375 protein-coding genes, 1 tRNA gene, 3 rRNA genes and 2 riboswitches (2 of these 381 cut by a window edge) are annotated in these 461,373 nt (G+C 40.0%); of the genes, 318 read left to right on the top strand and 61 right to left on the bottom strand.

Annotated features, from left to right (window positions below):
• The 28 genes from WAA20_RS13685 to WAA20_RS13550 all read left to right on the top strand — a co-directional run.
• A protein-coding gene (locus tag WAA20_RS13685) for a helix-turn-helix transcriptional regulator (RefSeq protein WP_073385450.1) crosses the window boundary here: on the top strand, positions 1-210 show its 3' portion. Its footprint begins 177 nt before the window's first position; 210 of the gene's 387 nt are visible here — the last part of the coding sequence; its start codon lies off the left edge, out of view; its stop codon occupies positions 208-210.
• 273 nt (positions 211-483) lie between these two features.
• Positions 484-921 carry a division/cell wall cluster transcriptional repressor MraZ gene (mraZ, locus tag WAA20_RS13680; protein WP_073385607.1) on the top strand — a complete coding sequence of 146 codons (438 nt, stop codon included), beginning with the start codon at positions 484-486 and terminating at the stop codon, positions 919-921.
• 14 nt (positions 922-935) lie between these two features.
• Complete coding sequence (gene rsmH, locus WAA20_RS13675) at positions 936-1,889, top strand: 16S rRNA (cytosine(1402)-N(4))-methyltransferase RsmH (RefSeq protein WP_073385449.1); 954 nt, start codon at positions 936-938, stop codon at positions 1,887-1,889.
• A 41-nt stretch (positions 1,890-1,930) separates the two neighbouring features.
• Entirely contained in the window at positions 1,931-2,383 is a 453-nt protein-coding gene (locus WAA20_RS13670) for a cell division protein FtsL (protein WP_073385448.1), read from the top strand.
• Positions 2,384-2,496: 113 nt separating this feature from the next.
• Positions 2,497-4,830 (top strand): penicillin-binding transpeptidase domain-containing protein, encoded by a 2,334-nt coding sequence (locus WAA20_RS13665; protein WP_073385447.1) that lies wholly within the window; start codon positions 2,497-2,499, stop codon positions 4,828-4,830.
• A gap of 89 nt (positions 4,831-4,919) precedes the next feature.
• Entirely contained in the window at positions 4,920-5,894 is a 975-nt protein-coding gene (mraY, locus tag WAA20_RS13660) for a phospho-N-acetylmuramoyl-pentapeptide-transferase (protein ID WP_073385446.1), read from the top strand.
• Positions 5,895-5,979: 85 nt separating this feature from the next.
• Entirely contained in the window at positions 5,980-7,338 is a 1,359-nt protein-coding gene (murD, locus tag WAA20_RS13655) for a UDP-N-acetylmuramoyl-L-alanine--D-glutamate ligase (protein ID WP_073385445.1), read from the top strand.
• 78 nt (positions 7,339-7,416) lie between these two features.
• Positions 7,417-8,580: an FtsW/RodA/SpoVE family cell cycle protein gene (locus WAA20_RS13650; RefSeq protein WP_073385444.1), complete on the top strand. Its 1,164-nt coding sequence runs from the start codon at positions 7,417-7,419 to the stop codon at positions 8,578-8,580.
• On the top strand, positions 8,573-9,598 hold the full coding sequence (locus tag WAA20_RS13645) for a cell division protein FtsQ (RefSeq protein ID WP_167562652.1): 1,026 nt from the start codon (positions 8,573-8,575) through the stop codon (positions 9,596-9,598). Before WAA20_RS13650 ends, WAA20_RS13645 begins: the two co-directional genes overlap by 8 nt.
• Positions 9,599-9,711: 113 nt before the next feature.
• Positions 9,712-11,025: a cell division protein FtsZ gene (gene ftsZ / locus WAA20_RS13640; RefSeq protein ID WP_073385443.1), complete on the top strand. Its 1,314-nt coding sequence runs from the start codon at positions 9,712-9,714 to the stop codon at positions 11,023-11,025.
• 127 nt (positions 11,026-11,152) lie between these two features.
• Positions 11,153-11,632: a transcriptional regulator NrdR gene (gene nrdR / locus WAA20_RS13635; RefSeq protein WP_073385442.1), complete on the top strand. Its 480-nt coding sequence runs from the start codon at positions 11,153-11,155 to the stop codon at positions 11,630-11,632.
• A gap of 91 nt (positions 11,633-11,723) precedes the next feature.
• Positions 11,724-13,235, top strand: a complete 1,512-nt coding sequence (locus WAA20_RS13630; RefSeq protein WP_073385440.1) for an ABC transporter substrate-binding protein — start codon at positions 11,724-11,726, stop codon at positions 13,233-13,235.
• A gap of 78 nt (positions 13,236-13,313) precedes the next feature.
• Positions 13,314-14,258, top strand: coding sequence for an ABC transporter permease (locus WAA20_RS13625; protein WP_073385439.1), 945 nt, complete (start codon positions 13,314-13,316; stop codon positions 14,256-14,258).
• Positions 14,251-15,063, top strand: coding sequence for an ABC transporter permease (locus tag WAA20_RS13620; RefSeq protein ID WP_073385437.1), 813 nt, complete (start codon positions 14,251-14,253; stop codon positions 15,061-15,063). The genes WAA20_RS13625 and WAA20_RS13620 overlap by 8 nt, the downstream gene beginning before the upstream one ends.
• Positions 15,064-15,117: 54 nt before the next feature.
• A complete protein-coding gene (locus WAA20_RS13615) occupies positions 15,118-15,957 on the top strand; it encodes an ABC transporter ATP-binding protein (protein WP_073385436.1) in 840 nt (279 codons plus the stop codon).
• A 152-nt stretch (positions 15,958-16,109) separates the two neighbouring features.
• Positions 16,110-16,868, top strand: a complete 759-nt coding sequence (locus WAA20_RS13610) for an ABC transporter ATP-binding protein (protein WP_073385434.1) — start codon at positions 16,110-16,112, stop codon at positions 16,866-16,868.
• A gap of 24 nt (positions 16,869-16,892) precedes the next feature.
• Complete coding sequence (locus WAA20_RS13605; RefSeq protein WP_073385433.1) at positions 16,893-17,441, top strand: YqeG family HAD IIIA-type phosphatase; 549 nt, start codon at positions 16,893-16,895, stop codon at positions 17,439-17,441.
• Positions 17,428-18,816, top strand: coding sequence for a shikimate dehydrogenase (gene aroE, locus WAA20_RS13600; RefSeq protein WP_081373660.1), 1,389 nt, complete (start codon positions 17,428-17,430; stop codon positions 18,814-18,816). Before WAA20_RS13605 ends, aroE begins: the two co-directional genes overlap by 14 nt.
• A gap of 115 nt (positions 18,817-18,931) precedes the next feature.
• Positions 18,932-19,372, top strand: a complete 441-nt coding sequence (locus tag WAA20_RS13595) for a type II 3-dehydroquinate dehydratase (RefSeq protein WP_073385429.1) — start codon at positions 18,932-18,934, stop codon at positions 19,370-19,372.
• Between the two features lie 270 nt (positions 19,373-19,642).
• On the top strand, positions 19,643-20,200 hold the full coding sequence (gene efp / locus WAA20_RS13590; RefSeq protein ID WP_073385427.1) for an elongation factor P: 558 nt from the start codon (positions 19,643-19,645) through the stop codon (positions 20,198-20,200).
• Between the two features lie 225 nt (positions 20,201-20,425).
• Positions 20,426-21,397, top strand: a complete 972-nt coding sequence (locus tag WAA20_RS13585) for a DUF5688 family protein (RefSeq protein ID WP_073385425.1) — start codon at positions 20,426-20,428, stop codon at positions 21,395-21,397.
• 83 nt (positions 21,398-21,480) lie between these two features.
• A tRNA-Arg gene (locus WAA20_RS13580) sits at positions 21,481-21,552 on the top strand.
• A 97-nt stretch (positions 21,553-21,649) separates the two neighbouring features.
• The gene (locus WAA20_RS13575) at positions 21,650-23,035 is read left to right on the top strand and encodes an SH3 domain-containing protein (RefSeq protein ID WP_073385423.1); all 1,386 of its coding nucleotides are present in this window, start codon (positions 21,650-21,652) and stop codon (positions 23,033-23,035) included.
• A gap of 436 nt (positions 23,036-23,471) precedes the next feature.
• Positions 23,472-24,818, top strand: coding sequence for an NADP-specific glutamate dehydrogenase (gene gdhA, locus WAA20_RS13570; RefSeq protein WP_073385421.1), 1,347 nt, complete (start codon positions 23,472-23,474; stop codon positions 24,816-24,818).
• Positions 24,819-25,227: 409 nt separating this feature from the next.
• Positions 25,228-25,989 (top strand): hypothetical protein, encoded by a 762-nt coding sequence (locus WAA20_RS13565; RefSeq protein WP_073385419.1) that lies wholly within the window; start codon positions 25,228-25,230, stop codon positions 25,987-25,989.
• Positions 25,990-26,312: 323 nt separating this feature from the next.
• Complete coding sequence (locus tag WAA20_RS13560) at positions 26,313-27,353, top strand: DUF3089 domain-containing protein (RefSeq protein ID WP_073385417.1); 1,041 nt, start codon at positions 26,313-26,315, stop codon at positions 27,351-27,353.
• Between the two features lie 292 nt (positions 27,354-27,645).
• A complete protein-coding gene (locus WAA20_RS13555; RefSeq protein ID WP_073385414.1) occupies positions 27,646-29,982 on the top strand; it encodes a glycoside hydrolase family 2 in 2,337 nt (778 codons plus the stop codon).
• A 20-nt stretch (positions 29,983-30,002) separates the two neighbouring features.
• Positions 30,003-30,743 (top strand): AraC family transcriptional regulator, encoded by a 741-nt coding sequence (locus WAA20_RS13550; RefSeq protein WP_073385412.1) that lies wholly within the window; start codon positions 30,003-30,005, stop codon positions 30,741-30,743.
• An 85-nt stretch (positions 30,744-30,828) separates the two neighbouring features.
• On the opposite strand, the gene WAA20_RS13545 is transcribed toward WAA20_RS13550, so the two are convergent.
• Entirely contained in the window at positions 30,829-32,055 is a 1,227-nt protein-coding gene (locus tag WAA20_RS13545) for an AraC family transcriptional regulator (RefSeq protein WP_073385411.1), read from the bottom strand.
• A 240-nt stretch (positions 32,056-32,295) separates the two neighbouring features.
• Here WAA20_RS13545 and WAA20_RS13540 point away from each other — a divergent pair, with 240 nt between their 5' ends.
• The 9 genes from WAA20_RS13540 (at position 32,296) to WAA20_RS13500 (ending at position 43,811) form a co-directional block, all read left to right on the top strand.
• A complete protein-coding gene (locus WAA20_RS13540; protein ID WP_073385409.1) occupies positions 32,296-33,777 on the top strand; it encodes an MFS transporter in 1,482 nt (493 codons plus the stop codon).
• A 3-nt stretch (positions 33,778-33,780) separates the two neighbouring features.
• Positions 33,781-35,505, top strand: a complete 1,725-nt coding sequence (locus WAA20_RS13535) for a glycoside hydrolase family 3 N-terminal domain-containing protein (RefSeq protein ID WP_073385407.1) — start codon at positions 33,781-33,783, stop codon at positions 35,503-35,505.
• 88 nt (positions 35,506-35,593) lie between these two features.
• Entirely contained in the window at positions 35,594-36,427 is an 834-nt protein-coding gene (locus WAA20_RS13530; RefSeq protein ID WP_242951137.1) for an HAD hydrolase-like protein, read from the top strand.
• Positions 36,428-36,524: 97 nt separating this feature from the next.
• The gene (locus tag WAA20_RS13525) at positions 36,525-38,009 is read left to right on the top strand and encodes an ABC transporter substrate-binding protein (protein ID WP_073385404.1); all 1,485 of its coding nucleotides are present in this window, start codon (positions 36,525-36,527) and stop codon (positions 38,007-38,009) included.
• A gap of 84 nt (positions 38,010-38,093) precedes the next feature.
• Positions 38,094-39,002, top strand: coding sequence for a sugar ABC transporter permease (locus tag WAA20_RS13520; protein WP_073385403.1), 909 nt, complete (start codon positions 38,094-38,096; stop codon positions 39,000-39,002).
• A 12-nt stretch (positions 39,003-39,014) separates the two neighbouring features.
• Positions 39,015-39,899: a carbohydrate ABC transporter permease gene (locus WAA20_RS13515; protein ID WP_073385401.1), complete on the top strand. Its 885-nt coding sequence runs from the start codon at positions 39,015-39,017 to the stop codon at positions 39,897-39,899.
• 12 nt (positions 39,900-39,911) lie between these two features.
• Positions 39,912-41,261, top strand: a complete 1,350-nt coding sequence (locus tag WAA20_RS13510; protein WP_073385400.1) for a carboxylesterase family protein — start codon at positions 39,912-39,914, stop codon at positions 41,259-41,261.
• A 64-nt stretch (positions 41,262-41,325) separates the two neighbouring features.
• Complete coding sequence (locus tag WAA20_RS13505) at positions 41,326-43,050, top strand: histidine kinase (RefSeq protein ID WP_073385398.1); 1,725 nt, start codon at positions 41,326-41,328, stop codon at positions 43,048-43,050.
• Positions 43,050-43,811 carry a helix-turn-helix domain-containing protein gene (locus WAA20_RS13500; protein WP_073385397.1) on the top strand — a complete coding sequence of 254 codons (762 nt, stop codon included), beginning with the start codon at positions 43,050-43,052 and terminating at the stop codon, positions 43,809-43,811. Before WAA20_RS13505 ends, WAA20_RS13500 begins: the two co-directional genes overlap by 1 nt.
• 176 nt (positions 43,812-43,987) lie before the next feature.
• On the opposite strand, the gene ptsP is transcribed toward WAA20_RS13500, so the two are convergent.
• The 5 genes from ptsP to WAA20_RS13475 all read right to left on the bottom strand — a co-directional run bounded on the left by ptsP (position 43,988) and on the right by WAA20_RS13475 (position 50,282).
• Positions 43,988-45,694, bottom strand: a complete 1,707-nt coding sequence (gene ptsP / locus WAA20_RS13495) for a phosphoenolpyruvate--protein phosphotransferase (protein WP_073385395.1) — start codon at positions 45,692-45,694, stop codon at positions 43,988-43,990.
• Between the two features lie 104 nt (positions 45,695-45,798).
• On the bottom strand, positions 45,799-46,062 hold the full coding sequence (locus tag WAA20_RS13490) for an HPr family phosphocarrier protein (protein ID WP_073385393.1): 264 nt from the start codon (positions 46,060-46,062) through the stop codon (positions 45,799-45,801).
• A 332-nt stretch (positions 46,063-46,394) separates the two neighbouring features.
• A complete protein-coding gene (locus WAA20_RS13485; protein WP_073385391.1) occupies positions 46,395-48,464 on the bottom strand; it encodes a fructose-specific PTS transporter subunit EIIC in 2,070 nt (689 codons plus the stop codon).
• A 136-nt stretch (positions 48,465-48,600) separates the two neighbouring features.
• Positions 48,601-49,512 carry a 1-phosphofructokinase gene (pfkB, locus tag WAA20_RS13480; protein ID WP_073385389.1) on the bottom strand — a complete coding sequence of 304 codons (912 nt, stop codon included), beginning with the start codon at positions 49,510-49,512 and terminating at the stop codon, positions 48,601-48,603.
• A 2-nt stretch (positions 49,513-49,514) separates the two neighbouring features.
• Positions 49,515-50,282, bottom strand: coding sequence for a DeoR/GlpR family DNA-binding transcription regulator (locus WAA20_RS13475; RefSeq protein WP_073385387.1), 768 nt, complete (start codon positions 50,280-50,282; stop codon positions 49,515-49,517).
• A 169-nt stretch (positions 50,283-50,451) separates the two neighbouring features.
• On the opposite strand from WAA20_RS13475, the gene fliY reads away from it, so the two are divergent.
• The 5 genes from fliY (at position 50,452) to WAA20_RS13450 (ending at position 56,622) form a co-directional block, all read left to right on the top strand.
• Positions 50,452-51,072, top strand: coding sequence for a flagellar motor switch phosphatase FliY (gene fliY, locus WAA20_RS13470; RefSeq protein ID WP_073385385.1), 621 nt, complete (start codon positions 50,452-50,454; stop codon positions 51,070-51,072).
• 169 nt (positions 51,073-51,241) lie between these two features.
• Positions 51,242-51,769 carry a MarR family transcriptional regulator gene (locus WAA20_RS13465; protein WP_073385383.1) on the top strand — a complete coding sequence of 176 codons (528 nt, stop codon included), beginning with the start codon at positions 51,242-51,244 and terminating at the stop codon, positions 51,767-51,769.
• 43 nt (positions 51,770-51,812) lie between these two features.
• The gene (locus tag WAA20_RS13460; protein WP_073385381.1) at positions 51,813-53,573 is read left to right on the top strand and encodes an ABC transporter ATP-binding protein; all 1,761 of its coding nucleotides are present in this window, start codon (positions 51,813-51,815) and stop codon (positions 53,571-53,573) included.
• A gap of 220 nt (positions 53,574-53,793) precedes the next feature.
• Positions 53,794-55,791, top strand: coding sequence for an ABC transporter ATP-binding protein (locus WAA20_RS13455; protein ID WP_073385379.1), 1,998 nt, complete (start codon positions 53,794-53,796; stop codon positions 55,789-55,791).
• A gap of 63 nt (positions 55,792-55,854) precedes the next feature.
• Positions 55,855-56,622: a hypothetical protein gene (locus tag WAA20_RS13450; protein WP_073385378.1), complete on the top strand. Its 768-nt coding sequence runs from the start codon at positions 55,855-55,857 to the stop codon at positions 56,620-56,622.
• Here WAA20_RS13450 and WAA20_RS13445 read toward each other — a convergent pair.
• The 8 genes from WAA20_RS13445 to WAA20_RS13410 form a co-directional block, all read right to left on the bottom strand.
• Positions 56,619-57,113 (bottom strand): hypothetical protein, encoded by a 495-nt coding sequence (locus WAA20_RS13445; protein ID WP_073385377.1) that lies wholly within the window; start codon positions 57,111-57,113, stop codon positions 56,619-56,621. The two genes, WAA20_RS13450 and WAA20_RS13445, sit on opposite strands and share 4 nt — an antisense overlap.
• A gap of 14 nt (positions 57,114-57,127) precedes the next feature.
• Positions 57,128-57,730 (bottom strand): hypothetical protein, encoded by a 603-nt coding sequence (locus WAA20_RS13440; protein WP_073385376.1) that lies wholly within the window; start codon positions 57,728-57,730, stop codon positions 57,128-57,130.
• A gap of 8 nt (positions 57,731-57,738) precedes the next feature.
• On the bottom strand, positions 57,739-58,227 hold the full coding sequence (locus WAA20_RS13435; protein ID WP_073385375.1) for a DUF4860 domain-containing protein: 489 nt from the start codon (positions 58,225-58,227) through the stop codon (positions 57,739-57,741).
• A 19-nt stretch (positions 58,228-58,246) separates the two neighbouring features.
• On the bottom strand, positions 58,247-58,600 hold the full coding sequence (locus WAA20_RS13430; protein ID WP_073385374.1) for a hypothetical protein: 354 nt from the start codon (positions 58,598-58,600) through the stop codon (positions 58,247-58,249).
• A 12-nt stretch (positions 58,601-58,612) separates the two neighbouring features.
• A complete protein-coding gene (locus WAA20_RS13425; protein WP_073385373.1) occupies positions 58,613-59,677 on the bottom strand; it encodes a type II secretion system F family protein in 1,065 nt (354 codons plus the stop codon).
• Positions 59,678-59,741: 64 nt separating this feature from the next.
• Entirely contained in the window at positions 59,742-60,758 is a 1,017-nt protein-coding gene (locus WAA20_RS13420; RefSeq protein WP_073385371.1) for a transglutaminase family protein, read from the bottom strand.
• A 64-nt stretch (positions 60,759-60,822) separates the two neighbouring features.
• Complete coding sequence (locus WAA20_RS13415; RefSeq protein WP_073385370.1) at positions 60,823-61,638, bottom strand: histidinol-phosphatase HisJ family protein; 816 nt, start codon at positions 61,636-61,638, stop codon at positions 60,823-60,825.
• 237 nt (positions 61,639-61,875) lie between these two features.
• Positions 61,876-63,399 (bottom strand): transposase, encoded by a 1,524-nt coding sequence (locus tag WAA20_RS13410; protein ID WP_073385368.1) that lies wholly within the window; start codon positions 63,397-63,399, stop codon positions 61,876-61,878.
• A 422-nt stretch (positions 63,400-63,821) separates the two neighbouring features.
• Here WAA20_RS13410 and gap point away from each other — a divergent pair, with 422 nt between their 5' ends.
• From gap to WAA20_RS13350, 12 genes are all read left to right on the top strand, one after another.
• The gene (gene gap / locus WAA20_RS13405) at positions 63,822-64,853 is read left to right on the top strand and encodes a type I glyceraldehyde-3-phosphate dehydrogenase (RefSeq protein ID WP_073389976.1); all 1,032 of its coding nucleotides are present in this window, start codon (positions 63,822-63,824) and stop codon (positions 64,851-64,853) included.
• A gap of 134 nt (positions 64,854-64,987) precedes the next feature.
• A complete protein-coding gene (locus tag WAA20_RS13400; RefSeq protein ID WP_073389978.1) occupies positions 64,988-66,226 on the top strand; it encodes a phosphoglycerate kinase in 1,239 nt (412 codons plus the stop codon).
• A gap of 153 nt (positions 66,227-66,379) precedes the next feature.
• Entirely contained in the window at positions 66,380-67,126 is a 747-nt protein-coding gene (gene tpiA, locus WAA20_RS13395) for a triose-phosphate isomerase (protein WP_073389979.1), read from the top strand.
• Positions 67,127-67,301: 175 nt separating this feature from the next.
• Entirely contained in the window at positions 67,302-68,291 is a 990-nt protein-coding gene (locus tag WAA20_RS13390; RefSeq protein ID WP_073389981.1) for a hypothetical protein, read from the top strand.
• Between the two features lie 146 nt (positions 68,292-68,437).
• Entirely contained in the window at positions 68,438-68,941 is a 504-nt protein-coding gene (locus tag WAA20_RS13385) for a metallophosphoesterase (protein WP_073389982.1), read from the top strand.
• Positions 68,942-69,023: 82 nt separating this feature from the next.
• Positions 69,024-69,551 (top strand): shikimate kinase, encoded by a 528-nt coding sequence (locus WAA20_RS13380; protein ID WP_073389984.1) that lies wholly within the window; start codon positions 69,024-69,026, stop codon positions 69,549-69,551.
• 103 nt (positions 69,552-69,654) lie between these two features.
• Positions 69,655-70,203 carry a TetR/AcrR family transcriptional regulator gene (locus tag WAA20_RS13375; protein ID WP_073389985.1) on the top strand — a complete coding sequence of 183 codons (549 nt, stop codon included), beginning with the start codon at positions 69,655-69,657 and terminating at the stop codon, positions 70,201-70,203.
• Between the two features lie 30 nt (positions 70,204-70,233).
• Positions 70,234-71,577, top strand: coding sequence for an NAD(P)/FAD-dependent oxidoreductase (locus WAA20_RS13370; protein WP_073389987.1), 1,344 nt, complete (start codon positions 70,234-70,236; stop codon positions 71,575-71,577).
• Positions 71,578-71,597: 20 nt separating this feature from the next.
• A complete protein-coding gene (gene cmk, locus WAA20_RS13365) occupies positions 71,598-72,260 on the top strand; it encodes a (d)CMP kinase (RefSeq protein ID WP_073389988.1) in 663 nt (220 codons plus the stop codon).
• 117 nt (positions 72,261-72,377) lie between these two features.
• Positions 72,378-73,238 carry a 4-hydroxy-3-methylbut-2-enyl diphosphate reductase gene (gene ispH / locus WAA20_RS13360; RefSeq protein WP_073389990.1) on the top strand — a complete coding sequence of 287 codons (861 nt, stop codon included), beginning with the start codon at positions 72,378-72,380 and terminating at the stop codon, positions 73,236-73,238.
• Positions 73,213-74,349, top strand: coding sequence for a 30S ribosomal protein S1 (rpsA, locus tag WAA20_RS13355; protein ID WP_073389991.1), 1,137 nt, complete (start codon positions 73,213-73,215; stop codon positions 74,347-74,349). Before ispH ends, rpsA begins: the two co-directional genes overlap by 26 nt.
• Before the next feature lie 177 nt (positions 74,350-74,526).
• Positions 74,527-75,312 carry a protein-glutamate O-methyltransferase CheR gene (locus WAA20_RS13350; protein ID WP_073389993.1) on the top strand — a complete coding sequence of 262 codons (786 nt, stop codon included), beginning with the start codon at positions 74,527-74,529 and terminating at the stop codon, positions 75,310-75,312.
• Between the two features lie 82 nt (positions 75,313-75,394).
• Here the strand turns inward: WAA20_RS13350 and WAA20_RS13345 are convergent, their stop codons facing one another.
• On the bottom strand, positions 75,395-76,573 hold the full coding sequence (locus WAA20_RS13345) for a ribonuclease H-like domain-containing protein (RefSeq protein WP_073389994.1): 1,179 nt from the start codon (positions 76,571-76,573) through the stop codon (positions 75,395-75,397).
• A 411-nt stretch (positions 76,574-76,984) separates the two neighbouring features.
• Between WAA20_RS13345 and rsxC the strand changes: the two genes are divergently transcribed.
• From rsxC to WAA20_RS13315, 6 genes are read left to right on the top strand one after another with little or no spacing between them, the layout of a single operon-like run.
• The gene (gene rsxC / locus WAA20_RS13340) at positions 76,985-78,304 is read left to right on the top strand and encodes an electron transport complex subunit RsxC (RefSeq protein WP_073389996.1); all 1,320 of its coding nucleotides are present in this window, start codon (positions 76,985-76,987) and stop codon (positions 78,302-78,304) included.
• 12 nt (positions 78,305-78,316) lie between these two features.
• Positions 78,317-79,264, top strand: coding sequence for an RnfABCDGE type electron transport complex subunit D (locus WAA20_RS13335; RefSeq protein ID WP_073389998.1), 948 nt, complete (start codon positions 78,317-78,319; stop codon positions 79,262-79,264).
• The gene (locus WAA20_RS13330) at positions 79,261-79,929 is read left to right on the top strand and encodes an FMN-binding protein (RefSeq protein WP_073389999.1); all 669 of its coding nucleotides are present in this window, start codon (positions 79,261-79,263) and stop codon (positions 79,927-79,929) included. Before WAA20_RS13335 ends, WAA20_RS13330 begins: the two co-directional genes overlap by 4 nt.
• 1 nt (position 79,930) lies before the next feature.
• Positions 79,931-80,764: an electron transport complex subunit RsxE gene (locus WAA20_RS13325; RefSeq protein ID WP_073390001.1), complete on the top strand. Its 834-nt coding sequence runs from the start codon at positions 79,931-79,933 to the stop codon at positions 80,762-80,764.
• Positions 80,761-81,345 carry an RnfABCDGE type electron transport complex subunit A gene (locus WAA20_RS13320; protein ID WP_338801222.1) on the top strand — a complete coding sequence of 195 codons (585 nt, stop codon included), beginning with the start codon at positions 80,761-80,763 and terminating at the stop codon, positions 81,343-81,345. The genes WAA20_RS13325 and WAA20_RS13320 overlap by 4 nt, the downstream gene beginning before the upstream one ends.
• Positions 81,346-81,365: 20 nt before the next feature.
• Positions 81,366-82,163 carry an RnfABCDGE type electron transport complex subunit B gene (locus tag WAA20_RS13315; RefSeq protein ID WP_073390004.1) on the top strand — a complete coding sequence of 266 codons (798 nt, stop codon included), beginning with the start codon at positions 81,366-81,368 and terminating at the stop codon, positions 82,161-82,163.
• Between the two features lie 487 nt (positions 82,164-82,650).
• On the opposite strand, the gene WAA20_RS13310 is transcribed toward WAA20_RS13315, so the two are convergent.
• The 3 genes from WAA20_RS13310 to WAA20_RS13300 all read right to left on the bottom strand — a co-directional run bounded on the left by WAA20_RS13310 (position 82,651) and on the right by WAA20_RS13300 (position 86,114).
• Positions 82,651-83,751: an HD domain-containing protein gene (locus WAA20_RS13310; protein WP_073390006.1), complete on the bottom strand. Its 1,101-nt coding sequence runs from the start codon at positions 83,749-83,751 to the stop codon at positions 82,651-82,653.
• Positions 83,752-84,162: 411 nt separating this feature from the next.
• Positions 84,163-85,224: an FAD:protein FMN transferase gene (locus WAA20_RS13305; RefSeq protein ID WP_242951230.1), complete on the bottom strand. Its 1,062-nt coding sequence runs from the start codon at positions 85,222-85,224 to the stop codon at positions 84,163-84,165.
• 86 nt (positions 85,225-85,310) lie between these two features.
• A complete protein-coding gene (locus WAA20_RS13300; RefSeq protein ID WP_073390007.1) occupies positions 85,311-86,114 on the bottom strand; it encodes a hypothetical protein in 804 nt (267 codons plus the stop codon).
• Positions 86,115-86,453: 339 nt separating this feature from the next.
• Here WAA20_RS13300 and thrC point away from each other — a divergent pair, with 339 nt between their 5' ends.
• Positions 86,454-87,941, top strand: coding sequence for a threonine synthase (gene thrC / locus WAA20_RS13295; protein WP_073390009.1), 1,488 nt, complete (start codon positions 86,454-86,456; stop codon positions 87,939-87,941).
• Between the two features lie 40 nt (positions 87,942-87,981).
• On the opposite strand, the gene WAA20_RS13290 is transcribed toward thrC, so the two are convergent.
• On the bottom strand, positions 87,982-89,355 hold the full coding sequence (locus tag WAA20_RS13290; RefSeq protein ID WP_073390010.1) for a citrate/2-methylcitrate synthase: 1,374 nt from the start codon (positions 89,353-89,355) through the stop codon (positions 87,982-87,984).
• Positions 89,356-89,839: 484 nt separating this feature from the next.
• Here WAA20_RS13290 and deoC point away from each other — a divergent pair, with 484 nt between their 5' ends.
• The 7 genes from deoC (at position 89,840) to WAA20_RS13255 (ending at position 99,242) form a co-directional block, all read left to right on the top strand.
• Positions 89,840-90,499, top strand: coding sequence for a deoxyribose-phosphate aldolase (gene deoC / locus WAA20_RS13285; protein WP_073390012.1), 660 nt, complete (start codon positions 89,840-89,842; stop codon positions 90,497-90,499).
• A 79-nt stretch (positions 90,500-90,578) separates the two neighbouring features.
• Complete coding sequence (locus WAA20_RS13280) at positions 90,579-92,435, top strand: aminopeptidase P family protein (protein WP_338801219.1); 1,857 nt, start codon at positions 90,579-90,581, stop codon at positions 92,433-92,435.
• 164 nt (positions 92,436-92,599) lie between these two features.
• Complete coding sequence (locus tag WAA20_RS13275) at positions 92,600-94,318, top strand: zinc ribbon domain-containing protein (protein ID WP_073390015.1); 1,719 nt, start codon at positions 92,600-92,602, stop codon at positions 94,316-94,318.
• A gap of 748 nt (positions 94,319-95,066) precedes the next feature.
• Positions 95,067-96,743 (top strand): DUF5722 domain-containing protein, encoded by a 1,677-nt coding sequence (locus WAA20_RS13270; protein WP_073390016.1) that lies wholly within the window; start codon positions 95,067-95,069, stop codon positions 96,741-96,743.
• A 228-nt stretch (positions 96,744-96,971) separates the two neighbouring features.
• The gene (locus WAA20_RS13265) at positions 96,972-98,159 is read left to right on the top strand and encodes a TlpA disulfide reductase family protein (protein WP_073390018.1); all 1,188 of its coding nucleotides are present in this window, start codon (positions 96,972-96,974) and stop codon (positions 98,157-98,159) included.
• 73 nt (positions 98,160-98,232) lie between these two features.
• A complete protein-coding gene (locus WAA20_RS13260; RefSeq protein WP_139263859.1) occupies positions 98,233-98,385 on the top strand; it encodes a CD1871A family CXXC motif-containing protein in 153 nt (50 codons plus the stop codon).
• On the top strand, positions 98,385-99,242 hold the full coding sequence (locus tag WAA20_RS13255; RefSeq protein WP_073390020.1) for a 4Fe-4S binding protein: 858 nt from the start codon (positions 98,385-98,387) through the stop codon (positions 99,240-99,242). Before WAA20_RS13260 ends, WAA20_RS13255 begins: the two co-directional genes overlap by 1 nt.
• 433 nt (positions 99,243-99,675) lie before the next feature.
• Here the strand turns inward: WAA20_RS13255 and WAA20_RS13250 are convergent, their stop codons facing one another.
• The 4 genes from WAA20_RS13250 to WAA20_RS13235 all read right to left on the bottom strand — a co-directional run bounded on the left by WAA20_RS13250 (position 99,676) and on the right by WAA20_RS13235 (position 102,548).
• Positions 99,676-100,368: an IS30 family transposase gene (locus WAA20_RS13250; protein WP_338801218.1), complete on the bottom strand. Its 693-nt coding sequence runs from the start codon at positions 100,366-100,368 to the stop codon at positions 99,676-99,678.
• Positions 100,356-100,967, bottom strand: a complete 612-nt coding sequence (locus WAA20_RS13245; RefSeq protein ID WP_338801217.1) for a helix-turn-helix domain-containing protein — start codon at positions 100,965-100,967, stop codon at positions 100,356-100,358. Before WAA20_RS13245 ends, WAA20_RS13250 begins: the two co-directional genes overlap by 13 nt.
• Positions 100,968-101,113: 146 nt before the next feature.
• The gene (locus WAA20_RS13240; RefSeq protein ID WP_073390385.1) at positions 101,114-101,698 is read right to left on the bottom strand and encodes a hypothetical protein; all 585 of its coding nucleotides are present in this window, start codon (positions 101,696-101,698) and stop codon (positions 101,114-101,116) included.
• Positions 101,699-101,723: 25 nt separating this feature from the next.
• Positions 101,724-102,548, bottom strand: a complete 825-nt coding sequence (locus WAA20_RS13235) for a zinc-ribbon domain-containing protein (protein WP_073390383.1) — start codon at positions 102,546-102,548, stop codon at positions 101,724-101,726.
• Positions 102,549-102,724: 176 nt separating this feature from the next.
• On the opposite strand from WAA20_RS13235, the gene WAA20_RS13230 reads away from it, so the two are divergent.
• From WAA20_RS13230 to WAA20_RS13205, 6 genes are all read left to right on the top strand, one after another.
• Complete coding sequence (locus WAA20_RS13230; RefSeq protein WP_073390382.1) at positions 102,725-103,957, top strand: DUF4026 domain-containing protein; 1,233 nt, start codon at positions 102,725-102,727, stop codon at positions 103,955-103,957.
• Positions 103,958-104,240: 283 nt separating this feature from the next.
• Positions 104,241-105,056, top strand: coding sequence for a helix-turn-helix transcriptional regulator (locus tag WAA20_RS13225; RefSeq protein WP_073390380.1), 816 nt, complete (start codon positions 104,241-104,243; stop codon positions 105,054-105,056).
• 285 nt (positions 105,057-105,341) lie between these two features.
• Entirely contained in the window at positions 105,342-105,614 is a 273-nt protein-coding gene (locus tag WAA20_RS13220) for a helix-turn-helix transcriptional regulator (RefSeq protein WP_051199482.1), read from the top strand.
• A 114-nt stretch (positions 105,615-105,728) separates the two neighbouring features.
• Positions 105,729-106,016, top strand: a complete 288-nt coding sequence (locus tag WAA20_RS13215) for a helix-turn-helix transcriptional regulator (protein ID WP_027204421.1) — start codon at positions 105,729-105,731, stop codon at positions 106,014-106,016.
• Positions 106,017-106,377: 361 nt separating this feature from the next.
• Positions 106,378-107,391 (top strand): hypothetical protein, encoded by a 1,014-nt coding sequence (locus WAA20_RS13210; protein WP_073390379.1) that lies wholly within the window; start codon positions 106,378-106,380, stop codon positions 107,389-107,391.
• Positions 107,392-107,541: 150 nt separating this feature from the next.
• Entirely contained in the window at positions 107,542-108,798 is a 1,257-nt protein-coding gene (locus WAA20_RS13205; protein WP_073390376.1) for a hypothetical protein, read from the top strand.
• Between the two features lie 79 nt (positions 108,799-108,877).
• Here the strand turns inward: WAA20_RS13205 and WAA20_RS13200 are convergent, their stop codons facing one another.
• Entirely contained in the window at positions 108,878-109,273 is a 396-nt protein-coding gene (locus WAA20_RS13200) for a hypothetical protein (RefSeq protein WP_073390373.1), read from the bottom strand.
• 400 nt (positions 109,274-109,673) lie between these two features.
• Here WAA20_RS13200 and WAA20_RS13195 point away from each other — a divergent pair, with 400 nt between their 5' ends.
• From WAA20_RS13195 to WAA20_RS13160, 8 genes are all read left to right on the top strand, one after another.
• Positions 109,674-111,722: a hypothetical protein gene (locus WAA20_RS13195; RefSeq protein WP_073390371.1), complete on the top strand. Its 2,049-nt coding sequence runs from the start codon at positions 109,674-109,676 to the stop codon at positions 111,720-111,722.
• A 282-nt stretch (positions 111,723-112,004) separates the two neighbouring features.
• The gene (locus tag WAA20_RS13190; protein WP_073390360.1) at positions 112,005-113,540 is read left to right on the top strand and encodes a methyl-accepting chemotaxis protein; all 1,536 of its coding nucleotides are present in this window, start codon (positions 112,005-112,007) and stop codon (positions 113,538-113,540) included.
• Positions 113,541-113,887: 347 nt separating this feature from the next.
• Positions 113,888-115,756: an AAA family ATPase gene (locus tag WAA20_RS13185; RefSeq protein WP_073390358.1), complete on the top strand. Its 1,869-nt coding sequence runs from the start codon at positions 113,888-113,890 to the stop codon at positions 115,754-115,756.
• 220 nt (positions 115,757-115,976) lie between these two features.
• The gene (locus tag WAA20_RS13180) at positions 115,977-116,258 is read left to right on the top strand and encodes a hypothetical protein (protein WP_004604505.1); all 282 of its coding nucleotides are present in this window, start codon (positions 115,977-115,979) and stop codon (positions 116,256-116,258) included.
• Positions 116,227-117,315, top strand: a complete 1,089-nt coding sequence (locus WAA20_RS13175; RefSeq protein WP_073390557.1) for a HigA family addiction module antitoxin — start codon at positions 116,227-116,229, stop codon at positions 117,313-117,315. Before WAA20_RS13180 ends, WAA20_RS13175 begins: the two co-directional genes overlap by 32 nt.
• A gap of 197 nt (positions 117,316-117,512) precedes the next feature.
• Positions 117,513-118,109, top strand: a complete 597-nt coding sequence (locus WAA20_RS13170) for a DUF4143 domain-containing protein (protein WP_081373999.1) — start codon at positions 117,513-117,515, stop codon at positions 118,107-118,109.
• Positions 118,110-118,244: 135 nt separating this feature from the next.
• Complete coding sequence (locus WAA20_RS13165) at positions 118,245-118,487, top strand: hypothetical protein (protein WP_073390555.1); 243 nt, start codon at positions 118,245-118,247, stop codon at positions 118,485-118,487.
• Positions 118,488-118,683: 196 nt separating this feature from the next.
• A complete protein-coding gene (locus WAA20_RS13160) occupies positions 118,684-119,589 on the top strand; it encodes a hypothetical protein (protein WP_022755918.1) in 906 nt (301 codons plus the stop codon).
• On the opposite strand, the gene WAA20_RS13155 is transcribed toward WAA20_RS13160, so the two are convergent.
• Positions 119,577-120,470: a LysR family transcriptional regulator gene (locus WAA20_RS13155; protein WP_022755917.1), complete on the bottom strand. Its 894-nt coding sequence runs from the start codon at positions 120,468-120,470 to the stop codon at positions 119,577-119,579. The two genes, WAA20_RS13160 and WAA20_RS13155, sit on opposite strands and share 13 nt — an antisense overlap.
• Before the next feature lie 127 nt (positions 120,471-120,597).
• On the opposite strand from WAA20_RS13155, the gene WAA20_RS13150 reads away from it, so the two are divergent.
• The 40 genes from WAA20_RS13150 (at position 120,598) to WAA20_RS12955 (ending at position 180,451) form a co-directional block, all read left to right on the top strand.
• Positions 120,598-121,635, top strand: coding sequence for a YeiH family protein (locus tag WAA20_RS13150; RefSeq protein ID WP_022757437.1), 1,038 nt, complete (start codon positions 120,598-120,600; stop codon positions 121,633-121,635).
• 159 nt (positions 121,636-121,794) lie between these two features.
• Positions 121,795-122,157 carry a PD-(D/E)XK nuclease domain-containing protein gene (locus WAA20_RS13145; protein WP_081373727.1) on the top strand — a complete coding sequence of 121 codons (363 nt, stop codon included), beginning with the start codon at positions 121,795-121,797 and terminating at the stop codon, positions 122,155-122,157.
• A 317-nt stretch (positions 122,158-122,474) separates the two neighbouring features.
• Positions 122,475-122,690: a DUF3791 domain-containing protein gene (locus WAA20_RS13140; RefSeq protein ID WP_196229459.1), complete on the top strand. Its 216-nt coding sequence runs from the start codon at positions 122,475-122,477 to the stop codon at positions 122,688-122,690.
• Positions 122,691-122,717: 27 nt separating this feature from the next.
• Positions 122,718-122,945, top strand: a complete 228-nt coding sequence (locus tag WAA20_RS13135; RefSeq protein ID WP_027215252.1) for a hypothetical protein — start codon at positions 122,718-122,720, stop codon at positions 122,943-122,945.
• Between the two features lie 148 nt (positions 122,946-123,093).
• Entirely contained in the window at positions 123,094-123,918 is an 825-nt protein-coding gene (locus WAA20_RS13130) for a DUF3137 domain-containing protein (RefSeq protein WP_073386244.1), read from the top strand.
• A 146-nt stretch (positions 123,919-124,064) separates the two neighbouring features.
• A complete protein-coding gene (locus WAA20_RS13125; protein WP_073386246.1) occupies positions 124,065-125,549 on the top strand; it encodes a diguanylate cyclase in 1,485 nt (494 codons plus the stop codon).
• A 110-nt stretch (positions 125,550-125,659) separates the two neighbouring features.
• Positions 125,660-125,980: a DUF4143 domain-containing protein gene (locus WAA20_RS13120; RefSeq protein ID WP_081373714.1), complete on the top strand. Its 321-nt coding sequence runs from the start codon at positions 125,660-125,662 to the stop codon at positions 125,978-125,980.
• A gap of 100 nt (positions 125,981-126,080) precedes the next feature.
• The gene (locus tag WAA20_RS13115) at positions 126,081-126,938 is read left to right on the top strand and encodes a hypothetical protein (protein WP_073386249.1); all 858 of its coding nucleotides are present in this window, start codon (positions 126,081-126,083) and stop codon (positions 126,936-126,938) included.
• 560 nt (positions 126,939-127,498) lie between these two features.
• A complete protein-coding gene (locus tag WAA20_RS13110; protein ID WP_073386251.1) occupies positions 127,499-128,410 on the top strand; it encodes an Rpn family recombination-promoting nuclease/putative transposase in 912 nt (303 codons plus the stop codon).
• Positions 128,411-128,470: 60 nt separating this feature from the next.
• A complete protein-coding gene (locus tag WAA20_RS13105) occupies positions 128,471-128,917 on the top strand; it encodes a hypothetical protein (RefSeq protein WP_338801191.1) in 447 nt (148 codons plus the stop codon).
• Positions 128,918-128,966: 49 nt separating this feature from the next.
• On the top strand, positions 128,967-129,308 hold the full coding sequence (locus WAA20_RS13100; protein ID WP_073386255.1) for a hypothetical protein: 342 nt from the start codon (positions 128,967-128,969) through the stop codon (positions 129,306-129,308).
• Positions 129,277-129,588: a hypothetical protein gene (locus tag WAA20_RS13095; protein ID WP_073386257.1), complete on the top strand. Its 312-nt coding sequence runs from the start codon at positions 129,277-129,279 to the stop codon at positions 129,586-129,588. Before WAA20_RS13100 ends, WAA20_RS13095 begins: the two co-directional genes overlap by 32 nt.
• A gap of 17 nt (positions 129,589-129,605) precedes the next feature.
• Positions 129,606-129,791 (top strand): hypothetical protein, encoded by a 186-nt coding sequence (locus WAA20_RS13090; protein ID WP_073386258.1) that lies wholly within the window; start codon positions 129,606-129,608, stop codon positions 129,789-129,791.
• Positions 129,784-130,236, top strand: a complete 453-nt coding sequence (locus tag WAA20_RS13085; RefSeq protein WP_073386260.1) for a hypothetical protein — start codon at positions 129,784-129,786, stop codon at positions 130,234-130,236. Before WAA20_RS13090 ends, WAA20_RS13085 begins: the two co-directional genes overlap by 8 nt.
• Before the next feature lie 194 nt (positions 130,237-130,430).
• Positions 130,431-130,664 carry a hypothetical protein gene (locus WAA20_RS13080; protein ID WP_081373715.1) on the top strand — a complete coding sequence of 78 codons (234 nt, stop codon included), beginning with the start codon at positions 130,431-130,433 and terminating at the stop codon, positions 130,662-130,664.
• Between the two features lie 11 nt (positions 130,665-130,675).
• A complete protein-coding gene (locus WAA20_RS13075; protein ID WP_081373716.1) occupies positions 130,676-133,255 on the top strand; it encodes a DUF3427 domain-containing protein in 2,580 nt (859 codons plus the stop codon).
• 895 nt (positions 133,256-134,150) lie between these two features.
• Positions 134,151-134,453, top strand: a complete 303-nt coding sequence (locus tag WAA20_RS13070; protein WP_338801187.1) for a hypothetical protein — start codon at positions 134,151-134,153, stop codon at positions 134,451-134,453.
• Between the two features lie 74 nt (positions 134,454-134,527).
• Positions 134,528-136,030: an AAA family ATPase gene (locus WAA20_RS13065; RefSeq protein ID WP_338801185.1), complete on the top strand. Its 1,503-nt coding sequence runs from the start codon at positions 134,528-134,530 to the stop codon at positions 136,028-136,030.
• Positions 136,017-137,213: an HNH endonuclease gene (locus tag WAA20_RS13060; protein ID WP_073386265.1), complete on the top strand. Its 1,197-nt coding sequence runs from the start codon at positions 136,017-136,019 to the stop codon at positions 137,211-137,213. The genes WAA20_RS13065 and WAA20_RS13060 overlap by 14 nt, the downstream gene beginning before the upstream one ends.
• A gap of 224 nt (positions 137,214-137,437) precedes the next feature.
• The gene (locus WAA20_RS13055; protein WP_073386266.1) at positions 137,438-138,436 is read left to right on the top strand and encodes a hypothetical protein; all 999 of its coding nucleotides are present in this window, start codon (positions 137,438-137,440) and stop codon (positions 138,434-138,436) included.
• Positions 138,437-138,764: 328 nt separating this feature from the next.
• Positions 138,765-141,068 (top strand): DEAD/DEAH box helicase, encoded by a 2,304-nt coding sequence (locus WAA20_RS13050; RefSeq protein WP_073386268.1) that lies wholly within the window; start codon positions 138,765-138,767, stop codon positions 141,066-141,068.
• A 21-nt stretch (positions 141,069-141,089) separates the two neighbouring features.
• On the top strand, positions 141,090-148,067 hold the full coding sequence (locus WAA20_RS13045; protein ID WP_073386269.1) for a hypothetical protein: 6,978 nt from the start codon (positions 141,090-141,092) through the stop codon (positions 148,065-148,067).
• 179 nt (positions 148,068-148,246) lie between these two features.
• Positions 148,247-151,483 (top strand): AAA domain-containing protein, encoded by a 3,237-nt coding sequence (locus WAA20_RS13040; RefSeq protein ID WP_073386271.1) that lies wholly within the window; start codon positions 148,247-148,249, stop codon positions 151,481-151,483.
• A gap of 357 nt (positions 151,484-151,840) precedes the next feature.
• Positions 151,841-152,071 carry a helix-turn-helix transcriptional regulator gene (locus WAA20_RS13035; RefSeq protein ID WP_073386272.1) on the top strand — a complete coding sequence of 77 codons (231 nt, stop codon included), beginning with the start codon at positions 151,841-151,843 and terminating at the stop codon, positions 152,069-152,071.
• Positions 152,058-152,666 (top strand): DUF1819 family protein, encoded by a 609-nt coding sequence (locus WAA20_RS13030; protein ID WP_073386273.1) that lies wholly within the window; start codon positions 152,058-152,060, stop codon positions 152,664-152,666. Before WAA20_RS13035 ends, WAA20_RS13030 begins: the two co-directional genes overlap by 14 nt.
• Positions 152,666-153,244 (top strand): DUF1788 domain-containing protein, encoded by a 579-nt coding sequence (locus tag WAA20_RS13025; RefSeq protein ID WP_073386275.1) that lies wholly within the window; start codon positions 152,666-152,668, stop codon positions 153,242-153,244. Before WAA20_RS13030 ends, WAA20_RS13025 begins: the two co-directional genes overlap by 1 nt.
• Before the next feature lie 17 nt (positions 153,245-153,261).
• Positions 153,262-156,882 (top strand): BREX system P-loop protein BrxC, encoded by a 3,621-nt coding sequence (gene brxC, locus WAA20_RS13020; RefSeq protein ID WP_073386276.1) that lies wholly within the window; start codon positions 153,262-153,264, stop codon positions 156,880-156,882.
• An 18-nt stretch (positions 156,883-156,900) separates the two neighbouring features.
• Positions 156,901-160,497: a BREX-1 system adenine-specific DNA-methyltransferase PglX gene (gene pglX, locus WAA20_RS13015; protein ID WP_073386278.1), complete on the top strand. Its 3,597-nt coding sequence runs from the start codon at positions 156,901-156,903 to the stop codon at positions 160,495-160,497.
• Positions 160,498-160,530: 33 nt separating this feature from the next.
• A complete protein-coding gene (locus WAA20_RS13010; protein WP_073386280.1) occupies positions 160,531-160,902 on the top strand; it encodes a hypothetical protein in 372 nt (123 codons plus the stop codon).
• A gap of 14 nt (positions 160,903-160,916) precedes the next feature.
• Positions 160,917-163,577 (top strand): BREX-1 system adenine-specific DNA-methyltransferase PglX, encoded by a 2,661-nt coding sequence (gene pglX, locus WAA20_RS13005; RefSeq protein WP_073386282.1) that lies wholly within the window; start codon positions 160,917-160,919, stop codon positions 163,575-163,577.
• Positions 163,578-163,598: 21 nt separating this feature from the next.
• Positions 163,599-166,115 (top strand): BREX-1 system phosphatase PglZ type A, encoded by a 2,517-nt coding sequence (gene pglZ / locus WAA20_RS13000; RefSeq protein ID WP_073386284.1) that lies wholly within the window; start codon positions 163,599-163,601, stop codon positions 166,113-166,115.
• A gap of 9 nt (positions 166,116-166,124) precedes the next feature.
• Positions 166,125-166,919: a hypothetical protein gene (locus tag WAA20_RS12995; protein ID WP_073386286.1), complete on the top strand. Its 795-nt coding sequence runs from the start codon at positions 166,125-166,127 to the stop codon at positions 166,917-166,919.
• 34 nt (positions 166,920-166,953) lie between these two features.
• Complete coding sequence (brxL, locus tag WAA20_RS12990) at positions 166,954-169,068, top strand: protease Lon-related BREX system protein BrxL (RefSeq protein ID WP_073386428.1); 2,115 nt, start codon at positions 166,954-166,956, stop codon at positions 169,066-169,068.
• A gap of 1 nt (position 169,069) precedes the next feature.
• On the top strand, positions 169,070-170,344 hold the full coding sequence (locus tag WAA20_RS12985) for a hypothetical protein (protein ID WP_338801181.1): 1,275 nt from the start codon (positions 169,070-169,072) through the stop codon (positions 170,342-170,344).
• Between the two features lie 196 nt (positions 170,345-170,540).
• Positions 170,541-171,365 carry a PC4/YdbC family ssDNA-binding protein gene (locus WAA20_RS12980; protein WP_073386289.1) on the top strand — a complete coding sequence of 275 codons (825 nt, stop codon included), beginning with the start codon at positions 170,541-170,543 and terminating at the stop codon, positions 171,363-171,365.
• Positions 171,366-171,432: 67 nt separating this feature from the next.
• A complete protein-coding gene (locus tag WAA20_RS12975; protein ID WP_338801178.1) occupies positions 171,433-171,948 on the top strand; it encodes a DNA-directed RNA polymerase subunit alpha C-terminal domain-containing protein in 516 nt (171 codons plus the stop codon).
• Positions 171,949-171,983: 35 nt separating this feature from the next.
• Entirely contained in the window at positions 171,984-174,206 is a 2,223-nt protein-coding gene (locus WAA20_RS12970; RefSeq protein WP_338801177.1) for a hypothetical protein, read from the top strand.
• Between the two features lie 16 nt (positions 174,207-174,222).
• Entirely contained in the window at positions 174,223-176,334 is a 2,112-nt protein-coding gene (locus tag WAA20_RS12965) for a Swt1 family HEPN domain-containing protein (protein WP_073386292.1), read from the top strand.
• A gap of 138 nt (positions 176,335-176,472) precedes the next feature.
• Positions 176,473-177,468 carry a sigma-70 family RNA polymerase sigma factor gene (locus WAA20_RS12960; RefSeq protein WP_073386294.1) on the top strand — a complete coding sequence of 332 codons (996 nt, stop codon included), beginning with the start codon at positions 176,473-176,475 and terminating at the stop codon, positions 177,466-177,468.
• Entirely contained in the window at positions 177,461-180,451 is a 2,991-nt protein-coding gene (locus WAA20_RS12955) for a DEAD/DEAH box helicase (protein ID WP_073386296.1), read from the top strand. Before WAA20_RS12960 ends, WAA20_RS12955 begins: the two co-directional genes overlap by 8 nt.
• 3 nt (positions 180,452-180,454) lie before the next feature.
• Here WAA20_RS12955 and WAA20_RS12950 read toward each other — a convergent pair whose 3' ends face one another.
• Both WAA20_RS12950 and WAA20_RS12945 read right to left on the bottom strand, forming a co-directional pair.
• Positions 180,455-181,489 (bottom strand): WYL domain-containing protein, encoded by a 1,035-nt coding sequence (locus WAA20_RS12950; RefSeq protein WP_167562678.1) that lies wholly within the window; start codon positions 181,487-181,489, stop codon positions 180,455-180,457.
• Positions 181,479-182,831, bottom strand: coding sequence for a WYL domain-containing protein (locus WAA20_RS12945; protein WP_073386299.1), 1,353 nt, complete (start codon positions 182,829-182,831; stop codon positions 181,479-181,481). The genes WAA20_RS12950 and WAA20_RS12945 overlap by 11 nt, the downstream gene beginning before the upstream one ends.
• Before the next feature lie 229 nt (positions 182,832-183,060).
• Between WAA20_RS12945 and WAA20_RS12940 the strand changes: the two genes are divergently transcribed.
• From WAA20_RS12940 to WAA20_RS12860, 17 genes are all read left to right on the top strand, one after another.
• Positions 183,061-183,726, top strand: a complete 666-nt coding sequence (locus tag WAA20_RS12940; RefSeq protein ID WP_073386301.1) for a 3'-5' exonuclease — start codon at positions 183,061-183,063, stop codon at positions 183,724-183,726.
• 69 nt (positions 183,727-183,795) lie between these two features.
• Positions 183,796-184,182 carry a hypothetical protein gene (locus WAA20_RS12935; RefSeq protein ID WP_073386303.1) on the top strand — a complete coding sequence of 129 codons (387 nt, stop codon included), beginning with the start codon at positions 183,796-183,798 and terminating at the stop codon, positions 184,180-184,182.
• A 24-nt stretch (positions 184,183-184,206) separates the two neighbouring features.
• Positions 184,207-184,404 (top strand): hypothetical protein, encoded by a 198-nt coding sequence (locus tag WAA20_RS12930; protein ID WP_073386305.1) that lies wholly within the window; start codon positions 184,207-184,209, stop codon positions 184,402-184,404.
• A gap of 26 nt (positions 184,405-184,430) precedes the next feature.
• Positions 184,431-184,883, top strand: coding sequence for a hypothetical protein (locus WAA20_RS12925; protein ID WP_073386307.1), 453 nt, complete (start codon positions 184,431-184,433; stop codon positions 184,881-184,883).
• A gap of 192 nt (positions 184,884-185,075) precedes the next feature.
• Positions 185,076-185,939 carry a hypothetical protein gene (locus WAA20_RS12920; RefSeq protein ID WP_073386309.1) on the top strand — a complete coding sequence of 288 codons (864 nt, stop codon included), beginning with the start codon at positions 185,076-185,078 and terminating at the stop codon, positions 185,937-185,939.
• A gap of 272 nt (positions 185,940-186,211) precedes the next feature.
• A complete protein-coding gene (locus tag WAA20_RS12915; protein WP_139263662.1) occupies positions 186,212-186,784 on the top strand; it encodes a hypothetical protein in 573 nt (190 codons plus the stop codon).
• Between the two features lie 93 nt (positions 186,785-186,877).
• Positions 186,878-187,939: a hypothetical protein gene (locus WAA20_RS12910; protein ID WP_073386313.1), complete on the top strand. Its 1,062-nt coding sequence runs from the start codon at positions 186,878-186,880 to the stop codon at positions 187,937-187,939.
• A 245-nt stretch (positions 187,940-188,184) separates the two neighbouring features.
• Positions 188,185-189,363 (top strand): HNH endonuclease domain-containing protein, encoded by a 1,179-nt coding sequence (locus tag WAA20_RS12905; RefSeq protein ID WP_207649276.1) that lies wholly within the window; start codon positions 188,185-188,187, stop codon positions 189,361-189,363.
• 26 nt (positions 189,364-189,389) lie between these two features.
• A complete protein-coding gene (locus tag WAA20_RS12900; protein ID WP_073386315.1) occupies positions 189,390-189,977 on the top strand; it encodes a class I SAM-dependent methyltransferase in 588 nt (195 codons plus the stop codon).
• Between the two features lie 12 nt (positions 189,978-189,989).
• Positions 189,990-190,301 (top strand): glutaredoxin-related protein, encoded by a 312-nt coding sequence (locus WAA20_RS12895; RefSeq protein ID WP_073386316.1) that lies wholly within the window; start codon positions 189,990-189,992, stop codon positions 190,299-190,301.
• 236 nt (positions 190,302-190,537) lie between these two features.
• Positions 190,538-190,693: a hypothetical protein gene (locus WAA20_RS12890; protein WP_167562679.1), complete on the top strand. Its 156-nt coding sequence runs from the start codon at positions 190,538-190,540 to the stop codon at positions 190,691-190,693.
• A 36-nt stretch (positions 190,694-190,729) separates the two neighbouring features.
• Positions 190,730-192,085 carry an AAA family ATPase gene (locus WAA20_RS12885; RefSeq protein WP_073386318.1) on the top strand — a complete coding sequence of 452 codons (1,356 nt, stop codon included), beginning with the start codon at positions 190,730-190,732 and terminating at the stop codon, positions 192,083-192,085.
• A 68-nt stretch (positions 192,086-192,153) separates the two neighbouring features.
• Positions 192,154-192,960, top strand: a complete 807-nt coding sequence (locus WAA20_RS12880; protein ID WP_073386319.1) for an endo alpha-1,4 polygalactosaminidase — start codon at positions 192,154-192,156, stop codon at positions 192,958-192,960.
• A 94-nt stretch (positions 192,961-193,054) separates the two neighbouring features.
• Positions 193,055-193,621 carry a chromate transporter gene (locus tag WAA20_RS12875; protein ID WP_073386321.1) on the top strand — a complete coding sequence of 189 codons (567 nt, stop codon included), beginning with the start codon at positions 193,055-193,057 and terminating at the stop codon, positions 193,619-193,621.
• Positions 193,618-194,178, top strand: coding sequence for a chromate transporter (locus WAA20_RS12870; RefSeq protein WP_242951150.1), 561 nt, complete (start codon positions 193,618-193,620; stop codon positions 194,176-194,178). The genes WAA20_RS12875 and WAA20_RS12870 overlap by 4 nt, the downstream gene beginning before the upstream one ends.
• Positions 194,179-194,513: 335 nt before the next feature.
• Complete coding sequence (locus WAA20_RS12865) at positions 194,514-195,017, top strand: GNAT family N-acetyltransferase (RefSeq protein WP_073386322.1); 504 nt, start codon at positions 194,514-194,516, stop codon at positions 195,015-195,017.
• Between the two features lie 23 nt (positions 195,018-195,040).
• Complete coding sequence (locus tag WAA20_RS12860; protein WP_167562680.1) at positions 195,041-195,418, top strand: hypothetical protein; 378 nt, start codon at positions 195,041-195,043, stop codon at positions 195,416-195,418.
• A 47-nt stretch (positions 195,419-195,465) separates the two neighbouring features.
• Here the strand turns inward: WAA20_RS12860 and WAA20_RS12855 are convergent, their stop codons facing one another.
• Positions 195,466-195,936 carry a DUF3791 domain-containing protein gene (locus WAA20_RS12855; RefSeq protein ID WP_073386326.1) on the bottom strand — a complete coding sequence of 157 codons (471 nt, stop codon included), beginning with the start codon at positions 195,934-195,936 and terminating at the stop codon, positions 195,466-195,468.
• 274 nt (positions 195,937-196,210) lie between these two features.
• Between WAA20_RS12855 and WAA20_RS12850 the strand changes: the two genes are divergently transcribed.
• The 9 genes from WAA20_RS12850 to WAA20_RS12810 all read left to right on the top strand — a co-directional run bounded on the left by WAA20_RS12850 (position 196,211) and on the right by WAA20_RS12810 (position 204,128).
• Positions 196,211-197,035 carry an Rpn family recombination-promoting nuclease/putative transposase gene (locus WAA20_RS12850; RefSeq protein ID WP_073386328.1) on the top strand — a complete coding sequence of 275 codons (825 nt, stop codon included), beginning with the start codon at positions 196,211-196,213 and terminating at the stop codon, positions 197,033-197,035.
• A 66-nt stretch (positions 197,036-197,101) separates the two neighbouring features.
• Positions 197,102-197,392 (top strand): DUF4298 domain-containing protein, encoded by a 291-nt coding sequence (locus tag WAA20_RS12845; protein WP_073386330.1) that lies wholly within the window; start codon positions 197,102-197,104, stop codon positions 197,390-197,392.
• Positions 197,393-197,537: 145 nt separating this feature from the next.
• Positions 197,538-198,494 carry a hypothetical protein gene (locus WAA20_RS12840; RefSeq protein WP_073386332.1) on the top strand — a complete coding sequence of 319 codons (957 nt, stop codon included), beginning with the start codon at positions 197,538-197,540 and terminating at the stop codon, positions 198,492-198,494.
• Positions 198,469-198,633, top strand: a complete 165-nt coding sequence (locus tag WAA20_RS12835; RefSeq protein ID WP_081373720.1) for an SCP2 sterol-binding domain-containing protein — start codon at positions 198,469-198,471, stop codon at positions 198,631-198,633. Before WAA20_RS12840 ends, WAA20_RS12835 begins: the two co-directional genes overlap by 26 nt.
• Before the next feature lie 220 nt (positions 198,634-198,853).
• Positions 198,854-199,642 (top strand): hypothetical protein, encoded by a 789-nt coding sequence (locus tag WAA20_RS12830; RefSeq protein ID WP_073386335.1) that lies wholly within the window; start codon positions 198,854-198,856, stop codon positions 199,640-199,642.
• 14 nt (positions 199,643-199,656) lie between these two features.
• Positions 199,657-201,330 (top strand): AAA family ATPase, encoded by a 1,674-nt coding sequence (locus tag WAA20_RS12825; protein WP_081373721.1) that lies wholly within the window; start codon positions 199,657-199,659, stop codon positions 201,328-201,330.
• 140 nt (positions 201,331-201,470) lie between these two features.
• Entirely contained in the window at positions 201,471-202,559 is a 1,089-nt protein-coding gene (locus tag WAA20_RS12820; RefSeq protein WP_073386338.1) for a WG repeat-containing protein, read from the top strand.
• Positions 202,559-203,212 (top strand): hypothetical protein, encoded by a 654-nt coding sequence (locus tag WAA20_RS12815; RefSeq protein ID WP_073386339.1) that lies wholly within the window; start codon positions 202,559-202,561, stop codon positions 203,210-203,212. Before WAA20_RS12820 ends, WAA20_RS12815 begins: the two co-directional genes overlap by 1 nt.
• A complete protein-coding gene (locus WAA20_RS12810; protein ID WP_073386341.1) occupies positions 203,193-204,128 on the top strand; it encodes a hypothetical protein in 936 nt (311 codons plus the stop codon). Before WAA20_RS12815 ends, WAA20_RS12810 begins: the two co-directional genes overlap by 20 nt.
• 139 nt (positions 204,129-204,267) lie before the next feature.
• Here the strand turns inward: WAA20_RS12810 and WAA20_RS12805 are convergent, their stop codons facing one another.
• Positions 204,268-206,082: a carboxylesterase family protein gene (locus WAA20_RS12805; RefSeq protein ID WP_073386343.1), complete on the bottom strand. Its 1,815-nt coding sequence runs from the start codon at positions 206,080-206,082 to the stop codon at positions 204,268-204,270.
• A gap of 678 nt (positions 206,083-206,760) precedes the next feature.
• Here WAA20_RS12805 and WAA20_RS12800 point away from each other — a divergent pair.
• Entirely contained in the window at positions 206,761-208,164 is a 1,404-nt protein-coding gene (locus tag WAA20_RS12800) for an AAA family ATPase (protein ID WP_073386345.1), read from the top strand.
• 93 nt (positions 208,165-208,257) lie between these two features.
• Here WAA20_RS12800 and WAA20_RS12795 read toward each other — a convergent pair whose 3' ends face one another.
• Positions 208,258-208,542, bottom strand: a complete 285-nt coding sequence (locus WAA20_RS12795; protein WP_073386346.1) for an HU family DNA-binding protein — start codon at positions 208,540-208,542, stop codon at positions 208,258-208,260.
• A gap of 363 nt (positions 208,543-208,905) precedes the next feature.
• On the opposite strand from WAA20_RS12795, the gene WAA20_RS12790 reads away from it, so the two are divergent.
• The 3 genes from WAA20_RS12790 to WAA20_RS12780 all read left to right on the top strand — a co-directional run bounded on the left by WAA20_RS12790 (position 208,906) and on the right by WAA20_RS12780 (position 211,982).
• On the top strand, positions 208,906-209,916 hold the full coding sequence (locus tag WAA20_RS12790) for a hypothetical protein (protein WP_073386348.1): 1,011 nt from the start codon (positions 208,906-208,908) through the stop codon (positions 209,914-209,916).
• A 194-nt stretch (positions 209,917-210,110) separates the two neighbouring features.
• Positions 210,111-211,238, top strand: a complete 1,128-nt coding sequence (locus WAA20_RS12785) for a spore photoproduct lyase family protein (RefSeq protein WP_073386349.1) — start codon at positions 210,111-210,113, stop codon at positions 211,236-211,238.
• A gap of 30 nt (positions 211,239-211,268) precedes the next feature.
• Positions 211,269-211,982 (top strand): SDR family oxidoreductase, encoded by a 714-nt coding sequence (locus WAA20_RS12780; RefSeq protein ID WP_073386351.1) that lies wholly within the window; start codon positions 211,269-211,271, stop codon positions 211,980-211,982.
• A 458-nt stretch (positions 211,983-212,440) separates the two neighbouring features.
• Here WAA20_RS12780 and WAA20_RS12775 read toward each other — a convergent pair whose 3' ends face one another.
• Positions 212,441-213,604, bottom strand: coding sequence for a DUF3048 domain-containing protein (locus tag WAA20_RS12775; protein ID WP_073386352.1), 1,164 nt, complete (start codon positions 213,602-213,604; stop codon positions 212,441-212,443).
• A gap of 262 nt (positions 213,605-213,866) precedes the next feature.
• Between WAA20_RS12775 and WAA20_RS12770 the strand changes: the two genes are divergently transcribed.
• The 24 genes from WAA20_RS12770 to carB all read left to right on the top strand — a co-directional run bounded on the left by WAA20_RS12770 (position 213,867) and on the right by carB (position 245,612).
• On the top strand, positions 213,867-214,565 hold the full coding sequence (locus tag WAA20_RS12770) for a YggS family pyridoxal phosphate-dependent enzyme (protein WP_073386354.1): 699 nt from the start codon (positions 213,867-213,869) through the stop codon (positions 214,563-214,565).
• 298 nt (positions 214,566-214,863) lie between these two features.
• Positions 214,864-217,761 (top strand): right-handed parallel beta-helix repeat-containing protein, encoded by a 2,898-nt coding sequence (locus tag WAA20_RS12765; RefSeq protein ID WP_073386355.1) that lies wholly within the window; start codon positions 214,864-214,866, stop codon positions 217,759-217,761.
• A gap of 54 nt (positions 217,762-217,815) precedes the next feature.
• A complete protein-coding gene (locus tag WAA20_RS12760; RefSeq protein ID WP_073386357.1) occupies positions 217,816-218,457 on the top strand; it encodes a histidine phosphatase family protein in 642 nt (213 codons plus the stop codon).
• A 501-nt stretch (positions 218,458-218,958) separates the two neighbouring features.
• Entirely contained in the window at positions 218,959-220,353 is a 1,395-nt protein-coding gene (locus WAA20_RS12755) for a hypothetical protein (RefSeq protein WP_073386359.1), read from the top strand.
• On the top strand, positions 220,326-220,997 hold the full coding sequence (locus tag WAA20_RS12750; RefSeq protein ID WP_139263664.1) for a DUF6320 domain-containing protein: 672 nt from the start codon (positions 220,326-220,328) through the stop codon (positions 220,995-220,997). The genes WAA20_RS12755 and WAA20_RS12750 overlap by 28 nt, the downstream gene beginning before the upstream one ends.
• A 9-nt stretch (positions 220,998-221,006) precedes the next feature.
• Positions 221,007-222,209 carry a pectin acetylesterase-family hydrolase gene (locus WAA20_RS12745; protein WP_073386363.1) on the top strand — a complete coding sequence of 401 codons (1,203 nt, stop codon included), beginning with the start codon at positions 221,007-221,009 and terminating at the stop codon, positions 222,207-222,209.
• A 139-nt stretch (positions 222,210-222,348) separates the two neighbouring features.
• On the top strand, positions 222,349-223,164 hold the full coding sequence (gene truA / locus WAA20_RS12740) for a tRNA pseudouridine(38-40) synthase TruA (protein WP_073386364.1): 816 nt from the start codon (positions 222,349-222,351) through the stop codon (positions 223,162-223,164).
• 219 nt (positions 223,165-223,383) lie between these two features.
• Positions 223,384-224,943 carry a transcription termination factor Rho gene (gene rho, locus WAA20_RS12735; protein ID WP_073386366.1) on the top strand — a complete coding sequence of 520 codons (1,560 nt, stop codon included), beginning with the start codon at positions 223,384-223,386 and terminating at the stop codon, positions 224,941-224,943.
• 312 nt (positions 224,944-225,255) lie between these two features.
• Positions 225,256-225,813, top strand: coding sequence for a DUF3793 family protein (locus WAA20_RS12730; protein WP_073386368.1), 558 nt, complete (start codon positions 225,256-225,258; stop codon positions 225,811-225,813).
• 95 nt (positions 225,814-225,908) lie between these two features.
• Complete coding sequence (locus WAA20_RS12725; RefSeq protein WP_073386369.1) at positions 225,909-226,331, top strand: flavodoxin; 423 nt, start codon at positions 225,909-225,911, stop codon at positions 226,329-226,331.
• Positions 226,332-227,135: 804 nt separating this feature from the next.
• Positions 227,136-228,581, top strand: coding sequence for a glycogen synthase GlgA (gene glgA, locus WAA20_RS12720; protein ID WP_073386372.1), 1,446 nt, complete (start codon positions 227,136-227,138; stop codon positions 228,579-228,581).
• A gap of 209 nt (positions 228,582-228,790) precedes the next feature.
• The gene (locus WAA20_RS12715) at positions 228,791-230,449 is read left to right on the top strand and encodes a polysaccharide biosynthesis protein (RefSeq protein WP_073386374.1); all 1,659 of its coding nucleotides are present in this window, start codon (positions 228,791-228,793) and stop codon (positions 230,447-230,449) included.
• Between the two features lie 26 nt (positions 230,450-230,475).
• Entirely contained in the window at positions 230,476-231,405 is a 930-nt protein-coding gene (locus WAA20_RS12710) for a hypothetical protein (RefSeq protein ID WP_073386376.1), read from the top strand.
• Positions 231,406-231,636: 231 nt separating this feature from the next.
• The gene (gene trpS, locus WAA20_RS12705) at positions 231,637-232,665 is read left to right on the top strand and encodes a tryptophan--tRNA ligase (RefSeq protein WP_073386377.1); all 1,029 of its coding nucleotides are present in this window, start codon (positions 231,637-231,639) and stop codon (positions 232,663-232,665) included.
• A 127-nt stretch (positions 232,666-232,792) separates the two neighbouring features.
• The gene (locus WAA20_RS12700; protein ID WP_073386379.1) at positions 232,793-234,559 is read left to right on the top strand and encodes an NFACT RNA binding domain-containing protein; all 1,767 of its coding nucleotides are present in this window, start codon (positions 232,793-232,795) and stop codon (positions 234,557-234,559) included.
• A 218-nt stretch (positions 234,560-234,777) separates the two neighbouring features.
• Complete coding sequence (locus WAA20_RS12695; RefSeq protein ID WP_073386380.1) at positions 234,778-235,665, top strand: YicC/YloC family endoribonuclease; 888 nt, start codon at positions 234,778-234,780, stop codon at positions 235,663-235,665.
• A 133-nt stretch (positions 235,666-235,798) separates the two neighbouring features.
• Positions 235,799-236,059, top strand: a complete 261-nt coding sequence (locus WAA20_RS12690; protein ID WP_073386382.1) for a DUF370 domain-containing protein — start codon at positions 235,799-235,801, stop codon at positions 236,057-236,059.
• Positions 236,049-236,672, top strand: a complete 624-nt coding sequence (gene gmk, locus WAA20_RS12685) for a guanylate kinase (RefSeq protein WP_073386383.1) — start codon at positions 236,049-236,051, stop codon at positions 236,670-236,672. The genes WAA20_RS12690 and gmk overlap by 11 nt, the downstream gene beginning before the upstream one ends.
• A gap of 149 nt (positions 236,673-236,821) precedes the next feature.
• Entirely contained in the window at positions 236,822-237,172 is a 351-nt protein-coding gene (gene rpoZ / locus WAA20_RS12680) for a DNA-directed RNA polymerase subunit omega (RefSeq protein ID WP_073386385.1), read from the top strand.
• A 168-nt stretch (positions 237,173-237,340) separates the two neighbouring features.
• Entirely contained in the window at positions 237,341-238,705 is a 1,365-nt protein-coding gene (rimO, locus tag WAA20_RS12675; RefSeq protein WP_073386387.1) for a 30S ribosomal protein S12 methylthiotransferase RimO, read from the top strand.
• Positions 238,706-238,750: 45 nt separating this feature from the next.
• Positions 238,751-239,305 (top strand): CDP-diacylglycerol--glycerol-3-phosphate 3-phosphatidyltransferase, encoded by a 555-nt coding sequence (gene pgsA / locus WAA20_RS12670; protein ID WP_073386389.1) that lies wholly within the window; start codon positions 238,751-238,753, stop codon positions 239,303-239,305.
• 195 nt (positions 239,306-239,500) lie between these two features.
• Complete coding sequence (locus WAA20_RS12665) at positions 239,501-239,968, top strand: CinA family protein (protein WP_242951151.1); 468 nt, start codon at positions 239,501-239,503, stop codon at positions 239,966-239,968.
• Positions 239,969-240,138: 170 nt separating this feature from the next.
• Positions 240,139-242,184, top strand: a complete 2,046-nt coding sequence (locus tag WAA20_RS12660; protein ID WP_081373722.1) for a DEAD/DEAH box helicase — start codon at positions 240,139-240,141, stop codon at positions 242,182-242,184.
• Between the two features lie 206 nt (positions 242,185-242,390).
• Positions 242,391-245,612: a carbamoyl-phosphate synthase large subunit gene (gene carB / locus WAA20_RS12655; protein WP_073386391.1), complete on the top strand. Its 3,222-nt coding sequence runs from the start codon at positions 242,391-242,393 to the stop codon at positions 245,610-245,612.
• A 215-nt stretch (positions 245,613-245,827) separates the two neighbouring features.
• Here carB and WAA20_RS12650 read toward each other — a convergent pair whose 3' ends face one another.
• Positions 245,828-246,730, bottom strand: a complete 903-nt coding sequence (locus WAA20_RS12650; protein ID WP_073386392.1) for a DUF2971 domain-containing protein — start codon at positions 246,728-246,730, stop codon at positions 245,828-245,830.
• A gap of 177 nt (positions 246,731-246,907) precedes the next feature.
• Here WAA20_RS12650 and WAA20_RS12645 point away from each other — a divergent pair, with 177 nt between their 5' ends.
• Positions 246,908-247,327, top strand: coding sequence for a cytidine deaminase (locus tag WAA20_RS12645; RefSeq protein WP_073386435.1), 420 nt, complete (start codon positions 246,908-246,910; stop codon positions 247,325-247,327).
• Between the two features lie 37 nt (positions 247,328-247,364).
• On the opposite strand, the gene WAA20_RS12640 is transcribed toward WAA20_RS12645, so the two are convergent.
• A complete protein-coding gene (locus WAA20_RS12640; protein ID WP_073386394.1) occupies positions 247,365-248,204 on the bottom strand; it encodes a pyridoxamine kinase in 840 nt (279 codons plus the stop codon).
• A 229-nt stretch (positions 248,205-248,433) separates the two neighbouring features.
• Here WAA20_RS12640 and WAA20_RS12635 point away from each other — a divergent pair, with 229 nt between their 5' ends.
• Positions 248,434-249,948 (top strand): PLP-dependent aminotransferase family protein, encoded by a 1,515-nt coding sequence (locus WAA20_RS12635; RefSeq protein ID WP_073386396.1) that lies wholly within the window; start codon positions 248,434-248,436, stop codon positions 249,946-249,948.
• Between the two features lie 179 nt (positions 249,949-250,127).
• A complete protein-coding gene (locus tag WAA20_RS12630) occupies positions 250,128-250,550 on the top strand; it encodes a hypothetical protein (RefSeq protein WP_073386397.1) in 423 nt (140 codons plus the stop codon).
• Between the two features lie 82 nt (positions 250,551-250,632).
• Here WAA20_RS12630 and WAA20_RS12625 read toward each other — a convergent pair whose 3' ends face one another.
• Entirely contained in the window at positions 250,633-251,751 is a 1,119-nt protein-coding gene (locus WAA20_RS12625; protein ID WP_081373723.1) for a tRNA-dihydrouridine synthase, read from the bottom strand.
• 184 nt (positions 251,752-251,935) lie between these two features.
• A complete protein-coding gene (locus tag WAA20_RS12620; RefSeq protein ID WP_073386400.1) occupies positions 251,936-252,874 on the bottom strand; it encodes a D-2-hydroxyacid dehydrogenase in 939 nt (312 codons plus the stop codon).
• Between the two features lie 566 nt (positions 252,875-253,440).
• On the opposite strand from WAA20_RS12620, the gene WAA20_RS12615 reads away from it, so the two are divergent.
• The 5 genes from WAA20_RS12615 to WAA20_RS12595 all read left to right on the top strand — a co-directional run bounded on the left by WAA20_RS12615 (position 253,441) and on the right by WAA20_RS12595 (position 258,538).
• Entirely contained in the window at positions 253,441-254,100 is a 660-nt protein-coding gene (locus WAA20_RS12615) for a DNA-binding response regulator (protein ID WP_081373724.1), read from the top strand.
• Positions 254,101-254,274: 174 nt separating this feature from the next.
• Positions 254,275-254,392, top strand: a riboswitch (FMN riboswitch).
• A gap of 133 nt (positions 254,393-254,525) precedes the next feature.
• On the top strand, positions 254,526-255,281 hold the full coding sequence (locus WAA20_RS12610; protein WP_073386402.1) for an ECF transporter S component: 756 nt from the start codon (positions 254,526-254,528) through the stop codon (positions 255,279-255,281).
• A 147-nt stretch (positions 255,282-255,428) separates the two neighbouring features.
• Positions 255,429-257,207, top strand: a complete 1,779-nt coding sequence (locus WAA20_RS12605) for an AAA family ATPase (RefSeq protein ID WP_073386403.1) — start codon at positions 255,429-255,431, stop codon at positions 257,205-257,207.
• A gap of 210 nt (positions 257,208-257,417) precedes the next feature.
• Entirely contained in the window at positions 257,418-258,227 is an 810-nt protein-coding gene (locus WAA20_RS12600; protein ID WP_073386439.1) for a DUF6033 family protein, read from the top strand.
• 128 nt (positions 258,228-258,355) lie between these two features.
• Positions 258,356-258,538, top strand: coding sequence for a hypothetical protein (locus WAA20_RS12595; protein WP_073386405.1), 183 nt, complete (start codon positions 258,356-258,358; stop codon positions 258,536-258,538).
• Positions 258,539-258,604: 66 nt separating this feature from the next.
• Here the strand turns inward: WAA20_RS12595 and WAA20_RS12590 are convergent, their stop codons facing one another.
• Both WAA20_RS12590 and WAA20_RS12585 read right to left on the bottom strand, forming a co-directional pair.
• Positions 258,605-259,525 carry a hypothetical protein gene (locus WAA20_RS12590; protein ID WP_242951152.1) on the bottom strand — a complete coding sequence of 307 codons (921 nt, stop codon included), beginning with the start codon at positions 259,523-259,525 and terminating at the stop codon, positions 258,605-258,607.
• Positions 259,526-259,768: 243 nt separating this feature from the next.
• Complete coding sequence (locus WAA20_RS12585; RefSeq protein ID WP_242951153.1) at positions 259,769-260,974, bottom strand: ion transporter; 1,206 nt, start codon at positions 260,972-260,974, stop codon at positions 259,769-259,771.
• Positions 260,975-261,635: 661 nt separating this feature from the next.
• Between WAA20_RS12585 and WAA20_RS12580 the strand changes: the two genes are divergently transcribed.
• The 9 genes from WAA20_RS12580 to WAA20_RS12540 all read left to right on the top strand — a co-directional run bounded on the left by WAA20_RS12580 (position 261,636) and on the right by WAA20_RS12540 (position 272,418).
• On the top strand, positions 261,636-261,929 hold the full coding sequence (locus WAA20_RS12580) for a hypothetical protein (RefSeq protein ID WP_073386408.1): 294 nt from the start codon (positions 261,636-261,638) through the stop codon (positions 261,927-261,929).
• A gap of 76 nt (positions 261,930-262,005) precedes the next feature.
• A complete protein-coding gene (locus WAA20_RS12575) occupies positions 262,006-263,136 on the top strand; it encodes a GGDEF domain-containing protein (protein WP_338801150.1) in 1,131 nt (376 codons plus the stop codon).
• A 345-nt stretch (positions 263,137-263,481) separates the two neighbouring features.
• Positions 263,482-265,173, top strand: a complete 1,692-nt coding sequence (locus tag WAA20_RS12570) for an ATPase, T2SS/T4P/T4SS family (protein WP_073386411.1) — start codon at positions 263,482-263,484, stop codon at positions 265,171-265,173.
• A 158-nt stretch (positions 265,174-265,331) separates the two neighbouring features.
• Positions 265,332-266,543 carry a type II secretion system F family protein gene (locus tag WAA20_RS12565; protein WP_073386412.1) on the top strand — a complete coding sequence of 404 codons (1,212 nt, stop codon included), beginning with the start codon at positions 265,332-265,334 and terminating at the stop codon, positions 266,541-266,543.
• A gap of 274 nt (positions 266,544-266,817) precedes the next feature.
• Entirely contained in the window at positions 266,818-267,306 is a 489-nt protein-coding gene (locus WAA20_RS12560) for a type II secretion system protein (protein WP_073386414.1), read from the top strand.
• A gap of 189 nt (positions 267,307-267,495) precedes the next feature.
• On the top strand, positions 267,496-267,723 hold the full coding sequence (locus tag WAA20_RS12555) for a hypothetical protein (protein ID WP_073386415.1): 228 nt from the start codon (positions 267,496-267,498) through the stop codon (positions 267,721-267,723).
• Positions 267,724-268,174: 451 nt separating this feature from the next.
• Positions 268,175-268,486: a PilZ domain-containing protein gene (locus tag WAA20_RS12550; protein ID WP_073386417.1), complete on the top strand. Its 312-nt coding sequence runs from the start codon at positions 268,175-268,177 to the stop codon at positions 268,484-268,486.
• 85 nt (positions 268,487-268,571) lie between these two features.
• Positions 268,572-271,133 (top strand): hypothetical protein, encoded by a 2,562-nt coding sequence (locus WAA20_RS12545; protein ID WP_073386418.1) that lies wholly within the window; start codon positions 268,572-268,574, stop codon positions 271,131-271,133.
• Between the two features lie 94 nt (positions 271,134-271,227).
• Positions 271,228-272,418: a sugar-binding protein gene (locus WAA20_RS12540; protein ID WP_242951154.1), complete on the top strand. Its 1,191-nt coding sequence runs from the start codon at positions 271,228-271,230 to the stop codon at positions 272,416-272,418.
• Here WAA20_RS12540 and WAA20_RS12535 read toward each other — a convergent pair.
• Positions 272,401-274,080 carry an ABC transporter substrate binding protein gene (locus tag WAA20_RS12535; protein WP_167562681.1) on the bottom strand — a complete coding sequence of 560 codons (1,680 nt, stop codon included), beginning with the start codon at positions 274,078-274,080 and terminating at the stop codon, positions 272,401-272,403. The two genes, WAA20_RS12540 and WAA20_RS12535, sit on opposite strands and share 18 nt — an antisense overlap.
• A gap of 283 nt (positions 274,081-274,363) precedes the next feature.
• On the opposite strand from WAA20_RS12535, the gene WAA20_RS12530 reads away from it, so the two are divergent.
• The 3 genes from WAA20_RS12530 (at position 274,364) to WAA20_RS12520 (ending at position 279,074) form a co-directional block, all read left to right on the top strand.
• On the top strand, positions 274,364-277,126 hold the full coding sequence (locus WAA20_RS12530) for a hypothetical protein (protein WP_073386422.1): 2,763 nt from the start codon (positions 274,364-274,366) through the stop codon (positions 277,124-277,126).
• 24 nt (positions 277,127-277,150) lie between these two features.
• A complete protein-coding gene (locus tag WAA20_RS12525) occupies positions 277,151-277,987 on the top strand; it encodes a hypothetical protein (RefSeq protein ID WP_073386424.1) in 837 nt (278 codons plus the stop codon).
• Positions 277,988-278,270: 283 nt separating this feature from the next.
• Positions 278,271-279,074, top strand: coding sequence for a hypothetical protein (locus WAA20_RS12520; protein ID WP_073386426.1), 804 nt, complete (start codon positions 278,271-278,273; stop codon positions 279,072-279,074).
• A gap of 397 nt (positions 279,075-279,471) precedes the next feature.
• Here the strand turns inward: WAA20_RS12520 and WAA20_RS12515 are convergent, their stop codons facing one another.
• Both WAA20_RS12515 and WAA20_RS12510 read right to left on the bottom strand, forming a co-directional pair.
• On the bottom strand, positions 279,472-281,178 hold the full coding sequence (locus tag WAA20_RS12515) for a transposase (protein ID WP_338801144.1): 1,707 nt from the start codon (positions 281,176-281,178) through the stop codon (positions 279,472-279,474).
• Positions 281,179-281,186: 8 nt separating this feature from the next.
• Positions 281,187-281,345 (bottom strand): hypothetical protein, encoded by a 159-nt coding sequence (locus tag WAA20_RS12510; protein ID WP_338801142.1) that lies wholly within the window; start codon positions 281,343-281,345, stop codon positions 281,187-281,189.
• A gap of 440 nt (positions 281,346-281,785) precedes the next feature.
• Here WAA20_RS12510 and WAA20_RS12505 point away from each other — a divergent pair, with 440 nt between their 5' ends.
• The 3 genes from WAA20_RS12505 to WAA20_RS12495 all read left to right on the top strand — a co-directional run bounded on the left by WAA20_RS12505 (position 281,786) and on the right by WAA20_RS12495 (position 289,356).
• Positions 281,786-283,843, top strand: coding sequence for a M13 family metallopeptidase (locus WAA20_RS12505; RefSeq protein WP_073390023.1), 2,058 nt, complete (start codon positions 281,786-281,788; stop codon positions 283,841-283,843).
• Positions 283,844-283,939: 96 nt separating this feature from the next.
• The gene (locus WAA20_RS12500; RefSeq protein WP_081373972.1) at positions 283,940-286,951 is read left to right on the top strand and encodes a response regulator; all 3,012 of its coding nucleotides are present in this window, start codon (positions 283,940-283,942) and stop codon (positions 286,949-286,951) included.
• Between the two features lie 56 nt (positions 286,952-287,007).
• The gene (locus tag WAA20_RS12495; RefSeq protein ID WP_338801138.1) at positions 287,008-289,356 is read left to right on the top strand and encodes an ATP-binding protein; all 2,349 of its coding nucleotides are present in this window, start codon (positions 287,008-287,010) and stop codon (positions 289,354-289,356) included.
• Between the two features lie 87 nt (positions 289,357-289,443).
• On the opposite strand, the gene WAA20_RS12490 is transcribed toward WAA20_RS12495, so the two are convergent.
• On the bottom strand, positions 289,444-290,865 hold the full coding sequence (locus tag WAA20_RS12490; protein ID WP_242951231.1) for an MATE family efflux transporter: 1,422 nt from the start codon (positions 290,863-290,865) through the stop codon (positions 289,444-289,446).
• A gap of 290 nt (positions 290,866-291,155) precedes the next feature.
• Here WAA20_RS12490 and WAA20_RS12485 point away from each other — a divergent pair, with 290 nt between their 5' ends.
• The 19 genes from WAA20_RS12485 to WAA20_RS21070 all read left to right on the top strand — a co-directional run bounded on the left by WAA20_RS12485 (position 291,156) and on the right by WAA20_RS21070 (position 320,843).
• Entirely contained in the window at positions 291,156-291,770 is a 615-nt protein-coding gene (locus tag WAA20_RS12485; protein ID WP_073390027.1) for a S24 family peptidase, read from the top strand.
• Positions 291,771-291,836: 66 nt separating this feature from the next.
• On the top strand, positions 291,837-292,052 hold the full coding sequence (locus tag WAA20_RS12480; RefSeq protein ID WP_073390028.1) for a hypothetical protein: 216 nt from the start codon (positions 291,837-291,839) through the stop codon (positions 292,050-292,052).
• Positions 292,053-292,245: 193 nt separating this feature from the next.
• The gene (locus WAA20_RS12475) at positions 292,246-294,195 is read left to right on the top strand and encodes an EAL domain-containing protein (RefSeq protein ID WP_073390030.1); all 1,950 of its coding nucleotides are present in this window, start codon (positions 292,246-292,248) and stop codon (positions 294,193-294,195) included.
• Positions 294,196-294,324: 129 nt separating this feature from the next.
• Positions 294,325-295,083 (top strand): A24 family peptidase, encoded by a 759-nt coding sequence (locus WAA20_RS12470; RefSeq protein WP_073390031.1) that lies wholly within the window; start codon positions 294,325-294,327, stop codon positions 295,081-295,083.
• 47 nt (positions 295,084-295,130) lie between these two features.
• Positions 295,131-297,395, top strand: a complete 2,265-nt coding sequence (gene pilM / locus WAA20_RS12465) for a pilus assembly protein PilM (RefSeq protein WP_073390033.1) — start codon at positions 295,131-295,133, stop codon at positions 297,393-297,395.
• A gap of 69 nt (positions 297,396-297,464) precedes the next feature.
• A complete protein-coding gene (locus tag WAA20_RS12460; protein WP_073390034.1) occupies positions 297,465-298,214 on the top strand; it encodes a hypothetical protein in 750 nt (249 codons plus the stop codon).
• 112 nt (positions 298,215-298,326) lie between these two features.
• Entirely contained in the window at positions 298,327-299,703 is a 1,377-nt protein-coding gene (locus tag WAA20_RS12455) for a prepilin-type N-terminal cleavage/methylation domain-containing protein (RefSeq protein ID WP_073390036.1), read from the top strand.
• 10 nt (positions 299,704-299,713) lie between these two features.
• Positions 299,714-302,095, top strand: a complete 2,382-nt coding sequence (locus WAA20_RS12450) for a hypothetical protein (RefSeq protein ID WP_073390037.1) — start codon at positions 299,714-299,716, stop codon at positions 302,093-302,095.
• 49 nt (positions 302,096-302,144) lie between these two features.
• The gene (locus tag WAA20_RS12445; RefSeq protein ID WP_073390039.1) at positions 302,145-302,678 is read left to right on the top strand and encodes a Tfp pilus assembly protein FimT/FimU; all 534 of its coding nucleotides are present in this window, start codon (positions 302,145-302,147) and stop codon (positions 302,676-302,678) included.
• Positions 302,679-302,682: 4 nt separating this feature from the next.
• Entirely contained in the window at positions 302,683-303,408 is a 726-nt protein-coding gene (locus WAA20_RS12440; protein WP_073390040.1) for a type II secretion system protein, read from the top strand.
• Positions 303,409-303,567: 159 nt separating this feature from the next.
• On the top strand, positions 303,568-313,341 hold the full coding sequence (locus tag WAA20_RS12435; RefSeq protein WP_073390042.1) for a DUF5057 domain-containing protein: 9,774 nt from the start codon (positions 303,568-303,570) through the stop codon (positions 313,339-313,341).
• A gap of 281 nt (positions 313,342-313,622) precedes the next feature.
• Complete coding sequence (locus WAA20_RS12430; RefSeq protein ID WP_073390043.1) at positions 313,623-313,919, top strand: hypothetical protein; 297 nt, start codon at positions 313,623-313,625, stop codon at positions 313,917-313,919.
• Positions 313,920-314,126: 207 nt separating this feature from the next.
• Positions 314,127-314,717 carry a TetR/AcrR family transcriptional regulator gene (locus WAA20_RS12425; protein WP_073390045.1) on the top strand — a complete coding sequence of 197 codons (591 nt, stop codon included), beginning with the start codon at positions 314,127-314,129 and terminating at the stop codon, positions 314,715-314,717.
• A gap of 111 nt (positions 314,718-314,828) precedes the next feature.
• Positions 314,829-315,701, top strand: a complete 873-nt coding sequence (locus tag WAA20_RS12420; protein WP_073390046.1) for an ABC transporter ATP-binding protein — start codon at positions 314,829-314,831, stop codon at positions 315,699-315,701.
• Entirely contained in the window at positions 315,698-316,438 is a 741-nt protein-coding gene (locus WAA20_RS12415) for an ABC transporter permease (RefSeq protein WP_242951232.1), read from the top strand. Before WAA20_RS12420 ends, WAA20_RS12415 begins: the two co-directional genes overlap by 4 nt.
• Positions 316,435-317,157 carry an ABC transporter permease gene (locus tag WAA20_RS12410; RefSeq protein WP_242951233.1) on the top strand — a complete coding sequence of 241 codons (723 nt, stop codon included), beginning with the start codon at positions 316,435-316,437 and terminating at the stop codon, positions 317,155-317,157. The genes WAA20_RS12415 and WAA20_RS12410 overlap by 4 nt, the downstream gene beginning before the upstream one ends.
• 161 nt (positions 317,158-317,318) lie before the next feature.
• Positions 317,319-317,540, top strand: a complete 222-nt coding sequence (locus tag WAA20_RS12405) for a hypothetical protein (RefSeq protein ID WP_073390048.1) — start codon at positions 317,319-317,321, stop codon at positions 317,538-317,540.
• Between the two features lie 1,607 nt (positions 317,541-319,147).
• Positions 319,148-320,443 (top strand): methyl-accepting chemotaxis protein, encoded by a 1,296-nt coding sequence (locus WAA20_RS12400; RefSeq protein ID WP_073390561.1) that lies wholly within the window; start codon positions 319,148-319,150, stop codon positions 320,441-320,443.
• 187 nt (positions 320,444-320,630) lie between these two features.
• The gene (locus tag WAA20_RS21070; RefSeq protein WP_073390567.1) at positions 320,631-320,843 is read left to right on the top strand and encodes a zinc-ribbon domain-containing protein; all 213 of its coding nucleotides are present in this window, start codon (positions 320,631-320,633) and stop codon (positions 320,841-320,843) included.
• A 155-nt stretch (positions 320,844-320,998) separates the two neighbouring features.
• Here WAA20_RS21070 and WAA20_RS12395 read toward each other — a convergent pair whose 3' ends face one another.
• From WAA20_RS12395 to WAA20_RS12380, 4 genes are all read right to left on the bottom strand, one after another.
• Positions 320,999-321,988 (bottom strand): tyrosine-type recombinase/integrase, encoded by a 990-nt coding sequence (locus tag WAA20_RS12395; protein ID WP_073390562.1) that lies wholly within the window; start codon positions 321,986-321,988, stop codon positions 320,999-321,001.
• Positions 321,978-322,931, bottom strand: a complete 954-nt coding sequence (locus WAA20_RS12390; RefSeq protein ID WP_073390564.1) for a tyrosine-type recombinase/integrase — start codon at positions 322,929-322,931, stop codon at positions 321,978-321,980. The genes WAA20_RS12395 and WAA20_RS12390 overlap by 11 nt, the downstream gene beginning before the upstream one ends.
• Positions 322,932-322,933: 2 nt before the next feature.
• Complete coding sequence (locus WAA20_RS12385; RefSeq protein ID WP_073390565.1) at positions 322,934-324,205, bottom strand: site-specific integrase; 1,272 nt, start codon at positions 324,203-324,205, stop codon at positions 322,934-322,936.
• Between the two features lie 133 nt (positions 324,206-324,338).
• Entirely contained in the window at positions 324,339-325,334 is a 996-nt protein-coding gene (locus WAA20_RS12380) for a transposase (protein ID WP_338801125.1), read from the bottom strand.
• Positions 325,335-325,618: 284 nt separating this feature from the next.
• On the opposite strand from WAA20_RS12380, the gene WAA20_RS12375 reads away from it, so the two are divergent.
• The 11 genes from WAA20_RS12375 to WAA20_RS12325 all read left to right on the top strand — a co-directional run bounded on the left by WAA20_RS12375 (position 325,619) and on the right by WAA20_RS12325 (position 340,067).
• Positions 325,619-326,638, top strand: a complete 1,020-nt coding sequence (locus tag WAA20_RS12375; protein WP_073390322.1) for a hypothetical protein — start codon at positions 325,619-325,621, stop codon at positions 326,636-326,638.
• A 300-nt stretch (positions 326,639-326,938) separates the two neighbouring features.
• Positions 326,939-327,679, top strand: coding sequence for a queuosine precursor transporter (locus WAA20_RS12370; protein WP_073390323.1), 741 nt, complete (start codon positions 326,939-326,941; stop codon positions 327,677-327,679).
• Entirely contained in the window at positions 327,676-328,422 is a 747-nt protein-coding gene (locus tag WAA20_RS12365) for a hypothetical protein (protein WP_073390325.1), read from the top strand. Before WAA20_RS12370 ends, WAA20_RS12365 begins: the two co-directional genes overlap by 4 nt.
• A 368-nt stretch (positions 328,423-328,790) precedes the next feature.
• The gene (locus WAA20_RS12360; protein WP_073390327.1) at positions 328,791-330,908 is read left to right on the top strand and encodes a hypothetical protein; all 2,118 of its coding nucleotides are present in this window, start codon (positions 328,791-328,793) and stop codon (positions 330,906-330,908) included.
• Between the two features lie 107 nt (positions 330,909-331,015).
• Entirely contained in the window at positions 331,016-331,912 is an 897-nt protein-coding gene (locus WAA20_RS12355; RefSeq protein WP_139263872.1) for a hypothetical protein, read from the top strand.
• Positions 331,909-333,711, top strand: coding sequence for a DUF2194 domain-containing protein (locus tag WAA20_RS12350; RefSeq protein WP_073390331.1), 1,803 nt, complete (start codon positions 331,909-331,911; stop codon positions 333,709-333,711). Before WAA20_RS12355 ends, WAA20_RS12350 begins: the two co-directional genes overlap by 4 nt.
• Positions 333,712-333,796: 85 nt before the next feature.
• Positions 333,797-335,200, top strand: a complete 1,404-nt coding sequence (gene pelF / locus WAA20_RS12345; protein ID WP_073390333.1) for a GT4 family glycosyltransferase PelF — start codon at positions 333,797-333,799, stop codon at positions 335,198-335,200.
• Between the two features lie 111 nt (positions 335,201-335,311).
• Entirely contained in the window at positions 335,312-336,823 is a 1,512-nt protein-coding gene (gene pelG / locus WAA20_RS12340) for an exopolysaccharide Pel transporter PelG (protein WP_073390334.1), read from the top strand.
• Positions 336,820-338,607, top strand: a complete 1,788-nt coding sequence (locus tag WAA20_RS12335; RefSeq protein WP_073390336.1) for a CotH kinase family protein — start codon at positions 336,820-336,822, stop codon at positions 338,605-338,607. The genes pelG and WAA20_RS12335 overlap by 4 nt, the downstream gene beginning before the upstream one ends.
• 36 nt (positions 338,608-338,643) lie before the next feature.
• The gene (locus WAA20_RS12330; protein ID WP_073390337.1) at positions 338,644-339,396 is read left to right on the top strand and encodes a polyphosphate polymerase domain-containing protein; all 753 of its coding nucleotides are present in this window, start codon (positions 338,644-338,646) and stop codon (positions 339,394-339,396) included.
• Complete coding sequence (locus tag WAA20_RS12325) at positions 339,393-340,067, top strand: DUF4956 domain-containing protein (protein ID WP_073390339.1); 675 nt, start codon at positions 339,393-339,395, stop codon at positions 340,065-340,067. Before WAA20_RS12330 ends, WAA20_RS12325 begins: the two co-directional genes overlap by 4 nt.
• Positions 340,068-340,152: 85 nt before the next feature.
• Here WAA20_RS12325 and WAA20_RS12320 read toward each other — a convergent pair whose 3' ends face one another.
• On the bottom strand, positions 340,153-341,421 hold the full coding sequence (locus WAA20_RS12320; RefSeq protein ID WP_338801120.1) for a transposase: 1,269 nt from the start codon (positions 341,419-341,421) through the stop codon (positions 340,153-340,155).
• Between the two features lie 216 nt (positions 341,422-341,637).
• On the opposite strand from WAA20_RS12320, the gene WAA20_RS12315 reads away from it, so the two are divergent.
• From WAA20_RS12315 to WAA20_RS12300, 4 genes are all read left to right on the top strand, one after another.
• The gene (locus tag WAA20_RS12315) at positions 341,638-341,874 is read left to right on the top strand and encodes a hypothetical protein (RefSeq protein WP_073388020.1); all 237 of its coding nucleotides are present in this window, start codon (positions 341,638-341,640) and stop codon (positions 341,872-341,874) included.
• Between the two features lie 127 nt (positions 341,875-342,001).
• Positions 342,002-342,784 carry a hypothetical protein gene (locus tag WAA20_RS12310; protein ID WP_073388018.1) on the top strand — a complete coding sequence of 261 codons (783 nt, stop codon included), beginning with the start codon at positions 342,002-342,004 and terminating at the stop codon, positions 342,782-342,784.
• 36 nt (positions 342,785-342,820) lie between these two features.
• Positions 342,821-343,195, top strand: coding sequence for a hypothetical protein (locus WAA20_RS12305; RefSeq protein WP_073388016.1), 375 nt, complete (start codon positions 342,821-342,823; stop codon positions 343,193-343,195).
• 258 nt (positions 343,196-343,453) lie between these two features.
• Positions 343,454-345,079 (top strand): hypothetical protein, encoded by a 1,626-nt coding sequence (locus WAA20_RS12300; protein ID WP_139263760.1) that lies wholly within the window; start codon positions 343,454-343,456, stop codon positions 345,077-345,079.
• A 344-nt stretch (positions 345,080-345,423) separates the two neighbouring features.
• Here the strand turns inward: WAA20_RS12300 and WAA20_RS12295 are convergent, their stop codons facing one another.
• Positions 345,424-347,151 carry a cellulose binding domain-containing protein gene (locus tag WAA20_RS12295; protein ID WP_073388012.1) on the bottom strand — a complete coding sequence of 576 codons (1,728 nt, stop codon included), beginning with the start codon at positions 347,149-347,151 and terminating at the stop codon, positions 345,424-345,426.
• A gap of 421 nt (positions 347,152-347,572) precedes the next feature.
• A riboswitch (cyclic di-GMP riboswitch) is annotated at positions 347,573-347,647 on the top strand.
• Positions 347,648-347,723: 76 nt separating this feature from the next.
• On the opposite strand from WAA20_RS12295, the gene WAA20_RS12290 reads away from it, so the two are divergent.
• On the top strand, positions 347,724-348,647 hold the full coding sequence (locus WAA20_RS12290; RefSeq protein ID WP_073388034.1) for a DNA/RNA non-specific endonuclease: 924 nt from the start codon (positions 347,724-347,726) through the stop codon (positions 348,645-348,647).
• A gap of 3 nt (positions 348,648-348,650) precedes the next feature.
• Here WAA20_RS12290 and WAA20_RS12285 read toward each other — a convergent pair whose 3' ends face one another.
• Positions 348,651-349,397 carry an ion transporter gene (locus WAA20_RS12285; protein ID WP_207649292.1) on the bottom strand — a complete coding sequence of 249 codons (747 nt, stop codon included), beginning with the start codon at positions 349,395-349,397 and terminating at the stop codon, positions 348,651-348,653.
• Between the two features lie 108 nt (positions 349,398-349,505).
• Here WAA20_RS12285 and WAA20_RS12280 point away from each other — a divergent pair, with 108 nt between their 5' ends.
• From WAA20_RS12280 to WAA20_RS12255, 6 genes are all read left to right on the top strand, one after another.
• Entirely contained in the window at positions 349,506-350,636 is a 1,131-nt protein-coding gene (locus tag WAA20_RS12280; RefSeq protein WP_073388008.1) for an Ig-like domain-containing protein, read from the top strand.
• Between the two features lie 25 nt (positions 350,637-350,661).
• A complete protein-coding gene (locus tag WAA20_RS12275) occupies positions 350,662-351,615 on the top strand; it encodes a ComEC/Rec2 family competence protein (protein WP_081373841.1) in 954 nt (317 codons plus the stop codon).
• Between the two features lie 11 nt (positions 351,616-351,626).
• Positions 351,627-352,517: a hypothetical protein gene (locus WAA20_RS12270; RefSeq protein WP_139263758.1), complete on the top strand. Its 891-nt coding sequence runs from the start codon at positions 351,627-351,629 to the stop codon at positions 352,515-352,517.
• Positions 352,460-353,905, top strand: coding sequence for a hypothetical protein (locus tag WAA20_RS12265; protein WP_338801119.1), 1,446 nt, complete (start codon positions 352,460-352,462; stop codon positions 353,903-353,905). The genes WAA20_RS12270 and WAA20_RS12265 overlap by 58 nt, the downstream gene beginning before the upstream one ends.
• 292 nt (positions 353,906-354,197) lie before the next feature.
• A complete protein-coding gene (locus WAA20_RS12260) occupies positions 354,198-355,847 on the top strand; it encodes a DUF2075 domain-containing protein (protein ID WP_073388000.1) in 1,650 nt (549 codons plus the stop codon).
• Between the two features lie 5 nt (positions 355,848-355,852).
• Positions 355,853-356,176, top strand: a complete 324-nt coding sequence (locus tag WAA20_RS12255; protein ID WP_073388032.1) for a nucleotide pyrophosphohydrolase — start codon at positions 355,853-355,855, stop codon at positions 356,174-356,176.
• A 402-nt stretch (positions 356,177-356,578) separates the two neighbouring features.
• On the opposite strand, the gene WAA20_RS12250 is transcribed toward WAA20_RS12255, so the two are convergent.
• Positions 356,579-357,589, bottom strand: a complete 1,011-nt coding sequence (locus WAA20_RS12250) for a hypothetical protein (RefSeq protein ID WP_139263754.1) — start codon at positions 357,587-357,589, stop codon at positions 356,579-356,581.
• A 279-nt stretch (positions 357,590-357,868) separates the two neighbouring features.
• Here WAA20_RS12250 and WAA20_RS12245 point away from each other — a divergent pair, with 279 nt between their 5' ends.
• The 8 genes from WAA20_RS12245 to WAA20_RS12210 all read left to right on the top strand — a co-directional run bounded on the left by WAA20_RS12245 (position 357,869) and on the right by WAA20_RS12210 (position 362,803).
• On the top strand, positions 357,869-358,450 hold the full coding sequence (locus WAA20_RS12245) for a sugar O-acetyltransferase (protein ID WP_242951180.1): 582 nt from the start codon (positions 357,869-357,871) through the stop codon (positions 358,448-358,450).
• 64 nt (positions 358,451-358,514) lie between these two features.
• Entirely contained in the window at positions 358,515-359,138 is a 624-nt protein-coding gene (locus WAA20_RS12240) for a DUF1349 domain-containing protein (protein WP_073387996.1), read from the top strand.
• 145 nt (positions 359,139-359,283) lie between these two features.
• Positions 359,284-359,493 carry a helix-turn-helix domain-containing protein gene (locus tag WAA20_RS12235; protein ID WP_073387994.1) on the top strand — a complete coding sequence of 70 codons (210 nt, stop codon included), beginning with the start codon at positions 359,284-359,286 and terminating at the stop codon, positions 359,491-359,493.
• A 97-nt stretch (positions 359,494-359,590) separates the two neighbouring features.
• Entirely contained in the window at positions 359,591-360,193 is a 603-nt protein-coding gene (locus WAA20_RS12230; protein WP_073387992.1) for a DUF6088 family protein, read from the top strand.
• Positions 360,194-360,448, top strand: a complete 255-nt coding sequence (locus WAA20_RS12225) for a hypothetical protein (protein ID WP_073387990.1) — start codon at positions 360,194-360,196, stop codon at positions 360,446-360,448. It abuts the gene before it with no gap.
• Positions 360,449-360,648: 200 nt separating this feature from the next.
• The gene (locus WAA20_RS12220; RefSeq protein WP_073387988.1) at positions 360,649-361,983 is read left to right on the top strand and encodes a serine hydrolase; all 1,335 of its coding nucleotides are present in this window, start codon (positions 360,649-360,651) and stop codon (positions 361,981-361,983) included.
• A gap of 32 nt (positions 361,984-362,015) precedes the next feature.
• Positions 362,016-362,423 (top strand): LytTR family DNA-binding domain-containing protein, encoded by a 408-nt coding sequence (locus tag WAA20_RS12215; RefSeq protein WP_338801116.1) that lies wholly within the window; start codon positions 362,016-362,018, stop codon positions 362,421-362,423.
• Entirely contained in the window at positions 362,420-362,803 is a 384-nt protein-coding gene (locus WAA20_RS12210) for a hypothetical protein (RefSeq protein ID WP_073387984.1), read from the top strand. The genes WAA20_RS12215 and WAA20_RS12210 overlap by 4 nt, the downstream gene beginning before the upstream one ends.
• 78 nt (positions 362,804-362,881) lie before the next feature.
• On the opposite strand, the gene WAA20_RS12205 is transcribed toward WAA20_RS12210, so the two are convergent.
• Positions 362,882-363,109, bottom strand: a complete 228-nt coding sequence (locus tag WAA20_RS12205; RefSeq protein WP_073387982.1) for a hypothetical protein — start codon at positions 363,107-363,109, stop codon at positions 362,882-362,884.
• A gap of 265 nt (positions 363,110-363,374) precedes the next feature.
• Here WAA20_RS12205 and WAA20_RS12200 point away from each other — a divergent pair, with 265 nt between their 5' ends.
• The 4 genes from WAA20_RS12200 to WAA20_RS12185 all read left to right on the top strand — a co-directional run bounded on the left by WAA20_RS12200 (position 363,375) and on the right by WAA20_RS12185 (position 370,335).
• A complete protein-coding gene (locus WAA20_RS12200; RefSeq protein WP_073387980.1) occupies positions 363,375-364,217 on the top strand; it encodes a hypothetical protein in 843 nt (280 codons plus the stop codon).
• A gap of 857 nt (positions 364,218-365,074) precedes the next feature.
• Positions 365,075-366,124 (top strand): phenylalanine--tRNA ligase subunit alpha, encoded by a 1,050-nt coding sequence (pheS, locus tag WAA20_RS12195; RefSeq protein WP_073387978.1) that lies wholly within the window; start codon positions 365,075-365,077, stop codon positions 366,122-366,124.
• Positions 366,125-366,212: 88 nt separating this feature from the next.
• Positions 366,213-368,633 carry a phenylalanine--tRNA ligase subunit beta gene (pheT, locus tag WAA20_RS12190; protein ID WP_073387976.1) on the top strand — a complete coding sequence of 807 codons (2,421 nt, stop codon included), beginning with the start codon at positions 366,213-366,215 and terminating at the stop codon, positions 368,631-368,633.
• A gap of 208 nt (positions 368,634-368,841) precedes the next feature.
• The gene (locus WAA20_RS12185) at positions 368,842-370,335 is read left to right on the top strand and encodes an aminopeptidase (protein WP_073387974.1); all 1,494 of its coding nucleotides are present in this window, start codon (positions 368,842-368,844) and stop codon (positions 370,333-370,335) included.
• A 69-nt stretch (positions 370,336-370,404) separates the two neighbouring features.
• On the opposite strand, the gene WAA20_RS12180 is transcribed toward WAA20_RS12185, so the two are convergent.
• The 5 genes from WAA20_RS12180 to iorA form a co-directional block, all read right to left on the bottom strand.
• Positions 370,405-370,824 (bottom strand): ACT domain-containing protein, encoded by a 420-nt coding sequence (locus WAA20_RS12180; protein WP_073387972.1) that lies wholly within the window; start codon positions 370,822-370,824, stop codon positions 370,405-370,407.
• 151 nt (positions 370,825-370,975) lie between these two features.
• Complete coding sequence (locus tag WAA20_RS12175; protein ID WP_027218177.1) at positions 370,976-372,277, bottom strand: phenylacetate--CoA ligase family protein; 1,302 nt, start codon at positions 372,275-372,277, stop codon at positions 370,976-370,978.
• Positions 372,278-372,345: 68 nt separating this feature from the next.
• Complete coding sequence (locus WAA20_RS12170; RefSeq protein WP_022753002.1) at positions 372,346-372,756, bottom strand: PaaI family thioesterase; 411 nt, start codon at positions 372,754-372,756, stop codon at positions 372,346-372,348.
• 98 nt (positions 372,757-372,854) lie between these two features.
• Complete coding sequence (locus tag WAA20_RS12165; RefSeq protein ID WP_027216670.1) at positions 372,855-373,433, bottom strand: indolepyruvate oxidoreductase subunit beta; 579 nt, start codon at positions 373,431-373,433, stop codon at positions 372,855-372,857.
• Positions 373,430-375,178: an indolepyruvate ferredoxin oxidoreductase subunit alpha gene (gene iorA / locus WAA20_RS12160; protein ID WP_073387970.1), complete on the bottom strand. Its 1,749-nt coding sequence runs from the start codon at positions 375,176-375,178 to the stop codon at positions 373,430-373,432. The genes WAA20_RS12165 and iorA overlap by 4 nt, the downstream gene beginning before the upstream one ends.
• Positions 375,179-375,456: 278 nt before the next feature.
• Here iorA and queA point away from each other — a divergent pair, with 278 nt between their 5' ends.
• A complete protein-coding gene (gene queA / locus WAA20_RS12155) occupies positions 375,457-376,548 on the top strand; it encodes a tRNA preQ1(34) S-adenosylmethionine ribosyltransferase-isomerase QueA (RefSeq protein WP_278308445.1) in 1,092 nt (363 codons plus the stop codon).
• Between the two features lie 186 nt (positions 376,549-376,734).
• Here queA and WAA20_RS12150 read toward each other — a convergent pair whose 3' ends face one another.
• Positions 376,735-378,771 carry a methyl-accepting chemotaxis protein gene (locus tag WAA20_RS12150; RefSeq protein ID WP_073387968.1) on the bottom strand — a complete coding sequence of 679 codons (2,037 nt, stop codon included), beginning with the start codon at positions 378,769-378,771 and terminating at the stop codon, positions 376,735-376,737.
• Positions 378,772-379,081: 310 nt separating this feature from the next.
• On the opposite strand from WAA20_RS12150, the gene WAA20_RS12145 reads away from it, so the two are divergent.
• Positions 379,082-379,450, top strand: a complete 369-nt coding sequence (locus WAA20_RS12145) for a PilZ domain-containing protein (protein ID WP_073387966.1) — start codon at positions 379,082-379,084, stop codon at positions 379,448-379,450.
• A 232-nt stretch (positions 379,451-379,682) separates the two neighbouring features.
• Here WAA20_RS12145 and aroA read toward each other — a convergent pair whose 3' ends face one another.
• Both aroA and WAA20_RS12135 read right to left on the bottom strand, forming a co-directional pair.
• Positions 379,683-381,017 (bottom strand): 3-phosphoshikimate 1-carboxyvinyltransferase, encoded by a 1,335-nt coding sequence (gene aroA, locus WAA20_RS12140; RefSeq protein WP_073387965.1) that lies wholly within the window; start codon positions 381,015-381,017, stop codon positions 379,683-379,685.
• Between the two features lie 202 nt (positions 381,018-381,219).
• Positions 381,220-382,311, bottom strand: coding sequence for a prephenate dehydrogenase (locus tag WAA20_RS12135; protein WP_073387963.1), 1,092 nt, complete (start codon positions 382,309-382,311; stop codon positions 381,220-381,222).
• Positions 382,312-382,561: 250 nt separating this feature from the next.
• Between WAA20_RS12135 and fusA the strand changes: the two genes are divergently transcribed.
• Positions 382,562-384,655 carry an elongation factor G gene (gene fusA, locus WAA20_RS12130; protein ID WP_073387961.1) on the top strand — a complete coding sequence of 698 codons (2,094 nt, stop codon included), beginning with the start codon at positions 382,562-382,564 and terminating at the stop codon, positions 384,653-384,655.
• A 368-nt stretch (positions 384,656-385,023) separates the two neighbouring features.
• On the opposite strand, the gene WAA20_RS12125 is transcribed toward fusA, so the two are convergent.
• On the bottom strand, positions 385,024-385,881 hold the full coding sequence (locus WAA20_RS12125; RefSeq protein ID WP_073387959.1) for a YitT family protein: 858 nt from the start codon (positions 385,879-385,881) through the stop codon (positions 385,024-385,026).
• Positions 385,882-386,263: 382 nt separating this feature from the next.
• On the opposite strand from WAA20_RS12125, the gene WAA20_RS12120 reads away from it, so the two are divergent.
• From WAA20_RS12120 to WAA20_RS12040, 17 genes are all read left to right on the top strand, one after another.
• Positions 386,264-387,685: a 2-isopropylmalate synthase gene (locus WAA20_RS12120; RefSeq protein WP_073387956.1), complete on the top strand. Its 1,422-nt coding sequence runs from the start codon at positions 386,264-386,266 to the stop codon at positions 387,683-387,685.
• 104 nt (positions 387,686-387,789) lie between these two features.
• A complete protein-coding gene (locus tag WAA20_RS12115) occupies positions 387,790-388,497 on the top strand; it encodes a GntR family transcriptional regulator (protein ID WP_073387954.1) in 708 nt (235 codons plus the stop codon).
• A 110-nt stretch (positions 388,498-388,607) separates the two neighbouring features.
• Entirely contained in the window at positions 388,608-389,813 is a 1,206-nt protein-coding gene (locus WAA20_RS12110) for an NADP-dependent isocitrate dehydrogenase (protein ID WP_073387952.1), read from the top strand.
• 197 nt (positions 389,814-390,010) lie between these two features.
• Complete coding sequence (locus tag WAA20_RS12105; protein WP_073387950.1) at positions 390,011-391,183, top strand: malic enzyme-like NAD(P)-binding protein; 1,173 nt, start codon at positions 390,011-390,013, stop codon at positions 391,181-391,183.
• Positions 391,184-391,449: 266 nt separating this feature from the next.
• Positions 391,450-392,487, top strand: a complete 1,038-nt coding sequence (locus tag WAA20_RS12100) for a hypothetical protein (protein ID WP_073387948.1) — start codon at positions 391,450-391,452, stop codon at positions 392,485-392,487.
• Positions 392,488-392,611: 124 nt separating this feature from the next.
• Positions 392,612-393,151, top strand: a complete 540-nt coding sequence (locus tag WAA20_RS12095) for a DUF5104 domain-containing protein (RefSeq protein ID WP_073387946.1) — start codon at positions 392,612-392,614, stop codon at positions 393,149-393,151.
• Between the two features lie 31 nt (positions 393,152-393,182).
• Complete coding sequence (locus WAA20_RS12090; RefSeq protein WP_073387944.1) at positions 393,183-394,298, top strand: hypothetical protein; 1,116 nt, start codon at positions 393,183-393,185, stop codon at positions 394,296-394,298.
• Between the two features lie 46 nt (positions 394,299-394,344).
• Positions 394,345-394,518, top strand: coding sequence for a hypothetical protein (locus WAA20_RS12085; RefSeq protein ID WP_338801096.1), 174 nt, complete (start codon positions 394,345-394,347; stop codon positions 394,516-394,518).
• Positions 394,515-394,937 (top strand): DUF5071 domain-containing protein, encoded by a 423-nt coding sequence (locus WAA20_RS12080; protein WP_167562718.1) that lies wholly within the window; start codon positions 394,515-394,517, stop codon positions 394,935-394,937. The genes WAA20_RS12085 and WAA20_RS12080 overlap by 4 nt, the downstream gene beginning before the upstream one ends.
• Positions 394,938-395,118: 181 nt before the next feature.
• A complete protein-coding gene (locus WAA20_RS12075) occupies positions 395,119-395,796 on the top strand; it encodes a hypothetical protein (protein WP_073387938.1) in 678 nt (225 codons plus the stop codon).
• Between the two features lie 202 nt (positions 395,797-395,998).
• Positions 395,999-396,478, top strand: coding sequence for a hypothetical protein (locus WAA20_RS12070; protein WP_073387936.1), 480 nt, complete (start codon positions 395,999-396,001; stop codon positions 396,476-396,478).
• A 68-nt stretch (positions 396,479-396,546) separates the two neighbouring features.
• Complete coding sequence (locus WAA20_RS12065) at positions 396,547-396,831, top strand: RHS repeat domain-containing protein (RefSeq protein ID WP_073387935.1); 285 nt, start codon at positions 396,547-396,549, stop codon at positions 396,829-396,831.
• Positions 396,800-397,048 (top strand): hypothetical protein, encoded by a 249-nt coding sequence (locus WAA20_RS12060; protein WP_139263748.1) that lies wholly within the window; start codon positions 396,800-396,802, stop codon positions 397,046-397,048. The genes WAA20_RS12065 and WAA20_RS12060 overlap by 32 nt, the downstream gene beginning before the upstream one ends.
• Complete coding sequence (locus WAA20_RS12055) at positions 397,026-397,487, top strand: hypothetical protein (protein WP_073387931.1); 462 nt, start codon at positions 397,026-397,028, stop codon at positions 397,485-397,487. Before WAA20_RS12060 ends, WAA20_RS12055 begins: the two co-directional genes overlap by 23 nt.
• A gap of 474 nt (positions 397,488-397,961) precedes the next feature.
• Positions 397,962-398,474: a hypothetical protein gene (locus WAA20_RS12050; RefSeq protein ID WP_073387929.1), complete on the top strand. Its 513-nt coding sequence runs from the start codon at positions 397,962-397,964 to the stop codon at positions 398,472-398,474.
• 21 nt (positions 398,475-398,495) lie between these two features.
• The gene (locus WAA20_RS12045; protein ID WP_073387927.1) at positions 398,496-398,939 is read left to right on the top strand and encodes a hypothetical protein; all 444 of its coding nucleotides are present in this window, start codon (positions 398,496-398,498) and stop codon (positions 398,937-398,939) included.
• Positions 398,940-399,059: 120 nt separating this feature from the next.
• On the top strand, positions 399,060-399,485 hold the full coding sequence (locus tag WAA20_RS12040; protein ID WP_073387925.1) for a hypothetical protein: 426 nt from the start codon (positions 399,060-399,062) through the stop codon (positions 399,483-399,485).
• 80 nt (positions 399,486-399,565) lie between these two features.
• On the opposite strand, the gene abc-f is transcribed toward WAA20_RS12040, so the two are convergent.
• Positions 399,566-401,593, bottom strand: a complete 2,028-nt coding sequence (gene abc-f, locus WAA20_RS12035; protein ID WP_073387923.1) for a ribosomal protection-like ABC-F family protein — start codon at positions 401,591-401,593, stop codon at positions 399,566-399,568.
• Positions 401,594-401,907: 314 nt separating this feature from the next.
• Between abc-f and WAA20_RS12030 the strand changes: the two genes are divergently transcribed.
• From WAA20_RS12030 to WAA20_RS11835, 40 genes are all read left to right on the top strand, one after another.
• The gene (locus tag WAA20_RS12030; protein WP_073387921.1) at positions 401,908-402,552 is read left to right on the top strand and encodes a redox-sensing transcriptional repressor Rex; all 645 of its coding nucleotides are present in this window, start codon (positions 401,908-401,910) and stop codon (positions 402,550-402,552) included.
• A 246-nt stretch (positions 402,553-402,798) separates the two neighbouring features.
• On the top strand, positions 402,799-403,452 hold the full coding sequence (locus WAA20_RS12025; protein ID WP_073387919.1) for a hypothetical protein: 654 nt from the start codon (positions 402,799-402,801) through the stop codon (positions 403,450-403,452).
• Between the two features lie 133 nt (positions 403,453-403,585).
• Positions 403,586-405,196, top strand: coding sequence for a bifunctional ADP-dependent NAD(P)H-hydrate dehydratase/NAD(P)H-hydrate epimerase (locus WAA20_RS12020; RefSeq protein WP_073387918.1), 1,611 nt, complete (start codon positions 403,586-403,588; stop codon positions 405,194-405,196).
• Between the two features lie 100 nt (positions 405,197-405,296).
• Entirely contained in the window at positions 405,297-406,496 is a 1,200-nt protein-coding gene (gene alr / locus WAA20_RS12015; RefSeq protein ID WP_242951179.1) for an alanine racemase, read from the top strand.
• Between the two features lie 134 nt (positions 406,497-406,630).
• Positions 406,631-408,067 (top strand): cytochrome b/b6 domain-containing protein, encoded by a 1,437-nt coding sequence (locus tag WAA20_RS12010; RefSeq protein WP_073387916.1) that lies wholly within the window; start codon positions 406,631-406,633, stop codon positions 408,065-408,067.
• A gap of 502 nt (positions 408,068-408,569) precedes the next feature.
• On the top strand, positions 408,570-409,928 hold the full coding sequence (locus WAA20_RS12005) for a hemolysin family protein (protein ID WP_073387914.1): 1,359 nt from the start codon (positions 408,570-408,572) through the stop codon (positions 409,926-409,928).
• Between the two features lie 59 nt (positions 409,929-409,987).
• On the top strand, positions 409,988-410,728 hold the full coding sequence (locus WAA20_RS12000) for a YebC/PmpR family DNA-binding transcriptional regulator (protein ID WP_073387913.1): 741 nt from the start codon (positions 409,988-409,990) through the stop codon (positions 410,726-410,728).
• A 102-nt stretch (positions 410,729-410,830) separates the two neighbouring features.
• Positions 410,831-412,882, top strand: a complete 2,052-nt coding sequence (locus WAA20_RS11995; protein ID WP_073387911.1) for a hypothetical protein — start codon at positions 410,831-410,833, stop codon at positions 412,880-412,882.
• Between the two features lie 108 nt (positions 412,883-412,990).
• Entirely contained in the window at positions 412,991-415,909 is a 2,919-nt protein-coding gene (locus WAA20_RS11990) for an insulinase family protein (RefSeq protein WP_073387910.1), read from the top strand.
• 33 nt (positions 415,910-415,942) lie between these two features.
• On the top strand, positions 415,943-416,869 hold the full coding sequence (gene era, locus WAA20_RS11985) for a GTPase Era (RefSeq protein ID WP_073387908.1): 927 nt from the start codon (positions 415,943-415,945) through the stop codon (positions 416,867-416,869).
• Complete coding sequence (recO, locus tag WAA20_RS11980; RefSeq protein ID WP_242951178.1) at positions 416,850-417,533, top strand: DNA repair protein RecO; 684 nt, start codon at positions 416,850-416,852, stop codon at positions 417,531-417,533. Before era ends, recO begins: the two co-directional genes overlap by 20 nt.
• A 179-nt stretch (positions 417,534-417,712) precedes the next feature.
• On the top strand, positions 417,713-418,333 hold the full coding sequence (locus tag WAA20_RS11975; protein WP_073387907.1) for a hypothetical protein: 621 nt from the start codon (positions 417,713-417,715) through the stop codon (positions 418,331-418,333).
• A 27-nt stretch (positions 418,334-418,360) separates the two neighbouring features.
• Positions 418,361-419,779, top strand: coding sequence for a glycine--tRNA ligase (locus WAA20_RS11970; protein ID WP_034490907.1), 1,419 nt, complete (start codon positions 418,361-418,363; stop codon positions 419,777-419,779).
• 24 nt (positions 419,780-419,803) lie between these two features.
• A complete protein-coding gene (alaS, locus tag WAA20_RS11965; RefSeq protein WP_073387905.1) occupies positions 419,804-422,458 on the top strand; it encodes an alanine--tRNA ligase in 2,655 nt (884 codons plus the stop codon).
• Between the two features lie 136 nt (positions 422,459-422,594).
• Positions 422,595-422,771, top strand: coding sequence for a 30S ribosomal protein S21 (gene rpsU / locus WAA20_RS11960; protein WP_022755619.1), 177 nt, complete (start codon positions 422,595-422,597; stop codon positions 422,769-422,771).
• A gap of 99 nt (positions 422,772-422,870) precedes the next feature.
• On the top strand, positions 422,871-423,767 hold the full coding sequence (locus tag WAA20_RS11955) for a metallophosphoesterase (protein WP_167562717.1): 897 nt from the start codon (positions 422,871-422,873) through the stop codon (positions 423,765-423,767).
• Positions 423,767-424,576, top strand: coding sequence for a segregation/condensation protein A (locus WAA20_RS11950; RefSeq protein WP_073387904.1), 810 nt, complete (start codon positions 423,767-423,769; stop codon positions 424,574-424,576). Before WAA20_RS11955 ends, WAA20_RS11950 begins: the two co-directional genes overlap by 1 nt.
• 1 nt (position 424,577) lies before the next feature.
• Positions 424,578-425,147 carry an SMC-Scp complex subunit ScpB gene (gene scpB / locus WAA20_RS11945; protein WP_073387902.1) on the top strand — a complete coding sequence of 190 codons (570 nt, stop codon included), beginning with the start codon at positions 424,578-424,580 and terminating at the stop codon, positions 425,145-425,147.
• A 376-nt stretch (positions 425,148-425,523) separates the two neighbouring features.
• Complete coding sequence (locus tag WAA20_RS11940) at positions 425,524-426,945, top strand: carboxyl transferase domain-containing protein (RefSeq protein WP_073387900.1); 1,422 nt, start codon at positions 425,524-425,526, stop codon at positions 426,943-426,945.
• 11 nt (positions 426,946-426,956) lie between these two features.
• Positions 426,957-427,337: an OadG family transporter subunit gene (locus tag WAA20_RS11935; protein ID WP_073387898.1), complete on the top strand. Its 381-nt coding sequence runs from the start codon at positions 426,957-426,959 to the stop codon at positions 427,335-427,337.
• An 88-nt stretch (positions 427,338-427,425) separates the two neighbouring features.
• Positions 427,426-427,782 (top strand): biotin/lipoyl-containing protein, encoded by a 357-nt coding sequence (locus WAA20_RS11930; RefSeq protein WP_073387897.1) that lies wholly within the window; start codon positions 427,426-427,428, stop codon positions 427,780-427,782.
• A gap of 29 nt (positions 427,783-427,811) precedes the next feature.
• Positions 427,812-428,957, top strand: a complete 1,146-nt coding sequence (locus WAA20_RS11925; RefSeq protein WP_073387895.1) for a sodium ion-translocating decarboxylase subunit beta — start codon at positions 427,812-427,814, stop codon at positions 428,955-428,957.
• A 19-nt stretch (positions 428,958-428,976) separates the two neighbouring features.
• Positions 428,977-430,389 (top strand): oxaloacetate decarboxylase subunit alpha, encoded by a 1,413-nt coding sequence (locus WAA20_RS11920; protein ID WP_073387884.1) that lies wholly within the window; start codon positions 428,977-428,979, stop codon positions 430,387-430,389.
• A 272-nt stretch (positions 430,390-430,661) separates the two neighbouring features.
• Positions 430,662-432,758 carry an alpha-amylase family glycosyl hydrolase gene (locus tag WAA20_RS11915; RefSeq protein ID WP_073388022.1) on the top strand — a complete coding sequence of 699 codons (2,097 nt, stop codon included), beginning with the start codon at positions 430,662-430,664 and terminating at the stop codon, positions 432,756-432,758.
• A gap of 167 nt (positions 432,759-432,925) precedes the next feature.
• Entirely contained in the window at positions 432,926-433,591 is a 666-nt protein-coding gene (locus tag WAA20_RS11910) for a hypothetical protein (protein ID WP_073387883.1), read from the top strand.
• A gap of 229 nt (positions 433,592-433,820) precedes the next feature.
• Positions 433,821-434,495 (top strand): response regulator transcription factor, encoded by a 675-nt coding sequence (locus tag WAA20_RS11905; protein ID WP_073387882.1) that lies wholly within the window; start codon positions 433,821-433,823, stop codon positions 434,493-434,495.
• Positions 434,496-434,500: 5 nt separating this feature from the next.
• Positions 434,501-436,039 carry a HAMP domain-containing sensor histidine kinase gene (locus WAA20_RS11900; protein WP_242951177.1) on the top strand — a complete coding sequence of 513 codons (1,539 nt, stop codon included), beginning with the start codon at positions 434,501-434,503 and terminating at the stop codon, positions 436,037-436,039.
• A gap of 38 nt (positions 436,040-436,077) precedes the next feature.
• Positions 436,078-437,082, top strand: coding sequence for a hypothetical protein (locus WAA20_RS11895; protein WP_073387880.1), 1,005 nt, complete (start codon positions 436,078-436,080; stop codon positions 437,080-437,082).
• A 687-nt stretch (positions 437,083-437,769) separates the two neighbouring features.
• Positions 437,770-439,314, top strand: a 16S ribosomal RNA gene (locus WAA20_RS11890).
• Positions 439,315-439,470: 156 nt separating this feature from the next.
• Positions 439,471-439,588 (top strand): 5S ribosomal RNA (gene rrf / locus WAA20_RS11885).
• 331 nt (positions 439,589-439,919) lie between these two features.
• Positions 439,920-442,834, top strand: a 23S ribosomal RNA gene (locus WAA20_RS11880).
• Together the 16S, 23S and 5S rRNA genes form the textbook arrangement of a ribosomal RNA operon.
• 363 nt (positions 442,835-443,197) lie before the next feature.
• A complete protein-coding gene (locus WAA20_RS11875; protein WP_073385847.1) occupies positions 443,198-444,103 on the top strand; it encodes a chemotaxis protein in 906 nt (301 codons plus the stop codon).
• A gap of 295 nt (positions 444,104-444,398) precedes the next feature.
• Complete coding sequence (locus WAA20_RS11870) at positions 444,399-445,190, top strand: hypothetical protein (protein WP_073385849.1); 792 nt, start codon at positions 444,399-444,401, stop codon at positions 445,188-445,190.
• A 7-nt stretch (positions 445,191-445,197) separates the two neighbouring features.
• A complete protein-coding gene (locus tag WAA20_RS11865) occupies positions 445,198-447,852 on the top strand; it encodes a hypothetical protein (protein WP_073385850.1) in 2,655 nt (884 codons plus the stop codon).
• Between the two features lie 32 nt (positions 447,853-447,884).
• The gene (gene hisH, locus WAA20_RS11860; RefSeq protein WP_073385852.1) at positions 447,885-448,490 is read left to right on the top strand and encodes an imidazole glycerol phosphate synthase subunit HisH; all 606 of its coding nucleotides are present in this window, start codon (positions 447,885-447,887) and stop codon (positions 448,488-448,490) included.
• A gap of 2 nt (positions 448,491-448,492) precedes the next feature.
• Positions 448,493-449,254: an imidazole glycerol phosphate synthase subunit HisF gene (hisF, locus tag WAA20_RS11855; protein ID WP_073385853.1), complete on the top strand. Its 762-nt coding sequence runs from the start codon at positions 448,493-448,495 to the stop codon at positions 449,252-449,254.
• A 29-nt stretch (positions 449,255-449,283) separates the two neighbouring features.
• A complete protein-coding gene (ung, locus tag WAA20_RS11850; RefSeq protein ID WP_073385855.1) occupies positions 449,284-449,979 on the top strand; it encodes a uracil-DNA glycosylase in 696 nt (231 codons plus the stop codon).
• Between the two features lie 247 nt (positions 449,980-450,226).
• The gene (locus WAA20_RS11845; RefSeq protein WP_338801076.1) at positions 450,227-451,531 is read left to right on the top strand and encodes a diaminopimelate decarboxylase; all 1,305 of its coding nucleotides are present in this window, start codon (positions 450,227-450,229) and stop codon (positions 451,529-451,531) included.
• A 149-nt stretch (positions 451,532-451,680) separates the two neighbouring features.
• Positions 451,681-452,970, top strand: coding sequence for an aminotransferase class I/II-fold pyridoxal phosphate-dependent enzyme (locus tag WAA20_RS11840; RefSeq protein WP_073386034.1), 1,290 nt, complete (start codon positions 451,681-451,683; stop codon positions 452,968-452,970).
• A 488-nt stretch (positions 452,971-453,458) separates the two neighbouring features.
• Entirely contained in the window at positions 453,459-454,346 is an 888-nt protein-coding gene (locus tag WAA20_RS11835; RefSeq protein WP_073385858.1) for a tyrosine recombinase, read from the top strand.
• A 501-nt stretch (positions 454,347-454,847) separates the two neighbouring features.
• On the opposite strand, the gene WAA20_RS11830 is transcribed toward WAA20_RS11835, so the two are convergent.
• Positions 454,848-455,876: a 3-deoxy-7-phosphoheptulonate synthase gene (locus WAA20_RS11830; protein WP_073385859.1), complete on the bottom strand. Its 1,029-nt coding sequence runs from the start codon at positions 455,874-455,876 to the stop codon at positions 454,848-454,850.
• Between the two features lie 294 nt (positions 455,877-456,170).
• Between WAA20_RS11830 and WAA20_RS11825 the strand changes: the two genes are divergently transcribed.
• The 6 genes in view from WAA20_RS11825 to WAA20_RS11800 are tightly spaced (at most 25 nt apart) and all read left to right on the top strand, a layout consistent with a single transcriptional unit that may run on beyond the window.
• The gene (locus tag WAA20_RS11825; protein WP_242951146.1) at positions 456,171-457,169 is read left to right on the top strand and encodes a MoxR family ATPase; all 999 of its coding nucleotides are present in this window, start codon (positions 456,171-456,173) and stop codon (positions 457,167-457,169) included.
• Between the two features lie 15 nt (positions 457,170-457,184).
• On the top strand, positions 457,185-458,117 hold the full coding sequence (locus WAA20_RS11820; protein ID WP_073385862.1) for a DUF58 domain-containing protein: 933 nt from the start codon (positions 457,185-457,187) through the stop codon (positions 458,115-458,117).
• Positions 458,117-458,596 carry a hypothetical protein gene (locus WAA20_RS11815; RefSeq protein WP_073385864.1) on the top strand — a complete coding sequence of 160 codons (480 nt, stop codon included), beginning with the start codon at positions 458,117-458,119 and terminating at the stop codon, positions 458,594-458,596. Before WAA20_RS11820 ends, WAA20_RS11815 begins: the two co-directional genes overlap by 1 nt.
• Complete coding sequence (locus WAA20_RS11810) at positions 458,587-459,714, top strand: vWA domain-containing protein (protein ID WP_073385865.1); 1,128 nt, start codon at positions 458,587-458,589, stop codon at positions 459,712-459,714. Before WAA20_RS11815 ends, WAA20_RS11810 begins: the two co-directional genes overlap by 10 nt.
• Positions 459,711-460,745, top strand: coding sequence for a VWA domain-containing protein (locus WAA20_RS11805; RefSeq protein WP_073385866.1), 1,035 nt, complete (start codon positions 459,711-459,713; stop codon positions 460,743-460,745). Before WAA20_RS11810 ends, WAA20_RS11805 begins: the two co-directional genes overlap by 4 nt.
• Positions 460,746-460,770: 25 nt before the next feature.
• Positions 460,771-461,373, top strand: partial view of a tetratricopeptide repeat protein gene (locus tag WAA20_RS11800; protein ID WP_073385868.1) — the 5' portion only. It continues 333 nt past the right edge of the window; 603 of the gene's 936 nt are visible here — the first part of the coding sequence; the start codon lies at positions 460,771-460,773; its stop codon lies beyond the right edge, outside the window.

Here is a 461,373-nt window from a genome sequence, read left to right as displayed (position 1 = left end):
GAGTGTGCAAACTCGCATCCGTCGTTATCACTGCTGATAAGGATAGCTTCTATATTGCGATGTAGTGTGGACCAGTTTATAGGTTCGGAGTATAGATACGAAGTATCCAAAGATCAGTCAATAGAAGATCAGCTGAATCAGAAAATTCAAAGACTCAGTGGTGAAGAAAAAGAGATTCTAAGTAAAATGTTAGATGGACTTATAAAGTAAAGATTCCTGTAAAAGGGAGTCTTTATTTTTTTGTTGAAAAATTTTAATCAGCCAAGCCCTAGTTTTTATCTACTTTTAAACCGTTTTGGAATATCCCTCCACTTTCCTCCACGCCATATTTATATTGAAAATGATAAATTTTTGTAATAAAATGGTGGCAGGTGGAGAAAAGTGGTGGAAAAGTATTAAAAAGTGGTGAATCTTTTCCGATATATGTAATGAACCACAGTTGTAGTTTTTTTAGCAGCTTAAAAGGCGCTTAGGTAAATGCGAATGTTAACTGGTGAATACAGCCATTCAATTGATGCTAAAGGGCGTCTCATCATTCCTTCTAAGATACGTGATGAACTCGGTGAGCAGTTCGCAGTAACGAAGGGGCTTGATGGGTGTCTTTTGCTGTATCCGGAAGACAGTTGGGAAGCTTTTACCATGAAACTGCAGTCACTACCTTCATCTAACAGCAAGAGCCGTAAACTTCAACGTTTCTTTCTGGGCGGTGCACTTGTAACTGAGTTTGATAAGCAGGGACGAATCCTTCTTCCCGCTAATCTTCTTGAATTTGCAGGAATGCAGAAAGAGGCAGATGCAGTGGTTGTCGGCGTAGGCAATCATGCAGAGATTTGGAGCAGCAGTAAGTGGGAGGAGAATAACTCCTTCGATGACATAGAAGATGTTGCTGAAGAAATGGGTAATATGGGTCTTGATTTCTAAATTGGAGGCATGGCTTGGAATTTAAGCATACATCCGTACTTCTTGACGAAGTGATCGATAATCTGAATATTAAACCGGATGGTATCTATCTGGACGGGACACTTGGAGGAGCAGGACATTCTTCGCATATCGCGGAGAAACTGACTGCCGGCGGACATCTTTATGGAATAGACCAGGATGAGGATGCTATAGCAGCTGCGACTAAGCGTCTTGAACCTTTCAAAGACAGAGTCACAATAATCAGGGATAATTATGAGAATGCTGTAGCAAGGCTTAAAGAACTGGGCGTTACCGGCGTTGATGGAATCCTTATAGACCTTGGAGTTTCATCTTATCAGCTTGATGCTGCAGACAGGGGATTTAGTTACAAATATGATGCTCCTCTTGATATGAGGATGGACAGAAGACAGTCACTCACAGCCAAAGAGATAATCAATGAATGGCCCGAGACTGAGATCTATCACATAATTAGAGACTACGGCGAAGATAAATTCGCCAGAAATATAGCAAAGCATATTTGTATAGAACGTGAGAAAAAAGCGATTGAGACAACAGGCGAACTTGACAGAATAGTCCACGAATCTATACCTGCCAAGATGCGTACCAAAGGAGGTAACCCCAGCAAACGTACCTTCCAGGCAATAAGAATTGCCTGCAACAGAGAACTTGATGTTCTCCAGGATTCGCTGGATGGTATGATTGATTTTCTCAATCCCGGTGGAAGATTTTGCGTAATAACCTTCCACTCTCTTGAAGACCGCATCACCAAGGTCAACTTCAAGAATAATGAAAATCCGTGCACATGTCCTCCGGAATTTCCGGTATGTGTATGTGGCAAGAAATCTAAAGGCAAAGTAATAACAAGGAAACCTATTCTTCCTAGTCAGGAAGAACTCGATAATAATACAAGATCTGCAAGTGCAAAGCTTAGAGTCTTTGAAAAAGCAGTCACAGTAGACGAGAAATAACATGGTCATCCTGAGGGCACACCTTAAAAGGAGGCGCTGATATGAACGAGAGATACAGATACGATTACAATACAGAATATGCTGACGGCAACACTGTCCGCAGACAAAGAGGCAGACAGGATCAGGAGATATTCCGTGAAGTAAAGGGCGGCAAAAAAAGACGCAGAAGACACATGTCTTTTGGCTACATGCTCTTCCTTTGCGTAGCTATGGCAGCAGTAGCTATTGTTGCTACAGGATATGTTTCACTTAGAATGCAGATCACAAACAGCGTCAATACTATTTCTACCCTTGAGAGCCAGCTTAATGAACTTAAGCAGGAGAATGACGAGAAATATAACAAGGCAAGCAGCGATGTTGACCTTGATGAGATCAAAAGAATTGCTATGGAAGAATATGGCATGACATATGCTGATGAGAATCAGATCGTAACATACTCCGACGAGGGCGGTGATGATTACGTAAGACAGAACGAAGAGATTCCTCAGAAATAGGATTTGTGATATCATAGTTCTTTGGGAACGCCGGGCAGATGAAAAGTTTGGCCGGCGTTTTTCATAGGGAGAAAAGTTTTTTTCCAAAAAGAAAAAATGTAATTGGGGTCAGAATGAAAGAAAAGAAAGAGCAGCGCTTTACCTGGCGCATGAAGAAAAAACTTCGCGTCATGTTCGTATGCATGATGCTTATATTTGCAATTCTTTCTGCAAGACTTGTTTCTATTACAAGAGATAACGGGGCAGATTATGAAAAACAGGTCCTTTCGCAGCAGGAATATGATTCGGTGACACTTCCTTACAGGCGTGGCGAGATACTTGATAAGAACGGAACTGTTCTTGCTATGAGCCAGAAGGTTTACAATGTAATCCTTGATACAAGGGTTCTTCTGGAGCACAAGGATGCGGTTGAACCTACTATCAAAGCCATTGCCGCACAGTTTGGCGACTATACGGATGAAGCAACAATCAGAACTTACATAAGTAATAATCCTTCATCTGCTTACTATATCATTGCAAAAGAGCTCCAGTATGACCAGATAGCTCCCTTTCAGGCATATATGACTCCGGGAAGCGGAGATTACAATGCCAATATTCAGGGAGTTTGGTTTGAGGATTCTTATGTAAGATATTATCCTAACGGCAATTTTGCGTGTGATGTAGTAGGATTTACGACCAAAGATAATCAGGGCCAGTACGGACTTGAAGAATATTATAACGATGAACTTAATGGTACTTACGGAAGAGAGTACGGATATCTTGATACAGACTCTAACCTTGAGCGTACAACTATATCTGCTGTAGACGGTAATAGCATTGTCACAACTATTGATGGCAATATTCAGAGTATTGTTGAGAAGTACCTTCTCGATTTTAATGAGACTTACAAGGATGCCTACCATGAAGGTAACGCAGCAGAAAATGTCGGCTGTATCGTAATGGACGTTAATACGGGTGAGATCCTTGCCATGGCAAGCTACCCTAATTATGACCTTAATAACACAAGAGATACATCAGCTCTTCTTGGAATGAGAATGGTTGATGAAAGCGGTAATAAAGTCGATCTTGCAGCTGAAACAGGCGGATATATCAATGAGACCAATCTGGCTGCAATGTCAAACACACAGCTTCTTGCCAACTTTAATGCGCTTTGGAAAAATTACTGCATTTCCAGTACTTACGAGCCTGGTTCAGTATATAAGCCATTTACAGTTGCTACAGGACTGGACAGCGGATGTCTTACAGGTAATGAAGTATATACCTGTGAAGGATCACTCTATATAGGTGACTATAAGATCAAATGCCATAACAAATTTGGTGATGGTCAGGTATCTGTATCAAGAGCTGTAGAGATTTCCTGTAACGTAGCTCTCATGCAGATGGGACAATCAATAGGATCTGACACATTTGCAAGCTACCAGCATGCTTTTGGCTTTGGACTTAAGACTAATGTAGACCTTGCAGGTGAATCAAGAACTGCAGGACTTGTCTATACTGCAGATACTATGGGACCTACAGAGCTTGCGACCGGCACTTTCGGCCAGGGCTTTAATGTTACCATGATCGAGACTATAGCCGGTTTTGCCTCACTTATAAATGGCGGATATTACTATCAGCCACATTTTGTAAGCAAGATCGTATCTCCAAGCGGAGCTACAGTTAAGACTATCGAACCAAGGATCATCAGACAGACTATTTCAGAATCTGTATCAGATAAAATAGTCAGCTACTGTAATCAGGTTGTTGCAGGTTCTGAAGGTACAGGTAAGACTGCAAGACCAGCAGGATACATGATAGGTGGTAAGACAGGAACAGCGGAGACTATTCCGAGAGATAAGACCAACTACGTTGTTTCCTTCATGGGATATGCTCCTGCAAATGATCCTAAGATAGCGATCTATGTAGTTGTAGACAGGCCTAATACTCAGTATCAGGATGATGCCAAGTTTGCTACAAGAATAGTAAGAAAGATCCTTACAGAAGTTCTTCCATATCTTCATTATCCAATGACTGAGCCTCTTTCAGAGGAAGAGCAGGCTGAGCTTGATGAGCTTAACATGAGCGGATATGCTACACAGTCGCAGGAAGATCAGACAGCAACCTACGATTCCATAGAAGATGGAAACGCACCGGAGAATGCTGATGATTCAAATGTCGATGAACTTGATGAATCTCAGATAGGTTCTGAAGGAGTGCCTATGGAAGACGGCACGACTGAAGATGGAACTTCAGGTGATGGAAACTCTGAAGAAGGAAGCGATGATGCGGCTTCAGAAGGAAGCACAAGGATCTGGGAGACATTTGACGTTGACCCTGAGACGGGGTATTATATTGACCCGAATACAGGCGAATTGATCGACCCTGAAACCGGTAATACAGTTGGAGGCGGAGAGTCATCTCTTCCTGATACAACTGCTAATGAGCCGGCAGAAGGCGACGGACCGTAAAAGTAGCATGCTTTGAGATCTGTAAGATCAAAGCTGCGCTTATATACGGCGTTCGATAAGTTCGTTAATAGTTTTGGGAGATGCTAATTATGACTAATGAAATTTTGTTCAAATACCTTGTAGGACCTGTGCTTTGCGCCTGGATCCTGGCCCTGATCGCAGGTAAGATCATCATTCCGATCCTTAAGAGCCTTGGAATCAAGGACTCAGAAAGAGAAGAAGGCCTTGAGTCTCATAAGAAAAAAGCTGGAACACCCCTTATGGGAGGAATCATTTTCCTTCTTCCCATGCTCATCGTAACTATTCCATATGCGATCAAGACTCCTAAGCTGTGGGCAGTTTTGATCCTGACCTTTGGCTTTTATATCGTGGGTTTTATAGATGATTACATCAAAGTCGTTATGCACAGAAACCTCGGCCTTCGCGTATGGCAGAAGCTTCTTTTGCAGTTTATCGTAATGGTCGTGTTCGTATTTTTTGTAAATGCCTTTATTCCGGACTTTTACAATATGTACATCCCGATTGTGGGTAAAGAGATAAACCTTGGACTTTTCAACATCCCGTTCCTTTTCCTTGTAGCCCTTGCTACAACTAACGGAACCAATTTTACAGACGGTGTTGACGGCCTTTGCGGATCAGTTACAGCAGCAGTTGCAACATTTTTTATCATCGTAGCAATGCTGACAAACTGCGAGTTATCACCTGTTAGCGCAGCACTTCTCGGCGGCCTTCTTGGATACCTTTATTACAATGTATATCCCGGCAAGGTTTACATGGGAGATGGCGGCTCACTTGCAATCGGCGGCTACGTAGTAGCAATAAGCTACCTTACAGGCCTTACACTCTGGATTCCGATCGTTGGAATCATCTACGCAGTAGAAGTAATCTCAGTTGTGCTTCAGGTAGGTTATTTCAAAATTACTCATGGCAAAAGAATCTTCAGAATGGCCCCTATCCATCACCACTACGAAAAAGGCGGCTGGTCTGAGACTAAGGTAGTTAACGTGTTTACAACAGTAACAATTATCGCATCGCTTATTGGCCTTATGGCTATTAAATGGTGATCCAAAGCTCTTGGCTTTTCTAAAAGAAAGATCTTAAGAAAATTGATCTTATTTGGATATTTAAGTTTTTATGGAGGATCTATAAATGGATTTAAAGGATAAAAAAGTACTCGTTATAGGAACGGGCTTATCCGGTATCGGCTCAGCACACCTTCTGTGTAATGCAGGAGCATGGCCGATTCTTCTTGATGAAAATGAAAAAACAAATGAAGCTGATGTTAAAGCTAAGCTTGAGCATGACGCAGATAACGTTAAAGTAGTTATTGGAAAGCTTCCTGAAGATCTGGCAAAAGAGATAGTGCTTGTAGTACCAAGTCCTGCAGTACCGCTTGATACAGATACTATCAAGTCTTTTACAGACAGAAATATTCCTGTATGGAGTGAGATCGAGCTTGCTTACAACTTTGCAAAAGGTAAACTCATCGCCATCACAGGTACAAATGGCAAGACTACAACTACAACACTTGTAGGCGAGATAATGAAGGCATATTTCAAAGATGTCTATGTTGTAGGTAACATCGGACATTCATATGCCCTTGAAGCTCAGAAGATGACTGATGATAGCGTAACAGTAGCTGAGATCAGTTCTTTCCAGCTTGAAGCTGTTGAGAATTTCCATGCTAATGTATCAGCTATACTTAATATCACACCTGATCACCTTAACAGACACCATACAATGGAGAACTATGCAAGGTGTAAGGAGAACGTTACAGTTAACGGTACATCAGAAGATACCTGTGTACTTAACTATGACAATGAGTATACAAGAGAGTTTGCAAAGAACTGTCCTTCTAAAGTGGTTTTTTTCTCATCCCATGAAAAGCTTGAAAAGGGCTTCTACCTTGATGGTGAAGAGATATATCTTGCAGGAGATTCAGAGCCTGTACGTATCATGAACATTCATGATATGAACCTCGTGGGACTTTGTAATGTAGAAAATGTTATGGCAGCGATCGCCATGGCTATGGCAATGAAAGTGCCTATGGCTACGATCCTTAGAGTAATTCATGATTTTAAGGCTGTAGAACACAGAATAGAATTCTCCGGAACCAAGAACGGAGTTGATTATTATAACGATTCAAAGGGAACCAACCCTGATGCGGCTATTCAGGGAATCAAGGCTATGAGTAAGCCTACATTCCTTATTGGCGGCGGATATGATAAGGGTAGTGAATATGATGAGTGGATAGAGGCTTTTGACGGTAAGGTCAAGGAACTGGTACTTATCGGTGCAACTGCTGATAAGATCGATGCTTGTGCAAGAAAGCATGGTTTTACAGCTATCCATCACGAAGACTCTTTTGAAGGAGCTTTGAAATATTGCACAGAAAATGCTGAGCCGGGAGATGCAGTACTTCTTTCACCTGCATGTGCAAGCTGGGATATGTTCCCGAGTTATGAAGTTAGGGGCAAGATGTTCAAGAATTACGTCAATTCGCTTTGATAATACTTATTGTAGTGAAATGTGATTTTTAGAATTAATAGGAAGTTGCTGTTTATTACCTATGGAGGGGGACTACTTATGACAGATGCGCAAGAAAGAGTAAGAGCAAGATTTAAAAAGACCTATTATGTCAATTATGGTCTCATTTTTATAGTGCTGTTCCTACTTGTATTCGGACTTATTATGCTTCTGTCTACGAGTTCCTATGAAGCAAATCTTAAGTACGGAAATGCATGGTACTTTTTTAACAGACAGGCCGGATCTACGGCATTTGGACTTGCCGTAATGTTGTTTATATCTTTCTGGCCTAACTATAAGATATATAAACGTTTTACGATCGTTGCGTATGCGGGTGCATGTGCTGCACCCTTTCTTGTAAAGACTTCGCTTGCTTACTCTGCAAACGGTGCGACCAGATGGGTCAGGATCTTCGGCGTATCTGTTCAGCCGGCAGAGGTCAGCAAGCTTCTGATGATAATATTCCTTGCGGGATTCGTCTCGCAGCTTGGTAAGCAGGTTTCCACAAGGAGAGGATTCTGGATAACTCTTGGAATGTCAGTTGTTCCTGCTTTTCTGGTTTATTCACTAACAAGAAACCTTAGTTCTGCACTTATTATTGTATGTATAGCAGTAGCGATGCTGTTTGTATCCTGTCCCGACTATAGAAGATTTATAGTCCTTGGAGCTGGAACAGCTGGTATTGCGGCGCTTGCTATATCCTATGCAGTATCATCATCAACAGACAGCATGAACTTCAGATTCATGCGTATTCTGGCCTGGCTTCATCCAGAGCAGTATGCAAGTGGAAAAGGTCACCAGACCATTCAGGCTCTGTACGCCATTGGATCAGGCGGACTTTTTGGTAAAGGACTTGGAGAGAGTATGCAAAAGCTTGGCTTCTTGCCTGAAGCTCAGAACGATATGATCTTTTCTATCATATGCGAAGAACTTGGACTGTTTGGAGCCATCGCTATCATGATCATGTTCATGCTCCTTATATGGAGACTTAAACTTGTTGCTGATTCTACAACGGATATGTTTGGAGCACTTCTTGTGATCGGCGTTCTGGCGCATGTATCCATTCAGGTTATCCTTAACATTGCCGTTGTTACCAATACTATTCCTAATACCGGTATCACACTGCCATTTATCAGTTTTGGCGGCTCCGCGGTGGTTATGCAGCTGGTAGAGATTGGAATAGCATTAAATGTATCAAGGATATCTTCTGCCGAGTATGAGTAATATGACAAAGAAAAAGAGAAGACACCCTCAGGGAGCATATGCTGCAGGTCGGAGCCAGGCAGTAAGAGCTTCATCAGGGAGAACTTCGTCAGGAAGATCTTCATCGGTAAAAAGTTCATCAGTAAGGCCTTCATCAGTAAGGCCTTCATCAGTAAGAAGTTCATCAGGAAGATCTTCATCGGGAAGACCACAAAAAGAAAGTGCTGTTTCTCCTGTGAAGAGAAACAGGAAAATAATTGAGCCTGCATTCAGAAAGCCTAAAAAACCAAGGCTCTCACCTCTTGAGATGCTAAGACTTCACAAGAGCATACTGATCCTTGTGTTTACTATAGGATTGATAGTTTTGTTGGGAATAGGGGGAATTCAGTACGTAAGGTCTCATTACAGAGTTAAGACTGCAAATGTAGTCGGCAATACATACTATACTGATGAAGAGATTCAGGATATGGTAATGAACGGTATGTTTGCACATAACTCCCTGTATCTGAGCTTCAAATACCATAACAAGTCTATCGTTAATATACCTTTTATAGAAAAGATAACAGTGGATATAAAGTCTGCTGACACTATCGATATCCGTGTATATGAGAAAGCGTTGGCAGGATGTATTAGTTATCTTGAGAACTACATGTATTTTGACAGAGAAGGAATAATTGTTGAAGGATCGTCCGAACTTTTGGAAGGAGTCCCTGTTGTTAAGGGTCTTAAGTTTGACAGCGTCGTTTTGTATGAGGCACTTCCTGTTGAAGACAAGAGTGTATTCTCTGAGATACTCGATCTGACGCAGCTATTGTCCAAATATAGTCTGTCGGCAGACCAAATGTATTTTGATAAAGGGTATAATGTGTATCTTTATTTTGACAATATTGAAGTTGCAATAGGTTCTAAGAAAAATATTGACGAAAAAGTGATACAATTACCGTATATACTTCCATCTCTGGAAGGTAAAAAGGGAACGCTTCATCTTGAAGACTATGATGAAAATACTGAATCAGTCAGATTTGAAGAAGCGTCATAAATTCAAGCCAAATTAGCTGATATTATTAAAAATGACAGTTGCTAAAAACCCAAAAAAATCGTATGATATATAAATGGTAGGGTTTTAAAACTGGACGTGAAGGAGGAGTTGTTTTGCTGGAAATCAAGTCGAATGAGGCTGAAGCTGCGTGCAAAATCATCGTAGTTGGAGTTGGTGGTGCAGGCAACAATGCTGTTAATAGAATGGTTGACGAGAACGTGACCGGTGTCGAGTTTATCGGCATGAATACAGATAAGCAGGCTCTTCAATTATGTAAGGCACCAAAACTTCTGCAGATCGGAGAGAAGCTCACTAAGGGATTAGGAGCTGGTGCTAAACCTGAAGTTGGAGAGAAAGCTGCAGAAGAAAGCGTAGAAGACATCAATAGCGCACTTAAGGGTGCTGATATGGTCTTCGTTACATGCGGTATGGGAGGCGGAACTGGAACAGGTGCTGCTCCGATAGTTGCCAAGGCCGCTAAGGATATGGGAATTCTCACTGTTGGTATTGTTACAAAGCCTTTTAGCTTTGAAGCACGTACCAGAATGCAGAATGCCCTCATGGGAATCGAAAATCTCAAGAATAACGTAGATACTCTTATCGTTATCCCTAATGATAAATTATTGCAGATCGTAGACCGTCGTACATCTATGCCCGATGCTCTTAAGAAGGCTGACGAAGTCCTTCAGCAGGCAGTTCAGGGTATTACCGATCTTATTAATGTACCTGGTCTTATTAACCTTGACTTTGCTGACGTACAGACAGCAATGAAGGGTAAGGGAATCGCACATATCGGTATCGGAACAGGAACAGGAGACCACAAGGCTGCAGATGCAGTTAAGCTTGCTGTTGAAAGTCCTCTTCTTGATACAACTATTTCCGGTGCTTCTGATGTTATCATCAATGTATCCGGTGATATCGGTCTTGCTGATGCATCTGATGCTGCAAGCTATGTACAGGAACTTGCCGGCGAGAGAGCCAATATCATCTTTGGTGCTGTATATGATCAGTCACAGTCTGATACATGTAACATTACAGTTATCGCTACTGGAATTGAAGATCGTGCAAATGCTATGAATATAGCTAAGAATACAGCTGCTGCTCCTGCAAGACAGCCTGTGAATCAGGGTGCGTCACAGATGGCAGGCGTAAGTGCAGGTCCTAGACCACAGCCTTCACAGCCATTTGTTAGACCTGTTGTTCCGACAACATCTATACCGCAGCCAAGACCATTTGTAAATCCTCAGACAATGACACAGCCGGTTCAGACTGCAACAGCGCAGACAACACCGGTTGCAACAGCAGAGCCTGCTGTTGAAGCTGAGCCACAGACTACTACAAGATCATTCTTCCGCAGCGATAGCAGCGTAAGATCTACTGTAGAGCCTAAGTCTCTTAAGATTCCTGAGTTTTTACAGAAAAAGTAAATACATTCTACTGTACAGATGTTGCAGGAAGCGCAAAGACGCTGACTGCGTAAGAAATTTAAACGCTTCAGGTGCCTGCATCTGAAGCGTTTTTTAAAAACTAATGCATCAAAGGGAGGACACCACTATGAAATGCCCGTTTTGTGGTAAAGACGAAACAAGAGTAATTGATTCTCGTCCGGCAGATGATAATACATCAATAAGACGAAGACGTATTTGTGACTCCTGCGGTAAGCGTTTTACGACCTATGAAAAAGTTGAGACTATTCCAATCATAATCATAAAGAAAGATAATAATCGTGAGCCATATGACAGATCCAAGATTGAAGCAGGTATTTTAAGAGCCTGTCACAAAAGACCTGTCAGTGCAGAGCAGATCACTAAGCTTGTTGACAGTGTTGAAGCAGAGATCTTCAATATGGAGAAGCGAGAGATCGCAAGCCGTGAGATAGGTGAGCTTGTAATGAACAAGATGAAAGATCTCGAGCCTGTAGCATATGTAAGATTTGCATCTGTATATCGCGAATTCAAGGATATCAATACATTCATGGATGAACTCAAAGATGTAATGAACAAAGAGGTTGAAGGATCCGGTAAGGATTCCTGATCGTTTGTGTTCAGATTTACCTGGTAAGATAGTTTTGAATAAAATTCAAAATTATTATAAGAAATATTGTTATTTCTAAAAGGAGAATATTATGAAAAAGAATGTTTGGTCAGGAAAGGTTGCAAGAAGAGGACTTGCAGCTATATGTGCCCTGACAATGGCAGCTGCTACAATGCTGACAGGTTGTGGCAAGAAATCAGGAGAAGTATTTACAGTTGGTATTCCGCAGGATCTCGACAGTCTTGATCCTCACATCGCACAGGCCGCAGGAACGAGAGAGGTTCTCTTCAATATTTTTGAAGGACTTGTAAAGCCTGATGAAAAAGGTAATATGAATCCTGCAATTGCATCTTCATATGAAATATCTGATGATGCTACTGAATATACGTTCACAATCCGTGAGAATGTACATTTCCATAACAATGAGGTAGTTACAGCTGATGACGTAGTTGCATCTCTTCAGCGCTTTAAAGATACTGGAGCTGCAATCTTTGATGATGTTAGTGCTATAGAGAAGGTTGATGACAGCCATGTAAAGATATCTCTTAGTAAGCCTAATACAGAATTCCTTAGCTATTGTACAGTAGCTATCATGCCTAAGGACATTAAGGATCCTGAGACTAATCCTATCGGAACAGGTCCTTACAAGTTCGTATCACGCACAGCTCTTGAAAACCTTGTAGTTGAGAAGTTTGATGATTACTGGGACAAAGAGAATGCTGCCCACATCCAGAATGTAGTATTCAAGGTTGAGGCTAATCCGGACAGCATCGTAACTGATCTTGAAGGCGGATCAATTGATATGTACGCTCGTATCACAAGCGATCAGGCTGAGCAGCTTTCTGAGTCTTTCCAGATCTATGAAGGTGGAATGAACCTTGTTCAGGCACTTTATGTTAATAACGCAGTTGAGCCTTTTGACAATGAGCTTGTACGTCAGGCACTTTGCTATGCGATCGATCCTCAGGAGATAATGAATTTCGTATCAGGCGGTGCAGGAGTTGAGATTGGTTCAGCTATGTTCCCTTCATTTGATAAATATTTTGACGAGTCACTTAACGACACTTATAATCAGGATGTAGAAAAAGCTAAAGAGCTTCTTGCTCAGGCTGGTTATGCTGACGGATTTACTTTTACTATCAAAGTTCCTTCAAACTATACACAGCACATCGATACAGCAGAAGTTATTGCTGAGCAGCTCGAAGTTATCGGCGTAACAGCAGTAATTCAGAAGATCGATTGGAATACATGGCTTGATGAGGTATATAATAACAAGGTATATGAGGCTACGATCCTTGGATTTGATGCTTCAACACTTAACGCTTCTGCTTTGTTATACCGTTATACTTCAGATGCTAAGAACAATATGTTCAATTATTCCAATGCTGACTATGACAAAGCTTTTGCTGCAGCACAGGCTACAGTAGATGAAGCTGAGCAGATCAAGTATTATAAAGAGTGCGAGAAGATTCTTTCTCAGACAGCAGCTGCTGTATATATTCAGGATCTTCCATGTTTCGTTGCACTGAACAGTAAGTATACAGGTTATACTTTCTATCCGCTTTACGTACAGGATATTGCCAAGATAAGACTTGCGGAATGATCTGAAAAAGCTGACATGTAAAAGGGTCTGACTTTTTGGAAGTCGGGCCCTTATTTCTAGTCCGGGGAGGACACAACGTTGAAGTATATTTTAAAGAAAGCCGGAATGATGATACTTACGCTTATCGTTGTATCTATTCTGGTGTTTCTTGCATTTAACTTAATACCTGGAGATCCTGCTACAAGGATCCTTGGAACGGAGGCTTCAGAGGCACAGCTTCAGAAACTGCGACAAGAGATGGGATTAAATGACCCGATATATGTACGCTATCTGAGATGGATCTGGGGATTTATGCATGGAGATCTGGGAGAGTCTTATTCATATGGCAGCGTTTCAGCGCTTATTCTTGATAAGATCCCGATAACAATATGGCTGGCTGTTATGGCTTTTTTACTAATGTTTGTTATATCTATTCCTCTTGGAATATTTACAGCAAGACATGAAGGCGGAGCTATAGACAAGGTAGTTGTAGTCCTTGATCAGGTAATAATGGCAATACCTCCTTTCTTTTCAGGTATCATCATCACACTTGTGTTTGGACTTTCGCTTCATCTGTTCATCCCGGGCGGATTTGTATCCTACAGATCTGATTTCTGGGGCTTTATCGGATACCTTGTATTCCCGGCTATTGCTATAGCACTTCCAAAGATAACTATGTGCGTTAAGCTCCTTAGAGGAAGCGTAATAGAAGAGATATCCAAGGATTATACAAGAACAGCTTACAGTAGAGGTAATACCACAAGAGGCGTTCTGTACAGGCACGTACTTAAGAATGCCATGATCCCTGTTATCACATTCATGGGAATGGCTCTGGCCGACATGGTCAGCGGATCGATCGTTATCGAGCAGGTATTTAATATACCCGGAATAGGGCGTATGCTCCTTAGTTCCATCAATAACAGAGACTATCCTGTTGTTGAAGCAATCATCATGGGAATCGCAATCCTTGTTATGGTGGTTAACCTTTTAGTAGATATTATTTACAGACTGGTGGATCCTAGAATTGAAGCTATCAATGATTAAGAGATTAAAAGACAAAAAAATAAATTCATTTCTTTTATGGGGCCTTATTCTTACTGGCATAATGCTCCTTGTAGTTGTGGTTGGCATTTTTTGGACGCCATATGATCCAACTAAGATGAATGCCGCTGAAAAGCTTCAGGGTATTTCTTTTCGCCACATACTTGGTACAGATAATAAGGGCAGAGATATTTTCAGCCGTGTCATGTATGGTAGCAGGGTTACTCTTGTTATTGCAACTGGAACCATGATCATAGGAGCAGGACTTGGTACGATACTTGGCGCTATAACAGGATATTTTGGAGGCTTCCTTGATGAAGTGTTCATGCGTATCGTAGACGCAATGCTTGCTTTCCCTTCAATACTTCTTGCGCTTGTTATCGTCAGCTTGTTTGATTCAGGCAATGTGGTAGTCATGGTCGCTCTGGGTATAGCCTTTATCCCAAGTTTTGCCAGGATCGTGAGATCAGAAGTACTTAGATGCAGGAACATGGACTATGTAGAGAATGCAAGGATCCAGGGAGCATCTGAATTCAGGATCATCTTCAAGCACATCATGCCCAATATCACAGGCGTATTATGGTCATCAGTTTTGATTGGCTTTAATAATGCGGTTCTTGCAGAGGCAGGACTTTCCTATCTTGGTATCGGATCCCAGCCTCCATACGACAGCCTTGGCAATATGCTTTCAAGCGCCCAGCAGTTTATGCTTAAGAACCCTGTCTGCGTACTGGGCCCCGGATTTGCTATCGTCTGGATGGTGCTCGGCTTTTCGTTTTTGGGAGAAGGTCTTAGGAAAAAAGCCTGAGAATGTATAAAAAGAAATAAGGCAGGATAAACAAGCGCCTGTCTGGAGAATACTATGAGTAGTGATAAATTCGAAGTTATTTTATCGGTAAACGATCTTCATATAGAATTTCATGATCATAAGCAGCCTCAGACTGCTGTTGAGGATTTCGACCTTGAGCTGTCCAAAGGCGAGATTGTCGGAATCGTTGGAGAGTCTGGATCTGGTAAGAGTTTAAGTGCGCTTGCCATAGCAGGACTTCTTAGCAGACATGATATGTACAAAAGCGGACGTATCATGTTCGAAGGAGAAGACCTTCTTACCTGTAACCGCCGTAAGTTAAGGACTTTCCAGGGCGATGAGATATCAATGATATTCCAGGAGCCTATGACTTCACTTAATCCTGTTAAAAAGATCGGCTGGCAGACAGAAGAAAGTCTTAGGATACACCATCCTGAGATAGACAAGAAGGAAAGAAGATTAAGAGCCATAAGTATGCTTGGCAAAGTCGGTCTTCATGAGCCTGAGAGAGTATATGAGATGTATCCTCATGAACTTTCTGGTGGTATGAGACAGCGTGTCATGATTGCTGCAGCCATGATCGGTCATCCCAAGATCCTGATTGCCGATGAACCCACAACAGCTCTTGACGTAACAGTTCAGGCCCAGATAGTAGACCTTCTTAAGAGCATCAATAAGGAAGAAGGCACATCAATTATTTTCATATCCCATGATCTGAGTCTTGTAAGGCAGATCTGTTCAAGAGTTCTTGTAATGCAAAAGGGCGTAGTCGTAGAAAGCGGAAGCGTAAACGATATCTTCACAAAGCCCAAGAATATCTATACAAGAAAGCTTATAGCTTCGATTCCAAGAGTTGATCTTACGACGGAGCGCAAAGATAAAAAAGATAGATAAAGATAAAAAAGATAGATAAAGATAAAAAAGATAGATAAAGATAAGTATAGTATTTATATAAAAGATATATTCTTGAAACATTGGATCAAAGGTTAGTGCCTGTCGCGAATCATATGTTAAAAAGAATGAAAATACATTAAAGAGCGGTCTATATGAAAGAATGGAACGAAAAGGCAATAGAGATAAACGATCTCTGTGTCTATTACGATAAGCGAAGAAAAAGCATATTTGAGAAAAAAGGCAAGGTTCAGGCCCTTAAAAATGTGTCACTCCCTGTATATAAGGGTGAGGTCCTTGGACTTGTAGGCGAGAGCGGAAGCGGTAAATCTACCCTTGCCAGAGCCATTATGGGTATAAATAAGGATATTACCGGCACTATAGTTAAAACGGACGAATATCCTCAGATGATATTTCAGGATCCTTATGGAAGTCTTAACCCCGCAAGGACTGTACACTGGATCTTAAAGGAATCTCTTAAAGTCGACAGAAAACGTAAGTGGACAGATGAAGAGATGGAAGAGCGCATCAAGACTGTGTGTGAGCAGGTTGAGCTTCCTCTGGATTTTGTAAACAGATATCCATCCCAGCTTTCAGGTGGTCAGAGACAGAGAGTAAGTATAGCCCTTAGCCTTATGCAAAGTCCCAAGATCCTTATCGCAGATGAGCCAGTATCAGCTCTTGACGTTACTATTCAGGCCCAGATACTTGAGCTGCTTGATCACCTTCACAAAAAATTGGATCTTTCTATACTATTTATTTCACACGATCTTAGGGTAGTGTATAATCTTTGTGATCATGTTGCGATCATGAAAGATGGCAAGATCGTTGAATATGGCATAACTGACGAGATATACAGAAATCCTTCCGCAGAATACACTAAGACGCTTTTAAAATCTGCGGGAATTGTCTGAATAAATTCAACTACGGGAGGTTTTGTGAAACACTTATTTTATCCGGATGCTACTGCTAAGTCATCCTACGACATTCCATATGAAGAATTATATAAGCTTGGATACAGGGGCGTAGTATATGATATCGACAATACCCTTGTTCCTCACGGAGCACCTGCTGATAAGAGAGCCATAGAGCATTTTAAAAGGCTAAAGAGCATTGGATTTGATACAGTCCTTATTTCAAACAATAAAGAGTCCAGAGTTAAGTCTTTTGCCGATGCAGTAGGTAGCAGATATGTTTACAGAGCCAATAAGCCTGCCAAAAGAGGCTATCTTAAGGCTATGGAACTTATGAATACCGATAATACCAATACCTTTTTTGTTGGAGACCAGCTCTTTACAGATGTATGGGGAGCTAAGCGCGTTGGCATTAAGTCATACCTTGTTGACCAGATTGACAAGAAGGAAGAGATCCAGATAGTCATCAAAAGACGTTTTGAATGGATCGTATTATTTTTTTACAAAAGATATATAAAGAGAAACGGAAACAACTGGCCTGATCTGGGAGGACCTACACTTGAACGAAACTGATGGTAAGACATTAACCTGCGGATTATTAGCGCATCCTGCGGGACATACGCTTTCTCCGCTTATCCATAACACTCTTGCAAGCATGACAGGCAAGAATCTTGTATATGTTCCTTTTGACGTGGACCCGTCTGATATCGGAGATGCTGTTAAAGGAGCATTTTCTTTAAATATCCTTGGAATGAATGCGACTGTTCCTCACAAGGAAGCGGTCATTCCTTATCTTAAGGAAATCGATCCTCTGGCAAAAAATATTGGCGCTGTTAATACACTTGTCAGAACAGAGGATGGAACAGGCTATAAGGGCTATAACACTGACATGACAGGCCTAAAAAGGTCTCTTGCAAATCAGAATATAACTATAAAAGGTCAGAAAGTAATAATCCTTGGAGCTGGCGGCGTTGCAAGGGCTGTAGCTTTTCTTATGGCTTCAGAAGGTGCTGAGATCATTTATGTTCTTAACAGAACTGTTGAAAGGGCGCAGGAAGTCGTAAAAGAAGTTGGAGAAAAGGTTCAGGGAAGCAGGTTTGTAGCTCTTTCTATGGATGAGTACGACAAGATCCCGTCTGATAGTAAGTATCTTTGCGTTCAGTCAACATCTGTTGGTATGCATCCTAATAATGACAAAGCTATTATCGAAGATCCTAAGTTCTACGAGCTTGTACATACAGGCTTTGATATCGTATATCGCCCCATGAATACAAAATTCATGCAGCTTGCGGAGCGCGCCGGAGCTAAAGTCTGTAACGGCCTTGAAATGCTCCTGTATCAGGGCGTTGATGCTTATGAACTCTGGACAGGATGCTCTATTACAAAGGAGCAGTGCGATATAGTCTATAAGGCAATGTGCGACAGGCTTGAAAATGAGAAGAATGTTGTACTTGTTGGCTATATGGGAAGCGGTAAATCCACAGTTTCTAAAGTGCTTGCAAGAAAACTTTCTTATGAAAAGCTTGATACAGACAGTCTTATAGAAGAAACATATGAAACTTCCATATCAGATATCTTTGCATCGAAGTCAGAAGCAGCTTTCAGAGATATGGAGACAAGGCAGCTTGAAGTTTTGTGCGGCGAAAAGCATGACGGCCTCGTCCTTGCTACAGGCGGCGGCCTTCCTCTTCGCGAGATCAACAGAAGACTTCTTTCAAAGCTTGGCAAAGTAGTATATCTTAAGGCATCTGCCGAAGCAGTATATGACCGTATCAAGGGAGATACTACAAGGCCCCTTCTTCAGGTAGACGATCCTAAAGCAAAGATAGGTCAGATGCTTGAAGAAAGAGGAAAGTACTACGAAATGGCAGCTGACATAGTGATAGATACTGATGGTAAATCGCCGGAAGCTGTCGCAGATGAGATCATTAAGGCCATGGGGCTTTGATTAGAGGAAAACAGACTTAAAGTAATGATGTAACAATCCGGTTGTCATAAGGTGTCAAAAGGAACTTTTGACACCTACCTCATTAAATAGATTATTAAAAAGAAAGTGGCATATCATGAAAATATTAGTTGTTAACGGACCAAACTTAAACTTCCTTGGAATTAGAGAGAAAGCTGTATACGGTGATCAGAACTATGATTACCTTATAAAATCAATAGAAGATAAAGCAAAAGAGGTTGGCGCAGACGTTGAATGTTACCAGTCCAATCACGAAGGTGCCATCATCGATAAGCTTCAGGAAGCATATTTTAACGGAACAGATGCAATCGTTATAAATCCAGGTGCATATACACACTACAGCTATGCTATCCATGATGCACTTAAGAGCCTTGAAAAAATATATAAGATCGAGATCCACATTTCTGATATCAATGCAAGAGAATCATTCAGAGCAAATTCTGTAACTGCTCCTGCATGTGATGAGCAGATAGTAGGCCACGGCCTTGCGGGATATCTTGAAGCTATAGACCACGCAGTAGATCATCTGAAAAGTTAAGTGCAGTCATATTTTTTTAGATTTGTGAATGTTAGGTTCCTGACATAGAGCTGTATCCTGGATTTTTATGAATTCCTCAGTTCTAAAGATGTCGAACTAAGCCCGGCAATTTATTACATTAGATCTAATAATGTAAAGTATATTGACAAAAGAGCGTTCTTTAGTATAAACTATGATGTGTTGTTTAAGTAAGAATTGTTAAATTGGATTACTGAGCCCACCGCGGCGAATGTCCAGTTTGCTTTTATATGTTATTATCAGGAGGATTTTATGGTTACAGCCAGTGATTTCAGAAATGGTGTTACAATCGAGGTAGACGGCAAGGTTTGCCAGGTTATCGAGTTCCAGCACGTTAAGCCAGGTAAGGGAGCAGCTTTCGTTCGTACAAAGCTTAAGGATATCATCAACGGTGGTGTTATCGAGACAACTTACAGACCTACTGAGAAATTCCCTCAGGCTCACATCGAGAGAAGAGATATGCAGTATCTTTACAATGATGGTGATCTTTTCAACTTCATGGATACTGAGTCATATGAGCAGATCGCTGTAAATCAGGAGATCGTTGGAGATTCAATGAAGTTCGTTAAAGAGAACGAGATGTGCAAAGTTAATTCCTACAACGGAAGCGTATTTGCTATCGAGCCACCTCTTTTTGTAGAGCTTGAGATCACAGAGACAGAGCCTGGTTTCAAGGGTGATACAGCTACAGGTGCTACAAAGCCTGCTACAGTTGAGACAGGTGCACAGGTATCAGTACCTCTTTTCGTTAACCAGGGAGATGTTATCAAGATCGATACAAGAACAGGCGAGTACCTTTCAAGAGTTTAATACTCAGTATCGTATCGGACATCATATGCTTTTGAAGGCCTCATAACAGGCCGCATATAACTCTCTATATAATATGTCTGTAAGGCAATAGAAGTATCTTAAATAAAGATAGTTCTATTGCCTTTTTTGTTGTGCAAGACCGGCAAGCGAATGAATGCTTGCACACATATTATTTTGTATAAAAATTCGGGGAATACCCGGTATGAATAATAATTTGGAGAGTATATGAATTTTAAGTCATTTTGTGATCAGATAGTATCAGTAGTGTCAGAGCTTTATCCTGAATGTAAGGTTAAGCTTTGCGATGTAAATAAAAATAATGGAGTTACCTATAACTGCCTTGATGTTGCAAGACCGGGAGATAAGATCTCGGAAGTTATATATCTAGAGCCATTGTATGAAGCTTTTCTTGATGGAACCAGCTTCATGGAGATAATTGAAAAGATTAAAAAAGCAAGGCTTGAGAGCAGGAATGTATTCTTTGATCTTGATTATTTCATGGATTACGATAAGGTCCGTGAAAAGATCATGTACAAACTTATAAATTATGAGAAAAATAAAAAGCTTCTTTCAGAGGTGCCTCATAGAAAATTTAAGGATCTTGCGATCGTTTATTATTGCCTTGTAGCATCCAAAGCATCAGAAGGAGTAGTTTTGATCAAGAATGTACACACTTTAGCATGGAACATTACAGAAGAGGATCTGTATGATGCAGCCTGTGCTAATGCCATAATAAAGAATGATCATGATCTGTTTCCTTTGATGGATGTCATAAATGACAGACTAGGCCTTGGCAAAGGAAAAAGCTTATCTGGGGGAGAGATGTCTGAAGATGATCCCCTTTCCTGCCTGAAGATCTTAACTAACAAAGATAGAACATACGGAGCTGCAGTAATGCTTAATCCGGGACTTCTTTGCGCATTGTCTCGAAAATATAACAAAAATTTTTATATTATACCTTCATCTGTACATGAAGTGATACTTGTGCTTGATGATGGGAGCTTTGATCAGATAAAAGCTGACAGACTTTATGAGATGGTCAGCTTCGTAAACATGACAGAAGTTGAAACAGAAGATGTTTTATCAGACAATATCTATTATTATGACAGGGCAGAAGATGAGCTTTTAGACTATAACGAAATAGCGTCAAAAACTGGACTTAGTCAAAAAAACATGGACATAAAAGGTGTAATATGATATCATACATTGGTGCGTAATAAATTTGTAACAATTAAGGTCCCGAACCAAAATCGGGACCTTACAAAATAAAATGACGTCCGGCACCCGTAGTCTAATGGATAGAACGAAGGCCTCCGACGCCTTTAATGCAGGTTCGATTCCTGTCGGGTGCATTGCTAGAAGAATTTTACTCAAAAGAATTAAAAGTTAGTTTGGGATAGTTGGGGTCTATCCGTAATAAATTTTTAGTAATAAAGAGGTTACATTGAAATGATACGTAAAAATGCAAAGAACAAGATCGAAGCTTTTCGTAAGAGTGAGTTTAATCTCGCTACTTTCATTATAGATAATAAAAAGATCGTCATGCCGGCATTTCTTGCGGTATGTCTTCTTATCACAATACTTTTGGCAGTTCGCGCAGGCAGGAATGATAATCAGAATAGTGCCGTAAGCGCTTCTGCATCTACTTCTCAGGAGAAGATCGCAACTGCATCCTCTGCAGAAAGCAGCACCTGTGATGCAGTTGAGGTAGTTATGGAAGAGGATGCATATCCTGAGATCACATCACTTATCAAGAAGTTTTATGATGCTCAGGCATCAGGAGATATGGATACTATCAATGCTATAACTGTAGGTCTTACAGAGCCTGCTCTTATCAGATATGAAGTATCAGCCCAGTACTATGAAAAGTTTGATGCCATTAAGGTATATACAAAGAAGGGACCTGAGACCGGAGCATATGTAACATATGTTTATTTTGAGCTCTATTTCAACGGATTCGATAAGCAGGTTCCTGGACTTCAGACATATTATATAAGAACTAATGAAAACGGAGAATACTATCTCTATTTTGGCGAACTTGATGAGGAGATCATTAAGTATATCGAAGCATTAAGTGTTCAGGATGATTTCATTGATCTTAGTAATGAAGTAGCAGTTAGCTATAATACAATGCTTGAAGAGAATGCAGAACTTAGCGCATTCCTTACAAATTTCTCAGAGGAAGTTAATAAGACTGTAGGTAAGGAAGTTGCATCTGCATCAGCAGCTTCTACTGAAAGCTCTGCAGAGACTACTGCAGCTGATTCTTCTTCACAGGAAAGCACAAGTGCAGAAAGCAGCACAGTAGCTACAGAGACTGAAACTCAGAGCGGTCCTGTAATAATCGAAGCTACAACTGTTGTTAAGATAAGAAGTTCTGATTCTACAAACGCAGATGTACTTGGTAAGACAGAAGTAGGACAGCAGTTCACTCAGATCGAAGCTCTTGCAAATGGTTGGAGTAAGATCGAATATGAAGGTAAAGAGGCATATGTACGTACTGAGTACTTTACAGTAGTTTCTCAGGGCGATGACAGCGCTTCAGATACAAAAGAAGCTGACACTAAAGAAACAGAGACTAAAGAGTCAGATACTAAAGAATCAGATACAAAAGAAACAACTACTGATTCAAATGATGGTGTTACCAGCACAGGTACTTATCATGTAAAAGAGACTGTACGTATTAGAAAATCTGCTAGTACAGAGTCTGAAATACTTGGAAATGCATACAAGGGCGACGAGATCAAGGTTACTAACTATCGCGCAGATGGATGGTGCGAAGTTGAATACAACGGCATTAAGGGATATGTAAAGACTGAGTATCTTACAAAATAATAGTTGATCATTGTTAGATCGAGTCACTAGAATATAAACTTTATTCATAGTGACTCGATCTTTGTGCAAAATGATGGATATCACCTTTTAAGGCGTTGACGTTTTAGTGCAATAAAGCGTATTGAATTTTTTAAAAGCTCGTAATATAATTATCCACAGGCATGGAGATGAAATTGTATCAGTGGATACAATGATTCATGTATGGAATTGGATCAATGGCTGATCCAAATGTAATATTGAACTTTGGACAAAGGTGTCTGCACAATGGAGCGTAGAGATCGTTAGATCTTTTATGCTCTTTTTTTATAAACAGTTAAATTCAAGTTAAAATTAGATTTCTAGACTTTGGAATTGCAGATGAAGAAGTTGCTTCAAGAATTTGATTTTGCTTGTTAGATTATGTTTATCGCGATATACGCGGGAAGGAGAAGAAAAAATGTCATACGTAGACGAGATTTACGACAGAGTCGTAGCACAGAATCCGGCACAGCCTGAATTTCACCAGGCAGTTAAAGAGGTACTTGAATCTCTTAGAGTAGTTATCGAAGCTAATGAGGAAGAGTATCGTAAGGAAGCTCTCCTTGAGAGACTTACAACTCCTGAGAGACAGATTCTTTTCAGAGTACCGTGGGTAGATGATAAGGGTCAGGTACAGGTTAACAACGGTTTCCGTGTACAGTTCAACTCAGCAATCGGACCTTACAAGGGAGGACTTCGTTTCCATCCTTCAGTAAATCTTGGTATCATTAAGTTCCTTGGTTTCGAGCAGGTATTCAAGAACTCACTTACAAGCCTTCCTATCGGCGGTGGTAAGGGTGGTTCAGACTTCGATCCTAAGGGTAAGTCTGATAGAGAAGTTATGGCATTCTGCCAGAGCTTCATGACAGAGCTTTACAGACACATCGGAGCTGACACAGACGTTCCTGCCGGTGATATCGGTGTAGGCGGACGTGAGATCGGTTATCTCTATGGTCAGTACAAGAGAATCAGAGACGTATACGAAGGCGTTCTTACAGGTAAGGGTCTTACATACGGCGGATCACTTGCTCGTACAGAGGCTACAGGTTATGGTCTTGTTTACATTACAGATGAGCTTCTTAAAGATCATGGCACAAGCTTCGAAGGCAAGACAGTTGCAGTATCAGGTGCTGGTAACGTTGCTATCTATGCTATCCAGAAGGCTCAGAGCCTTGGTGCTAAGGTTGTTACATGTTCAGATTCTACAGGTTGGATCTATGATCCTGAAGGAATCGATGTTGAGCTCCTTAAAGAGGTTAAGGAAGTAAAGAGAGCACGTCTTACAGAGTATGCTGCACAGCGTTCTTCTGCTGAGTATCATGAGAAGAAGAATGGCGAGCACGGCGTATGGACAGTTAAGTGTGATGTAGCTCTTCCTTGCGCTACTCAGAACGAGCTTGATCTTGAGGATGCTAAGGCACTTGTTGCTAACGGTGTATATGCTGTATGTGAAGGTGCTAACATGCCTACAACTCTTGATGCTACTAAGTATCTTCAGGATAACGGTGTACTCTTCATCTGTGGTAAGGCTTCAAATGCAGGTGGTGTTGCAACATCAGCTCTCGAGATGAGCCAGAACTCAGAGAGACTTTCATGGTCCTTCGAAGAAGTTGACAACAAGCTTCACGATATCATGAAGAATATCTACAAGAGCATTTCTGAGGCAGCTAAGCAGTATGGTAAGGAAGGCGACTATGTAACAGGCGCTAACATCGCAGGTTTCCTTAAGGTTGCTGAAGCTATGAAGGCTCAGGGTATTGTTTAATACATAATATAATTTATAGCTTAATGGCGGCACAGAGTTCACTCTGTGCCGTTTTTTCTTTTTCATGTTTTCTTTGAATTACTTTTGGAAATTTCTACTGGATGCAGCCATAACTTTGATTTGACGCCACGTTTATTCTATAATGATATTAATTGATCAGCTGAACATAAATAATCATAAAACCAATCATATTTTTGAAGTTTTTTGCTTTTGTATTAATTGCCTAATCATGCTTACCGAAATATATTTCGAGGAAAGAAGAGTGTTAGTAGTTGCAGTGTTCAGGCTAGATTGAAGTAATTGTAGAAAAATACTAACTATGCTAAGGGGAATCTTTCGAAAACCTTTTCGAAAGACTGGCAGCATGAAAATATCATGTATGCAGCATAGGCACAAGGAGGGAAACGTAATGGCAATAACAGGTGTATCAGGAATCGATTCAGTAGAAGATCTTTATTTGAAGACCTACAACAGACTTAAGGCTGTATCAGAAGAAGCAGCTGCTTCTTTTGCTGAGCAGGTCAAATTAAGCGGAGCTGCTACCGCGATCAACATGGGTAGTGATTCTGCAAGTATATCATCTATTGATAATATACAGGATACGTATATTAAGACGATCAACACGATAAAAGCATCCCAGAATTCAACATCCGGTATTTACAATTCAGAAGGTATATTTACAAGTTCTGTTCTTGGTTCAAATGCTCTTTCTGCATCTTCACTTGTAAGTGGCAATATAGATGTTGATTCATTTGTAGATTCAGCAGTTAAGCAGGCACTAAGCAGTGATCAAAAGCAGCTTCTTGAGCAGATCGAGGATACCTTCAGAGCTAACACGACTACAATTGTAGATACCATGCAGGCTCTTGGCCTTACATTCAATGATCTTGTAGTAAGAGAGAATATGGTAACACTTGGTAATGCTCTCAATAACAGGAATATAGAGTATGGTCTTCCTGCAGTAGAGAATGTAGATGCTTCTGTTGACATGCTCTATGACGGATTTGGAGAATCAGGAGGAAGCGGCGGTGGAGCAGGCTCTCGTAACGCCGTTGAAGAGTTAAAAGAAGAATACTCCAATATCGTCGTAGAAGGTGACAAGACCTATCTGGAAACTGTTACTATCGAAAACGGTGTTAAGACCGTCGTTAGAACAGAGATGAACAGATAATCTCAAAATTTAATATATGTTTTCGCAACTTTGAATCAGAAATCCGCATTTACTGCGGATTTCGTAAGAAAGTGAATCGGTAGGTAAATAGGCTAGGCACCGAAGGTGTTCTCAATTGGCCTATTTACATGACTTTTGGAACGAAGTGAAAAAAAGTCATGATTATAAATCGGCTGCCATCAGTTCTCTGGTGGCAGTTTTTATTTAGGTGATAACAAACGAAATAACGTGTATAATATATGGATAAAGACGACTAATTATATAATAAACATAATTATAGTTTAAACATAATGAAAGCCTGAATGTATAAGGAGACAACGAATATGAAGAAAAGAATATCCGTAGTACTTATGATCATGATACTTGGAATGTGCTTATCATCAGCTTTTGGTATTAAATCCCTTGCAGTTAACGTGCTGCCATTTACAAGCTCTTTAGACTATTCCCTTTCAGATAACTGGCTCTATGACGGAGCATATCCTGAGAATGCAGTTGACGTATTCATCGTGGCTCCATCTGTAGATACCCTCAGTCAGTACAATTCCGAGATGACAGCCGGATATAAAAAAGTATTCAGAAATGCCATGAATCAGCAGCAGTCAATATATGCAAACACCTGCAGAATCTATGCTCCTTATTACAGGCAGGCATCCTTAAATGCATATTCCATGGAAGATGGCCAGGCTAAAGACCAGATCTTTGCTAATGCCTATATGGATGTATCTGCAGCATTTAAGTATTACCTTGAGCACAAGAATAACGGACGCCCCCTTATACTTGCAGGCTTCTCTCAAGGCGCTGATATGTGCTACAGAATACTAAAAGAATACTACGGCGGCGACGGCGCGCAGGCAGTAGCACTTAGAGAAAACCTAATAGCAGTTTACGCTATCGGCTGGTGCATGACAGAAGACATGATCACCCAGTACCCTCAGATAGTCCCTGCTAAAGGCGAAACAGATACAGGCGTAGTAGTAAGCTATGAGTGCGAAGCAGGCGGCGTAACCGATTCTATGATCATCCCCGCCGGCACAAAAGTATATTCCATCAACCCCCTCAACTGGAGAACTGACAGTGAAGTGGCTGATAAGTCTTTAAACCTTGGAACAGTAACCCAGGACAGCAAAACCGGCGCCATAACATCTATAGAAGTAGGAAAGTACGGTGCCTACATCGACCCCGACAGAGGTTCACTCATAGTCACAGACATAGATACAGCTAATTACCCGCCTGTACTTGACATCTTCCCCGAAGGAAGCCTCCACCTGTACGACAATTTCCTTTTCTACGTAAACCTACAACAGAACGTTCAGAAACGAACAGAGAGCTTCTTAAACAGCAGAGCATTAGATGATGCAGCGTAATAATAATTTGATAAATAAGGCACATGCAGAGCTACATTCAGTAATTTCTGCATGTGTCCTTTTTTATATCCTGACTAAGACAAAACACATCCACGATATGGGATCCACGATCTATATAAAATGCTATAATGAAATAAAAAATTCTATTTATTACAAAAAAGCTATGATAAGATACCCTAAAATAACACAGATTTCGTATATATAGCTTTCGTACATATAAAATATGCCGCATCCCAGGCGACTGTAAATGCGAAATCTGCAATACATTTTAGCTGTATCGGAGGTCATTACTATGAGAAAGGTTATAGATTGGAATAGAGACTGGTTATTTGTAAAGGGTTCATGGCAGAATACCGATGTATCGAGCCCTATCGATGAACAGGTAAAGGCAGATGGAACAGGCTTTACCTGTGAAAAAGTGAATCTTCCACACACCTGGTACACAGATGAAGATTATTATCAGGGAGAGGCAGTATACCAGAAGAAGTTTGAATATATGAAAAGTAAAGATACAAGAACCTATATTAAATTTTATGGTGTTGATAAGGTTTGCAGGATCTATCTTAATGGCACTGAAATCGGTGGTCATGAGGGCGGTTACAATATTTTTGCACTTGAACTTACGGATGCCCTGATCACAGGAACCAATCTCCTTACAGTTCTCGTAAGTACAGATAAGAAACTCCATGTTTCTCCAATATCCGGAGATTTCGCTGTATTTGGTGGAATCCATAGAAAAGTTGAACTTGTAGAAACAGGTGTGGACTGCTTTGACACAGCATACTATGGCTGCGATGGAGTTATTGTACAAACAAGAGTTTCTGAGGATGGAAAAGGCGAAGTCTGGGGCAGGACAGAAATCTCTTTGACTGATGAAAATAAAAAATATAAAGTCAGATATTCATTAACTAATAATGGGAAAGAATCGCTATCTAATGATCATAATAGTGACACACAACTGTTCTCCAAGACATATAGTATTGAAGAGTTAAACAGATCTTTTTCTAACGCCAATGAGATCAGTAATCTTGCAGAACATAAATTTACCCTTAAAAAAGTCCTTGAGCTGGATTCCCCCATTTTCTGGAACGGCCTTGATGATGCCCACTTATATACCATGACAGTATCTCTTTTGGCAGATGGAGAAGAGGTTGACTCTGTAACAAAAGAAGTCGGATTCAGGCGTATAGCTATGGATGCAGACAAAGGTTTTTTCCTAAATGGAGAGCATGTTAAACTTCATGGTGTAGCCAAGCATCAGGACAGTTGCGGAGTATTCTCGGCTGCCACAATGGATAACTGGAAAGAGGATATGGGGCTTATTCATGAAATCGGAGCTAATGCAGTCCGCTTTTCTCACTATCCTCATCCGCAGGAGGTGTACAGCCTTTGTGATAGCATGGGATTTGTAGTCTGGGCTGAGATTCCGATGTTAAAGCTTCCGGAGGACGATGAACTGTTTGAAAATGCCAAGGTTCAACTAAAAGAAATGATCCTTCAGAACATGCACCATCCATCCATATGTTTTTGGGGAATCCAGAATGAGATCGCAATCTACGGCGAGTTCCCATATATGGCAGAGAAGATGCACGTGCTTAATGACCTTGTCCACGAGCTTGATGGCACCAGATTTTCCACCTGCGCCAATCTGAACGTGGTTCACTCAGACAGCACGCTTAATCAGGTTACAGATACAACCGCTTACAACATCTATTACGGCTGGTATTACGGCGAATTTGCTGATCATGGCAAGTTCCTTGACGAGTTTCACAAGGTTAACCCTGCGATGCCGCTTGGAATCTCAGAATACGGCGCAGATACCAATACTGTATACCATAGCGACGATCCTAAGGTTAACGACTATTCCGAGGAGTTTCAGGCCCTCTACCACGAGACCGTGTATCCGATGATGGCTCAGCGCGACTTTGTCTGGGGAAGCTTTGTATGGAACATGTTCGATTTTACAAGCCCTGTAAGAGGCGCTGCAAACATTAAGAAAAGAAATATCAAAGGCCTTGTTACCTTTGACCGTAAGACAAGAAAAGACAGCTTTTACTATTACAAAGCCATGTGGTCCAAGGACCCCTTCGTGAGCATTGCAGGTAAAAGATATGTTAACCGCGCTTATGAAGCCATGACAGTCAAGGTTTATTCTAACCAGGAGAGTGTTACACTGGAAGCTGCCGGAAAAGAATATATAGAACGCACTGTAAACGGAAGTGCCGTATTTAAAGATATTCCACTTACAATGGGTAAAAATAAGATCGTTGCAAGAGCAGGAGAAGTCAGCGACCATACCATTTTTAACAGAGTAGAAGAGCCTGATAAGTCTTACGTATATGTTGATCAGAATCCGGGACTTAATGTTCGCAACTGGTTCCTTGACGAAGAAAGTGAAGCCCAGCTTTTCCCTGAAGGATATCTTTCTATCAGAAGCACAATAAACGACCTTCTTGCTTCGAAGGAAGCGACAGCCGTTATAGACAAGAGAATGCCTGATGTGGGAAAAGAATTAAGAGACATGGTCGGGACATTTACTCTGGAGAAGTTTTTCTTCTACGCAAAGCCTGATTACACTGAAGAAGAGATGAAAGCTCTTAACGCAGAACTGACTAAGATAAAGGCTTAAAGTACGATCGAGGATATTTTATGGATGAACAGGAAAAAAGATTTTACGACTATTTTGATATTGATGAATCCCTCAAGGATGTAAGCAATGCTCAGATAGAGCAAAACTACCTTCTTGAACGAGAGTACATGGATGCTATTAAAGCAGGTGATCTAGACGAAGTACTTAAGGTCAAAAAGAACCTTGAAAGCCGCGTGGCAAAGCTTCGTCCAAGAAATCTGTCTTTGGATGAGCTTAGATGCGCATTCGCCGTTAACAGGGCACTTAGCAGAATAGCAGCATACGAAGCCGGTATCCCTGCTCCTATCATCCACAGGATCACGACAAGAGAATCTATAGCCATAGGCCAGGCCAAATCCTCCAAACAGATGGAAAAAGCCTGCGCCCAGATGCTCGAAGAGTTTTGTGACATCATAAAAGACATCAATGAAAATAAATATAGCGCCCTTGTACAAAGCATTACATATACGATAAAGCAGCATTTTTATGAAGATATCAGTATTGCCGGAATTGCAAAAATGATGGATGTCTCTGAAAGCTATATGATAGCGGCTTTTAAAAAAGAAACAGGTACCACACCGGCTATGTTCCTTCGTGATACCAGATTGAAAGAAGCGGAAAAGATCCTTGCTTCATCAGATGAGCAGATACAGACAATATCAGGGAAGGTTGGAATTCCCGATGCCAACTATTTTGTAAAGATTTTCAAGTCTAAAAACGGTATGACACCCAAAGAATATCGTAAAAAATATAAAGTCTGAAAAATATAAATATATAAAGCCTTATATAAAGAATTATATAAAGACCACAGACCCCTTGGCCAAAGAGGCCCCCATATGATAATGGTCACTTCTTTTCAGAGATTATCTTGCGGTACTGGCTTGGTGTCATCCCTTTTTCCTGTTTGAATATTCTTGTAAAGTAGGCAACATCAGGAATGCCACAGGAGCTTGCAACTTCCTGAATCTGAAGATCCGTAGCATTAAGAAGGAAAATGGCGTGGTCAAGGCGCTTTGAGTTTACATAACTGGTGAAAGTTTTACCGGTTTCTTTCTTGAAAAGAGTAGCAAGATAACTTTTATTAAGCCCAAGACTTTCTGCAGTGTTTTGAAGTGTGAGCTCTATCGTTGTTAAATTTTGCAATACGTGATTTATTACCTTCTGCATGGTTGGGGAAAAGCCTATTGTAGTATTATGTTGTACCATTGTGCAGTACTTTTTTAAGATCTCACGATGCATGTCCTTGTCCTGAGTGGGTGAGGTCATATTTTCGATCTTGATAGCCATACGCCTGGACATTTCGTCCAAATGAATAGGATGAACGCCTCCTCTTTCTGCACCCTTACGACAGACAGTGTTGAAAGCGAGGAGGTTATTTTTTTTACTCCGAAGAGTACTTGGAGATCTGTTGTCGATGTTGCTAAGAGCCTGATCTGTGCTGTATTTCATGGCTGTATTAAAATCTCCTCTTGAGATAGAATCGATTACCTTCTCCTCAAGACTGTAGCGATATTCAAGCCTCTGCATGATATCTTCGTAATTATTATTGTCCATTAACGTCAGATATTCAGTATCACCCTTTGTTTCTTCTTTCAGATATTCAATCTTAAATTCCCCCACGCCGTAGATGTTTTCTCCGATTGTTTCAAGGAAAGCTTCCATGACCGAACTGTCACTTATACATGGAATCGTAGTGTAATATTGATTCATGAACATACGCAAGGAAGAGGGAATACCAAGCTTGTCGCAAAGCTCCGCAGTCTTGTAAATTCCGGAAGCTTCAGTAAGATATGGTCCGACATACAAGGCTGTATCAAGTTCCTGGTTGGGAATAGGTATAAGAATATTGTGGCAGTTATACATATCAGTAAGGAAATATATAATATGCTGATCTGTAAAGGATGGATTTATTCCATCAAAATCAAGTACAGAAAGTGCCTTTTTTTGCAAAATGGCCTTTCGAAGTCCTAAGTCTATTTCATCTGAAAGCGGCTCATGTATATTGATCACATGGGTTACCAGATTTAATTTGTTAAAAAAAGATACGGCCATATCTAAGTACTGATTTTGCATAGGTAACTTTGCTCCATAGAATAGTTGGCTGAATATGAAATATAAATTTCAATTTATTCATAAATTTATCACTGACAATAATACTATATTTGGAAAAAATATCAATATATTTTGCATCGTAATCAGAATATAAATATAGTACAATTATACCCAAATATAATTCTTGTTAGCTTGCCCCATTGATACTATTATAACTTCACAATAATTCAAACCTGATTGGGGAGGTTAAGGAGGAACATTATGGAACAGAAAAATGTTAATGTCAACAGAGCAAAATGGTGGCAGATTGCAGGCCTTGCAGTTAATGATATCGCAACTAACCTGTACATGTGGGAAATGATCTTTATTTCTTACTATCTCAATGGAATCATCGGAGCAGGCGTTGTTATTGCTTCATCACTTGCTACAGTAATGAGACTGTGGGATGGAATAACAGATCCTATCATAGGAATAATCCTTGATAAAACTAAAGGTAAATTCGGAAAGAACAGACCATTCCTTGTTATCGGTCAGCTGATCATGCTTGTTATGTCAGCCTTTATGTTTTTTGTAACACCACATTTTCCAAAGGCTGTACAGTTTTTGGTATTCGTTGTTTTCTACGCAGTATATATCGTAGGGTACACATGCCAGTGCGTAGTTACCAAGTCAGCACAGACATGCCTTACCAACGATCCAAAGCAAAGACCTACTTTTGGTATATATGCAGGTGCACTTAACACTATCTTCTTTACAGTGGCACCCCTTTACTCATACACATACCTTTTGAAAAAACATAACTATCAGTTCGGAATGGATTATTTCCAGGAGATGTGGGTACTTGTAGCAATTCTTTCATTTATCCTTACTATCGTTTGCTATCTGGCGATCAGATCAAAAGACAGACCTGAGTTCTACGGAGCAGGCAATACAGAGCAACAGAAGATCAAGCTCAAAGACTACGTAGATGTACTTAAGAAAAACAGAGCACTCCAGATGCTCGTTATCTCTGCTTCAACAGATAAGCTTGCTACACAGATGAACGGAAATGCAACAGTTGCCATCATCATCTATGCAATAGTATGCGGCAATGCAGGCGCAGCTGGTCTTGTAGGAACATACACAATTATTCCAAGCATACTTATCCTTATTTTTGGTATCGGATTTGTTGCAAGAAGATTTGGACAAATGAAAGGCTTCAAGTTTGCAAGTTATGCGGCACTTATCATTATGACTCTGCAGGTGCTCTTATTCGTATTTGGCGATCCTACACAGCTTTCACTTCCCGGAGACGGAAGATTTGCAAGCTGGAATGCTTTTTCTATCGCATTCGTAGTGCTCATGGTCCTTTTTACAGGATTTAAGCAGATCGCTGGAAGCCTTGTATATCCTATGACAGCAGACTGCACAGATTATGAAGTATATAGAAGTGGTAAGTATGTTCCTGGCCTTATCGGCACAGTATTCAGCTTTATCGATAAGCTCATTTCATCACTTGCACCACTTATCATCGGACTTCTCTGCGCAGCAGTAAGCTCATCTTCAGAGCTTCCTACAGCTGAGACACCATATTCTACAGGACTTGCTGCAGTAGGTATATTCAGCATGTTCGGCATCCTCATTTTCGGATACCTTTGCAATATCATCGCCATGCACTTCTATCCTCTTACCAAGGAAAAGATGGAAAGCATCTCAGATGAGATAGCAAAGATAAAAGCAAATTCACAAGAGATTGGAGCGTAACAAATGGTAGATCTTAAAGCCAAACCTTTTAATTTAGATGAAGAACAAATAGCATGGGTCAGAAAGACGCTTGATTCAATGACCTTAGACGAGAAGGTAGGGCAGCTATTTATAAATCTGACTCTTAGAAGAGATGAAGAAAGCCTTTCAGAACTTGTAAGTAAATACCATATTGGAGGCGTTCGCTGGCAGGGCGGCACTTTAGAAGAAGTATACGAGCAGAACAGATTCTTCCAGGAGCATAGTAAGGTACCTGTGCTTATCGCGGCTAATACTGAGGCTGGCGGTAACGGTGCTGTTTCCGAAGGAACACTTATTGCAACAGGAGCTGCCTGCGGCGCAGCAGGAACTGATGAAGTCGTAAGAGCCATGGCATCAGTTGGCGCAAAAGAAGCTAAGGCAGTTGGCTGTAACTGGGTATTTGCTCCCGTGTGCGACGTTGTATCCAACTGGAGAAATACTATCGTTAACACAAGAGCCTTTGGTGATGATCCAAAGCTTGTTGCCAAGCGTTCACTTGCCTACATGGAAGAAAATATGAAACAGGACATTGCCTGCGCTGCCAAGCACTTCCCCGGAGACGGTTCAGAAGAAAGAGACCAGCACCTTGTTATGGGCTGTAATGACCTTTCTACAGACGAGTGGGACGAAAGCTACGGTTATGTTTACAAAGAGCTTATTGATGGCGGCCTTGACAGCATCATGGCAGGGCATATCTGTCAGCCTGCGTATTCAAGAAAGCTTCGCCCTGGGATCAAGGACAGCGAGATCAAACCTGCAACACTGGCTCCTGAACTTCTTCAGGACCTTCTAAGAAAAAAGCTTGGCTTTAATGGTCTTATTGTTACGGATGCAACTCACATGGTTGGCCTTACTGCTACCATGCCAAGAAAAGACTATATTCCGGGCGTAGTAGCTGCAGGCTGCGATATGATCCTTTTCTTTAATGACCCTGCAGAAGACATCCAGTATATCAAGGACGCTCTTGAAAGCGGTGTTATCACTAAAGAGAGATTGGAAGAAGCTCTTCTAAGAATCCTCGGACTTAAGGCAAAGCTTGGCCTTAACAACCTTAAGTTCCCTGATAAAAAAGATCTTGCGATCGTAGGATGTAAGGAACATCACAAGAAGGCAGAAATGGCAGCAGATGAGAGTATCACACTTGTAAAAGATACCCAGAACATCCTGCCACTTGATCCTTCAAGGAAAAAGAACCTTCGCCTTTACTTTATCGAAAGTGCTCCGGTTTCTTTATTAAACGGCCCGGATAAAGCTAAAGCTAATCTTATAAAAGAACTTGAGGCAGCAGGCTTTAATGTAACAGCACCTAAAGACTATTACGAGCTTGAAATGGAGCAGCAAAGTCCATTTAATAAGTTCAAAGTAATGGGACATGAAAGCCGTGAAGAGTTTAAGAAAAATACAGATCTTGTTCTTTTCGTTGTTAACATGAAAGGCTATGCCCAGACCAATAACGTAAGACTTTGCTATGATGCGTCTCATTCAAGCCAGAATCCGTGGTTCGTGGGTGAGGTTCCAACCATAGCTGTATCCTTAAACTATACAAATCATCTATATGATATACCGATGATGAAGACTTATATAAATGCATATTGCGATAGTCCTGAATATCTTCATGCACTTGTAGATAAACTCACAGGAAAGTCCAATTTCAAGGGATCTGCCAATGACCTTGTATGGTGCGGACGCTGGGATACAAGACTTTAATAGTGAATTACAGAATCGATATCTATACCTTGATATTTCTGCACCTTTAGAAATATCAAGGTATTAGTTCTTTAGAAAGGAAAAGATAATGTCTGTTTTCGATACATTTACTAAAAAGAAAGATTTTATCGTATGCATAGACTCTGACGGCTGTGCCATAGATTCAATGAATATCAAGCATATAAGGTGTTTCGGCCCTTGCATGGTCAGGGAGTGGGGACTTGAAAACTGGCAGGAAGAAATACTTAAAAGCTGGAATCAGGTCAATCTTTTCACCATGACAAGAGGAATCAACAGATTCAAGGGACTTGCCACAGCTCTTTTAGAAGTAAACGAAAAGTATATGCCAATAGACGGTGTAGAAGCTCTTTCCAAGTGGGCTGATGAGGCCCCTGAACTTAGTAACAGAGCAGTAGAAGCTAAGATTTCAGAAGATCCCATTTTTGCCAAAGCCTTAAACTGGAGCAAGGCTGTAAACGAAGGAATCGAGTCACTTCCCAAGGAAGAAATAAACCCCTTTGAGGGAGTCAAAGACGCCCTTATAGAAATCCATAAATATTGCGATGTCGCCGTTGTATCAAGCGCTAACCCTGAAGCTGTCAAAGCTGAGTGGGAGCGATTCGGCCTCATGGAGTATGTTGATCTTCTCTGCACACAGGATATGGGCAGCAAAGCCTATTGCATAGGTCAGATCGTAAAGAAAGGCTATGCACCTGAAAACGTCCTCATGTGCGGCGACGCAGTGGGAGACATGGAAGCTGCCAGGTCTAACAGTGTCTGGTTTTATCCCATATGCGTAGGTCAGGAGCAAGACTCATGGAAAGATTTTAGAAATGAATCATTAGAAATCTTTGCTTCCGGAAAGTTTAGCAGTGAGTATCAAAATGAGCTGATAGATAAGTTCCTTTATAATTTAAAATAACAGGTTCTCAAAGTATAAAAACATGTCTTAAAAGTGATATTTTCCATTCTTGTATTTCGATAGAATTTAACTATCAAAAAACAAGGGAGGAGTTACAGTGAAAAAGAAATTATTATCCGTATTGTTAACTGCAACAACTATAGCAAGTTTAGTAACAGGCTGTGGAAACAAGTCAGGAAGTGCTGATACTGGGGCGAGTACATCAGCAGGAGGACAGAGCGGTGAGGTGGAGAAGATCACTGTTTATGTTCCTACAAGCGGTAAAACTGATGATATGGAAGCTGTCATGGCTAAGGTCAATGAGATTTCTATTGAGCAGATCGGAGTAGAAGTTGAATTTAAAGCCTACGAGTTTGGACAGTGGTTCCAGCAGTATTCATTGTTCTTGAGCGGAACAGAAGATATTGATATCCTTGCTAACTATGGCGGATACTTAAATGCAGTATCACAGGGCGCATGCTATGATATCACAGATCTTATTCAGGAATATGGCCAGGACATTATCTCTATGGAAGGTGACTACCTCAAGAGCGGTGAGATCGATGGTCATCAGTATGCTGTTCCTATCTATGCAAGCTATTCATGGACAATGGGTATGATCTACAGACAGGACATTGTTGATGAACTTGGACTTACAGAGCAGGCTGCAAGTGCAACATCACTTGAGGATTGGGAACCTATTCTTGCCGCTGTAAAAGAAGCTTATCCTGATATGACTCCATATGCACTTAATAACGGAACTACAGCATCTAACTTCAAATACGGACCTTGGGATGATCTTGGAAACTTCTACGGCGTTCTAATGGATCCAACAAGCAGCACAGAAGTAGTAGATTTATTTGAGACGGAAGAATACAGTCATCTTTGTTCTGTAATGCATGACTGGTATGAAAAAGGATATTGTGATAAAGATATCCAGACTCAGACAGATTCATTTACAGTTCTTACAAGAAATGACGCAGCATTCTGTACACTTGGTCAGGCAGATTTTAATACAGCATTCTATCAGTCAACAACCTGTAACAAGCAGATGGGCGTAACACTTTTTGGTGATCAGGTCGCAAGAACTTATAACAATGTTTGTTATACTATCATGTCCAATTCCAAACATGCAGAAGCTGCCATGAAATTCATGAATCTTTGGTTCTCTAATAAAGAAATAGGTACGCTTATCAGCTATGGTATCGAAGGAACACATTATGTTCTTGATGAAAACGGAATGGGCGCATATCCTGAAGGCGTTGACAGCCAGTCTACAACTTATCATTTAGGATCAACTCTTTCTAATATCAATCGTATTCTCTGGGAGAGTGAAAATCCTGACTATCCTGAGCTTTTGGTTGATAATAATACCAATTGCCAGAAGTCTACAGCACTCGGATTTTCATTTGACACATCAGCTGTAACTAATGAGCTTACACAGTTGGATAATGTCTGCAACAAGTATCAGGCAGGTCTTGAAACCGGAACGCTTGATCCAGAGACATATTTACCTGAGTTCATCCAGGCACTTAAAGATGCAGGATTGGAAAAGGTAATAGCTGAGAAGCAGGCACAGCTTGATGCGTTTCTTGCACAGTAAGACTTTAAGAGAAAACAAGTGATAAAAGGCGCGGTGCAACATATAAAAGAAATTGCACCGTGTCTTTTTTAGAGAGGTATTCTAATGATAGTCAAAATAAAAAAATACTTACCATTTTATCTTATGGCGCTTCCTGCCATTGTTTATTTCTTTATCAATAACTATATTCCTATGGGCGGCCTTATTCTTGCTTTTGAAAAATATACTGTAAGTGGAGGTATATTCGGAAGTCCTAAAGTTGGACTTGATAACTTCAAATTCTTATTTTCAAGTTCTGATGCATGGCTGATGACCAGAAATACCATCGCTTATAACCTGGTTTTTATTGTCTTGGGTACTGTTGTAGCCATAGTAGTCGCATATCTGTTACATGAGCTCAAAGGAAATCTTCCAAGAAAAATCTATCAGACAACAATTCTTTTCCCTAGTCTGCTTTCCATAATCATCGTTTCTTATCTGGCTAATGCGATCCTTGCGGGAGATACAGGTTTTATAAACAACTATATCCTTGCTCCGCTGGGACTTGAGACAGTTTCTTTTTACAGCGAATCAAAGTACTGGCCATTCATCCTGGTATTTATACATTTATGGCAGATGACAGGAACAAGCTGTATTTTGTACCTTGCTAATATGTCTGCTATAGATCCTGGACTTTATGAAGCGGCAAACCTTGATGGAGCCAGCAGATGGAATACATTTATCCATATCACGATCCCTTGTCTTATCCCGACAATAATCACACTTACGATTCTTGCTGTTGGTAAGATCTTTAACTCTGACTTCGGACTCTTTTACCAAGTTCCTATGAATAGTGGAGCTCTGATCGACGTAACCCAGACTATCGACACATACGTTTACAGAGGTCTCATGAACACAGCTAATATGGGAATGTCGGCAGCAGCCTGTTTCTATCAGTCAGTTGTTGGATTTGTTCTGGTTATGATCACTAACCATCTGGTAAAGAAATTCAGTAAAGAGAATGCAATGTTCTAAGGAGAATTTATTATGGTAAAAAATGACAGGGGTTTTCAGATCTTTGCTAATATAATTTTGATCATCTTGGGAGTATCAGTTATTTTCCCTATACTGCTTTTGCTCATGGCGTCGATATCGGCTGAATCTGACATCATGAAATATGGATATTCACTAGTTCCAAAACATATAGATTTTACATCATACAAATTTATTTTTTCTGAAGGCAGTGTTTTTCATGCGTATTTTATAACGATTATTGTTACTTTGGTCGGAACGCTGGCAAGTATCATTGTTACGACCATGATCTCATACACACTTACAGTTCCGGGACTTCCGGGTAAGAGGATCATAAGCTTTTATGTTCTTTTTACAATGCTTTTTTCAGGAGGTCTTGTTCCAAGCTACATGAGCTGGTGCAATCTTTTTCATATTAAGAATACTATCTGGGCGCTCATATTCCCTTTTGTGTTCGTAAGTGCCTTCCACATTATGATCACAAGAACCTATTTCCAGAATAATATTCCTCAGGAAATCCTTGAAAGTGCCAGAATGGACGGACTTTCTGAGTTTGGAATCTTCTTTACGATGGTACTGCCGCTTAGTAAGCCGATCATTGCTACTATAGGTTTCATGAAAGCTCTTATGTACTGGAATGATTGGAAGAACAGCCTTTATTTCATTACTGATAAAAATCTTGTAAGTATTCAGGCGCTTCTTAATAACATGCTTACCAATGTTCAGTACCTCTCACAGTCTATGGATGCATCCCTTGGAGCAACGGATACAGTCAATATTCCGACACTTGGAATTCGTATGGCTATTGCAGTAGTAGGCATGATCCCGATGGTTGTATTATATCCATTTTTCCAGAAATACTACATGGAAGGACTTACAGTTGGTGCAGTCAAAGGATAAACGAGGTGGCAAATGATAGTTGAAACGAATTACGGATTAATAGAAGGAATAGAAGCGCATGGCTGTCATATATTTAAAGGCGTGCCTTATGCAATGCCCCCAATAGGAGAAAAGAGATTTAAAAAGCCTTTTCCTCTTGAAGCATGGGAAGGCGTCTATATGGCTGATATGTATTCGGCACATGCTATGCAAGGCCCTAAACGAGGCGGATTTTATGAAAAAGAGTTTTATTCAGATCCTGATTTTGATACCAGGGAAAGCGAAGACTGCCTTTATCTTAATATCTGGGTTCCTGAAGGAATGTGTAAGGAAGGCTCGGATCTTCCTGTTGCAGTATATGTTCATGGGGGAGCATTTCTTGGAGGAGCAGGATCAAATCTTCCTTTTGTCTGTAACAAACTGTGTGAGCGCGGAGTCATAGTAGTTACATTAAACTACAGACTGGGAGCACTTGGCTTTCTCTGTCATCCGCTTATAAGAGAAGAAGGCAGGAATACAGCCGGCGGTAACTTGGGACTCTGGGATCAGCTGAGTGCATTTAGATGGGTCAAAGAAAACATCAGATCATTTGGCGGAGACCCTGATAATATAACAGCATTTGGCCAGTCAGCAGGAGCGATGAGTCTTCAGGCACTTGCCTGCACCAGTCAGATGAAAGGCCTTTGTAACCGCATGATCCTGCAAAGCGGAGGCGGGTACAAAAATCCCCTCGGCAGTCTAAGGACAGTTGATAAAGCAGTTGAAATAGCAGATATACTATTTGAAGAGCTGGAGATAGATACCCAAAGATGTGCGACAGATGAAGCATATAAACAGGCTGCGCTCAAGAGACTATTTTCGATTGATGAAGGTGAGCTCATGAAAAAGGTAGGGGTTACCATAGGAAGGAGCTTTCAGGAAAAGAAGGGCATGCCTTTTGTTCCGGTGATCGATGGGGAACTTTTTAGAGAAGATATTTTTGAACTTATGGATAAAGGACAATTCCTTGATATTCCTTACATTCTCGGATGCAATGGGGATGATCTTACAACTGAGCAAAATAAGGTTAAGACTCCCGAGAATAATCCGATGCATATAGCAGATACAGAGTTTGCAAAAAGAGCCGGAGCGTATGTTTACTATTTTGACAGAAAGCTTCCGGGTGATGATGCGGGAGCATTTCACTCAGCAGAACTTTGGTATGTGTTTGGAAGTATGGACTATTGCTGGAGACCTATGGAACAAAGGGATCATGACTTATCTGACAAGATGATCACTTATTGGACCAATTTTATGAAAAGCGGTGATCCCAACAAGCCTGAAAACGCGTATGATCACTGGGATAAGTATGAGGGATCAGGCAGCTGCATGATATTTGAATAAAGGTGCATATAGAAATTTTGCAGATTTCAGTATTCGAGAATAAATGTACCGAATGGAGATAGAAATGGTAAAGAAAAAGAATTTACAACAATTATTGATCAGATATTGGATCGGTCTTTTTGTTGTGTTCTTTTTGATCTATCTTATCGCACAATTTTTTTTCCTTAAGAATCTGACAATAAAAGCAGAAGAGAATATCGGAAGTAAGGTCTATGTATCATCCTCAAATGTTGAGAAGATGCTTGATTTTGCAGACAGCTATATCTATGAGGCCATGTACAACGGATCAACGCAGTCTCCTTCAAAGCTATACAGTTCTCTCCAGTCTGAAGAGGATCCTGTAAAATTGTTAGAGACCAAAAGCGCAATTTCAGCATCTATCAATAGTATAGTTAACTGGTCAGATGCTATAGATTACATTTTATTTTATACACAAAGCGATAACGAGCCAATCTGGATAGAATCGGCCAACGGAAGACATTATAACGATAAAAAAGAAGTCAAAACTCTTATTAAAGATCAGATAGAGCAAAACGACGATAGTACACTTAGACGATATATGGTTGTCAAAGGAACTCGACAGAATTATATGGTGAGGATCATCAAGTTTGAGCAAAGCTATTTTGTTGTGGGTGTTTCAACACAGGAAATTCTTAATGGGCTTAGCGAAGCAGCTACAAGTGATGACAGTATAGTTTTTGCTGCTGATGAGAATGGAGATATCATCGTTTCTTCTGCTGATATATCTGGATCCATAAATGTCTTAAACGAAGGACAATATGTTGAGATTGGTGAAAAAAGTTATCTGCAGACAGGGTATGTGTCGGATAGGACCGGATATTATTTTGGTATTCTGACAAGTAAAGATTCAATAATATCTGATCTATGGGTATTCAGGATCATTTTTGCCTGCATTGCAATTGCTTTACTTATAATGGCTCCGGTTTCTTGTCTTATAGTATCAAGAAAGCTCATAACACCTATAAACCTTTTTGCAGGTAATATGAACCGGTTCTCCGAAGGCAATCTTGATATAACGATGGAAGACGATTCTAATATAAGTGAGCTTTCATATCTGATCAAAACATTTAATAATATGGCGGCAAGGATCAAGAAACTTAAGATTGAAAAATATGAAGCAGAGCTGGAAAGTCAGAAAGCTACTATGCAATATCTCCAGCAGCAGATCAAACCGCACTTTTTTGCCAATACTTTGAATATAATCTATTCGCTGGCACAGCGCCGTGATTTTGAAACTATCCAGCGCTTGTCCAAAGCAATCGTCAACTACTCAAGATATATGTTCTATGATACTCGTGAACTTGTTGAGCTTAGCAAAGAGCTTGATTATCTGGATTGTTATATGGAAATTCAAGAGATCAGATATGTTAAGCAGATCAAAGTTGATCTGAATATAGAAGATGGCTTGAGAAGTGCACTTGTTCCTCCTTTTTTGATTCTTACATTTGTGGAAAACAGTGTTAAATATGCCTTTTCAACTCAGAAGAATTGTCTGATAGAAATATCTGCTCATGCGGATGAGAAAAAAGAGTATATTACGATGATCATAAAAGATAATGGCGGAGGATATCCTGAACGTATCATCAAGGCTTATGATGGTAAAATAAATGTAGAAGGTCATGTCGGCCTTAATAATATAAGACAGAGACTTAAACTCATATTCGATGACAAGGCATCAATAGAACTTAAAAATGAAGAAGGTGCTGTCACGATCATTAAGATACCGTGTATTACTATAAATGATTCTGATTTTGAGGACGATTTTTAATGAGAAAGTTTAATTTTTTACTTACAGATGATGAAGAAGTAGCCCTGCTCGGACTCGAAGAAGGTGTGGATTGGGAAAGGCTTAATGCTGATAAAATATATAAATGTCATAGTAAAGATACAGCTATCAGAATGCTCAAGACATATGATATTGATATAATCATCACCGATATAGAAATGCCAAATGGCAATGGGATCGAACTCATCAGATGGCTTTATGACAATAAACCCTATGTTAAATCAATTTTCTATACAGGCCACGCTGAGTTTTCTTATGCACAGGAAGCGCTTCGCCTTGGAGTGGAAGATTATCTTTTGAAACCAATTCCTTATAATGAACTTGAAACGATAATCGAGAAGATAGAAAAGAAAATTCTTTTAGAAGACAAGCAGGTGGATTTTTCAGAACTTGCAATGGATACTATAAAGGAATCACCTGAGAAGATAGTAGACCAGGTCAAAAAACTTATTGCAGAAAACCTTTCCGTCGGCAATCTTCAAAGAGATGAACTCGCTGCAATGGTTCATGTAAGTTCCGGTTATCTTGGCAGAATCTTTAAAAAAGAAACCGGATATACCATAAGTGATTATATTGTTAAAAAAAGAATATCAGTCTCAAAGCAGCTTCTTTCCAAGACCTCGCTTTCTGTAACTGATATTTCAAGCAGGGTCGGCTTTTCTTACTCGTCCTATTTTACCAAGACCTTCAAAGAACACACCGGCCAAACTCCGCAAGAATTTAGGCAGCAGAATAAGCTATAATAACCAGATCCAAGAAAACACTATATAGGCTTTGCAGAAAATCAGGGGGCTGGCAGTCAATAAAGGATTTTTGAGTCTTTGAATTTTATAACACTTTCACGACGAAAAAATCCTTTATTAACTGCCAGCCCCCGGCCTTTTATGGAGATTTAAATTGCAACGCAATCTGAATCACATTAATCTTTAGCTGATGCTTTCAAGAGCTCTACGATCTCTTTTTCTGTATCAAGCTCCATTACCTTGTCTGCGAGAGCCTTAGCCTCTTCCACAGACCACTTGCTGATAATGCATCTTGCTGTCAGTACCAGTACAGGGTTAACACTGTACTCATCAAGACCGAATGCAATGAGAAGCGGGATCATAAGAGGATCTGCAGCTGCCTCTCCGCACATACCAACAGGAATGCCTGCTGCATTACCTGCTGCGATGATGTTCTTGATAGAGCGGAGCACTGATGGCTGGAATGCGGAATAAAGGTATGCAACCTTTGCATTTCCTCTGTCTACGCTCATTGTGTACTGAGTCAGATCGTTGGTTCCGATTGAGAAGAAATCAGACTCTTTAGCAAGCTTATCTGCGATAAGAGAAGCTGCTGCTGTTTCCATCATACAACCAACTTCGATGTTCTTGTCATAGTCGATACCTTCAGCATCAAGGTCTTTTTTCAGGTCTTCAACCATAGCCTTGACACTTCTAATTTCGTCAACTGTTGTAACAAGAGGAAGCATGATCTTAACTTTACCAAAAGCACTTGCGCGCATGATAGCACGAAGCTGGATCTTGTAAGTATCCGGATTAGCCAGGCAGTAACGAACTGCTCTGTAGCCGAGGAATGGGTTCTCCTCTTTTTCCAGATTAAGATAAGGAATGTCCTTATCGCCACCGATATCAAGGGTACGGATGATAACGGCCTTGCCGCCCATAGTCTGAACGGCTTCCTTGTATGCTTCAAACTGCTCGTCTTCGTTAGGAAGATGAGTATTATTCATGAACAGGAATTCTGAACGGAAAAGACCAATTCCCTCACCATCGCACTCGATAGCCTTCTTGGCATCCTTAGGAGTTCCGATGTTGCAGAAGAGTTCAAGCTTCTTGCCATCAGCAGTAACAGTCTCTTTGCCGTGGAATTTCTTAAGCTCTTCCTGCTTCCTGATGAAGTCTTCACGTTTTCTGATATATGTGGAGAGCACGTCTCCTGTAGGATTGATAAATACCTGTCCCTCAGTACCATCGATGATAGCTGTATCCTTGTCGTTTACAAGATCGATGATTCCAGGAACAGAAAGTACTGCAGGAATCTCAAGTGCTCTTGCAAGGATAGCAGAGTGGGAAGTCTTACCACCTATCTCTGTGATGATTCCGGCAACATTCTCTTTAACTATCTGAGATGTCATTGAAGGTGTCAGATCCTTGGCTACAAGGACTGTTCCCGGAGCTACCTTGCTGATATTGATATCTTCAATACCAAGAAGAATCTTTAAAAGACTATGCTTAATATCCTTAACATCAGATGCACGCTGTTTCATAAGCTCATCATCCATGGATGAGAACATGTTAATGAACATATCACAAACAGCAGAAACAGCAGCTTCTGCACATTGATTGTTGTCGATCATCTTGTCCATCTCGCCTACCATGGCAGGGTCGGATATCATAACAAGATGACCCTCAAGGATTTGAGCCTCCTTGGGTCCGATTCTCTTACGGATGTCTTCAGCCATCTCTGTTGTTTCCTGCTTGAAAGACTCAACAGCACTGTGAAGACGTCCTTTTTCAGCTTCAGTATCTTCGGGTTTGTGATTTTCATATGTAAGATCATGTTCGATTATACGGCATACGGAACCAATTCCTATGCCTCTTGAAGCAGCTATTCCCTCGTACATATTTGTCAGATCCTTTCAATTTGATGATTATAATTGAACATTGTTGAACCACAGGTTCAACAATGTTGAGATGTTAACTTGAATTATCAATTCAAGTTAACATATTAGTCACCAAGTCCGCTGTTTACAAGATCAACAGCAGCCTTAAGAGCTTCGTTCTCGTCAGGTCCGTCACACTTGATCTCAATTTCTGCACCACATTTAATGCATGCACTCATGAGCATCATAACTGACTTTGCATCGAATTCATTACCGTTGAAATTGATCTTAACTGTGCTCTGGAAAGGAGTTACTGTCTGGCAAAAAAGACTAGCCGGACGCATGTGCATTCCTTCTGCATTAACTACTTTAACATTTGCTGATACCATTTGTTATTCCTCCTATGGTTTATTAAAAAATATTTAGATCATTTATTTCACATTTATATGGTGATAGAACAACGCAAATGGCATAGCCATGCGTGATTCGCATATCATAGCCTATATTGTAACAATATCTGATCATGTAACTGTGCTATGGAGAATATAGATTTCTAATCTTATTATAATCGATATCCATAATTAGCACTAATACCCTGCATGCCTTTGACAGCATGCAGGGCGATGAAGTATTATTTGAAACCACTATGGTTTATGGCATTTTACTAAGTGATACTGCTATTTACCAACCTTTAATAAGATTATGGTAAAAAATTTATATATCACTCTTTATCCTTCTTGAGGAATCCAAGAAGCACTGCTGTAATGACAGATCCAACAAGCCATGCAACGATGTAGAGAAGAGGATTACCTACAGTTGCGAATACGAAGATTCCGCCGTGAGGAGCCATCAGTGTGCATCCAAAGATTGCTGAAAGAAGACCTGCAACACCTGAACCGATCATTGTACAAGGAATTACATGAAGAGGATCTGCTGCTGCAAATGGAATAGCACCTTCTGTGATGAATGAGCTTCCCATGATGATGTTTGTGATCCATGTCTCACGCTCAGCAACTGTGAACTTCTTAGGGAAGAGTTTGCAGGCAATTGCGATACCTACTGGAGGAACCATACCACCAGCCATGATAGCTGCCATTGCGATATAGCAAGCACGAACATTAGGATCTGACATCTGAGCACCCTGTGCCATATAATCCTGAGCTGTTGCAAGCATACCTGTACCAAATACATATGCTGCCTTGTTGATAGGACCACCCATATCGATAGCCATCATAGCTCCAAGTACAAGACCAAGGAGAGCAAGCATGTTAGCATCTGAAAGTGCAGTAAGCATTGTTGAAAGGCCAGTGTTTATAAGTCCGATGATAGGATTAAGGACAAAGCACATTGCAACGCCGATAAGGAATATACCGCAAAGAGGATAAATAAGTACAGGCTTGATTCCTTCGAGTGACTTCGGGAATCCTGATGTGATCTTCTTGAGACAAAGTACGATAGCACCTGCAAGGAAACCTGCTGCGATACCGCCAAGGAAACCTGATACTGTAGCACCGCCATTTTCAAATGCGAAATTTGCGATAAATTTATTGAAGCCGTCAAGTGGAACGGCGTCGCCTGCAAGTCTTTCTGTCCATCTTACAAAATCGCCACTGGAAAGAGCAGGGTTACCGGATGAAGCAAGCATACCGCCTACAAAACCAACTGCAAGACCTGGTCTATCAGCAATTGAGAATGCAATATAACCGGCAAGTACAGGAACCATAAGTCCCATTGCTGTGCCACCAACACTCTTAAGGAAGGAAGAGATTGGAAGCATGTTACCGAAGTTACCCTGAGCTGTTGCACCATATCCTGCAAGTGTATCAATAAGGAATGCGATAGCAACAAGGATACCACCACCGATTACGAATGGAAGCATGTGTGATACACCATTCATAAGGTGCTTATAGAACTTACGTCCAAGTGTCTCATCTCCATCAACTGAAGAGCTCTGCTCAACTGCACCTGTGTGGTGATATACAGGAACGTCGCCACTCTCAGCTTTAGCAAGAAGATCGCCTGCATTGTGGATAGCATTAGCTGTAGAAGCCTTGATGACTTTCTTACCATCGAAACGTCCCATTTCAACGTTCTTGTCTACAGCAAGGATGATAATGTCTGCTGACTGGATCTCAGAAGATGTAAGAACATTCTTGGCTCCGCCTGATCCGTCAGTCTCAACTTTGATTGAATAGCCCTTGTCTTTAGCAGCCTGCTCAAGAGCTTCAGCAGCCATGTATGTATGAGCGATACCTGTAGGACATGCTGTAACTGCAAGAAGGTTAAGGGACTTTGGAGCAGAAGCAGCAGCTTTTGCAGCAGCTTCTTTATCTTTTTCAGCTTCTTTTTCGTCGATTATCTTAAGGAACTCATCAACAGATTTAGCTGCTACGAGCTTCTGTGTGAAGTTTGCATCCATAAGCATTGTCATAAGCTTTGAAAGAACTTCAAGATGAGTGTCAGCTGCGCCGTCTGGAGCAGCGATCATGAATAAAAGATTTGAAGGCTTGCCATCAAGTGACTTGTAATCAACACCTGAAGGAACTGTGATTGCAGAAAGTCCTGCCTTAGCTACAGCAGAAGACTTACCGTGAGGAACGGCAATACCCATGCCTATTGCTGTTGAACCTTTTGCTTCGCGAGCAAGAATAGCTTCCTTGAATGCTGCTGCATCCTTAAGATTTCCTGCTGCGTTGTGTAAAGCAATGAGTTCATCGATTGCTGCGTTCTGATCTGCAACTGATAGACCCAACTTTACGGCCTGAGGCTGTAAAAACTCTGTGATTTTCATACTTTAACCCTATCCCTTTCTTGAAAGAATACCTTATTTTTATTTATCTTCAGAAATCAGCTAGTGCGGATTTCGTAAGAATCTTGTGTGAATAAGTTTGTAAATTAAATATATAAAAACTAAATTATCTGTTTACTTACTGAAGAGTCTTATAAAGCTCATCGATAAGATCTTTCTTTGCAAGCCCGTCTGAGAAAGCAGTAGCACCGCCGCAGGCAGTTCCAAGATTAAGAGCAACTTTATAGTCGCCACCTGACTTTTCATATCCTGCGATGAATCCTGCAACCATTGAATCTCCGGCTCCGACAGAGTTCTTAACTTTACCCCTGCAGACACCCTGTCTTAAGATCTGACCATCTTCTGTAACAAGAAGTGATCCATCACCTGCCATGGAGATAAGAACGTTACGAGCGCCTTTCTCCTGAAGCTTCTTGGCGTAAAGGACTGTGTCCTCATCAGAATTTATTTCAACTCCGAACATCTCGCCAAGTTCCTGCTTGTTGGGCTTGATAAGGAACGGATGATACTTAAGAACGTTGAGGAGCAGGTCCTTAATAGCATCAACTACAAATCTGATGCCCTTACCATCAAGTCTTTCAAGGATCCTTTCATATACATCACTTGGAAGAGAAGATGGGATACTGCCTGCAAGAACGAGAGTATCGCCTTCCTTAAGCTGATCAAGCTTTTCAAAAAGAGCCTTCTGACATTCATCAGGAATCTTAGGACCCTGGCCATTGATCTCGGTTTCATCTGCTGCTTTGATCTTAACGTTGATTCTGGTGTTACCTTCCGGAAGTTTAATAAAATCAGTAGTGATTCCAGATGCTGCAACACCCTCATCAAGAGCCTTACCTGTAAAGCCTGCAATAAAACCAAGGGCAGTAGTAGGAAGATCAAGTTCGCGCAGTACATTGGAAACGTTAATGCCTTTTCCTCCGAAATAGATCTCTTCAGAGTCTGATCTGTTAGTCATACCGATAGCCAAATCCTGTGACATGTGAACTACGTAGTCCAAGGCTGGATTAAAGGTAACTGTGTATATCATTATTAATTCTCCTTTCCTGCAACTTTGTGCTGGAAATATTTGATAACTGTCTCATCTTCGTATTGTTTGGAGGGCTCTCTGTCTGTGATGATGGCACATGCTTTGAGCTCTGCAAATGTTACGGAGCTGACCACACCGAATTTGGAGTGATCGGCAAGTATATAGGACATATATGAGTGCTTAACAGCCTCAGCTTTGACTCTGGCTTCATCAACATCGGGTGTTGTAAAACCTGCCTTTATTGAGATACCGTTTGTACCCATAAATGATTTTGTGAAGTGATAGCGCCTTATGACATCGACACAGTCGGATCCGATTACAGCCTCAGTCTTTGCCTTGACCCTGCCTCCGATGATGATCGTATCAAGGTGGCGCTCTATAAGACGCTTGGCATGAACTATACCATTAGTAATATATTTTGCCTTGGTATTAGTGATGTAATCGATAAGCTTAAGTGTAGTTGTTCCTGAATCTATATAAACGAAATCATCATCAACTATAAGAGAAGCAGCATAACGGCTTATTTCGTCCTTGGCTTCAACATTCTTAAGAAGCTTTTCTTTAACAGCATCTTCACCGGTGCTCACACTGTTAATAGAAGTTGCTCCGCCAAAGACTTTGATGATACGGTGCTCCTTGTCGAGCTCCGTAAGGTCGCGCCTTATGGTCGCAGCAGAAGTGTCGAGCTCATCCACAAGTTCGGCAACAGTCACTGCATTCTTTTCGCTTACGATTCTGGTTATTATGTCTCGTCTTTCCTGTGTCAGCATATGAACCTCATTTAAAAAAAGGTGTTAAAAAAATCAGAAAGATATCCGATAAACTTAAAGGCAACATTATCTTGCTTACAAAAACATCGTATCACCAAAAACAATCAAAATCAATCATAAATAATCAAAAATAATCACAAAAATACAAAAACGAAAAGGAGGTATCACCTTGGGTTGTGGAAAGCTTACAGATGAACAGTTAGATATTCTCGGAGAAGTTGCTAATATCAGTATGGGTACCTCAGCGACTGCGCTTGGTATGATGCTCAATCAGAAGGTTGATATTACAACACCAAGAATCGAAGTCATCAACAGAAGTGAATCCCTGGATGATTATTCCAATATATGCATATTCGTACAGATCCATTACATTAAAGGTCTTGAAGGCAATAACATCCTTATCCTTAAAGATCATGATGTTAAATGCATGACAGATCTTATGATGGGTGGAGACGGTTCTAATACAGACGGAGATATCACAGAGATTCAGCTTTCAGCAGCATCCGAAGCTATGAACCAGATGATGGGATCAAGTGCCACATCTCTTTCCTCCATGCTCGGAATCCCTGTAGACATCAGTACACCGGAAGTTAAGTGGATTGATGTTGAGTCAGTTAAGATCTTTGAAAGAATGTTTGAATCCAACATTGAGAAGTTCGTCAAGATCACATTTAGAATGAAGATCGGTAGTCTTGTGGATTCAACAATGGTTCAGCTCTATCCTGAGAATTTTGCATGTGACATGTGCGATAAATTCAAGGAATCAAAGCTTCAGGCCAAGGATACGTAATGATTAAAAAAGTCTAAATTTTCATAAAGAATGGCATTTCCTTATTGACAATATGTAGGAGACTACCTATCATGATTTATGTAACATGCTACGTAAATGTGAAGGCAGTCTCTTTTTTTGAGACATGCCTTTTTCATCGAATTGGGGAGACCGGGAAAAGAGGTGTAACGTGTATGACAAGAAATTAGAAGAACCAAAACTGAATAAAAGAAAAGATAAAGAAACAGAAGAAGGTAATTCTAAGGGAAAGAGATGCAGGCCCAGAAATCCTGATAATGAACCCATCGGTCATAAGTTCAAGATGATCACCGAGAAGATCCATAAGCATCAGGATGAGGCGCTTAGAAAAGATGACCTGACTTTCTCTCAGATGGGGGTACTTCTCACTATTCTTTTTCATGGAGAAGAGCCTATTACTACGGGCGAGATATGCGAGATCCTGCATATAACTCATCCCAGTGCAGTGGGGCTTATAAACAGGCTTGAGGAAAAGAAGATGGTTGAAAGATCGCCTAACCCCAACGATTCCAGATCTTCTTTTATAAAGCTCACAAAAAAAGCCTGGGATTTTCTTCAAAAGAACAGGAAATACAATGAACAGATGGATCAGGACCTTATCAAGGACTTTTCTGAAGAGGAAGTTAAGCAGCTTAGGAACTTCCTTGACAGGATTTACAGTAACGTTGAGCAGTTCTGATCACTAAAAGACTAAAAAGAAAATTAGAAAAGGAAATAACAGTATGCTAAAAACACTGGCTAAGCAGTTAAAGGAATTCACCTTTACTGCCATAATATCTCCCATCTGGATGATAGGTGAAGTTATCTGTGAGATGATCATCCCTGTCCTTATGGGGAGGATCGTAGATATAGGTATCGGAACAGACGAAGTTCCGGGCGATATGGGTTATATCGCAAAGGCAGGCCTTATCATGGTTATTGTTGCTGCATTCGGACTTTTGTGCGGATGTATGGGAGGTCTTACAAGATCTAAGGCATCAGCAGGTCTTTCAAGAAACCTTCGTAAGGCAATGCATGATAACATTCAGACTTTCTCTTTTGCCAACATAGATAAGTTCTCAACATCAGGACTTGTAACAAGACTTACGACTGATGTTACCAATATCCAGAACTCATTCATGATGCTCCTTTCCATGGCAGTAAGAGCTCCAATGTCAATGGTAGTTGCCATGATCATGTCATTCTACTTAAGCCCAAGGATCGCAAGTATCTATCTTATTGCGGTTATCTTCCTTGCAACCATCATGTTCTTCCTTATGGGAACAACCACAAGATACTTCAAAAAAGTATTCGAGCGTTATGATGCCCTTAACGAAAGTGTTCAGGAGAACGTATCAGCTATCCGCGTTGTTAAGGCTTATGTTCGTGAAGAGTATGAGAATGAAAAGTTCCAGAAGGCAGCTTTCAACATCTATGAGATGTTCGTAAAGGCTGAGAAGAGACTTGCCAAGATCGGACCGATCATGATGGGTACAGTATATACCTGCATCCTTCTTATCAGCTGGGTTGGAGCACATATGATCGTTTCTGATCAGCTTACAACAGGTGCTCTTATGTCACTTCTTGCTTACTGCATGAACATTCTTATGAGCCTTATGATGGTTTCCATGGTTTTCGTTATGATCACTATGTCAGAAGCCAGCGCAAGACGTATCGCAGAAGTTCTTAATGAAAAGAGCTCTATCGTTAACCCTGCTGATCCTGTAATGGAAGTTAAGGACGGAAGCGTAGTATTTGATCACGTATATTTTGCTTACAAGGAAGATGCAAAAGAGCCTGTTCTTAAAGATATAAATCTTGATATCAGATCAGGTGAAACAATAGGTATCATCGGAAGTACAGGTTCAGCCAAATCTTCACTTGTTAACCTTATAAGCCGTCTTTATGACGTAAGAGAAGGTAGCGTAAGGGTTGGCGGACGCGACGTAAGAGAATACGACCTTGAAGTTCTTCGTAATCAGGTTGCTGTTGTTCTTCAGAAAAATGAGCTTTTCTCAGGAACGATCTATGAAAACCTCCGCTGGGGTAATCCTAATGCAACAGACGAAGAGTGCCAAAGAGCCTGCGAGCTTGCCTGCGCTGCAGAGTTCATAGACAAGATGCCTCAGGGTTATAACACATATATCGAACAGGGCGGATCCAATGTATCCGGTGGTCAGAAGCAGAGACTCTGTATCGCAAGAGCACTTCTTAAGGCTCCTAAGATCCTCATTCTTGATGACTCAACATCTGCCGTAGATACTGCAACTGATGCCAAGATCAGAAAAGCTTTTGCACAGGAGATCCCAAATACTACAAAGTTCATCATCGCACAGCGTATCTCCAGTGTTGAAAACTGCGACCGCATCATAGTCATGGAAGACGGAACAGTTAATGATTTTGGATCACACAAGGAACTCCTTGAGAGGAATCCTATCTATAGAGAAGTCTATGAATCACAGACAGGTGCTAATGGTGACGCGGACTTTGATGAAAAGAACTAAAATACTGGTCTTAAGATATTTGATAACTTCTTAAATGTAAATTACAGAAACGCGCATTTACTGCGTGTTTCGTGATTCGATGAATCGGTTGGCAATAGAGCCTTCGACGAAGTCGAACTCAATTGGCTCTATTGCTGCATTTTTGAATCTATGATTCAAAAATGTATAAGTTTAGACATTAGAAATAGAAAAAGTTCGTAGTACTAAAGGAGAAATAGATATGGCAGATGAAAAAGTCAGAGAGGTTAAAGGCCCGGGACCAAGAGGTCAGCGCGGAATGCCAAAACCCAAGATCAAGAATCCCGGTAAGCTTCTTAAAAGACTTATGGGATATGTATTTAAATTTTATGGCTTGCAGATGATACTTGTAGGTATCTGCATAGTTGTTTCGGTTCTTGCAAATATACAGGGAACTCTTTTTACAAAGACACTTATTGACGGATATATAAATCCTCTCTTAAGGACAGCGGGAGAAGGTGGAACACCTGACTTCGGGCCGCTTGGATTTGCAATACTAAGAGTAGCAGTTTTCTATGCTATTGGTATAACTGCGTCTTATGTACAGTCACTTACAATGGTATTTATAACTCAGGGTACACTTAAGAATCTTCGTGCAGCACTTTTTGAGCATATGGAAAGCCTTCCTATCAAGTATTTTGATACCAATGCTCATGGCGATATCATGTCTATATATACTAATGATATAGATACACTTCGTCAGATGATATCACAGAGTATCCCTCAGCTACTTAACAGTGCGATCACTATCGTATCTGTTCTGTTATCAATGATCTTTCTTAACATACCGCTTACAGTTCTTACTATCATCATGGTAGCTCTTATGCTCTTTGCATCAACCAAGGCAGCATCTGCATCAGGTAAGAACTTCGTTAAGCAGCAGAAGAACCTTGGTAAGCTTAACGGTTACATTGAAGAGATGATGAATGGTGAAAAGGTCATAAAGGTCTTTTGCCATGAAGAAAAGACAATTGAAGATTTCGATAAGTACAATGAAGAACTCTTCCAGAGCGCTTATAAGGCTAACGCCTTCTCAGCCCTCCTTGGACCTATAAATGCACAGCTTGGTAATATCAGCTACGTTCTGTGCGCGCTCCTGGGCGGTGCTCTTGCACTTACAACATCAAGCTCAACAGGAGCAGGCGTTGCATTCTTCCTGGTACTTGTGCAGCTGTTCGGGTCATTGTCTGTAGGATCACTTGCAAGTTTCCTTACATTCAACAAGTCCTTCTCGATGCCGATCAACCAGGTTTCAATGCAATTCAACTCTATTATCATGGCTCTTGCCGGTGCAGAGCGTGTGTTCAGACTCCTTGATGAGAAGCCTGAGATGGATGAAGGCTATGTAATGCTTGTTAATGCTGAAAATAGGGATGGCAAGATCGTAGAAGTTGATCACCACACAGGTTTCTGGGCTTGGAAGCATTATCATAAGGCAGAAGGAACAACAGATTATAAACCTCTTGAAGGCGACGTAACCTTTAACGGCGTAGATTTTGGCTATACAGATGAGAAGATGGTACTTCATGATATCGTCCTTCATGCTGAGCCAGGCCAGAAGATTGCTCTTGTTGGATCAACCGGTGCAGGTAAGACGACCATAACAAATTTAATTAATCGTTTTTATGATATTCAGGATGGCAAGATTAGGTACGATAATATAAATATCAATAAGATTTCAAAGAAAGACCTTAGAAGGTCACTTGGTATCGTACTTCAGGATACACATCTTTTTACAGGAACAGTTGCAGAGAATATCCGTTACGGTAAGCTTGATGCTACTGACGAAGAAGTATATGCAGCAGCAAGACTTGCAAACGCTGACAGCTTCATTAAGCGTCTTCCTGATGGCTACGATACAATGCTTACAGGCGACGGTGCAAACCTTTCACAGGGACAGCGCCAGCTCCTTGCTATTGCAAGAGCAGCTATTGCTGATCCGCCTGTACTGATCCTTGACGAAGCTACAAGTTCGATCGATACCAGAACTGAGAAGATCGTTCAGGATGGTATGGACAAGCTTATGGCTAACCGTACAACATTCGTAATCGCACACAGACTTTCTACTATAAGGAACTCAGACTGCATCCTTGTTATGGAACAGGGAAGGATCATTGAAAGAGGTAATCACGAAGAGCTCTTGGCTAAGAAGGGCCGCTATTACCAGCTTTACACAGGTAAGAAGGCAGAAACAGCCTGATAAGATTCACGGATTCCGGATCCGGTCACTCAGATACAATGGATTGAAGATGATGGAGGCTTTATGGACGATAGCAGATTGATTCGTAGTGAGCTTGCATATTGGCATGATGGTAAAACGGTGGTTGAGTTATATGAAGGATTTATCCGTTTTTTGCCTGTTGGCGAGAAGCCTATTGAGATCAAATACGGCAATATCGCTTCGTGTAAGAGGTATATGAAAGAACTGCTGATCACCAGTAAAGGCGCCAGTGAAGACGGCTTTTATGACATACACCATATTCCACTGAAGTTTGAAAGCAAAGATCTGGCTGAGTACTTTTTCAGCTTTATAGCTGAGCGTACCCAGCAGTTCGCGGATGTATCAGAGACTGATCGTGAGTCCCAACGCAAAAAAGATGACAGCCCCGTCTATACGATCCCTTCAAGTATGGGATTTACAGAAGGCGTGCTGTATATCTATGATGATCATTTCAGCTTCAGAGTTACAGGACAGGGCGAGAATGCAAGACTTCATTACATCGATGTGCATGAAGTTGTCAAAAGCTTCGGAAATCTGAAGTTTGTATTTGGAAGAAATGAAAATATGACCTTCCAGATACCCAAAGCAATCTATGCAGAGCTGTTCAGATATCTTGAAAACAGAATTGCAAAGATACATGAAAAAGAATCCGGCAATTATTCGGAATTTGACAGGATGGGAAGGACCGGAAGAGGTAAAGCTGTCAATGACATCGTTATTGCAGAATCTGATAAGGCCAGAGGCATGGTTGATGACAAGGACAGAATGATGTCAACAGAAACAGGCCGCCTTAAAAGAAGGGACCTTTAATAAACCGGAACCTCAGCATCCTTGTAATTCAGAAGTTCTTCATGAGTCATGATCGTAAATGAAGAAATATAGAAATAACAAGATGGTTTAAAAGAAGCTTCGCTCATAGCAGCGGAGCTTTTTTTATGGCTGTTTATATCTTCAATAGAAGGGTATACCAAAGTAACCTCCACGTGGAGGTACTGCATTTCGTTAATGGCAAAGTCATCTGAAAAAGACTGAGCACCAGCTTTTTCCATATATTCGCTTTCGCTGGAAGAAGCTTTATAGATATCGCTAAGCTCAGCATCTTTTTCTGCAAGGAAGCCTTCTGCCATGTGAACGGCAGCATAATAATCCTGCGTATAATCAGCTGACTTTGTAGTCAGGTTCATATCCGCAACCGAGGTTTCAAGAGACAATACGGCAAAAGAGGTAAGGCTCAGTGTCAGAAATATGAGAAGTATTGAAGCTGTTCCTATTGGAAGACCAATGTGTATGTTTTTGTTCATTAAAACGTCTCCTATCAAGCTTCAGTATCAATGTCGCCAAGGTAAAGGTCCAGAGGAAGGGTAAGTATCGTATTATCCTTAAACTGGTCCAGATCGTCGAAATGAGTATCCGTAATAAGGAAATCGGAAAGCTCTGTATCAAAAACAAATATTGTTGCATCACAGGCAAAACCTATCCTGGTGGCAGGTGAACAGTCGCTGTAAAGGTCAGCTGCATCAACAAGAGTCTGCGTCAGTATAAGTTCGTAAGCAGTGCTGCTTATGGTTTCGTCTATATTATCAGTAGGATGAGAGATGGGGTTAAAATCCTTGTCAAAACAAATGAGTATGACTCCTGTATAGTTCCCTTCCTGAGATAAAGTCAACGCATATTCTGAATATTTAGATAATATACCATCGATATTGCCCCCGTAGTTCATGAATACCTGGGCCATGTTGTCAGCTTCGATGTAGCTCTGGGTCATCTCTCGGGATCTGTCTGTGATGGTATGGGCTTTTACAAAAATGCGTATGCAAACCACAGCTGTTATTGCAAAGAAGAATACTGCAATAATAACTTCTACAAGAAATAAGGATGTTTGACTTTGGTAGCGGAAAGAATTATCCTTCGAACTCATCCTGAACCTCATTTTCCTGTGCTTTGCGGAGATACTAAAACTTCTATCTGCTGGCCTTCAACGTCTGTAACAAGTACGGATATCAGATTGGAGCTTGATATCTTAACATCCATGCTCTGCATCTCAATGATACGCTGCCCTGACTGGGGTGAGATATCGGTATCAGTCCTTGCAAATAATTCCATGAGATAACCGTTGTAAACGTACATATAAATGGTATAGGAAGTGCCGTTTACGGTCTTGGTGATCGTAAGTGCGGGGATATCATCGATCTCGCCTGTTGAGATAGCACCGTATTCATCGCATTGCCTGAGCTTCTGAACTATATAGGTGGAAGCAGTTCTTTTGTCAAAATTACTGGTACTGCTGTCAACGCCGCGCTGATAAATGCTCGCTCCAAGCGCAATGATAAGCACTGCGCAGAAAACGAACCCGAATAGCAGGGATATTATGAAAAATACATCTATCAGATGTCTGCGGTCGTTATCAGGATTCATAGGTGGTTCCTTTCAAAACTTAGCGTATCGTTACAGCGGTCTTTTTGGCCTTGTTAAGAATGGTCACATCAGGATACATGTTGGATCCAAAAGCGGTGTAATCAACTGTAAAGATACTTGTATCGTATACCAGACCGTAATGGTCCTTCAGATAGTCAAGATCAGGTGGAAAAAAACCTTCGATCGCATAACACTGGGCTATGTCTTTCTGAAGGGCAAGTATGAGAGTATCCTCCTGATAGGAGATGGTCTGTTTTGCAAAACTGTTAACTCCAAACAGGAATAAACCTATAAGAAGAGCGCAGAGAATAAAGTAGTTTAGTCCTGATCTGAATTTTGGATTAAAACTTGTCTTTTCGAATCTGTTAGCCATACAACACCTTCATTAACCGATGGAACTCATGATCCCCATAAGAGGAAGAATAACCGACAGGAGTATAAGTCCTACTATAAGCGAAAGGATGATAACAAGCGTTGGTTCGAGTGTTGATAAAACAAGGCTGATCTTCTTGTTGGTCTTCTCTTCGTATCTGATAGCGATCTGCTGGAGGACTTTCTCCATGGAGCCGGACTTAAAACCTACCATGACCATTCTGGAATATACATTGGAAAAGATCTGTGCGTTCTTTAAAGCTTCAGGGAAGCTGTCACCCTGAATGATCCTCTGCTGGCATACATCTATTTTTTGGGCTATGCTTTCGTTCTCTACTATTGATTTTAAAAGATTCAAACTGGTATACGTATCCATACCGCTTGATATAGCAAGTGCAATACCATTTGCAAAGCGGCTTACGCCGATATCATAAAAGAGCTCGTTAAGAGGGCCGATGTGCTTTGATATCTTTTGGAGACATGAAAAGCCTTTTCTGGTCTGGGTCGTGAAGATCATAAAGCTGCCAAGAGCTACAAGTATCAGGATAAGAACAAGTGACCAGCGGTTTAGAACGCTACCAAGGCTTAGGAGCGTCTGTGACAATCCGCTCATTGCCGTTCCAAGCTGGGCAAATACCTGACTGAAGATAGGCATGACCTTGGTGATAAGGACTATGACTATCATAAGGATCATTATGATCATGACCATAGGATACATGAGCGCATTTCTGAAACTGTCAGACAGGCTTTCTTCATGCTCGTAGAAGTTCTCTAAAGATTCAAGAACACTATCCAGGTTACCGGATTCCTCACCTATCTTGATCATGGATATTACATAAGGCGGGAAAACATTGCACATGGATATTGCCACATGGAACTTTTCGCCCGTCCCAAGTATATGGAACAGATTGGAAAGAAGCTCCTTACCGTTTGGATCAGTTGTATCTGACAGGAGTATTCCTGCAGCCTCCAAAGGCGCGATTCCGCTTTTTAGGAGCATGGCATACTGACCGCAGAAGCTTGCGGTTTCCTGATTGCTAAGAGCTTTTGCTTTTGGAGCTTTAGATGCTTTTTTCAAATTGAGCCCTTCTTTCTTGATGCCGTTATACTGGCCTTGTTTATAGTAGTTATAATAAACAGATTCAATAGATATACTTCACTATGTAGCTGTCATCCTGGACTATGTAGGACCTTAGTACATCTTCGGCTGTGGTTGAACCGAAGGTCGGATCCATTAGCTGCCAGGAGGTTCCGTCAAACTGGACTATACCGTTGACCCAGCCTTTCTCATCGAGATAGCAGCTGATCCAGGCATGGTATTCAGTTCCGGCATAGCCTATCTCCACATGGGTCGGTATGTTCTGCGAACGCAGCATTGCTGACATAAGACATGCATAATCAAGACATATACCTTTCCTTGTGGAAAGAACTTCATCTATATCAGGAAGATAGCCGCTCTGCACGGTTTCAGCTTCCTCATAGTCGTAGGATATGTTATGGATCATGAAATTATAAACATTGGTAACTACTTCAAGATCAGAATTGGCATTATATGCAAGTTCGCTCCCCATGGCGATCGCTTCCATATCAGCAGTGAACCATACATACTGGTTAGGATACAGATAGGGATAGAATTCATTTTCCAAAGTGGCTTCTATCGTAGCAGTAAGGCCCAGGGAGTACTGATTTCCGGATATATTTTCATAGATATTGATAAGATAAGAACCATCGCCTGCAGACAAAGGGAAAACCTCGTCAAGACCGTTTGAAGACAGGTTATAGGTATAGGTGATCTGGTCAGGACCTGTGATCTGAAGTTTTATTTTTGGGATTTCGCCTGTGTACTTGGCATAGATGTAGCCTTGATCAGAATTGGAGGCATCTATCTGGGCGACTTCATTTTCATAGACTTCTTCGCCTGACTTTTCAGGAACAAGAACATTGGGAGTATTGTCGCGGCTTCCTTTTACAGAGTTATCTATAGTAAAAGTAGCGCCTTCAGTACTGGACGGGCCGGAATTATTGGCAGTCATGGAAGTCGACCTGGTCGTCTCGTCGGTTACAGAAGGCGTGGAAGAAGAGCACCCCGCAAGGAGTGCCAGGGATAATATAAGTATAAATGGAGTATGGATTTTTTTTCTTCCCTGCAAAAAAATCATACGCATTCTCCGGTAAAGCTCTATCCGTTACATCCCCGATATTAAACCGGGAGTAAGGTCACCATTATAAATCGTGAAAAACGGGTTTTCTGTCCTTAAAAGTACAGTAAGACTTGAAACCTGCATTCAAAGCGGTCTGCCTTGCTCTTTCAAAGTCATAACCTACGTGCTCCGGCTTATGGGCATCTGAACCAAAGGTAATGATGCGCCCGCCCAGCTCATGGAACCTTGTAAGGATTCCGCTACAAGGATTAGGCTCATTCATTCCGCTTTGAAATGATTTGGTATTAACATCGAGGCCTTTATTTTCTGAGACCAATTTTTTCAGGATCTCATCAATTATATCGGAGAATTTTTGAAAGTTATAATCATATGTTCCCGGAATATATCTGACAATATAGTCAAGATGTCCCAAAACGTCGAAATCGTGGAAACATTTAATATTTTCAAGAGTACATTCAAAAAAATCCCTTACAGAATCATCATAAGATCTTCCTTCATAAAAAGAGGGGTAGTAAGGATCTTCATGGTGACACAGATGATTTGATCCAATTACGAACTCAAACGGATATTTATTCAGAAATTCTGCATTTTCTCTGGTGATCTGGGGCTGAAGGCCAAGCTCTATTCCAAAATGAAGAGATATCTTTCCTTCATATTCTTCCTTACATTTTAGGAAGTCCTTTCTATAGGCGTCTGCGTCTATTTCAAAGAGTCCTGCAGGATTGTCCGGGCCATCGGGATAGTCAAGATCCATATGTTCTGTAAAACAGATCTCGGTAAGGCCTCTTTGGATGGCGCTTTCTATCATATTGCGCATTGGCGCGGTGCTGTCTCCGGAATGTTCTGAATGCATGTGGTAATCTGCGGTAATGTTCATGGTCTGCCTTTCTTTGTGACTTGTTACTTATTATGTTTATAAACTGTGCAAAGCAAAATCTATTGACTACGCCCTCATGATAGCATATTGGATGAGACTGTGTTAGTGGCTTTTTTATCCATACAAATATTAGGAAAAAACATCGGATTTGTTCTATAATTATCGTGATGTGATAATTATATTTTTGATATAACGAATAATTATCGATAAATAATCTATAGTTCCCGACCAACTTTTCTAACCACGTTTCAACGACACCTCTGCAGGGCAGGAGATCTTAAATAGTTTGTAGCAATCATTCATGATCTTTGTTGCCTCTGTTGTCAGCAGCTCGGTAGCATATACTTTGCACTTCTGATTGCGGAGGTTCATAAACATTGAAATAGGATTATACTTGGTTGGTTTTAGTTTGTCCTGTATCATTTTGAGGATGACGCAGGCAATAAAAGTTAACAACAGATGGCCCCTAAATGTTTCCTCGGTCTGCACTCTGAGCGGAAGCATATCAGCATAGTTCTTGCCGATATCAAATATCTGCTCTATCTGTTGGCGAGTGTAGTAGGTTGGAAGTATCTTATCGGTTGCCATCGGTCTGCTTGAAACAATTACAAACAGGCCATGATGCCTGAGTTTGTCATATACTTCTTCATTGGTCAGTTTCTGATCATCAGCTCTCTGGAAGAGTTTCTTATCCTCATCTTCCTTGCGACTGATATCAAGGCCAATATAAGCATAGCCTTTAAAGTCATCCACCACGTTACATTCAACGCGTTTGATATATATGTATCTGCCGTTATACCTGACAAGATTCTCCTTACTTTCAAGAGAATCCAGGTTTTCGGCAACAAGGTCTTTATAGAGATTCATCTTCTCCGGAAGACGACTCACAAATGAAATACCATTGTGATACAAATCCCTGATGTTATCAGCTGTATAGTATCCGGCATCCAGAATTGAGAACTTTGTATTAACACCATGATTCTTTAGTTCATGGATAGTCCTTGTAAGTGTTGATACATCTATCACATTGCCAGGGCAGTATCTGAAATATATCGGCAATCCTGTAGACTGCTGCGTGACATATATAAGTCTTACTTCGTTGTTTATGTCACCGTTATGATTGCTAATAGCAGTCAAAGGGAAATGTATATTGTTTGGCAATCCGGTACTGTCGATAAGGATATTATCTCCATCTACAGTATCTGATATATATGGAGCATAGGCTCTGAAGAAGCTCCTGTAACAGGTTTCAGACCCAAGTTCTGCAAGGAATTCACTTACTCTTTGGCTCTCAAGTGTGGCCATTGGATATCTCATCCTTGCGAAATTGCCTTCCCACCATGTTTTCGCGTGGCAGTTGGCAGTATTTGAAAGTATGTAATAGCAGATCATGGAATACAGTGTATCTTTGTTGTGCACACCACAATTATCTATGATCTCAGACAGACCATTGCTGTGTATGAAGCTGTCAATAAGAAAGGTATCTCCAAAATCAAGGATGAGCTTCTCCTTGCGAGTATCCTTTGGCTCGACATATTCGACAGGTGCTTCTGATCCTGACCAGTCAGGGTTCTTGTCGTAGTAGTCATTAGCGAGGTCATACTGGTATATTCCGAGTTCGCGGCTTTTAAAGATGTTCTTCTCTTTATCAATGACCCTGCCAAGATTCTTGTATTCCTTGGAAACATTTTTACCATGGCGGACAGATCTGACAAGCTTTGCGTACTCAACACCATTCTTCATATCGTATGCTATGTACATATGATTCACCTCTGTGGTTAGAATTAATTTCTATCCACATTATAGCATTTTGATATGAATTTTGCAACTAAAAGCAAGCTGAAATAGCAGTATTTTTCAGCATTTAGAGCAGCTTTTGGTGGTTAGAAATCATGTGGTCAGAAAAGCGGCTCGGGAACTAAAGATAATAAATAGTGAACATTTAACCGTCAACTTATCAGAACATGTCAGCAGTTTTGTGATATTGTACGAGAATGGGTGCAATTATAAGCAAATTTTGAAACTTTTTACATTTGCAGACTTGAATTATTCTAATAACTTTTGTAGAATAGAAATTGCTGATAAAAATTTGTCAATCATGGATGGGTTCGTTTTGGATTCCGTCTTTGAAATTGGAAATAGCAGCAATATAACCCAATATTTCATTTTAGGAGGAACTTAAAATGGCAGTAAAAGTAGCAATTAATGGTTTCGGTCGTATCGGTCGTCTTGCATTCAGACAGATGTTCGGCGCTGAAGGATACGAAGTAGTAGCAATCAACGATCTTACAAGCCCTAAGATGCTTGCACACCTTCTGAAGTATGATACTTCACAGGGTCGTTATGTAGAACTTGGACATGAAGATGAAGTTACAGCTGATGACGAAGCAGGTACAATCACAGTAAAGGGCAAGACAATCAAGATCTATAAAGAGCCCGATGCTAACAACTGCCCTTGGGGTGAGATCGGCGTAGACGTTGTTCTTGAGTGCTCAGGTTTCTATACATCTAAAGAGAAGGCACAGGCACACATCAATGCTGGTGCTAAGAAAGTTGTTATCTCTGCTCCTGCAGGAAACGACCTTCCTACAATCGTTTACAACGTAAACCACAAGACACTTACAAAAGATGACAAGATCATCTCAGCTGCTTCTTGCACAACTAACTGTCTTGCACCTATGGCAGATGCTCTTAACAAATATGCACCTATCCAGTCTGGTATCATGTGCACAATCCACGCTTACACAGGTGATCAGATGATCCTTGACGGACCTCAGAGAAAGGGCGACCTTCGTCGTTCAAGAGCTGGTGCTTGCAACATCGTTCCTAACTCAACAGGTGCTGCAAAGGCTATCGGTCTTGTTATTCCTGAACTCAACGGCAAGCTCATCGGAGCTGCTCAGCGTGTTCCTACACCTACAGGTTCAACAACAATCCTTACAGCTGTTGTTAAGAAGGCTGACGTTACTAAGGAAGCTATCAACGAGGCTATGAAGGCTGCTGCAACTGAGTCATTCGGTTACAACACAGAAGAGATCGTTTCATCTGATATCGTTGGAATGAGATTCGGTTCACTCTTCGATGCAACTCAGACAATGGTTAACAAGGTTGCTGATGATCTCTATGAAGTTCAGGTTGTTTCATGGTATGACAACGAGAACTCATACACAAGCCAGATGGTTCGTACAATTAAGTACTTCGCAGAGCTTGGATAATTGATTTGATGTACTCCGGGCTTATGCAATAAGCTGTTCGGGACATAATCCAGAATCAAATTAAGGAGGTCCGGTCCACTAGGACCGAACCTCCTTTTATTTTTAAACAATAATCTATCAGGAGGAAATATACTATGGCACTTAATAAAAAGTCTGTAGATGATTTCAATGCAAAGGGCAGAAGAGTCCTTGTAAGATGCGATTTCAACGTACCACTTAAGGAAGGCAAGATCACAGACGAGACACGTATCGTTGCAGCTCTTCCTACAATCAATAAACTTATCGCTGATGGCGGCAAGGTTATCCTTTGCTCCCACCTTGGTAAAGTTAAGAACGGACCTAACGAAGGCGAGTCTCTTGCAGCTGTTGCTGAAAGACTTTCAGAGAAGCTTGGCAAGAAGGTTAACTTCGTATCTGATTACAACGTAACAGGCGAAGCTGCTACAAAGGCAGTTGCTGATATGGCTGAAGGTGATGTTGTTCTTCTTCAGAACACACGTTTCAGAGGCAAAGAAGAGACTAAGCCTGAAGAGGCTGGTGAGAAGTTCGCACAGGAACTTGCTGATCTTTGTGATGACTATGTATGTGATGCTTTCGGTTCAGCTCACAGAGCACACGCTTCTGTATCAGTTGTTACTAAGTATGTTCGTGAAAAGGGCGGCACATGCGCAGTTGGTTACCTCATGCAGAAGGAGATCGATTTCCTTGGTAACGCAGTAGAGAACCCTGTTCGTCCATTCGTTGCTATCCTTGGCGGCGCTAAGGTTGCTGATAAGCTCAATGTTATCAACACTCTTCTTGAGAAGTGCGATACACTTATCATCGGTGGTGGTATGGCTTACACATTCCTTAAGGCTAAGGGATATGAAGTTGGTAAGTCACTCCTTGATGAGACTAAGGTTGATTATTGTAAGGAAATGATGGAGAAGGCTGATAAGCTTGGCAAGAAGCTTCTTCTTCCTGTTGATGCTGTATGTATCGACGAGTTCCCAAGCCCTATCGACAATCCTTCTATCAACACAACAGTTGTAGATGCTGATAAGATCCCTGCTGATAAAGAGGGTGCAGATATCGGACCTAAGACTATCGAGCTTTACTCAGAGGCAGTTAAGACTGCTAAGACAGTAGTTTGGAACGGACCTATGGGCGTATTCGAGAACCCTGTTCTTGCTACAGGTACTAAGGAAGTTGCTAAGGCACTTTCAGAGACAAGCGCTACAACAATCATCGGTGGTGGTGATAGTGCAGCTGCTGTTAACCAGCTTGGTTATGCTGATAAGATGAGCCACATCTCAACAGGTGGCGGTGCTTCTCTTGAGTTCCTTGAGGGCAAGAAGCTTCCTGGCGTTTATGCTGCAGATGACAGAGCTTAATTTGCGCGAATAAGCAAAGTCAGATGAGAAAACATGTAGATGGATGCTTGCATACAGATACATGTTTTCGAATATGACGAGCAACGCGAACGAGGAAATGCATAGCATTTTCGAGTCTGCTTATGAACAATCAAAATTCGGAGGAATATGAAAATGGCACGTAGAAGAATTATTGCCGGTAACTGGAAGATGAATAAGACTCCTTCAGAAGCTAAGGCACTTTGCGCTGAGCTTAAGGATCTTGTTAAGAACGACGACGTAGATGTTGTTTACTGTGTACCTGCTATCGATATCACAACAGTTGTTGAAGCTGTTGCTGGTACAAACGTACAGGTTGGTGCTGAGAACTTCTATATTGAAGACAGCGGCGCTTTCACAGGTGAGATCTCTGCACCTATGCTTGTAGATGCAGGCGTTAAGTACGTTATCATGGGACATTCTGAGAGAAGAGATATCTTCGGTGAGAATGATATCCTTATCAATGCAAAGGTTAAGAAGGCATTCGCTGCTGGTCTTAAGCCAATCCTTTGCTGTGGTGAGTCTCTTGCACTTCGTAAGGCTGGTACTTACAAAGAGTGGATCGAGAGACAGATCACATGGGATCTTGACGGCGTAACAGCTGATCAGGTTAAAGAACTCGTTATCGCTTACGAGCCAATCTGGGCTATCGGAACAGGCGAGACAGCTACAGCTGATCAGGCTCAGGAAGTTTGCGGATTCATTCGTGAGCTTATCGCTAAGCTTTATGATCAGGCAACAGCTGAAGCAGTTCGTATTCAGTACGGCGGATCTATGAACGCTGGCAATGCTGCAGAGCTTCTTTCAAAGCCTGACATTGATGGCGGTCTTATCGGCGGAGCAAGCCTTAAGCCTGACTTCGGCAAGATCGTTAACGCTTAATTGTTAGTGCATTTTAAAAGAGCTGTTTCCTTCGGGGGATGGCTCTTTTTTGCTCTTTGCGAACGCGTGCTGATGTGTTAAGATAGTGGCTTGTAAATGATAGACCTGTAAATGACATATTTAAGGTGAACTATATTTTTCAGAAAATCAGAAAAAATATCAGAAGGGAAAAACGATGAAAAAGGTTTGCGATTATTGCAGCTCCCAGTATGATGATACCTTGGAAAAGTGCCCCAACTGCGGCGCTCCAAACGATAATGTACGTAAAGCTTCAGGAGTTCCTACAACTATCGAGCAGCTTAAGCAGTGGTACATAGATCATCACCTTCCTCCGGAAGAGACTACAAGATTTTTTATCGGAAAAGATATAAAAGAGCCCAAGGCATTCGGTATCTACAAAGATGACTCGGGTGATTTTGTTGTATATAAAAATAAGGCGGACGGCTCAAGAGCAGTAAGATACAAGGGTGGCGACGAGTCATATGCTGTTAATGAACTGTATCAAAAACTCAAGGATGAGATTGCAAGACAAAAGAGTAATCAGCCTCCAAAGAGTAGTGGCTATAGAAGTAGCGGCAGTAGCTCAGGCAGAAATAAACCGTCTGAAAAGAAGGGCTTCTGGGATTATATAGTATATATCTTCTTTGGCTTTGTTGGATTATCCTGGCTTGCGTCCATCGGAGAGTATCTTAAGTTTGCTCCGTTTATAATAATTCCGGTAACGCTTTATTTTGTCTTTAAGACTTTTAAGAATTCTATTAACAAAAAGCGCATTATACGAAATGCGATCATTGCTGTAGTAGTAGCTCTGCTGCTGGCTTTCATGGGCAAGATCATGGAGCCGGTCAACAAGAACGGTTACTACAATATAGGCGGTACTACATATTACAGCCGTGATGATGCATGGTATACATATGACTATTATGCCGATGACTGGTACTATTACGGAAGTAGTCCGTACATAGACGCTGATGCAGAGTATTCCGACTATTATGAAGGATCATATTCCTACTCTGATGGGGATATAAATACATCATTTACCAGCAGCGACTATTATGAAGAAAATTTCAGTTCTTCATCTGATTCCGATTGGGATTCCGATTCTGACTGGGACAGCAACGATTCCTGGGATTCAGGTGGATCCGACTGGGATTCAGACTGGTAAAACGTACATAGAAGTTCATCCATGAACTTCTAAACATGTACTAGATACATCCTGTATCTGGTACATAGAAGTTCATCCATGAACTTCTGGACATGTCCTGTATTACATCCATGTAAAACGTACATAGAAATGCATAGGAGTTAATAATGATTAAGGCAATAGTGTTCAGTGATTCACATGGGCAGCAGGCTTATATGAAACAGAAGATCAAGGATGAGTCACCGTTTGATGTGCTGATCCATGCGGGGGATCTGGAAGATACTCTTGAGGGCGTACTGGGACCGGTTGATTACCATACGCATATCGTTAAGGGCAACTGCGACTATGGCAGAGACGTCCCGCTTGAAAAGATATTTAAACTCGGCGGAAGGACAGTCCTTTTACTTCACGGTCATTCCTGCAACAATACACACTGCCATCCGGGCATGGACATGAACAGGATGGTCTATTATGCACAGAGTAAGGGCTGTGATATGCTCATCTATGGCCATACTCACATCCCTCATTACGAAGTGCTTGATGATGGATTCATAATCCTTAACCCAGGCAGCATCTCACTTCCAAGACAGTCTGACATGAAAAAGATGTACGCAGTTCTTGAAGTTGAAGATAAGGAAGTGACAGTGACTCATAAGAGTTATGAAAACTGATAATAGATAAATTGATCTTTAAAAAAGATTTTTTCTTGGTTAAAAGATAATCTAAAATATAGATCACAGATAAGGTTTTAAAATGACAGACAGAAATACAGAACATTCAAAAGATAACATTATACTTATTGGAATGCCCGCTTCCGGCAAGAGTACACTGGGCGTTATCCTTGCCAAGGTTTTAGGATACAAGTTCATTGATTCTGATATCCTTATCCAGGAGAAGCAGGAAAGAAAGCTTAGCCAGATCATCGAAGATGAAGGCATTGATGGTTTTATAGAGATCGAGAATGAAGTTAATGCATCTATAGACTGTGAGAAAACAGTTATTTCCACAGGAGGAAGTGCTGTATATGGCGAAAAAGCCATGGAGCATTTTAAGAGCATCGGAAAAGTTGTATATCTCCATGTGGACTATGACCGCCTTGTAAAGCGACTTTCCGATATCAAGCAGCGCGGCGTTGTGATTCGCGAGGGACAGACTTTTGAACAGCTCTATGATGAACGCATGAAGCTATACAAAAAGTATGCAGACATAACTGTTAATGAAGAGTGCGAAAATGTTGAGATCGTCCTTGCAGATCTTATAAAACAGATAGAAGAAGGCTGATACGAAGGCCTTCTTTTTGCTGTAATCTTGTTTTGACAATGTACCGTGACACAATGTAAAATAGATAACGGACGTTATAAAAAATTGCATAAGGGGGAGCACAATGTCACGTAAAGCAACAATTACACAAAAAGAAATTGTTAATGCAGCATTCAAGATCACTAAAAAAGAGGGGTATGAAGCAATAACGTCAAGAAAACTTGCTGCAGCTGCGGGATGTTCAACACAGCCTATTTTCCGTATTTATGACAATATGGAGGGGCTCAAGGATGATGTATTTAAGAAGGCGTCTGTATTTTATGAAGACTACTATGCATCCTATCCTAAGAATAACGAAACACCTTTTGTAGACCTCGGTATGGCATATATCGAGTTTGCTCAGAAGTATCCTAACCTCTTCAGACTTCTTTTTCTGACAGGAGGTAATGACGAAGATAAGAGCATGTATGCCCTTGTCAACGGAGGTCAGGAATACGTTGTTAAAGAAGTTGATCGTGCAAGAACCCAGGGCGTAAGAGAGCCGGAGCAGCTCTTCATGAAGATGTGGATCTTCATCCACGGAAGCGGCTGTATGGCTGTTACAGGTGACTATGATCTTAGTCATGATGATTCGATAGGACTTTTGGAAGCTGCCTATCAGTCATTCAAGTAAGCAACTAAAATAACTGAAGTTGAGAGTTATATGAAAAATATTGCAGTGATCGGTGCAGGCGCCGCCGGAATGATGGCGGCCGTAGCTGCAGCCGAAAGTGGCGCGAAAGTCACTATATACGAAAAAAATGAAAAAGCCGGTAAAAAAATATATATCACCGGTAAAGGTAGATGCAATGTTACCAACAATGCAGATACCGACATGTTCTTTGGCAATGTATGCCGTAATCCCAAATTTTTGTACAGCGCAGTTTATGCTTTTGATCATGACAGCGTATGCGACTTTTTTGAGAAGAACGGCTGCCATCTCAAGGTAGAACGTGGAGACAGAGTTTTCCCCGTTTCAGATCATTCCTCAGATATCATAGGCACTCTTGTCAGATATCTTCAGCGTTTACACGTTAAGATCGAATACAAGAGCGAAGTGACTGCAATTGAATACAAGGACGATACAGTAGTATCAATAACTGTAAACAAGAAGGAGAAGATTCCTGTTGATGCAGTTATCGTATGTACAGGCGGTATTTCTTATGAAAGCACCGGCTCTACAGGTGATGGCTACAGATTCGCCCGTAAGGCAGGACACAGCTTGTCGCAGCCATATCCGAGCCTTGTGCCTCTTGAAGTTAAAGAGCCTTGGGTCAAAGAGCTTCAGGGACTGTCACTTAAGAATGTCAGCGTCAAAATGGTTGTCTGCGAAGATGACAAGGATGATGAAAAGGGCCCGGCTAACAAAGCTGAGATCAAGACTCTTGGCGTAGTTAAGAAAGACGATGGTGCTGCAGCCAAAAAGAAAAAGAAGAGCAAAGCCGGAAAGAGCGTATACGAAGGCTTTGGCGAAATGCTCTTTACACACTTTGGTATAAGCGGTCCTCTTATTCTTACAGCAAGTACCTGCTATGAAGAGGGAATAAAGTACCAGATACATCTTAATCTTAAACCGGCACTGACCAGGGATCAGCTTGATAAGCGACTTATCCGTGATTTTGAAGAGGGTAATAAAAAAGTTTTCAAGAATATACTTGGAGGTCTTTTCCCGGCAAAGCTTATTCCGGTCATGATAAATCTTTCAGGTATCGCGCCTGATAAGAAAGTCAGCGAGATAAGCAAGGAAGAGCGAATGAAGCTTATAAACCTCACTCAGGATCTTGTTATGACAGTAACAGGAACAAGAGGATTCAACGAAGCCATTGTTACTAAAGGCGGAGTTAATGTAAAGGAGATAGATTCTTCGACCATGGAATCAAAGTTCAGAAAAGGACTTTATTTTGCGGGAGAAGTTTTAGATCTTGATGCTGTGACAGGAGGCTTCAACCTTCAGATTGCATGGTCTACAGGACATCTGGCAGGACTTTGCGCAGCAGCAGAAGAATAAATTTTAAGGAGATTTTTTAAATGAGTCATCAGATTGCAATCGACGGACCTGCAGGAGCAGGAAAGAGTACAATTGCCAAAATAGTGGCAGGAAAGCTTGGATTTATCTACGTTGATACAGGAGCTATGTACAGAACAATGGCACTGTACCTGTCCCGTCAGAATGTGGATCCGGATAACATGGAAGAGATCGGAGAGAAGGCTCAGTCTGCTGAGATCACTATTAAATATATTGACGGCGAGCAGGTTGTAATGCTTGGAGAAGAGAACGTTAACGGACTTATCAGAAATCCTGAAGTAAGCGCTATGGCAAGCAAGACATCTCAGGTAGCAAGACTTAGAGAAAAGCTTGTTGAGCTTCAGCAAAAACTTGCTCAGACAGAGAACGTAGTAATGGACGGCCGCGACATTGGAACAGTAGTTCTTCCAAACGCTGACCTTAAAATCTACCTTACAGCAAGTGTTGAAGTAAGAGCACAGCGCAGATATAAAGAGATGATCGCAAAAGGCCAGGAAGCAGTTCTTTCCGAGATCGAGAAGGATATTGCAGAAAGAGATTACCGCGACATGCACAGAGAAGCATCACCTCTCAAGCAGGCTGATGACGCAATTCTTGTAGATACTTCAGAGATGTCTATAGAAGAGGTTGCTGATAAGATAATTGAATTGTATAATACAAAATGATTTGCAATTGTTTGAGGTATGAGCTGGCTGAAAATGGCCAAGATCTCATAAGGTATCAGATTGATATTTGAACCTGACCTCAGGTAATGACAGTTCGCTGAGAAAGGAATAGGAATCATGGAAGTTATCTTAGCTGAACATGCAGGCTTCTGCTTTGGTGTAAAGAAAGCTGTTGATACAGTTTACGAGCAGGTAGAGCATAATGACAATAAAATATACACATACGGTCCTATCATCCACAATGAAGAAGTTGTAAAGGATCTTGAGAGCAAGGGAGTTGAAGTTGTTAATTCTCCGGAAGAGCTTTCCAATGTATCTGATGATGGAACTATAGTCATCAGAGCCCATGGTATTCCAAGGGAAACTGAGGAGAAGATCAAAAACAGGGGTATATCATATGTAGATGCCACCTGTCCTTTTGTAAAAAGAATCCATAAGATTGTTGATGAAGAGTCTCGTAAAGGTCGTACGATAATCATAACTGGTAACGCGAAACACCCTGAAGTAGAGGGCATCGTGTCCTGGGCTGATGGACCGGTTTACGTAATAGAGAGCCTTGAAGACGCAGAGAAATTCACACTCCCAGTGGAAACTGAGCTTACACTCGTCTCTCAGACCACATTTAATTACAAAAAATTTAAAGATGTGGTTGAAATTTTTAATAGCAAAGGCTACAATATTAATATTGTGAATACTATCTGTAATGCTACACAGGAGCGACAGACAGAAGCAGAAAAAATTGCTGCTGAAGCTGATGCCATGATAGTGATCGGAGGAACAACAAGTTCCAACACACGGAAACTGTATGAGATTTGCGCAGCAAAATGCAAACATACATATTTCGTACAAACAGTAGATGACTTACCCAAGGATTTTCCTGAGGGTATATATAAAGTGGGAATTACCGCTGGGGCGTCAACCCCGAAGAATATTATTGAGGAGGTTCAGACATATGTCAGAACAGGAACAGACATTTGAGCAGATGCTCAACGAGTCATTCAAGACAATTCATACAGGGGAGGTCGTTGAAGGTACTATAATCGATGTTAAACCTGATGAAGCCATCCTCAACATTGGTTACAAGTCCGACGGTATTCTTTCCAGAAATGAGTACAGTAACGATAACAGTCTTGATCTTACAACAAAGCTTAACGTTGGAGACAAGATGGATGTCAAGGTTCTTAAAGCCAATGATGCTGATGGACAGGTAGTACTGTCATACAAGAGACTTGCTCTTGATCGTGGCAATAAGAAGATTGAAGAAGCTTTCAATAACAAAGAAACACTTTCTGCAAAAGTTGTACAGGTTCTGGAAGGTGGTCTTGTAGTAGTAGTTGATGAAGTTAGAATCTTCATCCCTGCAAGCCTTGTATCAGATACTTATGAAAAGGATCTTACAAAATATCAGGATCAGGAAATCGAGTTCGTAGTAACAGAGTACAATCCTCGCAGAAGAAGATATATCGGAAACAGACGCATGCTTATCGCAGCTGAGAAGGCTGAGAAGGCTAAGGAGCTTTTCGATAAGATCCAGGCTGGAGACATTGTTGAAGGAACAGTTAAGAACGTTACAGATTTCGGTGCATTCATCGATCTTGGCGGTGCTGATGGTCTTCTTCATATCTCTGAAATGAGCTGGGGCCGTGTTGAGAGTCCTAAGAAAGTATTTAAAGTTGGCGATACAGTTAAGGTTCTTGTTAAGTCTATCGACGGCAAGAAGATCGCTCTTTCCAGAAAGTTCGAAGATGGAAATCCATGGAAGAACGCTTCTGAGAAGTATGCTGTAGGCAACGTTGTAACTGGTAAGGTTGCTCGTATGACAGATTTCGGTGCATTCGTTGAACTTGAGTCTGGTATCGACGCACTTCTTCACGTATCACAGATCTCTAAGGATCATGTTGATAAGCCAGCAGATGTACTTAAGGTTGGTGATGAAGTTACAGCTAAGATCGTTGACTTCAACGAAGATGAGCACAAGATCAGCCTTTCTGTAAAGGCTATGCTCGCTCCTGAGAAGAAGGAAGATGATGGCGAAGATGTTGCATCTGTTGACATCGAGCAGGCTATCGCAGAGCAGACAGAAGAATAATTACATCAATTATTCAATTCAATAAGTATACAAGGCTCCGGTAGAGTTTAACTCTATCGGAGCTTTTTTATATTCAGTCTAATTTTTATATAAATTCATCCGATATTCTTATTGGAGTATTTCTAAAAAATAGAATCAGTACATATACTTATAATTTATGTGGAGGTTACAAGTAGTATGGAATATGATTATGAGTGGTTTAAAAAGGCAGTTTACGACCTGACCAAGATAGATCTGAATGCTTATAAAGAGAAGCAGATGAAGCGTCGTATAGACACCCTTATCGGCAAGTATGAGGTTAAAGGCTATGATAAGTTCATGGAGATGATCAAGAAGGATAAGGAAGTTCTCCATGCATTTGTAACATACCTTACCATCAACGTATCAGAATTCTTCCGTAATCCTGATCAGTGGTCACTCATGGATAAGGAAATGGTACCGGAGCTTATGGGTAAGTTTGGTAAGAACCTTAAGATCTGGAGCGCAGCCTGCTCAACAGGTGATGAGCCTTATACAATTGTAATGCTCTTATCACGCCATGTTCCGCTTAATCAGATCAACATCCTGGCTACAGACCTTGATTCTGTTGCGATCGCCAAGGCAAAACTTGGAATCTATGCAGAAAAGGAAATTAACGGTGTACCTAAGGATCTTAAGGAGAAATATTTTACCAAGAATCCTGATGGAACAGTAACTATTTCCAACGAGATCAAGAGCAGAGTAACCTTCAAGCAGGCAGATCTTTTAAGAGATCCGTATCCGAAGGATTACCACCTTATCGTATGCCGTAACGTTCTTATCTACTTCACAGAAGAAGCTAAGGATGAGACATTCAGAAAGTATTATGATGCTCTTGCACCTGGAGGAATCCTCTTTATCGGCGCAACAGAGCAGATCATAAATTATAAAGACATTGGATTTGTTAGAAAGAATTCTTTCTACTACGAGAAACCACAAAAATAGATCCGAGCTGAACATCGGATCGTAACTGCATCAACTAATTTTCCTCTATCAAAAAGCTCCGGCGGTGCCGGAGCTTTTTGGTTTACTGATCAAACAGATATTCCAGTACGTGACAAGCGTAAAGACTCATTGCTGATCTGTTTGTTTTAATATAATCCGTAAGTTCAAAATACATCGCATGTTCCTTATATTCACGCTTGAAGAAAGGCGTAAATACAAGATCCCACTGTCTTAGATATTGTCCCGGCTTTCTTGTATAGCAGTTTTCTGCTTTGGCCTGGACTCTGTGAGATCTTTCTACGAAGGTGGCTACAGACTTATGAAGGGCCTGGTCTTCGTCAGGAAGGTAGTAATAATCCTTGTAGTTGGAATAGAAGTATTTAAGCTCTTCCTCGAAAAGCGGGATTCTGAGCAGAGCATGCTTTTCTTCAACCTGTAAAAATATACCGTTAAGATTGCACTTGAAAGGCACCGGAAGTTCAAATGGAAGAGTAAGTTTCATGAAGATTTCTTTCTTTTCCTTGCCATCCATATCGGTATAGTAGTTGGCCTGAACCTTGACTGCGCGAAGCGGCAGAGTCTCAGTCAGCTCATCCTGCGGAACATCTGTTCGCATATGAAGAGCAGGCGTGTTATGAATACTATCAAAGAAATCATAATAGTAAAGGATCGGAAGAATCTCAGCCATACCCTTAACATCATCTTCGTTGTGCAGTATCAGAAGACCGTAGAACTCATCATTCTTGGTATCAAGATACTTCTCATATATCTCGATAAGCTGGCCGCCGCTGTAGAGATCGTCACGGGTTATTCCAAGGAACTGCTCGATAGTCTTTTGCTTACAGTTTTCAAGACCAAGTACATCCTTGTAAGGAGATATAAGCTTATATATATCAATTGAAACCATATCATCCAATGGGTTTACAATACCATGCTGCTCACATTTGGCCTTGATGTAGGGAAGATCGAATCTGTTGCCATTGAAATGGATAAGAGTGTCATAGGTTGATGCGAACATAAGGAAGGCATTAAGAATCTCAGCTTCGCCATCCTTCTGGTCTGCAAACCACTGGGCCAGATGCCAGGATTCCTGCTCATAGTAGGCGCAGCCTATAAGATAGAGCTTTGAAGTCTTGGCAGAAAAACCTGTAGTCTCAATATCTATAAAAAGAGCCTTCTCAGGACAACTTACGATCTTATCGATCGGATAAGCCGGAAGAGAAGTAGGTTTAAATGGAATTTCCTTTTGTATTATTTTCATCTAAATTGAATCCTCGTTCTTTTAGCATAAATATAATGCAAAAATATTTTATCACAATGTCAGAACCAATGCATTAACAATGTATTAGCAAATGCTAACTTTATACAATAAATGTTTTTTTATAAACAATGGTAACTATAAAATTGACTATACGTTAATTTGATAAAAAATATCACATATTAAATATGCTGAATATTGGTTAAAATATCAAAATCAATATATGGAATTTTTATAATTATAGTCGTAAAATATTATTGTGATGCTATATGAAAAGTAAGCAGAACCTGGAGACATATTGACTGCAACTTTTATTGCATTTCGGGTCAGAACAGGATCATGGGAGGTTTGCTTTTTGTATTGTTTTGCATCAATAGGCAACTGATAAAATAATATCAGAAAGAAGGGTAGGAAATGGCGCGACTAACGTTCGTAGGGGGAGTCCATCCATATGAAGGCAAAGAGCTGACTATGGACAAACCCATCAAAAGTGTTCTGCCAAAGGGTGATCTAGTATATCCGTTATCACAGCATATCGGAGCACCTGCATCCCCGATAGTGGCAGTAGGTGACCATGTCCTTACCGGTCAGAAAATCGCAGAAGCTTCCGGCTTCGTATCAGCGCCGATCTACGCGACCGTATCTGGAACCGTAAAGGCGATCGAGCCAAGAAGACTTGCAACCGGTGGCATGTGTAACAGTATCATCGTTGAGAACGATGGACTCTATGAAGAAGTAGAATGGCCCGAAGTAAAGCCATGGGAGGAGATGACCAGCGAAGAAATAGTAGCTGCTGTCAGAGAGGCCGGGGTCGTCGGAATGGGTGGTGCGGGATTCCCCACTGCTGTCAAATTATCTCCTAAAGAACCCGATAAAATCGAATATGTTATAGCTAACTGCTCTGAGTGTGAGCCTTACCTTACCTCAGATTATCGTCGTATGATCGAAGAGCCTGAGCTTATTATCGGCGGACTTAAGATCGCAGTATCTCTTTTCCCTAATGCAAGGGGAATACTGGCGGTTGAAGACAATAAGCCCGAGGCGATAAAAAAGCTTCGTGAGCTTGTAAAGGATGAACCCAAGCTTGAAGTTAAGCAGCTTCAGACCAAGTATCCTCAGGGTGCTGAGCGTATGCTTATCTATGCATGCACGGGTAGAAGTATCAATTCTTCAATGCTTCCTGCAGATGCAGGTTGTATCGTTGATAATACTGATACGCTCTGTGCTATTTACCGCGCTGTAACAGAAGGAAGACCTCTGATGGAGAGAATCGTAACCATCACAGGTGATGCTATTAAGGAGCCTTGCAACTACAAGGTAAGAATCGGTACAAGCTATAACGAACTTCTTGAGGATGCAGGCGGATTCTACAAGACACCTCAGAAGATCATCTCCGGTGGTCCTATGATGGGATTTGCCGTATGGGATACAGAAGTTCCTACAACCAAGACTGCATCAGCTCTTACATGTCTTACAGAAGACGCTGTATCTGCTATGGAGCCTACAGCATGTATCAACTGTGCACGCTGCGTAGAAGCTTGTCCTGAACAGCTTATACCCAAGAATCTTGCTGATGCTGTCGAGCATGGACAGACAGAGAGATTCCTTAAAGAGTACGGCATGGAATGCTGCGAATGTGGATGCTGCTCATTTATTTGTCCGGCACATCGTCACTTGACACAGCTTATTAAAGGCATGCGCAAAATACAGCTTGCTGAGCGCAAGAAGAAATAAGGGGAGGACAATATGAGCGAATTTAGAAATGTGTCGTCCAATCCGCATGTCAGGAGCGGCTCTACGACTACCAATATCATGCTGTGGGTAATCATAGGACTTTGTTTTCCGGCTGCGTTTGGCGTATTTAACTTTGGCCTTTATGCTCTGGTTCTTATATTGTTGTCCATTGCTACAACAGTAGCAACAGAGTTCATCTATGAGAAACTCATGCATAAGCCAAATACGATCGGAGATCTGTCAGCAGTAGTAACAGGACTCCTTCTTGGTATAAACCTTCCAAGTACAGCTCCATTTTGGCTTCCGATCATCGGAGGTATCTTCGGTATATTGGTTGTCAAAATGCTTTTCGGCGGACTTGGACAGAACTTCATGAACCCGGCTCTCGGAGCAAGATGCTTCCTCGTTATCTCTTTTCCGAGACTTATGACCGATTTCGTTACTGATACTTATACAGGTGCTACACCTCTTGCAGCTTTAAAGGCTGGCGAAGAAGTTGACGTAATGAAGATGATCGAAGGATTCACAGGCGGTGTTATTGGTGAGACATCAATGATCGCCATCGTTATAGGTGCCTGCGTACTTATCATGGCAGGTGTCATCGATCTTAGAATTCCTGGATCATACATCGTTTCCTTCGGACTTTTCGTAATCATCTTTGGCGGACGCGGATGGAATCCTGCATATCTTTCTGCACAGCTTGCCGGCGGCGGACTTATGCTTGGTGCCTTCTTCATGGCTACAGACTACGTAACAAGTCCTATCACTAATGTGGGAAAATATATTTATGGTATAGTCCTTGGACTTCTTACCGGAATATTCCGAATCTTCGGATCAGGCGCAGAAGGCGTATCCTATGCGATCATCATCGGTAACCTTCTCGTTCCGCTCATCGAAAGATGGACACTTCCAAGAGCATTCGGTATTCCAAAAAAATCACGTAAGGAGGTAAAAGCATGAGCAATGAACAGACAGCCGATCTTAAGAAGAATCAGACCGGCGATATGATCAAAAATGCACTTATCCTCTTCGTGATCACACTTATCGCGGGAGTTCTTCTTGGGCTTGTATATCAGATCACAAAGCAGCCTATCGCAGATCAGAATGCCCGTAAAGTAGAAGAGGCTAATAAAGCTGTATTTGCAACCGCAAGCTCTTTTGGCCAGGATAATATAGTTGACGCTGCAGCAGCTCAGTCTGTATCAAGCTCATCAGCAGATCTTGCAGGCGTAACTATTGATTCTGTTATCGAAGCTTACGATGCAAGCGGCAACGTTATCGGTTACATCGTTCAGATCACATCAAAGGGATACAACGATGAGATCAAGTTCTCAATGGGTATCACAGCAGACGGCGTACTCAACGGAATATCTCTTATCTCCATCAGCGAGACTCCTGGTCTTGGTATGAACGCTGAGAAGGTGCTCGTACCTCAGTACACGGTTGATGGCGGTCTTGATGCAACAGTAACTTATAAAGTAGTTAAGGACGGAACAGGTAAAACAAGTGCTACTGACACCTCAATAGAAGCTATTTCCGGTGCTACTATCACTTCAAAGGCAGTTACTAATGGCGTAGATGCCGGCCTCCTGTATTATACAAACGTTCTGAAAGGAGGTCAGTAAGATGAGTGAAAGAAAAAAAGGCGCTCTCGGGCTTCCTGCAGACACACCGCTTGAGAGATTTTTAAATGGTATAGTTGTAGAAAATCCTACCACAGTACTTGTACTTGGTATGTGTCCTACACTGGCTGTTACAACATGCGCTATCAACGGTCTTTCAATGGGACTTGCAACAACATTCGTTCTGGCTCTTTCTAACCTGGTAATATCCCTTCTTAGAAAAGTCATTCCGGATACAGTAAGAATCCCGTCATTCATAGTTGTTATCGCTTCATTCGTAACACTGGTAGATCTCCTTATGCAGGCATTTCTGCCTACACTTAATGCAGCACTTGGCGTTTACATTCCGCTTATCGTTGTTAACTGTATAATCTTCGGCCGTGCCGAGTCTTATGCAAGTAAACACGGTGCAGTTCCGGCTTTCTTCGACGGAATCGGAATGGGACTTGGATTTACATGTTCCATCACTATCATCGGTCTTGTACGTGAGCTCCTCGGTGCAGGAACAGCGTTTAACGTTCAGATCCTTGGCGAAGGAACTATCGTTCCAGGACCAGTTGGTAAGTTCTTTGGAATGTATACTCCTATCAGTATCTTCGTTCTTCAGGCTGGTGCTTTCCTTGTTCTTGGAACACTTATGGCTGCCATGAACAGAATTAACAGGAAAAGAGCTGAGAAGGGCAAAGACGTATCCAAGTATAAGAGCGGCGGATGCATGAACGTAGATATGGAGATCCCTTCTAACAAAGAAGATAAGAAGGAAGAGAAGAAAGAAGCTTCTGCAAAGGAAGATAAGGCAGAAGACAAGAAAGAAGAAAAGGAGGAAGATGACGAATGAACGTAGTAAGTCAGCTTATAGGCATACTGATCATGTCCTCCCTGATCAATAACGTTGTATTATCACAGTTCCTCGGACTGTGTCCCTTCCTTGGAGTATCCAAGAAAGTCAGCAGCGCTGCCGGAATGGGCGGAGCTATCATATTCGTAATAACACTTGCATCTGCAGTATGCGGACTTCTGTATAAGTTCATACTTGTTCCGTTGGATCTGGTATATCTTAATACAATAGTTTTCATACTTATAATAGCGATGCTGGTTCAGTTCGTTGAGATGTTCCTGAAGAAATTCGTTAAGCCTTTGTATGAAGCACTTGGCGTATATCTTCCACTCATCACAACTAACTGTGCAGTTCTTGGCGTTGCACTTCTTAACGTATCCAACGAGTACAATATTCTCGAAGGTATCGTTAACGGATTTGCAACAGCAGTCGGCTTTACTATTTCCATCACGATCCTGGCAGGTCTTCGTGAGAAGATGGAATACAACGATATTCCTGAATCATGGAAGGGTACACCGATCGTAGTTATTACGGCAGGACTTATGGCAATTGCATTCACAGGATTCTCAGTGCTTCGCTGAGCGACTTGGAAGGAGAAACTATGTTAAATGGAATATTGATCGCGGTGGCTGTTGTTGCTGGCTGCGGAATCCTGATAGGTCTGATTCTCGGATATGCCAACATCAAACTCCACGTAGATGTAGATGAAAAAGAAGCTGCTGTTCTTGGTGTTCTTCCCGGCAATAACTGTGGTGGCTGCGGATACCCCGGATGTTCAGGATGCGCTGCTGCTATAGCAAAAGGAGAAGCTCCGGTTACCCAGTGTCCAGTAGGTGGTGCACCTGTTGCAGCACTTATCTCTGAGATAATGGGCGTAGATGCAGGAGAAGCTGAGAGAGAAGTAGCATATGTTCACTGCGGTGGTGACTGCGAACTTGCTACAAGACAGTATGAGTACACAGGCGCTGAGGATTGCCGTGTTATCAACCAGCTTCCCGGAAATGGTCCTAAGACTTGTACATTCGGATGTCTCGGCGGAGGCACCTGCGTATCTGTATGTCAGTTCGATGCGATCCACATCGTAAATGGCGTAGCTGTTGTGGACAAGGAAAAATGTAAGGCGTGCGGCAAGTGTGTAAGCGTCTGCCCTCGTCACCTTATAGATCTGATACCGTACAGCGCTACAGAATCTGTGAGATGTAAATCTCAGGATCCGGGCCAGAAGGTCAACAAATATTGTAAGGTGGGATGTATCTCATGTCATATTTGTGAAAAGAACTGTCCGGCTGGCGCTATCACAGTAGAGAACAACGTAGCACATATCGATCAAGCTAAATGTACTCATTGCGGACTCTGCGCATCAAAGTGCCCAAAGAAAGCAATCGAGAAAATTGGCTAAAACCAAAGACCCTCGCTCGGCAGAGCGGGGGTCTTTTTTGGGGGGGAGGGGCTCATTTCCGGAATATTCCCGGGAGGGCGGCCGTTAATAAATGGTTTTGGAGGCGTGAAAATTATATAAAATTCACCGACATAGAAATACATCCATGTATTTCTAAACATGTCTAGCTACGTCCTGTAACTAGGCATGATATCTGGAATAATATATTCTGGGATTTATAAACTCGCTTCGCTCAAACAGATAAATCCCAAACAGAATATATTATTCCATCTATCAAGCTCTTGAATTTAATATAATTTTCAAAGCCTCCAAAATCATTTATTAACGGCCGCCCTCTCGGGAATATTCCGGAAATGAGCCCCTCCCTTTGCAAGGTTTTAGGGAGATTGAGTTATATACTAAATAAATGCCTCACTAATTGGTTTTATTAGTGAAGCATTTGAATTAGCATTTATTAAATGAATATTTTTCTAGTAGATTGTTATGTTTAATCGCTGGCGGGGGCTTCGACAAATTCAGGTATCTCGCTTTCGAAGCCGCATTGTGTGATGGTGGCGACATCAAATACATATCGGTTGTCCATGGTTTTTTGGACATCTGTAATTTCCATGTCTCGGTTGTGCCAGTCGGAGAGGTCTACGATGGAGTTATCTTTAAAGGTAAGGATCGTTGGTCTGAAGATATCGTCCTTGTTCTCTGCCAGTACTAGCGCTTTTTCGTGGTTATTAAGTTCTACAGTAATTCCGCAGGAGAGGATGTTAACGCTGTCTATGAGGGCATCGACAATTTTTTTGTCATAGATGTTTTCGTGTAAGAGGGTGCGGATAGCGGTTACTTCGGAGGCGGGTTCGCCGGCGGTCTGCATGGCGGTCATTCGGTCGTAGGCGTTGGCTACGAGTAAGATTTTGGCACCGAGGACGGCGTTGGGATTTGGTTTTTCTTTGCCGCCGTGAGCCTGGAGGCAGATGCGTTTGATGTCGGGGCTGTCGGCGTATAAAGTCTCTATAAGGTTGAATCCTTTGGTCATGTAGCTTTCGGGGGTGTCAGGGGCTTCGCCGCCGCTATCGGGATTTTCAGAAATATATAGGATCTTGCCAAGTTCATGAATTACTGCGGCTGTTACGACTTTCATCTGATCGATGGGAGCGGTGTTGAGTCTGTGGGAGATCATGGCACAGAGCATGGCTACACTTAGGGTGTGTCTGAATATGTGATCTTCCTTGGTTCGAAGGTCCTGACTGAAGTTGATCTTATCCTGGAGATGACCGTAGTTTTGTATTATATCAGCGACTATGAACTGGGTCTTGGACAGGGTTTCTTTGGCTACAATAAGCTCAAGTTCCTGTTTTATGGCATAAACGTTCATAGTCTGGAAGCGTTCGAAGTCTATATCTGCCTGTGTCATTGGGGGAACGGGTTCTGCGGGTTCAAGAATGAACATGCCCATTAGACCGAAATTTCTGATGCTGGCAATTCCGGACTCATTGATCTTAGAATTACGATCGTATAGGAGTATTCCGTTTCTGGAATATACAGGGCGCGCTAGGCGCATGCCTGGCTTTAAGCTATCGATTTTTACAAAGCGCATCGTAATCCTCCGATGGGGACTATCGCAATAACGCACAGAAATTATCGCCTACAGTAATATATTATCACTATATTGGGGGCTTCGCAATTGGGGGAGTGGGATGCGAGGTCGCCGTTCGTCGGTCAGGACTATGCCATATAAGATCATTGGCCTCATGTGAAAAGAATCCAGGGATTTCTAAGTGTCTTATCCGGCTACGTGGACACGCAGTACTTCGCCTTCTAAGACGCTAAGAAATCTCTGGATTCTTTTCAAAATCGGTCAATGATCTTATATGGCATAGTCCTGACCGACGAACGGCTAGGCTGTGCAAGGCCAAAGGGCGAAGCGCCCAATATAGTGAAAAGGAAGAGGATGGAGGCGATACTGCAAGATGAGAAAACGATTTTGCGAGAAGTGGGATGGGTAGTATTAGTTTATGGGGAAACCTGAACTATATACTACAGAGTAATTGTTATAGACGAAAGCAGCTTCGATGCCGTCAAGAGACTCAATGAGTTCCATACCGGCTTCTGGCCCTAATACGAAGCAGGCAGTGGAAAGAGCGTCGCCGTCGGCAGAGTTGTCTGATACGATGGTTACGCTGTAGAGATCGTTCTGAACGGGAAATCCTGTAGCTGGATCCAGAAGATGGTGGTAGATGGTGCCATCTAGTTCGAAGTAGCGTTCGTAGACTCCGGAGGTGACGATGGATTTATCTGTAGTGGATATGGTTGTGATGTAGTCGCCGGAGGAGAAGGGCTTTTCTATTCCAACGGTGAACGAACTATTATCGGGTTTTGAGCCGACTAAGAGGGCGTTGCCGCCGAGGTTGATGATGGCGGAACTAACGTTTTGGGATAGAAGGTATTCTTTTATCTTATCAGCGATGAAGCCTTTGGCGATGGCGCCGAGGTCGATTTGGACGTCGGGATCGGTGAGGGTGACTGTGTTTGTAGAATTGTCTATGGTGATGGCGTGGTAGTCGGTGTGAGGGAGGGCTTCTTCGATGGCACTGTTGTCTGGGACGGTGTGGTCTTTTTCATCATCGGAAGTAAAATCCCATAAGGATATAACGCTGCCGAGGGCGGGATTGAAGGCGCCGCCTGTTAGGTCGGCGTAATATAAGGATTGATCAAGAAGGGAGATTGTATCGGGATCTACTGTGACGGGAGTGCCGCCTGAGTGATTGATGTTCCATATATCAGACCCTTGAGTCTGCGCAGAAAGGAGAGAGTCGTACTTCTGTGCGAGTTCCATGCATCCGTCGAGGATGGATTCGTCTTTTTGATCGTAGATGCGGATATTGATAACGGTATCAAAATAAAAGGAGGTCCTGTCAATGTAGTCCGTATAGGACGCGGTCTGTAAACCGCATCCTGTAAGACCAGCTATCAGAGTAGAAGCGAGCATTGCGATTATGATTATCATAGCGATAACTGCAAAGAAACGCTGCTTACGCTCCTTCTTTGATGTGCTATTGTTCTTTGACATTTTACCTGACCTCTTTTTTGAACGTAAATCGAATTGCTGAACTGTCTCATGATCAAAGATGAACATAGCAGTTTTGGTTTTTTAATTCACGTTCCTTGATATTTTAATATACGCTCTGATATTTTAACACGCGTATAAATATCAGCATAGTCCTTGGGACTTAAATCTTCAATATAATTAAGTTCATAATTTTTATTAACGCCTTTTTTCATAAGGATATCAGCGGCTTTGTTGTAGGCGATGGCGGCTTCGTATTCTGAGTTGTAGTGGCCGATGACGTAGGTGCTTTTGACGTGGATGACGGATTTGTAGCGCTGGAAACCTTTTTTGTTATAGAGGCGGACGCCGCGGAAGCGGTTGATGATCTCGATGTTCTGGTAGCGAAGATCAGTGGGATCGCCGTTGATGAATCTGTAGTCTCTGCCTGCGACGCCGTAAGGGGGGATGTTATACCTTGATAAAATACTGAGCTGGCTTCCGTAGTCGGCAACGAATAAATGCTTTCCTCTTCGCATGATGGAGTGGGATGAATAGTAGAAGAGGTCATCTATATCAAAAGTAAGGATGTCGTTGTAGGAGAGATAATATAGGAAGTAGTCTTTTTTCAGAAGGATGGGGGTTCCGATGTAGACACCCTGGTCTCTGAAGTTGACTAGGATGACGCATTTTTGGAAAGTTAAAGCATAGTCTTTTTTCCAGTCGTCGAGTGACCAGGCTGGGTTGTCGAGGATGCCGCGGGCTTCGAGGTAGGCGGCATGTGCCATGAGGGGAGAGTCATAAGAACCAAGAGCAATGTGCTTGCCCTTGTGAGTGATGGATGATCTGTAATAGGTGGAACCATCTTTGTAGGTTGCGGTCTGTACGCCTGTCAGAGTTGAGAGATTCTCCATATGAAACCTCTTTGTTCATTAATGAAAATGGTTGCTCTGCTATTCTTATCAGACTTGCGAATTATCTACAATATATTCCGTAATTTTTAAACGAAATGGTTTCAGTGCTCTTATTATCAAACCTGCGAATGTTATGTAATTATCATTATGTCGCGGTTGCAAGGAATGACTACAGAACTAATATATGCACAATTAATGGCAAAATAATGCATAAATATACATTATTTGTTTGAATTGCTTGTTCCCATTGGTGAGTGTTGTATGGTACAATGTGCATTAAAGTTAAATCAAGTTTATCATACCACACTTATATTTTCCACGTACAGGGAGGCAATATCCATGGCAGATGTAATCTATTCAAGTACAAGAGGGGCAGATCTTAAGGTGAAGGCATCAGAAGCAGTGCTTCGCGGACTTGCACCGGACGGAGGACTTTTTGTACCTGATCATATTCCACATCTTGATAAGACACTCAAAGAGATCTCACAGATGAATTATCAGCAGACAGCATATGAAGTTATGAAGCTTCTGCTTACAGACTATACTGAAGAAGAGCTTAAGTACTGCATCGAGCATGCTTATGATTCCAAGTTCGACACAGACGAGATAGCTCCACTTACAGAGGCAGGCGGCGCATATTACCTCGAGCTTTACCATGGACGTACGATTGCCTTCAAGGATATGGCGCTTTCAATTCTTCCATATCTTATGACAACAGCTGCTAAGAAGAATAATGTTAAGAACGAGATCGTAATTCTTACAGCAACAAGTGGTGATACAGGAAAAGCGGCTCTTGCAGGCTTTGCAGATGTACCTGGCACAAGGATCATAGTTTTTTATCCTAAGCACGGTGTATCCCCTATTCAGGAAAAACAGATGGTAACTCAGCAGGGAGATAACACCTGCGTTATAGGTATCGAGGGCAACTTCGACGATGCTCAGACTGGTGTGAAAAAACTCTTCACAGACGATAACCTTGCTGCAGAAATGGACAAGGCCGGATTCCAGTTCTCATCAGCTAACTCAATCAATATAGGTCGTCTTGTTCCTCAGATCGTTTACTACGTATATGCTTATACAAGGCTTCTTGCTGGCGGCAGAATTGCTGATGGTGACGCTATCAACGTTGTAGTTCCTACAGGTAACTTTGGTAACATTCTTGCAGCTTACTATGCTAAGAAGATGGGTCTTCCGATCGGAAAGCTTATCTGCGCAAGTAACTCCAACAAGGTTCTGTACGATTTCTTCCAGACAGGAAGCTACGATAGAAATAGAGACTTCGTACTTACAAGCTCACCTTCAATGGATATACTTATTTCATCAAACCTTGAGAGACTTATCTATCACATCGCAGGCGACGATGCAGGCGCTGATGCTAAGTATATGCAGAACCTTGCTCAGACAGGTAAGTATGATATCACAGATGAGATGAAAGCGAAGCTTGTAGATTTCTACGGTGGATTTGCTTCTGAAGATGAGACAAAAGAGGCTATCAAGAGCCTTTACGATTCAACAGGATATGTAATTGATACACATACAGCTGTTGCTAGTCACGTATACAACCAGTATAAAAAAGATACAAATGATAACACAGTAACAGTTATCGCTTCAACAGCGAGCCCATTCAAGTTCACTAGAGCCGTTCTTGGAGCTATTGATAAGGCTGAGGCTGAGGACGATTTCGAACTTGCAGATCAGCTAGCAGCTAAGGCAGGACTTGAGATCCCTGAGGCAGTATCTTCAATCAGAAACGCACCTGTTCGTCATGACACAGTTGTAGAAGTAGCTGACATGGAGAAGGCTGTTAAGAACTTCCTTAATATGTAAGCACCAAAAAGGATGCCTCACGGCATCCTTTTTTATGGTCTTATACACGCTTATTCATCGGAATATACGGCATATCCGGTCCAATCGCCTTATACGCAGGACGAATGATCTTACCATTATTTGCAAGCTCTTCCATACGGTGAGCGCTCCAACCTACGATACGCGCCATGGCGAAGATAGGAGTGTAGAGCTCGATCGGAAGACCCAGCATCTTGTAAACGAAACCTGAATAGAAATCGACGTTAACACTAACACCCTTATACATCTTTCTACGCTTGGAAATGATCTGAGGTGCCAGAGTAGCAACCTTATCATAAAGCGCGTACTCCTTGTCGAATCCCTTCTCATGAGCCATCTGCTCAACGAATCCCTTGAATACCTGAGCTCTCGGGTCAGACTTTGAATAGATAGCATGGCCTACACCGTAGATAAGACCAGCCTTGTCAAAGGCTTCACCAGCAAGGAGCTTTTCAAGATAAGCGCTGACTTCTTCATCGTCAGTCCAGTCCTTAAGATTATTCTCCATATCCTCGAACATCCTGATAACCTTGATGTTGGCACCGCCGTGACGAGGCCCCTTGAGGGAACCGATGGCAGCAGCCATTACAGAATAAGTATCAGTCAGTGATGATGAAAGAAGATGAGTCGTGAAGGATGAGTTGTTACCACCACCGTGCTCCATATGAAGGATCAGGCAGATATCAAGGATCCTCGCCTCAAGCTCCGTGTACTGACTGTCAGGACGCAGCAGATACAAGATGTTCTCCGCTGTTGAAAGGTCAGTTCTCGGCGGATGGATGAAGAGAGAATTCCCCTCATGATAGTGGTTGTAAGCCTGATAACCATATATAGCGAGCTCTGGGAAAAGAGCTATAAGTGACATACACTGCCTAAGTACATTAGGAAGTGAAGTGTCATCCGGATTGTCATCATAAGAATAAAGAGTAAGAACAGATCTTGAAAGCGTATTCATCATGTCCTTACTTGGCGCCTTCATGATAATATCGCGCACGAAACCTGTAGGAAGGCTTCTGTAGAAGAAAAGTGCTTCCTTAAAGTCATCCAGCTCCTTCTGATTTGGAAGCTGACCAAATAAAAGAAGATATGCAACTTCTTCAAACGCAAAGCGATTCTCTTGCGTACTTCCTTTAATAAGTTCCTTGACATTGATGCCACGATAGTAAAGTTCACCATCTTCAGGGAGTGTCTGTCCATCAACCTCCTTAGTAGCGGTGATCTTGGACACATGCGTAAGTCCTGTCAGAACACCCTTACCATTAAGGTCACGAAGTCCTCTTTTTACATCAAAACGAGTATAAAGCTCGGAATCGATAATGTCAGATTTGTGGCATAATTCTGCCAGCTGCTCGATCTGTGGGGTTACAATTGAATATACGTTTTTTTCTTCTGTCAATAGGCCGTCCTCCTTACTTGATGAATATTCTCACGAATATGATTGAGATAGTTTGAAAAAATCCAAACTCATTAGTCACACGTTCTACTCGTGACTTTTGGTAAAAAAATGAATTTGAGATAGATGCAATAAAATACATCAATAAACTGAACTGCTAATTAGAAAAGCAACTCAAATAATAGAAACATCTATATTTTACCACAAAAATCCGTATTTTTATGCAAATTTAAGAACTTTTTAGAAAAAATATCCAGATTTTTCAATGAAAACGGTTCCATAAAAAAGACTTTCGTATTTATAAAATAAAATGATTCCATAAAAAGTCTTTCCTATTAAAAAATGTAAAGTGATGTTATTAATTTTCCCATGTGTTATAATCTTATAGTTAATGGAGTTTTTTGGATCATATCTTCGTATGACCGCAATCTGTGCGGTTTATGATAAGGTCCTGAAACATATTTTAGTATCCTTGGAGGTGAAAATAATGGAAGATAAGGAAATACTTGGATATATTGATCACACACTTCTTAAAGCATTTGCAACATGGGATGAAATCGTAGCTCTTTGCGACGAAGCAGTTCGCTACGGCACAGCATCTGTATGTATCCCACAGTCTTTTATCAAGAGAGTACATGAGAAGTACGGCGACAAGCTTACAGTTTGTACAGTAATCGGCTTCCCTCTTGGCTACAACACAACACACTCAAAGGTTGTTGAAGCTCTTGATTCTATCGAGGCAGGCGCTACAGAGATCGATACAGTTGTTAATATCGGCGATGTTAAGGATGGCCGCTTTGATGAAGTTAAGAAGGAACTCATGGAGATCCGTAAGGCTACAGAAGGTCACTGCCTTAAGGTCATCATCGAGACATGCTACCTCACAGATGAAGAGAAGAAGAAGCTCTGCGAGATCGTAACAGAGGTTAAGGCTGATTTCATCAAGACTTCAACAGGTTTTGGTACAGCTGGCGCAACAGTTGAAGACGTTAAGCTCTTCGCTCAGAACATCGGACCTGATGTTAAGATCAAGGCAGCAGGCGGAATCAGAACTATCGAGGATGCTCACGCTATGATCGAAGCAGGCGCTTCAAGACTTGGATCATCCGCAGTAGCACCACTTATCGGCGCTAAATATGGTTTGTAATATTTAAAAATAAGTGCCATAAGCACTTTAGTGATACTATCAACAAATTAAATATTTGGTGACAGCAGAGCTGGTGTTTATGGCACTTGAAATTTATACATTGAAAGAAGGACCCAAAATGGAAAACGTGGCAGTCAAGAATCGTCTGTCCCTTCTTCGTGCCAAGATGGCGGAGTACGGAATAGACTACTACATGATGCCGACTTCGGATTTTCATAACTCCGAATATGCAGCAGACTTTTTTAAGGCAAGAGAGTATTTTACAGGCTTTACAGGATCTAACGGAACAGTAGTTATAAGCAAGGACTGGGCAGGTCTTTGGACTGACGGCCGTTATTTTATACAGGCAGAAAAAGAAATTGAAGGAACAGGCGTAACTCTTTACCGCATGGGTAATGAAGGCGTTCCTACTCTTAACGAGTATCTCAAGGACAACATGAAAGACGGACAGGTTCTTGGATTTGACGGAAGAGTAATCGCAACAGCAATAGGCCTTGGAATTGAAAAGGCTCTTAAGGACAAAAAAGTATCTTTTTCCTATGAAAGAGATCTGGCTGATGAAGTATGGACAGACCGTCCTGCACTTCCCTGCCATGAGATCTACAAGCTTAAGGAAGAGCTTTTTGGCAAGAGCTTCAAAGAAAAGCTTGCAGATGTTCGTAAGAAGATGGAAGAGTATAAATGCGACAGCCACCTTCTTAGTAAGCTTGATGACATCACATGGCTTACAAACCTTCGTGGCAACGACGTTGAGTGTAACCCTGTAGCTCTTTCATATGCATTCATCACACTTGATGAGTTCCACTTCTTCGTTCAGGAAGCTGAGCTCACAGATGAGATCAAGGCATATTGCAAGGACAATGACATTACAGTTCATGACTACCATGAAGTAATGGAATTCCTTAAGAATAGAAAATATACAGGTAATATACTTGTTGATAAGAACAATATCAACTATTCAACTTACAGAACACTTCTTGATGCGGCAGGCAAGGACAAGCTCGTGTATAACGACAATCCTACAGAGCTTATGAAGGCTATCAAGAATGACACTGAGATGAAAAATATACGAGAAGTATACATTCGCGACAGTGCTAAGCTTTGTGAGTTCATGTACTGGGTAAAGACTAACGTTGGCAAGATCCCTATGGATGAGTACAGCGCAGCTATGAAGCTTGATTCCATGCGTGCTGAGCTTCCGGGATTCATTGAACTTTCTTTCCCGACTATCAGTGCTTATGGTCCTAACGCAGCAATGATGCACTATGAAGCTACCAAAGAGGATCATGCAGAAGTTAAGCCTGAAGGAATGCTCCTTGTAGATTCAGGCGGAACATATGAAGGCGGAACTACAGACGTAACAAGAACTATCGTTGTAGGACCTATCTCAGATGAAGTTAAGAAGCACTATACAGGCACATGTCTTGGTATGCTTCACCTTGCAAATGCAAAGTTCCTTAAGGGATGCACAGGCAGAAACCTTGATATCCTTGCAAGACAGCCACTTTGGGCTATGGATATTGATTACAAGTGCGGTACAGGTCACGGAATCGGATATATGCTCAATGTTCATGAGGGACCTCATAACATTCGCTGGCAGTATCGCGAAGGTCTCAAGGAATATGAGCTTGTTCCAGGCATGATCGTATCTGATGAACCTGGTGTATACAAGGAAGGAAGCCACGGAATCCGTATTGAGAACATCATCGAAGTTGTAGAAGGCAACAAGAATGATGACGGTCAGTTCCTTGGATTTGAGCATCTTACATATGCACCTATCGATCTTGAGGCTATTGATACTCAGTATATGCAGCAGGGAGATATCGATCTTCTTAATGAATATCATAAGGCTGTATTTGAAAAGGTATCACCGCTTATCAAGGATCAGGCTATTGTTGACTGGCTCAAGGAGCAGACAAGACCTATCAGCAAGTGATCGAAAAATAATATTTCAGATGATAAATATATCAAATGATAAATATATCAAATGATAAAATATCAGATGATCAAGTAATTAAATAATGCAGGTGCCGAAAGTTCTTTTGACACCTGCATCATTATAAAAGAGGGTAGTAAAAAAGTTTTCGGAGGGAGATTAATATGATTTGTAATGTGTGTGGAAAAGAGTATCAGGATGGTAACGCATTCTGCCCTTATTGCGGATCACAGGCACAAGGCGCGCAGAATGGTAACCCGCAGATGCAGTACCAGGGCGGCCAGCAGTATGGCGGTATGCAGCAGGGTCAGGGCGGATACGGAATGCCGCAGCAAGGCCAGGGCGGATACGGAATGCCGCAGCAGGGACAAGGCGGTTATGGAATGCCGCAGGGACAGCCCCAGTTTGGAGGACAGGGATACGGACAGCCGATGTATGGCGGACCGGCACCTCAGCCACCTAAGAAAAAGAGCCACAAAGGTGTGATAATCGCTATTATTCTTGTTATCGTGCTTGCAGGTGGCGGCGTTGGCGGATACTTTGGATATAAATGGTATCGCAACAATTGTTTAGAGAATGCACTTGCCGACGGTGATGCGCAGTACAAAGACGGCAATTATGATAAAGCTATTTCTTATTATAAAGAAGCGCTTGAGTATGACGAAGAGAACAAGCAGGCCCTTGACGGAATCAAGAAGTCAGAGCTTGGTAATGCTCTTGCTGATGCCAAGGAGCTTACAGATAAAGGATCATTCGATGAAGCTATAGCTGCATACGACAAGATCCTTGAAGATTATCCTGACAATGAAGATGCCAAGAACGGTAAGTCTGATGCTAAGAAGGCTAAACTTGAAGCACAGATCGCAGCTGATCTTGAAACAGCAAACGGATATCTTGATTCAGGTGACTATGAAAATGCTATAACTGCATTTGAGACAGTTCTTGCAGAAGACAGCGGCAATGCAGAAGCTACAGAAGGCATCATCACTGCTTATAACGCTATCATTGATGCAGATATCGCAAACGAAGATTATGAAACAGCTATGGAAGATGCTCAGAGAGCACTTAGTGCAACAGGAGATGACAGCTTCCAGGCAAGAATGGATGATGAGATATCACCAAAGCTCATTCCTGATGTAGATGATGCAATGGAAGCAGCAGAAGAATACCTTGCAGATTCAACTGATGTAAGCGTAACAATTTCAAATACTTATGAATTCTCAATGTCAGTTGAATCAAGTGATTCTTATGATTTTACCGGAGAGATCGAAGCTGAGTTTAAAGGCACATATGATAATCATGACGCTGATCAGATCTATGTAACTTCCGAGTATTCTATAAAAGATGATACCGGTACAAGCCTTATAAATGATCATGATCTTGATTTCTTCTATGAAGATAGCGAGTACTATTCTCAGTATGATGGAGATGACTGGGAAGCAGATGGTTCTGATAGCAACTTTGCATATTATGGAATCCATTTACCTAACAGCATCGTATTTGATCTTGGTTATATTTCTAACTGCGAGATAGATGATACAACTTATGAGATTGATGGCAGACAGTGCTTTAAGATCACAGGAAAATATTCATCAGGTGATGCTGAAGAACTTGCTGAATTTGCTCAGTATTACTATGGTATAGGTGTTGGTGATGATGTAACTAAAGTAAGTGCAACAGTAACACTTTACATTGATGCTGAAACATATGCTCCTGTTCGTAAGGAAGTAGAACTTGATGCACTTGATATGTCTCATGTTGCTTCAGACCTTAAGGAGGCATGGGAGACAGATGATATCGAGATTTCAGATGCAACATGTAAGTATGTTATCACCTATGATTCATACGATGAACTCGGAGATTTAACACCTTCAGATTTCTAAATTATCATAATAACGGTTGCGAATCTAAATTTTCAGAAATTTTATGAAAATGTAGTTGCAATTTGAAGGAACTATTATATAATGAAGGTAGAAGAACTCGAAAGAGTTCGCCTGAGATGTTCGACACTCCTGTCAGTTTTTGAACCTACAGTTACTTTAAACGGGAATCCTATATCTCCTCATCTTCAATGTCACGCCTCCGGCCCTGCGCATGCGCAGACAAGCTAAGGGAGAGGAAGGCAGCGACTGAGGCTGCGGTAACCCACCTGGCGTTCGCTAGGAGTCAAAAAGCAGGAAACGACATCACCGGGTACAACTAGAAGACAATGCCGGCGGCAACTTACGTTTGTCGTCGGCAACTTTTTTATTAATGGCGAAAATTCGCGGGAATAATGTTGTCGCATGCGTGGAAGATTCCTGAGGATGGCAGCCTATAAATGATTTTGGGGTCGTGAAAATTATATACAATTCAAGGCATGATATCTGAAATGATATATTCCGGGATTCATAAACTCGCTTCGCTCAAACAGATGAATCCCAAGCAGAATATATCATTTCATCTATCAAGCTCTTGAATTTAATATAGTTTTCAAAGACCCCAAAATCATTTATAGGCTGCCATCCTCAGGAATCTTCGAGGTATTGGAGAAGTTTTATAAGTGCGAAGTTTCAAGTCAATTAATTGAAAAAAGGGCCTCTGAGTGATATAGTTAAAGGAGTGTAAAAAAACTATTACTGGAGGATATTGATGAATAAGAAAAGCAGGAATACTATTATTGGGTCTGCTATAGTTGTCGTTATGGCAATTCTTGCAGCTATCGTCGTTTCTGGTGTTTCTTTTTGGAACGGATCTATGAATTCTGAAGCAGCAGGAAGACCTGTAACAATTGACTCAGTTACAATTCAAGGGACTGATGTTGTAGCTCAGGTATCATGCAAATCTATTCCATCAAGTGATGATGGAAATTTTTATCTTTTTGGAGATGAAGTTTATGAAGATGGAGCTCAGGGAAAAGTAGTAGCAACTGCTAAGACTTCAAAGAGCGCAACATTTACTTTTTCTCTCAATCTTAACACAGAGGATTCTAATCTCAGCCGTAAATTCCTTGTAGCAGTTAAACAGGGCGGAAGCTATGTACAGGTAAGTGATGAGCATTACATTACTAATCCTGAAGCTGTTGCAACATTCACATCTATACGTAATGATCATGGTATCAAGGGTCTTCTTGCAGATCTTGAGATGGAAGATACATACGAGCTTTCAGAGCTTGGTCTTCAGCAGGTTATCTATAACTTTGATCTTGGTACAGTATGTGGTCTTACAGATGATCCTGCATACCCGACTATCGAGTATACATATGATGGAACAACATATTATTTCAATGGTCATACAGTAACAAGTTATGACACACTTATTTCTCAGTGGAATAATATGGGTCTTCAGGTTACTATGGTAATCCTTAATTCAGATGATGTTCAGTCACCTTATACAGCTGATCTGATGCATCCGGATTCAAGAGATGGACATGAGTGCCCTGGATATGCTTTCAATACAGCTGAAGAGGGTGGTACTAAGCACCTTAAGGCTATCGCAGCATTCCTTGGCGAGAGATATTCCGGAATGACAGGACATGGCCAGGTTGATAACTGGTGTATCGGTAACGAAGTAAATGCAAGAACTGAGTGGTATTACCTTCAGTCTGATGATCTTGATACTAACGTTAATGCTTATGTTAAGGCATTCCGTATTTTCTACAATGGTATCAAGTCCATGAACGGCAGTGCTAATATCTACAATTCGATCGATCAGGAGTGGAATCGTAAGTCTAATCCTGGATGTTTCCTTAGTAAGGCATATCTTGATACATTCAATTACTACATGAACAGAGAAGGTAACATTAACTGGGGACTTTCATTCCATCCTTATAACTCACCACTTTTTGATCCATATGCATGGAAGGGACAGTCACAGTATGTAAGCAGAAACATTAAGACACCTTACATCACAATGCAGAATATCGATGTTCTTATCGATTATATGCACCAGGCTGATTTCCTTGCACCTGACGGAAGCGTACGTAGTATCTCACTTGCAGAGCAGGGCTATACTTCAAGCTTCGGTGAAGATTATCAGAGCGCTTCACTTGTATACAGCTATCTGATGGCAGCATCTTATCCTGATATCGATGCATTCCTTCTATTCAGACAGACAGATAATGCTCACGAAATGGAGTCTAATCTTGCACTTGGTCTTAACAATCTTGATGGATCACATAAGCCTGCATACTATTACTATCAGGCAATGGGAGCAGCTAATCAGCAGGAATATATAGATAAGGCATCAGCTATTATTGGAATGGATGTTAAGTATCTGGTAGATAACAGAATTCTTCTTACAAGAAGCGGCTGGTCGCTGGACAGCTAAAAAAATAAGCGCATGTAAATTTAAGGCTATCTGTACCATACAAATGGTATAGATAGCCTTTTTCTATGCCCTGCGGCAGTTATCCTGGGGTGTAGTAGAATATATAAGTTTCTATTTTTAATGTTGAATTAAGCAAAGATAGATATAGTAAAAATATATTTTGAACCCTTAGGGATTCAATGATATAGTATTTAGAATAAAAGTATATATTAAGAAAGGATTTGAATTATGAAGAAAAGATCACTGGCGTTATTACTTACTGGACTTATGATTACAGGCACCTTGGCTGGCTGTGGTGATAATTCCAATAATGAATCCGAAAGCGATAAGACAAATACTGAAAAGACAGATGAGGAAAAAGAGACTGAAGAAACATCTGATACAGCTGATGCAGGCGATTCAAAAGATGCTGATACAGAAGATACCAAAATATCTGATTCAGAGCTTCCACAGTGGGCGTATGGAGAATTTGAGGCTGTGCCTGTTGACGGTGTACTCGATCTGTCAGGCTTTGGTATGACGATAGAACTTCCTGATGAACTTAAGGACAAGCAGGACCGAATCGCAGTAGACGGACAGGTAACTAATGATTTTGGCTATGCATCTATATATATGACAGATCCGGATGATCCTGATAATAATATGCTTGAGATCGCTTATATTGTTGCAGATGTAGAGCAGTATACTCCTGAAGATTATGAGAGTGAAGATTATGGCCTTACTAAGGACATGGTCGCTGATCTTGGCGAGAATTGCGGATTCTATTATTTGGCGATCAAAGAAGATGACTGGTATGATAATGATCCGACATACATAGATCAGGTCTACTGTGCTGAAGTAAGCGATGAGACTAAGGAAGAGTATCTCGAGTTTTTGTCATATTCATCTGAGATCATCGACAATATTACTTTTGTAGATTTCCAGCTTCCGGAAGGTCTTAGTGCAGATGATTTTGATAATGAGGCACTACTTTCCTTTGAACTTACAGATCTTGAGGGAAATGAGGTTGTAGTTGGTGATTATATTACAGGCAACACTGTTACTATGATCAACTACTGGGGCACATTCTGCGGACCATGCATCAATGAGATGCCTGAACTTGCTGAGCTGGAAAAAGAGTATAAGGATAAAGGCTTTGAGATCCTTGGCATGACTTGTGATGTATATGATGGCGCAGGCGGCTATGACGAAGATATTCTGCTTGATGCGATCGATATCGTTGAAGATACAGGTGTTGAGTATCCTGTATTCGTTGCAACTCCAGAACTTTTAGATTATGCTCTTCTGGATGCATATCCTACAACTGTATTTGTAGATTCTGAGGGAAATCTTCTTATGAGCCCTATCGTTGGTTCACACACCAAGGAAGAGTGGGAAGAGTATATCGCGCAGGCATTTGAGGCAGCAGGCCAGTAAGGCGCATTGATATGGCTTTTCAAGCTTCGTATATATTTTTTGTCAAAAGGAATTTTGAGGAGATAATAGTTCGATGAAGTCAAAGAGAAAAGTTCCGATATGGGTAACTATAATACTGCTGATAGCTGCTATATCTTCATGCATATATGGAGCGAATAGGGGCGAGATGAAAACAGTATATCGCAAGGCGGTAAATATTTGCATGGAATGTATAGGTATAGGTTGATGGCAGATAAATTAAAAAAGCACGGAATAATCAGAAAATGCGTGCAGGCAGGCTGGGGGCTGATATCCAACAGTTATATCCCCGGATTTATAAAAGGAACTATATATGAGGGGCCGCTTAAGAGATTCTGCGTACCGGGCATGAACTGCTATTCATGTCCGGGAGCGCTAGGGGCGTGCCCGATCGGAGCGATGCAGTCCGTATTTGATGCAAGGAGAAGGAAGTTTGCTTTCTATGTAGTAGGATTCCTTGCAACTATAGGGCTTCTTGTAGGAAGATTCATCTGCGGATGGCTGTGTCTGTTTGGACTTATAGAAGAGCTTCTTTATAAGATCCCGACACCCAAGATCAAAGTGCCGCAGAAAATAGACAGAGTTCTTAGATATCTTAAATATATAGTTCTTATAGTATTGGTATTTGCACTTCCTTTTTTCTATAGGAGCAGCGTAGGGGCAGGAGATCCATTCTTTTGTAAGTACGTATGCCCTGTAGGAACATTGGAAGGTGGCATTCCACTGGTGCTTTTGAGCGAAGGCATGAGAGCAGCTGCAGGAGCACTCTTTAGATGGAAGTTCGCACTACTTATAATATGCGTACTGTCCTCGATTTTCATCTACAGACCATTTTGTAAGTATGTATGCCCGCTTGGCGCATTCTACGCACTATTTCAGAAGATAAGCATCTTAAGACTTCATATCGATGAAGACAAGTGCGTTAGCTGCGGCGCTTGTGCAAGACAGTGCAAGATGAATGTGGATCCTGTTAAAAACCCCAACAGCTCAGAGTGTATACGCTGTGGTGAATGCGTTAAGGCATGTCCTAAAGGGGCACTTTCGTTTTGCAATAGAAAAAAATGAGGTGCAGGAGAATAGATAAAAATAAAAAAAGAGTTTTATAAGGCGTTTTCAGGAAAAAATTCCCGAAACGTCTTATAAAACTCCAAAAATCCATTTTTATCTGATGATCGACGGCTCCCCGCTGAATTGGAATCCGAGGTTCCAGTTTGCAAAAGTTAATTCCGTTTTACTAGAATACTCGCAAGAGTAAATTCCAGTAAAACTATATAGTTCCTGATTTTTAGGAAATTAGTATTGCAAAGTTGATTATTATTGGAATTTACAATTCCAAACACATTGTTTTGACTCATAAAAGCTGTTATGCTTTTTTCGAGATAAATATCTATGAAAAAGTACGCACACTAATCGGAGGTCGAATTAAGCTTCCTTTTTCGCAAGATTAAATTCCACCCCTCTGAGAATCGGTATGTGTTCCGAATGGCGTAAGCTATTTTTACTTTTTCAGCAACAGAGGTGTGAGATTTATCTCGTTAGCAGGAATGAGCTTGATGTTAAGGGTATCAAGTACATTCTCACCGTGAAGGAAGCTGAACAGCTGATGTGAGGATTGGTTGTTCAGCTTTTTTCTATTGTATGAATTTATGTGACTCATCATAAGATAAATGTCATCTTGACACAGGTTATCAAACGATGTGCCTTTAGGAAGAACGCGACGTATCATCTCATGAGTTACTTCGCAACCTCCCTTCTGATTAGATCGTTGTGGATCACAATAGAAAATGCGGGTTCTACGTTCATTATTGTCATTAAACTCTATGGCAAGCGGATCAGTGAATTCGCTACCACGATCTGTAAGTATGACAGGAAAAAGCTGTGTGAATACATCATGACCAAGCTTTTCATAAAGGTCATTAAATATGCACTTTACAGATTTTGCAGTATTAGCATCTCGTATAAAGGCAAGCATCAAACTACTGTCCCTAAAATATATAGTCAGTAATACTTTTCCGCCTTTGCGACCTTCTACTGAATCCATTTCAACAACAGCTGTATCTGGATTAGCTGAAAGAAATGCTTCAAAATCTTCATATGTGCGTCCTATGTGGCACTGCTTGTCTACTCTGACAGGTTTTTTATGAGAACGAACACGGTAACGAACTTTTCGAGGAAGATCTATGTTGTCCACAGATAGGAGACCGGCATCAATGTAGTTATAGATGGTCTTTCATCAAGCATTATGTCATCTCCATTATTGACACAGATCATGTGTATTGACTGACCTTGCTTAACAAGTGGCGAAATGATCGCATCAATTCGTTTCAATTCAGTTGGTGTTATTGCGATTCCCTGCCGGCTTTCAGACCTTTGGGATTCATACTCTTGTTGAGCAGCCTTTGCTACATACAGGTGTCGTTCAAGCTTGCATCGATGGCGGGTATCGCAGCCGTTACATACATATGGAGGTTTATTTAATTTGCGACATGTAAGTTCCACAAAATCAGGGCAATGCTCAAAGCAGTTTCTGAAAGAGCACCTCCTGCAAATGCCATGATGCGGATTTTTGCATGGCTTGCATGCCTGCCCTATTAGTGAACAATTAGCGCGTTTGGCACATGGGTTGTAACTACCACTTCGGGAATACTGTATATGGTTCTTTATTTCCTTTGCTATAGTGGAGGGATCTTTTCCTAGTTCTCTTCCTATATCAGTAAAGGAATCTCCCTCTCGGAGGGATACTTCGATAGTAGATCTGTCATCAAGAGTTAGATGTGCGTTTTTAGCCATGGTTAATTCTCCTTGGTATACGCCATCCGGACTCTGGTGCTGAACTATAAATATATCACACCGGAATGTTTGCAAGACTTATTTCCGGTAGCAACTTTGCAACACTAAGTTCCAGTTTTTGGCTGAATGAACTGGAATTTAAGTTTTCAATTCAGCATCGACGGCTCCCCTGCATACGGAACCGGACCACCCTTTGATTTATCATAAATAGCAATCGCATCAGCGATGTAGTCATACAGGTCGTCGTAAACATAAGCAAAGAGCATAGGATTTACCGTATCATCAGAAATTTGGCCATGGTTGTAAGAATATGCGTATTTACCTCTGCTCTTAATGATATTTAGGCAGCCATCAAGCTTTGATTTTACAGCATCGTCAAATATCCCGGATTCCAAAAGGGTCTTTCTGATAAAATCACAAAAGAACTCAAAATCATCATCCCAGTTGATATTTCCATTATCCTGAGCTTCGCCACGTAAAGCCTCTAATTGTCTCAGAAGCTCACCCTGAACACAGTTTGACTGGCCGCTTTTAGGAACATAGTCATGCCAGATCTTCTTGCATGCTTCTAGATGAGTCATTTTATAACCACGTATGCCAAGCTTATCAACTCCGTCATACATAGTATCAAAATCAATCAGATCTTCTTTCTTTGAACTGTCTTTCTTGGGTTGTGAAAAGGCTTTTGCAAGCCATGAAAAGTCTTTTATCAATTGAGAAAAAAATGCCATAATATGCTCCGATCCTCAGATCCTTTTACTTCTCAAAAGAAGTATCTCCAAGAACAATCTCATCTACATCTACATCTTCAATCACGCTTGTAAAGTATGTGTGGTAGAATTCTGAATTTTCAAAATCGAAGCTATAGAAATTGATCCATACTTCGTCGCCTTTTTTGAAACAGTTGTAAGGGACAGTAACTTCGTCGCCGTCGTTATCGAAGGTTAATTCACCATCTTCGAAAGTGATAGTGATATCGTCATCATCTTCGCATGTATATTCACCGCTTGGTCCTGCCTTGTAGTTCTCGGCATTATAGTAAGTTCCGCCGCCGATCTTTAAGGTCTTATTTTTCTTGTCATATTCAATTTTTACAGGATCCTCTCTGTGCTCCTTGATGCTTTCGATCTTATCCTCAATTTCATCATCGTCCATATGTAAATAATCTTCGCAATAATCAATGCATGCATCGGACAGCTCGAGAGTATCCAGATCATAGATAAGCTTATCGTTCTTGATCTTGTAATTTACAGTAAATTCAGTACCTAAACAGTAGAATGTGACCTCATTGCCACTGAATGTATAGGTGAAGTAACCATCAGTGTATCTGCCGTCAAGCTTGATTCCGCCAAAGAGTGCTTTGAAGATTAAGATAACCGCAATAACAGCAACGGCACAAGTGGCGATGATACCGATAGTCTTGTTATCAAGGCTCTTAAGGAAACTTATAGCCTGTGTGCCGGCATTCTGAGATGCATTAGCTACCTTTGGCATAGCCTCTTTGTTTTCCATTTTGTTGCCGCACTTAGGGCATACGGCAGCCCCGTCAGGAACCTGAGCTCCACATTTTCCACAAAACATTTAATAATCCTCCAATATTACATTTAAATTTGGGCCTTGAATACTATAGCACATTTGGAATCATTTTGGAAAAAATGTAGCTAAACTTGCCACCCTGCCGCCACAATGCTATCATCTGTAATTGTCTAAACAACATTCAAACACAGGCATTATAAGAAAGACAGGAGAGAAAAAGTATGAAAGAAATTTCCAACATGATCATTATCCCAAGGGACGAAGAGAGCGTAGTTGATGCGGAGATCTTCATGAATAACCTTGAGGCGGATGAAAGTATACAGGTGACGGGGACACGTTATGAGGAAGAAGATGGGCTGTATATAAAATTAAACGTTGAAGACAGAGAGTACCTGATACTTGTTTATCCAAGGAAAGTAGAGATTCCGCCGTTCATGAGACTGGGGCACCATTTTACAGAAGAGGAGCTTGAAAGGATACAGGCAGTAAAGAGCGGCCTTTCCGTCAAGATGGACTTTAATGAGAATTATCAGGTATGCTTCCATGACCAGATCAGGATCGTAAATGCCTTGATTCCTGACATGCTTGCAGTCATGGATGTTCCATCTGAAAAAATACTCTCAGGAGACTGGATCAGACTTGCGGCTAAATCAAAGGTTAGTCCCGCGCCCAGATATCTTTTTACAGTGCAGGCAGTAAGTGGGGAGGGCGGTGAAGTATGGCTTCATACGCATGGACTTAAAAGATGCGGAATGTATGAGCTTGAAATGCTCTATTCTGACGAAGAGATGTACAATAACCACTACAGGATCATTGAGAACATGGCATACCGCATGATCGAGTCGGAGAGGCCGATAGAGCCTGGAGATCCAGTTTATATCGGCAGAGTCGGAGATTATACACTTATGACGACTGCGGTTGACTGGAGAGAGGCGATAGGTTTTTTCCCAGAAGGAGCTATGGGGGGAGAGGATGACAGGGACGAGTACCATTCGGAGGATACCTATGTGATGATGTGCTACCTCACCCCAGATGATCTTGATAACAAGAAATATACGCCAATCCAGGCTTTTGATGATGAAATCAAAGACAATCCGATGTATTATTTCTCAACTCAGGAGACAGACAGGATGAGCAGGCTGGCCAGGGAGCGCATTGATTATCTGAAAAAAGGCTTTGAGCTTGAGGACAGCCTTGCCACAGTCAAGATCGGTCTTGTTATGGACAAAGAGCACTGGGACGGCGATGATCCGATGCAGAACAGAGAGCACATCTGGTTTGAAGTCAAGGATATAAAAGACGACTGCCTTGTGGCCGAGCTGTCACAGGATCCATATTATATTGCTGGGATAAAAAAGGGTGATGTTAGAACATATTCTTTTGACCAGATCACGGATTGGTCGGTCTATACCAAAGAAAAATGTATCGGGCCGGATGATGCTTATCTATTGTAATCACCTTGTTTTGATAAGTACAAAAAGAGCATAAGTGAATTAAAAAGGCTTCTGTTATGATAACAAAAATATCATATCAGAAGCCTTGATTTTCTTAGAGCAATAAAACTGTTAAAAATAATAAACAGTCTTGCTTGCTATGTTTAGATTGAATAATATTCTTATTATGGTAAAATAGATATAAGTAGCGTAAATACAAGAAAACTGATGACATAACCAGCTACATTTTGATGTATAAAAATATTTAACACATCCTTGGCAAATCTTAGAAATGAGGATTACTATGAACCGAAATAAAAATCATGAACTGGCTGATGTTATCAGACTTGCGAGAGGCGACAGAAGTTTAAGAGACTATGCCGAAGTGGCGGGCGTTAGCTACATGACCATTTATAAAGCGGAGCAGGGCGATTATGTTCCTAGTCCTAAAATAATTAAAAAGTTAACTTCCGGCTCAGCTGATCCGCAGAATGGCGTTACTTACGAAGATATGATGATCACCGCAGAATACCAGGATAGTGAAACACTGACTCAAAAAGCCAGCATATTGGCAGAAAAAATGGTGGAAGAGTCATCTTCAAGACATTCTGACATCATAAATGTTTCAAAGAATTATAAAGGGCTAAAAGACGTTGAATCTACCAGAAGAATGGAACTTCTGGATCAAGAAAGGCGTATAACAGGAATCCTTCTTACAGCCATGATGTCTCAGAACATACGCTTTAATAATAACGTAGATCTGGAAAGATTTAACGGTTCAAAGGCTCCAAATGTAATCCTTAATATTGAAAAGAGCAGAATAAAACAATGGTGGTTTGATATAAGATGTGTCACAGGAAGCAGCAGTTTCAGACCATTAGATATACAGCTTGCATTGGCTAATGTATTAGAATACAAGACTTCTAAGGAGATAAAAGGCTCTATAGTTGTAAATGATCGGTATGCATATGATTATCTGGCAGGGCGTGCTTATAAGATAGCATACAGAGGTGAATTGTCTGTAATATTAGTTGATTATGACTGCCAAAAAGTGATAGATGAATGCTATCTTGCAAACTATAACGAAGGAGATCATAGCGCAGAAGTATATTTGAGATAAAGGAGTGATGCCGTTTTGAAAGAACAAGGCATTGGAAAATAAAAAGAGAGACGTTCTGCAAAACGTCCCTCTTTGAAATGAATCAGATGCTGCACATCTGACCTGTATGAAGTATTTAACTCTGGCCGAGCTAACTTCATATCCTAAGATATCATTAACGGTTGCTTTATGCAATAACTCTGTATTGTCTTGATTCATTTCGAATTTTTTCCAATCAATTACAAGGGGAATGCCAGATTATTGGACCCCAAAAGGCTATGTTTTAACATTTGAGGAGGACTAACTATGCCTGAAAAGGTTATTAATGCTAAGGCTACATGCGCTAATATTAGGCGTATGTTCGAAGAAAAAGGATATAAGCCAGAAGATATTAGGAAAGAACTTCATCTGGGAACAGTACAGAGCGTGTATAAGTGGTATTCTACAGCAAACGGAAAAGGAAATAGCCTCCCTTCCATGGATAACTTTATAATAATGGCTCAATTACTGGGAGTTACTATAGATGAGTTGATCGTTACAAAAAATATTGAGTTTGAAGAAAGGGAACGCTATAATTGACAATATGGCATATATGCCATACAATTTGGTCAAGAAAACACAGAAAACACCACCGGATGCCATAAAACTGGCAAAACAACGCAGATTAGATTATATAGAAAGGATGGATAAATCATGAGAACCTTTAATGATATGCTTGATGAGCAGTTGAAAGATGAAGAATTCAAAAAAGAATATGAAGCCATTCAGCCTGAGATGGATGTGATCAGAGCTATAGTAGATGCACGAAATTCGCAGAATCTTACGCAGAAAGAGCTAGCTGAACGGACAGGAATCAACCAGGCAGATATAAGTAAAATAGAAAATGGAACTCGAAATCCATCGCTTAATCTCTTGAAAAGATTGGCTGATGGAATGGGCATGGTCCTTAAAATTGAGTTTGTTCCTAAACAAAGAGTATAAATCAATGAAATAATATTCTAGAGGGAGCCCAAATGGCTCCCTTTTATCGTCTAAAGAAGGAAATATCAAACAATCCTATTATACTTATCCCTTTCCGGGTACTTTACATATTCGTAATGGTGCTTGTCATTATAGATAGTCACCCATGGCCTTGAACAATCAACAGCTTCTGCTTTATAGATATAGAAATCATTATAGTCCTTTGAGAATAGTAAGTATATTATAAAAGCCGCAATCTGGCACACCACTAAGCAATATAGTATAATAACCTCAGAGGGAGCCGCGTGCTCCCTCTTTGCTATTCCGCCAACGAGAATACACTTAAAGCGCACCCCTTTCGCTCATCGTGAGGTACCAAGCCATGTCAGAAGAAATTCAAGAACCCAATACATCTAATAAATTATCCACCAAGAAATCCCTAATCCTGGGCTGTATCATATTCTGCCTGGGCCTACTCATAATAGAAGCCATAAAGATCAACTACCAGGTAACCAACAAATACGGAAGCTGGGGCCATTACTGGGAGCACGTGCGCCTCAATCGCGAGAAGCCAAACCTGGCCGAAGAGCTTGACGCAGCCAGGGACGCATATAAATATACAGTAGAAAACTCCGTCTTATACATGATCAGAGACGGCGACTACGTAGAATCAGTAACCGCCGAAGTTGTATATGACGACATACGTTCCGCTGAAACTACTGCTGAACGCATAGGATCATGGGGCAATCTTGACAAAGCCTATGTAACAGTCCAATTGGATACAAGCTTTAACAGCATTCCCGATTTAGACAAGTGCAATATGCTCTTAAAGATCCAGGATGAAATAGAGCATAATCTGTCCGAACTGTATTACGGCAGCAACTATTACCAGATGTTCGAGCAGTACAAATACCAGCCCCGCGATTCAATAGAATACAAAGATCACTATCTATGGATTGAATACACCCAACGCTGCACCTTTACTGCCGGTACAACCGAGTATAGTCCCGGCACATATATGTTTAGCGTGATCAAAAACAACAGATATACTATCTATAACTGCAGAGAAAGCCACGGAGAAGTAGTAAAGCTCATAAAATATGACACAGGAACTATAGAAGCCGATGGCAGCTGGACCTCCGATAGCGAAAAGAAGAAATCTAAGGACACCACAACTACAAATTCTTCTGGCAAAAAAGATACAGACTCCTCTGGCAAAAAAGATACGACAGGCAGCAGCTCTGGCAGCTACGACCCATACGACGTGCACGACTACGACTCGGCAGACGACTTCGCTGATGACAAGTATGAAGAATTTTACGATTATGAAGACGAGTACGAAGATGAAGACGAAGCTTATGATGCGGCGGAAGATTACTGGTATGATGAGTATTAATTTGATATAGTTCGGAACAATATCGAAGCGAAATATACATTGTTCCGAACAATGTATATTGAACCTGGTAATATTCCTATAATTCGACATATTCCCCCATCCATAGTATACTTATACGCTGTCTAGACTAATTTCAAAAGGAGACAGCGTATGAAGAAAAAGTATTTATCAAGCATCATGGCATTCGTAATGTCTTTTGCTGTATTATCCGGATGCGGAGATGTCAGCTTAGGTAGAGGGGATGCGGATACCGAAGAAGGGGAAGAAGAAACCGAAGAAGAGTCTGAAGATTCTGAAGAAGATTCTGAAGAAGAAAAAGAGGCTGAAGAGGCTGGCGAAGAGGAAGACCAGGACAGCGGTGAATTCGAAAAAGGCCAGGTTGCAGGTCCGGATTCACAGTGGGACGGAAGCTTTGTTGATGATTACGGCGTTAAGTTCTATGCAGGAATGACCATCAAAGAATTGCAGGATCAGGGATGCATAGTTTCATATCACTACCGCGGATCAGAAATGGAAGACAGATTAACGGCCATGGATGAAATGTATGTCGGACCATATAGCGGCGAAATGGGAAATGGCCCTGATTGCCTCGATATATGGGATAACGTTGATGGCGAATATATTGAAAGTGATTTTTCCGAAGAATGCTGGATATACAATCCATATCCTTATGCCGTACCGTTTAATGAGTGCATAATCGGCCAGCTCTTAGCATCAACTGATAATTTGCCGGAGGTCTTTTTCCAGGATGATGATAGTAAGATCTATCCGGAGGAAGTTCGTGCATTCATGGACATCTCACCTATCGTGGACGATAATAACCAGATCTATACCTTCGATAAGTTCTATGTAGAGCTGGATTTCTACGAAGGCTACCTGACTGGACCTATTAATTCCGGCGTGTATACGCATTACTGGTATAGCGATGAATTTGTAGATGAGTATTTTACCCCCTACTACCCAATGGTTGAGGGCCATGAATATGTAAGCAAGGAACTTGATACATCACTTGATACTCTCGAGTTCGAAATGTCAGGAGAGACTTATTCCCTGAATCTGTCACTATTTACATCGATCGAATCATCATATATCCACTATTATGAAGAGTCAGGCTACACCTCTGAAGTGTACATAGAAGGCGAAGACGCAAATGGCGATCACATAATCTTCTGGGTCGAAGATGCTTCCTACGATTCATATTGGGGAGTGCATCAAGGCGCTTCGGGAGACGGCGAGGAAGCAAGCAATGGAGAAGTTATTGATTATAACTACGCAGGCTATGCTTATCTGACACTCCTTGGCAACAGCAATATTCAGTTCATGCTCTATGTAACTGACGGAGATGACCCGGACCACCTGCTTGAGATGAAGGACTACGTTGAAAGCTATATTACAGTAAAAGACTGAGAAGTATAACATTTTTAGCGGATAAAAAAGGCTTCTGGTATGACAATGATCATATCAGAAGCCTTGATTGCTTTGGATATTAAGACTTTTTAGTGATGTTGTTAAAGATTTCTTGAATCTCATCCTCAGGAATATCAGGGATGGAAGCGATTATCTTATCCAAAGGAACACCGTTCTTAACCAGACTTTCAGCAATCTCTCTGGATTTTTTCTGTTCGCCTTCTTCCCTTATAGATTCAGTAGCTCTGCACATTTTTACCTTTCCTCCCTCTGTCTCATCTATGCGGATGCCTGCGCCAGTGAATTCATTGATAATGTTAATTGACTCAACACTCATACTCCAGTCATCCCCTCTCTCTGATTGCATGCAAAACAGCAGTTTATCTTCATCCTGCCTTTTGATAAATTCAAGAACGTCGCGAAGCTCCGTCTTTAACTTGGAGAAATCATTGATATCATGCGGCGTTATGCCCAATTTGTCATCTCCTTTATAGTTATTGTCATATCCATAAAGGAGTTAAGATTATTTCTAAGAAAAAAGAAAGTTAGAACACTTATCAATCCAATTATAAACAATTCCGTAGTATCAATCAATTTGGGAACTGTGAGCGAACCGCTCTGAAACCTTTATGGTATACGAACATCAAATATACTAACATCCAAGAAAATGTGTGTCAACTTCAATATTTATTGAACCTGGTACTATTATTTGTCGAGATAAGAAGCAGTTCGTCGGATGAAATATGCAATTCGTCAGATAACCGAGTAATAAATTACATTATAGGATAAAATGATTAGAGCTATCGGCTCTCCCAATGTACAAAAACACCAGATGTCATTGTGAATTATTTTAATGCTTATAAAAAAGGAGTTTTATGAAAAGAAAAATAGCATGTATTATATTATCTATCACACTTACTCTTCCTATGATCGGTTGTAGCGAGATGATTACCTTGTCTCATTATGATCAAGAGAATAGTGATCATAATGAAAAGAATGAAGAAATAGATCGTTTCGATGATGAAGAATCTAAAGGAACTTCTGCAAGTGATGAATCAGGCATAGACAATTCATCTGTCGAAGAAGAAACGGAAGAAGATACTAGTGTAAAAGCCGAAGAAGGATTTTCAAATGGAGATCGTGTCGTTATCAGACCTCATACTTTTACTTATGACTATGCTGATGAAATATTCATCTTCGAACATGATGGGTCATATGTTCAGAAGTATGATATCAATGATATATATGAACATATATCCGATGATGAAGCAATGTACACTTTCTCTTATATGAACTATTGCGATGGAGTTCTTTTCTATGGAGAGTATCTATGGAATGATACCGAAAAAAAGGCCCGACTTATTGCATACGATTATGAAAGTAAAGAGATAGAACCTGTTATTAACTGGTGTGAAGCTGAAATGGCTTACTTAGAGATATATGAAGGTATAGTATATGTTTTCTTTTGTGATTATGCCAATGAGAAAATAAGTATCCGGGCATTTGATAAAGAGGATGATAGTTTATCATTTAATGAAACACAGCCCAAGTATAATGATCTATATGAGGAGTGCTCCTCATATATGATGGGTTCTAAATGGGATGATTCATTATTTGCTCCTTTGGATAAGATTATAGATGATAATGGCTTTTTTATTGGTAAAAAAGATGAAGATTACTATGTGATATCTGAGGATGGAAACATTGAAAAGCTGGATTATAGCTTTGATGGTGAGAGCTGCTTATATTATTATGATTCAGAGAGTGCTATTTTTCAAAGCGATAAAGATGGACAATCACAGATTGATGTATATTATTTTGAAACCGGAACAACGGAAACTATTGCAGAATTTGTTGATAAAGAAGGAAGTAATTACAATTATTACATTGATTTTCTTAGTCTGATATCTTATGTGGATGGCAATATTTACTACTATGTTTATCAGGAATATGAGTTGGATGTGGCTGATTACACAATATATAAGTATGATATTTCTACTGGTACAGAGACTGAGCTTATGACTACAACTAGTATTCCCGGTACATTAGGCACATATAAAAATTTCGGTACTAAATTTGCGCCAGGTCTTTATGGCTTTACTGTTTCTGATGGAAAGGCGTTCTATGTTGATTATAAAGATGGAGTAACAAAGTTTTATACGGCGGATATAGAAGATGAAGGTCTATCAAATATAACTGAAACTGATGGTATAGTAAATGAATATGGATTTTTCAAATATGGATCCATCGAGTCATTGACTTACCAGGAAGAATGTCCTGACTGCGGTGCCGTTTTTAAACAGTACCATGTTGAATATTTTGTGCTTGATGAAAAGTATTCAGATAATTCTGATAAGATCAATGATTGGCTTAAAGAATATGCACAGGATGCGATCAATTATTTTAAAGATGATGGTTCAGATAATGGGAGCTGTGATGAACATAAAGACGGTAATACTACATATTATGATTCTTATTCGGAGCATGTAATTGATGTTGGTGTTCTTGAAGAGAAGTACTTATATATAACGGTTTCCACAGAAAGCGATCTTCGAATATCTTCTCATGATTTTGAGGGTAGAGGTCAGTTCCTTTTTGATATTGAGACGGGTGAAAAACTTTCGCTTGAAGATTTTTATGATGGAACAGAGGACGAGTTTAAAACACTAATCGCCGATAAAGCTGTGCAGGACTTTGAAAAAGGTTATGACGCGGGCACATCTCCTTATGGTATTAGTACTTCGGAAGAGGTGTATGATCTAGCTTATGAAAATGCTCAGTTGGATGGAAATATCATTTTCTATGAAGATGGCATTTTATATTTCTTCTATCAATATGTATTTGGTGAAATGTATGGTGAAATACGCGCAGAATATTTTATCACTTATGACGAACTTCTGGGGCGACCAACATTATCGAAATGAGAAATGGCTAAACTGCTTGTGGGGACTATACTATGACTGATAAAAAGTTTTATGAAGTAAATAAAAAGAACTGATCACAAAGATATGCAGATATGATGACGCATGAGATCAGAAAAGGTAAATGCGAGTGTAGAGAGCCGGAACATTAACTTGTCCCGGCTCTCTTTTTTCAACTTTACCATGGAGGGGAAGAATAATTTTTTTAGAGTATTAAGAAATTTATGAATCATTCCGAATTATTTTAAAGAGTTAACTTTTTCAATAATCATGGAGGAAGTTAGGATGAATAGAAAATCGGCTTTTGAAGTGTACCTTTCTGCAGTCTACAAGTGGGGCATTATAGCTCTTGTCTCAGCATGTATGATTGCAACAGCAATGTTTGTTGTAGAGAAGACGATGGGATTTTATCAGGTTATACCGTGGCTTGCTGTCATTATCTTCGGATTAATGGATGCTTGCTTTTTTGTTACAGGTATGCTGATCTTAAGATCATCTTTTGATGAAGATGGATATCTAAAAGATGGAAAGCTGCAGGTTGGTAAACTATTCTGCTCGGTTGTTCTTATCATCCAATGGAACTATATCATATACATGGTTCCAACCAGGACGTTCTGGGGATTTCTATGTTTCTTCCTGATCCTTATAGGATTTTTTATGGATCTAAAGCAGCTTGCAATAACAGGTACCATATGCATAGCATCGATGTTTGCTGCCTGGTTCATAAGAGGGACTGATCTGCTTCCTGTTAAGGATGAGCTGTTTATAACAGATATAATCATGTGCGTAGTAGGACTTGTATTATCGCTTGCAGGACTTTTGATGTTTCTGTTCTTCGTATCACACTTCCTTATAACTGCCAAAAAGGATGAACTTGAAGAGAATAACAGAAGAGTTACAGGAGTTATGGATGCTGTAAGATCTATATCTACCAAGATGGTAACAGCAGGAACTTCACTTATGGATATCTCATCTAATGAAAGCGCATCTGCTGAGGAACTTAGTGCCACCAGCCAGGAACTTGTTGCTAACAGCAATATTCTTGGTAATAAAGCGGATGAGAGTATGGCTAATCTGTCAGAGTTAAGTGAATGTGCAAGTATAGTTGAGCAGAACGTAGAAACAGTTGAGGCCACATCCGGTAACCTGCTTCAGAAGTCCAAAGAAAATGAGAGTGCGTTAAATGACCTTCAGGATATCAATTCTGAAGTATCTGATTCTATGGCTGTTACAACTGATATAGCAGAAAGACTCTTAAAAGCAGTTGAAGAAATCGGTACTACTCTTGAATTGATACAGGGGATCTCATCATCGACAAGCCTTCTAGCATTGAACGCATCTATCGAAGCTGCAAGAGCAGGTGATGCAGGTAAGGGATTTGCAGTTGTAGCTACTGAAGTTGGAAAACTTGCTGATAATACTCAAAGCTCTCTTAAGAATGTAGGAGAGATAATAGAAAGAGTTCAAAAGAATGTAACAGAGATGACATCTCAGGTTGAAAACAATGCAACCAAACTCTCAGAGCAGAATGAGCAGTTCAAGAACGTATTTGGTGAGATGCGTGAGATGACCAAGATGCTCAATGAATCTGTAGAAGCTGTATCACAGATGAATGAAGCACACAGACGCCAGTCAGATATAATCAAAAGAACAGTTGACATCAATCAGAATATTGCTGAGAGTATCCAAAGCGAGAATGAGCAGTTCGCCGCAATCAGTACCATGGCAGCAAGTAATGCCTCTAACACAGAAGAAGTTGCCAAACAGGCAAGTGCTATCAACGATATGGTCGATGAGATCAACCGCCTCTTGAGTAACTAAATAATGTTTATTGAACCTAGTACTATCAACTAAGACCATGGATGGATCTGATCTTACTCTAAAGCTCAAGATAAAAAGTGTGAAAACTGATTACCTCCAAGAAAGCGTCATTCATCTCACTTAAAGGGATGAATGACGTTTTTTTATATCTTGCTAGAACAATATCAAATAAACATTGACATCATTCGGAACAATATCGAAAATACTTTGGTATTGTTCCGAATAATGTCGATATTTGTTTGACGATGTTCCGAATAATATTTATAATATAATTAATAATAATCCATATTAGCGAGAAAACCCACATCTTTAACCGTGATGACAATAAAAGAATGAGGAGCATTTCCATGAAAACATGCAAAGAGATATCAGAAATATGGGGAATATCAGAGCGTAGAGTAGCAAAACTTTGTATAGATGGCAAGATAAAAGGTGCAAAGAAAGTTGGAAGGCAGTGGCAGATTCCGGATAATGCAAAGAAACCATCTGATAATCGCATTAGTACAGGTGAATATGTAAGAACAGAAGTGAAGGAAGAACTCAAGCCCCTTCCGGTTGGTATTTCGGATTATATCCGCGCACAGTCTGAATACTACTATGTTGACAAGACACTACTGATACGAGATTTTCTTGATAAAAAAGCTTTGGTATCTTTGTTTACCCGTCCCAGACGATTTGGAAAAACCCTGAACATGGACATGCTTCGCGTTTTCTTTGAAATTTCTGATGAAGATACAAGCAAGTACTTTGTTGATAAAGCTATATGGAAATGCGGCCCGCAGTATAGGGAGCATCAGGGCAAATACCCTGTGATCTTTCTGACTTTTAAGGATGTAAAATTTGATTCCTGGGAAGATACTTTTTCTAAGATCGTCGAACTTGTGCAAGATGAGTTTGGAAGACACTCTGTACTGAAAAATAGCGATAAGATCGAAAAATATGAGAAAGATTATTTTGAAAAAGTATTGAGCGGGCAGGTGAGTGAGGTTGAACTATCTGCGTCTTTACAGAAATTGTCAAAGATGCTGGCAGCGCATTACGGAAAAGCCCCTATTATAATCATCGATGAGTATGATACACCCATACAGGAAGGATATTCCAAAGCATTCTATGACAAGATCATAGGATTTATGAGAAACTTTTTTTCCGGAGCGTTTAAGGACAATCGTTACCTGTCGTATGGATTTTTGACCGGAATATTAAGGATTGCGCAAGAGAGCATTTTCAGTGGTCTGAACAATCTTACAGTTAACAGCGTTATGGATGATGAATATGATGGCTTTTTTGGCTTCACAGACACTGAAGTAAAAGAGATGCTTAAGACTTATGGCTTTTCGGATAAAGAAGAGGAACTTAAGGAATGGTATGACGGATATCTCTTTGGAAATAAGGAAATATATAATCCCTGGTCTGTTATCAATTATCTGTCGAAAGGTTGTCTGCCTCAGGCATATTGGGTTAATACCGGCAAGAATGAAGTACTTGAAGATGTTCTAAAAGTAGCTACAAGTGATATCACGGAAAAACTTAATGCGCTTATTCTGGGCGAAAAAGTAATTGCAAGAATCGATCAGAATGTCGTTTACAGATCTTTGACAGAAGAACCGGGGAATATTTACAGCCTGCTCCTGGTTGCAGGATATCTGAAGACACTGAGTAAAGAACTTCAGGGAGACGGAACATGGCTCTGCGAAGTATCTATACCCAACCGAGAGATAGCTGCTGTTTATAAGAGTGAGATATTATCCCACTTAATACAGATAGGAGTCGTGACCAGAGGAACGGCTAACAAGATCGCTGAGAGCCTGTACAAACTAGATATTACGAAGCTTCAAGAAGGTATTGACGAATACATGCAAAAGACCATAAGCTTTTACGATGCCGGTGCAGAAGGCTTCTATCATGGCCTCACTCTTGGACTTGTTGCACTAATGGATAATCAGTATAAGATTCGTTCCAACAGGGAGTCCGGTGATGGAAGGTACGATATCAGTATGTTTCCCAGAAAGAAAAAGCTACCTGGTATCATCATGGAACTGAAATGGGATAAAGATCTGGATGATAAAGCGCTTGATCTGTTATCTTCAGACGCATTGGATCAGATACAGGAAAAAAGATACGATGCAGAGATGAAAGAGGAAGGCATAACGGATATTGTTAAGATAGGAGTGGCCTTTTCGGGAAAAAAGGTAAAGATCAGCACAGGGATTTACTGAAACTGGTACCAATGTGCTTAACTATAAAAGCAGTTGAAAATAAGGTAATATATATGGCTCAAGATACTATGGAAGACGGGGGATATTGCCTTTTCTGTCCTTTGATGATATAATACGTTAACCAAATGGTTAATTTATAATTGGAGGACGGTGGTGGTAATTATTGAAAATAACCTATGCGAATAAGAAAGTTGAAAAGTATTTCACTGATTATTCAAAGATGAAGAAAAAACTGCCATTTGAGTGGGTGCGTGCAATAAAGAAATTGATGGACCATCTGGTAGCGGCTGATAATTTTGGAATATTCCTATCTCTGGGTTTGGGAAAGCCAGAACAACTATCAGGATATAAGCAGATTACATATTCATTGCATGTATCAGCAAATGTACGGCTGATTATAGAATTGAATGCAAATCAAGATACTGTAAAAATTTGTGAAGAGATTGAAGTGGAAGGGGTGAGTGATTATCATGGCGACAAAGATAACTGGTATATCCCGTGATCTGATTATTCATCCGGGAGAAACAATAAGCGATATTCTCGTAGAACGAGGAATAACACAGGCAGAATTAGCTGCGAGAACTGGAGTGACTCCTGCGTATGTATGTAATGTTATAGCAGGAAAAAAAGACATTTCCGCTAAGTTCGCTCTTGCATTGGAATATGCTTTGGGTGTATCAAAGTCATTTTGGATCAATTTGCAGGCAAATTATGATGCGGAGTTGTTAGAAGCTAGTGAATCAGAAACAATTACTGACGAAGAGCGGGTAGCAAGAAACAGTTTAAAGGATATTGTGAAATATCTTAGAGAAATCGGGAAAATGCCTCTCAGAGAAGCAGTAGATGATTCGATTCTCTCCCTACGAAAAGCACTTCAAATGAGCAATATAGCAAATCTGAAGGGAATAGTTCCGGAAGGTGCTCTAAGACTGTCTGCTAAATCCAAGGTAGATCCTTATGTGATGGGTGCTTGGATTAGACTATGCCAGATTGCCGGAGAAAAACGTAATGTTAGCACAAAGTTTGACATAGAGAAGATCGATGAGCTCGTGGCAAAGGCAAAGATGGTCATGTGTAATGCTGGAGAGTCTATTCAAAAGTCTCTGACTGAATTGTTTGGTGAATACGGCATAGATTTTTCTGTTGTTAGGAACTTCCGAGGGGCACCTGTTCAAGGATTTATATCGAAAAAAAATGATGGTACTTATCAGATGGTTTTGACCATTAGAGGTTCCTATGCTGATATCTTCTGGTTTTCATTATTTCATGAGTTGGGTCATATTGTTAACGGTGATGTTAACGGTTCTATCAATTTCATAGACTATGATGGGAACGCAGATATTGAGATAGGAGCTGATGAGTTTGCAAGCGCAAGGTTGATTGATTCAACTGCTTACGAAGAATTTGTCAGACGTTCAGACTTTAGCTTGAGTTCTATTAAATCATTTGCAGAGAGTCAGCAAATTAGGCCATATATAGTAATAGGACGCCTTCAACGTGAAAAACTATTAGAGTACAATCGGTATAGTTCTGAAAAAGTTAGGTATAAGTGGGCATAGAATAGCACTGTATAAATGAAATAAAAAAAGGGCATCGACTAAGAAATTAGCTGATGCCTTTTACCATGAAAAAAGAGAAGTAATTGGCTGTTTCCAGCTATGTAAGGTCAGTCCGTATGTTCCCTCATAAAAATGTAAGACAATACTAAAAGATCCCTCATAAAAATGTAAAATACCTTGATTCCAAACATGTACCAATGGATATTATACCAAAGGTAAATATGGTATGGGATTCAATTCCAGCTCAGCTTGCTAAGGAGAACAAAAAATATATCTTTGGTTCGGTAAAAAAAGGTGCACGGGCAAAAGAGTTCGAAAACGCTATACAATGGCTTATCGAAGCAGGGCTTGTTCATAAAGTACCGCGCGTTTCAAAAGTATGTCGTCCAATAAAATTTTACGAAGATTATAATGCATTTAAATTATTCTGTGTTGATCTGGGGCTTCTTGGAGCGATGTCTGATGTTTCCGCAAAAGATATTTTAGTGAAAGACACAGCTTTTAAAGAGTATAAAGGCGCCTTTACAGAACAATATGTTTTGCAGCAAATCATAGCGCAAGATATCAAAGCATATTACTACTCAAAAGATAATTCTACGCTAGAACTTGATTTTATAATTCAAAAAGAAGACGTTCATCCTATAGAAGTTAAGGCGGAAGAAAATCTAAGATCCAAAAGTCTTAGTACTATTTATAACGAAAATAAAGATTTGAAACCCTGGCGATTCTCAATGGCGGGTTTCAGACAACAAGATTGGATGGTCAATGTACCACTATATCTTATCTATGAATGAATCAAAGCAAGTGAGTAATATACCTGCCTTATGTGATAGAATTAAATCACACAGAAATGGCTACAGAAGAAGAAAAAACAAAAAATCGATACTTGGGCCAAACTTTTCAAAGCTACTACATGGGAGGAAATTAAGATGATCACAAGTACCAACCCATCCATGAATTCAACTGCTGAAAAAATATTTGCCGCTAATTCTGACTTTATGATCGCTGAGCGGTGCCGCATAAGAGAAGATAATATCATTCACGAAAGAAGAATGAAAGAAGCGCTGGCTGAAAAAGATAATAAAATCGAAGAAAGCCACTTGCTTGGAATAGTAACTTTTATTTACTATATATGCTTAATTCTTTTGCAGATCCTGATTAAAATTGACTAAAGGAGTGAATAGCTGTGAAACGAAAAACAACAGACGAGACCCTTGCGGAGTCTTTCTTGGAAAGAGTGTCAGTAAATGTGCTATTTTTAAGTAGGGAGGAATCGCGATCATCACATTGATTGCATGTTTTTTATAGAATATGTATAGAGTCAAGAGAATAATACCATACGCTTGTACAGTTCTGTTAGTAGCGCTGATGACACTATTTGCAGAAACTTTAAATGAGAAGGAGATTATATTTCCTGAGATAACAGCATTAGCAGTTGGATATATGGTGGCAAAAAATAGAAGCTGGAAGGTTAATGGAAAGCGTATGCTTTCACTGATAACAGGCTGTGCGATAATAGGAGTGTGCATTGTAAGATTTGTTCCGTTTGATACGTATATCGAAGTGATTTTGGCATTCACAATCGCTCAGGTAATCTTTATGTTTTCAGGAACCACGTTTGCACCATTTGTCTCAGCAATAGTGCTCCCGGTGATGATGCATACTACAAGTATAGTGTATCCTATAGCTGCATTTGTACTGACATTACTTGTAATATTGTTTCATAAACTTTTTCTATTTCAGGGAATCCGAGCAGATGAGGAATATGTTCCTGTGATGCTGAATTCCAGGGACGATATGGTAGATACTTCCATTAGAATCCTTTGTGTGACAGTAATAGCCGGTGTTGCATTCAGAACGGGTTATAGATTTGTTGTGGCACCTCCATTACTTGTGGCATTTACTGAGTTTTCCAGGCCAAGGAACAAAACAAGAAATATGCCAGTCAAAACGGTGGCAGTGATAACTGTGTGTGCCATAATTGGTGTGATTTCAAGATATTTCTTTGCTATTTGGATAGGGCTTCCTATTACGATTTCAGCAATTGTTGCTACAAGTGGTATGCTTATTGTTATTCATTTTACTAAGATGTATATGCCACCGGTTGGCGCTATTACCATGCTGAGCATGATAATATCTGAAAGCGTACTAATCACATATCCGATTCAGATTTTTGTAGGAAGTAGCTTGATTCTTTTTCTGTCCCGGATGATTTTCATGAGACGGCAGGATAACAAGCTTTATGAAAAAGAACATGAACTTCATGCAGAATGAGTTATAGGTTGTATTTCCTCACATATTGCACGGATCTCTTCACTGAAAACAGTATCTTTGGGCCAGATGAAGGTAAAATCATGTTTTACCCTAAAGTCGTCAAGGGGGATTGTTTTCAGATATCCGGACTGCAGTCCTGATGCAACCGCTGCTTTATATAAAAAGGTGATGCCACAATCTTTTTCAATAAGGCTTATTATGGCATGCATGTTCTCCACCTGGGTAAAATTCCTAAAATCACTTGTGGAGTAATTGTTCAGGGCAAGAGCTCTTTCCAATATATTGCGCGTTCCTGAACCGGGTTCTCTTATAAGAATTCGCTCGGGAAAGAGATCTTTTATCACGCGTGGCTTCTGATTGAAAGAGTGCTTTGCCGAACAGACAGGAACGAACTCTTCTTTGCTAAAAAGCAGCGTTTCATAATCATTTTCAGGGAAATATCCTTCTACAAGTGCAAAATCTATAACACCGTCGGAGAGTTTTTTTAGAAGCTCCGATGTGTTGCCAAATGTAATCTTAAGATTAGTATCCGGGTGATTTTTTATGTAATCACTGATCGGATCAGCAATTATGTATTCTCCTATGGTCATGGTGACACCAAAAGAGATGTCTTTTAAGCCATGGTTATTCTTTGAAAGTATTTCTTTGAGACTTTCATCATCATTTTTTATCTGATTCATTTTTTTATACAGGAGTTTTCCGTTATCAGTTAGAAAAAGTTTTTTTCCATCCTGAGTAAACAGCTTTGTCCCGTATTCATTTTCAAGATGATGTATGTGCTGAGAAACAGCGGGCTGAGTAATATTCAGCTCCTTAGCCGCCTTGGTGAAATTGAGGTGCCTGCAAACACATAGAAAGGTATCTATCCTGAAATCCAGCATAATCAGTCCTCCCTAACGATAAGAAATGTTTATGGATATATAATAATATATAATTTTATCTTTTTCAAAAGACAGAATAGAATAAGACATGCGAAAGAACAGATTAAAAAGAGAGAGAGGTCTTGAGATGGATTTTTTGAAAAAGAATTACATGGGAGTAATAGTATGCTTCACTATTGCAGTTCCTTCATGGCTCCTGGGAAAGCGCTTCCCTGTCGTTGGCGGAGCGGTGATTGCGATTATTCTGGGTATGATAATAGCCCTGTTCTGGAATGATAAGGGAAAGGCATCGGATGGAATAAAGTTTACATCAAAGATGATCCTGCAGGCGGCTGTTGTCCTCCTTGGATTTGGTATGAATCTTTCGGTCGTTCTTCAGACCGGAAAACAGTCACTTCCTATAATTATCTGCACGATTTCAACATCGCTTATCCTATCATGGATTCTTCATAAGGTTATGAATATCAAAGGAAACACAGCTACTCTTATCGGAGTTGGCTCATCAATATGCGGCGGCTCAGCAATAGCAGCTACGGCTCCTGTCATTGATGCGGATGATGATGAAGTGGCACAGGCAATTTCTGTGATATTTTTCTTTAACGTGCTGGCAGCACTTCTTTTTCCTTCGCTGGGAAAGCTTATAGGTTTTGATATCACAACAGGAGAGGCTTTCGGTATTTTTGCGGGAACTGCAGTTAATGATACTTCTTCCGTCACCGCAGCTGCGTCAACATGGGACAGCATGTGGAACCTGGGTAGTCAGACTTTGGACAAGGCAGTTACAGTGAAGCTTACAAGGACATTAGCAATCATTCCGATTACACTGGTTCTTGCTTATATGAGAGCAAAGGAAGCAAAAAAGGATGGAAGCACCACCAACGGTTTTAGCTTCAGGAGAGCATTCCCGATGTTCATAGTGTTCTTTGTTCTTGCTTCAATCATCACAACACTTTGCTTGGAAATGGGAGTACCTTCGGATATTTTTATACCTCTTAAAGAACTTAGCAAGTTCTTTATCATAATGGCCATGGCTGCTATAGGCCTGAACAGCAACGTGATCAAGCTCATTAAATCCGGTGGAAAGCCGATACTGCTTGGTGGATGTTGCTGGGGCGGAATAACAGTTGTAAGCCTTGTGATGCAACATGTAATGGGGATATGGTAAACGATTCAAAATAGACGTTGACAAAAACCCCCTATTATAATCATCGATGAGTATGATACACCCATACAGGAAGGATATTCCAAAGCATTCTATGACAAGATCGCTGAGAGCCTGTACAAACTAGATATTACGAAGCTTCAAGAAGGTATTGGCGAATACATGCAAAAGACCATAAGCTTTTACGATGCCGGTGCAGAAGGCTTCTATCATGGCCTCACTCTTGGACTTGTTGCACTAATGGATAATCAGTATAAGATTCGTTCCAACAGGGAGTCCGGTGATGGAAGGTACGATATCAGTATGTTTCCCAGAAAGAAAAAGCTACCTGGTATCATCATGGAACTGAAATGGGATAAAGATCTGGATGATAAAGCGCTTGATCTGTTATCTTCAGACGCATTGGATCAGATACAGGAAAAAAGATACGATGCAGAGATGAAAGAGGAAGGCATAACGGATATTGTTAAGATAGGAGTGGCCTTTTCGGGAAAAAAGGTAAAGATCAGCACAGGGATTTACTGAACCTGGTACTATCAATAAAACCTTTTGATAATATGATTTTAAATGAATTAGAGCAGATATTGGCTACAGCCTGGCGTGGGCTGTAGCTTTTATTTTGGGAAAAGAAATAAAGCGAAATTTTCAGAATTAGCGATTTGGCGATGTCTATCAGTGCACTGACAAGTTTCATCTGTATGTGATAGAATTAAATCACACCAGATCCATGTAGATATGGGCTTCATGAAAAAATACAGCTGATTGAAGAATGTGCTGTGTATGTCATCAGAAGAATTATGTTTAGTAATAGGTAAAAAACTTGAAGCTTCAGGAGGATTGCGATGGACAAGAAAACATTGGAATTTACAGTTTTTGTAATTCATGCGCTTGCGGATGATTGGAATAAACCTTACAGAAGAGTGTATCAGATATTGAATGAATCAGGCATTCTGGATAGTTATATTTTGCCTTGTTATGATGTACTGCACACACAGGGCAAGCAGTATCTTGTGGAAGATATTACTGAGTTTGTCAAAGAAAAAGGAGTAACCGTATGATAGCAAGAAATCTTATGAGGTGACGTCATGATAGATAAAGATGCACTTGATAAAACATATAAAGAAATGTTGGAAGAAAAGATTATCAATCAGCTTGCGGATACTAAAGGAATTTCAATCCGGCAGGCAATGGACGTTTATTACCGTAGTAGGTTGTCTCAGCAGATTAATGACGGCAGTTACGGTATCGAAAATATGGATTACAGGTATCTGGTTGAAGATCTGATAGAGAATGAACCGGAACTGTTTGAGTAGATATGGTTCTCATGGAAAAGAGCCTTTTGAAAGAGTATATTATTTGTAAAGAAAAACCTGTAGCCAAGGTGGCTTAGTCTTCACCAAGGGGTGCAGGTATTTTTGTATCTTACTAAGGTTATTATACTTGGTACATTTTTGTGAATGAATGGAGTTAAGAGAGAAGGATAACACATCAGATATGCGCGGAATAGTAATATACATCGTTATAGTTTATTCAGTAATATTCACCATATGGGGCATCAGAACACATAGGCGTAAATACAGGATAGCCTATGCCGACAGAGTAGTAATCCCTGTGGTAAAAGAGTTCTTCCCAAATGGAGAGTTCGTGCCCTTCGGTAAGACCTGCGATGTTCTAAATATGTATTCATACTTTGGACTCTTTAGAAGAGATATGTTTGAACACGTAAATTTCTACATGAACTCCAATGATGAAAGAGGAATCGAGACCTTCTCTTATGACAGCTATCACAATTCAACTCCCACTAGCACAGATAGCGGTGGCACCTGCACAACATATGAGGGATCAATTCTCAAGTTCAATAGACCCAGCAATATAAAAGGCACTGTGAAGATTGTATCCTGTATGCCTAGCTCCAGTATATTCAAGCATACATTTGCCGATTACTGTAATCTGAATCCTAAGGCAACACCCATACGTATGGCAACAATGTTACCTGACTTCGACAACCAGTTCATGTGTTTCGCATCCGATAAAGAAAGCTTCGACGCCGCAATCAACAGCAACGTCATATCAGGACTTATGTCAATCAAACAGCGCTACGGCGACTTCTCAGTTGTCCTCACCAGCGGCATGGCAATGTTCGCCTTCGAAAAAGTAGACGCCTTCATGCATCTACCAACCGGAAGAAGCGCTGAAAGTGCAGACCCATACGAAGCAACCAGAAATCTGATCAGGACAATAATTGCAATAATCAACGATTTGTCGAACGCGATTTCTAATACGTAATAAATTTTACTAATAATTATCCCTTTTTATGTCGAAATAGAAGTAGCACTATATGTGATCATATCTTGTGATAATGTAATGCTCCATCATTGATGGCTCATCGGCCGCCTTTTTGCATGTCGCATGAGTTTATGGAGGTTATTGTGATGTATATATTAGAGTTCTTGCTAGAGCATTATATAATGCTTGCTGAACTTATAGGTCTGTGGCTTTTGATGGATTCCGGAATTCATCTGACCAAAAAGACCATACTGGTGACAAGGATTGTCGTCATTTTGATCTTCACAGAGTCAGTTCTATGGTCTTTAGAACTCTGGACACGAAGCTTTGAAACCTTGTCTATAGCAAGGCCTATACTCACTTCTACTATCTATCTGCTCCATCCAGCTATAATGATTGGCATAATAGGCATGGGTGATGGTATCCGGAAGCAGAAAATGTGGATCCACATACCTCTTACAATAAGTATCCCTCTTATATATACTTCTCAGTGGACCCATCTTATTTTCTGGTATACCGCGGACAATGTGTATAAAACTGTAGATAGCTTTTTTAAATATTATCCCTACATCCTGTTTTTCTTTTATGCCTTTGCTCTTGGAATATTCCTTATAGAGAACTTCTCTCTTTTTTACAGAAGAGCCAGAAAAGGAGTCTTCTTCACGCTTGTATTCTCACTTATGGGAGTTATATTACACGTAATCCTAGATGTTGATACTGACTACAGTACTCTCTTTGCATCCGCTCTGATACTATATTATCTGTTCCTGTACATGAATACTTCCAAGATGGATCCGCTTACAGGGCTCATGAATCGTCAATGCTACTATGCTGATTCTAAAAAGGGCAGAGAGAGGATAAGTGCCGTCGCTTCAGTTGATATGAATGATCTAAAGAAGATCAATGATACGATGGGGCACAAAGCCGGTGATGAGGCACTTCAGGCAGTTAGCAGGTGCCTTAATTTTAAAGCCGGAAGAGCCAAAAATGTATATAGAATAGGCGGCGATGAATTCGCGATATTCTATTATGCCAAGGATGAAGCTTATGTCCAAAAAGACATAGAACTTATCAAAAAAGAACTGTCCAAGACACCTTACGTCTGTGCCTTTGGATATACTATGATAGGCAGATCAGAAAAAATCGACTCTGCAATGACCGATGCAGATCAAAAGATGTACAAAAACAAAGCAGCTATCAAGCACACTAACATTAAGAACATTGCTGCCATGAAACAGGCCACTATCGAAGCTATTCATGAAGCCCTGAATTCCGGAATGTGGGGAATGGATTTTGATGAAGAAGGGAATATGATCAAAGTCGAGTGGAGCCAGCAGTTTCGGAAGATGATAGGCTTTGACGATGAAAGCGACTTCCCTAACGAGCTTGAATCCTGGTCTGATCGTCTGCACCCTGATGACAAAGAAAGAGTTCTTAAAGAATTCAACGATACGATTGCGGATTATACTAATCAAAAGACCTATGATGTTGAATATAATTTTAAGATCAAGGACGGCCAATGGCGCAGATTCCATGCAATAGGCAAACTTCTCAGAAGAGACAATGGTGTTCCGCTATCTTATGTCGGCATGTTTGTAGATATCACAGATGGAGCGAATGCCGTCTCATGAAGCACTGACAATATACAGCAATAGAAAAAGGCCAATCCCAAATCCCATTAAAGGTATTTAAAGGATTAGCCCTTTTTATGCTCTTTTTTCTGCAATTATGATGATTATGCATTCAGGCTTTTAAAGAGTATAAAGGCGCCTTTACAGAACAATATGTTTTGCAGCAAATCATAGCGCAAGATATCAAAGCATATTACTACTCAAAAGAGAATTCTACGCTAGAACTTGATTTTATAATTCAAAAAGAAGACGTTCATCCTATAGAAGTTAAGGCGGAAGAAAATCTAAGATCCAAAAGTCTTAGTACTATTTATAACGAAAATAAAGATTTGAAACCCTGGCGATTCTCAATGGCGGGTTTCAGACAACAAGATTGGATGGTCAATGTACCACTATATCTTATCTATGAATGGATCAAAGCAAGTGAGTAATATACCTGCCTTGTATCTTTGACAGAGTAATAAATATATGTAATACTGTGGAGGTTTGTTATGTAGTAAGTAGAAAAAAGTTTTAAAAGGGGACAATTTCATGAAGAAAAAAACAGTTATTCTTGTAACAATCATTGCTTTATTAGCTGGATGCTTATCTTTTTGGTTTGTTTGCAGCACAACAGCAAAGGGCTTATATGGTCTTTTTATCAGAGGACTTGGTGTTGAAGCAGTTTGTGATGTTCGAATCAGGCTCGTAGACAGATACGATAATGTAATTCTAAATCTTGATGAAGACGAGCAATTTAGTATTTGGGATATTAAAAGTAAATTGAAAGAGCAGTCAAAAGGGCAGTCTGTTTACTATACTTATTTGTATGAAGAAACTGATAATCCGATTCTGGCATTATTGGTACCAGGCGGATCTAATAGTATTTATAAGGACAGTTATATTTTGAGTTTTTCAATAAAGGATGGAAAGATTCATTTAGTAAATTTTAGAAGACCTCTGGACGATGGTGGAGAAATAAATCTTGCCAATAATGGTATGATCATAAGTGAAACTGAGCTTAGTGATGAACGAAATCATTGTTTGGATGCTTATTATGTTGGTCAGGACGGGCAGATAAATAATTGCTTTTTCTGGGATACCAACACGGTTTTTTATTATGTTCAGAACTATAATAATAAAATCAGTTCATTCTTTTCATATTATTATAAGGGGACTAGCTTGGATACGCTGATTACGGTAGGCATAGGAGATAAGTATTATACTTACTTTGACGGCGAAGACAATGGTTTTCTTGCATATGCACCACAGTATGGATTAAAAGTCGTAATTGATGAAGATGTGCTTAAGAAAATGGTGAATGAAGATCTTAAGAATCTTGGCATTGATTTTAATGTGGAAGATTTCTTTAATCTAGAAGATGATTATGTTGACTGGAAAGAATTATAATTAGTCTGATATTAAATCAAAAGAGTGTAAGCGTATAAAAAGGCTTCTGGTATGACAGTATTCATATCAGAAGCCTTGTCGTGAAATTTCACCACATGAATGGAGCTAAGAGAGAATAATGTTTTGTATCACTGGCAATAAAATAATGCGATTTACCTATGTTTTTCTATCGCTTTGCATAATAGGTATGATGAGTTTCGTGGCCTTTGCTATGATAAAGTTTGTTCCAACATGTTTTCCTTCCAAAAGGGAGGCATTGATTTATTGAATCTGGTACCATTAATTCGATTTTGAGAAGATAAGGAGAGAGTGGTAGGCACTCGAGCAAAAGAGTACGAAAACGCAATACAATGACTTTTAGAAGCTGGTCTTGTTTATAAAGTGTCATTAGCGTATCACAAAATACCTTGCAACGATGCAAGGCATATGCTATAGTTATTATCGCTGTCAGAATTCTGTCTGGCACATATCAAAATCATTATTTCAAGGGCAATTCGCCCATAAGCTCCACACTTTGCATGCAGGAAAGCTTATTTAGGAAATGACAAGAAAGGAAGAAAGTGAATAGCAACAACATTACTACCTACAAGTTTCAAAGTGCTACAGGGGCACTCAAATACAACCTGACCAATGACTATATGTTTCGCATGGTATTGCAGAAGAACAATGAAACACTTACATTACTACTAAGTTCCGTATTGGATATACCAGTAGAGAATATAGTAAAAGCAGAAATTCAAAATCCAATTATGCCAGGGGAAGCTGTTGATAATAAGGAGTTTCAGCTGGATATAGTTGTACTTCTTAATGACAATACCTTCATAAACCTGGAGATGCAGGTAGTTGATTACAACAACTGGCCTGAGAGATCTCTTTCGTATCTATGTAGGAAATTTGATAACGTGGTTCGAGGAGATGATTATATCGAAGTTAAGCCTGTCTATCACATAGGCTTTCTTGACTTTACACTTTTTGAAGATCATCCTGAGTTTTTTGCGAAATACCATATCAGTAACGAAAAGGATGGCTATCAGTATACTGACAAGTTTCATCTGTATGTGATAGAATTAAATCACACAGAAATGGCTACAGAAGAAGATAAAAAACACAAAATCGATACTTGGGCCAAACTTTTCAAAGCTACTACATGGGAGGAAATTAAGATGATCACAAGTACCAACCCATCCATGAATTCAACTGCTGAAGAAATATTTGCCGCAAATTCCGACTTTATGATCGCCGAGCAGTGTCGCGTAAGAGAAGATAATATCATCCACGAAAGAAGAATGAAAGAGGCGCTGGCTGAAAAAGAGAACAAAATTGCTGAGCAGGCTGAAGAGATATCAATAAAAGATGACAAAATTGCTGAGCAAGCAAAAGAACTTGAAGAGCAAGCAAAAGAACTTAAAGAGCAAGCCGAACTAATTGCAATATTACAAAAACAACTGGAAGAAAAAGGCATAAAGGATTAACTGATCAGGCAGGGAAATATCCCTGCCTATTATTCTGAACGAAATCCAGTAACAAACTATGTGGTAGACTTAAATCGTACAGATATGGCAACAGATGAAGACAAAGCCCATAAAGTTGATACATGGGCTAGACTCTTCAAAGCTAAAACCTGGGAGGAAATCAAGATGATTACAAGAGATAATCCATCCATGAATTCTACAGCAGAAACAATCTTTCTTTCAAACTCTGATTTTGAGATCAGAGAGCGCTGCCGTGCCAGAGAAGATGCCATTGTTCATGAACAATTTCAGAAGCAACAGATAGAGACACTAACGGCAGAGCTTACTAAGGCGAATGAAGAAAAAGCCCAAATAGCAAAGGAATCAGATGCTAAGCTTGCTAAGGTTACAGAAGAAAAAAAGGAATCAGATGCTAAGCTTGCCAAGGTTACAGAAGAAAAAAAGAAATCAGATGAAGAAAATGCTCTTCTCCGCCAAATCTTAAAAGATCACGGCATAGACGTATAACATTATAGTACAATATCCCAGAGGGAGCCCCCGGCTCCCTCTTTGCTTTATGATTCTTTTCCTAATAATCTTCGACAATATAAGTGAGCACTATACCAAAAATTGGGAAAAAGAAATAGGAACCGCCCATAGCGATCTCGCAGACAGCATAAAAAGTGAATCCTGGTATCAGGAAATAAATAAAGACGGTATCAGCCATATCACCACCACTATAGACTATGGCACCTATCGAGAAGAAAATCCCTTCATAATCAATGCCTGGGTACAAGTCGAAATGAACCAGGGCTTTGAAGATAACAGCTTTATGGATAAATGCGAAAGGTGCGTTCTACTGACACGAGAGATTGAAGATGCCATAGATGACCTATACAAAGACAGCACTTACCGATAGGAGTGGCAATCCCGCCTCCCCACCTATCAGGGACTCCAGGGAAAAAACATCCAGCACCGGCACAGGTTCTGCAGCCCCAAGCACTTCAACGTCAGAAGCAAAAGACAAAACGCAAAGCATAAGTGGCAGCGCCTATGATCCATATGATGCAAAAGACTACAATTCATCCCAAGACTTCGCCGATGACAAGTACGAAGAATTCTATGACTACGAAGACGAGTACGAAGATGAAGACGAAGCTTATGACGGCGCGGAAGACTATTGGAATGATGAGTATTAAAGGAAAGGAATCCTCATATGAGCAAGCGAGACAGATACGATAGTGACGATAATAGATATTTCTATGAGCATTATGAAGGAAAAGACTATTACGAAGGCTATTCCGGAATTAATACTGGGAAAATAGATTTAATAATATACATAGTATTCGTGCTCTTCTTGATCTATAATAAAAAGTATAGTTTGGGGAGGCCGTATGAGTAACTTTAGTATTGTTCGGGATAATATGAAAAAATATATAAAAGCTTTAATAACTAGTTTGATTTTTGTTTTTTTAACATGGGTGTATGTAGCTATAATGGGGACAGTGATTCCTATTCTGCCTGATTTTATCAGCGGTTTGATTGAATCTTTTCCAACAGCATTCCTGGTAATAACATGCACTCTTATAGCAGTAATAGTTCTGTTAAAAGTAAAGCCATTGGATACAATACCTAAGATTGCTGTTTTCTGTGTATTATCAGTGCTTTTGAATATCGCGATATATGAATTTAACAATTTTGTTTTATGGATGATCGATCCTTTTGCTGCGGAAGTGATCGTGTTTTGCAATGTGATTTCAACAGTGCTGACATCAGCAATCTTATTGATTGCATATTTGTTTAAGAAAATAAAGGCAACAGAGAAGCAGAATATAATAACTGAGTAACAAGAACCCTCATGCAAGCGGCGAGAGAGCATGAGGGTTTTATTATGCCGATTTATAAGCAAAAAAAACAGCTCCGAAAAGAGCTGTTTTTTTAATCCCCCCAAACAGCATAAAAAAAGCCCATACTCCCTCCGATAATATCGATAAGACGCCATATAGCAGTTAATCATATCCCCCACAGGAGGTCACACTCCATGCTAAAACCCGGCCTATACGAACAAGTCATCAACACACTACTCACCCAAGAACTCGCCGCCAAACCCGACGACCTAAAAAACATCCAGAAAATCGACACCGCGGAAGCCTCAGAGATCCTCACAAGGTATCTCTCCGAGGTCATTCAAAAGTGTCTCGACAGCATGCCCGAATCCGACGATACGAGCATGAAGGTTGCACTTGTAAACAAGGTGGTAGGCTCAGAATCATAACCACATCCTACATGGGAGCGACAGACATCAAAGCCATAGACGAACTATCGAAGCTAGCCAACACCGAGGTTAGAATCTCTTACGATACCAAGAGAACCAGGCTCCATGCTAAAGCCTATGTTTTCTACAGAGAGACCACTTACACCACAGCCTATATAGGCTCTTCAAACATGTCCAACGTAGCCATGACAAGCGGACTTGAGTGGAACGTCAAGGCGACAGCCAAGGACATGGCACCTACCATCAAAAAGATCGAAGCAACCTTCGAAAGCTACTGGAACAGTTCATCCTTCGAACAATACACGGGGGAAAGCTACGACAAATTAAAACATGCCCTCAAAGCCGAGAAGTACTCTGGCGAAGGAGATAAGTACCAGTACATAGTCGACGTTAACCCCTACCCATATCAGGAAGAAATTTTAGACAGGATACAAGCAGAAAGAGTCATCCGCGGCAGGTACAAAAACCTCATCGTCGCAGCAACAGGCACAGGTAAGACCGTCATAGCCGCCCTTGATTACAGACGATTTTGCAATGAAAACCCAGGCTCAAGGAACAGAATCCTCTTCGTAGCACACAGAGAAGAGATCCTCAGACAAAGCCTTGCCACATTCCGCGCAGTACTTAAAGATCCCAACTTTGGCGAACTATATGTTGGCGCAAGCAAACCGGAAAGCCTTGACCACCTCTTCGTCTCCATACAGACCGTAGCATCCCAGAAGCTATACGAATTACTACCACAGGACTATTACGATTACATAGTAGTCGACGAGTTCCACCACGCAGCTGCGCCCACATATCAGGGCATGATAAGCGCCTTAAAGCCACGCGTATTACTAGGCCTTACAGCTACACCTGAGAGAATGGATGGGAAAAGCATCCTCGACTTCTTCGACGGACACATCGCCGCAGAGATCCGTCTCCCGGAAGCCATAGAGCGCAAGCTCCTATGCCCATTCCAGTACTTCGGAGTATCCGATGAAACAGACCTGTCAGAAGTTAGATGGGTAAGAGGCGGATATGACAGATCAGAACTGACTAAGCTCTACTCCCTAAACAGGGAGATCGCGGTTAAGAGGTCCAATCACATCATCAACTCGCTATACAAGTACGTCACCGACATGGACAGCGTACACGGCCTCGGCTTCTGCGTATCCGTTGAGCATGCCAATTTCATGGCAGAGCAGTTCAATGAAAAGAACATTCCGTCAATAGCCCTCACAGCCGATTCCTCTGATGAAGCAAGAATCACCGCCAGACAGAGGCTTGTAAGAGGCGATCTTAAATTCATATTTGTCGTGGACCTGTATAACGAAGGCGTGGACATCCCCGAAGTTGATACAGTTCTATTCCTACGCCCGACGGAGTCGCTTACCATCTTCCTGCAACAGCTTGGAAGAGGACTTAGATTGTCCTTAGGCAAAGAATGTCTCACCGTCCTCGACTTCATCGGCCAGGCCAATAAGAAGTATAACTTCGAAGAGAAATTCGCAGCGCTATTGTCGAACACCGACCACAGCGTTCAATACGAGATGAAAAAAGGCTTTGTGGCCCTTCCCAAAGGCTGCTACATCCAGCTTGAGAAGAAAGTCTCCAGCATAATCCTGAATAACATCAGGAAATCTTTTGGCGACAGGATGGGACTTATATCCCGCATCCAGACCTTTACCCAGGACAGCGGACTTGATCTTACCATAAGCAATTTCATAAAGTACTACAGGCTGAAGTTATCAACTATATATGCCAGATATTCCTGGACCAGACTATGCGCGGATGCAGGCGTCATACCTGACCCCTCCGAGCCGTTAGAAGACCTTATAACCAAAGCCCTACCAAGGATCATAGCCATCGACTCAAGAAGATGGATAGAGTTCATACTAAAGGCCCTCCCATCTATAGGGACGCTCAACATAAGCTCATTAAGTCCTCTGGAAAAAAGAATGCTGAACATGTTCTACGTTACAATCTGGCAGGAAGCAGTAGAAGACTGGAACGATACTAAGGTTAGAAACAACCTCCAAGACCTTGCCGCAAGTACGATGATGGTAAAAGAGATTATAGATATCCTCAAGATCAAGTACGACGAAGTGGACATAATAGATAAACCCGTAGACGCAGGCTTCGACTGCCCGCTTGATCTGTACTGCACCTATACACGTGACCAGATCCTCGTAGCTATGGACTTCTATAAGCCAGGAACCGTGCGCGAAGGTGTTAAGTACCTTCCTGATAAAAAAATAGACATCCTCTTCATAACACTGAATAAATCCGATAAGGATTATTCTCCCACTACAATGTACGAAGACTATTCCATAAACAGCCAACTATTCCACTGGCAGAGCCAGAGCACAACATCGGAAACATCTGTCACTGGCAAAAGATATATAGCCCATGCGAAAGAAGGCAGCAGAATACTACTCTTCGTCAGAGAATTCAAAAAAGACAGCGTCGGCACAGCACCATACTCATTCCTCGGAACAGCTAATTATCTGAGCCATACCGGAAGCAAACCCATGAGCATAGTGTGGAGGATGGATAATCCTATACCGGCTAAGTATCTGAAGAAGACTAATAAGATGGATGTGGGATGACGATGAGTCTATCAAATATTTCATAAAAATAAGGCATCATTTTTGTGAAAAAAAGAGGCTGTAAAAAGCTTGAATACATATACTAATAAAATTAAAATAATAGTAGAGATAAATGGACATTGACAAGTGAAAATTCTCGTAGCCACTAATGGAAAGTGGTGTCTTATGAAGAATAGACTATTAGAATCAATCATCTCCAAAAACGGCGTCGAGAGTACTTGGGTTAGGATTAAGAAAGCATTTAAAGGGTTTATGCGCAATCCCTTTGTAAACAAGATGCGTAAGCTTTGCCTGGTTTTCGCATTATTTGTTTTTCGTGCTCTCTGTAATTACTTACTAAAGATATTCTTCGACTATGTTTTCAATTCCGCAGTATTTATGGAATTCTTCGAGGAGGTGATTAGCAGAATCCTCTGATTAGAGGATTCTGTGAAAAACATTATGAATAATAGTACTTATCATAATACACCGGATCGCAAACAGCAGAAATTTTCTGTAAAGCCAAATGACTGGGGGATACAGTCATTGAAAGGCATGTAACTCAAATCATTATTATTGCGCAGCTGTTTACTAATCAACTTTCTATAATAAGATCAAATAACTGCACTTGTTAATATAATAAAATTATTAGTGGCTATGAGGATTAGCAGTTGTTTCTTTTGATATATATACGAGGAACAATGAAAATGCCAGTTACCGTAATTTAATTTATGGTCGCTGGCATTTTTATTTTGGCATTAAATATAATCGATTAAATACAAAAATCAGTGAATTTCTTATTATATATAATTATTTTGAATAGTATAATTATCTATGATTCGTAAAAAAAGCTGGACTTCGCTCTAGTTCAGAAGGATGTTATAACGGATTCTAAAAATATTAAATCGGGGGATGTATGGAACTAGTATATTTATATGTCGAACATTTGGGAATGTGCATTGACAATACCGAAATAAATTTTAGTAAAGAGTATACGGTTACATATGATAGAAAGAACTGTAATTTAAAGATAAAAAAGGAAATCGATCAAAACAGAATCAATATTTATGGGAATAATATCCAAGACATAAATGTTTTGGTTGGTAAGAATGGAATCGGTAAGTCTACTATAATGAGACTTTTAGGATTACCTGAAAGAGATCGGAGTCAGTATTTTAGATTTCTTAAAAAAAAAAACAAAATAACTTACAGGAAATAAATATAAATAAATGGTTTGTTATTTATCATTTATATGGTGACAATTTTGCAATTGAGGGGTACTGGGTGTCGTTATTGGAAAATTTTCTTATTGATGATCCGGAAGTTAAACCTGTGTACAATATAGGTTTTAAATATGATTTTGAAAATGGAGGTAAAGTTAAGCCGATCAACAGATTGAACGATTCCCATTTTAATAAAGATAATCTGTTTTATATTTATTTTCAGAATAATACAGGGGTTAATTGGTTTAATGAATACGTCCCTGAAGATAAGAATGATCATGAGAGTAGAGATTTTTTTCATAGGATTAGTTGTAATGTCAACAGTTATGAATCAGTAATGAAGTACCTTATAGATTCTTACTGCGATAGTGATTTTTCAGCTAGAATGGGCTCTAAACCTGGAACGAAAGTAGATATACAGCTTAAAAATATTAATAAGCTCAGTAATTCGTTAAGTAGAAAAATAATCAATGACTTAGGTAAAAAAATATATGGGAATGAAGGCAATGTTACCACGAGTTTATATAATGCAGATTCTCAAAGAGAAAATGAAAAATACAGTATTCCCCAACGCTTTGTCATCAACTATCTTGAGACTTGTGTTTATTGCTGTTGTGATCATATTGACTTTACAGATAAAGTTATAGACAATGGAAAAAATAACCCATACAGCAAAATTACTGAATGCGAAGATTCCTACAAGGAACGTAAAAAGTATCTGTTGGAGGTTCTAAGTAAAGCTGAAGGTATATTTATATCAACTTTTCAAAGTATCGTAGAAACACTTGAGAAAATCCCAAGTAAATACTTTGTGAATGCATTTTCAATATCTGCACTAATTAGCGAACTTAAGCCAGGTGAACTAGACGATCTTATGAAGAGATTGGACGAGAATAGTATAAGTAAACTTTATCCTAATCAAAACGTCATTCTAAGTGTAACATTCACCAATATGAGCTCAGGTGAGGCACACTTCATCGATATATTCGCCTCAATCCATGAAGCTTTGCAGACAAGGAAGCGTATGGCGGCTAACACAGTTAATCCCGGGGAGCAGACCTGCATCCTCCTATTAGACGAACCAGATATGTCCTTCCACCCGGAATGGAGCAGGACATTTATCGATAATCTCACTCACTTCCTAAAGAATAGTTATAAGGATATCAACTTCCAAGTAATAATAACGACACATTCGCCGCTGATGCTTTCAGACATACAGAGCGATAGTATTTACTGCTTGGGCAAGGATGATGACGGAAATCTGCAAGTTTCACATCCGAAATATGGTCTTTTGAGCGGAATAAACGATATTCTCATTGATGGCTTCTTTACAAAGTCATTGTTTGGTGAGTTCGCTGAGGGCTTCGCCAAAGACATAGTTAAAAGATTAAATGAGCTTGAAGAAGACATAGATAAATGGCGAATAGACCAAGATGATTTCGACAAGGAATATAAGGATCTAAGCAAGCGTATAGATATTCTAGGCGGTGGCCTTATCAAAGATAGCCTTATGCAGAGACTGACGATGGCAAGAAAATGGTTATATATGAGGAACGGTTATGATCAAGATTAAACTTAAGAATGCTGCGGAAATTGAAGATTGGTACGCCGAGCAGGTAACGGACATAATAAAGGATAAAATCGCAAATTACAGTTCGGACATTACCAGTATATATGCGCACAAAATCATCACTCAGCTTGATGATCATGCCATAAGAGACCTTTTGACAATGCCGATAAGTGGCCTGATAGAAAAGCACACTTGGGCAAAAGCTTATTATGAGGTGGCATGTTTTGTCAGTGAGTTCAGCGATCTGCATGAATACTTGAAGGAACTCTATCAAATCCGTGGCTATGCTCATCATAAGTGTGTGGCAGAGTATCAGAGAGAAAGAGAAGAATACCTGAATAAATATAAAGGCAACAACTTCATAGACGTGATGAAAAATCAATTTCATTCCCCTTGCTCTGCCCCAGACTCAGTAATTTGCCAAAACAATAAAAACATGGAAGAGTTTATTTCATCTGTTTCTGAAGAGTTCGATAAGGTAAATGATGATCTTAGCAAGATCATCAACTATGATTTTCTAGATGAAGACACAGGCTCGGGAAAGAAGGACAAGAGCTCAATCAGAGCCGAGTACGTAAAACGGCTTGGTATAAGAGTTTGCCCATATTGTAATCAGCAGTACATCTATTATTTTGGAGATAGCAGATATCTGGGTGATCTGGACCATATTCGACCTAAGAGCAAGTTTGCGCTCTTTTCAATGTCGATGTACAACCTGGTTCCTGCCTGCAAGCCCTGTAACCAGCTCTTTAAAAGGAGTAGCACAAAGCAGATCCTAAATCCTTATGAGGAGGGATTTAGCAATGATGCCTATCTTCACCTGAATTATAAGAACGTTCGTGAGCTGGTCGGCATAGATCCGGTTACGGATATGGAATGGCGTGTAAACAAGGGACTTAATAGATATCCTGACAAGCAGAAAAATGAAGTTATAAGCCAGAATATAGACAATGCAATCAAGCTCTTTGAGCTGGATGAGGTTTATAAAGGTCATGCCGATGAAATTCAGCTTGCATTGAAGCGACGTTTCTACTATGACTGGAAATATCGGAATATTGTTAAATCATTGGTTGGCACGTCCAGCCTGATCACTCCTAAGCTCTTCTATGGCGTAAGCTTTGACGAGGAGAAATATCAGGATGAGCTAATGTCCAAGGCAATCGATGATGTTGTTTGGAGAAACTAGTAAATAGAATAAAACGAATGGAAAACTGTGGCTGATTGATTAAATTAGCTGCAGTTTTTTGCATTAATCGCATAAACGTTGGCTATTTATCACAATTGAAAATATCATCAAAGATGTTAAAATCATAATAATAAGCTAACAAAGCATAAAATGTACTAATTATGATATTGTTTAGAGCTTATATATGACGCACACCGCTTTTCGATTATTGTAGGGTACAAGTTATGTGGTATTGGTACATAGATCAGGAAACAGAGAAAAGACAAAACCGCATGGCCAAGAAAGCCATGATCAAAACAGGTATAGTATTTTGTATTTTTATGCTGTCATTAGAAGCACTAAAAATCAATCATGACGTAACATCCAAATACGGAAGCTGGGGCCATTACTGGGAACATGAGCATATAAAAAAAGAAAGGCCATATCTGGCTGAAGAATTTGACGCAGCCAGGCAAGCATATATAAATAACGTAGAAAACGCTAGTCTATATGAGATCAAAGACAGCGACCATGTAGAATCAGTAAGTGTAGAAGTTACATCTATCGATAGCCATTACGACAGTACTACCAAAGACCGAATAGGATATTGGCTTAACTATGATAGAGTCGATGTAACGGTAAAAATGGATGCAAGCTTTCGCGAACTCCCAGATAAAGATAAGTGCTATATACTCATCGGTGTCGAAGATGAAATAAACCAAAATCTGGCTGATCTGTATAATCGTAGCAGATATTATCAGCTTTATGAGCAATATAAATGCCCGTATTCCGAGAATTTAATATATAAAGATCTGCATTTACAATTGGAACATACAGAATGGTGCATCTTTACTGATGGCGTAGCTGAGTATAGTATCTATGGCGATTTTTATGAAGTAAGTAAGAAGAATGGTAAGTATACTACTTATCGATACAGGGAAAGAAATGGAGAAATAGTAAAGTTTGAGTTATATCACGAAGGAGACACTAATTCAAGCAGCCAATACACCTCTGATACCGATAAGAAACAATCCGAAGACACGAAGAACACTAACTCCTCTGGCAAAAGAGATACGACAGGCAGCAGCTCTGGCAGCTACGACCCATACGACGTACACGACTACGACTCTGCAGACAAGTTCGCCGATGACAAGTACGAAGAATTCTACGACTATGAAGACGAGTACGAGGATGAAGACGAAGCTTATGATGCAGCGGAAGACTATTGGAATGATGAGTACTAAAGGAAGGGAAACCTGATATGAGCAAGCGAGACAGATACGATAGTGACGATAATAGATATTTCTATGAGCATTATGAGGGAAAAGACTATTACGAAGGCTATTCCGGATTTAATCGTGGGAAAATAGATTTAATAATATACATAATATTCGTGCTCTTCTTAATCTATATTGAAATAACAAAATAATGTGAAGATCAAGTAGAAAAAGTTAAGCGTAATAAAGAATACAATAAAACGATATGATATAATATTCGCAGAGGGAGCCTAGGGGCTCCCTTTTGTTGTATTTAGAGTAAATACTGCCAATGGATTGTGAATAGGAGACGCTGATGATTCCTTATGCACTGTTTAATTCAAAAATAATATTCGAGCCTTTTCAATATAAACCATTCTTCGAATTCTTTGAAAATACTGACAAAGATCTCTATATTGCTGACGAAGTCGGCGTTGGTAAGACAATTGAGGCAGGAATAATTATATCTGAGTTAATAAACGCGGATAGAGACAAAAAATGGGTCATAGAATCCTTAAACGATGTTCATGCACCGAAAATACTAATTTTGGCTCCTCCAGCTATGTGTGCGCAGTGGAAAGAAGAGCTGGAGAGTAAGTTTATGCTCCGCGTGTATGATGCTTACTCTACAAGTCTTGGAATGAGTTATAATGCGCAGATTGTTGTTTATGCTGAAAGTTGGCAACAGCTTGCCAAGATTGAAGATGATGAGAATCAGTATGATCTTCTTGTGGTTGACGAAGTTCATAACTTTAGAAATCAGTATACAGAGAATCCATTTACAAAGATAAAGAAGGAAAGCATACGGTACAAAGCTTTACAGAAGATATGCAAGCGCGCGAAAAGAAAGATTTTTATGAGCGCTACTCCAATATTTAATAAGCAGGCAGATTTTAAAAATGAGATAGAATTCTTGACACCGGATTTTTCTATAACAGCAAGCACAAAGTCAGTTTCTAAATGTTTAGACTTTCAACCTAGAATTGAGTCTGTTCTTGTAAATCTTAATGAGCCAGAAATGCAGTTATATAAAAAAGTAAAGCTGTTTGACGAAATAAATCCGCTAACGAAGTCTGCTGTATATTTGCATGAAGGATGTAGTAGTATGCCTTGCCTTGCCAAGACTCTTATTGAGGCGCCGGAAAAGTTTATTAATTCAATATTCATAGATAATGAGCTTATTACAGATTCCTACTATAGGAAGGTCAAAGACGATATTTTGGAGTTGATAGAAAATGAAGACTATGAAGAAATTAATGAAATGAAGATAACTTCTAATGATCCAGTCGTTTGGGGAATACTTGCCGCATTCCTGGAAAAATTAGATTTAAAAACGTATGGAGATAAGTATCTGGCAGACAAAAATAATGTAGATGATTCGAAGCTAAAGCAACTGGATCTTGTTGTTGAAACAAAATTGACAAAAGAAAATGGCTACGCAATGAACAAAAAGCATATAGTAATTTTTGCGCATTATATTGCTACCTGTAACTATATTTATGAACATTTTGATACAAAGTATGATGACACAAAAATCTTTCTTGCTACCGGCGAAAATACCAAGCAGGAAATAGATAGAAGTATTACTGAATTTAAAGAAACATGTGTAAATGATCAGGTTGATTCAATTATGATCTGCAGTGATGTATGTAGAGAAGGTAAGAATATGCAGGAATGTCAGGTGCTTATCAATTATGATCTTCCCTTTTCGCCGTCCGTTATTCAGCAGAGAATTGGTCGAATCGATAGAAACGGACAGCGACACACACCATTAGTGTTTAATCTTATCTGTAATGTAGATAATGACATTCATACCTATTATGAAATAATTTTTGAAAAGATAAGGATCATCAATGGAACAGCTGGTATTTGTGGCATAGATGTATTGAGAGAAACCAATGAAATCATGCAGGAACAGGTTTTGGAAGAGTGGAAAGCATCTGCCCAAAAAGAAAAATATAAAAATGACATGTCACCGCTTCAAAACTCATATTTAAAGTACTTGCGTAAAGAAAAGCGCACTACATCATTACTTGCTCACTCAAAGAATGAGATAGATAAGGAGATTGAGAATGTTTCTAACTATTCCGATGATGAAGTAATGGAAAAAATGCGACATATATTATTCACAGTTCCGAATGATGAACTAAAGGCTATGCGTGAGGAAGCACACTGCGTAGGAAAAAGAGAAATTGCAGGAAAACTCTTTGATAAGACTTTTGATGAAAACATGGATCTTAGGCCATACTTTATAGACTACATAAAGAAAGAATTAGTCCCTTTTATAGAAAAATCTATTATTAAGTATGATGACAGCGATGATGTTTATGAAGTGGATATATCTGATGTAAAAGAAGAATTTTATAAAGCGATTGCTTCGAAACAGTTGTTTACATGCTTCTCTAACGTCGAAGATCCTGACGGCCAAAAAGGAACAGGAGATATGTACTATGATGAGTTTCAAGTAGTGTTTAATACAGCTGTTTACAAAGAGGTAGGAAATACAGAACACAATAATGGAAAATCAACAGCAGATTTTGAATCAGCTGTTGGAGATAGTTTTGATAATGTATATGTTCCGTTAACACCATTTTCTGAAGTGCTTAGGCAATGCCTTTGATTTTGCAGGAGAATTGTAAATATGCTTATTACCAGAGATATTCTTAAGGATATATTTTATAAGATGTATTTTTATATTCCGGAAGTATCGGATAGAAGGCCATCATATATATCGGAATATGCCAAGTTTTGGAAAAAGTATGGCATTAGTCCAATTAATGCGCAGATTAAGTATAGTGATTCCGATAAAGAACTATTTGAAGAGGAATTTTTCGAATCTGCAAATAGCGTAGATGTAAGCATAATTTATGATGATCATAAGATTATCAATATAAGCGATTCTGAACTTAATAGTGATTTTAATAAAACTATTCGAAAGATATATACTGAAAATCCTACATTGCCAAACGAAGTAAACGAGTATTGGAAAAAACATGCTGCTGAGTTATTGTTTGTAATTTCAAAAAGAAACAAGATTGATAATCAATCGATAAAAAAAGAAGTACAAAAAAGTTTATCTGAATTTAACGACAATGCTCTGAGATTTATCAATGAGCTTATCCAGAATGCTGATGATTGCATATATAAAGACGATATTAATAGGCTTACCATGCGCTTTGATCAAGAGCATTCTGAAATAACAATTAGCTATCCTGAAGAAGGATTTACGTATGATGACATAATAGCGTTATCAAGTATTAATGAAACAAATAAGATGACCAGTTTTGATAAAGCTACCACAACAATAGGTGAGAAAGGGCGTGGCTTTAAGAGTATTTTTGTATATTTTAAAGAAGTGGAAATCGAAAGTGGAGGATATCACTTTAAGTACAATGTTGATGAAGCATCCATGTTCCAACCTATTTATATGGGGACCCCAGCAACGAACGATGGTACAAAGTTAATCCTTAGGTTAAAAGATGAAATAATATTAACAAGTGAAGAAGACACAAAACGAAAAATAAATGCTGATATGAGTGAGCTCATAAAAGATGTCAAGGATTGTTATGGGGCAACGGATCCTAGAAATCTATATAGAAATAATTCAATTTTCTTTACAAGAAACTTTACAGAATTAGTCATGATATTTTCTGATAAAAGGACATCAGAAATTATTAAGATCGTTAATACTCATCACATAGAGGATTCTTCCGAAGAAAGAAAACTTTGGTGGGAGAATCCGGATAATAAGAAGTTGCATTACTGTACGGGATCAATGGAATATTATTCTGTTGAGAATATAGCCAATAAAGATGTGGATAGAACAATCAATACACTTTCGCTTAACTATAAAATACATCTTATCGGTATAGTAAAGTATTTAAATTATGATCAAGGCATCATCTCAAGTCGCTATGGAAAAGTTGATAGTATTCAAACTACATCAATAAAGAAAACTATGCCTATTATCATTTTTGGAGTTGGTGATATAGAGGCAAATAAAGATATTGAGAAAATTGATGTATCTGAGTTTAGCGGACATATGTATACTTATTTACCAACGTCTTTAAATATTAGTCTTCCATTCATATTTCAGATGCCATTTGATTTGGAAGATAACAGATCTTGCCCGAAAAATGATAATGAATGGAACTATTTCCTTTTAGATAAGGTCTGGAATCCTGATGATTCAATAATAAGGGATTGGTACGAATATTCAGCAGATCATAACCTTGTAACTAGTATATATAACTACCTCCCTACACGAAAGAATAGTATTGCATATAATTACAAGACCCTTGCGTTTTATATTGATGATAAGTATAACTTTGATTCTCACGGAGGAAGTAAATATGCCTCATACGCAAAAGCTCAGATTGAAAAATTTAACAAAGAAAATGCAGAAAAGGCAAGACGACTGTTTGCTAATATTGCAATTTTTGAAAACAGTGACACTGATGAATTCATAAACATAACGGAACTGTTGGTTTTGGATAGAACGCTATCACTATTCGATACTGAAGATGGGAATATTTATTGGAAGCATTATAGGAACCAAAATTCTGAGATGCATAGATTCATATTTAATGAAGATGATGAGAGTTCTCAGAAGGTAATTGCATTCCAAAAATATATCAATCATACATCTATCTTGCTTCAATGGAAAAATGTTATGGGCAACGATAAAGTGCATGAATCCATTGAACTTGATTTTAAAGAAAAGGGAAAAAATGGAGATTTCAAAGAATTTGAAAGATTTTCTAATGTATTTTTATCAACTCGAACGTGGTTAACAGCGCTTGGACTGAATAAAATTACGGATATCAAAAAAGATGATATTGAACATATAAACGAGTATGGAGATAGATTGCTATATTTTAAGGTCTCATTTATTGACGGAGATATAAGATGGGTTAACTATCAACTTACCAATAATGCTAATCCTACTATGTGGGTAACTACAGAAAAGGAATTGCTATCTCATAAGATACAAAAAGAGCTTTCTAAGAAGAAATCTATAATTCGAGTATGTGCTCTGAATCTATCTGATAATAAATATAATAATTCTATTATTAGGACTTTAATTAATAGCAGTGTTAAGTCATATGACGAGTTAATTTCCTGTATTGAAAAATGGGAAGATAAAAGATTAAGCCCAGAAGAAAAGTTACAAATTGCAGGAGGATACTATCTTTTTAATTATAATGAGGACACAGATGGAGTTAATTCTTCCATGAGTGCCCTATTTAATGCTGTCTCCGACATTAATGATGAAGATGTAGTTTGTTGTCCACAACTGTATAGAGACGATGAGGATAAGAACTTTATCTGGGAGCAGATACGATTTCTTTCCTGGTATGGAGCTGACAGAAAGAATAATTATGAGCTCAACATTGATTATATATCAGAGAAAATCGCAGAAAAGATCAATCCTTCTTCAGAAACTGTAATAACAAGTCAAGACAAGCATATTACATTTTCAAGCGCTATAGAAGGAAGATATTTATCTGATGAAGAGAAAGATATAGGATTAAAGAAATTCGAAAAGACTTATCATAACTGTGTAGTAAATCCAGAATATTTCAGAAATCTACCTAATAGAAATTTTTTGAAATTTCGAACAACCGGATATTTGTTATTAAGATCAGAAGAGTATTTAAGCGATGCATGTGATTCAGAGACCATGCTGACAACACAATTTATTCAGAGTGTAAGGGAAAGATATTCGAGGGTCGAAGCAAATAAGTATGAAACTGGTAGCATGGGCAGAAATGTTGGGACAATAAAGGCTATTCAAGCATATCAGATCTTCTCATTGATAGATAATAACAATTATCGTGAGGTTATTGGAAAAGAAGGAGATGTATGCAATGAGCTATTACAGAATATAAATGATTTTATTAACCCAGGAACAAGCGTTTCAATAGAGATTGAACAAGGTGCTAATGGCGAGAGCTGGATGACTTTGATCTATGAAGAGAAAGCACATTTAGAAGTAGTAAAAGGCAAAAATGAAGAAAAACATGGCTTTTTACCAAGCGATATTCTTAGTCTGATTTCAATTGGTAATTCAACAAAGAATAAAGAAGGAGAAAAATATACCGGAAACAAAGGGATTGGCTTTAAGAACATCTATAAGATATTTGATCAAGTTTGTGTTGATAGTAATGGATATAGATTCTTCCTTGATGACTCTTATAGTTTAGATCCTGAAGTATTGTTTGAGGAGCTTAATGATCAGGGAGTTGGAAATATATATAGCGACAAAAGCTGCAAAGTTGAAACGATAATGCAGACTATTGGAGATTCTTGGGATGTTATAGATGAAAAAGGCAGAAGAAAAAGATTTCCAATAATTCAGGTTTATAAAGATGATGTTGATAAGAGCTTATATTACAGAGATAACAGAAGTATTGGAGACGGAAGGAAGGCAGCAGACACATTAACTGCATATAAGTTTAGATTTCGGTCTAATGATATGAATCGTCTTTTACAAGCACAACTTAAAGGGCATTATTTACAATGGCTATTTCCGAAGAACAAGGAACTAGCGGAAGGTTTTTCGCTTACAGATTTCAATGCGAATAACTATAATATGGTACTGCTATTTTTGCATAATTTGTCGAAGATTATTCTTTATGAAGATGGAAAGGCAATAGAAGAATACCTAACATATCCAATATGTGACGAAGATGAATCATTAGATTTGAGATGGATTGAATCTGATAAGTTTTATAGTAATAGAGGATTGATGTCTGGACTTAACCTCATTGAAGTTAAGTCTGATAGGTATGAAAACAGAAAGAATACCGAGTCTGATGGTATGTTTGCGTACGTCGAAGTACGATTTATTAAAAGTCCGATATTGGCAACAATAAATAATGAAAAGGTTACAACTAAAGATGGAAGGTTATACATATCTCTCCCCACAGAAATAGATACTGGCGGAGCTGTTCATATAAATATTCCTGCATTAGAAGCCAGAGCTAATAGACGTGAAATCTTCTCTTGTAATATGGATAGGACAAATGAAGGAGAATGGAATCAAAAAATTATTGAAAAAGCATTTGGGAAAGGAGGAGTATTTAAGGATCTTTTTAATAGCTTTACAGAAAAATATATAAACGAAGTGGCGAATTATGCCTTTTTATATGTGCCATTAAACATATTTGATCGCTTTGCAGCAGCATTTCCGCTTTTTGAATCATGTATTAAAGAATTAAAGTACATTCCTTGCATTACTTCTAATGGCTTGAAAATGCGAAGTTTAGGATATATAGAGGAAAAATCAAATGTATTCAAGTTGGATGCATGTATGAGGTCATGGTTTGAGTTAATGGATCCAACGTTTGAAATCTTCTATCAGGAAAATAATAAAGATATTGAGTTCGTAGATATTATTGATGAAAACGAATGGGGATTGTTAGAAGAATTAAATAAACGATATAAATTAAAACCACGGATAGCTTTATATGATAATCGAGATTTCTTTGAGTACATAGCAAAGTATTGGATGAGCTATTATTCGAAGCTTGATGCTTCTTATAAAAAGAAATGTGATAAGTCATTTAGTAATAGAATAAGCCTTATTACTGGAAAAACCGGTATTAAAGATCATTATACTAAATGGCAGCAATGGAAGAAAGTATACAAACAAAGTATGGCTGGGCAAAGTGAAAGTGTATTTATAATTAATATGATTAAAGCCATATGCTTTGATTGTGATGATTTTTCTTCAGCCTTCTATTTTGTGGCTGGTGATATCAACAGAATATTAGAAAATGATAAGCTTGAGATTCCGAAAAAAGTAGTTAATTACTATAAAAAGTATCTTATTGATAAAGGATACTTTGATTTCATGGATTATTATGAACTTCTAAAGACAGAAATAATAAGTGTTGATACAGCAGAAGAGTCAACAGCTATACAGATAAGTGAATTATTTGCATTATCAACGTATACCGGAGAATCAAGTATAAATGGGTTGGTACCTATATACGTAGAAGCTAAGGATATACTTAAGTGTGTATACGACGATCTCGGTGTGAAAAGTCTGGATAATTTAAGATCAGAGATACCTATTTTGTTGATGAACAATACTTTTCAGGAAGCAGATGTGCAGGATTTCTTTTTTGAACTAAAACCAGAAATGTTCGAATATAACTCATTGATGCTAAAACAAGATTCAGAATATGATAGATTAACTACGTCTTGGATAGACAAGGGATTTGTAGTATCCAGAGCAAATATAGCTCAGGCAGATAATATTTATGAATTAGACCAGTTGGATTCAGAACTATACGAGTTATTGCCGACGCTTGAAGATTCAAGGTTATATTTAACACTTCTTAAAAATAGCAATATATGTAATGAAGATATATTGAATAATACTCTACAGTATTGGAAAGAAAAGATTGATGACGGATCTAACAAGGCAGACTATTTTGAGCTGTATATTGAATCGCTTAATGCATTTGCAAGCGATGACAACCGAATAACTATTTATGAACCGGAAATAGAATATGATATTGATTTCTTTAGAAACAAGAAGGTAGTGGCATTATGCAATAAGCTTAGCTGCTGCCGTTCTGGACTAATATTTAAACTTATACTAGATGAAGACAAATATGAATCAAATCCAACTATGTTTTGGAATGAAATTGAGATGAGCCTGACATCAAAAGTGCGAAGTGAGATTGCTTCATTCTATTATGATGTTGAAGATGATGAAGGTGTTAATAGGGGAATAGAACTGTTCCTCGGACATTTATATATGTGTAGCGATAATGTATCACTTGTAGCACACTACCCTTCAAGTCAGTATTTAAGAGTATGCATAGACAGGATTAATTCATTTGTTCTTTTTAAAGACTATACTGAAAGCATTATTTTGCTTCTAAGAGAAGAGTTTGGATATTCGCTTGAAAGTAGAAAGTTTAAGCCATTTGTGAATTTATATGAGTATAATTCGCTATTGCCGCTTGGAACTCAGGAAGAATATGAGTCTGTGAGGGATTATGTGTTTGATGTTCTTGACTCTTCTGAGGATGAGAGTGAGATAAGTAACTTGAAAATGCAGCTTATGTCCTTACAGTATCAGCTTCCGGACAATAGATTAATACGTGGATATGGTATGCAATGTCCATTTATCAGTTCCAATAATGTTATTGAGCAATCTTCATTACAGACCTTTGGATATCCTGTCTTTGGATTCCATATTGCGATAACTCTATATGGATCTAAGGAAGCTAAGGATGTTGTGCAAAAATATGCTTCAAATATGGTGGTGAGGATTGCGAAAAGGAAAACAAAGAAGAAAAAAGAGAAGAAGGGTGAAGATTTCTCTGTAAGTAATGGAAAGTATTCATTTGACGGCAGAGAACTTATATTAAGAGGTTCTGATATTGAGAAAGAGAAGCTCTTGGTAAGCAGTATATTAGATTATCTGATAGGATGTCTAAATGATATAAGTAACAATCTTATCTTTGAGTTTGAGATGAATTCAGATAAAGGAGCAAAGAAAAAGGAAGTTTTAAAACTCGAACTGACACATTGCCATAGGGCAATTATGGTATATGAACTGACTAGGGCAAAGGACGATTTATTAAAAAATGCATGAAGAATTTTGAGAACTAAAATTGCAATTAGCCTTAAAATAGAGTGTTCATGCCTTACTAAAAGTAAAAATATCTCGCGCAATTTAAGAAAGTCACAGCAATAATTGATAAGCCCCCAAATCCAACCAGGTCTATAATCGCCAATGGGTAATCAATCTTATCATTAGGGGTATAGTGGGTAATGAAAAATTTCAGTGAATGTCCAGTAAAGTTATCTCTTCCTGAGATCATAAAGAACGGGAAGAAAATAAATCTGAGCTTTAATATTCTATCAAAACCAGGACGCATAAGTACTGCTGTTGTAGATGAAATAAAATTGGCAGATGTATTAGGGAATGTTTATGATTATGAAATTACTGGTGCTTGTAAGAGAAATGATCAGAACTTAAATAATTTATCATTTGAAGTAACTCTCTATAATAGCGGTATGCTTGTGTTTAGGGGATCTAATTTAATAATCTCCATATTAACTTCGGAAGGTTACAAATTCTTTGTAAAATATAAAATAAGTAATACTGATAAGCTTGTCTTAGAAGATGTATCATCACAGCTAATGGGCGATGATGATAATGACAAGTTCGACGAAGAAATCTCAGATGACGAACCGTACAATTCAGACGACGAAGCTGATGAAGATGACGAATCTGATGAGTCCGAAGAAGACTACTATACAGACAATGAGTCTGAAGATAATCACGCCTATGATTCAGATTATAAAGAATCATATACTGACCACAACATAACCTCCGGCCTTCATCCAACAATCCTTAAATACAGAAATGCCATCTTAAGAGAAATGTATTTTCTTAAAAATGGCGGTGGAAAGAAATATAAAATCACAAACGGAACGCTTCTCAGCAGAAAGAACGGAATCAGTACATATAGCTTTGAAATGGAAGCAGAGCTATATTTATCTGATGATGCTCCAATCACCTTTGAATCTGGTGAAAGAGAAGCAAATGGTCTCGTAGTATCTTGCGAAAGTTTCCAAATAATCATAAATGTAGATCGAGATTTCGGCCTGTCTGTCAGTCAAGGCTTTATTTCTGTTGAGCCTTGGAAGCTGCTTGAAGCCATTGCCAATAATCTTGAATACATTTCTAAAAGCCATCATATTGCAATGAAACTTATCGATCAAGGCCCGATGCTTTCTACACTTAATAATATCTCTTCAATCCCTAGAGGACAGGATGCTGCAATTAAGCAAGCCCTGAGTAATGACATAACAGTAATATGGGGACCACCCGGAACAGGCAAGACATATACCATGGCTAAGATTGCAATTAGCGCAATCTTAAATAATAAAACTGTTCTTGTCGTATCTCATAGTAATGTATCCGTAGATGGAATTGTAAAAGAGACTGTAGCACAGGCAAAGGCAGCAGGACTTGATAACCTGTTAGAAGACGGTCAGATACTCAGATATGGATATGTTAGAGATGGAATACTATCCAAAGATCCCAACGCGGTTGCTTATAACTATGTCCTTGGACATAGACCCGACCTGAAAAGAGAGTTAGAAAGGCTGATTGAAAAGAGAAAAGAGATAAAAGCAAATGGCGATTTCCATACATCAAAAGGCAGTGAAGTAGAACAGAAGTTAAAGGAAGCACGCCAAAATATAAGAGAAGCAGAGAAGTACTATGCAGAAAAAGCAAAATTTCTTGCTACAACTATATCTAAAGTTACTGTAGATAAGACACTCAAACATAATAATTATGACGTAGTAATGTTTGATGAGGTCAGTATGGCATATATACCTCAAATACTATGTGCTGCAAAGAAAGCTAACGAAAAGCTTGTTCTTGTAGGTGATTTCAAGCAGCTTCCGCCAATTGCACAGTCCGAAGCGCAGACAACTCTTTGTGAAGATATATTTGAATTCCTGGGCATCTCAAAAATGGGAAATATGTACGCGCATCCCTGGCTTGTAATGCTGGATGAGCAGCGCAGAATGTATCCAACAATATCCGAGTTCCCTAACAAGTATATTTATAATAGCCTTCTCAAAGATCATGAATCTGTATTAACAAACAGAGATGACATTATAAGTCGAGAACCCTTATATAATAACTCGATAAACATGATAGATCTACTAGGAACATATTGCGCCACTATGAAAAATAGCGATAATTCACGCTTTAACATAGTTAGTGCCATAGTTTCATTCCTTAGTGCACTTAGTGGTGAGGATGATGGACAGAAATCCATCGGAATCATCACACCTTATGCTGCTCAGACAAGACTTATAAGAGCAATGATACAGGATCATAAAGAAGCTGAAAAAACTTCTATAGAATGCTCAACAGTACATCAGTTCCAGGGCTCTCAGCGTGATGTTATTATTTTTGATGCGGTAGAAAGCTATCCCTCTTCCAGAGTTGGATTCCTTATGGGTAAAAGTATGAGCTCAGTATCAAGACTTGTTAATGTTGCAGTCACAAGAGCCCGCGGAAAGCTTGTCGTTGTAGCTAATGCAAAGTATTGGGAGATGCGATATGGAAGTACTGGACACATTTTCTACAAACTGGTTCAGTACCTTCAGAATAAGGGAAATGTGGTTTCTACACATGAAAAGAAGCTTCAGAACTATATAAAGCAGTTACCTGATACTAAAAAAATCAAAAACTATCAAGATGATGAAGAAGCAATCAGTGCCTTTAAAAAGGATGTAAATAGGGCCAAAGATAGGATCATCATTTCTATTCCTGATGGCACGTTATATGAACAATATGCAGATCCGGTCTTAGAAGCTGTGTTAGAAGCTAGAAGAAACGGAATAAGAATACTGTGTAAGACTAATGGATATGAAAACTTGCCAGATAGTTGGAAGGAACTAGCCTGGGCTTCTGATAACGCAGTGTTCCCCATTATCATGATTGACGACAGCGTTATGTGGTATGGCCTGCCCAAATCTAAAGGAATGTTCAAAGATGGTAATACCGGATTCGTTACAGTATGTCAGACTATTTATAGAATAAAAGGTGAGCATACATTAGAGCTTATCAGGGTGTTCTCTGAGCTTGAACTTAGAGATCTGGATGGTAATAAAACCGCGCTTCTGGAAAAAAATGGATTATCTTTAGGAACAACTTCATCTGGTAAATCTTCAAATGGTGAAAGCGATGATACAGGCGAAGAAGCAACTGGACTTGGCGCATATGTACAAAAACATGAGAAGTGCATTAATTGCAGACAGCCTATGACTCTGATGAGAAGTAAACGTGGAAAGAGTTATCTAAAGTGCAAAGCATGCAAAGAAACAGCATTTCTTACTCCAGAAGTTGCAAATGAATATATAGATATTTACCAAGCTACCTGTCCGATTCATAAATGTGGAGTAACTGCCAAACTTGGACCATACGGATTGTATATAAGGTGTGATTATGGTCATTATTTGAAGCCGGATGAAATATGATGAAAAATATATAAAATATAGAAATACATAACTATACTTTTTGAAAACAAGTTGTTGCAGAGAAAAATATTGGGCCAATATAATTCGGAAAAATAATGAAGCTAGTGTTTTATATTAGTACTATCAACTGAGGAAGGGAGGAATAAGGAATAAGGTCAATTGAGGTTAGCTGAGGTTATAGAATTTGGACAGATTTTTGTAAAAGTATCAAAGTGTATTAACAATATAAAAAATATAACATCCTATATTTTTATTATCCATAAAATAGCATTTTTGTGATAAAATTGGTATGTTGCTAAGATTGTATTGAATTGTATTGAATTCGCTGAATTCAGCTGTAGTGAATGAGGATAGAAGATGAAAGTAAGTTATAACAAGTTATGGAAACTACTGATTGATCGGGAAATGAAGAAGACTGATTTAATTGATGCAGTCAAAACTAGCCCAAACACAATTGCTAAAATGAGCAAAAATGAGAACGTCTCCATGGATGTTATCACAAGAATCTGTGAATACCTTAATTGTGATGTTGGCGACATAATGGAATTGATTCCAGACAATGGAGGCAACACAAGTGAAGAGAAATAAATATAGTGCTGGAGCTGTTAAGTTTTCATTTTGGTTCATGGAGTTTAGAAAAGAAGTTCAGATGCTTGCATCTGGAAATACTTTTGATGACATAAAAAGACTTAATGAAGAGGAAAATATTTTTGGTGCTAGTACCCCTGCTAGGGCAAAGTTGATTTATTCAACAGTAACCGCAAGAATAAAATCTTTGGACGAAAGCTTCTATACATTATTTCTTGAAAGTGATGTGTCAACACAGAAACTATTTGCTTTGGCAGGTACACTTGCTCATGACACTTTATTCTTTGATTTTGTTTATGAAGTAGTAAGAGAAAAGCTTATCATCGGAAGCAATCTGCTTACAGATGCGGACATTAACATCTTCTTTAAGAACAAGCAAGAGCAAAATGAGGATGTAGAGAAGCTGACAGAAGCAACGATCAACAGACTAAGAAGAAGCTATAAGACGCAGCTTTTTGAAGCTGGTCTTCTTGATGACAATACCAAGTCATCAGAGAGACAGATAATAAAACCTGTGCTTGATCCAGTATTAAAGCATTGGCTTGATGATTATGGGTATGGACAGATAGCTAAAGCATTGGAGGGTATTAGATAATGGAAGATTTATCAGAACGCCTGGACAAGATGGAGGAAGCGATTAAGAAGCCTTCATTTAGACAGAGCAGCGGAAGAGCAAACGAAGTTAATTATTGGGTGTTTGATTATCCACCAGAGCGGGAGCTTGAAGTCAGAGAACGCATCAAGTACATGAAAAACAGAAACTCTAAGGGTGGAGAAGAGTTTGAGCTTGTAGTATTCGACCTTTATGACATTATCATTGATTTTCTTAAAGAAAATGATTTTTTGGAAGCATGTTATAAGTTTGAGAAAAAGAAAGGCTTGGACAGAATTACAAAAGCTATAAGTAATTCCATGAAAATAAATGACGATGATAGCCTGATAGTGCAGTATATAAAGGATAATACGCCTGATAACGCAATTGTGTTTCTTACCGGTGTTGGGAAGTGCTTCCCAATTCTAAGATCGCATAAAGTACTTAACAATTTACACCAGGCATTTGTAAAAGCTCCGGTGGTTATGTTTTTTCCGGGTATCTATAACGAGCAGGAACTAATATTATTTGGAGAGATAAAAGACGATAATTATTATCGCGCATTTAAGTTAGTGAAGTGATCAGGAGGGTAACTGATATGCAGATTAAAGATATGTTTGCTAAGAGTATTGATAGAGATATTCAAGGCGTTGTAATGGTAGGTCAGGGTGAATCAAGTGATCCAGCCCAGGAATTAGAAGAGTATGTTGTAACAAGAGAATTGCAGAAACACTTTGCAGCTTTTTTTGAAGCATACAAAAAAGGAATTATCGGTAACACTGTAGAAATAGGTGTATGGATTTCAGGTTTCTTTGGAAGCGGTAAATCACATTTTTTGAAGATACTTTCATATATATTGGCTAATAAAGAAATAGGTGGCAAAAAGGCTGTAGATTATTTTATCGACGATAATAAGATCACAGATGCAATGGTTCTTGCTGATATGCGTCTTGCAAGCGAAACACCAACTGATGTTATCTTGTTTGATATTGATGCAAAGAGTGATAGCAATAGTAAGCAGAATAAGGATGCAATCGTTAACGTATTTCTTAAAGTCTTTAATGAGATGCAAGGTTTTTGCGGAAGTTTACCACATCTGGCAGATTTAGAGAGTCAGCTTACAGAGAAAGGTAAATATGAGGATTTTAAGGCGGCTTTTGAAGACGAATATGGTTCTGCGTGGGTTGATTCTCGTCATAAATTTGACTTTATTCAAGATGATGTCGTAGAGGCACTCGTAAGTGTGGATTTTATGAGCGAAGCAGCGGCTCGTAATTGGTGTGAGAAGGCAACTGAACCATATAGAATTAGTATTGAGGAATTTGCCCAAAGGGTTCATGAATATATAGAGAAAAAAGGCAATAATCATCACGTTGTTTTTATGGTTGATGAGGTCGGACAGTATTTAGGTGATGATTCAGGTCTGATGCTTAATTTGCAAACATTAAGACATGAGCTGAGTCAGACTTGTTATGGTAAAGCGTGGGTGGTAGTTACTAGCCAGCAGGATGTTGATTCCATTATGAAAGTCAAGGGTAATGATTTTTCTAAAATTCAGGGACGTTTTGCTACTAGACTTGCGCTATCTTCTGCAAATGTAGATGAAGTTATTAAGAAGAGAATTCTTGCTAAGAATGAGACTGGCGCACAAACGCTTAGACTTTTGTATGAGCAGAAGGCGACTATAATAAAAAATCTTATTGTATTTAATGATGGCGTAGAGAAAAAACTATATGCTGATGAAAATGACTTTTCATTGGTATATCCATTTGTACCATACCAATTTAACATTTTGGCTAGTGTACTTACGTCTATTAGAATTCATGGAGCGTCTGGTAAGCACTTGTCCGAAGGTGAACGATCAATGCTGGCACTATTCAAAGAGTCTGCAATGAAAATCATGGACGAATCAGAAGGTGCTATTGTACCATTCCATAGATTCTATGATGCTCTTGAAAACTTCTTGGATCATAGCCATAGAAGCGTAATTATTAGAGCTTTTGATAACAGTAAGATTAATCCTGATAACAAGGCGGATGATGTATTTGCAATCAATGTACTTAAGACTTTATTTATGATTAAGTACATCCTTGAGATTGAGGCCAATGTTGAGAATATCACCAGTCTTATGATTGATAATATCGATAACGACCGTATTGAGCTTAAGGAACGTGTTGAAGAAGCGTTAAAGGTTCTTCAGCAGCAAATGCTTGTACAGAAGAATGGCAGCCTTTATGTATTCCTTACTGATGAAGAGCAGGAAATCAATCGCGAAATTGAAAGTCAGAACGTAGAGATGGCTGAGGTTATCAACAAAGTGTCAGAGATGATCTTTGAAGATATACTTTCTGATAAGAGATATCGTTATCCTGCATTCAATGGTAGATATTCATTCTCATTCAATCAGACGGTAGATGATAGACCTTATAAGTCTAACCAGAAATTTGATATAGGACTTCGTGTACTAACTCCCTGGTATGATGGTGGTAATGATGATGCTACTCTCCGCATGATGTCAGGACAAAGTCAGGAAGTAGTAGTGCTTCTTCCAAATGATGCAGCATTCCTTGAAGAACTGATGACCTACCTTAAGATAGAGAAGTTCCTTCGTCTCAACACATCTTCACAGCTTACAAAATATGAAAATATTAAGGAAGCTAAGCGTGTAGAAATGCGTGAGCGTAACTCAAATGCGAAGCTATATCTTACAGAGGCGTTGAAAGATGCAACAATCTATGTAAATGGTGATGTGGCAAATTTGTCATCAAAGGAAGTAACACAAAGAATCAATGAAGCTATCGGCAGACTGGTTCAGACTGTTTATCACAAGCTTTCTTATATCGATACAGCATTTGATGAGACCAATATCAGAAAGATGTTTGCAGCTACTAATCAGTTGAAACTTGACTTGAGTAGCGAAGGTGAAGCTAATCAGCACGCTCTTGCTGATATGCTTAGCTTCATATCTGGTAATACACAGATTCATATTAAGACATCTATGAAGACAATCAAAGATAAATTCATGAGTAAACCTTATGGATTTGTTGAGGATGATGTTCATTGGCTTGTTGCACGCCTTTATAAGCGTGGAGATCTTACTTTTACTGTAAATGGTGCTATTGTAACTACAGTTAATAAGTCTGCAGATGAAATAGTGGATTTTATTGTTAAGAAGCAGTATGTGGATAAGCTTCTCATGGAGGTAAGAGTTCGTGTACCTGAGAAGCATAAGAAGGCAGTTCAGAAAGTCATTAACGAAGTGTTTGGATCTTCACTTGCAACAGAGGATGAAGATAGCGGAATGCGTATATTCCAGAAATATTCTCAGAACAGAATTGCTGAGATGAATACATTGCTTGTAAATTATAATCAGTATGCTTATCCTGGCAAGAAGATTATCGAGTCTGGAAAGAAACTTATGCAGGCTGTTGTACAGATAACTGAACCCCAAGAGTTTTACGAGTATGTATCCAAGCATCAGGACGACTTTTTAGACTACGCGGAGGATTTCGAATCGGTAAAGACATTCTTTGTTGGAGAACAGCAGCAGATATTCATGAGAGCTTTAGATATGCTTGAAATATACGATGACAGTAAGACTTATATTGTAGATGCTGCTTTGGAAGATATTGTTGCTCAAATGAGAGCAATTGTACAGATGGATTCCCCATATAGAGAGATTCCTAAACTTCCTGATCTTAGGAATAAGTTCATGAATGCTTATACAAAAGTTCTTGAAGATGCAGCGGTTCCTGTAAAGCAGTCTATTGAAGATGATAGGGACAGAGTTGTCGAGGTTGTAGATACTAAAGAGTACAAGGACGAAAAGAAGCCTGGATATATCAAGTTATTCGTAGAAATCTGGAATGGTGCGGATACTTGTAACAATGTATCAAGACTTAGAGCTTATGCAGATGAAGCAGGTGCATTAAAGATTAGACTTCTTGATGAGATGAGTGCACTTGATGCTAAGCTTGCAGCTGAGAAAGCAGCGAAGACAGCGCAGCAGCAGAACGAGGCTGGAAGTGATGTTCCTCCTGTTGACGTTGTAATTGATGTGCCAGTAAAGAAGACAAAGAATGTTTCCATCAAGAATGTTGCAAAGACATCTTCGTGGAGAATAGAAAAGGCTGAGGATGTAGATAAATACATTGAGCAGCTTAAGAAGTCATTACTTGATGAATTAAGCGAGAATGACATCGTAAATGTAGAATTTTAAGATTGGAGATATTACGGCATGAATAAAACCGCTATAAGAAATTTTTCTATATGGGCAAGAAATAAGTTAATAGCTGATATAGAGTATCGTGCTGGACTCATGGGCATTGCCTCTGATGGAATCAATGATGCATTGCCACAGTCTACAAGAGAAACACAATTCTTTGATATAGGAACAGCTGAGCCTTATACAATTACAGGCGAAGCTATTAAGCAGAGAGCCAGCCTTGTAAATGCAATTAATCAAAAGGCTAACGAAACAGACTATGCTACTGCATACAAATATATCATCGAAGGTGTTGCCTATACATGGTTTAACAGACTTATAGCGGTTAGATTCATGGAGGTAAATGATTATTTACCTTCTCATATCAGAGTGCTTTCATCTGAGAGCGGCAAGATGGAGCCGGATTTGGTTACAAATCCATTTGATGCAGAATTACCATTTACAGATGATGAAAAGCAAGAAATCATCAGACTCAAAAATGATAATGAGCTTGATGAATGTTTCAGAATGCTTTTCATCAAACAATGTAATGCTTTAAATGAAATCCTTCCAGCACTTTTTGAAAAGACCTCTGATTATACTGAAGTTCTTCTTAATATTTCTGCTATCGATAAGGAAGGTGTAGTTTACCATCTTGTAAATGATATTCCTGAAGAAGATTTCAATATTGAGATGGGTGGTCAAGTTGAGATTATTGGTTGGATGTATCAGTACTACAATACTGAGCCTAAGAATGAAGCTTTTGCAAAGAATGGAAAGATATCAAAGGAAGAAATTCCTGCAGTGACACAGCTCTTTACACCAGATTGGATTGTTCGATACATGGTTGAAAATAGCCTTGGCCGTATTTGGGTAGAAGGACATCCAAATGATTATCTAAAGGCAGGATGGAAGTATTATCTTGAAGATGCAGAGCAAGAGCCTGATGTTCAGGAAAAGCTTGATGAGATTCATGCTGAATATGCAAAGCTTAATCCAGAGGATATCCATTTCATAGATCCGTGTATGGGTAGTGGGCATATCTTAGTATATGCATTTGATGTTCTTATGCAGATATATGAGTCTGCAGGTTATTCACAGAGGGATGCTGCAAAGAGCATCTTAGAGAACAACTTGTATGGATTGGATATTGATGATAGAGCATATCAGATGGCTTATTTTGCGGTTATGATGAAAGCAAGGCAGTACAACAGAAGAATACTGTCGGCAGAAACACCATGCCATGTTTATTCCATTCAAGATAGCAATAGTATAAACAGAAATCAGCTTAAGTATTTTGGTGCTGATTTAAATGAAATTGAAAAAAATGATGCAATGAACCAGATAACAGGGCTTCTTGATACTTTTAGAGATGCCAAGGAATATGGTTCTATTCTTGACGTAGAAAAATATAATTGGGAGTTACTTAGAACATTTGCTAGAACGAATAATGTAGATGGTCAGATATCATTAGAGACTATTGGTATTGATGAGACACAGGATAGATTGCTGGAGTTAATTGCTATTGGTGAGGCAATGGCGAGAAAGTATGAAGTAGTTGTGACTAATCCACCATATATGAGTAATAAGGGTATGAATCCTTTATTAACAAGATATGTTAATTCTTATTACAACGATGAAAAAATGGATATGTTTGCAGTTTTTATGACGAAATGCTTTAAATATAGTAAAAAGTCATCATACATATCGATGATAACACAACATTCATGGATGTTTTTATCAGCATTTGAAAAACTCAGACATAGGTTCCTTCAGAATGACATTATTAGTCTTAATCATTTAGGAGCTAGAGCTTTTGAAGAAATAAGTGGAGAAGTAGTTCAAACTGTAAGTTTTGTCATTTCCAATAGGAATATAGGTGATTACAAGGGAACATATATAAGATTGGTTGAATCTAATTCACAGCAGTTAAAGGAGTTAGAATTTGCAAATAGAGATCATAGATATACTGCAAGACAGATGGACTTTAAAGCGGTTCCTGGGGAACCTGTAGCATATTGGATAAGTGATAACTTTAGAAAAATTTTTGGAGAAAAACTTATTTATGAATTTAGCATATCAGATGGACAAAATGTGACCAGCAATAATACTAAATTTGTTAGAAATATTTGGGAAGTTAGTGCTGAAACAATTGGGAAAAATAATAAATGGAGATTATATGCAAAAGGCGGCGGTTATAGGAAGTGGTATGGTAATTTGCAGGATTTAGTAGATTGGTCTCCAACAGCAATTAGTTTTTATCATAGTGAACCATCTGCAAGAGTTTTACCTGAATATCTTTGGTATAGGAAGGGGATTACTTGGAGTCTGATAACAACTACGATTCCTAGTTTTAGAGTATTACCAGAAGAGGCTACTTTTGATAAAGGAGGGTCTTCAATTTTCATTAAAGACGAAAATGATTATGAGTATATCTTAGGTTTGCTGAATAGCAAAGTATATTGTGTTGTTTCCAACATGTTGAATCCAACGTTGAACTTTCAGGTTAAAGATATTCGAAATATGCCACTTATAATTTCTAAAAAAGAAGAAGTGGAGCTTTTGGTAAAGAAAAATATAGAATTGGCTAGAGATGATTGGAAATGTGTAGAAACTGCATGGGATTATAAAATTCATCCATTATTAAAAGGAGAAACAATGGGACGTCTTATTTCTGATAAATACAAAGAATGGGAAGCTGAGTGTGATAATCGTTTCAATCAGCTTAAGGCAAACGAGGAAGAGCTTAATCGTATATTTATAGATATCTATGGTTTACAGGATGAGCTTACTCCAGAGGAAGAAGATAAGGATGTAACTGTTCGAAAAGCAGATTTACAACGCGATATTAAGAGCCTTCTTTCATATGCAGTAGGTTGTATGTTCGGACGTTATTCACTTGATGTGGAAGGTCTTGTTTATGCAGGTGGTGAATGGGATGCAAGTAAGTACAAGACATTTATTCCTGATGCCGACAACATTCTGCCAATCACTGATGAGGAATATTTTGAGGATGATATTGTAGGCCTTCTTGTTGAGTGGCTTAAAAAGGTATACGGCGAAGATACTTTAGAACAGAATTTAGATTTCATAGCACAGGCTCTTGGAAATAAAGGTAATTCATCTAGAGAGATTATTAGAAATTATTTTGTTTCTGATTTCTTTAAAGATCATTGCCAGACATATTCTGTTACTGGTTCGGGTAAAAGGCCTATCTACTGGCTATTTGACAGTGGTAAGCAGAATGGTTTCAAGGCACTTATTTATCTTCATAGATATAATGCTGATACAATCGGTAACTTGCGTGTGGATTATCTTCATAGAATGCAGCGTGTATATGAGTCAGAGATAGGACGTATGCAGGATATGATTGATCATAGTACTAATAGCCGTGAGGTTGGTGCTGCAGCAAAGCGTAAAGAAAAACTACAGAAGCAGCTCAAAGAGTGTCGTGATTATGATGAGAAGATAGGACATTTGGCGCTAGCGAGAATAGAACTGGAACTTGATGATGGCGTAAAGTATAACTATCGAAAAGTACAGACGGGGGCAGATGGAAAATTATATGAAGTCTTGGCTGATAATAAGGCTATTATGATGGATATAAAAAAATACAAAGAATTCAAATGAAAGTCGTTGAGTTAACTTTAGAATGGAGAACATATGGGTGCATATTTAATTTGCTTTGGAGATTCTGAGAATAATTTACGTAAGGCAATAAGAGAAAAAGTAATTGGTATATATCTTAGTATGACTTTTGATATGAATGAAAAGGCGTACATGATTATTAAGAAAAATAATGAATGGAATGTTGTTGCAAGAGCAAATGTGGTAGGAAAAAGTGATAAGAATCCATTTGATAAGCCTAATAAGTATAAAACCTATGACATAGTTAATGTAGAAGAATGTAAACCATATTCTATAACGAAGATTCTAAGATCAGAACTAGGTAATATGTATGGTCTTGTATTGCGTACGCCCAAGCTAATTACTGCATCAAAACTAGTCGAGCAGTTGGAAGATGGATTTTACTGATAGGAGGCGAAAACTTGAACAAGATAATAATCAAGAATTTTGCCATTTGGGCAAGAAATAAACTTATAGCAGATATACAATATAAGGCTGGACTTATGGGAATCACTGCAGGGGGAATTAGTGAACCGCTACAGCAGTCCACTAAAGAAACACAGTTCTTTGATATAGGAACTGCGGAGCCTTATGCAATCAATGGTGATGCGATTAAACAGAGATCAAGTCTAGTAAATGTCATCAAACAAAAGGCTAAGGAAGCAGATTATGCTACGGCCTATAAATATATAATTGAAGGAGTGGCATATACATGGTTTAACAGACTTATTGCTGTTCGTTTCATGGAGGTAAATGATTATTTGCCTTCACATATTCGTGTGCTTTCATCAGAAAGTGGAAAGATGGAGCCGGACTTAGTTACAACTCCTTTTGATGCAGATCTGCCTTTTACAGATATAGAGAAGCAAGAAGTCATAAAACTTAAGAATGATAATGAATTAGATGAATGTTTTCGATTGCTGTTTATAAAACAGTGCAATGTACTTAATGAGATATTGCCGGCATTATTTGAAAGAACATCAGATTATACAGAGTTGCTACTCAATGTCTCTGCTATTGATAAAGAAGGAGTGGTTTACCACCTTATAAATGATATTCCTGAAGAAGACTTCAATATTGAAAAGGGTGGACAAGTTGAAATAATTGGATGGATGTATCAGTACTATAATACTGAACCTAAAAATGAAGCTTTTGCTAAGACGGGTAAAATTACAAAGGAGGAAATTCCTGCGGTAACACAACTCTTTACTCCTGATTGGATTGTGAGGTATATGGTTGAAAACAGCCTTGGACGCATTTGGGTTGAAGGGCATCCAAATGAGAGTTTGAAAGCTGGATGGAAATATTATCTTGATGAGGCAGAACAGGATTTTGAAGTACAGGTGAAGTTAAATGAAATACATACTGAATATGCTGAATTGAGTCCAGAAGATATTCATTTTATAGATCCATGTATGGGAAGTGGTCATATCCTTGTATATGCTTTTGATGTTTTTATGCAAATTTATCAGTCTGCGGGTTACTCTGAACGAGACGCTGCAAGAAGTATCTTAGAAAATAATCTTTTTGGTTTAGATATTGATGATAGAGCCTATCAGATGGCCTATTTTGCAGTGATGATGAAAGCTAGACAGTATAACAGAAGAATATTATCTGCTGAGACACCGTGCCATGTTTATTCCATTCATGATAGTAATAGAATCGATAGAAACAAACTGTCTTATTTTGGAACTGCCTTAAGTTACATAGAGAAAAATGATGCTGTGAATCAGATCTCAGGACTTCTTGATACCTTTAAGGATGCAAAAGAATATGGTTCTATTCTTGATGTAGAGAATTATAATTGGAATCTTTTGAAACGTTTTGCTGAAAGCTACAGTGTGGACGGGCAAATGTCCTTGGATATGGTAGGGATTGATGAAACGCAAAAAAGCTTGCAGGAAATCATAGCTATTGGTGAGACAATGGCTAGAAAATATGAAGTTGTATCAACTAATCCTCCTTATATGGGAGGCGGTAATATGCCAACCAAGCTCTCGGCATATGTTAAGAAAAAATATGAAACAACTAAAAGAGATCTATATACAGTGTTCATTGCTAGATGTATGGGAATGCTTAAGGAAAAAGCACTTTGTTCAATGATAACTCAGCAAGGATGGATGTTTATTAATAGCTACGAAGCACTTCGGGATGAGATTGTTGAGGAAAAGCAGATTATTAGCATGGCTCATCTAGGACCGCGTGCTTTTGAGGAAATAGGTGGAGAAGTAGTTCAGACAACCACATTTGTTATTAGAGCTGATAATGATAATAGGTATTCAGGTAAGTTTGTAAGATTGACGGATGCTGATAGTGAGGAAGGGAAAAAGAATTTATTCCTTGTGAAAAAGCGTGATAATGACTTTTTTGAAGTGAAACAAAGTGATTTTAAGATGATAAGCAAAACCCCAATTGCTTATTGGCTTGCGCATAATACAAGATTGGATTTCAAGAATAGCTTAAATATTGAAAGCTCTTATTTTTCATGTTATGGATTATTAACAGGACATGATGAAGGATATATATTTGAATGGTTTGAGGTTAGTGATTCTGATATAAAATTCGACGCCAATAATCTAGCAGAATTTAATGGCTCAAAGAAGAAATATGCCCCATTATGTAAAGGTGGAGTATTCAGAAAATGGTATGGAAATCGAGAGCTTGTAGTTCGCTATGATGAAGAAGGAATAAGAGGGATGTCTCATTACCCAAAGTATGCAAGTAATGGACAGGAAAGATATTTCTCAGAAGGTATTACATGGGCGGAGGTCTGCATGGGTAACCTTAGTGTCAGGTATATGCCGAGTGGAAATGTTTTTTCGCTTAAAGGACCTTGTATGTTTGCTGACGATAAACAGAGCTTGATGCGTGTAATAGGATATCTTAATACAAATGTAGTACATTACTTTGTGCAGATTCTTAATCCAACAATTAGTTGTGGAACTGGCGTACTGAATAGACTACCAATAAAAGGCATTGAATGTATAGACGAAAATGTAGTTAAAGAAAATATCTCTATATCAAAGGAAGATTGGGATTCGTTTGAAACATCCTGGGACTTTAAAAAACATCCTTTGGTTTAACTGATTGGAGGCTGCACTTTTATGGCAGAACTTAATTTAAAACAAATAATTGATAGGCTTAATACAGAGTTTACAGGGGAAAATCGTAAGCTTGTATTTTGGTACGATGATAAGGCAGAATTTGAAGAAGATATGGATTCTGTTGAATTGGAGAATGCTAAAGTATATAGGCTTGAAAAGGATAATCAGTTTTATACTAAGTACTTCTTTGAGAGGGAAGATACAACAACAAATTATCTTATTTATGCTCCGTTTCCAAAGCCGGAAGTGAAGGATAACCATCTTGAAGACACAATGCTTTATTCCAAGAGATTTTTTGCAGATAGAGCATCCTTGCTTTCTGTAGATTTGGGAATTGAAGAAAAATATAAACATGTAATAGAGAAACATATCAAGTTTTTTGCTAATAAGGATAGAACACAGCGTTTCTATGACCTTGAGATAGAAAACTTCAATGAGGAGAACATTCTTGTAGGACTATTAAGTGCTGTATGTAAAACAAAGACATGTTCTTTTGAAGAGGTTGTTCGAATTGTAATTACAGAAGGCGATATTGAAGATAATAAGTATCTTGAAGAGATGGATAAATATGAGCTTCTTGGAGCTTTCTGGAAACTTTGTGAGCAGCAATTTGGATATGTAGACTCAGATCCATCTTTGGAAAGATTGATGGTTACTCTATTTGTAACATATTCAGCAAGATATCTGCAGAGTGAAGTTCCAGCTTCCTGGAGAAGTTTTGTTTCTATGAAGCAAGGAAATGTAATAGCATTCCTCGATAACTTGATGAATAGTATGCTTTATAGAAATGACTATGACAGATTATCTGCATATGTTGCTAGTGGACTCAAAGTAGAAGATAATTTGGCAAAATATACGCCAGAAGATATTGTTCATTTGGATACATTTGCATATGTTGATGAGCTGATTTTAAAGTGGATTACTGAAAGACTTGTATCAGAGGATGTTGCAGCAAAACTTGATGAAATGGATATGCTGCAAATCTGTGATACGCGTTCTAAGATGCACTTTGGAGGGGTGTATGAGAATGCTTATGCAATGTTAGAGAATGCGTTTACTATCATTAATGCTGCTAATTATGGTGGCAGTGATGATATGAAGAGCATAGTGAAAAAATACGAATCCGAAGACTATATGATTGATACGGCATATAGAAAGTTTTATTTCTATTATGATCAGATTGAAGATACAACTAGCTATGAGAAGCTACAGACTCTTGTGGAGAACATTTATACCAATGAATATTTAAATGATTTAATTCCAAGATGGAATACTGCATTCTGTGGTGAAGATGGGCTTGTAGTGCTACCACTACAAAGGAATTTCTATAATGGATTTGTAAATCATTCAAAGGAAAGAACAGTAGTTATCATTTCTGATGCGATGAGATACGAGGTTGGTAGAGAGTTATTTGAGCAAATGAAGGATGATCCTAGATGTACAGTTAAACTATCGCCGATGATGAGTTCACTTCCTTCATATACAAGGCTTGGAATGGCTGCATTGTTGCCACATAATACTCTGGAAATGAAAGATGATTATGAGGTCTATGCTGATGGTGTACTCTGTAATGATTTGGCTGGCAGACAGGCAGTGCTTCAGGGGCACAGTAAGGACAGCATTTGCGTACAGTTTGACGATATCAAGAATTTGAAGAAAAACGATTTGAGAAATATATTCACCGGTAGACAGGTAGTTTATGTTTATCACAACCAGATCGATGCAAGAGGCGATAAAGCCAATACAGAAGATGAAGTATTTGTAGCATGTGAAGAAGCAATCAAAGAGATATCGGATTTGATTAAAAAGATTTCTACAAATGCTAATACATATAGATTTATAGTTACATCAGATCATGGCTTTATTTATAAACGAGATAAGATTTCTGAGAGTGATAAGATTGGCGGTGTAAATGGAAAAGATGCTTGGATTAACCGTAGATATATCGTATCTAAGAGCTCTATTACAGAAGATGGTGTATCAAATATAGGCTTAGGATATGTGCTCGGATATGAGGATGATAAGGTTATTTCTTTCCCTACAAGTAGTAATGTATTCAAGGTTTCTGGCGGTGGTCAAAATTTTGTACATGGAGGTTCATCACCACAGGAAATGATTATTCCAGTACTTGATATCAAGATGGAACGTGGTCATATGGAAACAAGGCCGGCATCAATCAGTCTTGTAAGTATGGTTCAGAAGATTACAAACTTGATTACAGGTATGGACTTTATTCAATCTGAACCAGTTAGCGATACTGTGAAGGAGACAACATATCGCTTGGTTTTCATGTCTGAAGATGATGAACGTATATCTAATGAGAATATATATGTGGCAGATAGTAGAGAACCTGATTCTGCTAAGCGTATATTCAGAATGAGATTTAACTTTAAGAATCAGAAATATGACAAGAATAAGCAGTATTATCTAGTTGTTATTGATGACAATAAAAAGCTTGAATTGTTTAGACATCCAGTAATGATGGATCTTACATTTGCAGATGATTTTAATTGGTAGGAGTAAGCAATGGCAAAGGGAAGATTGAAAGATCTTATAAGTGCTGTTTCTGAAAATGGAGTGAAGGATTTATTAGAAAGTGATGCAGCAAAAACGGTAGCAGTGGAGCTAGGAAAGCATATTGTTGAAGAAGAAACTGCACTAGTTATAGGCTCAGTTTTTGCTGCAATTGCACCACGACTCAATGGAATAAGGATTACATATAAAGAAAAACGCTTTGAGAGAAATGTTGCAGAAGCTATATCTATAGTGAATAAGAAAATAGATGAGATAGATAATAAGATTAATGCCTTATCAGAAGTAATGCAGGATAAATTCAGTGGGAAATATATTGAATGGATTCTTGATAATTTGTATGAAGAAAAGCAAACAGAAAAAGTTCCATATCACGTGCAGGGATTTATCAATATGATGAATATGGATACTACAGATGATATTATGATGATTTTTCTTGAAACGCTTAATCAGTTAACGGTATTAGATATTGATGTGCTCAAGATGTACAGCCATGAATATGAAGAAAATTGGCAAAATGTACTTGAAAAAAGAGGCATATCTTATGAGCAGATGGATATGATAAAGGCAAAACTTGAGAGACTTGGACTTTTATACAGTAATAATGATGATCAGAGAGATACAAATACTGATCTTATAGCTGATTATTTAGAAAAACGAGTAAAAGAAGAAAATAAAAGGAATGGAAATCCAAGCAAAATTAAGTTGGGAAAGATAAAAAAAGTGAGTAGATCTGAATCATATTCTATTACAAAACTAGGTAGAGAATTTTTGAGAAATATAGAGTAAGAAATAAATGGTTGGAGGTTATATGGCAGAAAACATGCTAATAAATAAAGATGAAGAGATAAATGGAGAAGGTGTATCAATAAATGCAAAACTCCGACAAAATTTTGATGGCAAAATAGTTCGTAAGGACTTGACGAAGCACATAAAGGAGGGTGCAAATGTACCAGTATATGTGTTGGAATATCTTTTAGGACAATACTGCAATTCAGAAGATGAGGAAATCATTGAATCTGGTGTGGAAAGTGTAAAACACATCCTGGCAGATAATTATGTGCGCCCTGATGAATCAGAAAAGATTCTATCAAAGCTGCGTCAGCGTGGTTCAATGAGTATCATAGACAGGATCACAGTAAGTTTAAATCTTAAATATGATGAATATGAAGCTGAATTTTCAAATCTTGGATTAGGCGGTGTGCCTATTGCTGAAGAATATCCGGAAAAATACGATAGACTTTTATGTGGTGGAATATGGTGCATTATTAATCTTGAATATAATGCAGATGTTGAGGAATCCAATCCAATAGGATTTGTGAGAGAAGAGCCTAAGAAGAAAAAGAAGAAAGAAGCTCCGGTAATTACAATCAATAGGTTAAAACCAATACAGATGCCGTCTGTAGATATCAATGAGCTTAAGCAGGGACGTAAAGCATTTACTAAAGAAGAATGGATTGATGTAATGCTTCGTTCTATAGGGATGGAGCCAGATAGGCTTACTGAGCGTGAAAAATGGCTTTTATTATTGAGACTAGTACCACTTGTAGAGAATAATTTTAATTTATGCGAACTTGGACCTCGTAGTACTGGTAAATCGCACATTTACAAAGAGGTATCGCCTAATAGTATTCTCGTATCAGGCGGACAAACTACAGTTGCAAACCTGTTCTACAACATGGGTAGACACACTATGGGACTTGTTGGTATGTGGGATTGTGTTGCTTTTGATGAGGTTGCTGGAATCAACTTCAAGGATAAAGATGGCGTACAGATTATGAAGGATTACATGGCATCTGGTTCTTTCGCACGTGGTAAAGAGGAAAAGGCTGCTTCTGCATCTATGGTTTTCGTTGGAAATATCAATCAGAGTGTGGATGTACTTTTAAAGACCAGTAGCCTATTTGATCCATTCCCTTCAGAAATGGGAACCGATACAGCGTTTCTTGATCGTATGCATTGTTATGTTCCAGGATGGGAGATTCCTAAGTTTAGACCGGAACATTTCACGAATGATTATGGATTTATCACAGATTATCTTGCAGAGTTTATAAGAGAGCTTCGTAAAGAGCAGTATGGTGACGCTATTGAGAAGTATTTCCGATTAGGAAAAAATCTCAACCAGCGTGATACTATTGCTGTGCGTAAGATGGTAGGTGGTCTTATTAAGATTGTTTACCCTGATGGAGAATTCACAAAAGAGCAGCTTGAAGAGATTATACAGATTTCACTAGAAATGCGTCGTAGAGTTAAGGAACAGCTTAAAAAACTCGGCGGCATGGAGTTTTATGATGTGAATTTCTCTTATATAGATAATGAGACATTTGAGGAGCATTATGTTTCAGTACCAGAACAAGGCGGTGGAAAGCTTATACCTGAAGGCATGATGAATCCAGGACAGGTATATACAGTTTCTCATGGTAAGTCAGGCATGATAGGAGTATTCCGCTTGGAATCTCAGATGGTGCCTGGGAATGGCAAGTTTGATAGAACAGGTCTTGGAACAGACAGAGTATGTAAAGAAGCGGCTGATACAGCCTTTAATTTCCTTAAGGCGAATGGAAATAGAATCAGCGGTGCGCTTGGTGTGCTCAATAAAGATTTTGTAATCAATTATCAGGATCTTCAGGGCATTGGAATGACACATGATTTGGCATTGTCAACCTTAATTGCATTATGCTCCATTGCTCTTGGTAGGCCAGTGCAGAACTCTATGGCTGTTCTCGGTGATTTCAGTATTGGTGGCACGATAATAAAGGCAGAGAATCTTGCTAGCACATTACAGGTGTGCCTTGATAGTGGTGCCAAAAAAGTATTATTACCACAGACATCAGCAGTAGATCTTGGAACAGTTCCGGCTGAACTTATGAGTAGCTTCAGCTTAGTGTTCTATCAGAGTGCTGAGGATGCTGTGTTTAAAGCGTTAGGAGTGGAGTAAGGTGGACTGTAAAGACGATGAATTACTGTTAAAGCAATCCCCTTTTCAGTTTAACTGGTCCGAGCGTTATATTGCGTGTGTTGGAGATAATGGTGGAACAACAAACGACGGTATACTGGCAGGATATAAGGGTGCTGTGCAAATAATAATAAATGATATAAAAAATGGCCAAGGAATAGAAGATGAGCTTATTTATCCCTTGGTTTACTCTATAAGACACAGTATAGAACTGGCATTAAAGATTTCTATTAGTATTATTAGAGATATATATTACATTAAGAACGAAAAATTTGATATTCAAGAGAATGAGCTACATACACATGATATTGAAACATTATCTAAGTATAAAAAAAAGTTGTATGTCATTGATAAAAGAATATCTGGTCTTTTTGATATTGCCCTAGATTATGCAAAGGATTTTTATTTTGATAAACAGTCGGATATTTTTCGATACGAGTGTAATCTTGAGGGCAAAGAATTATTAAAAGAATTACAAATTAGTCATATATGTATTGAAATTCTTGAAAAGAAGTTTTTAAGAATGAATGAGTTGTTTAATGATGCATTTTATTCATTAGAGATGATGAAAAATGAGTATTCTTTAAATACATGGACAAAGAAACTGTCTCGCAATGATATCGAGCAAATATCAAAGGAATTGATGCCGATTACTAGATGGCGTGAAGAAGCTTTTAATGATAATAAAGAAGAAATAAAAAAAAAATATGGTTTAAGTTCAAAAGCATTATCAGATGCCATTAATATAATAAAAAACAATCCGTTATTTGCAAATAACATTAATTCTTCAATTACATTGGGTAAAATAAGTGATGAGGAATTGAATCAGTATGCAAAAATGATTTCTGAGTTTACAAAACCGGATCAATTTGAGACAAAAGAACGTAGGGCCGGGGAAGGAATGGAAGAATTACTTAAGAATATACAAAAAGAAGCAGAAAAATGGGATGCACTATCTAAAAACATATCAAAAGAGGCTTTACTCTCATTAGCTGCTTTTGGCAATATGTTCGAGACAGGAGATGTTTATTGCGAAAACTATCAAAAGCATTATGATCATTTTGAAAAAGATCATAATATTCGTAGAGACTATCTTGTAAGGAAGATTGGAACCTATAAATATGCTTTGAAAGTATTGAAGGGAATGGAATGGTGTGGACAATGTAATTATATGACTATTTTGCTGCCTCTTATTGAAAAAATAGCAGATGAAAACAACTTTTCTTGTAGGTATGAAAAATTGGATAATGCCTGGTAATAATTTTGGTTGCTGTCTAACTTGTTTCTTTCTTACGTTGTTCTTTATCGGAATAGTTTTGGTTTCCAGTTTTTAGGAGAGATTATTACAATTCAATAGATGTGTTTGGAGTGAGTTTTTGATACTGAAAATAAAAAAAATAATTGTAAAAGCATTGATGAAAATGAGCCTTCTTTCCTAATTATGAGGTTATTATATGCGCATTTTGAAAGATAATCTGGCTAAGACGATGAAGTCATTTATAAAATTCAAAGATGGGCGATGGTGTATGAAGCCGACCAAAGTAGATGAAGCCATTGACGCTATAATAAATACTTACGAGGGCGAAGGTTGCGTTGGTATCATTACAGATGATTTTGGACAAGTGTTCTTTGTTATATATGCTGCAGATATTAACAGGCTTAGGAAAGTCCAGGAATACTATATTGGTGTTACAATTCCTCATTCCAAGGTGGATACTGGCAAGAAGAACATAAAAGAAAAAGAGGTTGTGGATATGTCTGATGTTAATAAGCCTATCAAGGGTGATAACTTTGTAATACTAAAGAATATAGGTCAGATCTCAGCACCTGAAAAGGGTTGGAAGAAAGAACTCAATCTTGTTCAATGGCATGGCAAAGAAGCTAAATATGATATCAGAGACTGGGCGCCGGACTATAGCCGTTGTGGAAAGGGCGGTGCTTTTACGGAGGAAGAACTAAAAAGCCTATATACTATTTTGAAAGGATTATTTGAATCAGAAGACACGGATAATTCCAATGTTGTAATCGAGAAGTGTGCATTGGAAGATTTATACAAGAAATGGGATGAAATCAGTATACATGCTCCGGAAGCAATTAGGACATATTTAAAGAGCTCAAGGGTAGATTCATTACCCGGAGATAGAGCTATTGTGAGTCTCAAAAAGGGCTTCTACGATCAATTGGCTAAAGAGGAAAACAGAAAAATTCTTACAGCATTTATTTCAAATATAGTAGAAAAGCCGGTACATGTAGAACTGGTAGAGTCTTCATTGTTATAAGAAATGCTTTGCATGATTTATTGTTTGTTGTGATGAGAATTATTAATATAAGAGGAGACCATTACTTATGGAATGGGACGGTATACCTATAGAACAGCTGAGTTTGTCCGCAAGGGTGGTCAAGTGCCTTCGTAGTGCTGGATATAATTATGTGAGCCAGATTCTTGAACTTAGTATAGATGATATCGAGAGTTTGCAGAATATAGGATCCAAATCTGCACAAGAGTTAGTGACAGTTATAAGTCATATAAAATCAGGGAAAATATATCTATCTAAAGGCATTTTTGGAGAAACCATCATTAATAAATCAGAAGATGCTGATGATGGTGAAAGAACTGTACTGCAGAGAGCTTTTCCAGACTTAAAAACTAATGATGTGGTGCAGATAAAATATATGGATCAAAATGGCCTATATTGTGATGATCTGCATATATTAAATTGTGGATTCTCACCTAGAACAGAGAATGCACTCAGAAGAAGTGGATATGAATATATTTCAGAAATAGTCGCTTTAAATGAGAATGATATAAATAATATTAATTCCTTGGCAAGAAATCAAAAGATGAACTCTATGATTTCATAGAAACTAAGGTAAAACTATTTTTCTCAGGGAATTCTGTGACAGACGAAGCAGATTTATTTGTTACTGCTTTGAAGAATAGATATGGTACATGTGAAGGCTTCTTTGATTCAGTGAATATCAGAGCTGCACTAAATCAGATTTCCTCTGTTTTAAGTAATGCTGATATTAAAAATAACCCTGAAGATTACATTGAGAAAGTAGAATTTGAAAAATCCTTCCTTTCAAATGAAAATGTGAAGGATGAAGTTATCCAGTTTATTAAGAGTAAATTTAATAGTGTAGAATGGTCGGATATTCGCAGTCTCAAAATTATATTACCTTCAATCATTACGGGATCTGTATTATTTAAGCAGGTCATAAATGAGTTATGTGAAGATGATTATTTCGAGATTCAAGATAACATGATCCGCCTGAAATACATAGGCATCGATGATTGGGTAAACAGTCTTCAAGATAATGATCGAGAAGCGGTAACTTATAGGCTTGAGGGTCTGACGCTGGAAGCTGCCGGGAACAGGATGGGAGTGACTGGGGATTGTGTTAGACAGCTTATAGAAGGTGCATTGGATAATAAGCCAAGACTTAGAGAAGACGCTTACGCTTATTGGATTGATAATTATGAGATCAATCAAGAAGCATTTATTTATATATTTGGTGTTTCGGATAGGATATATAGATATCTTACGTTGGGCGAAGTAGCAGGGAATAAGGATATTGAAGAGATATTGAGTGACCCTGCAGCAACTAAGGATATTTATCTTCGTACAAAAGAGTATTTAGTAAAAGAGAGTATCTTAATTGGCGAGACTTATGTTCCTAAATACCGCAATCTTATTTGTAGGCAGCTTGCTAAGATGTATTGCTCAGAGAATGAAATGTCGTATTCCGAGTTCTATAAGATATACAATAGAACTTTGGAAGACAATAATCTCACTGATGATGAGCGTTTGTCATATCCATCGGAACGAGCGTTTGAAGTAAGATTAGCCGATAGTTTCTATGTATTAAATAGATACGGTAGGAAGTTCCGTTATTACGATATAAAGAAGCAAGATATTTCTAATCTGATATGGAGTCTTCACTTAGATCAATTTAAGAATGTTGAAATTGGGGCATTCAAACTGTTTGAAGATAACAAGTATCTCATGGAAGAATACGGTATCATTGATGGATACGAGCTTCATAATCTTTTAAAAAAGACTGAGAACATCTGGAATGCAGAGGGCACTTATCAAGTAGATTTTGGCAGAACGCCATTTATTGTCTTTGGAGATGCTAGTAGAGAAAAACAGGTTAGAAATCTATTGTATCAGGTTGCGCCTGTGTCAGCTGAAGAATTTGATAAGCTGTATGAAGATGAATATGGAGTTCTTTCTACTACAGTAGCTGCGAATTTTCATAAATACATTGATGAATTCTATCATAATGGGATGTTTGAAACAGATCAGCCACTTCTTAATGAAAAAGAAGTTAGTTTTATGCTGGGCTATCTTTCAGAAGATTTCTATTTTACAGAAGATGTACAGAAGTGTTTTTCGGATGAATTTGGAGAACATAGGAAAGAATGCATTAACGCAAGGACTTTAAAACAACTGGGATATGATGTGTATTCTAATTATATTTTGAAGAATTCATATTCTAGCGCCAGGGAGTACTTTGAGTTTGTACTTACCTCTAGAGATCTAATTGATTTAGATGCAATGGATTCCAGACTTTATTATGTTCAAATGTTTAATACTACATTGAATATGTTGAGGCAGTCCCTTGATTTAATAGAATATGAAGATCGGCAGTTTATCAAATTCACACGTATACAAAAGATATATCCGGATATAACAAAGGAAAGGCTTCGTAGATATGCGGATGAATTGATATCAGCGATTGATGATGCTTTTTTTACTGTGGAGAGTGCAGAGCATAAAGGATTTGATTTAATGTCAGCAAAACTTGGAGTAAGCAAGTGGTTTGATGCTTCTCTAGTTAGAACATCGGATAAGGTGCGGTTTGCCAGATCAGGAGGAACTCTTATCTTCTGTAAAGGCGAGGCACCTTTTACAACAGCTGATTTTATTCATTTCTTACTCGAGAAGAAAGAAATGCTTGATTATTACGAACTTGATTCAATTCTTAGAGATGAATATGGAATCAATATAGAAAGAAACAATCTTATATATCTGATAAAGGGTTCGGATATGTATTATGATGATATCCTTGATAGGATTTACTTAAGTAAAGAATTGTATTATGAGGATATCTAAAAGGAGGAGGAAATAAATGGCATTAAGAGTTAACCAAGACTATGTGAATGATGGATTCGCTATTTTGCAGGAAGTATTAGTGAATGCAGAAGTAGAGGCATTTAAAAATAGTTATGGCAGTAATTGGTGGAATGGGATATTGAATAAGCTTAGTGATAAGTACGGAAATCTACCATACAAGTTGCCTCAATCAGGTACAGACGAACAGCTGAGAAAATCTATTGATATTTCAAATAGTATTATATTATTTGAACGAACATGTAAGGAGCTTTTTGGAATTAGCGACAGTGAATTCTCAACGGTATCCAATTATACGCACGAACTGGTTAATAATCGAAATAAAATAATTGGACATATTGGCATAGGCGATATTGATCAGCAGGATGCAGAACGTACATTGGATTCTATGACGCGTCTTTGTGATTATGTAGATAGGGATGAAGCAGACCGTATTAGGCAGATTTATTTGGAGGTTCGTAATAATGTAAATCAAAGCATTACTGAGAATGGACCGGTACCTGTTGATATCAGAAGAAATCTTGAACAATCTAACTTTACTGCAGGCGAGAAGATTAATCTGATGGAACTGGTTGGCACTGATGTTGTTCAACCAACTACACTGAAAACAAAGGTTACATTTGCTGGGGAAACTAAGTCGTATCCCGTATACAAAGTAAAGCTTGATGCACTTTATTATAATGATCAGAATGATAGAATAGCCACTTGGATAGACAGATATTCATCTGAGCATGGTGCTGATGCTTTAAAGAGCTTGAATCAGGAGCAGCGAAATGAAATAATAGAGAACTTTATTTATGAAAGTAATCCGGAAGCGATAAAAAAGACTCAAAGCAATATTCTTCTTACTGAGCAACGAGTACCTGGCGTTACTTTATCAGACGGAAGAATAGTTGATGGAAATAGAAGATTCACCTGTCTTCGTCGTATTCAGCGTGATACTGCAGAACCAAAATATTTTGAAACAGCTATCATGGACGTTGATATAGAGACAGACAAAAAGCAGATTAAGATGCTTGAGTTGGCCATTCAACATGGTGAGGAGAAGAAGGTAGATTATGATCTTATTGATTATGCATTAGGAACATATCGAGACATAGAACTTGAAAAGACACTGACTGTTGATGAGTATGCCAAGAGTGCCAATGAGTCTGTTGCAGAAGTAAAGAAGAGAATCGAAATCGCTAAAGTGATTGCTGAATTTCTTCAGTATATTAAGCTTCCGATGCAATTCTTTGTAGCCAGGGAATATCAAGTGTATAGTTTATTCTTTGAAATGATGCCTATACTGAATAAGCTCGACCCAAAAGAGAAAGAATTACTCAAAACTATTACGTTTAATAATATTCTATTTCATGCATTACTCGACCAGAGAAAGTTTATTCGTGATATTAAAATGCTTATAAATAAGAATTCCTATAAGGAGTATTTTAATGAGCAGGTCGATATAAACACTCTTATTCATGAAAAATTTGATGGACGTGCAATTACTAATAAAGATGATGTCGATTCTTTTGCCAACGAGAATGAGATAATCCGTGAGAAGCTGAAAAAATCAATGGATGCTGCCTTGCAGTTATCAAGGCGTAAGCAGTTAAAGTCTCAGCCTATGGAAAACGTCTCCAAAAGCATATCTACACTGGCAGATATTGATGAGCATGTCTTTGAAAAAATGAATGATACCGAAAAGGAAGAACTTAGAGGAAAGCTTAATAGCTTATCTAACGTTGTCAATGAATACAAGGGCATGGTTTCCGGCATGGTTGCTGAAAAACCTAAATTGGCAATCAGTAATCCTGATATCCCTTTGGTTGTGTGTAGAAATTTAAAGACCTCTATTACATCTACTTCTGTGGAGATATCTTTTGGCGCAGTTAAAGAATGCGCAGAACAAGAGGATACTTGTGTAATAAAAGCTTATTTTGTGGATGAAGAGTATCGCAAAATTAGTAATATCAATAGATGTGAGGTCACGACTGCACAAGATACGGTATGCGATTTTGTTTTAGATAATCAGAATGAAATTAAAAAAGTATTCTTATTAATTCAGTCTGATACTAGTGTGACCAATGAGGTTCTTCGCATAATTCCGTTTAATGTGCAGCTATAATGTTGATTTACCGGTTATTCAATTGTGAGTAGCCGGTATTTTTATGTTTGATTATAATTCGGAAAATAGATAAACCTAAAGCTGTATGATTATCTCATAAACAAGAGAACAACAGAGCAGAGTTAAAGGAGGTAGCGTATGAATACAGCTTTTATTTTGGCTTTAATCGGTAAGTATGCAAATGCAGACAAGGAAATCAATCAGGATGATTTTCTGGAACTAGTAGAGGGACTTGAAGAAGATGAGATAGAAAGCGTACTTGCTATCCTTTCTAAGAATGGGTTCAAGGTTATTGATGAATCTGTGAACAAGACCTTATTTTTTGACGGCAGTGATTTGCGAGGTCTTACGAATGAAGAATTGTGCGTGTTGGCACAGCAGGGGAGTAAAGAAGCCAAGGATGCACTGATAATCAATAATAAGAATCTAGTACATAAGATTGCAGCCAGAGTATTGAAGCAGTATAGACCTACCGGCCTGGATGAAGAGGACTTGTATATTGAAGGAAGCATAGGCCTTATGACTGCGGTTGATAAGTTCGATGTCTCACTTGGATATAAGCTTTCAACATATGCTTGTAACTGGATTCGTCAAGCGATTACAAGAGCAGTTATGAATGATGGCTATGGTATGAGACTTCCCGTTCATATGTTTGAGCAGGTAATAAGAGTTAATAAGTGCAGAAAGCTTCATGGAGCAAATACAATACATGAACTTATGGAATATGTAAATAGTGACTATGACACAGATTATTCCTACGAGGATATCCAGAGGCTTGTAATGTATGCTGATCAGTATCTTAATACTACAAGCCTTAACAAGATAGCTAACCAAGATGCTGATGCAGATACAGAAATAATAGATTTTGTAGCTGCCAGAGATAATGTTGAAGATGAGGTCATGAGCAATGTTGTTGCAGAAGAGATTAGCAAAGCTCTTGAATCATTATCAGACAAAGAGCATGCAGTCATAAGCATGAGATTTGGACTTGAAGGTAATGACAGGATGACTTTGGAAGAAATAGGTCATATGTACAATGTGACTCGTGAGCGAATCCGCCAGATTGAATCAACCGCAATTAGAAAACTATCAAAACCATCACAGAGAAGAAGATTGGAGGGACTTTATGCATAACTATATTACAGATATCAAAAATATCATTAAGGTAAAGAACGATGAGAGTACACTTTTTGTACTAAAAGGATTCAGTGTTGAAGATCTTGGATATGACAAGATAGCAATTAAGGATACCATTGATAATAATATTTCCAGACTTATGGCACTTGCTATGATGCCTGTTAAGGTCATCGCTTTCGATGAATTCGTATGCATGTATGAAATGGTTATACGTCAGTTTAAGCATATTGTAGTAATTACTAATGCTGAGCTTTCGCTTAAGTATCCTGTAGATGTAAGAATTGATGATGAGATAGCAAGATCACTATTAAGTCATTTTGATGAGGAAGTATCAAGTGATGAAAAGCTTGCTGATATAGATGAGTATCTTTATATCTACAGTGATTTCCATGAAGGAGAGTCAGGTTATATCTGCTCATATAACTTTGAAGACTATGATCTTCGAAATGAGAAGATCGAACTTGTATCATTTGGCGAAGCTGTAAGTGAGGAGATAAAGCTTTCATCTCTTCATACAGATTATAATAAGATCATTTCTTATCCTCGAGTAAATGAACTTATGGAGCAGTACTGGGGATATAAAGAGTTCCGGAATATCAAAAATTATGATCTCGATGCACTGGAAAGAGGCGAGAAGAAAATAATCGAAGTGTCTCAGGAGAAGATTATTGGAGATATGATCTCTCAGGTAGAAAACTGCGTAAATCGCAAGAATGCCAGAGATATCTTTGTTACTGCACCAACTGGTGCAGGTAAGTCTCTGATGTTCCAGCTCCCTGCTATGTATCTGGCAGAGAAATACAAATTGGTAACTATAGTTGTTACACCTCTTATCGGCCTTATGAATGATCAGGTTCAGGCACTTGAAGAGAAGGGATATCATGGAGCAAGAACTATTAATTCTGATATCTCACCTGTCATTAAAGAGGAGATATTAGAGGAAGTTAAGAATGGAGACGTAAGCATTCTATATCTTTCACCTGAATCATTACTTGGACGTAGCGGCATTGAGTCACTTATTGGTTCAAGAAAGATAGGAATGATAATAATTGACGAGGCTCACATTGTAACAACCTGGGGCAAGCAGTTCAGACCTGACTATTGGTATCTTGGAGATCATGTAAGTAAGCTTCGCTCAGCTCAAGGCAAGGCAGAAGAAAAGCCTATGTCTTTTGTGATCGCAACATTTACAGCTACAGCTATATATGGCGGTCATGAAGATATGTACAAAGAGACACTGAATAGTATGCATATGATTGACCCTATAACATACCTTGGATATTTAAAGAGAAGAAATATATCCATAGAGGTTAGTGAGATAGAGTCAAAACATAACAAAGTTGAATATGAGCTTGATAAGTTTAATGCCATGGTCAAAATGATTCGAAAAAGCTTAATACGTGGACAGAAGACTTTAATATATTTTCCTACAGTTGCACTTATCGACCGCTTTTATACTTATTGTATTACAGAGAATCTTTCTGAATTCGTAGCAAAGTATCATGGTCAGATGAAAGCAGAAGATAAGGAAGCAGGTTTCCAGGCTTTTCTTAGCGGTGACAAGATGATTATGCTTGCTACTAAGGCTTTTGGAATGGGTATTGATATTCCTGATATTGCTGTTGTATCGCATTATGCGCCTACCGGAAATGTATGTGATTATATGCAGGAGATTGGAAGAGCTGCAAGAGATGAGAGCATAAATGGTCACGCTATATACGAGCATATGAGCAATGATTTCCAGCATATCAATCGTCTTCATGGTCTCTCAAGGCTTTACAAGGGGCAGCTTGTTGAAGTGATGAAGAAGATATTGGAGCTGTATGAAGATTACAGATATTCCAATAAGAAAGATACTCATACCAAGAAGCGCAATGAGATGCTGGTTGATACAGAGAGCTTTGCATATATATTTGAAAATACATTCGGTGGCGAAGAAGATATAGTTAATAAGGTTAAGACTGCTATGCTTCTGATCCAGAAGGATTATGAGAACAAAGGAATGGTTCCGTTCAGAATGAAACCTGTACCAGTGTTTGCTTATGGCTATCTTTCTTTCGCACCAAAAGAAAGAGAAAAACTGGGTAGACGTTATCCTGGATGTGTACAGCTCAAGGATTTAAAACATAACGTATGTGAAGTTAATCTTAAGAAGATCTGGGAGAAATCTTATGAGGATAAAATGTCATATCCTAAATTTAAGTATCTTCTTTATACTGGAAGCGATGATCTGGATTTTAATCGTGAGTTCAGATATTCAACTGCTATGTCTGTAGATATATCTTTTGAAAATAATTATGTGAATACATATACAGATATCTTAGAAGCAGTTAAGAATGCCATTAACTATTCTGTACGAAATAATAAATTTATATCTGAAGAAGAGATGGCTAAACTTGTCTCAGATAATGCTGGAATAGGCATGTACAGAGCTGAAAACATCGTTCGAGTAATCCTTGCAGCTATTACAACATTCTCAAGATCATATTCCAGGGGAATGAATAGCAAGATGTTTGATAGTCGAGCTATCAGAAATGATAAGGTTATTTATAGATTCAATCCTGCATCCAGAGATTTTATTTACTGGATTGAGAAGAATTTCAGGATGATTACAGAGGAAGTTAGGGATGGACGCATTTATGTAACTAACGAGAACAATAGTAATAAGACAAAGGAATATCTTACTGTTCTTGGAATTCTTGAGGCTTTTGGAGTTCTTCGCTTTAAGTCGCTTGGCGGAACTAACAGCCAGATATATATCTATGTTAATGAGACCAAGAACATGAGAATTGTACGTGATAAGCCTGAGTTATACAGGAACGATCTGCTTAATAATGTTGTAAACAGACATAAGATCTCTGTTGCAATGCTTTCCTTCCTGTTCCAGAATCAGTTTACCAGTGATGAGATATGGGAACACCTGGAGAATTATTTCCTTGGAATCTTGCCAGAGGAGCTGGATAAGCTCCTCGCAAGTTAAGGATTATAGGTCTTTCCATTTCTCAGATTCCTGATAATAGGAAAGAGTTTCATAAGCCTTTTCGGTTATGCTCTTCCTGATATACGAAGGTTCAATGACTTGAATTGAGGAACCATAGCTTCGTAGCCAGCGTCTGAATTCGCCAATGCCAATTATATCGTCTTCGTAATAATAAAAGTCACCTCTTTTGGTGAAAGAGCATATGCCTTTGCGGTGGCGAATATCATTTTTAATTTTGTGGATCAGGTTTTGCCTCTTATCAGAGATGACTAGTTTTACATGTACAGGCTTTTCACTTTCATTTTCATTAAAAGACGCGCCCCACATAAATTTTTTATTTGGATTGTCTTTGAGTTTTGGAAAGGATTCATCACTATTTACAGACTTGACAGAACCTGTAATTCGGTCAAGTCTGTAAATACTTGTTTCATTTGCAAGCTCAAAGTATATCCAGTTTTCAATGACATTAGTTGCAATGTTAACTGGGAATCCTGTGTGGCTTTCAATTTTTCCGCCTTTTGTTTTGTAATTAAATGAGATAGCAGTACGGCTGTCAATTGCTACTTGGATTAGGTCTTGATTCTTACGTTCGTTTTTTTCTACTTTTCTGATATTATTTTTTGTTTCATATATGGCGCCATATTTGAAAGAATTTTTAGACTCGTCTAATTCTTCTATGGCACTATATTGGAGAGCTGTAAGCGATAGTAGCTGGCTTTCGTTGTGATCAAGAACCTTAAGATCAATAGTCCATAATATATGGTCATAATGTCCCTTTAGGATGCCAGCGGATATGCGATCTTTGTTTTCTAAGTATTCATCCATAAAAGAATAGTCTGGGTCAGGTGATGTTGGATCTTCTCCATTTATACAGGATGACAATATAGAATTCTGAATTAATCTTAATATGCATTTGCGAACGAATTCTATTGGAACGTTGCAAGTCTCTGCCAGATTTGGAATTGTAGCATCATAATCTTCAGAATTAATCAGGGCAATTATATCTGTTAACATATCAATAGTGTTATTATTTTTCATTTGATATACCATCCATCTCTTCATTCTTTTCAATAATCCAGTTGTAGGTATTCATCATTCTTTCCTTTAATTCAGGCGGCTCCAGTGCCAGTACGGAGTACCCAAAGCTTCTTAAAAATCTTGCAAAGTCATCTAAGCCGCGAAGATCATCTTCATAAACATATTTGTATGGACATCCATCAGGTGGGTTATCTATCTTCCTCATGGAGGCGTGTTTACGAATGGTGGCCAGATTATAGAATCTTGTTATGTTATTTCCAAAGTCTGCAAAAAGTACTTTAACATGATATAGATCCTTGTCTAAACCGGGACCAAACATATCGTTATATATCTGTAAATATTCTTGAGAGTGGAAGATGGTATTTTTTTGCTTTTCGTCAGTGATTGTATCAATATATTCTAATCTGTCTGCTTCGATCCTGTCTTGTGTGTGGTTATAACATAATGCATAGAAGATACCATTTTCTACACTGTAGTAGAGTAGAGCAACTGAGACGGTATCATGTCTTACTTTGCCATCATATTCTGAATGAAGAGTTATGCGGTTTGTTTTATATGGATGACTTATAAAAGCATTGAATTTTTTGATTTGTTTTTTACTTATCTGGTTGATCTTACCAAAACTGCGTTGCTTATGTTCAGAGTCATCCCATGCTATTAGTTTTTTTATTTTGTTATAAGCTTGCGTAACAGATGATAAATCAGAAGTTATGGACAGATGTTCTTCATGCTCTTGGCAGAAATTATATAAACTGTCTTCAGAGATGGTAATTATGGGTGGGATTTCAGAGATAAGTTTATAGGTGCTTTTTCTACCATTATTCAGTTCTACAAGGCCACTTTTTATAAGAATGTTCAGATCTTTTCTCAAAGTGGTTATGGAGATATAATCGCCTGCAACATCAATGTCTTCATCAGAATTATTTGATGACTTCTGATGTCTTATTGACTTAATTAGGTTGTTATCATCATAAGCCTTCTTATCATTTATCTTTAATGAGTAATCTGGTGCATATTCTTTTATACAGAGGGTTTTAAGTATCAGTTCTCTGAAGCTTAGAGGGCCAAAGTGTGAGAGAAGGAACAGTATGAGCCATTGCCTGATGTCGGAGTCCTTTATTGCAGGTAGGACTACCTGGTCATCTGTAGTTTCAAGCTTTATAATTCCGCTTCTTGGAGGCGTAGTGATGGTATAGCCATCTTGTCTTATAGATTCAAGTATTTCACTTAATCTTGATTTTGAAATCTCGGTTTCAGCTATTAAGGTATCTCTATTTACGTTTTCGTTTGGGTACTGTAGCAGGTAGTTTAGTACGATTTGCTTAAAGTCTTTCTTTGCCATGATTTTCCTCATTAGGGTCGTAAGATGCGTGGATTGATCCGTTATTGAAACTTTGAATTAGAAATATACAGTTAAATTCTGTGTCTTTGTTTTGATCGGTCTTAATTATATTCTAATCGACTGCATGGAAATGGCAATATATAATTCGGAATTTGGATGAAGCTCTAGGACTACTATGTATATATAAAGAACAGGGAACAAACAAAAGCCATTAAACAGGAGGTGCAGGATGAAGCATATAGTTGTTGATTTAGAAATGAATACTATCAGTCATAAGTCATGGGCAAGAAATATCTGTACAAGTGAGATCATAGAGATCGGAGCTGTAATGCTTGATGAGAATTACAAGGAGATATCTTCATTTCGAACATATGTGAAGCCGGTATATAACGATGGCATTACCAAGAAGATTACAAAGCTTACCGGAATTACTGATGAAATGGTTCAGAATGCACCTTTATTTTCAGAGGCTCTAAAGATGTTTACAAGCTGGTGCCTTGGAACAGGGGACGATATTACGATTTATGCCTGGAGCGAGTCAGATTATGATCAGATAGGAGGTGAGATGCTTCTGAAGGAATATGAGATTTCTGATAAGGAACAGGTTGTTCTTGGCAGGAAGTGGTCAGATTTTCAGGATGAGTTCGACTCACATCTTGGATTTGAGAGACAGGTCTCTCTGAAGATGGCTTTGGACATGGCAGGAGTTGATTTTGCAGGAAGAGAGCATGATGCTCTGGATGATGCCAGAAATACTGCAGAATTGCTGACTATCTTCAATGACAAAGCTTTGTTTGATAAGACTCTTAAGAAGATCAAGGAAGTTATGGAGCCTAAGAGCTTTGGAAGTACCCTTGGTGATGTGTTTGATTTTTCAATGCTGGAAATTGCTTGATTGCAAGCTGACCAGAAACTTAAGAAAGCGGTAACTATTGCTGTGATTACAAATAAAAAGGAGAATAGTATGAATTTTTTACATTATGATGGTTATGATACAGAGTTTAAAAAGTTATATAATGGCGAACTTGATCCTCAAGTTTCAACAGAAAGAAAATATACATTTGGAGATATATTAAATATCTGGACCAAGCCCGAATATGATAATAGTAGAGAAGGTGTTGATCCTTGCTATCGAATGTTTATAAGAGATGATTATTATTTATTAAATATGATCGTTGTTATAGGTATGGATTTTAGATCATATGATAGAAGGACTATGATGAGATATACATACTTTAAGGATAAAGCGTTTTCAACCAGAGAAGCTTTCTGCCCAACAATAGAAGATTGCCTGGATCATGATTGGTATGAGTATATTCCTGATAAATCTGAAGAGTATAATTATTATTAAGATCAACATAGTGAGGTAGAGCTTATGGGGATTTTCAATGATGGTGATGAAGATGATGAGCTATTTGATCTGTTCATGCTGAATGAGATACATAAAGACAGTATGAAAGGTAGTAACAAAGGCGGAAGACCGAAAAGTTCAGGAGGGTGCCTGACGAGTTTGATGCTAATGTTGTCTCTTCCGATTGGTATCATAATAGGTGTTGTTGCTTTATTTACATAAAATAATCTTAAAGGAGCATTTTTAAAATGGGTAAATATTTTGTTGACGAAGTGAAGTGTGGTTTTGAAGGTGGCGGGATGGCTTGTGGCCCTGTGGATGAAAATATAATTGCTGCTGTAAAAGTTACAGATGGTTCTAGGTCTTTTTGGCTGACAAATGTTGAGGTTGCAGGTATTCCGAGCTTTTATCTTTCTGAAGATGCGATTTTTGACAGATTAGCAGATGCTTGTGAAGACGATGATTCTTTAGAGTATTTGGATCAGTGCATTATCAATTCATTTGAAGGAATAAAGTTAGGGGAATACGGTGATATTTATAAATCAATAAAGCAGAATGAAGGGAATCCTGCGGTTTCACTTATCAGATATATTATTCTTCTGACCAGATGCTCTATGGAAGAAGAGGATGGTGTCAAGGCGTTGGCTAAAGGGAAGTTTGTTGATGAGATTGAGATTCCGGCTAGTGATGTTGAGAGATAAAGAGCAAGCGTATTTATAGTTGAATAATATGGAGATGTTATTGCAGACAGGAATATAGTATCGACAACGATAATATATAACGCTAATTAACTAAATAATGATATAATATTTTTGTGGAGAGGAGCTATGGCTCCTCTTTTTGCGTTTTTCGTTTGAAGTCAGACAATAATTGCATTGAAAAAGGTGTATGCTATGAAATCTAATAAAAAAGTTTCTGATCAGCAACTGTTGCTTAGTAGAATTAGTAAAATTGATCACTGGAAAAAGCAATACGTTCCCACAGAATCCGGATATAGAAGAACATACGAGAGCGAAGATATAATTTTTGTTGAGCAAAAGGATATAGGTAAAATCTATTATTCATTAAATGGACGAGAGATAGATTCAAGAACTGCAGGGAAAATAATAAATCTTATTATTCGCAAAGCGAAGCCTGTTCCAAATTCATATAATGATAGCATAAATGATGTGAGTGGAGATGAAATAAATAAGCTTTCTCAAATAGGCATGAAAAACTTTGTTGTGAGACGTAATATTTTTAAATGTAGATTTAATGGGCATAAAGTTCAGAATATTGAGGCGGCTATTTCGTTAATAAAGAACAAACAAGATGCAATGACAGTCACCAAGCGTATTTCTGCAGGCTTCTGTCCAGTCTGTAATACCTATTTTATTATGAATAGTACTTACGAAAAATTAAAAAATCTTGGTATACCTTGTTGCCGAATAATTGATTCTAATACCTATGAGGGAAATAGTGTAAATGGTTCATTGGAACTATCTAGTGAGTCAGTTCTTATGCAATGCGGGTACACGGTTAACCAAAGTGATGGTTTAACAGAAAAAACTAGGCATAAGATTTTAGCACAGATGATTGATAATGGTATTTTATCCAAGAGTGAAATTATAGGATATTTGGATTTCTTTATTAGCCAAAGGCAGTACGACAGCAAATATGAGCTTGCTATTTCGAAATGGGAGTTAGATGCAGATTTTGTACGTGATTATCGCATAGGACAGTACGAAAAATATGGTGTTAATGCCATTTATAGATAAATCCGATTTAAAGGCATATGGGTATTCTTGTTTGTAAAGTAAGTGATTAAAAATAATCACATAAAGAGTACAAGTATGGGGAATGTAGGGAAGAGATTAAAAATGACTATTACAACAAGAGAAAAACGAAAAAACATCATCGAAATGACTATATACCGATTGACCGACGTGTGGTAGACTTGGATCATTCAAATATTAAAACGGACGTAGATTAAAACTATAAAGTTGATACAAGGTTCAAGGTCATTTAAAGCTAAATGTGAGGAAGTGTAGTGAGAATTATTAAAATGCAATGTAGGAATTGTAATGCACCATTAGAGAGGGGAAATGACAGGCAAATTATGTTTTGCCCTTATTGTGGTACAAAATTGTTTATAGATGAAAGCGACACTGTAAAAAAGCAGAGAATAAAAAGCGATACTTATAGAACTGTTGAGCAAGGATGGCAGTATGTGGAATTTGAAAAATATAAAAGACAATACTCTCTTAAAATCAAAAAAGGCATAGCTTTAGCAAGTGCGATTATTTTTGTTTTGAGTTTTGCTTTCTGCCTAATATTTCATCCTGTAAGACGATTTTCAAATGAATTTCTACCACATGATGGACAGATACAAGTCACAGTGTCTGAAGTTTGGTGCGATGGAAAAAACTTAGATGCCGCAATAGAAGAATTTAAGGCAATGGGGTTTAGTAATATAAAAACTAGTCATCAAATATCGTTACTCGCAACAGTAGTTAGAGGATTTGGAGACTCTGTTTATCATGTTTCTATAGATGGCGATTCAGAATTTATTAAAGGTGATTGGTTTGATCCAGACGCGGTGGTTGTAATTTCATATTATTAACAGACAGTTTATTTCATGTATCGGTAGATAAAGAATTAGTAATAATGTGATTAAACTTCTGAAAATGGTTAGTGATATCGGAGGTGAATTTACATGGATTATACTTATTATTTATATGGAGACATCATCCTTTTTATTTTGGTAATAATTCTTTTGGTGGTTTGTGTACGCCTAAGCAGAAAGAATAAGTTTATTACTAAGAAGGCTCAAAATGATGTTTCAGCTGCATTCTATGCTTCTGAGCAAGCAGAAAAAGCAGCAAATGAAAGATGCGAAAGCCAAATTAGAAATCTGAATGATATGCATGCTAAAAAAATAGAATCTGTTCAACAGGAATGTGCCAGAAATATAGAATCTATTCAACAGGACTGTGCTAAAAATATAGAGTCTATCCGTCAAGAATGTGTTAAAGAAAAAGAAGCTATTCAAGAAAAGTGCGATAAAGATATAGAAAATATCCAAAATGATTGCAATCAACAGATCCAGCATATAAAAGAAGATATAGAAACAAGAAAAGAAATTTTGATGACGATGGATAATAAGGAATTGCTTACAAATGTTATGGTTGCTCTCGATGGATACGCTGGTCGTTTAGAGCGACTAGAAAATCAATTGACGCATGAACAAATAACAGAAAGGATATCGTACCTTTTTGAAACTGTTAATAATGATATTAATAAAGTCACAAAGTCATTAACAACTCGGATTGATGAAATGACTGATTCAATAAATAGCTCTTTAAATGATTCTGATATAAAAAGAAGATTGGATAGCATTAGTGAAGAAATAAATCAAATCGATCATAATGTTTTAGATACGAAACAAGTTGCTAAAGAAGCAAGAGATGAAGCTGTTAATGCAAAAGATGCTGCTGAAAATGCAGAGATCGAGGCCGAAAGTGCTAAGGAAGCTGCTGAAAGTGCAAAAGATGAAGCTTGGTGGGCAAAGTGTGCTGCCGATAATGCCAAGGATGCAGCCGAAAGTGCTAAAGATGCAGCTGAAAGTGCTAAAGATGCAGCTGAAAGTGCAAAAGACGAAGCTGGGGATGCAAGGTGTGCTGCTGAAAGTGCGAGAGATGAAGCCTCAAGTGCTAGAAGTGCAGCCGAAAGTGCTGAAAGTGCAGCTGATAGCGTTAGATATTCAGTAGGTTCGTGATAGTTTATAAAGATTTATTGTTTCTATTTTTATTATGAAGAAATACATGTATTGGTATGGCGTAATATAGAGTTTTTGAACCTATTAAAATTATTTAAGTGTAAATGCAATAGTGTTAATGGTTTTAAGACATGATTAGTCCTAAGGTAATCCAGATATATACTTTAGGACTATTTTTTTATATTAAAAGAATGTATATTAAAAATAACAAACAGCGATTTTTTTACAGGTAATCATAACGGCCTATGAGTGACGATATTTTTTCAACTGGAAAAGAATACCATCTAGAGGTTGATAATAAGTATTACAGCTCTTTAGATATTGAGGGCTTCTCACTTATGATGAAGGATCCTTCCTATTGCTACAAGTTCTACTGGCTTGACGCAATAGTGAAGCTGATCTCTGAAGGCGTAAGTGAGACTACTTTTGATGACATCATAAATGAGATGATCGCAAGTGCCTGGTATTCTGTTCGTGAGTTCCATATCCATTTAAGTGGTATACAGCTTGATGGACAGATAAGAGATGGTCTGGAACGGGCTATTCTTAAGCTGTCGGATCTAAGCGGTCTTCCTTCTAACGCTTCTAAGGTTGAGATTGTAAATGCCATCAAAGAGCATGACAGTGAGTTGAAAGAATCTAAAGAGCAGCTTACTAACATGGTTCCTTACAGGGCTCTTGCAGGTTTTTTCTCAAGGTCTGAGGAGAAAGCTGAGTGGGGCAGTATCAGGAGGATGACGGCATATATCAAAAGTATAAGTAGTGAAGTGGTTTTATTGCCGTATACTCTTGGTGATTCCAGTAAGCTTAAGAAGGAAGTATATTTTGAACCGGCCTGGATCAAGATGATTCAGGATAACACTGTGGCGATTCTGGGCTGGATTCAGTATGAGAAGGTTAAGTGGCTTCAGAACAATAATCCTGAAGTTCCGGGGCTTGTATATAAGCTTGCGCCTATGGATGAGAAGATGCGTAAGCTTGACAGGGTTCATAAGCTGTGGGATGGAATTCTTGAATGCAGCAATGTGATAGATGTGTTTACGGATGATCCTATAAAGACTAAGAGTTATGATGTGGATCATTTTATTCCGTGGTCTTTTGTTATGAATGATGAGCTGTGGAATCTTATGCCGATGGATTCGTCGCTTAATTCTGCTAAGAATAACAGGCTTCCAAAGTGGGATCCTTTCTTCAGGAGATTTGCCCAGAATCAGTATCTGTTATACGAGATGATCCATGACAAGGAGCATATTCATAAGCTTTTTGAGTCTTGCCTTCGTGACAATCTGCATTCTATTTGGGCAGGGCAGGAGCTGTATCGTAAGGGGAATTCTAAAGAGGAGTTCTTTGGGATTCTTGAGAAGAATATGCAGCCGGTGTATGACTCTGCCAGAAGGCAGGGGTATGAGATTTGGAATAGGTAGACTTTGATATGTGGCTTGAGGTTAGTATGATAGATAAGAACATTGAATATTATAACAATAACGCAGACAGCTTCTTTGAGGGATCTGTGAATGCTGATATGTCAGGAGTAAGAGGCGGCTTTTTGAAATATGTTCCTGATGGGGGCAAGATCCTTGATGCTGGCTGCGGAAGTGGTAGAGATAGTAAGGCTTTTTTGTCAGAAGGATATGATGTTGTAGCTTTTGATGCATCCAAGGAGATGTGCAAGAGGGCTTCTGAGTATATTGGCAGGGAAGTTCTTAATATGTGTTTTGAAGATATTTCTTTTGACAAGGAATTCGATGGAATCTGGGCGTGTGCTTCGCTGCTGCATGTGCCTTCAGATGATCTTCCTGATGTATTACAGAGGATGAAGAAGGCTCTAAAACCTGGTGGAGCTATTTACGCATCCTTTAAGTATGGTGAGGGAACGACTGTCAGGGGTGAGAGAGTGTTTAGTGATTTTACTGAGGAGAGCGCTACTAAGCTTTTTGAGGAAGCGGGATTTGAGATTGCAAGCCGCGTAGTTGGTGGTGACTCAAGACCTGGAAGAGAAGCTGAGATGTGGATTAATGTTATTGGTATATGTCAATGATAGGAGGTCTATATGATCAAGATCTACGGTATGCCCACTTGCCCATATTGTGATTACGTCCATGAGCAGATCAAGGGCAGAGAAGATGAATTCGAGTACATAAACATCGGTGAGAATATCCGTAACATGGGTGCTTTCACAAGACTTCGTGATACCAATCCTGCATTTGATCATTGCAAGGAAATCGGTGATGTGGGTATCCCTGCTTTTGTATTTGAGGATGGCAGGGTATCGATAGACCCGGCTGATGCGGGACTTATTGAGTATGGTACGCCGGGGGCTTGTTCTATTGATGATCACAAGAACGGCAGGAAAGGGTGCTGACAAGTTTTTTCCTAAATCATATTGATTAGCGAGCAGAGCATCGGGAAGAATCCGGCAAATGGATGAATGTTTAAAAGTGGAGTTAATCACACTGTGTAAACGTTTATCCCTTTGCTGGTTTTTTTATTCTCTGACTGGGAAATACAGTAAAAACCACAGAGGACTAAAAAGATCATGCTGGCCCAGATGCGAGCAGTGGCTAAAATGAAAGGTTAAGTGTTTAGGTGTGCCTAGATATGGATTTTGATATGGATGCGGATGCGGATTTTAATGCTCAGGAGAGGATAAATGAAGATGAAACGACAAAAATGATTGATTTACATGGTCATAAAGAGAAAAAATCTCTAAATAAGCAAGTAAAATATTGTATTTCGTCTTCGGAAATATTATAATTAAATTAAAGAACAGCCTGGAAGGAGGCGCTTATTATGTTGGTCAAATTATCGGTTGAGAACTTCAAATCTTTTGATCAGAAAGAAGAATTATCAATGATTTCTTCTAGCAAGATGCAGGGGAATAAGAGTCATCGTGTGAAGATCAAGCAGACTCAGCTTTTGAAAAATGCGATTGTTTATGGGGCTAATGCTTCCGGAAAATCTAATCTTGTTGTGGCATTTGCTTTTATTAAAGCTGCTTTGATGGAAGGGTTACCTGTAGGATCAGCAACCGATTTTTGTAGGAATCGTAAAGATAACAAAACTCGAGAAAGCGTATTTGAAATCCAGTTTACTGTGGGAGATACTTTCTATGCTTATGGCTTTTCAACAATACTTAGCCAAAGAAAGATTTCTGAAGAGTGGCTGTATGAATTGATGCAGGATGGCAGTGCGCATCAATTGTTCATAAGAGAAGCTGGAAATGCACCGATCCTTGGTGAAACAGTAAAGCTTTCTGCAGCTGAGAAGAGTAGATTCAGTGTTTATTCAGAAGACTTTGCCGGTCAGGATACACAATTATTCCTGACTGAAATGAACCGAGGAAAGAAATATCCTGAGAATTCCAAGCTGATATTCTTTGTAGAAGCTTTCAACTGGATCATGAATAATATCATCGTCATCAATCCAAACATTGGTATTTCAAATACTGAAGCATACTATAATGATGAATCTCTGGAGAACATAAGCAAACTGATCCAGACTTTTGATACCGGTGTTACCGAGATAAAAACAAGGCAGATTACTATAGATGAGATGGGCAAGATGATTCCTGCTGAAGTTGTTCAGGGAATCTTTTCACAGTTGAAAGCTCAGCTTCAGATGAGTAACCTTCCAAGTATTCAGATGACCTGGAGAGTTGAAGGCGGTTTCTTTAATATTCGCATTAAAGAGGGTGAAGAACCTGAGATCTCTACTCTTGTCCTTAAGCATGGCAAATCTGTTTTTGATTTCAATTTCTCTGAGGAATCAGATGGAACAAAGAGATTGTTTGATCTGATAGATATGCTCCTTACAGAGCGACCTGATACTGTATTTGTTGTTGATGAGCTAGAGCGCAGCTTGCATCCAAAGCTGACAGAGCATTTTCTGAAACTTTTCATGGAAGCTCATGATGGTGTAAGAATGCAGCTTGTGTTTACTACTCATGAAGATACGATAATGGATCAGGTTCTTTTCCGTAGGGATGAGATATGGTTTGTAGAAAGAGATGCTGACAATGCCAGCAAGATTTATTCTCTGGACAGATTCAAGGAAAGATATGACAAGAAGCTTAGTAAAGCTTATCTTGAGGGAAGATATGGTGCTATTCCTGTGTTCAGGCAGTTTTCTTTCCGGAAGGGAGAGTAATTATGCCGGTACATACATACACGAACTGGAACCAGCGTCCATCTGATCAAGAAGAACTCGAGGTATGAATGAAAAAATATAACTTAATAGTCGCTACAATTATATCAGCACTGGCCTTATCAGCCTGCTCTTATGGGGAGGGTGAGTACGGCGTGTTCTTAAGCTATGATGGCGATCTTGAGGATCTTTCGGATTATAAGACGGTGGTGATAGATGCCCAGTATTTTGACAAAGAGGATATAGAGGATTTCAAGGAGCAGGGCCATGAGGTTTATAGCTATATAAACGTTGGCTCTATAGAATCGTTCCGTGATTATTATGATGAATATGAAGATCTGACACTTGATGTCTATGAACACTGGGAAGAAGAGAAGTGGGTAGATGTCTCTTCAGGCAGATGGCAGGAGTTCATCCTTGATATACTGGCGCCTGACCTTTTGGACAAAGGAATAGATGGATTTTTTGTAGATAATTGTGATGTCTATTATCAGTATCCTGAAAAGGAGATCTTTGAAGGACTTACTGTTATCATGAAAGGTCTCATAGCTACAGGAGCAGAGGTTGTTGTTAACGGCGGAGATGCTTTTGTTACTGCATATACAGATGAAGGCGGGGATGCAGATGATATCATAACAGGTATCAATCAGGAATCCGTACTTACAAGTATTGACTGGGACGAGGAAGCGTTCCATGAAGCTGCTGCAGATGACGAGGAATATTTTAAGGACTATATAGAGACGTATGCAGATGAGGGCATTGATATATACCTTTTGGAATACACTGATGATCCGCTTTTGTCCATGAAGATACGCCGTTATTGCAAGGCGCATGGCTTTAAGTATTATATATCGGATTCACTGGAACTTGATCTCTGACTTTCTTGATATTTAGAGGATGTTGCAGTCATTGAACTTTTATGATCTATGGAGGGGATCTGGCTATTGAACTTTTTGTTTTTCGGAGGATGTTTTGGTTATTGAGCTTTTTTTGACATTTGCAAGGATAGGTCTTTTTACCTTTGGCGGAGGGTATGCCATGATCTCGCTGATACAGGATATCTGCGTTGATAAGAAGAAGTGGATCACCCATGATGAGATGATGGATATAACAGTCATCGCAGAATCAACGCCGGGGCCTATAGCTATAAACTGCGCGACATATGTAGGATATAAGAAGCGCGGGCTGATGGGGGCTATTGCAGCTACTGTAGGAGTGATCCTTCCATCTTTTATCATCATATACATGATCTCCATGTTTCTGGACAGCTTCCTTGAGATAGCATGGATAGCGAGCGCATTTAAGGGGATCAAGATAGCTGTTGGGCTGCTTATACTGGATGCGGCTCTTAAGATGATCAAAAAGATGCCAAAAAGGCCTTTTCAGATTACTGTATTGATAACAGTTTTTGTCATCATGATGGCTGTGAATATCTGCGCTATCAAGATATCATCCATTACGCTGATGCTGGTGGCAGGTCTTTGCAGTCTGCTTATATACAGTATCAGGAATATGACTACCAGGAAGGGCAGCAGATGATGATTTATATAGATCTTTTCTTTGGATTTTTAAAAGTGGGATTATTTTCTTTTGGCGGAGCATATGCAGCGATCCCTCTTATAAGAGATGTGGTGCTACACTACGGATGGCTTGATGAAGAGAAGTTATCGTACATGATAGCTGTGAGCGAGAGTACGCCGGGACCTCTTATGATCAATATGGCTACATACGTAGGCGCCGTGACAGCAGGAATCCCGGGAGCGCTTCTTGCAACCTTCACTGTAGCTCTTCCTGCCTTTGTGATCATCATACTTATTATGATCTTACTTAAGAGTATTTTGGATAGTCCCTATGTTCAGGCAGTGCTTAGAGGTTTAAAACCCTGCATTATGGGTATCATCCTGGCTATGGGTGTCAGCATGATATTACAAAATACCATCATTAAAGGGATGTCTATTACCCCAGATATTAAGGCCGCTCTTTTTTGTGCTGTATTGGCTATTATATATTTTGGCTCCAGGAAGGTGCTGAAGTCAGGCATATCGCCTATAGGACTTATATGCATCGCAGCGGTGATGGGGATTATAGTATATTAAATGTTGTACCGTGTTAAGTTAACAATAGTTGACAATCACAAAAGCTGAAAGTATACTAACAGAAAACATTTGATCGAAAAGCAGTAGCTGTGTAGCGTGTGCGAATGCTTTTTGCGGAGAATATCAATATGACATTTTATATCCTTGTTGACAATTTTAATAATACTCCCGAAACACCCGTGAATAATAATAATCAGGGGTTTACTTTTGGTATAGTCGATGAGGATCAAGGAATAGGCATAAGCTGATAACAGTATATGCATAACACCTGCTTATAAGCCTCATCAAACATACGTTTGATGGGGCTTAATTTTTTATATAACAGGAGGAATATTATGGAACTAGTAAGAGTACAGGACTCAGATTACAAGAAGACTTATGAGCTTTATATGACTTTTCCGGAAAACGAGAATGGTTATATTAACAGCGTGTACGGCTATAACTATGAACAGTTCCTTGAATGGATCGAGAAGAAGAGAAACTGGTCTATGGGAAGGGAGCTTCCGGAAGGTTTTGTTCCAGATACAACCTTCGTTTTAGTAGATACTGATAAATATGTAGGCGTGTTTAACCTGCGTCACTGCCTAAATGATGCCTTAAGAGAAGGCGCAGGTCACATCGGCTACTGTATATCTCCCAAGTATAGAGGCAAGGGTTATGCTACCAAAGGACTTGCAATGACTCTAAAAAAAGCCCGCGAAATTAGTATTCATGAAGTATATCTTTCTGTTAACAAAGATAATCCGGCAAGTTTAAAGGTTCAACTAAAGAACGGCGCGTACATACATCATGAAGATGAAACACATTATTATACAAGAATAAATGCAATCAAAGATTAAAGGCTATAGATGAAGCTATCAGAGTGACCAAAAAAGGCGGAACTATCATGTTTGCATTCATCTCTGTATACGCGATCATGTATTCCAACTATTTCTATGGCAACTGGTCAGAGGGACAGGCTGAAAACTTCACGGATGATCATAAAGTCAGACACTTCAAAGAGCAGCTCTTTACTGGCTATGATGTTGCTGAGTTTGAAAACCTGTTTGAGAAAAAAGAGATAGAGCATATCACAACTACAGGTGTAGACGGCCTTATAGAGCCTCTTGAGCACAGGGTTGACTTCTCGGTATCTGACAAGGACTTTGAATCTATTTCAAAATGGTACTTATCAGTTTGTGAAAAGAGAGAACTTCTTGGAAATACTAATCATCTGCTTTATATATGCAAGAAAGCATAATGCAAATTAGTAATCATGTAAAGCCTGGATGTAATGTCTGGGCTTTTTTAGGTGGTAGAGCGATGCTTTCTTTTGCCTAACATCTCTCTTCTATACTCATCTGCAATATAATCCGGACCATTCATCCACATATCAGTGGACTCATCAAAAAGCATCTCACCAGTTTGAGATTTCATGAATTTAAAAAACGCTTTTGTTTTGGAAATTTTCTGTTGTCTTGCAAGGTTGATAGATGCCATAGCTGCTAAAAGCTGCATTGTATAATCATACTTACTTACATTCATTTTTTGTCTGCATAATGTCCAACCTTTATTAGTCAGGTAGTTTTCAATATCATCAAAATTGGCATCGTCACCCTGAACATGGTATTCTTCATAGCAAGTTTCAATATATGAGTTAATATCATACTTATTAAAGATCGCCTCACATTCTTTCGGATTTTTATTCCAGCGTACCTGGGCTAATCTAAATAATCTGACTTGTAACATGAATAGGTCATCTATGTAAGTTAATGCCATTTTAGTCTCCATTCACAAATAATTCTCAAACTGCGAAAAATGACCGCGGATCCCTCGCGTTAGCAAAAGTGTACCACATTTGAGTATATCTATCATTATGCTTAAATACAACAAACATCCAAACAAAATGGTATACTAATAAAATTCTTTACTTAGACAGATGCCGATGTTAAAATATCCTTCGTTGGAATTTCTGATAACGTCTCAGTCGAGATGGTTGCAACAATTCAGTTGCACAGTACATTCCCCAATTTTATAATAATAGGAGATACTAATGAAGGACTATGAAGAACTAAAGTTCCAAGATGACTTTATGTTCTGTAAGATTCTGCAGGAGAATGAAGACCTGTGCAAAGAACTTACTGAACTTGTCATTGGACGCAAAATTGGCAGCATCGTTAAGACAGAAAAGCAGAAGGCTATCAAGGTTTCGGAAGATGGCCACGGCGTAAGATTTGATGTGTATTTTGAGGATGATGAGAAGACTGTCTACGACATCGAAATGCAGAGGTCTGATACGTTGGAGCTTCCTCTTAGAAGCAGATACTATCAGGGAATGATAGATGTTGATTACCTGGAGAAAGGTAAGGAATACAAGGAACTTCCTGATAGTTATATCATTTTTCTTTGTACATTTGATCTTTTCAAAATGGGATATCACAAATATTCATTCGAGCCTATGTGCAGGGAAGTAGAGAATCTTTTACTTGATGATGGTACAAACAGAACCTTTATCTGTGCCGGTGGCGACAAAGATGATGTATCAGAAGATATGAAGTCTCTGATAGATTATCTGGCAGGCAAAGACGCGGATAGTAATCTGACATCCAGGATTGATGCTAAAGTCAAAGAAGCCATAGAAAAGAGCCTTTGGAGGAAAGAGTATATGACTTACAAAGAACAATTGGATCAAGAGTTTAATCGTGGTTGGGAAGCTGGTAACGAGCATGGTATAGAGCAAGGTAAAGAGCAGGGTATTGAGACGGGACGAGTTATCGCTCGTTTTGAAGATGGTATGCCAATAGAGGAGATTGCCAAGAAGTGTGGCATTACAGTGGAGGCTGTAAAGAAGATTCTTGAAGAGTATAAGATGATCTGATATTGATCGGATGTAGGAAAGCCTGGATGGAATGTCTGGGCTTTTTTAACAGATATGAGAGGTGTTATGAATAGGGAGATTAAGCGTATTTCAGAGATGGAAGAGATCTTCGATGAGGTCACCGCTGCGCAGGATTCATTGGAGAGGGCTATCGATAATTATAAGAGCTTGCAGGACAAGGTTCGAAGGCTTGAAGATTACTATTCCAGTGACCAGTGGAAAGAGGACTTTGCCATGGATGAGCGGGGCGAGATTCCTGCTGATATAAAGCGTGGGGTTCTTTCTGAGGATGGGATTTATGATCTTTTGGAGCGAAATAGTGAGATTATGAGGATGATTGAGACTGGCGAAGACTAGGAGATAGAAAGAGCCTGGATGTAAATGTCACTCAAAATGTCACCCGAAATGTCACTCGAAATATGTAATCATTGCAGCTGTGATAAATAAAAATTGTCTCGAGAGGGCAGTCAAAAAGGGGTCAAAAGCGGAAGGGAAAAAAGGAATGTTAGAATTTGAAAAAGAACATTTTGAAGATTTAAATTACTATAGAAATAGTGCTCTGGAAGAGACGGTTGAAACAGACAGAGAGTATCACAGACATATGATAGGTGGATGGCACAATTCGAGTGTTGGGCTTTTTGTTAAGGAGGATGCCCTATTGGATGAGCTAAAGGCCGCGGCCAAGGCTAAAGACTATGGGCGGATGCAACAGATATTTTTTACTTACAATAAGCGCGAACTATCATGGCATTTTCCAGAAAGCTGCGATCATTGTTTCATAGCGCACAGTGTAATCCCTTATCTTTGTTGTGCTGATTATGGCGAGATTTATAATGCATGTCCGGAGGATTTACCATTAGCTGCCAATGGCAATCCTATGCTGGTGAATGCCACATCTCTTTTGCAATGTATTCTATACAAGGGAAAGTATGATGAGCAAACAGTTATAGCCAATGCTGAAAAGTATATAGCATCCAAAGATGGCAAATGGTACAGAGCATATGTAGCCTGCTTTTTGGCTATTCTTAAAGAGGATGCTGTCATGCTTTCGGATAATCTGCAGATAATATGTGAAAATCACTCTCGTCGAGGCTATTTGACGGCTTTCGCGAAATTTCATTGTCAATACGCCTACGGATTAGTGGTAATCGCCAGACACAATTTACCGGAGGATATTTTCGATAAGGTAAGACTTCCGGAGCATAAAACATTCGACAAGGGATACATGGAGTGGTTATACGCCGGAGAGTTTGTGAGACAGAGCGTCTATAATTACGAGGCACCTTTTGAGGAGTTTGATTTGGTATATGAGATGCCACTTCCGAAGACAATGATCCATCAAAAATACCTAAATGAAGATAGACTGATCTTAAGCTCTAGGGAAAAAAATGCTTATTATATAGATGATGAAGCTATGGATGCACAAGTTTTAGATTACGTTATGGAGGCACTATACTAAGCTATATGATAGTGGAGGTGTACATGATTGTGATCTTATTTCGGGGAAGCTTGATCCTGTGGCTGCTTTTACGGTTGGGAAACTGAAGGTTGACGGGGATCTGGGGAAGGCGCTGGAGTTTGCGAATCTGCTGAAATGATCTTTTCCCATAATGATGTGTGTATTAAGCCTGGATGTAATGTCCGGGCTTTTGTTTGTTTTAGGATTGTGAAGATTCATAACGGGAAATGCGTTATAATGGTAGTGATGTGGTGGAGAAAATATTTATTGGGTCATCGTGACCCAATAAATGACCCAATAAATGACCCAATAAAAAACAGATAAGCGAAAATTTCAGAGATTCCAGCGGGGGGCGCGTGATGCTTGAGAAGAAGAGAAGCACCATCTATGAGAAGTTCTGTGAAGAAGTTGCAGGGAGAATGGCGGATGAGGTCGCTGCCAACAGGGAGCTGTGCGATCTTGATGTTGTGAACGCCATAAATGAAAGTAACCAGAAGTTTCGTGACGACATAATCAAGTATCTTAAGGATAATTCGGTTCCGAGCTATAGCGACGCTGACATTGAGAAGATTTTGGACAACAGGGAGCGCGTAGATAGGAAAGAAGCTGAGAAAAATGATCTTGCCTCGAATTATAAAGAGGCAGTCGAGATGATCATTAAGCTCGTGCTTGGGAGTATTGTATTATTCGAACTTATGACGTGCTATACAGTTTTTACCATGCAGGATTTCTTCAAGCTGGGAGCATTCCATGAATACGACCTTGCCCTCAAGATCATTTTTGCAGTTGTCGCCTTTCTTCCGGTTATCGTGACTCCTTTTTTCATAAACAGGGGTGGGAAAATAAAGGGCTTTCTGATCAAGGCGTCATTCGCTGTTATCTTTGCTTTTATCATCTTTATGTTGGTGAATAATGTGAGGCTAGAGTCCGGGCTTATAGTTCTGATATGCCTTATCTTCTATATGCTTCTGTGCTACCGCTACAATGAAATCAGGAATTTGAATAAAGGGGATTCCTATAATATCATGGTTCTGATAATCGCTATAATCGCGCTTGTTGTGGGACTATACTCATTGTATATAGCCAGGCAGTCAGTGGGGCAGTTTGGGGATGTGGCGGCAAGTGCTATGCGGATAATTGGATTTTGAACGGAGGTATGAGTATGGCTTTCAAAGTCAGTGTAGGAGAATCTGACTTTGCAGCTCTTCGCCGGGAAAAGGCATATTATGTAGATAAAACTGAGCTCGTGTATGAGCTTGTACATGAAACTAATAACAAAGTCACGATTTTTACAAGGCCGCGTCGTTTTGGTAAGACATTGATGATGAGCATGATGGAGAACTTCTTTAATATCCGTAAGGATAGTAAAGCCTTGTTCCAAGATCTTGCGATAGCTGAGCATGAGTCGTTCTGTGAAGAGTGGATGAATCAGTATCCGGTGTTGTTTGTGTCTTTTAAGGATGTTGAGGCTGAGAATTTTGATGATGCCTATAAAATGTTAGAATCTCGTCTGGCTGACATATGCAAGGATCTTTCGGATATAGGAGAAAGCAACTCTGTTAATCCTGCAGACAAGGACATATTTGAAAGATTGATGTTTGGTACGGCTAAAAAAAGCGAGGTTAAAAACTCCTTAAAAACCCTCATGCGTATGCTAAACGCAGTCTATGGCAAGCCCGTAATCCTTCTCATAGACGAATACGATGTTCCTCTGGCTAAGGCGAGCGAAAAGGATACTCCGGCTAATAACTACTATTCAGATATGCTCGATGTCATCAAAGGCATCATGAGCACAGCGCTTAAGGATAATGAGCTTTTAAAATTTGCAGTTATAACAGGTTGCCTCAGGATTGCCAAGGAAAGTATTTTTACTGGTACCAATAACTTTGCTTCATACTCTGTGCTTGATGAAGACTTTTCCGGATACTTTGGCTTTTCCAAAAAAGAGGTTGAAGATATCCTCAAAGCGGCTGACAGATTGGAGAAGGCCGAACTTATTGGTGAGTGGTACGACGGGTATGTTTTTGGTAATAGTTATCTATACTGTCCGTGGGATGTAATAAACTATCTTTCAGCTCTCAAGAAACGCAAGAATGCAGCTCCTAAGAACTATTGGAAGAATACAAGTCATAACTCTATTTTACTTACTTTTGTAAAAAGAACTGATTTCAAGGTAAAAGGAAAATTCGAAATCCTCATGAATGGTGGCACGATCATTCAGACGATTTCGGATGAACTGACCTATGACACGCTTCATTCCTCTGAGGACAATCTCTGGAGCGTTCTCTTGATGACAGGATATATAACGAAAGCAGATACTGAAGAATATGATGATACAGTGAAATTAAAAATTCCTAACAAAGAGATATCATCTATCTTTGAAGATACCGTTGTCAGACTTTTCAAAGAAACAGTCGACAGGAATGAACAAAAAAGCATGATGGAAGCTTTCTGGAGAGGAGATGCAATTGAAGCCGGAAAGGCTCTGTCAGATCTTCTGTGGAAGACGATAAGCTACAATGATTATCACGAAGATTACTATCATGCCTTTCTTGCAGGAGCCTTCGTTGGAATTGGCTACGAAGTTGAATCCAACAAGGAGAGAGGCCTCGGAAGGCCAGACATCTTGCTGAAAGATGATGATAACCGCAGAGCCATTATCATCGAGGCTAAAAAGTCAGACAAAGAATCTGATATGGATAAAGATTGTGATGAAGCCATAGACCAGATCATTACTGAGAAATATGCGGAAGGACTCTATGGTTACGAACAGATTCTCTGCTTTGGGGCAGCGTTTTTTCAAAAGCAGGTTAAGATTAAGCTGTTAAATAAGTAGTATTTAAAGCTCCTGATATGGTGGTGCGAACACTATATCGGGAGCTTTGCTATTGTATACCGTGCAATTTGTAAATGCTATCGATTTAAGGTAGAATGAATTGGTTTTAATGATTAAAGTTTTATTTGGGGATAAGTTTTATGACAACAAAACAAAAGAAAAATCAGAAAGAAAGCCGGATTGTATTCGGTTTATTTATAGTGGCTGCGGGTGTGATGGCGGCGCTATTATTTCGTTATGGCCCGAATGCGGGCTTTTCTAAAGAGAATTATGTAGTCTCTTTCTGGTGGGACTTCCTTTTCGATTCACCTAAAGATTATGCGATGAATATGTCAGTAGGTAAAACACATAGGTATCTTACAACTGAGGATGTTGAGCTTACTAATAATTCATTTTGTCTGGATGATGGTAATTTGTTCCTTTTTGACGCTCAAACCGGTATGTATGGCTTTGCTGATAAATACGGTAACTGGCTGACAACTGCCAGATATGATAATTGTGATTTTAGCCATATGGATAAAGGGGTCATTATAACTGAAGAATATACAAGATATCCTGATTACATAGATTATGGCTTATTAGACCTTAATTATAATGAGCTTTATAAGACGAGTTACAGAAATATAGAAATATATGACTATTATGCCTGTATCGAGGAATGGAGTGGGAATAGTGAGATATATTTTTACAACAACGGTGTTACTTTATTGACAGCCAAGTACACTATAAGTATTTATGATGATTTTTTCATTGCAGAAATAATCTCTTCGGAAGATAAAGACTATCGCCCTGATGGTTATTACGGAGTATATGATAACAATGGGGAAGCAATTATCGAACCAGTGTATGGTTATATATCTGTTAAGAGCGGCCCTGAAAGATTTATTGCAAGAGATATGGATGCTAATTACAGGCTTTTAGACTATGAAGGTAATGATGTTCTGGGAGATTATTGCAAATATATAAGCTGCTACTCTGTAGAAGGGGAGACTGAGTATCCCTACGTTTTTAAAATTGAGGATAAAGATGGTAAAAACTTTTTCTGCGATAAGGATGGTAATAAGGTAACAGATACTTATGACTATATGAAAGAAGTCAAAGACAGCGATGTTCTCTTTATAGTTGGCGTAGATGGCAAATACGGAGTTATCGACTATTTGGGTAACATATACATCGACTTTGTATATTACGATCTGAGTACGTTAAAAGAGGAGAACGACATAAAGTAATGAGTTTAAGTAAAAATAGGATTATAGATATTTTATTGAAATGTATACCACTTGTATATGCTTTTTATATACCTTTTAGCTTATATTTGTATGTGTATGGAAGCCTCACAGGTAAAATAGACGGTATATATGGTTATTATATAGATTTTGTCAAGATACTAGTAATTTTGCTTTTTTCAAGCTTTGTAGTTAGAACCAGTGTTTCAGAAAAAAAGAATCCGAGTAAGCATTTTGTGATATTCGCGGGAATCTGTATTCTTGAAATTGTATTTTCTGTTTGTATTCATGGCAAGTATCATAATAGTGGTATGGTTTTAACCACTGTATATTTAATATTTTTTACAGTAGAAATAATAGCTGAGAATATCGCGATATGTCAGTTGTACGACACTAATGACCTTGATTGGAAGGGGTCTTGGACCTTGCTTAATGCATCGCTTATTATTATATTGGTTTCAAGAATCATATTCGGAGACGCAGTAATTAATCTCTTTATCCTATTTCTTATTGGAGGAGTGATGCTTATCTGCAGAGAAATTTCAAGAGTCTGTCTCATCCTAGAGTATGCATATGGCAAGAAGAAAGGTGAAAGCTCCGAGGAGGGAGAGCTGAGCGTTCAACAGGAGGTCGGTCATGATAAAAAAGAAGTATAAACTGATCATTAGATTCAATATTATTGGATGTATATTCCTGGTACTTACGATTTTTTCTTTTGTCCTGATGCATCATTTAAAAACACAGGGCTTTGAGAATGCTACCTCGCTGGCTGAAAATTATGAGGATGAGACAATTAAGGTTGGAGAGGCTTCATATGTTGATATCGTAGAGCGCCCTGTAAAGATATGCCGATATTCGGATGATGTGACGTACTATGAAATAAATGATGGCGACAGATTCTACATTATGCGAGCCGGCAAAGACTGGTATGACGATATGATGGATGGGATTGCTGAAGATGGCGAGTTCCATGTTGTTGGATCTGTTCTTAAGATAAGTGACAGTGATAAGGAGACTATCATAGAGCACTTTAATGATAAGCTTCCTGATAATGTAGAACCTTGGACAAAAGAGTCTTTTGACGACTACTATAAGGGCGTTTGCATACAGTACATGTATCCTGTGAGAATGGCTATGATATGTGTATATGTTGGCTTAGTACTTGCATTATTTGCATTTCTGTTCCTCTTAATGGGAATTAAGGGATTTGTAAGCTTCAATAAGACACTGCATGGTATTTCTGATACTCAGTTACAGATGATAGACAATGAGCTTTTGGATCCCGCTACGATGGTTATTAAGGTTGCAAATACTTACCTCACGCCGAGGCGTATCGTCTATGCGGATATAGATCTGGCATTTATTCCTTATGAGGAGGTTGCGAGGGCATATAGGTCTGATGCTTCTTATAAGGGCGTACATAGTGTATTTGTCACAGTCGTAACAAGAGATGGCAGGAAGCATAAGATTGCCATGATGAATGCGCTCTTCAAGGGTGTTAACGAAGCTGTTGATACGATTCTTTCGGAGATTCACAGGCGTAATCCGAATGCGGTGATTGGAGAGGAATAAAGTACGTATGGTATTATATATTTAACAGAGTTGCCAGGTGCGAATAACACTTGGGACCAAGCCGAGCGTTGAGCTTGGCTTTTTTACTTATAGAGATTATATGACAGAGAAAATAAAAAACTCCCAGATGGGAGTTTTTTCATGAAATCGTTGATTCCTGATACATATCGATGATCTTGTACAATTCTGCGTTAGGATCATCGATCATCTTAATTTCTGTATCCAGCTGCAGGAGTTTGTCCTGATCAGCTGTTCTCATTTTCCATTCAGGAAGGCCGTCCCCATTTGGATTGCCGGTTTTAGCAAAGTTAACCCAGTACTGCTGCATTATTTCAGAGAGTTCGTAATCTTCTTCGCTATAAAGTCCTGGGTGCCTCCAGAGGTTTCCGTAGGCGTAGGGGAGTTCTCCTGCGTGATAATTTGAAAGTACATCATTTGTTTTAGAAAAATAGTATTCGTAACATGGTACATTCTGAGCTATAAGGTAGTTATTCCAAACGTAGTGAGAATAGCTAAACCATAGAGCCGAATAGCATATGTTAAGCGCGCCTTTGGCATCTCCCATGGCGTCAACTATGAAGTGCTGATCTCTTTGTGGAGAGTCTGCTGGCACTACTTTTGCCATTTCAGATGCATATGGGCCAAGGTCTTCTTCTAAGAGTGATACATAGTTTTCGCTGGTTGCCTCTGTGTTTAGAAGGAAGGCATCAGATTCTTTTACATTAAATCCGTTTAGAAGAGCCTGCTCGTGGTTTTCGCCTTTTTGATAAGTGAGATAGGGCATCTCGGTAAGGGCGTAGCCGTCTATTGTCATGGATGTCTGCTTGGAGCTTGTTGTAAGGAGCTCTTCCGCAGGGATGTTTCTGAGTTCATCTGATGATGAAACATTAAATTCTTTTCTCACAATATCGCCCTGTTCTATGGCCTCGTCGTAGGTTCTCAAGGTGTGGTAAGGAGTGTAGGCTACGATTCCGCTTGACTCTGCGATGGCATATGTGAAAAGACCTTTCGTGAGAGGAGAGACGCATAATGCGTTGACGCTGGATGCACCGGCGGATTCTCCTGCTATAGTTATTCGCTCCGGGTCGCCTCCGAAGGCTTCGATGTTATCGTATACCCACTGAAGAGCCGCGATCTGGTCGAGAAGCCCGTAGTTACCTGTGGTGCCGTTAGCTGACTCGGCCTTGAGGTCGTCGGCAGTATAGTAACCGAACACGCCGAGACGGTAAGCGAAGTTGACGAAGATGACGCCTCTTTTTGCAAGGTCTTCGCCTCTGTATTCTGTATAGGAGCTGTGGCCTGTAGAAAGACTTCCTCCGTGGATGTAGAAGATAACTGGAAGCGGCTCGTCGCCTGCATCTTCGGGGGCAAAGACGTTGAGATAGAGACAGTCTTCACTCATGGCTTCGAGATATTCATCACCGATCTTGACCTGATAGTCGTGCCATCCAAGGATATGGGAAAGGCTGTCCATGATGACGCTGCTTCGTGACTGCATAGCTATTGGTCCGAACTCGTCGCATGCTCTTACGCCTTCCCAGCTGTCAGGAGCCTGGGGCTCTTTGAATCTAAGATCGCCCACGGGAGCTTTTGCGTACGGGATGCCTGCGTATACTTTTACCGAGTGATCTTCGTTATATACTCCGGTAAGGTCGCCTTGTGCGATGCTGACAACGCCTGTCACGTCAGGATTCTTGTTATCCACTGCCGGTACGTTCTTGTAGGGCGGGGGAGTGAGCGCATAGTTAATATAAAGAACTGCAAGGAATGCTATCCACATGAGGATGCGGTTTCGCACTGTCAGCAGGCTCTTTTTCTTAAGATAGATTCGTAGGCCTATCATTGTAGCGAAAGCTATGATGCCGATGGCGAAGCTGATGAGGATGTTCTTGGATAGCTCCAGGACTGCGAAATATAGGGCTGCGATAAGTATGATGCCGATATAAAATAACATAAAAACCTCGTTTTCTGTGATATGTACAGATATCTTTATAGGATTGATCCGTATGTATTACTGTTTTTTATTGATCTGTACTGGAATATTTACTTTCAAAAGATTGTGTACAATATAATTACAAATATATTCTATATTATTTTCGGCAGTATGGAAGAGATAATAATATTATTTTTTTATAAACTGTGGTCAGAGCGTGTCTACTTTTCTTGACTAGTACAGAGAAGAAAAATACATTTGAAAAAAGAGTCCTCTCAGAGGAACCAAAGTTTGTCCAGAAACGCCGTAAACAAGCGCATTCTGGGGACGTGTCTACTTTTGAAAAAGAAAAGGCATGAAAAATTTTCTGTGTGCCTACTTTTGAAAAAGAAAACTGTTCAAAAATGTGGCGTATGTCCACTTTTGAAAAAGAAAACAATTAAAAAACATTTTTCGTGTCCACTTTTCTTGACTGCTACAACTAGTACAATTATTGATGCTAAAAACCACTAAATCCTTTTGAAAATGTCAAAACACATGCATTTAATCCTTTTAAAAATGTCAAAACATAGCTGCTGAATCCTTTGAAAAATATAAATATTCAACCGAAAAATCCTTTGAAAAACAACAATTCATGCTGCTGAATCCGTTGAAAATAGCCGATAATTGTCATATAATGGTACAAACAGGAGGCTTTCTATGTTAAAAAGAGATATCTGGGATAAACTTATTGATTGGAAAAATCGAGATCATCACCCACTTGTAATAAGAGGGTTAAGACAGATTGGAAAAACATATATTGTTAGAGAATTCGGAAAGGAATTCTTCGAAAGTTGCATATATATTGATCTTAGAGCTAATAAAACTGTACATAGTGCTTTTGAGGGGGATTTCGATGTAGATAAGATGGTCATGTCAATTTCTGCAGTGGAAACAAAAGCCAGATTTATTCCGCATAAAACACTTATCATTCTTGATGAGATTCAAGACTGTCCTAATGCAAGAAGTTCTTTAAAGTATTGGGATATTGATGGGCGATACGATGTCATAGCTACCGGAAGCTTTTTGGGTGTTAAAGGCTTTCGTGAGCCATATATAAGAGGAATTCCTGTTGGTTATGAAGAACAAATATCTATGTATCCTCTTTCGTTTCGTGAATTTTTGAAAAACACTGGAATTGATGAGAAAGTATTGGATTATGTTAAGGAATGTATATGTAACCAAGAAACAATAGAAAAGACAATTCATGAAAGTATGAGAACTTTATATCTTCAGTATCTGATAGTTGGTGGTATGCCAGAGGCTGTGAATAAATTCTTTGCGACTCATGATCTTAATGCTGTCAGAAGTGTACAAAAATCTATCTTGAAATCAATAAGGGACGATTTTGGAAGATATAAGGATAGCAAGGGGAATGACAAAGTAAATGAAGTGCTTAAGCTCCGAGCAGAGGCCTGTCTTGATTCCATGACTTCACAGCTTTCAAAAGAATATAAGAAGTTCCAGTATAGCCTTGTAAATGTAAAAGGAAATTCACCTGAAAAAGCTGATGGACTTCAATATCTTATTGATGTTGGCCTGATTTATAAGTCTTTTAACACAAAGGAGATATCATTCCCATTAGAAGGGGTAAAAATTCCCACAGAATTTAAAGCCTTCTATTGCGATACAGGACTACTTGTATCGCAGCTTGGCGATGATGTCCCAGCCAAAATCCTTTCAGGAGATATTAGTTCCTATAAGGGTGCTATAGCTGAAAATATGGTTGCTTCTGCCTTTGCTACAAATGGTATGAAATTATACTATTTTCATGCTCCAAGCGGATCGCCAGAACTTGACTTTTTATATGAAGATGAAGGCAAAGCCGTAATAGTTGAATGCAAGGCTACCAACAATAGAGCAACAAGTATGAAGTATGTGATCAGTCACCCCCAAAAATATGGTGCACATCCGGCAATAAAGTTTTCTGATACTAATATAGGTCAAGGCGAAGGATTCACTACATATCCGCTTTACGCCATCGGGTTCATGGAATCTGATACAAAAAGTAATATTGTTGCACCGGTAGATGTCACACATCTCAAAGTGCCTGGTGATATTTGATTGAACATTAAAAAGTGCCGACGCCATCGGCACTTTTTCGTTGTTATCGAAACAAAAAAGCGGAGCATTTCTGCTCCGCTTGGGGATTCTAAATTATTTCTTCTTGCCGTTAACAGCATCCTTAAGAGCCTTACCAGCTTTAAACTTAGGAGCGATAGCTGCAGGAATCTTGATAGAAGCGCCTGTCTGAGGGTTCTTACCATTTCTTGCTGCTCTCTTAGCTGTTTCGAATGTTCCAAAGCCAACAAGCTGTACTTTGCCTTTCTTCTTAAGGGTCTTAGTTACAGTATCAACCAATGCCTTAACTGCCTTTTCGGAATCCTTCTTTGAAAGACCTGTCTGTTTTGCGATTGCATCAACGAGTTCCGCTTTGTTCATCTGTTTTTCCTCCGCTTTTTATTAGGATTTATAACAACTAAGCACATTCTAGCACCATACACCCAAAAAAACAAGCATAAATAAACGGTTTAAAATAATATTTTCAAAATTTTTTGGATTATTACTGGATTTGTGTGTGAACTTCCTGCTAAAAGCACTTATATTCAGTGTTATGGGGGCATGATTTTTGCAGTTCCAGATTTAAGGTGAAATGCCATTTTGCGGGCTGTTGGACTGGTAGTATAATGTGGGTGGAGATTGCATGAGTTTTGTAGAGGCGAAGTAATTCAGATATCATGTAAGGTTATAATGATATGAACTCTATAAAAAACGGCGAATAGCTCTAAGAAAGAGGAATAAATAATGATCTGTATATTCTGCGCGCTGTATCCTGAGGCTCAGCCGCTTATTAAGGCTTTGGCTCTAAAACAGGATAAGGCTTGCAATTATTATAAAAAGTATATTAATGATGAAAATGATATATGTATGTATATAACAGGAACCGGCCTGATAAATGCAGCTGCTGCGGTTGGTTATGCCTTGTCTGTAAATGGTTCCTGTCTTGAAAAAATGCATATTGTAAATTTTGGATGCTGCGCTCTTGTAAAAGAGAGTGGTACTAAGGATCTTGTAAAAGACGATAACAGTTGCGAAAACAAAGCTTGTAAACAAAAAGTTGGCCTTTCAGATATGCCCCTTTATCTTTGCAATAAGCTAGTAAACACGGATAGCGGAAGATCTTTTTACCCGGATATGATATATAAGTCAGAGCTTGATGAAGCTGTGATAATAACGGGAAGTAAGATTTACACGACTGAGGAAAGCGGTGATGTTAGTGATGATCAAAATGATAGTGACATCGATGGCAGTAATAACACCAAAGATAGCAATGGCGTGACAACCAAAATCGGATGCTTTGCGAATGAATCGTTAAGTCCCGTCCTATACGACATGGAGGCAGCAGCCATATATGAAGCCGCGTCTCACTTTGTCGGTCCTCATCAGATGCATTTCCTTAAGTTTGTAACCGATAAGGGAGATGGCAGGATCACAGCCGATCTTGTCAGGGAAAAAGCTGATGAGGCTTGCCCAGGAGCTGCCGCATATATAGAGAAGATCAGACAACTCTTGAACTCCGGAGTCTATTCCGAGGAAGAAGATACACCGGATACGTTGCAACTTTTTGAAGAACTCCACGCTTCAGTAACCATGCAGTGGCAGATAAGACAGCTCCTTCGTTATGCGAAAGTGGCTGGAATTGATTATGAGCCGAAGCTTTCTGAACTTCGAGCTGAGCAGATTCTCCCCTGCAGAGATAAGCGCCAGGGACTTAAGGCGTTGGAAGAAATACGAGACTATATTACGTGTTGTTAGGTAGATGTTAGATTTTGGGTATAAGATAATGCCAAAAAATGATTCCTGCATGTAAAGAATAGTTGAAAAAATGAATGCTTCTGAAAATAGTAGCTAATATAGACAATTAGATCATCTATTAAATACCAAACAAAAGATTATACCAAGCTCATTTATATGTACGAATTCAGTGAAGATAAAGGAAAGATTACCGAGTGAAAGATAATAATACGATGCCCTTTGAAAACATAACTCAAAGCGCATTCAAACACATATACGTAGAAAAAGAAATATTAGACACCGACAGGGTTAAGGATATACTCGCCCATTTTCTCGATTCGCAGATCGTAGTCATCGACCATTACAAGGACGTCTTTAACAGAAAAAGGCAGGACTTCATGCTCCAGCATGCATCAAGGAATCTTATCCTTGCTGCCAAGAAAGGCCGCCTTGTATATGATGGTGCACCCGTATGTCAGGACTTTGGCAACAGCCATTTTTACTACACCTCCTGCATCATGAACTGCCTCTACGACTGCGAATACTGCTACCTTAAGGGAATGTACCCTTCAGGTAATCTCGTCATATTTGTAAATATCGAGGACATCTTCAAAGAAGTAGAAGACCTCCTTGCCAAGTTCCCCGTCTACCTGTGCGTATCATACGACACAGACCTCATGGCAATCGAGAACCTTACTGGCTTTGTGGCTAAATGGATAGAGTTTACTAAAAGTCATGAAAACCTTACAATTGAAATACGTACTAAGTGTGGAAGAAAAGACCTTGATATTGGCATTAAGGCTCGGCCTTTGGTCCAAGGGAAAGACCCTGGTATTGACACGAAGGCTCAGTCTGTAAACCAGAAAGCTGAATCTTCTAACGAATATATAGCCCCATGCGACCGCGTCATATTTGCCTGGACTATCTCACCTGATCCTGTGATAGCAAGGTTTGAGCACGGCTCTGCAAGACTACCTCAAAGACTCGAAGCCGCCAGTCACTATCTCAATAACGGCTGGCCCGTAAGACTATGCTTCGATCCTATGATCTATACACCTTCATGGCGAGACATATATGGTCGAATGCTTGAGGATGTTAGAAGTTCGGTAGACATGGCTAAGGTCAGAGACTTCAGCGTTGGAAGCTTTAGAATCTCCGAATCATACCTTAAGAAGATGCGAAAAGCCATGCCCCTTTCAGAAGTAGTCCAGTACCCATTCGTTCTGGAAGAAGGATACTACCATTATCCTAATAAGCTCGTCGAGGATATGGAGTCTTTTCTTATAGATGAAATAAAAGATACATGTCCAGATGCCAAGATTTTCAGGTGGATAGAAGAGTAGGTATTAAGATAATATCTCGTGGAGGAATTTATGATAGAAAACAAGACAGTACTTCTTACAGGCGCCTCATCCGGAATAGGAGAGAAGATCGCCCTCATGCTATGCCAAGAAGGCTACACTGTATACGGCATAGGACGAGACTTTGAAAAGACTGATAAGGAGCTTTTAGATAACCCCTTATTCAAAAAAATAATCTGTGACATAACTGACACTCAAGCTCTAACTCGCGAAGTTAAAACCATTAGAAAAGAAACACCTATCAATGTCCTTATCAACAACGCCGCCTGCGCCTGGTACGGCCTCCACGAAGAGATAAGCCCCGACAAGATAAGCAAGATGGTACGCACCAACTTAGAAGCCCCCATGATCATCACCCAGCTCCTTCTAAGAGACTTCAAGAAATCCGGAGGAACTATTATCAACATCTCCTCCGTCACCGCCATATCCTCCTCCAACCCCCACGGCGCAGCCTACGGAGCCATCAAAGCAGGCCTTCTTAGCTTTGGTAACAGCATCTTTGAAGAGGCTAGGAAATACGGCGTAAAAGTCACCACCATCATGCCTGACATGACCCGAACCAACCTCTACCGAAATGCCGACTTCGAAGCTGACGATACAACCGAAGCCGGCCTCGATCCAACCGAAGTAGCAGAGTCCGTTAAATACATCCTCGACAGACCCGACGGCGTAACAATCCCCCAACTAGTCATCCGCCCTCAGCTCCACCGCATAAAGAAAAAGTAGTAGTTATTAAAATTAGAAAAACAGGAATTCATAGTCATTTTGAATGCTATGAATTCCTGTTTTGGCGTTAACTACCAAAGAAGCTTTCACACTCAAACCACCATCCCCAATTGATCCTTCGCACTTATAAAAAAGGCCTAAACCTTGAAGATGCCTGGGGGTGGGAGGTTATAAAGGATTTCAGAGTCTTTGAAAGGATTAACAAATTCAAGAGCGTGATAGATGGAGTTTTATATTCTTCCCGGGATTTACCTGTTTGAGCGAAGCGAGTTTGTAAATCCCAGAATATAAAACCCCAGATATCATGCCTTGAATTGTTAATCCTTTCAAAGACTCAGAAATCCTTTATAACCTCCCACCCCCAGGCATCTCCTGCGTCAGTCCCCTTTATAAGTGCGAAGCTTACCCCAACAAAAAAAGCGGCACAACCTGTGCCGCTTTCAAAAGCTATGCGCTAATTATTTGAGTTCAACATCACCCCATGTATCACGAGGAACAAGTGCTACATAAGTCTTACCTGTGTTGATCTGAAGCTCCTGTGAGTAAGAAGAATCTGTGAAGTAGTATGTCAGAGCTTCCTGTGAACCCTTGATCCAGTAGATCGGGATGCACTGACCCTTTGTAAGGTAGTAACCTGTGCACTGATCACCATTGTCAAGATAGTTGTAAACAAGATATCCGTTCTCATCAAGCTGTGAGTGGCTTGTGTTCTGAAGGATTACGTTATCGAATGCAAGAGGCTCGCTGTCTTCTGCATCGAGGTGAGCGCTACCATATTCATAGTACTCATACATCTCTGTATCAGGATTATACTTAAGAGTTGACTCGTTGTGAGAGAAAGGAAGAACAACTTCTGTTACATCTGTAACCTCTGTTCCCTCTGCTGCAAGATCAACTGTTGTACCGTAATCTGCGAAATAGAACTTCTCGCCGTCTTCGAAACGGTTGTCGTTGTATGTTGTAGAGATCTTTGAATTTCCGAAAGCCTTATCAAGATCGCCAGATACGATATACTCTGTGAACTCACGTGACTTACCGTTGTTTACACGAGAGAAGATACCTGAGAAGTGATCTGCGAAAAGGTTCTGCTGGAAATAGCTGTCGTTGTAGTAAGGACCACCATCGTGGCAAAGTACTGCGTTGAACTCAGCAGCAAGTACGATGTTTGTAGGTCTTGTACTTCTGATACTTCCGAGCTGCTCGATTGAACCCCAATCCTTGAAGATGCACATAAGACGTGTGATACGTCCGTTCTTTGTGCTGTTCATGAGCTCGTAAACGATATCAGCTTCTGCTGTTCCGTAGTGAGGAAGAGCTGTCTTCTCGTTATCAACCATAACTGCGATAGGACGCTGATCCTTAAGTGACTCATCGATAGGCTCACCTGTGAGCTCGCTGAGGTACATTCCTTCAGGAATCTCAGCTGTAGCAACTTCAGGAGTAACATCTTCTGTAGGCTCAGCATCTGTTGTAGAAGCTGTAGAAGGTGTTGTCTCAACTGCTGTTCCTGATGAACCAATCTGGGATGGCTCTGAGCCAGTTCCTGCATCATTAGAGTTACATCCAACGATAAGAGCTGCGCAAAGGCCAGTTACAAATAAAGAAGCAATTCTTTTTTTCATAATCGTGACTCTTTCCGACTGTTCGTGAATATAATGGGATATGAACAGTCCTTTTTGTATTGTGGCGGAAAAAACCCGCCCATCTATTTTATCAAAAACAAGTTTATGGTACAACCTCTATCTGAAAATAAACTGAAAATGGACGTTTGGCAGTATTTTGCGATATTTTGAGGGATTTTTTTGACGAAGTTACAAAAGAATGCATGGTTTTTTTCCTTATGTTAGAATAAAATAGTGAAAAAATACTAATGAGAGGCACGACATGAGCAATATTACAGAAAACTTAGCTGACGTAGAAAAAAAGATCCAGGCAGCATGCGACAGAGCCGGCAGAGACCGCTCAGATGTAACCCTTATCGCTGTAAGTAAGACCAAGCCTGTATCTGATATTAGAGAAGCAATGTCCTATGGAATAGAGACATTTGGAGAAAATAAGGTTCAGGAACTCCGCGACAAGACCACCGAGATCACAGAACCCCTCCACTGGCACATGATAGGCCATCTTCAGAACAATAAAGTAAAATATCTCCCTGGAATGGTAGACATGATCCATTCTGTAGATAACCTTAAACTCGCCCAGGAAATCGAGAAGCAGGCCGCCAAGCACGACCTTGTAATGGATGTCCTCTGCGAAGTAAACATGGCCGGCGAAGACACCAAGTTCGGTCTTACCCCTGAGGACTGCATCCCCTTCATCGAGCAGATCAAGGATTTCGAACACATCCGAATCCGCGGCCTTATGACAATCGCTCCATACACAGAAAATCCCGAGTCTAACAGACAGTACTTCAGAGGACTTAAAGATCTTCTTAATAAAGCAAATGAGATGAAGCTTACTAAAGAACCTATGGACACACTTTCTATGGGAATGACAGGCGATTACGAAGTAGCAATAGAAGAGGGAGCAACCTTAGTTCGTGTTGGCACTGGCATTTTTGGCGAACGTAATTACAATATTTAAAACAATTTCTGCACACATATAAAACATCATCAAACTTTGAATATTCCTGAGGGCGGCAGTTAGTGAATGATTTTATTGTCTTTGAGAGTTTTATTAAATTCAAGAGCTTGATAGATGACGTTTTATATTCTGTTTAGGGTCCGCATGTTTGAGCGAAGCGAGTTTCGGACCCTGGAATATAAAACGTCAGATATCATGCCTTGAATTTAGTAAAACTATCATGACAATAAAATCATTCACTAACTGCCACCCTCAGGAATAGGCGAGACCTTAATGTCCACCATGAGGGAGGCAGTGTATGTATTATTATGTTGCTCAGAACAATTTTGCGGGTGGTGACGGATCCCGTGAGCACCCCTTTAAGACAATCTCAGAGGCAGCGCAGGTTGCCATGCCGGGTGATGAAGTCATTGTGTCGCCGGGCATCTACAGAGAATCCATCGATCCCCCGCGAGGCGGCGAAGAAGGCGAACCCATTATCTACAGAAGCAGTAGCCTTCTAGGTGCTGTAATTTCCGGTGCTGAGAGGATCAAAAACTGGAAAAAAGAGTCTGACAACGTATGGTCCTGCGAAGTGCCAAACTCGGTATTCCCAGACCGCAATCCCTACACGAATTTGGTCAAAGGCGACTGGTACGACCCTTCATTCAAGGCGCATCTTGGTGATGTGTACCTTAATGGAAGGTCCATGTACGAGGTCTTTTCCTATAAAGAAGTTGAGAAGCCTGTGATGCAGAAGGCATCCTGGAATCCGGGCGATACCCTTTTTGTGTGGTACTGCGAGCAGTCCAAAGACGGCCTTTATACTATATTTAAGGCCAATTTCAGGGGCTACGATCCTAACCTTGAGAATGTCGAGATCAGCGTCAGATCGTCATGTTTTTTCCCGCAAAGAGAGGGTATCAGTTACATTACTCTGTCAGGTTTCAAGATCTGCCAGGCTGCAACCAACTGGGCGCCGCCAACTGCAATGCAGGAAGGCATGGTCGGCCCGCACTGGTCCAAGGGCTGGATCATTGAAGACTGCGAGATCTCGGAGTCCAAGTGTGCCGGAATTTCCCTTGGCAAATACAGACAGCCTGGCAACGACAATAAGTGGACCACAACTTTCGTCAAAGACGGAACCCAGACCCAGCGCGACGCTGCGTGTCAGGCCGTTAACGAAGGCTGGGACAAGGAGACCGTCGGCTCCCACATGATCCGCAGGTGCAACATCCACGACTGCGGCCAGGCGGGCATCGTCGGGAATCTTGGCGCGGTTTTTTCTACCATAGAAGACAACCACATTCATCATATCAATTGTAAAAAGAACCTTGCAGGTGCTGAGATTGGCGGCATCAAGCTTCATGCTGCGATCGATACGCTGATCCGCAGAAACCGCATAGATCACTGCACAAGAGGCCTGTGGCTTGACTGGCAGGCGCAGGGTACAAGGGTTACGCAGAATCTTTTCCATGATAATGTTCCGCCTGTTGGTGCGCAGATTAACAGCGGTCTCGGCCTTGGCGAAGATATATTCGTGGAAGTATCGCACGGCCCGACTCTTATCGACAACAACCTTCTTTTGTCAGACATTGCCTGCAGGCTGTCGACGCAGGGAATTGCGCTGGTTCATAACTTTATCGCAGGTTCTTTTTCCTATGTGGGGAAGGGAACTGATAACGGCGGCCGCATTTTTTCAACCGACAGATACACGCCTTACCACGTCCCGCATTCTACGATGATAGCTGGTTTTATGACCATCCTTCACGGCGATGCGAGATTTTGTAACAATGTATTCGTTCAAAAGCCTGTCCGCGAAGACCTGATGATGTACTTAGAGGGCAAAAAAGCTGGCTTTGGCAAGATTCTGGATCTAAGCTGCGGAACAGTTGCTTACTCGGGCTATCCGTCTATTGAGCAGTATTTTGCTGAGTTTAAGACAAGACCTGCAGTCAGGGATGCCTATTATGACCACCTGCCTGTATATTTTGAGGGCAATTATTACTTCAACGGAGCGCTTCCCAGCCAGGGCGAAAAAGACGCCTATACCGATACGAAACATCAGGTTATGTTCAAAGTGTCGGATGAAGGCAACGAATGCGTATTTACCACCAACCTTTTTGCCTTCCTTCCAAGAGGTGAAAAGAGATTACTTACTTCAAACGAGCTCGGAATCGCCTTCGAACCTGAGCAGAGATTTGAAAATCCGGATGGCTCGACCATCGTATTTGATACAGATATTCTCGGCAATCACAGAAGCGTAAGACCTACTGCAGGACCTTTCGAGATTCCGTCAGAAAGATATGTCATCTTCAGGACAGGAAGTTTCAGACAGCCTATCCTTATAGAAGGCGTGCGCCCGTTGGTAGCACAGGAGAGCATTACTGATCCGCCGATACCAAGATGGGGAGAAAAAAATAAAGTTTCAGACCAGCCTATGTTAAAGGATGCAGACGAAAATAATGCAGCAGAAACTTCTATGGATGAAGATATATCAAAAGACATGAATATATCTTTAAAGAATACACCTCTTTTGGATGATAATTCTAAGGGAACATCATTCAAAGACAGTAAATATAATGGCGATACTTCTAAAGAAGGCAAAAATAAGAAAGATATTTCTGAAGAAACTTCTTTTAAAGATGACACATCGTCATATGGCTCGGAAAGCATAGGTGAAGGCGGTAATGCTGTTGAAAGTGTTGATCACTCTTCCAATGACAGGAAGAAAAATCTCCACTGCCAGATAGCCTTAGTCGACTGTGACATCATATCAGTTATTTGCAAGGAACAGGCAAGGCCCGTTTCCGAGATCTTCATAGAAGATAACACCGCCTGGGTTCACCTCGAGGGCGACAGTGGTATAATGGAAATTGACTGCGCTTATGGAATATGTCATTATATTCCTTCCTGGAGCATGGAAGCAGAAGATACCGTCAGCGTTAAGCGAAGCGACGGAACCATGGCCCTTGGAAGGTGCATTGCAGCTCTCCTTCGTATCTATATTGACAAAGACCTGCAAGACCCTGATATTATGGAAGAGCGCGTAAGCGCCGCCGAAGCACCCATTCTCGATCACTACGGAATACAGCTTCGCTTTGCAAAAAGGCAGCTCAAGCTTGTTAAGAACAAGAAGTTCCTGACATTGTTCCAGGCTGCAGAAGCAGTCAGACGCGCTTCTGGAGATGTTATAGTGGATGAGATAGACGTATAGTAGTTATAGTAAGTACTTAAGATATATTTTTATTTAGATAGGAATTTTAAAGTTATGTTTTGGTATTTTGTAAGACACGGTGAAACAGAGTGGAATAAAGAAAGACTCTTCCAGGGCGCAACCGACGTCCCATTAAATGACACCGGAAGAGATCAGGCCCGCGAAGCCGCATCCCGTATCCAGAAAAAAGGAATAAGTTTCAAAAAGGTATACTCAAGCCCCTTAGGCAGAGCCATAGAAACCGCAGAACTTATTACAGGAATTAAAAGAGATGAGTTCGTTATCGACGAACGCATCAAAGAAATGTTCTTCGGCGAACTCGAAGGCACCGACTACGACCTCGTCAAGGCAAGAGAAAAAGACCTCTTCGCAGAACCCCAAAAGTACGTAAACTGCGAACGTAAAAAAGGCGTCGAAACTTACGACAATATCGTAGGAAGAGCAGGTGACTTCATAGCTTTTCTAAAGACTCAAGAGAAAAATTATGGCCCTGATGACAACATTCTCATCCAGACACACGGCGCTTGCATGAGAGCATTACTTATAAACTTACGAGGTACAGCTCTTAAAGACTTCTGGAACATAAAAGTCGGTAATTGTGAGTTCTTCTGCTTTGAACTTAAAAACGGAGTCCTTACAGAAATTAGTGTAGACGATTTGAATATTAACGCTCCAGGTGGTATACCTTTTAAGTGATACTACAATAATACAGTAAGCAATACTGAATGCAATATTAAAAGCAATACTAAACGCAATATTAAAAGCAATACTAAACGCAATATTAAAAGCAATACTAAATGCAATATTAAAAGCAATACTAAATGCTATATTAAAAACTATATTAAACGCTATATAAAAACTATATTAAAAAGCGCTATATCAAAAGTTCAAAAATATTGCGAAAAGAACCCAAACTTTCACTCAAATAAACTATCACCGATACCTGGAAGATTCCTGAGGATGGCAGCCTATAAATGATTTTGTTGTCTTTGAAAGATTTACTTAATTCAAGAGCTTGATAGATGGAATAATATATTCTGTTTAGGATCCGCATGCCCCCGCGAAGCGAGTTTCGGATCCTAGAATATATTATTCCAGATATCATGCCTTGAATTAAGTAAATCTTTCACGACAACAAAATCATTTATAGGCTGCCACCCTCAGGAATCCCCCACATCGAAGCAAACGAGGCGAAACATGTCACATTCAAACAGAAAATGGTATCAGCTGGACAATGCTGCGAAGATTATTCCGTCAACTGTCCAGGGAGCCAATACAAGAGTATTTAGGATCAGCTGCGAACTGGTGGATAACGTCAACCCTGCAATCCTCCAGGAAGCGCTCGATGAAGTAATAGAAGAATTTCCATATTTTAACAGTGTTCTGAGAAAAGGTGTTTTCTGGTATTACCTTGAACACCGCGATAATCTGCACCCTTTGGTTGAGGAAGAAAATCTCCCTCCCTGTTCCCAGATCTATTTTCCCGGAAGAAGAACACTTCTTTACAGGGTATTCTATTATAGAAAGCGCATCAATCTTGAAATGTTCCACGTCCTTGCAGACGGTACAGGAGCACTTATTTTCTTCAGAAAACTGGTAACAGTATATGTTGCCAAGAAGTACAATCTTCAGCTTTCTGACTGGAACGAAGAGACTTCTTCCAAAGAGGAAAAAGATGATGATGCTTTCAGACACTTTTATCAGAGATCAGGCGGTCTAAAGCAGCTCAAATCTCTTTCAAGTAAGAGAGCTTACACTATTCACGGAGATATCGATCCTGACAGACAGCCTCACCTTATCGAAGGCTGCATCTCCGTTAAGCAGTTCAAGGAGCTTTCAAAGCAGTACAATACTTCAGTCGGAATAATGGCGACTGCTATATATATCGCATCAGTAATAGAAGAGATGCCTGTCGGCGAGAGGAAAAGACCTATCGTTGTCAGCGTTCCTGTTAACCTGCGCCAGTACTTCCATTCAGAGACTACGCGTAATTTCTATGGAACTATCACGATAGTATACGATCTGTATAAGCAGGGCGAGGAGCTTCCTGAGATCATAGAATTCGTTAAGCAGTCCTTTGCGAACCAGCTTTCTGAAGAGAATATCAGAAATACTATGAATTCCTATGCGGCCCTTGAGCACAATATTGCAGTTAAGGTCGTACCTCTTTTCATAAAAAATATTGCAGTGCAGGGAATCGACAGAGTTGCCAAGAAGGGCGTAACGAGTACCATGTCCAATCTTGGTAATATTGATATGCCGCCGGAAGTTAGCATATACATCGACAGATTCTCATGCTTCATGACTGCGATTTCAGAACAGATCTGCGTTTCAAGCTTCAAGGACAAGATGGTCTTCGGAGAAGTGAGCGCGTATACAACTCATGAGATCATGCTGCATTTCTTCAGAAGACTTGTGAAAATGGGAATCGACGTTGAAGTTACAAGTTCTGACCACAATGTGGATATCGATACAGTCCTTAACTGGGAAAAGAACCAGATCAAGGAAGTTGAATTTGAAAAAGCCGATGAAGAAACCGGTGATATGGAAGGAGAACCTGTCGGATGCAGTACTGCCCCAAGTGTAAAGTAAAAGTCAGAGGATATAAGACAGAGTGTCCTTTGTGTCAGGGCCGCCTTACTGGTACGCCTGAAGACCCTGCATATCCTGTTCTTAAGAAAAGAGTTTCGAGAGTATCCCTTCTTAAGATCCTGACATTCATTCTTGCAGTTATAGTAATAGTAATGATCTCAGCCAGATTCCTTCTGGTTCATCAGATTGGAAAGCCGGATTCAGCATGGCCCGGAATGGTCATCATGGCTAGCGTTGTTATCTGGATAGATATGGTCGTTGCGATCATGCTAAGGGGTAACATTTTGAAGCTCGTTACCTTCGAAGCCTACGCGGTAATGGTGATTTCGTACCTGACAGACCGCGTGTTTGGTAATCGCGGCTGGGATATAGCATGGACGATACCTATGGCGCTTATCGTGCTACTTATTTTTACTATTGTTATAGGCCTTGTTACCAAAGCCCACCTTGAAGACTACGTCAATTATCTTATCTTTGATTTTATCGTAGCAATGATACAGCTTATACCGATCATCAATGAAACCAATATATTCATGTGGCCTGCAGTAATATGTGTTGCCATCTACCTCATACTTGCAGCAGCAATCATTCTTTTCAGGTTCAGAGACCTTAAGAATGCTTCAGCCAAATTCTGGAATATGTAAGGGAGTTAAATGTCACAAAAACAACAGACTAACAGCGAAAACCTTAAACGCGGTCTGGCTTTTGCCTACCGCGTTGGCGATTACTTTGAGAACAGTGTAAGTGACATTATCGCAGGTACTCACCTTGGAGTAGCCAAGCTTTTAGATAATGAAGAACCCTCTTTAAACACCTGGTATAGAGTTGATATACCTCAAGGCGTAACGGGGGACGGCTCAGAGTATTATATTTATGTCAAAAAAGGTCGTTCCAGGAATCTACTCGTCTTCCTGTCCGGAGGGGGAGTTGCCTGGAATTCCTATACAGCAGCAAGGCCTTCTTCCGGCGGCACGATAACTGCCGGAATGCCTAATTTCTATTGGAGTAATCTAAGGCCTTTTACCCAGATCATGAACATCCGCTCCGGAATCACAGAAGATATAAATCCCAGAAATAAGTTCAGAAATTTCAGCCAGGTCATCATCACTTATGCTACCGGTGACCTTCACGTTGGCAACAACGATTTTGAATACACAGACAGCGATGGGGAAAAAGACGTAATCCACTTCCACGGCTACAAGAATTTCAGATACGCCATGGAACAGGCCAAACGCCTTTTCAAAAATCCCAAAAGACTCCTTATCGCAGGCGACAGCGCCGGCGCTTTCGCAGTCCCAGCCCTTGCCGGCGAGATCTGTGATGACTTCTATCCGGAATGTAAGGACGTGACTTTATTGTCAGACAGCGGTCAGTTCCTCTATGATGGCTGGCGCGATACGGCAAAAGAAATATGGAAAGCCCCGGATGACTTGTGGCAGGCCATCACATCTGATAACATCACCGTGGACTGGTACAGAAGACTGTACGCCAAATATGGTGACAGGTTCAGATATCTGTACTCAACGTCAACGCATGATTATTTGCTCAGCGCATATTATAACGATGTCGCCAACAAGGTTTTTGCTTCTGATAAGGATATTCAGGCCGAGTTCCACGAACAGATGAAAGTGATGCTGACTCAGCTCAAAGAGGTGAATCCAGGATTTCATTTCTATCTCAATAACTTCAGGAATAAGATGGTCATGAAGAGCGGAATGAAAGGCGGCACGATCCATACAAACATCCGTAACCTGAATTTCCATCTGGCTAACAGCGAGGGAGTTTCTATGGAAAAATGGCTTTATGACGCAATGCATGATAAGCTTTATGACAGCGGCATGACGCTGATCGAGTGAGGCGGCTTCGCATATAAAAGGGCTCGTTCGTGGGGATTCCTGGGGATGTCAGTTGATAAATGCGAAGAATATAAGAGTAATATTATTGATAGGCATCGATAATAAGCATTAACATAAACAATATGTGGGGACATTAGTAATGAAAAGAAATTTCAAGATGACAATAAAATACGACGGCACCAGATACCAGGGGTGGGAGTCTCAGCCTGGAGTAGATATGACTATTCAGGGGAAAATCGAAAAAGTTCTGTCTAGGATGATCGAGGAAGAGAGATCTGATGATGTTAATCGGGATGAAAAGGGCAGCACAGATAAGTCCGGTGGAAAGAATGCTGACGAAGCCGGTGTTAAGCTCATGGCTTCAGGCCGTACAGATGCCGGCGTTCATGCTTTAGGACAAGTTGCAAATGTGCATCTTGATACCACCATGTCTGCTGCTGATATCCAAAGCTATATGAATCAATACCTTCCAGAAGATATAGCAATTGAAGACCTAAAGGATGCTTCCGAACGATTCCACGCCAGATACAATGCCCTTGGCAAGACCTACAGATATACCTGCTACTATGGCGACAGCAAACCCGTTTTCGACCGTAAGTACGTAACAGTCCTTGACCAGCATCCAGACATCAAGAAGATGAGACAAGCCGCTGAGTATTTAATTGGTACACACGATTTCAAAAGCTTTTGCGCCAATCCCCGCATGAAAAAATCCACGGTTCGATGCGTGGATTCTATTGAAATCGAGAAAGACGGCCCCTACATTAGAATGTATTTCCATGGCAATGGCTTCCTCCAAAACATGGTAAGAATCCTTTCCGGAACCCTCCTTGAAGTTGGATTTGGAAACATGACTCCACAAAGAGTCGGCGAGATTCTTGAAGCAAAAGATCGAAAGTTGGCTGGCCCTACAGCCAAGGCGCAGGGACTGTGCCTTATGAAGGTCGATTATTAACCGAGATCGATTATTAAAATTATGTCCACTTTATAGCGGCATTGTGATATTATAATATATAGTTAATTCTTAAACATTAATACAAATATCCCCACATCATAATTGTTAATGAATCCGAACGATAATCCGATAATATGAATGTACGGAATTATTATTCAGTTACTTTCGTATGTTCTGTGGCATCTATAAGAATTCCAATGATCATAAAAAAGGAGATTTATGAGAGAGCGATATGAAACTCTGAAACTGCCTGATCTTCGTGCACTGGCCAAGATACGCGGCATCAAATCAGTGACTACTCTTAAGAAATCAGAAATCATTGATGCTATGGTTGAGCTTGACCAGAAAGAGGCAGCAGCAGGTAAACCCGCAGAGACCAAAGCACCGGCCCCTAAGGCTAAAGAGGCTGAGCCAGAATCAAAACCACAGATTAAGATCGTATCAAATGATGACAGCCAGAAGGCCGGTGAAGCATCTTCCGATAATAAAAAGGCTCAGGATGCAGCACCTTCTAACGGTCATCATGAAGGACATGGTCAAAAGCATAAGCCATTTATAAAAGATACACGTCAGGAACAGGGCAAGGACCGCAAGCCTGAAAACAAGGAAAAGCCTGCAGAAGCACCTAAGGAAGAAGCAGAGCAGCCTCAGGAAGTAACCGGAGTTTCAGCTTCCGGTATTCTTGAAGTTATGCCTGATGGATTCGGCTTTATCAGATGCGAGAACTATCTGCCCGGAGATAATGATGTATACGTAGCTCCGGCGCTTATCAGAAAGCTTGGACTTCGTACCGGTGATATTCTTGAAGGCATTGCCAGAGAGAAGACAGGTAACGATAAGTTTGGTGCTCTTATTAAACTAAATCTCGTTAATGGATATCTTCCGGAGATGGCAGCTACAAGAACCAGCTTCCAGAAGATGACACCTATTTTCCCAAATGAAAAACTTACCCTTGAGCGCGAAGGCGGAAGTATTGCCATGCGTATCATGGATCTGATATGTCCTATCGGTAAGGGCCAGCGTGGTATGATCGTTTCGCCTCCTAAAGCCGGTAAGACCACTCTGTTAAAAGACGTTGCGAAGTCTATCCAGAAGAACTATCCTAAAATTCATCTTATTATTCTTTTGATAGATGAGCGTCCTGAGGAAGTTACGGATATCAAGGAGTCCATAACTGGCGATAATGCTGAGGTTATCTACTCTACATTCGATGAGCTTCCTGAGCATCACACGAGAGTTGCGGAGATGACGATCGAGCGTGCAAGGCGTCTTGTTGAGCACAAGAAAGACGTTATGATCCTTATCGATTCCATCACAAGACTTACTAGAGCCTACAACCAGGTAGTACCGCCGTCAGGCCGTACGCTTTCAGGTGGTCTTGATCCTGCAGCGCTTCATATGCCTAAGAGATTCTTTGGTGCAGCGAGAAATATGAGAGAGGGCGGAAGCCTTACGATTCTTGCAACAGCGCTTATCGAGACTGGTTCAAAGATGGACGATGTTGTATACGAGGAATTCAAGGGAACCGGTAACATGGAAATGATCCTCGACAGAAAGCTCCAGGAAAGAAGGATTTTCCCTGCTATCAATATTCCGAAGTCTTCGACAAGAAGAGAAGACCTTTTGCTTATGCCGGATGAACTTGAGGCAGTTAACCATATGCGTAAGGGCTTCAACGGACTTAAGGCTGATAACGCTGTAGATCAGGTTATCAATCTGTTCTCGCATACGCGTAACAATCATGAGTTTGTGCGTATGATCCAGAGGCAGATGTTGTAAATTGCATAACTGGAAAACTTTTGAATATGAAAAAATGCAAAGGATTTTCGAGTCACTTTTATAGACTCGAAAATCCTTTTTTAATGGTTATATTTTGAAGTTTTTTAAATATGAGTGATTGTAATAAGATAAATATTTTTGCGTAAATGAACTTGACAATCATTCTCAAAATTAGTATTGTAAATACGGCCAGTTTAATCGCTGACCACATTTTTTAACCACGTGTTAGCAATTGCTAATTAGTTAAAGCTAACACAGGCGTTTAAGGGAATGCTAGTTTCCCGGAGGCCGGGATTATCACAGGGAGGAGCTATGTCTGAAAAAGAGATTGTCTATTATGGGGCGCCAACGCTTGCGGGGCTTAAGACTGGGAATCTTATGTCCATTCCATATGAGTCTAAAGAAAAGACCATGGAAGAGATCAGGGCGCTAAATGATGAGCTGGTCCCAAAAGGACTGTGCATCTATCCTCTTAGATTTCACAAAGGAAGAGTTCTTGTCTATGTTTTCAGACCTTCTTTTCTCCAAAGAGATTTAAAAGATAATAAGGCACGCGAGATCCTTGATGCTGCAGGATATGCGGGAAGAGAGTATACGTCCTGCATGATGGAGCTTATTAAGAGGCTTCGCAGTTGTAAATCTAGGGAAGTTTTTCCTCATGAGATAGGTCTTTTCCTAAGTTATCCGCCGGAAGATGTGAAGGGATTCATTGAAGATCCGGATGGCTGCAAGTGTGTGGGGACCTGGAAGGTGTATGGGGATGAGCAGGCTGCCAGGAAGCGGTTTGAGTCTTTCAGCAAATGTACTGATATCTATTGCCGCGAGTGGAATAAGGGGACTAAGCTTTCCAAGCTCGCAGTTAAGATATAAAACGACATATTCGAGGAAATTCGCTGGTAGTGGGGATTTCTAAAAATACGTTCAACTTATCAATATTACGTAATAATGAAAGGAGACATAAGGTTATGTCAAAAGTAGCAGTGGTTTATTGGAGTGGTACAGGAAATACAGCAGCAATGGCGCAGGCAGTTTCAGACGGCGCATCAGCTACAGGTGCTGAAGTTAAGATCATCCCTGCAGATCAGTTTTCTAAGGACAACGTTGCAGAGTATGACGCAATTGCGTTTGGATGCCCTGCAATGGGTGCTGAACAGCTTGAAGAGAGCGTGTTCGATCCTATGTTCGAAGATGTTAAGGGTTCTCTTTCTGGTAAAAAGATCGCGCTCTTTGGTTCATACGGCTGGGGAGACGGAGAGTGGATGCGCCTTTGGGAAGCCGATGCAAAAGGAGTTGGTGCAAACCTTGCATGTGATAGCGTCCTGGCTAACAACGCTCCTGACGATGAAGCTGTTGAAGCCTGCAAAGGTCTTGGCAGAGCTCTTGCTTGAGTGTTCTATTGGAAATGCCCTTCATTATTATGAAGAACATCTCCTTGTAACCTGTTTTTAACCAACAAAGAAAAGGACTCTCAGGATGTCTGATCTTCTTGATCACTTCCTGGGAGTCCTTTTTTGGCAAAAAAATAAGAGCTGTGAAGCTCTTGACCTATCCTGCTCTTGGTATACCGTCTATTGTCTATATTCAAAAAATAAAAGCCTTTCGGCTGTTCTTTTGGGAGGAGGGGCCGCTCGGCGGGGAACCGAACGACCCGGTATGAAAAAAGTTTTATTGGGGGAGTCAGAAGTATTTAAAAACACTTCCGATAAATTTATGATATCTGACTTATATGAACAAAATGTGAACAAAAAGTAAATATAAAATGAATTCGCACGAAATTACATTTTTAAAACAATCGAAATAATGATAATTGTATAAAAAATAATATTGAACGTTGGTCAGTAGTAGTTCAAATCGTTCGCAAAATATGAAATATGCATCAATACTGCTGATAATAATATAGTTAAAAATTTATTGCTTTAGTGTACGTATTGGACCAATTGCTCGATAAAATGGACTTTATCCTGAACTAATTGGCTGTTTTTTACAAAAATAATTTTAGCATAAGTATAAATGATATTGTAGATGAGAAAATTTTAAAAATATCGGTTAAAAATATTTTTCTTGTCAGTAAATTTTGTAGATTTTGTAAATAAAAGATGATGATTCTTTGCTTTGTGGCTAATAATAGTGTGTGATATAATGTATAGATAAAAAGATAAAGAGATATCATCAGAAAGGAAGTACATTTAATCATGAAGAATATTCTTTTCGTAGCATCTGAAGGCGTTCCTTTCATTAAAACAGGTGGTCTTGCTGACGTTGTAGGTTCTCTTCCCCGCGATATCGATCGCAGATATTTCGACGTCAGGATCGTAATGCCCAAGTATGCATGCATGTCTAAGGAGATGACGGAGAAGCTTGAGTATGTCACTAATTTCTATATGGATTTCCACTGGAAAAGAGAATATGTAGGAATTTTTAAGGCACAGGTTAACGGCATCATCTATTATTTCATAGATAACGAATATTATTTCAATGGTTTCAAACCTTATGGAGACGATGTTAAGTTCGAGATTGAGAAGTTTGCATTCTTCTCCAAGGCAGCTCTTTCTATTTTACCTGTAGTAGAATTTCATCCGGATATCGTTCACTGTCATGACTGGCAGACAGGTCTTGTTCCTGTATATCTTAAGGAACGTTTCCAGGCCAATGAGTTCTATCGCAGCATGAAGACTATCATGACTATACACAATCTTAAGTTCCAGGGAAGATGGGACAAGAAGGTGGTCAAGGATCTTACAGGTCTTCCGGATTATTTTTTCACACCGGACAAGCTTGAAATGTTCGGCGACGCTGACCTTTTAAAGGGCGGTATCGTGTACGCTGACGCTATTACGACTGTATCAGAAACTTATGCAGAGGAGATCAAGACTGAGTTCTATGGCGAGGGTCTTAACGGTCTTCTTAAATCAAGAGAGAATGATCTTCGTGGTATCGTTAACGGTATTGATTATGAAGAGTTCAATCCTTCAACTGATAAGTATATCGATTATAAATATGATGCTATAAACTTCCGTAAGGAGAAGATTCGCAATAAGCGCGCGCTTCAGAAGGAACTGGGTCTTGCAGAGGATGACAAGATCATGATGATCGGTGTTGTTTCAAGACTTACTGATCAGAAGGGATTCGATCTTATCAGCTGCGTTATGGACGAGATGTGCCAGGATGCGGTTCAGTTCGTAATCCTTGGAACAGGTACAGAGCAGTACGAGAATATGTTCCGTCACTTTGCATGGAAGTATGGCGATAAGGTTTCTGCTAACATCTATTATTCAGAAGCCCTGTCACACAAGATCTATGCTGCAAGTGATGCCTTCCTTATGCCGTCACTCTTTGAGCCTTGCGGACTTTCTCAGCTTATGTCTCTTAGATATGGAACTCTTCCTATCGTGCGTGAGACAGGTGGTCTTAAGGATACTGTTCAGCCGTATAACAAGTTCGAAAGCACAGGTACAGGTTTTTCCTTCACCAATTATAATGCTCACGAGATGATGCAGACGGTCAGAACTGCAGAGGCGCTGTACTATGACAACAAGCGCGAGTGGAACAAGATGATCGACAGGGCTATGGCGGTTGACTTCAGCTGGAAGGTATCTGCTAACAAGTATCAGGAGATGTACGACTGGCTCAGACCTTGAGAAAAGATATATTGGTTAAAGATGTGCGGTGCAGGGCCGGAAGGGCTTTGCACCGCTTTTTTCGTTGTGGGATGGGGAACGTAGATGGATGCCTGGGTTAGGCGGGTAAACTTGTCATATATGCGGTTTGATTATATACTACGTGAGGAAGATATTAGTCTCTTTTAAGGGAAGAGACTTTAGTTATATAGAAAGAAGATTGTTTCACCATGGGAGAAAAGAGTAGTAACGGAATTTTAAAACAGGCAGGAATACTGGCTGCGGCGGGTATCATTGTTAGAATTATAGGTCTTTTGTATAAGAGTCCTCTTACTTCTATTATAGGAGATGAGGGTAACGGATATTATAATGCTGCATACAACTGGTATATTACTGCCCTTATGATAGCGTCATACAGTATCCCTTCAGCTATTTCCAAGGTTATGTCTCAGAAGTTTGCGCTGGGACAGTACAAGAGTGCGCAGAAGCTTTTTCAGTGTGCGCTTATATTTGTAGGTGTTTCAGGTACTTTTTGCGGAGTGCTTCTTATGGTATGCGCCAGATTCCTTGTAGGAGAGGGCGGCGCGTATGTTCTTAGGGTGTTCGGACCTACAGTTCTTTTGTATGGACCTCTTGGAGTTCTGCGCGGATATTTCCAGGCGCACAGGACGATGGTGCCAACATCTATATCTCAGATCGCTGAGCAGGTCATCAATGCTGTTGTAAGTATTCTGGCTGCGTTTGTTCTTACTAATATTGCAATTTCTAAGATGGCTACGGATCCGAGCGTTAATCCTGCGATCTACGGCGCGGCAGGAAGTGCTCTTGGTACCGGTGCGGGCGTACTTACAGCGCTTGTATTCATGATCTTTGTATACTATGTAAATAGAAACAGTGTGAGAAAAAAGGTCGCTAGCGATAATGGAGAGGTAGAGGATACCTATACTATAATCCGTCAGATTGTCCTTGTTGTTATGCCGTTTCTGTTTAGTACAGTTCTTTATAACATCACACCTAACATTAATCAGAAGATCTTTTATGCCTTCATGATGGGTGTCAGAGGACTTGAGGAATCTGATACTGCATCCTTGTACGGAATATATGCAGGTAAAGCCCTTACTATTACAACGATCCCGATCGCTATGGCATCAGCTATGGCATCTGCCATGATCCCAAGCATCTCAGCCAAGTTCATCAAGGGAGAAAAAGAGGAATCAAAGGCGATAGCAACTAAAGTTATCCGCGTATCTATGCTTGTTGCAATTCCGTCAGCTATAGGACTTATCGCACTTGCAAGACCTGTTACGATGATTCTTTTCCCGCAAAGAGGATCACTTAACCAGGCGGCTTTTCTTCTTGCAGGCCTGGCGCTGACTGTAATCTTTTATTCACAGTCAACCATTACTAACTCTGTGCTTCAGGGAACCGGTAAGCTCATGGTGCCTGTTATAAACGCAACTATAGCACTTGTGGCTCAGACAGCTATACTTGTTTTGATTCTGGTTGCAACACCACTTGATAACATGAGTCTTGTGATCACCAGAGTTATATACGCATTTATCCTTTTTGTACTTAATGATATTTCCTGTAGAAAAAGACTTGGTCTTAACCTTGACACTAAAGCGATCTACATCATGCCTTTCGTAGCGGCAGTAGTGATGGGCATCGCGGCATTTGTTGTTTATTTTGTTCTTACACTTCCTTTTGGCGGAATGTCTGAGGTTAACTATCTTGTGAACCTTGTTGCGACTGCTTTTGCAATAGGAATAGGCGCGCTGACATATGCGGCAGTTCTTGTTAAGAGCGGAACTATTACGGAGGAAGTGCTTAGGAGTCTTCCTAAGGGAACTAAGGTTATTGGCGTATTGAAGAGCGTGAAGCTCTTATAAAAAGATAGGGAATAATAGGATAATTAATGAATGATAAAAATTGTGCAGACTCGGAAGAGAAGATAACTGCTTTTTACCATCTTCCGGGCCTGTTTGAATTTTATGAATTCTATAAAGCATTCTTGCCTCTGTTCAAGGAGCATAGAGAATACTTCTACAACTGGTGCGATATAGGCTCAATCTACGGCGCACCTGCTGACTGCATATGGGGCGGCGGTAGAGTTGGATTTGGTGACGCCAGAGCTGAAGATGTAGTAGCTCTTATGCAAGAATATGGCATATCGTCACGCCTGACATTCAGTAATTCCATGTTGGAAGAAAAACACCTTTCGGATAAAAGATGTAATGCTTTGTGTTCTATGTTTGAAGATGGTGGAGAAGTTCAGAATGGGGTAATCATACATTTGGACCTTCTTCTTGATCATATTGCAAAGAATTATCCGGGATTTTATTTTGTGTCGTCTACAACTAAGGTTATCACTGATTTTGATGAATTGGTAAAAGAGATTGATCGTAGTGAATTCAAATATGTTGTTCCTGATTTCAGACTTAACAAAGAGCTGGATAGATTAAAGTCGCTTTCTGATAAGCAGAAAGAAAAGGTGGAATTCCTTTGTAATGAATGTTGCTGGTTCGATTGTTATGACAGGAAGAACTGCTATAAGAATGTCAGCATGAAAGCTCTTGGCATGGACTGCGAAGATCATGTCTGCGTATCACCAACTTCTGATAGAGGTTACAGATTCTCGGATGCAATGAAGAACCCTGCTTTTATTGGTATAGATTCTATTCAAAAAGTATATATGCCTGCCGGCTTTTCAAACTATAAAATTGAAGGTCGTAGCCTTGGCAGTGCAATACTTCTTGAGTTTATCCTATACTACATGACTAAGCCTGAATATCAGCTTAAGGTTAGAGAAGAAATATATCTGGACAGTTCGCTTGATCTGTTTTGATAACAAAATGGCAAAAATTTAAAATGGGACTTAAAAAATAAGGCATCAGATGATATACTACTAAGAAAGTCACAATCTAAGGAATCTCAGATTTTATGAATAGCATGGTTATTAACAAGAACCTTCGTCTTGTTCTTCGATGGCGTCGCTTTTGACTGATCATTAAGGCACTGTAGAGCAGGAGCCGCTAGTTTTTTTGCTCAAATAAAAAGAAAAGACGAGGATTTTAAAATGGAAGAGAATAAAAATATAGATACAACACAGGAAAAGAAGAAGGTACTTCTTTCCGGAATTCAGCCAAGTGGAGATCTTCACCTTGGCAATTATCTTGGTGCGATCAAGAACTGGAAGGTTAGAGAAGATGAGTACGATTGCTACTACTTCATGGCTGACCTTCACACTATCACAGTAAGACAGGAGCCTGCAGCTCTTAGAAAAAGAACTATCAACCAGCTTGCACAGTATATCGCATGCGGTCTTGATCCTGAGAAGAATACTCTTTTCATTCAGTCACATGTTCCGCAGCATTCACAGCTTGGCTGGGTTCTTCAGTGCTACACAATGTTCGGCGAGCTCTCTCGTATGACTCAGTTCAAGGACAAATCAGCTAAGCACAAGGACAACATCAACGCAGGTCTTTTTGCATATCCATCACTTATGGCAGCAGATATCCTTCTGTATCAGCCTGATTTCGTACCTGTTGGAGAAGATCAGAAGCAGCACGTTGAGATAACACGTGACATCGCTACAAGATTCAACAACATCTACGGCGATGTATTCAAGATTCCTGAACCTCTTATCGCTAAGACAGGTGCAAGGATCTACGGACTTTCTACTCCTGAAGACAAGATGAGTAAATCAGTTCCTGACGGATGTGTATTCCTTATGGATGAGCCTGATGTTATCGCAAGAAAGTTCAAGCGCGCAGTAACAGACTCAGACAGAGAGAACTGCGTTCGTTATGATAAGGAGAATAAGCCTGGCGTAGCTAACCTTATGAACATCTACTCAACCTTTACAGGCAAGAGCTTTGCAGAGATCGAGAAGGAGTTCGAAGGTCAGGGATACGGCGTATTCAAGCCTGCAGTTGGTGAAGTTGTAATCGACGCACTTAGACCTATTCAGGATGAGACCAAGAGAATTCTTGCTGACAAGACTTATCTTGAATCCGTATACAGAGAAGGTGCTTCTAAGGCTTCATACGTTGCCAACAAGACACTTCGCAAGGTTTACAAGAAGATTGGTTTTGTACAGCCATAATTGCAAACGAATGGTTCGAGGCAGGCCCTAAAAGGCTTGCCTCTTTTATAGAGATTTAAAATTCCTTGGGAAAAAATATTTCTTTTATCTGAAAGTTCTTTTTCCAAGGTATGAAAGGAAAGCTTAAATGGCATTCGATGGTATAACAGTAGCGGCCATAACTCAGGAGTTGTCTGACAGATGCACTGATGGCCGTATTTATAAAATTGCACAGACGGAGAAGGACGAGATACTTCTTACCATTAAGCCTCAGGTAGAACGCGGCGGCGGACAGGTGAGAGTGTACCTTTCTGCAGATGCGTCCCTCCCTCTTGTCTACATGTCTGATGATAATAAGCCAAGTCCCCAGCAGGCTCCGACCTTCTGTATGGTTTTAAGAAAACATCTTCTCAACGGCCGCATCAGATCGATCGAGCAGCCTTCAATGGAGCGTATAGTAAGGTTCAATGTAGAGCACATGGATGAAATGGGCGATATGAAGACCAAGACTCTTCTCATCGAGCTCATGGGCAAGTACTCCAACATCATCTTTGTCGATGAGGATAACACCATCATCGACTCTATTAAGCATGTCCCCGCGTCTGTATCGTCAGTGCGTGAGGTACTTCCCGGAAGAGAGTATTTCATCCCTGATCAGCAAAAAAAGCTTAATCCTAAAGAAACTAATAAAGAAGAATTCGAACACGCCCTTTTGGAAAAAGCAGGACCTGTTTTTAAAGCTATATACAATTCGTATACAGGATTTGCATCAACAATAGCACAGGAGATCTGTTTTAGAGCTGACATTGACTCATCACTTCCTGCTTCAGCTCTTTCGGCGGGACAGATGGAAAGGCTTTATAACGTATTCGACCTCTTCATGACAAGAATTAAGTCAGGCGAGTACAAGCCGGCAATCTGCTATGAGAACGACTCTCCCAAGGAGTATGCTCCATTCCATCTTATGACTTATGAGAAGATGCCGGGGTGTCACCTGAAGGATTTTGACAACATGTCATCTCTTCTTGAAAACTATTATGCCGAGAAGAACGCCCTTACAAGAATCCGCCAGAAGTCTGCGGACCTTAGACATATCGTTGCTACAGCTCTTGAGCGTACCGTAAGAAAATACGATCTTCAGCTTCAGCAGCTCAAGGATACTGAGAAGAGAGACAAGTACCGCGTATACGGCGAACTTCTTAATGTATACGGATACAGCGCCGAGCCTTCTGCCAAGTCCATAACAGTTAACGACTATAACACAGGCAACGACCTCACTATCCCTCTTGATCCGACCCTTACAGCAAGTCAGAACGCCAAGAAGTACTTCGAGCGTTACAACAAGCTTAAGCGTACAGCCGAGAATCTCGAGACTCTCACTAAAGAGGTAGAAGCAGAGAAGGACCACCTTGAATCCATCCAGAACGCCCTCGACATAGCCCAGGGCGAGGAAGACCTTGTGCCAATAAGAGACGAGCTCGTAGAGGCAGGATATATCCATAGAAAAGGTGAAAAGAAAAAGTCATCAAGAATGCAGGCTAAGAGCTTACCACTTCATTATGTAAGTTCTGATGGTTTTGATATATATGTAGGCAAGAACAACTACCAGAATGACCAGCTCACCTTCAAAGTAGCCAACGGCGGCGACTGGTGGTTCCACGCCAAAGGAATGCCCGGTTCCCACGTAATCCTCCAGACAGGCGGCAAGGAAGTGCCAGATAAGGCCTTTGAAGAAGCAGCAGCACTTGCAGCTTTTTATTCCAAAGCCAAGGACCAGGAGAAAGTTGAGATTGACTACCTCCAGCGCAAAAACGTCAAGAAGCCCGGCGGCGCAAAACCAGGATTCGTGGTGTACTATACGAATTATTCGATGGCTATTAAGCCGGACATCTCTGCGCTGACGCAGGTTGATTAAGCGTTTTGCTTTTGCTGTATTGAATGCTTTTGGGAAGGCGTTTATAAAGCCCTATGCATTTGCATAGGCTTTGTTGACGCTTATCTTAGATTCGTCCTATAATAATTTTGTATATTTCTCAATAAAATCAAGTAATATGCACTTGTTCTTAACTCAATCTCTCCAGTTATTTTGGGGAGTTTGGTCGTTTAAATAAATCTAAAATTCGGAGGCTTTTTATGGTCAGCAGTATGACAGGATTCGGCCGAAGCGAAGTGAACTTCGACAACCGCCGTATCAGTGTAGAACTCAAATCAGTAAATAACAGATATCTGGACCTTGGAATCAAGATGCCCAAGATGTTCAATTCCCTTGAAGCAGATATCCGTAAGGAATTAAAGCTATACATGAAAAGGGGTAAGGTTGATGTTTTTATCAACTATGAAGATCTGACAGAGGCAGATACCAAAGTTCAGTACAATCACGATATTGCTGCTGAATACATGGATTGCCTTAAGCAGATGTCTGAAGACTTCGGACTTCAGAATGATGTAAGACTTTCTGTTCTTGCAAGATTCCCTGATGTCCTTACTATGGAAGCTATGGAGATCGATGAGAAGACTCTCTGGGAGCCTCTTAAGAAGGCTATTGATGAAGCCTGCGAGCAGTTTGCTGCTGCAAGACTTCGTGAGGGTGAGTTCCTCAAGGAAGATCTTAACAAGAAGCTTGATATCATGAAAAAAGATGTTGATTTCATCACAGAAAGATCTCCTCAGATCATCGAAGAGTACAAGGCTAGTCTTCGCGAGAAGATCGCAGATCTTCTGGAAGATACTCAGATTGATGAGAACAGACTTGCTATGGAAGTAACTCTTTATGCAGATAAGATCTGTGTTGATGAAGAGCTCGTAAGACTTAGAAGTCACATTGAAGCTGTTCGCGGCGCCCTTGAAGAAGGTGACGATGAGAACGGAATCGGAAGAAAGCTTGATTTCCTGGCTCAGGAGATGAACCGCGAAGCTAACACAACACTTTCAAAATCTACAGATATTCAGGTATCTGACAAGGCTATTGAGCTTAAGACTACAATAGAGAAGATCAGAGAGCAGATCCAGAATATTGAGTAATAGACTGAAATGTAAGTTTCTGTCTGGAAATGGCAGAATCATGAAATTAGTAAAAGTCCACAGACAAAGGTCATATGTCTGGTAACTGTATCTTGAATTGATGATTCAAGGATACATGAGGATGAGGTGATAAATGTTCACACACATTGGTTTTGGCAACATCGTGAATGTTGACAAGGTTGTAAGCATAGTAGTTCCTGATGCGGCGCCAGTTAAGCGACTTGTCCAGAAGGCAAAGGACGAGGGACGCATAATAGATGCCAGTGCAGGACGAAGGACCAAGGCAGTCCTTATTATGGAGAACAATACAGTCGTTCTTTCAGCTCTTTTGCCAGAGACGATTGCATCAAGAATACAAACAGGAAGTATAGGTAAGGATACAGATGAAGCGTAAAGGATTTTTAGTAGTTGTGTCAGGTTTTTCCGGCACAGGTAAAGGTACACTTATGAAGGAGCTGGTCAAGAAGTATGACGGTTATGCACTGTCAGTTTCTGCAACGACCAGAGACCCCAGACCTGGTGAAGAGAACGGAAGAGAGTATTTCTTCATTACAGATGATGAGTTCGAAAAGCTCATCAAAGAGGACGGTCTTATAGAGCACGCAGGCTATTGCGGACATTATTATGGAACTCCAAGAAGCTTTGTAGAAAAGCAGATGGAAGAGGGCAAGGACGTAATCCTTGAGATCGAGATCCAGGGTGCAAGACAGATCAGAAAGCAGTACCCGGATGCACTTCTTCTCTTTGTAATGCCTCCGTCAGCAGAGGAGCTTGAAAAGAGACTCAGAGGACGCGGAACAGAGTCTGATGAAGTTATAAGAGGCCGCCTTAAGAGAGCTGTTGAAGAGTCAGAAGGAATCGAAGAGTACGATTACATTCTTGTTAACGACGATCTTGAAGAGTGTGTAGACAAGATGCATCAGGTAATCGACAGTGCTCACAACACGCCTTCAAGAAATCAGGAATTCATCGATAAGATAAGAAGCGAAGTTCAGAAATTCGCTTAAAACTCGATGGGGTCAGTTTTTTAAATTAACATTTTACAAAGTTATAAGAATATTTTTGTTGAAAATGTTGGTTTTTGCTGTTAAAATTTGACAGCATGGTATAAAATTAATTATTAGGTATTAAATGTATTTACGAAAGGAAAACGATTATGATACATCCGTCTTATGTAGATCTCATGAACGTCGTTAATAAAGGAGTAGAGGAAGGCGAAGAGCCAGTAATCAGCAGCCGTTATTCAATTGTTATGGCTACTGCTAAGCGTGCAAGACAGCTTGTTGCAGGCGACGAAGTTATGATCGAGGCTAATCCTAAGGATAAGCCACTTAGCATAGCTGTTAAGGAACTTTACGCTGACAAACTTGCTATCCTTACAGATGAAGAGAAGGAAGCTATGGCAGAACTTATCGCTCAGAAGAACTCTGAGGTTGAAGGCCAGAAGGCAGCAGCTGCTCTTGAAGAGACTGTTGAAGTTTCTGAAGAAGAGACAGAAGAAGAGTAATTATAAGGCATACATTTTTGAATCAAAGATTCAAAAATGCAGCAATAGAGCCAATTGAGTTCGACTTCGTCGAAGGCTCTATTGCCTACCGATTCATCGAATTACGAAACACGCAGTAAATGCGCGTTTCTGATATTTATATTCAAGAAGTCATACATTCTTTAAACTATGAAAATTTTGTTTGTTTCGCTTGGATGCGAAAAAAACCGTGTAGAAACCGAGTATATGCTCGGTATTCTTAACGAGCACGGATATGAATTTACAGACGATGCGCTTGATGCAGAAGCAGCAGTGGTCAACACCTGCTGCTTTATTAATGATGCTAAGCAGGAAAGTATTGATACTATCTTAGAGCTTGCCGAGTACCGCAAAAGTGGTAAGATGAGAGCTCTTATAGTAGCAGGCTGTCTTGGTCAGCGCTATAAAGAAGAGATTCAGAAAGAGATTCCTGAAGTTGATGAGATTATTGGTACAACTGCTTATGACAAGATAGTTGAAGCTCTGGACAATGTTCTTAAAGGTCAGGTTCAGAACTATTTTGAAAGCATAGACAGAAAGCCTACAACTCACAAGAGAATCCTTTCAACAGGTACACCTTACAGCTATCTTAAGATCGCTGAGGGCTGTAACAAGAACTGTACATACTGCATTATCCCTAAGGTTCGTGGTCATTATAGAAGCGTTCCTATGGAAGTTCTTATAGAAGAAGCCAGGGACCTTGCAGATAATGGTATTAAAGAGCTTATCATCGTAGCTCAGGAGACTACTGTATATGGCGTAGATCTTTATGGGCGCAAGATGCTACCGGAACTACTTACTGAGCTTTGTAAGATCGAAGAGCTTGAGTGGATCCGTGTAATGTACTGTTATCCAGAAGAGATAACAGATGAGCTCATTGAAGTTATGAAGAAGGAAGAGAAGATCTGTCATTATCTTGATCTTCCGATACAGTCAGGAAGCGACCGCATCCTTAAGAAGATGGGAAGACGTACTGACAATGCAGATATCAGAAGAATAGTAGAAAAGCTCCGCAAGGAGATCCCTGATATCTGTCTTCGCACAACCCTTATTTCAGGGTTCCCCGGTGAAAATGCTGATGACCATAATCAGACAATGAAGCTGATCTCTGATCTTAAGTTCGACAGACTTGGTGTATTTACCTATTCACCAGAAGAAGATACTGTCGCAGCTACGATGGAAGATCAGGTTCCTGAGAGAACCAAGAAGACGCGCCGTACAAAGCTTATGAAGATGCAGCAGGAGTTTGCATTTGATGGCGCAAAGAAAATGGTTGGAAGAAAACTTAAAGCTATTATTGAAGGCAGAATAGGTGATGACGATCCGGATACAGATGATCTTGGAAGACCTCTGTATACATATGTTGCCAGAACCTATAAAGACAGCCCTGATATAGATGGTTTCCTCTTTATAGAAGATGTTCCTTATGATCTTATGAGTGGCAAGTTCGTAGATGTAAGGATCAAGGGATCAGATGGCTATGATCTGATTGGCGAAATAGATGACGAAGAATAAAATTTGTCTTTGACAATTAGAGTTAAAGGCGGAAAAGAGGACAAGATGAATTTACCCAACAAATTGACTTTACTTCGAGTTATCATGATTCCTTTCTTTGTAGCAGCAATGCTTACAGGATTTAAGTGGATCGCACTTGTGCTTTTTGTTGTAGCGAGCCTTACAGATCTTGCTGATGGCAAGATCGCACGTAAATACAATCTTGTAACTGACTTTGGTAAGTTTATGGATCCCCTTGCTGATAAGATGCTTGTAATCTCAGCTCTTATCTGCCTTGTAGGTATGGATCGTATTTGGACATGGATTGTAATCTTAATTGTAGCCAGAGAGTTTATCATAAGCGGTTTCAGACTTGTAGCTGCCGAAAAAGGTAAAGTAATTGCAGCCAGCATGTGGGGCAAGTTTAAGACAACTTTCCAGATGATCATGGTTATCATGATGATCATCGATGTAGATTATGCGTGGAGCGATGCAGGAGTGTTCGGACAGATCTATGGAGTTCTGACATGGATCATTACTATTGTCGCAGTTGCTCTTACAATCATCTCACTTGCAGATTATCTGGTTAAGAACTGGAGCGTTATGGACGGACAGTTATAAGGGACATAGAAATGCATCCATGCATTTCTGGACATGTCCGATTTACATCCTGTAAACGGGACATAGAAATACATCCATGTACTTCTGAACATGTCAGTTTACATCCTGTAAACGGAACATAGAAATACATCCTGCAAAACGAAAAAAGCTTGACGTTTTAACGAATATGTATATAATAATTGAGAGGTCGTCTCTTTGAACGAGAATGAAATGCTTGTGCGTGTTCTTGCGCAGAAGAAAATGACAATATCATGCGCTGAGTCCTGTACAGGTGGCATGGTAGCTGCGGCAATAACAGATGTTGCCGGATCATCAGAAGTTTTTAAAAGAAGCTTTGTTACATATTGTGATGAAGCCAAGCACGAAATGCTTGGAGTTGATCAGGATATTCTTGATAACTATACTGCGGTAAGTCCCCAGTGCGCTGAGGCCATGGCGCGTGGATGTGCAAAGAATGCAGGAGCAGATGTAGCTGTTTCTGTAACAGGTATCGCAGGACCGGGTGGTGGAACAGAAGATACACCGGTTGGATGTGTTTACATAGGATTCTATGTAAATGGAATGGCAGTAACAGAAAGACACTTGTTTGACGGAGACAGAAGACAGGTGCGCAGACAGGCGGCAGAACGTGCAATACACGGTATGCTGGGTCTTCTGCAGTAATATTTTTTATATGTGGTTTAAGTGATGCTTAAAGAATGAAAGCACTGAGCTTTATTACTTTTTTGAAACAGCAGGTCTTAAATGATTTACCTGCTGTTTTTGTTTTGTAATTGTTTTTGATGGGCGTCCAAAACCGCATATGGCACATGAGGTGTCGGAAAGGTTTAGGAATGAGCGATATTTTAGAAGATCTTGAGATTTTTGGTCTTGGAGACGAGAAATTCAAGCACAGAGAGGAAAATGTTTACAGCCAGATAGGCAAGAAGAGAGGCGTATTTGGTAAGAAGAAAAATCATGACATTCTTTCAGATTCATCTTTTTCCAAGGATAGTCATGCAAAAGAAGAAAAGATAGAAAAGGTAGATAAAGCAATAGATATTAAAGATACAGAAATAGAATTCAAAGAAATCCGAACAGAAAATAATTCAAACGAAGAAATCGAAGAAGTATTAGATTCAAAAGTAAATGAAGTAGCTGATGAAGTTGATGAGAATGAGGATAAAGAAGATAACCGCATTCGTTACGATGAGTCAGAGCTTGATGAGAGGATCATCAGAGCGGTATCAGAGATGGGATTTGAGTATATGTCTCCTATCCAGGCTGCAGCGATCCCTGTAATGCTCAAGGGTAAGGATATCATCGGCCAGGCTCAGACTGGTACAGGTAAGACAGCTGCTTTCGGTATTCCGGTTCTTTCAAATGTTAATCCTGAAGATAAGCGCCTTCAGGCAGTAATTCTTTGTCCTACAAGAGAGCTTGCTATGCAGGCTGCTGATGACCTTAGAGATTTTGCTAAATATATGCACGGTATCAAGACTCTTGCTGTTTATGGCGGTCAGGATATCATGCGTCAGATCAAGGCTCTGTCTCAGGGCGTTCAGATCGTTGTAGGAACACCTGGACGTGTTATGGACCACATGAGACGTCACACAATGAAGATGGATGCTGTTAAGACTCTTGTCCTTGACGAAGCAGATGAGATGCTTGATATGGGCTTTAGAGAAGATATTGAGACAGTCCTTAAGGGAATGCCTGAAGATCGCCAGACAGCTCTTTTCTCAGCTACAATGCCTAAGCCTATCCTTGATATCACAAGACAGTACCAGAAGGCTGATGCTGAGTACATCCGCATGACTCCTAAGGAGATCACTGTTAAGTCTATCGAGCAGTCTTATTTCGTGATCCCTAGAGAGATGAAGTTTGAGGTTCTTACAAGACTTATCGATTATTATCAGCCTCAGAGATCTCTTATCTTCGCTAATACTAAGAGAATGGTTGATCAGCTTGCAAGCATGCTCAAAGACAGAGGCTATCAGGCTGATGGACTTCATGGTGACCTTTCACAGAACCAGCGTGATATGGTCATGAATATATTCAGAAACGGCCGCATCAACATCCTCATTGCTACTGACGTTGCAGCAAGAGGTATCGATGTAAGCGGCGTTGACTGCGTATTTAACTTCGATATCCCTGAAGATATCGAGTACTACGTTCATCGTATCGGACGTACAGGTCGTGCAGGTAAGAGTGGTAAGTCATTCACTCTTTGCTCAGGCCGTGAAGTATATAAAATCCGTGATATCGAGAAGATCTGCCACACCAAGATCGAGGAGCGCAAGGTCCCTTCTGCTAAGGATATCACTAAGGCTAAGTCACAGAAGGTATTCGCTGAAGTTATCGACGTTATCGAGAACGGCGATATTGATTCTGTTACAGCATTTATCGCTCAGAAGGTTGAAGAGGGCGAATACACTGCAGAGCAGCTTGCAGCTGGCTTCATGAGACTCAAGATGGGTAAGGACGTTGAAGACCTTAAGATTCCTGAGAGAAGAAGAGGCGGACGTGACGGAAGAGGCAGAGGCTCTCGTGACGGCGCAAGAGCTGGCTTCGGAAGAGGCTCAAGAGACGGAAAGGGCGGTCGCAGCTACTCACGTGATGGTCGTGGCGATAGAAATTCCAGAGGTTCAGGCCGTGATGGCAAGGGCTCAAGATTTGGCAAGGACGGCAGAGAGTCAGGAAGATACAGCCGCGATGGAAGAAGTGGTAGAGATGCTAGAGGCGCTAAGTCTTTTGACAAGGATTCAAAGAGCTTTAGAAAGAGCGACAGATCCGGCAGAAAGAAAGACTCTATGAGAGTTGAAAGAAGCCAGGAGCGTTTCTTTGGAAGAGTTGCTATTAAGACCAAAGGTTCTGATGGCAAGTACCACAATGCATAATTAATATTTATAGGACAAAAATTAATCTTATGATTAGATTAATTTTTGTCCTATTTTTTTGAATTATTTTTGCTATAATATCTCACAGTATGCTATCGTATCTATTAGTGGGAATTATATCTATTGTAGAGTTTACTGATAGTATTACTTAGAAGTACATTATGTAATTCCAAAGAAAAAGTATATATGGGAGGAAGATTTAAGACATGAAACGTGAAGATATCCACCGCATTCTTATCATCGGTTCCGGCCCGATCATCATCGGTCAGGCGTGTGAATTCGATTATTCTGGCACTCAGGCCTGTAAGGCTCTTCGTAAGCTTGGTTATGAGATAATTCTTGTTAATTCAAACCCTGCAACAATCATGACAGATCCCGAGACAGCAGATGTTACCTACATCGAGCCCCTTAATGTCAAGAGACTGACCCAGATCATTGAAAAAGAGCGTCCTGATGCCCTTCTTCCCAATCTTGGCGGACAGTCAGGTCTTAACCTTGCTTCTGAGCTTGCAGAGGCAGGCGTACTTGAAAAGTATGGCGTTAAAGTAATAGGCGTCCAGATCGATGCCATCGAGCGCGGCGAAGACAGAATCGAGTTCAAAAAGACTATGGACGAACTCGGAATCGAGATGGCACGAAGCCAGGTTGCTTACTCTGTAGATGAAGCTGTAGAGATCGCGGCCAGGCTTGGATATCCTGTAGTACTTCGTCCTGCTTATACAATGGGCGGCTCAGGCGGCGGTCTTGTATACAACGTAGAAGAGTTAAAGACAGTCTGCGCGCGTGGTCTTCAGGCTTCTATGGTTCACCAGGTACTCGTTGAAGAGTCAGTTATCGGATGGGAAGAGCTTGAGCTTGAAGTTGTAAGAGACTCTAAAGGTCAGATGATCACAGTATGCTTTATCGAGAATATCGATCCTATGGGCGTTCATACAGGCGACTCTTTCTGCAGTGCGCCAATGCTTACTATCTCACAGGAAGTTCAGGATAGACTTCAGGAGCAGGCTTATAAGATCGTAGACAAGGTTCAGGTTATCGGCGGCTGTAACTGCCAGTTCGCTCATGACCCTAAGACTGACCGTATCATTGTAATTGAGATCAATCCCCGTACATCACGTTCATCAGCACTTGCATCAAAGGCAACAGGATTCCCTATTGCACTTGTTTCTGCTATGCTTGCATGCGGCCTTGACCTTGACGATATCGAGTGCGGCAAGTACGGAACACTTGATAAGTATGTACCTGGCGGCGACTATATAGTAATCAAATTCGCAAGATGGGCTTTCGAGAAGTTCAAGGGCGTAGAAGATCACCTTGGAACACAGATGAGAGCAGTTGGTGAAGTCATGTCCATCGGTAAGACTTACAAAGAGGCTTTCCAGAAGGCAATCCGTTCACTTGAAAAGAGCCGCTATGGCCTTGGCTTTGTTAAGGACTTTAATGAAAAGAGCCTTGACGAGCTTTATGCAATGCTCGTTACTCCCACAAGTGAGCGCCAGTTCATAATGTATGAAGCACTTCGTAAAGGCGCAGATATAGACAGACTCTACGAACTTACCAAGATCAAGCGTTATTTTATCGAGCAGATGAAAGAGCTTGTAGAGGAAGAAGAGGAGATCATCAAGTCTTCAAATGGTAAAGTTCCGGAGATCGCTGTTTTAGAAAAAGCCAAGAAAGACGGATTCTCTGATAAGTATCTTTCACAGATCTGTCACGTATCTGAAGATGAGATCAGAAATGCGCGTGAAAACGCCGGTATTACTGAATGCTGGGAAGGTATACACGTAAGCGGAACCAAAGACAGTGCATACTATTTCTCAAGTTATAATATAAAAGATAATAATCCTGTTAAAGAGGATAAGCCTAAGGTTATGATCCTTGGCGGTGGTCCTAACAGAATAGGACAGGGTATCGAGTTCGACTATTGCTGCGTTCATGCCGCTTTTGCCCTTAAGAAGCTTGGCTTTGAAACAGTAATCGTTAACTGTAACCCCGAGACAGTTTCAACTGACTACGATACATCTGATAAGCTCTACTTCGAGCCACTTACACTTGAAGATGTACTCAGCATCTATAAGAAGGAAAAGCCTGTTGGTGTAATCGCTCAGTTTGGCGGACAGACACCTCTTAATCTTGCATCAGACCTTAAGAAAAATGGTGTCAACATTCTCGGAACAAGTCCTGAGACGATAGATATGGCTGAGGATAGAGATCTTTTCCGTGATATGATGGACAGACTCGGAATTCCGATGGCAGAGTCCGGAATGGCTTCAAATGTAGAGGAAGCCAAGGAGATAGCTGGCAGGATCGGCTACCCTGTAATGGTTCGTCCTTCCTACGTCCTGGGCGGCCGCGGAATGGAAGTAGTTCACAGCGACGAGCAGATGAACATCTACATGGCTCAGGCAGTAGGCGTTACACCTGACAGACCTATCCTTATCGATAGATTCTTAAATCACGCGATCGAGTGCGAAGCAGATGCGATCAGCGATGGAGAGAATGTATTCGTACCAGCTGTTATGGAACACATCGAGCTGGCCGGCATCCATTCAGGCGATTCCGCATGTGTACTGCCATCCAAGCACCTTAGTGATAATATAGTTGCAACTATCAAGGACTATACAAAACGTATAGCTAAAGAGATGCATGTAGTAGGTCTTATGAATATGCAGTACGCCATCGAGAACAACGTTGTATACGTGCTTGAGGCTAATCCGAGAGCATCCCGTACAGTGCCGCTTGTATCCAAGGTCTGCGACATAAATATGGTCAAAGAAGCTACCAACATCATGACACTTCCTATCACAGGCGGTAAGTCACCTGTTGGCGATCTTCGCGATAGAAAGATTCCTTACTACGGGGTAAAAGAGGCTGTATTTCCATTCAACATGTTCCCTGAAGTAGATCCTGTCCTTGGACCTGAAATGAGATCAACAGGTGAAGCGCTTGGACTTTCTGAAGACTGGGGAAGAGCATTCTTCAAGGCTCAGGAAGGAACTAAGACAGAGCTTCCAACAGAGGGTACTGTACTTATCAGTGTCAATGACAGAGATAAGCCGGAGCTTGTTGAGATTGCACAGAAATACTACAACGATGGTTTCAACATCCTGGCAACAGGCAGAACCTATGAGATGATAATTGAGGCAGGAATTCCTGCAAAACGTATCAATAAGATATTCGAGGGAAGACCTGATATCGTTGATGCAATAACTAATGGAGAGATCGACCTTATCGTGGATACTCCTACAGATAAAAAGGGAGATGTGAGCGACGCTTATATCCGTAAGAACGCTATCAAGCATCACATTCCTTACATTACGACAATGGCTGCAGCAAGGGCTTCGGCGGAGGGAATCGGCGCTGAAAAGCTCGGCGAAGGAACGCCTGTACGCTCACTGCAGGAGTATCATGCAAGCATCGTGGGATGATGCGCGAATGTTGCTGACTTAAAGGGTGTCGTTTTTGCCAAAATGAAATAAGATCCAAAAGCTTGCCTTACACTTCGTCCGGACGGCGCTTTTGGATCTTATTTTATTTTGGCGGGAACGATTGTGCCTTTAGTTTAGGGTAGTAAGTATCGCGGGAGGGGCGATTATGCTTGCAGGAGAAGGGCAGGTGAGCGCAGGTTATGAAGCGATTAGGATTATCTGTAGCTGGCTTTTGACTTTGTGACTTTGATCTTATTATTTGGGAAGAAGACTTCTAGCCATTTTTGGATGTCTTCGATGGTCCAGCCGCATTTGGGGCCGGTGCAGACGCTTACTATTTCGTCGGGTTTAAAGGGGAGGATTACGTACTCGGTTACGTAATCGGCGGTTACGGTTCGGAAGTCATGGTAGAGGGCGGAGTCGAGGTATTTTTGCTCATCGCCGTTTATGCGGGATATAAGGCGTTCGAGGCGCACGTCTTCTTTGTAGATTAGGCGCATTTCCATTTCTTCTTTGAAACAGGCGCTTTTGTAGGTGGCAAGTTCGGGGAGCATGCGGTTTAGGATTGGTTTGTATGGGTCGGAGTCTGATATGTTGTCATTGGAACTTGCAAGGGCGGCAGCTTCATTGCAGGCGTAGAGAGTAGGCGGATTGTCTATATGTCTTGCAGAGCGGCCCATTTCTTCTGCGGAATGGAGTATTGATGCCCAGTTGAGCATGTCAGATCTTTTGAGTGTAGTCCTATATCTGACATCTTTTAATGTGAGTCTTGCATTCCTTTCGCACATGAGGGGAAGATCAAAGCCTATGGATACGCCTCTGCCGTCATTGCCATATCCGCGCCACTGGCTGAGGATATCGTCACCCTTTGAGTAGCTTCCGATGAAGATGTTATTCTGGCCGTGCTCGTGGATGTATTTAGAGGCTTTTTCAGACTCAGCTTTGACATGTTTTAGTGACTCATCGTCCGATTTGGGCATATGTTTACATACCCAGGTTATCTCGTCAGTATCGTTCATCTGCAAAGGATCTGAGAGAAAAACTGAGTGATTCTTGATAATGTTGAAGAATGTTGATAGAGAGCAATAATAATAGCCGATATTTTTGGATTTTTTCATGACAGCCTCGCTAATGATCTTCGATACTGTTCGATTTATAAGTTAACTCTCATATTGTATATCGGCAAAAAGTGTAAAAGTACTACATAAATATGATTGCATAAGAGATGGATATACAGTATAATTATTATCCCATCTAAAGGGGTGTATATTTTGTAGTAAAGGATGGAAATTGGTATGGATTATACGAAACTTTTAGATAAAGCAAAAGAAATGCGTAAGATGTCATATGTGCCGTATTCACGTTTTCATGTAGGAGCAGCACTTCTTACTAAGGACGGCAAGATCTACGGTGGATGTAATATTGAGAATGCTTCTTACGGTGCTACGAACTGTGCAGAGCGTACAGCTTTTTTCAGTGCTATAGCGCAGGGAGATAAGGAATTCCAGGCCATTGCTATTGTTGGCGGTCCTGAGGATGAGAATGGCAATATTGATAAGCTGACAGATGCCCAGCCATGCGGAATCTGCAGACAGGTAATGAGAGAGTTCTGCGGACCTGATTTTGAGATCGTGCTTGAGGGTGCGGATGGTAAGGTTACTGTTCAGACACTTTCAGAGATGCTTCCAAATAGCTTTGGACCGGAAAACTTATAATACATACAAAAAACTCCCCAGTGGGGAGTTTTTTAGATTAATTCTCATTTATGAGCTTCAGAAGATACGGTATTTCAGCTTCGAAGTTTACGGCATAGTTTACGCTGTCAGGGTCTTCGTATGTATTGCGGATGCTGGCAGCTGTGAAGTCTGTAGCGATCTTGAGGGCAGTATATACGTCTTTTCCCAAAGTGAGGGCGCCTGTGAATGCGCTTGCGTAGACGTCGCCTGTTCCGTGGGACTTATATGGAACCTTAGTAGTGCCGTAGCTTATAAACTCGCCGCTTTCTGAGTTAAGGCCAATAAAGCCGAAGGTGCCGTTATCAAGAGTAACACCTGTTATTACTGGAAACTTGCAGCCGGCTTTAACGAGCTTTTTGAGAAGATCGCAGATCACGTCATCTGATGCTTCTTCGCCGGGGTACTCTTCGCCGAGCATGAGGCAGGCTTCGGAGATGTTTGGAAGTGTGATATCTGCTTTGACGCAGAGATTAAGCATTTCTTTGGCAAAAGCTTCATCAAAACCAACATAGAGTTTTCCATTGTCAGCCATTGCGGGATCAACTACGATGGCTGTATTTTTGCCCTTAAGAGCGTCAAAATATTCTTTTACTATATCTATCTGACGGATGCTTCCGAGGTAACCGGTGTAGATGGCGTCGAACTTGAAGCCTTCCTTCTTCCAGTGATCAAGGATCGGGAGCATGTCGTCTGTCAGGTCTCTGAAAGTGAAACCTTTGAACTGTGTATGTGTAGAAAGAACTGCGGTTGGCACGATGGATGTCTCAACGCCCATTGAGCTGATGATGGGAAGTGCAACTGTAAGTGAGCATTTGCCTACGCAGGAAATATCCTGAATTGATACGATTCTCTTCATGTGTCTGTCTCCAATCTGGTCTTTATAGTTTTTATTGTGGATTTATAAGATAGTGATCTTTCACGTGTTTTATATTGTCATCACTGATTAAAGAGTATAATATGATTTTGGAACTATTATTATAACCATTTTTGTTAATTTCAATAAGACCAGATTTGAAAAGGCAAAATCATTAGTAATTTGAAAAGATAATCTGACCTTAATTGGCATTTGGAGAAGAAAACAAGTCATGTACGATGTTGAAAAAAGAGGCGATAAGCCAATCTACGAATATCTTTATATGTGCATACGCGATGATATAGTTGGCGGCAGGATCAAGGGCGGGGAGAAGCTCCTTTCCAAAAGGCGCCTTGCCCAGCAGGAGGGCGTTGCGCTTATTACCGTTGAGAATGCATATGAACAGCTCATAGTAGAGGGCTACATAGAAAGCAGAGAGAGAAGCGGATATTATGCTGTCATGGATGCCGAAAGGTTCGCATATGCAACTGGCTCAGGGATTGATAATAGACCTGCTATAGATAAAAGAAATACTAATTCAATATATAAAAAAGATAAGATGGCATTTCATGGTAGCACTAATACCAGAAGGTATACATCTAGGAAAGATAATAAAGAATCGGTAACAGGTGTTACTAATAACAAGGAACCTGCTCTCGCAGATTTCGTATCTCAGCGCCTTCATGATGATGCATTCCCTTTTGATATCTGGTCCAAGCTTATGCGTAAAGTTCTGTCAGACAGAAATCCTGAATGTCTTGCGCCGCCTGATCCTTGCGGATTGGAAGTTCTCAGATACGCAATCGCTGGTTATCTTATGAGGAGCAGAGGGATAGATGCGAATCCTGATAACATAATAGTTGGTCCCGGTACTGAATATTTAGAAAATATTCTTTTGGTATTGTCAGGGGGAGGTGCTCTAACAGCAGTAGAAGATCCCGGATATAAGAAAATAGGCCTTGTATGCGAGAGGTCAGGACATAAGTGCCTGCATATTCCTGTTAATAAGGACGGACTTGATGTTTTTGCACTTGAAGGAACAAGTGTAAGACTTGTTAATATATCGCCTTCCCACCAGTTTCCGACAGGTGCTGTAATGTCAGCGGTAAGAAGAGCGCAGCTTCTTGATTGGGCCGGAAGAGAAGACGCCTATATAGCAGAAGATGATTATGATTCGGAGTTCAGATTCTCCGGAAGGCCGATTCCTCCAATATCTGCGTCATATCCTGACAGAGTCATCTATATGAACACATTTACAAGGACTTTGGCTCCATCTATCAGGATAGCCTTTATGGTCCTTCCGGATAAGCTCATGGAGAGATATAGGGAGAAGCTGTCATTTTATTCAGGTACTGTTTCATCTTTCGATCAGCTGGTACTAGCTGAATTTATAAATGGTGGTTATTACGAACGTCACCTTTCCAGGATGAGGAATTACTATAGTAAAAGACGAGAGAATATCTTAAAAATATTTGAAGATAAGGGAGATAATAGCTTATTTACACCTATAAAGGATAACGCGGGGCTTAGGTTGATCCTGAAAGGACCCGACTGGCTGGATGATGAAAAATTCATCAAAGAGCTTTCCGAAAAGGGTATTAAGATAAGCTGTATGAATGACTATTGCTATAGTTATAAAAAAATGTATGAGCATCTATTTCTATTAAGTTTTGGTGCTGCGAATGAAGATGATTTTAAAAAAGCACTTCCTGTTATGGAAGAAGTTTCTATAAATTATAGAAACTAAAATTCATAGAAACATGAAATGGCAGCTGTACTCTAAAAAAGAGATACAGCTGTTGTTTTTTTTAAAATGTAGAAATAGTCTGGATTTTAATGATTTTAGTGTATAATGAAATAAGCAAAATATATACTAAAACCATACAGTTAGCAGTTTTATTTAACATTATTTTATAAGGGGGAATTATGGAAGAAGCAAAATTGGAAGAACTAAAATCTATACTTGAAGAAACGGTTAGTGAAGCTATGGAAGATAAAATAGAGGAATTATCTGACATTATTCAAGAAAAGATAGAAGAATGTACAAGTGATGTACTTTCTGAATTTATTGAGGAAAGCATTGATGAGTTTTTACAGACTCATCAGTTTCAACTGCCGGATGGAACTATAGTTAAGTCAAGAAATAGAACAAAAGTTATGAGCCCTAACGGTAAGATGGTACTTAACTGTTATGGTGGCCTTAGAGTGGATGGTAAGACTTTGATGGTTCAGGAAAGATTATCATCTTGGAGAGGGCTATGTTATTTTGAAACGGAAACTGAAGCTGTGGAGGCACTTAAAAAAGTAAATGATGCGATAGAACAGGGCGTATCGCTAATTAAATTATAGTAGGCATATAAACTACAATCTTTTGAAACGAGCAAAAAAGAAAAGCATAAAATAAGCTTTTACAAAAATAACACCTGTATCCTTAAAAAGATACAGGTGTTGCATTAGGCCCACTTTTTATTTCGCAGTTACCTTCCAGCGTGTTGACTGCTGCCTGGTATTCTGAGAATGATTTTGATTTAAGTATGTTTTTGATATATTTATCTGTCCCTTCGAAGGACTGTGACATATAGAACCACATTTCCTTCATCTTGTTATGAACATTGTGACTGTCTTTTAAGTGCTCCTTATACATATTCTCAAGAGCACGTCTGAATTCTCTGAACTCAGCTTTGTCCATTTTGGCGCCGCCCTTGATCTGACGACCAAGAGATGGATCAGCAACTATGCCTCTTCCCAACATAACTGATGATATCTTATTATCAACACATCCGGACTTGTTGATGTGATATATTCCATCAATATCATTTGATTTCAAATCATTAAGATTATCTTTTTTATTATTAGAATTTAAAAGATTAACATCAAAATGATTATCATTTGTATTGATATCTATATGATCACCATACCTGCGACAAATATCTTTATAATCTTCTAAAGTGAACACATTGCCGTTGTAGCACACAGGACAGGAACTGGCCACAAGTGCCTTTTCAAATACGGCCATATCCGGTACGCCCTTATAGAACTGCTTCCTTATCCTTGGGTGGATTGTCAGCTCTTTGATAGGATACTTGGCATATATTTCTGACAGGTGCTCCATCTCGGATGCGTCAAGATATCCGATCCTTGTTTTTACAGAAAGCATCTTGGCATCGTCACCGAGGCTGTCGAATACTTCTTCAAAAAAGCGGTCGAGTTCGGCAGGGTCTTTTAAGAATCCTGAACCTCTTCCCTTAGCGGTAACAGTACCTGAAGGGCAGCCGAGATTAAGATTGACTTCGTCGTAGCCCATAGCTGTGAGCTTTTTGAAAATCCATATAAGTTCTTTGGAACTGTTGGCAAGAACCTGAGGAACTGTCTTCATTCCAAGATTATTAGCAGGATCGATCTCGCGCTCATCACGCTTTTTGATGTAATGATCCGGGAATACACTAATAAAAGGGGTGAAATACTTATCCACCCCTCCAAAATACTCATTGTGAAGCTGTCTGTAAAGATATGTTGTGATGCCCTCCATGGGCGCGTAATAAATGTTCATTACCTTAAACCATAACCATTATTCAAAACTCTTGTAAACAGGTCAATCGACTAATTCGATTTAACCTACTCATTTACTGTCCTTTTGAATAATTGATATAAAACTTATTATTGTCGATCTGTTTTAGAAACGTAAATTACTCATCTGAATAATAAATGAACGGTAAACAGATCAGCAGCTTATTTTACTCTACAGACAGAAACTTTGCAATATGACCGTCAATTATCTTCATAAGTCTTGTTCTTGCTTCTACGCTTGCCCATGCGATATGAGGAGTGATGAGAAGCTTGGTGCTGTCCTTGATCTTAAGAAGAGGATTGTCCTCTGTAATAGGCTCAACAGACAGAACATCAAGACCTGCAGCTCTTATTGTTCCATTTTCAAGGGCATCGGCAAGGTCCTTTTCGTTAACGATTGGTCCGCGGCCGAGGTTAAGAAGGATCGCAGATTTTTTCATCTTGGAAAGAGCTTCCTTATTGATGAGGTTATTGGTTGCATCGTTAAGTGGAGCGTGGATTGAGATGATATCTGATGTTGCAAGGAGTTCGTCAAAAGAAACTTCCTTATATTCTGAATCGTGGTTCTTGCCGGAAGTTGAATAGTACTGAACGTTACAGCCGAAAGCTTTGGCAACAGATGCAACCTGTCTTCCGATTGCACCAAGGCCGATGATTCCGTAGGTCTTTCCGCAGAGCTCACCAAATCTTTTTTCAAAATGAGTGAACATGAAGTCCTTGGTGTAGCCGTCTGTCTTAACGTAGTTATCGTAGTAGGCCAGGTTCTCGAACAGATAGAACAGAAGAGCGAATGTGTGCTGGGTTACAGTCTGAGTTGAGTATCCGGCAACATTGCGCCATTCGATGTTTCTGGAAGCAAGATAATCAAGATCAAGATTATTGACGCCAGTTGCTGTTACGCAGACAAGCTTAAGATTTTTGGCAGTTCCGATTGTCTTTTCATTGATCGGAACCTTGTTGAGAACGATAATATCGGCATCTTCAACTCTTGCAGGAACTTCTTCGGGCTTAGAGAAATCATAGATCACAACTTCTCCAAATCTGTTAAAAGAACTAAGATCTATATCTTCGCCGATTGTTTTACGATCAAGAAATACGATTTTCATTTTGTTTTCCTCCGTCTTCTGAAAAAGTAATATAAGTTATTTCGAATAGAGTTTACTCGAGAACTAATATGAACCTTATGACTTTTGATTAGATGATTAGTCACACCATCATAATAAATCGCCAAAGGCGCTATTTCAAGATATTTAAGTAAAGAATGGATCAAAGGCACAAATAAAATGACGTAAGGGTCAAAAGTCATTTAGATTCGAGCTTGCTCGAAATCGAATATGAATTTATGACCCGCAAAACATGAGCAAAGTAGCACGTAGTGCGGATTTGCGAATGTTTTAGGGCGCAAGACATCCGGGGGATGTCTGCTTTGCGCCGACCGGAGTGGAACGTAGATGTGAGAGTTTCGAAGAAACGGAACAATCTGTTAGTCATAAGGTGTCAAAAGGAACTTTTGACACCTACCTCATAAAATTGGAATAAAGCAAAAAGAATAAGACAAGGGTAAATAAAGGTAGAACGAAAACTAAAAATGAAAATATATAGATTCAGTAAGAAGAATTTTTTGTAGCAAAAAGGTAACCGAAAGACACTTATTTATTGAGGATATACTGATATGATGAAATTGGAAAAAGACCATACAGAAGACTTTTTTGAAACCGGCACGGAGGAATGGATGGAAGGTTACCGAATTCTCTGCGTTGATGATGATATCAATATGCTTAATACCGTAGAGGACATACTTATCAATACAGGCTACAGCGTAAGCCTCGCCAAATCCGGGAAGCAGGCACTTGAATACATCAAAAAGGGCATCAATTATCAGCTCGTGCTTCTTGATGTGGACATGCCCGACATGGATGGGTATGATACCTTCAGGCAGATCAGAGGCCTTGAACAGGGAAGGGATATACCTATTATATTTCTTACGGCCATGGACGATCCCGATTTTGAGATCAAGGGTTTTGAATATGGCGCTGCTGATTATATCACCAAACCCTTTGTAAAAAGCGTCTTCCTTGCAAGGATCAAGAACAGGATCTCATCACCTCTTAGGGAAAAAGATATAGAGACTGAGCATTTTAGGAAGCTTGCCGGGGAGCTTTCGGATCTGGAACTTAAGGTCGCGGAGTATATTGCGGAGGGGCTTTCTAATCATGAGATTGCGGATAAGACTAATTATTCGTATGGGTATATAAAGCGAGTTGTGTCTGGAATTTTAGAAAAAACGGATATGAAGAAGCGGGCGGATATAAGGCAGTTTTTGAAAAGGTAGAAAAACAGGGCCTTCATTTCTACGCCTTCTCCTTCAGGAGCGGCCTGATTTTCATCGGTAGTTTGTTCTTCAATTGTTATGGAAGTGTTTGACAGAGATTTTCACTGCTACGAAAAAGCGCTTTGATTATTGACACGCATAGCTTCACGTATTAACATTACTTAGTAAAACAAAATATTGCTTCGGGGTTGGGTGTGATTCCCTACCGGCGGTATAGTCCGCGAGCTGATTTTCAGCATGAACCGGTGTGATTCCGGTACCGACAGTAAAGTCTGGATGGTAGAAGCGCAGGCAGATCTTAGGATCTGCAAAATGTGATGATATCAGAGCCCCGGAAATATATCCGGAGCTTTTTTATTGTATTTTTATTGAAAAAAGCCCCGAAAAGGATTTACAAATATATTTTTTCCAGAGAGGATATAGACATGAATAACGGACTTCTTAAAAGTATTTCAGAAAATACTGGCTACGTTGCCGGTTTTGCGATCATCATCGTAATAGCTTTTGTTATCTCCATAATATGCGAGAAGATAGCGCAGAAGATCAACAAAACAAACGAACCAATGTTCAGCACCAGGAAGATGGTAGTTATCGGCTTATTCGCCGCTATTTCGCTCGTTCTTATGATGTTTGAGATACCGCTTCCATTTGCGCCTTATTTCTATAAATTTGATCTTTCCGACCTTCCGGCGCTTATCGCTGCGTTTGCATTCGGACCTATGACAGGCGTTATGATCGAGCTTATCAAGATCCTTCTTGAGCTTGTGATCAGAGGAACTCAGACAGCGTTCGTCGGAGAGCTTGCTAACTTTGTAATAGGATGCTGCTTCATACTTCCGGCAACTATCATCTATTCATTCAGAAAGACCCGTACAATGGCTCTTATTTCCTGCCTTGTAGGAACACTTACGATCACAATCGTCGGAAGCTTATTGAACGTTTACTTCCTTCTCCCTGCATATGCTGCACTCTGGGGCGCACCAATCGAAAGCTTTGTAGCAGAAGGAACAGCAGTTAACTCTAATGTTACTAGCGTGTGGACAATGGTTCTTTACTGCGTAGTACCGCTTAACCTCATTAAAGGCGGCATTGATTCTATCATCACAGTGTTTGTGTATAAGAGGATCAGCGTGGTTCTTAAGAATATAACATTCGTTTATAAAAAACAATTGAGCAAGTAATAAATGGGCTGTCTGCGGACAGCCTGTTTTTTATAGTGGCAACAAGAAAACAACCGAAAAGCAACCAAAAAGCAACCAAAAAGCAACCGCAAAAGTTGCTTTTTGGCTGCTTTTTTTGTATACTAAAACTAAAGGAGAATATTTACTATGGCTGAAATCCAAAAAAAGATAGATGATCTTAAAAAAGAATTAGAGACGCTGCCTAAAGGGAATATAACATATAAAAATATCAGAGGTGCAAAGAGGATGTACCTTGATGGAAAGTATGTTAAGGCGGCTGATGAGGTTGATGCTATAGCTCGAGTAGATAGAAGAAATAAGATCGAGATGGAGCTAAAAGATCTTTTATCAGGTCAGTTTTCGGTAGGAAGTAGTACTGCGCCTACGGCTGAATATCTTACGAATGTTATTTCGGGAGAGAGACTTAAGCCCTATATCGATGGAATTAAGAATTATAAGCACAGAGAATGTTTTGGAAGACTGGAAACTTTTTTGAACTCCAAAGTTACGGGCAAGGTTTGCCTGCTCTATGGTCTTAGAAGAACAGGTAAGACAATTATGCTTTTTCAGGCCATAGCTATGCACGACTTGAATGAGTCAGCTTATATAAAGATCATGTCATCCAATGATATGTCTATGCTTAATAATGATCTGAGACTTTTGTCTGAAAGAGGTATAAAGTACGTATTTATCAATGAGGTTACTCTTATGAATGACTTTATCGATTCGGCATCATTATTGTCTGACGTATATGCAATGAGTGGCATGAAGATAGTCCTTGCCGGAACAGATTCCTTAGGGCTTGTTTTTTCAAGTGACGAGGAATTATATGACAGGACGGTAACTATACATACAACATTTATTCCTTTTAGAGAATACTCCTCACTATTAGATATTCATGATATTGACGAGTATATCAGATATGGTGGAACTTTCCGCGTAGGTGAAACCAATTTTGATGATCCTGAATTAGAGGATGAGGGTATATCATTTCGTGATGATGAGTCTACCAGACGTTATATAGATACAGCGATTGCCAGGAACATACAGCATAGTCTTGCCTGTTATAAGGACGGTGCACATTTCAGGCACTTGATCGAATTATACGAAGCTGATGAGTTTACTAATGCTGTAAATAGAATCATTGAGGATATGAACCATAGGTTCCTGATCTCTGTAATTGAAAGAGGCTTTAAATCGCATGACCTTGGTTCTGCTACTCAGATAGATAGAAAGCGTGCTGCGGCTGAGGGAAGAACCAGCATAATGGATCAGGCAGATAAGCGGGGCGTCCTTGATCGTTTTATGAAGATTCTTGATATCAGGAATAAAAATGACCTGACTGTAGAGATAACAGCTGATCATGTATCCGAGATTAAAGAGTACCTAAAACTATTGGATCTGATAATAGACTGTCCTGTAGAAACTATTGGCAGTAATCCTTCTGAAAATGTGCTGTTTTCCCAGCCCGGAATGAGATACTGTCAGGCTCAGGCATTGGTATATTCCATTATGAAAGATGAATCCTTCGATTCGTTTTCAATTATTAAAAAGAATGAGTTTTGCAATATCATTTTGGAAGAAGTAAAAGGAAGAATGCTTGAAGAGATAGTCCTTCTTGAGACTAAGAAGATTCTTCCTCGAGAAAAAAGAGCCTTTAAGCTGATCTTTGCAGTCGGTGAGTTTGACATGGTAATAGCTGATGAAAAAGCGCTTACTTGTGAGATATTCGAGGTTAAGCATACAGATAATATATTTAAAGGGCAATATAAAAATCTTATAGATGAGGAAAAATGCCGCCTCACAGAACATAAATACGGGACAATAACCAAAAAGACAGTATTATATCGTGGAGAGAATACTGTTGTTGATGGCATACATTATGTTAATGTGACCGAGTATCTTGAGAAGTTGGATAAGTCGTGATCCCAAAACCAAAATTATTATTTCTATCAGACTGAGGATCACTAAGATTATATATTAACTTCCTAAAAGCGTTGTCAGATATAATGTTTACGTGAAATCCCGCCGATATACAATCTGAGATAGTGTCGGTTTTTATAGGTAGTTGCACGGAGGCAAATATAACGTTAACTGGTACGTAAGATGAGCGTTAACATCAGAAAGGAGTCTGATATGGCATTATCAAATGATATCTCGCGGATCACCGCTACGCAGTCCATGTATGATACTTCGTCATACAATAAATCCGTTAAAAAAGAAGATGCAACAAATAAAGCTGCGCCCACTGAAACAAAGTCTGCTTCTAAGATTTCAGGCAGAACTGTTGGTGATGTTAAGCTCAGTGAAAAAGCTGCCAAGTACTATGAGAAGCTGAAAGCTAAATATCCCGGAATGGATTTTGTCCTTGTTGCCGCAGATCAGAAGGATAAGGTAGAAGCTAATGCAGCAGCTTACGGCCAGGCCAACAAGACAGTTGTTCTTATCGATGATGAAAAGATCGAGAAGATGGCAGGTGACGAGAAGTATGCGGGCAAAGTTGAAGCGATCATTACAAATGCAGAAGCCCAGCTCAAAGCAGTAGGAAGCGGCTTGTTCGGAACCGGAGCAGATGTTCAGGGCTACGGCATGAAGATCAACGACGACGGCACAGCTACACTATTTGCAGTCCTCAAGGATTCTTCAAAAGCTCAGAAAGCCCGCATTGAGAAAAAAGCTGCAGAGAAAAAGGCAGAAGAGAAGGCTCAGCACAAAAAACTAGAAGAAAAACGGGCCGAGAAAAAGGCCGATGCCAAAGAAGCCGAAGAAGCAAGAAAAGCTGAAAAAAGCAAAGCCCATGACGATGATGAATATATAACTATAACTGCTAATACCGCTTATGAACTACTTAAAAAGATCACCGACCAGGCAATGCTCTTTAGGAGCGATAGCGTACGATGCGAAGAAGAGATGACGGTTGGGCAGAATTTTGATTTTAATGTTTAATATTGTGACGAATAGCAATAAAAGAGCGATGTGTTAGATTCATAGCATATCGCTCTTTTTGCTATATTAATACTATTGTATATCGAAACGTAATACATTAGAATGCAAGTGAATGGATGGTAATAACTATGGCTCCCAAAAATTCAAATGTACTTGCAAGAGTAGAAATTGAAGTTAAGGAAGAGGCTGAAAGCATATTGAATGATTTTAATGCCATGATGGAAAAAGGACTTGTCCAAGCCAAAACTAATGAGAGTCGCCCGGCAAAAGATGTACTTTCAGATATTAGAAATAATGTCTCAATGACTTAAAATGTATAAAGTGATTCGTCTGGCGCTAAATAATAAGGACTGATCAATTGACAGTCCCTTAATATTCTAAGAATTTCTGTTACTATATTCTTCAAACAATTTCGATAAAAAATCTCGATCATGGATGGCTTTGATAATATCAGCCTGACGTCCTTCGGAATCAAGCCATGAATACAAAGCATTGGTATTGTTGATGCCTGCATCGTAGCTTTCGTCCTGAAGCATTTGCATATGTCTTTCATAAGAATATTCGAGTACGCCCACTTCAATTATCTCCTTCCTGTATTCGTTGAAGAAATCTTGGAGAATATCTTCTTGAATACAATCATCAATTGCTTTACTGACCGATTTAGAAATAAGTTTTTTCATGACTTTTTGGTTATCTACCAAAAGTCTTAGAGGAGTACTATGAGATGAATCATATTCAGCCTCTGCTTCTTGCTTATATTTTCGCACTTTTTCAACAAAAAGTGAATATCCTTTTAGGGCTTCACAGGCTTCCATAAGTTCCTTGTTATGACCATTGTTGACATTAAGCGCTGTTACAATTAGCTCAACAGATGGCGAGTCCATGTGATGAATGAACATATCGGATAAGCGATAGATTACTTTGTCATTCATGGAAGTTGTTCCATTATAAAACATAAAGAATCTTGGAGCCGGAATCTGTAGCATAGAAGTGCTATAGATTTTTTCTGTTGGATAGATCTCTTTAAGGTTGGCAGCCAGATAATATAAATCTCTTAATGGAATATTGGGGCATGGTGTTGATTGATGCTCAAAGAGATTTAGTTCAAAGTTGATGATAAATGAAAGGTCATTTTTCATCTTAAGAAACGTCTCTCCATTTAAGGTGGTTATAGTGAGGTCATCAGGATTATGGTAAGAAGTACCATTGATGGCGTTATAAAGCTCAAGAAGGCGAACTTTATTATTGAACAGCATCCTAAAGACGGTGTCCTTATAGTTCTTGTTTTCAATTGACATAAAAAATCAGTGTTTCCTTTCGTTTGTTCTACAATGCTTGCAAGCTGCTGTAGGAAATAATTGGCGATTGGCCAATGATGGTTCGAAGATGTTTGGCTACAGAAAAGTTGCCAGATTTTTAAACCGAAAACAATCATATCAGATAAATATAAGATTTACAACGATTTTTTAGGATTTCTTCAGTAAAAAAAATCGCCCACAGAAATGGACGATTTTTTAAAAAGTGCATTTAGATGAGTCTGTTTACAGATCAATCCCCGCCTTAGTCTCACTATAAAGGAATATGATATCCCCTTCCGCAAGTATCAGATTTCCTCTCGGTACTATAGGTTTATTCCCACGTCTTATCATGACAATCAGCGTCTGTCTTGAGATATCCAGTTCATCTATCCTCTGGCCAATCCATGAATGTCCATACTCAAGCTTCATTTCCTTAAAGTTAATGAACTTGTCCTTTTGAAGCGGTTCAGAGCCAAGGACAATCTGGTCGCCTTCCTGAATCTGTGTATTTCCTTTGGGAATAATAGTTTTATTATTTCTGTGAAGAGCAGCGATTATGATATTTTCAGGAAGTTTAAGCTCCCTTATGCTCTTGCCGCTCCAGGCATCAGTATCGCCTATCTTAACCTGAATAAAGTTAAGCTCTGTATCTGTAGATGAACCAACTGTAGCCAAATGCGTATACTGTTCAACGAATCCTGCACTTATGATACCAGTAGGGATAGCAACAATACCAACCCCCAGAAAAGCAATTATGATACCAAAGAACTTCCCCATCGCAGTTATAGGATATATATCACCATATCCCACAGTCAGAAGTGTAGACATCGACCACCAGATACCCGAGAAAGCATTAGTGAAGACCTCCGGCTGCGCATCATGCTCGATCGAATACATGCAAAGACTTGAACCTATCATAAGAACTATGATAATAAAAACAGAAGACATAAGCTGCTGACTCTTACTCTTAATAACGTCAGTTATGACATTAAGTGAGTCATAATAAGCATTGATTCTGAACAGTCTCAAGATTCTTGCCACCCTGAACATCTTAAAGGCAGCAGCCCCACTCGGGAACATAAACGGCAGATAGTATGGTAGGAACGAGAGTATATCAACTATACCATCCAAAGAAAAAATATACTTTTTAATAGCCCCAAATTCCGTTTTCTCCGGAAAATGGCATTTAGCCGTATATACTCTTAATATAAAATCTATAGCAAAGAAAGCTACAGTTATAACTTCAATTATCTGAAAAATCCCACCATATTTAGCCTGAAGATCATCAAATGTCGCCATGATAGCCGCACCCAGATTCAGTATAAGAGCAGATATACTAATAATATCGTACATCTGATTAATCGGCTCATCGACAACACCAACCGATATCATCCTAAAGACTCTATTTCTAAACTTTAAATTTTTATTCTTGGAATCTTTCTTCTTCACGATAACCCTCAAGCCTCCCATAGGCACATAGAAGCGTAGCGATGTTTGCCACACCCTTTTTAAGATGATTTAGAATCATTTAATCTAAATTTAGTTTACCATTTTTATTCGCATGTTTCGACTATTAGCTACTATAATCGACAACCCTATCAGCCTTGATCATTCTGAATATCTAAAATAATCAATGTAGAAAATACACACATAACTTCGCCCCTATAAAATAATGCCGATACCTTGAAGATTCCTGGGAGGGATAGTTGGTAAATGATTTCTGCGTCTTTTGAAAGTTTATAAAAATTCAAGAGCTTGATAGATGGAGAATAATATTCCGCTTAGGGGCCGCATGTTTGAGCGAAGCGAGTTCCCGACATAGAAGTTCATCCATGAACTTCTAAACATGTCGTAACTACGTCCTGCAGTTTCGGCCCCTGGAATATTAATCTCCAGATATCATGCCTTGAATTTATAAAACTTTCATGACGCAGAAACCATTTACCAACTATCCCTCCCAGGAATCTTCGGCATGCGACCCATTTTATCCCCCCGAAGTTTGTGCTGCTAAAAGTTTCCATAATATCGATAATTTGCTATAATAAAAGTTGATAATTGTTCTTTGGTAGCTAAATCGCTACGCTATGGCCGTAATACGGCAGGAGGGCATATGTTTATCTGCATGTCATGTCAGGACAATACCGAAAAGACAACGACCGAGATCTGTGAATTCAGAGGCATAAGATATGATAACCGCTACAAAACGGCCGTTATATCAACTGAACATGAGCATCACGACTACATCGTTCCCATGACCGAGACCAAATATGAGCAGTTTGTAGATGAACTGGCCAAGGCCATGAACGATCATCAGCTTATATATATCAAGAATGGCGTCATATTCCGCTGTCGCAAGGGCGAGATCCATAACAGTGAACCCCAGAATATTACAATAGGTTGGTAAGATCATGGTAGATATTCCTATAGAGGTGCAGCTGCGGCCATTTATATTGCTACTGCTTATTTTATCTATTGTCAATATGGTCATCTTGTTCAATAAGACCAATGAGAATATAGGTAACAAGAGAGAAGTAAGAGCATTTCGCGGAATGCTCTTATCGTTTATGCTGTACGCACTTATAGACCTGCGACTTGTTATGGGAGATAGCTTCTACAGGACTTTCCCTAAGTTTTTTATTCTTTTTACAACAAGCCTTGGTATGATGGCCATGACATCGTCATGCTTTTTCTGGTTTTTGCACGTATATTATGGAAATAATGTACTGACTAAACATCGTACTAAGAGGCAGCTAATAATTGATAGCCTGATACTTCATATCCCGTTTTTTATATGTCTTATATTGCTGCTCACCCCTCTTAACAGATTCCTTTTTGAATTCCGGGACTTCAAACTGATATCCAAACCTACAGTATTGTTCATACTGTCTATGGACTACATATATCTTATAGCTGCGACGATCATATCCTTAAGGCAGTGGAAGAGAGCCAGTACCAAGACTGATAAAAAGAAATATGCAATGCAGATCGTATTCATCATCTTCTTCACCATAAGCGGAGGGATAATAGGAATGATGATGGACCTGCCCGCAATCGAAGTGTGCATGCTTCCTGTTGTATTAAAACTCTTTGTAGAACTCCAGGATTCTCAGATATATACAGATGCCCTGACTAAGCTCAACAACAGAAGACGCATCACAGAATTCATCAATGAAGAGTTAATAAACTGCAGTATACAAGAGCCTCTATCAGTGATCATGGTGGATATGGATTTCTTTAAGAGTATCAATGATACACTGGGGCATGACGAGGGCGATAAGGCTCTTATAGTATTCTCCAAGGCGTTAAAAAAAGTAGTAGCTCCTCAAAATGCTCTTGCAGGAAGATGGGGCGGAGACGAATTCGTTATAGCAGGTAAAGACCCCAGGCTTATAGATGGCTTCAAAGAAGCTCTGACGGGGGAACTTAGTAACATAAGTGATCTTGGATATGATCTTTATTTTAGTATAGGTATATTCAAATGTACTTCCAATGATCTGACATACGAAGAAGTGCTGGCTAAGGCCGACGAAGCCCTATATACAAAAAAGAATAAGAGAACCATGACAGCTTCCGAGTATGTCAAGAAACTCCTTGAATCTAAAGAAGGCTGAAAAAGTCCCTTATGAACGGACCGCATCCACAAAGTCTTTGCAGTGGTAATGATCTATATACTGTCTGCCCTGCAAAAATCTTGTGGTTGCGGTTCATTTTTATGGGACGTTTTTAGTAAAACAATAAGAATATACGAAAAACATTTATGAACTTCCGGTACAGGCAAGTCCGAAGGGGTTTCGCCTAAAATTTTACGGAAGGCTTTTTATTTTTACCTTGGATATGTTCAAGATTTTAGGAAGCGATGCCGATATAGATATTAGAGTTTTTTGCATTAGTCGAAAGAAAAACCTTAATATGATTTAAGCGTGGATTCAGTCGTAATGCGGTATGGAGGATAATTCATGGCCTTCACTAGAAAACGTATCAGGATCGGCGAATGTCTTTTAAATGAAAACTTCATAACACAGGAAAAACTTGACGAAGCGCTTGCACTTCAAAAAAGTAGTGGTAAGCGTCTTGGTGAGCTGCTTGTTGAGAACGGTTTTGTTACCGGTGAACAGCTTGCCACAGCACTAAGCCGTCAGCTTGGACTTGGTATCGTCAATCTTCAGGTTATCGAGATCCCTGATGATATCCTTAACATGGTACCAGCCCAGATTCTGAGAAAACACAAGGTATTACCATTTGAATATAAGCCTGGTGCGCCCAATACACTGCATCTGGCAATGTCAGACCCTATGGATACGGTAGCGATCGATGATATCGGTATCGTTACCAATCTGTCCATTGAGCCGGTTCTGTCAACATCCCAGAGTATCATGCTGGCCCTTGATAAGTATTATGGCAATACAGATCTCAAGGATGCAGCAGAGCAGTACGCAAGAGAAAGAACTCATGTTCAGGAAGAATCTTTGCAGGAGAATGCAGAAGTTACCAATTCTCCTATCGTACAGCTTGTTACTACAATGATCGAATCGGCTGTTCGTCAGCGTGCATCTGATATTCACATTGAACCAGGTCCAAGGAATCTGCGTATCAGGTTCAGAATTGACGGTGCCCTGTATGAAAGAGCTGTTTATAACAATAACCTTCTTGGTGCCATAGTTACACGTATCAAGATCGTCAGTGGAATGGATATTTCTGAAAAGAGGAAACCTCTTGACGGACGTATGACGCAGATAGTCGATAAGCTTGAGTATGATATCCGTGTATCTACGCTTCCTACGGTTTATGGAGAAAAAGTCGTTATGCGACTTGCCTCCAAATCTGCCCTTAACAGAAGTAAGGATCAGCTGGGACTTCGCCCTGATGAAATGGCTGTTTTTGACAGGATCATATCCAATCCTAATGGAATCCTCCTCGTTACAGGACCTACAGGATCAGGTAAGTCAACGACCCTTTACACGGCGCTTTCCGAACTTAACAGAGAAGACGTTAATATCGTAACGGTTGAAGACCCTGTCGAAGCCAATATCAACGGAATCAATCAGGTACAGGTAAATCCTAAGGCAGAGCTTTCTTTTGCATCGGCCCTTCGTTCCATCCTGCGTCAGGACCCTGATATCATCATGATCGGTGAGATAAGAGACCAGGAGACTGCATCTATTGCAGTTCAGGCATCTATCACAGGTCACCTTGTAGTATCAACACTTCATACCAATTCTGCCGCCAGCACTGTAACAAGACTTGAGGATATGGGCCTTGAAGCCTATCTCATAGCGGATTCCGTAATAGGAATCATCGCCCAGCGTCTCATAAGGCGCCTGTGTCCTGACTGTAAGCAGGCCTATGAAGCTTCTGCTGAGGAAAAGAGGCTTCTTGGAGTCCCTGAAAATGAGCCGCTTACCCTCTATAAAAAGGTGGGATGCCCTAAGTGCGCTAATACCGGCTTTGCCGGACGAACGGGTGTATACGAGATCATGGAAGTTACTCATGACCTTAAGCTTATTATAGAAAGAAAAGGAACTGCTGATGAGATCAAGAACCAGGCGCTAAAAGAGGGAATGAAGACTCTTAGAATGAGTGCCACTAAATATGTTCTTGAAGGCATATCTACAGTAGATGAGATGAAGAAGGTTTCTTACGAGGAATAAGGCGATTGAATGTATCATGATACATTCACTCACTAGACATGAAGCATGAGTATATGAGTAAATGAAACATCAAGATGCTTCATGTCCGCATGAGTATATGAGTAAATGAAACATCAAGATGCTTCAGGTCCACATGAGTAAATAAAGAAAGGACAGCCATGGCTTCATTTGGATACGTTGCTTTTGATTCTTCCGGTAAGCAGATCAAAGGCAGTATGGACGGCGATAGCCGTGATTATGTCATAAGAGAACTTAAGATCAAGGGCCTGACGCCTGTTAAAGTTGAAAGTCAGAATCTTTTGACCAAGGATATCAACTTTGAAATAGGCGGAGTCAAGACCAAGGAACTTGCTATGTTCTGCCGCCAGTTCGTAAGTATATCCAAAGCCGGCGTTCCTATCATTCAGAACATGCAGCTCCTTTCCGAACAGACAGAAAACAAGGTGCTTGCAAGTGCTATCAAGGAGATCGTAACAGACATTGAAAAGGGTGAGACCCTGACAACTTCTATGGAAAAACATAAGAAGATATTCCCGAATCTTCTTATTACAACAGTAGGTTCCGGTGAAGCTTCCGGTAACCTGGATATGGCCTTTGAGAGAATGGCTGTCCAGCTTGAGAAAAGTGCCATGGTCGAAGACATGATCAAAAAAGCCATGGTCTACCCGATAATCGTTTTGCTTGTTGCAATAGCAGTTGTCGGCGTAATGCTTGTCGTAGTCATTCCTTCTTATACAGATATGTTTGATCAGCTAGGAACAGAACTCCCGGCTATTACCAAGCTGGTAGTCAGGATGAGTGACTTTGTAATAGCCAAGTGGTATCTGCTTCTGGCAGGAGCGGCAGCCATCATCATCTTTTTTAAATGGTTCAGCTCAACGCCTGTTGGCCAGCTGACACTTGGCAGACTACAGATGAAGCTTCCTATAATAGGAGACCTCACCCAGAAAAAAGCCTGCTCCAACCTTTCAAGAACAATGTCCACCCTCTTTGCTTCAGGTGTTTCTATAGTAGATTCACTTGATATTACCGCCAAGACCATGGACAACGTCCTATATAAAAATGCACTGACAGAGACCAAAGATGCAGTAATCGCAGGTCAGCCAATGTCCCTGGCCCTTGAAAACACCAAAATGTTCCCACCTATGATGTATCACATGATCAGAATAGGTGAAGAGTCCGGTTCAACGGATGAAATGCTTGAAAAGCTGGCAGAGTACTATGATCAGGAAGTAGAATCCGCAACTGCTGCCCTCATGGCAGCCATGGAACCAATGATCATAATCGTACTTGCCGGAATTGTCGGTTTCTTGATAGCGGCAGTAATGTCCCCGATGGTTACCATGTACCAGTCGTTGGATAATTTATAACGGTAAACTGTATAACGTCAAAAAGTTTCCAAAAAAATGTGTTGACAAAATGGAAGGGAGGTAATAATATAAATCATGCGCGAAGACAAAAAATATTGAAAATATGATAGAAAATATGATAATTCATGTTTCCGATATTTTTGCAAAGGTTCCAGTAGGAATTTATAGTGGGTGGCACAAGGTGGTGCCTGGTAAGAAAAGGTAGTAGCCCGAAGAAGTTATACGGGCCGGATTCAGATTACAGCATGAGGCTGTGAGAAAAGGAGAAAAATAAATGATCAAGTTCCTTCGTAATTACAGAAACAACGCAGAAGAGAATCAGGAAGATAACAAGGGTTTTTCACTTGTTGAGCTTATTATCGTAATCGCTATTATGGCTATCCTTGTAGCTGTACTTGCACCTCAGTTCTTACAGTATGTAGAAAGATCAAGAAATTCAACAGACGCTTCTAATGCTACAAGCATTGTTGCAGCTGTTCAGACATACCTTGCAGATCCTGCAAATAGTGCAGAAGTTAAGGGATTTTCAACAGATACAGTCACAGTTGATGCTGATGGATTTTCTCCAACTGATGGTGTATTAGGTAAAGCTCTTGCTGCAGCAGGATATGATGAAAAAGCTGATATAAAATGTAAATCCACATCTGCATGGACTGAATATACAATAAAATTCACTTATGATAAAGGAAGCCTTAATGTAGAATATGGTGGTACAGATTTTGCAAATTACATGCAGAACGGTGCTGTTAAGACTACTGAGTAATTCTTTTTTATACAGAACATAGATTAAAAATTTGCTAATCTCATAACGAGTCCTTGAAAATGATCATTTATTTTCAGGGGCTCGTTTTTTATATTTCGGTGTGACATTTCTGTGATACTTCCTTTTATAAAATAAACTCAAGATAAAACAAACGAGGTTATTATTTAGAAAAAGGGAGAGGAAACAGTTATGAAAAGCTTATTATTAGTTAAGGTTATGGCACTTATTATCTCAGAATCAATCGCAGCTAATTCTGCTACAGTTACTACAACAGATACCCTTGCTTATAATTCTTCCGCTTGTGAGCAGATCATGACAATCTCCTGCCACGATTGCCACGAAAACTTTGACGCAGACATAAGTGCATCTCACGTAACCTGCCCTCATTGTGGCCATAGTAATGAATTCGATGGCTGATAAATAATATTTTTCACTTCATTCTAAATATATCTAGCCTTCCCACAAAAAATAGATAACTATCCCTTGAAGATTCCTGAGGGGCGGCAGTTTATAAAGGATATGCGTGTCTTTAAAAGAATTTCTAAACTTCAAGAGCTTGATAGATGGAATTTAAAATTCTGTTTGGGATTCACCTGTTTGAGCGAAGCGAGTTTGAATCCCGGAATTTTAAAATCCAGCTATCATGCCTTGAAGTTAGAAATTCTTTTATGACACGCATATCCTTTATAAACTGCCGCCCCTCAGGAATCTTCCAGCGATACCCCCTTGATTTTGTGGGCTGGCGGATAATTTTTTAATTTTTTTAAAAAATATTAGAAAAAGGCTAATGAAAAGCAAAAATCATCCGAAATATGATGAAAGAAAATGATGTGCAACTTTTTTATGAGGTTTAAGGAGGCCTTCACCTATGGAAAAAGAGCGCAGGCAGATAAACAGAGTAGATTATCATAGTAAAAGCGTTATAGTCCTACCGGACTCAGCTGAAAAATACGTAGGAGAAACAAAAAACATCTCCCCCCTTGGCATAGCAATATGTGTTCCATACGACACACCTTCACTCCTAGGCCAAAGCGTGATCATAGTAGCAGAAACCCTGATAATGTACGCAGATGCTGTACGCGAAGATCCCATAGATAATGACCAAAAGCTTGTAGCCTTCACTGCAAAGAAGTTCACCCAGGAAGTACTTGAGTACTTATTTGAACATATAACACAGTAACACACCAACAAATGTTTTAGTAACGAATAACCTTTTCATGATGACGAAAGTTCATTATGTCGCTAATTATGAAAGGAGAAACAGTATGAAAAAAGATAAGATAATAAGTGCAATAACAATCGGCATCTCGGCTATGATGGCACTTAATGTGCCAATGGTAGCCTTTGCTGAAGGTGAGGAGACACCTTCTGAAAATAATACACCTAGCGAAAACATCGAGCAGTCTGCTACTGAAGCACCTTCAGAAGTTCAGGAAGCTGGCCAGCAGGTTGCCGAGCAGGCACAGGAAACAACAGCCGCAATCAATGATGCAGTATCTAATGCTGATGCAATGATGACAGAACTTACTGAAACAGTAGATGCAGAAGATGGCGGAACAATCGCAGAGCCTTATGTAGAAGCTCTTGCATCCGAAGTTGAAGAAGCATCTAACGATCAGATCGTAGAAGACATCCAGGAAACAACCTCTGCAATAGAAGAAGTTGTAGCAGAAGTAGAAGTTGCAGTAGAGCAAAGCGAGATCGTACAGGAAACAGCAACACAGGCAGTAGAAGCAGTAGATGACATAGTAACTACAGCAGACAACATGACAGGTCTCGTAGAAGACACTGAAGAAAAGGCAGAAGAACTCATCCAGACAATAGAAAATACAGAAGATCCGGATGAAGCACTTGAGACTTATTCAGAACTTCAGGAACTTGTAGTACAGACTCAGGAAACAGTAGAACTTCAGCAGCAGCACATAGAAGAAATGACAGAAAAGTATACTGATGCTAAGCAAAAACTCTTAGATGCAGAACAAAACTACGAAGACGCTATCCAGAATGCAGAAGGCAATATAGATGAAGTAGCCGAGCAGCTTGAACTTGCACAGCAGGAAGTTGCAGAAATCGAAAGCGCATTAGAAGATGCTCAGGAGAAACTTGAATACGAGCAGAAGGCAGCAGAAACTCTGAATAATGCACAGCTTAAGAACACCTGGGATTCCCAGAAAGCATACATGAAACTCCTTGTTGTTAATTACATCATCCCTCAGATGGAAGGCGAAGAGATAGATCCAAATTCAGTAGTTATAGGTAGACCGGATGGATTCGATACACAGGATTGCAATTACTATACTTTTACCTACACAGATTCAAATGGCGATCAGGTAACAAGATATTTCAATTACGACCGCGTTGACAAAAAGCTCTCAAGTAACCGTTATGGAAATCTCGGAAGCAGCGCACAGATCGTAGTTTTTGAAAAAGAACTTGATGAGATCCTGGCCAATGACTACCTGTTCGAGTATTACGAAGGCGTGACATTTACAAGAAACGAACTTACATCAAAGGCAAACAAAGGCGATTTCGCTGTATTCGTATATACAGATGAAGACAATAATAAGACCTTCATGGTAAAAGAAGAACTCGATGCAGCAATAGCTAATGGCGATATCGTTAAGACAGAAAACGGAACATATGAACTTGCAGACGGCACACCTGTTACAGAAGTAGTTCAGAACGCTAACAGCAAGGTTCACGGCGGCGAGTACACAATCGATATATCAGACGCACCTGACCTTGACACCTTCCTTGAAAATGCAGATGCTACCTACCAGCAGTACGTGGCACTTACTTCAGTAGTATCTGATACAAAAGATGCTATAGAAGATGCTCAGGGAGAAGTTGAAAAACTCGGTGATGCAATAGGAACACTTAAGAATAAGCATGGAAATCCTGTACTTAAAGCAGTTGACGCTCTCGGAGTAAGCGACGTAGCTACATATCTTGGAATCACGGTTACAGAAGAGCAGGCAGAGCTTCTTAATACAATGACAGTTCAGCAGGCAGTTGAATATCTTGATGCATTACTTGCAACTGCTAACGCTCAGGTAGAAAGTGCAACAGCTACATTAGATGCCCTCAATGGAAAGCTTGATGAAATAGGAGGGGCTCTTGGAGTAGAAGACGAAGAAGAAAATGTAGCATATGAAGGCGATGATGAACAGCCTGCAGACGAAGTAGAACCAGCAGTTGGAGAAGTACCTGCAGCTTCTGCAGCTCCTGAAGCTGAAGCAGTACCTGCAGAAGAAGTAGCACAGACAGATCCTACAGCACCTACTGAAGTAGCTGTTCTTATAGATACAGTTACAATAGAAGATAGCGAAGTAGCCCTTGTATCTGAAATAGATTCGATCCAGAGTGCATTTGAAGAAGTAACAGCTCAGGATATAGTAGCAGCAAATGCGCAGATTATAGGACTTACAACACTTCCAAATACCGGCGCAACTCAGAATACCGGAGTAGTAACACCAATAATCCTTACAGAAGGCGGAACAGCAGTTCAGACATTTGGTAATTCAGATCCTGTTACAATAGGTGATGGTGAAGTCGTACTTACATCCGGAATAGATATATTACAGAACGTTCCGGTACAGCCTAAGGAAGATAACACAGCCGCAGAAATTTCAGATCAGACAGTTCCCAGAGCATCCAAGGCTATAGAAGATGATGAAGCATCAAAGGCTGCAACACCATATACAGAAAATAAAGATAGTGAAAATAACTTCTGGTGGTGGTGGTTACTTATCATCGCAGCACTTACAGGAGCAAAGAAGTACGCTGACAGAGTTAACGAGTACAACGACAACTTAAACAACAAATAAATAAGCTCATAATATAGAGTCTATAGAAAAAGTAAAGGTCATCCGATATCCATAGTGGTAGTTTATCACCGACTAAGGAAAGGATGACCTTTTTATGGCAAAAAAAGATCTGCGTTATAAAAGACTTCTCATAGCCCCTGCAGTTGCAGCACTTTTTTTATCAGCCTGCACTAATGCTGCCCAGTCCCCCAAGCAGGAAAGCGTGAATGATCAGGCCTTGTCCAAACACGCTGATGATGGCAGAGATGTCATAGGGCTTAGTATGCCATCACAATACCTTGAAAGATGGAATCGCGACGGCCAGAATCTTAAATCCATGTTTGAAGAGATGGGGTATGAAGTTGATCTTCAGTTTGCCGGCAACATGATAGACACCCAGGTTGATATCATAGATGAGATGATAGACAGCGGCGTTGACATACTTGTTATTGGCGCAGTTGACGGCATGTCTCTTACCAAGGTCATTGAAAGGGCTTATAATGCCGGAATTCCTGTTGTTGCTTATGACAGGCTTATTCGTAATTCAGAGTATGTAAGTGCCTATGTTTCTTTTGACAATTATCAGGTAGGAAGACTCCAGGGAGAGTATGTTGTAGAAGCTCTCGATCTTGAGAACGCAGGTAAGAAATCCTACAACATAGAATTTACAGCAGGAGATTCTGTTGATAACAATGCCAGATACTTCTTTGACGGAGCTATGGACGTACTTTCGCCCTATATAGATAGTGGAAACCTTAATGTCCCTTCAGGACAGAAGGATTTCTATTCCGTATCTACTCCTCAGTGGTCCACAGAATCAGCCCATACAAGATTTGAGATACTGATCGGCTCATACTATTCAGGAGGTAACATACTTGATGCTGTCGTATGCTCCAATGATTCGACATCTATTGGTGTTCAGGATGCCATAGCTAATAATTATCTGGGAAAAAATGATGTGATCATAACCGGACAGGACTGCGATGAAGAAAACTTAAAGAGACTCATGAACGGAAGTCAGTCAATGGACGTTTACAAGAATCTGTCCTATGAAGCCTTTGTTACAGTTAAACTCGTGGATTCTCTTTATCATGGACAGGAAATGTCCCAGGAACTGGCAGACGGATGGAATCTTGGCTATGCATGCACATATGATACCAAGACATATGATAATGGAAAGATAGTAGTACCATCTTTCCTGCTTGAGCCTATAGCGATCACTAAGGAAAATGCAATAGAAGAACTTGTAGATAACTATGGAACCTATGTCATTGCAGATGATGGCAGCTTAAAGGTCGCTGAATAACTTATAACCGTTTCTGCCATTTTCTTTTACATAGTACAGAGCCTTGTCGGCAAGAGCCATGATCTGTGTAGGATCATTAATATCAGAAGGATACAGGGCACATCCCATACTCAGAGTAACTGTGATCTTCTGTTTGTCGATCGTAATTGGGAATTCGAAGACCTTGCGGATCTTCTGACATATCTTTTCAGCATTATCTATTTCCGAACCCGTAATAAGCATCATAAACTCATCACCTCCGATTCTTGCGAAGGTGATGTTTTTAGTTGCAATACCTGCAAATCTGCGTCCAACCTCTTTTAACAGAGCATCTCCCATAAGATGTCCATAGGTATCATTAATGTGCTTGAAATAGTCAATATCTATCATGGCAAGACCATAAGGCGTGAAGGTGCTGTTCAGCTGAGTGAGTTTTTGATTGATATAATGACGATTCGGGATCTGGGTCAGGTAGTCGTTGTTGAGCATTCTTTCGTGCTGCCTGTTGGACTTGGCCTGAATAACTATTATTACGAATAAAAGTATGATAATAAGTAATATCAGGTTCAATATAAGAGCATTTTCTTCGTAGTAGCGGATCAGGTTGAAATGCTCATCTGCGATAGTGCTATCAAGAGGAAGCTTTGCGCTTGATATGCCGAATTCATCCAGCGCATCCTGGTAAAAATAACTCTCGGTGATAGTCTCAGTTACAAGCGGAATGTTATCAGCATCAACCCCATTAAGGATCTTGGCTGCCATCTTGCCCGCAACTTCACCTGCTGCAGTATACGAATAGGATATACCGCCTAAAATGTTATCTGTACAATTGACCATAGTAAGCCTTATTACAGGAACATGGTTAGTATTTTCGTTGACAAAAGCTGCTGCAGACTTGATAGTATAAAGGTTCCCGTCACCATCCTGCGAGAAGTCCAGATAAAAGATGATCTTCTTTTCATCAAGCTCATTCAGAGCCCTCTTCAAGCCCTTCTGCGTATAATACGAAGCATTGAGAACAGAATAGTTAAGATCAGGGTGCTTCTCCGTGAACTTAAGGAATTCCACATATTCACCCGTACTAGTATTACTTGCATCGCACAACACCACGATCTCATCTCTATCCGGGAAAAGAGACTGCATCAGATCATAATTGGCCTCGAAATCCAGAGTCTCTGCTATACCCGTAACATCAGGAAGAGCAGAAGATGTAGATGCATCAGAAAAAGAATTGATACCCATAAATACAATAGGAGTATCACCAAAAAGCTCTTCCCTGTAATTGATACCAAAACGAAGAGCAGAATCATCAATAAGGAAGATAAGGTCATAAGAAGCATCTATCTTGTCCATCTTATAAGCAAGATAGTCGTGGAACTTCTCTATATCATCAGCCTCGTAGTAACGCTTTGTATCCATGTTCTCGTAAGTTATCTCATAGGAAAGATTCCCAAGCCCAGCTTCAAGACCCTGAATGTGCTGGGGGACTGTCTGATAGGAATAATTATAAGAACAGATACACAGAATATTAAACGGGGTAATAGTAGTTGAAACGCTCTCGGCATGAACCTTAGTATACTTATTAGAATATTGCATACAAAAAGACATAGCAAAAAGACATGCTATCAATATACAGCATGATAATAGCCTTGACATAGAAATGTCTTTTTGTTGTCTTGCCATCATTCGCGTCCTTTGGGTAGTTATAGTTATTCAATCATCAAAATATATCGACATTTTAAAGAAGAAAAATAATAGCTTTTAACTATTTTCAAGGATGAGCATTAGTCACTAAATTTCAGAATAACGCTGAATAAGTAAGATGCTTATTTGGAAAAATGTCATTCATCGGATAAAAAATGCATTTCGTCGGATCATGAGGTGACAAATTGTAGATATATGTACAATACTGTGGGGAGTTTTTTACTCTTTTGTAATTTTCAATGAATCATTCTAAGGAGACAGTATGGGTAAGATAAAAATGAACCTCGACATGCTCGAGGAAGTAAGAATGCAGCATGAGATAGCAAGGGAGGCTACTGAAGCTGTTATTAACAAAGGTCGGGCAGACCTTAATTCTATGACTGAAGAAGTCTGGGAAGGCGAAGATGGAGATATGGCAAGAGAACAGCTCCACGACCTTCTTAACAAAGAAATGACACAGACATGGAAAGAACTTGATACACTTCATGAAGTAATAAAGAAGGCTCAGAAGTCTGCGTATGAAGCAAAGAATTTCTGTAACAATTTTCCTCAGATTTTCAGAAATGGATCAATGCCATCAGATACAGATTCTTCACCATGTAGTGGAGATTTGATGTGTAATAATGAAAGTTGTGAAGCGCTTAAGAATTCAATGTCAGAAGCTTCAAAAAATGCATCAAATATTAAGAGTAAAGTTATAGATGTAGAAAGCCTTCTTGCAGAGCTTGAAACAGCTGAAGCTAAATTCGATTATTCTTCTTATACAGAACCAATCAAGACACAGGCACAGAATGTAATCGACCGTGTTGATATTTTTAATAATGCAGTTACTAAGTATGAACATAATGTTGACAGATTGGATCAGACCTTTGCAAAAGAGCTTCTTGCATCAACGCCTGATACCGTTCCAACACCATTTGATCCGTCAATCCTTTTAACAGATGACATCGTTCATATGAATGATGGAGATATCATAAATTTCCTTGAAGCGCATGATCTTATAGATATAGGCGGCAAACTGAGTGACGCCCAGCTGGAAAACATTCTGGCAATGCTTTTTGATAAAAAAGATGTTGATGTATCCGGATTATCAAAAGAAGACTTTGAAGTTGCATTTTTAAACTTGCCAGAAGAAAAACAAAAGGCTATTCTACTGGAAATGGGACTTTCTAGAAGTCAGATTGATTCAATACTTGAATCTAAAGAATCCAAAAGAACTATTATTGATCAATTCTGTAATTCTAAAACAAAAGATAGAATAAATGAGTTGAGAAATAATAATCCTTTTTCTCCTAAGGCAACGTCTAAAACTAATTCAAGCCAAGGAACAACTGCACCTCCTACAGGAGGAACAAAACAGAGTGGTAATAGTACTGGTGCTGTTGAATGTGATTCACAGACAATAGGATCTCCTGGAAAAATAGATCCTAGCTTTTTCCCAAGTTACGCTGAACAGCTCATAGAGGCCCAAAATGCGTTATGCGATGATGATCCATCTAATGATGAGGAGGCAATGAAAACAATAAATGAATGTTTAACCGCAGGACTTTATTTTGAGAATAATACTTTATATTATAATGAAGAGTATTTACAGTACTGTAAAGAAATGGCAGGTGAAGGGAGCCTTTTATATAGCTTACTAGATCAGTTTGATGAAATAGTATTAGGCGAAGAAGGAACAATTTCGTCATTTGGTGATTCTGGAACTTGTTCATTAACTATTTCACAGCTTGGAGCTGGATACCAATTATTATTAAATGCTGATAGTAAAATTATCGGAGGGGAATATTCTAATTATAGGGTTGCGTATGCGGCTACAGAGGAAACCTGTAAACATTACTTTATGAATGGAGATGAATATGATTGGGATAAAATTCAAGAGTGGTGTCAAAAAGATGATCCAGTAATAGATGCAGAAGAATACGCATTCTTGTCAAATGAATTATTAAATATGAATCGTGATGACATAAACAAGTTTTTGCGTTCTGCTGAAACATCTACTTTCTCATTCACTGATCGAGTATCTTATTTAATGGTTTGTTACGATTGTAAGGCAAAAGAAGAGGCGATAATACAAGGTAAAGATGAAATTTACACAAGAGCATTATGCTGTTCAACAGTTGTTAATACTCTAAGAACTTATCCTGGGTATATATTTGAGAAAATAGAATTTGAGCCGAAAGGTTTTGAAGACACAGGTGCATACAAAGCGTTTTTTACAAATCCATATAATTTTTTTAGCTCGGATTATTTAATGGTTTTTCCATCTGAAAATCCGTCGGTTATTGGAAAAAGAATAAACGATTTTGCCAATGATATTATAGATCCAAGTTTAGTGGACGGTATCAAATCATGGGGTGCAGGAAATGTGTCAACGGTTCTTCAATGGAGTACTGCAAAAACTATTGTAGGTTCTATAATATTATCTGCGAAGGATTATATAGAGTCTTATAAAACTTTTAATGTAGTGAAGGAAGGGTTTAAACTAGGAGAAGCAGCTTCTATGTATGGCGTTGGTGGAAATTTGATAATAGGATCTCTTGGATTTAATAAAATAGCAAATGTTATAGTTGACTCTTATGATGAGATGCAAATTGGCGCAGCAACAATTATGTATAATAGAAATGCAAAACTGGCCAGCGCAGGTGTTGCAACAGTAATGAATGGTGATACATATGACTATATAACGAGAACAGAGCTAAAAGAATCTTTTTCTGAAGAGAATAGTGACATATTCGAAAACTATTACGATTTATTCTATAGTAGCAATATAGATGGTGCAAAAGAAATCGAAAGAATAGAAGGTATATTACACCAAATTGCTGATAAGATATATCCTATGGGCGTGGATACATTTAACTTAGATTATGAACAGATGGGAGAAGTTATGGATATGTATAAAAAAATGGAAGAGGTTTTACCACAATACTGTGCTGAAAATGATATAGAGGATGTCTATTATTTGGAGGACGATAGAATACGTGAACATTTGGATGACATATACATAGAAGCCTGCAATAGCTAACGTATTATTGAAGGAGATAATATAATGAAACATATTAGCCGGGAGATAAAAATAAGAATAATAATTGTTCTAATATTTATAGCTCCTTTTATAATTCAAAAAGGAATTATTAAACTTCAAGAATATTATCAATATAGGCATTATTTAAACAACAGTGCAGATGATCTTTTTTGTGTTGCGGAATATTCGGGTGAAGTTGTCTTTAATGAATATGAATTAAAGGTATATGCGTTATATACTAATTTAAAATATGGAAAAGATTATACGCTAGAAGATCTTGAAACTGCTTATTTTGAAAGAAATGATCTCTTTTATGATTATATGAATTGTTTTTATAAATGGGATTATGTACCAGATGAACTGTTTAGGGCATTAGATTATATTGCTGGAGATAGATGGAGAGATCGTTTTAGGTATGTAACCTCAGAAGAACAGGATGAAGCTATAGATATTTATATTGCAGAACAAAAACTTGTTACAGATTACTATGGTGATAGTCGAATAAAACTGTATAAGCTCACGTATGAACAGCAAATGGAGTTCTATAAACTATATAATGATTCGTCCTATGTGCTGGATGATAAATTGATGGAAACGAATGAACCATTTAGTGGGAAAATCCAACAAATTGAGAAACACCTCGTTATAAAGAAAATTGAAGGAGACACTATTACTCTTTTTCAGAAAGAAAATGATGGAACCAAGATAAAATACGTTGGAACATGCAAGAATGCAAATGAATTTGAGGTGGGCGATGTTGTGTGGGTTGAATTTTACTTTTGTTCATTTGATGGCGGTGGTGGATTTGGATACGATTGTAAGTATTATAATGTTCAGTTCGAAAAAATAGAAAAGGAATAATTCAGATTTAATAGACAGGGACTTCTCATATATAAAATATCACATCTAGGGGTGAATAGGCACTTGGTGACAAGAGTACATCAAGTGCCTATTCTTCAAATATAGTGATTGGTTCGAAAGCAAGCGCATGAGGCAGCAGAAAAATATATCAAAATGGAAGAGAAGTTCTATGATTATTGTGAAAGAAATACTCTTGATTTTACTTGTATGGAAGATTTGACTGATGAACAATTGGCTGAACTATACGATGAGGTTAAGTAAGCAGAATGAAGAGGATATTTTAATGAGAAACAAGAAAACTATAAAAAAGGTAGTTGCGTTAATAATAGTCATAATTATAGGAACCTTATTTTATTTAACTTATTGCGGCATTGAGAAGAAAAAAGAACAAGAGAGAATTAATCAATCTGCAGACTACTTTTTTTATGTAATTAAAAGCAATGATGATATAAGTTTTTATGAATATAAGCTGAAAGCACAGGCATTATATTTGAAAATAGAGTGTGAAAAAGATTATTCTATCGAAGATCTTAAAAATGCTTACTATGAAAAGAATGAATTATTCTATGATTATTTAAATGATTGTGGTAAGAAGTTGTGTTTTCCTGAAGAATTGATTTCTTCATTAGATTATATTTGTGAGTTGGAATGCGATAGACTTTTTATGCGAGTTAATCCTGAAGAGCAAGATGAAGCGATAAAAATCTTTTTAGAAGAACAGCGCTTGGTTACGGACTATAATGGAGACTCTAGAGTAAAATTGTATAAACTTACATATGAGCAACAAATGGAATTCTATAAGCTGTATAAAGATTCATCATATGTCTTGGACGATAAATTGATGGAAACTGATGAGCCATTTGGCGGCTTACAAAAATATGAAGAACATCTTGTTGTAACAAAAATTGATGGAGATACTATAACTCTTGAGCAAAAGAAAGAAAACGGAAAAATTAAATATGTAGGAACATATCAAAATGCAATTGACTTTGAAGTGGGTGACAAAGTATATGTTGAATTTTATTTTTTCGCATATGGAGACAGAACATACTATAATATCCAGTTCGAGAAGATGGAAAAAGAATGATTTTAATCTTTAACTAACTGAGACTTCTCACATTTAAAATATCACTTATACCTTGAAGATTCCTGGGACAGGCAGTTGATAAATGATTTTGGGGGGCTTTGAAAATTATATTAAATTCAAGAGCATGATAGATGGAATAATATATTCTGTTTAGGATCCGCATGTTTGAGCGAAGCGAGTTTCGGATCCTAGAATATATTATTTCAGATATCATGCCTTGAATTTTATATAATTTTCATGCCCCCAAAATCATTTATCAACTGCCTGTCCCAGGAATCTTCAAGCGCATGGGGCGATTTTAAATGAATGAAGCTCTCGACAAGAAAGTATATTAAAAAAATGTTACAGTTCAGACCCTATCTTGAGATAAGAAGACCGGTAGACTACACTTGATTCATCAAGTCGATCTACCGGCCTTTTGTCTATCGAAGATCTTCGATACGCTGTCATACACGCTGGATTCTGGATCCTGTCTTAATGACAGAAGCATACTCATGCTCTGACAGAGGTAATCAATGCTCGCATCCGAGCGGAAACTCATGACTTGGTGCTGCTTGCGTTTATAGGCACGCAAAAGACGTTCCGCCATGTTATTGTTGTGCGGAACTCTTATATCATGTAAAAACAGCAGATGGCTGGACCTATACTTTGCCATGCGCCTGTATAAGTTATAGCCTTCCCTATAGTATTTACTGGGTGGAATATATTCGTATTCTTCTCGGGCTTCTTCCAGGATGCTGTCATATCTTTCTTCAAATTCCATGACAGTTTTTTCATCAAATCCTGTGGTTTCATCAATGCCGTTTCGGTAATGAACCATTTCCCGCAGAAGTTTATACATCTTCTTATTCCATTTCCGATCAGGCTCATTCTGTATGCTGTCTTTACAGTATCTCAGGATATGAGCGATACATTCCTGATGGCCACTGCCATAATTATAAAAGGTGGTGTCATGGTCATGGATGAATATCGCTGACTGGTTAAGGTCGACAGGGGTATCTTTTATTCCTGCATGACCTTTGTTTTCCCTGAAATAGTACTGGGCAGTCCCATCCGGAGCAGCAACAATAAATACAAATCGACTGCTTCCATTGCTTCTGGCATTGGTGTTATCTGTATGGAGTACAGGCTTCTGCATCAGTGATGCAAAAAGCTCTTTCTTTTCCTTATCCGTTTTCATGGAGAATTCTTTGGAGAGACCATTGACCATGCCTTTTGAAATGCTCAGTTTTCCGTCAGTGAGATCTGAAATAAGTTTGATGGTCTTGTCTATGGAGACACAGCATTCATTATTAAGGATGAATGCAAGTGCTTTGACGCTGCCGCCATAGTTTACGTCATTGATATATCCTTCAGGGAACTGCGCGTGGGATCTTTCGCCCGTCTTTGAATTATAGTAGACTTCAGCAGCGTATTCGTTAACATCCAGGAAAAACCTCAGATTTATCATCTGTTTACGGATGACTTTGCCGGTTTTCTTGAAGTCAGGATCTTCAAGTACTTCTTCCGGTGGAGGCAGCATAATAACTGGCTCTGATACAGCCTGCTTTTTTCGACCGTAACCTTTGTGCCCAGGCTGACCGCCTGGACGTCTGCCGCTTTTTTCTCTGCTGTTGGATATTTTCTTGTGATTTGGAGACTGGGAAGATGGTTTAGAAGAGTTCTCATAATCTCTGTTGATCTGAGCCGTCAGTTTAAGATTCTTTCCCTGTTCTTCTTCAAGCTCAGTTTTTACTTCATATAATTCACGCCTTTGTTCAGCGACCTTGTCCAGGGCAGCATCTCGCTGCTGCTCCACCAGGATGATGCGCTTCTCGAGCGCTCTGATCCTGGCATCTTTAGCAGCGATTTCTTTCTGATGATCCTTATAGACATCTTCAATGGTGTCCCACCATTTATTTCTGACATCTATAGTCTGTGCGTGAGCCTTGGACAGCTCGACTTCAAGTTTGTGTATGTGGCATTCTTCAGTATAAAGCATACTCTTATACTGAGCATCCATCTGCAGATACTTGGATCCGTTCTTGAAGGCATCAACCTGTGCCTGAAGATTCTTGACGCGGTACTGTAGAGTTGTAATTATTTCATACTGATAGTCGTTCATAGAAGTGATTACTTAGCCTTTAACTGTTTTATTTCTGCTTTGAGAGATTTGATGAGTATTTCTTGTGCTTCACATTTCTTTTGAAGCTTTTCATATAGCTTTTTGTAGTCGGGTTCTTTTTCTTCGGTTTCCGCGGTCTTTCTATGTCTTCCATCAGTTGGAACCATTTCACCGGTTTCCGGATCAATCCTTCCGATCAGTGTTCTTTTTGCCCGGCTCTGCTTTTTTCTTTGTCCCAGTATGCCTTGGATTCATACACGTAAGTAATACCGGTTCGTTTGTCTAACTGCTTAATTATGCCCATGGTGTGCTCCTTTCAAATATACATCGTTACGTTTATATTATATATCATAACGATTATAAATGCAATAGAAAACCCAGAAAAAATCAGATTTTTTCTGGGTTTGTGACAATTTTAATATGTGATTTTTAATCGTTAGGGTTGTGCGTCAAGCTAGGGTCTGAACTGTAACAAAAAAATGATTAAAAAATTATAATCTTTTACTGTTATCTTGCAAGCAATTTTACACTTTGTTAAACTGTATGGGTAGCTATTATCATCTAACACTTTTTGTGTTATGACATTATTTAGAAAGGACAAAGATATATGCTCAGATTATCTAAAACAAAGTCACTTTTATCAGTGATGATCGCAGCTTCTATGGTAATTGTGCCTCAGGCATCAATTACAGCTTTCGCTGACGAAGTTGCAACAACCAGCATTGAGACTCAGCTCGAAACTCTGTCTCAGGCTACTGGCACAAGCTACAAGGATAATTTCTATGATGTAGTAAATGCAACAACATTTGCTTCACACGAAATCCCTGCAACAGATGCTCAGTGGTCCTGGTTTGGAGAACTTTCTGATGAACAGGATGCTCAGATGGAAGAAATCTTCTCCGAAATCAATTCCAAAGAAAATTATGGAAAGGGAACACCGGAACAGAAGCTTCATGATCTGTATGCTCTTTACAGCGATACAGAAGCAAGAAATGCTGATGGACTTGGTGCATTCCAGTCATACATGGATGCTATCGTTAATGCCGGCAGCCTTACAGAGTATGTTACTGCAGTAATGAGCCTTAGTGTTGACACAGGATATGGTTCAATCCTTCCTATGTTTGGTGTATCTCAGGATGAGCTTGATTCTACAAGATACGTAGTATCAGTTTCTGCCGGTGATTCACTTATGGGCAAGGACTACTATGAAAACGAAGCTTACGAGCCTTACATTCAGCTTTACAACCAGTATCTTGCTAACCTTCTTGTTGTAAATGGTTTTACACAGGAAGAAGCTGTAAGAATGGTTGAGAATACAGACGCTATCGCTAGAAAGATCGCATCTGCAGAGCTTGATACAACAGATTATTATGATGTTGAGAAGGTTTACAATGTTTATTCAGAAGCAGATCTTATCGCTGCATTCCCTGGAATCGACATGGCAAGCTACATGCAGGCTGAAGGATTTGCAGGACAGGATATGTATCTTGTTCCTGAAGAAGAGAAGTTTGCTGTATGCAGCAGCCTTCTTACAGAGGACAACCTTCAGGCACTTAAGGACTATTCAGCAACAGTTCTTTGCGGTGACCTTGCATCTGTAACAACTCAGACTGCTTATGATCTTACTATAGAGCTTAGTAACAAGTTGAACGGTATCACAGAGGCTAGACCAAACGAGTATTACTGGATGTCTCAGACAGCTGGTTCTCTTGACTGGAACTATGGTGTTCTTTACACAGAGAACTACTGCTCTAAAGAAGCTAAAGAAGAAGTTACAAAGATGATCCACGAGATCATTGCTGAGTACAAGAACATCATCAATTCTCAGACATGGATGAGTGAGACAACTAAGCAGGCAGCTATTGCTAAGCTTGATACTCTTCAGGTCAAAGTTGGATATCCTGATGACTTCAGCTATTACCTTAGCCTTGAAGCTCCTATCACAAGCAAGAAGGATGGTGGTACACTTACATCTAACGTAATTGACATGCACAGCATGTACAAGGCATATGAGCTTTCACTTCTTGGAAAGCCTGTTGATAAGACAAAATGGATAGCTACACCACAGACAATCAACGCTTTCTATGATCCTTCAAACAACGGTATCACAATCCTTGCAGGTATCATGCAGAAGCCTTTCTATGATCCAGACGCTTCTGAAGCTACAAACCTTGGTGCTATCGGTGTTGTAATCGGTCACGAGATCAGCCACGCATTCGATTCATCAGGTTCACAGTACGATGCTAATGGTAACTACAATCCATGGTGGACAGAAGAAGAGTACATCACATACACAGATATGTGCCAGAAGATCATCGACTACTATGATGTATTCCCATCAGTAGAGACAGGCGAAACAGTTGACGGTGCTCTTACGATCACAGAGAACATCGCTGACCTTGGTGGTATGTATGCAGTAACACAGATCGTCGGTCATGATAAGGAAGCCCTTCAGGAAATGTTCATTTCTTATGCTAACATGTGGGCTGAGAAGATGACCTATGAGTATGCAAGCATGCTCCTTATGCTCGACGTTCACTCACCTGGACGTGCAAGAGTAAATGCAGTTGTTTCCAGCATGGATGCATTCTATGAAGCATTCGATATTCAGGAAGGCGACGGAATGTACGTTGCACCTGAAGACCGTGTTGGTATCTGGAAATGATAATAAGGTAAATTTTTTAGGGCCCTGTGTTTCGCAGGGCTCTTTTTACGTCCAATTATAAGGTTATTGCCTGTTTTAGCCGATATATTTCTCGATATGATACGAGAGGCTAAAACCAAGTTTGAACTAATTTTATGCTATCTACTGCTACTATTTGTAGTAATAAAGCTCTTTTCAGGGAATTTCCTTCGTGCCAGTGAGTACGTAAAAAAAGAGCTTTATTATAGTGTGCTGTCTGAAGGCTGGGAAGAGATCCTTGGTAATGGAGAAAGGATTCCTGTTGAAGTTCCGGGTAAAGCTTCACAGACCGGCAGAAAACAGTACACGATCGAAAGAACACTCCCTTTCACAATAAATGAACATTCCTGGCTGTCCGTAAGAAGTACCCGCCAGAATATGTATGTCTATATTAATGGAGAGCTAAGAAAGAGTTATTATCGAACCTTTGAAGAGTATGGAAGGCCTTCTGTACCGAGCTTCTATCTTTTTGTCCAGCTTAGTAATGAAGACCGGGGAAAGCCTGTAAGGATCGTTGGTGCTTCTGATAATGAGATATATTCATATACCATCAATGAAGTGGTTGTAGGCAATCAGATGGGAATATGGTATTACTATGCCATAAAGGATTATTCCGGTTTTGTGCTTCCCATTATCGTTATGATCATAGCTATTGCCGGTTTGGGCGTGCTTGTTATCGTTAGTATCTATAATAAGAACGGACGAAGATACGTATTCCTTGGAGTGGGTGTATTATTGTTTTCTTCATGGGAAGTACTGATATCCCATTTAAGACAGCTTGTTTTCTTTAATATCAGCGTGGCATCTGAAGCCGGATATATGCTCTTTTCCATGATTCCAATACCATTTCTATATAGTCTTGACTGTATTCAAAACAAGAGATATCACAGATCCAATCTTTTATTTGCAATTATCGTCGGAGCAGGATCTTTTTTTACCACCTGGTTCAATGACGAAGGGGTTATTACCTTTCCATCCAGCATGCCGTATCTTGTCGGCATATCAGTAACATCCACCATATATATGATCATTACTATTTTCATAGATATATTTAAAGGACGATTAACGGAAAATCGCATTACATGCTTTGGATATATTGCGTTTGCCTTTTCAAGTATGATCGCGGGAATTTTTTATGTGATCAATCCGGATCAGCCGGCAACTCCAATAGTAAATTTCGGAATGATCCTGATCATGGTCTGTGCAGTTGTAGACATGATCATGTCATATGTTCTCGATAGAAGAGACAGAATAGTTGCAGAAGAGGTGTCCTCTGCCAAGTCGCAGTTTATTGCCAGCATGTCACACGAGATCAGAACACCCGTTAATTCCATCCTTGGAATGGATGAACTTATACTGCGAGAATCCAAAGAAGACACAATAACAACATATGCCAGGAAGATAAGAGATTATGGTAAGGCACTTCTTAGACTCATCAATGAGATCCTTGACTATTCAAGACTTGAATCAGGTAAGGTCAACGTTATAGAAGAAACCTATGATGCAGAGATAGCCATCACATCTTTGTATAAGATCTTCGAACCCATGGCGGAAAAAAAGGATCTTACCATGGAACTTAAGCAGCATGGTATCGAGGGAAGGCTCCTTATAGGTGATAATGAAAAGATCTGCAAGATGATTGGAGAAATCCTTAATAATGCCATAACTTATACGGAAAAGGGAAAAGTTACACTTGGCGCCTATATTGAAAATCTGGGCCGGACTGATGATACAGGGCATGAACTTGTTATGTTCTCAATAGTAGTTACGGATACGGGTGTTGGAATAAGCCCTTCTGACATTGGAAAACTTTTCGATCCATTTGAAAATACAGGAGAAAAAGACGGTCAGGGCGGAATGACCCTGGTTGTTATCAACAGACTTCTTGAGCTTGTTGGAAGTAAACTCAATGTTAGATCAAGAGTTGGAAAAGGCTCTGAATTTTCTTTTGACCTGATCCAGAAACTTGCTAATGAAAAAGAAATTGCAAGCTGGAAAACAAAGCCTGTTGAACCGGATCTTAGCATCCTTAATGAAAAAGGAAGATATTATTCTGATAATCTGAAAGTTTTGTGCGTTGATGATTCCACCATGAACCTTTCTGTAATAGAGGGCCTTTTAAAGAGAACAGGAGCAGATATCACAACCTCAATCTCCGGTGAAGAAGCTATAGAGATCTCTAAAAAAGAGGATTTCGACATCATATTCATGGATCACAGAATGCCCGTCATGAGCGGCGAAAAGGCCATGCGTATGATACGAAAGCATTATGATAAGGCAAAGAAAAAGGTTATCATCATAGCCCTAACAGCTAATGAATATGAAGGTGCAAAAAAAGAATATCAGAGCATGGGCTTTGACAATTATCTTTCAAAACCTGTTAAGACTTTCGACCTGGAAAGAATGCTGTGGACTTATTTTGAAGACAGAGCAGCAGAAATTCCTGAGGAAGACGCAGGCGAGGATGAAAGCCAGTACGGCTCTTTGTTTAGACAGATAAAACAGATAGAAGGAATTAATACTGATAATGGAATAAAGAATTGTGGAAGTAAAGAACTGTTTATAAATGCAGTTAAGACGTTTGCAGATACAGCAGAAGATAATATCAGTACACTTCAAAGGATCATCGATGACAGGGATCTTCATAATGGAGTTATAAAGGTTCATGCCCTTAAATCAAATGCAAGAGTCATAGGTATGCAGGAACTTTCAGATCACGCAGCATATCTTGAGCAGTGCGGCGACGAGGGCAAAGAGGAAGAATTCTTTGATAAGGTTCCGGGACTTCTTGAAGAGTATAAGGATGCATTTGGAAAGGTTAGAGAATTCTTTGAAGAAGATGAGGATTCTGCAAGTATTGATGAAGACCTGCCACTAATAACAAGCGAAGAGCTTTCAGATGCATATTCAGCAATTGAAGAGTGTGCTAAGAGTCTTGATTATGACAGCATTGAGGGAATTCTTGGTGAATTATCAGGATATAAGCTTCCTGATGCAGACAAAAAGCGCATAAAGCTTATTAAAAAAGGACTTGCAGCAGCAGATAGTTCAAAGATCATAGAAGCGATCAGTGATAATATTGAGGTTTGAAGATGTTTAGTCCGAATTGTAAACCCGTAAAAAAACCGAATATTTATCAGATTATCATGATAGGATGCCTGATAGCTGTCGTATCTGTATTTATCATGCTTGGGTTTGGTCAGAAAAGCAGATTTAATGACTTTGGTGAAGATGAATACGAGTATGAGATTTTTGATGATGGCTGGAAACAGATCTATGAAGATGGAACAGTAGCTGATCTTGAGTCTTTTCCAACAAGGGTAGATACGGAAGATGGAAGGATCACTATCTATAATAAGCTTCCTATTGGGATCAAAGAAGGTTCATGGATTGCAATTACAGGTTATACGGCAATAGTCAGGATCTATATTGGTGAAGAGCTAAGAGCCTTGTACTCACTGCGCCCCGGAGAGTCGGGATATGGTTCAAGAACAAGTCCTTCGGCTCATGTTTTTGCAAAGCTCTATGTAAATGACGGAGGCAAGATAGTTAGGATAGAAGTTGAATCCGAGTCAATGTTCAAAGGATGGCTTGGTGAAGTTCTTATAGGATCTCAGGGCGGAATATGGGGATATTATGCTTATAACACCATGAGCGCTTCCATGATAACACTGGTTTTGGGATCAGTATCCATAATCACTATTATCATTTCATCGTATTTTGTGTTTGCCACAAAGAGACCATCTACAGTTTTGTATCTTGCTCTTGGAATATTGTGTATCTGTATCTGGCGACTTGGTTCCACGCCTACAAGTAATACCTTTATGCAGTACGAAACAGCAGACCTTAAAGGGCTTTTCGAGTGTGCATGCCAGATCCTGGTATTTGCACCTGTTCCGTTCCTGCTTTTTGCTGACTGTCTTCATTCAGGAAGATACAAATTCATTTACAGAATTACGATTGGAATATGTATCGTTTATGCAGTTGTTGCTTCGATTCTCCATTATTGCAACATTGCTTATTTTGCAGGGACGCTGCGATTTACATTTGCCATGATCCTTTCGGCACTGATGCTGGTTCTTATAGTGTCGATCGTTGATCTGGTAAGTCGCAGGACCAAAGATTATAAAGCGGTATCGATAGGTCTTATCATATTCATGGCGATAATGGTATGCGAGCTTATAAGACTGTATTCAGACATAAAAGCAGTATCATCACTGGTCTATGTTCTTGGAATGCTTGTCCTTCTAGTTTCGGCTGTTGCCGAAGCTGTTCTTGGCATGGTCAAGACTCATAGCCAGAAGATAATCGCAGAGGCAGCAGGTGAAAGAAAGACAGAGTTTCTGTCACTTATGTCGCACAGGATAAGAACTCCTGTTAATACCATATCCGGAATGGCTGAGCTTATCGAAAGGGAGACAGAAAATAACGATATCAAGTCATATGCCGGCAGTATAAGAAATGCTGTAAGAATGCTCATGTCACTTATAAATGACATGCTTGATGTTGAGAAGTCAGAAAAAGAAAAGATCGATCTTGAGATCAGGGAATACAATCTGGCACCTCTTCTTGTAGACTGCGTAACCCTGCTTGTTTCCAGAGCAAGACAGGACGGACTTGAATTTGTGACTAATGTAAGCCCTGAACTTCCTTCTGTTTTGTATGGTGATCCAGTAAGGATGATGCAGATAATCACCAACATTCTTACTAATGCAGTTAAGTATACAAGCAGGGGGACAGTAACTTTTATTGCAGATAAAGAGTATGTGAACGGAGTATTTTATCTGCGCATCACAGTAAGAGATACCGGAATCGGAATTAAGCCTGAGGATATCGGAGAGATCTTTAGTTCTTATAACAGAGTTGATGAAAAAGAGAACCGCCATATAGAAGGAACAGGTCTTGGTCTGTCCATCACCAAAAAACTGGTTGATGCCATGGAAGGTGATATCAAAGTTGAAAGTGAATATGGCAAGGGATCTGAATTCACCATAACTATTCCTCAGAAGGTTATAAATGAAGAGCCTATAGGAGGCCTTGAAGAAGCGATCAGAAAGTACACTCAGAAGAATGTATCTTATAAAGAACTGTTCCAGGCACCTGAAGCAAGAGTTCTTGTTGTTGATGATAACAGGATGAACATAGAAGTATTCATAGGTTTGTTAAAAGAGACCAGGATACAGATAGATACTGCAGGTGGCGGAGATGAAGCTTATGAAAAGGCACGGACTAATAAGTATGATGTTATTTTCATGGATCATATGATGCCGGAGCCTGATGGAATACAGACTCTCCACCTTCTCAAGAATAACTATATGGCAATGAGCTATTCTACGCCGGTGGTTGCACTTACTGCAAATGCAACGCCAAGCGCAGAGAAGATGTATCTTAGCGAAGGCTTTGCGGCTTATATGTCAAAGCCTGTAGATTCGAGGAAGCTTGAAAATCTGCTCTTAAAGCTTCTTCCTAAAGAGAAGATTAATAGGATCACATAAAAAGAAAACGTCTCATACCATATATCAGGTGGTATGGGACGTTTTTTAGACATAGAAATGCATCCATGCGTACTATAGTTTAATATTTTAACTGCCTGCGTAGGACGTCAGGTCGTGTATCCACTTGCCGCGAATAACGATTATAAAGCCTATCACGGATTTGATAAGATCCATGGACTGAACTGTAAGGAACATCCATACAAGTGGAAGGTTTGTGTATCTTGAAAGTACAAATGCAACCGGGAAAGACACTATCCAGCAAAAGCAGCTGTCAAAAAGGAAAGTGATAAAGGTCTTTCCACCGGATCTGATAGTAAAGTACGCTGAGTTGGTAAATGCATAAAGTGGCATGCATATTGAATTAACTCGTAAAAGTCCAAGGGCTATGTGCTTGATCTGATCACTAGTGTTGTAAAGATCAGGGAATACCGGTGCTATTATAAAGAGCATCAATCCTGATATGGAACTAAGTATTACTGAAAAAAGAGTAAGTCGCAGGGCATAAAGCTTTGCACCAGAGAGTCTTCCTGCACCCAGCTCCTGACCAAGGAGTATCGATGTAGCACTTCCCATTGCTATAAAAACTATATTAAAAACATTGGAAAGAGAATTGTTGATGTTAAATGCTGCTATGGATTCAAGACCTCTTACAGAGTAGCACTGAACCAGCATTGTCATACCCATGGACCAGAGCGCTTCGTTGGCAAGAAGAGGCGCTCCTTTTTTGATGAAATTGAAAACAAGGTCTCTCGGGATATGTATGCTCTTGTAGCATCCCTTGATATAAGGGTTCTTATCAGGATTCGTATGAGTCCAGGTAACTACTATGAACATCTCGACAAATCTTGAAATGACTGTAGCAAGAGCAGCACCTGTAACGCCAAGTGCCGGTGCTCCGAATTTACCATAAATAAGGATATAGTTGCCGATAAGATTTACAAATACAGCTATGATACCGGCGCACATAGGAAGAACAGTCTGACCGGTCTCTCTTAAAGTTGATGCATATACGTTAGTGATAGCCATTGGAAGAAGGCCTATATACATAACAAAAAGATAAGATATGGCAAACTTCATTGTAAGTTCCAGATCGCCTGTATCTCCGCCTTCGTGAAGGAACATTCCGATAAGTTCAGATCTGAACACATATAAAACGAAGAGTCCTACTGCAGTAAGTAGAAGTGCAAGTATCATCTTGGCACGAACTGTATACTGCATTCCCTTAAAATCTTTTTTGCCCCAGAACTGGGCGCTGAAAATTCCGATTCCGGCAAGTCCGCCAAAAATACACAGATAAAATACGAACAGGAGCTGGTTGACGATGGAAACTCCTGACATGGCTTCAGTATTGAGCTGACCAACCATAAGGTTATCAAGCATACCGACAACGTTGGTGATTCCGTTCTGGATCATGATCGGAAGGGCGATAGCCATTACATGGAGGTAAAAAGAAGCCGGTGCGATCAGTGATCTGGAATTATCTTTTTGATTCTGCATTGTGTTATTCATTTTAAAACCCCTATGTTTTCTGTGATGTGATCGAAAGGAGTATGCGGGTCACTACATGCTTAGTACTTAATCTATGATTCAATACTGTAATCCTTTCGGAAACTTAAGCAAGAACCATTATACGTGTTGTCCCATATTAACTCAATACTAAAAGAAAATGTTGACATTATAAGGAAATATGTTATTATTATTCTATCAGCAACGGGTCGTTGCAGATAGAATTTTAAAAATGACCTGACATCAAAAGCGCAGGAAGCCGCCAATATTACTCGAATACAGGAGACAAGGATATGAGATCCAAGAGTCCTGAACTAAAAGAGAAGATCAAAGAATTCATCATAAAATTCCATAAAGACAATATGCGTGATCCTTCCACTGCAGAAATTGGAAGAGGACTTTCGATAGATAAGAGCACGGCCTACAGATACCTGGTTGCCATGAACAAAGAGGGAATGCTTGATTATAGTGAAGGTCGTATCAGCACAGACTCAACCATGAAGATGGATGAGAATATGACCGCAGCTCCCCTTATGCAGGACGGTATCATGTGCGGAGCACCTGAGACTGAGAGCAGTGACATAGATAGCTACGTACAGCTTCCGACAGCACTTTTTGGAAGCGGAGAACTATTCATACTTCACGCTGTTGGAGATTCGATGGAAGATGCCGGCATAGATTCCGGTGACCTCCTTGTTATCAGGAAGACGGAGACCGCAAGACAGGGAGACATAGTAGTAGCACTTAATGAAGATGGAGAGAATACTCTTAAGAGACTTAAATATGATGCCGGTCTTAAAAGACTGGTACTACATCCTGAGAATACTCAGAGAGGATACGACGACATAATACCCGATAAGATCATCATTCAAGGTGTCCTTTCTTCAGTGATAAAAAGATTTTCCTGAAACATATGTTTGCCTGGATCTTGTTGCAGATGGCAATAAGATCTCCCAAAAGAGGGGTATTAGATTATGAGAAATGTACTTATACCAAGAAGAACCTACAGACTTGTAATGCGTATAATCATGATCCTTACAGTAACACTTCTGATATTCACGATCCGCAATCTTTTTGTTGCATCTATAGGAATTCACCATATTAACAGCGGCATCGAAACGTGCAGGGATAGTCTCAATGACTATTATGCAAATCAGGGCATATACGTTGCCGGGGATGTGAATTACTAACAGCAGGAACATATCGATATAAAGTCCAAAAGTATACACTAAAGCATATTTAGTGTATACTTTTTTTATATAAATCATTATAATTTGGGGTATTTCATCGAAATTTAATTAAAACTATTGAGTTTTATACAATTTATGCCGATATATTTAAGCAAGATATCACATTTTAGGTTTTCTTAAGAGGTGAATAGTGTTGTCTAATGTAATCGGATATGAGGCATACAATATTGATGTAGAAGTTGCATTTTTAATAGTATCTTTGATCTTCTTTGTTTTTATGAACGGGACAAAACCAAGGAGAACAACAAGCTATGTGTATGTTTTCTTCGGAATGCTTTTTAGCATAATAGCTCCCGCTATTTCGATTGCAATTGCTTATATTGCATCGGATATGACTTATGAAAAATTAGGAATGCTGCGAATATGCATGCTTTCATACATCATTATCTACTCACTTATACTATTTGACGTTTCAATGTATTTGTGTACTCTTCCTTACAGGAACAGGAGTAAGGAAAGCTGGTACAGAATTTTTTGCATGGCATTTGTTGCCCTTATGGACCTCTATTGTATTACGTCGCTCTTTAGCGGAAATATGATTTCTTATACCGGCGGAGAGCTGGCAGACATAAGCGCATTTATAATCAAGATGAATCATTGCGGCCTTGTAAGCAGTACCTTTTCCTTAGTATTCGCCCTTACTGTTACCAAAGATATGCCGAAGGTTGTAAGAACTATCATATTCACAGTGTATCCTTTGTGTGTACTTCTTCTTATACTTCAAAGGACTAATACTTCTCACATAATACTGGCCATGACATATGTTATTCCACTGGCTGTATTCTTTATTTTGTTCCATTCCAACCCATACGATGAGATACTTGGTCTACAAAATGCCTACTCGTTGGAGAGCCGTTTTGAAGACAATATATTTTTGAAAAAGCCGTTCTATATAGGCTATTTGATAATTCCTTCATTTAACAGACTGGATTTCTCCAAGCCAACTCCCGAGATGGCAGATGCTTTTGAAGCAATCGTGTCATATTGCAGGCTGGCAGAAGATAAATATCCCAATCTCTATATTTACAAACAAAGTGCGGGAACTTTTACCTTTATCTATGAAGCACCCCAGACTGAAGAAAATGAAAAAGCACTTGATGAGCTTGGCGATATAGCTGAAAAGACCATTAAGGATATCGACAATCTTGCGACGATAATAATGATCGATATGCCTTGCTTCAAGGAGATCAAGACTATCGCTATGGCAAGAGAGATGGTAAACATGCTATCCAAAAAGCATGTTAATCCGCTTGATAACTTCAGATACAGGGCTACTTTGGAAGATAACAAGAAATTCCAAGAAAGATACAGGATAGAGCAGGAGCTTCTTGATATAAGATTTAGAAAAGATCCTGATGATGAAAGAGTTGTGTGCTATGCACAGCCAATCTTCGAAGTTGAATCACAGTCTTTTAGAACAGCAGAAGCCCTGATGAGATTAAAGATAAATGGAGAAATGGTAAGTCCCGGTCTTTTTATTCCTATCGCTGAAGAAACTAACTGCATACATGCACTTACTCTTGTTATGTTGGAGAAGGTATGCATGGAACTTCAAAAGCTGGAAAAAGAATACGACTTTGAATGTATCAGTGTTAACTGTTCAGCCAAGGAGTTTACATTACCCGGACTTTCAGAAGAAGTACTTGGCATTATCAAAAAGTACGGCGTAGATCCTAAAAAGATCCGTCTTGAGCTTACTGAGAGTGCAGTAGCAGATGATAATAACAAGCTTAAGAAAAATATGTACAAGCTGCGTGAACAGGGTATTTCATTTTATCTTGATGACTTTGGTACAGGTTATTCTGCTATGGCAAGAGTTATCGACCTTCCGTTTAGGACTATCAAGTTCGATAAGACTCTTTTGTATCAGTCGATCGAAGATGAGCGTATGGACGGTATTGTTTCAAATATGATCGAGACTTTGAAAAACAGCGGCATCATGACTTTAGTAGAAGGTGTAGAGTCAGATGCACAGAATGATTACAGTATCATTCATGGTTTTGAATATATACAGGGATTCCACTATGCAAAGCCTGTACCTATCAGTGAACTGAGGAACTATTTTACAAAAATAAAAAAATAGGCAATTAGAAAAGATAGAAAATAACAAAAAAGAACGATAAAGAACCAAAAAGAACGATAAAGAACGATAAAGAACGATAAAGAACGATAAAGAACGATAAAGAACCCAAAAGAACAATAAGGAGTAGCCATGCATGATCTGCCTGTAGTATTTTACGTTTTATTGTTCATATATGGCATAGTTATTGGAAGCTTTGTAAATGTTTTGATATACAGACTTCCCAAGCATGAAGACTTTGTCAAAATACGTTCGCATTGCACAAGCTGTGGGTATCAGCTTCGGTGGTTCGATCTGATACCTATAGTATCTTGGGTTATATACGGGGGAAAGTGCAGAAAATGTGGTCAGAAAATATCAGCACAATACCCACTTATTGAAGCTCTAAACGGAATACTTTATGTACTTGTAGGAATCGTATATGGAATCAGTATAGATACCATTCTGCTGTGCCTTGCATCATCAATACTTGTTGCAATATCAGTGATCGATTTCAGGACCATGATAATTCCGCCGGGGCTGAACATAGCTATTGGAATCCTTGGAGTGATCAGAATGTTATTCGATCTGAGACACTTTTTAGAATACATTATAGGATTTGCCGCTGTAGCAGGTTTTCTTTTGATATTGTATGTGATCTCCAAAGGAAGATGGATCGGCGGCGGAGATATAAAGCTTATGGCAGCCACGGGACTGCTCATAGGATGGAAACTTAATATACTGGCTTTTTTCCTGGGATGCATTTATGGAAGCATCATACATCTTATCCGTATGAAGATAAGTGGAAAAGGCCATGTGCTTGCTCTTGGACCATATCTTGCAGGCGGCGTGATGACAGCGGTCCTTGTGGGCGAAAAGATCATCAATTGGTATTTTGGAACGATAATGTGATCAAGTTTTAGACCAGATCAACCTTACAAATCCGGAGGATAAACAGGATGGCTAAAGTCCTAAGTATCGAGATCGGAACCACATTAACAGAAATAGTTGAAATGGATTATAAGGTCAGGAATCCTAAGGTTTACAAGAGCCTTATGATATCCACACCTGAAGGCGTTCTTGATGAAGGAATGCTTTATGGCTATGAGCATTTTGCTGATGCTCTTAAGAAGATGATCAAGAGCAAAGGCTTTAAGGCCAAAAAAGCGATCTTCTCAATTTCTTCAAACAGGATTGCTTCAAGGGAAGTGGAGATTCCTTATCTTAAGGAAAACCAGATAAGAGATTATGTACTTGCAAATGCTACAGATTATTTCCCTGTAGATATCACAGAGTACAACATTTCGTATTCAATACTGGAGCACCTTCAGAATGAAGATGGCGGCAAGGCGATAAGGATCAATGCGCTTGCAGTTCCTAATGAGCTTTTGGAAAGCTACAGGGAATTTGCAAAAGAAGCAGGACTTGAACTTGAAGCGATCGACTATGATGGTAACTCCTTGTATCAGGCTGTCAAAAAAGAATGCGGCGTTGGAAGTCAGATCGTTATCAAGATAGATGAAAAGAGCACTATCGTAACTGTAATGAAGGATGGTGTTCAGTCGCTTACAAGAACCGTTCCATATGGTATCGAGGAAGCGGTTGATACTATCATCTATAGTCATATCTATTCTGATAATACATCCCATTCTGAGGCTATTAGCTACCTCAGAACGGTTAAGTGCGTAAATCCGGCCTTTGATATGGAGGCATATCGTAAGGCTAAGGCTGAAGAAAAGGCCAAGGCATTGGCCGAGGCTCAGGCGCAGGCTGCAGGTGAAGGTGGTGATTCTGATAGTCAGGATGGTGCTGGCCAGAACATAGATGGCTTTGGCCAGGGCATGGATTTCTTCGGATTTAACGGAGATGGGTCAGAGAGCGACGGTAGTGGAATCTCTCCTGATGGCAGTGATGCATTTGGAAGTAGTGGAGCTGACAGCGGCAGCAGTGATGCATTTGGAAGTGGCGCTGATGGTAGCGGTGATGCATTTGGAGGTAGCGGCACTGATAGTGGTAACAGTGTAGCGTTTGGAAGTGGCACAGCTGATAGCGGTTCCTATAGTAGTGCTGGCGCTATGAGCATGGATGGAAGCGCAGGTTCAGGCGTAGCTGTTATAGAAGACGAGGAAGAAGATGTCAGTCCTCAGCTTTTGGAAATTCGCGAGCACGTTACCTTCTCGTTTGAGAATCTTGTAAGTGGCCTTTCCACAGTTCTCGATCTTTACTATTCAAGAACCAAAGGCCAGAAGATAGACAGAGTACTCCTTACAGGTATCGGCGGAACCATTCAGGGAATGGACGAACTTATAACCAATACCCTCGATGTTCCTGCCCAGCAGATAAGAAGTCTTGAAGGAATACAGCTTGGAAAGGTATTCAAGTCAGGAATCTTCGGCGAATACATTGGATGTATCGGCGCAACTATTAAGCCTGTAGATTTTCTTATCAAGGAAAAGAAGGTTAAGAACGCCGGAACAGACATAGTATCGATCGGAAGACTTGTATTTATAGGCTGCGTTGGAGCATCAGTAGTTATGCTGGCTATGTCCCTTCCACCATACCTTGATGCAAGTAACACCAACAAGACCTTGAGATCGCAACTTCAGTCTGTTGTAAGCATCATTCCTATATATCAAAAGTATACTTTGTCAAAACAGGCTTATGAATTTGTGAATGATGCCTATTCGCAAAAAGATGAGCCGGTAGCTCATATAGTTGAGTTCCTCGAAGAGATGGAAGAGAAGATGCCGGCAGATGTTCTGGTATCAACGATCAACAGTGATAACGACAGCATATCCATCACAATGTCAGTAAGTACCAAAGAAGAAGCTGCAGATGTATACCAGCAGTTCTGTACATTCAAGTCTCTTGAATATGTAACGATAGAAAATCTTACGGATGAAACCACAGATGCAGGAGACGGCCTCGTAACCTTCACACTTGTTGGCGTATATGCTGAAAAGAGCGAAGAAGATGTTGAGGGTGAAGAAGGAGAAATTGATAATACTGAAGAAACTGAATCTGTAGAAGCTGCGGAAGATGGCGATGTAGTCTTTTCTTCTGAAGATACATCAGCAGAGGGATCAAGTGTTTCGGGTAGTGGAGCAACTGATGAAGATTTAGGAGAAGAAGATGCAGGCGACGGCTCTACAGATGAAGAGCTAGAAGAGTCTGCTGATGGAGGCACAGAAGAGTCTGCAGCAGATGAAACAAGTACTGATTAAAAGATAGAAAAACAGTGTAGATAAAGGACAATACTCTCAGTTCGTTATTGAACTAAAGAGGAGGATCGCATGGAATTTAAGATATCTGATAGAGATAAAGCCTTATTAATGATCTTCGGCGGTGTCGTAGTAGCGGGACTTACATATTACTATGGTTTTCAAGGACTGAATAAAAAGACAGAAGCTCTTGATTCTGAGAACGCAACACTGCGGACTCAGGTTCAGATGCTGACTACAGTTTCTGCTAATAAGGATACATATATCAAGGATACTGATAAGTACATTATTGATACAAATAGAATAATGGCAGGTTATCCTTCACTTGTAACAACCGCAGATAAGATCCTGTACACAGAGACTCTTGCTAATATCCTTACACCGACTTATGTCTATGAAGCAGCTCTCACAGAGCCTGTAGCCATGGACATCATTGTACCTGAAAGAGAAGATGAGCTGGCTAATGCAGGTGCAGACGTAACAGGTCTTATAGCTCAGTATCAGTATGAACCAGACGGGACAATACCTGATGTTTCGACTCTTATGTTCTATGATTCTGTTGAAGTAATGACTTTTGATACCACTTACGACGGACTTAAACAGATAATCCTGAATATCGTGAAGCATGAGGATTTTAAGAACATATCAGAGCTTAATGTAAGTTATGACTCATCCACGGGGCGTCTTTCAGGTGATATGACTATCGATTACTTCTATCTTGAAGGAACTGATAAAGAATATGTAGTTCCGAATCCGGGTCTTATCAATCATGGAACAGACAACGTGTTTGGTGATGTAACCAATGTTTCAGGTGGACAGTAAGGAAGTTAATCGTAGCATGAGGTTGGGAGTTGATCAGAGATCAACTCTGCGAATTGGTAAAACCAATTCGAACCATTAGCTACTCGTTCTACTCGTAGCATGAGGTTGGGATATGGGTGATAACAGAAATTGTCTCCGTGATGACAGCAATGGTTTTTCCCTTATAGAAGTTATTATAGCTGTTATTATACTTGCAATTCTGGCAGTTCCTCTTATGAGGGGCTTTGTTATCACGCAGAAATTAAACTCAAGAGCGGGCGAGCTGGAAGAGTATGAAAGCCTGTCCCAGACTATCTTTGAGGGAAGCTGGAACTATTCCATAGAAGATATAGCTCTTATGTTTAATGATCCGTCTCTATCTTCTTTTATAGTTCCAAGGTCTCAGTTTACTTCATGCAAGCCTCTTGGTAATTACTATGATGAAGCCGGAAATTTCATAGGAAGTGAGAGTAACATCTATGAATTTGCCATAGATGATTTTGTAGTGTCTTCAGATACTAACAAAAAATATGATGTCATAGTCAGATATGATGCCAGCCACTATATGGGAGATGAGTCATCTTCCGCAGCAAGAGATGCTTCTTCCTATAACTACAATGCTTTTGAATATAGTACGGCAGCTATCTATGATGAAAATGTCGATTATATGTTCCTTATGAATGAGGATGACGATGAGGATGCTTACGAGGCTATCCGCGTGCTTCTTAATGACAGTACTATTTCTGATGAAGAGTTAAAAAAGCAGGTCAGAAGAGAGATAAACATAACGGTAGAAGATAACGGAACACTTATTGGTGGCATGCCTTCATCAACCGTAACGGCTAATATCAAATATTATTATCCTGCAGATGCAGATAAAGATACGCCGTCTTCAGTTATGACCTATGCAGGCGGAACCTACACTCAGACATCAAACGGTACACCTTATCCAAGAAACATTTTTATCTGCTATTATCCCGACTATTACTCCGACTATTCTGACAGAAATCTTCTTGATTACATTTATGTAAATAACGAAACAAACAATAAGATGTCACTTGTTGTAGCAATGCAGGAGCCAAGTGGCACAGGTAGCAGCCTTACGGTTAATAACGTAGACGATTACTGGGTTCACTTTGTTGTTAACGATCCCAATTGTAAGGCGCCATCTGCAACATCACCCAATGTAACACTCAGAACAAATCTTGGATTTAATATCATAAAGCTTCGTGATAAAAATAAGAACACCAGCGTTGACAGCTGTAAGGATAACAACCAGGCCTTCCTTGAATATTACTACAATTCAGGAACAATGAACCTTAACTGCTGGCTTGCGGATATGGACCTGATGGAAGTCCTTCCTCTTGATGGCAGTATGGTCATCGGAAATGTTGTATACGACACCACAGTAGAGTTTTATGAAGATGATACCTATGACAAGTTTACAGAGAACTATAGCAAGACAGAAGAACCTCTTCTTTCAATGACAAGTGATGAAGAGGAGAGCTAATGAGGTTTATATGAGAACCAGAAGCTTACTTGCAAAACTTCATAAGGATAATAATGGTATGTCCATGGTAATGGCAATAGTCGTTATTTCTTTTGTAGGACTATTGCTTTCTATCATCATGTACATGGCCTTATACAATTTTGAAATGAAGAGCCAGCAGTTCAAGATCCAGGAGAATTATTATTCTGCAGAAATGGCTATGAATGAGATATCTGCAGGACTTCAGATGGAAGCTTCAGGCTGCTTTTCCGAAGCATATATATCAATAATGCAGAAATATTCGGAATCATTAACAGCAGAAGAAAAGGCTGCATCTGAAAAACAGATTTGGCAGAAGTATAAAGATACCCTTATTCAGCAGCTTAGCGGCAAGGATTTTAATGATTATGTCACCAGAAAAGACAAGAATAACCCTCCCTATGCGGTAGTTACAAGGTCGGCTAACATCACTGAATACGAGGATTTTGTCAGGATCACAAATGTCAAAGTCGTATATACAGATGAGACCGGAGATACATCAATTATCGAGACCGATATCAATATCAAATGCCCTGATATCGGCTTTAATACTAAGTTTTCACTTCCTATAGTTGTTGGATATTCGCTCATTGCAGACGATGGCATTGAAGTTAAAAGCGGTAATTGTAAGATCTCAAATGTAAGTGTCTATGCGGGAAAAAGTGCTAAGGCAGGTGCTGGCGCCGGAGCAGATAACCAGGTTGCAGGCAGCAGTACTACTTCTGATGATAAAGACTACGCCATTGTTGTAGACAGCGGAGCGGGTCTTTCATTTGAAAATTGTCAGTATATCGTAGCAGGCGGTGACAAGGTTCTTGATGATAATGGAAACTATGTGATAAGCGCCGGCGGAATAGTAACAGATGGAAGCGGCTATTTTCACGCAGATGCAACATCCAATGTATGGGCAAGTAATATCAGAGTAGGCTACAGGTCCAAATCTGCGTTTCCGGCAAGTGGCGGTGTTAATAACCTTGAGCTCCTTGGCAATACATTTGTAAAAGATGACCTTACTATTGGAGGCCGCAGTACATCCGTTAAGCTTGGCGGCGGTTACTACGGGTATGGCCAGACTGATGAATTTGACTCTAGCCTGAGCAGTGCGATCATCTTTAACGGAACAAATGTTAAAGCGGATTTTCAGAATCTGACTAACTTCGTACTTCTTGGTAATGCATATATAGGTCTTTCATATCTTGATGACAAAAAAGACAATCTCCCAATGGGAGAATCTCTTACATCAAAGGCAGGACAGCTTGCATATCTCGTACCTTATGAGTGCGTAGGCTGGTATTCCTATGTGGATAAGGGAACAACGTATTATTCGCCAGTCTTGCAGCGTAATCCGCTCCCTTATGCAGACTATTACGAGTACTATACCGATTATAGTAATTCTTCAGGTAAGACTATACTTCCTGTTTATTATGGGGCAACTGTTAATAGCCTTGGAACATCTATTGCAGATGGAGCAGCTGTATATGGCCTTTCAGACAGCGCCTATGCATCGGTGATCAATCAGGATGGCTGGATGTATTTTTACATGGACTTTAGTAAGTCCCTTTCTGCAGATCCCCAGAAGGCAGCAGGCGAGTTCTTTAAGGCTTACTATGAAGCTAATCCTGAGAGGATGGACAGGTACTTAAGTGCATACATTTCAGACTTTAAGTTCCCTCTGAATTCAGGACTTGTAAGACTTAACCTTGCAGGGAATATCCTTATTCCTAAGACTGATGCGTCAGGGAATGTATTAAAGGATGAAAAGGGATATGTGGCCTGGCAGCTTGTTGATGATTCATATGCTTCGTCCGGTGAATATGCTGGTATTGATACCGATGCTGAAGCTAAGATATATGACCAGTCCTATTACACGCTTTGTACCAATCTTTCTGTTAATTATGATGCGCTTACCGGAGACGAGAAGGAGAGCGTATATCAGAACCTTATAAGCGATGAGAATATTGATAAGCTGAAAAGCAGTAGCAGTAAAAGTGGTAACTATGTCTATTTTAAAGATGAATCAGGAGTAGAAAGAGTCAGAGTCTATTACGGAAATTGTACGATTAATTCTTCTATACAGGGTCTGAACATGATAATAACAGTTGGCGGAGATGTAAGTATAAGCTCAAGCTTTGAAGGAACTGTTATATGTGACGGCAAGATAACCATAAGCGGTGCCAACATTACAAACGATCCTGATGAGCTAAGCAGTATTTTTACTTTAGAAGATAAAACAACGGGACTGTGCGTAGCTAACCTGTTTAGATCCGGAGAAGATTTTTCTCTATTGGAAAAATCTGAAAACGTTGAAACTATCGGTGAAGCAACTATTAACACAGCAGACCTTGTTACATACAGCGGCTGGAAGAAGTACTAAGCTTTGGCAGGCGGCGAGCTTTTGGGGAACCTGGATGTGAGGCTTTTGAATGAGATTTTTTTCTTACCTGAAAAATAAGAATAATGGTGTCTCACTGGTTGAGCTTATCGTGATCATAGCGATCATGGCAATCCTTTCGACTGGCCTTATATCTATGATCGGGCTACTTAACGGAAGGGCTGCAAGAGAATGCGCTCAGGATACACTTTCTGCACTGTCGAGGGTAAGGGTTCTGACCTTAAGTAAGTCTCAAGGGGCGCCGGAAAGCGGACTTTCATCTGCTGCTGATGTCTATCTGAAAATAGCTGGTGACGGTAAGGGGCACATTATCATAAGTCAGATCGTTAACAAAGAAATTGTTGATGAAATATCTGTAAGTGCACCGAATATTGAGATAAAAGCGGTTGTTGGCGGAAGTGAAGTTGATCTTACAGGTCAGGAGATAATACTTGGATATGACAGGGCGACCGGAGCTTTTTTGAAATATTCAGATCTTGGATACATGACGGAGCTTACATTTGATCAGGGCAAGACTTATACGATCAAGATGACACCTACAACGGGCAAAGCGGAATTGGAATAATTCTATGGCAAAGTACGAGAAGGGTAAAGACGAACTGAATAAAGGTTTTACCATCGTAGAGCTGATCATAGTAATAGCCATTATGTCCATTGTCGGCCTTATTCTTGGGACGCTTATCACAACCGGAGTTAATCTGTATCAGCGTCAGAATAAGGACTTGAACCTTCAGACAAGGTCGCAGCTGTTGCAGAGCCAGATCACTACGTATATTACTAATGCAGATCTTGGCCTGTATGCACCTGAAAATGGGGATGCAGCTTTTTTTCCTTCAAAGGATGTATCTACGATATTCGCGATGCTGACTGTTAATAAGGATTACTACTCGAGCCAGGGCACTGCAGACATCAATAAAGATATTGAAGCCGGAACCATTCATGCAAAGGCAAGTGTGATCGCGTTTAATAAAGAAAGCGGCACAGTTTACTATTTTACAGGCTTTAACGGCGCAGCTGACGGACTTCCCGTCACAGCAGTTTTTGAATCAGGAGTCATAACATCCGTAACTCCGGATGGAAGCGGCATAGCTTCGGAAGATATAACAACGTGGCCGGTGCTTTCTGATTATGTTTCTGAGTTTAAGATTGGATACAAAGGCGGAGATGAATCGGTGAATGTCCAGATGGCGCTTGAGTATTCTGAAAGAACATATAACTATGATTTTACTATAGCTTTAAGAAATGATACATCTTTGTACGGCGCAGGGAAGAACTCAGATGGTGCATCGAACTAAGATCATGGGTTTGAACTACTAGCCAATTGTTTCAATCATGGCATCAATGTTGAACCATTAGTCATTAGTTTTACATGTGACATAAGGTGTCAAAAGGAACTTTTGACACCTACCTCATAAATATAGGATTGTAATAATCGTATGGGAGGTTAGGCAGAATTGAAGTATACCTTTAATAAGATTATTAAAACAATAAGCAGGAAAATAGGAAATAAGCGAGTTATAAAGAGAAGGGCAGCCAAGGCGCTTTCTATCACTATGGCAGGAGCAGCCATCGCAACTCTTCCTTTTACCTCTATGCGCAATTCTCTGGCAGCAGCTGATACCTTCATGGATCTGGATACCCGCATTGCAGAGACGTCTGATTTCAGTCTTGTTGAGATAGCAGATGACTATGAACAGGCATCAATGGGATATTTTGCCTCAGGATATGAGCCGTTCAGACAGTTCAAGGATGTCACCGACCAGACTGACGGATACGAATATGATCCTACAGTTGGTATAGGTAACGTGGTTGCTGATCTTCAGGACGAGAGCATTATGTCCATAGACCCTGATGCAGGCGAGACTGACTATCCGATGACATATGAGCTAAGAGCATATGATCCTAACACGCCGCCAACTCCTGTTATGGGCGAAAACGGCGAAGCGGACGAGGATTATTATATCCTTAATGCAAAGCAAGGACTTATTGGTAGAGAGCTTGTACAGGGATATTATGTCCAAAGCGATACCGGAAGATACTATGAAGATAAGAGCGTTATAGATATTCGAGATGCCAAGACTTCTGATGTAACAGATCTTGAGATGACCACGATTGGTAGAGGAATTAAGGCTACTGTTGTCGGCAAAGGTAATTCGATAACATTCAGCCTTCCTTCTGATGCCATTTCCAATACATCAACTCAAACAGTTATATGGACAATCGGCAACACTAAGATCATCAATATCGTTGATCCTACATCATCATCTGTAAGTGTTAGTAAAAGCAGAGGTGATTTCTATTTCTTTACAGGTGGAGGTCTGACTACCATCACAATTAAGGGCCTTGAACTTGGCAATACATTTGTATCTGCCAAGGTTGTTAACATGTCCTCTTCTGAAATCTCCCAAAGTAATATCGCTGATATCGAGAACCGCTATGTGGCTTCGGATGGAAGCGGTAATTATAAGATTTATAATGGCATGGTTACCTGCGCTGAGCCGGCGGAGGAGATTGTTTATTATCTGGGAATCAGTATAGATGGCGAGTTTGATGATAATGGTGAAAAGGTTTATTACTACAAAAAAGCAAATGAATCTGCCAACAAAACAATCCAATTATACATTGGACAAACTGACGGAATAGTATTGAACGCTCATATTGGAACTGTTTCGGATGGTAAGTTTACACCAGTATCTAATTCTGATACAGGCTTTAGCTATGTATGGAGTAATCCTCATTATGACAATTTAGTAATTGGAAAAGTAGATGACACTGAAGGAACAATAACTTTAAGTACTGACAAAACTACTCAGGGATATGAAGGAAATAAGATTACTTTAACGGGGAATGCAGCTAATCTATATAAGAATCTTAGTGTTGAAGTAACTGGAGAAACTGAATATCCAAATCAAGAACTTCCGGATCCATTTGAGTTTAATGTAGAAGTTGTTGATTCATATTATGCTGTTTATAACCATGATGGAAAGCTAAAGACAATTATACCTGATATTGATCATTTGATAGATCAATCTACGGCTACGGTTTCAACAATTACTGTTTCAGAAGAGGATTATGTAGTTGATGGTGAATCCGGTGCATATATTTATACAGTTAAATATCTTGGTAAGTCAGGTGAGAGCAGTTTTGCAAAATTATCCAGTGCGGTATCTTTTGCGAATTTACCTGATAGTACAACGCTCAAGGCAAATGAGGATAATTCTTATACTTTAGAATTAAAACCTACAGGGTCTGGTAATGCATACGCTATTATTGCGCCTAAAGGGTATGAAGGCGAAACATATAGGGATAAGCAGTTGCAGTTTAAATTAGAGTATAAATCAACTGTAAGAGATAGTGGCTACAATTATTATGATGATGGTGATTATATAGGCGTAGCATCAGGTTCTAACAGTATTGAGTTAACTGCAAGTGTATTTAACGCTGATGATGTTTTGAATCATGCTTCTAAAAATTCATACACTTATAAATGGACAACAGATGCATCATATTCATCAAAAATCAAATTTCATGAACCTGATGGAACTGATGATTCTGTATCATATAGCAATCCTGTAACTGTTGAATATACGGGTACGGCAACAACGGAAGATATAGTAAAAATCACGCTTCATGTTATTAGTACAACTGGAGAAATAGGGTCCTTCAAAACGTCATATAACGTTGTATTTAATTGCGATACAACGCCGAAGCTATATCTAAAGTATGAAAACAACTATTATAATGTTACAGATAATAATATATCAGAGACTAATCCTATAAAAGTTACAAATAAAGAAGAGACTGCAGTTGTAACTGGCTGTATTGGCTGCGTTTTAACTAATGGCGATGATGTAATCTTTGTTAAGAAGTCTGGATCTTATAATTTCAAATGGACTAAAAATGGGGAGTTGGGTCTATCGGATGATAGTTCAGCAACCACTAAACTTAGTGCAAAGAAAACTGGTACATACTCATTCGGATTAAAGGCGACGGATTTAAATGGAATTATTGGGCCTTTTAATGATACATATTACATATCATTCTCATTTTACAATGTTTATTCAATTGCTACTGATCATGACTTTTCTAATGAAAAAGAAATAAGCGGAACATATTATCCTGAGATTAATACTTCAGGAGTATATTATGTTGGTTCAACAAATGAGAATTTTGAAATAAGATCTACAGAAAAAGAAGGAGATGATTCTTTTACTGCAAGTGCGAGCTTTGAGGGAGATAAGTATGACTATCCTATTGATAATTCGACCTTTAAAAAAGCTCAAAAGCTGCAGGTGAATCTAAGTGGAACTGGAACACTCAAGGTTGTCATTGGCTCTACTAATAGTAGTACTGAATATGATAAGGATGATTTTATCACTCTGATTTTTTCAACGGTTACAGTTTATAAAGTTGATGGAGCAAAATTTAATGGAGGTTCATCATATTTACTTAATTCATCCGATAACTATTTTATTTACGACTCAAAAAATAATAAGCGTAAATATACAATAGGATCCAATACAAAATTAAAAGTTAAAAATTATGATGATCTTGATGCAGCAGGGTGCGAGGCTGTTTTGACACAAAAAAGTGTCTCTGACGATGCTGAGATACAATTCGAATACGATCTTGTACTAACATTTTCAGGTGCAGGTAGTGGTCAAGGTACGTTTGATATTGTCATCTGCCCGCAAAATGATGAATCATCTGAAAAAAGTCTTACACTAAAAATATATGCAAAAATGAAAACGCTGACGACGTCTATGTACTTTTCAACTTATAGTGCGGCTGCTATCAGTAGTGTAGATGATATGGAAAATACAAACGCTGCCAGCGAAGAGAGCGAAGACATGGAAGCAGGAGATGAGATTACTGTAACCATGTCCCTTGACGAAGTTGGTAATTTCGTCTTTGAAACCAATATGCCAGTAGAAACAGAAGAGACCTTTGAAGCAGACGAGTCAGCAGGATCGGGTTCTGGTGGCAGTTCTTCTGATGCTCATGATGACGACGATCAGGATACTGATTCCGGCAATCAGTCAGGCAGTTCTGATAACCAAAGTGGAGGCTCTGATAATAATAACTCTGGTTCTGATGACCAAAGTGGAGACTCTGATAATAATAACGCTGGTTCTGATAATCAAAGTGGTGATTCTGGTAATCAGAACTCTGATTCTGGTACTCCAAGTGGAGACTCAAACGATCAGAATGGTTCAGGCGATTCCGGAGATTCTGGAGATGGCTCAGATGGTCAGGCAAGGCTTAATAACTATAGCGAAAATGGCGAAAGACTTTATCTGACAGAAGCTGCGGCAGATGCCGGTGACAGCAGCCAGGGAGATGACAAGAGCGGTGGAGATTCTGATAATTCAGGATCTTCTGATAACAATAACAGCGATAATAATAACGATAGCAATAACGATAATAATAACAATAACGATAATAACAATTCATCTGATAATGAAAATGATTCCGGCGATAATGGAAGCTCAGGATCAGGTGATGATGAATCAGAAGTTGGCAATACAGCTGATAATGACGATGATACTGACAAGAAGGAAGATGCAAAAGAGTCAGATGATTCTGATGATGAAGAAGAATCTGAAAACGGAAGTGGCAGCTCAGGTAAAGATATTTCCGGTGATACAGGACTGAAAGAGAAAGATTCCGATGAAGAGACATACATATATGCTCTTCCTATCATTCCTGATGAACCTGGTATATATACAATTATCTTAAAACCTGTTGGAAGCGATGATGAAGATGAATTTATAACTATCAAAGTTATAGTTGTTGATGATAGTGAAAAGGATGGATCCGGTTCAAAATCATCTTCAAAGGCATCATCTTCTGCATCAGCAAGCACCGCTGCAAGTGATGAAGCAGATTCTGCTAATTCTGCATCTACAGAAAGTTCAACTGATGAAGATGATGCAAGCGCAGAAGAATCATCCGGTGCACAGAATGCTTCTAGCACAGATAGATCTTCAAATGCGGGTGGTTCAGCATCTTCAGGAGGTACATCAACATCTGGTGGATCATCTAATTCAGGTGGTTCATCTACATCGGGCGGCTCATCAACATCAGGCGGTTCATCTACAACTAATGACACCTCAGATCCGTCTCCAACTGAAACAGGTGGAGGTGCTGATTCTGCTGGAGAGGAGTCAGGAGCAGATCCTAATGCTGGTAATGAACCTGGTTCTGGTGGCGACTCCGGTGGTTCTAATGACAGTGGCGGTTCAGATGATGCAGGTGGCGGTGCACCGGCACCTTCTGGCGACGGCGGTGGTTCTGCTGATCAGAATTCTACAGGTTTTGTAGGTGTAAGGCACCGTAATATATTGGTGGCAAGCGCTCAAGGAGATCCCAACAGCGGCTCAGATCCAAACAATGGCGGAGGTTCAGATCCAAATGGTGGCGGTTCTGGTCAAAATGGTAATGGATCAGGTTCTGAGACAGACACAGATCAGGACACTGAGTCAAGAGGAGAGCAAAAGTATACTAATGCTAAAACCATGGAAGGTGGCTACTATGTCCTTAGCTGTGCTGAGGATACGTCCCTTTTGGAAGGCGTTGATTCAAAGAACAGATACAACTTCTCACTTACAAAGCCAAGTAGCGGTGACTATTTTGAAGGATATGGTTATGCCTACTACATAACCATCAACTACGACTGGCTCAAATACTATGTATTTGGTGATGATGAAACCAAGACTGATGATAACAATGTAAATCTCACATTATATCTGTACACATTGTGCGAGACCTTCGACTCTGAAAGTGAGGGCTATGGCGATAGGATAAAGGAAGTTGAAACTAATATTGCTGATGCTGATCTTGTATATCTGTCTGCTAATGGCATGACTAAAGATGAGAAGACGGCTATTGGTGCTTCTGAAGATGACACAAAGAAAATTCATGATATAACGACCGCATGCACAAAAGGAATTGTTTCGGCTTCATATTCAGGATCAGGCGCTACAGGTTCATATCCTCAAGCTGTCATAGTTAACAGAAGTATATTTGATGACATCGAAACATCGGGTATTAGCGCTGATTCCAAGGCGAAGAACTATTATTATCTGGCAAGGCTTCTAATGACAGATATCAAGGATAGCATAATCCTTAATACACCCGGGCTTTCCAGTGATAACGATGATACTTTCAAGGGCGCTCTTACCGGAATAGGTAACTATACATATTTTTCTTCAGGAAGTACTAACTATGAAGCAAAGTGTGATGTTTCAAAGGTTCCGGGTGCATACAATTTTAAAAATATATATGTAGCCAAGTATAACAGCGGAGATTTTACAAAAGGTTCTGACAGAGAATATAAAAATGTTCCGGCAGTATTTAACCGCTTCTTTGCATATTCATATACTAATTCAATGATTTCTATAGGTTTTGAAGAAGTCCTTAAGTTTATCATTGAGGAGAATGTATACAGAGGGCGTAAGAATATTGGAAACATGAGCTATACAGTAGCTCCTAACGTAGTGACTCAGTACATACTTATTTTTGCAGGTAGTGACCTGACTTTGTATAAGTCAACGATAAAGGTACTTGAGATTGAGCCTTGCTATGCCTTCAAATACTATCAGTATGATGATGGAAGCGATGATGTAGCATATCGTCAGGCCCAGAGAGCAGAGGTATTTGCGGAGAGATTTGCGCCAAACCTTTCACTTCTTGAAGATGAAGATTATATGTCAGGTACTTTTGAAAAAGGAAGTGCTGCTCAGGAAACTATCCTTAACAGAGTCAAGATAACCGGTATGACAACATCTGAATTTGCAGGAATTATTGGCGATCCTTGCGAAGACTATGATGTTATCTATATTGGATCCCAGACGGTTGATACTGCTGTTTATACATATGAAGTTAAGAGCAGTAGTACCACAAGCAATTATTATGGAATCAAAGATACTACAACGAAGATAATGAATACCCAGCCAACTACAGTGCTTTGTACCGGAATGACAGAAACAGTGACCGGCTTAACGGATAATAATGGTTCTGTATGGGAATGGTACGTAGAAAATAGGGTTAGTGACAGCTTTGGACGTTGGCGCAGACGCAATAATAAAGGAAATTACAATTCTAATGTAGGTAAACCTAACTGGATCACATATACAGCAAATGATGGCACCGTTTATACATGGAATGGTAATAATTGGTATAAGTCAGCTAACTATACTGTATATAATAGTTCTGATATGAATGGTATAGTATACGCTCATGTTGGTGATTCCATGAGTGATACAGCTATGTATGTTGATGGTGCTGATTTTGGATCGGCAGCAGTTACTCATTCTGCTTCAGTTAGTCTCAGACTTTCGGGTAATGATATTACAAGTATTCAGGAAAAAGAACTTGAGAATTTCCTGGAGCTCGGCTATCCGGTAATCGTTGCAGATGACCTGTTTACATATGATACTACAATGAATGGTGGTTCATTTTCTTATAATTCAAGCAATGCACCATCAGGAATCAGTGCGGGCTCTGGCAAACTTAATACTTCCAACGGCACATTTGCAGGTAAACTTGATACTAATTCTCAAATGTATGCCTTTATTAAGACTGGATTTGGCAATACCTGGAATGAAAGAAAGTATACTAATTTTGTTACAGAATCAATTGGATCTAAGTTCACGGATCTTATCACTGAGGGACTTAATGAATCCAAGCTTACTTTGGATGTGACTTCGGTACCTACAGAATACGTTGCTGTTACAAATGGCAATATACTTGATCCTAATCAATGTGTATTTTTATCACCTGGATCTGATGGACAGTATTATCTGAACTTCGATTTTACTATCACGGATGTAGCTAATCCTGATCTGCTTGATGCTACATATACAGTTCAGCTATTCCTTGATAGTAATGGCGACGGAAGATTTGCGGGATCTACTGATGAGACTAAGACGGATGCACAGAAAGGTTCAACTTTTACAGAAGAGATCATGAATCTGACTATATCGTCTGGCTCTACTACATCTCTTTTGCCATATACTTCTTATCATCTGACAAGGCAGCTTCCTAACGGATACTACGGAAGTGTGGCATGGAAGCTTAAGATCACGAACAATAAGCCTAACAGTGAAGATTCATCTCTTTGTTCGCATGACTCTATAACAGGTATTTGTGCTGTTATTCCGTCCGGTGTAGAAGAAAGGATTGAGATCAATATACTGCAGGTATATCCGTACATTCCTAACAGTAGTGCAGATGGTGGAAACTCAGCGATATCTCAGACATATGATATCAAGGGTGCGGTAGACAGGGACCTTTCATATCAGCAGTACTATGTTCCGACAAGCGATTGGTATGGCATGCTTGAGAATATCCCGGGATATGACGTTAATATTTATTCTATCAGTTCCTATGAGTTTGCAACCTCTTATGAAAAGAATTATGACCCATCCAAGATAAAAGAGGAAAGTGATATCCTTGAAGTTCAGCTTGAAGGCGGACATCTTGTATCGCCTACGACTATTGCCGGTAATTTCAATGAAGCGATAGATAGAAACGGCGATGGAGATACTGATGATGCTAACGAAAGACCTGTTGGACCTACTATGCTGTCAGCCTATGACATGGTCATTGTAGGATTTACCGATATGTTCCCGAATATCCCTAACGAGAACTCAATCAAATCATTGGTTACGTACGGCAAGAGCGGACGAGCTATGCTCTTTACCCATGATACAACTTCCTGGATATATGACACGTCTCTTTATCCTCGGGCTGGACTTGGTACAAGCACTGCGGGTAAGACGTATAAGCAGTTCGTAGTTCAGTCCCAGTGGGCAGACTGGTTTGCAAGCTCATACCTTAGTAATGCAATACGTGATCTGTGTGGTATGGACAGATTTGGCTATGTTGGTGCCAATAATGTCTATGGAAGTGCCTATAGTACGCAATATGATCCGACACCGCTGCTGCCTAATTCCGGTGCAGCGCTTTCAGGATTGTATAGACTTGCTACGACTAATCATTCAATATTTGGACCTAGCAGACAATATCAGAATCTTGCAGTAGGAGGGTATACTAGCAGAAATTCTAATAAGAATGCATATTATGTATCTCTTGTAAATGAAGGAACCATCTCTAATTATCCATATGATCTTGAAGATGAGATGTTTGTTGCAAGTACTCATGGACAGTATTTCCAGCTCAATCTTGATATGGATAATAACGCTGATGGCGAAAGTGATATTACAGTATGGTATACGCTGGACAGCCGAGATGTGGATACTAATGGTAATGGTCTTGTTGAGCCTGGAGAGCATACGCAGAATTTTATATCTACCTATACCAAGAATGGTACTAATGACGTATATGAAGCATCTCCGCATGATGTTCGAAATAACTACTATATCTACAATAGAGGCAATATCTCATATTCAGGAGTAGGTCATAGTGCGGTTTCCCAGTGTACGACACCTGAGGTTCAGCTATTCATCAATACCATGATCATGGCTTACAATTCAGGTGTTAAGGCTGCAAGTATATCTATTACAGATGATACTTTTGCCAAGGAATTAACTACCGATAAGATTCCTTATGATGCATATGCACAGGATATGGCAAATGATTCGGAAGCTATTGCTGCAGGTAGTGAAAGTGGAGTGACTACTGCAAATACCGCAAGTGATCCGGATGCTCCTGCATATTCCAGTAATACTGACGTTGTTAATGAGTATAAATATTATCCGGTTTATTTCACTTTGACGGATCTTAATGTCGGAATAAAGACCAGTGCCATCAAGATCAACTTCAGTTATGGAAAACGAAGTGAGCAGTATAACTATGATCCTGAAACAGGCACGTCTACGACTACCGGATTGTATGGCGCATCTTATAGCTCAGCAAAGACTCCGGCTAAGCTGTACCCGGCATATCTATGTACGGTTAACAGCAGTGGCGAGATTGTTAGCAGGACTCCGGCAGTGGTGGATTCAACCGGAAACTACTATCTCATTTATAGTGATAGTACTTCAGGCAGTCAGTCCAATGCCTTTGTAACCTACTACCTTGAAGTTGATGTTCCGATTTACGACCTGAATAATAACGGATCTAACGTGGCAATGGGTGATTCCGATACCCTTGATATCTACGTCCATTCAGCCCTCACAGGTACGGTAAACGGCGTAACATCAACGGTTTACAGTACAGACTCCATGGCACTTCTAAGACAAGAGCTCTACGATCTGGATTAAGGAAAAAGTGATCAGGCCCCAGAATGCAGGCGAAAACTGCGTTTTGGGGCTTTTTTGTGAAAAGAAAGAAACTGATAAAAATTTCGTTTTATCAATCCCACTAGTGGTCCCTGTTTGATGAAAAACATCATAATAATCATTATGTATTACAAAAATACGATTATTTAAGAGTGGAAATCTATACGGTTAATAGTTATAATGGGCATGAAATTGAGGTGATAATTCAAAAATCTTTTGGGTTATCGAGTTATTTTTTCCAAGGATGAGAAGGGGGAATAAGGATGTCGACAACAATTGAAAGAAAAGAGCAGAGAGTAGCACAGACCAAAGTTAACGGTATGGGAGATCTTGGTATCGTTATCAAAGGATATTGCGACAGCATTGGACTTGATACACCAGAAAAGGTAGTTGAAGTTCTTTCCAAATATGATGTAAACATGACACCTGAGAACGTTGAGAACTTCTATCGTGGAGATTATGAGCTTACACTCGATGAGTTCGGCGCATTCCACAGAGTATTAAATCTTGACGGTAACGACCTGTTTGAAAAGGTTGGCAAGCTTCACGGACTTAACTAAATAAGATAGAAGCGAAGGAGTGACCATAGCGGCCACTCCTTTTTTTACGCACATAGAAATGCATCCATGCATTTCTAGACATGTACTAGATACAGGATGTATCTGTTAGAGATAAAACAGATACATCTCGTATCCGCTTGACAAGATAATAAAAGAGGTGTATTTTGACTATAAAGATAAATTTAGTCAAAAAGGATTATAAAGCTTATGCCTAAGAGTTATTCTGATCAGGAAAGAGAATATATCCAGAACCGCCTTAGGGAGGAGGCTGTGAAATGCCTTGCCCAGTATGGCGTTCGTCGTACTACAGTGGATGAGCTTGTAAAGCGTGTGGGTATTCCGAAGGGGACGTTTTATCTTTTTTATAAGTCCAAAGAACTGCTCTTGTTTGAGGTTATTCAACAGCAGCATGAGAGTATCAACGATGACCTTGCGAAGGCGCTTTCCCATCTTGCAGGGAAAGAACTCACTGCGGATGCTCTGACAGATCTTATCTTTGGATTTTTTAAAAAGACAGAGGAGATGCCGATACTTCAGCTGCTTGATACGGATGAGGTTGAGCTGCTTGTGAGAAAGCTTCCAAGAGAAGTGGTGGAAGCGCACCTTCAGGATGACACCGATACCATTGAAAAGATGTTTGAGATGTTCCCGATGAAAAAGAAGGCAGATCCTAAGGTTATAAGTGCTGCTTTCCATGCGATATATTATGCGACGCTTCATAAGGCAGATATTGGGGAGAAGCATTACGATGAAGCCTTGAGGCTTATGATAAAAGGCGTGGTACAGCAGATTCTTTGAAGAGCTGATGTTATAGTGAATGGCAGCGTCCGGCCTGGAGCCGGACTTTCAATTACTAATATTTTGACCATAAAAAACAAATTGGTCAAATAGATATAAGGAGAGACAGATATGATTCAGGTTAAAAATCTTAGTTTCAGTTACACCAAAAAGCCCTTCATTGAGGATATGAATTTTTCAGTATCTGAAGGTGAAATATTCGGATTTCTTGGCCCTTCGGGAGCGGGGAAGAGTACCCTTCAAAAGATACTTCTTGGAATGTTGCCAGGCTATGGCGGTTCGGCAGTTGTATGCGGAACAGAGTGCAGAGCCAGTAGCTCTGATTTTTACCAGCAGATCGGTGTAGATTTTGAATACTCCACTATGTATGAAAAGCTGTCAGCCAGAGAGAATCTTGAGTTCTTTTCATCACTTTATAGAAAAACGTCTGGAAGTAAGAGGGGAACTGGTTCAGGGCGATCCATTGATGAACTTTTAGCAATGGTAGGACTTGAGAATGATGTGGATAAGAGAGTATCGGACTTTTCAAAAGGTATGAAAAGCCGTTTGAATTTCATCAAAACTCTTGTTCATGATCCCAAGATTCTTTTCCTGGATGAGCCTACCAGCGGCCTTGATCCTACGAATAACCGTCTTATGAAGGATATAATCCTGGAGGAGAAGAGAAGGGGGAAGACAATTCTTCTTACGACTCACAATATGCAGGATGCAACGGAGCTGTGCGACAGGGTGGCGTTCATTGTGGGAGGTAAGATCTACGCGCTTGATACACCACATAATCTGATAATGTCTAAGGGTGCGGCGAAGGTGTCCTATTCATGGATTGAAAATGGTGAACAGACAGGTGAATGTGTCCTTGATGAGATGGCATCGGATGAAAGGCTCCAGAAACTTATCGCTTCAAATCGCATAATTTCTATTCATAGCAGCGAGCCTACACTTAATGACATTTTCATGGAGATAACAGGGAGGACCCTTGTATGAGTTATACGAAAGCTTCCACTAAAGTTTCTAATTCAGGGATGTTTAATAAAGGCAGCAGAAGGTTATTTAATCTACTTTTCTGGGATATGAGATTTCAGTTAAGATATGGATTTTACCTTTTGTATACCTTCCTGACTTTGTTCTACGTTATAGTTTTGGCCGCACTTCCAGATTCCTGGAGGCGGATAACGGCAGCAGTGCTGATCTTTTCAGATCCGGCCGCCATGGGACTGTTTTTTATGGGAGCCATTGTACTTTTGGAAAAGAGCCAGAGAGTAACTTCCTTTTTGGCTGTTTCGCCTCTTAAGGTCTTTGAATATGTGACGTCTAAGGTGCTGACTTTAAGCTTTATAGCCATTATTGTTGCGGGGATTCTTTCAAAGGCGTCAGGTTGCGGATCAATTATATCGGTGTTGGCTGGGACATTTTTGGCTTCTGTAATGTTTACGCTTTTTGGAGTGATCGTCGCAACTAAGATAAAGAGCCTTAACCAGTTTATTCTTTATACTGTGCCTGTTGAAATCCTTGGCTTTATACCTGCAATCCTGCATCTTATAGGAATTACTCCGCCTCAGGGAAGGATATACCCTGCAAACGCCTGCATGGAACTTGTAGGCGGCATGGAAGTTTCAGTGGCAGGACTGGTAATGACAGTAGTACTGATCTGCATTCTGTTTGTGATCGCATGCAGGTGTGTACGTAAAATGTGGCAGGAACAGGGAGGAGCCAAGATATGAGAAAGTTGAGTTCTATAAATGTTAGTTTTATGCATATGCTCAGGTTTGTCAGGCAGGACATGATGCTTCTTGCGGCGGGTCTTTCGCCATTTTTGATCGGGGTAGCGATGCACTTTGGTATTCCTGCAATTGAGAAGGAACTTATCCGCATAACAGGGCTTTCTTGTGTTATGACGCCCTATTATAGCCTTTTCGATATCTTTTATGCGGCTATTACTCCGGTCATGTTCTGTTTTGTAGCTGCTATGGTAATGCTTGAAGAGCATGATGAGCATATCGACAGGTATCTGTTTGTCACAGGACTTGGGAAAAGCGGTTACTTTGCATCCCGCCTTGTGATTCCTGGAATCGCGGCATTTATTGTAACAGTGGCGCTGCTTCCTTTTTTCAGGCTTTCAGAGATAGAGGCGATCATGATGATATTCCTGTCAGTAGCAGGAACACTGCAAGGTATTATCATCACCCTCCTTGTTGTTGCGCTTTCTTCCAATAAACTGGAAGGCATGGCGCTTACCAAGATGTCTTCGTTGATAATGCTTGGAGCGATTGCACCGTATTTTATCCCAGTGCCTTATAGGTATTGTCTGGCTTTTTTGCCATCCTTTTGGACTGGAATGGCAGTAGTAGAGGAAAGTCCAGCTTTTATGCTGATGAATATTATTGTTTCAGGAATTTGGATTTATGTTTTGTGGAGACGATTTGAGAAAAAGATCAGGTAGACAATCTGAGATATGATATCATTAGTACAACAATAATCAACATTAGTAAAAATCATGATATTGGAGATACTGATAATAACACTATCAAGCTATTAACTGTATTATTTGATGAGACGATAGATGCTAAGTCAAAAATAGCAGGGCTTGAGAAGGATTATGGGTTGCCACTTACAAAAGAAATAGAGAAAGAGGTGACGGAGATGTGCACATATGCGACAAGCATGGAAAATAAAGGATTAACAAAAGGTTTAGAAAAAGGTTTACGTGCCTTAGTAAAGAGTTTAAAGGCATATATTAAAGATTTTGATTCTCTTTACGATGCGGTTATCGAAAATGAAGATTACGCAAATGTAAGTAAAGAGCAGGTAAGAAAATATTATTGATTTTATATTATTCAAGGAGCGGCAAGTGGTCGCTCCTTTTTTTGGCGTACTATAGGCACTTGAAAAGATACATTCTTGAACATATAGTTCAAGAATGCAGCAATAGAGCCAATTGAGTTCGACTTCGTCGAAGGCTCTATTGCCAACCGATTCATCGAATTACGAAACACGCAGTAAATGCGCGTTTCTGTTATTTACATTCAAGAAGTCATGCTTTTGAGTATTTACTTTTGCTCTTCTTTTTGTTAAAGTATTTTTTGCAGCAATTCACAGCTGTGGTTATTCTGATCTGAATAATCGACTACCAATTTTTTACAAAAATAATTTTTATACTGAGTTCCAGTTCAGACATAAAATGCGTTTTTTCGTGCGCAATAGGATTGGCTTAGTGTTGGCTGATTTTTTATATGGATTATTGTTCTTTGAAATAATCTGTTATTGAATTAGTCGTTGAGATAAGGAAAGGGGGATTATTATGCGAAAACCGGTTCGAATGAATGCCGGATATATTGATAGATAGTTACAGTTCAGAGCCAATGTCAGTAAGTTAAGAAGGATAGATGGTATTACTAGAACTGATAATTAGCATTATTATGGTCGGAATCGATAGTTAAAAATTATTTCCAAGCTGATATGAATTCACAAGTGACTTTTGAGCATGACAAATAGGCAGATGCAAATCTGCCGCTCACATAGTATTCTATTATTGGTATAATAGCTATTACTTGAATCTATAAGTAAAGCTAGACGGATTTCGGAATCTATGCTGGCGGGCATATTTCCGATCGCGCCTGATAGGAAGCAAATTTTTTCCTATCAGGTTTTCTACATCAGGTGGATCTTCTCCAGCATGTAAGCTTAGAAATAATGACATGCTTTGTAGGCAACAGAATAGTTGACTTGATATATGTGCTTTCCGCCTTTTTGAATGATTGTAACATGCCCCGTAATTATAGAGCAGAAATTGTAAAGAATAAGACGTGCCCAGATTTCCATTTCAATATATTTACGAGTTTTTGAATGGAAGTTAGCTGCACCAATCACATGTTTAAGCTCTCGGAATGAAGTTTCTACATTCCATATGCCGATATTTTAGAAATGCCGATAATAAAAACTTTGAAATCCCATGCCTGAGCCTGTTGTCAGGCATGGAAATAGAATATCGGCATTTATTTTAAGCCGCACAGCCGTTTTAATACGTCTTCATCATCGGCATATTTAAACACCGCGTCATCTTGAAAGTTATAATTCTTAGACATAATCATATATTTCCTTAAACAAAGGTTTTATGTAGGATAAGGCTATTTTCTCTAATATCTGATTTTAGATAAAATAAGGGATTAAATGAAATAAAATAAGATGAATAATGTCTAAAAGTTTGACGGTGTAATGTACGGATTACAACGATTATTTTGTCTAAAATACAATATGAAGATGAGGATCTGAACCTGATGCTTCCTTCATTAATAGAAGAAGATGCAATCAGACAGAATTGTGGAGATATCATGGTATCTATGCTAAAATGATATTAGTACACAGCATGCACGGTGGTAAGGGCAAAAGGCACAGGGACGCCCTTTGTTTATGCAGATGGAAAGGAAAATAGCATGGATCAGAAAAAAGTCAATTACGTATCATCAATCTTCTTTAAGATCATTATGATCGCCGTTATGTCTGTCTGTAACGCAGCATTGGTGACCAGTATCCTGGTGGCGGGACATCTTTCCGGACCGGGGGAGGTGGCTCTTACCTTTTTGAAGGGGACACTTCTGGCAGCGGCCATCAATTCTGCCTTTGTTTCCTACTTTGGCCGTAAGATGATGAAGCCGCTGAAGGACCTGACAGAGAATGTCAATGTGATGTCCACCCTGGATCTGCGTAAGGCAGAGAATCAGGATGCACTCAGTGCCAGACAGGATGAAGTGGGCCTGATCAGCGCAGGTGTGGAAGAACTCCGGGTCAACCTGGTGGAGATCATCCGCAGACTGGACAATGTTTCCGTAAATATGAAGACCAGTGCGGGGGAGATCCATACCCGAACAGATCAGGTGGCAACGGCAACCGACGAAAATTCCGCAACTGCAGAGCAACTGGCCGCCAGCATGGAAGAAACCTCTGCTACCATTGAGGATGTGCTGGGCAAGATCACGACCATGAATTCCGAGATGGAAGAGATCTACAGCAAGACAGTAGACGGCAAGAACCTGGCAATGGAGATCAGCTCCAAGTCTAATCAGATCGCCGGAGAAACAAAAGAAAATGCAGATGAGACAAATCGCATCTATAACAGGGTAAAAGAGGCGGCAGATCTTGCCATGGAAAAATCCAGGTCCGTGGATGAGATCAACAACCTGACCCAGGCCATTACAGCCATTGCTTCCCAGACCAATCTGCTGTCTTTAAATGCATCTATTGAAGCCGCCAGAGCAGGAGAAGTGGGAAAAGGCTTTGCAGTAGTGGCGGGAGAGATCGGACAGCTGGCAACCCAGTCCCAGGATTCGGTAGCCAGGATTACCGAGGCAGTACAGCTGGTCAAGGACTCGGTGGGGGATCTGCAGAAGTGCTTAAAGGAAGTTTTAACCTTTGTGGATGAGAAGGTAGTAAGCGACTATCAGAAATTTTTGGACGCCTGTGAAGCCTATGAGGATCAGGCAAACCGCATGAATGTCACCATGGATACGGTTGCCCATTCCATCAATGATTTTAAGATCGCCTCCAATGACATGAATGTGGCCATGGATTCCATCAACAGCGTAGCCCGTCAGTCGGCAGAAGATGTGGTGGCGATCGCAGACAAGAGTACAGAAACGGTATCCGCTCTGGACGAAGCGCGCACCCAGATCCGCCAGAATGTGGCAGATGCAGACTCTCTGGAAGAGCTCGTAAAGAAATTTACGATCTGACCGGAGCATCATCAGAACCTGCGTCGGAGGTAACCTGGTCGGTACTGTCAGTGACCGTAGTTGTGACCGCGGAATTGGCTTCCGCGGTGCCTGCTTTTCCGCATGCGCTTAATGCAAGGCTTGCCCTTACTGTAACGGCAGAAAAGTTTTAAAAGGCTACAATTCCCTTGCTAAAAGACACCCGAATATCCTTTGTGAATGGGACTATATCAGTAACTACCTAATCGCTGATCCTGATGAGATACTTGAAAGCTATCCTAAGACCGTCTGGTGGAAGTGCAAAGAATGCGGTAGGAAATATGAGCTTAGTCCGAAGGCAAAGCTCCTGTTTGAAAAAAGGCACATGAAGTCATGCAAATATTGTAAAGGTAACCGTAGGAAGATGCATCATTTCTTCTGACGAAAAGCCCCCCGTCTAAATATCATTAGACGGGGATGTTTTTTTTACTTTTTCATTACGAATTATGTCTAAAAATGAGAAAAAGCGCGATTTTGAAATTTTAACTTTACTTATTGAATTTCGTCTAAAACTTAATTATTTTATTCAAAATTTTTTTACTTTTGTGGAATGAAAACAGATTTATCACTATTACTGAGCTTGTGGAGCGCCTCTCGTTTCATTTCTTCTGTAACCTTGGCATAAAAGCGCGTTGTTTCTACATTTGAATGCCCAAGCCATTCTGAAATAGTAGGAAGTGGTACTTTTGCCTGATACAGATGCATAGCTCTTGTTCTTCTGAAGAGATGTGAATGGAGATGAATAAGATCTGGTTTCTTTTTACGAAGTTCATTTTCGCACTCTGACAGTATTCTGCTCACATTGTCACTTGACATTTTGTTCCTTCGTCCATTTCGGAAAGAATAGAATAAGTAATCCTGTTCATTTTTCTCCTGATGATAGCGATCACAATAACCGCAGTATTGCTTCCATATTTCTTTTGATAGTGGCGTTATCCTGTGTTTATTACCTTTGCCATAGAAATGTACATCAGCTTCTCCATTTGATGTAGGCTTTATATCATGTGGTTTAAGTGACAATACTTCATTGATTCTAGCGCCACTTTCATAAAGCAGCGAGATAAGGAAGTGATCTCTTGCTGCATCGCGGTTGGAATCAACACAATTTAAGATGCTTGCAACTTCATCTGTTGTTAGCCACGTGAATTCTATAATCCGGTCATCGTCATAATCGTTTATTTCTCGGATTTCTTCAAATTCATCAGGGGTTAATGCTTTTTTCTTTAGCAGATAATGGCAAAAACCGCGTATATCAGATAGTCTGTGGTTTATAGTAGTTGCCACGTTTTTTCGTTCAGTTTTCAGCCATAACATAAAATCAATGATATTAGCCTGATTAAAATCAGATGTCTGTAATGTAAGCAATGACACACCCTTTTGTGTTCCAAGATACTCTATGAACAGATTTATGCTATACCTGTATGATACTATAGTATCTTCATCTCGGTTTCTTACACGCGTGAGATAAACTTTTATAAACTCACCAATAAGCGACACCAGTCGCGGATCCTTTGGGCTAATCCTCATCACAGGACACCTCCTCTCCGTATATCTTGGAGAGTATATCCCAATCGATGCCCTTTGCCTTCCGGAGATTATCAGGAAGCAGATGAACATAGTATAGTGTAGATGTAAGCTCAGAATGTCCCATATAAGCTGAAAGATATGTAAGAAGTTCCATTACATCTTTTCCACTATTGATCCACTTGAGGATATTCCTTGAAGCAAAGGCATGCCTAAGATCATACGGACGGGGATTACCTTTCCACTGTATACCGCATGTTTTAATTATCCTTCGCCAAACATTGTTGTACCATGATGTTTCATATGGATTTCCGTCCCATTTTTGAAAGAACCACTCCCGTTTACCTGCTAATGCGTCATACTTTTTGCAGAGCTTCATCATATCGTCAGACATGATTATATGACGGTCTTTATGCCGTTTTGACTGACGGATATATAAATCACCTGTTTTAAGGTCTATATCTTCGGTGCGTATTGCAGGTGGTTCCTGTGGACGTAATCCGCAACAGTAAATCAAGCGGGAATATACAGGAAGTACTATCTCAGGCAGATATCTTTTACCGCACGTTGCTCCTTGTATCGAGTCTATTGCATTAAACAGACCTGAAAGTTCCACATCAGTAAACAGGTAAGGATTATAGGCGATTCTTTTTACAGTGTAACCATCATCGGGAATATAATCCTCATACCCCAGGAAATTCAGATATCTGGTGTATTCTCTGAGCAAAGCGATAAATGCCGCTTTACTATTGATAGTGTAAGGATAAAATGCCAGCCATTCATCAATCATTTCCGGCGTTATTAATTCCGAGTTAGGGAATTTTTCAACGCAGAATCTTATAAATGGCGGAACGGAAGAGCGATAAGTCGCAGTAGCATATCCAACAGAGGTCCTATATGACATCATTTCCTCAAATGCATCATTCAACCTTTTCTCAAATGTCATAATCAAGCACCTCCTTTGGTATTGCAGGAAGAACTGTTTTTATGCTTGGCGTAGAATCCGGTCGTTATAGGAACATCCATGAAATCAAATGCAACAAAAGCTATCTGACTTTTATTATGAGTTATATATGGTTTGTCTTCTACGATTGATTTATGCCCCATCATCTGAGATGCTATATCGATTGGAACACCTCTTGAAACCATGATGGTTTCAAAAGCTCTGCGTATGCTGTGAAATCCTCTAAGCGATATTTTTTCAACTCCGGCTCTTTCGCAGTACTTGTCAATCATGCTTCCAAAACCTTTTGAAAGCTTTCTATAAGGTGATTTTACTGTTACAAACACCTCATGATCATTGCATTCAGGTCGCCAATCTAGTATATAATCCGCCAAGGCATTCATCGTAGATCCGTTAAGCTCCACAGACAAAGGCTGGTGATTCTTTGATTGAATAAGAGATAGTTTATCATTCTGCCAGTCTATATCCGTAAGTTTAATCCTGATTATGTCGCAACCTCGCAATCCGGTACAATAAGCCAGCAGTATTATTGCAAGATCCCGCTTGCTTATCATATCATTTCTATTAGCGACATCAGCAATGTCAGATATTTCTTCTTCTGTATATGCCGGGATAATGCGTCTGTGATCATTCCTGAGTTTTAGTAATCTATAGTCCCTATGAAGATGCTGATTCCCGTGGGATTTTAGGTATTCAGTTGAGTACTTTATGCATCTGAGAGTACGTCCTGTACTTCCGCTATTAGAAACAGGAATTTCATTGATAATGAACTTCATCACAGTCACATCGTCGATGTGTTCCGGATCCATTCCTTGTTCTGACGCATACCATAAAAAATGTCTTGTTGGAGCACGCAAATCGCTTTTTGTAGCGTCACTAATGGGATAACTTCCAAGGATCTTTTCGACAAGATCTGCTATTTCAGAGGAAACCGGATACTTCTTAACTGCATAAGCTGTGCTTGAAAAATCCACAGCACCTGTTTCAGCTAATGAGGACAACATACGCAAAACTCTATGCTGAAAGCGTCGATACTCTTTGCATACCTCACCATGAGCGAATCTGTTTTCAAGATATTCCTTATAAGCATCAATGAATTCTGACGAATAGACATTTGTGTCTGAAGCTATGGCATACTTTAAGATGCTGTTACAAACAATTTGATACTGTTCTACCGATACTTCCAGAACGTGTTGCACCACCTCCTTTAGTAGTTTGTCGGTTAAATCTTTTATTAACGGATGTGAGTCTGTCATGACGGCCTCCTTTCTACAGAGATGCTGTTACATCTTTATAGTAAGAAATGCCGATAGTTTTTGGAAATCATGAATTTATGATACTTTAGGATGCCTGAGAATCGGCATTTCTAAAATATCGGCATATGGAATGTTATGCCGATATCAGCATAACTGGCCATCTGAGATTGTATAGATATTTGATTTCCTCCATTGAGAACTTATCAACCGGAAGATTGGTAATAATGTTTTCATATATATTTTCAGAGATTTTAAATCGGAGAACACGGAGAGATAATTGATACTCACTCCGCTCGCTTGGAGTAATGTAATCGAATTTTACTTCTGGACATATATATTTGTACTGTTCGGACAATTCTGGATGTTGGCGTTTCTTTTTAGATTGACTCCGGGTAAGTATACGATTGATAGAAATATCGAAGCCATCTTCAGTAAAAATATAATCTGCACCAAGAAGTCTTTGAGTCTTTATGTCAGTGGCACGAATAAGGAAATATGCATTATGTTCAATTGCGTGCGCGAATACATTAAAAGAATGGAATCCTCGATCTGCTATAAATATAGGTTTTTGATCAGGGACATAGTGATGGCGATCAATAAGATCACATAAGGCTTGAAACTCATTTTTCTTTCTGATTGGTTGCACAATACAATCGGTATAGCGTTTTGATAACAGCTCAAACAGTGGAATTATATGTATTTGATTATAACCATTTGTAGTTTTACCATCTGGTGGGAAATATGACTCTTCATCCTTTGGATTTCTGGTAAAGGTGAAAGAAGAACCATCGGCAGCTAAAAGAAGATATTTACCCTTATAAAGTTTGTATGGGTATAAATCATTGAATGTATGTGACAAAAAAGGTAAAGCATCTGTAGACAATTTACATCGTTGTTGTATAAATGCAGAGTTAGTCGGTGTATTTACTTGAAATGAAAAATAATTAAGAAGCTCATCTTTAATAGTTCCCGCCTCCATTGATAACATAAGATGAATTAAGGAAGAAAAATCAAGCTTTCTGTTTCTAGAAAAAAACTTGTCAGGATTAATAGAAAACTTTCCTGCATCTTTTGACATGTTAGAAATAATATTAAGTAGCGAATCTTTGACTTGTAGAGCAAATGACATTTTTGAACCTCCTTGAAATTGAAACAATGATTACATTGCTAATTTCAAGGGCCGCTCTAACTACCTCTTAAAAATCAATCAGTAGTTAGAGCGGCCGCATATTTGATTCACTATGTCAACTGTTTTATATAAAAAATGAGTTAGACCCTAAATAAAGAATCTAACTCGTGATGTTAACTAAATGACATTGGTTCAGAGCTGGCACATCATTTGTGGTCAGTAACAACAGACAAAATAGAAGAAGTATTTTTTATCAATCAATAATGAAGGTGTGAAATATATAAATGGAACAATTAACATCACTTGGGAAGACATTAAAAGGTACTGATCCAACCAAGATAAAGCTTGATCAAAATGTAAAAAAGATTCTTGCATATAAACCATTACTTGCCAGATTATTCAAAGAGGTTATGGCTGAATGTAAGAATCTGTCATATGAAGACATCGAGAAATGCATAGAGGGAGAGGTTGTTGTCAGCGAAGTATATGTTGATAAGGGACTTACGAACTCAAAAGAATTAATTAGCGGTCAGAATATTGAGGATTATGAGAATGAAGAGGGACTTATCAAGTATGATATTCGGACATATCTGAAAATACCACAAGCGGAGGAACTGAAATTTATCAAGATTTTGATAGATGTTGAAGCTCAAAACGAAGATAATCTAGGATATGATATTCCGCTTAGAGGGTTGTTTTATTGTTGTAGAATGGTATCGGCACAGCTTGGTACTGAATTTTCTACAGATAAAGATGATCCTGTAAAATATGGTAATATTAAGAAGGTTTATTCAATATGGATATGTACGGAAACAGCTCAAAAGAGAGCTAATTCAATTGAGCGTTATGAAATTCAGCGAGATTTTTTGCTAGGGACTAACTCAGACAATCCGAGATATGATATCATTAATACAACAATAATCAACATTAGTGAAAAACACGATATTAGCGATACGGATAATAACACTATCAAGCTTTTGACTGTATTATTTGATGAGACGATGGATGCAAAGTCAAAGATAACAGCGCTTGAGAATGAATACGGGTTGCCACTTACGAGAGAAATAGAGAAAGAGGTGACGGAGATGTGCACATATGCGACAAGCATGGAAAATAAAGGATTAACTAAAGGATTAACGATAGGCTTGGAAGAAGGCTTAGAAAAAGGCTTAGAAAAAGGTTTGCGTGCCTTAGTAAAGAGTTTAAAGGCATATATTAAAGATTTTGATTCTCTTTATGATGCAGTTATCGAAAATGAAGATTACGCAAATGTAAGTAAAGAGCAGGTAAGAAAATATTACTGATTTAATCTTTCAAGGAGTGGCCCAAGGCCGCTCCTTTTTCGCATTTTTAGAGCATTTTGTTGTACTTTTGAATCAATTTGAATCCTTGACATCCCCTTCCTAATCGTGTAGTATTACCAAGGTCATTCACAAAAATGACACCGACAGTTCGTTTGCACCATCCTGTCGTTAAACAAAACCAGGGCTGATTAGGAATACTCTATGCTTCTAATTGCTCTGCGTAAAAAACGCAGAGCTTTTTTATTCGCTTATTCGTTATTTCTAACCATCCCTGAGTAGATAGAGAGAGGTTAAGAAATAATGATGAATCTAATAATTGGTTTTTTTGAGCTGATCGTATGTTTCTCCGGAGTACTACTCATGGACAAGTTCTTTGGCAAATGGGGCCTTTATACATGGATGGCCCTTGCAGTAGTATTCGCCAACATACAGATTTCCAAGCAGGTTGATATCGCCGGCGTATCTACAGCACTTGGCAGTGTCATGTTTGCATCAACCTATCTTGTAACAGACATCCTCAACGAAAAATATAGCGATAAAGCCAGCAAAAACGCAGTAAAGATCGCTGCAGGCGCACTTATCGCTTACATAGTCTTTGCTCAGTTCACCAGGATTTTTATCCCTAATAGTTACGATGCTGTAGATCCCGGCATGCAGATCATTTTCGCAATGTCAATCAGAATCACAGCCGCATCAGGACTAATGTTCCTCGTATCTAACTGGTGCGACGTTCTTCTTTACCAGAAGATCAAGGAAAAGACAGGCGATAAGCATATGTGGCTTAGAAACAACATTTCCACTATCTTATGTAACTGCCTTGAAAACTTTGCATTTTCAGTTCTTGCATTTGTAGGAACTTACAGCCTTCTCTACTGCCTCCAGATTGCAGTAGCAGGTTCACTTATTGAGATAGTTATAGCCATTTTCGATACACCATTCTTATACCTTTCCAAGAAAATCGTTGGAAGAACAGGAATCCTTATCGAAGATGAAAACGATAAGAAAGAATCTTCAGATGAAGCTAATGAGGTTACAGCATGATACACGATCTTGTAAGATATCAATATGATAACAGCAGCTCCCTGCCACGAGAACACGTGCTTTTAGTATCTCTCGGATGCTCATGGGGCAAATGCGCTTTCTGCGATTACCAGGATGATAAATCCTCATCAGTCCTTGCCTGCGACATCCTTAACAAGAAAGTCCTGTCCCAGGTACGGGGTCAGGAGATAGGAAATTCATGCCTTGATGTAACCTGCTCCGCTTCATACACAGAGCTCCCCTTCACTACAATGAACTACATCAGACAGACCTGCGAAGACAAAGGCATCAAGACCGTCATCCTCGAAGGCCATTACATCTATAGAGACACCAACCACCTTTATACCGAATTCTTCGGTTCACGTGGCATAGAAGTCCTCTTTAGATGCGGCGTCGAGACCTTTGATGAGAACATCAGAGAAAAGACCCTTCGAAAAGGCCTCCCAGGAGTAACCCCCGAGCAGCTATCCCAGTATTTCCAGTGGGTCAACATCATGTTCGGCATGGATTGCCAGACCATAGACCAGCTGAAAAAAGACATAGAAATAGCACTAGGGCACTTTGAGCGCATAAACCTAAGCATATATACATCAATCCCTGGCGGTCCAGAACGTGACCAGGCTGCAATAGAAGCTTTCTATAACAGCAAGTATTATCAGGATTTATTATCCAATCCCCAAATCGAAATCTTTGACGAATGGGATGGCGATAACATTCACAACGTTGGTCACGATATATTGTAAATTTATTATTAAAAGCAACCAATAACTGATATGAAGTAACTTTATGTCGAATCATATCACTTATCGGTTGCTTTTTTAGTTATACGAAAACGTGAATGGCAGGAATATGGCAGATAAGATTGTAGGCCGATTTTGAAATAATTCCAGATTTTTCTTAGGAGATTAGGAGCTGAAGTATAGCATGTTCACGAAAGCGGATAATCTCCTTAGAAAAATCCAGAATTATTTCACATGAGGCCTATGATCTTATCTGCCATATTCCTGCCCGCACAATCCCATCTAAACAAAACCTCCAAAGAAGCCGAAATAATAGAGAATACTATTAGAAGGCTTTTTTTCATATAGGTATGCTTCGGGAAAGGTATAAAATGGATACTTTACTTACTGGGAATGCTAATGCAATTTCGGATGAAAGTATTGAAAAGATATTCGGGGATGACACCGTGATCATTGCCGATCCTTCTGTCACACCCAGAAAAGAGAGACATATCAGATGGATCCCCATTTCACCTCTGGATGATAATTTTAAAAGACTCTTTCTGACATATGGTTTTGAAAGGGTTATCTTTTGGTCGCGCTATACAGAACCAGGCTTCGAGCCGACAGATGAGATTTACAGGTTAAATGCTCTTTTGTCACTTACAAGGCATATCAAACTTCGTCAATTTATCTTTATAGCCCCCTATCTTTCAGAAGAAGAGGAAGACAGCGACAAAGGTATACTGCTTGAAAGCTGCAAAAACCTCCTTAAGTATTACCGCGATGTCTATGGCTTTACTCTCAAGATCATATATTCTCCCGGTATAGTCGGTCACCTTCACAAGGGCGGCTTTTTCACGGGATTATTCACCGATATAAGAAATGGCAGAAAGGTTAATCTTAACAAAACTGCCGGTTCCAGACTCATGTTCATAAGCCATGAAGATTTCTCTACTTTTATGTTCAGACTTCTTGATGACTTTAGAGATGAAAATGAATCAATACATCTTCTTCCTTCAGGCTATGAGACTATTGACGATCTTATTTCAGTCGTTAAGAGTCTTGTTCCTAATGCTGATATAAATCCTGCAGACGGATCTCCTGACAGCTATATGGATCCTGATGAAAAGATAGCAAGAGAGCGCTACGGCTGGATTGCCCTCAGCAGGACATCTGATATGGTACCCGAGCTTTACAAAGAATTTTTGGAAAAAGAAAGTCATAAGATGGGCTTTTTTGAAAGGCTGCGTGCCAAAGTCCGCCTGCCACAAAAACTGCTCCTTACGGCTGAACTTACCTTTGGCTTTTTTATGGTCGAACTGGCAGTTCATATCTCAAAATCCAATGTTCAGTTCAGACTTATAGATTACAGACTTTTATTTGTAGTCATAATGTCTACGATCTGGGGCTCTGCAGCCGGCTTTATATCTGCAACTCTGATGATCATATCCCTTGCCATCGCCTATTACAGAAACGGCACTGAGTGGATGATGCTGTTCTATGATCCCGGTAACTGGGTTCCCTTTATCCTGTTCTATATCACAGCCGCTATCTGTGGATATACCCGTCAGAGAAAAGAAGATGAGGCAGGCTTTGTACGTGATGAGAACAAAAAGCTTGAATCGGAAAATGAATTTGTATCAGACCTGTATCAGGAAGCACTTCAGTACAAGAATGAATATAAGCAGAATCTGACTCTGTCAAAGCAGGGATTTGGCCGGATATTTGATGTCGTTACAAGGCTCAATCAGTCAAGATCAGAGCTTATCTTTGCAGAATCCATTCCTGTTATTGAAGACATTCTTGATAATCATTCTGTTGCCATATATACGATATATGATTCTTCTGCAAGATTTGCAAGACTGGAAGTATCTTCCCCGGGAATTGCAAGACGTATCAAAAAATCCATCGACCTGTCTGAGTATACCGATATCATAGAAACTCTGTCTAAAGGTGAACTATGGATCAACAGGAAGCCGCAGGAAGGGCAGCCCTGTTATGTGGCTGGTGTTCTTTCTGATGGTAATGTTACGGTTCTTATTGCGATTTACAACGTAGCCTTTTCACAGATGAGCGTTTACTATGCAAACCTTATAAGAGTTCTCGCAGGTCTTCTTGAAAACTTCATAGTTAAAGCATGGCAGTATCAAAGTGCAGTAAGGCAGCGCGAATTCTATAACGGTGGCGGAATTATGTATGAAGACTACTTCCGTATGCAGCTAAGGATCCAGCGCAACATGTCAGATAATGAGATCACTGATTTCAGACTTTTCAAAATAGACGGAGAAGGCAAAAAAGCAGATGAATGGGAAACTCTTCTTCGTGGAAAGACAAGATACAACGACTCTGTCTGTCTTGGAAATGATGGCAATGTATATATTCTTGCAACCCAGGTTGATGAAAAGGGTGAAGAGATCATCATGGGAAGATTCGAAAAGGCAGGCTTTAAGTGTGAAAAGATTGAAGATATGTATCCGGTTGATGAAACTACTGAAGTAAAAGAATAAACAAAATAAATGAAAGAATAAATAAAAGAATAAATAAAAGAATAAAAGAATAAACAAAAGAAGTGAAAGAAGACGTGAAAAAGATCATAAAGGGGACATAAACTAGCGTGATACTAATTTCATTTATAGTAGTACATCTTTTAGCAGTAATTGCCGTAGGTGTACTAACAGCCCTTAACTTCATAAAGATTCCCCTCCCATTTCTGGCAGTAGTGCTCTTCGTGCCGGTATTTGGGCTTATGTGCGCTGCGATAATCCATATTTACTATGTAAGTGGAAAGGCAGGCTCCAAATATGCAGAGCTTGAGAACATGAAGGCATCTTTATTAAGTGATGAAGAGGAACCCTCAAGGCCCGTGGAGTCTACTAATGATATACCTCTTGAAGATGCACTTATTTTGGATGACCCGGTTACCAGAAGATCTGTCATGCTTGACGTTCTTATGGAGAATAACCGCCAGTATGTAGGCGCCCTTAGCAAGGCCCGCCTCAATGATGATGTTGAGGTCGTTCACTATGCAACCACTGCCATGGCAGAATTTTCCAAAGAGTACGAGCTTCGCCTTCAGCAGTATGCGACAGAATATGCTAATGACCAGAACAATGAAAATCTTATAACAAGTTATGCCGACTATCTTTCAAGTTATATAAACAGCGGCCTGTGCGTAGGTCAGCTTCTTGAGATATCGACCAATACCTATCAGCAGCTTCTTCGCCAGCTGATAAGGCTCCATCCTTCTAAGAAAAGTTATATGGAGCTTGCGGAAAGCTATATGGATTCAGGACAGTTCGGCCTTGCTGATGAGCTTACCAGCTATCTTTATGACAAGTACCCGCAGGATGAAGAGACCTTTACCCTTCGAGTCCGCTACTACTACGAGACACGTCAGGGCAAGCAGTTAAAAGAGCTTATAAATGATTATGACAAAAAAGACGGATACAAATCGGTTGAGCTTCGAAAGCTGATCTCCTTCTGGTCAGGAAAGGAGGAGATGCAGGCATGAGAAAAAACATCGTTATCCTTCTTAGAATACTGATCGGATTTGCAGGTTTTTTGGTACTTCTCCTGATAGAAAGAGCAGGCATTCCATATAAGGCAGCAGAGGGCAATTCTCTTGTGGTTGATAATGATCTTATCACCTATCACAAGGAGTCATCCAAAGATAAGACCTGCCTTTATATCATGGATTCAGGTGATGAAAATTCGGTCCTGGCAAGTGAGAATCTTAAGCAGATCCTGATGGATATGAGGGTGCCTTATGAAGTTTATGATATAGCCCAGGGAATTCCTGACCCTACGGGCTATGACAAGGTAATAATGGGTATCAAACATCTCACCGCTTTTGGAGAGAAGATACTGGACTATGCAGACTATGTAGAAGATGGAGGAAAAGTTCTTTTCTGGCTTCCTTTAGAAAGAGAAGAGACTCTTGATATCATCACCGGAAAGCTTGGAATAACTGATATTGATTTTAACAATATCGAGGTCGATTATTTTGATCCAAAAGATGACTTTATGCTTGGCTCAAACAATACGCCTTTTTTCCTGGTGGATTATTATCCTTCATCAATGCAGGTCAACCTTGATGACCTTAGCGAAGTGTTTGCCACCTGCGGTTCAACCCCTCTTATCTGGAGAAAAAAGTACGGGGATGGATATTTTGTAGTATGTAATTTTGGATATTGTGAAAAGGCATATAGAGGTATTTACTCTGCAGCATACTCGCTTCTTGATGATGTGTGTATATATCCTGTTATAAACGGCGCCACCTTCTATCTTGACGATTTTCCGTCGCCTGTTCCAAAGGGAGATGGTACTTATATAAGACGTGACTATGACATGGACATAGCGGAGTTTTATACCAATGTATGGTGGCCGGACCTTCTTTCACTTGGAAATGAGTATAACTTTCAGTATACGGGTCTTGTCATAGAGACCTATGAAAATCAGGTCAGCGGCGAACTTAAGTCAAATACTGATGTTGCGGACTATTATTACTACGGGAATATGCTCCTTAATGCGGGTGGTGAACTTGGCTATCACGGATACAATCATCAGCCGCTTTGTGACAATAACTTCGAATATAAGACCGAGCTTGGGTATAAAAAGTGGGAAAGCCAGGAAACAATACGTGATGCTCTGACGGAAGTAATAGAGTTTTCCGAAGGTCTTTTCCCAACAGCAAAGCTTCAGGTATATGTTCCGCCGTCTAACATACTTTCGAAGGAAGGACTTGCCATAATCGACAATGAATATCCAAAGATCACGACTGTTGCATCCATATACCTTTCTGAAAGCGATGCATACAGCCAGGAATTTGATGTTGATGAAAGCGGAATGATCAACACTCCAAGAATAGTGTCAGGCGGTGTTAAGGATAGTTATATGAGATTTGCAGCTTTTTCAGAGCTGAATTTCCATCTTGTTGCATCCCACTTCATGCATCCTGATGATCTTCTTGATATCGACAGGGGTGCTGATCTTGGATGGGAATCTGTAAAAAGTGTTATCGAAGAGTACATGGTATGGCTTAATGAATCAGCTCCGCCTATGAGGCATCTTACAGGAAGCGGAATGGCGGGCGCTGTTCAGAGATTTACCAATATAGTGATCGATATAGATCAAAGAGATGATGGTATAACCATAAATACCGAGGGGCTAATTGATACAGCTTACTGCCTTGTAAGAGTTAACCGTGGTCAGCTTGGAAGTGTTACAGGAGGAGCGCTTACGTATCTTAAAGGCGATCTGTATCTTCTTGAGATCAAGGAAGATGTGGTAGAGATTGAATACAGAAAGTAGATATTTAAATACAAATAAGATAGTCATATATAAATGATCTTTTCGATTAGAGAAATTTAGATACCAGTGATCAAAGGAGACAAGCGTGAGGATCTGTCTGATACTTGAGGGTAGTTATCCATATACTCATGGCGGAGTATCGTCATGGGCACATCAGATGATAAGTGCGATGAAAGAGCATGAATTCGTGCTCTGGGTTATAGGTCCGCGCGCCAAAGACAAAGGAGACTTTTTTTACGAGATACCTGACAACGTAGTTGAGATCAAGGAAGTATTTCTGGATGATGCTCTAAGAATTAAACCTGACAGGAAAAAGATTCCGCCTCTTAATGATGAGGAAAAAGAAACCCTTAGTCATTTTCTTGACTGCGAGCATCCAAACTGGGAGATACTGCTTCATCTTTTTCAGGATAAGCATGTTAATCCCTCGTCCTTCCTTATGAGCAAGGAGTTTCTTGATGTTCTTCAGAAATTGTGCGATGAAAAGTATCCTTACGTTCCGTTTGCAAATACTTTTCACACTATGAGATCGATGCTCCTGCCTGTTCTTTACATGCTGATGCAGGATGTGCCCAAAGCGGACCTTTATCACACTATTTGTACAGGATATGCAGGGATCATCGCAATTACAGGCGGATATAAAACAGGAAAGCCGGTTCTTTTGACAGAGCATGGTATCTATTCAAGAGAAAGAGAAGAAGAGATCATCAGGGCGCAGTGGGTTCAGCCGGCCTTTAAGAGGCAGTGGATCAAGTTCTTCTACATGCTCTCAGATGCCATATATCAAAGGTCTGTAAAGATCACATCACTTTTTGAAAGAGCCGAAAAGACTCAGATCGAGCTTGGAGCAGACCCTGCCAGATGCTCGGTTATTCCGAATGGAATAAGATATGAGAGGTTCTGCGACATTCCGCTTAAACCTGAAGATGGCATGATAGATATCGCAGCTGTAATAAGGATTGCCCAGATCAAGGATATCAAGAGTCTGATATATGCTTTTCACGAACTGAAAAGCAAAAGGTCTGATGTAAGACTCCACATACTTGGCGGCGTTGACGAAGATGAATACTATGAGGAATGCCTTAATCTTGTGGATTCACTTGGGCTTAAGGATGACATTCTTTTTACAGGCCAGGTCAATATAGTTGAGTATATGAAAAAAATAGATTTTACAATTTTGACATCTATCTCCGAAGGACAGCCCTTATCTGTTCTTGAGTCACTTGCCGCAAGAAGACCATGCGTTGCTACGGATGTCGGGTGCTGCAGAGAACTTTTAGAAGGCGGACCTTCTGATCATTTTGGAGTGGCCGGATTCCTTGCACCTCCTATGCACAGAGAAGGAATTGCGCGTGCAATGGAGAAGATGTGTAAGAGTAGAAGTGAACGGGTAAAGATGGGCGAAATAGGGCAAAAACGAGTAGAAGCATACTATAGACACGAGGATATGTTAAGGCTCTATGAGGAATTGTATAAGAGTGTATTTTAGATTGGTTTTATGGTTTGATTGCCTCGATATATAAGGCAGAGATTTTTGCAGTAAATGCGGATTGCTGATTCAAAGTTGCGAAAACATATATTTTTTGCGAAAGGCTGATATATGGCTGGTATTGGTTTTGAGCTTAAAAAATTATTCAAGGCTACTGGCGTACTTGGAGTTCTTCGTGCCTACGGCTACACAGGCATGATAACTGCAGGTCCAATGTTGCTTGGAATTTTTTACCTGATGGGGATAGGTATCATAGCGACTCATTTTGGGCTCAGTGAGCAAAACAGGGAGTTTCTTACCAGTATGATAACCTATAACCTTCTCATATCCCTTTTTATCACAGGTATCCTTGGCATGGTCGTTACAAGATATGTATCAGACATGCTCTATCAGGAAAAAGAAGAGGAAGTTATAGGATCGCTTTCAGGATCGCTGTTTATAATTCTTCCTGTAGGATGTTTTATTTATGGAACGATCCTTATAGTAACAGGTACCAGCATGATCCATGTGCTTCTTAATCTTGTTATGCTCTCTGAACTTCTGTGCGTATGGATGATGATGAATTACCTTACGGCGATCAAGAATTACAAGGGTATACTTATTGGATATGTTATTTCAATATTGGTATCGCTTGGAGGTTCGGTAGTCATATGCTTTTTTGTTCCGGTATCCATAGAGCTGCTACTTGGATTTGTCTGTCTTGGATACGGTGTCATGATGTGTGTTGACATACTTCTTTTGTATCAGTATTTTCCTGCAAATAGCAGGGCTTATTTTGCTTTCCTTCACTGGATAGATGAATATAAGTCTCTTGTGATCATAGGTCTTTGTTCAAGTATAGGACTGTATTCGCATCTTGTAATAGCGTGGTTCTCCAATGTTGGTAAGCATATACAGGGACTGTACTACGGAGCGCCCCAGCATGATATTCCGGCACTTTTTGCCTTTATGACGATACTCATTACCAATATCAATTTTGTAGCTTCTGTCGAGGTCCATTTTTATCCCAAGTACAGAAAATATTATGACCTTTTTAACGGGAAAGGATCTTTGGGAGAGATCAAGATCGCAGAAAAAGAGATGAAGGAGGTTCTGCTTCACGAGCTTGTTTATACCGCAAGGAGGCAGTTTTATGCTACGGCGCTCATGCTATCGATAGGTATGACTCTTCTTAATAAGCTTCCTCTTGGTTTTGACGATCTTATGGACGGATATTTCAGGATACTGTGCGTAGGGTACGGAGTCTATGCGATAGGCAATGTTATAATGCTGATCCTTATGTATTTTACCGACTATGAGGGAGCAGGGATTTCTACGCTGATATTTGCGGTGGTAACAACTGCGGGGTCAATAATATCGCTTAATTTTAATGTCAGATATTACGGTTTTGCATTTGCTCTGGGCAGTATGGCATATCTTGTATACTGCATTTTCAGGCTATATACCTTTTTGCAGAATATTCCTTTCCATATCCTTGCATCTCAGCCTATGGTGCGAAGGGAAAAAAGGAGCGTTTTTACTTTTCTTGGTGAGGAACTTGACAATTTCTTTGGAAGATCAGGTGGCAGGGTTTTAGAAAAACAGGTTGCAGCTAAGCAGGAACAGGAGGCTGGTAAGCTATGAAGATTAGCCGATTTGTATCTATGTTTGTTTTGATAGTAGCACTTATAGCTCTTAGCGTATTCCAGGATGGTTACGATGCGGCTATTACCGAAATTGAGCAGCAAAAGAGAACACCTTCACAGGTGGAGGATGTTTCTTTTGCCCAGGATACGGTGCTTACTGATAATATATCTGACAATTATGCTCTTTACATAAATGATGATCCTTATGATGTTGTGACCATGTACCTGACTGTAAGGAAGGGTAATGCTGCAGAAGGGACAGATCACACCTGGAAAGAGATCAATAGTTATAGTGACTCTGACTATAAGGATATGGGTGTTGACAGATATAAGGTTGCAGGCCTTTTGCAGGTGGGAGATGAGAACGGGCCTTCCTTTGGAGAGCTTGGATATGGGGAGACTGCGCCTAATGCTACGGTTAATATAAGAGGCCAGACATCTACCAGATATGATCAGAAGAATTACAAAATAGAGATCAAGGATAATAAGGGAGATTTCAGGGGGCAGACAACTATTGCTTTGAACAAGCACGAGATGGATGGATTGAGGTTTAGGAATAAGCTCTGTTTTGACCTTATGACAGGGATTGATCAGATGATGAGTCTTAGAACTCAGTTTGTGCATCTGTATGTTAATGATCTTACAGACGGAACAGATGATGGTTTTGAAGATTATGGCCTGTATACTCAGGTTGAGCAGCTTAACAAGACTGCTCTGAAGGTTCATGGACTTAATAAGAGTGGTTATCTTTATAAGATCAATTATTTTGAATTCTACAGATATGAGGATGCCATCAAAAATGTAGATGATCCTGATTTTGATCTTGATCTTTTTGAAACATACATGGAGATCAAGGGAAGTAATGATAATACTAAGCTTATTAAGATGATAGAAGATGTAAATGATTATACTATTCCGATAGATACTATACTTGAAAAATATTTTAATATTGAAAACCTTACATACTGGATGGCTTTTCAGATCCTGACAGGGAATGTTGATACCTCAAGCCGTAATTTCTATCTGTATAGTCCGGTAAATAATGACACCTGGTATATTTTGTCCTGGGACTGTGATGACAGCTTTATGGTCACAGAGAGAGAAATGAGGGATGTTATAGAGTTTGGTGGATGGCAGATGGGAATTAGTAACTATTGGGGCAATGTACTATTCCAAAGATGTCTTAAATCAGATAAATTCAGGGCGGCGCTTGATGCTGCTATCAGAGATGAACTTGCATATATGACACCTGAAAGACTACGCAGCATGGTGGAGAGCTATAGTAAAGTAGTAAAGCCTTATGTGTACACAGGAATAGATTCTCTGTATACGCCTTTGACAAGTGAACAATACGATACATTGCTTAATATCATTCCTGATGAGCCGCAGTATTATTATCAGGAGTACCTCAAATCACTGGAGCAGCCACAGCCATTCTACATAGGAGAAATAACCTATGAAAATGGTATATTGTCTTGCGGGTGGGATCCATCATATGATTTTGATTCTGAAACTATAACCTATACTGTCAAGATCGCAAGAGACTATAACCTTAATGATGTGATCGCAACGTATGAAGGAGTGTGGACGACTATTTCGGAGCAGATACAGCTTGATCCCGGAGGTCAGTATTTTATAAGTATTACGGCAACCAATGAATCCGGTTATTCACAAGGTGCATTTGATTACTACATTGCGAATGACAGCTATTACTATGGCATGAAGAGCTTCTTTGTAAATCTCGATGGAAGCATAACGGAAGATACATATGTGGAAGAGTAAGCGGGGACGCGAAAGATTCGAAATAGAGGTTTAAGTATGGGTGAAAGGTATAGGCACGAACTTAAATATCTAATAAAGTGCAGTGATAGGGATCTTCTGATGCTGCGGCTGAAATATCTGATGCAGTTAGATCTACATGCTGGTGAAAATGGGTACATGATAAGATCCATATACTTCGACGACTACTGGAACAGTGCTTTTAATGATAAGGAAGCTGGCATATTAGAAAGAGCCAAGTGGAGGATCAGGATTTATAACTGTCAGGATTCGTCTATAAAGCTTGAGAGGAAGAAAAAGTTTGGAAGTTATATTTTCAAGGAATCGGCTTCACTGACTAGAGATGAGGCGCTGAAGCTGATCGAAGGGGACTATCTCTTTTTGCTAAAGAAAGATAATAACCTTCTGAGGGAGTTCTACGTAGAGTGTATAACCAAACTCATGAAGCCACGGGTAGTGGTTGATTATGACAGGGTACCCTTTATCCTGCCGGAAGGAACTGTTCGAGTGACCTTTGACTCCGATGTGAGGGCAGCAGTCCTTTCAAATGATATATTTGATCCTGATCTTCCGGCTCTGTCTTGTATGGAGGTTGGGAAGTGCATCATGGAAGTTAAATTCACAGAGTTTTGCCCGAGGATAGTCAGAGACATAATTCCGGCAGGGGCAGCAGATATAACCGCTTATTCCAAATTTACGATGTGTGCGTCGAAGACGTCATATCTTCACGGATTTGATTATTACGAAGATGCAGGTACACCAAGGTCTGATTTACGAGGAGGAATAATATGAGCGTAAAAGATGTTATAAAGAATTCTTTCCTTAGTTCCGACAGCTTCACCAAAACGGATGTGGAGCAGATATTTGTTTCGCTTCTTGCTGCACTTTTACTGGGACTTTTTATATATTTGGTATACAGAGTCTTTTATGCAGGCGTCATATATTCCAAGAGCTTTGCTGTAACGATCGTGGGTATGACAGTTCTGACATGTATGGTAACGCTGGCGATCAGTACCAACGTTGTTATATCCCTTGGTATGGTCGGTGCGCTTTCTATCGTCCGCTTCAGAACAGCGATCAAGGATCCGCTTGACCTTCTGTACCTGTTCTGGGCCATAACAGCCGGCATCACAGCAGGTGCCGGGATGTACTTCCTTGCAATATGCAGCAGTATTATCATGCTTGTTGTTATTATCATCTTTTATTCAAGAACTTCAGGCCAGTCCATATATGTTGCAGTTGTCCATTATACAGGCGATGACACCGGCGACAAGATACTTCAGGAACTTGGAAAGCTCAAGTACTGTATCAAATCTAAGACCCTTCGCGCGCAGGAGACGGAGATGGCGATCGAGATATCCGTTAAAGATAAGAATCTTTTCTTTGAAGAAAAGATCAGGAATCTTGAAAACGTGAAGGATATAACCCTCATCCAGTACAACGGTGAATATCACGGGTGGTGAACTACCCATCACCTAAAGGTAATGGGCTTCTAAGAGCCTAACGGCTCCATTTAAGAAGTTTGACATTTAAGTTTCCACCTGATATTCAGGCAATCCTTATTCTTACAGGCGTGTCCACATCGCCTCTACCGTATAGGATACTAAGATCCACAACGCTACTTTTACGCATTATATTTAATGCCCCATTAATATCGGCATTAAATTTAATCCCTCTGGCAGTCTTGTACATTCCACGATGTATTCTGTTACCACTGAACTGATATTCCTTTGGATTGTCATCATTGTAAACAGGGATATCATCTTTATCCCAAAATGATGACCTTGATGTATAGCTTTCTTCCTGCTCAACATAAGTAATATCATTAAGCTCGCAGAGGTATGACAGTTTATCTCTTAATAAGCCATAAGGGATATTAACAAAATTCTGATTGTTCTGTTTGCCTATATGTGAACTCCGTTGAAATGTAACATTATATCCGGCTACAAGGGTTCCGATATCGTTAGAGATACAGTAGTCTATAACCTTACGTGCAGCTTTGCTCATATAGTCATTTACTTTATTGTTACGATCACGAGCAATGGCTTTCTGACGATTTGTAGTCTTTTTGCCAAAATGCTGCTTGTCCTTAATGGACTGCAGGCGGGCATTTTCTTTGTTAAACCACTGGTTAATGGACTTGAGTCTTCTTCCGTCGATTATGAACGATCTGCCATTATTTGATACTGCGGTTACAAGATTGTTTATACCAAGATCGAGCGCCAGTGCATTGTTTTTGTTAAGATTTCTTTGAACACACTCAGCTTCGTAAGTGTACTGGATTTCAAAGAACCTGGCATGAGCTTTTGGTATGATACGTATCTCTTTAACCTTTTTATCAAGCAGGATCGGCGGGATTGTGATTTCAACCGGCTTGTGGGTTTTCTTAAAGCTGTTTGAAAACGGAAGTATCAGCTTATTCCCGTTAAGTCGTACAAAACCTATAACAAGTGTGGTATACCCGTCTTTTGGAAGATAATTTGGCAGTTTGCAATCCTTAAAAGCATATTTACCCTGTTTTGCAAGTTTAAGTAAGCCAAAGAATGACTTGAAACTGCCGTCTACTTCTTTGAGGATCTGCTGTGCCATATTTGAATTTAAGGTCTTGTAATTAAAACTGTTCTTTAACAGAACATAGTTCTTCTCATACTTCAGAAACTTACCTTCAGTAAAGTAATACTGCCTAACATTATAGATGGCTTCATTTGCAAGATTTTTAGCTGAATGACACAGTTCTCTTATTGAACAGTAATCGTCTTTCGATAGATGTTTTACCTGCTGTTTTACAGTAAGATACATACAGTTTTCTCCTTTCATAAGACTCGGATCACTCCTGTATATATATTATATCATATGTTTTACCCAAAAGAATGTGATGCAGTAAAATACACGCATCTATTAGTGACGCCATTCATCCCACGACCTAAAGGTCATGGGTTTTCTGGCTGAATTATTATAAATAAAAATAGCAGGAAGATAAAAGGGCGGTTTTTACTGATCCTGTCGCACATTGACGGTAAGTACTATGGAAAGATGACGACTACAAGGTGTTTCGAAGAACTTCAGAATGATGGAACATACAGGGGAAGCGGCGGAATAGGCAATTCCTATTACATGAGAGCGACAATCTCTACAGAATCCTATACAGAAGAATACATTGCCGAGTATCATGACGGCGTATTCACAGTCGATGGCGAAGAAGTAGATGACTATGAAGGATGGCTTTCTGAGAATTTCTCAGATCCGGCTTATTGGTGGGAAAAGAATTAACTAACATATGGAAAGCCTGTTATTAGCATTTCTAAACCTTGTGTAAAACTTAAAATTTTTGTATAATACGTTGGCGCGTATCAATAATTTCAGCGCGAAAAAAGTTTAAAATCGGGGAGAACTAAATATGACAGAAACATTTAATGGGGAAAGTAACAGTGGAAAAAGACTATCGCCAAGGGGCGCACATTTTCTGAGCAATTGGATCATGATCCTATTCTTGCTATTCATACCGACTACTATTGCATCCATACTAAGCAATGGAAAAATCGTGACTTCTCAAGGTCTATTATTCGCAGGCTATGTTATAAGTACGATATGTTCCATTGCCTATGGACTTATTCTTTTAAAGATCTCATCTAAGGACGACAGATACAATGTAGCAGGCTATTGCTCTCTGGTAGTATCAGCAGCAGATATAATCAAGCTGATACTGTCTGCTGTAGCAAGTTCTGCTGCTAAGGCTGCTGAAAGTTCTGCATCAAACTATGTAAACACGACCTACTCAGGAAGGATGATGACCTATTCAAGTACTGCGAGTACCGCTGATACGTCATTGGCAGCCACACTTGCAGGCGTGGGAGTACTTATCTCGCTGGTTGCTATTGTAGCAGGGCTTATAGGCACTAAATATGAATTCACTGCTCATTCTAGCGTGCTCAAAGGAGTGGATGACGAATTATCAGAAAATTGGCTGATATTATGGAAGTGGTACATTGGAGCCATAATCGCTATGATGTGTAGCTTAATTTTAGTGCTTGCTTTAGGAATGATCCTGATTATAGGTGCAGTAATAGTACTCTTTATTACAAACATTGTGAAAATAGTATTTCTCTACCAGACATCGAAAGCATTTGGTGAGTATAACCTGAGATTAAAAAGAGAAAGACATAATAGCCGTATGGCGTAAAATGGTATAGTACCGACATTTGGCTGAGGATGTGCCATGAATATAGTAGATAAGCTGATTGAATTCAATACAACGCGGGATAGAGCTGCTTTGGGAGTTACTTCTGATATAGAACAGCGAACCCTGGTTGTAATAGCTAACGACATATTGGAATGGCTTAAGCTCGAAAGAAAGCGTGAACTATGGATAGAGCAGGGCAAAGCCATAACACATAAGCCGCTGGAGCTAAATATGGATTATCCCTGGTGCAAAGATCTGGAGAGACTCCTTAATGAAGATAATCCCCTTGCTGAAGTATTCTGTATAAAGGACAATTGCCTTACTTTTAAGGATAGCGTAAGTGATGATTATATTCATGAGGTCAGGGGATTGGCGCATGAGAAGTACAATCCGCCAATGATTAAAGACTAAATTAAAACCTTCCATGATCGCATTAAATACGGTTATGGGAGGTCCTTTTTTATGGATTAGTTATTATTCATTAACAACTTGTTATTTATTGCTGAGTTACATGACATGTATAAGTTATATCTTTAAATAGATTTTGGGTTGAAGTAGAATAGTTTGGTTGTGGCAACTAACCTTGCATTTATAGGCTAAGCTGCAAACAGGGATGATATATAAATAATTCAAAAGGTAAACTTTTAATATCGAAAGGGGAATGATTGTATGGGTAATGAATTCGAAATAAAAGCGCTTCAAAATGTGCAAGGAGACCAAATGGCGTATCCTAAAAAGGGAATAGGATTACTTTTTAGGAAAATAGTTGTAGGTGTTACATCTGTTGCCGTGCTTTCTGGCTGTTCGTTGGACTTGAATATCAGTGGAAGCAGTGTTGAGATGGCAGATGTTTGTATTCCGGGTATGTATGATGTTTGTATTCAGGGTATGTATGATGATGATTCAAATGCATATGTCCCGCTGATGAATGGAGATATTGTTGAAATAGATGATAATGTAGTTGATTCCTATGTTTTACCAGATAGACAGAAAATTGTTTATTTGACTGCTGACGATAAAATATATCTTATGAATGTAGCTGATGAAGATAAGGATCTTATATGTGATACGGCGGCATACTTAGGAATCGTAAAAAATGAAGGCTTTGTTTACGCAGATACTAAAGGGAATTACTACAGATACTCATTGGAAGACGATACTTCTGTTGAATTAGGAACATCATATTACTGTCCAATAGATAATTTTAATTTGATTTATTTCAAAGACAATGCGGCTTATATTTTAAAACCATCTTCGGATGAACCTGAAAAGCTTGGAAATTGCGAAGTGGATTGGAGTGTATTATTTGTTAGTAATGATGGGAATACAGTAATTTGGTATACAAGTGACGATGATTCGATTGATCTGTATATGTATTCTGATGGAGAGAAATCTAAAATTGGCTCGTATGGGATTTCTCAAGAGTATGGTTATGTACATGTAGATTATAATCAAACACAAACAAGTATTGTCGCTTTCCCTACAGGTGCAGATTATTTGTTTTTAATCAATTCAGGGAATGAACCAGTAAAAATACAGTTAAGTGGCGGATTAGTGTCTGATGATTTCTATACATCAAATGGGATTCTAGTCCATGATACATCAGATAAAATTGATGGTTTATACTGTGTTGTTAATGATAATAACGGAAAAAGTATTTGCTACATAACCGATGATGGAGAACATGAAGAAGTTGTTTCTGGCGTCAATCAGTTTGCAACATATGAAGGATATTTGTATTATACAGATGATAATGATAATCTCAGGCAAGCAAAACTTGATAAAGCAGAGCTAAAGGATGAAGAAAAGATAGCTGGAGACGTTGGAATAATGCATGATGATTGCATAAATGGTTATGTTTATTATGCAAAGGATGTTAGTCGTAATGATAAAAACGGTAATCTGTATGTTTATAAAAATAGTTCTGAACCTCAAAAGATAGCATCAGATGTTTCTCTGAGTTTTTATGTTAACGGTGATGGTGATATAAAAGGAAGTTTAAGTACAGATGGCAAAACTATATATTATTATAAAAATATATCAAGTATTGATGACACATATAATTGCGGATCACTTTGCAAATATACATATGGGGACGAAGATAGTATTACAATCTCGGACGATGTTATGTTGAATTATGAGAGAAGTAGTTGTTTTATGAGATATATTAAAAATGATTTAATTATTTATTTGAAATATGACTCAGTAGAAAACGGTGTTTTTTATATGGATTGGTACTTCTATGATGGTAAGGATAGCGAACGTATGGCTAAGCGCTTGAAATGGACATCTTAAAATATTGGTATACCCTTGGGATATGATTATGAAATAGAAAAGGCGCAGGTTCACTGCGCTTTTTTGATGTAGACTTGTTTCATTTTTAGGTTATTAACTTTGGGGTTCCGGATCAGATTCCGGCCCTTCTCACTAGAAAAAACGATTATGGCTGACATCCATCCCCTAAAACCCCCTTTCATTAGCAAATATATCCCCATCCCGTGGTATCATTCATATATGCGTTTTTAAGGAGGTCAGGCACAATTATGAAAAGAAAAATAGTAGTAGCATGTATCCTCAGTATTAACGCATGACAAAAGGGCCGCGCACTAATAACTTAGTGCGACAGCCCTCTTAAAGTCTTATCCGTGACTGTAGTGAATCAATTCGTTCACTTCATGAACCCCATCTGCGTCAATATCAAATACATACCATGCATTACCGCTGCCGCTTGTAGGAACTTCAAATGTGTCCACGAGAACGCTTCCCTTGTATACGTTGACGGTTGCTCCTGATTCTGCTATCACAGGGTTGCCGCTGAAGTTATAGGCAACATACTTGAGTGTTTTTCCGTTAAAGTATTCGTTGTCGATATCTATAGTTATAGTTTCCGGTCCTAGTCCGCTGGTATTATCAACATCTAAAGTTGCTATAACTTCGCCGTTGCTGCTAAGTTTTGTCTTTCTGTAGGAAACACTGGCGACCATTCCACCATCCTCCCCATAAATATCCAGATGCGAATCCAGATCTCTGGGAGTAGGATTCCATGTGAGTACTATTCTGTACTGTCCTTCAGGAAGCACCGGTGAAATAGCCATTACTACAGGTTCTATTGATTCCTGCTCCGCTGCGGTAACGTTAAAGTATCCGGTAATGAAACCATCGATTGATACTTCTGCAGTGTAATCGCCTTCCTTTACAGCAAACTGTACATCTCCATTTTCAGTTGAGACTGCTTCTGCAATGAAGTCACCTTCCTGATTGTCTTTGCCTTCACGAAGCCTTACAACAGCACCTTCAATTGAAGATCCGTTTACAGCATTTATAACACATCCATAGATTGTGAGAATAAGTGTCTCAGCCTCTTCTGAATACTTTGTCAGCACATAGTCATTTATCTGCGCGGAGGAATCTACTGTAACATCCGGATTATCCCAGGGAGCAACTACGTTGAATCCGAAAGATACAGATTCTCCTGCCGGAATATTCTGATTGTAAACTGCATTCTTTACAACATATCTTCCGTTCTCGTGCTGTTCGATAATGCCGTTCCATATCTGTGTGATTTCGTTGGCAAAATCAAATTCAAGTCCCCAGTCCTCAATAGTCTTGTCAGTATTGTTCGTGATAGTTACCTGACCTGTGAAGCCTGTCTCCCAGTCTGCTATAACTTCATAAGTGACTGTGTAGTCTTCTTCTTGCGTATCTGTCTTGGCATTCAGGTTTTTAAAATCAGTGGGTTCGCCATTAAAAGCTGCACCAACGCTGAACCCGAAGAATACAGATCCGCCAACCGGAATATCCTGATTCCAGCCGCAGTTATTAATAACAAACACGCCGTTTTCATGGCTTTCTACAACACCGTTCCAGATTGTTGTAAAATCCGGAGCATCATAGGCCATACTCAGTTTCCAGTCTTCGATAACCCTATCGCTCGTATTCTCGATAGTAACACCTGCATTGTATCCATCTCCCCAATCTTCAAGGAGAGCAAATGTAACCTTGTATTCGGGATCTGCAGATTCTTCTGCTACAACAGGCTCTTCAGGGAAAACTTCCGTCTCTTCTTCGGACGCTTCTGGCAGCACGTATGTTACTTCAGACTCCTCAGCAGGAACGATAGTTGTGTCTTCCTCATCAGAAGTGGTTGCTGCGGCCTCCTCATCAGAATCGATAGTTGCGTCCTCTTCATCAGAAGTGATTGCTGCGTCCTCCTCATCAGAATCGATAGCTGCGTTCTCCTCATCGGGGGCGATTGTTGCATTCTCTTCATCGGGCACTTCTTCAGCAAAAGAATTGAATGAGATCATGTTAAAAGACATTGCTACTACTAATAACGTCGAAACCAAAACACTTTTTTTCTTGAACATAATATACCCCTTCTACAATATTCAATTGTCAGTTTAGGCAATATCACAGCGCCGGCAGAAGTGACATCACCAAAAAGAAGTATACCAATAATATATATAATATGCAATTAGTAGTTATAAAAATTACGCATTTTCGTAATTTTTGTAATGTGAAGCCTCATACTTCATTAATCACAAGAATTTCATATGCAGCATCCTGGATTGGAAAAGAAGGAGAGACAGTAGTAACATAATCCTAGAGGCAGCAGGCCTATTCCGGGGGAGACGATACGGAAGATAATGGTGTTGCCGTGTTGATCGAGGATGGAGAAGTAACGGAAGTTGGATATAAGGATATTGCTTTTTGAGAAAATAGTAGCGGTAAAGTATATTGACATGCATATTATAAATAATTATACTTGAACTTAACTAAATAACGATTGCATATATACGGTAAAGCCAGAGCAATCTGGTGACACAAAGCTATAGGGACTCTCCGAGTCAGCCAGTTGCATGTAACACGAGTAATGGGCATTGCAGCTGTGCAGTGCCTTTTTTATTACCTTTTGGGAAAAGAGATAGAGGATAAATACATGAGAATAGCAAACTTCAAGATAAACAGAATATTGGCGATGCTCATTCTTATAGGACTGATAATTAGCCTGTCGGGATTAACACTTACCAAAGTCCATGCCAAGAGCGACATACCGGCTTATACAGGAAGTGCATCAGTAGTCCTAAACGGCAATATACCAACCTTCGCAGCTTCCGATATCACCACAGTATCATACGAACAGTATGGAGCCTTGGACAGCCTTGGAAGATGTACAACTGCTGTAGCATGCATAGGTCAGGACCTCATGCCTACAGAACCTCGCGAATCGATTGGCACTGTAAAGCCTACAGGTTGGAACCAGAACAAGTATCCAGGAATCGTTGATTCAGAACCGCCATATCTCTACAACAGATGCCATCTTATAGGCTACCAGCTCACAGGCGAGAATGCTAATGAGAAGAATCTTGTCACAGGCACAAGATACATGAACGTTGATGGTATGCTTCCATATGAAAACATGGTTGCGAATTATATAGAGTCAACCGGTAATCACGTAATGTACAGGGTTACACCTGTATTTGAAGGCAATAACCTCCTGTGCACAGGAGTTCAGATTGAAAGCTACTCCGTAGAAGATTCAGGACAGGGAATCTGCTTCAATGTGTTCTGCTATAACGTACAGCCGGGAGTAAATATCAACTATGCAGATGGCAGTAACAGCGCTATAGACGGATATGTTCTTACACCAAATGATGCGACAGAAGAAGACATAACGAGAAGCACTTCAGACCAGACCACGCAGCAGTACAGCTATGTTGTTAATACAAATACCAAGAAATTCCACTATCCAACATGCAGTAGTGTCAGCGATATGAAGGAAAAGAACAAAATGTATTATGAAGGAACGAGAGATGAGCTTGTAAATCTTGGGTATGATCCTTGCAAGCGGTGTAATCCATGACCATTATGATTTACTTAAATCGCTTTTATCCTGTTCTTTCTTACTTTCGGTTAAGGCTTCCAGATAGCCTGCGGTGATAACGCCTGCAGGAAGAGCAACCACAGCAATACCAAAGACGGAAGAAATCATCGTAATAACACGTCCTGCGGTTGTTATAGGATAGATGTCTCCATAGCCTACGGTAGTAAGTGAAACAGTAGCCCAGTAAATTGCATCAAAAAGAGTATCAAAAGAATCTGCTTCAACATTGAAAATTACAAGAGCAGAGATAAGAATATAACAGATAGCAAGAGTACATACAGCCATGAGTGGTCCTCGTGAGTTCTTTATGACTCTTGCTATTATTTTTATGCTTTTTGAGTAACGGAATGCTTTGAAAACCCTAAGCACACGTAGAGTTCTGATTATGCGGAATAGACGGAATAGCTTGAATCCAGGATTAAGAACAGTCAGGCTTGGAAGGATAGAAACAAGATCAATAATAGCCCAAGGTGTGAAGGGATATTTTACAAAAGCTACTGCTGAACGTTCTTTAAGCTTATAGTCAGCAGTAATCAGCCTCAGAAAGTAATCGATAATAAAAAGAGTAGTTGTTATAAGGTCTGTATAGTGAAAAATTGGAAAAGACTGCTTAAATCCTAATGGGATTATGCTTATGATGATTGCTAGTAGCATTACGGCATCATAAATTGAGCTTACCTTGTCATTATCTTTAGCAGTTTCGATAATTTCAAAGATTCTTTTTCGCATCATTTCCTCCGATATAATTAAATGAATTAATGAACGAAATTACATTTACAAAATAATAATACTACATTGAAATATGTGTTTGGCTATGATTTTTGAAAGGATATGATTATGAAAATAGTTAGCATAGTATGTCCTAATTGCGGCGCGTCACTTCAGCTTGATGCAGATCAGAAAAATCTTAAATGCGAGTATTGCGGGAACAGCATATTTGTAGATGATGAGATCAAGCACATACAGTTCGATAATGCTGAGGAAAGCGGATATCTGTTTGAAAAAGGAAGGCAGCGTGCAAAGGCTGAAAGTGCAAGAGAATATCAGCAGACCATTCCTGCATATACATATGAAAAGCCGAAGAAAAGAAGAACTTGGCTTTGGATATTAGGGTGGCTGTTTATCTTTCCGGTTCCTCTGACGATTTTGATGGTCAGGAATCAGAAGATGAATAAGAAGGTTAAGGTAGCAATTATTGTAATTGCATGGCTTGTGTACTTTGCGATAGCTCGTTCTGGAAAATCAAGTGATTCTAATAGGACTAAAGATACGAATGAATCTTCTAGAAGCAGCAATGTAGAGATTTCTGTTGAAACTGATTCAAAAAATGATAAAGAAAACAAGGTCAAGAATGCTGATGATGGAAGAGCTGAAGAAGATGATGGAACAATAGATCCTGAATCGATTATTATCCAAGCTGATTCAACAGAATTAGTTCTTGGAGGAGCTGTGAAATTGATAGTTGAGATTACTCCATCAGATGCTACAGTTGGAGAAATAAAATGGATTTCTAGTGATGAGAACGTAGTTGTTGTTAATGAAGAAGGAGAGGTTACAGCTGTTGGCGGCGGTACAGCAACTATAACTGCAATTGTTTCTGATAGTATTCAAGCAACATGCGATATAACTGTTGATGGAACTAGAAGAATAATGCATGTGAAAGTTAATAAATCTAATATCGGCGAAGACATAGGAGATGAGTGGTCATTTGAAGACAAGATAGATGGTGAAAATGTTTATTATCTCAAAGAAATAGCTGTAGGAGATACATTAACATTCTATTCCAAATATACAGAATCTGATAATAATCCTGATGTTGGTGAGGCATCAGCTACACACACTGTGACAGAAGAAGACCTTCAAAACGGATTTACAGTTACTATGGATGTATATGTAACTGAAAACGGTGGAAAGAATAAAGGAGAAAAAGCGCACTATACGGTTACGTATACGTTCACTACGGAATAGTTCATTGAAATAGTCTTGTGAAAATATGAAGAAAAAAGTTAAAAGACGACTAATACTATTTGTAATAATTGTAGTCGTAATTGCCGTGAGTATTGCAGTATTAAGAGTAAATAAAAAGCATACTTTGCCTTCAAATCCATCATTTCCGGATAGTAGAACAATTGGAGATGGAGGAGTGTTCTACTATGATGCAGAAAGTGATACGCCAGACATTTTAGTAGATTCGTCCTTTGTTATTCATTTTTTGGATGTTGGTGAAGGTGATTCTACTCTTGTGGAGTGCGGTGGACATTTTATGTTGATTGATGGAGGAAATCCATCTTATTCAAGCTTCATATATTCATATTTGGAAAAACGAGAGATTAAGTATATTGATTATATAGTTTGTACTCATGCTCATGAAGATCATGTGGGTGGTCTTTCAGGTGCACTGAACTATGCATCTGTAGGAATGGCTTATGCTCCAGTGACAGAATCTGATACTAAGGCATTTAATAGCTTTGTAAAATACCTTGATGTTCAAGGGAAAACTATAACAGTCCCTAAAGCCGGAGATACGTTCGGGTTGGGAAGCGCTACAGTTCAAATTGTTGGGCCAATTGATATGAGTCTTGCTGAAGATAACGTTAATAATTCATCGATAGTGCTCCGTATTAAGTATGGATCAACATCGTTCCTTATTACAGGAGATGCGGAAGAGGCAGAAGAACTGTCTATTGTTAAATCACGTTTTAACATCAAGAGCGATGTCATGAAAATAGGTCATCATGGAAGTAATACATCGACATCTGAAGAATTTATCAAAGCTGTTGATCCTGATTATTGCATCATATCAGTGGTGGAAGACAATGCGTATGGTCATCCTCATGATGTAGTTTTAGATAGAATCGAAGAATATGGGGCGCAAATATATCGGACAGATTTGTATGGGGAGATTACATGTATTAGTGATGGTAAAGAGATATCTCTGTTATTTTGACGGTAATTAGCATGATAGAAACTACGAAAGCTAAAGCTAAAACAAAAATTAAGATTCAAGAGTGGCTGAATAAGCTTTCTTATTTGCTGATTTTTATATGCATTATAGCCATTGCATTGAAACCGATTATAGTTTTGGCGGACAATGGCGATACAATAGTCCACGTTACGAATACTGGTAAATGTTATCATACCGCGGGATGTTACCATTTACGTAGTGATAGGGAAATAACACTTTACGAGGCAGTTGTCGAAAATGGTTACAACCCTTGTAGTGATTGCAATCCGCCGATATATGACGGACCAGAGCCTTTGCATGAAAAGATGGAAAAGAGTCAGAGCAGTTCATCTTCAAAGAGTTATAACACTGATAATTCAAGGGAGAAAACCAATGTAGCTGAGAAAGAAGAAAAAGAAGAAAAAGAAGAAAAAGAAGAAAAAGATAATAATATATGTCTCAAAGTAATACTTGGATTAATAGCGTGTTTTTGGGGATTAAAAGTCATACTCTATACAAAAATAACATACGAAAAATGGAAGATAGAGAAAGAATTATTTTTGCAAGAACAAAACAAATATATGTTGTTATACAAGAATAAGGATCCGTTGAGCTTGGTTGATATTCCAAAGAACACTTTTTTAAAAGATGGATTTCCTTGTTCCAATGGTAATGGACCATATGGTGATTATACTGTTTATGTGGCGAAAAAGAATGGTAAGGTACTTCATACAAAAAGCAAGTGTGGGGGAGCTAATCTTGTGCCTATCAATTATGCTCAGGTTTGCAATTTGCCGCATTGTAAAAGATGTTCAACTGGAAAAAAGATAAAACTTCCTAAGATTGGATGGTATCAAGAGTACATAGAAATAACCAGAATAAAACAGAAATATCAGATTCCTTGATAATAAAGGGTTCTGGTTTTTTAGAAATGAAGAAGAACATAGGGGCTAATATGAGAAATAAAGAAGATCATAATGCGAATAATAAAACAAGTGAAGAACGAAATGACAAACGTAATTCGGTCCCATTTTTATTAGGCTTGTTCGTTATAACCCTTTATTTGGGCATTATATATGGAATATTTAGTGGTATTTCTGATATTGTTAATGCGCTATCTTATAAAAATGGCTTTATTATCTTAGTAATATGTGAATATTCAATAAGTATAGGAATAAATGTTGCTATTTTGTATGCCAAAGATAATTTTAACAAAAAAGCTTTTGATTTTTGGGTAGTAATGCTTTGCGTAATTTCTTTTATATATATGTTTATTTATTCTGTACCAGTGAACATGAATACGTACATTCAACTTTTAAGACTAATTATAAATCTTATGTGGTTGGCATACGTACTTACTTCCGATAAGGTCAGGTGTTATTTTGAGGAAGGAGCAATGTTTTTTGGGCATTCCCAAGATAGAGATTATGGAAGCGATGATGCTGCTATTAATATTCTAAAGCAGGAATCAAAAATCAGAATAGAAAACGATTTAATTACAAGTGCAAAAGAGCCCTTTCATGAATCTGCTAACGTCGATCCGATTATTTTATCTCACCAACCAATCGAAGAGAAAATAATAAAAAATGAAGAGAAAACAATAAGTGAGAATCAAGATATAACTGGAAGTAAGGTGGTTTTATCGCAGGATTTCAATAAAGATGGGCACCACAATATAAGCAAAGTCATTGTAATAGCTGTAGTTATTATGATGGTTTTATGCATTGCTACATTATCAGTAACTTCTATATACATGATTTTGCAGAATAAATCGTTACAAGAAAAAAATACGTTATTAGTGGGGGCAAATGAATCTATTTCAAAGGAAAACGAAGAATTACAATCTGAGATTTCGGAAAAAGAAGCTCTTAACGCAGAGCTGGAAGAAAAGTTAGAGGATAAAGAGAGTGATCTTAAAGAAAAAAGCAAAGAAGTTGGTGACTACCAAACTGAAAATACTAAGATGACAGATGTTATGAACAATCTGAAAAAGTTTGGTAAAACAGATTATATTGGAACTTCTTCATATTATTCTAATCAATATATTATTGTTACAACTGGTGATGAGAGAGAAATTCAAGTTACTTTTACTTTGTATGGTAGTGTTTATTGCCAAGGAAATAACGGAAATATAAATGTGGATTGGGTAGGGGAATTTGATTCATATAATCATTGTAAAGTGAAATTTACCCCCATATTTGAGGGCTGTACAACTTTTACTTTTACGAATGATCAGAATTCTGCATCTTTTGAAGTACTTGTAATCTATATAAAATATTATTTATATTGCTAATGTAGAATTAAGGAAATGGAAAGAGCAGCTCATTTTGAACTGCTCTTTAAAAAACTATTGAATGAGAGTATAACCTATGCGACCTTCAGCTTTTGGCTGTTTTTGAAGATTTAGAGACAATAATATATCGGAATATCTATCGATTTTAATAACCGATATAGAGAACTGTTTATTGTTGACAGTACGCTAAAGAATTCAGAAACACGGGTTTTTATGAATCAACAGCATTACCATAAATTGTAGTATACTTATTATAGTTGCCTTACAGAAAATCTAAGACTGGAGCAATTATATGAACAATTCCGAAGCTACCAAAGAAAACCTCTATGTCATAACCAATCATAAATTTCCCAGCGACAGCTACGGAGAAGACGATTATCTTGGCAACTGGCCGATGCTTTATATCCTGGAAAATGGAGATAAGGTCTATATTGGCGAGTCTACTAATGTTGCGGAGAGAATGAAGCAACATTATAACAACAAGGAAAAGCGTGAATTTAACAAAGTTCATTTCATATATTCCGGCAGATTCAATCAGTCTGTAACTTTCGATTATGAGTCTAAGCTGATCCAATTTGTTTCTGCTGATGGTAAGTATACTATTACCAACAAAAATGATGGTATTGCTAATAAGAACTATTTCAGCAAGCCTGAATACGACGAGACCTTTGAAGCGTTATGGAATAAATTAAGGTCTTATAATCTTGCCGAGCACACGCTTGAATACATCAAGAATAGCGAGTTCTACAAATATTCTCCTTTTAAAGAACTGAATAAAGATCAAAAGATCCTTGCCGACGATATCATCAGAGAGATAAGAGAAGGTAAAGAGCTACCTATAGTAGTAGAGGGCCGTCCCGGCACTGGCAAGACAATTGTTGCAGTTTACCTGATGAAGTATCTGAGAGATTATGAGGATGAGAAGACTCATAGATTTCCTTTCCGTGAAAAGAAGATGGGGCTTATTATTCCTCAGACATCGCTTAGGTCTACGCTTAAGAGTCTTTTCAAAAAGATAGAAGGACTTGCTGCCAAAGATGTAATAGGTGCATCAGAAGCGGTAAAGGCTGGGGAGTGGGATATCCTTTTTGTAGACGAAGCGCAGAAGCTTCAAGTAAGGCGTAGCATCGTTGGATATCAGGCTTATGATAATAACAATAAAAAGCTAGGCCTTCCAAGTGATGCAACAGAGCTTGACTGGATACTTAAGATCTCTAAGACTCCGGTTTTCTTTTTTGACCCGGATCAGTTATCAGGCCCATCGGGTACAACTATCGAGGTATTTCAGAACAAAGTGAAGATGGAGCTTTCAAGAAGAAGGCGTATGACTGCGTATCTGACACATTTCTTGAGAATGCAGATGCGTGTCAAGGGTGGAGAGGAGTATATCAACTATGTAAATGATATACTTCATAATGTTGATGTTCCAAGGAAGACATTTGACGATTACGATTTTAAGATTTTCACCCACTTTGCTGATTTTAATAAAGAGCTCTATGTCAAAGAAAAGGACATGGAACTTTGCAGGATGCTTGCAGGCTATGCGTGGGAGTGGAAGACCAAGAATGACAAGACTGCATATGACATAGAAATCGAAGGCGTCAAAAAGAGATGGAATCATTGCCTTAATAACTGGATCAATAGCGATGGAGCGCTTGATGAGGTTGGATGTATTCATACAAGTGCAGGATATGACCTCAATTACGCCTTTGTCATTCTCGGGAATGATATTAAATACGATGATGAAAAGGGTAGGATCTATGTAGACAGGTCCAATTATTTTGACAAGCGTGGTAAGCAGTCAGCTTCGGATGAGGAACTGGATCTGTATATCAAAAATATATACTATGTTTTGATGACAAGGGGAATCAGGGGAACTTATCTGTATGTATGCGATGAGAAGCTTAGAAACTATTTTATGAAATACGTGGAGGAGTTTTGACGGCTATGGATTTTGAAGAGGTTAAGAAAGAGGTACTGAAATTCACTAAGGACAGAGACTGGGATCAGTTCCATACTCCTGAGAATCTTGCTAAGAGTATTTCAATAGAGGCTGCAGAGCTTCTGGAGTGTTTCCAGTGGAGCCCGGAATATGATAAGAAGGCTGCGACTGAGGAGCTGGCAGATATCATGAATTACTGCATTCTTATGGCGGATAAGATGGGTATTAATATCGAAGATGCTATCATGGATAAGATTCAGAAGAATGCGGCTAAGTATCCTGTAGAGAAGAGCTATGGGAGTAGTAAGAAGTATACGGAGCTTACTTGATAAGGATCAGGTACCTGCCAACTTATAGATAAGAGAATGCTGTATAGGTATGTTTATTTTATCAAATGCATCCAGAGATTGTGGGGTCACTGTCACCACAATCTTTGGAGTATTGAATACTGGAAGAACCGGAATTCTGTGAAAAGGAAAGCGGTTATGATGGTTGCTTTTAATTAAAAAGCTTGATAAATTACAAATATATAATACCTTAGATAACAATTAGTTGCCCAAAATGCAATATGATTTTTGAGCATCGATATGAGCAGATGAGGAATATTGCATTGATTTCAATATTCTTTATCTGTTTTTTTATTTTAGATCTAGATCAGGAACCTGACTCCTTTTAGAAAAAAGCCTACAGTAACAATGTTGCAGTTGCAACACTGTCTGTAGGCTTTTGGGTTATAGGTATTTATTTGCTTGCTCGGGTGTCAGCTTATATTTCTCACATATTTTCTGTATGATTGTTGCATCATCTAATTCCATATCCTTGAGAAGTTCTACGGAAGCAGTAATGCCCTGCTTAATACCCTGTTCAAGGCCCTGCCGGATACCTTGTTCAAGGCCCTGCTGGATACCTTGTTCAAGGCCTTGCTGGAGGCCATCTTCGTGCCCGATATCATAGCCTTCATCTTTGATTGCTTGCAGATGCCTTTCGGCACTATATTCTAATATGCTCACTCTGGAAGCCTCCTCTCTGTATTCTTGGAAGAATTCTTTCAGAACATCGTTATCTATGCACCAGTCGATTGCTTTGTTAACAGCTTCTGCGATTATTGTCTTACGACTGGCATCGGGAAGACAGAAGAATTCTTCATCATCTTTGCCATGTTTCATTCTTGTTTCTACTATGTATTTTCGCACTTTGGAGACAAAAATGGAATACCCCCTTAAGGTTTTGCAGGTTTTTAGGAGCTCTTCATTATGGCCTTCGTTGATATTTAGAACTCGTACGATAAGCTCAAGCTCCGGATGATCTGTCTTCTTTTCGAACATATCGGAAAGTTTATAAACTTTTTCGTCTTCCATAGGGATTGTTCCATTGTAGAATACAATGAACCTTGGTGTGGGGATGGTAATGGGGATGGATTTATATGTTTTACTAATATCAATCTGCTCCCTGTATATGCTGGCGACGTAAGATAAATCCCGTAGAGGAATGTTGGGGCACGGTGTTGATTGGTGTTCGTAGAGATTTAGCTCATCGTTGAAGATGTATGATACATCATTCTTCATGTTTAGAAGGGTCTCGCCTTCCAAGGTTGTGACGAACAGCTCATCCTCGTTAGTGTAGTTTGTACCATTAAGGGCATTGTATAGCTCTAATAGCTGTGTCTTTTCTCTGTAGAGCATACGAAAGACAGTGTCCTTGTGGGCCTTGTTCTCCAAAACGGTTTTCTGTTTCTTTTTCAATAACATTTTTCTCCTTTTGTGTAATTTAGTTTCTGTCATACTTGGAATTCCTGGCGAGAGTGCCAATTGGAATAAATCCTAGAATAATAGATATGATAGATCGCAGTATTGAAACTGCAGATAATAATATAGCAAAAAGGATTTATTGTTGCAACTTATTTTTAGAAGTGTAAAGGTGGCGTTTGCGTAGTGGTAGACTTATTGTTTTTTTCCAAAATGATAGATATGATAATTACAGGAAGATCTGATCAAGCATTGATAATTGTTGGAGGGGTAACATTGAATAATATAGAACGTCGTGATAAAGAGATAGCTTATATTTCTGATGATTCTGTAATGGATGAACAGAAGAAGTGCAGAAAGATATTGCAGAAACTGAATTTTATGGATAGGAGCGATTTTGATGGGATCCTGGAAGTTGTTGCAGAGCTTCTTCCGGGATCAGAAGGTGCTTTTATCAATCCACCATTCTACTGCGACTATGGAACCCATATTAAAGTGGGCAAAAATTTTTTTGCCAATTACAACTGCACTATCATCGATGTGGCAACAGTCAGTATAGGTGATAACTGTCAGATGGCGCCTAATGTTGCTATATATACAGCAGGGCATCCGGTATATCCAACCACTCGCAATTCAGCATATGAGTATGGAAAAGCAATTACTATAGGCGATAATGTCTGGCTTGGCGGCAATACAGTGATTTGTCCCGGAGTTACTATTGGAGATAATGTTGTTGTAGGCGCAGGCAGCGTTGTTACCAAAGATATTCCAGACTGGAGTATCGCTGCAGATAATCCATGCAGGGTTATTCGCACTATTACAGAGGATGACAGGAAAAACTTTTCAAGGATGAACTAATAGATGAGGAAGCTTGGAATGACATTGTAGAGCGAGGGTTCGCTGATTAAAAGAGGATTGTACTATGATTGATAAAATGAAATGGCTCAGACAGCCAAAAGATTTTCAGATTAATGAAAATAGTATAGAAGTAACAACAATGCCGCATACAGATCTCTGGCAGCGGACTTATTACCATTTTAGGAATGACAATGCGCCTGTATTTCAGATGGATACAGAAGAAAAGTTCTTTTCATTTATAGTTAGGACTGATTTTACTGCCAGCCATCATCGCTTTGATCAGTGCGGTATAGTCATGTATCTTGATTCAGAGAATTGGCTTAAGGCTTCCGTTGAGTATGAAAATGATAAGTTCCAGCATCTTGGATCCGTTGTCACTAATCATGGATATTCTGATTGGGCTACTACTGCAATTCCTGCAGATGTCAGAGAGATGTGGTACAGATTCAGTAGAAGAGAGGATGATTACTGCATTGAATGCTCTTATGATGGATTAGAATTTTCTCAGATGAGAGTATGCCATATGTGGGAAGGTGCGGGGAAGATTTCTTTTGGTATATATGCTTGTAGTCCGGAAGACTCAAGCTTTAAGGCAGTGTTTACTAATATGGAGCTGACAGAATGTGCGTGGAAAGCTCACGATGGGCAGCAGCCTGATCAGGTATCTGACTCATTGTATAAAGTTTAGGAACTAAAGTGTCGTGTTGTGTTAACATGGTTGGTTCAGAAGCGTTGAATAAACTGGAAATGGTTATAGATTTATACACGTTGTGTAAAGAGAAAAGATATGTTATTCTTGTACACAACGTGTATTTCAATTTTAGGGAGATTTTATGGACGATAAGGCTAAAAAGATAAAGGAACTGCGTGAAAGCACTGGCATGAATCGCAGGGAGTTTTGTGAGTACTTTGATATCCCTTATAGAACTGTCACGGAATGGGAACGTGATATGCGCCATGCTCCGGACTATGTAGTAAGGCTTTTGGAGTACTACATAAGAATGGAAAAGATGTTTAAAAAGGATGAGGACGATAAGATATAATTGGCGAGAACACTTGGCTGGAGGTAATTTGAAAAGTGAGCCTCCTTGCAATTGCGTCAGATAAATTATATAATTTATCTGACGAAAGGCGTTCAAGATGAGAGAAAAATATCAGATTGAAATAGAAAAAAGAATAGAAGATGCTGATTTAGGGTATGCTTTTTCAGCGATAGATTTTGCTGATATTGCAGGTACTGACCCTACTAATAAAGCATTGTCTCGACTTGGTGAAGCTGGGACAATCAGAAGAGTCATAAAAGGAATATATGATAAGCCATTGTACAGCAAGCTGTTAGGAGAGTATAGTTCACCAAATATTGAAAAGGTAGCTCAGGCGCTTGCTAGGAAGTATAACTGGACAATTGCTCCTTCAGGAGAAACAGCTCTTAACTTCCTGCATTTATCAACACAAGTTCCTAATTCATGGAGCTATATAAGTGATGGCCCTTATCGTAAATATGATATTGGTTCTTATCAGGTCGAGTTTAAACACTGTGCTAATAAGGAAATATCAGGAAAAAGTTTCATAACGATTTCTGTTATTCAGGCGATTAAGTATATTGGAAAAGATAAAATACAACAGGAAGATAAAGAAAGATTATCAAAGGCGCTGTCTAGTTCAGATAAGGAGATTATTTTGCGAGAGGCAATAACAACGACAGCGTGGATATATAAAGTAATAAAGGAGATATGTAGTTAAGTGAAGAAAATTGCATTACTTGGTAGAGAAGACAGGGAAGACGTTGTGTTTAAGCAAAAGTTTTATTATGCCAAGAGTGCACATTATGAGACTGCAACACTAAAAGAAATAAAGCTGATTCCTGCGGATTATATTATGGATGAAGTAAGAGAAGATTATGCAGCCATGAAGAACATGATTTATGGAGCTTATCCCGATTTTGATAGTATCCTGACCTATCTTGATGAATTAGAGGATGAGATTCATAATCTGTAAGCGCAACAGCACCGCTTATGCCTTCATCGAGACCATCTTCGTGTCCGATATCATAGCTTATTTTGCATTAAGTGCATCTGTTTTTGCAACATCTGTATCTGAATATGGAAAAGCTGTGTAGGTTCCTATATGATCAGGGGAGATCCGAATCTGATATTTGGATTGCTGGGCTAAGCCTATACCCGTCAGGAGGAATCATTTTGAAAAAGGTAAAAGCTTTATTTTTAATAATTCTGGCAGTAGCTGTTTTGATAACTGCTGCCTATCCTGCATACGCTTTTGATAAGGATATCCTTATTTCAGATTATGTAGAGGAGTTCTCCTTAAAGACCAAATGCAGTGCAGTCAGTGTGGCTATTGTTCAGGATGGAGGTTCTGAATTAATAGGGGATGCTGATGGCTTATATCAGATAGGATCATTAACTAAGGCATTTACTGGACTCGGAATACAAAAGCTTATAGGCGGCGGTATAATTAACGAAGATGATAAAGTATCCAAATGGCTTCCGGGATTTACAGCATATTATGGCAGTGACCCTTTTGATATAACTATTGAGCAGCTTCTTACTCATACAAGCGGATATACCAATAAAGAGGTCGATTACCCAAGTGCTCAAGACGATATGACCCTTATGGAATGGGCGGATTCAATAAATGGACGTCGCCTCAGCTTTGAACCTGGAACCAGGTACGCATATTCCAATGTTAACTATAATCTTTTAGGCGCGGTGATAGAGAGTGCAAGCGGCAGATCTTATAAAGAGTACATGGAGACAGAAGTTCTGCTTCCGCTTGGTCTTAATAATACATATGTAGAAGTTTTAAGCGAAAATGTGTCCATAATACCAGGATCAAGGCTTGGATATCGCCATAGCTTTGCCTATGAGATTCCGGTAGTACCTGGAAAGATACCGGCAGGATATTTTTATTCCAATGCTAAAGACATGGCGAGATGGTTGCAGATATGGATGGGAATTGCTGATATCTCTGATGAATACAAGGACCTTGTGAACAGGGTAAAAGAGAACCTGGGTGACAGCGCAGATTATTATTCAGGATGGGAGATTTTTGAAAGCGGAACAATTGGTCATTCCGGAGGAACCCCCAATTATTCATCAAGAATTGTATTCTCTGATAAAAGGCAGATAGGTGTATGTGTTCTAACTAACATGAATGTTGCAGCATCAACCGATAGTTTATGCGATGGAATATATACTTTATGTGATGGTGGTAATAGCGGGAATATACAGATGGATGTCTGGACTGTATTTGATATGATATTCACCTTTGTAACAGTAGTTGGAATATTGCTGATTGCTTTTTCTATTTGTATTAAAAAGCGCAGCGCTTTGATAGTGACAGAATTAGTTCTGATCATCCTTTTAATAGCTATATGTGTTATGATACCTATGATATTTGGAGCAGAACTTGGAACTATAATAATCACATGGGCGCCTTACAGTTTTATTGGAGGACTGCTCATGCTATGTGCAGCTATAATCTCTATAGCTATAAAACTTTGGATAATAAAATGAGAATAGAAAAAAGACAAGTAGAAGGGCAGCCTTTGACTGTCATTATAGAGTATCCCGAGTGGAGCGAATCAGTAGAAAGCCTGGTCAGAAAAATAGGCAGGATGGATATGGCGTTTACAGGAAGGATTGACGATAGATCCGTTAACGTAAGCTTATCCGACATTTATTATATTGAAAATGTCGAGAGAAAGCTTTTCCTTTATACCAAAGATATGGTGTATAGATTTGACGGATCTATGTCAGATATTGAAGGGGGTATTTATGACACAGGGCTTGTACGAATATCCAGAACATGTATCATGAACACTGATTACTTAAGGGAGATAAGGCAGATAAGGAATAGTCATCTTGAGGCAATCATGGATAACGATGAGAAACTCATAGTATCTAGAAAATATCTTCCTGATATTAAGAAGATTTTTAAGAGGAATAGTATATGAAAAGAATCTTAAGAGATACATGTATATTGGCTGCATTAATGATATTGTGCGTCTTTACAGTTTCTATAATATGGGTTGGGCTTACAGATGAGATAAGACTTGTGATAGAACTTTTTCTACTGTCATTTATAATAACCCTGGCCAACTGGTTTATAGATGAATTCATTTCGCTCTCAATCCTGTGGTGCTACGTGGTAAAATACGTGGTCGCAACCGGAATAGTAATGCTATTTGGTTTTATTGCAGGCTGGTTTTTTAGAAGTAATTTCTGGATGGCATTTATTTATGTCGGTATTGTTCTCGTTTTGGCATATTTGGTTGATGTCATTAAGACAAAGAAGGATATTGAATTCATTAATTCAAAGATAAAAGGGCGATAACTTGCATATGAAGTTGCCTACAGCTAATGCGTTACATATACATTGTAGCTGTAGGCATTTGAATAATTGCCCAAAATATTAGTTAATACATACATCCAGTAGAAGACTACTGAAACTGATCAGAAAGTCAAATACATATTCACCGGAATTCTTGCAATAGCTTACAAACTCAGGTATATCCAATGTTATATCCCATGTAAGCTTATACGGTGCATCCGGATCTAACGTTGTAATAGTCATACTGACTTTCTTGGCACTTGGATCTGTCATTTTGCGTGCTTTATTTAAGATATCATATTTTTCCATAGACACCTCCTCGAAATAAATATTTAGTTTTGCGTGTTATGTGGATAAAAGCCGGATGTCGGCCAGATGGAAGATTATACTTCCAATATTATTTTTATAGAAAAGCCAAACATTGTCAATAAAATATTGTAATATATAAGCCGTATATCCTATATAATCTACCTTCTATCATATTTTTGTTTTTTTAATATTGGCCTTGTTATAATACTTGATGTCTGAGACACTACAGTATTATTGATAATACTAAGTTTAAGGAGATTGTGATATGGAAATTGAGACTTTAAGTGAGTATGGTGCAAGGCAGGCATTGGGGGAATATAGGAACTTTTTTGTTGACAACGCGTTTTATGATGATGGATTTTTTTCTTTGAGGCAAATTGAGGTTTCAAGGACTGATGACAAGAACAAGTTCATTATCCAGATGTCCGATGATGGATCTACGAAGATAATATATGATGCGAAGATAGATGGTGGGTATATTGTAGTAACAAGGACCCATTGCGGACTCAAAGCTTTATTGCAGGCCAAGAAAGCTGATACAGTACTGGAAAAATTTCTAAATAATAAGATCTGCTTATATCACTGGGAACTATTATCAGATGCAGATCCTGATAAGGATTTATCTTATGAAGATGAAGTGGCTTTAAGTGCAGGAGTAGATCTTGCTCTATTGTTTCCCAAATATGTAATAACTTCTAGTTTTATGTTCAAAAGTAGCCTCGATACTCTTGTCAGCGATTTCAAGAATAAATTAGTCGAAACGCATTTATCTGAAGAGGATGATGACTATGAAGAAAGGCTTGAGTGTGTAGCAGCTATGGACTTCGACGTAGTCGACAGGGGACAGGATATCTTAAGTGTACTTAAGACAAAAGCTGATTTTACAGAATCTGATCTGGAAAAGGCAGACCATTATTATGATGCTTTCATAAAGGAAATAGACAGATATATCGGGAAGCCGGAGAGGATATATACTCTTGCATCACCTATTGATGATAAAACAAAGGCTGCGTTTGATGCACTTTCTTTTCGTGATGAATGCTTGGACTTATTTTTTATAAAATATGAGGATTATTATCTGGCAGTAGGTCTGTTTTTATGTGATTAAGAATATAGGACAGCGTATTGTGTGATATGATCTAGGCTAAAGTACCGTGTTGGAAGAATCACCTTTCAGTCTGATTTTTTGTTTATAAAAGGTGTGATAAGCTTAGTGCAGTTTGCTATAAGAAATTGTTTGTTTTTTAATCAAAAATACTAATTGAAAACAAACATTTGTTATCAAAGCTAAGCATCAGAATCAAGTTTAACGTTTGCGATATTGCAAAAATATCAAAAACGCTAACGTTAAAATCAACAAGTATGGTTCCGCCATACTTTTATGCTGAAGATCTGTGCAAGAAATTTGGGCTTACTGAAGAAAAGGCAAAAGCATATATTGACCAGGTGTTGGGGGCCTTGAAATAGTTTGAGAGTATTTTTACCTTGACTTTTGCTGTGCCCATATTTAAAATGTAAGACAAATGCAAAGATGGTGTAGCGATTATCGCTAAGAAGACTTGTTTTCCCTAATGAGATTTTAAAGATCAGATAGAAAGAGACGGAGGATCACCGGCTGAAAGTCCTTCGGGGTAAAGACATGATCGGAACATTCGCACCGGAGCAGATCTTATGAACGGACCACGATATATTAAGATTGATATTATATCTGGTTTCCAATTAGTTTGATTCGTTGCGCGCGTTAAGCGTTTTGAGAGTCTGCCGCTTTATATATAGGCAGGAACACGGGTGGTACCGCGGATTATTATGGTAATTCGTCCCTTGTAGATGCATAGAGCATTTACAAGGGACTTTTTTGTTGCCTTGATAAGTACAATAGATCAGTACAATGAGATTAAATCCAAGGTGAGAGATTAAGAATGTCCAGATAATATAATCGTTTTCAGACAGAAACGGAGGAATGAAATGTTAGAGAATGCTGCATTAACAGAGAAGATCGAAGCCATAAGAGCAGAGATCAAAGAAAAAGCTGATAGTCTTGATACATCAAAGCTTGTATATGAAGCAAGAAAGAGCTTTATGGATCCTAAGACCGGCAAGATCAGCGCACTTATGAAGGAGATGAAAAATGTTCCCAAGGAGTCCAAGGCTGAGTATGGTAAAGCTGTAAACGAGCTTAAGGCATGGGCACTTGAGCATTTTGAAGATCTTGATAAGAAGATGAAAGAAAAGGAAGCAAAGCTTCGTTATGAGAGCGAGAAGATCGATGTAACAATGCCTGCTAAGATCAGAAAGCCCGGTAATCTTCATCCTGTAACTCAGATGAGAGAGACACTTATAGATATTTTCGCTGGAATGGGATTCGAGATCTTCGAAGGTTCTGAGATCGAGAACGATTACTACAACTTCACAGCACTTAATACTCCTGCAGATCACCCTGCAAGAGATATGCAGGATACTTTCTATTTAAGTCCTGAGTATCTTCTTCGTACACAGACATCAGCAGGTCAGATCCACGTTATGGAGAACCAGAAGCCACCGATCAAGATCCTTTCACCCGGTAAGGTTTTCCGTTCTGATGATGATGCTACACATTCACCTATGTTCTCTCAGATGGAAGGTCTTGTAGTTGATAAGAATATCAACCTTTGTGACCTTAAGGGTGCTCTTGATCTTTTCGTACAGAAGATCTACGGCGAAGGTACTAAGACAAGACTTCGTCCTTCATACTTCCCATTCACAGAGCCGTCTGTAGAAGTTGACTGCAGCTGCTTCGAGTGTGGCGGTAAGGGATGCAGCCTCTGCAAGGGTACAGGCTGGATCGAAGTTCTCGGCGGCGGTGTTGTTAACAAGAAGGTACTTGAGAACTGCGGAATTGATTCTAATGAGTATAGTGGTTTCGCATTTGGTATCGGTATCGAGCGTATCACAATGCTTAAGTATGGTATCAACAACATTAAGCTTCTGTTTGAGTCAGATCTTGATGTACTTAATCAGATTAATCATTACGAATAAGGCGATAAAATGCATGGCATTTTATCGCTAGACATCATTGCCACAGGTGGCAACGATGTCCGATAGTAAACTATTAGGAGGAATCAAAATGTTAGTACCTTTAAGTTGGCTTAAAGATTATGTAGATATAGATATAGAACCCAAAGAACTTGAGAAAAAGCTCTTCTCATGTGGTTTCGAAGTAGAAGAGAGCTGGGAAGTCGGTAAGGATATTTCTAAGGTTGTAGTAGGACAGGTAGAGACCTGCGAAGCTATTCCGGATACACACCTTCATGCATGCACAGTTAATGCAGGCGTGCATGGAACATTCAAGGTTGTCTGCGGTGCTGATAACGTTCAGACAGGTGGCAAGTATCCTCTTGCACTTGACGGAGCTACAGTTATTGAGACTGCCAAGGATCATGTTACTGTTGTAGGCGTTGCTACTATCAAGAAGGGCAAGCTTCGCGGATATGATTCAGAAGGTATGCTCTGCTCAGGTGTTGAGCTTGGCGTAACAGAGGATATGTACGAAGGCGCCGGATACAACGGACTTCTTGTTTTCCCTGAAGATACAGAAGTTGGAGCTGATGTTAAGCCTATCCTGGGCCTTGATGACTGGATCTTTGATGTTTCTATAACAGCTAACAGACCTGACTGTCAGAGTATTTACGGTCTTGCAAGAGAAGTAGCTGCGGTTCTTGAAAAGCCTTTAAAAGAGCCTGATCTTTCATATACAGAAGATGACACAGAGAACGAGGGCTTTACAGTATCTGTAGAAGCTCCTGACCTGTGCCCGAGATATATTGCTCACTATGTTCATGATGTTAAGATCGGCCAGAGCCCTCGCTGGATGAGAAGAAGACTTGCACTTGTAGGCAATAACTCAATCTCCAACATGGTTGATATCACTAACTACATCATGAGAGAGTTCGGTCAGCCTATGCACGCTTTCGACGGAAGCTTCCTTGAAGGCAACAAGATCGTCGTTAGAAGAGCTAATGATGGCGAGAAGATCGTAACTCTTGATGAAAAAGAGTTCACTCTTAAGAATGACAACCTTGTAATCTGCGATGGCGTTAAGCCTGTAGCTCTTGCAGGTATCATGGGCGGTCTCAATTCCGAGATCAGAGATACAACTACTGCTGTAACTTTTGAGTGCGCTAAGTTCGCACGCGACAATATCCGTAAGTCTTCACGTGCTCTTGGACAGTCATCTGATTCAAGCGCTGCTTTCTCTAAGGGTGTTTACGAATACACAACAGTAATGGCTATGAAGAGAGCTCTTCATCTTGTTGAGGAGCTTGGCTGTGGTAAGATCTCCAAGACACACGTAGACGTCAACACAGGTAACAGCCTTGAGAAAAAAGAGATGAAGGCATCTATCAAGAAGGTTAACGGCGTTCTTGGTATCACAGTTCCTGATGAAGATATTGTTAGAATCCTTACAAACCTTAACTTCGAGCCAGTAGTAAATGGCGATGAGCTTACTATCAAGGTTCCTGCATACAGAGAGGATATGGAAGATTATCCTGATATCGCAGAAGAAGTTATCCGTATGTATGGCTATGACCACGTACACGGCACATTCCTTGAAGGCGCTGCTGTAACAATGGGTGGCAGAAACCAGAAGCAGAAGGCAGAGCTTAGGATTAAGCGTGCTCTTTGTGCTCAGGGCGCAAATGAATGTATGCATTATTCATTCTTCTCACCTTCAGACCTTAATCTTCTTGGATATGCTGATGATGCTAAGGAAAGAGAAGTAGTTAAGATCCTTAATCCTATCAACGAGGATCTCTCAGTTATGAGAACAACTCTTGCAGCTCAGATGATCCATGCTATTTCAAGAAACCAGAAGAAGGGTACTCTTGAAGGAAGACTTTATGAAGTTGGTAACAGATTCTTCCCTAAGAGCCTTCCTCTTACAGATTATCCGGATGAGAAGGTAACACTTTGCATCGGTATCTTCGGACAGGATGAGGATTTCTATACACTTAAGGGCCTTTGCGATAACGTAGCAGATACTCTTCACGTAAGTTTCAAATATGAAGCAGGCAATAAGCCATTCCTTCATCCTTACAGAACAGCTAAGATCCTGTGCGATGGAGTAGAAGTAGGCTACCTTGGACAGATCACATATGAGATCCAGGATGCTGAGGATATGAGAGTTCCTGCATATGTTGCAGAGCTCGACCTTGATGCTCTTTCCAAGTACTATGAGAACGTACCTGCATTCGTTCCGCTTTCTAAGTTCGATAAACAGAAGCGTGACCTTGCTCTTATTATGGATAAGACAACAACCTGCGGCGAAGTAGAAGAAGCTATCTACTCTTCCTGCAAGTATGTAACAGATGTTAAACTCTTCGACGTATATGAAGGACTTCCTATCCCTCCTACAAAGAAGAGCATGGCCTTCACTATAACTTTCACTCCTAAGGATGAAGAGCTTACAGATGAAGTTATAAGCGGATATGTAGACAAGATGCTCAGAAAACTTCAGTTCACAATGGGCATCGAGCTTAGAAGCTAACCAGTACTAAAAGATGCTAATAATAAAAAAATTATAAGCTGATCATTAAAAATAGCTGATTATTTCCGAAAACTACTATTGTAGTAGGAAATAATCAGCTATAATATTGAGCTGTAAAAGAGCGAAATTAATATAATTCTTTGAATTTATATTTTTGGTATAACGAAGCATGTTAATTTAGTTCAATTTTTTATAAGGAGAGTGAAATATGCTTAGAACAAATGCGTGGAATACGTACAACAAGACACAGCTTAAAGCTGTAGAAAAATTTGCTGACGATTACAAGAACTTCCTTGATAACGCTAAAACAGAGCGTGAAGCAATTGATACTATCGTTAACGAGATCGAAGCTGCCGGATACAGAGAGCTTAATACTCTTATCGGTGGTAAGACAAAGCTTAAGAAAGGTGATAAGGTTTACAGCGTATGGATGAATAAGTCCATCGTTATGTTCCAGATTGGATCAGAGCCACTTGAAAAGGGTCTCAACATTCTTGGTGCTCACATCGATTCTCCTCGTGTAGACGTTAAGCAGAACCCTCTTTGCGAGAAAGAAGGTCTTGCTTACCTTGATACACACTACTATGGCGGAATCAAGAAGTATCAGTTCGTAGCTATGCCACTTGCTCTTCACGGAGTTGTTGTTAAGAAGGATGGCACAACAGTTCAGCTTAATGTAGGTGAGGACGAGGATGATCCGGTATTCTTCTTCTCAGATCTTCTCATCCACCTTGCTGCAGAGCAGATGGACAAGAAGGCTGCTAAGGTTATCGAGGGTGAAGCTCTTGATCTTATCGTTGGTAGCAGACCTCTTATGGTTCCCGGTAAGGCTAAGAAAGAGACTAAGGCTGATGCTAAGCTTACAGACGGTGAGAACTATGCTATAGGCTATGTTAAGCAGGAGATCACAGATTCTATCGATGCAAGCCATGCTGTAAAGAGAGGCGTAATGGCAATCCTCTATGATCTGTATGGTATCGAGGAAGAGGACTTCATCTCAGCTGAGCTTGAGATCGTTCCTGCAGGTAAAGCAAGAGATGCAGGCTTTGACAGATCCATGATCCTTGGCTATGGGCACGATGACAGAGTATGTGCATATCCTTCTATGAGAGCACTTCTTGAAACTAAGGATCTTAAGAGAACAGGCTGCTGCATCCTTGTTGATAAAGAAGAGATCGGATCAGTAGGAGCTACCGGTATGCAGAGTAAGTTCTTTGAAAATGCTGTTGCAGAGCTTATGAATCTTACAAAAGAAGGTTACAACGATCTTACACTTAGAAGATGCCTTGCAAATTCCTGCATGCTTTCTTCAGACGTAAGCGCAGCTTATGATCCTACATTTGCAGCAAGCTTTGAGAAGAAGAACGCAGCACTTCTTGGCGGCGGTCTTGTATTCAATAAGTTTACAGGTGCTCGCGGAAAGAGCGGCTCTAATGATGCTAATGCTGAGTATCTTGCAGCTATCAGAAGAGTATGCGATGACAACAAGATCGTATACCAGACAGCTGAGCTTGGTAAGGTAGATGTTGGCGGCGGCGGAACAATCGCATACATCCTTGCACTTTACGGAATGAACGTTGTAGACTCAGGTGTAGCAGTTCTTAACATGCACGCTCCATGGGAAGCAATATCCAAGGCTGACCTTTATGAGTCGCTTCGCGGATACAAGGCATTCCTTACAGATATGGATCTTGTATATTGATTAAATATTAGTATAGAAAAAGAGCGTCTGATATTATTCAGGCGCTCCTTTTTTATGCCATATTGAGTTCTACATATCATCCTGGCTATATAGTTTCACATTCTCGTTCTTAAGAACTTCCAGTGTCTTTTCCAGATCATCTGTCTTCATTGCGATAGAAGCGCCTTCATCATCAAGCGACAGTCCGTATACGTATTGTATATTTATATCGTTCTGCTCAAGGCTTCTTACCACTTTTTCAAGACTACCGACTTCCTGAGGTATTGATACTACGATGACATCATTAACTTTTGAAGTAATGCCGTGCTCTTTGAGTAGTTCATGGGCCTTAGCCGGAGCTTCGCAGAGCATTCTTAATACTCCGAATTCGCTGGTATCTGCAATAGAGATGGACAGGATATTGATCCCATTGCCGCTTATTATTGAGAGGACGTCGTTAAGGCGTCCTGTTTTATTTTCAAGAAATACGGAAAGCTGTTTTACAAACATAGATATTCCTTTCTTTCAAAAAAGATGGCTGTTAGTTGCTTTTAGTACTATTATACATGCTGATCATAATATAGTGAGCGCGTTTAGCTATAGAGCTTACGCTTGTCTATAACATGTTTAGCTATAAAGCTCGCGCTTATCTATAACATGTTTAGCTGTAGAGCTTGCGCTTATCTATAACATGTTTGGTCTTGCCGTCTGAATGTACGAGACCGTTAGGCTCTACGAGTTTGACCTTGGCATTAAGACCTATTGCGCTCTTAAGTTTATTATGAATCTCATTTGAAAGTTTCTCAAGTCCTCTAACTTCATCTGTGAAGAATTTTTCAGCGATCTCTACCTGAACTTCAAGAGTATCTGTGTTGTCTACGCGGTCTACAACCAGCATGTAGTGAGGAGTTGTGCCATCTATATTCAGAAGAGCAGCTTCTACCTGTGAAGGGAATACGTTGACGCCTCGAATTATAAGCATGTCATCGGTACGGCCTTTAAATCTCTGGATCCTTGCCATGGTTCTGCCGCATTCACACTTGTCGATCTCAAGAGATGTAAGGTCTTTAGTACGATAACGGATAAGAGGCATACCTTCTTTTGTAAGATTGGTAATAACAAGTTCGCCGTCTGAACCTGCAGGAAGGTCCTTATGTGTTGCAGGATCGATGATCTCAGGAAGGAAGTGATCTTCCCAGATGTGGAGACCCTTGTGGTACTCGCAGTCGCAGGCAACACCGGGACCGCAGATCTCTGTAAGACCGTATATGTCATGGGCTTTGATATTGAGCCTTTTCTCCATCTGATCACGCATCTCATCAGTCCAGGGTTCAGCGCCGCAGATCGCAGTCTTGAGCTTGATCTTGTCAAGAACCCCCAGCTTTTCTATATCTTCTGCAACATGGAGAAGGTATGATGGTGTGCAGGCAATAGCAGTAGCCTTGCAGTCAATCATCATATCAAGAAGCTTTTGAGTATTGCCGGTAGACATAGGCAGAACAAGAGCTCCAAGATACTCAGCGCCGTAGTGAGCACCAAGACCACCTGTAAAAAGGCCATAACCGTATCCGACCTGAATTATGTCATCCCTTGTGATACCAGCCATAGACAGACATCTAGCCACGCACTCAGACCACACTTCGATATCACGTCTTGTGTATACGCCGATCTTGGGCTTACCTGTTGTTCCGCTTGATGCATGAACTCTTACAAGCTCTGATGTTGGAACAGCAGCAAGGCCGAAAGGATAGGTTTTGTTAAGATCTTCATAAGTTGTGAAAGGAAGCTTTTCTATATCTTCAATTCCTTTGATATCTCCTGGCTCAAGTCCCAGCTCCTGCATTTTCTTACGATAATACTCAACGTTGTGGTACACCTTATTGACGACTTTGACAAGCCTTGCGCTTTGAAGACTTGCAAGTTCATCACGTGACATGCACTCTTTGGTTTCATTCCATATCATGTGTTTGTCTCCTCCAAATACTTTTATTTTTCGTATCTCTTTTTATTTTGCCTTTGTTTAATAGATATTTATTTTTTTCTTACCCTGGATCCTGTTGTTACGACTCTGCATAGTTCCGTATTGTCATCAGAATAGATGCTGATCTCATATACACAGGTGGATTTTCCGTCTCTAACAACGTCAGCCTTGGCAGTTAAGGTGCCGCTTCCAACAGTTCTCATAAAGCTTATGGAACTTTGAAGTGTCACGGTTACATATTCTGAATCGATATCTGAATTTACTGCAACTGCAAAAGCGAAGTCTGCCATAGTAAAAAAGACTGCGCCCATAAGTCCGCCAACAGCATTTATATGCCGATCATCTATTTTGAGTCTGACTTCACTATGTCCGGGATCTGCTTTGACTATTTCAATTCCCGTAACCTGTGTTGCGTATTTGTCATTTGCAAAAAAATCACGAACTTCATCTAGTGTTTTCAATGTTATCTCCAGCTTTAGGATTTTAATGATCCATATATTAGAACTAAACTTTTAAAATAATCAAAATACCCATCACTAAAATGTGATGGGCATTATAATTATGCCTTACGTCCTAAGTCGAAGGCTTTTTTATTAAGTTCGATGAATTTTGGTGGTACGCATTCTTCCAATGCTTCAAGCCATTCTGCTTCTGTCACATCGGTAAAATATGTTGAGAAGCGTCCCATAAGGACTACGTTTGCAGCTTTTGCGCTTCCGGCTTCCATGGCGATTCCAAGAGCATCGATGGCATCAACCTTAGCTCCTGCATCCTTCATCTTGTCGATCAGACCTTCAGGATAGGTTGCTGCACCTGTGATTACAGGCATTGGATCCATCTGCTGATCATTGACGATAACCTGGCCGCCGGGCTTTAAGTTGGCCATATAGCGGGCTGCTTCAAGAGTTTCGAAAGAGATGATATAGTCAGCTTCTCCTTTATCAATAATAGGAGAGTAGACCTTATCGCCAAATCTTACATATGTTACAACGCTTCCGCCTCTCTGGCTCATGCCGTGAACTTCTGAAACCTTAACATCTACGCCCTTTTTGAGCATTACGTGTCCCAGGAGCTTACTTGCAAGAAGGGAGCCCTGTCCTCCGACACCGACTATCATTACATTTGTTGTATTGTTCATTTTATTGTTACCCCCTCCTGTGTTTCAAAAGCTTCGAAGTGGCACAGCTGAGTACATACATTGCAGCCTACGCAGAGAGTTGGATCGACGTGAGCTTTGCCATTCTTCATAGAGATTGCAGGACATCCTATCTTCATACAGGATTTACAGCTCTTACACTTGTCTGTGTTGACTTTGATAGGAGGGTTATGCTTGACCTGTTTTAAAAGTGCGCATGGACGACGGCTGATGATGACAGAAGGAGCCTCTTTGGCAAGTTCTTCTTTGACAGCAGTTTCGCACTCAGAGATGTTATATGGATCTACAACGCGTACATTCTCTATACCCATAGCGCGGCACAGGGCTTCAAGATTGATCTTACCTGCAGGATCACCTTTGATGTTATAGCCTGTTGTAGGATTCTGCTGATGTCCTGTCATACCGGTTATGGAGTTATCAAGGATGAGCACTGTAGAGTTGGTCTGGTTATAAGCGATATTGGCAAGGCCTGTCATACCGGAGTGCATGAAAGTTGAGTCACCGATAACAGCTACGGTTCGGCCTTCACTTTCTTTGCCAAGAGCCTTATTAAATCCGTGGATGGAGCTTACAGATGCACCCATACACTCTGTTGTATCAACGGCATTAAGTGGCTGTGCAGATCCAAGTGTGTAGCAGCCGATATCGCCAAGGACTGTGATCTTGTTCTTGGAAAGGGCATAATACATGCCTCTGTGAGGGCAGCCTGCGCACATAACAGGTGGACGGACAGGGAGGTTCTCGATGGGAGTGCAGGAAGGCTTTTCTTCTTGTCCCATCTTGGAAGCGATAAGGCCTTGTGAGAACTCATCTATCATTGGGAATACATCCTTGCCGGTTACTGTAAGACCTAATACTTTGCAATGAGTTTCGATGATAGGATCAAGCTCTTCGATTACTACAAGCTTTTCAACTTTGGCTGCGAAGTCCTTGATAAGCTTAACAGGAAGAGGATTAATAAGACCAATTTTAAGAACGCTTACGCTGTCCCCATATACTTCTTTGACATACTGATAAGAAGTAGAAGAGGTGATGATACCCACCTTGGTATCTGCCATCTCTACTCGGTTAAGGTCACATGTTTCAGCATACTCGATAAGCTTTTTGGTACGCTCTTCAACGAAAGGATGGCGCCTTTTAGCGTTTGCAGGCGTCATGATATATTTTGAGGGATTTTTTTCATAAGTTTTGACAGGAAGTTCTACTCTGTCATGAAGTTCTACGATGCTCTGAGAGTGAGCAACTCTTGTGCACATCTTAAGAAGAACAGGAGTATCGAACTGCTCGGAGATCTCATATGCTCTTTTTGCAAAATCAAGTGCTTCCTGAGAGTCAGATGGCTCGAGCATCGGGATCTTGGCTGCGATCGCATAGTGACGTGAATCCTGTTCATTCTGAGATGAGTGCATACCCGGATCATCAGCTACATTGATAACAAGACCTGCATTAACTCCTGTATATGCTATTGTAAAAAGGGGATCTGCCGCAACGTTAAGACCTACGTGCTTCATGGCGCAATAGCTTCTCTTACCTGCAAGGGATGCACCAAAGGCTGTCTCCAGCGCTACCTTCTCATTTGGTGCCCATTCGCAGTAGATTTCATCATACTTGGCAGCTTCCTCCGTGGTCTCGGTACTGGGTGTACCGGGATAGCTGCTGGCAACACATACACCTGCTTCGTACAGACCGCGAGCAAGGGCTTTATTGCCTAACATAATTTCTTTCATGACTGTATCTCCTCCTAATTTTTTGCCAATACTGTTTCATATATAGATGCAGTCAGCTATACAAGGACTTTCTGCTATTTATGAACAGTAACATACTGTTATTTATTATATCATTAAAGCGTTAAAGTGTGGAAGCGTTTTTGTGATTATTTGATGAATTTTTTACAGAATGATAGTATAAGAGATGGAAAAAGGATTGTTTTATTGGATAAAAGGTGTAAAATCTATCATTGCATGACGATTTGATTTTTATTTGAAGATAGTAAGGAAGTAATTTTATGAGTACCAATGAAAATAACAACGAATTAAATGATCCGATGCTTGGACTTCGTACATCGGATTATTATTTTGACCTTCCACAGGAGCTTATAGCGCAGGACCCTCTTGAAGACCGTGCTGCATCTAAACTTCTTGTGATGGATAAAGAGACTGGCGCTATCCAGCACCATGTTTTCAAAGATATAATTGACTACCTTGAGCCGGGCGACTGCCTTGTTCTTAATAATACCAAGGTTATACCTGCAAGACTCTATGGCACCAAAGAAGGAACAGGAGCAGGGTGCGAAATCCTTCTTCTTAAAAGAAGAGAGAACGATGTCTGGGAGACACTTGTTAAGCCTGGTAAGAAGCTTCGTCCCGGAGCAAGAGTTACATTTGGTGATGGAAGACTTAAAGCTGAGATCCTTGAAGTAGTAGAAGATGGCAACAGACTTGTTAAGTTCTATTATGATGGAATCTGGGAAGAAGTGCTTGATTCACTTGGTGAGATGCCGCTTCCTCCTTATATCACACATAAGCTTCAGGACAAGAACATGTACCAGACTGTTTATGCCAAGTTCGACGGCTCAGCAGCAGCGCCTACAGCAGGTCTTCACTTTACAACAGAGCTTCTTGATGCTATTGAGAAAAAAGGTATCGACCTTGCCTATGTAACTCTTCACGTAGGTCTTGGAACTTTCAGACCTGTTAAGGTTGATAACGTACTTGAACACCACATGCATACCGAGTGGTATCAGGTAACTCAGGAAGCTGCAGACAAGATCAATAAGGCAAAAGAGTCAGGACACAGAGTTATCTGCGTTGGTACTACGAGCTGTCGTACAATTGAAAGTGCCGCAGATGAGAACGGTCACCTTAAGGAGTGCTCAGATAACACTTCAATATTCATCTACCCCGGATATAAGTTTAAGGTTCTTGACTGCCTTATCACTAATTTCCACCTTCCGGAGTCAACACTTGTAATGCTGGTTTCAGCTCTTGCGGGAAGAGATCACGTGCTTAATGCTTATAATGAAGCTATTAAAAAAGGGTACAGATTCTTTTCATTTGGAGACGCCTGCTTTTTTACAGACAAGATGCCGGATATGTAATGGTGTATGATCGATTGGATAATGAAATACGCAGAAAATGTAATATCCTAATCTTGTCTACAAGAATTCATATTAAAAAGATTAAGAATAATAATGGGCATGTCACAGAATGTTGCGACATGCCCTTATTTATTGAAATTGGAGGTTGAAAAGTCAAATTTATAAATTACTTAGCGATAGGTCACATTATCCCTGAACTATCTTGAACTTACTAAGTTCTTCGTTAATTGATACAGCAGAATTTGAAACTGATATTGCAACCTGTTCAACACCATTGGATTCATCTGCGATCTCTTTTGCATTCTCAGCAAGATTTACGATAGTTGCGTTAACTTCTTCAGAACTTGCTGACTGCTCCTCGGAGATGGCAGCTACGCTTGATGCAATATCATTAACGTTACTCATCATGCTGATCATGTCTTTCATGGTATTGGCGGTACTGTTAAGATCTTCATAGATCTTATTGAAACTGTCACCTGCCTTGGATACAGCATCACTACTGTTTTGGATGGCATCCATATTAACCTGTGATTTGGTGGCAAGATTGCCTATAAGCTGAGTGATCTCAGTGATGATAGTACTGATCTCTTTGGCAGCATCCTGGCTGTTCTGAGCAAGTTTACCAATCTCGTCAGCAACGACAGCGAAGCCTTTACCTGCTTCACCGGCTCTTGCAGCTTCAATAGAAGCATTGAGTGAAAGAAGATTGGTCTGCTGGGCAATAGAATCGATCATTTCAACGATCTCGGTGATCTTATCTGCGGATTCACCAACTGTCTTAACAACATCGTTCATTTCACTCATTGAACTTGTTATGGATTCCATATTCTTTTGAACATTGTTCATATCATGCTGTCCGATATCGGCCTGATCTACAAGATTTAGCATGATATCGTTGGTCTTATTACCGCTGTCAGTAAGATCTGCAACAGCACTGGCAAGCTGTGTTGCGTTACCTGCAAGCTCTGATACGGCATTTGTGATATCATCCATGGTAGTCTGGATCTGACCCATGGAAACAGACTGTTCATTAGCTCCTTCAGTCATCTTCTCTGATGCATCTTTGGAAGAATTGGAGTCATCTTTGAGCTGTTCGGCTTTGGACTGAATGGAATTGATGGTATTATTCATGATCTGAACGTAATTGCCCATTTCTTTACTGATAAGACCTATCTCATCACCTTTGTCAGCCGGCATCTTGGTTGTAAAGTCGCCGCCTGAGATCTTGAGAATGCTTTCAGAAAGTCCTTTTACAGGTTTGGTTATTACGCGATTGATAGTTATAAGGATTACAGCTGTTATAAGAGCAATAAGTACAATGAGTCCGCCAATAGCATAATTCATGAATCTGTTTGCGCTTGCTTCGACGTCTTTTACCGGAACAGCGGATGCGATAGTCCATGTTGTTCCCTGAATAGGATATGTTGCAATGTAAAGCTCGGTGTCTGTATTGTCTCTTGTAAGAGTGATTATATCTTCGGAACCACTATCAATATGTGCTTTAAGTGCTGTAAGAAGAGGACTTCCACTTGTGGAAATTTTGCCGCCGTTAAGAGATGAGTCAACATAGGAGATAATATAATCACCGGCAACAACTATGGAGGTTCCAGTCTTCATAGGTGTAAGAGAATTAACTCTTTCCTGAAGGTCGGTCAGAAATACGTCGGTAGCGCATACGCCAACTTCGCCGTTATAGAAATCATTCTGTCTTACGAAGGTAACACAAAGCGCATTAGTAGAAGAGTCTACATAAGGATCAGTTTCTACAAATGTTTCGTGACCAAGACCAGCCTGGTACCAGCCTCTTTCTGTTGGCTTCCAGGATTCATCCTGAATAGTGCCATTTGCAAAGATATAAGTATCATCAGAAAAACCTATATACAAACCGCTGTTTTCAATAGCCTTATAATTAGTAGAAGGCTCAATATATTTGAGCATTGCATCATGATCTTTGAATTCTACCTGCTCCAAAGTATCACAATACTCACCGAATTTTGCAGTCAGCATTCTGAATGAAGTACCAAGGTTAAGTGCATTAGCCTGAGTTTCTGCCTGAAGATCCATAAGAGAAAGCTCAGTTATGTTGCTTTTAGCATTCAAGGTCAGGAATGCAATAATCGCTACTATACCTATGACTATGATAGGCATGAGGCTTATGAGAAGAGTTTTGCTGATACTTTTTTTGACTTTGCCTGACTGTGGCGCTGCGCTGTTTTTTGCCATATCGATATTCACCTCCATAAAAAACACTTGAATTAAATATTGGAAAAAGAAAAACGAATAGAATTATTAAAGGACTTAATAAATTCGCCTGCGCAGTTTATTTCGGAAGAATAGTACTAATAGTTTATACAGTAAAGAAAAAACGAAAGCGCGTATATAACTTGTCAATAAATAATTAATGCGATATATTTAAAATAGTAGTGCGTCACAATTACTTGTTAATGAGCTTATCAATACGGTGAAAATAATGAAGACAATCACGGATTGTAGAGAGAATCTATGATTGCCTCCGATGATGGGAGATCACATTATGAACGAAAGGCGCAAGAGCAAGAGATTATCTATGTCCGGAGTACTGATGATGAAGTCACTTAGTGGAAACGGTCCTTCATCTGAGGTTTCTATTGATATTCAGAACTGTTCGAGACATGGTCTTGGATTTAGTTGTCCTGAGCAGCTGACAATAGGGGATAATTATCAGGCAGAGCTTACTATCTGGACTAAAGAGGTTATTAATGTTTTTCTCCAGATCGTCAGATCTGAAAAAAGAGATGATGATGGCTATGATTATGGATGTATATTTATAGGAATGCCTGATTCTGACAGACAGCGAATAGCAGTCTATGAGACTGTGGAAGAACTCGTTCCTCATGATGATGACGATGAGGATGATGATTGAAAATGTTTTATCCGTACTTGCGAAAGTGAGTACGGATTTTTTATTGTTTTCTTGTGGGAAATAAGTGAGTACGGTTTTTTTGTTTTCTTGTGGGAAATAAGTGAGTACGGTTTTTTTGTTTTCTTGTGGGAAATTCTTGGCCGGGTGAAAATTCATTTGAAACGTGCGCCGTAGGGCGTACCATAAACAAAACTCCCCATATTAAATGGAGAGTTTTGAAAACATTTCATGCTTAGTTATTAATAAGGCTTCTGAAGTCGCGGAAGAAGGTCGGGTAGGAGATGTCTACGCATTCTTCGTCCTTGATCCTTGTTTCACTTGAAGCTACCAGTGATGCGATCGCAAAGCTCATGGCGATGCGGTGATCCTTGTGGGAATCGATGATTGCTCCGTGAAGAGGCTTGCCGCCGTTTATGATCATTCCGTCATCTGTTGCAGTAACATCTGCGCCCATAGCTGTCAGGTTTTCAACGATAGTATCGATTCGGTTACTTTCTTTGACCTTAAGCTCTGCTGCGTCTTTGATTATGGTCTTGCAGTTTGATATAGCTGCAAGTACAGCAAATATCGGTATCTCATCGATCATGGTCGGGATTATCTTACCGCCAAGTTCGAAAGTATCATTGTTAGGACTGTGAAGCTCTGAATATCTTACGAGGATATCAGCTCTTGGCTCCATGTCATTATTTTCATTAAGAAGAGTGATATCAGCCCCCATCTGTCTTACAGCAGCAAGGAATCCTGCACGTGTGCTGTTGATGCCGACGTTGTGGATGAGTACTTCTGAGCCGGGAACCATGAGAGCAGCTGCGATGAAGTATGCTGCTGAACTTATATCACCTGGTACATTTATACTTCTTCCATACAAAGGCATACCCGGGTGAAGTACAGCTGCTGATGGGCCGTAGCGGGTTGCATCGTTATGAACATCTGCTCCGAAGTATCTGAGCATTATCTCAGTATGATTTCTTGAAAGAGCAGGTTCGTGAACTACAGTATCACCCTGAGCATAGAGACCTGCAAGAAGGATACAGGACTTAACCTGAGCTGATGCTACAGAGTTGTGATATACGATTCCGTGAAGTGTGTGACCGCCTTCAATGCGAAGAGGGCAACAGTCATTACCTTTTACGCTGGTAACAATTGCGCCCATATCAGACAGAGGCCTCATGATGCGGCCCATGGGTCTTTTTTCAATAGATTCGTCGCCTGTTATCTCGCTGTTGAATTTCTGAGCAGCAAGAATTCCCGCCATAAGTCTTGTAGTTGTTCCGCTGTTACCGGTATACAGGGGAGAAGTAGGCTCTTTGAGACCGTGAAGACCCTGGCCATGTACAGTTATAGTTGGAACGCCGTTAAGGGGTCTGTCAGAGTGCTCAATAAGAACACCCATTTTTCTGAAACAATCAATAGTTGAGAGACAGTCGGCACCTTCAAGAAAGCCTGTTATCTGTGAGGAGCCTTCTGCAAGGGCAGCAAACATAACGCTGCGATGGGAGATGGATTTGTCTCCGGGTACGTATACCTCACCTTTAAGTGGTTTGGGTGCGCGTGTTAATTTGATCATAGATACCTGCCTTGTTTAGTAGTAGAACTATTATGTGGTAAAACTTGTTAAAAAGCGTGTTGGTATTTCTAAGATATGGTGCCTGAACCTGTAAATAGACCATATCATCTAATATGGATAGTCTTATTATTAATAATATACATTTAAATAATATTAATACAAGAATATAGTTGTTGATAAGAAATAAACCCTTTTAATTAATTTATGAAACTATATAGCCGTGTGACTTGAGAAGTGCTATAGATTCAAGCTGGTCGTGCTCATCGTTAAACTCGATCTGGAGACTACCGCTCTGATATTCACGGTTATGCATGATTCCTATATTTTTGATATTGATGTTATGAACGGCAAGGAGAGTAGCAACTGTTGCAAGTACACCCGGCTGATCGGCAATATCGATATGAACGTTATAGGCCTTTTTGATAGGACCGCCCGAAGAATCAATAAAGGATTCGCGGTATACTCTTGCATCATTGAAAAAGCGTATGATGGAGTCGCCTTCACCATTATCGATCTGTTCTTTTATCTTATTAAGGGAATCAATGTAGTTCCCAAGAAGCTCAGATATATTTTTAGTATTGGTAAGACATATCTGCTGCCACATAACAGGAGAGGATGAGGAGATTCTTGTGATATCCTTAAAGCCGCCTGCTGCGGTAAGCTTCATAAGTCCGTTCTCGGAATCGGAATTCTTAACAAGGTTTACAAGTGAAGCAGAGATGACATGAGGTACATGAGAAATAGCTGCAACGATATAATCGTGCTGCTTGTGATCCATGACAAGAGGGATCGCGCCCATGCTCTTTACAAGATCATAGAAGTGGTTAAGTTTGTCATCACTTGTTTCAGGAGTTTTTGTAAGAATATAGTATGCATTTTCAAGAATGATAGGTTTCGAATTGATATACCCGATCCTTTCAGTTCCTGCCATGGGATGTCCGCCTATGAACTGGGCATCGAGGCCGAGGCTGTGAATATGATCGTGAATCTGGGTCTTTACAGAACCTATGTCAGTGAGAATAGCATCTTTTTTCAGAAAAGATTTTATCTTATTAGTATTCTCGATATTGATCTGAACGGGTGCACACAAAAAGATATAATCGCACGCAAGAAAATGCTCGTCGATGGAAGATGTGATCTCATCAGCAATACCATCCGCACGGGCCATTTCAAGAGTTTCCATATTTACATCGTATGCTACGATCCTTAGATCTTTATTACCGTTTTTGAGAGCTTTGGCCATTGAACCGCCGATAAGGCCAAGGCCTATAAATCCACAAGTTATGTTTTCCATGAGTACTGTCCAATATTTTTTTTAGTTAACAACTTTTTCTTACTATACCACGTTAAATCGCGAAAAACAATATCCCAAAACACATGTTAATAGGAAAACACACGTATTCGGAAAAACGTTTTGGAGCAAATGCACATTTTTCTTGCCATTCAGGGCAAATGTTTGTAAAATATATACATGGGACATGTGGGAGGAGAATCTAGTTTTATCTGCATTTTACCCAAAATAATTACATACTGGAGGACAGGATATGAACGTTTACACCACTGACAAGATTCGTAACGTTGTTTTGCTCGGGCACGGTAGCTGCGGCAAGTCAACTCTGGCTGAAGCTATGTGCTATCTTGCAGGCGTTACATCAAGACTTGGTTCTATCGATGATGGTAATACCGTTAGCGACTTTGACAAAGAAGAACAAAAGCGCAAGATTTCCATTAGTACTTCAACTATCCCGATCGAATGGGATGGATGCAAGATCAATATTCTTGATACTCCCGGTTTCTTCGATTTTGTTGGAGAAGTTGAAGAGGCTATAAGTGTAGCAGATGCAGCTATAATCGTTGTATCAGGTAAGAGCGGCATAGAAGTTGGAACCCAGAAGGCATGGGATCTTTGTGAAGAATACAATATTCCTCGCATGATCTATGTTTCAGATATGGATATCGATGAAGTATCATATCGTCAGGTCGTCCAGGATTTGGTAGATAAATTTGGTAAGAAGATAGCTCCATTCAATCTTCCTATTCGTGAAGATGAAAAGCTTATTGGTTACGTTAACGTAATTCAGGAGAAGGCATTCCGTTGGGAAAATAAGGAAGCTACTCCTATGGATGTTCCGGAATACAGTAAAGAATACCTTGCTTCCTACAGAGATACTCTTATGGAAGCTGTTGCAGAGACAAGTGAAGATCTCATGGAACGTTACTTCAACGGAGAGACATTCTCAGAAAACGAGATCCGTTCCGCTCTTCGTACCAATGTCTGCGACGGTAGCATTGTTCCTGTAGAGCAGGGCTCATCAATATTCTGCGAAGGTGTTTATACACTCCTTGATGATATTGTTAAGTACATGCCTAGCCCTGAGAACCGCAAGATGAGCGGTATCAATACTAAGACTAACGAGATCTTCGAAGCTAACTTCGATTTCTCAAAGCCTAAGACAGCATTCGTATTTAAGACAATCATCGATCCTTTCATTGGTAAGTATTCACTTGTTAAGGTTCGTTCAGGTGTTCTTAAGACAGATGATGTTCTTTATGATCCTAATAAGGATGAAGAAGTTAAGATCGGTAAGCTCTATATCCTTAGAGGAAATAAGACTGAAGAGATCGCAGAAGTTCACGCCGGTGATCTTTGCGCACTTCAGAAGCTCGATATCAATACAGGAGATTCACTTGCGACCAAGGCTACTCCTGTTCAGTACGCTAAGATGAATATCTCTAGACCATTCACATGTCAGAGATATCACGCTCAGAATAAGAGCGATATAGATAAGATCGCACAGTCTCTTGCTAAGCTTCAGGCTGAAGATCCTACTATGAGAGTAGTTAACGATGCTGAGAATCATCAGTCACTTATCTATGGTATGGGTGACATGCATATCGATGTTATCGCATCCAAGCTCCTCAACGAGTACAAGGTTGCTATCGATCTTACAAAGCCGAAGGTAGCATTCCGTGAGACTATCCGTAAGAATGCGGATGTTGAGTCTAAGTACAAGAAGCAGACAGGTGGACATGGTCAGTATGGTCATGTAAAGATGCGCTTCGAGCCTCTTGGCGATGTAACCAAGTCCTATGAGTTTGCAGAAGAAGTTGTCGGCGGTGCAGTTCCGAAGAACTACTTCCCTGCAGTAGAAAAAGGTCTTGCAGAGTCTGTTCAGAGAGGTCCTCTTGCAGCATATCCTGTAGTTGGCGTTAAGGCTACACTTTACGATGGATCTTATCATCCTGTAGACTCTTCCGAAATGGCATTCAAGGTTGCAGCCAGACAGGCATTCAAGGATGCGTTCATGAAGGCAACTCCTGTTCTTCTTGAGCCTATCGTAAACCTTAAGGTTACTGTTCCGGACAGCTTCACTGGTGATGTTATGGGTGATCTTAACAAGCGCCGCGGCCGTGTAACCGGTATGGATCCTATTGGTGGTGGTAAGCAGGTGATCTCAGCTGACGTTCCTCAGATGGAACTGTACGGATACTGCACACAGCTTCGTTCTATGACGGGTGGTGCAGGAGATTATGAATATGAATTTGCTCGCTACGAGCAGTGTCCTTCAGATGTTCAGGCCAAAGAGGTTGAGGCTAGAGCAGCTAAGGTTGCAGCAGATAGCGAATCAGACGATTAACTTTTTTAGAGAAGGGGTAGCAAATACAAAAGGTTTGGTGCTGGGGGGCACCAAACCTTTTTTGGTGGGGGGTGTCGCACTTTAAAGGTGGTCGTAAAAAAGGGAATCTTCCAGGGGCTGGCGGTTAATAAATGATTTGATGGTCGTGAAAATTATATGAAATTCAAGGCATGATAGCTGGCGATTTCTATTCCCAGGGTCCGAAACTCGCTTCGCTCAGACATGCGGACCCTAAGCGGGAATATAAATCTCCATCTATCAAGCTCTTGAATTGCATATAATTTTCAAAGACCATCAAATCATTTATTAACCGCCAGCCCCTGGAAGATTCCCAGTTTTACGGCTACCTTTAAATGTGCGAAGGTAGGTTAACTTTTTATATGAATTTCATCGATTGTAGATACGGTGATGAATGCATTCTCTTCAAAGGAATCGATTATATCTCTTAATTTTCGTAGTTCGAAGTAGGTTACGTAGCAGATGACGGTTTTGTTCTTACCAGCTATGGCACCGTAGGAGTCCATGACGGTGCAGGTTTTCTTCATGTCATTTCGGATCTTGTCGATCATGGCGTCAGGGTTTTTGGTTATGATCGTTACGCGCTTTATGGATTCGAAGTGGTCGGTGAAGTGGTCGATGATGGCTGTGGCTACTACGTAGACTAGGAGGCCTAAGAGGGCGCTGTTTTGGTTTAGGAGGAAGAAGGCTAGGAGGTAGACCATCATGTTGAAGGCTACTAGGATTGAGGTCATGCTGATGTTTTTGCCGGTTTTTTCGGTGAATTTGTCAACGACGATGTTGGCAAGTATTTCGGAGCCGTCGATGCAACCGCCGAACCTGAGGATGAGGGAGAGGCCTGCGCCAAGGATCGCGCCGCCGAAGGCGACGGCTATGAAGTGCTCGGTATCGAGGACGAAGGGGATGTTTTCGAAGAGTTCAAGGCCTACTGTGTAGACGGCGGTTCCTACGAGTGCTCTTATGGCGAACTTTGCGCCAAGGAAATAGAAGCCTGCGATTATAAAGGGGATGAAGATTCCGAATACGCAGGCAGAGAGGTTGAAGCCGGTGAGTTTACTTGTGATGATGCCAAGGCCTGCAGTTCCGTAATCAAGAGTATCGTTAGGAAGGAGTATGCAGGCAACGGAGAAGCTTGCCATCATGGCGCCTATGATAATGAAGATGTAGGAGAAAAGATCTGAGTATCTTTTTTCAGTGGCTTTGGTCATAATGAGGCCTCCTCTTGATGTGCATAGGAGTTCTTTGCATAACTCCATATTACTGAAACTGTGTACTATATATACTTTTGAAAACAGTAAATAGAAGTTCTTTGCAGAACTTCGTGTTTCTGAACATGTACTATATACGTACATAGAAATACATCTTGTATAATTGCTACGTGTGAAAATAGAAATAATAGATCTTTCTACCTATAATTATATCTCGATTTTAAAACAGGAAATACAATAAATAATTAATCTGCCAAATTTCAAAACACGTGAAATTCACTGCCTTGACACAAGATGTATGATTGTATACAATTATACGCAAATATAATTCAGCACCATATCTTCACTAAATTTCATTATTAGCAATAGGGAGGCAGCTGCAATGAGGCAGGATAATAACGCATTCCAAAACCGTCCGGTATCGATGAACAGCAAGAATAATCTCTTGCAGATCGAAGAGCACATGTACATTCTGGATGATGTACAGAAGCCGAACGTTTTCAGAAATATGTTTCCTTATGAGGAAATACCCAAGATTCCTTTCAACGATCGAATAGTTCCACACAATATGCCCAAGGATATATGGATCACGGATACAACATTTCGTGATGGTCAGCAGTCTCGCGCACCGTATACTACAGAGCAGATAGTCACAATCTATGACATGCTTCATGAGCTTGGCGGCCCTAATGGAATGATCAGAGCTTCAGAGTTCTTTTTATATAGTAAAAAAGACAGAGATGCAGTTTACAAGTGCCTTGAAAAGGGCTACAAATTCCCTGAGGTAACAAGCTGGATCCGTGCAAGTCAGGAGGATTTCAAGCTTGTTAAGGAGATTGGTCTTAAAGAAACAGGTATTCTGGTTTCCTGTTCCGATTATCATATTTTCTTAAAGCTTAAGATGACCAGAAGACAGGCTATGGAGCATTATCTTTCTGTTATCCGTTCCTGTCTTGATGAGGGAATCAGCCCCAGATGTCACCTTGAAGATATAACCCGTGCAGATATCTTCGGATTTGTAGTTCCGTTCTGTATCGAGCTTATGAAGTTAAAAGAAGAATATAAAATCCCGATAAAAGTCCGTGCTTGTGATACAATGGGATATGGCGTCAATTTCGCGGGTGCAGTTATACCAAGAAGTGTACAGGGTATAATCTATGCGCTTAATACTAACGGCGGCGTTCCATCAGAGCTTATAGAGTGGCATGGTCACAACGACTTCTATAAGGCAGTTACAAACTCAACTACAGCCTGGATCTACGGCTGCAGCGGCGTTAATTGTTCACTCTTTGGAATCGGCGAGCGTACGGGTAATACGCCTTTGGAAGCTATGGTATTTGAATATGCCCAGCTCAAGGGCACGCTCAACGGCATGAATACTCAGGTTATCACTGATCTTGCCGAGTATTATGAAAAAGAGATTGGATTCCACATTCCACCACAGACTCCTTTTGTAGGAAAGAATTTCAACGTTACTAGAGCAGGTATCCATGCAGATGGACTGCTTAAGAACGAAGAGATATATAACATTTTTGACACAGAAAAATTCCTTAGAAGGCCTCCGATCAGTGCTGTAAGCAATACTTCTGGTCTTGCAGGAATAGCACACTGGATCAACATTCACTACAATCTTAAGAATGAGAAGGCAATGGACAAGAAGTCACCGCTTGTTATTAAGATCAAAGAGTGGGTAGACAAGCAGTATGCAGATGGACGAGTAACAGTCCTTACTGATGAAGAGCTTGTAACTGAGATCGAGAATGTACAAAAAGAGCTTGGAATGGAAGAATTCATTTCAGCCTAAATATAAGTGATGTTACGCTGGTTATTGCTTTGATGTAGCAAGAAACTGGCTGATAGTTGCCATGGGCTGTATATGAAAATCAAAATATTCTAATGAGGTCAAATATGACAAATAAAGAATTAAATCCTGAAGAGATGGATAAGTATTCTCTTAGAGGAAGAGTGTTCCACAAGATTCGTGAAGATATTCTTAGCGGTAAGTACAAGGACAATGAAGAACTTAAAGAGGTAGCTATAGGCAAAGAGCTTGGAGTTTCAAGAACTCCTGTTCGTGAAGCTTTCAGACAGCTTGAGCTTGAAGGTCTTATCAAGATCATCCCTAACAGGGGAGCTTATGTTACCGGAATACATGCAAATGATGTAAAAGATATATATATGATCCGCTCAAAACTAGAGGGCCTGTGCGCAAGATGGGCCTGCGAGAATATCTCCAAGGAGCAGATGGAAGAGATGGAAGAGGTAGTATACCTTTCAGAATTCCATGCAGCCAAGGGACATATGGATCAGCTTGCGGAGCTTGATAACCGATTCCATACAATTTTGTATGAATCATGTCATTCCAAGATGTTAGAGCATACGCTTAAGGATTTTCATCAGTATGTACTTAGAATCAGGCAGAAGACCCTGTCTACCAACAGAGGGCCTGTATCCAACAAGGAACATGAACAGATCATGCTTGCTATCAAGGACAAGGATGCAGATCTTGCCGAGCAGCTTGCTAACCAGCATATGATCAATGCATACTCCAATATGGTCAAATACGGATTGTATGATCTTTATAGTGAAGATAGTGATGCTAAGGAAGATGAATAAAAGATGATCATATCGCAGGAAGACTAAGTTGATTAAAAATAGATATCCCATATAATACAAGTAAAATTATTGAGTAACTATTGTTTTAGCACATGACAGGAGATGATTTAATGGCAAAAATCCAGATGACTACACCAATCGTTGAGATGGACGGAGATGAGATGACCAGAATTATCTGGGCACTTATCAAGGAGCACCTTCTTACACCTTTTATCGATCTTAAAACAGAGTACTACGACCTTGGTCTTAAGCACAGAGATGAGACAGATGATCAGGTTACAATCGACTCAGCCAATGCTACAGCTAAGTACGGCGTTGCAGTTAAGTGTGCAACTATCACACCTAACGCAGACAGAGTCAAGGAATATGATCTTAAGAAAATGTACAAGTCCCCTAACGGTACTATCCGTGCTATTCTTGACGGAACAGTATTCCGTACACCTATCATGGTAAAGGGCATCGATCCTAACGTTCGTACATGGGAGAAGCCTATAACACTTGCCCGTCACGCATACGGTGATGTTTACAAGAACGTTGAGATCAAGGTTCCTGGCGCAGGTAAGGCAGAGCTTGTATTTACAGGTGCTGATGGCAAAGAGATCCGCGAGACAATTCAGGAGTTCGACGGACCAGGAATAATTCAGGGTATGCACAATAAGGACAAGTCCATTGAAAGCTTCGCACACAGCTGCTTTAAGTACGCACTTGATACCAAGATGGATGTATGGTTTGCAACTAAGGATACTATCAGTAAGACTTACGATGCAACTTTTCGTGCTATCTTTGATGAAGTATTCGAAAAAGATTATAAAGATAAATTTGATAAAGCAGGCATAACATATTTTTACACACTTATAGATGATGCTGTTGCAAGAGTCATGAAGTCTAAGGGCGGATTCATCTGGGCTTGTAAGAACTATGACGGCGACGTTATGAGTGACATGGTATCATCAGCATTTGGTTCACTTGCTATGATGACTTCAGTACTCGTATCCCCAAGCGGAGTATACGAATACGAAGCAGCTCACGGAACTGTTCAGAGACACTACTACAAGCACCTTAAGGGTGAAGAGACATCAACTAACCCTGTTGCAACAATCTTTGCTTGGACAGGCGCACTTAGAAAGCGCGGCGAGCTTGACGGCAATAAGGAGCTCATGGAGTTTGCAGATAAGCTTGAGAAGGCAACACTTTCCACTATCGAAAGCGGCAAGATGACAGGCGATCTTCAGCTTATGACAACTCTTGAAAACACACAGAAACTTAATACAGAAAACTTCATTCTTGCGATAAAAGATACCTTAGAGAATCTTTGATTCAGGATATGAAGATGATTAGTCATTACTTTTTTGACTAATTATTCAAATATTGATCATAAAATCCGCACTTGTTGCGGATTTTGTGTTAATATGGTTCAGGAATTTATGTGATATGGATGCTAAGGATTTTTTTCCAATGCTTATATATCATAAAAACTAAATACATTAGAAATATGTTCAGGAAAGGATCTAAAATGGATTACGCTAAGGTTTCACTTGATAAGCACTACGAATGGAAGGGTAAGATTGAGATTGCGCTCCGCGCTCCTGTTGATTCATCAGAAGCTCTGAGCCTTGCATATACACCTGGTGTTGCTCAGCCATGCCTTGAGATTCAGAAGGATATTAACAAGAGCTACGAGCTTACAAGACGCTGGAATACAGTTGCTGTTGTAACTGACGGTACAGCAGTTCTTGGACTTGGTGACATCGGACCTGAAGCAGGCATGCCTGTTATGGAAGGTAAATGTGCTCTCTTTAAGGCATTTGGCGATGTTGACGCAGTTCCGCTTTGCGTAAGAAGCAAGGACGTTGACGAGATCGTTAAGACAGTATCCCTCCTTCTTGGCTCATTTGGTGGAATCAACCTTGAAGATATCTCAGCTCCAAGATGCTTTGAAATCGAAGAAAAGCTTAAGGAAGTAAGTGATATCCCGATCTTCCACGATGACCAGCACGGCACAGCAGTTATCACACTTGCTGGACTTATGAATGCCCTTAAAGTTGTTGGTAAGAACATCGAAGATATCAAGATCGTTACAAGCGGTGCAGGCGCAGCCGGAATCGCTATCATCAAGCTCCTTATGGCAATGGGCCTTAAGCACGTAATCATGACAGACCGTAAAGGCGCTATATATGAAGGCCGCGAAGGCCTCAACCCTATCAAAGAAGAGATGGCTAAGATCACAAACTTTGATAAGGAAAAAGGAACTCTTGCAGACGTGATCAAGGGCGCAGATGTATTCATCGGAGTATCTGCACCGGGAACACTTACTCAGGACATGGTTCGCTCTATGGCTAAAGATCCTATCATCTTTGCATGCGCTAACCCTACTCCTGAAATCTTCCCTGACGAAGCAAAGGCAGCAGGCGCAGCAGTAGTATCAACCGGAAGAAGCGACTATCCTAACCAGATCAACAACGTACTCTGCTTCCCTGGAATTTTCCGCGGAGCCCTCGATGTTAGAGCATCAGAGATCAACGACGAGATGAAGATCGCAGCTGCTAAAGCTATAGCATCCCTCGTATCTGACGAAGAGCTTAGCGCAGACTACATCCTTCCAAAGGCATTCGATCCTAGGGTAAAAGAAGCCGTTGCAACTGCAACAGCAAAAGCAGCCAGAGAAACAGGCGTTGCAAGAATTTAAGCATAATATAGTATAAAGCTAGAATAATAGGCTACGGCTAGATGAGCATAGTTCATCTGGCTGTGGTCTTTTTTATTGGAAAGAGCATCAGATCTTGTAAGGGATGCTTAAGATGTCATTCGTCAGATAAAAAATGTATTTCGTCGGATGACAAAGCGATGAAATGCATGGGCATATAAAATAATAAAGGCGAATTTGCGCCAGGTTCTGACAAAGCAATTATAAATAAAATGCACGTAAAGGGAATAAAAGGAGGTTTTGCTTTTATGGGGTTACTTTGGATTTTGTTTTACTTGTTTTTTGCCTTTGCGCCTATCCTATGTGTGCTTTATGTAATTAAGGGCAAGAAAATCTGGCTGTTTAACTTGATTACCATATTGGTAACAGCAGCACTGGTTGGTTATGACTTTTTTGCGGCTTATAATGCCGAAGATTTTCATACAGCGGCTTTTATTTTCCAGCTCTTTTTACCGATCCAGGTTGCATCAGCAATACTTACATTTGTTATTGGTAACCTGATTCTGCTTAAAAAGAGAGGCTTTTTTACGAAGAAACGCCTTAAGAAGATAGGTATTACGCTTGTGGCACTACTTGTTCTTGTTGGATTTAGCGCTATTGTCAGAGGATTGAAAACAGTGGCCAATTACAAGGTACTTCCGGATATTGCGTATACAGCAGTTAACTTACGTTATTACGATGATGGTTTTGGCGTAATCTTTAGCGGTGCTGATAATGAATATAAGGAAGTTCAGCTTGACGAATCTCTTGTAAACCTTTTGCAGAAAAATGAATATCCTAATGAGTATGAGAAGTGCTTTTCTGGCACTCAGTATGAAGGATATCATGTGAGAAGAGCACTGGTGGATCAGGATTCTAAGAAGGTTTACATGATCACTGGAGGATTGGGCGGAGATTCTTATTACAAGCTTTTTTGTTATGACAAGGGTAGCAATTCTCTTGATCTTATTGTCGATGGTGACAGCTGGATCTATGACTTTGATCTATCTGATGATGGAAGCTATCTTGTCTACGAGATTGATAATACGCTGCTAAGGTATGACCTTTCCTCTGGAGAGACTACCGTAATTACCGACAAGATCAAGCAGAAGAAAAAGGCTGCTGCCGATGAAAAACTTGTGAGAGTTTCTAAGGATGGCAGATTCATTATCTATTTCTGCGGTGGTGATGGTCTGATCCCGATTAAGAAATATATCTTTATATATGATGTGGAAAAGGACGAGTTTCAGAAGGTTCCTGTGAAGAAGACCAGATCGGTTCACAACGTGGACTGGTATGAGGAATGAAAAGGATAAAAGAGAGTTGAACATGTATAGCAATAGTATAAAAAAGGCACTGGATGAATGTGCAGATATCAGAAAGTTTATTGAACCTGATACTATTAATTGGTCAATAGTAGGAGGATGATCAATGCATAGGATAATTAAATGCGTTATGGTTTTCTTTATATCAGTTACTTTTCTTACTGGATGTGTACATCATTCATTTTGGGATAGTGATCAAAAGGTATCTGATGATATTTTAGAAAAAATCATAGAGGGGATTAATAACAAAGATGAAGATGCCATCAAAGAGTTATTTTCTGAATATGCAATAGAAAATTCAGAAAGCTTTGATGCGGATGTACAATCTATGTTTGATTTTATAGATGGCAACATAGTTTCTTACGAGGAATCAAGCCCTGCTGGCTCGTTTGAGTCGTCAGATAGAAATTATAGGATTAAAAAGATAAGTTCATACTATTATGTAAGTACAGCAACAGATAAATATTTTTTTCTGATAGATAATTATTCGAAAAATACCCTAGAATCAGAAAAACAAGGGGTAAAGTGTTTGATTATTGTAAAAGCTGAAGATAGGTTAAAAGTATATGATGATAATGAAAAAATACTATTTGATGGCGAAGAGAAAATAGACAGATACGGAGTATATATTCCGGATATTTATTAATGACTAGCTATCACAAGGAGTGTGGATTTTAATGAAAAAAGTGTTTAAGGTTTTAGTGGTTATCATAGGAGTTGTTGTTATATTTCGTCTTTTGTCAGGGATAAATAAAACAGAATTAGATATTACTGAATACGACAAAATATTAACCAGTAATGATGCGAATTATGTCCGTCTAGCAAGAATACTTAGAGTAAATGACACATATGCCATTATAGGTCATTTTAAAGATGAAGATAGTCAAACATCTATAGTTTTGACAGATGATCCGAAAAGCGTTGATTTTTCTAGTACTGATAATATGGGAATACTTGCAGGTGACCATATTGAATACGAGTATATGGCCTTTGATGGAGAGCGTGTAGCTTACCTAGAGTATACATTTGGCGGATCAGATCTTTGTAGTTGGCATTTATATGATATATCTTCTCGAGCAGATGTGATAGTAGATACGACTTCCGGTGATGTCATTGATGATAAGCAAAATCCCAGAGTGTTTTTTTACAGGGATAATTTGATATATGAAAAAATAGATAAAACCAATATGAAAACAGATATCTGTTCATATGATATTGATAGCAAACAAATCAAAGTTCTTTATACATTTAGCTCTGATAAAGATTATATTTCGTATGGAATGGATGTGGTAGATCAGTACCTGATCGCATCTGTAAATGATAATGGATTGTCTTTGCTGAAGTATGACCTGGAATCGGATGAAGAAGACGTTTATAAAGTAGAAGATTATATAGATACAATTTATTCTGTAGCTTATGCCAAAGACAGGTCTGAAATTCTCTATTATGGTAAAAAGAACAAACATGAGGAAGTATCAGCATTAGATAGCAATGGAAAGGTGAGCAGGGTCTATCGACTGTCTTATAGTGACATGGTTAATAATGAAGATATTGTATATAGCGATGGAAAGGTCTATTTGAAGCTGGTTGAATGGAAAGATCCTATTTCGTCATGGAATTATACATTAACTGTTGTTGATTTGGATTCGAAAAAAGAAATACTTATGAACAGGGTTGGAGATATGACGCTGACAGATGGAGGTATGTATCTGATTTATTATCCAGAGAATACACAACAGACTATTGATGTTTATTATGTATCTAAGCTCGATATTAACAGAATTAAATATTGATTCAACAGAAAAACATATATGCGATAAGAAAATAGAATATGTGCTTATGAAAGGGGAAATGGCAATTTCCATTTCATATACTTTGGATAAGGCGTATGACTTTATGGTCGTTGATGCTAATAGCGAAAAGATTGTTTATAGTAATACAGAATTTGGAGTTGACCCTCTTGAGTTACGAGAGCTGATCAATAGAGATGTAGTTAAAGCAAAATGGATATGAGTACTAAAACAAACCAAAATAGCAATAAAAACAGTGCCGCTGGATTGCTGGCTCTTGTACCAAAGAACAAGTTTGATGATAGGAATCTGGATAAGATCAATGTTCTTTCAGACTCTGAAATGCAAGTGATCATGAAAGACTTGTTGGAATGGACCAAAGATATTAACTGGCCGATTGCTTTGCCGATAATAAATATTTTATCGAAGAGAGAAAACATAGTCATACCGTATTTGAAAGAAGTCTTCAAAAGTCAGGATTGGGAATGGGAAACTTGGATTCTCAAATACCTCGTTTCAGGCTTTACGAATGAAAGCATCAATAAAATAAAAAAGGAACTTAAAGAAATAGTATATATGGATATTGTTGATGACGATTTTGTAGAGTTACAGGCTCTGATAAGGGAATTATATATAAAATGAGTTTATTGAACCTGGTTCTATTAATTTAGATGTGAAAATATGTAGTAGCAAAATGTACAGCAGGCGCATGAATGCTAGTTCTTGCTTAATGTAATATTATAAGTAGATGATTCGCGGATATGAGAATTTATGATTATAATTGAAACTTCTAAATACTTGATATCAAGGGGGAGAAAAGGGAATGTTAGGATATTTTCTTATATATGTGGCAGGCTTTTTACTTAGCGGAATTTGGTTTGCATCCTGGATTTTTATATATTCATTTCTGACCAAAAGAAAGCTCAACGTGCCGGGATACTTTGATACATGCTTTACAGCTCTTATACCTGCAACAATTATATGCCTTTATTTTAATGCAAATCCATTTGCAGTATCAGGAATTGCCAATATCAGGCTATGGTGCATAGCTATTGTTACGGTACTTCTGGTAAGTTGTATAGTGCTTGCCGGCAAGAGATTATTGTCCGGCTCAAAAAATAAAGAAAACAGCAGTTCCACTGATTCCCGCAAATCTCTGTTTTCAAATATTCTTGACGGCGCCTTCATGGAAATCCCACAGAGGCTGATGATGCAGACTTTTATCTGCGGACTTCTCAATAAGTTTGGAATGAATATTTATTCTGGAATACTGATCAATGCTGTTGTATGGTGCTCCGGCATTATTTTTCAAGCTGTAATGAACAAGGAAAAAAATGCCATGAAACTAATTCCCGAACTAATAGCATCCTTTATTTTTTCCATAGGTGTAGGATATGTATTTCTTGAATCGTCCTGTATTTTTATGACCATGATAAGCCACGCAGCACAGAGAATCGTGACAACTCTGGGCTCTTATCATATCCGATCAAATCATAAATAAACCTTTCGATTGCCATAGGCTTCCTCCCATGAGCTTGCTCATGGGAGGAAGCCTTGTGGGTACACCTAAGTTTATTGAACCTGGTTCTATTAATTGGTACTGTATATGAAGCGTATATACATGCTTCACAGTTAATAGAACAGACATTAGAGGGCGCTGGTGAAAGCGAATGGTTAATCAAACTAGGATCGAAGGTGTTTGAATGCTTAGAATAGAAGATGTAGAGAAAATTACAAAACATGTTGTATATTGTGGTGGACAGAAAGTTTTTTTCTTTGATAAAAATATGAAAGAAGAGATAATTAGGGCCAAGGATTATATTAGGTCTAATATGAAAAAAGCAACAAAGCATCTATTTAGTCATCGAGTCAATTTTATGGAAAATCATGATGGCTTTGCTATAATTTTTAGATCATTGTCCTGGAGAAAGACAGAAATTTGGATGCCATGTTTGGCTTTTTACTATCATAACGATTGGTTTGTAGTGTCGATCCAAAATGTTTATTGTAAGGAATGTGGATGGAAAGGGCAAATAGCATGTCCAACCGTTGAAGATGCAGTTATAGGATTGAAGAATGAGAAAGAAAGAATGAATGAATTATACAGATTACCATTTTTAGGGTGTCCAGAATGTGGTGGTAAGTTATCAAGTAACGCGATATGGATAGATACTGAAGATTAGAACTATTCCGCCTTTCAAATGGAGTAAATCAGGCTTACTCATACCTTCCAGGCGGAAACCTTGAAAGTATGACAAGCACTGATAAAGAAGGTATACTTGATAAGTACTTCTACAGCTACAACAATTCAGGCCTTATCTCAGGAATCAGCCGAGAAAGACGTGACCTTGCTGCAGTATCTGGTCAGTATGACTACCAGTATGATGAGGTGGGAAGACTTACAAGATCCAGTCTTAACGTACAGCTGAGAGCTTCTTATGAGTATGATGCCTTTGGTAACAGAATAAGCCTTGTTGAAAGCGATGCTAAGACCACATACAGGTATGAGTTTATTGAACCTGGTTCTATTAATTGAAGAAACGACTGGAGAAATAATAACTGACGGAGGCTTGTTAAAGGATCTATTTAACTATGCTATATCTGGCGCTGCAGACGCTGGAGAGGCATGGAGGTTATTAGCATCATATGTAGGTCAAGAAACAGTTCAATCGTATGTATCAGCAGAAGTTACATCAGGAGCAACTTCATTATATGAAGAAGGAATAAAATATGTTGAGCAGTGCATCTTGTAAGGAAGAAAAAATGGAAAATGGAAAAACTTGTTATGCTAGAGGTGGGGTACAGTATTTTTTTACTATTATGTTTGGTGTGGGGTTTATTTGGATTTTAACAGAACCAATATGGGGACAGAAAGTAAACGAAGAAGATCTAGGTGCGTTTATATTTGCAAATATTTGGCTTGGTGTTTTCTTTTTGTATTGGGTTTTACTATGTGCTTTTTTTATAGTGAAAGTCGATCAAAATAAAATTGTTTATACAAACCTTTTTAATAAGACGTTTTATATTGATCCCCAAGAAATAAAGAGCATAGATAGCATAGGAGGAAAGGGGATGAGGATAAAAATTAAAAAAAAGAGAATAGTTATCTATGCGTTTTATAAAAATTATCGTGAAGTTTGTAAAGATATTCTTAATTTGGTAGCTACAACGAAATCCAGTAATAAAGGTTAGATATCTTAAATTCTAATATAACAGGGAGAAGTTCCAAAGGAATAGGATTGCCATAATCGGCGATCTTATTTTTAATGCATTTCATCGCATAAAAGATGCATTTCGTCGGATTATGAATAGACAAAATGCAAATTAGATTAAAATAATATAGGCTTTTTACCATAAAATTCGGATACCAGACAGGGAGACATGTATGCCACAGGATATAAATATGTGGCTACAGAAGGAAAAATGATCGTAGAGTTTATTGAACCTGGTTCTATTAATCCAGACGCATCTATCGATAATGAGTGTCCATCTAATTAAATATTTTAAACTTTGTAGGAATAATTACACAGTTACTGAAAAGAAGTAAGAAAAGCGTCTTGTTGCTATTTGTGAATTATTTCTGTGATTTTGAAATGTATGAATACCTATTCTACTTTTATGTGTCAATATTTTTATTAGAATAAGTAAATATAAAGGAGGATGGGAATGATAATAAGATTTGTTAAGGATTTGTGGCCGAGCTTTTTTATCTGGTTTGTTATTGTATGGTCAGATAGAATCTCAGGACGACCATTAAAAAGAATCGACAATAAAATAATATATTATTTTACGTGGTTATGGCATTTTGGTAATTGTGCAAGTGTTACTACAATTATGTATGGGATAGGCATACAAATAAATCTAATAATGTTTTCTATATTTTCTGTAATTCCACTTAGAGTAGATGATTTAAGTGTAAGACCATTATATTATATGACATATTTAGAAATAGTATTAAGTGGAATTATGGTGGGAATAATTGAAGCGTCAATGACAGAGCCAAGAAAGTTATTAAAGATTCCGTTGTATATTCTTTTTGTGATGCTTGTCGGAATGATTATTTATGCAGGTAGATTTTATTTAGTGATTTTTAAATATTTTCCTGTAATTTGTATAGCGGTAATAATTATGATTGTTTCTCTGTTGACCTATGGTTTTTACAATATTTTTAAATCATAATACATAAATAGTAGGTGACAAATGACGGTAAAAATAGATACAAATAGGAAATGCATAAATTCTATAAAAGGTGCAATTTTTGCATTTGTTCCAGGTATTACCGGAGCATTATTGAGCATGGGAATAGGAACAAATCATTTCGATTATTCTGAATTTAGGGTGTTCAGCTTTATATTTGCTCCATTAATAATTATCTGTATTGTTAATATAGTAAATAGCAATAGAAAAGCGATCAATCAAATAAGTTTTGAAGATAATAAGATAATTGTTGAGTCAAATGCCCAATCAAGCTCATTCGGATATGATGATATTCATAACTATAGAGTGTATAAGAAAAAGAATGGAGAACAGATGATAGCATTCGAGTTAAGGTATAAAGATATTACTTTAAGCGAAAAATATTCAGGCAATTTAGAGCAATTAATTCATTATTTAGATGTTCAGTTAAAAAGGACCACCTTGTAAGTGATAGCTCTATTCTTGATTAGAAGCATAGACCACTTCCCAATACATTCATGGTTGTAGTTTACCTTTTATTTTAGAACAACAGGTATAAATATATAATTTCAAGTAGAGGCGTTGTATATGAAAAAGATAGTTATTGTTGTTTTGGCAGTTGTGATTGTTATTTGCGCAGCTGTAATGGGATTCCTAACCTTTGGGAATTCTCAAAAAGGAAGCGTAGAGATAATAGAAGATAAGTCCTACCTTAGCGACTTTGTAGTTCAGGATGGAGAGACCAAGATTAATTGCGTTCTCACATTCAAGAATACTTCTGATAAAGACATCACGTTCTCAGTAAAAGCTCATTTCACAGACGACTACGAAAGCGGTCTTGTAAGTGATGAGTATGTAATTGGTATATGTGAAGACACAGGTGAAGAGCACATAACGATTAAAGCTGGAGAGACAATCGAGTATAAAGGAGTGGCTTTCTGCTCCAAGAATAACGGCAGCGAGATCAAGAGCGACAGGCTCCTTCCTGACCTGACAATAGAAGAAATTGAGTGATATTTAAAGAGGGTGAATCTTCTGGAATAGAAGATAACACCCTCTTTTTTCTTAAGATATATAACAAGCTATGGTCTGAATTACTCAGAAAGCATAGCCCACTTATCATACAGCACTTCAAGCTTTGCTGTTATATCTTCCTGCTCGTCCGTGCGCTTGCGAAGCTCTGCAAGGTCTGTTGCGATCTCAGGTCTGGACATTTCTTCGTTAAGGACTTCGTTACGCTCTTCAAGCTTTGCGATTTCTTCTTCGCAGGCCTTAAGCTCTTTTTCCTTCTTCTTCTGCTGGGCAGCAGCGGCTTTCTGGGCTTTCCAGTCAGCCTTACCGTCAGTAGAATCGGCACTGTCACCTGCATACTGGAAGCTGTTAGATTTGATCGTGCCTGAAGCAGATGCTGAAGTGGTACTTCCTAAGGTAGAAGCGCTCTGGCCTCCGAGAAGTACGCCGCTTGCTGCAGCCGTAGCAGTAGCAGACTGATTACCTGACAGGATCTGAGCCATTCGCTCGTCATGATGCTCAAGGTAATAGTCGTAGTTACCAAGATAGTTAACAAGGACGCCGCTTGTAAGATCAAGAATCCTGGTAGCAGTCTTGTTGATGAAGTATCTGTCATGGCTTACATAAAGGACTGTTCCTTCATAGCCGTTAAGAGCGCTTTCAAGAACTTCCTTACTTGTGATATCAAGGTGGTTTGTAGGCTCATCGAGAAGCAGGAGATTAGCTTCTGAGAGCATAAGCTTTGCAAGTGACATTCGTCCTTTTTCACCACCGGAGAGGTCGCCGACACGCTTGAATACATCTTCTCCTGTAAAGAGGAATGCGGCAAGTGTATTTCTTATCTCAGTGTTGTTTAGTGTTGGATACTCATCTGAGATTTCTTCGAACAGGGTCTTCTCATCATGAAGGACGTGGTGCTCCTGATCGTAGTAACCGGGATGAACTTTGACGCCCAGTGTTATCTTACCTGCGTCAGGTGGAAGCAGACCATTGATTATCTTAAGCATTGTGGTCTTACCTGTTCCGTTATCACCGATTATGGCTACTCTTTCACCTCTTTTTATTTCAAATGATATATTTTCAAAAAGATGTGCATTGTCAAAAGATTTAGAGATGCCCTCAACGTTTAATACGTCATTACCTGATACGCAGGAGGGAGTGAGCTTTATCTTCATCTCGTCGTCAACTTCTGTAGGCTTTTCGATACGCTCGATCTTGGCCAGCATCTTTTCCCTACTCTCGGCACGCTTGATGGACTTTTCTCTGTTAAAGCTCTTAAGCTTATCGATTACGTCCTGCTGGTGCTTGATTTCCTGCTGCTGATTGATGTAGGCATGCCAAGCAATGGCGCGGCGTTTCTCTTTTTCTGTAGCATAGAAGGAGTAGTTGCCGTTGTAGATGCCGGACTTGGTCTGGTCAATCTCAACGATCTTGCCTGCTATCTTATCAAGGAAGTAACGGTCGTGGGATACGATCAGTACTGCGCCCTTGTAGTTGAGAAGGTAGGTCTCAAGCCACTGAATTGAGTTCATATCAAGGTGGTTGGTGGGCTCGTCAAGGATGATGAGGTCAGGCTTTTGCAGAAGGAGTTTACCAAGGGCAACCCTGGTCTTCTGGCCTCCTGAGAGAGTGCTGATGGGCTTTCCAAACTCTTCATCAGTAAATCCAAGACCTCTTGCAACGCCCGCAACTTCGCTCTGCCATGCATATCCGTCGATAAGCTGGAAGTGGTGAGTCATTGCGGTGTAGTCGTTCATGAGCTTTGTGAGCTCGTCCCCTGTTAAGACCTTCATCTTGTCTTCAGCTTCACGGATCCTCTCTTCAAGCTCAATCGTATCCTTTTTTACAAGCTTAAGTTCATCATAGATTGTGTTAGATGAGTCTATATTCTGGTTCTGCGCCAGATATCCAAAACTTGTATCCTTAGCAAAAACAACTTCGCCTTCGTCTGGAGAAAGCTGACCTGTGATTATCTTAAGCAGCGTAGTCTTGCCCGCTCCATTGATGCCGACAATAGCTGCTTTTTCATTGGCTTCTATATGAAAAGAAACACCTTTTAAGATATCTTTTCCATCAAATGATTTACATATATTGTGACATGAAAGTAACATGATATACCTCGTTATTTGTAGCTCATTACGTAGAATTGCACCAAGGATTATATCATATATATTACTCAACTTAAACTTCGCGCATATAAAATATGCTAAAACCTCAGGAATATGCGACAACCTAGCCGATTTATATGCGCGAGTTTACGTTTATAATATTATGGAAAACTCTAAAAGCCGCACCAGCCGCGGATTTGCGAAGATGCGGGATCTGAGGAAAACTGTATATTTTTGATTGACTAAAGTTTAACGAAACGATACAATTAATAGAGTGATACAAAATTAACAATAATAACAGATCAGGAGGAAGGCGCATGGATAAGGAAATATCCCAGGCAGTAGTCAGCCGCCTGCCCCGTTATTTCAGATATCTTGGTGAACTTAAGGCTAGTGGGGTTGAGAGGATTTCATCTCAGGAACTTTCAGATATTATGAAGGTTACTGCTTCACAGATCAGGCAGGATTTCAACAATTTCGGTGGATTTGGACAACAGGGATACGGGTACAATGTTGAGTATCTTTATGACGAGATCAGTAAGATCCTTGGCATTGATAAGAAGCATCAGCTCATAATAATAGGAACGGGTAATCTTGGTACAGCTCTTGCGGGTTATACCAATTTTTCAACAAGAGGCTTTGTATTTAAAGGCGCTTTTGATCACGATCCGTCACTTTATGGCAAGATGATCGGTGATGTTGAGATCCGTCCTGTAGATGAGATTGAGGATTTCATTAAGAAGAACAATATCGATATCGCTGTTCTGACTATTCCCAAGGATCAGGCAATTCCTATGGCAGACAGACTTATCAAGGCCGGTATCAAGGCGATCTGGAACTTCGCTCATGTAGATCTTGATGTTCCGGACAACGTTCAGGTTGAGAATGTTCATCTTTCAGATAGTCTTATGAAGCTTTCATACAACATCAATCGTTACGAGAGAGCTCATAAGAGCAAATAGTTTTTTCCTAAATAACAATGTTAGTAAAATGGCAGGCTGCGTATGGGTGGGATACATCCTGGCGGGCCTGTCATTTATGTTGAGTTTTATTATATAATGATAGTAGCGGACTATGTCTTTTTGATAAGCTGGAGCCTTTGCAGATATCTTAAGTTCTAATTAAATCAGGCGGTCTTGCCGAAATACTAAGTGGCTGTTTTCGTTGTTCTATATATCCTGTAATTCGTGCCTAAGAGGAAGGATGCTATGTCCAGAGAAGAAGATGTCTACATGCCGGCACTACTTGGCAAGAATATACCAATTGTAACAACTGATGATAAGTGGAAGATGCTTTTTGGCGAAGAGGGCGTGAGTGAAGAAATTCAGGCCCTTGCAACTGAGCTTAACAAGCTTATGGATTCGCAGGCTGCCTTTAAGCAGAAGATAAAAGATATAAAGCGCCTTAAAAAGACTCTTCTTGACGAAGTTATAGGAATTTCTGACAGGCTCAATAAGGGAGACAAGTCGGCTGCCAAGGAACTTGATGACAGAAAGAGGCTTATCGGCGACTGTAACACGCAGATCGAAGCTCTTGAAGATCAGCTTGTGGGCCTTCCAAGAGAGATATACCAGCTCAATTATAAAGTCATGGTTGCGTCCATGTCCGTATGTTATGAGAGGCTCCATCGCAACACGGATGAGATCAACGAGATCGATGAGTGGCTTTCCAATACGAGAAAAGAGCTTAAGAAACAGGTCATAAGGCTTCAGGAAGGTGAGATGGAGAACTTTAATCTGTACTCTTATATGCATGATATCTTTGGGCCTGAAGTTGTAGATATTTTCGATATGGAATATGATCCTGAGAGAAATCACAGGATCCGCACGCCAAGCGCAGATTCAAGGCAGCCTGGCGCATAGAATTATTGAACTTAACATGATGACCTTGATTTATGGAATCTTAAACTTGATAAGATGATCAGATAACTGGAAACGCCTTTTTTCCAGGCAATTTGGTAATTAGAGCTGAACACGACTTGTAAAGAGGGAATATATGCAGTATTTAGTTACGGCTAATGAAATGAAAACCTGTGATCGCAATACATCAGAGCACTTTGGCGTTCCATCCATAGTGCTTATGGAAAGAGCGGCACTTGCAGTTGCAGCCAGGATCGGTGAGTGGAAGAGGGCTTTGCATACGTCAAGAGCCTTTAATGTCCTCATCGTTTCAGGGCACGGCGGCAATGGCGGCGACGGAATCGCGATAGGAAGGATCCTTCATCAGCACGGATACAGGGTTCAGATAGCGCTTGTATGTGATAAGGACTCAAATCCGGATACGGTTCTGCAGAAAAAGTGTGCTGCGGCTTATGGGATTCCAATGGACACTTTTTCCAATGTAAGAGCCACCAAATCACAAATGGAATGGGATATCATAGTAGATGCTGTTCTGGGAATAGGATGCACGCATGATATAGAAGGCGAATACGGCGAAGCGATCATGTACATCAACGAGTGCAAGAAACTCAAGGATGAATCAACTCTTGTGGTTTCTGTTGATATGCCATCCGGAATAGATACTGATACAGGAAGTGTTCACCAGCTGGCAGTTAAGGCTGATATGACAATTACGTTTAATTTTGCCAAGATGGGACAGCTTTTATATCCCGGTACTGAGTACTGCGGACAGCTTTTTGTTGAAGACGTTGGTATTACTGTTGACGGCTTTATGGGCAATCTTCCGGAGTACTTCTTCTTTGATGAGGGGCCTGAAGATCTTTTGCCAAGGAGAGTTGGATATGGTAATAAGGGGACGTTCGGTAAGGTTCTCGTGATAGCCGGCAATGACATGGTCAGCGGCGCTTGCCTCCTGTCTTCCAAGGCGGCTTTTCATTCAGGTGCCGGAATGGTCAAGGTGTTTACAACGCCTGCCACTGCTGAAGTCATCAAGCAGAGCATTCCTGAAGCTATGTTTAGCTGTTATGCCAACATAGAGACAGATGACAATATCAATAAGATAAAAAATATACTTGTTGAAGACTTAAAGTGGGCCAGTGCAGTTGTTATAGGTCCCGGCCTTGGAACTGGAATGGTCGCAAAGGCAATCTTTAGCATTGTTCTTGAAAACTATGACGGCTTCCTTGTTGCTGATGCAGATGCGCTGAATTTACTTGCAGAAGATAAGGAGCTAAGCCAGCTTGCAAGAAAATATACAGAGTCTGAAGATAAGCTCCTCGTCCTGACTCCTCATGTTGCAGAGTTTGCAAGGCTTTATAATGCGGCATTTGGAGATGAGCAAAGTGAGCCTGCATCTGTATATGACATTAAGGAAAACATCCTGAAGTGGCCGCAGGTCCTTGCGGATCATTACAGCTGTGTTGTAATATGCAAGGATGCAAGAAGCGTTGTAGCTGGTGGCGGTAAAAAGCAGATGTATATCAATATATCCGGTAACAGCGGTATGGCTACTGCAGGATCGGGAGACGTTCTTGCAGGAATCCTCGGGGCTCTGAGCTCAAGGAAGCTGGGAGGCTTCCAGACAGCCTGCATCGCGACTTTTATACACGGCCTTGCCGGTAACCGCGCGGCTTCCAGAGTAGGGGAGTATTATATGACAGCCAGTGATATAATAAAAGAGCTGGCAAATGTTCTTCCGGAAAAATGAGTTTGAAATTAAAATTTCAAACTCTACGACGTGGTGTCGTAAACGCCACCACGTCCATAAATTACTTGTATCATAATATACAGAAAGTGTAATCAATAAAATGAATTCACATGAAATAGTTAGTAGACTTAAGCTTTCAGAGAAGATGGCTTTAAAATATCCGAGAGTATGTGCTGCGATCGATCTGGATGCTATTCTTTCGAATATGCGTTCAATGCATGATAATCTGAAGCCTGAAACTAAAATGATCGCAGTTATCAAAACCGACGGATACGGATTTGGAGCTGTTCCGATAGCTAAGATGCTTGAAACAGAGGATTATATTTGGGGGTATGCTTCAGCTACTGTAGAAGAAGCAATGGAGCTTAGGGATAACGGAGTTGTTAAGCCTATACTTATTCTGGGATATACATTTCCATTTTCTTACGATACCCTTATTGATAACGAAATAAGACCAGCCGTATTCAGATACGATCAGCTTGAGCAGCTTGAAGAAAGAGCTTTGCTTAAGGCTAAGACCGGCTGGAACGGTAAAGTTAAGGTTCATATTGCTGTTGATACATCCATGTCCAGAATTGGCGTTCGCCCTGATGATGAAGGAGCTGCGTTTGTAGCAAAAGCTCTTTCCATGAAGTACATTGAAGTTGAGGGAATCTTTACTCATTTTGCCAGAGCGGATGAAAAAGACCTTACGGATGCTATTTCTAAAAAAGATATATTTGCTTCTTTCATTGAAAGAGTTGAAAAAGAAAATAACTGCAGGATCCCGCTTCACCACTGCGCAAATTCTGCAAGTATAATACAGATCCCGCAGGCTCAGATGGATATGGTTAGAGCAGGTGTTACAATGTACGGAATGAAGCCATCTGAGGATGTTCCTACAGATAAGGTTAAGATAGGACCTGCCCTTGGCCTTTACAGCCACATCGCCTATATTAAAGATGTACCTGCAGGCGTGCCTGTAAGCTATGGCGGAACCTTTGTGACCGACAAGCCCACCAGAATGGCTACAGTCCCTGTTGGATACGGCGACGGATATCCAAGAAGCCTTTCCAATAAAGGCTACGTCCTTATCCATGGCAAGAAAGCTCCGATACTCGGCCGCGTGTGCATGGACCAGTTCATGGTTGATGTAAGTGACATTCCGGAAGCATTAGAGAATGATGAAGTTACCCTCATAGGCTGGAGTGGTGATAGTCATATATCAATTGAAGAGCTTGGAGATTTAAGCGGACGATTCAACTACGAACTTGCCTGCGACCTTAATCCCAGAATTCCTAGACTCTATATTAGAGGATGATTTTAGGATTATGAAGGCTTTAGAAAGCTGATCTGAATATATCTATTTTGTATTTTGACTATATTAGATAAGCTTATTGTTATAAGAAAAAAGAACTGTATTGTTATTGATCAGTTTTACAACACGGGGTATATATGCTTTTTATAAGTGTACTTGTTACTATTTTCATGACTATACTAAAAGCATACGTATGGTTGCTTAAACAGATGTTTAAGCTTATTTGGAATGTTTATAAACTGTTTGTGTGTCTATTTCCAGCTGCCGGTATCGTACTGGCAGCTCTTGTTGTATTTGAATGTGCAGGCTTTGTAACAGGTAATGATTATATCGGCAAGGCATCAGATTTCGTATCTCAGTACGTCCATGCAGCAGCTCCGACTCCCCTTGATAATGCAGTAAATGGGACAAGCCAGAACACCGACATCTCCAAAACTGCCAGTGACGTATCAGGCTACGCATCAAGCCTTACAGATAACTTAACATCAGACCTTCAAAAGAACATCGAAAGCGGAGTAAGTGACATCTCTGAACAAGTCACTAAGACACTCCTTCAGACAGTAACCTCCTGGTGGGAAGGAATCCTTGAAAGGAGCGAGCAGAAAGCCTATATGGTAATCGCCTGGGCTATAACTATCCTCATAGGAATCCCCATCTTCTTAGGCTTATTATTCTTATCAGCCGCCGCCAGCGGCTTCCACTTCATCGGGATAGCCATAATCTGCGACCTTGTCCTCTACATAGCAAGAAGCATCTTCGGAATGACAACCCCATTCAGACAGTTCAGAAGAAGATACTGCTTCCTTTTCCACACCAAGCCCTTCTACGACCCCAAGTACGAAGACTCTTACCAGGACTGGCTCAAACGCCACCACGACGAATTCGAAAACGACACCTTCGGAACTTGCAATGCCTACGATGACGACTACGATCCTGACGAAGACTACAACAGAGTAGGAAAACGTGACTTCGAAGGAAGGCGCGTTACAAGAAAAGAAGCCAAAAAACTTGAAAGATTAAGAAAACGCCAGCAAAACTACGACGATTACTACGAAGACTACTACGACCGCCTTGAGTCTCAGGAAGATGAAGACGACGATTACGACTCTGATTACGACCAGATAGACGTAGACGAACCCGAAGACGAAGAGTATGAAGATCGCAGAGACTACAAAGATTATAGAGATTATAGGCAGAGTCGTCGAAGAAGCAATAAGTACTCTCGAAGCCGCAGCTATGACGATTACTATGAAGACGAGGAAGATAACGAAGAAAAGTATAGTCGTGCGAAATATGGTAACAAGTACAGTCAGGCAGATGATGAGGAAGCTGAGGATGACTATTACGAAAAGTCATATAGAAGAAATGGGTCATCTGGTAGCAGTTCCAGATCGTCGAGAAAATCTAATTTTGAAACTTTCGATTTCTTCGCCGGCTGCCGATCAAGAGACGGTGTAGTCAAGAAGTACCACTCTCTTGCAAAACTTTACCACCCTGACAATCTCGAAGGCGATTCATCAGCAATAACTGAAATCAATCGCCAGTACAAAGAAGCAATCGGAAAATATAAATAAATATCGAACGATTCGCTTTCTTACGAAATCCGCAGTAAATGCGGATTTCTGATTCAAAGTTGCGAAAATATATTCGCTTTCGCAACACGAAATCCCACTTGTGTGGATTTCGCCCCCAATGAATCTAAAACAAATCTGCAATGCGTGAACCGTCAATATCGCCAATATCCCGGTGGAAGATTGCGGAGAAAGTAGATTCTCGGAGCGTTGATAAATAAACTCAAAAGCCGATTTTAAAAATTTTCCCGGTTTTTGTTAGGCTCTTCGGAGCGAAAGTACAGCGTGCCCACGACAGCGGAGAAGAGCCTTACAAAAACCAGGAAAATTTTTACATGAGGCTTCTGAGTTTATTTATCAACGCCCCGAGCGCACATCCCCCACTCATCCCCCGCGCCTTGACGATATCCCCCCGCAATGCTATAGTTTAAGTTGACATTTTGTGTGCATACTGCGCCGAAGTGTCTTGCGAAAACAATTATTTTCTAAAAGGAGATGAATTTATATGGATGATGGCGGACCCTCTGCCTTTTATTTTATGGGACTTGCACTCCTCCTGATACTCGATGTCATCGTGTACGGCTTTGGCGCAGCCCTTCATAATCTAAAAGCAGAAGACCTCTTTGGCGAAGCTTTAGAGGAAGGTGAAGAACCATCCGAAGAAGAAAATGAAAAGGTGAAAAGTTCCGGCGATGCCTTTTTGTCAGGACTTATCAGTAATCCGACAGACTATGTCAATACTGTTCAGCTTTTTGTTTTTATATTGAATATCATCATCGGACGCTTCTATGTTGAACGTTTCGGAATAATAGTTGGAAGTGCGTTTTCTGTGTTTGATGAGACTCTGGCTCATATTTTAGGGCAGCTTGTAACTGCATTTCTTCTTTTATACGTGTTTTTGTCGATCGGTGTGCTTCTTCCCAAGAAGCTTGCCAGAAGACAGCCCAAGGGATGGGCTAAAATCCTGAGCCCTTTTATCAGGGTGCTTATGGCTGTTCTTAAGCCTTTTACCAAGCTTATCGAGCTTACAGTACATGGGATCATGTATCTGTTTGGCATCAGGGATTTTGATGATGACACGGATGTGACTGAAGAAGAGATAAGATCCATGGTTTCTGAAGGTCAGGAACAGGGCGTACTTCAGGATTCTGAAGCCAACATGATCACTAATATCTTCGAGTTTTCTGATAAGGAAGTTCGGGATATTATGACTCATCGTAATGATATATGTGGAATTGATGGTACCATGAACCTTGAAGATGCAATAAGCTTCATGCTTCAGGGTAACAACTCAAGATTTCCTGTTTTTCTTGATAATATCGATCATATAATTGGTATAGTTCATATCAGGGATGCAGTCCAGAAGGACTCTGAACCTGATAATGAGAAAAGAGAGATCAGGCAGATACGAGGCCTTATGCGTCAGCCTATGTACGTGCCTGAAACAAGGAATATCGAATCTCTTTTCCACAGCATGCAGTCAACCAAGACCCAGATTGCGATAGTAATCGATGAATATGGCCAGACTGCAGGTCTTGTATCAATGGAGGATATCCTTGAGGAGATCGTTGGTAATATCATGGATGAGTACGATGAAGATGAGAGCTTCATCACTCCGTCCGGTAAGCCAGGCGAGTTCGTTGCTCTTGGAAGAACTCCTATAGAGACAGTTGAGAAGCGCTTTGGAATAGATCTTCACGAGGATGAGTTTGAAACTCTGAATGGTCTTCTAATTTCAAAAATGGACAGGATACCTGAAGAAGACGAGAAGTTTGATGTGACGATCGATGGTTATAACTTCAGCATTATTTCTGTTCAGAATCATATGATCACCAGTGTGGCGGTCAAAAAGATAATTGTTTAAAACGCGAGGCAGATAGCTTCGTAGTAATATATTTTTTTACGGAAGGAAAGGTTTTAAAGATGTCAGGACATTCAAAATTTGCAAACATCAAGCATAAGAAGGAGAAGAACGACGCTGCTAAGGGTAAGATCTTCACAGTAATCGGACGTGAGATCGCAGTAGCTGTTAAGGAAGGTGGTCCGGATCCATCCAACAACTTCAAGCTTGCTACAGTAATCGCTAAGGCTAAGGCCAACAACGTACCTAACGATACAATCGAAAGAGGTATCAAGAAGGCATCCGGTGAGAACGGTGGAGTTGATTACAAGGCATTCACATATGAAGGATATGGTCCTGGCGGAACAGCTATCATCGTTGAGACTCTTACAGATAATACAAACCGTACAGCTGCTAACGTTAAGAGCGCATTCACAAAGGGTAAGGGTTCTATGGGAACACCTGGATGTGTATCTTTCATGTTCGATGAGAAGGGTCAGATCATCATTGATAAGGAAGAGTGCTCAATGTCAGCTGATGACCTTATGATGTTAGTACTTGATGCAGGCGCTGATGATTTCAAGGAAGAAGAGGATTCTTTTGAGATCCTTACAGCTCCTGATGCATTCCAGGGCGTAGTAGAAGCTCTTAACAACGCTAAGATCGAGACAGTTTCTGCAGAAGTTACTAAGATTCCTCAGAACTATGTTCAGGTTACAGATGAGGAGAACGTTAAGTGCCTTAGAAGAATTCTTGATATGCTTGACGATGATGATGATGTACAGAACGTATATCACAACTGGGATGAGCCAGACGAGGACTGATTTAGCATAATTGTAGGGAGAATTGCAGGATTAAATTTCGGCATGGAAGTGCATGAGGCATTTCTATGCCGGTAATAATTATATAAAAATGGGGGATCGGAAATGATACTGAAGAAAGATGTATCTTCGTATGTTATCTGGGCATTATTTGCTGCATTTAATGTATTACTGATTGCTTTATTTGGGTTATATTCCGGTCTCTTTCCTACTTCGGATACAACTGAAACGATGCTTTTTGCGGGACTGTTTACGGTTCTCGTTGGAGGTACGTGTCTTGTTGTATCCTTTTTAATTGACAAACTTTCGGTTTACTTTATGCAAGACAAACGTATTAACTCTAATCTTATTTACTGGATATTATTTATACTTGTCCTGATTGGGGGAATTGGCCTTAGAAGTTATATTCTCTATAGCGAAGGCTTTTTTGTCAGATCAGGAAACATTCTGTTTGAGACAGCAACAGTTACAAATGGGGGCATTATCAAAGCTGATTCTATCTGGAAGCTTTTCTACCTGATGGGAATGAGGACGGTTCTGTATTTGACAGGCGATGTTCTTACTGCGGCTTTGATCTATCAGCTGGTTATAAGGATACTTTTCTTTATCCTTATAGCAGTAGCAGCAAGGATAATGACCGGGAGGGTTTCATCTGTTATAGTTCTTTCACTTCTCATGTTCCTTCCGCCATTTATAACAGTTCATAGCCTGGACGCTGTTTCGTTTTTTGAATTATTCGTGGCACTTGAGCTTACATTCCTTGCTCTGTACTTTAAGTGCATGACAAGGGTTAAACCAGTCTCTGTAGGCGGATACTTTTTGTTTATCTTACTTGGAATTGGCCTTGGGGCTATGTTTTATATGGATGCCGGAACTGTTTTGTTCTGGAGTCCGATGCTCCTTCTGCTTTTCGTATTTAAGAAGATAAAAGAAGTTCTTTTGAGCTTTTTGTGCATACTTCCTGGCGCAGTAGCTGGATTTATGCTGATACTAATCTGCTGGGACGGCTACAATGTGATCGTTCCTGCATTGAACAGGTGGTCTTCGAAGTATTTCGCGGATATTCTTTCTATCGAAAGCTTTGAAGTCATCGGCGAGTCGAGTTCATCTTCCTATGCGGTTTTATATCTCGTTCTTGCAATAGTCATGCTTTGTTCGACTTTTGCATTCCTTTTCCATAAAAAGACTACGCGTCTGTCACCTGTTATGCTTCAGGCACTTCTGGTATGTCTGGTAGCACCTGTTATGGGAGAGACCAATGTTAATACTCTCAGAATGATGACTCTTATGTGCATTTTAGTGATCGGAGGAGGAATTGCCTGCATGCTTACTTCTTATGATACTTCTGATTTTGATGTACTACTTGGCAAGGAAAATGATGAGCCTGCTGCTGAATTTGATGATTGGGCTGACCTGGAAGATGCTGATTCTGACTATGCACTGCTGAAGGGCTCGGGCGATGATGACTCTAAGTCTGATGATGCAGGAGCAGAGGATGCCCAAGAGTCTGAGAATAAAAAGACTATGAAGGTAGTAACTCCTGAGAAGAAGGAAGATGGAGAGGCTGAGAAAGCATCCTCTGAGAATGAAGAGATTGAAAAGGTAGAGTCTGAGAAAGCATCTTCTGAGAATGAAGAGACTACAGATTTTGATAATACAGATTCAAAAACAGAGTCTCTTGAAAAAACAGTTATAAAATCAGAAGACTTTGAAGAAAACAAAGACAATTCTTCAGAGCCACTTGCAAAAACTGATGATCTATTAGAAAATACAACAGAAACCATAGTAGCAGAGGCTAACAGTACAACTGTTGATAATTTTGCATCAGATAATATCAGAGAAGTATTGTTTGACACAGAAGAAAAGTATGATAAAGATTTTGATAAGAACTCTGATATAAACTTTGATAAGAACTCTGATAAAAGCGTTGATAAAAGCTCTGCTGTAAGATTTGTTCCTGAAGGAATGGTAGTTCCTATGGATACAGAAGAGGATGAGGAGACTCCAAGGCCAGGCAGACGCGATATTCTTGAAAGACGCCGCAATATGGCCAAAATGCAGAGCCCTTCCGGCAAGCTTAAGGTTGGACGCAAGGTTATCGTTAACAGGGAATTCGATCTTGAAGCTACAGATGGCGATGATTTTGATCTGTTCTGATAATTTTGAAAATTTCTTATGATAGTTTTAAAAATACATTTTTATAGAAATATAAAAACTTGTTATGAAACAAAAATATATAAGTAACGAAGGGGTAGTAAGATTTTTATGACAGTAAATGAATTGACAGCTTATGAGGTTCTGGAACACAGAAGAATTGATGATCTTGGAACTGATAGCTATATTTTAAGACACAAAAAGACAGGGGCGCGTGTAGTTCTTTTGCCAAATGAAGATGAGAACAAGGTTTTCTACATCGGATTCCGTACACCGCCTACAGATTCAACAGGTGTAGCTCATATCATTGAGCATACAGTACTTTGCGGATCCAAGGATTTCCCTGTTAAGGATCCTTTTATCGAACTTGCCAAGGGTTCACTTAATACCTTTCTTAATGCGATGACATATCCTGACAAGACAGTTTATCCTGTTGCAAGCTGCAACGATGCTGACTTCCAGAATCTGATGCATGTTTATCTTGATGCAGTATTCTATCCGAATATTTATAATACAGATAATATATTCAAGCAGGAAGGCTGGCACTACGAGATGGAGAGCGCTGATGATGATCTTAAGATCAACGGCGTTGTTTATAATGAGATGAAGGGTGCCTATTCTTCACCTGATGATATCCTTGATAAGGGTATCATGAATTCTCTTTATCCTGACAATACTTATAATATTGAGTCAGGCGGAGATCCTGATTTCATCCCGGATCTGACATACGAGCAGTATCTTGATTTCCACAGAAGATACTATCATCCTTCAAACAGCTATATCTACCTTTATGGAAATATGGATATGGCCGAGAAGCTGACTTATATCGACGAGCACTATCTTTCTAATTTTGATTATCTTGAGATCGATTCCAGCATTAAGCTTCAGGACCCTTTCAAGACACAGTCAGTTGTTCACAAGGATTATTCTATTCTTAAGACAGATGATCTTAAGGACAACACATATCTGACAATGAACTGGTCAGTTGGCACAAGCCTTGACAGAAAGCTTTATGTTGCTTTCGATGTCCTTGATTATTGCCTTGTTTCAGCTCCCGGAGCTGTTGTTAAGAAGGCTCTTATCGATAAGGGAATCGGTAAGGATGTTTACAGCGAGTATGAAAATGGTGTACTTCAGCCATTTTTCTCAGTGATCGCAAAGAATGCCAACGCTGATCAGGCAGATCTTTTCAAACAGACTATCATGGAATGCCTTGAAAAGACTGTAAAAGAAGGCCTTGATAAGAAAGCCCTCGAAGCAGCCATCAACGTTGATGAGTTTAAGTACAGAGAAGCTGATTTTGGAAGATTCCCTAAGGGACTTTTGTATGGCCTCCAGGTTCTTGACAGCTGGCTCTACGATGATATGAAGCCTTTCATCCACATTGAAGCAGGCGATACATACAAAGAGCTTAGAGAAGAGGTTAAGGGCAGATACTTCGAAGACCTTATCCAGAAGTATCTTATTGATAACACTCACTCCAGCATGTTCATCATGGATCCTGTAAAGGGCCTTAATGAGGAAAAAGAGGCTGCGAAGGCTGCTGAACTTCAGAAGTACAAAGAAAGCCTTTCAAAAGATGAGATAGATGAGATCGTTCGTAAGACTATAGAGCTTAAGGAATATCAGGAAGCGCCTGACAGCGAAGAAGACCTTAAGAAGATCCCTATGCTTACAAGAAAAGACCTTAGAAGAAGCGTAGAGCCATATATCTATGAGGAAAAGAAGGTTGGAGATAATGTACTTTTATTCCATGATATTTTTACAAATGGTATAGATTATCTTAACTTTGTATTCCGTATGGAAGATGTTCCTTATGATCTTTTCATTTACTCAGGAATCCTTAAGTCAGTACTTGGACTTGTAAATACCAAGAACTATTCTTATGGAGATCTTTATAATGAGATCAACATGAAGACTGGCGGTATTACTGCAAGTGTTGGAACATATTCAGACAGACGTAACCTTGATAACTTTGCTACAACATTTGAGATTACTGCCAAGGTTCTTCCATCTAACATAGACAATGCGTTTGACCTGGTATCAGAGATCATAAGAACTTCTAAGATCGACGACTACAAGCGTATGAAAGAGATCCTTGATGAGAAAAAGTCTCACATGGAAGTTGACCTCCAGACAGCAGGCCACAGAGCAGCAGCTCTTAGAGCTACATCAGGATTTTCAAAGGCAGGCTGCGTATCTGAGAATCTGTCAGGTATTAGCGGATATCGCCTTGTTCAGAAATACGCTGACAATTATGATCAGGCTGCGCACAAAGAGCTTGTAGAGAAGCTTTCAGAGCTTATGAAGGTTCTTTTCCGTAAAGAAAACTTCCTGTTAAGCTTTACTACAGACAAGAATAATTACGGTGAAATTGAAGAGAAGATGGCTTCTTTTGCCGAGAATCTCTATACAGAAGAATGCCAGAAGGGGCATCTTGAATTTGCTCCTGTTAAGAAGAAGGAAGCATTCATGACTCCCGGACAGGTTCAGTATACTGCACTTGCAGGTAACTTCAGAAAGAACGGACTTGAATACACAGGAGCTCTTCGTGTTCTTCAGGTTATGATGGGTTACGACTTCCTCTGGAACAACATTCGTGTTAAGGGCGGCGCTTATGGCGTTATGGGAGGTGCTTCTCCAAATGGTGACTCCTACTTCGTAACATATCGTGATCCTCACCTTAAGAGAAGTCTTGACGTATTCCACGAGGTTTCTGATTTTGTCAGAAATTATGAGGCTGATGAGCGCACACTTACTGGATTTGTGATAGGTGCTATCGGCGAGCTTGATACACCTAAGACTCCAAGCGCCAAGGGTACATACGGCCTTACTGCTTATATGTGCCATGCAAACCTTGAGAAGATGCAGCTGCACCGTGATCAGATGCTTGATATAACTGTAGAAGACATCAGAAAACTTGCAGATTATGTTGATGCATTTGAAGCTGATGACAGCGTATGCGTTGTAGGTACAGGTGAAAAGATTGAGCAGCACAAAGATCTTTTTGACAAGATCGAAGAGCTGTGACCATCAGAAAGTATAAGAGTGAATAGATAATTTATGGATAGTAATAGTTTTAAAACAGGATTTATAGCACTTGTGGGACGTCCCAATGTTGGTAAATCCACACTTATGAACAATATGATAGGGCAGAAGATTGCCATCACATCCAATAAGCCTCAGACTACAAGAGGCCGTATTCAGACTGTGTATACGGATGAGCGTTGTCAGATGATCTTCGTAGATACGCCAGGAATCCATGAGACCAAGAATAAGCTTGGTTCTTACATGCTCCATATAGCCCAGAAGACTTTAGAAGATGCAGATATGATCCTGTGGCTTGTTGAGCCTACTGATTTCATAGGTCAGGGAGAAAAATATATAATCAAGCAGCTTAAACGCTGCAAGCAGCCAATCGTCCTTGTTATCAACAAGATCGATACTGTTAAGAAGAATCAGCTTCCAAAGTTTATCGATACTTACCAAAAAGAGCTGGATTTTGCAGAGATCGTACCTGTTTCTGCAAGGAAAAGAGAGAACATCGACACTTTAATGGATGTGATCTATAAATATCTTCCATATGGTCCTGCTCTTTATGATGAAGATACTGTAACAGAAGAGCCTGAGCGTGATATAGCTGCTGAGATCATCAGGGAAAAGGCCCTTCGCCTTCTTCAGGATGAAGTTCCTCACGGAATAGCAGTTACCATCGAGAGAATGAGAGAAAGAGAAGGCTATCTTTCTGATGACGGTAAGCCCCTTCTTGATGTTGATGCCACGATCATCTGTGAGAGAGACTCACACAAGGGCATTGTTATCGGCAAGGGCGGCGCCATGCTCAAGAAGATCGGAAGTCAGGCCAGAGTCGATATCGAAGATATGACTGAGTGCAAGGTAAATTTGAAACTATGGGTTAAGGTTCGTAAGAACTGGAGAGATGACAGTTCACAGATGAAGCATTTTGGCTATGATGAAAGAGACATTTGACTCAGATAACAGACTTATTGTTAATGGAATGATCCTAAAGCACAGGCCTGTTGGCGAATATGATTTTGCCGTTACGATCCTGACCATGGAGCGCGGTAAGATCAGTGCTTTTGCAAGAGGGGCAAGGAAACCGGGAGGAAAGCTTTCCGGCAACGTTGAGCCCTTTTGCTATGGGTCTTTTGTCATGTATGAGGGGAGAAGTTCTTACAACATAATCGAAGCTGATATCATCAATTATTTCGAGCCATTCCGCCGGGATCTGGAAGCTACCTGCTATGGGACCTATCTTCTGGAACTGGCGGATTATTATGCAACAGAAAACAGTGATGAAAGTAGGCTCCTGAAGCTTTTGTACCTCTCCCTTACAGCATTTACCAAAGACTGTTTTGACAAAAGACTTGTAAGATGCATCTTTGAGCTAAGAGCACTTGTAATAGACGGTCAGTATCCGGGATTTCCGGAAAGAAGAAACTATTCGGACGCCTGCAGGCTTGCAATGCAGCATATAAGTGGTGCGGAGCTTAAAAATCTTTTTACGTTTAAGTTAAGTGAAGAAGCACTGGGAGAACTTGTGGAGATAACTAAGATCTATAGAGATATGTTCGTTGACAGGCAGCTTAAAAGCCTTGATATGCTCGCTACGCTTGAAAACGGGAGTTTGTAAAAGCGCCATTGCTTTATAATTTGAGGTGCAATTTATATGTGTGAAGTTGTAGATGTATAATGTTGAAAAAACAAAGTACCTCTATTATAATCATGTAATGTGCGCGGTTTTATATCGGACCAATTGAGGTCAGGTAGCGACAATAAATTTGATTCATATGAAAAGACGGGTAAAAGATTATGATCAAAGAATCAAAAGATTTAAGACAGTATGTGCGCAGATCTGCTGCTATGTTAATGCTTGCAGCATTTGTCCTTTCGGGATGCGGCAAGAGCAGTGATGTTACAAAATCTGAGACCACAGCGATCTATGTGGGCAAGGATGGTAAAGTGATCAATACCATAGTGGAGGATTTCTCAGCTTCCTACTATAATCTGGATGAAATGAAAGCGCAGATCGAAGAAGAGGTCAGCGAATACAATTCGACCAAGGGGCAGGATCTTATCACACTTCAGGATACTGTCAAGGAAGATAAGAATGTGCGCGTTGTAATGACATACAAGGACGCGGCATCTTATGCGGACTTTAACGGTATGCTCCTTTTCTATGGTTCATATAGTGATATGAAGGCCGCTGGATACAACCTTCCTTCAACACTTGTTGATTCTAAAGGCGGCAAGATCGATATCTCGAAGATCGCAGATGACCAGATGGTCGTTGTTATGGAAGAAAAGATAGGATTCTTTTCCTCAGGTAAAATAGCTTATGCTCCGGCAGGAACTGTCTGGAACGGAAGTAAAAATGTAGATTTATCTGCAACTCAGGATGATTTGTGTTATATTGTACTGAAAGCAGATTAACGAATAAAGATACAGGAGATTAAGGAAATGAAAGCAGAAGAGAAGACAATGGACAAAGTTATTGCACTGGCTAAGGGCAGAGGATTTATTTTCCCCGGTTCTGAGATTTACGGAGGTCTTGCAAATACTTGGGATTACGGTCCACTTGGTGTTGAATTCAAAAATAATGTCAAGAAGGCATGGTGGAAGAAATTCGTACAGGAGAACAAGTACAACGTAGGTGTTGACTGTGCTATCCTTATGAACCCTCAGACTTGGGTTGCATCAGGACATCTTGCCGGCTTCTCTGATCCTCTTATGGACTGTAAGGAATGCCACGAGCGTTTTAGAGCAGATAAGATCATCGAGGATTTTGCACAGGAGAATAATATAAAGCTTGAATCATCAGTTGATGGCTGGAGCCAGCAGCAGATGATGGATTTCATTAACGATAACAACATTCCTTGCCCTACATGCGGCAAGCACAACTTTACTGATATCCGTCAGTTCAACCTTATGTTCAAGACATTCCAGGGTGTAACTGAGGATGCTAAGAACACAGTATACCTTCGTCCTGAGACAGCACAGGGTATATTCGTAAACTTCAAGAATGTACAGCGTACAACTCGTAAGAAACTTCCTTTTGGTATCGGCCAGATCGGTAAGAGCTTCCGTAACGAGATCACACCTGGTAACTTCACATTCAGAACACGTGAGTTCGAGCAGATGGAGCTTGAGTTCTTCTGCGAGCCTGGTACAGACCTTGAGTGGTATGAGTACTGGAAGAACTTCTGTAGAGATTTCCTTGTAAGCCTTGGCATGAAGGAAGATGAGATGCGTCTTCGTGAGCATGATCCTGCTGAGCTTGCATTCTACTCAAAGGGAACAACAGATATCGAGTTCAAATTCCCATTTGGTTGGGGCGAACTTTGGGGTATCGCTGACAGAACAGATTATGACCTTGGCCAGCACCAGACAACATCTAACCAGGATCTTACATACTTTGATGAAGAGAAGAAGGAGCGTTACATCCCTTACGTTATCGAGCCTTCACTTGGTGCAGACCGTGTTGCTCTTGCATTCCTTTGCGCAGCATATGATGAAGAGGAACTTGAGGGCGGCGATGTAAGAACAGTTATGCACTTCCATCCTGTTCTTGCTCCTGTTAAGATCGCAGTACTTCCTATCTCCAAGAAGCTTTCTGAGAACGCTGAGAAGGTATTCGATCAGCTTTCCATGAAGTGGAACTGTGAGTACGATGACAGAGGATCAATTGGTAAGAGATACAGAAGACAGGATGAGATCGGAACTCCTTTCTGCATCGCTTATGACTTTGATTCAGAAGAAGATCACTGCGTAACAATCCGTGAGCGTGATACTATGAAGCAGATCGAGTATTCAGAAGGCAATGTAAGATGGCCTATCGCTGAGCTTGATAAGTTCTTTGAAGAGAAGTTTGCTTTTTGATGATAAATAGTTGGAGGAAATAAGATGAAACAGTTTACTGCTAGTGAGCTTCGTAAAGCATGGAAGCAGTTTTATATTGATAGAGGACATGTGGACTGTGGCGCCGTTTCACTTGTATCTGACGGATCAACAGGTGTTATGTTCAATGTTGCAGGTATGCAGCCGCTTATGCCTTATCTTCTTGGTAAGAAGCACCCTATGGGAACACGTCTTTGCAACGTACAGGGCTGTGTTCGTACTAACGATATTGATTCAGTAGGTGACAAGAGCCACGGTACTTTCTTTGAAATGATGGGTAGCTGGTCTCTTGGCGACTATTTCAAGAAAGAGCGTTGCCAGTGGAGCTTTGAGCTTCTTACACAGCTCTTTGGTTTTGATGCTGATCACCTTGCAGCTACTGTATTTGCAGGTGATGAGAACGCACCTCGTGATGAAGAGGGTGCTAAGTATCGTATTGAATCCGGATTTAAGCCTGAGAACATCTATTATCTTCCTGCTGAAGATAACTGGTGGGGACTTGAATATGGTCCATGCGGTCCTGACAGTGAGATGTTCTATGTTAAAGACGTTCCGGATTGCGGACCAAACTGCGGACCTGGATGTCACTGTGGCAAGTATACCGAGATCGGTAATGACGTATTCATGCAGTATGAGAAGCACCATGACGGTCATCTTACACCTCTTGCACAGAAGAACGTTGATACAGGTTGGGGACTTGAGAGAATCCTTGCTTTCCTTAACGGAGTAGATGATGTTTATAAGATCGATCTTCATGCACCTGTTATCGCTTATATTGAAAAAGAGAGCGGTATCAAGTATGAAGCTGATGAGAAGACAACAAGATCAATGAGAATCCTTGCTGATCATACTCGTACATCAGTTATGCTTATCGGTGATGAAGCTAAGCTTCTTCCTTCTAACACAGGAGCTGGCTATATCCTTAGAAGACTTATCCGTCGTGCTGTAAGACACGCAAGAACTCTTGGACTTAACAAGGATCAGATCCTTGGAGTAGCTAAGATCTACATTGATGAGTATAAAGAGAGCTATGAGCATCTTAACAAGAATCAGAAATTTGTTCTTACTGAGCTTGAGAGAGAGATCGTTCGTTTCGAGTCTACTCTTGAAAACGGTATGAAGGAATTCAAGAAGATCCTTGATAAGACTACTGCTGAAGGCAAAAAAGAGATCAGTGGTAAGGATGCATTCTTCCTTTATGATACATACGGCTTCCCTGTAGAGCTTACTGTTGAGCTTGCTCAGGAAGAGGACCTTACAGTTGATGAGGAAGGCTTCAAGACTTCTATGGAAGAGCAGAAGCAGAAGGCAAGAGATAACCAGAACTTCTCTGCTAATCTTGAGGCTGGCAAAGGCGTATTCGATGGACTTGATGAGTCTGTAAAGGTGGAATTCCTTGGCTATGATGCTCTTGGCTGTGATGGCACAGTTGTTGCAATGGCTGGAGCTGAGGCTCTTACAGATGAGCTTACAGAGGGTCAGCAGGGTACTATCATTACAGATAAGACTACTTTCTATGGCACAATGGGTGGCCAGGTTGGAGATATCGGTGAGATCCTTGGTGCAAACGGCGCTAAATTTGAAGTGGCTGAAGCTATCAAGGTAGCTGGCGGAAGAACAGCTCATGTTGGTAAGGTTGTAGCAGGAAGCTTTAAGACTTCTGATAAGGTATCTCTTAATGTAGATGCTGCTAACAGAGCAAAGACATGCAGCAATCACTCTGCAACACACCTTCTTCAGAAAGCACTTCAGGAAGTTCTTGGAGATAGCGTAGAGCAGGCTGGTTCTTACCAGGATCCTGATAAGACAAGATTTGACTTCTCATATCATCAGGCAATGACAGCTGATGAGATCAAGAAGGTTGAAGATATTGTTAATGCTAAGATCTATGAGGGACTTTCAGTAGTTACAAAGGAAATGTCTCTTGAAGAAGCTAAGAAGACTGGCGCTATGGCCCTTTTTGGTGAGAAGTATGGCGACAGCGTAAGAGTTGTTAACATGGGCGACTGGTCAATTGAGCTTTGTGGTGGTACTCACGTTTCTAACACAAGAGAAATCGGTCAGTTCAAGATCCTTTCAGAATCCGGCGTAGCTGCAGGCGTTCGTCGTATCGAAGCTATTACAGGCAGTAACGTAATTGAATTCTATAAGGAACTTGAGCGCAACACTAAGGATGCAGCAGCACTTCTTAAGGCTACACCTGAAACTCTTGCTGATCATATCAAGAAGCTCCAGGAAGAGCTTAAGGCTCTTAAGAGCGAGAATGAATCCTTAAAGAGCAGCGCAGCTAAGGATGCTCTTGGTAATGCAGCAGATGACGCTGTAGATGTTAAGGGCGTTAAGTTCGTAGCTAAGTCTCTTAAGGATGTAGATATGAACAGCCTTCGCGAGCTTGGAGATTCTCTTAAGGAGAGCCTTGGCGACTGCGTAGTAGTTCTTATGAGCGATAATGATGGCAAGGTCAGCATCATGACAATGGCATCAGATTCTGCTGTTAAGAAGGGTGCTCATGCAGGTAACCTTGTAAAAGAGATAGCTCCTATGGTAGGAGGCGGCGGTGGCGGTCGTCCTAACATGGCTCAGGCTGGTGGTAAGAACCCTGCAGGTATCGCAGATGCTCTTAACAAGGCACAGGAAGTACTTGCAAACCAGATCAAGTAATTATGTAAATATGCGCTTGACGATTACGAAAAAGTAGTATATAATTCTATATGCTGTGAGTTAAAATAATTTAACTTAAGTAAATAACCCGATCAGTTCAATAATGTAACGGGACTGAAGGGAGGGTAGAGAATATATGTCAACAGTTATAGTAAAAGAGAATGAAACACTTGACTCCGCACTTCGTCGTTTTAAGAGAAGTTGTGCTAAGGCTGGTATCCAGCAGGAGATTCGTAAGAGAGAACATTACGAGAAGCCTAGCGTAAAGCGTAAGAAGAAGTCTGAAGCTGCTAGAAAGCGTAAATACAACTAAAGAAATACAGCCCTTGGTTTTTGTATAAAATCAAGGGCTTTTCTTTTGATTTTATTCCCGTATAATAGGCGATAGAAGTAGAAAAGAAATATACGAAAGTTGGACACAGTATTGCTGATCACCATTTTAGAAGTTCTTATATTATTATTTGTCATTTTTGCATTTATAGGTGTTGCTAACAGTGCCTATAATGCCAAGAGATTTGTCATAAGTAAATATAATGTTAAGAGCTCTAAATTAAAGAAAAACTTAAGAATATGTCACCTATCAGACCTTCATGGCTGGCAGTATGGAAAGGATAACGCTGATCTTATCAAGGCGATAGATGAGCTTTCCCCTGATATGATCATTTTTTCAGGAGATATTCTTACAGGATCGCTTCCATACAAGACATGGCCTCTTGAAACTAATCTCCTTAAGGAGCTTTCTTCAAGATATCCTGTATACGCAGCCAATGGCAATCACGAAAGTGAGCTTAGATGGTTTTATGAAGACTTTCACCGCTTTTATGATACCTATATCTCTGACATGGACAAGTTCGGGATCAAGCTTTTGAACAACGAAAGCATGAACCTTGATGAGTATGGCATTAAACTTACAGGACTTGAACTTCCTCATGAGTATTTCAGGAAGGTCATCATCCGTAAAATGCCGGCTGAATATATGAAAGAGACAATAGGCGGGCCTGATCCTGATAGATTTAATCTCCTGATAGCACATAATCCTCAGTATTTCCCCAGATATGCAGAATGGGGAGCTGATCTTACGCTGTCAGGTCATATACATGGCGGGATCATCAAACTTCCCGTTCTCGGAGGCGTTGTATCTCCGGCATTTTATCTTTTCCCAAAATATGATGGGGGACTATTTAAGATCAAAGATCGTACAATGGTTCTTTCAAGAGGACTTGGAACACATACGATTCCGATCAGGGTTTTCAATCCCGGAGAACTTGTTGTCATCGATCTTGAGGCTGAAAATGGGGAGGCTAAGTAATGGCACTTGAAGTTAAGCTTAAGGCTTTCGAAGGCCCTTTGGATCTGCTTCTGCATCTTATAGATAAAAACAAGGTCGAGATCTATGACATCCCGATCTCAACAATAACTAACCAGTATCTTGAATATATCAGCCTTATGGAAGAAGAGGATATGGATGTAACCTCCGAGTTCCTTGTTATGGCTGCTGAACTTATGGATATCAAGTGCAAGATGCTCCTGCCTCGCGAAGTTAATGAAGAAGGCGAAGAAGAGGATCCCAGAGCAGAACTTGTTGAAAAACTTCTCGAACATAAGATGTTTAAGTATCTTTCTGCAGAGCTTGCAGAAAGGTTTGACGGCTCTGATATGTATTTTTATCGTAAACCTGATATCCCAACTGAGGTCACGTCTTATGAAGCTCCTATAGATTATGAGGAGCTTGTCGGTGACAATAATCTTAAGAAACTTAATGATATATTCCAGGAACTGCTTCGAAGACAGGAAGACAAGATCGACCCTGTAAGAAGCACATTCGGCCGAATTGAAAGAGAGTCTGTTGATATTGATGAAAAGACTCTTTTTATCAAGGCATATATCAGAAAGCATAAAAGCTTTAGTTTTAGAAAACTTCTTGAAGCGCAGGCAACCAAGGCTGAGATCATCGTTGCTTTCCTTGTTATCCTTGAAGAGATCAAGCTTGGAGAAGTTACAGTAGAACAGGATGGAACTTTTGCAGATATTACCATCACATCCAAAAAGTTCGGAGAAGAACTGGATGAGGAAGAAGCTATAAAGTCTGCACAGGAACTTGCAAAGGAGCAAAACTGATATGAAAAAGAAAGAGGGAGCTGCCGCAATAGAGGCGATTCTTTTTACAATGGGAGATTCAGTTGAGATTTCCAAACTTGCTGAAGCTCTTGAAGAAAGCATAGATGAAGTTAAAGAACAGATAGAATATCTGAAAGAAAAATATAATAAGACAGATAGCGGGATTGGTCTTCTTGAGCTAGAAAATTCTTATCAGCTGTCTACCAAGAAGGATTTCTATCCTCAGCTTATCAAGGTTGCAAGTACGCCCAAGAAATATGTACTTACAGAATCGCTCCTTGAGACTTTGTCCATCATAGCTTACAAGCAGCCTGTTACAAAGGCTGAAGTTGAGCGTATTCGTGGCGTTAATTCAGACCATGCTGTTAACAGACTTGTAGAGTTTGAACTTGTAAAAGAGCTTGGCCGTATGGATGCTCCGGGACGTCCAATCTTGTTTGGTACTACGGAGGAATTCCTTCGTTCATTTGGCGTAAGATCAGTAGATGATCTGCCTTCAGTCGATATAGATCATGCTGAAGAATTCAAAAAAGAAGCTGAGCAGGAAATTGATGTGAAGCTGGATATATAATTAGTAAATATTTGGATCAAAGATAAAATACTTGAGTTAGTTGAAAAAACTATTGTTATCAGATTGATAAAAACACGAAACACGCAGCAGATGCGTGTTTTTGTTTATTTGGGGCAAAGATATATTTATAGTTATCTGTTATAATAGTCTGTGATTAGATAGTTTTTAGAAAATAATATATTTTTAATCCGTATATTTGTAAAAATCACTATAAATTCTGTGTTATTTCCCAATTGTTTATGATACAATATTATTTGTGAAAAGTTTGGCATTATCAAGTTTTAAGACATGTAAGGGGTTTTATTTCACAAAAAGTTCAATATGTTTCAACTTGCGAGTGCTTTAACGTCAACATATATTATACGGAGGTAAGTAAATGAGTAGTACTTCACAGGCGAGTCAAAGAATTAATGCTTTACTCGATGAGAACAGTTTCGTCGAAATTGGTGCTATGGTTACAGCAAGGAGCACTGACTTCGGTCTGAAACAGTCAGAGACTCCATCCGATGGTGTTGTTACGGGATATGGTGTCATTGATGGTAACCTTGTGTATGTATATAGCCAGGATGCAAGTGTATTAGGCGGATCCGTTGGCGAAATGCATGCAAAGAAGATTGCACGTATCTATGATATGGCAGTCAAGATGGGAGCACCTGTAATCGGTCTTATCGATTCAACAGGTATGCGTCTTCAGGAAGCAACTGATGCTCTTGCAGCTTTTGGCGAGATCTACGCTAAAGAAGTTGAGGCTTCAGGAGTTGTTCCTCAGATCACAGCAGTATTCGGTGGCTGTGGCGGCGGTCTGGCACTTGTACCAGCCCTTTCTGATTTTACATTCATGGAGAGCAAGAACGGTAAGCTGTTCGTCAATTCTCCTAACTCCATTAAAGGCAATTACGAAGAGAAGTGTGATACAGCAGCAGCTGATTTCCAGGGCGCTAAGGCTGGAATCGTTGATGTTGCAGGCGATGAAGAGACAATCTACAACGAGATTCGTCAGCTTGTAAGCCTTCTTCCTTCTAATAATGAAGACAGCGACTTCTATGAAGAGTGCGCTGATGATCTTAACAGATCACTTGAGAATTTTGATGGCGCAGTTGCAGATCCTGCACTTGCACTTTCAATTCTTTCAGATAATGGCGTTTTCTTTGAAACCAAGAGAGAATTCGCTAAAGAGATGGTAACAGGATTCATCAAACTTAACGGAGCTACAGTTGGCGTTGTTGCTAACCGCAGCGTATTATTTGATGAAAACGGCAAAGAGAAAGAGAAATTCGAGCCTGTTCTTACAGCAAACGGTTGTGAGAAGGCAGCTGATTTCGTTCGTTTCTGCGATGCTTTTGATCTTCCTGTTGTTACATTCACAAATGTAAAGGGCTTCCTTGCTACAACATGTGAAGAGAAGAGACTTGCCAAGAAAGCAGCAGCACTTGTTTCTGCATTTGGTTCAGCTTCTGTTCCGAAAGTTAATGTTGTTACAGGTAAGGCTCTTGGTAGCGCATTCGTTATCATGAATTCTAAGGCAGATATCAATGTTTGCTGGCCAGATTCCCAGATCGGAACAATGGAAGCAGATATGGCTGCCAAGATCATCGGTGATGGTAAGAGCGCAGAAGAAGTTAATGAGATCGCAGCTGAGTATGCTAAGCTTCAGAACAGCGCTGTAAGTGCTGCAAGAAGAGGCTATGTTGATGAGATCATTGAGCCTGCTGATACAAGAAAGTATGTTATCGGCGCATTAGAGATGCTTTTTACAAAGAGAGAAGCACACCCTGCAAAGAAGCATGTTACTAAATAAGGAGGTAAATGATGGAATTTATCACAAGTTCTTTATCTTATCTTCCTATAGCTCTTGAAGCAACTGGTTTTAAGGTTGATGTTGATGCACTTGCTGATGCGGGTATCAATACACTGCTTGGAATGGGAACTGCATTTGCAGTACTTATTCTTATCAGTCTGATCATTTCTCTTTTCCCTATGATCGGAAAGATCGGTAAGAAACAGCCTGCTCCAGCTCCTGCAAAACCTGCAGCTCCTGAAGTAGTTGAAGAAGAGGATCTTTCTGATGACGAAGAGCTCGTTGCAGTTATCGCAGCAGCTATCGCAGCTTATGAGGGAAGTACTTCAGCATCCGGTGATGGATTCGTTGTTCGCTCTATTAGAAAGAGACGTTCCGGAGCCAGAGCATAACTGATGCCTCACGGCAACACAAGATAAGAATTTACAGGATTCACATAAAATTTCGAAGCCGTTATACATACGGCAGGAAGGGATAAACATGAAAAACTATACTATTACCGTTAATGGCAACGTATATGATGTTACAGTAGAAGAAGGTGCAGGCGGCGCAGCTCCTGCAGCAGCTCCAAAGGCAGCTCCTAAGAAAGCTCCTGCAGCTAAGAAGGCATCAGCTGGTGCTGGTTCAATCAAGGTTGAAGCTGGTGCAGCCGGCAAGGTTGTAAAGGTTAACGCTAACGTTGGACAGGCTGTTAAGAAGGGCGATGCTGTTGTTACTATCGAGTCCATGAAGATGGAGATTCCTATGGTTGCTCCTTCAGACGGAACTGTTGCAAGCATTGACTGCGCAGTAGGTGATTCAGTAGAGGCAGGAGCAGTTCTTGCAACACTTAACTAATAGTTTCGTATTCTACTGGAGGAACAATAATGGAAAAAATCGTTGAAACATTTTCGAATCTATGGGTTGAGACAGCTTTCGAGAAACTTTACTGGGGCAATTATGTCATGATCCTCGTAGCGTTCGTATTTCTTTATTTGGCTATAGCCCATGATTTTGAACCACTGCTTCTTGTTCCAATCGCATTTGGTATGCTTCTTGTTAATATCTATCCTGATATTATGCATGAGATATCAGAAGACGGAAGCGGCGGTGGATTATTCAGGTATTTCTACAAGTTGGATGAATGGTCAATCCTTCCTTCAATCATATTCATGGGTGTAGGTGCCATGACAGACTTTGGTCCGCTTATTGCTAACCCTAAGTCATTCCTGCTTGGTGCAGCAGCACAGTTCGGTATTTTCTCAGCTTACTTTATGGCTATCTTTATGGGATTCTCCGGAACAGAAGCTGCTTCTATCTCCATCATCGGTGGTGCTGATGGTCCTACATCTATCTTCCTTGCTACAAAGCTTGGATGTACAGGCCTTCTTGGACCTATCGCCGTTGCTGCATATTCGTACATGTCACTTGTACCGCTTATTCAGCCTCCGATCATGAAGCTTTTCACAACAAAGAAGGAACGTAAGATCCGCATGCTTCAGCTTCGCCCTGTATCACAGCTTGAGAAGATTCTCTTCCCTATAGTTGTTACAGTTGTTGTCTGCATGATCCTTCCAACAACAGCTCCTCTTATCGGTATGCTTATGCTTGGTAACCTCTTCCGTGAATGTGGTGTTGTACACCAGCTTCAGGAGACAGCTTCCAATGCTCTTATGTACATCGTAGTTATCCTTCTTGGAACATCAGTTGGTGCTACTACAAAAGCTGAAGATTTCCTTAGGCCTCAGACTCTTAAGATCGTAGTTCTCGGACTTATAGCATTCGCTGTAGGTACTGCTGCAGGTGTTCTGTTTGGTAAACTTATGAATCTTTTCAGTGGTGGAAATATCAATCCGCTTATCGGTTCAGCCGGTGTATCAGCCGTTCCTATGGCTGCACGTGTATCTCAGAAGGTTGGTGCAGAAGCAGATCCTTCCAACTTCCTTCTCATGCACGCTATGGGACCTAACGTTGCCGGAGTAATCGGAACAGCAGTTGTTGCCGGTACATTTATGGCGATATTCGGAATCTAATTTTTAAAAGGAGAAAACTATGTCTGATATTGAAAGAAAACCGGTAAAGATCATGGAGACAGTCCTTCGTGACGCTCATCAGTCCCTGATCGCTACAAGAATGCCGATAGAGCAGATGCTCCCTATTGTTGATACAATGGACAAAGTTGGCTATGCCGCAGTAGAGTGCTGGGGCGGCGCTACATTTGATTCATGCCTGCGTTTCCTTAAAGAGGATCCATGGGTAAGACTTCGTAAACTTAAAGAAGGCTTCAAGAATACACCTCTTCAGATGCTTCTTCGTGGTCAGAACCTTCTTGGTTACAGCCACTATGCAGATGATGTAGTTGAGTCATTCGTTGCTAAGTCAATTGAGAACGGTATTGATATCATCCGTATCTTTGACTGTCTCAATGACCTTCGTAACCTTGAGACTTCTGTTAAAGCATGCAAGAAGTATGGCGGAAAAGCTCAGATCGCTCTTTCCTACACACTTGGCGGTGCTTATGATGATGAATACTGGAAGAGAATTGCCGGTGAGATCGAAGCACTTGGTGCTGATTCACTCTGTATCAAGGATATGGCAGGACTTCTTCTTCCTTACGAAGCAGATAAGCTTGTACGTGCTCTTAAGAGCGGTACAAAGATCCCGATCGAGCTTCACACTCACTACACATCTGGTGTAGCCAGCATGACATACATGAAGGCTATTGAAGCTGGTGTTGATATCATCGACTGTGCAATCAGCCCATTTGCTCTTGGTACATCACAGCCTGCTACAGAAGTTATGGTTGAAGCCCTTAAGGGAACACCATACGATACAGGTTATGATCAGAAGATCCTTTCAAAGATCGCTGATCACTTCCGTCCTTACAGAGAAGAGTGCCTTGAGTCAGGACTTATGTCTACTAAGGTTCTTGGTGTTGATATCAAGACTCTTATGTATCAGGTACCTGGTGGAATGCTTTCAAACCTTACTAAGCAGCTCTCTGATCAGGGCAAGCTTGATAAGCTTGAAGATGTTCTTCAGGAAGTACCGAGAGTTCGTAAAGACCTTGGTGAGCCACCGCTTGTTACACCTTCATCACAGATCGTTGGTACTCAGGCCGTTATGAATGTACTTATGGGCGAGAGATATAAGGTTGTTCCTGAACAGACTAAGGACCTTGTAAGAGGTAAGTATGGTCAGACAATCAAGCCTATGGACCCTGAAGTAGTTAAGAAGTGCATCGGCGACGAAGAGCGTATCACATGCCGTCCTGCAGATCTTATCGAGCCTCAGATGGATAAGTTCAGAGAAGAGTGCAAACAGTGGGCTACATGCGATGAGGACGTTCTCTCATATGCATCATTCCCTCAGGTTGCTACAGACTTCTTCAAGTATCGTGAAGCTCAGAAGAGCGGAGTAGACCTTTCTAAGGCAGATACTAAGAACGGAGCATATCCTGCTTGATCTTTAGTTCATAGAAGTACACATATGTACTGTTGAACATGAAAAAGTATAATACACCTCGGATTTCCTAAAGCGGTTTTCCGAGGTGTTTTTTTGTGTTAAACTATAAATGAGATTTTGCGTTTAAAAACGTTTACCAACTATACTTAACAGCACACTAAGGCGGATGTTTTTTTCACCTGTAGACGGAAAGGTTTTTTATGCAAGAGTTCAGAAGACGCAGAGTAGAGAAAAAAGTACTCAGAGAGCATCGCGGTATTGAATTTCGTAAGATGGATCTTAATCGCCAGATGCTTGCACTTGATGAGATCAACGGTTTCAGAATAAGACCCGGTTATTATGAAATGAACGGGGCAACTGTTATCCCTGATGGTGTTAACTTCACATGTTATTCTAAGGGAGCCAAGTCTATTACACTACTTCTGTTTCACAGAGGCGAATCTGCTCCTTACGGAACTATCCCTTTTCCCGAATCCTATAAAATTGGTAAGACCTATTCGATGATCGTATTTGGTCTTGATATAGAGAACATAGAATATGCCTATTCTGTTGACGGCCCATGGGACCCATCAAGAGGACTTCTTTTTGACAAAAAGCATCTCCTCCTTGACCCTTACGCTAAAGCAGTAAGCGGCCAGCGTATATGGGGGCAGAATGACAATAGAAATGGTATATACAGAGCCAGGATCGTTAGAAACAATTTTGAATGGAATGCTACCAAGCAGCTTGAAACTCCAATGGAAGATTCCATCATATATGAGCTTCATGTAAGAGGCTTTACTAAGGATCCATCCTCAGGCGTAAGATATCCCGGAACATTTGAAGGTCTCAAAGAGAAAATTCCATATCTTAAGCACCTTGGAATCACGGCTGTAGAGCTCATGCCCATTTTCGAGTTTGATGAGACTAGAGATAAAAGAGAAGTCAATGGCAGAACACTTCTTGATTACTGGGGATATAACACAGTAAGCTTTTTTGCTCCCAACACGGCCTATGCATCAGTTGGTGAGTACAACTATGAAGGCCTTGAGCTTAAAAATCTTATTAAGGAGTTCAAGGATAACGGAATAGAAGTAATCCTCGATGTAGTATTTAACCATACTGCTGAAGGTAATGAGAACGGACCATTTATTTCTTTCAAAGGATTTGATAATAATATCTATTACATGCTGACACCGGATGGCAAGTACTATAACTTCTCAGGTTGCGGCAATACAGTTAACTGTAATAATCCTCTGGTACAGGAAATGATAGTTAATTGTCTGCGCTACTGGGTTGAGGACTATCGTGTTGACGGATTCCGTTTTGATCTTGCAAGTATCCTTGGAAGAAATGAAGACGGAACTCCTATGGACAGGCCGCCTCTTATTCAGAGACTTGCCTATGACCCGATCCTAGGCAACTGTAAGCTTATCGCAGAAGCGTGGGATGCAGGCGGAATGTACCAGGTAGGAAGCTTCCCTGCATGGAACAGATGGGCAGAGTGGAATGGTAAATACCGCGATGATATCCGCTCTTACTTAAAAGGCGAGTACTGGTCAGCTCCTGAAGCTATTAAGAGAATCACAGGTTCTATGGACCTGTACGGCGGCGAATATGTCGGATATAATTCATCTATTAACTTTCTGACCTGCCACGATGGATTCCCGCTTTATGACCTTTATTCCTACAATGGCAAGCACAATGAAGCCAACGGCTGGAACAACACAGATGGTACAGATGATAACAGAAGCTGGAACTGCGGCGTAGAAGGCGAAACAGATGATCCTGAGATCATCAAGCTTAGATTCCGCATGATGCGTAATGCTATCACGATACTTATGTGTTCCAGAGGAACTCCGATGCTCCTTGCAGGCGATGAGTTCGGCAACACCCAGTTTGGTAATAACAATGCCTATTGTCAGGATAATGAGATTTCATGGCTTAACTGGAATCTCATGAAGAAGAACCACGATTTCTATGATTTTTATAGAAATGCTATACAGTTCAGAAAAAGACATCCTGCCATCAGAAAAGATCTCCAGCCTGCAAAGTGCGGACTTCCTTTCGAAAGCAGTCACGTAGAAGATCCTTACAATGGAAACATTACCAAGGACAGCAGGATGATAGGCATCAGATTTGCCGGCTATTCAAGAGATAAGGGCCACGACGACGTTATATATATCGCTATCAACGTTTTCTGGGAAGACATCCCGATCAAACTTCCCGGACTTCCGGGTGGCGGCTACTGGGCACTTGCAATTAATACCGGCGCTCCTGATGAAAAGTATTTTCATAACAGACCTGTTCCACTTACAGATGATGGCTGGATTCTTAAAGCCAGAAGCGTATGCGTATTTGTAGGTAACTTCCCTACAGATTATTCTTAAAACTTTGGCGGATATTATCTTTGAGGTAATATCCGCTTTTCTTGTAACCGCATCTTGATTTTGAACATATAATAACCGAAATATAAGTGTGATATATATGTTTTTTAAAGTTGACGCTTATATATATTTTTTGGGAATCGGCTGATGTTCGCCTTCAGGAGGCTGTAATGGCAGATGCACGGGATGCGGTTGTACCGGGAAAAAATACTGAGCCTGTCAAAGAAAATAATGTAGAGACTGGAAATTCACTTGAGGTTGGCGGTTTTGTTTTCAGGACCAAAGAAGATGCTGACAAAGCAAGAGTTGATGCCAGAAAGATAGAGTACCTTGAGTCGCACGTTAAGCTCAACAGTCTTGCTAACATCAAAACAGTCTATACTAAATCTATACAAAACAAGGTGTTTGGTACGCCCCTTGGCTGGAGCTTTTTGTCTTTTCTTAGAAGACAGATCATGATTCAGGGCGGTGATACATCAGATCTGCCCACTATTGATCTCAAACATATCTATACTCATACCACATCTCCGGACGACTATGTTCCAAAGGTAGTAGTCAAGGAAGAACCTAAGAAAAAAACAAATGATAAGTTTTTCAAGTATTCTCTTTTCCTGAATATATTCCTTATAATCCTTGTTATTGGTATGTTTATAATAGCTGCCAGCAACAACTCAACAACGGTGCTCAATTATAAAGAGACGATCACGGATGAGTATGAGGCTTGGGAAGAAGAGCTTACTGAGCGCGAAAAAGCAGTAAAAGCAAAAGAAAAAGAGCTTGGCATGGAAGTAAAACCTGATTTCAGAGAAAATACAGAAACAGATGACAAAAACTGATTTCAGATAAAATTCGGGAGCTGAATGTTTTTTCACAAAATAGACATAATATGGGGGTAAGCTAATATATAGAAAGTATATCTTGCTATATTAAGGTAAGTAGAAGAAATTTCTATTAGTGCTTAAGATAAGTGCCATGCAGATTTTGAGATTGAGAATCTACGGATCACTCACATTTTTGATAGTATAAGGAGGCCAGACCGTATAAGAACCGGTTTGAGTAAGGGGAATGGACAGACTTAAAGTTTTAGTAGTAGATGATGAAAGCAGAATGAGAAAGCTTGTCAGTGACTTCCTGACAAAAGCTGGATTTGACGTGATCGAAGCCGGCGATGGAATGGAAGCTGTTGACAAGTTTTTTGCGGATAAAACAATTACTTTGATAATCCTTGATGTCATGATGCCCAAAATGGACGGCTGGGAAGTGTGCCGTGAAATAAGGCAGTACAGCAAGGTTCCGATCATAATGCTTACGGCAAGGTCTGATGAGCGGGATGAACTTCAGGGATTTGAGCTGGGAGTTGATGAGTATATATCAAAGCCTTTCAGCCCTAAGATACTGGTAGCAAGAGTAGAGGCTATATTAAGGCGAAGCCTTCAGACTTCAAATGAAGATGTGATAGAAGAAGGCGGGATCAGGATCGACAGATCGGCTCATATTGTTACGATAGATGGAAAACCTGTGGAGCTGTCATTTAAAGAATTTGAGCTTCTTGCCTATTTTCTTGAAAATAAGGGAATCGCACTTTCGAGGGATAATATTCTTAATAATGTCTGGAATTATGACTACTTTGGCGATGCCAGAACCATTGATACTCATGTAAAGAAGCTAAGATCAAAGCTTGGAGACAAGGGCGACATGATCAAGACCATATGGGGTATGGGATATAAGTTTGAGGCATGAATACTGTGAACAAAGAAAATAATACTAAAAAAATAAAAAGACCGCTGCGCCGCGATTTCATGCTTATTTTTACAGTTCTGCTGGTAGGCATGGTTGGCGGCGTTTTGCTGTTTAATAATACGCTTCTTGAAAAATACTATATCAATAATAAGGTTGAAGCCATTACATCTGCTTACGAGAGTGTTAATGATGCCATGAATTCCGGGGATATTCTCTCAGATTCTTTTAACATAGAACTGATGAGGATCTGCGAGCGTTATAACATAGACGTAATAGTCGCAGACGAAAATTCGAATGTTGTAAAATCGTCATCCCCTGACTATTTTTATCTTCAGCAAAAGCTCTGGGGCAATATGCTTGGCTTTACAGATGATAACGGCAAAACAATTATATTGATAGAAAAAAACAAATACATGCTCCAGATAGATACTGACGAAAGAACAGGAACCGATTACATGGAAATGTTCGGCTTTCTTGATAATGGAAATGTATTTATGATAAGGAGCGCGCTGGAAGGAATAAAGGACAGTGTTCGAATTTCCAATAATTTCATGACCTATGTTGCGTTTGGAATACTGATCATAGGAAGTGTGCTTTCCTATTTTCTTGCAAGAAGGATCACAAAACCGATCAGCAAGCTTACAGAGATATCAAATCAGATGAAGGCGCTGGATTTTGATGCAAAATATACGAGTAAACATAGAAATGAGCTGGACCTTCTTGGAGAAAACATAAACGAACTTTCGGAGACGCTCGAAAAAACGATATCAGAACTTAAAACAGCAAACCTTGAACTTAAAAAAGATATTGAGTCAAAAGAAAAGATAGACAAAATGAGAAGCGAATTTCTTTCCAATGTGTCTCATGAATTAAAGACGCCAATTGCGCTTATCCAGGGATATGCGGAAGGTTTGCAGGATGGAATTGTTGATGATGATCCCGATAGCAGGAAGTACTACTGCGATGTAATAGTGGATGAAGCCGGCAAGATGAATAAGATGGTCAAACAGCTCATGACCCTTAATGAGCTTGAATTTGGCAAAAATACCATCAACATGGAGCGATTTGATATCGTAACGGTTATTCAGAATTATCTGAAATCTGCCGATATATTAGCGAGGCAGAAAAATGTCACTGTGCAGATGCAGGACTTAGGCCCTGTATATGTCTGGGCAGATGAATTTAAGACCTGGGAGGTTTTGCAGAATTATTACAGCAATGCCATCAATCATATAGGCGGAGACCGGATCATTAAGATCTCTCTTACAAAGGGTGACGGCGTAGTGAGGGTATCAGTATTTAATACCGGAGATCCGATACCGGGTGAAAGCCTTGATCATATCTGGGAAAAGTTTTACAAGGTTGATAAAGCAAGGACCAGAGAGTATGGCGGAAGCGGCGTTGGCCTGTCCATAGTAAAAGCCATTATGGATTCGATGGACAGGAAATACGGCGTTATCAATCATGAAGATGGTGTGGAATTCTGGTTTGAACTTGAGACCAGATCCATTGATGAACAGGTACTATCGAATAAAGCTGAATAACACTAAGGATTTTTTCTCACGAAAGCAGGAAGATGCCCATGAAGAAAAAATTATCAAAAATTATTGCGACCATATTGATGCTTACAGTATCCATGATCATGTCTGCGTGCGCTACGGATGATGCTATCCCTATCTCGAAAGAGGAAAACAGGGAGGAATACGATCAGGTGACGACTTATGCAGCAGAACTATTGATGAAGTATTCCTACAACATAGTTGATGATCTGACCTATGTAGCTATCAAGAATTCGGAAAAAGGCGACAAATTTGATGAGAAGAATAGTAGCTCTTCATCAAATGCCTTTGCCGGGATGGCTATAGAGGAAGATACAGATCAAAACATTGATGTAGCAAATAGTGGAAGTGATGATCAGACGCTTACAGATGGTCAAAATACAGATAATGGAAATATCGATGATCAATCCGGAAATGGTGACACCTCTGCAGTAACTGATGATACATCCGGAAATGGAAATTCAAGCGATGAGTCTTTGACGGGTGCATCAGACGATACTTCAGGAACAGATGGAACTGATGTAGAAGGACAGGATAATGGTGGCACAGAAGGACAGAATGAAAATGGGCAGACGCAGCAGGCTTCTTCTCAGGATACGGTAGTAGCAGATGACGAGCTCTCTGATCTTGATTCAGAACTTGGAGGACTTAAGCTTTCATTTAACGGATATTCTGTAATGAATGCTTATCCGAGCATGAATGCGCAGGGCGGTGTTACTGCCAAGGATGGAGAAAAGGTGCTTGTACTTAACTTTGTGCTTAGTAACCCGACTTCATCATCTATTTCGCTCAATATATTGAACAGAAATGCTACTTTCAAAGTTGCTGTTAATGGCAATAATGTTGGATATACCAAGGTAACTATGCTCATGAATGATCTGAGCAGCTATGTTGGAACAGTTTCGGCCGGATCAGAAGAGCAGTTGGTTCTTCTGGTTATAGTACCATCTGCGCAGGCTTCATCTATTAGCAATATAGCAGTTACATTTGATATAAATGGAAAGTCATACACGGTACGGCTTGAATAAGGAATACATTTTTGAATCATAGATTCAAAAATGCAGCAATAGAGCCAATTGAGTTCGACTTCGTCGAAGGCTCTATTGCCAACCGATTCATCGAATCACGAAACACGCAGTAAATGCGCGTTTCTGTAATTTACATTTAAGAAGTCATGATTTATGGTTTGGTAGAAAAAAGGTTTTTCGTATATTAGCAATATATGGAGCCGATCTACAAGCGGCTCCTTTTTTTGAGGCGTTTTGCGGATATAAAACAATCGATAATACGACACATAACAAATGTTAAAATAATTGTTGACGAAGGCCTTGTACTGTCATATAATCAATTTCGCTGTCGCAAAAAAGCGAGCCTAAAAACAAGCGAATATCACTACTGAAGCTGGTTGCAAGATCATCCTCGTATGAATCTGAAGCAAAGCGAATGAATTAAAAAGTAGTTGACAAGCACAGCAAAATGTAGTAAAATAAAATATGTTCCGCTAAAAACGGAATGTACAGCACTTTGACAACTTAACAGTAATGCAACCCTGAAAATTCCAGTTCTTCTTAATAAGAAGGACAGAATGTTCAGAAGAACAAAAACCAAAGTAAATTTTTGATGGTTTAGCCACCATCAAGCTGTCGAGAGATCGACAGAGGAGCAGAATTATTCTGATTAAGTCAGTGTAAGTCTGAACCGGAAAGAACAAACATAAAAGTGAGAGTTCGATCCTGGCTCAGGATGAACGCTGGCGGCGTGCCTAACACATGCAAGTCGAACGGAGTTATTCGCTGATGAAGCTTCGGCAGAATCTTGAATAACTTAGTGGCGGACGGGTGAGTAACGCGTGGGTAACCTGCCTCATACAGGGGGATAGCAGTTGGAAACGACTGATAACACCGCATAAGCGCACAGTGTCGCATGACACAGTGTGAAAATATTTATAGGTATGAGATGGACCCGCGTCTGATTAGCTAGTTGGTGAGGTAACGGCCCACCAAGGCGACGATCAGTAGCCGGCCTGAGAGGGCGGACGGCCACATTGGGACTGAGACACGGCCCAAACTCCTACGGGAGGCAGCAGTGGGGGATATTGCACAATGGGCGAAAGCCTGATGCAGCGACGCCGCGTGAGTGAAGAAGTATTTCGGTATGTAAAGCTCTATCAGCAGGGAAGAAAGACCTCGTAAGAGGGGATGACGGTACCTGAGTAAGAAGCCCCGGCTAACTACGTGCCAGCAGCCGCGGTAATACGTAGGGGGCAAGCGTTATCCGGATTTACTGGGTGTAAAGGGAGCGTAGACGGTGTATCAAGTCTGAAGTGAAACCCCACGGCTCAACCGTGGGCTTGCTTTGGAAACTGGTAGACTAGAGTACTGGAGAGGTAAGCGGAATTCCTGGTGTAGTAGTGAAATGCGTAGATATCAGGAAGAACATCAGTGGCGAAGGCGGCTTACTGGACAGCAACTGACGTTGAGGCTCGAAGGCGTGGGGAGCAAACAGGATTAGATACCCTGGTAGTCCACGCAGTAAACGATGAATACTAGGTGTTGGGAGACATAGTCTTTCAGTGCCGGCGCTAACGCAATAAGTATTCCACCTGGGGAGTACGTTCGCAAGAATGAAACTCAAAGGAATTGACGGGGACCCGCACAAGCGGTGGAGCATGTGGTTTAATTCGAAGCAACGCGAAGAACCTTACCAAATCTTGAGATCCAGATGAATGATGGGTAATGCCATCAGTCCTTCGGGACATCTGAGACAGGTGGTGCATGGTTGTCGTCAGCTCGTGTCGTGAGATGTTGGGTCAAGTCCCGCAACGAGCGCAACCCTTGTCCATAGTAGCCAGCAGTAAGATGGGCACTCTATGGAGACTGCCAGGGATAACCTGGAGGAAGGTGGGGATGACGTCAAATCATCATGCCCCTTATGATTTGGGCCACACACGTGCTACAATGTCGTAACAAAGGGAAGCAACCCTGCGAAGGTGAGCAAATCCCAAAAATAACGACCCAGTTCGGACTGTAGGCTGCAACCCGCCTGCACGAAGCTGGAATCGCTAGTAATCGCAGATCAGAATGCTGCGGTGAATACGTTCCCGGGTCTTGTACACACCGCCCGTCACACCATGGGAGTCGGAAATGCCCAAAGTCAGTGGCCTAACCGTAAGGAGGGAGCTGCCTAAGGCAGGTCGGATAACTGGGGTGAAGTCGTAACAAGGTAGCCGTAGGAGAACCTGCGGCTGGATCACCTCCTTTCTAAGGAAAATAAAGAAGGAAGAAGTAAGGAGTTGCATTACTGTTTAGTTGTTAAAAAGCTAAAAAACGAACAAAAAGCTTTGAAAAAATCGAGCTTGACAGGATAAATACTGAAGAGTAAGATAGCAAAGCACTGAACCTTAACAACAAAACATTTCTGGTGGCGATGCGCTTCGGGGAAACACCCGTTCCCATCTCGAACACGACGGTTAAGACCTTAGCGGCCGAAAGTACTATACTGGTAACGGTATGGGAGGATAGGTGGCTGCCAGATTTATAAAAAAGTTTTAAATAGCGATGAGAGATCAGAACAAAGTTCCGGTTTCTGATGACTGTTTAAAACAGTCTTAGGGTTTTAAATCTTGTATTTAAAACGCATTGTTCCTTGAAAACCGAATACTGAAATATAGATTATATCCAATCATTCCAAATGATTAAGATATGTTCTATGTCCAAACCAAAATCAAGACATCAAAAAGGTGAATTTATTCATCAATTAAAAACCATTTCTAAAGAAATGGGCACTGACTATAACATATCGCTGTGTTATAGATCAGAAGAGAATCCAGAATGATCGAAAGATCAGGACTGATTCCTACGTAACTGGTTAAGTTATGTAGGGCGCAGGGCGGATGCCTTGGCACTAAGAGCCGATGAAAGACGTGATAAGCTGCGAAAAGCTGCGGGGAGAGGCAAATACTTCATGATCCGCAGATATCTGAATGGGGCAACCTAACTAGGAAGTACCTAGTTGACCTTAACTGAATCCATAGGTTAAGGCCGGGAACCCGGTGAACTGAAACATCTAAGTAGCCGGAGGAAGAGAAAACAAAAGTGATTCCGTAAGTAGCGGCGAGCGAACGCGGAAGAGCCCAAACCAGAGAGCTTGCTTTCTGGGGTTCGGACTGTATAATCGATTCAAGTCTGCTAACAGAAAGGTCCTGGAAAGACCTGCCAGAGAACGTGAAAGCCGTGTATGTGAAAGTGGATGAGACGAGACAGTATCCAGAGTAGGACGAGACACGTGAAACCTTGTCTGAATGAGCGGGGACCACCCCGTAAGGCTAAATACTACTTAGTGACCGATAGCGCATAGTACCGTGAGGGAAAGGTGAAAAGGACCCCGGGAGGGGAGTGAAAGAGAACCTGAAACCCTGTGCCTGCAAGCTGCGAAAGCTCTATATACGAGTGATCGCGTACTTTTTGTAGAACGGTCCGGCGAGTTATGTGTACCGGCAAGGTTAAGTATCTAAGATACGTAAGCCGAAGGGAAACCAAGTGTGAATAGTGCGACTAGTCAGTATACATAGACCCGAAACCGGGTGATCTATCCATGGACAGGATGAAGCGGCCGTAAAAGGCTGTGGAGGTCCGAACGCACATCCGTTGAAAAGGGTGGCGATGAGCTGTGGATAGGGGAGAAATTCCAATCGAACTCGGAGATAGCTGGTTCTCCCCGAAATAGCTTTAGGGCTAGCCTTGTAGCGTGCCTGTTGGAGGTAGAGCACTGAATATCCGCGGGGGCTTCACCGCTTACCAAAGATTATCAAACTGCGAATGCCAGTCAGGTTTAGCACAGGAGTCAGACTGCACGAGATAAGTTGGGCAGTCAAAAGGGAAACAGCCCAGATCTACGGCTAAGGTCCCAAAGTACGTGTTAAGTGGAAAAGGATGTGGGATTTCATAGACAGCTAGGATGTTGGCTCAGAAGCAGCCATACATTCAAAGAGTGCGTAATAGCTCACTAGCCGAGAGGTCCTGCGCCGAAAATTACCGGGGCTAAAACACGACACCGAAGCCTAGGGATTGCTTGTATCTACGGGTATAAGTGATCGGTAGGGGAGCATTCATAAGAGCGTTGAAACTGTACCGATAAGGAGCAGCGGAGCGTTATGAAGAGAGAATGCCGGAATGAGTAGCGAGATGAGGGTGAGAATCCCTCAGGCCGAATATCCAAGGATTCCAGGGTAAAGCTGATCTGCCCTGGGGAAGTCGGGGCCTAAGACGAGGCCGAAAGGCGTAGCCGATGGACAGCAGGTTGATATTCCTGCACCAGATATCATCAGAACTGTGGGGACACAGGTAACAGGGACAGCCCGGGAGAGCAGCCCGGGGCAAGCATGGCGCGAGGCCAGGGAGAAATCCCTTGGTAGGATCGTGCTGTGTGATGCGGAGCGAAATAAAGTAGTGAAGTGTCCGGAGGACCTGTCGAGAAAAGCCGCTATAGTGTGATATCTGCCCGTACCGTAAACCGACACAGGTGGATGAGGAGAGAATCCTAAGGCCGACGGAAGAAGCATTGCTAAGGAACTCGGCAAAATGTACCCGTAACTTCGGGATAAGGGTAGCCTTCATGTATGAGTACATGAAGGCCGCAGAGAAGAGGCTCAAGCAACTGTTTAGCAAAAACACAGGTCTATGCGAAACCGAAAGGTGAAGTATATGGGCTGACGCCTGCCCGGTGCTGGAAGGTTAAGAGGAGAGGTTAGAGCAATCGAAGCTTTGAATTTAAGCCCCAGTAAACGGCGGCCGTAACTATAACGGTCCTAAGGTAGCGAAATTCCTTGTCGGGTAAGTTCCGACCCGCACGAAAGGCGTAATGATTTGAGTACTGTCTCGGCAATGCATCCGGTGAAATTGAAGTGCCAGTGAAGATGCTGGCTACCCGCGCCAGGACGGAAAGACCCCATGGAGCTTTACTCCAGCTTGATACTGGGATCCGGTATTGTATGTACAGGATAGGTGGGAGGCTAAGAAGTGATGACGTCAGTTGTCATGGAGCCGCTGTTGGGATACCACCCTTACCGTACTGGATTTCTAACCATGGACCGTGAAACCGGTCCGGGGACAATGTCTGGCGGGGAGTTTGACTGGGGCGGTCGCCTCCGAAAGAGTATCGGAGGCGCTCAAAGGTTCCTTCAGGATGGACGGAAACCATCCGAAGAGTGCAAAGGCATAAGGGAGCCTGACTGTGACACCGACGGGTGGAACAGGTACGAAAGTAGGACTTAGTGATCCGGTGGCAGAACGTGGGATTGCCATCGCTCAACGGATAAAAGCTACCCTGGGGATAACAGGCTTATCACTCCCAAGAGTTCACATCGACGGAGTGGTTTGGCACCTCGATGTCGGCTCATCACATCCTGGGGCTGTAGCAGGTCCCAAGGGTTGGGCTGTTCGCCCATTAAAGTGGTACGCGAGCTGGGTTCAGAACGTCGTGAGACAGTTCGGTCCCTATCCGGCGCGGGCGTAGGATATCTGAGAGGAGCTGTCCTTAGTACGAGAGGACCGGGATGGACGGACCGCTGGTGTATCTGCTGCGAAGGCAATCGCATAAGGCAGGGTAGCCAAGTCTGGCAGGGATAAACGCTGAAGGCATCTAAGCGTGAAGCCCCCTCAAGATGAGATATCCCCACGCAAGTGGTAAGACCCCTTGGAGAGTACGAGGTTGATAGGCACAAGGTGTAAGAGTGGTAACATTCTCAGCTGATGTGTACTAATAGGTCGAGGACTTAACCAATAAGTCAAGAAGTTTGGAAATTCAGTGTTCGGTTTTGAAGGAATGATCAAGGCTCTGTGCGTTGCATGGAGCTTTTTTTGTACTTAAAAATATATGCTTCATGCTTTCACATGAAGTTTTTTCTATAAAATAATATCTAATTTATATATTACTAATAATAGCGTTTCTTTAAGACCTTAAATATAACAGGTCGCGAGGAGCGTTTTTTATTGGTACAAAATATACTACTAATATATTTGCCAATATCATCCGATATCTCTTATGCAATACTGTCAAAAAAATATTTATTTTAAGCCTTAAGTTATGAGATTCTAAACCGATATAATAAGCGAGCCATTATTTATTTCATTGCGAGGTGATAAGATGGAAAGTAAAATTCTGTTGGAAAATGGTACTAATGAGCTGGAGGTTTTGGAATTTAAAATTGATGATCACTGTTATGGAATAAACGTTGCTAAGATAAAAGAAATTATTACTTATCAGGAAGTAACGCCTGTTCCGAATGCACATCCAAGTATCGAAGGCATATTTATGCCACGTGACATGATGATCACCGCAATTGATCTTCGTAACTGTCTTCAGAGAGGAACATCCAAACCGGGCGGTCTTTTCATAGTAACTAATTTCAACAAGCTGGATATAGCATTCCATGTTGATTCCGTTATCGGAATTCACCGTGTATCCTGGGCTGATATCATTAAGCCCAATGCTACTATTTCTACAGCTGAACAAAGTATTTCCACAGGTATCATTAAATTTGAAGATCGTCTTATCATCATCCTTGATTTTGAAAAGATTGTATCTGATATTAATCCTAATACTGGTCTTAATATGGATCAGATCAAGGATATCGGACCTCGTACAAGAACAGATGTACCAATTGTTCTTGCAGAAGACTCACAGCTTCTTAATAAGCTTATCGTAGATGCTCTTAACAAAGCCGGTTATTCAAATGTAAGACATTTTGAAAATGGTAAGCTGGCATATGATTATATTCAGGAGCTTAAAAAGAGAGAGAAGCTTGATCAGGTTAAATGTATCATAACCGATGTTGAGATGCCTATCATGGATGGCCATCGTCTTACAAAGCTTATTAAGACAGATGATGCAACAAAGGATATCCCGCTTATCATCTTCTCATCACTTGTTAATGAAGAAATGAGAAGAAAGGGAGAATCTCTTGGAGCTGACAGGCAGCTGTCAAAGCCTGAGATCGGTAATCTTGTTTCAGTAATCGATGAACTGGTTCGAATTACTGATGCCGAATAATATAAGTATATATGAATAATGACTCCCTTTGCAGGTGCAGGTAGGATAACTACATTGTTATTTGCAAAGGGAGTTTTTAATTTGTATTGATAGTGCTATTAACGGGGAGTATTTCGAACTACAATTTTCACTGAAAGGCTAATAGATTACATTCTATGTACTTAGCTTTTCTAAACATGTATAATAACTTCCTGGAAATATACATAGAAATACATAAGAGTTCTTGATATAGCTCTGTATGTCTTTTTATGTACTAACTACATTCTTATATTAGTAAAAAATATAGAGGTTCAAAATGGATAATATTCTTGCAGCTGCGCTTGGTCAGACTAAAAAGGTTTTAATAGGATTAGGAGAGGAGTGGTCCTATGATTATAAAAATATTACAAATGATATAGCTTATAAAAGCCTGTTAGATCAGGCCAAGGACGGCTATGATTGGCTGATTCCTTTCATTGAGTATCATTACATGATAAATCATGAGGATTCCAGAACAGAAGCTTTTAGAAAGCTCTATGAGCTTATTAAGGATAAAGACTATTACATTGTTTCTACCATATATGATTATAGTAATCCTGATAATCTCTTTAATCCTGACAGGATCGTTTTTCCATGCGGTAATATAGAGCTTCTTCAGCAGAAGCATAATGCAAATGGTGAGCTTATTCTGGCTGCAAATTCGGATGAATTTGCACAGTTAATGGCGCAAATAGATAAAATACTAAAAAATAATGGGAAACTTGCCGAAATAAAAAGAGTAATATACTGCGATGATGAGCTTATATTTAATCAGAAAAGGCGTGAATGGCGTGATGAGCAGTATAACGAGCAGGCGTATCTGCCTAGATGGAGTGATTATCAGAACTGGCTGTCAGGGACTTTGTCGGAAGATCTACTGATTCTGGAACTAGGAGTAGGACTGGAATATCCGGCTGTAATTCGATTCCCTTTTGAAAAGATAGCATATATCAATAATAAAGCTTATATGATTCGTGTTCATGAAAAGTTGTATCAGTTGACTGAGCAGATTAGTAAGAAGGCGGTTTCTATACAAGGAAATTCGATGGATTACATAAAAGAAGCATGAGGACGTTATGGCATCGATCGATAACACAAGCGAAATTGATGCATTATCGAAATTGGCAGGCAAAGCGCCAGCCGGGTCTTCTGATGCTCAAAATGCTATCGATCTGGATAATGAAGACTTAAAAGAGATCAATCAGCTTTTAAGTAGTATCGACAAAGGCGAGATCATCGATCCTCATCTTGCGCAGGTGGCTGAAAGCTACAAGGCTGCAGAAGCCTCAAGTGCCAATATTCCTCAGTATACAGTTGGTGAAGAGTCTCCTGATTTTTTTGATATAGATGAAGAGGAGCAGGATCTTGACCAGGCCATAGCTGCTATTGAAGAGGCTATGCAGAAGATGGAGGAAGGTTCTGCTGATATACAACAAACTGAAGAACCAGAAATACCTGAAGATGCAGAACCGGTTGATGAAACTGAACCGGTTAATGATATAGAAACACCTGGAGATACTGAAACACAGGATGCTCCAGAAGAACCGATAGTGGATGAAACTCCTGAATTGGAGGAAGGTGCACCTATGGCAGATAACAATGTACCAGAAGTGCCAACTGCATCAGATGATCCCAATAAGCAGCTGTCGCCTGAAGAGATAGCAGCTATGTTTGCTGCGGCCGGAGGTGGAGACAGTGCGCCTGAACCAGAGCCTGCTCCAGAACCTGCACCGGCAGCACCTGATCCCGGGGATGATCCTAATAAGAAGCTGTCACCTGAAGAGATAGCAGCTATGTTTGCTGCGGCCGGAGGTGGAGACAGTGCGCCTGAACCAGAGCCTGCTCCAGAACCTGCACCGGCAGCACCTGATCCCGGGGATGATCCTAATAAGAAGCTGTCACCTGAAGAGATAGCAGCTATGTTTGCTGCGGCCGGAGGTGATAGTGAGCCCGCTCCAGAACCAGAACCAGCTCCTGAGCCAGAGCCTGCTCCGGAAGCTGAGGCACCTGCTGACGATGCTCCATCTCCTGATGATATTCTTAAGTCTATGCAGCCTGCAGATGATGATCCTAATAAGAAGCTGTCACCTGAAGAGATAGCTGCTATGTTTGCAGCAGCGGGAGGTGACGATGCTCCTGCTGATGAAGGCAGTGAAGAGGCTACTTCAGAAGAAGACGGTGCCGAAGAAAGCTTAGAAAAAGCCACAGAAGGCGGAGAAGAACTATCAATAGATGAAGGCGATTCAGGAGAAGGCAGTACAGAAGAAGCCACAGAAGGTGAAGAATTATCAATTGACGAAGGCGCTGCAGAATCAGAAGAATTGTCTGTCGAGGAGCCTTCTGAAGAAGCAACAGAAGAAGGTGGAGGCGATGAGCTTTCGCTTGATGACATAGAAGAGACACCTGCAGATGCAGGTGAAGAAACTGCAGCAGAAGAAACTGCAGCAGAAGAAACTACAGCAGAAGATAGTGCCGGTGATGAAAACGCTGATGCAGATCTTGATTCTCTTATGGATTCTCTTGGAAGTGATGACATGGATTCACTGGAGAATGGAGAATCTGAGGGTGCGTCCGATGGCGGCGATGATCTTAATATAGAAGAAGGCGCTGAAGGCGGTGGCGAAGAGCTTTCACTTGAAGAACCGTCAGATGGTGGAGACGAGCTCAGCCTTGAAAATGAGGGTGAGGGCGATGATCTTATGTCGCTTTCAGAAGAAGGTGCAGAATCTGAAGAAGCTCCTGAAGAAGAGGAAGAGTCTGCGCCATCTAATGATGAGCTTGATGATATAGAACTTGAAGCTAAGGCTTCTAAGGGTAAAAAAGGCGGAAAGAAAGCCAAAGAGAAGAAGTCAAAAGAAGATGGAGGCGAAAAGAAAGGATTTTTTGCCAGAATTCTTGCAGCTCTTTTCTCAGAGGATGAAGAAAGCGAAGGCGGCAATGTAGAAAATAATGAACTTGCATCTCTGACGGACGAAAATCAGGCTGTTCTTAATGAGATGGAAGGCGAGAAGAAGAAAAAGAAGGAAAAGAAGGAAAAAGAGCCTAAGCCTAAGAAAGAAAAGAAGCCGGCTAAGAAGAAGGAGAAAAAGCCGAAGCAGCCTAAGCCTCCAAAAGAAAAGAAGGAAAAGAAGCCAAAAGTTCCGGATGGACCGCCTCCAAAGCCGATTCCGCCGAGGAAGTTTATTCTTGCTTTCCTTTTAGTTATACCAATTGGAATAATTTGTGCACTTCCGGCATACACGATCCCAGAGAAGGCACTTCATCAGGAAGCGCAGGAGGCGTTCCTGAGTGGTGATTACGAAGAAGCGTATAGGGATTACTATAGTTTGTACCGCGCAGGTAAGCTTGATGAAGACGACCAGATCCTTTACTGGAAGGCAAGATATATCTCCCAGATGAGGCATTATTACAAGCAGTACGAGGTATTTGCAGCTGCAAATCTCCCTGTTGAGGCTTTGAATGCTCTTGTTAAGGGAGTTGAGCAGTACGAAGAGATCATGGAGGATAATGAAAGGCTGAAGGAACTTGAGCTTGAGTACAAACCGGATTCGATACCTGATTCTTTGGTTGAAAGTGAAGTCAATATAGCGTACTATAATATACAATCGGCGCTCGAGAATGAATACGGCCTTACTATAGAAGAAGTTTATGAGCTGATCTACATTGATAAGGATGTTGAATACACCAAGCAGCTCCAGATAATATGCGGCCTTAGAGCAGCGCCCGAGTAGCAGTTGTATAGGCAAAGAGGGAGGATGGTTTTTTGGTCGCTATATTGGATTATGATGCCGGTAATATCAAGAGTGTTGAAAAGGCATTCAGGTATCTTGGAGCAGATGTTGTAACAACAAGGGATGAAAAGGAGATCTTAAGTGCGGATCATGTAGTGTTGCCTGGAGTAGGTTCTTTTGGCGACGCTATGGCTAAGTTAAATGAATACGGACTTGTGGATGTTATTAAGAAGACTGTAGAGTCTGGCATCCCGTTTTTAGGAATATGCCTGGGCCTTCAGCTCATGTTCGATTCAAGTGATGAATCGGAAGGAGTTAAGGGTCTGGGTATTTTTCGTGGAAAAATAAGAAAGATTCCTGCTGATAGTGGTCTTAAGGTTCCTCAGATTGGATGGAATGATCTTTCTTATGCTAATAAGGGACGCCTTTTTAAGGATGTTCCGGAACATTCATATGTATATTTTGTTCATTCATATTATCTGGATGCAGAGGATAAGGGCATTGTCACGGCTACTACAGATTATGGCGTACGTGTAGAGGCTTCTGTGGAAAAAGATAATGTATTTGCATGTCAGTTTCATCCGGAAAAAAGTTCGGAAGTTGGAATGCAGATCTTGAAGAATTTTCTGGAGGTATAAAGATGCTGACTAAGAGAATAATACCTTGTCTTGACGTAAAAGACGGAAGAGTTGTTAAGGGAATAAATTTCGTAGAGCTCAGGGATGCAGGAGATCCTGTATCTGTTGGAGAGGCTTATAGTAAGGCCGGTGCAGATGAGCTTGTTTTTCTTGATATTACTGCAACATCTGATGCGAGAAATACTGTTGTTGACATGGTAAGAAAGGTTGCAGACAGAGTTTTCATTCCTTTCACAGTTGGAGGCGGCATAAGAACTGTTGATGACATGAGAGCGATCCTTCGTGAGGGCGCTGACAAGTGCGCTGTTAACTCAGCTGCCATAAACAGACCTGAGCTTATTTCAGAAGGCGCTGATAAATTCGGTAGTCAGTGCGTTGTAGTTGCTATTGATGCAAGGAAAAGAGAAGATGGCTCAGGCTGGAACGTTTATAAAAACGGCGGCCGTATCGATACAGGACTTGATGCTATAGAATGGGCTAAAAAAGCAGATAAGCTTGGCGCAGGTGAGATCCTTCTTACAAGTATGGACGGAGATGGAACTAAGGCTGGATATGACATAGAGCTTACAAGAGCAATTGCTGATGCTGTAAGTATACCTGTTATAGCATCAGGCGGAGCAGGAACCAAGGAGCATTTCTATGAAGCTCTTACAGACGGAAAGGCTGATGCTGCGCTTGCAGCTTCTTTGTTCCATTATAAAGAGCTTGAGATCTCTGAGGTTAAGGAATATCTGCGCGATAGAAATGTACCGGTAAGACTTTAATACGAGACTTTGATCAACGAGGACATAAAATGGGAGCAATTAGTGGAAACTGGGCTAAGGCTTTGGAACCTGAGTTCAGAAAACCTTACTATACTGATTTATACAAATTTATAAAAGAAGAATATTCTACACATGTGGTATATCCGCCGTCAGAAGAGATATTTAACGCTCTTCATCTTACAGATCTTCATGATATAAAGGTTGTTATCTTAGGACAGGACCCTTATCATGAACCCAGACAGGCGCATGGTCTGTGCTTTTCAGTAAGACCTGATGTGGATATTCCGCCTTCACTTGTTAATATCTATAAAGAGCTTCATGATGATCTTGGCTGCAAGATCCCAAATAACGGATATCTTGAGCATTGGGCTAAGCAGGGCGTGCTTTTATTGAACACGCTTCTTACTGTAAGGGCTCACCAGGCTTTTTCCCACAAAGGAAAAGGATGGGAGAACTTTACGGATGCAATCATAAGAGCTGTCAACAATGAGGACAGGCCGATCGTCTATATGCTGTGGGGAAGCCCTGCGCAGAAGAAGGCTGAAATGCTTAATAACCCTAAGCACCTTATATTAAAAGCGCCACACCCGAGCCCATTATCAGCTTACAGAGGATTCTTTGGCTGCAAGCATTTTAGCAAGTGTAATGAGTTCTTGGAACAAAACGGGTTAGAAAAGATCGATTGGCAGATCCCTGACATAGAAATGCATCCGGAGTTCTTTTAAGAACTCCTAATTTCTGGACATGTCTGGACTACATCCTGTAGTAGGTACATAGAAATGCATCCATGCATTTCTAAGCATGTACGAACTACATCCTGTAGTTCGGGGATATCCCTTAAAAGTTTCCTTGTGATATTAATCAATTCAAAAAACTTAATATAAACTCTGTACAAGTGGCATATTTTATGGTACTTTACTAGAGTAAATGGTCAAATTGTATACAAAGATACAATTACACAAATAGAAAGGCATGAATTTAGATATGAAAAAGGCTTTTATCAGCAAAGAACAGGCAGAAGCAATTGCCAGAGAGTACCCCACACCTTTTTATATTTATGATGAAAAGGGCATCAGAGAGAACGCACGTGCCGTAAACAAGGCATTTTCATGGAATAAAGGTTTCCGCGAGTATTTTGCAGTTAAAGCTACTCCAAACCCTGAGATTCTTAAGGTTTTGCTTGAAGAGGGATGTGGATTCGACTGTTCATCAATGGCGGAACTTGTTCTTTCAAGGGCTGTTGGTGCCAAGGGCGCAGATATAATGTTTTCTTCCAACGATACACCGGTTGAAGAGTTTGTATATGCAGGTGAACTTGATTCTATCATCAATCTTGATGATCTTACTCATGTAGACTATTTTATCGAGAATAATATTCCTTTTAAGGAAACTATGTGCTGCAGATTTAATCCGGGCGGCGTGTTCAAGATGAGTAACGGAATCATGGATAATCCTGGGGATTCCAAGTATGGAATGTCTGAAGAGCAGATGGCCGAGGCTTTTACCAAGATGATGGAGCATGGCGTTAAGCACTTCGGTATTCATGCTTTTCTTGCAAGTAACACTGTAACTAATGAATATTATCCTCAGCTTGCCGGTCAGCTTTTTGAGCTTGCAATAAGGCTTAAGGAAGCTACAGGCGCTGATATTACATTTATCAATCTTTCAGGAGGCGTAGGAATTCCTTATACTCCTGATCAGACTCCTAACGATATCGCTGTTATCGGCGAGGGTGTTCACAAGAAGTTTGATGAGATCATGGTTCCTGCCGGACTTGGCGATGTAGCTATTTTCACAGAGATGGGCAGATATATGATGGGACCATTCGGAAGCCTTGTTACAAGAGCTATCCATGAGAAGCATATCTACAAGGAGTACATCGGAGTTGATGCCTGCGCAGCTAACCTTATGCGCCCTGCAATGTACGGCTCCTATCATCATATAACTGTTTTGGGCAAAGAAAACGAGCCTTGCGATCATCTTTATGATGTAACCGGTTCTCTTTGTGAAAACAACGATAAGTTTGCTATAGACAGAAAGCTTCCTAAGATCGATATGGGTGATCTTATCTATATCCACGACGCCGGTGCCCACGGTTTTGCTATGGGTTATAACTACAATGGTCGTCTGTGGAGCAGCGAACTTCTGCTTCAGGAAGATGGAAGCGTAAGATGCATCAGAAGAGCGCAGACTATGAGAGATTACTTCGCTACATTTGATGAGCTGCCTGTATTTAACGCTATTGAGGACGCTATTGAAGAGTCAGGCCAGCAGTAATGGTAGTTTATTAAGGTGTTTTATTTTTGTATTTTTGTTTAGGTATTTTTATTTAGGTATTTTGGTTTAAATATTTTTATTTAGGTATTTTTATTAAGGTATATTATTTTGGAAGGTGGAGATATAAGGCAATGAAGAATGCAAAGAATGTGAAGAAGTACACAGAAATGTCAAAGGAGGAACTCACAGCAGAGCTTGCTTCATTAAAGAAAGAGTATGACAAGTATCAGGCTATGGAGATGTCTCTTGATATGAGCCGTGGTAAGCCATGCAAAGAGCAGCTTGATCTTTCTATGGGAATGATGGATGTTCTTAGTTCAAATTCTGATCTTGCTTGTGAAGATGGTACAGATTGCCGTAACTACGGTGTGCTTACAGGTATTGATGAAGCTAAAGAGCTTCTTTCCGATATGATGGAGAATAACCCAAGCAATATTATCATCTTTGGTAATTCTTCTCTTAATGTTATGTATGACTGCATCAGCCGTTCATTTACACACGGTGTTATGGGCAATACTCCATGGTGCAAGCTTGATAAGGTTAAGTGGCTTTGCCCTTCACCCGGATATGACAGACACTTTGCTATTACAGAGTATTTCGGCATCGAGATGATTCCTGTTCCTATGTCTCCTGAAGGCCCTGATATGGATATGGTCGAGAAGCTTGTTGCAGAAGACGAGAGCATTAAGGGTATCTGGTGCGTTCCGAAGTATTCAAATCCTCAGGGATATTCATATTCAGATGTAACAGTAAGACGTTTTGCTAACCTTAAGCCTAAGGCACATGATTTCCGTATTTACTGGGATAATGCTTATGGTATCCATCATCTGTATGATACAGAGCAGGATTATCTCATCGAGATCCTTGCTGAGTGCAAGAAGGCTGGCAATCCTGACCTTGTTTATAAGTTTGCTTCAACATCCAAGATCACTTTCCCTGGATCTGGAATTGCAGCTATGGCAACAAGCCTTAACAACATGGAAGATATCGTTAAGCAGATGAACTTCCAGACAATCGGTCACGACAAGGTTAACCAGCTTCGCCATGTAAGATACTTCAAAGATATCCATGGTATGGTTGAACATATGAAAAAACAGGCTGATATCTTAAGACCTAAGTTCGAAGCAGTAGAGAGTATCTTCGATGAGAACCTTGGCGGTCTTGGAATCGGTGAGTGGACTAAGCCAAAGGGCGGTTACTTCATCAGCTTTGATTCCATGCCTGGTTGCGCTAAACAGATCGTGGCATATTGTAAGAAGGCAGGAGTTAAGCTTACAGGTGCAGGATCAACATATCCTTACCACAAGGATCCTACAGACAGCAATATCCGTATTGCTCCTACATATCCTTCACTTGCAGACCTTAAGACAGCAGCAACTCTTTTCACACTCTGCGTTAAGTATGTAAGTGCTGAGAAAATCCTTGCAACTATGGATTGATAAATATAGATCGCAGAAGCAGACACCAGATGTTTGCTTCTGCGATTTTTTGTTTTATGTTATTCAAACTTCGCACATGTAAAATGGCTAGGTTGTCGAGTATTCCTGAGGTTGGCAGCCTATAAATGATTTTGTTGTCATGAAAATAATATAAAATTCAAGGCATGATATCTGGAGCTTTCTATTCCCAGGGGGCCGAAACTCGCTACGCTCAAACATACGGCCCCTAAGCGGGAATATAAATCTCCATATATCACGCTCTTGAATTTAATATTATTTTCAAAGACAACAAAATCATTTATAGGCTGCCAGCCTCAGGAATATTCAAAGCTTTAGTATATTTTATATGTGCGAAGTTTGATTTATGTTATTTACAAATACTAAAATTTATATGGAAAAAATAATCTTGATTCTTTGAATTCACATTATATAATTAATGTAATTACGTATCTTTGGTTGGTTATATTAAGTCAAAATGGAGATAATCCATGGAAGATGCAATTAACGAATTCATATCTTATCTGGGGAACGTCAGAGAAGTAAAAGAAAATTCGCTGTTATCATACAGACGCGATCTTACGCGTCTAATGATGGCGATGAAAGAAGAGAACATATATAGCTGGTCTGAGGTGAGCGAAGACCAGCTTTCTTCGTATGTAAGTAACATGACAGAACACCTCATGGCTGACACAACCATATCAAGGCACATATCGTCCATAAGATCCTTCTGGCACTTCATGGTTGAAAGCGGAGAACTTGAAAACGACATAACAGAAGGCCTAAAAGCCCCTCACATAGAAAGATCTCTCCCCAAAATCCTCACAGAAAGAGAGATCGCCATGCTCCTAGATCAGCCTGACCTAAACACCCCAAAAGGCAAAAGAGATAAAGCCATGCTGGAGCTCCTCTTTGCCACCGGAATCCGTGTAAGCGAAATAGCCATGCTTAAAATAGACGACGTTGAGTTTAGACTCAACTGCATTGACTTCAAAAACTTTGGCCAGGATAGAATAGTCCCCTTCGGCCAACACGCAAGAAGCGCCATTATGGACTACTTAAAAGGCGGAAGACTAGCCCTCCTTGGCGATACCACAGACGAAGGAATTTTATTCTTATCAGCCACAGGCGGCAAAGCCATGAGCAGACAAGGTGTATGGAAGATGATTAAAAAGTACGGCAAAATGGCAGGCATAAAATCAGCCATTACCCCATTCTCTATACGACACACTTTCGCTTCTCATATGATAGAAAATGGCGCAGATATACAAGTAGTACAGGAAATGCTAGGGCATCAGGATATAGCATCAACCCAAAGATATGCTGATAATAAGCATAATTATATTAGAGAAATCTATCAGAGAACTCAACCCAGATAATCTTAGAAATGAAACAATATTCGAGTATACTGAAAGTATATTATTGAATTGTATATGTTTTCGCAACTTTGAATCAGAAATCCGCATTTACTGCGGATTTCGTAAGAAAGTGAATCGGTAGGTAAATAGGCTAGGCACCGAAGGTGTTCTCAATTGGCCTATTTACATGACTTTTGGAACGAAGTGACAAAAAGTCATAAATAATTAGAATAAATAAAATTTCGTATATATAAAACGTAAACAACACCTTGAAGATTCCCGAGGCTGGGAGTTAACAAGTGATTTTTTTGTCTTTGAAAAATATATTAAATTCAAGAGCTTGATATATGAAGGATATATTCTGTTTGGGATTTATCTGTCTGAGCGAAGCGAGTTTATAAATCCCAGAATATATCCTTCAGATATCATGCCTTGAATTTTATATTTTTCACGACAACAAAATCATTTGTTAACTCCCAGCCTCGGGAATCTTCAAGGTGTTGGCAGCTTATAACGCTTGCATCAGCTGAGCTCTGCGATATCGTAGAGAAGCTTTTCTGTTGCATCCCATCCAAGGCATGGATCTGTGATGGACTTTCCGTAGATTCCTTCGCCGATCTTCTGAGCACCTTCCTCGATGTAGCTCTCGATCATTACACCCTTAACAAGCTTTCTGATCTCATCTGAGTGCTGACGGCTGTGAAGTACTTCCTTTACGATTCTAACCTGCTCACGATATTTTTTACCAGAGTTATTGTGGTTTGAATCAACGATAACTGCAGGGTTCTGGATATCCTGCTCCTTGTAGAGCTGGTTTACAAGACTTAAGTCTTCATAATGGTAGTTAGGAATGTTACGTCCGTTCTTGTTCTGTGAACCGCGGAGTACGCAGTGAGCAAGAGGGTTACCGGATGTAGTAACCTCATATCCTCTATATAAGAAAGAATGAGGATGCTGAGCTGCATAGATTGAATTCAGCATAACTGTAAGATATCCGCTTGTAGGATTCTTCATTCCGGCAGGAACATCGAAGCCGCTGGCAGTCATTCTGTGCTGCTGATCTTCAACGGAGCGGGCACCTATTGCTACATATGAAAGAATATCTTCAACATATCCCCAGTTTTCAGGGTAGAGCATTTCGTCTGCGCTGGTAAGACCGGATTCTTCGATTGCACGGATGTGCATGTGACGCATGGCGATAAGTCCCTGTCTGAAATCAGGATTTTTCTCAGGGTCAGGCTGTGAAGTGATTCCCTTATAGCCTTCGCCTGTAGTACGTGGCTTGTTAGTGTAGATACGAGGAATGATGATAAGCTTGTCCTTGACCTTATCGTTAACCTTGGCAAGTCGTGAAACGTAGTCGATAACTGCATCTTCATTATCAGCTGAACATGGCCCTACTATAACAATAAATTTATCACTCTTACCTGTAAAAACATCAGCGATTGCTTTGTCTCTTTCCTTCTTGATTGCTTTAAGTGATGCTGCTACAGGGAATTCTTCCTGTATTTCCTGAGGTGTTGGAACCTTCTGAATGTACTCGAATGACATGGTGCTCCTTTCAATGGCGGCAAACTAAGTAAACTCTATTTGTTTTTTGCCACACAAAATGCTTTTATACGTTGGCGCTTTAAAGCGTCGATATCAAGTATAACATATTTTCTACAAAAATAAAGATGTAATTAATTATTTTAAGGAAATAACTAAAAGTCAAGTAAATAACAAAAAAGTAAGGTTATTTTGTCGTTCGTCGTATATTTATAACGTTTTGTCAGTTTAAATGTGTTATTCTTATAGACAGTGTTAAATTATAATCATCAAAGAAAATACATGAGGTGTGTGTTAATGAATGTTCAGATAAGTAATGAAGATTTTGCCTGGTCACAACAGGCTATTGGAAAGCTTTCAAGATATTTCGAGCAGAATGTCGTTGGACAGAAGCTCCTTGAGAGATCTATGATAGCTGCGCTTCTTGGTAATGGTCACGTACTTGTTGAGTCTGTTCCGGGACTTGCCAAGACTACAGCAGCCAGAGCACTTGCAGATGCTATAGGAGGTAAGTTTTCAAGAATTCAGTGTACTCCTGACCTTTTACCTGGTGATATTGTTGGTACACAGATATTCAGACAGGATTCAGGTAAGTTTGAAACAGTTCTCGGACCTGTATTTGCCAATATTGTTCTTCTAGATGAGATCAACAGATCAAGTGCCAAGACTCAGAGTGCCATGCTTGAGGCCATGCAGGAGAAGCAGGTAACAATTGGTGGTAACTCATACCATATGCCTAAAGATACATTTTTTGTTATAGCTACACAGAACCCTATCGAACAGGAAGGTACATATCCGCTCTCAGAGGCTCAGGCAGACCGTTTCCTTATTAAGGAAAAGATTTCCTATCCTTCACTTCAGGAAGAGGTTTCTATCCTTAATATGATGGAAGCTATCGAGCATGACATAAAGATGGAAAAGCAGCCTGCAGTTCTTTCTATTGAAGAGATAGCAAGACTTCAGAAGATCGTTTCAAATATTTACTGTGATCCTACAGTTAAAAACTATATCGCTGCTATTGTTGCAGCAACAAGATGCGCTGATCAGTATCTTCCTGCAAACCTTAAGGGTTATGTAAGCCTTGGTGCCAGCCCTCGTGCGACTATCGCTTTCCTTAAGATGAGTAAGGCTCTTGCTCTTATGCAGGGAAGACTGTTTGTAACACCTGATGATGTTAAGAGCATTTCAAGACAGGTTCTCAGACATCGTATATCACTTCGTTACCTTGCAGCAGCAGATGGAATCAATGAGGACATGATTGTTGACGGTATTGTCAGAGCAGTCAGAACTCCGTGAAAGGAATAAGACCATATGTTGGGTAAAAAGCAAAATGCCAATCCTTTAAGGCTTCGTCCTAACTATGAGGCACTTAACCTTCCGGCAGCAGAAATTCATTTTAGTAACTTTGGTAAACAGGTTGGTCGCGCGGATGGTGCTTTCAGATCTGTTTTCAGAGGCAGAAGCATGGAGCTTGAAGATCTGAGAGAGTATGTCGCTGGTGATAACCTTCGAGATATAGACTGGAAATCATCTTCAAGAACCGGCGAGATCCTTGTCAGAAACTATGTTGCAGACAAGAAAAGAAGATTCATGTTTGTGGTAGATACAGGCAGGAATATGCTTGGTGCTATGCCGGATGGTCATTCCAAGACGGCAGCAGGTATCATTACAGCAGCAAGTGCAGCATATATGTGCACAAAAGCCGGTGCTGAATATCAGATCATTGGTGGTATGGAAGCCGGAAGACAGGAAAGATTTTCATGCGGCCCCGGCTTTTTAGAGGCTCAGTTAAGACGCCTTGAAGGCTGCTATAATATGAGCGTTCAACTTGCAGGAAAAAAGAAAGCTGCACTTACCGACGAGTTCAATATGCAGCTTAAACGTATAGTTGCTTCTCCAATGAGAAGTGTATCTCTTTTCCTTATAACAGATCTGTATGGTGTGTTAACACTTGATGACAGGCTGATAAAGAGCATATGTACGGTTCGAGATCTGTATGTGATCCTTATGGAAGACGCAGATTGGGGAAGCAGTCATATTTACAATGCTCAGACAGGTGTTGCGGTATCCGAATATCTGTCATATTCTTCAGGAATGGCTGATGAGATCAGCAATAAGAAGGCTGATCTTCAGGCTAAAGCAATGAGAAACCTTCGCGCATGCGGCGCTTCATATGAAGTTGTAAGAAGTACGCAGGATATAACAGAATCAATAATTAAAGTATTAAACAGGGGGGTGGGCTAATGGAATTCTCAGTTTCGCTTCAGGATGCATTATTTGATGATAAATATTTATATATTATATTGATATCTTTGCTTTTGGCATCACTTATATGTTTTGTTACTTTCTGCTTTATCAGAGTAGAAAAGACTGCACGAGTAGTTGCAGTGAAGAAGGCACCTGATAAGACTCCTGAAATGATCGAGAAAAAGCGAGTTGAGACTCTTACAAGACTTAATGACCTTGATAATAAGTACAAGAGAAAAGAGATCGGTGTCAGAGAGACAAGTACGATCATAAGCATAACAGTAAGAGACTTCCTTTCCTATGCAACAGGTAAGGAGATGGATTGTAGTACACTTACAGAAATGTACAAATGGAACAGCAGAGATCTTACAAAGCTTATTGGATGTCTGTATGGTGCAGAATTTTCAAAATATTCAGCAAAGGATGCAGCTAATTTCTTAAGAGATGCAAAAAAACTGGTGGCAGCATGGAGATAGAACTTAGAAACGAAATCCTGGCAATGTGGGTCATGATTGGAGTGGCAGTAATAGTTGCCGGGATATTCGGAATCAGGGAATATAAGAAAAGAAAAGCTCTTTCAGCAGATGAAATGAGCAAATACATGGGCTATGGCGCCATGTGGATGGTTAATAACATGAAGGGCTACAGGATCAGAAAAATGGTCCACACAGTTCTTAATGTAGTGGGTATTGCAGGTATTTCCCTTGGCCTTTTATCATCGGCTTATCTTATGGGAAGACCTTCTTATACAGAGGAAGTAACTACAGGTATTCAGAGACGAGATATTTTCCTGTGCCTGGATGTTTCATATTCATTGTATGGCCTTAACTACGATTTTGTAAAAAACTTAAAGACAGTAGTTGAGGGGCTTGACGGAGACAGAGTCGGTATTTCAATTTTTAATACATCATCTGTTCTTTATATGCCTCTTACTGATGATAAAGATTTTGCATGTGAAAAGCTTGATAAGCTGGAACAGTATTTTGTTAATCAAAAGAGATATTGTGAATTATATGATAAGTATTATGACGGATTAACAGATGCTGAAGAAGAGGAAATGTACGAGGTTATTGATGAACTTCTTGAGTTCGAAGCTGGAACTGTTGTAAATAGTGATGAGCTTGGTAGTTCACTGATAGGTGAAGGCCTTGCAACATGCCTTTATGATTTCCCTTCTCTGAAGGATTCAGAAAGAACAAGAATAATCCTTATGGTTACAGATAATGCGGAGAATGCTTTCAAGAAGCCTTATGTAAGACTTCCTGAGGCAGCAGATCTTTGTGCAAAGAATGATGTTGTTCTGTTTGGTATTTTCCCGCCTGAGGATAAATTCTATGAGCTTAATTACGGATACGATTTTGATGATCTTAGTGAAGAGCTGAGAGATTCAAGTGTCAAGACAGGTGGAGCATTCTATGTTGCCGATGACAATTTTGATACAAAAGGTATAGTCGAAGCGATCCAGTCTCACGAAGCAATGCAGGTGGATGAGATCACAGAGACAAGAACATATGATATGCCTAAGACACCATTTATATTTATTTTAGTAGGAATACTTGCACTGGCTGCTGCAAGGGCAGGAGGTGCGTGTTGACAACAAATCCGATTTTACCGATTATTGTAATCTTACCAATAATTGCCATGGTCTTCGCAGGTCTTTTTATAGGAATGATCAGGTCACATGGAAGTGTTTGGAAGAAGACCATAGAAACTGTAATTACAGTTCTTATCTGTATATGCATATATGTAATCAACTTAAGAGTAATGGTACCTTCAAACGAGGCTACAGTTACCGTTCCAAGTCTCAATGTACTTTTTGTAGTCGATTCTACTATCAGTATGTGGGCTGAGGATTATGACGGTGACGAAAGCCGTATAGACGGAACAAAAGAGGCCTGTAACGCTATCATGGATGAATTTACAGGAAGCTCTTTTGCTCTGATAACTTTCTCAGACAAAGCGGAAGTACAGATTCCTCTTACACCTGACAGGCAGTCCATAACAGATGCACTCGATTATTTGTATGAACCGAGTATGTATGCGGCTAAAGGTAGTAATATGAACAGCCCTGTTGATGAGATGGACAGAATAATTCAGCATATGAAGGCTGAATATGAGAACAGAGAGACAATAGTATTCATTTTTTCAGATGGAGAAGAAACTCTGGAATCAGATAAGGCTGATAAGTCTTCAGATGAGGATACCGATGAAGAGGAAGATGAGGAAGATGATGAGGATAACGATTCATCAGGTAGCAAATATTCCCCATATTCCAGACTCCTTGGAAAAATTGACGGCGGAGCTGTTATAGGTATCGGAAGCGAAGACGGAGCTACAATGAAGGATGGAAACGGCCTTGATATTTACGATCCCCAGACTGGTGATCTTGCAGTTTCCTGCATTGGAGAGGAAAGTCTTGAAGCCATAGCTTCTAAAATGGGAGTAGAATATATTCACATGGAAGAAGTAGATGATATAGATGATACAGTTGAATCTATTATCACAGATGCCAAGTATGAAGCTGAACTTAGAGAAGATGTAGAGAATAAGGATGATACATATTTTTATATGCTTCCTGTACTGATGGTTTTGCTTGTATCTGAGATTCTATTATTTAGAAAATGACGGTATAATAGCGAGGTATAACAACATGAGAAAAATAAAATACGGATTTTTGGGAACTGCTCTTATAATTGCAGCATTTGCTGCAGTGGTTCTTTACAGAGTTGGTGGTAATCACATCTTTGCAAAAATGGTAAATTCCGGAGATTATTACATACTTATGGAGAGTATGGAGGATGAAGAGCGTTATGTGGAAATGGAAGAAGACGTTCTTGAAGTGCTTCCATATGATGCATATGTAATGAATTATAATCTCGGTAACGCTCACTATAAAGATGGTGACTATTCCAAGGCTCAGATCTATTATGAGAAGTGTCTTGAATTCGAACTTCCTGAAGGTGAAGAGTGCTGTGTTCGTATTAACCTCACAATGACCAAGATCCAGCAGATCGATTTTAATACGATCGATACCGGATACGAAGCTTTCAAAAACAATGAAGAAGTTGATCTTGAAGCACTTATCGAGAAAATTGATGAGGTTATAGACCAGCTTAAAGCCGACAGAGAGATACTTACTGAGAAGAACTGCGCAGGTGCTGAAGATGCTAATGGTCACAGCCAGGATGCTGAAACTCTGAAAACAGATATCGATAACAAGATCGAAGAGCTTGAGAAGATGAAAGAAGAGATT

Source organism: Butyrivibrio fibrisolvens (genome assembly GCF_037113525.1).
GTDB lineage: Bacteria > Bacillota > Clostridia > Lachnospirales > Lachnospiraceae > Butyrivibrio > Butyrivibrio fibrisolvens.
Note: the sequence above shows the minus strand (reverse complement) of the source record. Positions and strands in the feature narration are given on the sequence as shown.

Excerpts from the sequence above, each read along its gene's own strand:
- WAA20_RS12965 (WP_073386292.1), top strand. The coding sequence starts at position 174,223 with ATGGCATTAAGAGTTAACCAAGACTATGTGAATGATGGATTCGCTATT.
- WAA20_RS13620 (WP_073385437.1), top strand. The coding sequence starts at position 14,251 with ATGATTAAGAGATTAAAAGACAAAAAAATAAATTCATTTCTTTTATGG.
- WAA20_RS13330 (WP_073389999.1), top strand. The coding sequence starts at position 79,261 with ATGAGCAATGAACAGACAGCCGATCTTAAGAAGAATCAGACCGGCGAT.
- WAA20_RS12300 (WP_139263760.1), top strand. The coding sequence starts at position 343,454 with ATGGGTAATGAATTCGAAATAAAAGCGCTTCAAAATGTGCAAGGAGAC.
- WAA20_RS13215 (WP_027204421.1), top strand. The coding sequence starts at position 105,729 with ATGAGAACCTTTAATGATATGCTTGATGAGCAGTTGAAAGATGAAGAA.
- WAA20_RS12710 (WP_073386376.1), top strand. The coding sequence starts at position 230,476 with ATGAATGATAAAAATTGTGCAGACTCGGAAGAGAAGATAACTGCTTTT.
- WAA20_RS12305 (WP_073388016.1), top strand. The coding sequence starts at position 342,821 with ATGAATATAGTAGATAAGCTGATTGAATTCAATACAACGCGGGATAGA.
- WAA20_RS12615 (WP_081373724.1), top strand. The coding sequence starts at position 253,441 with ATGATGAAATTGGAAAAAGACCATACAGAAGACTTTTTTGAAACCGGC.
- WAA20_RS12420 (WP_073390046.1), top strand. The coding sequence starts at position 314,829 with ATGATTCAGGTTAAAAATCTTAGTTTCAGTTACACCAAAAAGCCCTTC.
- WAA20_RS11895 (WP_073387880.1), top strand. The coding sequence starts at position 436,078 with ATGAAGAAAAAATTATCAAAAATTATTGCGACCATATTGATGCTTACA.
- WAA20_RS12050 (WP_073387929.1), top strand. The coding sequence starts at position 397,962 with ATGATAATAAGATTTGTTAAGGATTTGTGGCCGAGCTTTTTTATCTGG.
- WAA20_RS13310 (WP_073390006.1), bottom strand. The coding sequence starts at position 83,751 with ATGCGCTTTGTAAAAATCGATAGCTTAAAGCCAGGCATGCGCCTAGCG.
- WAA20_RS13150 (WP_022757437.1), top strand. The coding sequence starts at position 120,598 with ATGGATTTTTTGAAAAAGAATTACATGGGAGTAATAGTATGCTTCACT.
- WAA20_RS11995 (WP_073387911.1), top strand. The coding sequence starts at position 410,831 with ATGATACTGAAGAAAGATGTATCTTCGTATGTTATCTGGGCATTATTT.
- WAA20_RS12830 (WP_073386335.1), top strand. The coding sequence starts at position 198,854 with ATGCTTGAGAAGAAGAGAAGCACCATCTATGAGAAGTTCTGTGAAGAA.
- WAA20_RS12800 (WP_073386345.1), top strand. The coding sequence starts at position 206,761 with ATGTTAAAAAGAGATATCTGGGATAAACTTATTGATTGGAAAAATCGA.
- WAA20_RS12865 (WP_073386322.1), top strand. The coding sequence starts at position 194,514 with ATGGAACTAGTAAGAGTACAGGACTCAGATTACAAGAAGACTTATGAG.
- WAA20_RS13140 (WP_196229459.1), top strand. The coding sequence starts at position 122,475 with ATGGACAAGAAAACATTGGAATTTACAGTTTTTGTAATTCATGCGCTT.
- WAA20_RS12075 (WP_073387938.1), top strand. The coding sequence starts at position 395,119 with ATGTTAGGATATTTTCTTATATATGTGGCAGGCTTTTTACTTAGCGGA.
- WAA20_RS12030 (WP_073387921.1), top strand. The coding sequence starts at position 401,908 with ATGGATAAGGAAATATCCCAGGCAGTAGTCAGCCGCCTGCCCCGTTAT.
- WAA20_RS12725 (WP_073386369.1), top strand. The coding sequence starts at position 225,909 with ATGTCAAAAGTAGCAGTGGTTTATTGGAGTGGTACAGGAAATACAGCA.
- WAA20_RS12515 (WP_338801144.1), bottom strand. The coding sequence starts at position 281,178 with ATGAACGACTATCAGTATGAAATAATTACAACTCTACAGTACCGCGTC.
- queA (WP_278308445.1), top strand. The coding sequence starts at position 375,457 with ATGAGTACCAATGAAAATAACAACGAATTAAATGATCCGATGCTTGGA.
- WAA20_RS12975 (WP_338801178.1), top strand. The coding sequence starts at position 171,433 with ATGGAATGGGACGGTATACCTATAGAACAGCTGAGTTTGTCCGCAAGG.
- WAA20_RS12325 (WP_073390339.1), top strand. The coding sequence starts at position 339,393 with ATGAGCGTAAAAGATGTTATAAAGAATTCTTTCCTTAGTTCCGACAGC.
- WAA20_RS12820 (WP_073386338.1), top strand. The coding sequence starts at position 201,471 with ATGACAACAAAACAAAAGAAAAATCAGAAAGAAAGCCGGATTGTATTC.
- WAA20_RS12765 (WP_073386355.1), top strand. The coding sequence starts at position 214,864 with ATGTATTATTATGTTGCTCAGAACAATTTTGCGGGTGGTGACGGATCC.
- WAA20_RS13325 (WP_073390001.1), top strand. The coding sequence starts at position 79,931 with ATGAGTGAAAGAAAAAAAGGCGCTCTCGGGCTTCCTGCAGACACACCG.
- iorA (WP_073387970.1), bottom strand. The coding sequence starts at position 375,178 with ATGAAAGAAATTATGTTAGGCAATAAAGCCCTTGCTCGCGGTCTGTAC.
- WAA20_RS12595 (WP_073386405.1), top strand. The coding sequence starts at position 258,356 with ATGGCTCCCAAAAATTCAAATGTACTTGCAAGAGTAGAAATTGAAGTT.
- truA (WP_073386364.1), top strand. The coding sequence starts at position 222,349 with ATGAAAAGAAATTTCAAGATGACAATAAAATACGACGGCACCAGATAC.
- WAA20_RS12255 (WP_073388032.1), top strand. The coding sequence starts at position 355,853 with ATGGATTTTGAAGAGGTTAAGAAAGAGGTACTGAAATTCACTAAGGAC.
- hisF (WP_073385853.1), top strand. The coding sequence starts at position 448,493 with ATGCTGACTAAGAGAATAATACCTTGTCTTGACGTAAAAGACGGAAGA.
- WAA20_RS12390 (WP_073390564.1), bottom strand. The coding sequence starts at position 322,931 with ATGACATTTGAGAAAAGGTTGAATGATGCATTTGAGGAAATGATGTCA.
- WAA20_RS13460 (WP_073385381.1), top strand. The coding sequence starts at position 51,813 with ATGCTAAAAACACTGGCTAAGCAGTTAAAGGAATTCACCTTTACTGCC.
- WAA20_RS12185 (WP_073387974.1), top strand. The coding sequence starts at position 368,842 with ATGCTTAGAACAAATGCGTGGAATACGTACAACAAGACACAGCTTAAA.
- alr (WP_242951179.1), top strand. The coding sequence starts at position 405,297 with ATGAATTCACATGAAATAGTTAGTAGACTTAAGCTTTCAGAGAAGATG.
- WAA20_RS11930 (WP_073387897.1), top strand. The coding sequence starts at position 427,426 with ATGAAAAACTATACTATTACCGTTAATGGCAACGTATATGATGTTACA.
- WAA20_RS12690 (WP_073386382.1), top strand. The coding sequence starts at position 235,799 with ATGTTCACACACATTGGTTTTGGCAACATCGTGAATGTTGACAAGGTT.
- mraZ (WP_073385607.1), top strand. The coding sequence starts at position 484 with ATGTTAACTGGTGAATACAGCCATTCAATTGATGCTAAAGGGCGTCTC.
- cmk (WP_073389988.1), top strand. The coding sequence starts at position 71,598 with ATGAGTCATCAGATTGCAATCGACGGACCTGCAGGAGCAGGAAAGAGT.
- WAA20_RS12910 (WP_073386313.1), top strand. The coding sequence starts at position 186,878 with ATGGATTATACTTATTATTTATATGGAGACATCATCCTTTTTATTTTG.
- WAA20_RS12695 (WP_073386380.1), top strand. The coding sequence starts at position 234,778 with ATGGTCAGCAGTATGACAGGATTCGGCCGAAGCGAAGTGAACTTCGAC.
- WAA20_RS12770 (WP_073386354.1), top strand. The coding sequence starts at position 213,867 with ATGAGCAATATTACAGAAAACTTAGCTGACGTAGAAAAAAAGATCCAG.
- WAA20_RS13300 (WP_073390007.1), bottom strand. The coding sequence starts at position 86,114 with ATGGAGAATCTCTCAACTCTGACAGGCGTACAGACCGCAACCTACAAA.
- WAA20_RS13530 (WP_242951137.1), top strand. The coding sequence starts at position 35,594 with ATGTCTGTTTTCGATACATTTACTAAAAAGAAAGATTTTATCGTATGC.
- WAA20_RS11810 (WP_073385865.1), top strand. The coding sequence starts at position 458,587 with ATGGAGATAGAACTTAGAAACGAAATCCTGGCAATGTGGGTCATGATT.
- WAA20_RS13440 (WP_073385376.1), bottom strand. The coding sequence starts at position 57,730 with ATGAGTTCGAAGGATAATTCTTTCCGCTACCAAAGTCAAACATCCTTA.
- WAA20_RS11915 (WP_073388022.1), top strand. The coding sequence starts at position 430,662 with ATGGATCTTAATCGCCAGATGCTTGCACTTGATGAGATCAACGGTTTC.
- WAA20_RS13060 (WP_073386265.1), top strand. The coding sequence starts at position 136,017 with ATGATCAAGATTAAACTTAAGAATGCTGCGGAAATTGAAGATTGGTAC.
- WAA20_RS13450 (WP_073385378.1), top strand. The coding sequence starts at position 55,855 with ATGGACGATAGCAGATTGATTCGTAGTGAGCTTGCATATTGGCATGAT.
- WAA20_RS12295 (WP_073388012.1), bottom strand. The coding sequence starts at position 347,151 with ATGTTCAAGAAAAAAAGTGTTTTGGTTTCGACGTTATTAGTAGTAGCA.
- WAA20_RS13130 (WP_073386244.1), top strand. The coding sequence starts at position 123,094 with ATGGAGTTAAGAGAGAAGGATAACACATCAGATATGCGCGGAATAGTA.
- ispH (WP_073389990.1), top strand. The coding sequence starts at position 72,378 with ATGGAAGTTATCTTAGCTGAACATGCAGGCTTCTGCTTTGGTGTAAAG.
- WAA20_RS12010 (WP_073387916.1), top strand. The coding sequence starts at position 406,631 with ATGCTTTTTATAAGTGTACTTGTTACTATTTTCATGACTATACTAAAA.
- WAA20_RS13370 (WP_073389987.1), top strand. The coding sequence starts at position 70,234 with ATGAAAAATATTGCAGTGATCGGTGCAGGCGCCGCCGGAATGATGGCG.
- gdhA (WP_073385421.1), top strand. The coding sequence starts at position 23,472 with ATGTCATACGTAGACGAGATTTACGACAGAGTCGTAGCACAGAATCCG.
- WAA20_RS12540 (WP_242951154.1), top strand. The coding sequence starts at position 271,228 with ATGGCAAAAAAAGATCTGCGTTATAAAAGACTTCTCATAGCCCCTGCA.
- WAA20_RS13085 (WP_073386260.1), top strand. The coding sequence starts at position 129,784 with ATGAGTAACTTTAGTATTGTTCGGGATAATATGAAAAAATATATAAAA.
- WAA20_RS11875 (WP_073385847.1), top strand. The coding sequence starts at position 443,198 with ATGGAAAGTAAAATTCTGTTGGAAAATGGTACTAATGAGCTGGAGGTT.
- WAA20_RS13575 (WP_073385423.1), top strand. The coding sequence starts at position 21,650 with ATGATACGTAAAAATGCAAAGAACAAGATCGAAGCTTTTCGTAAGAGT.
- pglX (WP_073386278.1), top strand. The coding sequence starts at position 156,901 with ATGAATAAAACCGCTATAAGAAATTTTTCTATATGGGCAAGAAATAAG.
- WAA20_RS13080 (WP_081373715.1), top strand. The coding sequence starts at position 130,431 with ATGCTAAAACCCGGCCTATACGAACAAGTCATCAACACACTACTCACC.
- WAA20_RS13010 (WP_073386280.1), top strand. The coding sequence starts at position 160,531 with ATGGGTGCATATTTAATTTGCTTTGGAGATTCTGAGAATAATTTACGT.
- WAA20_RS12930 (WP_073386305.1), top strand. The coding sequence starts at position 184,207 with ATGGGGATTTTCAATGATGGTGATGAAGATGATGAGCTATTTGATCTG.
- WAA20_RS13610 (WP_073385434.1), top strand. The coding sequence starts at position 16,110 with ATGAAAGAATGGAACGAAAAGGCAATAGAGATAAACGATCTCTGTGTC.
- WAA20_RS13135 (WP_027215252.1), top strand. The coding sequence starts at position 122,718 with ATGATAGATAAAGATGCACTTGATAAAACATATAAAGAAATGTTGGAA.
- scpB (WP_073387902.1), top strand. The coding sequence starts at position 424,578 with ATGAAAAAGAAAGAGGGAGCTGCCGCAATAGAGGCGATTCTTTTTACA.
- WAA20_RS12570 (WP_073386411.1), top strand. The coding sequence starts at position 263,482 with ATGGCCTTCACTAGAAAACGTATCAGGATCGGCGAATGTCTTTTAAAT.
- WAA20_RS12535 (WP_167562681.1), bottom strand. The coding sequence starts at position 274,080 with ATGGCAAGACAACAAAAAGACATTTCTATGTCAAGGCTATTATCATGC.
- WAA20_RS13190 (WP_073390360.1), top strand. The coding sequence starts at position 112,005 with ATGAATAGAAAATCGGCTTTTGAAGTGTACCTTTCTGCAGTCTACAAG.
- WAA20_RS12850 (WP_073386328.1), top strand. The coding sequence starts at position 196,211 with ATGAAGGACTATGAAGAACTAAAGTTCCAAGATGACTTTATGTTCTGT.
- WAA20_RS12940 (WP_073386301.1), top strand. The coding sequence starts at position 183,061 with ATGAAGCATATAGTTGTTGATTTAGAAATGAATACTATCAGTCATAAG.
- rho (WP_073386366.1), top strand. The coding sequence starts at position 223,384 with ATGAGAGAGCGATATGAAACTCTGAAACTGCCTGATCTTCGTGCACTG.
- WAA20_RS11910 (WP_073387883.1), top strand. The coding sequence starts at position 432,926 with ATGGCAGATGCACGGGATGCGGTTGTACCGGGAAAAAATACTGAGCCT.
- WAA20_RS13075 (WP_081373716.1), top strand. The coding sequence starts at position 130,676 with ATGGGAGCGACAGACATCAAAGCCATAGACGAACTATCGAAGCTAGCC.
- WAA20_RS11815 (WP_073385864.1), top strand. The coding sequence starts at position 458,117 with ATGGAATTCTCAGTTTCGCTTCAGGATGCATTATTTGATGATAAATAT.
- WAA20_RS12470 (WP_073390031.1), top strand. The coding sequence starts at position 294,325 with ATGCATGATCTGCCTGTAGTATTTTACGTTTTATTGTTCATATATGGC.
- WAA20_RS12700 (WP_073386379.1), top strand. The coding sequence starts at position 232,793 with ATGGCATTCGATGGTATAACAGTAGCGGCCATAACTCAGGAGTTGTCT.
- WAA20_RS12900 (WP_073386315.1), top strand. The coding sequence starts at position 189,390 with ATGATAGATAAGAACATTGAATATTATAACAATAACGCAGACAGCTTC.
- WAA20_RS12055 (WP_073387931.1), top strand. The coding sequence starts at position 397,026 with ATGTTGAGCAGTGCATCTTGTAAGGAAGAAAAAATGGAAAATGGAAAA.
- WAA20_RS13145 (WP_081373727.1), top strand. The coding sequence starts at position 121,795 with ATGCAAAAGACCATAAGCTTTTACGATGCCGGTGCAGAAGGCTTCTAT.
- WAA20_RS13555 (WP_073385414.1), top strand. The coding sequence starts at position 27,646 with ATGAGAAAGGTTATAGATTGGAATAGAGACTGGTTATTTGTAAAGGGT.
- pheT (WP_073387976.1), top strand. The coding sequence starts at position 366,213 with ATGTTAGTACCTTTAAGTTGGCTTAAAGATTATGTAGATATAGATATA.
- WAA20_RS11940 (WP_073387900.1), top strand. The coding sequence starts at position 425,524 with ATGAGTAGTACTTCACAGGCGAGTCAAAGAATTAATGCTTTACTCGAT.
- WAA20_RS12230 (WP_073387992.1), top strand. The coding sequence starts at position 359,591 with ATGAGAGAAAAATATCAGATTGAAATAGAAAAAAGAATAGAAGATGCT.
- WAA20_RS13455 (WP_073385379.1), top strand. The coding sequence starts at position 53,794 with ATGGCAGATGAAAAAGTCAGAGAGGTTAAAGGCCCGGGACCAAGAGGT.
- WAA20_RS12280 (WP_073388008.1), top strand. The coding sequence starts at position 349,506 with ATGAAAATAGTTAGCATAGTATGTCCTAATTGCGGCGCGTCACTTCAG.
- WAA20_RS12270 (WP_139263758.1), top strand. The coding sequence starts at position 351,627 with ATGATAGAAACTACGAAAGCTAAAGCTAAAACAAAAATTAAGATTCAA.
- WAA20_RS12095 (WP_073387946.1), top strand. The coding sequence starts at position 392,612 with ATGCATAGGATAATTAAATGCGTTATGGTTTTCTTTATATCAGTTACT.
- WAA20_RS12950 (WP_167562678.1), bottom strand. The coding sequence starts at position 181,489 with ATGAAAAATAATAACACTATTGATATGTTAACAGATATAATTGCCCTG.
- WAA20_RS12410 (WP_242951233.1), top strand. The coding sequence starts at position 316,435 with ATGAGAAAGTTGAGTTCTATAAATGTTAGTTTTATGCATATGCTCAGG.
- WAA20_RS13095 (WP_073386257.1), top strand. The coding sequence starts at position 129,277 with ATGACCTATACAAAGACAGCACTTACCGATAGGAGTGGCAATCCCGCC.
- WAA20_RS12240 (WP_073387996.1), top strand. The coding sequence starts at position 358,515 with ATGATTGATAAAATGAAATGGCTCAGACAGCCAAAAGATTTTCAGATT.
- rpsU (WP_022755619.1), top strand. The coding sequence starts at position 422,595 with ATGTCAACAGTTATAGTAAAAGAGAATGAAACACTTGACTCCGCACTT.
- WAA20_RS12310 (WP_073388018.1), top strand. The coding sequence starts at position 342,002 with ATGACAGAAACATTTAATGGGGAAAGTAACAGTGGAAAAAGACTATCG.
- WAA20_RS11990 (WP_073387910.1), top strand. The coding sequence starts at position 412,991 with ATGACAGTAAATGAATTGACAGCTTATGAGGTTCTGGAACACAGAAGA.
- WAA20_RS13520 (WP_073385403.1), top strand. The coding sequence starts at position 38,094 with ATGATAGTCAAAATAAAAAAATACTTACCATTTTATCTTATGGCGCTT.
- WAA20_RS13185 (WP_073390358.1), top strand. The coding sequence starts at position 113,888 with ATGAAAACATGCAAAGAGATATCAGAAATATGGGGAATATCAGAGCGT.
- WAA20_RS13195 (WP_073390371.1), top strand. The coding sequence starts at position 109,674 with ATGAAAAGAAAAATAGCATGTATTATATTATCTATCACACTTACTCTT.
- WAA20_RS12920 (WP_073386309.1), top strand. The coding sequence starts at position 185,076 with ATGAAATCTAATAAAAAAGTTTCTGATCAGCAACTGTTGCTTAGTAGA.
- WAA20_RS13170 (WP_081373999.1), top strand. The coding sequence starts at position 117,513 with ATGGATATTATACCAAAGGTAAATATGGTATGGGATTCAATTCCAGCT.
- rpoZ (WP_073386385.1), top strand. The coding sequence starts at position 236,822 with ATGATACATCCGTCTTATGTAGATCTCATGAACGTCGTTAATAAAGGA.
- WAA20_RS12855 (WP_073386326.1), bottom strand. The coding sequence starts at position 195,936 with ATGGCATTAACTTACATAGATGACCTATTCATGTTACAAGTCAGATTA.
- WAA20_RS12605 (WP_073386403.1), top strand. The coding sequence starts at position 255,429 with ATGGCTGAAATCCAAAAAAAGATAGATGATCTTAAAAAAGAATTAGAG.
- WAA20_RS12115 (WP_073387954.1), top strand. The coding sequence starts at position 387,790 with ATGACAAATAAAGAATTAAATCCTGAAGAGATGGATAAGTATTCTCTT.
- WAA20_RS12070 (WP_073387936.1), top strand. The coding sequence starts at position 395,999 with ATGCTTAGAATAGAAGATGTAGAGAAAATTACAAAACATGTTGTATAT.
- WAA20_RS12350 (WP_073390331.1), top strand. The coding sequence starts at position 331,909 with ATGAGAAAAAACATCGTTATCCTTCTTAGAATACTGATCGGATTTGCA.
- WAA20_RS12180 (WP_073387972.1), bottom strand. The coding sequence starts at position 370,824 with ATGTTTGTAAAACAGCTTTCCGTATTTCTTGAAAATAAAACAGGACGC.
- WAA20_RS12590 (WP_242951152.1), bottom strand. The coding sequence starts at position 259,525 with ATGTCAATTGAAAACAAGAACTATAAGGACACCGTCTTTAGGATGCTG.
- WAA20_RS12020 (WP_073387918.1), top strand. The coding sequence starts at position 403,586 with ATGCAGTATTTAGTTACGGCTAATGAAATGAAAACCTGTGATCGCAAT.
- WAA20_RS13615 (WP_073385436.1), top strand. The coding sequence starts at position 15,118 with ATGAGTAGTGATAAATTCGAAGTTATTTTATCGGTAAACGATCTTCAT.
- WAA20_RS13225 (WP_073390380.1), top strand. The coding sequence starts at position 104,241 with ATGAACCGAAATAAAAATCATGAACTGGCTGATGTTATCAGACTTGCG.
- gap (WP_073389976.1), top strand. The coding sequence starts at position 63,822 with ATGGCAGTAAAAGTAGCAATTAATGGTTTCGGTCGTATCGGTCGTCTT.
- WAA20_RS13500 (WP_073385397.1), top strand. The coding sequence starts at position 43,050 with ATGAGAAAGTTTAATTTTTTACTTACAGATGATGAAGAAGTAGCCCTG.
- WAA20_RS12120 (WP_073387956.1), top strand. The coding sequence starts at position 386,264 with ATGAGGCAGGATAATAACGCATTCCAAAACCGTCCGGTATCGATGAAC.
- WAA20_RS12480 (WP_073390028.1), top strand. The coding sequence starts at position 291,837 with ATGAGAAATGTACTTATACCAAGAAGAACCTACAGACTTGTAATGCGT.
- WAA20_RS12550 (WP_073386417.1), top strand. The coding sequence starts at position 268,175 with ATGGAAAAAGAGCGCAGGCAGATAAACAGAGTAGATTATCATAGTAAA.
- WAA20_RS11935 (WP_073387898.1), top strand. The coding sequence starts at position 426,957 with ATGGAATTTATCACAAGTTCTTTATCTTATCTTCCTATAGCTCTTGAA.
- WAA20_RS12945 (WP_073386299.1), bottom strand. The coding sequence starts at position 182,831 with ATGGCAAAGAAAGACTTTAAGCAAATCGTACTAAACTACCTGCTACAG.
- WAA20_RS13230 (WP_073390382.1), top strand. The coding sequence starts at position 102,725 with ATGAAAGAAATTTCCAACATGATCATTATCCCAAGGGACGAAGAGAGC.
- WAA20_RS12630 (WP_073386397.1), top strand. The coding sequence starts at position 250,128 with ATGGAAGAAGCAAAATTGGAAGAACTAAAATCTATACTTGAAGAAACG.
- WAA20_RS12370 (WP_073390323.1), top strand. The coding sequence starts at position 326,939 with ATGATGAATCTAATAATTGGTTTTTTTGAGCTGATCGTATGTTTCTCC.
- WAA20_RS11975 (WP_073387907.1), top strand. The coding sequence starts at position 417,713 with ATGATCAAAGAATCAAAAGATTTAAGACAGTATGTGCGCAGATCTGCT.
- WAA20_RS12845 (WP_073386330.1), top strand. The coding sequence starts at position 197,102 with ATGAATAGGGAGATTAAGCGTATTTCAGAGATGGAAGAGATCTTCGAT.
- WAA20_RS12125 (WP_073387959.1), bottom strand. The coding sequence starts at position 385,881 with ATGACCAAAGCCACTGAAAAAAGATACTCAGATCTTTTCTCCTACATC.
- WAA20_RS11870 (WP_073385849.1), top strand. The coding sequence starts at position 444,399 with ATGGATAATATTCTTGCAGCTGCGCTTGGTCAGACTAAAAAGGTTTTA.
- WAA20_RS12935 (WP_073386303.1), top strand. The coding sequence starts at position 183,796 with ATGAATTTTTTACATTATGATGGTTATGATACAGAGTTTAAAAAGTTA.
- WAA20_RS12505 (WP_073390023.1), top strand. The coding sequence starts at position 281,786 with ATGCTCAGATTATCTAAAACAAAGTCACTTTTATCAGTGATGATCGCA.
- WAA20_RS13160 (WP_022755918.1), top strand. The coding sequence starts at position 118,684 with ATGACACTATTTGCAGAAACTTTAAATGAGAAGGAGATTATATTTCCT.
- WAA20_RS13445 (WP_073385377.1), bottom strand. The coding sequence starts at position 57,113 with ATGAACAAAAACATACACATTGGTCTTCCAATAGGAACAGCTTCAATA.
- WAA20_RS13535 (WP_073385407.1), top strand. The coding sequence starts at position 33,781 with ATGGTAGATCTTAAAGCCAAACCTTTTAATTTAGATGAAGAACAAATA.
- WAA20_RS13430 (WP_073385374.1), bottom strand. The coding sequence starts at position 58,600 with ATGGCTAACAGATTCGAAAAGACAAGTTTTAATCCAAAATTCAGATCA.
- WAA20_RS11925 (WP_073387895.1), top strand. The coding sequence starts at position 427,812 with ATGGAAAAAATCGTTGAAACATTTTCGAATCTATGGGTTGAGACAGCT.
- WAA20_RS13050 (WP_073386268.1), top strand. The coding sequence starts at position 138,765 with ATGATTCCTTATGCACTGTTTAATTCAAAAATAATATTCGAGCCTTTT.
- WAA20_RS12560 (WP_073386414.1), top strand. The coding sequence starts at position 266,818 with ATGATCAAGTTCCTTCGTAATTACAGAAACAACGCAGAAGAGAATCAG.
- WAA20_RS13345 (WP_073389994.1), bottom strand. The coding sequence starts at position 76,573 with ATGAAAATAATACAAAAGGAAATTCCATTTAAACCTACTTCTCTTCCG.
- WAA20_RS11820 (WP_073385862.1), top strand. The coding sequence starts at position 457,185 with ATGTTGGGTAAAAAGCAAAATGCCAATCCTTTAAGGCTTCGTCCTAAC.
- deoC (WP_073390012.1), top strand. The coding sequence starts at position 89,840 with ATGGAAGATAAGGAAATACTTGGATATATTGATCACACACTTCTTAAA.
- WAA20_RS12780 (WP_073386351.1), top strand. The coding sequence starts at position 211,269 with ATGATAGAAAACAAGACAGTACTTCTTACAGGCGCCTCATCCGGAATA.
- WAA20_RS13245 (WP_338801217.1), bottom strand. The coding sequence starts at position 100,967 with ATGGCTAAAAACGCACATCTAACTCTTGATGACAGATCTACTATCGAA.
- WAA20_RS12455 (WP_073390036.1), top strand. The coding sequence starts at position 298,327 with ATGGGTGATAACAGAAATTGTCTCCGTGATGACAGCAATGGTTTTTCC.
- WAA20_RS13560 (WP_073385417.1), top strand. The coding sequence starts at position 26,313 with ATGAAGAAAAGAATATCCGTAGTACTTATGATCATGATACTTGGAATG.
- ptsP (WP_073385395.1), bottom strand. The coding sequence starts at position 45,694 with ATGTACGAGGGAATAGCTGCTTCAAGAGGCATAGGAATTGGTTCCGTA.
- WAA20_RS13650 (WP_073385444.1), top strand. The coding sequence starts at position 7,417 with ATGACAGATGCGCAAGAAAGAGTAAGAGCAAGATTTAAAAAGACCTAT.
- WAA20_RS12905 (WP_207649276.1), top strand. The coding sequence starts at position 188,185 with ATGAGTGACGATATTTTTTCAACTGGAAAAGAATACCATCTAGAGGTT.
- WAA20_RS13510 (WP_073385400.1), top strand. The coding sequence starts at position 39,912 with ATGATAGTTGAAACGAATTACGGATTAATAGAAGGAATAGAAGCGCAT.
- WAA20_RS13155 (WP_022755917.1), bottom strand. The coding sequence starts at position 120,470 with ATGCTGGATTTCAGGATAGATACCTTTCTATGTGTTTGCAGGCACCTC.
- WAA20_RS12385 (WP_073390565.1), bottom strand. The coding sequence starts at position 324,205 with ATGACAGACTCACATCCGTTAATAAAAGATTTAACCGACAAACTACTA.
- pheS (WP_073387978.1), top strand. The coding sequence starts at position 365,075 with ATGTTAGAGAATGCTGCATTAACAGAGAAGATCGAAGCCATAAGAGCA.
- WAA20_RS12415 (WP_242951232.1), top strand. The coding sequence starts at position 315,698 with ATGAGTTATACGAAAGCTTCCACTAAAGTTTCTAATTCAGGGATGTTT.
- WAA20_RS13125 (WP_073386246.1), top strand. The coding sequence starts at position 124,065 with ATGTATATATTAGAGTTCTTGCTAGAGCATTATATAATGCTTGCTGAA.
- WAA20_RS12100 (WP_073387948.1), top strand. The coding sequence starts at position 391,450 with ATGGGGTTACTTTGGATTTTGTTTTACTTGTTTTTTGCCTTTGCGCCT.
- WAA20_RS12715 (WP_073386374.1), top strand. The coding sequence starts at position 228,791 with ATGGGAGAAAAGAGTAGTAACGGAATTTTAAAACAGGCAGGAATACTG.
- WAA20_RS12375 (WP_073390322.1), top strand. The coding sequence starts at position 325,619 with ATGGAACAATTAACATCACTTGGGAAGACATTAAAAGGTACTGATCCA.
- WAA20_RS12320 (WP_338801120.1), bottom strand. The coding sequence starts at position 341,421 with ATGAAAGGAGAAAACTGTATGTATCTTACTGTAAAACAGCAGGTAAAA.
- WAA20_RS13335 (WP_073389998.1), top strand. The coding sequence starts at position 78,317 with ATGAGCGAATTTAGAAATGTGTCGTCCAATCCGCATGTCAGGAGCGGC.
- WAA20_RS12200 (WP_073387980.1), top strand. The coding sequence starts at position 363,375 with ATGGAAATTGAGACTTTAAGTGAGTATGGTGCAAGGCAGGCATTGGGG.
- WAA20_RS12730 (WP_073386368.1), top strand. The coding sequence starts at position 225,256 with ATGTCTGAAAAAGAGATTGTCTATTATGGGGCGCCAACGCTTGCGGGG.
- WAA20_RS12885 (WP_073386318.1), top strand. The coding sequence starts at position 190,730 with ATGTTGGTCAAATTATCGGTTGAGAACTTCAAATCTTTTGATCAGAAA.
- WAA20_RS12995 (WP_073386286.1), top strand. The coding sequence starts at position 166,125 with ATGGCAAAGGGAAGATTGAAAGATCTTATAAGTGCTGTTTCTGAAAAT.
- WAA20_RS13315 (WP_073390004.1), top strand. The coding sequence starts at position 81,366 with ATGTTAAATGGAATATTGATCGCGGTGGCTGTTGTTGCTGGCTGCGGA.
- WAA20_RS13545 (WP_073385411.1), bottom strand. The coding sequence starts at position 32,055 with ATGCAAAATCAGTACTTAGATATGGCCGTATCTTTTTTTAACAAATTA.
- WAA20_RS13375 (WP_073389985.1), top strand. The coding sequence starts at position 69,655 with ATGTCACGTAAAGCAACAATTACACAAAAAGAAATTGTTAATGCAGCA.
- WAA20_RS12755 (WP_073386359.1), top strand. The coding sequence starts at position 218,959 with ATGTCACATTCAAACAGAAAATGGTATCAGCTGGACAATGCTGCGAAG.
- WAA20_RS13100 (WP_073386255.1), top strand. The coding sequence starts at position 128,967 with ATGATTCTTTTCCTAATAATCTTCGACAATATAAGTGAGCACTATACC.
- WAA20_RS12165 (WP_027216670.1), bottom strand. The coding sequence starts at position 373,433 with ATGAACAATACAACAAATGTAATGATAGTCGGTGTCGGAGGACAGGGC.
- WAA20_RS12960 (WP_073386294.1), top strand. The coding sequence starts at position 176,473 with ATGAATACAGCTTTTATTTTGGCTTTAATCGGTAAGTATGCAAATGCA.
- WAA20_RS12060 (WP_139263748.1), top strand. The coding sequence starts at position 396,800 with ATGAGTTTATTGAACCTGGTTCTATTAATTGAAGAAACGACTGGAGAA.
- WAA20_RS13205 (WP_073390376.1), top strand. The coding sequence starts at position 107,542 with ATGAAGAAAAAGTATTTATCAAGCATCATGGCATTCGTAATGTCTTTT.
- recO (WP_242951178.1), top strand. The coding sequence starts at position 416,850 with ATGATGAAAGAGACATTTGACTCAGATAACAGACTTATTGTTAATGGA.
- WAA20_RS12530 (WP_073386422.1), top strand. The coding sequence starts at position 274,364 with ATGGGTAAGATAAAAATGAACCTCGACATGCTCGAGGAAGTAAGAATG.
- WAA20_RS12365 (WP_073390325.1), top strand. The coding sequence starts at position 327,676 with ATGATACACGATCTTGTAAGATATCAATATGATAACAGCAGCTCCCTG.
- WAA20_RS12005 (WP_073387914.1), top strand. The coding sequence starts at position 408,570 with ATGGATGATGGCGGACCCTCTGCCTTTTATTTTATGGGACTTGCACTC.
- WAA20_RS12620 (WP_073386400.1), bottom strand. The coding sequence starts at position 252,874 with ATGAAAATCGTATTTCTTGATCGTAAAACAATCGGCGAAGATATAGAT.
- glgA (WP_073386372.1), top strand. The coding sequence starts at position 227,136 with ATGAAGAATATTCTTTTCGTAGCATCTGAAGGCGTTCCTTTCATTAAA.
- WAA20_RS12815 (WP_073386339.1), top strand. The coding sequence starts at position 202,559 with ATGAGTTTAAGTAAAAATAGGATTATAGATATTTTATTGAAATGTATA.
- WAA20_RS12525 (WP_073386424.1), top strand. The coding sequence starts at position 277,151 with ATGAAACATATTAGCCGGGAGATAAAAATAAGAATAATAATTGTTCTA.
- WAA20_RS12895 (WP_073386316.1), top strand. The coding sequence starts at position 189,990 with ATGATCAAGATCTACGGTATGCCCACTTGCCCATATTGTGATTACGTC.
- WAA20_RS12235 (WP_073387994.1), top strand. The coding sequence starts at position 359,284 with ATGGACGATAAGGCTAAAAAGATAAAGGAACTGCGTGAAAGCACTGGC.
- WAA20_RS12085 (WP_338801096.1), top strand. The coding sequence starts at position 394,345 with ATGAAAGGGGAAATGGCAATTTCCATTTCATATACTTTGGATAAGGCG.
- WAA20_RS13490 (WP_073385393.1), bottom strand. The coding sequence starts at position 46,062 with ATGGTATCAGCAAATGTTAAAGTAGTTAATGCAGAAGGAATGCACATG.
- rimO (WP_073386387.1), top strand. The coding sequence starts at position 237,341 with ATGAAAATTTTGTTTGTTTCGCTTGGATGCGAAAAAAACCGTGTAGAA.
- WAA20_RS13585 (WP_073385425.1), top strand. The coding sequence starts at position 20,426 with ATGAATTTTAAGTCATTTTGTGATCAGATAGTATCAGTAGTGTCAGAG.
- WAA20_RS12260 (WP_073388000.1), top strand. The coding sequence starts at position 354,198 with ATGAACAATTCCGAAGCTACCAAAGAAAACCTCTATGTCATAACCAAT.
- pgsA (WP_073386389.1), top strand. The coding sequence starts at position 238,751 with ATGAATTTACCCAACAAATTGACTTTACTTCGAGTTATCATGATTCCT.
- WAA20_RS12790 (WP_073386348.1), top strand. The coding sequence starts at position 208,906 with ATGATCTGTATATTCTGCGCGCTGTATCCTGAGGCTCAGCCGCTTATT.
- WAA20_RS12495 (WP_338801138.1), top strand. The coding sequence starts at position 287,008 with ATGATAGGATGCCTGATAGCTGTCGTATCTGTATTTATCATGCTTGGG.
- WAA20_RS12150 (WP_073387968.1), bottom strand. The coding sequence starts at position 378,771 with ATGGCAAAAAACAGCGCAGCGCCACAGTCAGGCAAAGTCAAAAAAAGT.
- WAA20_RS12640 (WP_073386394.1), bottom strand. The coding sequence starts at position 248,204 with ATGAAGAGAATCGTATCAATTCAGGATATTTCCTGCGTAGGCAAATGC.
- WAA20_RS12335 (WP_073390336.1), top strand. The coding sequence starts at position 336,820 with ATGAAGATTAGCCGATTTGTATCTATGTTTGTTTTGATAGTAGCACTT.
- WAA20_RS12825 (WP_081373721.1), top strand. The coding sequence starts at position 199,657 with ATGGCTTTCAAAGTCAGTGTAGGAGAATCTGACTTTGCAGCTCTTCGC.
- WAA20_RS13475 (WP_073385387.1), bottom strand. The coding sequence starts at position 50,282 with ATGCTGACACAGGAAAGACGAGACATAATAACCAGAATCGTAAGCGAA.
- pelG (WP_073390334.1), top strand. The coding sequence starts at position 335,312 with ATGGCTGGTATTGGTTTTGAGCTTAAAAAATTATTCAAGGCTACTGGC.
- WAA20_RS13515 (WP_073385401.1), top strand. The coding sequence starts at position 39,015 with ATGGTAAAAAATGACAGGGGTTTTCAGATCTTTGCTAATATAATTTTG.
- brxC (WP_073386276.1), top strand. The coding sequence starts at position 153,262 with ATGCAGATTAAAGATATGTTTGCTAAGAGTATTGATAGAGATATTCAA.
- WAA20_RS13180 (WP_004604505.1), top strand. The coding sequence starts at position 115,977 with ATGAAGAAAAAACTGCCATTTGAGTGGGTGCGTGCAATAAAGAAATTG.
- WAA20_RS12610 (WP_073386402.1), top strand. The coding sequence starts at position 254,526 with ATGAATAACGGACTTCTTAAAAGTATTTCAGAAAATACTGGCTACGTT.
- WAA20_RS13665 (WP_073385447.1), top strand. The coding sequence starts at position 2,497 with ATGAAAGAAAAGAAAGAGCAGCGCTTTACCTGGCGCATGAAGAAAAAA.
- WAA20_RS12600 (WP_073386439.1), top strand. The coding sequence starts at position 257,418 with ATGGCATTATCAAATGATATCTCGCGGATCACCGCTACGCAGTCCATG.
- WAA20_RS13115 (WP_073386249.1), top strand. The coding sequence starts at position 126,081 with ATGAAGAAAAAAACAGTTATTCTTGTAACAATCATTGCTTTATTAGCT.
- alaS (WP_073387905.1), top strand. The coding sequence starts at position 419,804 with ATGAAACAGTTTACTGCTAGTGAGCTTCGTAAAGCATGGAAGCAGTTT.
- WAA20_RS13175 (WP_073390557.1), top strand. The coding sequence starts at position 116,227 with ATGGCGACAAAGATAACTGGTATATCCCGTGATCTGATTATTCATCCG.
- WAA20_RS13025 (WP_073386275.1), top strand. The coding sequence starts at position 152,666 with ATGGAAGATTTATCAGAACGCCTGGACAAGATGGAGGAAGCGATTAAG.
- WAA20_RS12285 (WP_207649292.1), bottom strand. The coding sequence starts at position 349,397 with ATGCGAAAAAGAATCTTTGAAATTATCGAAACTGCTAAAGATAATGAC.
- WAA20_RS13350 (WP_073389993.1), top strand. The coding sequence starts at position 74,527 with ATGGAATATGATTATGAGTGGTTTAAAAAGGCAGTTTACGACCTGACC.
- WAA20_RS12330 (WP_073390337.1), top strand. The coding sequence starts at position 338,644 with ATGGGTGAAAGGTATAGGCACGAACTTAAATATCTAATAAAGTGCAGT.
- brxL (WP_073386428.1), top strand. The coding sequence starts at position 166,954 with ATGCTAATAAATAAAGATGAAGAGATAAATGGAGAAGGTGTATCAATA.
- carB (WP_073386391.1), top strand. The coding sequence starts at position 242,391 with ATGAAACGTGAAGATATCCACCGCATTCTTATCATCGGTTCCGGCCCG.
- WAA20_RS11865 (WP_073385850.1), top strand. The coding sequence starts at position 445,198 with ATGGCATCGATCGATAACACAAGCGAAATTGATGCATTATCGAAATTG.
- WAA20_RS11950 (WP_073387904.1), top strand. The coding sequence starts at position 423,767 with ATGGCACTTGAAGTTAAGCTTAAGGCTTTCGAAGGCCCTTTGGATCTG.
- pfkB (WP_073385389.1), bottom strand. The coding sequence starts at position 49,512 with ATGATATACACAGTTACCTTTAATCCAGCCTTGGACTACGTAGTTCAC.
- WAA20_RS12650 (WP_073386392.1), bottom strand. The coding sequence starts at position 246,730 with ATGAAAAAATCCAAAAATATCGGCTATTATTATTGCTCTCTATCAACA.
- WAA20_RS13320 (WP_338801222.1), top strand. The coding sequence starts at position 80,761 with ATGAACGTAGTAAGTCAGCTTATAGGCATACTGATCATGTCCTCCCTG.
- WAA20_RS13040 (WP_073386271.1), top strand. The coding sequence starts at position 148,247 with ATGAAAAATTTCAGTGAATGTCCAGTAAAGTTATCTCTTCCTGAGATC.
- WAA20_RS12890 (WP_167562679.1), top strand. The coding sequence starts at position 190,538 with ATGGATTTTGATATGGATGCGGATGCGGATTTTAATGCTCAGGAGAGG.
- WAA20_RS11970 (WP_034490907.1), top strand. The coding sequence starts at position 418,361 with ATGAAAGCAGAAGAGAAGACAATGGACAAAGTTATTGCACTGGCTAAG.
- era (WP_073387908.1), top strand. The coding sequence starts at position 415,943 with ATGGATAGTAATAGTTTTAAAACAGGATTTATAGCACTTGTGGGACGT.
- WAA20_RS12045 (WP_073387927.1), top strand. The coding sequence starts at position 398,496 with ATGACGGTAAAAATAGATACAAATAGGAAATGCATAAATTCTATAAAA.
- WAA20_RS12315 (WP_073388020.1), top strand. The coding sequence starts at position 341,638 with ATGACGACTACAAGGTGTTTCGAAGAACTTCAGAATGATGGAACATAC.
- WAA20_RS12145 (WP_073387966.1), top strand. The coding sequence starts at position 379,082 with ATGAACGAAAGGCGCAAGAGCAAGAGATTATCTATGTCCGGAGTACTG.
- WAA20_RS12380 (WP_338801125.1), bottom strand. The coding sequence starts at position 325,334 with ATGTCATTTGCTCTACAAGTCAAAGATTCGCTACTTAATATTATTTCT.
- WAA20_RS12205 (WP_073387982.1), bottom strand. The coding sequence starts at position 363,109 with ATGGAAAAATATGATATCTTAAATAAAGCACGCAAAATGACAGATCCA.
- fusA (WP_073387961.1), top strand. The coding sequence starts at position 382,562 with ATGAACGTTTACACCACTGACAAGATTCGTAACGTTGTTTTGCTCGGG.
- WAA20_RS11830 (WP_073385859.1), bottom strand. The coding sequence starts at position 455,876 with ATGTCATTCGAGTACATTCAGAAGGTTCCAACACCTCAGGAAATACAG.
- WAA20_RS12080 (WP_167562718.1), top strand. The coding sequence starts at position 394,515 with ATGAGTACTAAAACAAACCAAAATAGCAATAAAAACAGTGCCGCTGGA.
- WAA20_RS13305 (WP_242951230.1), bottom strand. The coding sequence starts at position 85,224 with ATGTCAAAGAACAATAGCACATCAAAGAAGGAGCGTAAGCAGCGTTTC.
- WAA20_RS13645 (WP_167562652.1), top strand. The coding sequence starts at position 8,573 with ATGAGTAATATGACAAAGAAAAAGAGAAGACACCCTCAGGGAGCATAT.
- WAA20_RS13670 (WP_073385448.1), top strand. The coding sequence starts at position 1,931 with ATGAACGAGAGATACAGATACGATTACAATACAGAATATGCTGACGGC.
- WAA20_RS12425 (WP_073390045.1), top strand. The coding sequence starts at position 314,127 with ATGCCTAAGAGTTATTCTGATCAGGAAAGAGAATATATCCAGAACCGC.
- aroA (WP_073387965.1), bottom strand. The coding sequence starts at position 381,017 with ATGATCAAATTAACACGCGCACCCAAACCACTTAAAGGTGAGGTATAC.
- WAA20_RS12360 (WP_073390327.1), top strand. The coding sequence starts at position 328,791 with ATGGATACTTTACTTACTGGGAATGCTAATGCAATTTCGGATGAAAGT.
- WAA20_RS12440 (WP_073390040.1), top strand. The coding sequence starts at position 302,683 with ATGGCAAAGTACGAGAAGGGTAAAGACGAACTGAATAAAGGTTTTACC.
- mraY (WP_073385446.1), top strand. The coding sequence starts at position 4,920 with ATGACTAATGAAATTTTGTTCAAATACCTTGTAGGACCTGTGCTTTGC.
- WAA20_RS12395 (WP_073390562.1), bottom strand. The coding sequence starts at position 321,988 with ATGAGGATTAGCCCAAAGGATCCGCGACTGGTGTCGCTTATTGGTGAG.
- WAA20_RS13435 (WP_073385375.1), bottom strand. The coding sequence starts at position 58,227 with ATGAATCCTGATAACGACCGCAGACATCTGATAGATGTATTTTTCATA.
- WAA20_RS12275 (WP_081373841.1), top strand. The coding sequence starts at position 350,662 with ATGAAGAAAAAAGTTAAAAGACGACTAATACTATTTGTAATAATTGTA.
- WAA20_RS13220 (WP_051199482.1), top strand. The coding sequence starts at position 105,342 with ATGCCTGAAAAGGTTATTAATGCTAAGGCTACATGCGCTAATATTAGG.
- WAA20_RS13390 (WP_073389981.1), top strand. The coding sequence starts at position 67,302 with ATGAAAAAGGTTTGCGATTATTGCAGCTCCCAGTATGATGATACCTTG.
- WAA20_RS13045 (WP_073386269.1), top strand. The coding sequence starts at position 141,090 with ATGCTTATTACCAGAGATATTCTTAAGGATATATTTTATAAGATGTAT.
- WAA20_RS12510 (WP_338801142.1), bottom strand. The coding sequence starts at position 281,345 with ATGGTTCCAACTGATGGAAGACATAGAAAGACCGCGGAAACCGAAGAA.
- WAA20_RS12555 (WP_073386415.1), top strand. The coding sequence starts at position 267,496 with ATGAAAAGCTTATTATTAGTTAAGGTTATGGCACTTATTATCTCAGAA.
- WAA20_RS13090 (WP_073386258.1), top strand. The coding sequence starts at position 129,606 with ATGAGCAAGCGAGACAGATACGATAGTGACGATAATAGATATTTCTAT.
- tpiA (WP_073389979.1), top strand. The coding sequence starts at position 66,380 with ATGGCACGTAGAAGAATTATTGCCGGTAACTGGAAGATGAATAAGACT.
- WAA20_RS12450 (WP_073390037.1), top strand. The coding sequence starts at position 299,714 with ATGAGAACCAGAAGCTTACTTGCAAAACTTCATAAGGATAATAATGGT.
- murD (WP_073385445.1), top strand. The coding sequence starts at position 5,980 with ATGGATTTAAAGGATAAAAAAGTACTCGTTATAGGAACGGGCTTATCC.
- WAA20_RS12955 (WP_073386296.1), top strand. The coding sequence starts at position 177,461 with ATGCATAACTATATTACAGATATCAAAAATATCATTAAGGTAAAGAAC.
- WAA20_RS12485 (WP_073390027.1), top strand. The coding sequence starts at position 291,156 with ATGAGATCCAAGAGTCCTGAACTAAAAGAGAAGATCAAAGAATTCATC.
- WAA20_RS13630 (WP_073385440.1), top strand. The coding sequence starts at position 11,724 with ATGAAAAAGAATGTTTGGTCAGGAAAGGTTGCAAGAAGAGGACTTGCA.
- WAA20_RS12870 (WP_242951150.1), top strand. The coding sequence starts at position 193,618 with ATGATGATTTATATAGATCTTTTCTTTGGATTTTTAAAAGTGGGATTA.
- WAA20_RS12105 (WP_073387950.1), top strand. The coding sequence starts at position 390,011 with ATGGATTACGCTAAGGTTTCACTTGATAAGCACTACGAATGGAAGGGT.
- abc-f (WP_073387923.1), bottom strand. The coding sequence starts at position 401,593 with ATGTTACTTTCATGTCACAATATATGTAAATCATTTGATGGAAAAGAT.
- WAA20_RS13255 (WP_073390020.1), top strand. The coding sequence starts at position 98,385 with ATGGCAGATAAATTAAAAAAGCACGGAATAATCAGAAAATGCGTGCAG.
- efp (WP_073385427.1), top strand. The coding sequence starts at position 19,643 with ATGGTTACAGCCAGTGATTTCAGAAATGGTGTTACAATCGAGGTAGAC.
- WAA20_RS12745 (WP_073386363.1), top strand. The coding sequence starts at position 221,007 with ATGTCACAAAAACAACAGACTAACAGCGAAAACCTTAAACGCGGTCTG.
- WAA20_RS12925 (WP_073386307.1), top strand. The coding sequence starts at position 184,431 with ATGGGTAAATATTTTGTTGACGAAGTGAAGTGTGGTTTTGAAGGTGGC.
- WAA20_RS12520 (WP_073386426.1), top strand. The coding sequence starts at position 278,271 with ATGAGAAACAAGAAAACTATAAAAAAGGTAGTTGCGTTAATAATAGTC.
- WAA20_RS13275 (WP_073390015.1), top strand. The coding sequence starts at position 92,600 with ATGATTTGTAATGTGTGTGGAAAAGAGTATCAGGATGGTAACGCATTC.
- WAA20_RS12565 (WP_073386412.1), top strand. The coding sequence starts at position 265,332 with ATGGCTTCATTTGGATACGTTGCTTTTGATTCTTCCGGTAAGCAGATC.
- WAA20_RS13235 (WP_073390383.1), bottom strand. The coding sequence starts at position 102,548 with ATGTTTTGTGGAAAATGTGGAGCTCAGGTTCCTGACGGGGCTGCCGTA.
- WAA20_RS13380 (WP_073389984.1), top strand. The coding sequence starts at position 69,024 with ATGACAGACAGAAATACAGAACATTCAAAAGATAACATTATACTTATT.
- WAA20_RS12775 (WP_073386352.1), bottom strand. The coding sequence starts at position 213,604 with ATGAAAAAAAGAATTGCTTCTTTATTTGTAACTGGCCTTTGCGCAGCT.
- WAA20_RS12805 (WP_073386343.1), bottom strand. The coding sequence starts at position 206,082 with ATGTTATTTTATATCGGCATCATACTTATCGCAGCCCTATATTTCGCA.
- WAA20_RS13540 (WP_073385409.1), top strand. The coding sequence starts at position 32,296 with ATGGAACAGAAAAATGTTAATGTCAACAGAGCAAAATGGTGGCAGATT.
- WAA20_RS12175 (WP_027218177.1), bottom strand. The coding sequence starts at position 372,277 with ATGATATGGAATGAAACCAAAGAGTGCATGTCACGTGATGAACTTGCA.
- WAA20_RS12290 (WP_073388034.1), top strand. The coding sequence starts at position 347,724 with ATGAGAATAGCAAACTTCAAGATAAACAGAATATTGGCGATGCTCATT.
- WAA20_RS12625 (WP_081373723.1), bottom strand. The coding sequence starts at position 251,751 with ATGAACATTTATTACGCGCCCATGGAGGGCATCACAACATATCTTTAC.
- WAA20_RS13265 (WP_073390018.1), top strand. The coding sequence starts at position 96,972 with ATGAAGAAAAGATCACTGGCGTTATTACTTACTGGACTTATGATTACA.
- WAA20_RS12980 (WP_073386289.1), top strand. The coding sequence starts at position 170,541 with ATGCGCATTTTGAAAGATAATCTGGCTAAGACGATGAAGTCATTTATA.
- WAA20_RS13240 (WP_073390385.1), bottom strand. The coding sequence starts at position 101,698 with ATGGCATTTTTTTCTCAATTGATAAAAGACTTTTCATGGCTTGCAAAA.
- WAA20_RS12210 (WP_073387984.1), top strand. The coding sequence starts at position 362,420 with ATGAAAAGAATCTTAAGAGATACATGTATATTGGCTGCATTAATGATA.
- thrC (WP_073390009.1), top strand. The coding sequence starts at position 86,454 with ATGGCAGATGTAATCTATTCAAGTACAAGAGGGGCAGATCTTAAGGTG.
- ung (WP_073385855.1), top strand. The coding sequence starts at position 449,284 with ATGGGAGCAATTAGTGGAAACTGGGCTAAGGCTTTGGAACCTGAGTTC.
- WAA20_RS13035 (WP_073386272.1), top strand. The coding sequence starts at position 151,841 with ATGAAAGTAAGTTATAACAAGTTATGGAAACTACTGATTGATCGGGAA.
- WAA20_RS11835 (WP_073385858.1), top strand. The coding sequence starts at position 453,459 with ATGGAAGATGCAATTAACGAATTCATATCTTATCTGGGGAACGTCAGA.
- WAA20_RS13210 (WP_073390379.1), top strand. The coding sequence starts at position 106,378 with ATGTCAGAAGAAATTCAAGAACCCAATACATCTAATAAATTATCCACC.
- WAA20_RS13260 (WP_139263859.1), top strand. The coding sequence starts at position 98,233 with ATGAAGTCAAAGAGAAAAGTTCCGATATGGGTAACTATAATACTGCTG.
- WAA20_RS12500 (WP_081373972.1), top strand. The coding sequence starts at position 283,940 with ATGATACGAGAGGCTAAAACCAAGTTTGAACTAATTTTATGCTATCTA.
- WAA20_RS13280 (WP_338801219.1), top strand. The coding sequence starts at position 90,579 with ATGGCACTTGAAATTTATACATTGAAAGAAGGACCCAAAATGGAAAAC.
- WAA20_RS13415 (WP_073385370.1), bottom strand. The coding sequence starts at position 61,638 with ATGAACATTACCGCAGATTACCACATGCATTCAGAACATTCCGGAGAC.
- WAA20_RS12635 (WP_073386396.1), top strand. The coding sequence starts at position 248,434 with ATGTACGATGTTGAAAAAAGAGGCGATAAGCCAATCTACGAATATCTT.
- WAA20_RS12135 (WP_073387963.1), bottom strand. The coding sequence starts at position 382,311 with ATGGAAAACATAACTTGTGGATTTATAGGCCTTGGCCTTATCGGCGGT.
- nrdR (WP_073385442.1), top strand. The coding sequence starts at position 11,153 with ATGAAATGCCCGTTTTGTGGTAAAGACGAAACAAGAGTAATTGATTCT.
- rsxC (WP_073389996.1), top strand. The coding sequence starts at position 76,985 with ATGGCGCGACTAACGTTCGTAGGGGGAGTCCATCCATATGAAGGCAAA.
- WAA20_RS11845 (WP_338801076.1), top strand. The coding sequence starts at position 450,227 with ATGAATTTAGATATGAAAAAGGCTTTTATCAGCAAAGAACAGGCAGAA.
- WAA20_RS13505 (WP_073385398.1), top strand. The coding sequence starts at position 41,326 with ATGGTAAAGAAAAAGAATTTACAACAATTATTGATCAGATATTGGATC.
- WAA20_RS13165 (WP_073390555.1), top strand. The coding sequence starts at position 118,245 with ATGATCACAAGTACCAACCCATCCATGAATTCAACTGCTGAAAAAATA.
- WAA20_RS12760 (WP_073386357.1), top strand. The coding sequence starts at position 217,816 with ATGTTTTGGTATTTTGTAAGACACGGTGAAACAGAGTGGAATAAAGAA.
- WAA20_RS12795 (WP_073386346.1), bottom strand. The coding sequence starts at position 208,542 with ATGAACAAAGCGGAACTCGTTGATGCAATCGCAAAACAGACAGGTCTT.
- WAA20_RS12265 (WP_338801119.1), top strand. The coding sequence starts at position 352,460 with ATGGTATCAAGAGTACATAGAAATAACCAGAATAAAACAGAAATATCA.
- rpsA (WP_073389991.1), top strand. The coding sequence starts at position 73,213 with ATGTCAGAACAGGAACAGACATTTGAGCAGATGCTCAACGAGTCATTC.
- WAA20_RS12025 (WP_073387919.1), top strand. The coding sequence starts at position 402,799 with ATGTCCAGAGAAGAAGATGTCTACATGCCGGCACTACTTGGCAAGAAT.
- WAA20_RS11920 (WP_073387884.1), top strand. The coding sequence starts at position 428,977 with ATGTCTGATATTGAAAGAAAACCGGTAAAGATCATGGAGACAGTCCTT.
- WAA20_RS13485 (WP_073385391.1), bottom strand. The coding sequence starts at position 48,464 with ATGAAAATCACAGAGTTTTTACAGCCTCAGGCCGTAAAGTTGGGTCTA.
- WAA20_RS12580 (WP_073386408.1), top strand. The coding sequence starts at position 261,636 with ATGTTTATCTGCATGTCATGTCAGGACAATACCGAAAAGACAACGACC.
- WAA20_RS12400 (WP_073390561.1), top strand. The coding sequence starts at position 319,148 with ATGGATCAGAAAAAAGTCAATTACGTATCATCAATCTTCTTTAAGATC.
- WAA20_RS13420 (WP_073385371.1), bottom strand. The coding sequence starts at position 60,758 with ATGATTTTTTTGCAGGGAAGAAAAAAAATCCATACTCCATTTATACTT.
- WAA20_RS12090 (WP_073387944.1), top strand. The coding sequence starts at position 393,183 with ATGAAAAAAGTGTTTAAGGTTTTAGTGGTTATCATAGGAGTTGTTGTT.
- pglZ (WP_073386284.1), top strand. The coding sequence starts at position 163,599 with ATGGCAGAACTTAATTTAAAACAAATAATTGATAGGCTTAATACAGAG.
- WAA20_RS13595 (WP_073385429.1), top strand. The coding sequence starts at position 18,932 with ATGAAAATATTAGTTGTTAACGGACCAAACTTAAACTTCCTTGGAATT.
- WAA20_RS11905 (WP_073387882.1), top strand. The coding sequence starts at position 433,821 with ATGGACAGACTTAAAGTTTTAGTAGTAGATGATGAAAGCAGAATGAGA.
- WAA20_RS12880 (WP_073386319.1), top strand. The coding sequence starts at position 192,154 with ATGAAAAAATATAACTTAATAGTCGCTACAATTATATCAGCACTGGCC.
- WAA20_RS12545 (WP_073386418.1), top strand. The coding sequence starts at position 268,572 with ATGAAAAAAGATAAGATAATAAGTGCAATAACAATCGGCATCTCGGCT.
- WAA20_RS13055 (WP_073386266.1), top strand. The coding sequence starts at position 137,438 with ATGTGGTATTGGTACATAGATCAGGAAACAGAGAAAAGACAAAACCGC.
- WAA20_RS12575 (WP_338801150.1), top strand. The coding sequence starts at position 262,006 with ATGGTCATCTTGTTCAATAAGACCAATGAGAATATAGGTAACAAGAGA.
- WAA20_RS12810 (WP_073386341.1), top strand. The coding sequence starts at position 203,193 with ATGATAAAAAAGAAGTATAAACTGATCATTAGATTCAATATTATTGGA.
- WAA20_RS12000 (WP_073387913.1), top strand. The coding sequence starts at position 409,988 with ATGTCAGGACATTCAAAATTTGCAAACATCAAGCATAAGAAGGAGAAG.
- WAA20_RS13565 (WP_073385419.1), top strand. The coding sequence starts at position 25,228 with ATGGCAATAACAGGTGTATCAGGAATCGATTCAGTAGAAGATCTTTAT.
- WAA20_RS12645 (WP_073386435.1), top strand. The coding sequence starts at position 246,908 with ATGGATTATACGAAACTTTTAGATAAAGCAAAAGAAATGCGTAAGATG.
- WAA20_RS13385 (WP_073389982.1), top strand. The coding sequence starts at position 68,438 with ATGATTAAGGCAATAGTGTTCAGTGATTCACATGGGCAGCAGGCTTAT.
- WAA20_RS12430 (WP_073390043.1), top strand. The coding sequence starts at position 313,623 with ATGTCGACAACAATTGAAAGAAAAGAGCAGAGAGTAGCACAGACCAAA.
- WAA20_RS12445 (WP_073390039.1), top strand. The coding sequence starts at position 302,145 with ATGAGATTTTTTTCTTACCTGAAAAATAAGAATAATGGTGTCTCACTG.
- WAA20_RS12040 (WP_073387925.1), top strand. The coding sequence starts at position 399,060 with ATGAAAAAGATAGTTATTGTTGTTTTGGCAGTTGTGATTGTTATTTGC.
- trpS (WP_073386377.1), top strand. The coding sequence starts at position 231,637 with ATGGAAGAGAATAAAAATATAGATACAACACAGGAAAAGAAGAAGGTA.
- WAA20_RS12840 (WP_073386332.1), top strand. The coding sequence starts at position 197,538 with ATGTTAGAATTTGAAAAAGAACATTTTGAAGATTTAAATTACTATAGA.
- WAA20_RS12750 (WP_139263664.1), top strand. The coding sequence starts at position 220,326 with ATGCAGTACTGCCCCAAGTGTAAAGTAAAAGTCAGAGGATATAAGACA.
- WAA20_RS12110 (WP_073387952.1), top strand. The coding sequence starts at position 388,608 with ATGGCAAAAATCCAGATGACTACACCAATCGTTGAGATGGACGGAGAT.
- WAA20_RS12065 (WP_073387935.1), top strand. The coding sequence starts at position 396,547 with ATGACAAGCACTGATAAAGAAGGTATACTTGATAAGTACTTCTACAGC.
- gmk (WP_073386383.1), top strand. The coding sequence starts at position 236,049 with ATGAAGCGTAAAGGATTTTTAGTAGTTGTGTCAGGTTTTTCCGGCACA.
- WAA20_RS13410 (WP_073385368.1), bottom strand. The coding sequence starts at position 63,399 with ATGTACATAGCATACGATATGAAGAATGGTGTTGAGTACGCAAAGCTT.
- WAA20_RS13270 (WP_073390016.1), top strand. The coding sequence starts at position 95,067 with ATGAATAAGAAAAGCAGGAATACTATTATTGGGTCTGCTATAGTTGTC.
- WAA20_RS13400 (WP_073389978.1), top strand. The coding sequence starts at position 64,988 with ATGGCACTTAATAAAAAGTCTGTAGATGATTTCAATGCAAAGGGCAGA.
- WAA20_RS12660 (WP_081373722.1), top strand. The coding sequence starts at position 240,139 with ATGAGCGATATTTTAGAAGATCTTGAGATTTTTGGTCTTGGAGACGAG.
- WAA20_RS12490 (WP_242951231.1), bottom strand. The coding sequence starts at position 290,865 with ATGAATAACACAATGCAGAATCAAAAAGATAATTCCAGATCACTGATC.
- pilM (WP_073390033.1), top strand. The coding sequence starts at position 295,131 with ATGGCTAAAGTCCTAAGTATCGAGATCGGAACCACATTAACAGAAATA.
- WAA20_RS12460 (WP_073390034.1), top strand. The coding sequence starts at position 297,465 with ATGGAATTTAAGATATCTGATAGAGATAAAGCCTTATTAATGATCTTC.
- WAA20_RS13550 (WP_073385412.1), top strand. The coding sequence starts at position 30,003 with ATGGATGAACAGGAAAAAAGATTTTACGACTATTTTGATATTGATGAA.
- WAA20_RS11825 (WP_242951146.1), top strand. The coding sequence starts at position 456,171 with ATGAATGTTCAGATAAGTAATGAAGATTTTGCCTGGTCACAACAGGCT.
- WAA20_RS13070 (WP_338801187.1), top strand. The coding sequence starts at position 134,151 with ATGGAACTAGTATATTTATATGTCGAACATTTGGGAATGTGCATTGAC.